The following is a 461,373-nucleotide window of genomic DNA, read 5'->3' as shown; positions in this document are numbered from 1 at the left end:
ACGGCAATGCGGGGCTTCTCCGCAGGCGTGTTCCACTTCATGCAGCTGAGCTGCTCTGAATAAGCCGTTGAGCTGTTTTCAACGATCGCTCCGGTCGCCAGATAGTCGGGGTCGGAGACTACGCCTTCCATGGAAGTGCATGCCGTTGCCGCTATCAAGCCCGAACCGATCAGCAAGTTACGAAGTAATTTAGTGTAGGCCAAGATCAATCACTCCCGCTTGTTGGAAGGTGAGCAACAATGGCGGTCTGATCGCCCAGATTGATCTGTGACGCGTCCACAACGACAGTGTTGTTGTTTCCTTCAATTTCGACGCTGATCATATTTCCGATCGCGGTGGCCTGACCGCCCGTGCTGGTTCCGGACAAGGCTGGCATCATGGGGCCCGCACCGCGGAATGAACTTATTTGGGCTGAAGGGCTCGCGCCGCCTCCCGTCACCACGACGCGGTTGGCTTGAGCGTCTCTGGAAAATCCGAGAGGCTGTTGCGCCCATCCAGAAGCTTCCATGCTAATCTGGGCGGCAGCGGGTGCTCCAGAGAAGAACAGCGCCGCAAGGCCAATCGATTGTATTTTTAAATTCAAGTCAGTCATTTCGTATCCCCGAATGAGTGCTTAGCTCGAGTACACAAATGCCGGGAAAGGTCGCCGCCGTATATTCTCCGGAAGGATGGCTCTGCAGCGCAAAAGGCGTGCCTCACCCTGACCTTTTGGTCAGGTAGTCCTGTCGTTTGACCACTGGTATCTATCCAGAAGTCGAATTCTGAGCCGCGCATCTTGTTGCAGCCGTCAATTTTCACCGCATCTGGAGGTAAAAAACTTGAAGGGCGTTGTTTTCAGGCAGTTTCTGGAATTTTCCGAACGAGAGTTTGGGGAAGCCGTAATAGATGAGCTGCTAAACTCCACAGAATTGGCATCCGGCGGCGTTTACACCAATGTAGGATATTACGATCACTCTGAAATGATCGCACTCGTCACGGCCCTATCCAATCGGACCGGAACTTCAGCGCGTGCCCTTCTGGTCAAATTCGGACAGAATCTGTTCCCAAGCCTTATTGCAGGTCACCCTCAAGACGGAGTGACGCATGCCTTCGACCTGATCGAACGTATTCACGGCGTCATCCATAGAGACGTCAAAAAACTCTACCCGGATGCAGAGGTTCCGGATATTCGCCCATCCATGCGAAATGGTAACGACGAAATGCGCATTACTTACAATTCAGCCCGGCCTATGGCTGATTTGTGCGAAGGCATGATTATGGCCGCTCTGGACCATTACGACGATCTCGAAGATTTTGAGATCTCGAGAACCGATAGTAAACACCGTTATCTCTATAATGCGGACTTTCACATAATCCGCAGGAACGGATGTTGAGCGAACACGACGACCAGATTGCCCGGCTCAAACGAAAGCTCGAAAGAGAGGCTTCGGCGCGCGCAGCTGCGGAAGAATTGCTCGAACAACGCTCCGCCGAGCTCTATGAGATCTCAGAACAGCTGCGCACTGAAGCGCTTCAAGTACAGCATTTGTCGACCGCCATTGACGTATCAGCAGACGGCGTCGCGATTACCGACAAGGATGGGTACTACACTTACATGAATCCGACCCATGCCAGCATGTTCGGCTATGCTCAGGCACAGGAATGCATCGGCAAGCCCTGGAGCATGATGTATAATCGGGACACTCTCCTGCGTTTCGAGAAGGACATATTTCCGCTTTTCCAACAAAACGGCTATTGGCGTGGAGAAGTGACCGGACGCGCGAATGACGGCTCCAAGGTACATCAGGACCTTTCGCTTACAGCCCTCTCCGATGGCGGAATTCTGTGCTCGACACGCGATATCGGCATTATTCGTCGACGCGAGGCGCAACGTGAGCAATTGCATGAAATGCTGCTGGACGCTGAACGCCGCGACGCGCTCGGCCGCATGGCCAAATCGGTCGGACACGATTTTGCGAACATTCTCGCGATTATCAATGCGTCTGCGCAATTGCTGACAGACAAGATGCAGGCTGATTTGTATGATATCCTCGTGGACAGGATCATACAGTCTTGCCGGCAGGCGAACGAACTAGTTGATGATCTAATGAATTTCGACACCGCACCCGAACAGAAGATGTGCGCGCTAAATGACCTCGTTCGAGATGTAGGTGACCTGAACAGCAATCAATTTCTTGCCACGCAAGGGTTTGAAGTCTTGGTAACGAGTGAAAAGCTCGTGTGCGAAACTGATCCGACCCTGTTTTCCCGAATGGTGTTCAACCTCGTCAAAAACGCTCGAGAGGCCATCGAAGAAGACGGGAATGTTTGCCTGTCACTGGAACTGATATCGGAGCAAACTGATATTGAACCCCATTTCAGCCCGTCCGCCTTTATCGAACGGGGCGAGTGTAATGCGTATCCTGCAGCGCGTCTGATTGTCAGGGATGATGGCGCGGGCATGTCGCAAAAAGCGCTCGATACGGCGTTCATTCCATTTCAATCGACAAAAGGGACCGGCCGAGGCTTGGGCCTTACGACTGTTGATGCACTGCTTCAGGGGCAACCGGGGCGGATGCAGGCGTTCAGTCGCCCCGGCGAAGGCGTGTGGATCGTTATCGATCTGCCATTAGGTGCCGCCTTGAGCCCGGCACCGTCAGTAATTGATCGCGACGTCCACACCACTCCGAAAGGCGCAATGGTCGTTGACGACGACCGTTTCCAAGCGGACCTTGTTACAGGATTGTTGAAGGAATTCGGATGGGATGCGGTTTGCTTTTACGATCCCTTGGAAGCCTTGTCGGTATTTAAAGTCGCTCCGTCCGCATTCGGCTTGATCATCACAGATCGCAGAATGCCTCAGATGAGCGGTGACGATCTCGTTCCACAACTGCTTGAGATACAGCCAGACATCCCAATCATTCTGAGCTCTGGTGCCCTGGCCTCTCCCCTGCCTGCGGGCCTTGCCGGAACACTTCCCAAGCCTGTATCGAGGGAAACACTCTGGGCAACCTTGGACTATATTGGCCTCAAGGCACCACTCGAGTCGCAAGACTGAACAGGATTTACCGTAATGCGTATCCTTATCGCTGATGATCACGACCTTGTACTCGACGCCGTTCGATCACTTCTGGAGCATGAATTGCCAGACGCTGACATTTCAGTCGCTCGAAATGGCGATGACCTCCGTACATCGTTGGCGACTCAAGACCCGGAATTCGATCTCGCCCTTATTGATTTGCGCATGCCGGGCATCACAGGCGTTCAGGATATCAAGGACCTGATCGCAGAGTTTCCCGAACAAAGATTTGCAATCCTTTCAGGCGTAGCCGGTCAAATGGAAATCGCCGCCTTGATGGAGAGCGGCGCGCGCGGCTTCATACCGAAAACCATGCCCGGAGATGGCCTGGTTGCGGCCGTGCGCTTGATCCTGGCGGGACAAGTCTTCACACCAACTCAATCTGAAACCGATAGTGGCGCAGACGGTGCAGCTCTAACACCCAGAGAGCGGGAAGTTCTCTTCTGCCTGCAGCGTGGTGAATCAAACAAGCAAATCGCACGTGTACTGGATATTCAGGAGACGACCGTCAAACTTCATCTGAGGTCTCTGGCGCTGAAACTTGAGGCTCGCAACCGGACTGAAGTGGTTGTGAAGGCGATCCAGTCCGGCTTGATTGCGTGATACAGGATTTGGCGCTGCCTGAATCTTTTCATTTTGCGCATTCATGATACTCCTCATCGGGGTTCGGAACGCATTTCCTGCTATAGACAAAACTACCAACATTAAGACGAGTTCTGATCTTTTGACTCAATAGGACTTCGTTGAAAATTCGTCTTGAGACGATTTCGCTTCTAATTTAGGGGCACGACGAACAGGAAAGACGAAACGCATCACCGTGAATTCAGTATCAGCTCAGATCAAACTCAAGAATTTGTCCGATTGTCGAGAGAAGTTTGACGAGGCGTTTGAAATTTATGAAATTTCTCTTCCCGCAAGCGAACGAAAGTCTCGCACCGAGGTTCTCAGCCTTCTGGACAGAAAAGACTACAGGCTCACGATCGCAGAACTCGAATCCCATGTCGTAGGCATCTCGATCGTCTATGTATCACGCTTTTTCCCGATCAGCTTGCTAGACTATATGGCAACCAGCGAAGCATGTCGTAACACAGGTATCGGCAAATCAATGTTCGTCCACACATTGGCGACCAGCGCCGATCGACTGATGTTCGTTGAAGTCGAGGCTGAACACGGATCCGCTGGTGAACGAGAAATGCAGAGACGCAGACAAGCCTGGTACGCACGCCTTGGCTGCAGGAAAGTCGACGACATCGCCTATCACATGCCACAACTAAACGACGCGCCACCTCCGCCGCTGAACCTGTTGTACCACCCGAATGGCACAGAGACTGATCCAACACGCAGCCAGCTACGCAGTTGGATTTCAGACGTGTATTCAGGCGTGTATGGCCTCGACAATTGTGAAGAAGAAATCGAGGCCATGTTCCTGAGGGCAAGCTAGTCCTACAGAGTGAACGCCACTCGGCTACTCTGCCGGATCGTCGACAGCCGTATCGGTCACGATCTTCCAGACACCGTCTACCTTGCGCCACACCGTCACGTAGTTACCCGTTGTCTCTGGATCTCCATCAACGCTGAAACTTCCCCAGGTGACTCCCATATCGCCACTTGCAGACCCGATCGCACCGATCGGTTTCCAGTGAACAGGTGATGGCACCGTATCCAGTTGTCGCTCTGCCATGATCGCAGCCTCACCTGTGAGAAAGCCTTCGCCAGCTTCGAGCATGAACCCCTTGTCGAAATCCACGAACTTCTTCGAGGCAGCTTCATAACCGTATTCCAGATTGAACGCCTCATAGGCCATGTCCGCCTCCATTAGCTCCGCCTCAATCGTAGCCGGAGAGACAGGCGCACTGACGCACCCGACAATCGAAAGTACGGCACTGCCAAGGGCCATTGAACGAAGGGCTTTTGCGGTCTGTTTCATGAAGTTCTCCTGATTGCCGCGAAACTGTATCGCCGACAGAAGGAGATCCACACTGCGTTTTACGGCCTGAACGGTGCGCATACATCACCAGCCCATCGACAGTTTGCATCACTCAAGAACGAAATCCGGTGCTAGCCTCACAGCCGGAGGAAAATAAACTATGCGAATCCGTCACTTCATCCTCGCTGTCGCATGCAGTCTTCCGGGCGTTTTGTGCACAGCCAATGCCCAGACTGACGAGACAGAGACTAAGCCGAAAGTCGTCACACTCGAGCTTACAGAAGGCACTTGGATGAGCCTGGATGTAAGTCCTGATGGCGAAACCATCGTCTTCGACCTGCTGAATGATATCTATTCGATGCCCTCCACTGGGGGCACGGCCATCGCAATTCACGATGGATCCGTGACCCAACGCAGCCCTCAATTCAGTCCTGACGGTCAGTTCATCACGTATCTGAGTGATGAAAGCGGCGCAGACAATGTCTGGATATCAAAGGCCGACGGAACCGACGCTAGACAGATCACGCATGAAACACATGCCATGGTCGCCGGTCCGGCCTGGTCCTCTGATGGAAAGTCCATCGCAAGTGTAATTACCTATTCAGACATATTCCGTGTCCGAAATTCTGAAATTCACCTGTACGGCATTGATGACGGTTCAGAAGAAATTGTCGTACCTCCGCCGACGAGCGGAAAAGACGTACAGGAACCACGCTTCGCGCCGAATGGCCGTCACCTCTATTACACAGAGAGAATCGGCGGAGATCACTATGTTTACATGAACACAGGTTTGAAGAATTTCGCGATCAAGCGCTTGGATCTCGAAACCGGCGAAAGAAAGAAAGCCATTTCCGGTTTCGGGGGCGCCTCAACACCGCAGATCTCGCCGAATGGAAAATCCATCGCTTTCATCCGTCGCTTGGGCGCAAAGACAGTTCTGTTCGTAAAAGATCTGGAGTCCGGATATGAAGAGCCGATTTATCAGGATCTAGGGCGCGACTTGCACGGAGATTACCTTCCACAGGAGCATTATTACCCCTCCTTCGACTGGTTTCCTGACAGCCGTCACATTGCGATCTGGGCCAAGGGAAAGCTGCTGAAGATCGACACCCTGTCTGCACTGGCGGAAGAGATACCGTTTAATCTGAAGGCACGCCATGAATTGCAACCTGCAATTCGGGTGAAGCAGGATCTCGCGCCAGACCAGGTTCAAGTCCGCACAATTCGCCAACTCGCCCCGGATCCGGACGGTAGCTCGATAGTCTTCCGTGCAATGGGCAAGATCTGGGAAGTCGGGTCCAGCTCTCCTTCACGGCCATCTCGCCTGACGGATTCCATGGCCATGGAATCTGAACCAACATGGTCCCCCGACGGACATCAAATCGCATATGTAAGCTGGCAAGACCAAACTGGTAGTAAGTTGATCCTGCGGCATGCCGATACAGGCCAAGAGACGGTTCTTGCAGAAAGCCATGCGGTCATTCGAGAGCCGCAGTTCTCAAATTCTGGAGAACTGATCGCCTATCGGATCATGAGTCCCGACACAGCTTTCAACGCACCAGGGCCCGAGACAGGCATTTATCTCCTGAACCTGGCCGGAGGTAGTCCGAAATACCTGACGAAAGCCTCGGGCCTGTCAGTGTTCTCTCCCGATGATAGCAGACTCTTCTTTCTTGGAGAGCCGTCCTCATACGCGAAACGGTCATCTGTGTTGATGAGCATCACGCTCGACGGTAGCGACGTACAGGAACATGCCATTTCTGAAATGGCAGACATCCGGGACTTCTCCTTGAGCCCTGACCTGAAGTGGCTGGCGTTCAAGTCCAACAATCGCCCTTACGTCATGCCGTTCGACGTCAAGCCAGCCCCCGTAACCATCAACACGCCGGACAATGCCTCGGCTCGTCTGCTGAGTGATATTGGTGGATACGCTTTCAGATGGTCGAAAGACTCGTCCACACTCTTCTGGACGATGGGCGCAGAAATTCTTTCAACTACGCCCGCCGACAAGAGCGGCACGCCTCACTCCCTGACAATCAATATACAGCTGCCGGCAGACAAGCCTGAAGGCATAGTTGCGTTCGTTGGCGGCAAGATCGTTCCGATCGAAGGCGATGTTATCAAGAACGGTACTGTTGTTGTTGAAGGAAACCGGATTGTCGCCGTCGGTCCGCGACGCAAGGTCAAGATTCCGAAAGACGCCACCCGGATCGACATCAGGGGCAAAGTCTTGATGCCTGGCTTCTTCGATGCGCATGGCCATATCGAATGTTGCTTCGATGCCGGCACTATGCCTCAGCAACACCCAACGCGTCTTGCCGCCCTCGCTTATGGCGTCACCACGAACTTCGATCCGTACTCCGAGGACCTTACTTCCTACGAAAGCGGTGAGATGACCATGACGGGAGAATTGGTCGGTCCGCGCTGGCTCAAATCTGGTCAGGTTGTTCACGGAGTGAAAGGACGCACCGCTAGTGTGTATCACCCACTTGCCTCTTTGGATGATGCTCGAAACGTCCTGAAGCGCCGCAAAGCGCTCGGCCCGTCAATTCTGAAAAGCTACAAGCTGTCGACAAGAGCTCAGCGTCAGCGCCTTCTCCAGGCGGCGAGAGAATACGACTTCATGGTTGATGGCGAAGGCGCCGGACAATTCTACACAAACATCGGGATGATTCTCGATGGACACACCAATCTTGAGCACAATCTTCCGGTTGCCACCTATTATGATGATCTTCAGCAGCTGATTGCTGCATCCGACGTCTCAATGACGCCAACACTGATCGTGACGTTCGGCGAGCTGTTTGGCGAAAATTACATCTACGAAAACGAAGACTCCTGGTCCCAGGACAAAGTCAAAGCCTTCATTCCCGACGTAAACAATGCGTATAACCCAATCACGGGCGAAAGTGGCACACCCCTGCATGTTCGCTGCATGCATTCGATCCATGTGTCAGATGAAATCTACGACATCGGATTCCGGTCAGTCGGTCGCTCCTTGACGAAACTGGCAAAAGCCGGCGCAACGGTGAATGTTGGCTCTCACGGTCAGGTTTCCGGGCTCGCCATGTACTGGGAGATGCTGCTCTTTGCGGAAAGCGGCATGGAACCGATGGAAATCCTGCGAGCCGCTACGATCAATGGCGCAAAGACCTACGGGCTTGACCATCAACTCGGATCAATCACCCCCGGCAAGCTCGCAGACCTCATTGTACTTGACGAGGATCCGACCGAGGACATCCGCAATGCCAACAGCGTTCGGTATACAATGGTCAATGGGCGCCTCTACGATTCCCATACCATGAACGAAATCGGAAATTATGACCGCCCTCGGAGCAAGTTCTATTGGGAAATGAAGCCAACAAACGGAATAGATTGGAAATCCACATGGTCCGGCGAATAATTTCAACTACGTGCTTGGCATTGATGGCGATGACAGTTTCCGCCTGTTCGCAACCCGCAGGTTCGCCTTCTGGTGCAGAAATGGTGGTTATACCTGCAGCCAGTTTCGAGATGGGCGAGACAATCGACTACGGATATGGAGAGATCGATGGACCCCGACACACCGTCGATATTCAAAGGTCTTTTGCGTTAGCCAAGACAGAAGTGACGGTAGGCGAGTTCAGACAGTTCGTTGAAGCAACAGGGCACCTGTCCGAAGGCAAATGCAACATCTACACAGACGAAAAATCCTGGCACATCGATCCTGACCGAAACTGGGAGCACCCCGGATTTGTGCAAGCCGAAGATCACCCTGTCGTCTGCGTTAGTTGGGAAGATACACAAGCATACGCATCCTGGCTGACGCAACAAACCGGGGAAGCGTATCGCCTACCGTCGGAAGCAGAATGGGAATACGTGGCGACATTTGGCGACATTGAAGGCGAGGACGGCGTCGTCGGGCACGACGAAGCAAATATCGGCTTGGTTGACTGCTGCGGCGGCAAAGCGGAAGGACGGGATGTCTGGATTGAAACCGCCCCCGTCGGGAGTTTTCCTTCCGACAAGTTCGGCATCCACGACATGCGAGGAAACGTCTGGGAGTGGCAAGCTGACTGTCATCAAGACAACTATGTGGGCGCGCCTGTCGATGGCTCCGCACGCACAGAATGCGACACGCCGGACAAACGCTCAATTCGTGGCGGCTCCTACGGCGATGCTGGCGACTATCTGTCACCGAGATATCGACTGCCCGGACCTAAGGATCAGGGATATTTCACTGTCGGCTTCCGGTTGGCCCACGACGTTCGCGAACCGCAACGGTGACCTGAGCGCACCAGCACATCAATATATCGCATCTATGTCGGCAAAGCTGCATTCACGTATGCTGGCCTCCAGAATCGAGGAACAAGATTATGACCACCCGTACCAAGCTGAAATGTAACCCCGTTCCCGCTATTGGAATGGCATTGGCAGCGACACTTATGACGGCTTGCGCGACCCTTCCTCAATCAGCGCTGGCAGATATGCCGCCCGTCGGTCAGGACGAACTTCCAGCCCTGATAAATGATGGCTTTGACAGCGAGACGGCGCTGACCTTCGATTGGCCGATGCTGGAGATTGGAACGGGCCAGTACGAAGATGGGCCAACAGGCCTGACGGTTCTGAAATTTGGAAAAAAAGTGAACGCTGCCGTCGATTCTCGCGGCGGTGGACCAGGCACCGTCAACGCCAAATATCTGGAACTAGGATACAATCAGCCCGAACTCGATGCCATCGTCCTGTCTGGTGGCTCTTGGTATGGTCTGGAAGCGGTGACAGCTGCCAATACTGCGTTGCTCGATGACAAGTATCGTGGCGGTCGCTGGGACAATGTGGGCCTCGTTGTCGGTTCCATCATCTACGATTTCGGCGGTCGACGCCTCAACGAAATCTATCCCGACAAACGTCTTGCCCAACTGGCATTGAGGGCTGCAGAACCGGGCGTATTTCCAAATGGCGCCTATGGCGCAGGTCGTTCTGCCATGAATGGCGGCATTTTCGGCTGCAACGCACGCTCCGGACAAGGCAGCGCGTTCCGCCAGATTGGTGATGTGAAGATTGCGGTATTCACCGTCGTCAACGCTCTTGGCACGGTGACCGACCGTGAAGGTAATGTCGTCGCTTGTCACAAGGGAAGCAACTGGCCGGAAAACCTGAAAGCGACAGATCTGATGCGGGCGGCACCAGATAGCGTGCAGCCCGGCTGGAATGGCGACGAGGAGTCACCAGGCGCTGAGCGAAAGAACACAACGATCAGCGTTGTCGTTACCAACCGCTCAATGACGCCAGCCGAGCTGCAACGACTTGCTGTTCAGGTACACACATCGATGGCGCGAGGTATTCAACCTTTCGCAAGCGAATTTGACGGTGATGTACTCTACGCTGTGTCGACGAATGAGGTGGAGACCGGCCCCGGCGAAACCATCCCGAGCATGGAGATCGGCGTCGCCGCGTCTGAACTGATGTGGGATGCCATCCTCGCCGCAGTGCCTGCGCATCAGGTAACTCAGCCAGACCCAGATCCGGAACTTGTTCTCCCAGCCCGCACGCTGGAAAAGTACGCCGGAACCTATCGCTTCAGCCATCTGGCTGAATTAACGGTTAGCGTGGAGAATGGCGCGCTCGTCGCATCTGCAACGGGAGAGCGTGATGTCTTTCAGGTCAAAAAGGGCACTCCCCGTCCCCTCTTGGCCGCCACCCGAGACACATTCACTGTCGAGCGTGGCCGCTACCCGTTCAGCATTCAGTTTGCGGGTGACGAGATCATAATCAATCCAGGCCGCTGGCAGCAGACCGGATACCGCGTTTCGGCTGATTAGACGCTCAAGACACTCATAAATATCAGGACAGCAAAATGACCAAGCACTCTGCCTTCAACTGGGCCGACGCCCTTTCGCTCGCTTCCGATCTGACTGAGGAAGAACGGTTTGTGCAAAAGACCGCTGCAGATTTTGCCGACAAACGCCTTCTGCCTGGAATTGTGGAAGCCAATCGGTCAGGTCATTTTGATCGCGAAATCATGCGGGAAATGGGCGCGCTCGGTCTGCTTGGGCCAACCCTGCCGGAAGAGTATGGCGGCGCGGCGGTCAGCCACGTAGCCTATGGTTTGGTCTCGCACGAAGTTGAAGCTGTTGATTCAGGCTACCGATCTGCCTTGAGCGTTCAATCCTCGCTCGTCATCCACCCTATTCATGCCTATGGCGACGAACAACAACGCCAACGCTGGCTGCCTGGTCTTGTGTCAGGTGATCTCGTTGGCTGTTTCGGCCTGACTGAACCCGACCACGGTTCGGACCCCGGCAATATGGCCACGCGGGCGGTAAAGACGGATGGCGGATACCGCCTGAACGGTGCAAAGATGTGGATCACGAACAGCCCGATCGCCGATGTCATGGTGGTCTGGGCGAAACTCGACGGAGTCATTCGCGGGTTTGTGCTTGAACGCGGCATGAGTGGCCTGTCGACGCCCGAAATCAAAGGTAAGCTCGCGCTGCGCGCATCCATCACCGGTGAAATTGTCATGGACGATGTGTTCGTCCCTGAAGAAAACCTGCTCCCGAACGCCCGTGGACTGTCAGGCCCGTTTGGCTGCTTGAACAAGGCACGTTTCGGAATTGCCTGGGGCGCACTCGGCGCGGCTCGCACCTGTTGGACCGCTGCGCGCGACTACACGCTGGATCGAAAGCAGTTTGGCCGCCCGCTCGCCGCGAACCAGCTGATACAACGCAAACTATCTGACATGCAGACTGAAATTTCTATTGGTTTGCAAGCCTGTCTGAAGGTGGGCCGCCTGCTGGATACTCATCAGGCAACGCCGGAAATGATTTCGCTGATCAAGCGCAATAGTGCTGGGAAGGCGCTGGAGATCGCCCGGACATCGCGCGACATGCATGGTGGCAACGGTGTTTCGGATGAGTTCCACATCATGCGGCACATGTGCAATCTGGAAGCCGTGAATACCTATGAAGGCACTCACGACGTGCACGCCCTCATTCTTGGGCGGGCTCAAACCGGTATCGCGGCTTTCAACTGATATGGCACAGGCACTCGCGGGTCTTCGTGTGTTGGATCTCAGCCGTGTGCTGGCAGGCCCCTGGGCCACACAGCTCTTGGGTGACCTCGGGGCTGAAATCATAAAGATTGAGCGCCCTGGTCGCGGCGACGACACACGCAGCTGGAGCCCTCCATTCCAGTATGGATCAGACCCAAGCAAGCGCGAAGCTTCCTACTTCTTGAGCGCAAACCGCAACAAGAAATCAGTGTGCGTGGATATCACACGAGTGGAAGGCCAGAATATCATCCGGCAACTGGCAAAGACCAGCGACGTTCTGATCGAGAATTTCAAGACGGGAAGCCTCGCCAAATATGGCCTCGATGCTGAAACTCTCTGCACCGAGAATCCCGGGTTGATCTATTGTTCAATCACCGGCTTCGGACAGACAGGCCCATATGCGAGCCAGCCGGGTTACGATCTGTTGATTCAGGCAATGGGCGGCTTGATGAGCATTACGGGCGTTCCAGACGGAAAGCCGGGGGCCGGTCCGATGAAGGTCGGGGTGGCACTCGTCGATATTCTTACCGGTCTGTACGCCGCCAACGCCGTTCAGGCGGCGTTACGGCATCGTGAAAAAACCGGCGAAGGACAAGCGATCGACATCTCGCTTCTGGACAGCCTTGTCGCTGCCCTGGCCAACCAGTCCCAAGGCTTCCTTGCAACGGCCCAGAGCCCGTCACGTATGGGGAACGCACACCCCAGCATCGCACCCTACGATGTGTTTAAAACCGGCGACGGACACATCGTGCTGGCGGTTGGCAATGACGACCAGTTTGAAGATTTCTGCAACCGCCTCGGCCTCTCAGAGCTATCCAAGGATCCCCGCTTCCGGTCGAACGCCAATCGCGTGCAAAATCGCACGGTTCTCACCGACATTCTGCACAACACATTGCAGACCGCGACGACATCTTACTGGCTAGACACTCTGGACGGATGCAAGGCTCCTGTAGGTCCTGTGAATAGAGTCGGTGACGTATTTGCAGACCCTCATATACAAGCACGCAATACTCGGATTACGCTACCGCACTCCAGTCTGGGCGACGTGTCGGGCGTCGCCTTTCCAGCGCGCCTCAGTCGCACTCCGGCGGAGTATGTATCGGCTGCACCAATTTTAGGCGAACATACCCAAGATGTACTCAAGACTTTACTTGGATACTCAGATGAAGCACTGAGCGCACTCTGCACCGATGGTGTGATCAACACCCCGTCCGAAACAGACTAATCAGCGAGACTCCCCTGTCTGACTGGGTTTCGCAAGACTGTCGGAACCCATTTGTAAGACGTATGCACAACGACCGCACTGGCAGGTGCGCAATTCGCACCATGTGTCTCAATTTTGGCATCTGCCCAATATTCTGTTTGTCCGTCTTACTTCCCTCTAATGTAGCAAAAGCGAGCGGGAGAAGACATGAAACGTAAATATCTTTGGACAACAGGCAGCGCTGTCATCGCTCTGATGCATGCAGCGACTGCGGGGGCCCAGACAACCGAGCCGACAACGGAAGATACCGAACTGGTACAGTCCGCGATTATGGTAACGGCTCAAAAACGGGAACAGCGCCTGATCGATGTGCCGATGGCTATCGAGTCCATTTCTGGTGACGAATTGGACAAGCTGGGCATCGAGAGTGTGCAAGACCTGTCATTCAACGTACCTGGTCTGACCATGAGGGAAGATGGTCCGGGCAGCTACACGATTTTTGTCCGTGGTCTGGCGAACCAATCCGGTTCCGGTGCACTTGTCGGAATGTATATGGACGAAGCCCCTCTATCATTGAGCGGCTATGATCAGTTGAGCCCGGTGGCGCTTGATCTGGAGCGCGTCGAAGTTCTGAAAGGTCCACAAGGCACACTCTACGGACAGGGCGCCGCAGGTGGCGTCATTCGCTTTATCACGGCTGATCCGGTCCTCGACAAGGTCGAAGGAAAAGTCAAAGGCGAGCTGTACACTGTTTCAGAAGGTGAAGTTGGCCAGAAGGCTGAGCTTGTCGTCAATGCGCCGATCGTTGAAGACAAACTGGCAGTTCGTCTCGCTCTTGGTCTCGAAAGTGGCGGCGGCTGGATTGATCAACCTGAAGCCGGCATCGAGGATGGTAACGGCACTGAGCTGCTGAACGCACGCGGTAAAGTCCTCTGGGTTCCAACAGAAAACTTCACCGCCAAGGCAATGGTGCAGATCCAGCGCGCTGAAACCGAGCTGGGTATGGGTTATGAAGAACCAGATCGCACGGTTGATGTGGGGCCAGACCGCAGCAAGGTCATGATCCCCAAGAAGTTCGATTTCGACATCTACAACCTCGAACTTACCTACGACTTTGGCTTTGCGGAATTAACGTCCTCAACAACCCAAATCGATCACGACCACCAATACCCATTCACCTACATCGCGCGTGAAGGGAACTACTCCTACGGATTTGTTGAAGGGAATGATGATCGCTTCGTAAAGGCAGAACAGTTCTCTCAGGAACTGCGCCTTGCTGATGCAGGTGAAAACTTTGCCTGGACGATTGGCGCTTACTACAGCGATGGCGAACGTTCGCTGACGGCCGACTACGAATATGCTTATGCGCCTGGCGGCGATCTGTATGAAGGCGGCGGAGTTCTCTACGACGACCTCTTCTACTATTCTGCCTCAACGTCGGAATCCTATTCCCTGTTCGCAGATGGCGCGTATGATCTGACAGACAGGCTCACGCTTGGTGCTGGCCTTCGCTACTTCCATGACGAGCAAACCAGCCTCATTGAATACGCACCAGGCACCGGTACGGAGCTGTCCGACACATTCCAATCGGTCGATCCGCGCGTGTACATGACCTATGAGTACAATCCGGACGCAACTATCTATGCCAGCGCGGGTTCTGGTTTCAGGAGCGGTGGATTCAACTCTGCGCCGTTCGATCCCTACGGTCCTGAAAACATCCTGACCTATGAAATCGGTACGAAGGGAAGCACAAGTAACCTTCAATACGATGTCGCTGTCTTCTTCACCGAATACAAAGACATGGTACGCCGTCGACTGACCGAAGTGAATGGAGCATTCCTGGGTGAGTCCAGCAATATTGGTAAGGTTGAGGTCAAAGGCGTAGAAGCTGGCGTCGCTTACCAGCCTATGTCCGGTTTGACGCTTTCGGCCAATGCCGCGTATCTCGATAGTGAGATCGTCGAAACTGCCGATACCGACGAAGTAAACCAGGTGGGCGATCCGACCGACTACACGCCGGAATTGAGCTACACGCTCGGCGTGAATTACGACTTTGACATCACACCGGATCACCCGGCATTTGTACGGGTCGACTTCAACCACCGTGACAAGGTCACCTATATCGACCGTTCCAGCTTTTATGAGTCGGCGCTGCCGCAGAGTTCCGATGCCCTGAACCTGCTGAATGCTCGTGCCGGCGTACAGGTTGGGCAGTTCGATCTGGAAGTCTTCGCGACAAACCTCACAGACGAGAACAAGTCGATTGACCCCTATCAGGCATGGGCGAATGCCAACCGCACACGTCCACGGGTGATTGGCGTAAGCGCTGCCTACAATTTCTAGAACGCACAACGTGTACAATCGTTGATAACCGGTCTTCCGGTTATCAACAGCCTACAAGGCATATACTGACCCGGACGAAAATATCGTCCGGGTCTTTTTGTTTTCCCAAAAGAAAACCGCTCCATCAACACGACGGAGCGGTTACTAGTCTAAATTTACACAAGGGCGACGCATCAGATCAAAATTGGCATTCCTCGACGGCATCAATCAGAACCACTCCCTCGCCTTCGACGCCTGTGTCATCCTCATTCCCGCTGATTTCGCTTTCGCAAACAACAATCGTGCTTTCGTCCGCCGCGCGCGCGCCGAATGGAGAATTGTTCAAGATGGCAGAACGCATGGTCGCGATCTGAGCACGGTTTTCTGTGTAGAGACCATCATCCTGATTGCCATCAATCACGCTCTCCACGACCGTTGCGGTCGCGTCTCCATAAGCGGCAACACCCGCAGACTCGCTTCCCACAATTCGACTGCTCTTCATCTCGAAATGTGCGGTCTCTTCCAGCCATATGCCAAGGTGAGAGTTTTCGATTATCAAATCACTTGCCGATACGTGACCAGCTTCCCTGCCTGTAACCGCCATCTTCTCGATGCCTGATATTCGAACACCTTGCAGAGATACCTGACTATCGATGGTGAAGATTCCATGGCCGTCGTAGATATCATCCTCTGGCTCTCCATAGAAGAAATCAGAGATCGCAAGTCCTGAGATTGTGACGTCGGAATCTCGAACAACAATTGCACTTACGGGAAACTCCTTGCGTCCTTGGAGAACAGCCCCAGGACTTGCCCGCAGGGTGAGGTCTTTCCCATCGATCACAAGCGCTCCACGTACCGCCAAGTCCTGAAACGGAACATCTCTGTAGCTGCCAGGCGCGTAGGATCCAGATTGCATGCTGATCACTGCTCCAGGCGGTGCAGCATCTACCGCGCTCTGAAGACCGTCAAAACCAAGATAGTCACAAGCGCCTTCATGAGTTGGATCTGCGCACACATTTATGTCGGCGCTGGATTCCTCCTCAATACGTTCTGGCGCGACGCAGGCTGTCATTGCGATCAAGGCCGCAACTGAAACGGCGCTCAACAAATGGGTAGTCATCAAATACTCTCCTGCTCTGCGGACAGAGCATCACTTGGTTCAGGGTTTGGGTCTTCCAATCGCATTGCACGGGACAGCGCAGGCCGAAGCGCGATAATTAGGACAGCCGCTGCCCCCACAATCGCGGCGTGCATAAGCCAAAATCCCGACGCGGACATTGTTTCGTAGAAGCGCGCCAACCAGCCACTGAACAGACCTCCCACAAAGATCGCCAGGTAGTACGATCCCACCATCATTGAATTGACGGATTCCGGCGCTGCTCGCGAAGTAAGTGCCAATGCGATTGGGCCAACATACAAGAACCCGATTGCGCAGACGAAATGGAAGATGGTCGGCCACAACAACGACACAGCCCCATCTCCTGACATCAAGTCACCAAATCCCAGCAACACGAACGCAGATGCGAACACTGCACAACCGAGGGCGAGCTTCACAAGGTCGCCCGGTTCGGCATTCCGGCGAGACTGAGATCGCCAATACCACAGCACCAGTGGTGCCAGGAGCAAGACGGCCAATGAATCAAGAGACTGGAACCATGTTACCGGCACATCCAGACCAAAAATGTTCCGGTCCACATCGGTTCGCAGCCAGAGCGGATAGGCATTCCAAACCTGGCTTTGCGCAGTCCAATACAGGGATGTCAGCGCAAGCATGAGCAGGATCGACAAAATGACAACGCCATCACCTTTTTGGAGGCGCGGCCGATCTTCGCTTTTCTGAACTGTATCGACGGGCAGATAGGACAATCCGGAAAGGTACACCGCCAGTCCAATCATCATGCCGATGCCGGCCGCACCAAAGCCATAGTGCCAGCCATAGACTTCTCCCAAGGTTCCGCACACGAGGGGGGCAATAAATGCGCCAACATTGATGCTGAACACATAGATCGAATAACCGGAATCCCTGCGCTTGTCGGACTTGTCGTACAATCCGCCAACCTGAGCCGCCAAATTGCCCTTGAGCAGGCCTGATCCGAGTATCAGCGTTGCCAATGCCAACAGAAAGCTCGCTTCGAATGCCATCAGGAAATGACCGAGTGCCATAAGCAACGCACCAAGAAGCACCGCCTTTGTCCGCCCCAGCAATCGGTCGCCGATTAGTCCGCCAAGCACTGGCGCGAAATAGACGAGCCCCACATAAGCTCCGAACACCTGAGAGGCGAGCGCCTGGACACTGAGTGGACCGAAGACCGCTTCAAACATGCCCCGGAAGGGCTCAAATGCCGCAACATTCCCCGAGTTCTCCGGCAGGAACAGATAAGTCGCCATATAGAGGATGAGCAGTGCCTGCATTCCGTAGAACGAAAAGCGTTCCCAGGCTTCGGTGAAGACGATGTAAGCCAGTCCTTTTGGGTGGCCGAAAAACACCGTGTCTCCACCATCCACTCCGCGCGCAGTTCCTGCACCAGTCACTTCGCCGGTGTCGTGCGTATCACTCATACTCTTTTCTCTCTTCATTTGGCGCGATCTATCCGGGCTCAATGATGGCCCCAAGCGGGTTTCCACTGGATGTGGTTGGGCACATCATTCTCTTCCCAATAGAAGGGCATTCGAGGACGATCGTAGTTTCCAACTTCATTCATGCTGTAAGAATCATAAAGGCGTCCGTTCACCATGGTCATGGAAACTGACTCCGTATTGCGAATATCCGTGAGCGGGTTTTCATCCAGAACAATTATGTCAGCGAGCTTTCCGACACGCAGCGATCCGATTTGTTCCTCAAGGCCCAAAGTCTTCGCGCCATTTATGGTACCAGCTTTCAATACATCCAGATTGCTCATCCCGCCTTCGGCGAGAAGCTGAAGCTCCCAATGCATGGCCAGCCCATAGACCTGGCCATGCGAACCGGCATTCACCAGCGCGCCCGCATCATTGAGTTCCTTCATCGAGCGCGCAGCCGCCCTGAACCCGATATCCCAAATCTCTTCAGCGGCCTGCAATCCGGTCATGCCCCGAACATAAGGGGGGGCGCCGACGGGCACGGCCAGGGGGCTGTAAGAGCTTGTCGTGGTCTGGACATAGGTCTCGACGCGCGGATCATTCCACAAGCGAGATGAGGTGAAGAGATAATTTTCTCCCATCAGCTCACCAAACAGGACTATCAATGTCGGCGTATGTGCGACATCCGACGCGGCCATGAGCTGTATGAAGTCATCATACAGCGTCTCGACAGGCACATTGTGTTGCAAATTCATGTTGCCGTCGAGAATGGCCGTTATCCCATTGAAGAAATGGCTCTCGCCCTCAACATCCACCATGATCCCTTTTTCTCGACCGGCCTTGTTCAGCATCTGCCTTTGCTGGCGTTGGATCTGGCGATAACTCTTGATCACTGTTCCGCCCAGGGAGAGCTTTCGATCCATGATCACTTCCGCGTCCTCATAAGAATCGATCGGGATGAACACCGGATCATACTTCCGCTTCCGGCCGTATATGACGCTTCCGACTGCTAAATTGCGTGGCCCTGTCATGTCGCCTGCAAGGGTCATTTCTGACGCAGTGTAGGTTGGCAATTCAGACGTATACGGGTCGTAGTTCGTGGTCACCCCGAAGGACAGCGCCGCATAGCGAGAGGCCTGCTGTTGCGGCAACAGGCCGGCAGATGCGTAGTAACACGTATCCAGATGCCCATGCATATCTACCAAACCCGGCATAAGGGTTTTACCCTCTACATCAACAATGTGGGCGCCCGCTGGAATCTGGATTTCGTCGGCTGGACCGACCGCCGAAATGCGATTGCCGTCCGTGATGATTGTTCCACGCTCGATAATGCCGGCATCGTCCAGCGTGATGATGCGGCCGCCTACCAATGCTGTCATTCCGACGGGGCGGTCGGCCGGAACATGCAAGTTCACTTGTGCGAACAGTTCTGGCTCATTCACTTCGGAAGCGATGGCTGCATGATAAACGTCCGGTCCCAAGGCCCAGTAAACGCCGCTGGAATCATGATCCCAAATGAGTTCGTATCCACCCGCCTGCTCTATCTGAACGCCCTCTTCAGCGTTCAGGATTAATTCTGTCTCATCAGGATCAAACGGGGCGATATGGTAAGTCTGGTAGTGCCTGTAGGCGATCCACTTCAGGTCTGGGCTGAGCTTCAATTCGCTCGTGTCCGAATCCTGGGTTCTCAAATGAATACGATGGTCACCGCCTGCGAACGCGATGCTTTCCAATGTTGTGATCAGCGTCCCATCTTCATATCCGGCTGTCGTGAAGTAGACGCGGGATCCATCTGGCGAGAAGCGTGGATTTGCGCCCGCGATGCCAAGCGGAACCTCCGTCCCGCCTTCTGTCGACATCCAATAAATTCCCGGATCAGCGCGATAACCGCCGAGACAATCATCACCTGACGCAATCTGGAACAGGATCTTGGAGCCATCGGGCGAAAAGACCGGTTCGCGAACAATACCGATGGACTGGAAAAGCGTAACCGGCGGCTCACCATCAGATTTGAGCTTGAGCGCCCCACCCTTCACGTCATTCCATTCGATGTATGCCGTTTTTGAACCATCCGGAGAAAAACTGGCATCCGATTGCGATGCTTTGGTCGGTGAGAGCTGATGAGGCTCTCCTCCAGAAGAAACCGATTGCTGCCAAGTGCGTCCAAGCGCGCCAAACATGAGCGTGTCACCATCGGGCGACAGCGCAAGCCGGGAGATTGCTTTGACCCGGAACTCTTCGGGCGCCAGATCCTGTGAAAACCGGACGGACTCTGTCAGCCTGTGATGCGCTGTAAGGGAGAAGGATATTTCCTCGGCCCGGCCATCTTGGAGGAATATCCGCTTGATTTTTCCTCCGCTCCAAATGGCAATTGATTGTCCGTCAGGAAACCAGGAGAAACGCGGATAGTATGCTCCCTGTCCCAGGAAATCTGCTTGGCCGTCGCGATCAAGTTCATCGAATATGGGAACCTGCTCTCGGGTTTCGAAATCGTAGACAAAGAGCATGGTCTGCTCTTTGACACGCCGCACGAAAGCCATCTTGCTTCCATCGGGAGAAATGGAAGGCGCCAACGCGCCGCCAAAGCCTCCAACAACGGTTTCAGTCTGACTGCTGTTCAACTCAAGTCTTTGAATCGCGAAATTCTTGTGGTTCGCGTCGACATATATGGCTGACGCATGCGGTGGAGTAACCTTCTCCACATAGTAGAGATAATCGCCGTCTGGTGAGTATTCCGCATCGTGTACGTTTTCGCCATTCGCAGGCATCTCGACGACAATTTCGGCCGCGCCGCCGCCGGACGGGTATGCCACCAGTTCGGACGCATGCAGCTTGTCAGCGGTATCGAACATGCGAGCCGCGGCGATAGATTTGCCGTCTGCACTCCAATCCGGATCGACGACAGCCTGTGTTTGCTCAAACGACACCTGAACCCGGTTGCCGCCGTCGAGATCGGCCGTCCAGATATTATCTGTGCCATCTACATCACTTATATAGGCGACCCGGCGACCATCTGGACTGATGACGGGAGAGTGCTGGATTGCGGAGCCACCCAATACGAGGCGCGCCTCTCCACCTTCTGCAGGCATGGAGTAAATGTCGCCGAGCACGTCGAACAGAATGGTTTTGCCAGAGGGGTGCACAGCTACGCTTATCCACGTGCCCTCTTCGAGCGTCAGCGCCACTTCACGATAGGGTTCCCCGGTATCCGTCACGTCCCATTCCTGGGCGCTAGAGATACACGCTGTGCTCAGCGCCAGTCCAAACATGCCGAAGGCGAGTGACGAAAACTTTCTCAATTCCTGCTCCCCATTAGAGTACGACCCATCATGTCGACAGGATGCGAGATCCTGTATGTGTCTTGTAGGCTTTTCCGCACCTGTAACTTGACCACGTGCCGCCAGCATTGGCGAAGGGGCCTAGGATGCACTACTAGGTGTCTTTTCCGCACCACCTCGCTCACGCTTCGCATCTGTCGGATGTCAAAACCTGTTTGCCATACTGACCAAAGGCAATTCGCCGCCGACGGCTGGAGGTCGCATGCAACTCTCGAAACTTCGACTCATTCACAAATGGCTAAGTCTGGTCTTTCTGACCGTATGGATTTTGCAGGCAGCATCCGGCCTGATGATTGCGTTTCGAGCCGACATTGACGATTTCCTGTTAGGACAAAAAGCGACAAAAACCGACAACGCCGCAATCGCGGCGACAATTGACGACATGATCGCAAATGGGGACGACATTTCTTCAGTCTGGTTTTCAGGCGGACGTGATGGCCAGTATGATGCATATCTTGAGCGCGATGGAGACAGCCGCACGGTTCGGATAGATGGCGTCGGCAACAGGGTTCGTGACCGCTCGGATTCCAACTTGTTCTCTGACGGCGCCATTTTCGAAACGGCTACCCAATTCCACAAAACGCTCCTGCTTGGATCGGTGGGCTATACCTTCCTTACCATTTCCGGCCTGCTGTTGGTGTCAAACATCGCGATGGGCCTCACCATCGGATGGTCAAGGCGAAAGCGCCTCACAGCGTTTGCCCAAGCGCCGAATGCACCAAAACCAGCCAGTCTCTCTGGATGGCATTGGCGAGTAGGGTTTTGGGGCGCGTTACCAGCTTCTGTCGTCATTCTGTCGGGAACTGCGCTCGCACAGGCAGATGTGATCGCGAACTGGCTGGGCGTGACACAAAATGCACCGGCGATCACCGACCCGGTCCGAACACCTCATGCCCCTCTTGAACACGTGCTTGATGCGGCCCTGAAGCAATATCCCGGCTCTACGCTGACTGCCGTTTCCCTCCCCTCCGAAAATCGGCCGTGGTATCGGATACGCGTCAATGCGCCCGGAGAGATGCCCCGGCTTTACGGTGCAACGCGCGTTTTCGTAGGCTTGGATGGCAAAGTTCTGCTCGAGCACGATGCGGCCAACAGCGCCGCCAATGAACGAATTACTGAAGCTTTATATCCACTTCACACAGGTCAGATCGGAGGATTGCCGGGCAGGCTCCTCAATTTCGCGACCGGCATCTGGCTGCTTGTGATGATCACTCTCGGAATTCAGCTTTGGCTGGCGCGACGTCGACAGCGTCAATCGAAGTCTGTGCAGGGAGACACCTAAATGATCAGCTCTGAATTCGGGCGCGATGCATCAGCAGCCCAACTGGACTCACCAGAAAACTTGACTTCATCCCAACGACCGCCGTCAATTGCGAATGAGAAGCGTAACAACAAGGAAGCATTCATGGCCGACCGCAAGGGCGACCTACCCGCTCCAGGGCAACAGCCACCTCAGCGCAAAGCTCTACCGCCATTCGAGGGCTTGAGGGCATTTGACGCCATTGCGCGTCTGGGAGGTGTACGCAAAGCCGCCAAATGGCTCGACCGGGACCATGCGGTCCTCAGCCGGCATTTGAGAACGCTCGAGGAATGGGTCGGAATCACTCTCGTTGAACGCGCCCCTACCGGTCTGATCCTGACCGAAGCGGGGAAGGATTATCACAAATCCATCGCCGCCGCACTGGATATGGTCGCGCATGCGACGCTGGATGTATTGAACCAGGGCATTCATCACCAACTGCTTATCTGGAGTACACCCGGATTCGCACAGCAATGGTTGTCGCGTCGCCTCGCGTCGCTGGAGCGCGCAAATCAAGGGGTTGAGATCGAACTCAAGCCATCTGTTAGCGCTCCGGATTTTCTGTCTCATGAGGCAACTGCAGACATCCGCTATTGGGCATCTTATGAAGATCTTGGTGAGCTTCCACCCCATCTGAGAAACCAGGTAGTTGCACAATCTCCGATCATTCCTGTGGCGAGTCCGGAATATCTGGAGAAATCTCCCCCAATTGAAACGCCTGAAGACCTGCTCGAGCATCAGCTCTTGCACGAGAACACGACGGAAACCTGGAAGATATGGCTGGAATCTCTTGGGGTCGATTGCGGCAACGGGCTCAAAGGCCCGCGCCTGTGGCAAGGCAATCTGACAGCAGATGCGTCTCGGCATGGACGCGGAATTGCCCTGACGAACCCACTGCTTTCCGAAAAGCATCTCGCGAGAGGTGATCTGGTCTGGATCGGAAAGGACAATCCTGCCTTCCCGCCCAGACGCGGAGATTACGTGCTTATCGCGCGGCACGATCGGTGGAACGAGCCGAGCCTGCGAAAGTTCAGACAGTGGCTGGCCAATACGATCGCCAAGGACACACCGGAATTCAAACCAGTGCTCTAGCCCAGTGCATCCGCAGCCGCGTTGAAGAAATCATTGTCCAGAATCGCTTCAGCAAACTTCGGCTTTGACCGGCAGCTGAGGACCGTCAGAACAATGTTCCGGGTTGGGTTGATGTAGATGTACTGCCCGAATATGCCGCGGGCGCTATACGCGCCTTCCGAAAAATCCCCATCTCGGCTTGGCACTGGCCACCACATGTAACCATAGTTCAGCGGCGCGTCGCCCGCCATGCGCGGTTCCGTCGCTTCGACGAACCAATTGTCAGGCACAACAGATTCGCCATCAATGACACCGTTGTTCAATGCGAACAGACCGAGGCGCGCATAGTCGTGCAATGTCGCGCAGATTCCACTTCCGGCCACTTCCAGGCCATCAGGCGCTTCAAGCCACCATGCGGCATCTGAATCCATACCAAGTCGCGACCACATTTTTTCCGAACAATAATCTGCCAGCCACTTCCCTGTCGCTGCTTTGACCAACGCACCGACAACATGGGTTTCACCCGTACTGTAGTTCCAGACCTGCCCTGGCTCAGCGATACGTGGCAACGACGCCATGAGATCCATAATTGCACCTGGCTGCTGGGCCACCTGCAAGTCCAGCATGACGCGGCGCTCAGAACCGGGCGTCGTATGGGTATCATCCCATTTCACGCCAGACGTCATTTGAAGCAGGTGCCGGATGGAAACGCCATCATAGCCACTCCCAGACAGTTCCGGCATGTATTTAACAAGCTGGTCGTCCACACTGTCGATGTAGCCATCCTTGATGGCAGTACCGACCAATGTCGTTGAAACGGACTTGGCCATCGACATCGACATCCAGCGCGTGTCAGCGTCAAATCCGCTCTCATGATATTCATGAACGATTTGGCCATCCTTGAGAGCAAGCAAGCCAACGAGGCGATTCCGGGACACATAATCAAACAGATCATAGGTGTCGCCATTTGTCGGGATAGCCAGATCCGTCAGGGTGTTCGCCGTCCGTGGCAGTTCACTTGGCGTGCCGCCAGACTTGATGATCCGCGTTGGAAAAATTTCGTGTGTTCGGGCAAACGTCCTCATCTGGACATCCGGCATCAACTGGCCAGCATATGCCGAAACGACGTCACCCAACTCAGGTGATTGTTGATCATAGGATTGCGTCACAAAATTTCTCCCTGCTGGCATACCGAGTGCAATTGCCACGCGGTCAGTCTGCAAAAAACCTTACAGGTCCTCTGCGCGAGGCTCAGTTGCCAAGGAGTTGCGCTCCGGTGCCCTGCCCGCACCAGTAGAGAGGCATTTCGCGCCTCACATCGTGCGTTCATGACAGGAAAGGTGGTAGGACAAATCAACAAGGAGCGCGACCAGAATGCCGAATGAATCTTCTTCGTGGAACATGTATATTCCCAAAGCCTATCGGTCAGACGACCCTGCTTCGATCATCGACAGATTCCCATTCGGCCAATTGGTCACCAGTCATGAGGGATTTCCCTACGCGACAGCGGTGCCGATGTATCTTGATGTGCAGCCTGATGGCACCACGCAACTCGTCGGACACTTGGCGAGGCATAACCCTCACGCAGGAACGTTGGCCAAGGGGCAACCGGCGCTCGCCATCTTCACCGGACCGAACGCCTATATCTCTGCCAGCTGGTATGAGGAACGCCCGACCGTACCGACGTGGAACTACATAGCTGCGCAGGTTCGCGGTGTGTTGACCCCTGTTGATGATGACGACGAACAACTCAGCATCATGCGAACAACCATTCGCCGCAGCGAGACAGACTCCAGCTCCAACTGGATGATGGAGCACGCTCCAGACGGCAAGGTCGAAACCCTCCTGCCCCATATCAGATCATTCCGTATTGCGATCAGCCAAATGGATGCCGTGACCAAATTAAGCCAGACGCATCCCGTGGGCGATCAGACGCGCGTTGCAGACGCATTGGAAGCACGTGGGAAAGTCGCGGATCTGGAGATCGCGAGATACATGCGTGATCTTCTAGCGAACTAACCAGATGGTGATGTTTCCACCCCTCGGTGCTGAAACCGCACCGGGCCCATCGGTTTAGTCATCTTCTCCCAAATCGGGTGGCGATCCAACATGTGATCAAAGACATGAAAGGGACGCGCAATGGCGATCGTACAACGAAACACGGCACAGTGGCAGGCACTCGATGCCTCGCATCACATCCATCCATTTTGTGATCCGAAATCACTGGCCGAACGCGGTGTGCGTGTCATTACCAGCGCTGACGGCTGCTATGTGACAGACAGTGACAACAATCGCATCCTGGATGGCATGGCCGGTCTATGGTGCGTGAATGTCGGCTATGGTCGTCAGGAACTTGTCGATGTTGCCACCCAGCAAATGGAACAACTGCCGTTCTACAACTCCTTCTTTCAGAGCTCCACGCCGAGCCAGATCGAACTGGCCCAAAAGCTCTCTGAAGTTGCGCCTGGCAATCTGAACCATTTCTTCTTTGCGAATTCCGGGTCTGAAGCAAACGACACAGTAATCCGCATGGCTCGCCACTACTGGCACGTTCGCGGAAAGCCAAAGAAATACGCCTTCATCGGTCGAAACCTCGGCTATCATGGCAGCACACTGGCGGCGACGAGCCTCGGCGGCATGAAGCACATGCATGATATGGGCTCGTCCACGCTTCCCGGCTTTGAGCATATCATGGAGCCCCACTGGTATGCTCACGGAGGGAATATGACCCCGGAGGAGTTCGGACTGCGCGCAGCACAAGCGCTTGAAGACAAGATCCTTGAGGTCGGTGCGGACAACATCGCCGCCTTCATCGGAGAACCTATCCAGGGTGCGGGCGGCGTCATCGATCCACCATCGACCTACTGGCCCGAGATTCAGCGCATCTGCCGCAAGCATGACATCCTGCTTGTATGTGACGAAGTCATCTGTGGCTTTGGGCGTCTGGGCGAATGGTTCGGATGTCAGTATTATGGCGTACAGCCTGACATCATGCCGATGGCGAAGGGTATGTCCTCAGGATACCTCCCTATTTCGGCTGTGGCCTTCAGCGACGAGATTTTTGAAACCCTCAATGAAGGCGGCCCGATCTCGCACGGCTATACTTATTCCGGGCATCCGGTCTCCTGCGCAGTTGCGCATGCGAACATCAACATCATTGAGCGTGAAGGCCTTGTTGAACGTGTCAAGGAAGACGTTGGCCCTTACTTGCACGAGCGCCTGCAGGAACTTGCTGCAAAACATAAGATTATTGGCGAAGTCCGCGGCACAGGCTTGATTGCAGGCCTGCAACTCGTGAAGTCTCAGGAAGGCCGCGAACCGTTTACGGCCGAAGACAACGCCGCCAATATTTGCCGCGATGCTTGCCTCGACAAGGGTCTGATCATGCGCGCGGTTGGTCAGTCGATGGTGATCTGTCCACCTCTCACGATCTCTCGTGAACAGATTGACGATATGATCCGTATGGCATCAGAAGGCTTGGCCGAAACGTCTGCTCAGTTCGGAATTTCCTGACATGTCGGTCGATCTCGCACCTCCCTTGCCACAGACTGTTTCCTCCAACGCTCTGCTGAAACGCATTCTGAATGAGACGCGGCTTGAACCAGTCGAGAACACATTCGATGTGCTCAACCCGGCCGACGGTTCTATTGTCGCCCAGCTGCCGGATCTTGGTGCAGCAGAGACCGAACTGGCCGTTGAATACGCGCGGCAGGCTCAACCAGATTGGGCATCCCGGACGGCGAAGGAACGCGGAGAAATTCTTCGCCGGTGGCATGACCTGATCCTGTCTAACGAACGGGAGTTAGGGGAAATCCTAACTCTCGAACAGGGGAAACCGCTTGCTGAGGCGCGCCGTGAGATCACCTTCAATGCGGGCTATATCGACTGGTTCGCCGAAGAAGCCAAACGCGCCTATGGCGATGTCATTCCGACCAGCGCCTCTAATCGCAGGCAAGTCGTCCTTAAACAGCCGATTGGTATCGTCGGCGCGATCACACCCTGGAACTTCCCCAGTGGAATGATTACGCGCAAGGCCGCACCGGCTCTGGCAGCAGGCTGCGTAATAATCCTGAAGCCCTCCGATGAAACGCCTCTGTCCGCTCTGGCGCTCGAGTGCCTCGCGCGAGACGCGGGCTTCCCGGAAGGGGTCTTTCAAGCGATCCCGTCAAAAGACCCAGCACCGGTTGCAAACGTGCTGACGAGTCACCCACTTGTTCGGAAAGTCTCTTTCACGGGATCAACGCGTGTGGGCAAGCTGCTGATGCGGCAGAGCGCCGATACCATGAAACGCCTGTCTCTGGAGCTTGGAGGAAACGCGCCCTTCATCGTGTTCGAAGACGCCGATATCGATGCCGCTGTCGCCGGCGCCATGGTTGCCAAGTTTCGCAACGCCGGGCAAACTTGCATTTGCGCAAACCGAATTCTTCTGCATACGGCAATTCAGGACGAGTTCCTGTCCAAATTCGTCGCGGCTGCCGATGCCATGAATGTGACCGATGGATTCGATTCTTCTTGCGCAATGGGCCCGATGATCAACTCGGCTGCCAAGAACAAGGTGGCGGCCTTGGTGGGCGACGCACTTGCGAAAGGCGCAAAGCGCGCGACGAGCCGGCTGCCGGATAGTGACGGGACATTTTTTCCGCCTACCATCCTGACTGGCGTGTCCGGTGATATGGATATCTCCCACACAGAGATATTCGGTCCGGTCGCACCTGTATTCACTTTTGATACGGATGCAGAAGCCATCGCCTTGGCAAACGACACGCCCTACGGCTTGGCTTCCTATTTCTGGACTCGGGACTATTCACGCGCCTGGCGCGTGTCTGAGCAATTGGAAGCCGGGATGATTGGCCTCAATGATGTGGCAATTTCCGGCGACTCCACACCGTTCGGCGGCATCAAGGAGTCAGGTGTAGGCCGAGAGGGCTCCCGCTACGGTCTCGACGACTATCTGGAAATCAAATATGTCGCGATGGGAGGGATCTGATGATCCGGCCTCCCGTGTCTTTCTCCGCGCAAAATCTGAGATGGGCGTCTGTTGCTCTGACTACGCTCATTCTCACGGGACATTTGCCGGCATCCAGTGAAGCACAGGGTGACGACGACACAGCCGCGATCATTGCTGAACTCCAGGAGATAATTCGGGAACAAGATGCACGACTGGCCAGGTTGGAAGCTCAGATCGCACAATCGCGGCCACGCGATGCATCACCAGTCATCCAGCCCTTGGCTAATCCCGCTACCGCCCCAAACAACCTCCCGCTCAAGCCTGCTCCGCAAAGCACCTCCAAACTAAGCATCAATGGAGACCTTCGGCTCCGTTACGAGTACAACACGTCCGATGGCGACGCCCGCACGGACTCTCGCGGTGTGGCGCGAGGGCGTGTAGCAGCAATCTATACAGCAAACCCAACACTCGAATTCGGCGCCAGGCTCGTCACCGGCGATCCGGATGATCCAAACTCCGCAGACGTATCTCTTTCCAATTTCAACGATGATTTGCAGGTCAGCCTGGACCAGATCTACGCGCGGAAAGTCTATGGCGCTCTTACGCTGACGGGCGGCAAGTTCTCGAACCCCTTTCGCCGCACTGACCTTGTCTGGGACGGCGATGTGAATCCACAAGGGATCGCTGGCCAATATGATTTCGTTGGTACAGAGACCAACACCATCACAGGCCGCGCCCTCTTCTTCTCGATAGAAAGATCCGTTGCGGCTGCTGACAGTACGGCATCAGGCCTCCAATTGACCCTTGACCAACAGTTTGGTGCGGGCTGGAGCATGGGCTTGGCGACCGGCTACTATGATTACGAGATCGAGGCCACTGATACGGCGAACACAGGCGACACGCGCACCAACAGGCTCGACGGCGCTGGAGCCTATGTCTCTGACTATGACCTGCTCAATCTGATCGCCTCGATTACATATGACGGCCTTGGAGATCGTTGGCCTCTTCAACTCCAGGCCGATTATGTTCAGAATACCGGAGCCGACGACTTCGACACGGGCTATAATGTGTCAGCGGCGCTTGGCCAATCTGCTGAAACCGGTGACTACCGCTTCAGTTATGGATATCATCAGGCGGAGGCCGATGCAGTCTTCGCGGCGTTTGCTCAAGACAACATATCATATGGCAGCAACTATCTTCAGCACGCGGTGACCGCCTCTTACGTTCTGAACGATCACCTTACCCTGGATGCGGCGTTTTATGCATTCCGCGTCAAAGACATAGAACTGCTCCCACTGTCGACAGAAGATTGGCAGCAACGCCTGCGCCTGAATCTGATCGCCCGCTTCTAACCTGCTTTTTATCAACCGGCTGTTACTTCAAAGGATAGTTGAATTGCGTATTGGTACCCCGAAAGAACTCAAGAACCGCGAATACCGTGTGGGGCTAACCCCGCAAGGCGCTCAGGAACTCATCCGTTCAGGACACTCAGTCTTTGTTGAAACTGGCGCTGGTGCGACTGTCGGATTTTCCGATGAGATATACGAATCCGTCGGCTGCACAATTTCTGCGTCTGCTGACGAATTGTTCGAAAACTCTGACATGATCATCAAGGTCAAGGAGCCACAGCCGGTCGAGATTGCCCGTCTGGAGCCTCGCCACACGCTGTTCACCTATCTTCACCTCGCTCCGGACCCGGAACAAACGCTGGGCCTTCTAAATTCTGGTGCAACTTGTATCGCATATGAGACCGTGACTGACCGGTTTGGTCGTTTGCCTCTCCTTACTCCGATGAGCGAAGTGGCCGGTAGATTGTCCATCCAAGCCGGCGCCAAGTATCTCGAAATCTCGAATGGCGGCTCCGGGACTCTTCTTGGGGGCGTCACTGGTGTTGCACCCGGCAATGTTCTTGTCATTGGTGGCGGAGTCGCGGGGCGGAACGCGGCTGAAATGGCCGTCGGCCTCGGAGCGAATGTCACAATTCTGGATCGCTCGCTCGATCGGCTCCGCGAACTCGACATCATCTTTGGTAGCCGCGCCCGCTGCCTCTATTCAACCTCTGCGGCGATTGAGACAGCTCTGCAGACTGCAGACCTCGTGGTCGGCGCGGTGCTGCTTCCAGGCTCCGAAGCCCCGAAAGTGGTTTCAGCAGAACAAATTGCCATGATGAAACCCGGTTCGGTTGTTGTCGACATCGCCATCGACCAAGGCGGCTGTTTCGAAACCAGTCGTCCCACAACCCATGATGATCCGGTTTATGAAATTGGTGGTGTCATTCACTACTGTGTGACGAATATGCCAGCCGCGGTCGCGCGCACATCAACCATCGCCCTGTCCAATGCCACACTGCCGTTTGCCATGGCACTTGCCAACAAAGGTACAGCGGAAGCAATTGCATCTGACCCTCACCTTGCGGGCGGTGTAAATGTGGCAGACGGAAAAATTGTTCATCCCGAAATCGTCGCAGCGATGACCGGGAAAATCTGAAACACTATATGAGGGAACACAGGACATGCGATCTGCATTGACTGCCGCAGCAATAGCAACCAGCGTCGCCCCCGTCGCTGAAGCGCAATCCCGCTCGGTCTTCGGTGAAGCGCGCATGTCCTCCTCTCTTCATGACCGCGGCGAACAACTCAGTGCAGAAACGCTTGAGCTTCTGCTGGGACTGGAGCAGTCCACCGCATTCGGCGCGGTCTACACGTCCATTTACCGCATCGAACCTATTGGCCCCACAGCAGGCGCCTTCGCATCTGAAACCGACTATTCGATCGGCGTCATCGTCGAAGAAGACACCTTCTCGGCAGACCTCTCCGCAAACTGGCTCACTTATCCAGGCAGTGAGGACGATTCGACACTGGAGTTGGCACTATCGATAGATATTGTTGGCACCTTATCTCCAAACCTTTCAGCGTTCTATGATGCGCACACCAGTGACAAGGGATTTGAAGTGTCAGCAGGCCCCTCCATTGAAATGGGAGCCTGGACGACCAATTTGCGCGGCCGCGCGGGATTGGTCTCGATAGGAGATGGTTCCCCGAACCGCTCCTATGCAGGAATCGAAGTATCAAGCAGCCGCGCTGTTGCAGACAATTGGGAGTTCGGCGTGCACGCATCCATTGATGCCGCAAACCGGGAAACGTTTTCAGCGAGTATCAGGCAAGGCGAAATCGTTTCGTTCGAACACCAAGGCGTTTCGGCCGGAATCTCACTCTCCTACACAAACTGAGCGGCTACACTGCCGGAGCGTCCATTGCCCTCTCTGGTGCCTGACGGACACCATGCAATGCGCTATTGTCCTCTTTCCAAACAAATTTCTTGTGCCGCACTATAAGCAAATTGAAGCAGAGGACGGTATCGATGAAGAAAGTGTGGATGGGCGCGGGGGCACTGATCATCGCAGGCGTCATCGGCTGGTGGATGATTGGGTCTGATTGGCGGCGTCTGGCCACGAATCTACCAACAGACAAAAACATGCTGTTCTGGACCGTAGACCAGCGCGATGCAGCTTTCCGCATGCTGGATCGGCTCCCCTTCCTTGTGAAGGCGAGGCCAATCGAGGCAGGATCATCAGTCCGCGCACTGGAGACGGGAGCCCCCCTCAATCTCGATTTTGACATCGACGCCTATGTAGAAGAACAACGTCACTCAGCTGTCGTAATTCTGCACGACGGAAAAGTTCGTTACGAGAAATACAATCTGGGCTTCACGGACTCCGGCCGCTGGACCAGCCACTCTGTGGCCAAATCCATTACCTCCACGCTGGTCGGCGCCGCTATCCGTGACGGATACATTCAAAGCCTGAATGACCCGGTTTCCAACTATATCGGCGGCCTCAAGGGGTCCGCTTATGATGATGTCACTGTGGAGCAATTGTTGACCATGACATCGGGGGTCGCATGGAATGAAGACTACGACGATCCGAATTCAGATGTCGCAAAATTTGGAACGCATGAATCGAGTGACGGTCTCCCTGCTCTGGTAAGCTATATGAGCCAGCTCCCACGTGCTCATGCGGCAGGAGACGTGTGGAACTATTCAACCGGCGAAACCAATCTGATTGGCATTCTCGTCTCGGAGGCGACCGGAAAGCCGCTCGCCACATACCTGTCTGAAAAGATCTGGGCGCCCTATGGGATGCAGCAAGATGCCTCATGGTTGCTTAGCCCGGATGGTCAGGAAATCAGCGGGTGCTGCATTCAGGCCGCCACAAGAGACTTTGCGCGGTTTGGCCAGTTCATTCTGGAGAATGGCACAATCGACGGCGTCTCTGTTGTGCCAGAAGATTGGCTTGCCTCTGCCACGACATCCCGCGTTGCTACCGGCTATGACGGCGTGGCATATGGATATCAATGGTGGGTGTACGGAGAGGATGCCTTCGCTGCCATCGGGATCTTTGGCCAGGGAATATACATCGATCGGAAGCGCAAACTGGTCGTTGCATCAAACTCGAACTGGACGACGGCATTGGGCGGCAAGGACGGCGAAAACCTCAGACGCCACCAATTCTACATGGACATCACGCGCGCGATTGATGCCGAGCCGCCACGTTAGATTGCCCCCTTTGGGCTCCTGAGGCGCTTGTCCTTTCAGACAATGAGACCTCGACGTGTTTCCGACGCGATTAATTTTGGGGGGATTCTTCAAGCTACAGCGTTGTGTAAGTAGAGAGCTGAACCGTCTGTGAGTAAAATCCCGTCATGTATATGCCGAAAAGCAACGGTTCCGCGACGCAGTTTCACCCGGATTTCGTCAAGCGACTGATGCGCTATGTCCGTCGCAAATGCGGCGCACAGGCGGACGCGGACGACATATTACAGGAAACATTCTCCCGCGTTCTGACCCGTATGGCGGATGGTGGACTGTCCGCCGAGGAGCATGAACCCTATGCCTTCAGAGTCGCTTCAAATCTCATTATTGATGGTCACCGACGTAACCGCAGGGAGTATGTCGACTTACCGGAAGCCCTGTCATCTGACTCGCCAGGGCTCGAACGGATTACCGAAGCCAAGCGCGAACTGTCTGCCACGATGGAGGTTATCGATGCGATGCCGAAGCTGCGCCGGCAAGTGTTCATCATGGCCCGCGTCGAAGGCCATAGTCATGTCGAAATCTCCCAGAGCCTGGGCGTAAGCCGCAAAGCAATAGAAAAGCACATGTCACGCGCGCTGGCAGATCTTGTGAAGGCGCGGCGGAAGTGGCGGGGAGAAACCGAACGAACCGGGGAGGTCCACGCTCTTGGATAATGAGAACAATAAAAAGAACAATGGTTTGATTATGGACGACGATTTCGACACGGCGATGGATTGGGCTGCAAGATTGGCTCTTGGTGAGCTCAGCGTGCCTGATAGGCAGGCGCTGTCTGCATGGCTGAACAGTCGTCCAGATCGTCAGGCCCTGATGGATGAAGCCGCCACCGCGTGGTCGGCGCCATCTGTCGAACTGGCTGCGAACATTGCGGCGCAGACGATCGAAAGACAGGATCGGTCATCGCCGAGGGAGCCTTCGTCGCGAGGGCTGTCAGCTTGGTGGAATCGAGCCCTCCCCATTGCCTCCATCGCGGGGGGAGCAGCGGTGGCTGCAGCGCTGGCTCTGGCATTCTACGTGCCAAGCCTCTCCGGAACGGACCCTTCCACAGAACAGCTGGTCGTCGAAGCGCCCCAGAGTGAAGACGTTCAAGAACAACTCGCTGACGGAAGCCTGATGCATCTGGCCCGCTCAAGCCGCGCGACCTTCAGCCAAAACCAGACTGAGCGGCGGGTAACTCTGGCGGCGGGTGAAGCTGTATTCGATGTCGCCACAGACCCCCAGCGTCCGTTCATCGTCGCTGCGGGTGACGCGAAGATCCGCGTGGTTGGCACATCATTCAATGTAAGCCGCTGGGATCAGGGCGTTCGTGTCACGGTATTCGAAGGAAAAGTCGAATTTGGCGACGGAAATGGCACGAATTCTGTCGACCTCGTCGGGGGGCAAGGCGCCCTGCTCCTTGCCGGAGACACTCTGACAACCTATGCGTTCAACCCGGATGAGTATGTGGATTGGCGCTCTGGTTGGGTTGATGCAACGGATATGACACTGAGTGAAATCATCGCGAAGCTGGATCGTTACTCGAACACCACAATACTGCTGAAAAACCCGGATTTGGGACAGTCTCTTGTCAGTGGACGATTTAAACTGTCACAATCCAGCGCCACACTTGAGACGCTCGCGTTGCTTTATGAGTTGAATATTGAACACCAGTCAGGTCGAGTCGTGCTGTCCCAAGACTAGCACATCGCACGCAGCATTGACCGGCGCGGTGATTAGGTGGCCTGGTCGTGCATTTCACGCGTGCGTTTCTAGCTGGCGCAGCTTGCCTGATCGCCATGCACGCCAATGCGCAGGACAATGATGCGTACGATATCGCGATTTCTGCAGGGCCCCTCCAATCCGCTCTGACATCACTGTCGGAGCAAATCGAATTGCCAATTCTCGCTCGGTCTGCCGACTTGGCCGAACTGACAGTCCCGCAACTGGAGGGGAAGTACTCCGCGGAGGAGGCACTCCGAAAATTGCTCGCCAGCTCCAATCTTGAGTTCAGGAAGGTTGGCGATGGGTTCGCAGTGGTCAAATCAGCCACCGCACCAAGAGATTCAACCAAAGACATTCCCGCCGCCAAGAGGCCACGCGACGGAACTCTCAGACCGCCTGAAACAGACCCAGCACCTTTGCTCAACCGTCCCGTCATCGTAACGGGATATCGCAGCGCAAATAGCGCAAGCCTTTGGGACAAGCGGCGCGCCCGAACGATTGTCGACGGCCTCAATCAGGATACAATCACGATGCTGCCCGACTTGGCCGTGTCGGACATTGCGCGTCGCATCCCCGGCGTGTCAGCCATCCCGGAATATGGGACAGCCACGACGCGACAGATTGAGAGCCGACAAAGCGTGGTCATTCGCGGCCTCGATGCGAACTACATTCAAACGACCATAGATGACCTTCCGTTCGCGACCGCAAGCGAAGACAACCGCGCCCCCAATTTGAGCCTGGTGCCCCCCACGGCAATCCGCCGGGTCGAGGCACTGAAAGTGCTGACAGCATCGGACGACCCCCACGGGCTGACAGGTCGGCTCAATCTGAAAACAGCATCCGCGTTTGATTTTGATGAACCGCGCTGGGCTGTAAGAGCCTCTCTGGGAAAGAACTCCACATCTGGAAATGGATTGGATGATCAGGGGCTCAATCGCCGTATCGACGGCCTTCTCACCAGAACCTTTGGCGCGACAGATGCGATAGGACTGTCTGCAGCCGCATCATATGAACGTTTCTATTCGACCAGTTTCGACGAACGGCCCGGCGGTCAGGCAGATACATACTTGTTCTATTCGCCTGATCCAGATGAACCGACACCTGTCCAATACTTCGCCGCATCCAATGGATACCCGGCTCCAGGACGCAATCAGCTCTATCTGTTTGAAAGCAGTCAGGCGCGAGGGTCCGGGCTTCTCAAGCTGGAGTATGCGCCCGGCAGTTCAACCTATTTCTCACTTCTCGGTGGCGCATTTTGGCAAGAGGAGGAAGAGACCCGAAACGAACACCTGGTGGTTGTGGACAAAGATCAGCGTCCACTCGAGCAGACTGCAAGTTCAGGCGTCTGGACGAACGGCACGGTTGAAAGCGGATATGTCTACCAACCGGAAACAACCGTCACCGGATTATTGGCGGCTCACTTTAATCACCAACTATCTCGCCAAAGCTCAATCTCTATCGCAGGAACCGTATCGCGTTCCGATGTCGATGTGACGCGCAACATGTCGAAGTTCATTCGCGGCGCGACCCTGGGCGATACGGTTCGTAACGATCAGTTTGCCTATCAAGTTACAGCATCTGGCGTGGTGCTCGATTTTCTTGAGCCTGACGCCATCAATGATCCATCCACCTATACTTCATCCTATGTCCGCGCGCGCGACCAGGATATCCAACAAGATCTGGCGCACTTTACCGGCCGATACCGATTTGAACCTGACGATCACCCTATTGGGCTCGAGACCGGACTATCACTCACGGTTCAAGAGCGCGAGTTCGACCGGACCTATTTCGAAGGCGATGTGTTCGATACCACGAATTGCGTGGCTGCCGATATCCGTGACTGCCCCTTGGCGACATTCTCAAACTTTGTGGAAATGACGCGATTTTCCACAACAGATCCGGATGTCGACTTTCTTCTTGTGGATGATCAAACCGTTCGTCAGGCTTGGCTGGCGCAAGGAATGCCCCTCACAGTCGACCGGACCGCTAATTCACTGGATACCGATTACGAGCTGTTCGAAACGCTCTTCGGCGCTTATGCGAAACTGACCTATCAGCAAGGCACTGTCTATGCAGAGGCCGGGGTGCGATATGATCTGGCCGACGCAGAGATTGACCTCTTCCTGCGCGATGTGCGCCTTGATGGCGAGACGGATTCAGACCAATTCGTTCCGGCAACGCGTGCCTCCAGTTATCAAGACGTGCTGCCCTCTGCCCTTATCAAGATTGACGCAACGCCCGACATTCAGGTCCGGGCGGCCTATTCGCGGACAATCGGCCGCCCGAATGTGAAGGACCTCACAAGCAAGGAAGAAATCGGTATTCCGGAAAATGGTCTGGTGACCATCAAGCGCGGAAATCCGGATTTAACGCCACTCGCTTCTGACAATTTTGACCTGGCACTGGATTGGTATTTCGACGGCGGAGACAGTGCCATATCGGCGGCGGCGTTTTACAAGAATGTTGATGATCTGATCTTTCTCCAGACAACCCGCATTGACGATTACGAACTGGATGGAGAAAACTTCTCCGTGTCGATTGTGCAGCCGACCAACGCCAATTCTGCATCGCTCTACGGCCTTGAACTGTCAGCTACAAAAGATTTCAGTGACATGCTGCCCACTCCCTTTGATGGACTATCCCTCAAAGGCAACCTCACATGGATCGGCAGTGAATTGACCTTTCTGGATGCTCAGGGAGATTCCCGCGATACAGGAGGATGGGTGAACCAGCCGGAGTTTATCTTCAACGGTCAAGTCGCCTATGAATCGGGTCCCTTGGGGGTGAATGTCGCGTACAATCACGTCAGTGAATATTTATCCAACGTCCTCTCAGACACAGGTGATCTGCACGATACCTATGCGCAACCCCGAGGCGTTCTCGATTTTCAGGTTCGGTACGATTTCAACGATCACCTCACACTGATCGCCGAGGCAGAAAACGTGACTTCAGAAGACATCGTCTTTCACCGCCGATTTCCGTTTGGAGACTTGCTGGCCACACGTGTCGAACGCGGGCGAGTTCTATGGCTCGGGTTTAGACTACAGAATTAATTCTTATACTTTTCAAACCTCTGACGGGCGTCGCAAAAGCTTTGCAAAATTCCGTGTCGGGCTGATCATCTCTTCTCCGTTGTCTGTTTTGTAGCGCCCCTCGGCGTTGCACCAATCAGTTTCAAGGGGAAACCATGTCCACCAAATTGTTCGCGGGCGCCTCGCTCGCAGCCATCCTTGCCGTATCGGGAACGGCAATTGCGCAGGAAGTCGACTCGGACGCCAGCGCCACGGAAGCCAATGAAGACGCACGCACGCTGGAAACCGTCATCGTTAGTGGGTTTCGTCAGGCCAACTCGGCAGCTATCGCCGACAAGCGCTCAGCAAACGGAATTACCGACGGCATCAACCAGGATACAATCGGACTGCTGCCAGATCTGACCGTTGCAGACATCGCCCGCCGGATTCCAGGCGTAACATCCGTGTCGTCCACGGGCGTGGCAGGTCCCCGCTCGCAGTCCGCCTCAGAAAACATCGTTATTCGCGGTCTCGCTCCTGACTATAACCTATCGACATTTGATGGTGCGCCAATTGCGACGGCAAGTGAAAGCAATCGCGCCGCGAATCTCAGCCTGTTCCCGCCGGCAATCGTTGGACGCGTCGAGGCGATCAAGACGATATCAGCTGACATGAACCCTCATGGCCTGTCTGGTCAATTGAACCTCATTACGACATCGGCTTTCGACCGGGATGAGCCATTCGGAAATCTGCGGGTTTCGGTAGGTGAAAACTCGACCGCAGGGAAAGTTGTCGACGATCAAGGCGAGAACATTCGCGCCACTGGCCTCTACGCAACCAGCTTCGGGTCGCAGGATCAGTTCGGATTTGTCGCGGCGGGTTCATTTGAAAAATTCTACGCGACCACGCGCGCCGTTCGGCCAGGTGGTGAAAGCGGAACCTACTATTTCTACACGGATGACCCGGCAAGCAACGCAACCGTCGATTCATTCGCCGATTCCAATGGCTTTGCGGCCCCTCGCCGTAACCAGATCTATTTGTTCGAGAACGAGCAGGAACGCGCCTCAGCTGTCGCCAAACTGGAATGGCGTCCTTCAGCCGCGACGTATGCTTCGTTGTTCGGGGGGTGGTTCTACCAGGATGAACAGGAAGTTCGCCATGAACACCTGGCGATTTCCAACCAGAGCATCCGCCCTGAAAATCAGACTGAAAACACAGGCGACTGGACGCAAGGGCGTATCGAAGCCGGCTACGTTTATCAGCCAGAGGAAACGACTACGACTGCAATTACCGGCCGTTTGACTCACGACTTTTCAGAAGACAATGCAATCGATCTGACAGCATCCTTCTCAAGTGCGGAGGTCGATATCGTCCGGAACATGTCCAAGTTCCTGCCTGCCATGTCCGAAGACACAACCTTTTCCTACGACCAGTCGAGTGGGAATCCGCTTTTGACATTCGTGAACCCAGACTTGTCGAACGACCCGTCCATCTCTTCCAACTCCTACATTCGCGAACGCTATCAGGACATCAAACAGGACCTGATCTATCTCGATGGCGCCTGGATGCACAATTACGAAGAAGATGATCGCGGTTTTGGATACAAACTCGGTGGTTCCTTCGTAAACCGGTCCCATAGTTTTGACCGGGAATATATTGAAGGCGACGTGTTCAACACGGACGGATGCACAGAGGCCGACATTACCAATTGTCCGCTCGTCACGTTTGACCAGTATGTCGAAGATCCAACGTTCTCGACAACAGACCCGAATGTCCGCTTCTTCCTTGTGGACGACGCAGCACTGCGTGCGGACTGGATTGCTCAAGGCAAACCCCAGACCACGGACAGAACGGACAATTCGATCAATACGGACTATGAGATCGATGAAACGATCTACGCTTTCTACGCTCAGGCGGCCTATCAAACGGATCGACTCAAGGTGCATGCCGGCCTGCGCTACGACAAGACCGAGGCTGACGTTGATCTGTATATACGCGACGTCCGTCTGCCCAGCGATCCAGACTCGGCACAATTCGTCCCAGCCAAGCGATCCTACGAATACGACTTCCTGCTTCCGTCGATCATTGCATCCTACGAAGCCACAGATGACGTACTCCTGCGCGCGGCCTACACCCGCACGATTGGGCGACCAAACTTCGAATATATCAAACGGGGTGAAGCCTACAGCGCCCCGGACGACACAGACCCAAGCGATCCTCGCATCTCGATTTCGCGTGGAAATCCGGATCTGAAACCACTCGTAAGTGATAATTTCGACATCTCTGCCGAATACTACTTCGACAATGGCGGCTCGCTTATTTCGATTGCCGGCTTCTACAAGGACGTCGACGATTTGATTTATATCGTTACCGCGGAAATCCCTGATTTTGAGTATGAAGGAAATCTGTATACGGCGACCGTCAACCAGCCCGTCAACGCAACGGGGGCATCTGTCTACGGTGTCGAATTCGGTCTTCGGAAAGACTTCGCAGATCTTCTGCCCGCCCCCTTTGACGGATTTGTGTTTGACGCAAACGCCACCTGGATTGGAAGCGAGTTCACTTACATCAACGCCGAAGGCGATGAGCGCGACCCAGGCGGCTGGGTCAACCAACCAGAGCTCATGCTGAATGCTCAACTCTCATACGAATACGGTCCGTTCGGAGCCAAGATTGCCTACAGCTGGGTTGACGAATATTTGTCAAACATTCTTGCCGACAGCGGTGACGTCTACGACGTCTACGCCCAACCGAATGGCGTGATCGATATGCAGGCTCGATATGAGTTGACAGACCGGATCACAATTCTGGGTGAAGTGCAGAACGTCACGGAAGAGAAACTTGAGTTCAATCGCCGATTCCCCACTGGCGATTTGTTGAGCGGAAATACTCAGCGCGGCCGCGTGGTCTGGCTCGGTGTGAATTTCCAATACTAATCACCTGAAAAGGTGATTGTGCGCTGTCGGATGCCCCACCCCGCATTCGGCAGCGCATTTTTACAGCAAGGATTTTCCATGAAACATTTCACTTTTGCTTTCTCGACGCTCGCCTTGGCCTTGGGTGCCTGCTCCACAAACTCACCAGACACACGCCCTTCAGTTTCGCCATTCGATCTGCCTCCACATCTCGCCAGGACTGTCGAAATAGCGCACGACCCCACTGACCCCTACGTGCTGATTGAGGCGCATCGGGGGTGTTTCTCAACCGAACGCCCAGAGAATACATTGCCATCCCTTGAGCACTGCATCACCATTGGGGCTGACTGGATCGAAATAGATGTTGCGCTCACGAAGGACAAACAACTTGTTCTCATGCACGACAAGACTGTTGATCGCACAACGACTTTGAGCGGAAAGACGACACAATACACGCTCGCGGAAATTACCAACGCAACAATCCTGGATGATGCGGGAAACCCGACAAACCTCACGCCTCCGTCGCTCTCTGATGCGCTCGACCTTATGGCAAATCGCATCATGTTCCGGCTGGACCTGAAATGCGGCAACGGGTGCCTTGATCAAGTGTACGACATGGTCGAGGCAAAAGGTCTGCTCGATCAGGCCGTCGTACCGGAAAGAGCGCGCCGTCGATTGATTTCGGCCGGCCTGACCGACGATCAGATCATTGTCGTCGGTGCCAACATCGAAGCCATTGGCTCACCGGACCAGATACCGGCCCATGTCGACCATGTTCAGGTGAAGGATTTCAAAGCCGACAATCCTCCGATCGAGTTGATGGCCCAGTTTGAACCCGAAACCAGAATGATCGCTTTTCCGTATAGTGATGACCGCTCGGGTGGTCATGGCGACAAGGCTTCTGAAAGCGATCCCGATTCGGGCTGGGGTTGGCTGGTCGATCACGGCATAGACATGTTCCTGACCGATCACCCAGACGCCGCCATCGCGTATTTGGAATCCCGTGGTCTTCGTAACCGCGAAGCTGTCTCCTCGACAAATTAGGCGGTGAAAGGACCCAACCTCCCAATTCCCGCGTCAAATACCATCAGAAAGCCACCACTCTGAACGCGGAAAGACCGCGCAAACTTCTCTGCGCTCAGGCTGCTTACCTCGGGCGAGGCCGTTTAAACCTTGCCCGAGGTTCAGCATAACTGACCTGGAGTTACTCAGCGCCATCGAGACGGCCCACACAGACCGTGACCGGCCCGACTGTCAGAATGAAATCATTCCCACTCAATCGTTCCGGGTGGCTTCGAGGTGACGTCGTAGACGACGCGGTTGACGCCTTTTACCTCGTTGATAATGCGCGTGGCCACGCGGCCGAGGAAGTCGTGTTCGAACGGGTAATAATCCGCCGTCATACCATCGGTTGAGGTCACGGCGCGCAGGGCGAGCACGGCTTCATAAGTACGCTCGTCGCCCATCACGCCGACCGTGTTCACAGGCAACAGCACGCTGAAGGCCTGCCAGATTTCATCATAGAGCCCGGCCTTGCGAATTTCGTCGATATAGATCGCATCCGCCTTGCGCAGCGTATCGGCCTTCTCCCGTGTGATCTCACCCGGAATGCGGATGGCAAGGCCCGGTCCCGGGAATGGATGCCGCCCGATAAAGCTTTCCGGCAGCCCAAGCTCGCGGCCCAGCGCGCGCACTTCATCCTTGAACAATTCACGCAGCGGCTCGACCAGCTTCATGTTCATGCGTTCAGGCAGGCCACCGACATTGTGGTGGCTCTTGATCGTGACACTTGGCCCGCCCAGGGCCGACACGCTCTCAATGACATCTGGGTACAGAGTACCCTGAGCCAGGAAGTCCGCCCCGCCGATCTTCTTTGCCTCTTCCTCGAACACGTCGATGAACAGGCCGCCAATGATCTTGCGCTTGCGTTCGGGGTCCGACACGCCGTCCAACTTGCCCAGGAACAGGTCAGACGCGTCCACATGTACCAGCGGAATGTTGTAATGCTCGCGGAACAGGGTCACCACCTGCTCGCTTTCGCCCTGGCGCATCAGGCCGTGGTCGACGTAGACGCAGGTCAGCTGGTCACCAATCGCTTCATGGATCAACACCGCTGCAACGGAGGAATCCACGCCGCCTGACAGGCCGCAGATCACACGACCCTTGCCCACCTGTTCGCGGATCTTCTCGATGGCCTCGGCGCGGTACGCCGCCATCGTCCAGTCGCCCTTCAGGCCAGCAACACCATGTGTGAAATTGCGGAGCAGCTCACGACCATGCACCGTATGCACGACTTCCGGGTGGAACTGCGTGCCGTAAAATTTCCGCTCGGGGTTCGCGATAATCGCATAGGGCGCGCCCGGCGATTTTGCGATCACACCGAAGCCCGGCGCCATCTCGGCGACATGATCACCATGGCTCATCCAGACCTGCTCACTATCGCCCGCGTGGAACAGGTCTGACAGGATCGGATCATCGACAACTTTTTCGATGAAGGCACGGCCAAATTCGCGGCTCGTGCCGCTTTCCACCTTGCCGCCCAGCTGCTGCATCATCACCTGCTGGCCATAGCAAATGCCCAGCACGGGTACACCCAGCTCAAAGATGGCGTCATCGGCGCGTGGGCTGTCTTCCCAGGTCACGCTGGACGGGCCACCGGACAGGATCACCGCCTGCGGGCCATAGGCGTCGAGAAAGGCGCTATTGACCTTGTTGAACGGGTGAATTTCACAATAGACGCCGCTCTCGCGCAGGCGCCGTGCAATCAGCTGCGTCACCTGGCTGCCGAAATCGACAATGAGGGCGCGTTCATGTCTTTGCTCAGTCATGGCGCCCGATAGCCGAGACGGACAGATTCGTCCACATCTTAAGGGCTGTTCCGCTGCCCCTATTGACGGTTTGGGGCAAAGTGGCTGACCTTCCGGTCATGACTGACACGCTTTCACTCGCCGAATTGAAACAAACCGCGCTGGATCGCGCCCGTGCGGGCGACTGGGCGGGATCAGCTGATGCGCTCCGCACCATACTTGCGCAGGCCCCGAATGATCTGGGCAGCCTGCTCTTGCTCGGCGATGTCAGTCATTCCAGTGGCGACACACAATCGGCATCAGACGCCTATCGCGCGGCCTTATCCCTTGCGGCGCAGGCCCCAAACCTGCCGCCGCCGGTTCAGGCCGGTCTCCAGCGCGCTCAGGCCCGGCTGGCGGAGTATGCCTCAGACTATGCCGCGCGCCTTGATGGTCTGATCCCGCCAGACCAGCGCTCTGCACGATTTCATCAATCGCTCGACATCCTGCTCGGCCGGCAGCGCATCTTCCTGCAGGAGCCGCGGCGCTACTATTTCCCCGGCCTGCCCCAGATCCAGTTCTATGATCCCGGCGCGTTCGACTGGGTGCCGGATCTGGAAGCCAAGACTCCAGTGATCCAGAATGAACTCCGCGCCGTCCTCGCCGAAGATCAGGCGAGCTTCCGTCCCTACATCGAACGCACCAGCGGACATCTCGGCGCGCAGGATCATCATTTGCTCGACAATACGGATTGGAGCGCCTTCTATCTCTGGAAAGATGGACGCAAGGTGGAAGAGAACTGCGCGCGCTGCCCCGCGACCGCGGCGGCGCTGGAGCAAGTTCCGCTGGATTTCGCGGACGGCAAATGCCCGTCGGTTCTGTTCTCTGTCCTGAAGCCCGGCGCGCACATACCGCCGCACAATGGCATGGTGAACACGCGCCTCATTTGCCATCTGCCGCTGATCGTCCCCGGCCCGGCCTGGCTGCGGGTCGGCAGCGAAACGCATCACTGGCAGGAAGGCAAGTTGGTCATCTTCGATGACACGATCGAGCACGAAGCGAAGAACGAGGCCGACCAGACGCGCATTGTGCTGCTGTTCGATGTCTGGCGTCCGGAACTGACCGAACAGGAACGACGCGAAATCGCCTCCCTGCTCGGCGCCATCGACAATTTCAGCGAAAGCTAGGCTCAGCCCGCCTTGCGCAGCACAGCAAAGAAGAAGCCGTCTGTCCCGGCCCGGCGCGGGGTCAGGCGCACACTGCCTGTCGGGGCACGGAATTTCCGGATCATGGCCGCGCCGTCTTCAGTCAGCAAGCCTGAAGCGATTGCCGCTTCCGCCGCATCTTCTTCACTGAAGTCAGCATGGGAAGACAGGAAATTCGCCACGCGGTCTTCGTCTTCCTCAATCAGGAAGGAACAGGTTGCGTAGACTAGCCGCCCGCCCGGTTTCACATATTGGCTCGCCGCCGCCAGGATCTCGTCCTGCTCTCCCATACGCTTCTCAAGCTGGCGTTCTTTCAGCCGCCATTTTGCATCCGGCCGACGACGCCAGGTGCCGGTCCCCGTACAGGGCGCATCCACAAACACACAATCCATCTGGCCGGTCAGGTCGCTCAATTGGGTTGGCTCGCTGGGATGAACCAGTTGCACATTGTGCGCGCCGGAACGCTTCAGGCGCGGGATCAGTGCCGACAGGCGACGCCCATCAATGTCATAGGCAAAGATCTGCCCCTTGCCCTGCATCTGAGAGGCCATGGCCAGCGTCTTGCCGCCGCCGCCAGCGCAATAGTCCAGCACCTGCTCGCCCGGCTGGGCGTTGGCTGCCGCCGCCGCAATCTGCGATCCTGCATCCTGCACCTCGACCCAGCCCTTGGAATAGGCCGGAATACTCTCAAGAGACGCTTCGCGCTCGCTCGGATCGCGCGCCGGAATATGAAACGCATTGACCAGCAACGGGGAGGCTTCCGCCTTGGCGCTGCGTAGCGGCTGGGCCGCTTTCTCGGCGTCCACTTTCAGCGTGTTCACACGAAGGTCCACATCAGCGCGCACAGCCATGGCTTGCGCTTCAACAGCGGCCTCCTCGCCAAACACGCGCGCCATCATCGGCGCCATCCATTCCGGGAAATCGCCCTGCACGTGCGGCGGGGCCACCGGGTCCGGGGCCATCACCAGCCGCTCGCGCTCTTCCAGCGTCAGCTTGCTGGGCGCGTGGTCTTCATCCATCGCGTCGTCAATCTGGCGGATATTCCAGCCCCAGGCATGCGCCAGCGCACCCAGGATCAGGCCGCGCGGGCTGTCATCGCCCATCGCATGGGCAATCGAGTTCTTCTTCCGCAGCGCATCCAGCACCAGGCCGCTGACCCAGGCCCGATCCTTCGATCCGGCATAGCGCGCACGCTTCCCCCAGTCCCGCGCAGCCGATTTCACCGGCTGGTGCCGGGTCAGCACGTCTTTCAGCACGTCAATTGCCGCTGCGATGCGTCCGCCATTGCGCATGGGAATAGCCTCTCGGGTCTCTGCAAACCGCCCTGTTACCGTGCAAATCGGGCGAGGGAAACCGGCAAAGGCTTAACCGGCTGCGTCCAGCACATGCGCTGCCATCGCCTTGCCGCTCTCAATGGCGTGGCTGGCAAGGTCTCCCAGCGCCCAGTCGCCGCCGGCGATCAGGCTGGCTTCGGCATTCGCAACGAAGGGGCGGCCCAGCGGCGTGCGCACCCGCGCATAGCGCCAACGATGGGCCGCAAGATAGTCCGGCTCTCCCGGCACATCCGCCTGCTCCCGGAACGCGTCGAACAGCGCCTGCGCGGCATCATCTTTCTTAAGCTCCAGATTGGCCTCGCTCCACGCTTCGCTGGCGTGCACTGTCCAGCGCTCCAGCCCTGTCTGGCCCGGCTTTGCCAGCATCGGGATGGCTTTCGACAGCGCCCCCTCAAGCGGCAACACCTCTTGCTCCAGTCCCGTCGGATCGGCGAAGGCCAGCAGCAATGTCCAGAGCGGCGACATCTCGGCCGTCTCAACCTCGGCGGCAAGCCCCGCATCCGCCGCGGTCAACGCCGCAGCCTGCACCGGCGGCGCGGTGACAAGAACGCGGTCAAACACGCCCAGGCTCGCGCCCGCCTGATCGGTCAACGCCCAGGCCGCTCCAGCGCGCATCAGTGGCTGCACCTCCACCTGCGTGCGGATCTCCAATCCGTCTGACAGCTTTCGCGCCAGCGCGCTCACGCCCGGCAGTCCGGTCTGGCGCATGCTGGCATCCGCGCCCGGCCACGCCTCGCCGTCGATCGCCACGTTCTCCGGAATGCCGGGCGCGCCGTGATCGATCGGCCCAAACTCTGTGCGCCGCGTCGCCAGACGACCGCCAAGACCGCGGCTTTTCTCGAACACGACCGGTGTGTGCCCCGCCGCCGTCAAGGCGCGCGCCGCGCTCAGGCCCGCTAGGCCCGCCCCGATAATGGCTATCCGCTCTGTCATAGGCGTCTCCCTGTTACCAAGGCTGACCTAGGGCGGCCTCTGGTCAAGTCCCGTCAAAAATGCCGTAATGCCCGCAAGGGAGACACTTATGCTGCAACTGGACCTGCCGGGCGGCCTGCCGCGCGCCGCCCCATCGGATTGGCGACAGCTGGGGGACATCACCGCCGAGGCTTTTTCGGAAGATCCGATCAATCGCTGGATTTTCGGCACGGACGCCGCAATGAAGGCGACCTTCAGACAGCTTGCGCGGGACATCTACCTGCCACATGGCATCTGCCACATGATGGGGGATGACGCGGCAACCATGTGGAGCCTGTCTGACACACGCCAGGGCATGTCCGGCTTTCAGACCCTGCGGCTTGTCTGGTCCCTGATGAGCAAGGGATCAAAAGGCGCCATGAAGCGCGCGATGGGCGCGGGAGAGATCATGGCGAAGCATCATCCCTCAGACCCGCACCTCTACCTCTTCACCATCGGCACACGGAAGGCCGCCCGCGGCACCGGGCTCGGCAAGGCGATCCTGCGCCCCATGCTGGACGCCGCCGACCGCGCGGGCCTGCCCAGCTATCTGGAAAACACCAACCCCGCCAATTCCGGCTTCTATATGAGCCACGGCTTTGAACGGATGGAGATATTTGAAGTGGGGGAAGGCTCGCCGCCCATGGAGGCGATGTGGCGGGGGTCGGACTAATAATTTGGAAGCTGATCAGTCAATTCAACAGCCTTTATTGCTGCTCGAATATCTTCCTTCTGGTCCTTCGTAAAGAAACGAGCACCAGTCCAGTGCTTAGTGAACAGCCAAGGCAAACCTGACTCATCTCGCCACAACTCCACTAACCTATGATGATTTGAAGCACGAATAATACTCTCGAAACTTAAAGAGTAATACTTCGCAAATTTTGCTGAACTCAAACCCGGCGCAATCACACTTTTGGGCTTCACCTCGTCCAACAAAATCTTGTTCATGCGCATGCAAAATTTCAGATGATCTTCACATTCTTCTAGCGGACGACCAAAACGCTCTACGAACTTCGAATTAGTTCTCGGTGAACTCCAAAAGAAAAACTCGGTTTGAAGACTTCCCTTCAACCCACAATAATACTCGACACAATTTCTCCATTTAACACTGTTGGTCGACAACCTGTTGACTTGGTACTCGTCACGAAAGTTCCGCACACGCGTTTGAGGTTGCGCACTGTCGGGGCAAGTTTTCCAATCTTGCTTTGTCTCTCCAGGATTAATCCCGAAGATAACTCGATCAAAACTTGTGTCTCCGGCATCCCATGGGAAATCATATAGAAAATGGTGGGACGATTTTAGTTCGCTGAAAGCATGAGTGTAACGAAGTACTTCGCAGTGCCGAGATTCAGCATCCATCACATCCCCCTACCTTGTCAGCGAATAATTCGGGCTTTCCCGCGTCATCTGCACGTCGTGCACGTGGCTTTCCTGAAGGCCCGCGCCGGTGATCTGGACGAATTCGGCTTTCTCGTGCAGCTCGGTGATCGTCTTGGCACCAACATATCCCATGGCCGCGCGCAGGCCACCCACCATCTGGTGGATGATCGGGCCGAGCGGCCCCTTGAACGGCACTTGGCCTTCAATGCCTTCCGGCACCAGCTTTTCCTGCGCGGCGTCCTTTTGGAAGTAGCGGTCGGCCGAGCCGCGCGCCATTGCGCCGAGGCTGCCCATGCCGCGATAGGCTTTGTACGAACGGCCCTGATACAGGAACACCTCGCCCGGCGCCTCTTCCGTGCCGGCGAACATGGAGCCCATCATGGCGGTTGAGGCCCCGGCGGCCAGCGCCTTGGCAAAGTCACCAGAGAATTTGATGCCGCCATCGGCAATCACCGGAACGCCGCTTGACTGGGCGGCTTCCGCGCACGCCTCGATGGCGGTCAGCTGCGGCACGCCCACACCAGCGACAATCCGCGTCGTACAGATGGAGCCCGGCCCGATGCCGACCTTCACCGCGTCCGCGCCCGCATCGATCAGCGCCTTGGTCGCTTCCGCCGTCGCCACATTACCGGCAATGATCTGAACGGAGTTGGAAATCTTCTTCGCGCGCTCAACCGCCTGCGCCACAGAGATGGAGTGGCCATGCGCGGTGTCGATGATCACACAGTCGACGCCCGCTTCGATCAGCGCTTCCGTCCGCTCAAAGCCCGCATCGCCGACGGTCGAGGCAGCCGCCACGCGCAGGCGCCCGGCCGCGTCCTTGGCAGCGTTCGGGTTCACGGCCGCCTTGTCCATGTCCTTCACGGTCAGCAGGCCGACACAGCGATTGTCATCATCCACGATGACCAGCCGCTCGATCCGGTGCTTGTGAAGCAGGCGGCGAGCCTCTTCATTCGATGTGTCCATCTTCACCGTGACGACTTCCTTCGTCATCAGATTGGCGACAGATTCCGACACGTCTTCGGCAAAGCGCGTGTCACGATTGGTGATGATGCCCACCACCTTGCCCGCGCCGTCCACCACCGGAATGCCGGAAAAGCCGGTGCGCTGCTTCAGTTCGTTGAGATCGCCCAAGCTGGCCGACGGCGAAATCGTCACCGGGTTCATCACCACGCCGCTCTCATACTTCTTCACCATCGCCACTTCACCGGCCTGTTGCTCGATGGAGAGATTGCGGTGGATCACGCCGATGCCCCCGGCCTGCGCCATGGCAATCGCCAGGCGCGCCTCGGTCACCGTGTCCATCGCCGCCGAGATCAGCGGGATGTTCAACGGAATGGCTTTGGTCAGGAAGGTGGAAACATCAACGTCAGCGGGCATGACCTCGCTGGCCCCGGGCTGGAGCAGCACGTCGTCGAAGGTGATGGCTTGTCGGATTTTCATGTGGGGAGCTCCCTTTTTGGCCGCATAAGGGAGTCGCGCTGTTTTGTGAAGTCCCTCTGTGAAAATCCCTGCGCATGGCTGCAATTCCAACAACTTCCCTATGGTCAATCTGCGCGAAGTGTCGTTAGTTTCATTTGTAATCAATTGCTCTGGGAGGAAGCGAGCGATGAAACTGACCGATTATGGATTGAGCCGGGAGCGTGGCTTCCTGTCATCCTTTGACCCGACAGATATTACCCTGCCGGAATTCCTGCAGCCGATCCGCAAGATGGCGCTGGCCCTGCCGCGCATCCTGCCCACGGGCCGCGTCCGCGCACATCTGGAATCCTTGCCCGCAGTGGACCTGACGGACTTCCTCGCCAATGCCAGCGACGCTGAACAACGCATCGCCATGCTGCACTACAGCTTCATGGTGCAGTCCTATGTCTGGGGAGAGAAGGAGCCACCAAAGGCCCTGCCCGCCTGCCTTGCGGTGCCAATCTGGCAAATCGGCCAAGCCATCGGGCAACCGCCTCTGCTGCCATATTCCAGCTACACACTCGAAAACTGGGGGCGGTTTGATCCTGACGGTCCGATAGACTTGTCGAACATCTACACCATCCAGCATTTCGATGGCGGGCTGGACGAAGCCTGGTTCATCCTCGTCCATGTCGCAATCGAGGCGCGCGCCGGCGAATTGCTGGAAGAAGCCACGAATCTGATCTCGCATCTCTCGAACGGCGATGGCAATGCCGCCGCAATCGAGGCAAGCCTCGCTGCGATGTCGGCGACATGGGACGACATCAATGCCATATTCGACCGGATGCCAGACCAGTGTGACCCCTATGTCTATTTTCACAGGGTCCGCCCCTGGATTCATGGCTGGAAGGACAATCCGGCCCTCGGCGACGGCCTGATCTATGAAGGCGTCGCCGAAACGAATGGCGCACCCCAGGCATTCCGTGGACAAACCGGTTCACAATCCTCCATCGTTCCCGCAATGGACGCCCTGCTCAGCGTCGGACACGCTGCTGATCCGCTCCGCACCTTCCTGGACGAACTGCACGCCTATCGCCCGCCTAATCACAGACGCTTCATCGAAGACGTGCGCGCGCAAAGCTCCCTGCGTGAATATGTGGAGGGCGCGGGCAACAAGTCGATAACTATTCTGTATAATGAAAATGTGTCAAAGCTCGCCCGCTTCCGGACCCGTCATCTTGAATACGCGGCCAGCTACATCAACAAGCAGTCAAAAGGCGGCGCGGGCAATGACCCGGATGTCGGCACCGGCGGCACGCCTTTCATGAAATACCTGAAGAAACACCGCGACGAGGCCGAGGCGCACTTGCTGCCGGTGTAAGAGGGGTGGCGCTAGTCGACGCAGAGCATGGGCGTCGCTCGCCCGTGCTCGACTGTGGCGTAACAGCCAAACGGCGTATCGGTGACCTGGCATGTCCCGGTCACCTTCACGTCCTGGCCCGGCATGTCAGCGGATGAGGTCAGACGGCACTGGCCAAGGCAATCAGAATTGTCCGAACACGCCTTACCTGCATCCGCAAACCTTTGTATGCATTGTTCCCATCCTAACAGGCCATCCCGTGCGACAGTTCCGCCTGCGGCTTCACAGCTGGCACGTTCGGTCGGGGTGGCGCGCTCTCCCGCGAACTGGATCTTTTCATAAGGATCCGCACCGGACTCAAACCCGCGCCCATCGGCGTAAACGTCCTGCAAATAGGCGCAACCGGCCAAGGCCAGCGCTGACAACGCGCTCAGAAAAATCCGGCCAAGCATTCCAAACCCTCCACTCACAAAATGCAATCCTTTGCAATTTTTGGAGCCCGCAAATCCGTATGCGCCCCAATCGGTATCGTTAACCGTAACGCTGTGAAAACGCCTGCGCAACTCACGAGAAAATTGGAACCAGATACCCTGCTTTTGCATAGTCCTTGCATAGACCCATCATTCAACAGGACCCTTTTATTCGTGGCACGCGCTATGTCTCCCAATCGCCAGATCATCGGCACCTCTCCCATCTCTGTGGATGATGCGATTGATCGTGCACTTGTGCTGGCACGGGACACTTACGGTGAGCCAGACTGGTTCGAAGTGTCGAATACGCGCGGTTTCATCAAGGATGGACGGGTCACGCATTACCAGGTCAGCGTCGAGATCGGCTATGATCCTGTGTGTGCCAATCCGGGCCGCAATCCCGATCACTATCTCAATTCCGTAATTGATAATCGCCGCCGCAATCGCCGCGTGCCGAACACGATCGACCGCCGCTTCTAGCGGCCCTTGAACCCCTTCGCGACAACGAAGATCTCCGGGCTGCCCGCGCGACTGGACGGGGGCTTTATATGCTTAACGGTCTTGAAGTGCGCCTTCAGCGTTTCGAGCACTTCCCTCGTTGCGCCGCCCTGGAAGACTTTCGAACAGAAGCTGCCGCCCGGTGCCAGATGCTCCACCGCGAACGCCACGGCCATCTCGACCAGCGCGACCGTGCGCAAATGATCTGTCTGCTTGTGCCCGGTCGTATTCGCCGCCATGTCTGACAAGACGAGGTCCGGCGCGCCGCTCAGGCCCTCCAGCATGGCCTCGACATCTTCAGGATTGGTCACATCCCCTTCGATGATGTGCGCGCCCTCCATCGGCTCCACCGGCAGCAGGTCGATGCCGACCACTTCCAGCGCGCCCTTCTTGACCGCCACCTGCATCCAGCCACCCGGCGCACAGCCCAGATCAACGACCCGCTGACCCTTGCGCAACAGATCCATCTTCTCATCGATTTCGAGCAGCTTGTAGGCCGCCCGTGCGCGATAGCCTTCATCCTTGGCCTTGCGCACATAGGGGTCCTGCAACTGGCGCTCGATCCAGCGTTTGGAGCTTTCATTCTTTGCGCGGTGCGCAATCACCTTCCGCTCGCTCATCTGGCGGCCGGACGTGTTCTTGCTTTCCTTGCCGGGGCCTTTCCAGCGGCGTTTTCCGTCGTCACTCATATCAATTCTCCGCCGATGGGCTGGACGTCTGGGTTGGGGCTGCCTCGCCCGCGCCGCCACCGCGTTTGCGCCCGCCCCTGCGACGCCGCGCCGGTTTCTTGCCATACATCATGCTCAGCAACAGGCCTTCGCGCAGCCCTCGGTCACCAACACGCAGTCGCCCGGCCGGATAGGCCCGCCACAGCGCGTCCAGGATAGCACATCCTGCCAGCATCAGTCCGGCGCGTTCCTCACCGATCGTCGGCAGCGCCGCGCGGCCATCCGGCCCCGCTGCACGCAGCATGTTCAGCACTTCTTCGCCGGACTTGCGGCTCATCCATGTGCCGTCAACGCGATCCCGGCGGTACCGGTCCAGTTTCAGGTACACACCCGCCAGGCACGTCACCGTGCCGGATGTTCCGATCAGGTGCGCCCCGCGCAAGCCCATTGCAGACCGGATGGCCTTGGTGCCCTTCCAGTCCTCGATCACCTCGCTGCAATGGTCCAGCATCGCCTGATAGGCCTCAGCGTCCGGCAAATGCGCATAGGCTTCGGTCAGGGTGACCACGCCCAGCGGCAGGCTCGTCCAGTTCTGGATCGGGGCGCGCTTGATCAGACCATTCAGCCCATTGGCGCGGGCCAGTTCTGCATTCAACCAGGACAGCTCTGTCGAGCCGCCGCCAATGTCCACTACCAGAACCGATGGCGCATCCTCGCCAATCAGGTCATGGCAGCCGATACTGGCCAGACGCGCCTCTTCCTTCGCGCCGATGATCTTGAAGGTGAGCCCGGTTTCCTTGTGCACGCGCTCAATGAATTCCGCGCCATTCTCGGCCTTGCGACAGGCCTCAGTCGCGATGCAGCGCACCTTGCCCACGCCATGCGACTTCAGCTTGCGGCGGATCGCCTTCAGCGCATCAAGCGCGCGTTCTATGGAAGCGTCGGACAGCCGTCCGGTTTCGTGCAATCCCTCGCCCAGCCGGGCAATCTGGGAATGCGAATCCACGACACGAAAGGTCTTTCCGTGCGGGGCGGCCACCAGGAGGCGGCAATTATTTGTTCCCAAGTCCACCGCCGCATACAGGTCGGAAGGCTTGGCGGGTCGCGATCGGCTGCGTTTTCCGCGCCGCACCGCTGATTTTTTATCAGCCATAGTGTGGCCCAAGTTTTATCGTTGATGCATGGTGTACCACAGGAGTGGGAAATGGCCAGACGCACAACGCTCTTGGAGAAGCTGCAACGCAGCATCGGGCTCGGTCGCCGCAAGGAGGCCGAGGATCCGCTATTGCTGGACAAGCCGCTCAATCGAGAGCAGCGTTACAACGACATCACGCCCCTTCTGGCCAAGTTCCAGATCGGCCAGGTCGTGCGCCATCGCCACTTCCCGTTTCGCGGGATCATCTTTGATGTGGACCCGGTCTTCGCCAATACCGACGAATGGTACGAATCAATCCCGGAAGAAGTGCGCCCACGCAAGGACCAGCCCTTCTACCATCTGTTTGCCGAGAATGAGCGCACACACTACGTCGCCTATGTCTCCGAACAAAACCTGATCATCGACGATTCTGAAACGCCGCTCAGCCATCCGGACATTCAGGAATGGTTCAACGAGACCGGCCGGGGCCGCTACGAGCTCAAGAAGGGCGTCGCCAACTGACGCTAGTTTGCCGGCCCATCCGGCGCGCCGGACCCCGACAAGCAAGCAATCACCTCATCCCAGTGCGCCAGGGCCTCCGCGTCTCCCTGCGCCGCGACCTCTGCGGCACGCAGCGTTGCGATGACTTCGGCATCATCGCCGTACTGGCGCAGCAGCTGCGCCGCCACTTGTGCAGCCTGGCTCATTCTGCCTTGGCCCGTGCAATGGCCGCCGTCGTCGACTGGCCGTCCACCAGCGGTACGATATGCACGCTGCCCCCACGCGCCTGCACGATGTCCGCACCGACAATCGTTTCGATCGTGTAGTCTCCGCCCTTCACCAGCAAATCTGGCTGCAGGGCCTCAATCAGTGCCTGCGGTGTGTCATCCTCAAAGACAACCACGGCGTCCACAGCCATCAGGCCGGACAGGACCCGCGCCCGGGAATCGGCATCATTTACCGGCCGGGTGGGGCCTTTGAGGCGCTTGACGGACGCGTCAGAGTTCAGTCCCACCACGAGCCGCCCACAGCGCGACTTTGCCTCTTCCAGAACCCGCAGATGCCCTGGATGAAGAATGTCAAAACAGCCATTGGTGAAGCCCACAGTCAGGCCCGCTTCACGCCAGGCGGCGATCTGCGAAGTCGCGGCCTCAAGCGACAGATAGCTGACGCCTCCATTGTGCAGTCCCAATTGCAGGGCTGAGAGCAGTTCACTGGCCGAAACCGTCGCCGTGCCGGCCTTGCCAACTGCAATGCCGGACGCCGCGATCGCCAGCGCCACCGCATCGGCAAGGTCGCCGCCCCCCGCAAGGCCAAGCGCCAGTGCAGCAATACTCGTATCGCCTGCGCCGGAAACATCATAAACCTCCCGCGCCTGCCCGCTCAGATGCACGATCGGCTCGCCATTTGCGGCATAGGACATGCCCTTCGCGGCGCGCGTGACCACAATCGACTTCGCGGGCAGCGCCGTCTGCGCCGCCGTCAGCGCGTCTTCGATCTCCTGATCGGTCTCGACGGGCAGCCGCATGGCGGTTGAGAGTTCGCTGGCATTCGGCTTGATCAGGTCTACCGCGCCATACCGGGCGAAATCCCGCCCCTTCGGGTCTGCGATCACAGGAATGCCATACGTCTTCCCGGCTGCCAGCGCCGCGGCGATGACACCATCCGTGACGGCACCCTTGGCATAGTCTGACAGGATGATGACGCTGGCCCGGCTGGCTTCATCGGCGATGGAGGCGATCAATTCCGCCTCGGACGCCGCGCCGATGGGGCTCGTATCTTCGGCGTCCACGCGCAGCAATTGCTGGCCACCCGCCACAAAACGCGTCTTCAGCGTCGTGGCTCGCTCACGCATGGCGATCAGGTCCGCTTCCACGCCATCGATATCGCCCAGCAGCGCGGCCAACTCACGGCCTTCGCCATCATCGCCGACCACACCGATCAGCGACACGGCAAGACCCAGCGACGCCAGATTTCGCGCCACATTGCCCGCGCCGCCCGGCATGGCCGATTCCCGCGTCCGACGCATGATGGGCACTGGCGCTTCGGGAGAGATGCGCGTCACACCGCCATAAATGAACCGGTCCAGCATGACGTCCCCGACGCAGACAATGCGTTTGCCCGCTGCAGCGCGAACGAGACCGGGAAGATGTGCGCCTGACATAATTCATGAATCCCTTTGGGGGTTTTGATTCTGAGCCGTTTTTAAGTGGTATACCTGTCCATATAGGGTGGCGGAAGGCTAAGGCTCACTCCGGCGTGATCCAATCTGCGCGCCCATGCGTAAACACATCAGAACCGCTCGCATGCAATCCGGAGGTCTTGTGTCACAATCTGCGCCCGCCATCGTCTGGTTCAGGGAAGATCTGCGTTTATCGGACAATCCTGCATTACATGCTGCAGTGGCATCGCATCGGCCGCTTATCCTGCTTTACATCCACGATGAAGAAACAGACGGCCTGCGCCATCATGGCGGAGCATCGAAATGGTGGCTCGACAAATCCCTCCGTGCGCTCGCGGGCGACATAGAAGCCGCTGGCGCCCAGTTGACCCTGCGCTCTGGCAAATCCAACGAAGTCCTCGATGCTGTCCTGAACGTCACCGGGGCGGACGCGGTGTTCTGGAACCGTCGCTACGACAAGCCTGAGCGCGATCTGGACGCCCGCATCAAGGCAGATCTCACCGAACGCCGCATCGACGTGACCAGCTATAATGGCCGCCTGCTCAACGAGCCCTGGGCGGTCGAAACCAATGCGGGCGGCTATTACAAGGTCTTTACGCCCTATTGGAAACAGGCACGCCAGTGCATCAATGCCCGCGACACGTATGGTCGTCACAAGACGCTGAACGGACCGGACGTCGACAGCGAGTCTCTCGACGATTGGGGCCTGCATCCAACCAAGCCAGACTGGTCGACCGGCTTCGACGATTGGACGCCCGGAGAGGACGGCGCACTCGCCCGGCTGAAGGAATTCCTCGACGGGCCGATCAATGGCTACAAGGACAATCGCGACCGGCCTGACTTGGACTGGTCGACATCCGGCCTGTCCCCGCATCTCCGCTTCGGAGAAATCGGCCCGCTGCAGATCTGGCGCGCTGTCCATGCCGGCATGGAAGCGGGCAACATCCACGAAAAGGATGGCATGCATTTCCTGTCCGAAGTGGGTTGGCGCGAATTCTCCCACACGCTGCTCTACTACAATCCGGACCTCGCGACGGAAAACTACAACGACTCCTTCCAGCACATGCCCTGGCGCACGGACGAGACCGCGCTGGACGCATGGAAGAAAGGCCAGACCGGCTACCCGATGGTCGATGCCGGCATGCGCCAGCTATGGCAGACAGGCTGGATGCACAACCGGGTACGGATGATTGTCGCGTCCTTCCTGACCAAACATCTTCTTCTGCCCTGGCAAGAAGGCGAAAAATGGTTCTGGGATACGCTGGTCGATGCCGATCCGGCGAACAATTCCGCCAGCTGGCAATGGACCGCGGGGTCCGGCGCTGACGCTGCGCCCTATTTCCGCGTGTTCAACCCGATCAGCCAGGGAACCAAGTTTGACGAATCCGGCGACTATGTGCGCCGCTTCTGTCCGGAACTGAAAGACCTGCCCGACAAATACCTCCACGCCCCGTGGGAGGCCGACAAGGCCACGCTGAAGAAAGCCGGCATCACGCTGGGCGAGACCTATCCGAAACCCATTGTCGACCATTCTGCCGCGCGCCAGCGCGCCCTCGACGCCTATGATACGCTGAAAGAAAAAAGAGACGCCTCATGAAGAAAATCGCCATCATCGGTTCCGGCATTTCGGGTCTCGGCGCAGCCTGGGCGCTGCGCAATTCCGCACACGTAACAGTTTTTGAACAATCAGGCCGGGCCGGGGGGCACGCATGCACGCATGCGTTCGACTATGACGGTCATGAAACGCGGGTTGACCTCGGCTTCATTGTCTACAATGCGCTGAACTATCCCAACCTGATCGGCTTCTTTGATGCGCTCGGCGTCGAGACGCAGGCGTCGGATATGAGTTTCTCCGTGTCCGACCCGAATGGCTGGGAATGGGCCTCGACCCTGAACGGCATCTTCGCCCAGCGCCGCAACCTGCTCAGCCCGCGTTTCCACCGCTTCTGGCGCACCATCCTGCGCTTCAACGACATTGCCCGCGAGGAACTCGCCGCTGGCCACATCACCGATACAACGCTCGGCGCCTGGCTGGAGCGGCACGGCTTCGACGAGGATTTCCGCGTCAATTACATCCTGCCAATGGGCGCGGCGATCTGGTCGACCTGTGAAGACAAGATGCTCGACTATCCCGCCATGAGCTTCTTCCAGTTCTTCGACAATCATCGCCTGATGCACAAGGAGCGCCCGAAGTGGCGCACCGTGTCCGGCGGCAGCAATCACTATGTCCGCCGCGTTGTGGACACGCTCGGCGACCGTATGCGCCTCGATACGGGCGTCGAGCGTCTTTTCCCCTTCGGTCACCAGACCGCCCTCGTCACGTCGGATGGCCGCCGCGAGGTGTTTGACGAAGTCATCATCGCCACGCATTCAGATCAGGCCCTGCGCCTGACGCAGGAACACTACGAAGATCAGGCCTTTCTGCTCCGCTCCGTTCGCTATCGCCCGAACCGCATCTATCTTCACCGCGACCCTGCCCTGATGCCCGCCCGCAAGGCGGCATGGGCCAGCTGGAACGTGATGAAGCAGGACAGCGGAGACATCTGCCTGACCTATTGGATGAACCGCCTTCAGGGCCTACCGGATGAACGCCCGCTGTTCATCACGCTGAACCCGGATACACCGCCGCGCGACGATCTGGTCTTTCACGAATACGAGTTCGACCATCCGCAGTTCGACGCGGCCGCCGAGGCTGCCGTGCGTGGCCTGAAGCGCATTCAGGGGCAGGATGGCCTCTGGATCGCCGGGGCATGGATGGGGCGCGGCTTCCACGAAGATGGCCTGAAATCCGGCCTGTCGCCCGCGCTTTCGCTCGGCGGTTCGGTTCCGTGGACACCGGAAGGCGTGGACATCGTGCAGCCAATGCGCAAGCCTCGCCTTGTGGAAGTCGCTGCCGAGGTATCTGTGTGACGAAACTGACCGCCCAGCCAGCCCTGAGCCTCTGGACCGGCCAGACCGTCCATGTGCGCTACACCCCGTTCGAGCGGCGCTTCGCCTACAAACTTGTGCTGATCGACCTGGACATCGACCGTCTCGATGAGGCCGCCGCATCTTCTGCTCTGTTCAGCGTCAACGCTCCGGGCCTGTTTGCCTTTCGCACACAGGATCATGGGCCGAAACAGGCAGGCGCGCCCTTGCGTCCCTGGGCTGAGGCGGAACTCGCCAAGGCAGGTGTCAGCCTCGATGGCGGCGCGATCCGGCTGGTCACCTTCCCGCGCCACCTGTTCTACAAATTCGCGCCACTCTCGCTCTGGTATGGCTACGGACCGGATGGCGACCTTCGCGGCATCATCTATGAAGTGAACAACACTTTCGGCGAAAGCCATAGCTATGTCGCCGCCGTAAAGGCCGGCCGCAACCGTCACAGCGCGCCGAAATCCTTCCACGTCTCGCCTTTCTTCGACGTGACCGGAACCTATCGCTTCACCCTGCGTTCGCCGGAAGACAAATTGGGGGTGGTCGTGGAAAGCCTGAAAGACGGAAATTGCCTGCACATGGCCAATATCACGGCCCGCAAGCGGCCCGCGACCCGCGCAAACCTGCTCAAACTCGCTGTGACAAACCCACTTTCCACGCTTGGCGTAACCGTCGGGATCCACTGGCAGGCCTTGAAGATCTGGCTGCGCGGCGCAGGCTATCGCAGCAAACCCAATCCGCCAGAAACAACCTCAACCATTGCCTTGCCGTTACAGATACGTAATGCTGGGAAACGGAGGGATGCCGCATGACCGAGGTCATACACGCCAGCGCCCAGACCATTCGGAACCTCAAGGATGTTCCGGCAAGCTTTCGTCTGGCCGCCTTCGCGCTGCTGAACACACAGAGTGGCAGCATATCCTTTGTCCTGCCGGGTGATCGTGTCCTGGAATACCGACATGACAAAACCGGTCCGCACGCGACCATTATCGTGCACAATTACGACTTCGTGAAACGCGCAATGGCAGGCGGGGATGTCGGCTTTGCCGAGGCGTATATGGATGGCGACTGGTCCACGCCGGACCTGACCGCCGTGCTGCGCTTCTTCTCGGCCAATTTCGACAATATCGGAAAGCTTGCCGTAGGCGGAACGCTTGTTCGTTGGATCAATATGGTCCGCCATATCTTCAATCGCAACTCCCGCGAGGGCGCGAAGAAGAACATCATGGCCCATTATGATCTGGGTAATGATTTCTACAGCCTCTGGCTGGATCCCAGCATGACCTATTCCTCGGCCATCTTCGATAGCCCGAACATGAGCCTCGAACAGGGCCAGGACAACAAATACAGCAACATCTGTGACCGGATCAGTGCCGGGCCGTCTTCGGAAATTCTCGAAATTGGGTGCGGCTGGGGCGGATTTGCCGAATACGCCGCCAAGCATCGCGGCTCGAAAGTCACCTGTCTGACCATTTCGCCCTCACAGCGCGACTTTGCCATGCAACGGATGCAGAAGCAGGGCCTGAACGAGCGCGTCGAGATCCGGCTGGAAGACTACCGGGATCACAAAGGCTCTTATGATGGCGTCGCCTCCATCGAAATGTTCGAAGCGGTCGGGGAATCCTACTGGCCCAGCTATTTCGCAAAAATCTTCGAGAGCCTGAAACAAGGCGGCAAGGCGGCGCTGCAGATCATCACGATTGATGACCATCTCTTCCCCAGATACCGCAAGCGGGTTGACTTCATCCAGCGCCACATCTTTCCGGGCGGCATGTTGCCCAGCGAGACAGCGCTGAAAGACCAGTTCCAGTCTGCGGGCCTGCGCCATGATGGTGTCACCTATTTCGGCCAGGATTATGCCCGCACCTGCCGTGAGTGGGCGCGTGATTTCAACGCCAATTGGGACACGATCTCGAAATTGGATTTCGATGAGCCTTTCCGCCGCATGTGGAATTTCTACCTGTCCTACTGCGAAGCCGGCTTCACCGATGGCCGCATCAATGTCGGCCAGTTCCAGGTGTCAAAGGCTTAGGTTCGCTCCGCCTCTCCGGCGAAAGCCGGGGAGACGCCCCCCATAATGCCCCACAAACCTCCCCGAAACTTCAATTAAAACAACACCCCACCAGATCCGAATCCGACAGGTAAATCCGCCGCGCATCCTGCTCGCATGTCGGATTTGCGCTACACCCCTCCCACCGAAATTCGTTCAGCGGTCTGGCTGATGCTGAACGTGCTCAGCCTCGCCGTGATCTCCTTGCGAGAGCGGTTTGGCATTGCGCCGTGTACGCCTTTCTTGCCCCGGCATGTCCTCAGCAGCCTGTCCAGCTTTCTGGCCCAGGCTGAACCGGCGCTGCGCCGATGTCTCTATCTCAGCGCGGCAGAGCTCGGCGCCCTGCCCGCACCGGCTGCCATCATGGCGTCGCCTTACAGGAAATCCGGGCCCGGCAATGCCGTCGCCGGCTCGCCGACACCTCCGACATTCCGATTGTTCGAAGCCGGCTCAGGCCGCAAGGACGCGTCACCCCCACCCAAGACCTTCCGCACCGGTCCGCGCATCCGCTTCCTCGATGGAGATGATACGCCAGACATTCACGAATATGATGCGCACTCTGATGACATCCTGCCGGCTCGCGCACTCGTACGTCGGCTGGCCGCCATGGACCACGCGCTCGACCATCGAGATGTCTACATCCGCAAGCTCCGCCGCGCCCTCGGTGCGCCGCGAGCCTTGCTCAAACCCATCGGCAAACGCCTCTACCGGCGCGGCCCGCTCAGCTTCCTGCAATGCCAGACGGCCCGGGCGCTGGAGGCGGAAGCGCAGGCCGTCCAGCCCCATTTCAATTCATCCTGACACGCACGAAAATGAAAACTTGTCACCGGCCGGAGCCTCTCCGCGCCGGATGCATGTGCTGGTCGTCTCAACCAATCAAGATCTTTTCGCGAACACTCCTAAAAAAAATCTATCCACTTCTTAGGAGTGCCACTACACGTATCTTGGCCTTCGGGCACAATAACGTCATAATCGGTTGACGCTGGCGCTTCGGTTTACCGCCTTCGTCAATGAGTTCAAAGGCACTCAAGGGGGGACCTCATGGGCATGGTGGAAAGACAGCGGGCGAAACGAATGAAAAGCCGCATCGATAACCCGCACGAATGGGCAGAAGAAATTGAGCGAAGGGTAGACCAGCGCCTGCTTTTTCCTTCGATCGCGGCTTTATGTGGAATGGCTGCACTAGCTGGCTGCTACGTTGTTTGGCAGAAAGTGAACAGCTTGGAGCACCGAATTGAACAACTTGAACGTGTCTCAGACTTGCCGCCACCCGGCTTCACCGTCGTTGAGTGATCGCTATGTTGCTTGAAAGCCTATTGTGGGCGGGTGTATTCGGAATTTTATGCCGCCATCCCGGATGTCGCGAAGCGCTTACCCGAGATGACGAAAAATGATGAATTGATGAACCCTAAACCAGCCGGCTTTGCTTGACCGCCGCGCCAATAAAGCTCGCAAACAGTGGATGTGGTTCGAACGGGCGGGATTTCAGTTCCGGGTGGTACTGAACGCCAATGAACCAGGGATGCTCGGGTATCTCGAAGATTTCCGGCAGCTTGCCATCCGGCGACAGGCCGGAGAACAGGCCGCCAGCCTTCTCAAGCGCTTCGATATAGCCCGCATTCACCTCATAGCGGTGGCGGTGACGCTCCGAGATGTCGAGCGTGCCATAGATCTCGGCGACCTTGCTGCCCGGCTTCAGGCGCGCTGGATAGGCGCCGAGGCGCATCGTGCCACCCTTGTCGGTATTGGCGTCGCGAAGGACTTTCTCATTGCCCTTGGTCCACTCTTCCATCAGGCCGACCAGCGGCGCATCGGTCTCGGGATCATTCTCGGTCGTGTTCGCCTCGTCGATGCCGGCCATGTTGCGCGCCGCCTCGATGACGGACATCTGCATGCCATAGCAAATGCCGAAACACGGCACCTTGCGTTCGCGTGCAAATCTTGCCGCCCGCATCTTGCCATGCGCGCCGCGTTCGCCGAAGCCACCCGGCAAGATGATGCCATGCACGCCTTCCAGAATGTCCAGAGGCCGGGCCTCATCGTCGAATTCTTCGGAATTGATCAGGCGGATGTCGACCTTCACCTTGTTGGCAAGGCCGCCATGCGCCAGCGCTTCGGCAACCGATTTATAGGCATCCGGCACATCGGTATACTTGCCGACGAGGCCGATACAGACATTGCCATCCGGATGGTGGGTCGTGTGCGCAATCTGGTGCCAGCCGGACAGATCCGGCTGCGGCGCGTCATCAATGCGGAAATGGGAAAGGACTTCCTTGTCCAGCCCTTCGGCATGATAGGATTCCGGCACGTCATAGATGTGGCCCACATCGCGGGCCTCGATCACGCTGGACAGGCGCACATTACAGAAGCTGGCAATCTTGCCTTTTTCGTTTTCCGGGATCGGCCGGTCACAGCGGCACAGCAGGATATGTGGCTGGATACCAATGGAGCGCAGCTCCTTCACCGAGTGCTGTGTCGGCTTGGTCTTCATCTCGCCCGCCGCCGGAATATATGGCAGCAGCGTCAGATGGATGAAGCAGGCACGCTCCGGCCCGAGTTCCTGACCAAGCTGGCGGATCGCCTCGAAGAATGGCAGGCCTTCAATATCGCCGACCGTTCCGCCGATTTCGCACAGGACGAACTCCACATCCTCGCCCGGATCGGACAGGACGAAATCCTTGATCTCGTTCGTGACGTGCGGAATCACCTGAATGGTCGCGCCGAGATAGTCGCCGCGGCGCTCTTTCTCGATAATGTGCTTGTAGATGCGGCCCGTCGTGATGTTGTCCGACTGGCGGGCCGAGACGCCGGTGAAGCGCTCATAATGGCCAAGGTCCAGATCGGTCTCTGCGCCATCATCGGTGACATAGACCTCACCATGCTGGCGAGGGCTCATCGTGCCGGGATCGACATTGAGATACGGATCGAGCTTGCGCAGGCGGACCTTGTAGCCACGCGCCTGAAGCAACGCACCGAGTGCGGCGGAAGCGATACCCTTGCCAAGGGAGGACACCACGCCGCCTGTAATGAAAATATAGCGGATCATGGGATCACCCTGATGCCGTGATTCGTTTGGATTTGGCGCAGGGAAAACACCCGCACCGCTCAATTATTGGGGATTGCCCGTTTCCTCGTCAGAAACCGGTGCCGTCTCTTCCGGCGCGGCGTCTGCCGTCGGGTCGATCAGAACACCCGGCTCAACCGCTTCCGGCGCTGGCGTGGCAGCCAGGCCATCCTGTCCTTCCAGCAACGGCGCCGTTGGGTCGAGAAGGTCGACCGGGCCGCTTGCACCGTCTTCATCCGCGCCCAGCGCGCGCTCGACTTCGGTGCGCGTGTCATTGTTGCGGTTCGCCAGCGTGGTCAGGCCCAGGCTGGTCAGGAAGAAAATGCCGCCAAACATGATCGTGGACCGCACCAGCGCGCCTGCAGCGCCGCGCCCGGACAGCAGCGATCCTGCGCCGCCGCCACCGCCGCCGCCGATGCCGAGACCGCCACCTTCAGACTTCTGAAGAAGGACCAGGCCCGTCATGACGATACAGGCAATGATGTGGACAACGAGGATGACGTTCTGCATGGCTGGTGCGTTTCCAGTAAAATTCAAGCCGCCCGCATATCGCCATTGCGCGCGGGAGCCAAGCCTTGGGGTTCAGTCTTTGGTTACTTTGCTTGAGCGTAAATGGCGAGGAAGTCGTCCGCCTTCAAGCTTGCGCCCCCGATAAGACCGCCATTTACATCCTTTACTTCAAGGATTTCAGCGGCATTGCCCGGCTTCATGCTGCCGCCATAGAGCAGCGGGATCTGGTCTGCGCCGTCCGCGCCGAATCGCTGGGCAAGACGTGTGCGAATAGCGGTATGGACCTCGTCGATCTGGTCCGGCGTGGCCACTTCGCCCGTTCCAATGGCCCAGATTGGCTCATACGCGATCACGATTTGCTCGGCCTTCGCGCCCTCTGGAATGGACCCATCAATCTGGCTGGCCACGAAGTCCAGCGTCTCACCGGCCTTGCGTTGGTCCAGGCTCTCACCGATGCAAATGATCGGCGTCAGGCCTGCGCGCAGGGCTGCAGCGGCCTGTGCCGCAACGATCTCATTGGTCTCGCCATGATCAGTGCGGCGCTCGGAATGACCGACAATTACGTGGCTCGCCCCGGCGTCCGCCAGCATCTCTGCAGAGATATCACCCGTATGCGCGCCGCTCTCATTGGCGTGGCAGGTCTCGCCACCCACTTTCAGTTCAGATCCGTGCGCGGCCTCCGCGGCAACCGTCAGAAGCGTGGCTGGCACACACAAAAGCGCCTCCACTCCGGCCTTGCCCTTCCCGACACCTGCCGCGGCATCCCGGATTTCCCCCAGGCTGGCCTTCAGGCCATTCATCTTCCAATTACCTGCGATAAGTGTTCTGGTCATAAGCTATCCCTATCTTGAAAGACCTAACGGGGTCGCCTAGCAAGCACTGGACCACTCCTCAACCTGCCAGAAAGACGCTGCCGATATGCTAGCCCTGATGAAAAGCCTGATGAATTCCTTCGTCGGCAAGATTGTAGTCATGATCATCATCGCGGGGATGGCTTTCTGGGGTGTGGACCAGATGTTCGCCCAGATTCGCGGTGGCCTCGGCTCAAACATGGCAGCGGCGGGCAGCCGTGGCTTTGACGCGGCGGCCTTTGACCGGCGGGTCGAGAGCGTGGTTCGGAACATCAATGCCGATTCCGAAGAACCGGTGACAAAGCCGGACCTGGTGGAACAGGGCATCATCGACCAGATCTTCAACATGGAAGCCGCCAAGCTGACCCTGCTCGGCTATGCCGACTCCATCGGGGTCCGCCCGTCCACAGATGCCGTGGTCGAGGAATTGAGAAACACGGACGCATTCAAGAACCCCCTTACCGGTTCCCTGGATCTGGACACTTACCGTCTGGTGCTGAACCAGAACCGGATCAGCCAGGCAGATTACGAGCAGCAGCTCTCCGACGATCTCACGATGGCTGCCATGCGCGATGCTGCCGGCGCTGCGATCTATCCGGCCAACACGCTGGCAGCCCTTCAAGGGCGGTATCTGGGCGAGTCCCGCAACGTGGCCTGGTTCATCCTGAACACCGATACACTGCCAGAGCCGGACGCCCCGACTGAAGAAGATGTCCGCGCCTATTACGATGAAAACCTCGAAGCCCTGAAACAGCCTGAGCGCCGCATGATCGATGTGCTGCGCATGTCCGCTGAAGACTTCCTCTCCGAAGTCACCGTGACCGATCAGGAAGTTGCCACGGTCTATGAGGCCAGCAAGTCCGAGCGCTTCTCGGAACCGGACACCCGCACCTATGTCGAGTTGCTGTTTGATACGCGCGAGGCTGCTCGCACCGCATTCGGCCTGCTCGCCGCTGGCTCAGACCCGGCATCCATTGAGGGCGTCGCCTCCCGCGAGACCAAGACCGGTCGCCGCGAAAGCGTCAGCGATCCCTTGCTCGCCGACGCCATGTTTGGCGCTGGCCGCCAGAGCGGCGCCCTGTTCGGCCCGGCCGAGCGCGGTGACCAATGGTTGGTAGCGCGTCTCATCTCCGTTCAGCCGGGCGCTGTCTTCCCGCTGGAACAGGTTGAAAGCGAGATCCGCGACCAGCTGTCCCGCGAGCGCGCATCGGTTCTGCTCTTCGACAAGATGGAAGCGCTCGACCGCGCCATCGGTGCCGGATACCCGCTCAGCCAGATTGCCGAAGATGTCGGCGTGCCGCTGATCACCTACGCTCCGGTCGATACGTCTGGCCGCACGCGTGACGGTGTCACCCTGCACGGCCTGCTGCAGGCCGGGGAAGCCTTCCAGCAATCCTTCCAGATCGGTGTCGGCGATACCAGCAACCGGTTCGACATTGGCGAAGCAACCTATCTGACCTCGCCGCGCGAGATCATCGAAAGCTACACGCCGGAATTCGAGGAGCTGAGCGATCAGGTCCGCGCCGTTCTCGTGGCTCAGCGCCAGCAGAACAGCGTCCAATCCGCGCTCGACGACCTGACCAAGCGGATAGAGTCCGGCGAGACCACGCTGGAGGCCGAAGCCCGAGCAGCCGGAGAAGTGGTGGAAACACCGCTCGCCCCTGTCACTCGCCGGAATGCGGGTGAGGCGGGCCTGCCAAGCGCCGCCCTTGGCCAGATCTTCAACGGCAAGGAAGGCGATGTGTTCACCCTGCCAAGCCGGGCCGGTGACATGGTCATGGTGATGCAGTTGACTGAGGTCACGCCGCCGAGCGAGGCCGAGCTGGCCGAACTGGCCCCACTGGCCAATTCCAATTTGCTCGCTGAACTCCAGAGCGACCTCATTGCGGCGACCGAGGCCGAGATCTCTGCCAGCATGAAGCTTCGCAAGAACCAGGGCGCCCTCAACGTCTACAAGGCATCGATCTCGACCGAACAATGAGCACTGCACAGCTGATCGTCCGGCGCCGGATCGGGGATATCGAGACCCCGGTTGCGGCCATGCTGAAGCTCGGTGCGGAAACGCCCGGCAGCTTCCTGTTCGAATCCATTGCCGGCGGCGAACGGCTTGGCCGCTATTCCTTCATCGGGCTGGAGCCGGACCGCTGGTTCCGCATCCTCGATGGCAAGGCCCAGATCGCCAGTGATGCGGAGTTCTCGGATGCCCGCACGCTGGAGGCTGGACCGGTCGAAGCGCTGAAAGCGTTCGCCCGGGACGCCCGCGCGGAGGCAGACGACGCCCTGCCGCCCATGGCGTCCGGCGCGTTTGGCTATGTTGGCTATGACATGATCCAGTATGTCGAGCCGGTGAAAATCACCAAGCCGGACATGCTGAACGTTCCCGAAGCGCTGCTGGTCATCCCGCGCGTCGTCATTGTGTTTGATCACATCTATCAGGAAATCCTGCTGATCGGCCGCGTCGAAGGCGGCAACGAGGCGGAGATCAACGCCCTGCTGGATGATGTTGAAACGCGTCTGGAGCGCCTGCCCCAGATGCCGCCGAAGGATCAGGAGCCGGCCCCGGTCGACCTCAAATCCAACACATCGAAAGAGCGCTATTTCGAGATCGTGGATCGCTGCAAGGAGTACATTCGCGCAGGCGACATCTTCCAGGTGGTGCCGAGCCAGCGTTTCTCCGCGCCCTTCCCGCGCCAGTCGATCAGCTATTATCGCGCCCTGCGCCGTCTGAACCCGTCCGCCTTCATGTTCCACATGAACCTCGGCACGGTCAGTCTTGTCGGCTCCAGCCCGGAAATCCTCGTCCGCGTGCGTGATGGCCGCGTCGCCATCCGCCCCATTGCCGGCACCCGTCCGCGCAGTGGCAATGATGAAGAAGACGCCCGCCGCGCCGCGAGCCTTCTGGCCGATCCGAAAGAGATCGCCGAACACCTGATGCTGCTGGATCTTGGCCGCAATGATGTGGGCCGCGTTGCCGCCTATGGAAGTGTGACGGTTACGGAGCAATTCATCGTCGAGCGCTATTCCCACGTGATGCACATTGTTAGCCATGTTGAAGGGGATCTGCGTGAGGGGCTCGACAGTGTCGACGCCTTGTTCGCGGGCTTCCCGGCAGGGACCGTCTCCGGCGCACCAAAGATCCGCGCCATGCAGATCATCAACGAGATGGAATCCCATCGCCGCGGCATCTATGGCGGCGCTGTCGGATATTTCGGCTGGAATGGCGATCTCGACACCTGTATCGCGCTGCGCACAGCCGTGCTGAAGGATGGACAGCTGCACATTCAGGCAGGCGGAGGGGTCGTGCTCGATTCCAACCCTCAATACGAATATGATGAGACGGTCCACAAGGCAGGCGCCCTGAAGCGTGCAGCCGAACTGGCAGCAGCCTATGAGTTCGACCAATGAGCCGGAAGAAAATCCTCGTCATCGACAATTATGACAGCTTCACCTGGAACCTCGTCCACTATCTGGAAGAGCTGGGCGCGGAGACACGCGTTGTCCGCAATGACGAACTGACCGTTGAAGAAGCGCTCGCCAGCGATGCAGACGGCGTGCTGTTGTCGCCGGGCCCTTGCTCGCCGAATGAGGCAGGTATCTGCGTCGCCCTGATTGAGCAGGCCCCGGATGATCTGCCGATCCTGGGCGTGTGCCTTGGTCATCAATCCATCGGCCAGGCCTTTGGCGGCGAAGTGGTCACCGCCAGGGAAATCCGCCATGGAAAACTGTCAGAGATCCGCCAGACGGGCGGAGACCTGTTCGATGGCCTGCCGGAAACCTATCAAGTTGTCCGCTACCACTCGCTCGCCGTAAAGCCGGAAGACCTGCCAGATGTGCTGGTCGCCGATGCGTTCACGGAGGATGGCGAAGTCATGGCCCTCCACCACAGGACGCGGCCCGTCTACGGTGTGCAGTTCCATCCGGAAAGCATCCTCACCGAACACGGCCACGCCTTGCTGAAGAACTGGCTGGACCGGCTCTAGAAGCGCACTTCGAAATGCTCGCCAACGTCCGGCTTGTCGTCGGTCAGATTGGCTTTCGCAACTTCGTAGAAGAATTTTGCGCCGCCTTTTGATGTCCAGACTTCACCATAGTCGAGCGACAGCTTGAGCAGAAGAACGTCGGGATCCTGCTTGCCGTCTTCGTACCAGCTGGCGGCAATGAAGCTCCAGTATTCGTCGAGCTTTTCCTTGTTGATCTCGGGCGTCAGGCGACCTGACAGGCTGGCATAGAGGCCTTCCTTGTCATTGCACAGAACATAGTGTGCCTGCCCGCCCTTGGCGTTTTCCGCCATGTAGGTTCCCTTCGCCGTGATGAACCAGAGCTCGCGCTTGTTCTCATCGACATAGTGGGACATCGGCACCGCGCGGCCTTCGATGACCAGCATGCCGGTCCGACAGTCTTCCAGACGGTCCCAGAAAGTTTCGGTCATGTCCTTGTCAGCGAGTTGGGTCATTGGGGAAAAGCTCCATGTTTGGGTTTCCTGTCCAACGCCTGCCTGCTGTCGTGGTTCCGCATGACCACGCAGCCCCCCAAAAGAAAAGGGCCCCTGAGGGCCCTCTCCCGATACGGATGGATTCAACGCCTATTCAGGCTTGCGGAACCGCAGGGTCATGCGGTCGGACTCGCCAATCTTCGCAATCGCCTCGCGCTCCGGCGTGCCTTCCTCGGTCGTGGCGAAGCTTGGCGCGAGACGCCAGACAATGTCGCCCTCGCCCGCATCATCTGCCGGATTGCTATTGATCTCGCTCGACTCTTCGAGAACGAACCCGGCCGCCTCGAAACTGTCGACCACAAAACTCGTCTTCAGGTATCCGGCATTGCCATCGGCCCAGGCATCCGGCGTATCTTCAGACGCGCGGTGCTGGACCACGCCGACCACGCCGCCCGGCTTCAGGATGCGATAGGTTTCAGCAATCGTCGCCGTGTAGGTGCCAAGTTCTTCCTCGGTCCGGTTCAGATTGTGCAGCGCGCGGATAAAGAGTGCCGCATCGGCCTTCTCCGCCTTGTCTTCCGGCAGCGTCGTCAGCTTGTAGTCATAGACTTTCGCGCCCTTCTCACCGGCCCATCCCTCGGCGGTTTCGACCCAGCCTTCCAGCTGCGCCAGAATACCGGCGACGCGCTCCTCATCTGCGCCGGGCAGGATACGGATCCACATCTCATCGGGATAGTGCGCGCCGATCAGCTTGCCCTCCGGCCCGAGATACGGGAGCAGGATCTTGCTGTACCATCCGCGGCCCGGCAGCGCCTCGACCACCGTCATGCCGGGCTCAATTCCAAAGAACTCCAGCGTCGCACCGGGATTGCGCGCGTCGTAACGGGCCTGCACCTCTTCCGGCTGCATGGCCAACGCCGCGGCGAGCGCAACGGAGTCGGACACGTTCATCGCGTCATCGACCGTTTCGGCGGCTTCGGCCATCTCGGCTTCAACCGCAGCCTCCACTTCCACGTCTTCTTCCGCGTCCATCACGGTTTCGACTTCGATCGTCTCTTCGACCACTGTCTCGTCCGTCATGTCGTCAGCAGGCGGCGTCTGGCACGCTGCGAGAAGTGCAATACCGGCTGCACCGGCGAGCAAATATCTGGGTTTCATGGTGTCCTCCTCCATCAGGTTTCTGGTCTCTTGGAAATTCCCCTGTGGCGAGAGACTAGCCCAATCCGCCAGAAAACGCGATCAAGTCTTCGTGTAGGCTGGCTGAAGGCTTTGTGACGATCTTTGCGCCTGCGTCACTGACGGGCTTGATCAGGCAGGCTCCAAGCCCCTATGCAGGCGCGAAGAGAAACCGGAATTCCCGCCATGTCCCAAGACAGTCTCACCACCGCCCTTCTGGCCATTGCCCGGCGCCAGCCGCTGGACTCTGAAACGCTGGAAGGCGCCTTCGACAAATTACTGTCTGGCGAAGCTGCGCCAGAGGAAATTGGCGCCTTCCTGATGGGCCTTTCCGTGCGCGGGGAAACCGCTGACGAACTTGCCGCCGGCGCGCGCATCATGCGCCAGCATGCCCGGAAAGTTCATGTGGAAGGTCCGGTGCTGGACACGTGCGGCACGGGTGGTCTTCCATGGAAAAGCCTGAACACATCCACCGCCAGCGCCATCGTCATTGCCGCAGCGGGCGGGCGCGTCGCCAAGCATGGCAACCGGTCGGTGCCGCCGAAGACCGGCTCTGCGGACGTGTTGGAGGCGCTGGGCGTCAACCTCGACATGGATGAGGAGACCTTCCTCGATTGCCTGAATGGTTGCGGCGTCGCCTTCATGTTCGCGCGCAGCCATCACAGTGCCATGCGCCACGTCGCTCCGGTCCGCGCCAAGCTGGGCATTCGCACCATCTTCAACCTGCTTGGCCCGCTCAGCAATCCGGCCAGCGCGGAATACCAGGTGCTGGGTGTGTTCGCGCCGGAATGGGTGCGCCCGATGGCTGATACGCTGGCGCGCCTCGGCACCCAGCGCGCCTGGGTCGTTCATGGCATGGACGGCATTGATGAAATCTCCATCGCGGGAACCACCAGGGTCTGCGAAGTCACCCCTGACGGCGTGCGCGAGTTCGACCTGACCCCGGCCGATGCCGGACTCGAGACCAGCCCGCTCTCGACGCTTGAAGGCGGCAGCCCGGCAGAGAATGCGCTGGCCATTACAGAGCTGTTTGACGGCCAGGAGGGCCCGTTCCGCGACGTGGTGCTGCTGAACGCCGCTGCCGGCCTGCATGTCTTTGGAAAGGTTGACACGCTGAAACAAGGCGCAGACATGGCCGCGCAGGCCATCGACAGTGGCAAGGCCCGCCAGACGCTTCGCGCCCTCGCCGCACTTTCCAACGGACAGGACCCGGAATGAGCACAGCCCTTGATCGCATCATCGCCTACAAGGTGGATGAAGTTGCTGCCGCAAAGCGCGAGACGCCTCTGGCCGCACTTGAGGCACGCCTTCCGGATGCCAGCGCGCCGCGCGGCTTCGCCCAGTCCATGGCGCTGATTGCCGGCATCAACGAGAATGCCCTGATCTGTGAACTGAAGCGTAAGAGCCCCTCAGCGGGCGACATCCTGCCCGGGGCCGACCCGGTCGAGATTGCGCGTGAGTACGAAGCGGGCGGCGCTGCCTGTCTCTCCGTTCTGACAGACGGACCGAGCTTTGGCGGCAGTCTGGAAGACTTCGCCGCCATCCGGTCTGCGGTTGCCCTGCCGATGCTGCGCAAGGATTTCATGATCGACCCCTATCAGGTGATCGAGTCCCGCGTTTATGGCGCAGACTGCATCCTGGTTATCATGGCCTGTCTCAGTGATGATCAGGCCAGCGAACTGACCAGCACAGCGCTGGAGTTGGGCATGGATGTCCTGCTCGAAACGCACAATGAGGATGAACTGGAGCGCGCCCTGCGGCTTCCGTCTCCGCTGATTGGCATCAACAATCGCGACCTGAAACGAATGGTGACCGATCTGGCGACCACCGAACGGCTCGCGCCGCTGGTGCCGGAGGACAAGGTGCTGATCTCCGAAAGCGGCGTTTCCTCGGCTCAAAGTATTGAAAGGCTGCGCGAGACTGGCGCACGGCGGTTCCTGATCGGCGAAAGTCTTATGAAAATGGGCATAAACCGTCAGAAAAGCGTAACGGAAATGAGGGTAGCTGGCACGAATTGACCCGAAGCATGAACACATGTAGAACATAAGTGAACAGAGATTCGCCCGAAGGGAGTCCCCCGTGCTGACTAGTAAACAAAAGGAATTGCTGCTCTTCATCAATGAGCGCATTCAGGAAACCGGCGTTTCGCCATCTTTTGACGAAATGAAAGATGCGCTGAACCTTGCCTCCAAATCCGGTATTCACCGCCTGATCACGGCGCTTGAAGAGCGCGGGTTCATCCGGCGCCTCGCGCACCGGGCGCGCGCCCTTGAAGTGCTGAAATTGCCGGATGCCGTCGCGCCCGGCGCACCGCGTGGCCGGAAGGAATTCAAGCCCGCCCTCGTCGCAACTGGCCAGCCAGCCCCTGCTCCGGCGGCAAATACCGTGCCCCTCATCGGTCGCATCGCAGCCGGTCTGCCGATTTCCGCGATCCAGCAGGAGAATGGCCACGTCAATGCACCGGACGGCCTGTCCGATGGCGACGAACATTTCGCCCTCGAAGTTCAAGGCGACTCCATGATCGATGCCGGCATTCTGGAAGGCGACATTGTCGTTTGCCGCCGCACCGATACAGCCAATACGGGCGACATTGTCGTGGCGCTGATCGACGGTGAGGAAGCGACGCTGAAACGCCTGCGCCGCAAGGGCGCGTCGGTTGCTCTGGAAGCGGCCAACCCTGCTTTCGAAACCCGCATCTTCGGACCAGACCGCGTGCAGGTACAAGGCCGCCTTGTGGCCCTGATCCGTCGCTACGACTGACCTGAATCCTTTGAACATGGCTTCCAGGGCCGCGCCTTGCAGGGCGTGGCCCTTTGCGTTCTGGCACCGGTTGTGTCGATGGTCACGCCGCCCTGGCGGGATATGTCCGACCATGCCAGCGACGGCCCACACGCCTCACTTGGCCGCGTCATGACCAGATCCAGCGATACCTCGTCTGACGGCTCACAAGACTGCTGACCCTCAAGCGAGCCCTCGTCTCCCTCCGGCGCGTTGAGACGGATGGGCCCGATCACGCTGTCCAGGACACATGGCCAATTACTACACGAGCCTGAAGGCTCCAGCGTACTGAAGCGCATTGGCGACAGGCCATCCCCGTCGACATAGCTGATCTTCTCGATGTCGCCCCCCTTTAAGCGGACGAACACATCCCCGGATGCGGACCAGTGCAGCGCCAAGCCGGGGGCGGTGAACCACAGCCAGAGAGCCGGCCCGGTCAACGCCGCCGCAAAGATCCACCGCCAGACACCATGCGCCACGACTGCCGCCGCCAGCGCTGCCGTGAACAGGACAAGCGAAAGGTCTGGCATCTGTTTGCCCGGTGAGATGCCGTCTGGAGCCTGCGCCGTGCACGTCTCGGCAATCCAGAGGATCGCCTCCAGCGAATAGCCGAACACGCGCAAGCCCAGATCGCCATAACCAAGCGGCGTGAGGATCAGTGCGGCAGCAGCGGCCGGCGCACTGACAAAGGTGATGATCGGCATCGCAGCCAGATTGGCGATCAGGCCCAGCCCGGCCAGACGGTCGAAATGGTAGAGCGCATAAGGCGCTGTTGCCGTGCCCGCGACCAACGACGTTACGGCGAGTGAGGCCCAGCTATAGCTGACCGATCCCATCACGCGATCCGATACTGCCCGCCGCGCCGTCCATGCTTCATAGGTGGCGATCAAGGCACCGGATGCCGCGAAGGACATCTGGAAGCCAGGCGACATAACGCTTTCCGGCTGCAGCAGGATCACCAGAATCATGGCGATGGCAAAGGAACGAAGGCTGAGCGCGGCCCGGTCGAACAGAACCGCACCGAACACGACCGCCAGCATGATAAACGCCCGCTGGGTAGAGACCCCCGCGCCGGAGATCACCAGATAGGACAGGCTGGCCAACAGGGCGATGATCGCCGCTGGCTTCTGGACAGGAACCCTCAAGGCCAGCGGTTCGATGCAGGCCAGCAATCGCCGCATGACGTAAAATACCAGCCCGCCAACGATGGCCATGTGAAGCCCTGAAATGGCCAGCAGGTGCGCGAGGCCCGAATTGCGCAGCGCCACCTGGTCCTCCACCGGCATGAAACTGCGGTCGCCGGAAACGAGCGCCGCCGCAAAGCCCCCAGCGCGCTCACCCGCCGCTTCATCGACATGCGAAGCCAGTTGCCGGCGGAAGGCAGCGATATGCATCCGGACATCCGAAACGATGCCCCCCGGCGCGCCCAGAGCCCCGCCCCGGCAGCGGCCCTGAACATAGCCCACACCGCCCAACTGCTCGAACCAGGCTTGTCGTCGGAAATCATACTCGCCCGCCATGCCCGGCGCGGGTGGCGGCCTCAGTACAGACCAGCACCTGACAAAGCGGCCTGAAGAGACTTCCAGCCGCGAGCGATGCGTGACCCGCACGGTCTTCGGTGTCGCCTCTGGCGGCATGCCGGCAATGGCATGAACCTCGATCCTCAGGCGCGGCCCCTTTGCACCAGTCTCAACCTCTGACAGCCAGCCTTCGACCATGACCGGCCCAGTCATCTCGGAAATGACCGGCGCTGCCACCAGACGCGCCCGTACCGCCCCGGCGCTCAGGCCCAGAACCACGCCAAAAGCCAGCCAGAGAACAAACTGAACCAGCGAGGGCGCCAGCAATCTCCGCCCTACAGCGATCAGGGCGACCGCCAGCAAAGGCGCGAGCAGAATCGCCTCCATAGCCGGTTCAGATGGCATCGTGAAATAAGCCGCCGCGCCAGTCGCCATTGCAAAGGCCAGCAGGAGTGGCTGTGCATCCACCCCGGAAATCGCCCAGAAGCGCTGGCCGCTGACTGCACGCCAGAGGCCCAGCCCCTTGCCATTGGCCGGGGAGTTGTGTTTCTGCGGCGCAAGAGCATCACCCACGATCATAAATCGGAGCCTGCCTGTCCCATGAACGTCATTACGCGTTTTGCCCCTTCTCCCACCGGCATGCTGCACATTGGAGGGGCAAGGACGGCACTTTTCAACTACCTCTTCGCGAAACGTCACAACGGGAAGTTTCTTTTGCGGATCGAGGATACCGATCGCGCACGCTCAACGGATGAGGCAACGGCGGCGATTCTGGAGGGCATGGACTGGCTCGGCCTGACGCCGGACGAAGCGCCGGTGATGCAGTTCAGCCAGGCGGCGCGGCACACTGAAGTCGCCAATGAGATGATTGCGCGAGGCACGGCCTTCCGCTGCTACGCTACGCCGGAAGAACTCCAGGCCCGCCGGGATCTGGGTGAGGAAAAGCGCCAGGCCGCCAAGGCAGAAGGCATTTCGGAAGCGGAGAAGACCGCGCTGCTGGCCGAGGCGAATGAGCTGCTCGCCCCTTATCGGTCTCCTTGGCGCGATGGCGCCCCGTCCCCATCAGCCGATGCGCCTTTCACCGTGCGCCTGCGCGCGCCGGATGGCGGTGACCGCATCCTTGAAGATGGTGTTCAGGGCCGCGTGACCATTCAGGCGAGCGAACTGGACGACATGATCCTGCTGCGCGCCGATGGCACGCCGACTTACATGCTGGCAGTTGTGGTGGACGATCACGATATGGGCGTGACGCACGTGATCCGCGGCGACGATCATTTGCGCAATGCTTTCCGCCAGATCCCGATCTATGAGGCGATGGGCTGGGACGTACCGACCTTTGCCCACGTCTCCCTGATCCACGGACCAGATGGCGCGAAACTGTCCAAGCGCCACGGCGCGCTCTCCACGCTGGCCTATCGGGAAATGGGCTACCTGCCGGAAGCCATGAAGGCCTATCTGCTCCGCCTCGGCTGGAGCCACGGCGATCAGGAAATCTTCACCGAGGCCGAGGCCATTTCCCTCTTCGATGTCGAGGGCATCAACAAGGCCCCTGCACGCCTGGACCTGGAGAAGCTGGGCCAGATCAATTCCCATTTCATGCGCCTTGCCGATGATGATCGCCTGTTCGAATTGCTGAAGCCGCTGCTGGAGGCGGAGGCCCCGCTCAGCGAGGCGGAAGCCGGCCGGGTCCGTACGGCCCTGCCGCACATGAAGGATCGCGGCACCACGCTGCCAGAGCTTGCCGCTGCGTTCGCCTTCCTGCGTGACATTCGCCCGATTGAAATGAACAAGAAGGCGCGCAAGGCATTGTCCGAAGAAGGACTTGACCGGCTGGCGGGTCTGCGCGACGAACTGCAGCAATTGCGCCAATGGACCGCAGAAACTATATCGCTCGTCATAAGCTCGTATTGCGCTGACCGCGACCTTTCGATGGGACAGGTGGGTCAGCCACTCAGAGCTGCGCTCACGGGCGGGTTACCCGCGCCAGACATCGCTCCAGTCCTTGAATGGCTCGGGCAGGATGAGGCGCTGGGAAGAATTGAAGATCAAACGGCGAAAGCCGGGACCTAATCCCGAGCGATGCCGAGTGGAACAATGATTTGGAAGGGCTAGAGTTGATGGAAAACAAGACCAAAGACGCCGGTACGGCGAAGATCGAGATTGACGGAAAGACCTATGACATGCCGGTACTGTCCGGCACCCACGGTCCAAACGTCGTGGACGTGCGCAAATTCTACGCGCAATCCGGACAGTTCACATTTGACCCGGGCTTCACCTCCACGGCGAGCTGTGAAAGCCAGATCACGTTCATCAACGGGGAAGAAGGCGTCCTGCTGCACCGCGGCTATCCGATTGGCCAGCTGGCTGCGCAAGCAACCTTCCCGGAAGTATGCTACCTGATCCTGAATGGCGAACTGCCATCCAAGTCGGAACTCAGCACGTTCAACGACGAGATCAAGCAGCACACCCTGCTCCACACACAACTGGACCGTTTCTTCGACGGCTTCCGCCGTGACAGCCACCCGATGGCCATGCTGACCGGTACGGTTGGCGCGATGGCGTCCTTCTACCCGGGTGCGATGGATAGCGAAGATCCGGAAGAGCGCCGCCTCGCTTCGATCCGCCTGATTGCCAAGATGCCGACGCTCTGCGCACGCATCCTGAAGTACAATCTCGGCCAGAAATTCGTCGATCCTCGCAACGATCTGTCCTACGCCGAAAACTTCCTGAACATGTGCTTCTCGGTCACCGCCGAGGATTACAAAGTGGATCCAAAAATCGCCAAGGCGATGGACCGTTTCTTCATCCTGCACGCAGACCACGAGCAAAACGCGTCGACCTCGACCGTTCGCCTGGCAGGGTCTTCAGGCGCGCATCCATTCGCCGCTGTTGCGGCTGGCGTGGCCTGTCTCTGGGGCCCAAGCCATGGCGGCGCCAACGAGGCCTGCCTCAACATGCTGCACGAAATCGGCACTGTGGACCGCATCCCGGAATTCATCGAGAAGGCAAAGGACAAGTCTGATCCGTTCCGCCTGATGGGCTTCGGTCACCGCGTCTACAAGAACTACGACCCGCGCGCGACCGTGATGCGCGAGTCTGCTCACGAAGTGCTCGACCTGCTTGGCCTGAAGGATCAGCCGATCCTGAAAGTCGCCATGGAACTGGAGCGCATCGCTCTCGAAGACGAATACTTCGCAGAGAAGAAGCTCTACCCGAACGTCGACTTCTACTCCGGCATCATCCTCGATGCGATCGGCTTCCCGAAGCAGATGTTCACCGTGCTGTTCTCGCTGGCCCGCACCGTCGGCTGGATTGCCCAGCTGAACGAGATGCTGGTCGACCCGACCCAACGCATTGGTCGCCCGCGCCAGATCTACACCGGCGCCGCCATGCGCGACTACGTGCCGATGGACCAGCGCTAGGCGCATTTCAGTATCCCGAACAAGAAAGGCCCCGACGTCGCGTTGGGGCCTTTTGCGTTCTGAGGGCTGGAAAGACGAAGGCCGAATCTATTTTGACATCTTCTCCTTCACGTCCCGCGCAGTTTCGGAGACGACTTCGCCACCTGCCTGAACATCGCGGCCAACGCCTTCGACCGTGTTGCACGCCGTCGCCAGCGGCAGCAGAGAGAGCGCAAGCGCTGCAGCCATGAGTTTCTTCATCTGGTCACTCCCATGAATATGAATGGCCAGAACAATGTGCCTGAAGCCCTCATTCGGCAAGGCGGCATGCGCGCCTCTGTGCTTTTTGCCGCTCTTTCACCCTCACCACCGCAAATGCCTGTTCCCTTTTCACCCGACTCCCTGCTAAAGCCCTGCGCATGAAAACCGCTGTGATTGTCTTCCCCGGATCGAATTGTGACCGCGACGCTTATGACGCGCTTGCACAGGTAACCGGCCAGGCCCCGGCTATGGTCTGGCACAAGGACGGAACCATTCCGGACGGCACGGACCTCGTCATGGTCCCCGGTGGCTTCTCCTATGGCGACTATCTGCGCTGCGGCGCGATGGCTGGCAATTCACCGATCATCTCTCAGCTTCACGCGCATGCGGAGCGCGGCGGCTATGTGCTCGGCGTCTGCAATGGCTTCCAAATCCTGTGCGAAACGGGCCTTCTGCCCGGCGCGCTGATGCGCAATGCATCGCTCCACTTCGTGTGCCGTCCGCAGGCGTTAAGCGTGGAGTCAGCGAACACGGCCTATACCAGCGCCTATTCCGGTACGCCGGAAGTCGTCATTCCGGTCGCGCATCATGACGGCAATTATTTCGCCGATGACGCCACGCTGGACACGCTGGAAGGCGAAGGCCGCGTGGCGTTCCGTTATGCCAAGGGCCAGAACCCGAATGGCTCGGCGCGCGACATCGCCGGCATCCTCAGCGAGAATGGCCGCATCCTCGGCATGATGCCCCACCCGGAGCGCGCCATTGGCGGGCATGAAGGCGGCACCGACGGTCTTGGCGTCTTCGAAAGCCTGCTTAGCGCGGCCTAGCCTCTACTACCCAATCGGCTTCGAGATAGCTCTTGACGCTCCGTACACCGGGCATTATCGAATTTCGATAAAGCCGTGCCGGAGGGGAAACGCATGACATATCTCGAGGAAAGTCAGGCTGCTGGCCGCGAAATATTTCCGGACCTCGCCCGCGCATGGGCACTCTTCGGCATAGCGCTGGTCAATGTTGGCGTGCTCGCCTGGCCGATGATGAGCAGCTATCATTATGAGGGTGCTGCCCCGACTTCGCTCGATACAGCCGCCTGGTTTGGCGTGAATGCGCTGTTCCTGATGAAGTCCTACTCACTGTTTTCCTTCATGTTCGGGGTGGGCTTTGCCTATCAGATGCAATCGGCCGCGCGGCGCGGCGTCGCCTTTTCGGGGCGATACTGGCGCCGCATCATCGGCTTGCTCGCCTTTGGCGCCCTCAACATTGCCTGCTTCTTCTTCGGCGATATTCTCGTCGTCTATGCTGTTCTCGGGACGATCCTGTTCCTGTTCCGCAATGCATCCCAGAAAACCCTCATAGTGTGGGGGTGCATCATCTATGGCATCCAGATCCTGGTGATCGGACTGATGGCACTGATGGTCTATCTGGGGGTGACGTTCGCGCCGGAAGAAATGGCGAAGACAGCAGCGGAATTTGCGGTCGAAGATTCAAGAGCCATTGAGGTCTTTGGATCAGGCAGCTTCCTTGATGCGGCAGCGTACCGGACAAGCGAATACGTTTCGGGGTTCCCGTTTATCCTGATGTTCCAGGGCTTTGGCGCATTTGCCTTCTTCCTGTTTGGTCTCGCCGCCGTGCGCAGCGGTGTCATAGCTCGCGCATCCGCCCCAATCTGGAAGCCTGCCCGCCGGTACGCTTTGCCGCTCGGCATGCTGATCAGCGGCTCCGGAGGTTGGCTCATGCTCGTCGGAACCGGCATGATGGATCCGCTGATGATGCTCGGCATGCTGCTCGTGGCCATAGGCAGCCCATTCTCGACGTTCGGCTATCTCGGGGTGATTGCCAAATGGGCGGAAGGCCAGCCCGGCCCGATTACCGTGTTCTTCGCGAGAGGCGGCACGTCATCTCTGACGGCCTATCTGCTTCAAGGTCTGATCTTTTCGCTGCTGTTCAGCGCCTATGGGTTTGGTCTGTTTGCGACCCTCCCGGCGGCGCAGAGCATCGGCGTCGCCTTCCTCGTCGCCCTGTTCAGCGTGACCTTTGCGAGCCTCTGGCGGATGCGCTTCCAACGCGGACCGATGGAGATGATCCTGCGCAACTGGACCTATCTCGGCGCGCGTTAGGCAGTTGTGACTTGCCCTTGAGACCGGCTTCCCGCTCTATGGGCGAAAGACCGGAGGCCCTCTCATGTCCGCGCACTCAGACCTGATCCACAAACTCCCCAAGGCCGAACTCCACCTTCACATTGAAGGCAGTTTCGAACCTGAAATGATGATGACGCTGGCCGAGCGTAACCGGATCGACATCCCGTTCAAAACGCTGGACGAAGCCAAGGCGGCCTATGACTTCAACAATCTCCAGGAATTCCTCGACCTTTACTATCAGGGCATGAATGTCCTGCGCACCGAGCAGGACTTTCACGAGATGACATTCGCCTACCTGCAGCGCGCAAAGGCGGACAATGTCGTTCATGTCGAAATGTTCTTCGACCCACAGGCTCATACGGAGCGCGGGGTGGCCTTTGGCGCTGTCACAGAAGGTATTCTGGGTGCGCTGGAGCGGGGTGAGAAAGAACTCGGCATCACGTCCGAACTGATCATGAGCTTCTTGCGGCACCTCAGCGAGGAGGACGGTTTTGTCCTGCTGGATGAGTCGACGCCCTGGCACGAACACTTTGTCGGAGTCGGGCTCGACAGTTCCGAAGTCGGCCACCCGCCCCTGAAATTCCAGCGTCTGTTCGAACGGTGCCGCGAACTCGGCTTCAAGCTCTGTCTCCATGCGGGCGAGGAAGGTCCGCCGGAATATGTACGTGAAGCCTTGCTGGACATCGGCGCAGACCGGATCGATCACGGCAATCGGGCGATGGAAGATCCGGCGCTCATTGAAATCTTGCGCGACACGCAGATTCCCCTGACCAACTGCCCGCTCTCCAACCTGTCACTGTGCGTACTGGACGATTTGCGAAAGAGCCCGGTGAAGCGTCAGCTCGAAGAAGGTCTGCTCGTCTGCGTGAACTCTGACGATCCCGCTTATTTCGGCGGCTATATCGGGCAAAACTATGAGGCGATCACCGAAGCGCTCGAACTATCGTCAGATCAGATCGTCCAGCTCGCCAAGAACAGCTTTACAGGGTCCTTCCTGCCGGACGATCAGAAGACAAAGCACGTCGCCGCAATCGATCAGATTGCAGCGACGATGGGAGGCTGATCAGGAGCCGGTTGCCGGATCTTCGGATTCTTCCATTTCCGCGTCCTCAGCATCGCTCGCATCCTCGGCTTCAAGGCTGGTTTCGATTGGCGGACGGCAGGATTCGATCAGGGCTTCGATCCGCTCATCTGTCGGGACGACATATTCGCTCTGTGCCACCACCAGGCGCAGGTCACCTGCACCATTGGCAAGCGCACGAGCGGCTTGGGACCTGGTGTCGAAGACGCCGGACACTTCCCCCGCATCCTCATCCAGCTGGGCCGGAATGGCAGCGTTCCCAGCGGAGGTCAGCAGGCCAATCTGGTTTGGCGCTTCATCGTCGGAATAGACGCGTCGCATGACGAGCGCATTCGCAGCGCCCTCGCCCGCAAATGCGTCCGGCTTCTGGCACGTCAGCGAAACCAGAACCGTCTCGCCATCTTCCGAAACGAATTCAAGGCGTTCTCCAGACGTTGCATCTGCGTCAGCCCAGCTTCCCGCGGCCTGAGTGACCTGCCTTTCAGGTTGCTTCGTTTCAGGCTTTTCCTTGTCAGATGAGGCTATGGGCGACGGTGCGGGCATCGTGTCTCCACCAGTCTGGCTAACCTCAGAGCCGCACGCCACGAGCGCCAGCGGCGCGGCAAACAAAAGCAAGTGTCTCATGGTCGGGGTCCTTTCCAATCGCTGTCCCGGTTGCCCAATGAAACGCGCATCTGTCCGGCGCGGTTTCCGTTAAATCCTGTCCATCATGGCAAATCGTTCATCTTCGGCGGCTGAACCGCAATAGAGTCTGGCGACTCGGGCCATTTGCGGTTAAAGCGCCGGGCATGACTGACACATCTGCGATCCTCGCCCACCTCACCGCCGAGCAGGACGATACTGCCGGCCTGGAACATGGCATCAAGGCCGATGAATGGGAGCGGCTGGTCTCCCGACTCGGACGCAAGCCGAACCTTGTCGAACTCGGCATCTATTCGGTGATGTGGTCAGAGCATTGCTCCTACAAATCCTCGCGTCGTCACCTGTCCAAATTCCCGACGAAGAATGACCGAGTCATTCAGGGCCCCGGCGAGAATGCGGGTGTGATCGACATTGGCGACGGACAGGCCGCTATCTTCAAGATGGAGAGCCACAACCACCCGTCCTATATCGAGCCCTACCAAGGCGCGGCGACGGGCGTGGGCGGGATTCTGCGAGATGTGTTCACAATGGGCGCGCGGCCAATCGCGCTGGTCAATGCATTGCGCTTTGGCGATCCGAGCCATCCGAAAACGCGCAGCCTGGTGGCCGGCGTCGTCGCCGGTATTGGCGGATACGGCAATTGTGTCGGTGTGCCGACCGTCGCGGGCGAGACCCAGTTCGACGAAGGCTACAATGGCAACATTCTTGTCAATGCGATGGCTGTGGGCCTGGCCGATCAGGACAAGATTTTCTATGCGCGCGGCGCGACGCCCGGCAACCCGATCTTCTATGTCGGCTCCAAAACGGGTCGTGACGGCATCCACGGTGCCACGATGGCGTCTGCCGAGTTCTCCGAAGGCGACGAAGAAAAGCGCCCCACGGTTCAGGTCGGTGACCCATTCACCGAAAAGCTGCTGATCGAAGCCTGTCTAGAGCTGATGGCGACCGATGCCATTCAGGCGATCCAGGACATGGGCGCAGCGGGCCTGACCTCTTCCTCCGTCGAGATGGCCGCAAGCGGCGGCGAGAATGGCGAAGGCATTGGCGTGGTCATGGACCTCGACAAGGTTCCACAGCGCGAAGAAGGCATGACGGCCTACGAGATCATGCTGTCCGAGAGCCAGGAGCGCATGCTCATGGTGCTCTATCCGGACAAGATCGACGTGGCGAAGGCAATCTTCGAGAAATATGATCTCGACGCAGAAGTTATCGGCGAGACGACCGACAATGGCCATCTCGTCCTGAAGCAGTTTGGTGAAAAGGTTTGCGATATTCCTGTCGCGCCTTTGGCCGACGACGCACCAAATTATGACCGCCCCTGGACCGAGCCGCCAAAGCGCGCGCCGCTGGACATCACGAAGTATCCCGAGCCGGAAAACTATGGCGAGGTTCTGCTGAAGCTGATGTCGTCTCCCGATATGGCCTCCAAGCGCTGGATCTGGGAACAATATGACCGCCACGTGATGGGCGACACGGTCGACTCCTCGCAAAGCCAGGGCGACGCCGCCATTGTGCGCATCCACCGCACGAACAAGGCGCTCGCCATCTGTTCCGACTGCAACCCACATTATGTGGCCGCAGACCCCTTTGAGGGCGGCAAGGCGGTCGTAGCAGAAGCCTATCGCAACCTGTCCGCCGTCGGCGCCACGCCGATCGCGATCACGGACAATTTGAATTTCGGCAACCCGGAAAAGCCGGCCACGATGGGCTATATCGTCAAAGCCATTGAAGGCATGGCCGAGGCCTGCCGCGAGCTCGACTTCCCCGTCGTGTCCGGCAATGTGAGCCTCTACAACGAGACTGACGGCAAGGCGATCCCGCCGACGCCGGTGGTCGGCGGCGTGGGCCTGATCGAGGATGTGTCGAAAACTGCGACGTTGAAAGGTGCGCAGGATGGCGATTTGGCCTTCCTGATCGGTGACGCTGGAGGTGAGTTAGGCGCAACCCTGTACGCTCGCACAATCCTCTCGCTCAAGGGCGAGGACCTTGGGGCACCGCCATCCGTCGATCTGGCCACCACAGTTAAAACCGCCGGGACTGTCCGGGATCTCGTCACGTCGGGCATGGTTGCGGCCGTCCACGACGCCAGCGATGGCGGCATGGCCTGCGCGGTGACAGAAATGGCGCTCGCTGCTGGCATGGGTGTCGAAATCTACGCCCCAGCGGAGAGTACGTCCGCATTCCTCTTCGGCGAAAACCATGACCGCTATGTCGTGGCTGTATCAGCCGACCAGGAAGAAGCATTCCGCAAGGCCATCGGCGAGGCCGGACTGTCACTCACACAAGTGGGTAAGTTTGGCGGTGACGCGATTGGCTTCAAGGTCGTTGGCGCAGGGGAGCAGTCCTTGCCTGTAGCGACGCTGCGGGACGCTCATGAAGGCTGGCTGCCGTCCTACATGAACTCCGTCGACTGAACGAGAAACACCCCTCCTGCATTCTGCAGAAGGGGTGCTCGCTCTGGTGATCAAGTGATCGACTAGAATTTGTAGCCGACGCCCAGCATCACACCATTCGTGTCGGTGTCTTCGAACGAATAGTAGGTGTAGTCACCGCGCAGCTGCCAGTTCTCGGTCAGGTCGTAAGTTACACCCGCACCAACGGCTGGGCCTTCCTCGGAATCCTCGACGGTGATAGGCGCACCGCCTGGTGTGGCCAGCGAGGCATCCAGGTCGATGTAGGCATAACCAGCACGAGCGAACAGGTCCATGCGTTCCGTTACCGGAAGGTCCGCACGACCATAGAGACCCACCAGGTAGTTCAGGCCAATATCACCTGAAGCAGCGATCAGGTCGTTGAAATCGCCGTCATTGTTGTCATCGAGATTGAACTCGTCTTCATCGACATTGTAGTCGAACTCGCCATCATCAATACCGGAGGCCAATTCACCTTCAAGGCTGAAGACATTGTTGAATTTGTAGCCGAGACGCGCGGCGATGCCGTTCGTGTCAACACCTTGTTCTGCGCCATCCGGTTCGATTTCGAGATATTGATAACCGCCGTCCAGATAGAAGCCGGTATCGCTGTCATAAGACTGGGCCTGTGCACCCATAGCCAGGCCTGTTGCCGTCGATGCGATCAGAAAATACTTAAACATGTGGTCTCCTTTAAAGACGTGATCAGCTCCCGCCAGAGCGGCGAGACCACAAGGAAACCGTGTCTGAACTGTGTCCGTTCCGATGACAAATCCGCAACCTGCACACGTTGCCGCAAAGCCACACATTCTTAATGCGGATTAATCACCATTACCGTTGTTTTATAAAAGTATTTTTTAGGTTTCAGCCAGCCCTGAGACGATACGAAAAGGCCGTCTGGCAGCGCCTCTGGAACCAAATTCAACCTCCAACGTTTGCGCCCACCTGTCCTTTACAGGATCAATATGAACCCCTGCTATTCTGGCGCGCTGGAGAGTGAGATCCATTCATCCATTCTATCGACCGTCATTGCCAGAGTGTCACCCGCACGCACGAAGAAATCATGCGTGATATTCAGGTAGTCATCAGACGGATCATGATAGCCATCATGATCTTCGACACCGAAATAGAGAAACGGGATACCGACTTCGTGAAAGGCGACATGATCTGACTGGCTCGTCCAGTCATCATATCCAAGATCCGGAGAATCATGGCCGGTCAGCAGCGTGACCGGTGCGTCTGTGGAAAGCGCCTCTATCACTGGCTTAAGTTGCGGATAGGGTGTTGTCCCGGCCACATGAAGTTCTCCCGCTTCGGATCGGCTGACCATGTCAAAGTTGATATTCAGCGCCACGCGTGACAAGTCGATCAAGCCAGATCTCACCATCGCGCGCGCGCCCAACATACCCTTCTCTTCGGCATCGAGCGCTGCGAACACAATGTCATGGGTCGGAGGATTGCGCCGAAAATAGTCGGCAACACCGATCAACGCCGCAACGCCGGAGGCATTGTCGTCCGCACCATTGTAAATTTCGCCCTTCTGAATTCCGAGGTGGTCATAATGCGCCGTCACGACCAGCATCGGCCCTTCGCCGGGTGTCTCGCCTGCAATCCAGCCGATCAAATTCGTGCCTTTGTCCGGCGTGCCGTCCTCCGCGTCTGTCTGAATGATTGCGAATTCGTGCGCATACGTCTCGCCGGGCCGGCGCAGGCCAAGAGTCTCGAACCGTTTGAGAATGAACCCTTGAGCAGCCGCATTGCCCGACGTTCCGGTTTCCCGTCCCTCCAGCGCATCAGATGACAAAGTCTCGGTGAAGTTCAGCATTGCCGGGCCATCAATATAGATTGGTCGATACTGGTTCAGCGCTGGCTCAGTCTCCTGATCCTGATTCATGTAGACGAACACAACGCCGATAATGGTCAGCACGAAAAGAACTTCAGCGAGAATGAAGGCGCGCAGCTTGGTCATGGGAAAATCCGGGAATCTAATTGAAACAGCATATTAGGTGCGTAACGCGCTCACCTCAATCGCTTCATCCGGGCGCTTGACGTCGCGGGCATGACACGCCACCTCTGCGGCGCAACTGGAAGGAACAGCCCATGGCCATGTCACGCGAGACCCTGCTCGGTTATCTCACCGATGCCTTTCCTGAAGCGGAAATCACGCTGACTGACCTGGCGGGCGACGACAATCATTGGCAGGCCGAAATCGTGAGTCCCCAGTTTTCCGGCCTGAACCGCGTAAAACAGCACCAGCTTGTCTATGCTGCCCTCAAGGGCACGATGGGTGGCGAGCTGCATGCCCTCGCCCTGAAGACCAAGGCGCCAGAATCCTGACACCGGAACATTGACGAAAACGGCAGTTCGATATTGTTTCATCCGAAACCAAGGATGAGGAATTGCCCATGAAACGCCTGAGCCTGACAACCAGCGCCATTGCGCTGAGCTTTGTTGTCGCCGCCTGTACGGCACCCGAGAAGAGTGAGGACGCCGCAACCGCAATGCCTGAGACGCTCGCGGAGATTACCGAAGCGCCTGATCATTCGGAAGAAATCGCCGCCGCCTACGCGTTTATGGAACGCGCCGAAGCGGAACTTGCCGCTCAGAGCCATATCGCAGCCCAAGCCTACTGGAACCAGGCCACCAACATTACGCCAGAAACGAACGCCGCCGCGGCGGAAGCTGGTGCCGCCTCTACGAAATTGGCTGTTTCACTAGCCAATGAGTCCAAGCAATTCGATGTCAGCGTCCTGCCAACGGAACTGGCGCGCAAATTCAACATGCTGCGCACTGGCATCACCATCCCCGCCCCATCTACTGCCGGTGCGGCAGAGGAATTGTCCCAGATCACCACACGCCTCGACGCGACCTACAGCACGGGCCGCTACAAGCTGAAAGAGAACACGGACTCGGTCCTGAGATTGCTCGGCGACCTCAGTGAAGCGGAACGTGACGACATCGTCGAAAAAGGTCTGACGCTCGATCAGCTGTCCACGCTCATCGAGAACAATCGTGATCCTGAAGTGCTGAAGGAAGTCTGGGAAGGTTGGCGCACAATATCGCCGCCCATGAAGGGCGATTATGCGCGCATGGTCGACATCGCCAATGAGGGCGCCAACGAATTGGGCTTCGAAAGCCTCGATCAGATGTGGCTGTCTGGCTATGACATGCCACCCGCGGACATGGAAGCAGAAGTCGAGCGACTTTGGAGCCAGGTGGAGCCACTGTACGAAGAGCTGCACTGCTATACGCGCGCGAAACTGAACGATGAATATGGCGATGACGTACAGCCACGCACCGGCCCGATCCGCGCTGACCTGCTCGGCAATATGTGGGCCCAGCAATGGTCGTCCATCTATGACATCGTGGAACCGGAAAATACGGGCGAAATCCCCTACGACCTGACCAAACGGCTGAACGAGCGGGGCTATGATGCCATCAAGATGGTCGAGACCGGGGAAGCCTTCTTCACCTCGCTCGGACTGGACCCGCTGCCGGAAACGTTCTGGGAACGCTCCATGATTGTTCGCCCGGAAGGCAAAGAGGTCGTTTGCCACGCCTCCGCCTGGAACCTCGATGACGAAGAAGACGTGCGCATCAAAATGTGCACAGAGGTGAATTCGGAGGACTTCTACACGGTGCACCATGAGCTGGGGCACAATTTCTATCAGCGCGCCTACAAGCATCAGGACTATCTCTACAAGACCGGCGCGCATGACGGCTTCCACGAGGCCATTGGCGATTTCGTCGCCCTGTCGATCACGCCGGAATATCTGGAACAGATCGGCTTGATCTCGGAAGACGAAAAACCGGGCGCAGACGCCGACACGGCCCTGCTGATGCAGACCGCGCTCGACAAGATCGCGTTCCTGCCCTTCGCCATCACAGTCGATGGCTGGCGCTGGGGTGTACTGTCGGGTGAGACAGCGCCAGATGCCTACAACACGGCCTGGTGGGATCTGCGCCTGAAGAATCAGGGCCTTGTGCCGCCTGCCCCGCGCCCGGCCGACGCGTTCGATCCCGGCGCGAAATACCACATTCCGGGGAATACGCCTTATTTGCGCTACTTCCTCAGCTTCGTGATGCAGTTCCAGTTCCACAAGGCGGCTTGCGACCAGGCTGGCTGGGAAGGACCGCTGCACCGCTGCTCGATCTATGACAACAAGGAAGTCGGCGAACGCTTCAATGCCATGATGGAAGCGGGTGCGTCGCAGCCTTGGCCGGACACGCTGGAAGAGTTCACCGGAACGCGTGAAATGGATGGCAGCGCCATTATCGAGTATTTCGATCCCCTGATGCTGTATCTGAAGGACGAAAACGCCACGGAAAGCTGTGGCTGGTAACTCATTCATGTGCTCGGCAGCGTCAGAGCTTGACGCTGCCGGGTATCCACCTCACATGCTGTGGCAACAGCGGAGATACCAGTATGACCGACCAAGCCACGCTCGACGCCATCGACAAGGCCGTCAAATCCAACGACGTTGTGCTTTTCATGAAAGGCACACCGACCTTCCCGCAATGCGGGTTCTCCTCGGTCGTCGTTCAAGTGCTGGATTATCTTGGCGTTGAATATGTTTCGACGAACGTTCTGGAAGATCAGGCTGTGCGCGAAGGCATCAAGGCCTATTCCGACTGGCCAACCATCCCGCAGCTCTATGTAAAGGGCGAATTTGTCGGTGGTTGCGACATCGTGAAAGAGATGTTCGAGAGCGGCGAACTGCGCGACTTCATGAAAGACAATGGCATCGCGCTGGAAGAGGCCTGATCTCAGACCGAGAAGAGATGCGCGAGGCCAGCATGCTGGATCAGTGTGTTGCCATGCACGAAAGCTGGCGCCGCAAAGAATAAAGCACTGAATGCCAGACCGCTGAGATAGCTTTTGCGGCGACGAAACGGCATCGGGTAGCAAGCCTTGGCAGCCAGCCGCCATTTCTTGAGCGTATACGCCACGAGAACCAGCCCCAGCAGAGCTGCGCACCACGCGGCAATGGTCAGAAACGGATCGGACATATCGGCCTCTTGCTACAACTTCGTGTAGCATAGCCCTTTATCCTTTACAGAACGCAAAGCGTGTTTCTGCAAATTGCCTGTTTGGGAAAATGCGCCAGAAGGCATGTTGCAACTGCCAATCGCGCAATCGCGAGAAACATTCCCTTCTAGGCATGCAGGCTCGTTTCCTGTAGCTGAGCGCGCATGACCACAGCATCCCTCGCTCCCGCTCCCATTCGCCCCGCCAAGGCACCGAAAGTCGGCATCGTGTCGCTCGGTTGCCCAAAGGCGCTGGTGGACTCTGAACGCATCGTGACCCGCCTGCGCGCGGAAGGGTACCAGATCGCACCTGACTATGAGGGCGCTGACCTCGTGCTCGTGAACACGTGCGGGTTCCTCGACTCCGCTCGCGACGAAAGCCTGGGCGCAATTGGCGAGGCGATTGAATCAAACGGCAAAGTGATCGTCACAGGTTGCCTTGGCGCTGAGCCGGACGTCATCGAAAAGGCTCATCCAAAGGTTCTGGCGATCACTGGTCCGCAGCAATATGAGGCCGTGATGGACGCCGTCCACACGCACCTCACACCGCCGCACAATCCTCACATGGACCTTGTGCCCGAAAGCGGCCTGCGCCTGACACCCCGCCACTATGCGTATCTCAAGATTTCTGAAGGCTGCAACAATCGGTGCAGCTTTTGTATCATCCCGAAACTGCGCGGTGACCTGGTTTCCCGCCCGATCCATCATGTGCTGACCGAGGGCGAACAGCTTGTACGCGCGGGCGTGAAGGAGTTGCTGGTGATCAGCCAGGATACGTCTGCCTATGGCCTTGATGTGCGGTACAAGCCGGAGGTCTGGCGCGGCACCGAATACCAGACCCGCTTCCTGGATCTCGCCAAAGGGCTTGGCAGCCTCGGCGTGTGGACGCGCATGCATTACGTGTACCCCTACCCTCATGTGGACAATGTCATTCCCCTGATGGCCGAGGGTTTGATCACGCCCTATCTGGACATCCCTTTTCAACATGCGTCTGCGAACGTGCTGAAGGCTATGAAACGCCCGGCCAAGCAGGACAAGGTGCTTGAGCGTATCCTGCAATGGCGCCGCGATGTACCGGATCTTGCCATCCGCTCAACCTTCATCGTCGGCTTCCCCGGTGAGACCGAAGGAGACTTCGAAATCCTGCTGGACTTCATCCGTGAGGCAAAGATCGACCGTGCAGGGTGCTTCAAGTATGAAAACGTCGCCCATGCAGACAGTCGCAGCTTGCCGGACCATATCCCGGAAGAAGTGAAAGAAGAGCGCTGGCACCGTTTCATGGAAGTGCAGGCGAAAGTATCTGCTGACCGCGCGGCCGCGCAGATCGGCACCGTGCAGGACGTCATCATCGACGGCCCATCCGACACGCCGGGAGAAATGATCGGACGCACAAAGGCAGATGCCCCCGAAGTCGATGCGGTCGTCTATCTTGACGATGCCAGCCATCTGAAGCCGGGCGATATCGTTTCAGCCTCCATCGAAGATGCAGACGAATACGACCTCTACGGACGTCCGGCCTGAGCTCGCATCCGCGCGCCAGCCTCAACCGCTTCAGCGCGTCGCGCATCCATCAGCCCTTTCATGCGTGCATGGTAGACTTCCAGAATGTCGGGTTCGGCGAGTTCAGGTCGCCCTCCCGCAAAGGGCGGTGATGGCGCGTATTCATAGCCGAGCGTCAAAGCCTTGGCGTAGGCTTCGCCCGCAATCTCTGCAACCATGGTAAAGGCGAAATCAATTCCCGCCGTTACACCGCCTCCGGTGATGATGTTCCCGTCACGAACAACTCTCGAATCGTCGATCACGGCTCCAAACTCTGCGAGGAGATCTCGCCATGCCCAATGGCAGGCCGCCCTCTTACCCTGCAAGAGGCCAGCCGCGCCCAGGATCAAGGACCCGGTGCACACTGACGTGATGTAGGTGGCCTGCAGCCCCAGTCGGCGGACCTGCTTAATGAAGGCGTCGTCCAGCGTCCACTGCGTTGCAGTCACCCCGCCCGGAACACACAGCAAGTCGCAGCGATCGATGGTTGAAAGCGCCTGCGTCCTGCCAATCACAAGATTGCCTTCGGCAACCACAGCCCCCCCGTCTCGGCTTGCGACCAGCGTTTCAGACTTCGGCAGGCGGCACAGCACTTGGTGCGGTCCAGTGAAGTCCAGATGGGTCATGTCATCATAGATCGCGAAGACTGTTCGGAATGGCGGGGACATGGCGTGCTCCTTGTTTGCCTTCGCAGTTTCGCGTAAGACGCACTTGGCAGAAAGGACATTATTCCAGTGATTCATGCCAAGCCAATTTCCCGAAAGATCGGACTGCTCGTCTTTGACGATTTCCAGCTTCTGGATATGGCAGGCCCAACGAGCGTCTTTGAAATGCCGATACGGGGCATGGATCCAGCGCCTTACAAGTTCACGCTCTACTCCCAGCACGGAGGGAGCGTCCGCGCATCTTGCGGCGTGCGGGTTCACACAGAGCCCCTCGCGGAGCGTATGGCTCTGGACACGCTGATCATCTCCGGCGGCGAAGGTACGCGCACCGCCATGCATGACGGCGGATTGCTGACAGCAATCCGCAGCCTCTCAAAGCGCACACGCCGCACAACGTCCGTCTGCTCAGGCGCATTCCTTCTGGCGGCCGCAGGCTTGCTGGATGGCCGGAAAGCGACGACCCATTGGCGTCGATGCCCGGACCTGACACGCCGCTTCCCGAATGTTCAGGTGCAAGCCGATCGCATCTATGTACGAGACGATAAATTCTGGACGTCGGCCGGCATTTCAGCAGGCATTGATCTCGCACTGGCTCTCGTTGAGGACGATTTGGGAGAAGAGGTCGCCCGAAAAGCAGCCCGCGAACTCGTTATTCACCAAAGACGGCATGGCGGTCAGTCACAATTCTCGGTGATGCAGGAGGTGAAGCTCGCATCTGGCAAGTTCGACTCACTCATTTCCTGGATCAAAACGAATCTGGACAGCGAGCTCACCGTCGACATCCTGGCAGAAAAGTCCCGCATGAGTCCCAGAAATTTCGCGCGCGTTTTCAAAACCGAGACCGGCACAACACCGGCGCGCCTGATCGAAAAGCTACGCCTCGAAGCTGCGCGCGATCTTGTCGAAGGCTCTACCACCTCTTTGCAACAGATTGCTCAGGCGACGGGATTCCGAGAGGCTGATCGCATGCGCCTGTCATTCCTGCGTGCCTATGGACAGCCCCCTATGGTGCTGCGCCGCCAAAGAGAGACCTGACCGGGGCAGATGCTCAGCCCCGCTGAATTTATCGAAAAACAACGATTGACATATCGTATTTCGATAACTCATAGTGTCTTCAACGCAAATGGAGACTTTCATGCAACGCGCACTCATTTCGCTTTCCGCTCTCGCTATCGCTGCCCTTCCCGCGCTCGCTGACACAAAGGATTATGCTGTCGGCGACTTCACAAAGCTCGACGTCAGCGAAGCCATTCTGGTCATTTATGACAATGGCCCGTCCAGTTCCGTAACGGTCGAACAGTCAAACGGTGACTTCTCTGACATCAATATTGAGACAGACGGCGACACATTGTTGATCGATCGCATCAGCGTAGGCAGTGGCTGGCGCTCGAACATCTCCACGGACTTCAAGAATGGTGAACTTCGCGCCAAGGTGAATGGCAAGAAAGTGCCGTCCTACACAGTGCGCATCAGTTCGCCTGCAATATCTGGAATTGACGTATCTCGCTCCGCCCGTACTACGGCCAACTCCATCAACGCTGACGCCCTCGATCTCAAGGCTTCCTCAAGCGCGGATCTCATCATCTCCGGGCGCGCCAATTCAGTCCGCATTGATGCCTCATCATCCTCCGATATCGAGGCTGAGCGTCTCGTTGCAAATCGCCTTTCAATTGACGCCTCCTCAAGCGCCGACGTTGAAGCTCGCGCCGAAACGGATCAGCAGATCCGCATCGCCGCCTCGTCCAGCGCGGATGTAGAACTGAACCTGTCAGGCGGGGCTGACATCGAACTCGAAGCCTCGTCGAGCGCAGATCTGGAACTCGACGGCACGTGCGACCACATCGTCATCACAGCCTCCTCCTCGGCGGACGTAGAAGGGCGCGAGCTCATCTGTGCCTCCGCGAAGGTAAAGGCCTCCAGCAGTGCAGACGTGAACCTCTCAGTCACCGACACTGTGGAAGCGTCTGCTTCCAGTGGCGGAGACATAAATATCTTTGGAAACCCTGCCCAGCGTGACGTGCGCGAATCCAGTGGCGGTGACGTTTCTTTCAGATAAAAATACTCAGCCCAGGAGGCCCTTCCCATGAAAAAGCTTGCCCTCATCACATCCGGACTGGCGGCGCTGGCCGTATCAGCAACCATACTGCACGCTGCCGCCGATGCCCCCAAGGTTTACAAACTATCCGGCTTTGACGAACTGGATATATCCGCAGGTGTTGACGTCAAATTCGTCCGGGCACCGGAATATTCCGTGACTGCAGACTTCACACGTGGAGGCCCGGAAGACGTGAAAGTCCGTCTTGATGGTGACCGGCTCTATCTTTCACGCAAGTCGACAAGCGGTTGGGGCGACAAGGTGCGCGTGAAATTCACTGTCACCGCTCCGAACCTCGAAGAGATTGAGGCAAGCTCCGGATCGTCCCTGCTTGTTGAAGGGCTGGAAGAAGGCAGTGTGCAACTGGATGTCTCCAGCGGCGCAGCAGTATCAGTGTACGGCACATGCTCCAGCTTGAAGGTGAAAGCCAATTCCGGCGGCAGCGCCAACGCCAAGGGACTGGAATGCGGCTCTGTCTCCGCAAAAGCCAGCAGTGGTGGATCAGTCAAGGCATTTGCCAGTAACGCCGCGACGAGCAAGACGTCGAGCGGTGGCAGCGTCGCCATTTATGGTAACCCCACATCTCGCTCAGCGAACAAATCCATCAGCGGTGGCTCAACGTCCTTCCACGGCGGCTAACTCAATCAGTGCACAGAGGGGGAATCACCCCCCTCTTGCCGAATGTCAACCGATATCAAAATCAGCCGGATTGTAGCCGGGGTTTGGCCATTCCAGGCTCAGGTCTTCCAACGCGCCCCGCACCAGCCGCGCGATCATCGCGTTCCGGCGTGTGCGGCTATCGGCCGGCACCACGTACCAGGGCGCATGTTCCGTGGAACAGCGCTCAACCGCTGTCTCATACGCCCCCATGAATTTCGCCCAGTCCTTGCGATCTTCTAGATCTCCCGGATTGAATTTCCATAGCTTGTGCGGCTCCACCAGTCGCTCAGCCAGGCGTTCGCCTTGTTCTTCATAGCCGACGTTCAGCATGCATTTGACGATCACCACCCCATTTTCGGTCAGGTGCTTTTCGAATGCATTGATCTGATCGTAACGGCGCTCGACGTCTTTCGCGCTTGCAAAATTGCGAACTTTGACGACCAGCACATCTTCATAATGCGAACGATCAAAGATGCCGATATTTCCTTTCTTCGGAACCGCATTGTGGACGCGCCACAAATAATCCCGCGCAAGTTCGTTCTTGCTGGGCGCTTTGAACGCCTTCACTTCCATGCCCAGAGGCGTGGTGTCTGCGAACACGCTGCGGATGGTTCCCGATTTGCCAGCCGTATCCATTCCCTGCAGCACCACGAGCACCGACTGCTTCTTGTGCGCATAGAGCATGTCTTTCAGTTCGTTGATGACCGCGGCGTCCTTTTTCAGACTTGTCTTCGCATCTTCCTTGTCATCGAACAGGATTGGGTCGCGGGTCGGTCTGGCAGCCAGTGAAAAGGACTGGCCCGGCTTCGCGATCAGATGCTGACGGACATCATCGATATCGGGAATGTTCATGAATTTTGGTTCTCCAATGAAAAAGGCCGCACCAGTCTGGCGCGGCCTTTTGAATTCTTCAAGGAATTCAGCCCTCTTACGAGGAGTAGAATTCGACGACCTGAGCAGGTTCCATCTGCACCGGATATGGCACATCAGACAGTTCAGGCACGCGAACGAAGGTTGCCGTCATCGCTTTCGGGTCAACGTCAACATACTCGGGAATGTCGCGTTCGGCACTGCCGAGAGCTTCCAGAACCAGAGCCATATTGCGGGACTTCTCGCGGATCTGAACCACATCGCCTGGCTTCAGGCGCGCAGAACCGATGTTGCAACGACGACCATTGACCAGAACGTGGCCGTGATTGACGAACTGGCGCGCTGCGAAGATCGTCGGCACGAATTTCGCGCGGTAAACGATGGCATCGAGGCGGGATTCCAGAAGACCAATCAGGTTTTCGGACGTGTTGCCTTTCAGGCGGTTGGCCTCTTCGTAAATGCGAAGGAACTGCTTTTCCGTGATGTCGCCGTAGTAGCCTTTCAGCTTCTGCTTGGCCATCAGCTGCAGACCAAAGTCAGACGTCTTGCTGCGACGGTTCTGACCGTGCTGACCTGGCTTGTAGTTGCGCTTGTTGACGGGGGACTTCGGACGGCCCCAGATGTTTTCACCGACGCGACGGTCGATTTTGTACTTCGCGCTATGGCGACGTGACATGGTAGTACCTCATTGTCGACGCAGGCCGGTGGGCGACGCTCATTCGCACCCACGATTTCAACGGCGGCTCTGCACCATCCCGTTATCAGGCGGCGGGTAAACCCGAAAACCACTGGCAGGTCAAGCCACACCGCTGCTACACATTCCGCAAAAAGCGGGAGGAAAACATGGCTCAAATTGAAGGCAAGGTCGCTATTATCACTGGCGCGGCAAGTGGGATCGGCAGAGCGTGCGCAATCGTGCTCGCTCGGGAGGGCGCGTGCGTCGTCGCTACGGATGTGGACAGCGAGGGCCTGCGTGACACGGAAAAGCTGGTTTCCGACGCTGGTGGCAAGATTCTTACGCTTACTCAGGATGTGACAGACGAGGCTGTCTGGGAGGACGTTTTCACCGAGGCCACAGAAAAGTTCGGAACGCCCTCGGTGCTCGTCAACAATGCCGGCATTGCCATCGCAGGCGGCATCACTGATTTCACGCTGGACGACTGGCGGCGACAAATGGCGGTAAACGTAGACAGTGTGTTTCTCGGCACGCGCGCCGCCATGAACGCCATGAGCAGTGGCGGCTCCATCATCAACATCTCGTCGGTCGCCGGCTTGCGCGGTGCGGCTGGGGCCAGCGCCTATTGCACGTCAAAAGGGGCTGTTCGCTTGTTTACAAAAGCCGCCGCTGTTGAATGCGCTCAGATGGGCACAGGGATTCGCGTGAATTCGGTGCACCCCGGCATCATCGATACACCCATCTGGCAGAAATCGATCACGCGGATGACTGAAGTCATGGATGAAGAGCGCATATCCGCCCTTACCGCGCATTCCGGGGCAAACCAGATGGACGTCGAAGCAATCGCCTCGCAGTCGAGCCCAATGGGGCGCGCAGGCCGTCCGGAGGAGGTTGCCGAACTCATCCTGTTCCTGGCGTCAGACGCATCGAGCTATATCAGCGGCCAGGAACATGTTGTCGATGGCGCCATGACGGCCCGCTGAGCTGTTGGAATATACATCCAACTTCTACAGCACGGTCCCTACCCGTCTCGCCAAACCTGGTCTAATGACTTCGCACGGTTGGATTAATTCATCTGAGCGCAGATGTGGAGCCGACGCACCAACCTGGCGGCTGCGCGTCTGAGTGGGACTCGCTCTGGTACTTTGGACAGACCAATGAGATAGGGTCTGCAACAGAACAGAATACCACTGGCTTGCGAACCAGTGCGTGGGAGACGAGCAACAGGCGCATGTCAGCAGTTGATCAAACTGAAGAGAACCCGTCCGCCAAGACCGGTACATATCTCGTCACCGGTGCCGCCGGGTTTATCGGGTTCCATGCGACTTGCCGCCTTCTGGAACAGGGCATTGAAGTCGTCGGCTTGGACAATCTGAACGATTACTATGACCCGGCCCTGAAACAGGCACGGCTCGACGAGATTGCGCGCGTATCCAGCCGCACCGGGACACGGTTTGACTTTGTGAAAGCCGATCTCGCAGACAAGTCCGCCGTCGATGCCTGTTTCAACTCGCACCATTTCAGCCGCGTCATCCATCTGGCCGCGCAAGCTGGCGTGAGGCACTCGATCGAGGCGCCTGATGAGTACGTCTCATCTAACCTCGTCGGATTTGCCAACATTCTCGAAGCATGCCGGAATGCGAAGACACCGCATCTGGTGTATGCGTCAACGTCTAGCGTCTATGGCGCGAATGACGACACGCCCTACTCAGAACACAGGGGCGCGGATCATCCACTCCAGCTGTATGCCGCCACCAAACGAGCCAATGAACTGATGGCGCATGCCTACAGCCATCTCTATAATATACCGACGACAGCGCTGCGCTTCTTTACGGTGTATGGCCCCTGGGGCCGCCCGGACATGGCACTCTTCCTCTTCACAGAAAAGATCCTGAAAGGCGAGCCGATCCCTATCTACAATGAGGGGCAGCTGGAGCGCGACTTCACTTATGTCGACGATATCGTCGAAGGCGTCCTGCGTGTAGCGGCTGATGTGGCAAAGCCAAATCCCGAATGGGATGCGAGATCTCCAGACCCAGCGACATCAAGCGCACCGTTCCGAATACTCAATATCGGAAACAACGAACCGGTACCATTGCTGGACTTCATCGACGCCCTGGAAGACGTACTCGGCAAGAAAGCGATACGTGACCTTTTACCCATGCAGCCGGGAGATGTGAAACGCACCCATGCCGACGTGTCGCTGCTGAAGTCCGCAGTGAACTACAACCCGACCACATCAGTGCGCGAAGGTGTCGGGCGTTTTGTTGACTGGTACCGTGCTTTCTACGGAGTGCCGGGCAATACGAACGACGTCTAATCAGGCTTCACAGTGGTGCGATACTCACGGCTGGCATAGATCAGCGAATTTCCCGTGTCTCCCAACACCGTATCGATCACTTCGCCAATGCAGACATGGTGCGTCCCGACCTGATTATGGGAAACCAGTTTGCATTCAAAGGCGACCAGAGAACCGGCAATAACCGGCTGGCCGAACTTGCCGGATTGCCACTGGGTGCAATCAAACTTGTCCGCAAATGTGTCCCGCTGCATGCCCGCAAATACGTCGGCGACAAGAGATTGATCGTCCTTCAGCACATTGACGCAGAACGTGCCATTGCCCAGCAGGACCGGCGTCAAGGATGACGACTCATTGATGCAGACCAGAAGTGTGGGGTTCGGCGTATCGGCACTCACTGACGACATTGCAGTTGCCGTGGTACCTGCCCGACCAGCTTTGCCATCTGTCGTGATGACATTCACCGTTGCCGCAACGAGGCTCATCCCTTCCAGAAAGCGCTGGCGAAGAGACGCGGCAACTGGGTCTGTATGGCTCGGTTCACTCATAGTCGCTGCTTTCATCCTTACCGGCCTCACCTTGATGCCTCATCTGTTGATATTGAGGTAAGGTGTACACATCTCGCGGCAATGGTCTTGTCTCTGCGCGCACGGTTACGGTCAAGCCAGCAACGCTGGGGAACCGCAAGAGCGGTGATATTCAATAGTATCGAGAAATTGGAGCGGGCGATGAGATTCGAACTCACGACCCCAACCTTGGCAAGGTTGTGCTCTACCCCTGAGCTACGCCCGCATCCTTATTGGGGTATTCACGACGTCTCCGCCGAGAGGCGTGATAAAGCGCATCAGACCGGGCAATGCAAGACGGAAAATCCGCGAAACTGCACAATTTGATGGTTGGGCTTGAGACAGCTGTGGAAACCTAACCGCGAAGCACCGGACGGATCTGGTCGGGCCGCACTTCCCGTCCTTCCACGTCCACGAATGCTGCACGTATAGCGCTTTTCGACCCGGCCTTTGTAAAGCTGATCGGCGGCGCCTCTCCCTGACCAAGCCAGGCATCGCCCCATTGGGTCAAGCCGATCAGGATCGGTCGCAACGACAATCCGGTTGCTGAAAGGACATATTCAGGGCGCGCGCGCTTCCCTGGTGCTTTGTATGCCTTTTTTGTCAGCAGTCCTGCGTCGACCAATTTCTTCAACCGACCCGACAGCACTGTGCGTGGACACCCGAGTTCAGACTGAAAATCGTCAAATCGACGGACCCCATAAAGCGCCGCCCGCAGAATCAGCAGGGTCCAGCGATCGCCTATCAGGTCGATGGCCTTTGCGAGATTGCAGGTGTCCGGCGGAACCGGTGAACGGCGGGCGAGCGGAATCTGAGACATGCGCCTGTTTTGTATAGGTTCGCATTCTAAATCCAGATCAATTCCCTATTCCTGCCTTAAATTTTCGGTCAAAAACTCATGTTCTGGCAAACAATGAGGCCGCCCATGCACTTCCTTCGCACTTCTGTCCTGACAGGCCTCCTCGGCGCTTTGATATCCTGCGCCGCGCCGCAGGATCATGGTTCGGCTAGCCTCCCTGCTACACAACAGTCACACACCCTACCGTCCTCAATTGAACTACATCGACAGTCTTGCCCGGCAGGCACAACATATGCGTCTCCAAACAAATTCACGATCCGGTCTGAGCCCGTCCCGCTTGCGAACAGGCCAAGTCAGGCGGCATTGCCGCCCGGTGTACGGTTCGCCGGTGGCTGGTCCCTGACCTCCCCACACGCCGAGTTCGGCGGATTGTCAGGAATCGAGATTCTGCCGGATGGCAGGCTACTCACTGTATCTGACGTGGGGGCCTTTATCTGGATCGGGATGGCAAATGGCGCTCCGGATGGGACTGGCGAGATTTCCTACATGAAGGGTCCCAACGGCCAGATCCTGAGGGGCAAGCGCGATGGCGATTCCGAGGGGTTGGCCTTGGCAGACGGACTTGCTTTTGTGAGCTTTGAACGGCGCCATCGCGTGGCTGCGTTCGACCTGGAAACTTGCGGCGCGTCTGCTCGCGCAGCCCCGTTCACTGAATTGCCCAGCGAACTCTCAGGAATCAGAATCAAGGAAAATTCCGGCGCAGAAGCTCTGTCTGCCGGCAAGGTCATGATTGCGGGATACGAGCAGCTTATCGATGGATACTCACCTCTCGTATCCGTCTCGAAGGGGGGATCAAGCACAGAACTGCTTGCCCCGGCGAAGCGTGATTATAACGGTCCGCTTGTTGGCATGACGAACACAATCATGCTGGGCGACGCGGCCACTGCCGGGTCCGTCGTCTACAGTCTCCGAAGATCCTACAATCCGGTGTTCGGCAACCGATTGACCGTCGAAGCCGCGTATGAGGATGCCGGAGGCGCAAGTCGTCGAGCGTTGTTTGAATTGAAGCCACCCATGAATGTGGACAATTTCGAAGGCATTTCCGCAGAGACGTTGAACGACGGCACACATCGGCTCTGGCTAGTTTCTGACAACAATTTTTCCGACCAGCAGCGAACACTGTTGTTTGCTTTCGACCTCATCGGCGAAGCTCATTGACGGTTATCGACAAAAGGCGACAGCGGGCCCCCTTACAATCATCGGGGCAGCGGATTACATCCTGAATCAGCATGAGGGCTGCGACGTTTGCGACGGACTGATCTCCGGCGACCTTAATTTCCGTCAGGGAGCTGGCATTCTGGTCCGGACCGTGGTCCGGGCTCACCCGGCGCCCACCTAGTATCTAGGTTGACGGGAGTGAATATGCCCCGCGGCGTTCGTGGTTCTCATGCGCTCGAACAAGTTTCCGTGACTTGTGTTTAACCAACTGGCCAAATAGGGACGCCTCGATGGACAAGACAGACCTTCGACACCGCATGCGGACCCTACGCGCAGAGGCGGCCGCACGAGATCCCGACGCGGCCGAAACCCTGGCGGACAAGTTTCCCATGAAACTCCTTGAGCGCTACGGCCCTGTGGTGGCCGGCTATGTTGCCATCAATGAGGAACTCGACCCTTCGCCCCTGATGCAAAAACTCGCCAAGGCTGGTGCGGAGCTGTGCCTGCCGCGGATTGAAGATTCTGGCGAACTGACTTGGCGGTCCTGGAACTTCGGAGAACCCCTAGAGCGGCGACCGTTTGGCTTGTCGGAACCTTCCGCCGACGCACCGCTGGGTCAACCCACACTGATTCTGACACCGCTTCTGGCGTTTGACGGAATGGGAAACCGCCTCGGATATGGCAAGGGGCATTATGACAAGGCTCTTGAGCGGCTGAGAGAAGACGGCAGAGCATTCGCTTGTGCGGTTGCCTACGCTGCACAACAGATAGAGACCGTTCCCGCCGAACCGCACGATCAACCACTTGATTGGGCAGTGACGCCAATTGGGTCGGTGCCGCTATTCATGATGCGGAACCTGAAAAGTCTGGCGGAATCGGACGAACGCAGTTCCAGCAGCTAAAACCGGCTTGTCTCTTGCGAACGTGATCTTCACGGTAAACGCAAGGTGAAAACATGCCCCGTTTTGGTCAAATTCGAACATCTTCCCCCAAGGCACCTGCTCCATTTCAACACATCACATTGATTGGTAGCGTTATCATGGCGGTCGCCACGGGTATCATGGTGTATTCCAATGGTGGTCCTGAACGCGCCTCCCAAAGTGTTCAGCCTCCAGCAGCCCAATACTACCCGGTAAATCGTGCCACCCCGGACTTGAGAGGCCGCACGGAGCTTGAACCGCTGGAAATCGCTCCTGCCAAGCCTGTGCCCGTCAAACCCGCAGTCAAACTGCAGGCGAACTCCGGCGCCGCCATGCTAGCAGACCTCAAACGGGATAGCCTGGAGACATCATTCTGGGCGTCCAACACCGAGCGTGGGCACGATTTCTATGGAGGCCGCTGGGCAGCCGAGAACATCAAGACGACCGATGACGGATTAGAGCTTCAGGTTCAGCATGAACCAACGCCCGCATCTCCCTTCTCAATGGCCGAGTTCCGATCACGAAAAGAGTATGGATACGGCCGATACGAAGCCGTTTTGCAAATTGGCAAAGGATCCGGGCTGGTCTCAGCCTTCTTCATGTATACGGGCCCCTACGCCAACACGCCGCATGACGAAATCGATATCGAATTCCTTGGAAAGGACACCACCAAGATCGAATTCAATTACTGGCGCAGCGGCCAAAAGGGTGCACATGCCGTTTTCGATCTTCCATTCGATGCATCAGAAGCGCCGCATCTGTACGCGTTCGAGTGGACACCTGATCAGATCACCTGGTTTGTTGATGGTGAACCATTTTACTCGACCAAACCCGGCGATACAAAAATACCGACGCACGCTGGCCGCATGTATTTCAGCCACTGGACCGGTGTGCCCGCGATGGCGCAATGGCACGGGAAGCCCAAATTTGCGTCAGGCGAGGCAACGAAAGTGAGTTGCGCATCTTTCACGCCGCTTGGCGAAGATGCGCCCTCCTGTGCTGACACGTTCGATCCGAATCAGATTGGCGAACGGCTAACCTATGCGGGGCTTATTGCGCATCCTTGAGGATCTGCTCGCGCGCAACCGGCAGCAATTCTGCCATTTGCTCCCGAATACGGGCGTCGGTACGGTCGATACCGGCCGCGTCGAAGTCGGCCCGTACCTTGCGGAACACATCATCATCGCCCGGCTCTTCCAAGTCGGACAACACAACAGTTTTCGCATACGCTTCAGCGTCTGATCCCGTAAGACCCATGAGGTCTGCCGCCCAGAAGCCAAGAAGCTTATTTCGGCGGGCCATGACCTTGAACTGGGTTTCCTGATCCAAAGCGTAACGGGCTTCCTCTGCGCGCTCGCGATCGTCAAATGTGCTCATCTGAAATGGCCTTTCTGAACGGTGGTCTGTGAGTCGTGCATATAGGCGCTCAGATGAGGTGTGCGCAATAATTGTTTCTTTGAGCAGATTGGCGTAACAGGTTCGCTTTCCGGGGGCGGCTGAAAACGATTCCTGTTACAGCTACCCGGCATTCAGCAGGAGGCCCGGCCGCATGAGCAAGAAGCGCATAATCTATGAGGGCAAGGCAAAGATCCTCTATGAGGGTCCAGAGCCAGGCACGCTCATCCAGTATTTCAAGGATGATGCGACGGCCTTCAACGCCCAGAAGCGTGCGGTTCTGGACGGCAAGGGCGTTCTGAACAATCGCATCAGCGAGTTCATGATGACCCGCCTTTCCGCGGTCGGTATTCCGACGCACTTCATCCGCCGACTCAATATGCGCGAGCAATTGGTGAAGAAAGTGGACATCATCCCGCTGGAAGTCGTCGTGCGGAATGTCGCCGCTGGTACGTTGTCCAAGCGTCTCGGCATCGAAGAAGGCCAGGTCCTGCCCCGTCCAATGGTTGAGTTCTACCTCAAGGACGATGCACTCGGCGATCCGCTTGTCACTGAAGAACACATCGCCGCATTTGGTTGGGCGACGGCACAGGAATATGAAGATCTCATTTCGCTCTCGCTGCGCGTGAATGACTTCATGTCCGGCCTGTTCGCGGCGGTAGGCATTCGTCTTGTCGATTTCAAACTGGAATTCGGCCGCTACTATGAGGGCGACAACGAAATTCCACGCATTCTGCTCGCCGATGAAATCAGCCCCGACAGCTGTCGGCTTTGGGACTTCGAAACCGGCGACAAGCTGGACAAGGACCGGTTCCGCCGCGACCTTGGCGGTGTCACGGAGGCATATGCGGAAGTCGCCAGACGTCTCGGCATTCTGAAAGAGTCAGGCGAAACGGACAATGTCGTCAGCTTTAATGGCGGCAAATAGCAATCTGCTGGTTTACACGGTCATATAGGAATTTCGGTTTATGCCATCGTCTGCTCAAACCAAGTCAACAGCTTCGGCTACTCGTAACTCGAAGCTTGTGCCTGTGATCTCTACCGCAATCGTCCTTATCGCTCTCGCTACAGCGGTAAGCTTGTTCCAATAGGCACTAAATCGGGGTAAGTGGGCTCGACTCAGACTTCCTCAGGAGACCTTCGCATGAAAGCCATCGTTCACGTCGCACTGAAGAATGGTGTTCTGGACCCGCAAGGCAAGGCTGTCGCGGATACACTTGCGCGCATGGGTTACAAGGAAGTCGAAGCTGCACGAATAGGCAAAGTCATTGAACTGGACCTGGAAGACGGCCTGTCATCTGATGCTGCAGAAGCGCGGGTGAAAGAAATGTGCGAAAAGCTTCTCGCAAACACGGTAATTGAGAGCTACCGCGTCGAATTCGCCTAGCCAATCCAGCCCCCCACTACATTGATATCACTGCGAAGATATCCTTTCGGCCGAGGCAGATCAGCGATGTGAGCAAGTATTCACTTGCATTGCATGCTGCGCGATACTAAATTGTCCTGCACAAATATGGAGGGCCAGATGGCGAAAGCGTCAAGCACCGAGCAAGCGAAAACCAAGCCACGCGCCCGCAACGCCCGGCCAAAGATCGAACGCGCCGCGCTCAAGCTGTTCATCCATGAAGGCATCGATGCCGCCACGACGCGCGAAATCGCCGAAAAGGCCGGAGTGTCGGAGGGCGCGCTTTATCGGCACTACAAAGGCAAGGACGAGCTCGCGCTCTCCCTGTTTATGGAGACACATAACCGCCTTGGTGCGATGATGGCAGAGGCGTTGACTGGCGACGGGTCGCTCGAAGAAAAGGTACATGCGGCGGTAAAGGCGTACTGCGAACTTGCCGATGAAGACTTCCTGCTCTTCTCGTTTCACCTTGTGTCACTCAACCGCTTTCTGCCCTACGACAAACGCCGCGACGACGACCCGGTGTCGATCACCGAAAAGATCATCGCCGGTCTGATGAGCGAAGGGCATATTCCAAAAGGCGATCCCGCCCTCAAAGCTGCGATGGCACTCGGCGTCGTCATGCAATCTGGTCAGAACAAGATTTACAATCGCCTTCCAGGCCCATTCTCACAACATGCCGACGCCATGTCCCGCGCGGTCATGTGCGTACTGAAATCGTAGGCTATTCTCAAGAAGGAGTGGGACACATGCGCGGCATTGTTTTTACGCTCGTCTATTATCTGCTGTCCGCCCTTTACGTGTTGGCATCGCTGCCGTTTCTGATCCTGCCAGGGCATACGCCCGTACGCGCCATCATCAGAAGCTATACACGCGCGATGAATCTGAATTTGCGATTTGTCGCCGGGATTCGCAAAGAGGTGCGCGGGCGGGAAAATCTGCCAGACGGCCCGTTTGTGATCGCAGCCAAACACCAGAGCTGGGGGGATGGCTTCCTGATTTATCCCGAAGTCAGAAATCTGGCCTTCGTGACAGGCGACCATCTTGAGAAATTCCCGCTCGTTGGTGGCATATTGCGGAAACTTGGCGCGATCGTCATCGACACATGTGGCGGCGGAGACCGCAAGGCCGCCTCTCTCAAGGAAGGTATGCAGCGCGCAAAGCAGGAAGGACGCCGCGTCCTGATCTATCCAGAAGGCCATCTTGCGCCTGTCGGGTACCATTTCCGCTACAAGGCCGGCGTCTGGCATATGGCCCAGGCGATGAATGTTCCAGTAATTCCGGTTGCGACCAATATTGGCCTGTTCTGGCGCCAACAGGAACGTCACAAAACGCCTGGCACGGCAGTGATCGAGTTCCTGCCGCCGATCAATCCAGATATGCCGAAGCAGGAATTTCTGGCCAAGCTGACCGATGTAGTGGAAAGTCAAACTTCCAAGCTGGTCGCCGAAGCGACCGGGACTCCGGAAGCTGACAGTGTTTTAGTTCCTGACCCTCCCAAAGGAATGGAAGCCAGGCCCGGAGGAGATGATATCGCGGCCTTCGGAGGCCCCTAACGAAGACTCGAAGTAGTTCACCCTCAACAACTCTTATAAGCCGGTGCATACATATGCACGATCAAGACACTAGTCTAACGCACACCGCCAACGGTCAAGCTTCTCCCCATACCGCATCGCTGCGTATGCCGGACTTGTTGATGGGACAGCTAAAGCGCGCAACTCCGGAACGAGTGGCTGAACATATTTGCCATAGCTTCTCGCCGCCGTTCCGCCATTCAGCAGAACGCGTGAGATGCGCGGAAACATCTCGAAGAATTTCGCGAAATCGTTCGGAACCTCGTCCCGAATGTTTGAATCGAGACTGCCTTCCCGGCGACAGAGTTTTAGCACATCCCAAACTGCAACGCCGTGATTGATGAGAATGGAGCGCCGCGCCTCGTATGGCAAACTTGGCTGCGCTCCAAACACATCGCCCATGATAGGCCAGAACGCGTTGCGAGAATGGGCATAATACTGCCCAGCTTCCAAAGAGGCGATGCCGGGCATACTTCCGAGAATCAGAATCTTCGCGCCCGGTCCGGCAAGGGGCTGAAAACTCTGGATGTATCGCGTGTTGCCCACCACCAAATCAGGCGGTCGCGGGGACAATCGTTACGCTTTCGCCGCAGCCGCAGGCGTCGGTCTGATTTGGATTCCTGAAGACGAACTTCTCGTGCAGTGGGGTGACTTCATAGTCCACCTCACTGCCCAACAAGAACAGCACCGCTTTGGCATCGATCACGATGGTTACGCCGTTGTCCTCGACGACTTCGTCTAGAGGCTCGGGCGCTTCGGCATAGTCCATGACATATTCCATGCCCGCACAGCCGCCATTCTTCACGCCGACCCGAAGGTATCCGGCGCCTTTTTCTTCCATGATCTCCTTAACGCGCTCTGCCGCAGCGTCAGAAAGTTTCACGGGTTTGGGTCTGGGTCGTCTGGCCATGGCAATTACATAGGAACGAATACGTTCCGCTTCAATTAAAGCATGTTCAATGCAAGGCGGGCTTCGTCCGACATGCGCGAAGGGTCCCAAGGCGGATCAAAAGTGAGGCGCACCTCAACATCCTTGACGCCGTCGACGGTTCGCGCAGCCGTTTCCACCCACCCCGGCATGTCGCCGGCTACAGGGCATCCTGGCGCTGTCAAAGTCATATCGATGTCGACCTTGTAGTCATCATCGATATCTACTTTGTAAATCAGTCCCAATTCGTAGATATCTACAGGAATTTCCGGGTCGAACACGGTCTTGAACGCGGCGATCAGATCATCAGTGAGACGGTTGAGCTCAGCCTGAGGGATGTTTGCCCCCGGCTCAGCGCCTGACACATCGACCATGTCGTGAGATGTCATATCATCTGCCATGCGTCACCTATACCAGCATTTCGCGCGCCTTGGCGAGCGCTTCAATGAACACGTCAACCTCTGCAGGCGTATTGTAAACAGCGAAACTTGCACGCGCAGTTGCGCTAACGCCAAGGTGCTCCATCAGCGGTTGTGCACAATGATGTCCGGCCCGGATCGCAATGCCGTACCGGTCGAGGATCTGCGCGAGATCGTGTGGATGCGCCCCTTGCAGGCTGAACGACAGGACAGCTCCCTTGCCCGGTGCCTCGCCATGAATGGTCAATCCATTGACGCCTCGAATGCCCTCATAAGCACGGTCATACAAGGCGTTCTCGTGCGCGATCACGTCGTCATGATTGAACGCAGTCATCCAATCCAGTGCAGCTCCGAGACCAATCGCTTCAAGTATTGGCGGTGTGCCAGCTTCGAACTTGTGCGGCGCAGTATTGTAGGTCACGCGGTCGCGACTCACGATTTCGATCATCTCACCGCCCCCCTGATAAGGGCGTGCGCGATCCAGCGCTTCGTCAGTTCCGTACAACACGCCGATGCCAGTTGGGCCGTAAAGTTTGTGACCCGTCATCACGTACCAGTCGCACCCGAGCGCCTGAACGTCGACTTTCATGTGAACCGCCGCCTGGCTGCCATCAGCCAGAACTTCCGCACCGACATCATGCGCCAACCGGCAGATCTCGGCCATGTCTGTTACGGAGCCCAACACATTGCTCATATGCGTGATGGCAACCATACGGGTCTTGGGCCCGATAGCTTGCGCGTACTCATCCATGTCCAGAGAGCCGTCGGCATTCAGGCCCACCCACTTTAGCACTGCGCCATGACGCTCCCTTAGAAAGTGCCACGGAACAATGTTCGAATGGTGCTCCATGATCGACAACACGATTTCATCGCCCGGCTGAATTCGTCCGGCCAGCGCAGAAGCAACGAGGTTGATACCCTCTGTCGATCCCTTGGTGAAAACAACATTTTCCGTAGCCGGCGCATTCAGAAACGCACGGGCTTTTTCCCGCGCAGCCTCGTACGCCTCTGTCGTTTCATTCGACAAGGTATGGATGCCGCGGTGGACATTCGCATAAGCCGTACGCGACTGATTTGCTATGCGATCAATGACAGCATTCGGCTTTTGGGCGCTGGCAGCATTGTCGAAATACACCAGCGGCTTGCCGTTCACCTCACGCGACAGGATTGGAAACTCTGCGCGGATAGCCTCGAGATCAAATGCCCTGCTCATGCTGCACCCAGCCAGGCCTCAGCCTCGCCCCGCAGCAACTCCTCCAACTCGCCAGCTTCTTCCAGGGCTTCAGCCACAAATGCCTGAGTCAAAAGTGCACGCGCAGTTTTTTCCGGAATACCTCGCTGGCGCATGTAGAAGAGCTGATTGTCATCCAGGGCGCCGCAGGTATTGCCGTGCGCACACTCAACATCATCCGCGTAAATCTCTAGTTCAGGCTTTGCGAAAACGACGGCGCCATCTTCCAGAAGCAACGCCTTGTGCTGCATATCCGCATCCGTGTATTGCCCTGCCGTACGCGGCACAAAGAACTTGCCCTGGAAAACGCCTGTACCTCCGTCCAGAACTGCTCCTTTGGTCAATTGACGTGTCACGCATGAATTCGCGCCGTGGCGCACATGCGTCGTGATATCCGTATGGAGACCTTTTCCCACAAGGTACGCGGCGTTCAGTGTTACGCTTGCGCTTGGCTCCTGGTGGGTGACCCGCGTTTCAAGTCTCGCCAGCTTTGCGCCAAACGAAAGCGTGGTCTGTGTATATTGCGCTTCAGCGTCAAGATGCACCAAGGCCGTGGATGCCACCGCCTCTTCGCGAGAGCCTCGTTGATATATGGTCCGCACCGCAGAGGCATTCTTCTGCAAGCCAAACTCGATCACAGACGCTTCAAGCCCTGCTCCGCCCAGATGACTTTCAGAAACTGTTACAGCCATCCCCGGACGCACGACGATCACAATGCGTGCAAAACTTGCTTCGCCTGCGCCGCTGAACTGGAAGTGCAGACGTGGCAGGTCTGAAGAAGTGACCTCAAGAAGCACTGTCGCCGGTCGCGATTTTTCGCCTGCAAGTGACGCAGCCAACGCGCCCATCGGCACGTCTTCGGCGGCACCCAGCGCTTGCGCCTCGCCCTTCTCGAACACGCTCAATCCGTTCGGCAAATCTGCCGGTGCCTCGAAACCAGTTGGCGTGAACTTGAACACAAGCGCGCCGTCATACGGAATCGGATCTTCCACGGATGCAGTCGACGGGCGATCCAACGTCGTCAATGCGGCCTTGAAGTCAGTCCACTTCCACGCTTCCATCCTGCGGTTCGGCAAACCAGATTGCGCGAAAGCACCAAACAGGCGTTCGCGACGCACATCTTCAGGCTGCATGCCGTAGCGCGCAACGAGCTCCAGCTCCGCCGCATTCGGATTGGCAATCAGATCCCGCAGGGCTGTGGTCACGCCACCTCCCCGAGGATGCCTTCATATCCTTCTTTTTCAAGTCGTAGCGCCAGCTCCGGGCCGCCAGTCGCCACAATCCGGCCCTTCGAAAGAACATGAACCTTGTCCGGCTTAATGTGGTCCAGCAAGCGCTGATAGTGGGTGATCACAAGCATGCCACGATCCGGCGAGCGCATGGCATTCACACCGTCAGAAACTGTCTTCAACGCGTCGATGTCCAGACCGGAGTCAGTCTCGTCCAGAATCAGGAAGTTCGGCTCCAGCATCATCATCTGGTAGATTTCGAGGCGCTTTTTCTCGCCGCCGGAAAACCCGACATTGAGCGCGCGCTTCAGCATTTCGGCATCCAGTTTGAGAGCCTTACCCACTTCACGCGACTTCTTGATAAAATCCGGTGCGGAAATCTCGTCCTCGCCGCGCGTCTTGCGCTGGGCATTCATCGCGGCGCGAACGAATGTCATCACCGGCACACCGGGAATCTCGACTGGGTACTGGAATGACAGAAATAGCCCTTTGGCGGCGCGCTCTTCCGGATCCATGTCCAGGATATCGTCGCCATTCAACGTCGCTGAACCGCCAGTAACCTCATAGCCGTCCCGGCCAGTCAGCACATAAGACAACGTCGACTTGCCAGCGCCGTTCGGCCCCATGATCGCGTGGACCTCGCCTTTCGGCACCTCAAGGGTCAGACCATTGATGATGGTCTTCGCATCGTCTTCGTCGCCGACAGTGGCGGTCAGGTTCTCAATCTTCAACATGGTGCGCATGTAAGCCCGCTGGATCGTTGGGAAAAGCCCCGGATGCAGGAAATGGCGCGCAGAACCTCCTGAAACAGGTCAGAAAGGTGAAATCTCATCATTTGCCGCACCTGGTGGCGACTTACGCGTCTCTCTGCGACAGCATATCGGATTCGCGCACGGATAGCCGTTCAGTCCACAAGGTCAGCGAGTGACACCGGCCATCAGCGTCCAACTCAACTTTGAGAATGCCGTTCGCGCGGTACGGTTCATCTAACGCTACGATGGTGCCGCCCATTGTCCAGTGCGCCCAACCTTCGGCGATTTTTTCAATTTCGAAAACGCTATCCGCCGTGCGAGCCCAAATATCAGCGAAGTAGGTTGAAATGACCTCCGCGCCTTTCGCGGGAGCATTGAACGGCGTCTCGAAAAATTCTGCAGTCTCGCCAAACAGGGATTTCAGCAACGCAACGTCGCCGCCGTCGTGGGCTCTGGCATAAGCGTCGAGCCAAGCGTCAAAGGCGTCAGCACTAGCCAACGCTGCCCTCCAAACTGACTTTGAGGAGGCTTTGCGCCTCAACTGCAAACTCCATCGGCAGTTCCTGCAGCACTTCACGCACGAAACCGTTCACAAGAAGGGCCACGGCCTCTTCCTCTCCGATGCCACGCTGACGAACGTAGAACATCTGATCGTCCGACAGTTTGGTGGTCGTCGCCTCATGTTCGAGCTGCGCATCGGCCCGGCGGTTCTCCACATAGGGCACGGTGTGCGCACCGCAGCGATCGCCGATCAGCAAACTGTCGCACTGGGTGAAATTGCGCGCCTTGTCGGCCTTGCGATTGATTGAGACGAGGCCGCGATAAGTGTTGTTCGACTTGCCTGCCGAAATGCCTTTGGAGATGATCCGGCTGCGTGTGCGCTTGCCCAGATGGATCATCTTCGTACCGGTATCGGCCTGCTGGCGGCCATTGGTGACAGCGATGGAGTAGAACTCGCCGACACTGTCATCACCGCGCAGGATGCAGCTTGGATATTTCCAGGTCACGGCCGAGCCGGTTTCCACCTGCGTCCAGCTGATCTTGGAGCGGTCACCACGGCAGTCGCCGCGCTTGGTCACGAAGTTGTAAATGCCGCCCTTGCCGTTTTCGTCACCCGGCCACCAGTTCTGGACGGTAGAATACTTGATCTCGGCATCTTCCAGCGCGACCAGTTCGACCACGGCGGCGTGAAGCTGGTTCTCGTCGCGCATAGGCGCGGTACAGCCTTCGAGGTAGGAAACATAAGCGCCTTCATCACACACGATGAGCGTGCGCTCGAACTGGCCTGTATTCTCGGCATTCATCCGAAAATAGGTAGACAATTCCATCGGGCAGCGCACGCCCTTGGGCACATAAACGAACGTCCCGTCAGAGAAGACCGCGCTGTTCAGCGTCGCAAAGAAATTATCGGATTGAGGCACCACGGTGCCGAGGTATTTCTTCACCAGCTCCGGATACTCGTGCACGGCTTCGGAGATTGACATGAAGATCACGCCGGCCTTTTCGAGCTCCTTGCGGAAGGTCGTCGCAACGGAAACGGAGTCGAACACCGCATCCACGGCGACTCGTGGGGTCTCTCGCGCAGCAGCGGCGCTCTCGGCCGCGCCCTCAACACCGAGCAACACCTCGGCTTCGCGGAGCGGAATGCCGAGCTTCTCGTAAGTTTCCAGAATTTCCTTCGGAACGTCGTCGATGGACTCGTACTTCGCGCCGGTTTTGGGCGCGGCGTAGTAATAGTAGTCCTGATAGTCAATGGTTGGATAATCGACCATCGCCCAAGTTGGCTCTTCCATGGTCAGCCAGCGCTTGTATGCCGCCAGGCGCCATTCGAGCAGCCATTCCGGCTCTTCCTTCTTGGCCGAAATGAAACGGATCGTATCTTCGGACAGCCCCTTCGGCGCCATGTCCATTTCAATGTCCGTGACGAAGCCTGCGGAATAGTTTTCGGACTCGAGCGCCTTCGCGGCCTCGACCGTTTCCTGGTCGATGCTGTCCTTCACCTTTACGTCGGTGCAGTCATCATCGTGATCGTCGATGCCGCCACAGCAATCCATCAAGCCGTTTCCTTCAATACCGTGCGCCGGGCTGCGTCGAGCCAGGCGGCTGCCACGCCGATAAAGTCTTCCGGCGTGCTGTTCCATCCAAAGCTGGTGCGGATTGCGGATTCCGCAAGGGCGTCAGATGCGCCCATCGCCAGCAATACGAGCGACCGCTTCACCTTGCCAGACGAACATGCAGACCCGGCTGAAATACACACACCCGCCAGATCCATCGCCATGACCTGCGTTTCCGCCGCAAAGCCCGGCTTGGCAAAGTTTGACGTCCCGGCCAGCCGCTCGGCGGTCTTGCCCATGATCGTCACGCCTGCTTCGCGTTCCAATTGCGCTTCCATATCATTTCGATACGAAGACAACATAGCATATTTTGGCAGATCCTTCACGGAGGCTTCGATCGCAGCGCCAAAGCCCGCCTGCGCGGCGACATTCTCTGTGCCAGATCGCAGCCCACGCTCTTGTCCACCGCCATGCATGACAGCCTTCAACGGAGCGCCAGCCCGGTGCCATAAGGCTCCGGCGCCCTGCGGGCCGCCAATCTTGTGCGCCGACAGGCTGAGATAATCGACGCCGAGCAGGCCGACATTGACTGGAATCTTGCCAAGCCCCTGTACCGCATCGCAAATCGTCAGTCCGCCGGCCTCACGTACGATACGCGCCGCGTCGGCGACGGGCTGGATCACGCCGGTCTCATTGTTGGCCAGCATCAGGCACAGCACCGGCGTGCCAAACGTCTCGTGGTCCCAGTCTGCAACCTGATCCGACAAGTGGTCGAGATCCACCGCGCCATTAGGCGTTACATACGCTGTTTGAACTCGCGCCCCCGAATGCGCTGCCGCTTTTGTAATTGCCTCATGCTCGATGGCAGAGACGAGGAAAGTGCAGTTTCCGTTCAGGGCCGCAACGACACCGTGAATCGCCAGATTGTCCGCCTCGGTTCCGCCACCGGTCAGGACAATGTCTTCGGCCCGACTGCCAATAGCGCCGCCAATCGCCGTGCGCGCACGCTCCAGCACGCCCCGGGCAGCACGTCCGGATGCGTGCACAGAAGACGGATTGGTCGCGCCCATGTCCCACACATCCACCATTGCCTTGCGCGCTTCCGGCCTTAGCGGTGAGGTTGCATTGTAATCGGCATAGATCATGGTGGTGATATACAGACTTCCAAGCGTTTTTGCAGGTGCAGAAAAATTTGCTTTTTACAGCTCAAATGGCTTATGACCGCGCCCTTTCCCCGTGACCAGCGAGTATGACATGGCAGAACTGATTATTCCGGGCCCTCAGGGCCGTATCGAAGCCCGTTACACAGAGCCACCGGTTCCCGGCGCGCCGATCGCGCTTATCCTGCACCCGCACCCCAAGGCGGGCGGCACGATGCAAGATCCGATCTCTATCCTGCTGTACCAGATGTTTGAGCGTCATGGATTTGGCGTCCTGCGCTACAATTCACGCGGCGTTGGACGCAGCCAGGGCCAGTACGATCAAGGCATCGGTGAACTGGAAGACGCCGCTTTCGTGCTCGACTATGTCGAAAATCTCGCAGAAAGCCCGCGTTATGTCTGGTGTGCCGGCTACAGCTTCGGGGCGTGGATCACGCTTCAGCTGCTGATGCGCCGCCCGGAGATTGACGGCTTCCTTGCAATCTCGCCGCCTGCGAACCACTACGATCTGTCATTCCTGGCACCCTGCCCGGCCTCTGGCCTGATCGTGTCCGGCGACTCAGATTCGATCTCCTCCCCTGAGGATGTCGAACGCGCGCTGACCAAGGTTCGCGTCCAGAAGGGCGAACAAATTGACCGCGCCACAGTCAAAGGCGCCAACCACTTCTATCAAGACAAGCGCGATGAGCTGATCGGCCTTTGCGAAGATTACCTGCTGCAGCGCCTGTCCGACGCGGAAGAAAAGCTGCGCCTGGAAGCCGAGGAAGACTAGGCCAACAATTTCCCGCCTCCCATGGGGGCGGGAACGCCTGTTGTTGATGGCCAACTGATCGGCAAGCTACGCGCTGTCCTTGCCGCCAGAAAGGCAAATGCCTCCGCCTCGATTGAATCGCCTCGCCACCCGACCGATTCAGCAGCCAGCACGTCGCAATTTGTCGCCCCGGCCAAAGCCTCCATCAGCACCGGATTGTGTCGGCCACCTCCACAAACAATCATGCGCGCCGGATATTCCGGCAGCAACGCAAGTGCCCGCGCCACCGCTCGCGCGGCAAATGCCGTCAGCGTCGCCGCGCCATCCTCTACTGACAACCCGCGCACCATGCTCGCGTTGAAATCATAACGGTCGAGAGATTTTGGCGGCGCCTGATCAAACCAGTCATGATCAAGCAATTGCACGAGCAGCCCCTCATGCGCCCGTCCGGCCGCCGCGAGGCGACCGCCGACATCATGAGTGCCGCGTGCATGTCCTTCCACCCACTCATCAATCGGCCCATTTGCGGGGCCTGTGTCGAAGGCGACTAAGGCACCATCGCTCATACGCGCGGTGATGTTTGCGACGCCCCCCAAATTAAGGACGCAGGCCGCCTCATCGCCAAGGCGATCAAGCAGTGCGACGTGATAGGCGGGTGCCAAAGGAGCGCCTTGTCCGCCCGCCGCGACGTCGTCCGAGCGGAAGTCAAAAGCGAGCGGAACGCCAAGGACGGCTCGCATTGATGGTGCGTCTATCAGTTGTAGCGTCGCGCCCTCGACGTCGGCGTTTGGGGCGCGGTGCAACACCGTCTGACCATGCACCCCCGCCAGCACAGGTTGCGGACCTTTCCACGCCGACAAAAGTTGCCCCCAGGCTGCCTGGTGAGTGCTTGTGATGACCCGGCGAGCCGCGTCAAACGCGACATTGGGCTCCTCACCCGTCCAATTCCATGCGCGTGCGGCGTCTGTTGCGCCCTGCAAAATGGCGCGCTCTTCGTTTGTGTATTTCCGCTCAGCCGTTGCGCCAAAATCGAAAACTTGCTCGCCATCCGTCAGGATCAACGCCGCATCCACAGCATCCAGCGACGTGCCGGACATGAAGCCAGCCACCCATTTAGGCTCAGAATTTTCACTGATGGAGTTCAAGAGTTCAGCTTTCCATGTTACGCGCGGGCGCTTCACGGAGACACGAGAAGATGAGCGATTACAAGTCGGAATTCCTGAAAACCCTGTCAGACAGAGGTTTCATCAAGCAGGTCACACATCCAGCCGAAATGGATACCTATTGCCAGACCGGCATTCCGACAGCCTATATCGGCTACGACGCGACAGCTGACAGCCTGCACGTAGGCCATCTGATGCAGATCATGATGCTGCGACACCTGCAGAAAGCAGGCGGCAAGCCGATCGTCTTGATTGGCGGGGGCACGACGAAAGTCGGCGATCCGACCGATAAGGAAAAATCTCGACCGTTGCTGACGGACGCGCAAATTGCGGAAAACATGGAAGGCATCAAGAAAGCCTTCTTGCCATTCCTTACGTTCGGCGATGGCCCGACCGATGCCATTATGGTCAACAATGATGATTGGCTCGGCAAGCTGGGCTACATCGAAATGCTGCGCAATGTCGGAACCTACTTCACAATCAACACAATGGTGAAACAGGATACGGTTGCCCGCCGCCTCGCGGCCGAGCAGCCTTATACCTTTCTTGAGTTCAACTACCTGCTGATGCAGTCCTATGATTTCCTCGAACTGTTCCGGCGTCAGAACTGCCGCATGCAGATCGGCGGCTCTGATCAATGGGGCAATATTGTTGGCGGTGTCGACCTGATTCACAAATCGGTTGGTGGCGAAGCCTATGGCCTGACGGCGCACCTGATCACTACGTCTTCTGGTGGCAAGATGGGAAAGACGGCAGATGGAGCTGTCTGGCTGAATGCCGACCGCAAGAGCCCATACGAGTACTGGCAATTCTGGCGGAACACGGAGGACGCCGATGTTGGCCGCTTCCTGCGCCTGTTTACCGAATTACCGCTGGAAGAAATCGCCCGACTTGAAGCGCTTGAAGGTGCCGACATAAACACAGCGAAAATTGTGTTGGCGAACGAGACCACCCGCATGCTGCATGGTGAAGCAGCCGCGAAGGAAGCGGAAGCCGCAGCTTCGGCTGTCTTTGCCGCAGGCGGATCTGCGGAAGCTTTGCCGACGGTCGAAATTCCGACCTCTGAGCTAGAAGCAGGTATGCTTGTGGCCGCGGCGTTTGCAGCGGCAGGACTGACAGAATCGAATGGCGAAGCCCGCCGTTTGATCAAGCAAGGTGCGGCGAAGGTGAATGATGCCCCTGTGTCTGATCAAAACGCATCCATCTCGGCTGCTGATATTATCGACGGCGCGATCAAACTGTCAGCAGGCAAGAAACGCCACGCCCTGGTGAAGCCAATCTAGAATTCTTCTTCCGGAATGGGTGGCAGCTCTGACGGAATAGGCTCATCATCTGGACGCGCCTGAGCTTCAGGGATCTCTGTATCCGCCGGGTTTTCAAAGATCCGGCGGATAACGCCTGGTGCGAGCGCAGAAAGCGGATTCACCGATACATTCGCCTTTTCCAGACTTCCGCGCACACTGTAGGTCAGCGAGAACACGCCCTCACCATCCCGTCCAACGACCAGGTCACCGATAATAGGAATTCCTCCGAGCGCTGAGTTCATCCCAAAACTCGGAACCAATACACCATCGACACTTATATCGCTGTCGGCGTTGAGATACCCGTTCACAGTCAACCCCAGCGCTGGCCCTTGAGCCTTTCCACCCGTTACGACATAGCGGTCCCCCGCAACCGTCAACGGAATATCGATCCGGGAGAACAGCACGCCATCACCACCCAGCGTGTCTGCCAATCCACGGAGCGAAGCGAGGGAAAGTATCTGCGTAAGAAATGGAGCGTTTCTCAATCGGCCATCCGTGATGACAATATCAAATTGTGACGGTGATCCGTCGCGGGCCAATGTGCCCTGAAGATCAAGACGACCGCTTTCCAGAAAATCGAGATCTAGAAACGCGCTGGCAATAAAGCCTGCGTCGCTGCTGATCACCCGAATCTTCGTTCCTTCCGGCGATGACCCATCAAGATCAATATCAAATGCAGAGCCATCGTCGGTGTTGCCAGTTGCAGACAGCTTCTGCATTCCGTTCACAGTGGAATTCCAAGTGACATCTGCATTCCGCACAAACAGCCCGCCGCCCATGGCAAGCGTATCCACATCAGCCGTCACATTGAGAGGCGTACCGTTCGACTCGTTCGCACTTCCCAGCGCGCCGATTCCGGGAAGCGCACCTGACAAATCGAGATAGCTACCTACAAGTGCCACTTCGAGATTGTCATTCTCATCGCGTGTGATTTGTCCGTTCACATCCGCCGTATCAGCAAGATAGGCGCGGCGTAGATCCGCGGATACCAACCGCGAATCCGGTCCCAGGGTGAATTGACCATCAAGATAGGCATCATCACTGCGGAACAGCACGTCAGATGAAAAGCCATCACCTTCACGCTCGTAATGGACTGAGACTTTACCGTCTTGCCCTGCCCGCTTGACCCAGCCGATTTCCGACAAGTCCAATCGCGCCTCAGTCAAATCCATCGCGACATTGGCAACCGAGACTTCTTCGCCATCGATTGTGGCCTGTATCTCCGCTGGCACTTCACCTGACAAGTAAGCGCGGCCGGGCAGACCAAATCGATTGAGTACGTCCGGGGACACAATTGCCGTGGCAGACAAAGCAGAAGGCGCATCGCCATCGGTAAAGCCGTCTCGCCATGTAAACTGAACAGGTGCCGGCCCCAGGTCACCAAACCCGGAAATCGTCATTCCCTCCTGGTCCACCTTGATCTCGGCCGTTGCCTTGGACAGATCCAGCCCAAGCGCCGCACCCTTCAGCCCGCCATCTGACAGGGTTCCGATCGCGGTGTAGCGCACGTCTTCATCCGGAACATTGTCGAGTGCCGGACGGAACAATTCAAAAGTCGCCTCAGCTTTCCCACTTACTCGAGATTGTTCAAAATCCAGTTCCAATCGGGATTCGTTGAGAGTCTTGATTACAAGGTCTGCCGGGCCGTGACCTCTTGCAAATACCCTGAAATCCTCCCCCTTCGGATTAAAAGCAGGGAAATCCACAAGACCTTCATCGACGTTCCAACCGCCATAGTCAGCACGATCAACAATGACGCGGAAGCTGTTCCCGGTCAGTCGTCCCGTACCTACGGCATTTTCGGCGGCAGGCAGATCGTCCAGGAACTTCACGTTGGCGGAGTTGATATCGAAGGTGAGATTCAAATCCTCGTCTCTCAGATATCCCTGTTCGAAGCTGTCCCGCTTCAGCGTCAGCTGCGCCTCAAGATTCGTCACGTCGGTGTTGGTGATGCGCTTGTCGGTGAAAGAGCGAGCGCCTGTACCAAGTGTTACTGGCCAGAAAGCCAGAACAGACTCTTTCGCCACACTACCTTCCGTTTCAAGCTCGATCGTGCCGACGAAGGGAGGCTCCATGCCCTCGCGATCTGCAAGCAAGGCAACATCCAATAGAAAATTGAACCGGGTATCATTTGTCTTGAAACTGAGCTTCGTATTCTTGAAAGCCCGCCCGGTAAAATCGGCGACACCCAGCATATTAAGGTCAGCCAGCGACACTGGCGCAGCAAGTGTTGGCGTGATGTCGAGAGCAAGCCTGTCACTGGCCAGAGTGAAAGCGCGATCTCCCACGCTTTTGAGAGCATCTGACACCGTAATATCGAGTTCCCCCGAAACAGGTCCGAATTTTGACGATACCCAATCGATCCTCAGTTTGTCTTCCGTTGCAAGGTATGCGACCTCAAGATCGAGATCCGACACCTCAAGCCCGTCATCACCGAAGGGGAGTTCACCTCCCTCGAGCGTCGCAAGCAATTTGATCTCCTCGACACCATTAAGGGAGGATGTGTCGAATTCGAGCGTAATGTCGGCTGGTACGCCTGCCAGTGTTTCACTTTCAGCTCCGAAGCGGGCTGCCAGATCTGCGAGCGACCATTCTGCAACTGCAACCGATGCATTCATGCGGGCGTTCATTTCGGAGGTCTCGACATCAATTGCGATGCCACCGGGCAGCCCGGTCCCAACACCGCTGCCAGAAATCGCCAGTGACAGTCCGTCCTCTTCCGACAACAAGGCACCGCGCGAATCTGCGAGCTTGAACATTTGCGCGCCATCAGCACCAACGACCCGCATTTCGAATTGGTCGAATGAAAGCCGCTCTAGACTGAAATCCTGCTGGGCTTCACCAAGAGCTGTCAGGACCATAGGCAGCACGGTGTTGATCCGTTCGAGCCACTCGCTCGGATTCTGAGGCATTTGCCCAACGGGGATTTCCGGAAGCGGATCACCGGCAATGTGCCAAATGCCGTCTGTGGATTGCCGAACATCGATCCAGCCGTCTCGCAAATCGAGACCCAGTACTTCAACGTCACCAAGCACAAGAGCCGAGCCTGCAAGTACGATGCGCGCGCTATCCGCCTCGGCTGACACATTGCCCTGATCGTCAAGCAGACGAATATCATAGCCCGTCACGAGCACACGTCGGTCTTCGGCAGACCACTCCAGGTAAACATCATCCACGGTCACTGGCCGACCATTGCGCGAATTGCTCAATCCGCGTTCGATGTCGTCTCGGAACATTTCCAGCTCAATGGGGCCACTCGATAAACGAAACACCAGCAACGCTGCCAGAAGCAGGACGACCAGAATCAATCCACCCAGTATCTCTAGTATGATAAGCGCGGCTGGCTGACGGACCAATTCGAAGACTCCGGAAATCGGCTAAAAATTACGTTCCATAATGATATATGCACACGAAGGCGCCCGCACCATAGGAGGAATACATGGCGAATCCATTGCAGGCCGGAGACAAGGCTCCGAATTTTTCGATGCCGTCCACAGAAGGCGACATCAGCCTGAAAGACTTTGAGGGCAGCTATCTGGTCCTCTACTTCTATCCGCGGGACAACACACCCGGCTGCACCACAGAAGCGAAGGACTTCACTGCACTGGTAGACGAGTTCGGCGCACGTAATGCAAAAATTGTCGGCGTGTCGCGCGACTCCATGACCAAGCACGAGAACTTCAAGGCCAAGCAGGACCTGAGAGTCATTCTTGCGAGCGATGAGGACGGCAAGACGACCGAATCCTACGGCACCTGGGTCGAGAAGAACATGTATGGCAAAACCCATATGGGAGTCGCCCGCGAGACCTTCTTGATAGATCCAACCGGCAAGATCATTAAACTTTGGAAAAAAGTGCGGGTGAAAGGCCACGCGCAGGAGGTTCTGGAGGCGCTTCCAGAGTAAACAAAACCTTTGCATGACAAGGTTTAAGGCACTCGCCCCAATGATTAACGAGAGATTTACCCTAATACGCGAATAATATCATGAATTATGCTGGCAGGGGGTTTCGTCCCTTTGCGTTTTCGGTATTTATAAATCTACGGGTTTGGGAACTTACTGTAGGTGTGGTTGCAGTAGGCGGTGTGATTCCAGCGACGGGTGGCGTGAATGGCGAAATGGAGTGCGAATCTCAAAGCGACGTTTGATCGCGCATTTCCCGAACGGCAAATATATCATCGTAGTGGCGGCACGGTTCGCTACATTTCCATTTCTCCCTGGCAGCAAGCGATTTTTGCAATTGGCGCAACTGCGCTTGCTGGCTGGACAATTTTCCTGACCGGCTCGTTTGCTCTAGGCGGCTCGACAACGTCGATCGCCGGCAACTCGGACGATCGTGAACTCGCCAAATATGAGCGCTGGGTTCAGGACTTGCGGGCGAAAGACGCGCTTTCCCGGTCACTGCTTGAAGAACGCACCGACGCGTTCCAGCGCGAGACGGCTGAGTGGGAAGATCGCCAGAAAGCACTCGAAGAATTGTTCGAACAGCTAAAGGGCGATGAGGACCTGGAAGTCTCGGCCCTCAAGGGCGACGGCGCTGATCTCTTGGTTCAGGCCTCAATCGAAGAAGCTGACGATCGGCAATCACGCGACAGCTTCCGGATGACGGCGACGCTTGATGCCAGCGGCAATCGCGTCAGCGTGAAGAAACTGAAATATAATCAGGAACGGATGCTTGATGAGGCGGAAGACCTAGCCATTGAACGAGCCGAACGTGCCCGCAGCGTCATTCAGCTGACCACGATTGGCAGCGACCGCATCATGGAAAGTGCTGAGATGGGCGGCCCGCTCGTCTCTCTGGCTAACCTGACCGCAGGTGACGGCAGCGTCCTGTCGCAGCAAGATATCAATTTCTACAATCGGCTGACCGAAACACAGGCTCGTGTCGCCGAAATGCAGTACTACGAACAAATCGTGGAAAGCCTACCTCTGGGCCCGCCTGTCGGCGTTCCCTTCCGTCACACAAGTCCGTACGGAATCCGGGTAGATCCTTTCTTCAAACGCCCGCGCTGGCACAATGGTATTGATGTCGCCGCTTATGGTGGGGCTCCCATCGTGGCATCAGGTCCGGGCACTGTAAGCTTCGCCGGTGCCCGTTCGGGGTATGGACGAATTGTCGAGATTGACCATGGATACGGCTTCAAGTCCCGTTATGGTCACTTGCGGTCGATTTCCGTGTCCAAGGGTGATACGGTTAAAGCGGGCGATCTTGTGGGGAAGATGGGCACAACCGGAAGAAGTACCGGATATCACCTCCATTTCGAGGTGCTGTTCAACGGTAAAGCATATGATCCAGTAAAGTTTTTGAAAGCAGGCCGCCATGTTCACGAAGAATAACAAATCCAGTGACACCCCCACTCCAATTGAACAAACGAAAGTTGCTCCTGCTCAGGATGCCATTCGCGGAGCGTCCTCCAAGCCAGCCGCTCGCGCCGCATCGATCATCTGTGCAGACATGAAGATCAATGGATCTGTAACGTCCGAGGGCGCACTGCAGATCGACGGCACGGTGGACGGAGACGTATCCGCTACTGACATCACCATCGGTGCCAGTGGCCACATTACCGGTGAAGTGAAGGCCGAAGTTGTTCGCGTCAAAGGACGCATCAAGGGTTCGATCCGCGCCCGCAAGGTGGAGCTTGAAACCGGTGCTCACGTCAAAGGCGACATCGTGCATTCTTCGCTTCAGATCCAGTCGAACGCCGTATTTGAAGGCCAAGTGAAGCACGCGGAAGATCCGCTGAAAGACACTGCCCCAAAGGCGGCAGCGAGCGTTTCCAACGAGTCAAAGCAGCCTCTGGCCTCTCAAGGCCCGTCTGCCTCATACGGAATTTCCCCGACAGCGTCCTGATACCGCTGACGATATTATCAGACACAATAAAGGCCGCTCCTATCCGGGGCGGCCTTTTGCAATTGGATCTGATAACTTTCAGGGAGCAGCTTTGCGAACCATCGCAGTCGTCATCTTGGCGCCATCAACAATGATCGTGTCGCCGCCGTGGATAGTCTCGCCTTCGATGGCTTCTGCGCGCCACACTGTATCCCCAACACGGATCTGACCGGTGCCCGACACAAAGTCTCCGACGGCGAGCCCACGCTCACCCACAAGGGCTTGCATGCGCCGATTCAGGGTTGGGTGTTCTGGCGAGCTCTTTCGCACACCAGACAGAACGGTTCGGCCGAAAACCACGAGCGCTGTCGATGCCACGCCAAACACGATCATCTGACCCTGCCAGACCGTCCAGGCATCTGGAGCGAAGTAGGCAAATCCAGCGGTCAACCACGCGGCAATGGCGACCATTAGCAGGTCAAAAGTACCGCTCATCATCTCGATGCCAAACAGGATCAGACCGAGTGCCAACCAGTGCCAGAATGTGAGTTCAGAAAAAACCTGTTCCATCTGATCAGCTTCCTTTCTTGTCGGTCAGCCCCTTGATGCCCTCAATGGTGCCGATGATGCTCGAGAATTCTGCCGGAATGATGACCGTCTTCTGCTGCTCGGACGAAGCCAATTTGGAGAAGGCATCGACATATGCCTGGCCGAGGAAGTAGTTGATCGCGTTCACGTCACCGGCGGCAATCGCTTCGCTGACCAATGTGGTAGCCTTGGCTTCGGCCTCGGCTTCGCGCTCGCGGGCCTCAGCGTCGCGGAACGCAGCTTCACGGCGGCCTTCAGCTTCCAAAATTTGGGCCTGCTTCTGACCTTCGGCTTTCAGAATTGCAGACTGCTTGTCGCCCTCAGCTGTCAGAATCTCAGCACGCTTCAACCGCTCAGCCTTCATCTGGCGCGCCATGGCCTCTGTGATGTCGGCCGGCGGGCTGAGATCGGCAATCTCGATCCGCGTGACCTTTACACCCCATGGATTGGTGGCCGCATCGATCACGGTCAATAGGCGGGCGTTGATGTCGTCGCGATTGGACAGGACTTCGTCGAGGTCCATCGAGCCTACCACGGTCCGGATATTGGTCAGGGCGAGGTTCGTGATGGCGTGGTGGAGATTGTTGACCTCATAGGCGGCCGCCACAGCGTCCACTACCTGGATGAAGACAACAGCGTCGCAGGACACCATCGCGTTGTCCTTAGTGATGACTTCCTGCTGCGGAACATCCAACACGGTCTCCATCATGTTCATTTTCCGACCGACCCGGTCGAAGAAGGGAGTGATGATCGACATGCCTGGATTGAGCGTGCGCGTGTATCGCCCAAACCGCTCAACGGTATAATTGTAGCCCTGCGGCACGAATTTGAACGCGGACGTCAGACCAATCAAACCGACAACCGCGATCAAAATGACGACAGCAAAAAACGGATCCATGTATTCCTCTCCTTCTGTTACCCAGAATTAATGTGGGAGAGGTTTTCCGTTTTTCAATAATACTTTAATGAAAAACGGCGCGCCCAGCCCCACCAGACGCGCCGTTCATCTCACGATTTGCTTAAAAAAGCTTGTCGGGATTAAAGCTGATTAAGCATGTAATCCGCGCTTGATACTTTGAATTCTCCGCCGTCTTCGACATTCAGCTCAGATACGGTACCGTCCTTGACGATCATGGAATAACGCTGCGAGCGCTGCCCCATTCCAAAACCGCTTGCATCCAGCTCCAGGCCGATTGCCTTTGCAAATGCACCATTGCCATCGGCGAGCATGCGTACGGTTTCGCCAGCGCCGGCATCCTTGCCCCATGCGCCCATGACGAAGACATCATTGACGGATGTACAAATGATCTCGTCCACGCCTTTCGCCTTCAGGTCACCGGACTTGTCCACGAAACCCGGCAGGTGACGTGCGGAACATGTCGGCGTGTAGGCGCCAGGAACGGCAAACAGCGCAACAGTCTTCCCGCCGAAAACTTGCTCGGTCGTACGCGGTTGCGGCCCATCGGCGGTCATTTCCATGAAGGTTGCTTCGGGAAGCTTGTCTCCGACTTGAATGCTCATCAGCTGTTCTCCTTGATGCTGTCCTGCTCAGATAGAACGTCAAAGGTGCGGCTACAAGCGTGGCATCCCTTGCCAAAGCGCATCATTTCCCTCAGCCTTGGGGACGAAAGGAAATCGTGATGGACACCGACCTGACCGGAAAGCTGTTGATCGCCCTACCCGGCATTGGCGATCCGCGTTTCTCACGATCGGTTATTCTCGTCTGTGCCCACTCACCTGAGTTTGCGATGGGCATCGTCCTGAACAAACCCATGACGGGACTCACGTTGCCTCAACTTCTGGAGCAGCTCGACATCCCGTTGGAAATCGACATTCCTGATGAACTGGTGCTGGATGGTGGCCCAGTGAGCAGCGATCGAGGTTTCGTGCTGCATACGGATGATGTGATCAGCGAAGGCGCGACGCTCGAAATTGATGGCGAGTTCTGCATGACGGCGACGCGAGATATATTACTCGCGATGGGCACGCGACGTGGCCCGCGGCGCTCCGTGCTTGCGCTCGGCTATTCAGGCTGGGGTGCTGGCCAGCTGGAATACGAACTCGCCGAAAATGCCTGGCTGGTGGGTACGCCTAATGCGGAGCTTGTTTTCGGTGAGAGCCATGATGGGAAATGGGACGCCGCGCTAAACGAACTCGGGATCGACAGCGGACGCCTTCAGATCCATCCCGGAACGGCCTGATTATCCTTTCAGGAACGCCAGGGCATCGGTCTCTTCCATGGGGCGTGCAAACGCGAATCCTTGTGCATAATCGAAGCCGAGACTCCGCAGGCGGGTAGCGTCTTCCTTGTTTTCAACCCCCTCAGCCGTCGTTGTCATGCCCAAGCGTTCGGCAAGCAGGGTGAGTGTGCCAAGTATTGTATCTGTACGGTATTGCCCCAGACGGCGGGTAAGACCATGGTCGACCTTCAAACTGTCCGCAGGAAAGTCTGCAAGCCAGGCAAAAGAGGAATGCCCGGTGCCGAAATCATCGAGCACCAGACCTGCACCGACAGCTTTCAGCGCCAACACTGCTGCAAGCGCATGGCTCTCATCCCGCAAGGCCGCCTGCTCCGTCAGTTCGATCCTCAACGATCTCTCCGGCAGGTCGTACCCGTTCATCAATGCTTCGACCAAAGCAGGCAGAGCACTCCGAGACAGGTCCCTCGCGGTCAAATTCACATGCATGAACAGATCTGATCGTCCGGATTGCGCCCGCATCTTGGCCAGCGTTTCCGCTGACCTGATCAGCATGTTTGAAGCGAGCGCTTCGTCTTCATACCGGTTCGGCGGGTTCTTTGCGTCGCCACCATCCCAGCGCGCCAGTGCCTCAAACCCAGCTATGTGCCCGTTTCCCAGAGAGATGATCGGTTGGAATACGGGGTACAAATCTGGACCAGGCTGAAGGTCTGAGGGATCAAATTCCGAAAATTCGCTATCAGCCAACAACATGCCCAGCGCTTCGTCTTGACCGACAAATGCGCCCACCAGATGAATATCGTCGCCCTCTGACAAACGCAGGCTGCATCGCACCGGCCCTTCGGGAACCTTGAATGCTTCTGCAAGCCGGCCTCGGCTAAGCCCTTCAAACAACTGCTCAATCGCGTTGAGCGACCATTGGCCAGCCAGAACCGACAATTCGGTTCCCTTCGGCGCTTCAATCAGAAGCTGCCTGGTTTCGGCATTCCAGTGCCAACTGCCTTGGGCTTGCGTCGCTTGGTCAGATCTCATCTCGATCAGCCTAGTGTTGAACGTCTCGCCTGACGAGGGCGAAAAGGACATGATCGCGTCTGACACCCGCAATCTCAAGGTATTTCTCTGCATGTCCCTCTTCCCGAAAGCCGTTTGATTCCAAGACTTTCCGGGAACGCAGGTTTGATGCCAGTATTCCTGCCTCAATGCGATGAAGGTGCAGATTGTTGAACGCCCAGTCGCAAACTGCCCGCACGCCTTCCTGCATCAGGCCCTGCCCCTGAAAGTTGATGCCCAGCCAGTATCCCAGACTGGCACTATCGGCGGGCCAACCGCGGACATTGGTGAGGGATACACCGCCAACAAGTTCGTTGTCTTCCAGCCTGCGGATAAGAAATACGTAGGCTCGGCCAGACTGCCAGCCTGATTTCCACGCCTGAAGCCGCCTGGACCAGTCGGCACGGGAGTTGGCGTCTTCAGGCCAACTTGGCTCCCAGGGCTGCAAATGCTTCCGACTACGCTTGCGCAGATGGGACCAATCCTTGAAGTCCCGCTTCCTCGGCGGCTCGATAACCAGCCGATCCGAGACAATAACGGTTTCCTTCCGGCTGATCGCCATTGCTTAGCGGGCCAACTGCTCGACTCGGGCGCGCACCGCGGCCAGCGTCGGTTCCACGCGTTCGAATACTTCTTCATTCTCGGTAACGCCGGTGGCGAAATCCGGAAGCCCCGCCTCGCGCCCAGTTGCCTGCTTCACGGTCTCAGGGAATTTCGCGGGTGATGCTGTCGCCAGAACGACCGTCGCGACATCCGCTTTTGGTGACAGCCGCGCCACACGCGTTCCAACCGCTGTGTGAGGGCAGATCAGCCAACCTGTCTCGGATTCGAACTGCTTCATTTCTTCCAGAGTGTCTGCATTGCTGACACTTTGAACGCGAATACCGGAACAGCTCATACGCCCCTTCGCTGTTTCAGGAAGATCCGCCTCACCTGCCTGTTTGAACCGTTCGTAAACACCGCGCACAGCGTCACTGTCGCGTCCGGACAGTTCGAACAGGATGCGTTCGAAGTTTGAAGGAATGGAGATGTCCATGGCCGGGCTTGGAGTTTCGACAGTTTGCGCCTTCGTCATCTTGCCGGCCTCGAACAGGCGCAACAACGCGTCGTTCTCATTCACCGCGCAGACAATATCCAGACCGCCCGGCAACATTCCGCAACGTGCGGCGACATATCCGGCAAGCGCATCGCCCATATTGCCACTCGGCACGATGAAACGAATTTGCTGCCCCGCCAGCGCAGCTTGTGAGGTTGCGTAGTAGACTGTCTGCGCGGCAATACGGGCCCAGTTGATGGAATTCACGCCGGACAGGCTTACCCGATCTGCAAAGTCACGGTCTGCAAAGAGCGATTTCACAATGGTCTGGCATTCGTCGAAATCAGTTTCGAGTGCCAGATTGAGCACATTGTCTGCGCCTGTTGTCGTCATGAAAAGGCGTTGGATGGGAGAAACGCGTTCAAACGGGTGAAGGATTACGAGGTCGGCATGCTTTGCCCCGGCAAACGCCGCCGCAGCAGCTCCGCCTGTGTCGCCTGACGTTGCACACATGATCGTCATGCGCTGGCCTGTCTTGCCGAGTACGAGGTCGTAGAGCTGACCAATCAACTGCATCGCCACATCCTTGAACGCCAAGGTCGGACCATGGTGAAGTTCAAGCAGCCAGTTTGCTGGGCCGGATTGGGTCAAAGGTGTCACGGATTGATGCGCGAAGCTGGAATAGGCCCGCTCGCAAAGTCCGAGCACCTCGTCCCATGTCAGCGCGTCTCCAGCGAAGGCCGAGATCACACGGGCGGCCACGTGCGCATAAGGTTCGCCCGGTTTCGCGGGGTCGATCTGTGGGTAAGCCTCGGGAATATACAGGCCGCCATCGGGCGCAAGTCCTGCGAGGCAAGCGCCAAGAAAATCGACAGGCTCAGACTGTCCCCGAGTGGAAATATACTTCATTCCGCGTCCCTTCCGCGAAACCGCAAGCGGCCTTTTTGATAGTGAAAGGCGAGATACACACCCAGAAGCGCCAAGGCGAGCCCCCACCACGTAATTGCGTAACCAAAATGCCGTTGAGGCGGCAGGTCATCATCCATGCGAAGGCGCGCAAACGGATTGCGACCAGCCATTGCACGGCCATTCTCAACCAAGCGAAGCGTTTGCGGCTCAAATGCCTCAGGCGACACACGGTCCGCCATCGTGCTTGGAAGAATATTCGAGAGATCTTTGATACTGTAGGCGTAAAATACGCCAGCTGCAGGCTTGTCCGGGCTGGCAAAGACATTCCGGTTGCCGGGCGTCTTGTAGATCCCCTGCGCGGTGAAGTTCAGGTTTGCACCGCAATCTGGCCCCTGACACGGAACTGGGGGCTCTACCTGGTAAAGCAATTCAATCGTGGTGAAGACCACATTGTCGCCCGCATCGACGGCGACGACGCGCCGCCATGAAGCCGCGCCATCCGCATAGGCGTAGACCATCGCTTCACTGCCCGGCACAACCCGACCCGACAGGGTTTGCCAGTTCGGCTCGGTCTCATCGAGTGCCATCTTTTCGCTGAACCGCCCGTACTGCCAATTCCCCAGCATCACCAGAATGATCAGCGACGCGATGGTGAACAAGGTGAGAATGGGAAATGGGCGAAAGGTCATGAGGCCTCAAAGTGTACCTGAAAAAAGGCCCGCCAGGCATGTGCGCCGGCGGGCCTGTCGATTGTTCAGTCTATGCCAGCGGCAGTCTACCCGCCGTAAACGAGGTGTGGCACCACGTAAACGAACGCAAACAGGAAGAGCCAGACGACGTCAACGAAGTGCCAGTACCAGGCAGCAAATTCGAAGCCGAGATGCTTCTCAGCGCTCATGCCGCCCATCAGAAGGCGGATCAGGCAGATCGCCAGGAAGATCGTACCGATTACGACGTGCGCACCGTGGAAGCCGGTCGCCATGAAGAAGGCGGAACCATACAGCGTCCCATCGAATGTGAACTGGGCGTGGCTATATTCGTAAGCCTGCAACAGCGTGAACACGAAGCCGAGGATAACCGTAAGGATCAGGCCGTTGCGTGCGCCGGCACGGTCGCCATGCTGAAGGGCGTGGTGAGCCCAGGTTACAGTTGTACCGGACAGCAGAAGGATCAACGTGTTGATCAGTGGCAAATGGAAAGGATCGAACGTCTCAACACCGACAGGAGGCCAATCGTTGAAGCGAGCGAGACCATCTGCGTAGAGTGCGTTCGTGGAATCCCAGGTTTCGCCGACGCGTGCGCTTTCGAAAATTGCGAACTCAAAGAAGCTCCAGAACCATCCCGCGAAGAACATGACTTCTGACGCGATGAACAGGATCATGCCATAGCGAAGACCGATCTGAACAACAGGCGTGTGGTCACCGACATTGCCTTCCTTGATGACTTCGCGCCACCAGCCGAACATCACCCACATGACCATGGCCAGCCCCAGTGCAAGCAGCCACCAGGTACCTGCTTCGAGGCCAAACAGGCCTTTCATGTAGGTCACGCCGCCCAGGGCAGTGACAACAACCGCAATCGACCCCAGCAGCGGCCAGGGTGACGGGTTTACGAGATGGAAATCGTGTTTGACTTCGTCGTGAGCCATGGCCCTTTTGACCCCTCTAAAAAATCACATGAATCAGAGCGCTGTTTAGACCGCTCCGGCTTGTATTTGCAACTGTATCAGCCGGCATTGGCTGAATTCGCCGCACCCTTTTGTGCGGCTTTTTCCTCGCCTGAATAGCTTGAACTGTCAAAGAACGTGTAGCTGAGCGTAATCGTCTCCAGCGATTTCGCTACACGATCCTCGAGCATGTCCGCCGATACGAAATAGACAATGGGGAGCTTCTTCGTTTCTCCCGGCGCGATAACCCGCTCCTCGAAGCAGAAACACTCCAGCTTGTTGAAATAGAGCCCTGCATAATGCGGCGTCACATTGTAACTCGCAATGACGCGCACTTCCCGATCGGTCGGGTTTGTGACTTCGTAAAACGCCAGTCCGTGTTGGCCAAGCTTCAACTCTTGCTCGGTCTGAAGCGGGCGAAACAGCAGAGGCACGTCAGCAACATTTGCATCGAACCGAACGTCAATTGTCTGATCGACAACCATCTCCGGCGCCGCAATCGCAATGCGGGTTGTTCCCCCAAAGCCCGTGACCTTGCAAAAGGTGTCGTAGAGTGGGTCCGCAGCGAAGCCCAGTCCCAGCATACCGCTGAAAACTCCCAGGGAAATCAACGCAACTTTTGTGTTCGACAGCCTCATGAAGGGTCTTCCTCACTCGGTGTTTCATCTGCTGGGGTCAAGTTTGGCGGCGGCGCAGCCTGTTCCGGGGTCATGCCGGTAGGCAATTCCTGCACACGTTCGCCACGGTCATCCATATTGTAATAGAAGCCGCTCTCGCTCAGGTCGGAAGACGAGAGACGAATGAAGGTAATCACGCCAACGAGGATGACGAACACGGCAAGCGCGATGCCGAGCCAGCGATTGCGGCTGTTTCGAGCGCGAAGCTCTTCCTGACTCACCGCAGGCGCATCTGCAAACTGGCCCTGATACTTGTCTTGCTCATTTGTCATCTTCAGACGCCTCCAATCACGAAATGAAGGCCTGCCGCGTGCTCAAGAATGAGAGCAGCGAAAACCAGGAACAGATAGAGGATGGAGAAAAAGAACATTCCTCGTGCAAGCTTCATATCTGCTCCGCTAGCTTCGGCATCGCCAGCGTTCGACCGCCAGACGCGAACAGCATAGCCAAGGAATACAAGCCCGAGCGCCAACGCTGTCGCGCCATATATCCAGCCGCCCAAACCAGTGAGCACAGGCAACAAGGCCAATGGGACCAGCAGGATTGTGTAGAACAGGATCTGGTTACGCGTCACCTTCGCCCCGTGTGTTACCGGCAGCATGGGCACGCCTGCCTTCTCATATTCGCCATGCGCCAAGAGGCTAAGCGCCCAGAAATGTGGTGGGGTCCAGAAGAAGATGATGGCGAAAAGAATCCACGCATCAACCGGCGTGTTGCCCGTTACAGCGGCCCAACCGATCACCGGCGGGAACGCCCCTGCGCCGCCACCGATCACGATGTTCTGCGGCGTCGAGCGCTTCAGCCACATCGTATAGATCACGCCATAATAGAAAATCGAAAACGCAAGCAGCGCGGCAGCGAGCCAATTCGACGCCAGCCACATCAGCATGACAGATACACCGCTCATGATGAGGCCCATCGCGAGAGCCTCCTCTTTCGGCACGGCGCCGGAAGGAATTGGGCGCGTGGAAGTCCGGCTCATGATCTGGTCGATGTCTGCGTCATACCACATATTGATCGCGCCGGCCGCGCCCGAACCGAGCGCGATGGCCAACGTGGCAATGGCCGCCATGATCGGGTTGATCGAGACACCAGTCACGCCGACAGCCGCCACGAGACCCGCGATGGCTGTGAATACAACCAGCATCATGATGCGCGGCTTAAGAAGCTGCACATAGTCGCCCGCTGTCGCGTAACGTTTCTCTGATGTCGCACTCATGTCGGTCATTGTCTCGATCTGGTCCTCTTAAGCGAAACGGCCCAAGCGCATGTCGCGCCGGGCCGCCTCGGTTTCAGACTGTCTGGAAGGCCGAGCCCTTCCCTTGCCTGTTAGTGGCCGCCTTTGTTGGTAACGTGCGGCAGTTCGTTGAACTGGTGGAATGGTGGTGGCGATGGAAGCGTCCATTCCAGCGTCGTCGCACCTTCGCCCCACGGATTGGCTGCACCCTTGCGGCGGCGGATCATAGCTTCGACCAGACCAATGAAGAAGACGGTCGTGGCAACCAGCGTGATCGCGTAGCCGATGGATGACCACATATGCCAGGTGGCGAAGCCATCTGCGTAGTCAATGTAGCGACGCGGCATGCCTTGCAGGCCCAGGAAGTGCTGAGGGAAGAACAGGACGTTCGACCCGATGAACATCAGCCAGAAATGAAGACCACCGATGAAGCCGTTGTACTTGATGCCGAACATCTTCTCGAACCAGTAGTACCAGCCGGCGAAGAGGCCAAACACAGCACCGAGCGACAGCACATAGTGGAAGTGCGCCACAACATAGTATGTGTCGTGCAGGGCGTGGTCGATACCGGCGTTCGCCAGAACGACACCCGTCACACCGCCAACGGTGAACAGGAAGATGAAACCAATCGCCCAGAGCATCGGAACCTTGAATTCAATCGAGCCGCCCCACATGGTCGCGATCCAGGAGAAGATCTTGATGCCGGTCGGCACCGCGATCACCATCGTCGCCGCGACGAAGTAAGCCTTCAGGTCAACATCCATACCGACCGTGTACATGTGGTGAGCCCACACAACGAAGCCGATGACACCGATGGAGACCATGGCGTAGGCCATTCCAAGGTAGCCGAAAATCGGCTTTTTCGAGAAGGTCGACACGATGTGACTGATGATGCCGAATGCCGGCAGGATCATGATGTACACTTCAGGGTGACCGAAGAACCAGAACAGGTGCTGGAACATGATCGGGTCGCCACCGCCACCCGGCACGAAGAATTGCGAGCCGAAGTTACGGTCAGTCAGCAGCATGGTCAGCGCAGCAGCCAGAACCGGCAGCGAGAGCAGCAACAGGACAGCCGTGATCAGAACGCCCCATGCGAACAGCGGCATCTTGTGCAGCGTCATGCCTGGAGCGCGCATGTTCAGAATGGTCACGATGAAGTTGATGGCACCCAGAATGGACGCGATACCAGCTGTGTGCAGCGACAGGATGAGAACGTCCATCGCGGGGCCAGCGTGCCCGGTTGTCGAAGAAAGCGGCGGGTAGAGAACCCAACCACCGCCGAAGCCATTACCCGGCCCGCCTGGCACAACCATGGAAATACAAGCCAGAACAAACGCTGCGACGGTGAGCCAGAGCGAAATATTGTTCATGCGCGGGAAGGCCATGTCCGGCGCGCCGATCATGAGCGGCACAAACCAGTTGCCGAAACCGCCGATCAGCGCTGGCATGACCATGAAGAAGATCATGATCAGGCCGTGATAGGTAATCACGGTATTGTAGAAATGCTTGGCGTTCTGGATTGCAACATCGCCTTCACCGGCGACAAATTGCGTCAGGACGCTAACGCCCGGCTCAGCGAGCTCCCAGCGGATCAAGCCGGAAAGCGTGTACCCGATAATACCGGCAATCAGGGCGAAGATCAGGTACAGCGTACCGATGTCTTTGTGGTTCGTCGAAAACAGCCAGCGCGTGAAAAAGCCCGGCTTGTGATCGTGCGCGTCATGATGGTCGATGGCGACTTCATCCATTGGCATGGCGATTCACTCTCTCTTGTCTATTGCTGGGCGGCGAACTGGGTCGCCTGCTCGTTGGATGCAAACACATCTACAGAAGCATAGGCCGCCTCGTAGTCTCCGGCGAGCATTTGCTCAGCCCATGCGTCAAACTGTTCCTGGCTGACCACGCGAACCTCGATCGGCATGTAGGCGTGGTTGACGCCACACAGCTCAGAACACTGGCCGTAATAAATGCCCGGCTGCTCCACCAGGAACCAACCCTCATTCAGGCGTCCCGGCACAGCATCGGTTTTGACGCCGAAAGCTGGAACGGTCCACGAATGGATCACGTCAGCGGCTGCCGTGTAGTAACGGATGTAACGGTTTTGAGGGACAACCATGGGATAGTCGACGGCGAGGTTACGCGGCTTGGACGCATAATCAGAACGACCGGTTGCATCCGCATAATTGGCACCATCCGTCGAAACACCGACGTGCACCGGGTTCGAAACGAATTCGAGGGGGTAGCCTGAATCGTCCACCAGATCTGGATAGGTGTAGGTCCAGTTCCACTGGTTGCCCTGCGCCTTGACGTTCACGAACCCCTTTTCAGCAGCTTCCGGGAAGTAATCCTTCGTGAAGCGCTCATGCTGGCTGTCTTTTCCATCCGCCAACAGCTTCTCAGACTTGTCAGTAATTTGCTGCAGGTTTGGAACAACGTCCTGATAGTAGAGGTTCGGGAAGGACTGGCTGGCAATTGCCACCAGGATCAGCGCCGGAACGACGGTCCAGATAACTTCGATCAGCGTGTTATGGCTGAACTTCTTGGGCACCGGATTGGCCTTGCGATTGTGGCGAACAATGATCCACAGCAGCAGCCCGAGGACGAGCAGCGTGATCAACACAATGATCACGAGCACGAAGTCATGGAAGGTGTGAATGCGCTCCGCAATGCGGGTCGCGGCCGGCTGGAAGCCCAGCGCACCGTCGGTCGGTTCGAAAGCCAGTGCTGGTCCGGCCATAATGGCGGCGCACATGGCGGCAATAAGGTGTCGCACGAAGTTATCCTCGTCTCATTGGAATCTCTGCTCCTCTATCTACAATACGTACTAGCCGCAACCTACCACTTTACGCGCTCAATATTGTCGCAGGTTGTCGCCGCCAGACGGCATCTGTGGTACTTTTGGCCACACGCCCGGACATTGAAGAGAAAGGTCGACCAGATGAGAAACGCCATATGTGCTGCAGCCCTCCTTCTTGGATTCGGAGCCAGCCCTGCCCTTGCTCAGGTCGTTGTTCTGGGCGGCGGAATTGCCAAGGATTGTTATGAAGCCGCAAAATTCGAGACGGTTTCACCGCGGGAAGGTGCAGAAACCTGCACACGCGCCATCGAACACGAGGCCATGACCCCCAGCAATCGCGCTGCAACCTATACGAATCGCGGCGTACTGCACATGCGGGCGGGCCTCTATCAGAAAGCCCTGTCCGACTACGAGAAAGCCAAGAAGATACGCCCCGAAACAGGAGAAACCTACCTGAATGAAGGCGCAGCATTTATCTTCCTTGAAGACTATTCAAGCGCGCTTGCTTCGCTGGACAAGGCCATCGCACTCAATTCGAGTGACTTGTATGCCGCCTATTACAATCGCGCGCTGGCAAAGGAAAAGCTGGCGGATATCGAAGGCGCTTATTTCGACTTCAAGACCGCCTTGGAACTGAAGCCGGATTGGGAGCTGGCGCAATGGCAGCTTTCGCGGTTCGAAGTCACAACCAACTGATTTCTGCGCCTGCGCCCTTGCGGGTCGGCAGGGTGTCGCGCATCTATTCTGGATGACACAGACCTCCCTTCCCTTCGACCTGACCAAAGCATCCGAAATCCTGTCCAACGCCGCCAAGGGCGCGGATGACGGCGACCTCTTCGTAGAACGCTCGCGCTCGGAGAGCTTTGTGTTTGACGATGGACGTTTGAAATCGGCAGCATTCGACACCGATCAGGGATTTGGCCTGCGGGTTGTCGCCGGTGAAACAACTGGCTCCGGCTATGCATCCGAACTTTCGCTTGAAGCCATTCAGAGAGCGGCGGAAACAGCTGCTCAAGCAAAGCGCGGCTATTCAGGCCATCTCGCAACGGGGCCGACCCCAACCAATCGTCGCCTGTATGAGCCAATTGATCCTACGTCTGCGCCCGATTTCACCATGAAAACCGGGCTGCTGGCCGAGATCGACGCCTGGGCGCGCGCCTTCGACCCCCGCGTGGTGCAGGTTTCCGTATCGCTGGCTGGCAGCCACAAGGAAGTGGATATCGTCCGGCCGGACGGCGCGGTCTTTTCGGAGGTTCGTCCTCTTGTACGCTTGAACGTTTCCGTCACGCTCGAAGAGAATGGTCGGCGCGAATCGGCTGGTGCTGGCGCAGGCGGGCGCGCTGCCTATGAAGACTGGATCCAACCGGATCGCTGGCAAGCGATGGTGAAGCGCGCCGTGAAGAAGGCTTCGGTAAATCTTCAGTCCATCCCCACCCCAGCCGGCCAGATGGAAGTCGTCCTCGGGCCGGGCTGGCCTGCCGTTCTACTGCACGAGGCGGTCGGGCATGGACTTGAAGGCGACTTCAACCGCAAGGGCACAAGTGTTTATGCTGGCCGAATCGGAGAACAGGTCGCCGCGAAAGGCGTGACCGTCATAGACGATGGCAGCATCGAGCGTCGCCGCGGCTCGCTCTCCTTCGACGACGAAGGCACGCCGACGCAGCGTACCGTGCTGATCGAAGACGGCATTTTGAAAGGCTACATGCAGGACCGCATGAACGCACGCTTGATGGGCCAGGCCCCGACCGGCAATGGCCGCCGGGAAAGCTATGAAGCGGCCACAATGCCCCGGATGACCAACACGGTCATGCTGGGCGGCGACAAGGATCCCGACGAAATCGTTGGATCGATCAAGCGTGGCCTGTGGGCCGTTGATTTCGGTGGCGGCCAGGTCGACATCACGTCTGGCAATTTCGTGTTCCAGTGCACCGAGGCCTATCTGGTGGAAAACGGCAAAGTCGTTGCTCCCGTGAAGAACGCCACCCTGATCGGCCACGGCCCTACCGTGCTGCAGGATGTGACCATGATCGGAAACGACTTCGCGATGGATGACGGTGTAGGTGTGTGCGGCAAGGCCGGTCAATCTGTGCCGGTGGGCGTTGGCCAGCCAACTCTCAAAGTTGGTGCGCTGACTGTAGGCGGCGCTGGCTAAATTTGCTGTCACCTTGGGGAACCAGGGTTGCGGCGGACCACTCACTTTGACACTTTGTTGCCGCAATTGGTCATCGACTCGTTGCGGCTTTATTCAAGTTGAGTGTTCTCATGGTCCGTTTTCTATCGCCCCTCATCGCTGCAACGGCGATTGTCGTCAGCGCTGTCTTACCTGCATCAGCGGACATCCAGACCTTGTCTGCCGACTCTGCGCACACACTGGTCCAACGCGGCGAATTGATCCTGCTGGATGTGCGTACCCCCTCCGAATGGGCCATGACCGGAATGCCGCGTGACAGTGTCGGAGCGAATTTGCAGGACGTTGATTTTCTTGCTCAGGCCCGCGGCGCGGTCTTGGGCGATCTTGAATATCCAATCGCAGTGATCTGCCGTGCGGGGAATCGCTCCACCGAAGCAGCAGCGCGCCTCGAGGCTGCAGGCTTCGCCGAAATTTATGAGATCGCTGAGGGCATGGTTGGTTTGGAAGGCGTTGGCGACGGCTGGATAAAGCGCGGTTTGCCAACCGACCAGTTTCTGCCACCGGACTATTGAGCGCACACATCCAGACTCAAAAAAGCGGCCCCCCAGGAGCCGCCTTTCTTAGTTTCGATTTGATCAGAGATCAGAACATCTCGTCTGACACCATCGAGGATTCCGGCGGCAGCTCATCGCTTCCCTTCATCCAGTGCTTGATGATTGGTGAGATGATCAGCATCAGGACGCCGATACCCATGGCGACGTAGCCAACATTTGAATACACGCTGACATAGGTGGCTTTCGCAGCTGCAACGTCCGTGATCTGACCACCGATTGTTTCCGCACCGGTTGTGCGCGCGATCACGCCTGCCAGATAGTTGGACAGTCCGGAATAGAGGAACCAAGCGCCCATTGTCATCCCAACCACGCGGGCCGGGGCAAGCTTGGTCACCGCCGACAGGCCGACTGGCGACACCATCAGTTCGCCCATCGTGTGCACCCAGTAGATCAGGAAGATGAAGCCAACCGCTGTCATGCCCGCGCCGGACATGCCAATGCCCCCCACAAGCGATAGGAAGCCAAGCCCTGCCAGGAAGACGCCGATGGCGAACTTCACAGGCGTCGATGGTTCCATTTTCCGCTTGGACAGGGCAATCCACATCCAGGCAAAGATCGGGGCGAATATGACAATGTAGCCCGCATTCAAGAACTGGAAGACCGGCGTCGGCACGTTCATACCGAACATTTCCTTGTCGACCAGACGGTCTGTGAACAGGGTCAGCGACGAGCCAGCCTGTTCGAACAGCGCCCAGAACGGGATTTGCGCGAGCACGAAATAGATCGCTGCGAACATCCGATTGCGCTCTGTTCCCTGAAGTTTGACAAAGGCATATCCGACAAGGCCGATAAAGATGGCGATGCCGAGGGACCCGACGAACCAGTCTGGAATGACTTCCGCGTTCATCACGAGCAACATGGCCACAGCGATGACAAGCGCGCCAGCCAGATAGCAGGCCATTTCAACATTGATTGGGCCGAGGAAGGATTTCTTCAGCGTTTCCGGATTTGGCGGCTCAGCCTTTCCTTCCAGGAATTTCTGTCCCCACAGGAACACCGCAAGGCCCGCAAACATGCCGATGCCTGCCAGGCCAAACCCGTATTTCCAACCCCATACGATACCGATGATACCGCAGGTCAGCGAGGACAAGAGCGAGCCAAGATTGATGCCCATATAGAACAAGCTGAAGCCTGAATCCCGGCGAGGGTCGTCAAACTCATAGATCGCGCCGACAATGGTCGAGATGTTGGCCTTCAGATAACCAACACCAGCAATGATGAAGGCGAGCGAGAGGAACAGGATGTTGGTATAGAGCTCCTGCTGTTCCACGCGGGTGGTGTATTCACCTTTGGCGAACTCCTGATAGACGGGCGCAGTTGGCTCGTCTGCATCGTCCGCGCTCTCGAGGATCTGGAGATCACCTGAGCCTTGCTCGAACACGACGCGTCGGGTTTCGCCGTCCAGGTCGACGAAGAGCTGGCGATTGTCACCGCGACCTTCATGCAGGATTTCGATCTCGGTCCCATTTGAGACGACATATTCTTTCGAGCCGGAGCCCTCAAAGGCCATACCGAAATGGCCGAGGCAGAGCAGGATCGCCCCGAAAGTGACGGCCTTGCGCTGGCCCAGATACCGGTCGGCCAGCGTGCCGCCGATAATGGTCATGACGTAAACAAGCGCCGTGTAGGCGCCGTACATGATGGATGATTTCTCGTCAGAGAACAGGAAATGCTGGGTCAGATAAAGCACCAGCAGGCCGCGCATCCCGTAATAGGAAAAGCGCTCCCACATCTCTGTAAAGAACAGGATGGCCAGTCCCTTTGGATGACCAAAAAATGAGGTATCGCGAGGCTTGCCCGCTTCACCCGTCGCAGTGATGTCCGTCACGCGTTCAACTCCCCGGAAATTCTTACGAACCGGTACTTTGATCACGCAAACGCAATTGTCTCAAGGCAGCTTGTGCCAAATCCAACGCCGGACAAAGGGCGTTTCTTGCCCCTAATAGGCCTGATCAGCAAAAATGTGACTTAGATCGCGCTGCCACTCACCATGATACTTCTCAAGAAGCCGCTCGGCCGGGGTGAACCCGGATCGTGCGATTTGGTCAAGTTCAGACAAATAGCCCGTTTCGTCATCACCAGATACTGACAGGTTCGCCCGGCGCTTCAGGCCCGCGCGCGCAATATCCAATACGTCGACGGCAAGATCCTGCATGGACCGGCCACCCGGCACGGGTGTTTTGAGGCCCAGCGTACGGACGCCTTGGCGCATCACCTCCCGCTCAGCCGCTGTCCAATCCTTCACCAGATCCCAGCACGCTTCGAGACTGTCTGAACAATACAGCAACCCGGTCCAGAACGCGGAGAATGCACACAAATGGCTCCACGGCCCGCCATCGGAGCCACGCATTTCCAGAAATTGCTTCAGTCGGACTTCCGGAAAAATCGTCGACAGATGGTCGGCGAAATCGTCCATGGCCGGTTTCTCGCCCGGCAGAATTGGCAGTTTGCCGTCAAGGAAGTCTCGGAACGACAGGCCGCTGGCGTCGAGATATTTCCCGCCGCGACGCACGAAGTACATCGGCACGTCCAGCGCGTAATCAACATAGCGCTCAAAACCAAAGCCATCCTCGAACACAAAGGGCAACATGCCCGTCCGGTCAGGGTCCGTATCGGTCCAAATTTGCGAGCGATAGGACAGGAACCCGTTCGGGCGCCCGTCAATAAAGGGCGAATTGGCAAACAGCGCCGTGCCCAGCGGCTGCAGCGCCAGCGACACGCGAAACTTCTTCACCATGTCGGCTTCGGATTCGAAATCGAGATTGGATTGGACAGTACAGGTTCTGAACATCATCTGACGGCCCAGTCGCCCCACCTTGTCCATATACTCCATCATGATCTTGTAGCGACCCTTGGGCATGATCGGCGTCTCCGCCATGCTCCAGATCGGGCTGGCACCCAGCCCCATGAAGGCCACCCCCAGCGGATCGGCAATTTCCTGCACTTCGCGCAAATGGCTGCCAACTTCATTGCACGTTTCATGCATCGTGCGAAGCGGCGCGCCGGACAGTTCAAACTGGCCGCCCGGCTCTAATGAGACGCTGGCACCATCCTTTTTCAGGCCGATCAGCTTTCCACTTTCGGAAATTGGCTCCCAACTGAACTTGTCGCGCAAGCCTTCCAAAATCGACAGCACCGACGCTTCACCCTCATAAGGCAGCGAGCGCAATCCATCGCGAATGAAGCCAAATTTTTCGTGTTCAGTCCCGACACGCCATTCCGAACGAGGCTTGTTGCCAGCCTCGAAATATTCGATCAGCTCTGACTTATCCGAGATACGGCGGGAGTTTTCGTCGATATCCGACGTCGGCGTGGTCACTTTGGAGGCCTCCCCTCAATCTCTTGATCTGTGTGCACATAGGGATGTTTCTCTGAAGCGCCAACCGGGTTATTCTCACAAGTTCGTTTATTACTGCAGGTGAAAGCAATGACGCGATTTACGACAGCAGAGCGCGACGACCTCAAAGTCTGGGCGCGAATTCATGTGCGTGGAGGCTATGAGCCGATCGACGAAATTGAAGATATCCTGCTCGACCTGACAGAAGAATTCGACTCGAGAATTTCAGAGCGTGATCGCCAGTCCGAAATCCGGTCTGCGGTGATTCAGGAAATCGAGGCCCTTCGCAGCGAACAGGCTGAGTGGTCAGTCCTCACGGACTTCGACAGGCTCGAACTGGCTTTCGACATGCTGGAAGACAAGGACATTGTCGCGCGCCAGAACTTCACGTGTTGCGGCTCATGTGGCGCAACCGAAATCGGGATCGAGATCGAAGAGTTCGAAGCGTATGGCCGACCGGCACGGGGCTATGTGTTCTTTCACCAGCAAGACACCGAAAGCGCTATCGAAACCGGTCATCTCTATTTGAGCTATGGCGCGTCGCGCAACACCGCCGATGGTGTGATCCTTGAAGTTGGTCAGGAGATTGTGGACACGCTCAAATCCGTTGGCCTGAAAGTTCACTGGGACGGAAAGCTGGAGCACCGGATTGGCGTATCGCTGGACTGGCAGCGCCGGTGGGAAGGGCCTGTCCCTCAGCCGCTGAAACGCTGGCCTTTCTAGATCCAGTCCCCACACACCGCTTGCCAAAGGCTCAGTGCGGCAACGACGGCCGTTTCAGCTCGCAAGATTCGCGGTCCCAGACTGATCGGCACTGTACCTGCGCGAGAACGAAGGAATTGTCGTTCATCCGGACTGAAGCCGCCTTCCGGGCCGATGAGAATGGCCGCGTCACGAGCCTTGAGATCGCCAAGTGCTGCGAGCGCGGCGCGGGCCCGACCCTGTTCTCCGCCCCAAGGCTTTGAATCGTCCTCACCGGCTTCATCACAGAAGATCAAGACGGTCTCATCAGGCAGGGCGGACAATGCGGCATCGAGAGAGACCAGATCCGAAATCTCAGGCAGATCAAGCCGCTCAGTCTGTTCCGCCGCTTCCAGCGCAATCTTGTTGAACCGGTCCAGTCGCACTGTTCGGGTTTGAGTGAACTGCGTTATGACGGGCCGAATTCGTCGAACCCCCAACTCTGTCGCCTTTTCAACAATAAAGTCCGTTTCCGACTTCTTCACGGGCGCAAACATCAAAGTGAGTTCGGGACAATCGGTTGTTTGCTGGGCGCGGATTTGCTCGGTCGGCACAATGATCGCAGTCTTGCCGTCAGGCTCCGCAAGCTCGCACACCCACTCCCCGTCGGTCCCATTAAAGACACGCACGCGATCACCTATCGATAAACGCATAACTCTAATGATATATCTTGAGGCCTCAACGTCCAATCGAACAGGTACAGACATGGACAAAGCTGATGGTACGAACAGTCGCGGGATGGAACTCATTCGGGTGATATACCTTTCAGCAAAAGTGAAATCAGCAAGAGGTGAACATGACTGACCAAACAATCAAATCCGTAAATCCGGCGAATGGCACAGTCATTGAGGAATTTACACCCCACACCCCCGCAGAAGTGACAGCGATCATCAACCAGTCGGAAGCCTGCTTTACCGACTGGCGCAAGACCAGCTTCGAGCATCGCGCAAAACTCCTGATGAAGGCGGCGGATGTGCTCGAAGCCAATGCTGATCGTTATGCTGCGGACATGACCGCTGAAATGGGCAAGCCGCTCACCCAGGCAAAAGCTGAAGTCAATAAATGCGCGTGGGTCTGCCGCCATTATGCCGAACAGGCCGAAGGCTACCTTGCCGACGAGATCATGGAGAGCAATGGCAGCAAGGCCTATGTTCGCCATCTCCCACTGGGCGTGCTGCTTGCCGTCATGCCTTGGAATTATCCCTTCTGGCAGGTTTTTCGCTTTGCAGCGCCAATCCTGATGGCTGGGAATACGGGCCTGTTGAAGCACGCCTCAAATGTGTTCCGGTCCGCGCTGAATATCGAAGAAGTCTTCACTGAAGCGGGCTTCCCGGAAGGTGCGTTCAAGACTCTGCTGATTGGTTCAAAACACGTCGAGAGCGTTATCAAGGATGAGCGCGTCAGAGCCGTTTCACTGACTGGTTCTGGGCCGGCTGGCGGCGCTGTTGCTGCCACGGCTGGCTCCCAGATCAAGCCATCCCTTCTGGAACTCGGCGGATCCGACGCCTTTATCGTGATGCCATCCGCCGATCTTGAGAAAGCCCTAGACACCGCACTGACAGCTCGCACCCAGAATAATGGTCAGTCCTGTATCGCTGCCAAACGATTCTTTGTTCACGCAGACGTCTACGACGCATTCAAGGCTGGCTTCGAGGCCCGCTTCAAATCGCTGAAGGTTGGCGACCCTATGGACGAGACCACCAATATCGGACCGATCGCAACCGCATCCATTCGCGACGAACTCGTGGAGCAAGTCGAGAAATCGGTTGCAGCTGGCGCGTCGGTCTTCAAACCGGGTAATACGCTGCCGGACGAGGGTAACTGGTTTGATCCCTGCATCGTCAGTGGTGCGCCAAAAGGAAGCCCTTCGGCAGACGAGGAAATGTTCGGACCCGTGGCAAACCTGTGGAAAATCGAAAGCCTCGACGAAGCGATTGCCCGCGCAAATGATTCGGTCTTCGGCCTCGGTTCTGTGATCTTCACTCAAGACCAGTCAGAAATGGACCAGGCCATCAACGAGCTAGAAGCCGGAGCAACCTTCGTGAATGCCATGGTTGCGTCTGATCCGCGCCTGCCGTTCGGCGGAATCAAGCAGTCCGGCTATGGTCGCGAGCTGGCAGCCGATGGGATCAAGGCCTTCGTTAACCGTAAAACCGTATATTTCGCCTAGCGTTTTCAGGCATCCGCACACGCTGCGTTTACCGACAGAGTTCACCCAATAGGTGTGCGCGGCTGTTGGAAACGCAGAAATTCGGTATAAGCCCCGGCGATGAACGACGCGCGCAAGATACCGGCTGACAGCGCCCTGCCCGGCTGGCTGGCAAGCCTGCCTGAGGCATGGCGCCCCTATGCCATGCTCGCCCGCTGGGATCGGCCCGTTGGTATCTGGCTGCTCTACATACCCTGCCTCATCGGTCTGTCTTTTCAGAGGCTGATCACCGGCGTCTACGTGTTCGATCTGGTTTGGGCCGCACTTTTCCTGCTCGGCGCGGTAGCCATGCGCGGAGCTGGATGCACCTGGAACGACATTACGGACCGCGATATCGACGCAAGCGTCAGTCGCACGGCATTAAGGCCGCTGCCGTCCGGCGCCGTCACACTGAAGCAGGCTTACATATTTCTGGCGGCGCAGTTGCTGATCGGCCTGCTAGTTTGGCTCTTCCTGCCGCTGGACGCGAAGCTGGTTGCGCTATTGTCGATCCCACTCGTGGGCGCCTATCCTTTCATGAAGCGCGTGACTTGGTGGCCTCAAGCCTGGCTTGGCATGACGTTCAATTGGGGCGCGCTGGTTGGCGCCGCCGTCGCTTCCACAATCAGCCTTCCCGTCCTGATCCTGTATGCGGGCCTGATCCTGTGGACAATCGCCTACGACACGATCTACGCCCTTCAGGATCGTGAGGACGACGCATTGATAGGGGTGCGGTCCACGGCACGCTTGTTCGGTCAACGCGCCGTGCTGATCAGCTTCTGTTTTCATCTGGGGGCTGCGGCCCTGATCGCTCTGGCTGCCGCGCTCAACGAAGCCGGGCGCATCGGGGCGGTAACGGCCTTGGTCTTCCTGGGTCATGGCGCTTGGCAATCCGCGCGCATCAAATCGAGCCGCGAACGCGATGCGCTGCCAGTCTTCAAATCGAATGTGTGGGCAGGCGCAGTCGTTGCATTTGGATTTGCGCTGTCCGCCATGGCTCCGGAACCGAAGCAAACATCTCTCTTTGCCGATCATGAAATCGTACCGGAAGGCCCTCCTTCCACCATGAGCTTGCCTTTCGGGTTTGAGGTGAAACGCGCTCGTCCCTCCCCGGCCGACCCCGGCGAGACATGGTTTGCCAGCGAGGCCTTGCGAACCTTGAGGCATGAGGGTGTGATCGGCCCCGACACCGATGCCCACCCTGCCATTCGCTGAATTGGAACAACCTCATCGCAGGAATGTTCATGACGCAGGCAGGGTGCGACCCATGCGCTCGCCCACGCCCGAATCCGTTGTCTCCACACAAAAAAGGCTGGATCGGTAAAACATGGCCAATCCCGACATACCGAACGTGCCCGATACAGAAAGCCTCGATCCAGAGGATTGGGAAGATTTCCGCATGCGTCTGCATCGCATGATAGACATTGCGGTCGACCAGATGGAGCGGTCGCATGAAGGACGGGTCTGGACGCCATTTCCAGACGAGATCAAATCCCTTTTTGATCTGTCCCAGACAGGCCAGTCTTCCGAACAAGTCGATACAACGCTCCAAAAGCTGTTGCCTTACGGTGTGGGAAACACACACCCCCGCTTCTTCGGCTGGGTTCACGGGTCAGGCACACCGTCAAACCTCGTGGCAGAAATCGCCGCAGCGACAATGAATGCCAATACCGGTGGACGAAACCATGCCGCGATCGAAGTTGAGCGGCTGGTGATCGAATGGTGCAAGGGGCTTTTCTCATTTCCTGATGAGGCGAGCGGGCTGGTCATGTCCGGCACATCCATGGCGACGATCGTGGCGATCAAGGCAGCCCGCGATGCGCGCCTTGACTTCAAAAGCCGCCAGGAAGGCCTCGGAGGCCACAAACTCGTAGGATATACCTCGACCGAGGCGCATGCCTGCATTGCCCGCGCATTCGACATGGTCGGCCTCGGCACAGACGCCCTGCGGCGGATCCCCGTAACGGCTGACCACCAAATCGATATCGAACTACTGAAGAAGCAAATCCATAATGACCGCGAGGGCGGATTTGAACCGTTTCTGATCGCCGGGACGTGTGGATCTGTAAATGCTGGCACGATTGACGACCTCATGGCTCTGTCAGACATATCTGAGACAGAGCAGCTCTGGTTCCACATTGATGGTGCCTTTGGTGCGCTTGGAATGCTGAGCGACAGATTGCGACACCGCCTCGCCGGTCTGGAACGCGCAGACTCTATCGCCTTCGACTTCCATAAATGGCTTCATGTCAATTACGATGCTGGCTGCATCCTGATCCGCTCAGGGGACACACACCTGAAATCCTTTTCCGACAGGCCAGATTACCTCAAATCCGCGGAGCATGGCCTCGCCGCTGGTGGAACCTGGCCGGTCGAACTGGGGCCCGAGCTATCACGCGGCTTTCGTGCCTTGAAAGTCTGGGCCCAGATCGCGGAGCATGGTGAAGAGAAACTGGGCCGGATGATCTCGCGGAACTGCGAACAAGCCGCGTACCTTGGGGAGCTCGTTGAAGCGGCAAGCGATCTGGAGCTGCTTCTACCAGTCTCCATGCAGATCTGCTGCTTCCGCTACGTTCCGGCGTCAGCGAGTGACGTGGACCTGAACTCCCTCAACGAAGACATCGTTATTCAGCTTCAAATGTCCGGCATCGCGGCACCATCCACCACACGGATTGACGGCAAGACAGCCATTCGCGTGAACATTACAAATCACCGAACGGCACAATCGGACCTGGACGTGTTGGTCGGGGAAGTTCGCAGGATTGGCGCAGACCTCACCCAATCTCACTGACGGTTTATTTGCGTCCCGACGCAACCGCACCTAGGTAAAGGGCATGACACTCGTAATCGAAATGGTATCGGACCTGGTTTGCCCGTGGTGTTGGCTCGGCAAACGCAGGATGGATGAAGCAATCAAACTGGTCCCGGAACTGGATGTGGAGTTGATATTCCGCCCGTTCGAGCTGGACCCGACGATCCCGGCTGCTGGCGTCGACTACAAGGCGCACATGAAAGAGAAGTTCGGCTCTGATGCGGGCAAGGATCGCGCCAATACCATGCGTCAGGCGCTGATCGATTACGGCCACGCGGAGGGCATCCCGTACAATTTCGACAAGATCACCCGCCGCCCGAACAGCTTCAACGCACACCGGCTGGTTCGCTGGGCGCAAGGCCAGCAGAAAGGTGCCCTCGCAAAGGAAGCCTTGTTCAAGGCCTATTTCTCCGACGGCCGCGACATCGGTGAAACTGATGTGCTGGTCGACATCGCCCGGGAGATCGATCTGGATTCGAGCATTGTTGCCGAGCTTCTTCCGACCGACGCCGACGTAGACAATGTCCGGCAGGAAGAAGCTCTGTTCCAGCAAATGGGCATCAGCGGTGTTCCAACCTATATCGCCAATCGCCGCGTCGCCGTTCAGGGCGCTGAGACCGCTGAAAAGCTGGCCCGCTTCCTGAAGGACGCAGCCGCCCGCCTTCCAGAAGAGCGTCCTGCGGGAAGTTAGGTACAAATCCTCTGAATGACCGATCTAGGATTTGTACCCTAGCAACTCACGCAATCCAGGTACGGCAACTTCGACGAGCCTTCTTTGCATTTCAGGCAACTGCGAGGGCAATCGGTTGTTGTTGACAACAAGATTTTCACGAGCAGTACCGCTTTGCTTCTTATCGCTTCCGATCAGGATGCGCTGCTTCCAATCGTCAGGAACCGCAATGCCGCACGTTTCGAGCAGCGCCCCGAAATAGTCACGAGCCCGCTTCGAATCTATGTCCCTGAGGTTCTCAACAATGTCTTCGTACCGGTACAGATGAACACCAGTGCCCAACCATGCTGTAGCGTTGAACGTATAAATGTCATTCATTGGAGGCGCTTTGCCATGAATGCCGAATATCATCATATTCAACAACGATTCAGGAGAAAACGCTTCACTTTTGAGATGGTCCAGCGAGGCTTCAAAATTCTCAGATATAAAGAACCGCGCTCGCGCCAACACCCAAGTATAGGGATCGCGGACTAGGAGAATGTGCCGCGTCAATCGCGTCGCGAACATGGACTCGTCCGAGAAAAGCAGATGCCCCCAGCTGAGAAATGGTTGGGCAGGATCAAAGGCCCGAGCATGATTGTGCATAATCGGGATCTGAATGAAAGTATCGTGGTATTGCTGCTCATTGGCTACAAACATACGCATGATGTTGCGCATCAAATGCGTTCCACTTTTCGGCACCGAGTTTAAGAAGACGGGCGCAGTGAGCGGCTGATGAGAAAACTCTAAGTTTCGCTCATCCAGATTGTCTTTCTGCATCGTTATCTGCGGCAAACCGATTTCTCCTTCTGGTACCCGGACACTTTAATCTATGGAACAAAATAAAAAAAGCGGCGGATACGCTCCGCCGCTTTCGAGTTTATTGGCTTAACGTAGCCTAGAATTCCTTGCTTACGTTTAGGAAGAACCGACGGCCAAGCCAATCATACTGGGAGTAGAAGGCCGATGTTCCGACGGTGTTGTATTCACCCAATCCCAGCGTGGTGACTGCTGGCGGATGCTCATCAAAGATGTTCGATACACCAACGCGGACATCCACGCCATGTGGCAACTCCCGGCTGATCGACATGTTGTGATAGGTCGTCGCTTCAGTCTCAAGCTTGAAGAAGACAGGCGTGCCGAAATATGTACCGGTCGTGCCGCCATAGCTCTCCACGTTCGACGTCGACCCGATGAAGTCCACACCCCAGAAGTAGGACCAAGGCCCACGATCAAGCGTCGCGCTGATCTCACCGACCCATTCCGGATTGCCAGCTTCGGTATTGGTGTCGATCGGTTCGCTGTTCTCGAACAATGTCAGCTCGTCCTCGAATTGGAACGTGTGCTGAGTGGTCAGCGTCAGTGAACCAAACGAGAAGTCACGGCTGTACTCTGCAGCAACATCAAGACCGGAATTGGTCTGATCAGCCACGTTGATAAAGTTGTTCGTGACTTCAGAGACCAAGAAGTTGTCATTCCGTTCGAACAGGTCACACAGCGGCTCTGTCGCGAAATTATCAGAATTGTAACAGCCAAGCAGGATATTGTTCGCCCCAAGCTGGGTGATCTGGTCTTCGATATTGATCTCGAAATAATCGACGGAAACGCGGAAGTCCGCAAACTCCGGCGCCCAGATCAGACCCACATTGAACGCGTCAGAGGTTTCAGCCTCAAGAATGCCGGCGTTTCCGCTGGCAAACACGGTCGCACTGGAGCCAGAACCATTATGGTTACCCGGTACGCCACCAGCATTACAATTGTCTGCAAGACGTTGCGAAATGTCACCATTCGCAAGGTTTGCTGCCCAGTTGATACACGGATCTATTGTACGCTGCTGAGCAAAGCTGGTTTGCGAAGCGAGGTAGAGTTCGAACAGTGCAGGCGCGCGGAAGGACGTACCATAAGTTGTACGAGCGCGAATGGATGGTGTGATTTGCCAGCCCAGACCGGCCTTGTAGGTCGTGTCGGATCCATAAACGTCAACATCTGTCCAGCGAGCCGACAAGGACAGGTCGACCGCTTCCGCCAATGGCTTGTCCTTCAATAGAGGTATGGCGATCTCGCCAAACACTGCGGTCGTTTCTTTGGATCCTTTTGTGATTCCAGCAGTACTGGAGCCCCAAGCGTTGCCGATCCGGAAGGCTTCGGCTGGCGTGTCGTTGATACGCTCATCAATAAAGCTGACACCAAGTCCAAGATTTACAGTGCCTGCTGGCAACTCGAAGACTGGACCATCGATGAAGGCTTCAAACTGAGCCTGCTCGTAGACCGTATTACCGGTTTCTGTGCCGAACAGGAATGCCCGATCTTCAGCAGAAATGTTCCCTGCGAGGAATTCTGGGTTGTACCAATCAGGAGTGATACACGGAACACCACGCACATCCGTGACACCGTCTGCATCGGCTGCACAGCTTCCAGTTCTGAAATACTGATACGGCGTAATGGCGTCATCATAGATCAAGTCAGACGTGTAGTCGCCGTCAGAGCGGGAAAACTGGAAGAATGTGTTGTAGTGCCAATCAGGGATCAGTGAGTTCATTGATCCTTCGAGACCGATCACCGCATTCATATAGTCTACTGTGATGTTGTCATCGGAATGATCGGTGATGGCAGTAGGGCTCAGACCAATATAGCTGAACTCCCCAGCCGCCGCACCAAATCCGTTGGCCTCAAGGTTGGGATTGTTGGTGAAGATGGTCCCCAGGTAATTGTACATGTAGTCATATTGCCAGAACTGACGATAACCATTCACTTTGGTCTCACGACGATTCAGCAGGAACTCGCCATAAAGCGTGGCAGAATCTGTAAGTTCAAAGTCGCCGTTTCCGTAGAGCGTAATCCGCTCGACTTCCGGGATCATCGTAGTTTGATCCTGGAACGGATGGTCGTTGTTCGTCAGGCCTTCGGACAGTAGCGCCGTTGGCGAATAGACTGGATCAAACGTGGCGCCCGGCAGAAGTAATTCGCCCAAGCCAACCGGGAACCAACCGGCAGGTGCGTCAAGGCCGAAATCGTTCGGGCCCCATGGCGCAAGACCGTTGGCAGCCAGCGAACCATCATAATCATACTGCAGAAGCTGTGGACGAGACTGCCACGGGCGTCCCGTCAAGCCAGCGTCCAGATAGTTGTACAACCAAACGTGTCCCCATGGCAGATCCTGACAGGCATAGTCGCCCGTGCGCGGATCGACGACATCAGCCCGGCTGCCATCACGATTGAAGACGTACGGCTGTCCGCAGGAGAAATAATCCCGGTCACCTTGAGCTAGCTCTTCGCGCTTGGAGTAATCCAGAGACACGAGGAAATTGCCACGGTCCAGCGCCTTGCCATAGCTGCCGCTCAAGCGTAGTTGCTCACCGCCAGCCTCTTCAGGTGCACTGTAGAAGAAATCGATTTCGGAAACGTCGTCTTTCTTGGTGATGATGTTCACGACACCTGCGACCGCGTCCGAACCGTAGATGGAGGATGCACCATCCTTCAGGATTTCGACGTTCTGAACTGCAGACAGCGGGATCGCATTGAGGTCAAATGACGACACGCCACCGCGCGTACCGGCAGGGCCAGCCCGGCGGCCGTTGAGCAGGACCAGCGTCCGGTTGGCTCCAAGTCCGCGCAGGGAGATGGTTTCCGTACCGATGCCGCCATTCTGAACGAAGGCCGACGACGTCGCTGCCGTCACCTGTGGCGAACCGGCGGCTACCGTGGCAGTCTGCAGTAGGGTACCGACATCAGCGATCCCTTTGAGCGCGCCGGAGTCAGCAGAAATGATGTCGAGCGGCGCGATGCTCGTGAATTCATTCGCCAGTCGGGATCCCGTTACGCGAATCGTTTCTTGGGTCAGCGCTTCGCTGTCATCTTCTGCCGCTGTCGGGGTAGATATGATGGCATCGTCCGCTTCGTCAGAAGCATCTTGCGCAACTGCACCAAAAGCCAGTCCACTACACAGCGCTCCTAGCGCGACTGTGCGGAACAAAAAATCATTCCGTTTCGTTCTATTCATTTATCTCGATCCTCTCGAAGCTCACCTAGGTTCGAGTGTCGGCAAATCAGACTCCATATCTTTGAAGTCCAAGAACTCAATTTACCGCCCCTCTACAGAGAGGATTGCAGACCTGTAATATTAAAATCAATAAGCCGGATCATTTTTTGCTGTTCATTTTGTCATCTGTGACATTTCTGCCAATTTTTTGCCGGATCAGCACAGTATAGCCCGACAACACCGCGATGATGAGAAACAATTTTCATCGTTTTCTGAGTTACAAGGCCGTGCGGAGCTCATCTTGACAACGCTCACCTTAATGAAGTCACCTCACCAGAAACCAGAATTGAGGAACTTCAAATGAATAGAAAAGCTTGGCTCACTGCTGGCCTGACCTTAGCCGCAGTCTCACTTGGTCAAGTCTCACACGGCGAACCTGTTCCTATCGAGGACTTGGCAAGAATCCCAGCCATGACGAGCGTGTCCGTTTCTATCGATGGGCAATCAATGTTTGCGCTAATCGGCCCCTCTGAAGGTGACGATCAAGACCGTGCCGTCCTCGCATCATGGGATTTAACAGACCTTACCCGTCCCCCTGTTCTCGCGGCTCCAGATGGAGACGACTCGGAATTCGTTGCCGTGAGGGCACTGAAGGACGGGTATGCAATGACGGTTGTGCGCCAACCTTACACGGGATCACTTCGCGGTTGCTCAGAAGGGAAAATGACGGGGTCCACGCGTACCTGGGTTCGAAAGCTCTTCATTACAGATCAAAATTTCGATGAGTTTGACGAGCCGTTTCTCGATGAAAGAAGCATGCGCGGAGTTAGCAAGTCGACTGAGACTTGCATGCGCATGGAAGGACGAGGCAGCGTCGTGTCCAGATTGCCATTGGACCCAGAAAGAGTGGTTATTTCCCGACTGGACCCTCGTACATTCAGCACGGAGATTGCATACTACGATCTCCAATCCGGAGAAACGTCTAATGTATTCAAGAACACGTCGAGCAGATCTGCCGGATATATTGATGACCGCGACGGTGAAGTTATGTCCGCTTCGGGTTTGGACGAAGAGGGAAACACATTTCAGCTGGATACGTATGTTCGCGCTCATAAAGGAGCCCCGCTTGAACTGCATGAGGAATTGTCGGTTGACTTGGTCAAGCGTCAAGAATTGGTGGTCGACGCATGGGACGAAGAAAGCGGTCGCTACTTCATTGTAACGAACAAATTTTCAGACAAAGCTAACATCTACACCTACGATCCCGTGAGCCGGAAATTCAGCGACGAACCTGTTTTTGCGCATCCGGATTTCGATGCCTCCGGGGTCATAGTTTCTTCCGCTCCTAGCCGATTTGGACGAGTGTTGGGATTCGCATACTCTGCTGAAGTCAGAAAAGTGGAGTGGGTTGATCCAGAGGTGGGTGCAATTATGCTCGGCTTGGAGCAGGCCTTTTCCGGGCAAGACGTGAGAGCCATTCATATCTCAAATGATTTGAACCGAATTGTTTTCGCAACCGAAGCATCCAATCAGCCGCCCCGCTATTTCATACTCGAAGACCAAGCGCAGCTTACGGCTATCGGCAATGAGCGCCCGTGGATCAACCCCCAAGACATTGGCCAAAGCAAGCTCGTTTATTATACCGCGCGAGATGGTATGAAATTGCCAGCCATCCTAACCACTCGCGCGGGGTGGAAACCAAACGACGCACCAGGCAAGGCAATAATCCTACCTCATGGGGGACCGTGGGCACGCGACTATGGAGGTTGGGACGCCAGCGCTTGGGTTCCCTTCTTGACCTCCCGGGGATTCACCGTTCTCCAACCCCAATATCGAGGCAGCGAAGGCTGGGGACTAGATCTCTGGACTGCTGGGGATGGCAAGTTTGGCGGCGTCGTTCAAGATGACAAGGATGATGGTGCCGCTTGGCTGGTGAATGAAGGTTATGCCGCTGAAGACAAAATCGCCATGTTTGGCTATTCCTATGGTGGCTATGCTGCAATGGCAGCAGCGACTAGACCGAACAGTCCTTATCAATGTTCTATCGCCGGGGCTGGCTACGCTGAATCCGCAAAAATCAATGTCAATGTGGACCAGAGCCGTTTCGGAAGAATGGCCTACGCCGAAGGTTTGTCAGGGCGAGACATCATCGAAGATGTAGCTAACGCGGAAATTCCAATCCTGGTTTTTCACGGCGATCGCGACGTCAGGGTCCCAGATGAGTATGGCAAAGCTTTCTATAACGCCATCAAAGATCATACGGTGGCGAAATACGTCAACATTCCGGACATGCCGCACAGCTTACCTTGGACGCCGGAGCAGCAACGACAAAGCCTGAAGGCAATCGAGGACTTTCTGTCAAACGAGTGTGGCCTGTAGTGGGCAGCATCACTGAACGATAGATCAATAAAAAACGCCGCTCCAAAGGGAGCGGCGTTTTTTTATGAGATAGAGAGGCGAGCGCCTTAATTGACCATCGCAGCCTTGAGGCTTTCAAGATAATCATAGTGCTCCTGCAAGGTCAGCCGAGTGCTGTCTTCCTTATCGAGCGACTGTATCTTCAGATGGGTCTCTTCGAGCTCTTTCTGGACATCCTCAACCTTGAGCTTGTCCAGCATGCGAGCTTCCTCGGCAAGAATGGTCAGGCCTTCAGGCGTGACGTCCGCAAAGCCGCCACGCACAAAAATGCGCATCTTGACGTCGTTGCCTTCCAGAACACGAACGACACCGTTCTTCAGTGTCGTCATGAACGGAGCATGGTTTGCCAGCACGCCGAACTCACCTTCCGAGCCGGGGGCGATCACATGGTCCACCTCGCCAGAGAAAAGCTCTCTGGCAGGCGAGACGAGTGAGAAGTGGAGTTTGTTGGCCATACTTCCTTGTCCGTAATCGCTTAGGCGTCAGCCAGCATTTTCTCGGCTTTGGCTTTCGCCTCTTCCATGTTGCCGACCATGTAGAAGGCCTGCTCTGGAAGATGGTCGTACTCACCCGCGATCAGGCCCTGGAAGCCCTTGATCGTGTCTTCGAGCTTGACCTGAACGCCTGGCGAACCGGTGAAGACCTCAGCAACGTCGAACGGCTGGGACAGGAAGCGCTCAACCTTACGGGCGCGTGCCACGGCCAGTTTGTCTTCTTCCGAAAGTTCGTCCATGCCGAGGATGGCGATGATGTCCTGAAGTTCCTTGTAGCGCTGCAGGATTTCCTGAACACCACGAGCCACGTTGTAGTGATCATCACCGACAATCATCGGGTCGAGAATACGGCTGGTAGAGTCCAGCGGGTCCACGGCAGGATAGATGCCTTTCTCAGCGATTGAACGGTTTAGAACCGTCGTTGCGTCAAGGTGGGCAAACGAGGTTGCCGGAGCCGGGTCGGTAAGGTCGTCAGCTGGAACGTAGACAGCCTGAACCGATGTGATCGATCCCTTGGTTGTGGACGTAATACGCTCCTGCAGGCCACCCATGTCGGTTGCCAGTGTCGGCTGATAACCCACAGCTGAAGGAATACGACCGAGAAGTGCGGACACCTCAGCACCTGCCTGCGTGAAGCGGAAGATGTTGTCGACGAAGAACAGAACGTCTTTGCCTTCTTCATCACGGAAGTACTCAGCCTGGGCCAGACCGGTCAGAGCAACACGTGCACGTGCGCCCGGAGGCTCGTTCATCTGGCCGTAGACCAAGGCAATGCGGCTCTCGCCTTCCAGGTCGATAACCTTGGATTCGATCATCTCGTGATAGAGATCGTTCCCTTCGCGGGTACGCTCACCCACGCCGGCGAACACAGAGTAACCACCGAACAGCTTCGCGATGTTGTTGATCAGTTCCATGATCAGAACGGTCTTGCCAACACCAGCACCGCCGAACAGGCCGATCTTGCCGCCTTTCACGTATGGGCAAAGCAGGTCGACAACCTTGATGCCCGTGACCAGCACTTCGGATTCGGTCGACTGATCGACGAATTCAGGGGCTTCGGCGTGAATTGGCCGACGCATTTCGGTATCGACCGGGCCGCGCTCGTCAATCGGCTCACCGATGACGTTCATGATGCGGCCAAGCGTTGCCGGACCAACCGGAACCGTAATCGGAGCGCCCGTATCAGCGACCGACTGACCACGCACCAGACCTTCGGTAGAGTCCATGGCGATCGTACGAACCGTGCTCTCGCCAAGGTGCTGCGCGACCTCAAGCAGAAGGCGGTTGCCGTTGTTGTCTGTTTCAAGCGCGTTCAGAATAGCGGGCAGGTCGCCGTCGAATTCGACGTCGACAACAGCACCGATCACCTGGGACACGCGGCCGTTTGCGTTTGCGGGAGTGCTCATGCGGGTCGTCTCCTTTGGAGCGGGTATATAGATTCAGTCTTGGCCATTTAGAGTGCCTCAGCACCGGAGATGATCTCGATCAGCTCCTTGGTGATCTGGGCCTGGCGTGCGCGGTTGTATTGCAGTGACAGCGAGTCAATCATTTCGCCGGCATTGTTGGTCGCGTTGTCCATGGCCGTCATGCGGCTGGCCTGCTCGCCTGCTGCGCTTTCCAGCATGGCAGACAATATCTGGGTATTGATATAGCGCGGCAGCAGCGTTTCCAGAATGGCTTCCTCAGATGGCTCATAAATGTAGAGCGCGTTTCCAAGATCGACCGTTTCGGAATCTTCCGGAGCTGATGCCGGGATGAGTTGCTGTGCAGTCGGAACCTGGCTCAACACGTTCTTGAACTGCGAATAGACGAGTGTAGCCACGTCGAAGTCGCCCTGGTCGAATTCGAGCGTCAGCTTCTTGCCGAGGCCAATCGCGGATTCCGAGAAATCACCGCCCTTGACGCCAGAGAGGTCGACATGGCCAACGAACAGATCGCCATATTCGCGGGAAAGCTGTTCACGTCCCTTCTTGCCGACGGTGAGGATTTTCACCTCCTTGCCCTCGGCGCGAAGCTCGTCGATTTTCTGCTTGGCCAGCTTCACCACATAAGTGTTAAAGCCACCCGCCAGGCCACGCTCCGCTGTCAGCACGACAACAAGGTGTATCTTATCTTCACCGGTGCCGGTCAGAAGCTTTGGCCCACCAGCGCCAGCTGATGCCGACAGGTTTGCCAGCACGGACGCCAGACGCTCGGCGTATGGACGCGCAGCCGTCGCAGCGTCTTGCGCCCGCTTCAGCTTCGCGGCCGCGACCATCTGCATGGCCTTGGTGATCTTCCGCGTGGATTTCACGCTTCCGATCCGGTTCTTGAGGTCCTTCAAGCTGGGCATGTCAGGCCTTCTGGTTCTTCGTTCTCAAACTGCGGGCGAAATCAGGCGAACTTCGCCGTGAAATCGTCGAGTGTTTTCTTGATCTCGGCTTCGATGTCGTCCGTGAGGGCTTTCTCCTCACGGATTTTCTTCAACAGATCAGCCTTCGCGCCACGAACGTGAGCCAAAAGCTCCTTCTCGTAGCGGGTGACATCCTTCAGATCGACGCCGTCGAGATAGCCGCGCGTACCGGCATAAATCACGATGACCTGCTCTTCCATCAGAAGCGGAGAGTATTGTGGCTGCTTGAGGAGCTCCGTCAGACGGGCACCACGGTTCAGCAGGCGCTGTGTCGCGGCGTCGAGGTCGGAACCAAACTTAGCGAATGCAGCCATCTCGCGATACTGAGCCAGCTCACCCTTCATGGAACCGGCAACCTTCTTCATGGCCTTCGTCTGGGCAGCGGAGCCCACACGAGACACCGAGAGGCCGACGTTCACAGCCGGGCGAATACCCTGGTAGAACAAATCGGTTTCAAGGAAGATCTGGCCGTCTGTGATGGAAATCACATTCGTCGGGATGTAGGCCGACACGTCGTTGGCCTGCGTTTCAATGATCGGCAGGGCCGTCAGGGAGCCATTGCCAGCCGCGTCACCCATCTTCGCAGCGCGCTCAAGCAGGCGGCTGTGGAGATAGAATACGTCACCCGGATAAGCTTCGCGGCCCGGAGGACGGCGCAACAGCAGCGACATCTGGCGGTACGCAACAGCCTGCTTGGAAAGGTCATCATAGATGATCAGGGCGTGCATGCCGTTGTCACGGAACCACTCACCCATCGCGCAACCGGTGAACGGTGCGAGGTATTGCATCGGAGCCGGCTCGGAAGCAGTTGCGGATACAACAATCGTGTAATCCAGTGCGCCGCGCTCTTCGAGCGTCTTGACGACCTGCGCAACAGTGGAACGCTTCTGACCAATCGCGACGTAAACGCAGAACAGCTTCTCGCTGTCGTTCTTTGCCGCGTCATTTGTCGGCTTCTGGTTTAGGATGGTGTCGACACAGACAGCGGTCTTGCCGGTCTGACGGTCACCAATCACAAGCTCACGCTGGCCGCGGCCAACCGGGATCATGCCGTCGATAGCCTTGATGCCGGTCATCATTGGCTCATGCACGGATTTCCGCGGAATGATGCCAGGAGCCTTGACGTCCACACGGGCACGCTCAGCAATATCGGTGATCGGGCCTTTGCCGTCGATCGGTTCACCGAGCGGGTTCACAACGCGGCCCAGCAGGCCTTTGCCAACCGGCGCAGCAACGATCTCGTCGAGACGCTTGACTGTGTCGCCTTCCTTGATCGAACGGTCGTCACCGAAGATCACGACGCCGACATTGTCGTTTTCAAGGTTGAGCGCCATGCCTTTGATGCCGCCGTCGAATTCGACCATCTCGCCAGCCTGAACGCTGTCGAGACCATAGATGCGGGCGATACCGTCGCCAACTGACAGAACCTGACCGACATCGGAAACTTCAGCTTCAACGCCAAAGTTTTCGATCTGCGATTTCAGGATGCCCGAAATTTCTGCTGGTGAGATGTCCATCGAGCTACTCATGCTCCCTTCATGGCGGTGTTCATGCGATCCAGTTTGGCGGCCAGGCTGGCGTCAACGAGTTGGGACCCGATGCGCAGCTGAATGCCGCCGATCAGCGAGGCATCAACCTCGCTGGACAATTCGACCTCGCCGCCAACGGCCTTGGCGAGGATTGATTCGATACGCTGGCGCTCTGCACCAGTCATTTCCTTTGCGGTGCGAACAACTGCGCGCTTCACACCGCGCTGCTTCGCGTACAATTCGTCAAAGGCGATTTGCGCGCTCAGAATTTCCTGAGAGCGGCCATTGCGGGCCATGACGCCGACGAAATTCGACAACAGTGCCGAGAACCCAGCCTTCTTCATGACTTCGGTCAGGGCACCCACTTTCTCATCCGCCGAAAAGGCTGGCGAACCGAGCAGAATGGCCAGATCCTTGGATTCCTTCGGCAGTTCTGCAAATGCCTGAAAATCCTTGTGGACTTCGGCAAGAGCGCCCTTGTCCTGAGCAAGATCGAAGAGCGCGCTGGCATAGCGCCGGGCAGCTTCGCTCGCTTTTGTCACTTTAGATGCAGCCAAGGTTCTGTCGTCCGTGATTGAGTCGGTCAAATCGACCTGAAAAACAAAGCAGGACAACGCACCTCGCGGTACGTGCCCATGAAAACTGTGCGCCGCTTAGCATCAGTCTTTCACCCTGACAACACAGCCAAAGAAGCTATCTATGCGGCGAAATGGCATTCACTGCAAAACCACAGGGCTACAGGAATGAGTATGGATCGATATCCACCGACATCCGCACCGGGTTTGGCAACTTCAAACGAGCGATCCAGGCGGCCATATAGGCTGAAAGATCAATGTTTTTGGGCGATTTTACGAGAAACCGCCGTCGGTGGCGTCCCCTCAGCACAGCAATGGGAGCTGGCGCGGGCCCAAACACCTCAATTCCTTCGCCGTTAGGTGCCTGCTGTACGATCTGCAGGGCAATTTCATCAACCATCTGCGCTGAAGGTGCAGACAGAATCATCGCCGCCAGTCGCCCAAATGGCGGAAGGCCAAGTTCAGCGCGAACATCCCGTTCAATCTGGAGAAATCCGTCTCGATTGTTATCCGCCAACGCAAGCATCGCCGGGTTATCCGGCGCATAGGTCTGCACCAATGCCCGCCCTGGCCGCTCTGCCCGGCCCGCACGGCCCGCAACCTGGCTGAGCAGTTGGTACGTGCGTTCACCTGCGCGGAGGTCTCCGCCCTTCATGCCACTGTCGGCGTCGACGACGCCCACGAGTGTAAGATTCGGGAAATTATGACCCTTGGCGACAATTTGCGTCCCGATGAGGACATCAATCTCGCCCTGCTCCATCCTGTTCACAATTCCGCGCGTCGCCTCGCCACCCTGCGCCGTATCGGACGAAAAGATTTCAATCCGCGCCTCGGGCATCAATGTTCGCACTTCTTCGGCGACCCGCTCCACTCCCGGGCCAACCCCCATCAGAGAATCAGCGGCGCCGCAATGCGGACACGTCTTGGGCTTTGGAATCGAATAGCCGGTGACATGGCAAACGAGCCGCCCAGTATAACGGTGTTCGGTTAGCCAGTTTTCAGTTCCGGGTGTCTTCAGTCGTTCACCACAACTTTTGCAAATCACAAGTGGCGCGTAGCCCCGGCGGTTCAGAAACAGAAGCGTTTGCTCGCCCGCCGCGAAGGCTTCCTGCATTGCATGGATCAGATGTGGAGACAGCCAGTGATTGCGCTCCGGCGGCGCACGGCGAAGATCAACGAGATCAACATCCGGCAGTCGCGACGCGCCCGGCCGCGCAGAGAGTCTCAGCCTCTGATAACGCCCGGATTCTGCGTTTACCATCGTTTCCAGCGCTGGCGTCGCAGAGGCCAGCACAACAACAGCCTCTTCTAGTTTCGCCCTCATGACCGCCATGTCGCGCGCATGGTAAGTGACGCCGTCTTCCTGCTTGTAGCTGCCGTCGTGCTCCTCATCGATGATGATCAGCTTCAACTGCCGATACGGAAGGAAGAGCGCCGAACGCGCGCCAATCACGATTCGGGCGCGCCCATGCGCCACCTCCCGCCATGTCCGGCGGCGCTCCTTGTCAGAAAGACCCGAATGCCATGGCGCCGGTTTCGCTCCGAAACGCGACTCGAACCGGGACAGAATTGCCTGCGTCAGCGCGATTTCCGGCAAGAGGACGAGAATTTGCGCGTCGGCATCAGTCTTCAGCGCTTCAGCGATGGCCTCGAAATAGACTTCTGTTTTGCCGGAACCTGTCACCCCGTCGAGCAGGAATGTCTCGAAAGCGCGGGCGGCCACCGAAGACTTGAGCGCTTGCGCGGCTTCGGCCTGCTCATCGGTCAAGGTCGCGCCGGGCAGATCGGCCAATGGAGACTCAAATGGCAGATCTGTTGCGATTGATTCCGCGCGCAGAACGCCAGCATCTGCCAATCCTTTCACCACACCTGACGAGACGCCCGCCGCTTCTGACAGCGCGGATGCGCTTTGCGGACCGAGCTCTCTGGCAGCGTCGATCAACTTGGTCCGAGCCTCGGTGACTCTCGGCGGCGTGGCCCCTGTGAGCGAATATACAGTCTCAGTCGGCGACGGCACCAATCCCCCACGAGAACGGAGCGCCATGCCAAGGACGTGGCCGGGATGAGACACGGTATATCGCGCAGCCCATTGAATGAATTCCCGCATCGGACGGGACATGGACGGCGTAGGATAGACTTCGGATACGAATTTCAGCTTTCGCCCTTCACCTGCACTGTCGGGCAAAATCTCCAGAACGACGCCGGTTCGCTGATACTTGCCGAGTGGTGCAGCTACGTACGCCCCCTCCTGAACGTCCAGCCCCTCGGGCACCGCATAGTCGAACGGTTCCGGCAGAGGCAGGGGAAAGAGAATCCGAGCGATGGGCATGAGCGAATCCCTACCCTGACGCTTCTGACCTGTCGAACCTTTCGGTCACCTGACAATTTTGACTGGCGATGCAACGAACCTACACACGTTCCAATTGCCGGATGGCCAGCTCAATTTCCTGCATGAGCACCGCCTCACTCGAGCCCGTCATGCCCTCATCATCTGCAACTTCAAGCGCCTTAACATCATACTCCCAACGCCGAAGCAGTTCGAGCTTCAAACTGTCTTCACACCTGCTGGACATGAGTTGATGAACTGATTTGAAGGCGTCGGCCGGATCAAGCAAGGCGGCATCCAGATCAACATCCAATGATCGGCCAGCCTGGTAGAGCCTGTCGAGAAAATACTGCCGCTCGAGATAGGCTTCAGCCGTCTCCCTGTCCGTGAACATCTTGCCGGCCGCGTAGAATACCCCTCCTTCTTCGCTGACGATCTCGCCAGAACTCGATGCTTCTGCGCTGACGGACATGACCGGCTGGTCTGGTGCGTAAACATGGTCAGGAATTCCGTGCAGATGCACATCTTTCCCGGAATGCGTTTTCAATATCTGTACCGCGCGTCGCTCGTCACCCGCATTCCAGGTCCGCACCCATAAGGCGAGCCCACCATGTGCAATCTGGTCGGAGACATAGTCACCATGTTCCTTGCCTATGAGCCGCGCGAGAACGGCGCCTAGTGCAGCACCTCCACCGCCGCCGACGGCCATGCCAGCCAATGCGGCCGCCAATGCGCCACCGGATGCAACCACCGGCACCAATCCAGCAAGCGCCCCAACATAAATCAGTCCTCCGATCACGGCGCCTTCCGCCGCACCGACATCCTCTTCCGCAACGTAGGCAATGCGTGGCGCCAGGGAATCATCCTCAATCTCGGAAACTTTGCGATACGCATGTCCAAGCGCGCGCTCAACACTGTCTGTCGCGGCAAGAAGGGAAATCTCGGCCCGGTCAAATCCATGAGACAAGAGGTCGTCAATCGCCGCCTGCAAAGCATCCTCACTGTCGAACACCCCAACAGCTTCACGGACCATTGCCACATCCTGGTCGCTCATCTTTCTTCTCCCACAAACCAGCCTAATCATAGCAGATACGAGGCCATCATCCCAATTCGGGGAACTACGTAAGGCTACCCCTACCCCAGCGATACCGCTTGCCAGTTTCCCTCCCGAGACCTACCCATTGGACCGATGACACAGACTTCCCTCACCGGCTACGAGCCCATGACCTCGATCGAGGCCATTACGTCCGGCCTTGAATCTGTTGGATATATATCCACGCAACAGATCTCGACGGCCGTCTTTCTCGCTCTTGGTTTGCGAAAGCCCATCCTGATCGAAGGACCCGCAGGTGTCGGCAAAACCGACCTTGCAGCCTCGCTGTCGCGTTGGCTTGATGTGCCTCTTCTACGGCTGCAATGTTATGAAGGCCTGGATGAAGGCAAGGCGCTGTACGAATGGAAGTACGGTAAACAGCTTCTGTATACTCAGCTGCTGAAGGAAAAACTGAACGAAGTCGTAGGCGACGAAAAGACGCTTGAATCTTCCCTCCAAAAGCTTGGATCTTTCGAAGACCTGTTCTTCTCGGAACAATTCCTTGAAGCACGACCTTTGCTGACGGCCATGCGCCAATCAGCTGGCAGCGTCTTGCTGGTCGACGAGATTGACAAGTCTGATGAGGAATTTGAAGCGTTTCTCCTGGAGGTTCTTTCCGACTACCAGGTTACGGTGCCGGAGATCGGAACGATCAAGGCGAACGTGCCACCGATCGTTATTCTGACGTCGAACAATGTGCGTGAGCTCGGCGATGCCTTGAAACGCCGTTGTCTTCACTTGCACATCGGATTTCCAGATCATAAGCGCGAACAACGCATCGTGCAGGCCAGGGTTGAGGGGGTGTCTGAGGATCTGCTGGAACAGTTAATCAGCTTTGTGCAGTCCGTGCGCGAACTAGATATCAAGAAGCAGCCGTCCATCGCGGAAACTGTTGATTGGGCCAAGACGCTGCTTCTGCTGCATGCGAACGCACTTGATGAAGCGTTTGTCCGAGACACACTCAACGTACTCCTGAAACATGAAAGCGACATTGAGGCGGTGAACACAGATATTCCAAAACTGGTGCGCGAAGCGACCAGCGGCAAACCCATGTATCCGGGGCAATTTACGCGCTAGGCTGGAAAAGGCATGGAACGTCAAATCACCAGCTTCATTCGAGCCCTTCGCGCGTCTGACGTGCGCGTTTCCACGGGTGAAGCCATTGACGCCACCCGTGCTGTTTCCGTGGCGGGCTATTCAGACCGAGCCTTCCTGAAGGATGCCTTGCGGTGCACGCTGGCCAAATCACCAGAAGAAGCCGTCACATTTGACGAATTGTTTGATGCGTATTTCGCCCCACGCAGCCTGAACTCCTCATCTCAAGACCAAGACAATCAAAACTCCGAGCAGAGTGATGCTTCTTCGGAGATTGACCCGGTGGACCTGATGGAGTCGGGCGACGAAGCCGCGATTGCGTCTGCACTGGAGCGCGCGGCGAATGCCGTTGATGCGGACGATATTAGATTCTCTACTCAGATTGCTTACTATGCCCAACAAATGGTGCGTGAAATGGGCGGCGAACGAATACAGGAACGTCTCATGCAGGCGTTTCAGCAGCGCAGCGAAGAGGGCGATACTGAAGCAGAGCGGCTAATCGACCTAAGACGAGACTTGACAATGCGGGCGCGGGAACGCGTGCAGCGCAGCTATGACATCTTCGGCAAGGGCGAGACCGAGCAGTTCCGAAATGAGTTCGCTGAGAACAAGAAACTCTCAGCCATTGAACTAAGTGATATGGCACGCATGAAAGTTCTGGTCGCGCGTATCGCAAAGCGCCTCGCAGTGAAGCACTCTCGAAGACGCAGAAAAAAGAACCGAGGCCAGCTGGACGTACGACGCACAATGCGTGCGAATGCCGGAGTTGATGGTGTTCCCTTCAACGTCGTCTGGCGCCAGAAGCGAAGGGAGAAACCAAAGATTGTCGTGATTTGCGACGTATCCGGATCAGTCGCTCGCTACGTCCGGTTTCTGCTTTTGCTCCTTTGGTCCATGAAGGATGTCGTGCCGGACCTGCACGCCTTCGCGTTCTCGAACAAGTTAGTCGATGTTGATGACATCCTCGAGAAGAACAAATTCGAAGACGCCATGGACCAAATCCTTCGCGTCGCAGGCATGGGGTCTACCGATTATGGCGAAGCCTGGACCAATCTGAAATCTGGCCACGAACAACTCATTGACCGGCGCACGACGATCATCGTTCTCGGCGACGGTCGATCCAATCATGGCAACCCGCGCACGGATTTGTTCCGGAGCTTTGCTGCCCGCGCAAAGCGTACAATCTGGCTGAACCCGGAGCCACAGCCAGCATGGGGCACGGGGGATAGTGAAATTCCGCGCTACCGCCCCTACTGCTCTTCCATGAGCCAAGTCTCCACACTCAAGGATCTTGAGCGAGCGGTCGACGACGTGCTCAGCGCTTACGCCTGAATCGAAAAAGCCCCGGCAAATGCCGGGGCTCTCTCAATCTCAACTACCCATTTCTTTACGAGCGCTGCGCGCGGCACTCTGGGGTGTTGTTGAACTTTTCTTCCGCTGCCTTGAGACGCTCTGGGACAGTCTTGCAGCTTTCCGGAACGTTCTCTTCACCAAGAACTTCAAGACGCTTACAGATTTTCGCTTCGTTCTCGATGTTGAGATAAGCTGACTGAACCTCGAAGCAGACCAATGCGTCAGCCGTGGCCTCTTCAGAGTCCATGAACTGCAGCCAGCCGCGTCCACCGCGATTGTTGGCCTGACGGAATGCCTCACGCGCGCCAGCGCGATCATTGCGCTCGTAGCGCGATTGACCGATCATCACATAAGCCGTGCCGCGATCTTTCACGCCGCCAGCGTTCAGTGCATCAGTCAGCGCTTCTTCTGTCTCTTCCCACATCTGCAGGTCAGCATAAGAGCGGCCAAGACGCTCGAGCATGGCACCGCCGCCGCCAGCAGCAGCAGCTTGCTTGATCACAGGAATGGCTTTCTCGTGCTCACGAGCGACCTGATAGAGGTTGGCCAGCAATTCCAGATTCTTGAGTGACTTGCTGATGCGACCAGCATTCATCTCTTTCTCGAGAATCTGAGCAGCATGGTAAGGCGCGTTGAAGCGGTTGTAGAAGTTCACAACCCGCATCAATTCGTCTTCCTTGGTCAGAAGCCCGGCGAGATACATTGCCTTCTGAACTTCAAAGGCTCTGCGTTCTTCATTCGCAGCGAAGTAGTTACCTGCGATCGCATCCCAATACTTCCGCTCAGTTGGGTTGCGAACCAGCACTTCTTCCAGAATGGAAGCGAGCTTCGCTTTGTCGTCGACCGAGTTGTAGAGATAGATCAGCAGGTCATAAACTTCCTGCTTGTAGTTGCTCCCGTCGTCGCGCTTGACCTCTTCAGCCCATTTGATGGCTGTCTGGAAATCGTCAACGCGCTGATAGAGAACTGCCAGCTGCCACTTTTGTTGGCGATCCGGCTGGCCACCGGCCTGCTGCCACTTCTTCATGAATTCAAGCGCCTTCTCGACGTTCTCACCCTGAAGATAGATCTGTGCGATATTGTAATAAGTCTGCGCTGCGTCCTTGGCTGGAATGTAGCCCTTATCGAGTGCGGACTGCAGGTCGCGAATAGCGCCCTGACGGTCGCCACGTTCAATATTGATATAAGCGGACAGTTTGAGAACCGCACCTTCTTCGTAGCAATTCAGTTCCTGAGACTTCAGCTGGTTCATGAATTGCGACGCAGCATTGAAGTCCTTGTCTGTCATGGCAGACTGTTCGGCCTTCAAGTAGATCTCGCCCGTCTTCGAGGAGAACTGCGTCTCTTCACAAGCGGCTTGCGCCATTGCAGCACCAGCGCCAAAGGCTGCCATCATGCCGGCCAGAACGGCACCTTTCAGGGTTGCTTTAAATCCCATAATTCCTCTCCTGTCCGCAGGGACCGCGGGTTCAGCTCTATCAACCGGAATTGCCCGGCCGGATCAAGGACTTCCGCGCGCTTTGTGAGGCTTTTTATGCGCGTGCGTAATCCAAGTGTAAATCTATTACGGTTCGTGCCGAATATGGGTGCAAGCGACACGGCGCGTCAACGATGTACTACAGGGTTTTAATGATTATCACTCCTCACTAAGGCGAAATTGAAGCGGGTATGAAAATCCGTGCGATTCAGCGGGCTGACCCTTCAAAATTCCCGGCAAAAACTCTGCCTTTTCGACAGAACGGCGCGCCTCTGATTCGAACCCGCGGTGCGAGCAGTCCGCGACCACATTGAAGGGCACGCCTCGCGCGGTGAGACTAAACCGGACCAGGCACTCCCCCCTCCTGACCGCGAGATGCCATCGCTCTCGGATAAACAGGAAGAGGTCGCCTGACAGGCGTCGCGATACGATCAATGATCGGGCTCGCATCTGTCATCAAAGTGCTGACATCAGCAGTCGGCGTCCTGGACGGCACCCCTCCAACATGCGTTATCGGCGGCAGCCCCACATCTGTGTCAATTGGCGACCTCTGCGGTGGTGGAGGCGGCGTTTGCACGTCAATCATTTCAGGCCTTGGCCGAACGAAAATCGCCGTATGAGGGTCGTGGTGGCTATATACGATGGATTCGAGAATTCGCTGTGGCGAAGGGTCAAGTGTGACGTCTTCGACGCTGATGAGACCGTCCATAATATAGAAGAGACCTGCCGTGATCATCGCGGCTGGCGCGAGCGCCGCGAGCGATCGCCTCCAACCAGACGACAGAATAGAACGCCGCCCGATGGAAAGGGTTGGAGCTGCAGTGTCGACTGCGCCGGCAAGGGTATAACTCATCAGACTTCCTCCAATTATCGTTTTCTTATTGTAATATTATGTCATAACCTTTACGTAGCGGCAACCCCGCGCCTTTATGGGAGCTTTAACCAAAAAAGGGCGCCCCATGGAGCGCCCTTCTTCAAATTCGCGATGTGTCTGCCGGACTTAGTCAGCCAGCTTGAACTCCAGTGGGTAAACCACGTTTTTACGCTCAGCTGCCTGACCCCGGATAATCTTCGGAGCAAACTCCACCTTGCTGACAGCCCGCTCGGCTTCCCGCTTGAACACATTGTCTGTGCAGGTTGCGGTAATGTTGTACGGGCGTCCACGGGTGTCCACGTCGAAGCGAACTTCACAGCTTCCTTCCGTGCCCCGTTCAGCAGCACGCTGCGGATAAGACGGGGTCGGTGGACGAATTGGCTGTGCGTCGCGGTCAGAAATCGCAACCGGATCGATCGCCAGTGAGTCCATGCGGCCAAGGTTCAGATCGGTCGGTGCGGCACCCTCAATACGTGGGGTTGGCAAATCGATCTGGGACTTCGTTGCCGAGACTTTCGGCGGCGGTGGTGGCTTCTGCGCAGAGTCGATGCGCTTCGGCTTTGACCGCTGACGAACGCGAACGTCGGAGTCCTGCTGTTGTGGCGTAATCGCCGACAGAACACGCTGCTCGCTCTCGTCAAGCCTCACTTCTTTGACGCTGATCAGGTAGTTCATCAGCATGAAGAGAGCGTAGACGATCGGAACCGCGATCCCGAGCGCAATCACCAGGCGAAGAAGGGGATTATTTAGCATGTGGCTGTCTCCTATTCTCTCTTCGCCGACACGTCGATCACGGTGGCACCATCAAGCTTGTTGATGGTTTCCATCAGATCGACCAGCACTTCAGCTTCGGAAGCAACATCGGCCTGAACGACGATCTTACCACGAGGATTGTCTTCACGCATCTGTTTGATGGTAAAGGCGACCTCGTCTGCTGCCACTTCCTTCTTGTCGATAAAGACACGGCTTTCCGCATCAATCGCGACCAGAATGGCAAGCGGCTTGGCAGTCGCTTTGTTATCCACGTCAGGACGGACGATATCCACGCCCGGCTCTTTGATGAACTGTGCCGTCACGATGAAGAAGATGAGCAGGATGAAGACCACATCCAGCATTGGGGTGAGGTTGACGTCGTCTTCCGCACCACCGCCACCGGCCATGCTCTGGCGTTTTCTACGTGCCATGTGCTGCTCCTCTATTCTGCCTGGGACAAGACAAGGTTCACCCCTGTCGTGTAGCCAGCACTATAGGCGGCGTCCCGAATAAGGACGATGACACCGTTCTTCGATTTAGGATGCGCCTGAATCACAACCTGGCTTTCCGGGTTCTCGGCACGCACACGCTCAATGTTTGCGCGGACGGCTCCGACATCGGTGACACGGCCATTGACCGTGATCAGGTTGGACTCATCAACATAGATCAGAATGGCCGGAACTTGCTGCTGCTGCTGATCCTGCGGTGCAGGCGGCGGCGGCGGCTCGAGGCCAATCGTCTCTTCCTGGGCGAAGGTCGATGTCACGATGAAGAAGATGAGCAGGATGAAGACAACGTCCAGCATGGGCGTAAGGTCAACATTTGCCTCTTCAGGGGCTCTGTGGGTACGTCCTCGCATCAGCTAATCTCCATCGCATCTTCGACCTGCTGGACCGAGCGGTTAACCCGGCGGTCCATGCCGGAGGTGAACAGAATGCCTGAGAGCGAAGCGACCATGCCTGCCATCGTCGGGATCGTAGCGCGGGACACACCGGCCGACATGGCCTTGGCATCCGCACCGCTGGTGATCGCCATGATGTCAAACACTGCAACCATGCCGGTCACGGTGCCAAGCAGACCAAGCAGCGGCGCGAGCGCCACCATGGCCTTGGTCAGCTGGACATTCTGTTCCGCTTTCATGCGGACTTCAGAGACCAGCTTGTCTTTTACCCAGTGCGCGAGTGTGGATTTCCGGTCGGAGCGCGAACGCCACTCCGCAATCGCATCGGCAGCGACCTGCTTATGTGCGAACCTGAAATAGAACACGCGTTCCAAAATCAGGCCCCACATAAAGAATGTTGCGAGCATAATAACCAGCAACACTGGTCCGCCACGATCGAGGAAAGCCTGTAAGTCTGCAAAACCCATATCGGGTTACTCCTCGGGTGAACGAGGGAGGTGGCTTACGCCACCGCCCCGCGCGTGGATTCCGCTTTCTCGGCGACCAGGCCAGCAGCCTGTTCGTCAAGCATCTGCTGGTTGCCGCGCGCCATTGCGGACACGACTGCATGAACCAGAAGAAGCGGGATAGCTGCGACCAGACCGAACACGGTGGTCATAAGCGCAACGGAGATACCGCCAGCCATCAGCTTCGGATCACCAGCACCGTAGATGGTGATCGACGTAAAGGTGATGATCATACCGATAACGGTACCGAGCAGACCGAGCAGCGGTGCAACAGCAGCAAGAACCTTGATGATGTCGTTGAAGCGCTCAATGCGCGGGCTCTCGCGAAGGATCTGTTCGTCCAGCTTGAGTTCCAGCGTCTCGATATCGTTCTGCTTGTTCTGCTCGTAAGCTTCGAACACGCGAGCCAGCGGGTTGCCGTCACCAGCCTGACGGGTTTTCGCCGTCTTGCGCATTGCGCTACCCATCGTGAACAGGGTGAAGATCTTGTAGAGACCAAGCAGCAGGCCAACAGCCAGCAGGAACATGATCACGGCACCAACCGGACCACCTTGCTTCACACGGTCGCCAAGCTCTGGAAGGTCACCCAGAATGCCGAACAGGTTACCCTTGGATGGGTCGACCGGGGCGCGGACAACTTGGTCCGGACCAGCATTGATCAGGCTGCGCATGGAAGATGCAAAGGCGCCGGAAGGCTGCTTTTCAAAAGCCTGCAGGAAGGTTTCGCCGTCGTCCTTCTTGCGGACCTCAACAAACTTCGTGCCGTCAACCGTCGCGGCAGTGAACACGCCAACGCGCATCACTTCTGCTTCAGCGTTTGAGGAATCAGGACCGATACCATCAACAGTTGTGGTGAAAGACTTCACTTCGGACTGAGCAATCATTTCCTGAAGCATCGCTTTTGGAAGACGCTCGAGCTGAGCGCGGTTCGGAAGCGTACGCGCTTCAGCGATTTCGGCAATGCCCTCGACGCGGCCCTGGTAATCAAAGTTCGCGAAGGAGTTGGAGATTTCCGGCATGGTTTCACCAGCGGCCGTACGGAACTGACCCAGCAGCTCCTGGAAGTCACCGGCTTGCTCGGAAACCTGAGATTCCAGATCCGCAAGAGTCGCTTCGTTTGCGTCGAACTGTGCGCTCAGCGCACGGCCACGACCTTCAGCTGCAGCAAGTGCGCCGCGAGCTTCAGACATTTTCTGTTCCTGGGCAGCGGTATCTGCCTGGAATTCACGCAGACGCTGCTGGTCTTCAGCGGACATCTGGTTGGAGTCCTGACGCACTTTGGCGAGAACATCCTGAAGTGATTGTGCGGAGGCCGGAGCGGACACCGCGATAGAGCCGAGGCCGAGCAGCGTAGCTGCACCGAGAGCCTTCAGCGAGGAATTGAACTTCAACATTGTATTACCTCTTTAATCCCTGGTGCCTGCCGACTACTGGACGGAGAACTTCTGAACCGGAGCGAACAGCACGTCTTGCTGGGCTTTCGCCTGAGCAACACGGATCGCCTTGTCGATATCTGCAGCGTAGCTGCCTTTCAGTGCTTCCCACTCACCCGTGGCGCGGTTGTAGCGAGCTGTCTTGCCATTCGGCGTCGCATAAACGAGCGCAACACGGCCGTAGAGGAACATGTCGACGGTCACCGGGTTGCCATCGATGTTGATCTCTTCCTGCCAGGTGCTGATCGTGCGGCCGTATTCCATTTCAGCCTGATAGGCGTCCATGATGAGGCGATACTGTTCAGCTGGCGTAACGTTCGGCGTTTCCATGACAGCATCCAGACCGTCGAGGCGAACCTGACGCTCTTCCATTTTGAACGGAAGGTCTGCAGCAACGAAGGCCTTCAGGTCTTCGATCATGCTCAGTAGCATTGGAACTGTTTGAGCCGTGATATCATCGATTGAGCCGAGCTGCTCGGTCAGGGATTCAATCTCCTGCTCCTGGCTCTCAACAACCAGAGCCTGCTGCTTGGCATAAAGCTCAGCGGCGTCGCGACGCTGCAGCAATGTGCGGTACTCCCGCACCATATCCGTGCGCTCATCGTCAAGCTGGTTGATTTGCTCTTGAACCTGTTCGGCACGCCGGGTGGCTTGCTCACCGGTATTGAGCGCATCGCGCAGCTGGGCCTGCGCCGGGACGGCCAGGCCTGCAATCAGCGCAGCGGCAAGAACGCCGCGAGCTGGTGACAGAAGTTTCTTCATGAGGTTTGCCTCTCACTCTCCAAACGGTCGCGCAGGAATTGCGCGTAAAAATTCGACAGTCAGGCGCCCTGCTCATGAGGACGTCCCGGTTTCAATGCCATGACCACACACACAATTGGCCTGGTAGGTATTGTCGGAAGCCGAAAGGCGCAGAGACGCCCGACCTCTCCCCTGAGCTTTGGAGCGTGGGCCGCTCTCTATCTATACCCTTTGCCACTCAGACGCCGGGTACGCAACGCCCTTACTTTTGATCTCCAAGGCTAACAACCCTGAATTCGGGGATCAACAAGCGGGTTTACGATTCAGTTAGGAAAATATCGGGCACACGCCCGAACGCAACCGGCGTGATACAGTATCTCAAAATATTTGTCGTTCGCTATCATACCACTTGTGTGGCAACTGCGAAGAAGTGGCTGGGGTGCCAGGATTCGAACCTGGGAATGCCGATACCAAAAACCGGTGCCTTACCACTTGGCGACACCCCAACGAAGGCGCCGAAATAGCCACTCTTGCGGTGGCTGGCAACACCCGATCTCATCCTTTGCAGTGGATTTGTGCAGGTAATGCGTCGATCCGCCCTAATTTTAATACGGATGCTATGCCCACCTTTACTTTTTATCGATAATCGGCAATATCGTTTTACAGAAAACCATAGACTCCCAGACCGTGCCGATGGAGACCCCAACTAGATGAAGACGTTTTTCCTTTCCATGGCAGGCGCCCTTGCCGCCATGTTCATTTTTATTTTTCTGATCTTCTCATTTTTCATGATGCTCATAATTGGAGCATCAAGCTCAAAACCTGAGCGCCCTGATGCTGTGGTCCTTTCCATGGACCTCAACATGGAGCTGTCAGACCAAGCTCCATCCGGTGGCTTCGCCGCATTGTCTGGTTCGCCCGGCTTCATCGACCTCCTTACACGCCTCAAGGCGGCAGAAGATGATGAGTCTGTCAAAGGCCTGTTTATCCGCGGCGCATTCATTGGCACGGGCAGCTCAAGAGCTGAAGAACTTCGCCAAGCCATCCACAGCTTCCGCGATTCAGGCAAATTCGTCATCGCGCATTCACAAGGTACGCTGGGCGTTGGCGGCCCCTCTGCCTACTGGTCCATCTCGGCGGCGGATGAAATCTGGATGCAGCCCGGCGCAGACCTGGTTGTTCCCGGACTGACGTTCGAAACGGAATTCTTCAAAGGTCTGTTCGAAAAAATTGACGTCACACCTGAAGTGTATCCGTTCTATGAATACAAGAACGCGCCAAACTCCTACAACGAAACCTCCTACACAGAGCCGCACCGGGAAGCGATGAGGGCACTGGCTGAATCGCTCTGGGAAACAGGTCTTGGCGACATCGCTGAGGACCGTGGCTTGTCCGTGTCATCCCTGAAAGCAACGCTCGAAGGGGGCATGATCCCAGCGGAGAAAGCCGTTGAACTGAAATTGCTCGATAAGACCGGATACCCTGAAGAAGCGTCCGAAGCTGCCTTGGAACAGGGTGGCAAGGGGGCGCAATTGGTCGACCTCGTATCCTATCAGGCCCCTGCCCCCGGATTGCGCGCCCCGCAAATCGCGGTTGTTGGCGGTGAAGGCGCAGTCGTCACGGGAGGCTCTGAATCAGACTCTCCATTCGCGTCTCCGCCTGGCTTCGCGTCGGACAACATCGCGCGCGCCATTCTGGACGCTGGGGCGAACGACAAAGTGAAAGCCATTATTTTCCGCGTCGACAGCCCTGGCGGATCCCCGATTGCGGCGGACCAGATCTGGAATGCAATTGAAACGGTACAGGCAGACGGAAAGCCGGTAATCGTTTCGATGGGGTCGCTCGCGGCATCCGGAGGATATTACGTCTCTGCCGGCGCTGACTATATTCTTGCAAACCGTGCAACACTGACTGGCTCAATTGGAATCTTTGGTGGCAAGTTCGCCATTGAAGGTGGCCTGAACAAACTCGGCATCACTTTCGACCGGGTCACTGTCGGCGGCGAGTTTGCGGGTGCTTATGGCACGTCAACGTTCACCGATACGCAGGAAGCCGCCGTAAAGGACATGCTCAAGCGCGGCTATGACCGGTTCCTGAATATCGTCGCAGATGGTCGCGGCATGACGTATGACGAAGTGCATGAAGTGGCTCGTGGCCGCGTCTGGACAGGTGCCGACGCTCTGGAAGTAGGTCTGGTCGATGAACTCGGGACCTTCATGGACGCTGTCGAAAAGGCAAAGGAACTGGCCGATATCGAAGCGGATGTGACTCCACGTCTGGTCTACTACCCGCACCGTCCGACCGGATTGGAAGCTCTTGAAGCTCTGTTCGGCGTGTCCGCCGAAGGCGCCGAGGCCGCCATCATGCTCAACCGCCTGACCGACGATAAGAATGTCCAAGCACTGATCGAGCAAATGGCAACGATGGAAGCCGTCAATTCCGGACAGGCCCAGATCGTGATGCCACGCTTCAGAGAGAGATAGGCAATCACTCATTCCTGACAAAAGCCCTCCCGAAATGGAGGGCTTTTTTTATGTGCCGTACTCAAGGGCTAAACCGAGCCTTGTCGCGACCCGCTCAAACTCACTGGGAACCGGGGCACTAAATGTCCGCCTCTCTCCATCAGGATGCGTGATCTCAAGTGACTGCGCGTGCAACATGAGTCGATCCGCTGATCGCTGGCCAGTGCCGTAAAGGTGATCTCCGAGAATTGGACAGCCCGCCCCCATCAGGTGAGCCCGTATTTGATGCATGCGCCCAGTTTCCGGTGAGAGCTCCAACACGGCGTGATTGCCAGTACGAGATACAACTCGCCAAGCGGTTGCGGCGGACAGTTTCCCCTTGCGGTCCGGCTTGGCGATCAACATGCGCGGGCGACCACCCTCTTCGACTTTCACAAGTGGCTGGTCGAACACGCCCTCGTCGCCATCAGGGATTTTTCCCTCAACGACAGCAACATACGTCTTCCGTGCACGGCGTGAAGAGAATTCCTTAGACAAAAACGCTGCAGCAGGCTTTGTCCGTGCGACGATGATAACGCCTGACGTCCCCCGATCAAGACGATGAACCAGCCGCGGCCTCTTCCCATTTGACTTGGCAAAAGCCACGAGCAGGTCGTCCAGCGACTGCTCAACACCCCCGCCGCCCTGCACAGCCAATCCCGACGGCTTGTCGAAAACGATCACTTGGCTGTCTTCATGGAGCAAAATACTGCTCACATAAGCACGATCCGCCTCCCTCAGAGACGGCAACGGGCGATTTCTCATGAGTCACCCCGATAGCGTTTACGAATTTCGGCAACATAGTTCATGCGCTCAAGCACTGCGCGTTCTCGCCCACGTCCGGTCGGTTCATAAAACACGGGGCGCCCCATTTCTTTCGGAAAATAGTTCTGACCAGACACGCCCTCCTCCGTATCATGATCGTATATGTAGCCGTCCCCATAGCCCTGATCTTTCATCATGCTGGTTGGTGCATTCAGAATGGTTTTGGGCGGCATCAAGCTGCCAGTCTCTCTCGCGGCTGCCCGAGCCTTGTGCAGGGACATATAGGCAGCGTTCGATTTCGGGGCAGTCGCCAGATGAACAACGCAATGCGCCAACGGAATAAGCCCTTCCGGATCTCCCAACCGCTCGAAGGCTCTGGCTGCCTCGCCAGCTACCATCATCGCCGTCGGATCCGCGAGACCAATATCCTCGCTCGCCATCACGACAAGTCGGCGCGCGATGAAGCGAGGATCTTCTCCGCCTTCCAGCATACGCGCGAACCAGTACATCGCCGCATCCGGATCTGATCCGCGAACGGATTTGTGAAGCGCCGAGATCAAATTGTAATGCCCGTCGCCGGATTTGTCGTAGGCAGGCGCACGTTTCTGAAGCGCAGTAGACATCGCCTCAACTGAGAGGACATCGCCTTTGCCGGCGAACGTATAGACCTGCTCGACCAGGTTAAGCAGATAGCGCCCGTCGCCGTCCGCCATTTCCATCAGAACCGCGCGTGCGGCAGGTGCTACCGGCAGCGCCCTCCCCTCCAGGGTTTCAGCACGCTGAATGAGTTGACCAAGCCCGGTCTCGTCCAATCGCTTCAACACCATGACCTGGCACCGCGACAGCAAAGCGCCATTGATTTCAAAGCTTGGATTCTCGGTTGTTGCCCCAACCAGCGTCACGGTCCCCCCTTCGACAAAGGGCAGGAACCCATCCTGCTGCGCTTTGTTGAACCGGTGGATCTCATCAACGAACAGCAAGGTTCCCTTGCCGGTCGAACGGCGGGCCTCAGCACGCTCGAACGCTGCGCGCAAATCCTTCACGCCGGAAAAAATCGCGCTTATGGCCTCGAATTCGAGATCCGTCTCGCTCGCCAACAGACGGGCGATAGTAGTCTTCCCGACCCCGGGCGGGCCCCAGAAAACAATGGAGGATAAACGCCCGGCGTCGAGCATACGCCGTAGTGGGCCGTCCGCCCCCAACAAATGGTCCTGTCCAACGACCTCCGAAAGAGACTTTGGGCGCAAGCGGTCCGCCAATGGTTGCGGCGCGCCTTCCGAGAGGCCGGATGCAGAGAAAAGGTCGGTCATGAGCTCGTTCTAGGCGGGTTTGAATGCCGTGATAAGGTGGAAGGTGGAGGAGACATATAATGACATTGAAGATTGCACCAACGGGGGAAGCGTGCGGCGCTGTTGTTCGCGGCGTTGACCTGACCCAACCACTCGCCAAAGAGACCGTAGATGAAATCCGGTCGGCGTGGCTGGACCACCTGGTTCTCGTGTTCCCGGACCAGGAAATGAGCGACGAAGATCTTGAACGCTTCACGCTCTATTTTGGCCCCTTCGGAGATGACCCGTTTATCGCACCCATCGACGGACACGAACACATTATCGCGGTTCAGCGCGCCGCGGACGAGACAGCTCCGATCTTCGCTGAGAGCTGGCACACGGATTGGAGCTTTCAGGAATCACCCCCAAGCGGAACGTGCCTGTTCGGAATCACCATCCCCCCATCGGGTGGCGACACCTTGTTCTCAAACCAGTATCTGGCTCTGGAACACATGCCGTCAGAGTTACGCAGTCGGCTGGAAGGACGAAAAGCCGTCCACTCCGCCCGCAATGCCTACGCGCCGGGCGGCATGTATGGTGAAGCGGACAAGGAAAACGGCAGGAGCATGACCATAATCGCCTCTTCCGATGCGGAGGCGACACAAACTCATGATGTCATTCGTACACATCCCGAAACCGGCCGGGAGACGCTTTTTGGCGCCGCCGGTTACATTACGGGTTTCGAAGACATGACGGACGACGAAGGCTGGGCTCTCCTGACAGAGCTCTACCGCTGGCAAACCCGGCAGGAGTTCCAGTATCGACACAAATGGCGAGAGAACATGCTGGTCATGTGGGACAATCGCTGCCTGCTTCACATGGCGACCGGCGGCTATCCTGGTCATGCCCGCCTGCTGCACCGCACAACAATTGGCGCTACCTGAGCGCTGGCCTCCTGCCCGTTTCAGGCGTACTTTGAAAAGAAAAAAACGGGAGGAACACATGGCCGATACCGAGTATGGGGCTGCGAGCGCAATTCCAGACCCCTGGACACTGCCGCTTGAGACATTTGACGTGTCCAAGGCGGAGATATTTCAGAACGACATGCAAGGCGAGTATTTCCGGCGTTTGCGACAGGAAGCGCCCGTACACTACTGCCCGGAAAGCTCCGTAGGCGCATATTGGTCGGTGACCAAGTATCACGACATCATCGCCGTCGACTCCAATCACAAGACATTCTCGTCTGAGCCGAGCATCGTGATTGGCGATCCCAGCGACAATTTCCAGCCACCGATGTTTATCGCCATGGACCCTCCGCTCCATGACATTCAGCGGAAGGTGGCGCAGCCTGCGGTCGCGCCGACCCAATTGTCAGAACTCGAGGACCTTATCCGACAGCGCGTCAGCACAATTCTGGACAGCCTGCCAGTCGGTGAAGAATTCAACTGGGTCGACAAGGTTTCCATCGAACTGACAACACAAATGCTGGCGACACTGTTCGACTTTCCGTTCGAAGATCGTCACAAGCTGCCCTTCTGGTCAGACGTTGCGACAACGAGCGACGCTGTTGGCATCGTCGGCACAGATATGGAATGGCGGATGAAGCATCTGAATGAATGCGTCGCCTATTTCACTCAGCTGTGGCGCCAAAGGGCGGCAGAGCCCCGAAAGTTTGATTTCATCTCCCTGCTCGCTCACAGCGACGACACCAAGCACATGGTCGACAATCCAATCGAACTGCTCGGCAATCTCATGCTGCTGATCGTGGGTGGGAACGACACGACGCGAAACTCGATTTCAGGGGGCGTCTACTTCCTGAACAAGTTTCCCGAAGAATACGATAAGCTACGCGCCGATCCCTCGCTGATCCCGAATATGGTCTCAGAAATCATTCGCTATCAAACGCCGCTTGCACATATGCGACGCGTGGCGACAGAAGATACCGAACTCGGCGGCCAGAAAATCCGCAAAGGCGACAAAGTGGTCATGTGGTACGTTTCCGGCAACCGGGACGAAGAGGTAATCGACGACGCCGATACATTCCGGATTGATCGCGCAAATGCCCGGCGCCACCTTTCATTCGGGTTCGGGATTCACCGATGCATGGGAAATCGCGTCGCAGAAATGCAACTGCGTATTCTCTGGGAGGAAATCCTGCGCCGCTTTGACCGCGTGGAAGTCACGGGAGAACCGACAAGGGTATTGTCCAATTTCGTGCTTGGTTACGAAAAACTGCCTGTGATTTTGCATCCAAAGGCGACTGCCTGACGCGTTCCACCAGTCTGGTTGAATTTCGAAGCGATGTAATCGACACTTGGCCCAATTCATGCATAAAAAATGCGATCGCAGAAAGCGTTGGCGTTTAAGGGGACCGTGTTTGTTATGAAGGCTGATTTGAAGACCGGGTCGGTACTCGTTCTTGAATTGAACGAGTTGTGCCCACCAATTCTGGAGCGCATGATCGCCGCGGATCAACTTCCGAATTTCAAGAAGCTTCGCGACAGTTCAGAAGTTTTCGTAACTCACACGGATGACCCAACGCTGGAACCTTGGGTACAGTGGCCCACGTTTCACACTGGTCAGCCCGAGAGCGTTCACGGCGCCGCCGAGTTGGACGAAGGACATCTCATCAAGCCAGCTCGTGTCTGGGACACTCTGGCGGAATCCGGTGTGGAGAGCGTGGTCTTCGGTTCAATGAACGCAGACGCAAAGCGCAAAGACCGCGTCTTCCTGGTGCCGGACCCGTGGTCTGCCAATGTCACGCCAAGCGACGCCTCTTATGAGGCCTTTCACAAATTCATCAGCTTTCATGTTGCCGAGCATACCAACCCAAATGCCAAGCCAACTTCCGCTGACGCCATGAATTTTATGAAGTTCATGCTTGGTCATGGGCTTTCATTGAATACGGTTACAACGGCCATGAGCCAGATCGCCGGCGAGAAGACCGCATCTGGCGATCGCAAATGGGGGCGCGCGCTCGTCCTCGATTGGATGATGTGGGACGTATTCGCAAAGACGTGGAAAAAGCGCCGTCCACAGTTCGCGACGTTTTTCGCCAATTCGACAGCGTTTCTTCAGCACCGATACTGGCGTCAGATGGATCCGGACTCCTACCAGGTGAAACCTTCTGAAGAAGACGTGCGGAACTACGGTTCGGCAATCGAGGATTCGTATCGTCACATGGACCGGATCGTTGGCAAGGCCTTTGATCTGGTTGGCCCAACCGGTCGGATCGTTTTGGCGACAGCTCTAAGCCAGCAAGCCAATACCCAATATGAACATATTGGCGGCAAATTCGTGTATCGCCCTCACAGCTTCAAAGACCTGTTTCAATGGGCTGGTGGACCGCAACCTGTTAGTTTCGAACCGGTCATGACACATCAGGCTTGGGCCACATTCCAGTCTGAAGCAGCCGCCATCGAAGCAGAAGCAACGCTCGCCGCGCTTCAGTCGAACGGAAAGACCATCATGGAATGGCGCCGCACTGCAAATCGGATCATGTTCTGGTGTGGTCTGATATCGAAGACCGGACCCGGGTTTGAAGTGACAAACGCCAAAAATGGAGAAAGCACCTCATTTGAGGAGCTGTTCATGCTGGTAGGCCAAGTGAACAATTCTAAGCATTGCCGCGATGGAGCGTTTTGGGTGCAAAGCGTCGACGGATCAGCAAAGCGACATGTCGACAAACTGCCACTGGAGCACGCCTATGGGTTGATGCTGGATATGTTTTCAGACCAGACTGCATCAAAAGTCGCGGCCGAGTGAGACATCCCGCCTAAAGCCGGACTGTGCCGCGCACGACCCGGCCGTTGCGCTCTATCTCAATATCCCAGCTACTGGCTCCCTCGTTGAGCGCCGATTTGAGCTCATCAACCGTCTTCGTTTGAACGCCGTTCACCGAGCGCACAATGTCTCCGGGGCGGAAGAAATTCCGCGCAATAGAGCGGCGCATGACTGAATAGACATAGATGCCTGATCCTTTCTGGAAAGGATCCAGCCCGTTTTCCTCAGCCAAACGAGGAGAGAGCTCAACCACGCGCGCACCTGAGAATGCGGTCCGTCCTTCCAGCAATACAACGTCAGCCTCGCTGGCACCGGGTGGCGGGGCCACGGTCACACCCATGTTCTGGGTCTTGCCGCCGCGAAGCACTGTCAGCGACGCTTCCTCACCGGGGCTCCGCACGGCCGCCAGGAATTTCAGACCCTTCTCATCGAAGACTTCACGTCCATCGATGGCGGTGATCAGATCGCCGCGGCGCAGTCCGGCTTCATCAGCGGGACCATCATCATAGACCTCGGTAACCATCACGCCGACCGGCCGATCGAGACCTTGAGCTTTTGCAATGTCATAGCTGACGGATTGCGCGGCGAGACCGAGCCAAGGGCGTACAAACGTGCCTTCATTCATGGCCGCGTCAACCACGCGCTTCACCATCTCTGCCGGAATGGCAAACCCGATCCCGTTCGAACCGCCGGAGCGAGAAAAGATCGCCGTATTCACGCCAACGAGTTCGCCCTTGGTATTGACCAGAGCGCCGCCTGAATTCCCTGGATTCACCGCCGCATCGGTCTGCAGGAAAAAGGCATAGTCAGAGATTCCGACATCTGTTCGCGCCGTCGCAGAGATAATGCCGCTGGTGACAGTCTGGCCAACGCCGAACGGGTTTCCAATGGCCAGCACAAGATCGCCGACTTGCGCCGCACGCGTGTCTGCATATGGCAATACCGGCAACACCGCGCCCTCAGTGTCGATCTTCAGCACAGCAAGGTCAGTCCGCTCGTCCGCGAGCACCAATTCAGCCGGATACTCCCTGCGATCACTCAGCACGACACGGTACGTATCCGCACCTTCGATCACATGATTGTTCGTTACAATCACACCGTCTGATCCGACAATCACACCGGACCCAAGCGAATTCTGGCGACGCTGCTTGGGAATGGCATTGCCAAAGAACATTTGCTCCATTGGCGATACGCGATTGGACACCATACGTTCGGTGAACACGTTGACGACAGCCGGCGACGCTTCCCTGACAAGCGGCGCAAAGCTGAGATCAATTTCGGTTTGTGACTGCGGCAGTCGCTGTGCGCTTGCGAACAGTGGCAACAAAGCCAGGACAAGAAGGGCCAGAACCGAAAGCCCGGCAACGACCAGGAACTTCGAAACGTGTTTCGTCATGCGGAGTGTATGCATCATGACTATGGCTCTATTGCGGCGTGAAGCAGGTGGCAATTCCTCACTTCATGACAAATCAGTGAGTTTTTTCAGGGAGTTGTGCCCGGCTCATCCCTGGCTGCGAGTGCAGCCAGATTGGCTGCATGGCTTTCCCTGCTGATACGATAAAAGCTCAGACAGAAAATCATGAGCATCCAGATTACGAGCAGCGACACAGCATACCCCCATCCGAGACGGTCCAGCGAAGCATCCGCCACCTCACCCGGCTGCATGCCCGGCCGTAGCTCTGCCACCGACAATACGACGGCAGCCGTCAAAATTCCCGCCCCCTGCGAAAGCTTCCGAATGAAGCTGATACCCGCAAAGAAGATGCCTTCGGAACGGCGCCCTGTGGCAAGTTCGCTTTCTTCAACAATGTCCGCAACCATCGCCGCCATCAGCATTTGCGTCACAATGATCAACGCCACATCGACCACAGTGATCACGAGCACGATATAATACAGCGCGTCAGTCCCGTTGGCAGGCATGAGCCCGAACAGCCGCGCCAGAACGGGGGCTGGCGCAATTGTAAAGGCGAACAAGCCGATGATGATCGCCCCGCGCTTCTTGCCCAGCGATTTCCCGATGAGCGGTGCCAGCACCAGCGCCATGCCAGCCGACAGGAATACGCCCATGGTTAGCCCTGCAATCTGATCGGTGTCAAAGCCCCAGAAGAAGCCATTGATGTACTGATTCAATGCCGCTGATATTCCACTCGCGAACAGACCGAAAAGTGTCGCCAGAAATAGCGCCCGGAATGACGGATTCGAAACGGTCTCGAATATCTCACTGAACACTTTGCCGATGGTGAGGTTGCGAGCAGGCGGCGCTGCCTTGAGGTGTGGGATATAACGATGGGTGCCGACACTGCAGATAAAAATGGCACCGACGATCGTGACCGCTGCCCAGAACCCATAGGTGTGCCATCCATCCAGATTGAAGAATCCCATCTTCACCGTTTCGGTTGGCCGCAATAGCAAAGTCAGCAAGGCAACCTGAATGGCCAAGCCGCCGATCCAGGCAAAGAAATACCTGAATGACATGAGGCTGGTTCGGGCGTCGTAATCCTGCGTGAGTTCTGCGGCGAGTGCGAGGCTTGGCACTTCGTAAAACGTAAAGCACAGCCGCACGGTGATCGTGATCGCAACCAACCAGACAAACAATCCTTGGCTATCCAGTCCCTCCGGAGGATTCCAGGTCAGGAAATATGCAACGCCAAGGGGCAACATGGCTGCGTACATGAAGGGGTGCCGACGCCCGAAGCGTGTGCGGACATTATCCGACCAATACCCGACAATCGGATCCGACACAGCGTCAACGACAAGAGCCAGGAACAACGCGCCAGCAACAAGCGACGCAGAGATGCCCAGGACCTGACTATAGTAGAGCAGCAGAAAATATTCGAAGCCGTTATTCTTGACCCCGCTCGCGGCACCGCCCACGCCATAAGCAATCCTGGTCAGGAAGCCCGGCTTGCGTACGACTGGCGTGGGCGCTGCCGTAAAGGTCAAAGGCCGAGCACCATCTTGGCCATGATGTTGCGCTGGATCTCATTTGAACCAGCGTAGATCGACGTCTTGCGATAGTTGAAGTAACTCGGCGCAACAGGCACGGCATATTGCGGCATTGGCAGGTCAGCATTTGCGCCATCCCGCGCGACAGCGAAACTGTCCTGAACAAATGGTGCAGCATAGGCGCCGGTCGCTTCCAGGATCAATTCCGTGATCGCCTGCTGGGTATCCGACCCTTCGCATTTGAGCATGGAGCTCTCAGGGCCAACTGCCTGCCCCGCCGACAAGGCCGAAAAAATCCTCTGCTCAGTTGCATCCAGACTGTCGATCTTGATTTCCATGTTCGCCAGCTTGCGAGAGAAATCCCGATCACGGATAAGCGCCTCACCTTCAGATTGCTCCAGACTGGCTATCTTTCGCGCCTTTCTCAGCATGTTCCGAAGACCCGGGGCATACGCATTGCCACGCTCGAACTGGAGCAAGTATTTCGCGTAGGTCCAGCCCTTGTTCTCTTCGCCTACAAGCGCTTCAGCCACTGGCACACGGACATTCTCGAAGAAGACCTGGTTGATCTCCTGCTGCCCTTCCAGTGGTCCATCCAGCGTAGGAAGTGCGGAAACAGTGATACCCGGCAGAGTCATCGGAAACACGATAAAGCTGATCCCCTCCTGAGGCTTACCCTCTTTGGAAGTTCTGACCAGACAGAAGATCATGTCGGCCCACTGCGCGTGCGTGGTCCAGATCTTCGAACCGTTGAGAACGTAGTCGTCACCGTCGCGCACCGCGCTCATCTGTAGTGAAGCGAGATCAGATCCAGCGCCCGGCTCTGAATACCCTTGGCACCACCAGACATCAGACCGGAGGATCGGCGGAAGGTACTTTTCTTTTTGCTCGTCTGAACCGAATTCCATCAGAACTGGCGCGACCATCGATATCCCCATCGGACTGACCGTGGGAGTACCGGCAGCGGAAAGCTCCATGTTCAGGATGTAGCGCTCGGATGGTGACAGACCGGGGCCACCATATTTTTCCGGCCAGTTGGGCGCGACCCAGCCCTTTTCATAAAGGCGCTTTTGCCACTCCACCTGGCCGTCCTTGTCGAGATACCCGTTCTTCGACATGGCCATTTTCGCACGCAGCTCAGGCGTATACGCCTCGGCAATCCAATCCCTGACTTCTTTTTGGAACTCAAGGTCTTCCTTGGTAAATGAGAGGTCCATAATTGTCTCGGATCAATCCACGCTTGTGAGGTAGGTAATTTGTGGCGCGCCAGCGAGGCATGCGCCCAGCTTTGGCGCAGCTGCGGTGTAATGCTCGGTCTTGCCATGCGCATCCAGATCGTCCTGGCTGGCATACTCTTCGAGGAAAACGTAGGAGCCGTCTTTGGATTTATAGAGCTGGTATGTGAGACAGCCCGGCTCGCTGGCCTTGACCTTCGCCATCAGGTCCCTTGCGACCTGTTCAAATTCCGCTTCCTTGCCCTCTTGAATGGACAGGTTCACAACCACACCAATCATGTCGATTTCCTCCTGATATATGCGTCTATCCTTAGGATGTTCGGCGCCGACGGCAAGGCTAACGTAAGGGAGGGAGCGATCAGGTTTTGGTCGGTTGAAGCGTTGTTTTGCCAGCCTCTCGACATGGGCCTTAGCTTTTGGAATGAATTTTGCTGTTCCTAAACAGAAGCAGACGTTCAGGACCCTCAATGCCTTCCGATGTTATGGAAAGAAACACTATGCCGAAGTCGACATATGCATCGCAGTCGAACGCAATAGCCGTGATTCCGACCTTGAACGAGGAAGCTCACATCGAGGCGTGCATTCGCTCCCTATTGGTGGGCGACAAAGCGCTACAGGAAATTCCACTCGTCATCGCGGACGGTGGAAGTCACGACCGTACTGTTGAGATTGTCGAGGGTCTCAAAGGCGAGTTCACAAATTTGATCGTCCTGAAAAACCCCAAACGGCTACAGGCTGCAGCAATCAATCTGGCCGTCGAGGCATATGGCTCAGACCACACCGATTATATGGTGCGTTGCGATGCACATTCGATCTATCCGCCAAATTTCATTCTGGATGTCGTCGATTCATTGAAGTCCACCCAAGCCGCATCTGTCGTCGTACCGATGGACGCCATTGGCCAATCCTGCTTCGAGAAGGCCAATGCATGGGTCTCAAACACAATACTTGGATCAGGCGGATCTGCTCACAAGGCGGGGCGGAAGTCCGGTTATGTCGATCATGGTCATCACGCTGGCTTCGATTTGAGGGTCTTCAAGAAAGTTGGCGGATACGACGATACGTTTTCTCACAATGAAGATGCCGAATACGATGCGCGCGTCGCGCAACAAGGAGGACGCATTTTTCTCAATGCAGACATCCGCATTCAGTATGTACCTCGCAGCAGCGCCACCGCCTTGGCCAGGCAATACTTCAATTATGGCAAAGGGCGCGCCCGCACCATTCGCAAACACCAGGAAGTGCTGAAATTACGACAAGCGCTGCCAATTGTGGCGTTGCTTGCAAATCTGATGAGCCTGATAGCCGCACCGTTCATTTGGTGGACTCTTCTTCTGCCAATCATGTACCTTTTGGTTCTTGGCGCAGCTTCGCTGGTCATCGCGATAAGCAAGAGATCAATCTGCGGGCTTTACGCGGGCGTTGTGTCGTTCGCCATTCATATGAGTTGGGCCGCCGGTTTCTTGCGCGAAACCATACTTCCAAAGCGTTCCGGCACCGCCTCGCCTTTGGTTTCCACCCAAAAACCACTATAAACAATTCATTAATCATTGAGCATCCATGGCAAAGCTGACGCAGCAAATTCAAAAGTCGTTTATCGAGCGCCTCGGGCAACTGACCCGCTCGACCACGTCTTTGCGCGCGCGGATGCGGCAACGGTTCGAAGCGTTCTCGACGCCAACCGAGGCAGAGGCCGAACCAGCTCCTGCTCAGGCGCTGACTCGCGTATCTGCAGCGCCGGACGGCGAATGCCTGTATGCTATTGGCGACATTCACGGTCGGCACGATCTGTTGGAACGCCTCATCGATCAAATCAAGCAAGATCGGCAAACGCTGCCTGAAGGCACCAAGTGCACGATCGTCTTTCTCGGGGACTACATTGATCGGGGGCTGCAGTCCCGCAGTGTCATCGATTTCCTAATCAGCGACCGCCTTGATAGTTTTGAAACAGTCTTCCTGATGGGAAACCATGAGGAGGCGCTTCTGCGTTTCTACCATGATGCCAGTTTCGGAAAACAATGGGTCCGATATGGCGGCGGGGAAACACTTTACTCTTATGGCTTTCAACCACCGAACACGCGCTCCAGCCTGACGTCACACGAAGCGATGCAAGCGGCGAAGAAAGCCTGGGACCAGGTCTGGACCGGATTTCGCGATCGGCTGCCGAAAGAGCACCTTGAATTCTACGCATCCCTCAAGACCCATCACATCGCGGGCGACTATCTCTTCGTACATGCAGGTGTGCGTCCTGATGTTCCTCTGGATCAGCAATCTGACCGGGACATGCTGTGGATCAGAGATGAATTCCTGGATGATGCAGCAGAATTCGAGCACGTCATCGTGCACGGCCACACGCCAGCAGATGACGTCTTCCGCGATAATCGTAGAATCGGCCTCGATACCGGAGCCTTCATTAGTGGACGCTTATCGGCTGCCAGACTTTTTGGCACTGATGTCAGCTTTCTGGAAACAAGTCCGAGTTAAAGACTAATCATAGCTTGGCGGCGGGTGCCGTCCAATCAGGGAGAATTTGGGGACATGACCATATTTCGTGCTATTTTGTTGGCGCTTGCGGCAGGTACATTCCTGCTCGTTTCTGCCTGCCAGTCCGGCACCGTCACACAGCGCTCAGACGCGACCGATGTTGCGACCGACCAGCGCACTGCTCCGGCGTACGTCCTGGGTAATGGCGACCGCCTTCGTGTAACTGTGTTCGGCCACCCGGACCTGTCCGGCGAGTTCGATGTTGACGGCTCCGGCGCAATTTCATTGCCACTGATCGGCCAGCTCGACGCGCTCGGCCTCACCACACCAGAACTCGAAGCTCGTATCGTCGAAACGCTTGATGGTGATTACATCCTGAACCCACGCGTAAGTGCGGAAGTGATCAACTATCGTCCTTTCTACATTCTCGGCGAAGTAGGCTCACCCGGCGAATATCCCTACACATCCGGCCTCACCGTTCTGAATGCCGTGGCGGCTGCGGGTGGATTTACCTATCGGGCCAACAAGAAGGTTGTGTTCATCAAAAGCGTAGATGGCGCAGAAGAACAAAGCTACACGCTCGACACCAATACAGCGGTTAAACCCGGCGACACGATCCGGATCGGTGAGCGCATTTTCTAGCGCGACTTAACCATTCAAAAATTGCAAAGGCGGCGCTTTCTGGGCGTCGCTTTTTTTGTTTCCCGATTCCCAGCTTGGCACGCGACTGTCCTAGAATCGGTCACTCATTTTCAAACGAGCAAGAAATACCCCCAGAACGCCCAAATTTCGTAGTGTTTTGCCGAATACTTACCCTTTACTTTCCCCTGACACGCGAAATTTGCGTCCATCCGCTAATTATTTTCAAAATTGGCGGTACAAACATTGCAAACCTCCCTGAAAGAAATAAACATCCAATCAATCTTCCGAGTTAACTACTCGTTAGCAAATGCGTTGGGTGTGGCAGGTAACCCGGCACATTGTGTGTAGATTGTAGGGGACGAAAATGGGATTGAGACTTTCGAAAGAGTCGCGCGAAGTGGAGATTTCGACATATACGACCCTCAGGAGCCGGCCCGTTCGTCCGGGAACTGAGCTATCGGCGAAACGCGCATTTGATGTCGTCGTCGCTTCCGCCATCCTGTTGTTCACTGCTCCTCTTATTCTTGCAGTCGCGATTATTGTGCGCTTGCAGGATGGCGCACCGGCCCTGTTCCGCCAGTCCCGTCTCGGAAAAGACGGTGTGCCATTCAAATGCTATAAGCTACGCTCCATGGTCGCTGACGCGGATATCCGCCTGCAGGAATTACTCGCCGCTGACCCGGAAGCTCGCCGCGAATGGGCAGACACACAGAAACTCACACACGATCCCCGCATCACACCTTTTGGCCACTTCCTTCGGAAAAGCTCAATCGATGAACTGCCCCAGCTTATCAATGTCATTCGTGGGGACATGTCCCTCGTAGGTCCACGCCCAATCGTTGAAAGCGAAGTTTCGAAGTATGGCGACAACTTCAAAGACTATTGCGCCGTCCGTCCTGGTCTGACAGGTCTTTGGCAGGTTCGCGGTCGCAGCGATACGACGTATGAGACCCGCGTAGAGATGGATGTCGAATATGTTCGTGAGCATTCCTTCCTGTCTGATCTCAAGATCCTTTTTCTGACGGTTCCAGCGGTCTTCAACTCCCGCGGCGCACGCTGATTCCAAAGGTCGAGAATAAAAGCTCGGCATTCCAAGGCGCATTAAAAAGCCGGACGAGATGAACGATCTCGTCCGGCTTTTCCTTGCCCAATGTTCAGGTGTCAGTTGACGTTAAAGTTGTGCCCGAAACCAGTCGATCGTATCCGCTACCCCGGTCTCAAGCGAAAAGCGCGGCGCCCAATCGAGACCAGATGCGCGTGTCTTTGACATATCAGCGACAATAAGAGGTGGCTCGAACGCAGGCGCTTCCCTCGCTCCAAGCTTGACCAGATCATTCCGGCCAACAGCGCTGGCGATTTCAAGAATGACGTCTTTGACGCGGACCGCCTGGCCAGTTCCGATATTGTACTCGCCGGTCAGATCACTGGCGGCAAGCGCTGCCATGCCGCGGCCGACGTCCGCCACATGACTGTAGTCGCGCAGCTGCATGCCGTGAGAACACGCCGCTTCGTCTCCCGCCAGCAATGAGTTGATCACATAAGCCGTCAGGCGGCTTTCGTGCTCACGAGGGCCATAAATGAAGAATGGGCGACCTGCCACGAATGAGGCCCCGGCCACCTGACACATGGCTGAGAGGCCGTGCAGAACTGACACTTTCGCGGTTCCGTAAATCGTGTTCGGGCGCAATGGCGTGACATCTTCGATGCAAATTCCGGACGTCCAGTCATATTCGCCACAGGACCCACACAAAGCGATGCGTTTGCCACCAGCATCAAGAAAGTCCCGTCCCAAGGCGAGGCTTGCCTGAAGCCAGTCAGTATTTTCTGGCGCTCCCCAAAGCCCGCTGACCGCAGCACGCCATGCGATATGGAGCAGCGTATCGGCCCCAGCCTCGGAGATCAGTTTTTGCCGAGCCGCTGGATCTGTCAAATCGCAAGCGACATAATGCGCTCCAGAGACGCTCTCGGAAATCGGGCGGCTTGTTGGAACGATAACCTTGTGCCCGCGGGCAACCAGTTCCGTGACGGCATGGAACCCGATGAAGCCGGTACCGCCTGTAACAATAATGGTCTGTGTCATTGATTGATTTTCCGCGTGTGCAGCTGCTTGTCAGATGTCGAGATCGGGCCAGTTGCGGTCCTTATCGGAGATATCGGTAACCGGGGCAGGCCATTTGATTCCAATACCCGGATCGTCCCAGCGAACACCGCGCTCCGTTCCCGGCGCGTAGGCATGCGAGGTCTGGTAAAACACTTCAGCACCGTCCGTCAGTGACAGGTATGCGTGCGCGAATAGAGGCGGAACAATCAGCGCCTTCCGGTTTTCAGCTGTCAGTTCGACGCCGAACCATTGGTATCGCGTCGGCGAATCTGGCCGCATATCGACGATGACGTCGAAAACGGCGCCATTGATACAGCGAAAGAATTTTGCCTCCGGCGCTGTTTCGTTCTGATAATGCAATCCGCGCAACGTCCCGGCCGAAACGTTGCCGGACATATTCGCTTGGACGAATTCATAGTTCGCACCAACCGTGGCAAGTTCGTCCTTGCAGTAAGCTCGCGCAAAATAGCCGCGCGCATCCGAGAATGGCTCCTGCTCAACGATGAACGCACCGCTGAGCGGCGTTTCGACAAATTTCATGTCAGTCCCCTGAAGTGATGTCCGGAAATTGGATTAGCCTATAGAAGTTGCAAATCACATTCCGAGATTAACAATCTTTTCGCTGTCATTTCATCGTATCGAAACTTCTATGGTTTACGGGCGATCGTGACCAAACAAGCCGTGCAAGCGTGGGACATGGCGAACTTACGGAGACTTCTATGAATGACGGCAATCTGACCGAAAGCGGTGTGCGCATTCTCGGCGCGGGGTGCGCAGGCTTCGGTGCAGCTCATCAACTGCACTCACAAGGGGTCAAGCCTGTCATCTACGAAGCGCGAGATCACATTGGCGGGCATACCGCCAGCTTCGACTATAAGGACGGCTTCATTTTCGACGAAGGGCCGCATATCTCTTTTACAAAGAATGAGCGGATCAAGACACTCTTTGCTGAAAGCGTGGAGCAGGACTTCCAAGCCTTCCCGTCCCGCGTAAACAATTACTGGCAAGGCCATTGGATCAAGCATCCGGCTCAGGTGAATTTGGCGGGTCTTCCGAGACAATTGATCGTTGATTGCATCAAGGATTTTGTCCACGCGCAAAACAATGAGTATGGCGAAATCCGCAATTATCAGGATTGGCTTCACGCGGCCTTCGGCCCAACCTTCGGCGACACGTTCCCGGGCGAGTACACCAAGAAGTACCACACGACAGAAGCCAAGAACCTGACCACGGATTGGCTTGGACCGCGCCTGTACCAACCGGATCTCGAAGAGGTCCTCCACGGCGCGCTCGACAAGGATACTCAGGACGTCCACTACATTCCGGACTTCCGCTATCCGACAAATGGCGGCTTCGTCTCCTACCTCGACATGTTCGCAAAGAAGTCTGAGGTTCACCTCGATCATCGCGTGACCGAAATCGACACAAGGGAAAAGATGCTTACCTTCTCTCATGGGGGACAAGCATCCTATGAGAAACTGATCTCCTCGATCCCGCTGCCGGCGCTGATCCCACTCATCAAGGATGCCCCCAAGGATGTTCAGGAGGCCGCTGCGCTCCTGTCATGCAGTCAGGTCGTACTAATCAATATCGGGGTAAATCGGGCGAACGTTTCGGATTGTCACTGGACCTATTTCTACGACGCAGACATTCCGTTCTCGCGCTTGTCCTTCCCTCACATGTTTTCCCCGCACGTCGCCCCGGAAGGCTGCGGCGCAATTCAGGCAGAGATCTATTTTTCAGATAAATGGAAGCCGATGACCGGTACGCTGGAAGACTGGATCGAACCGACCATCCAGAGCCTGATGAAGATCGGCTACATTCAGGACCGGGAAGAAATCATCCACACTTCGACCCTCTACGCCCCGTGGGGCAATGTCATCTTCGACCACGACCGCCCCAAATGCCTCAAACTGGTACATGACTATCTGAAGGAAGTTGGTGTCGCCTATTGCGGCCGGTATGGCGATTGGGCGTATATCTGGACAGATGAAAGCTTCATCTCAGGTGAACGCGCCGCAAACATGGTCATGAATTACGGCGCTGAAGCCTAGTTCAGAAGTGACGCAACCCGGTCAGCAATCGCCAGGCTGGACGTGAGTCCAGGGCTTTCTATGCCAAACAGATGGACCTGACCGGGCACCCCATGATCCTCAGGACCGGCAATCCGGAAATCTGCATTCGGCTGCCCCGGTCCGGATATTTTCGGGCGAATGCCGGAGTATCCGGCAACAAGCGAGTCATCTGGCAGCCCCGGCCAATAGCGCCGGATCGCCTCGTAGAATGAGTTGCCGCGTGCGGGATCAACTTCATAGTCGAGTGTTTCAACCCATTGGACATCCGGGCCAAAACGCGCCTGCCCGCCCATATCGAGCGTCAGATGCACACCCAACCCGCCTGGCTCCGGCACGGGATAAATCAATTTGCTGAACGGTGTAGAGCCACTCAGTGAGAAATAATTGCCCTTGGCGTAGTAGAATTCGGGCACGTGCTCAGATGGCACACCCTCAATACGTCCAGCCAAAGCTGGAGCAGTCAGACCTGCAGCGTTCACAACCATGTTGGCCGTAATCGTCGCAGCTTCATCGCCTGAACAGACCAATCGGGTCCTTCCATCTGGCAAGACTTCGCCCGAAACAACTTCCGTCTTGAATGCGATCACACCTCCATGATCTTCAGCTTCTCCCTGGAGACTGACCATGTAGGAATGACTGTCCAGTATTCCGGTGGAGGGCGACAGCAAAGCGCGGGTAGCATGAAGCGCTGGCTCCAATAGCTGGGCCTCTGCAGCATCGATGATCGTCAAATCATCCACGCCGTTGTCCCAAGCGTGCGATGCAATGCGCTCTAATTCCTCAGCCTGAATGTCGTTTGTCGCAACGATCAGTTTCCCGCATTGGCGATACGGGAGTGACCGCGACTGCAGATATTCATAGAGTTTTTCACGACCGGACACACAGCATTCAGCTTTCAGTGAACCTTTCGGATAGTAAATGCCCGCATGGATGACTTCAGAGTTCCGCGAACTGGTTTCCATGCCGATATCGGCACCGCGCTCGATGACCAAGACATCACGCCCACCTTTAGCCAGCGCCCTGGCACACGCCAGCCCGACAACGCCTGCACCAATGACGACGCACTCTATTTCGTACCCTGTATCCATGAGCGGTAATTAGAACAAAAATATCGGACACGCTAATTCGAATTTTGGTTCTGTCACGGCCCGGTTCTTGCTACTTGGCAGACAATCCTGTCTCGAAATCGGCATGATCTGCGCATTGAACTAAAACAGCACAGTCGCCGTCACTTTGAGACACCATGCAATCCAAGGGGACACTCTCATGCGCGTACTTTTCACTGGGGCTGATGGATATATCGGGGCTCTGTTGGGGCCTTATCTGCTTGAGCGCGGTATTGATGCCGTCGGTCTTGATACCGGATACTATCGCGAAGGCTGGCTCTACCCCATGAGCGGGCCGCGCCCACAGATTGTCACCAAAGACATTCGCGACATTACGGCTGAGGATCTGCAAGGCTTCGATGCCGTCGCACACCTTGCAGAACTTTCGAACGATCCGCTTGGCCAGCAAAATCCGGAACTGACCTTCCAGATCAACCACCAAGGCTCGGTTCGTTTGGCGAATGAAGCCCGCAAGGCTGGAGTGAAGCGCTTCGTATATATGTCCTCCTGCTCCGTTTATGGCGTCGGCAAGGATGACGGCGTTCTGGACGAGACGAGCGAAGTCAATCCGCAAACGGCCTATGCCGAATGCAAGGTTCGCGTTGAGAACGACCTCACGCCAATGAACGATGCAAACTTCACGACCTGCTTCATGCGCAACGCAACCGCCTATGGTGCCAGCCCGCGCCAGCGCTTCGATATCGTGCTCAACGATCTGTGTGGCCTTGCCTGGACCACGAAAGAAATCAAGCTGTTGTCAGACGGCAAACCGTGGCGGCCTCTCGTCCACGCTCTGGACATGTGTCAGGCGATTTACTGCGCACTGAATGCGGATCAGGACAAGATCGCCGGACAGCGTATGAATGTAGGTTCCACCGATCAGAACTATCGGGTCATCGACATTGCCAAAATCGTTGCAGACGAGTTCCCGGATTGCACACTGTCGGTCGGAGAGCCGTCTGCCGACAACCGGTCCTACCGGGTGAATTTCGACAAGATTCAGAAATTGATGCCGGACTTCAAATGTGAATGGACCGCAGAAAAAGGCGCCGCGCAGCTTCACAAGGTGTTCAAAGCCATCAATATGACACCAGAAATCTTCCAGGCAAATCCGTATACGCGCCTGAAAATGTTGATGAAGTACAAGGCCGATGGACTGCTGACAGACGACTTGTACTGGTCATCGTCCGATCTTTAGCGAACGCCTCAGGGCGGGCTGGCGGAAAAATCGGCGCCAGTCGCCCATGAGGTGGGCGAGGTAGAACAGAAATCGTATGCTGAATCACTTGGAATAATCGTTGTATGTAGCTCACTGTCATGTGACAGAAGCGGTATTCCGAGACTGGATGGGGACGTCTCGTGTCAATAGAAACACCTACTCAAAGCAAAGTAGCGTCCAAGCGGTTCGTTCTGCTCGACAGCTTGCGCGGCTATGCCGCCTTCGCGATCATGATCCTGCATTTTCCTGAGATAAATGGATCTCTCAACACCTATCTGGCTGTAGACTTCTTTCTCATTTTGTCTGGCTTTGTGTTGATGCACGCATACTTTCGCAACCCAGAATTCTCGCTCGTTTCATTTGCACAAGCCAGATTTGCGCGTCTGTACCCATTGCACCTGGTCACTCTGATCGTCTCTGTTCTGATATATATCGCAACGAACGAATACATCGACAAATCCACATTGGCGCTACACGGATTGATGATCCATCATGTTGGGTTGGGACCTGACAAATTCTGGTTCAATTCTCCATCCTGGTCGATCTCTGTCGAATTCTGGGTAAATATTCTGGTCGCACTCGCCTTGGCATTCGGGACCAGAATCCTGGGCTCGATCAAATCATCAATCGTCAACGGCCTGATGATCGTAGTTTCAATCGCGTGTTATGTGACGCTGTTCATAACGCTCGGGCATCTGGACGGACACATTCAGACATTGGCGCCGGCCGTCAGCGCAGGAATGGTCCGTGGGATGGCCTCATTCATGGCGGGCATCCTGATCTACAAGCTGTACACGCATCTGGACGCGGCCCCCAACCCAGCGCTTCAGCGTGCATTTGGGATGGCAACGCCAATACTACTTGGACTGTTCGCGATCTGTCTTTGGCTGCCATACATCCATCTGTGGATAGATTTTATCATGCTGCCGCTATTCCTCGCAGTCGTGCTGATCGGCGCGTTCGAGGTCGGATCAAGCGCAAAGCTCGCGATGAAGATCCATCATCTGGGCACCATTTCATTTTCCCTGTATCTCATACACCGTCCAATACAGAAGATCGCCTACCTGATCCTACCGGAAGACACGCCATTGGCCGTAAAAATTCTTCTGATTGTACCGGTCGTACTGGTTCTGGCCCACCTCACCCAAAAATACTTTGAAATGCCCGTTTATCGGCGTCTCAAAAAATTACTTCGGGACGCGCCTCTGTTCGCATCAAAATTAAGTACACGCAGCGCTCGGGATTGATCGCCTTCACTCTTCTTCAAAGTCCTTTCCAAAGATAATTTCTAACATCCGGTTTCCGACGAATGACCACTCTCAAACCCGACACGACACTTCCAAAAGTTGCTATCATCACCCCAGTCTACAACGGTGCGGATTTCCTTTTGGAAACACTCGAAAATGTGCAGGCCCAGGACTATCCAAACCTGGTCCATATCGTGCTGGATAATTGTAGCACCGATGGCACAGCTGACATTTTGGAAGCCTTTGAGCCTAAAAATTTTCCTGTGATTGTTCACAAGAACACGCAATTGCTCCCACTGTACTCCAACTGGAATACGGCGATGAGCCATGCTCCAGCAGACGCAAAATATGTAAGGCTTCTTTGTGCGGATGACACAATGTCTTCGAACTGCACGCGAAAAATGGTGGAAGTCGCCGAGACTGATGATGATATCCTGCTGGTCGGAACGAACGTATCCAAGAATGATGAGCCGGTCCCATTTGTCTGGCCGGAAGACCAGACTGTCATGGACGGCAAGGAAGTCGTGCGACGCTTCTTCTTGAATCAGATCGGCTTTTTCGCTGTTCATATGTTGATGCGCCGGGATGTCATGGACTGGCGCGATCCGATTTATGATGATCGCTTTACGGGTGCTGACTTCGAATCCGTGCTGGCTATCCTGAAACGCGGAAAATTTGGCATGGTGCACGAACGCCTCGGATGGGTCCGCATTCATGATGGCTCACAAACCGCCGCGACGATTGTCAAAAAGAATACGCATTTTGTAGACTGGCTAAACTCTTTGTATGAACACGGACCGGATGTTCTTACGGAACGGGAGTTCAAACGCGTTACACGTCGGTATTGCAGACACTATTTCCGGCGTGCCCTGCGTTGGAAGAAAGAGTACGGCGCCGAGGCAACCGAACGTCATTTCGCCGCGCTGGAGAAGCAGCGCGGCCCAACAACTTTTGCCACCTATGCCGACGCGTGGTTTGATTGGCTGATGATCAAGGTTGGTGTCCGGAAATACTGGTCCGGCTGGCCATCCTGAGCGCTAGAGAACGGACGATGAATTCTGGACCTCTTCACCCGATTAATGAACCGATGAAAATCGGCTTTCGCGTTGGCACGTTTCCAAAGCTGTCGGAGACCTTCATTCTGGACCAGATTGAAGGAATGATCGCCCGCGGACATCAAGTTTCCATTCTGGCAAACGACCGGGCCAAGCCACAGGAAAAGGCTGTATCGCCTGAAGGATTGCACGACCTCTCCTATGTTCGCTCAGACAATCCTCTCTTGTCCGGACTACAAGATCGACTGCCTTACCGTCTCCGCAGAGCGCTTACCGCCTCGCGCGAGCGCAAGTTCTGCACAGCCAATGATGTTATTATCTGCAACTTTGGCTGGTTTGGCGCTCAAGTACTGGAAAGCGCCAACTCGCTGTCTCCGGCACCAAAAATTCTCACGATCTTCCACGGCGACGATATGTCGAGAAGCTTGCTTGCCAATGGAGGCAATCTGTATTCAGACCTATTTGATCAGAGACAGATGCTATTGCCGGTCAGTGACTTCTGGTCTGAACGACTTCAGCAATTCGGTGCACGCGAAGAAGACATTTTCGTTCACCGAATGGGCGTGAAGACCGAGAACTTCAAATATGCACCGAAAACTCGATCCAATACCGATCCATTCAAACTTGTCACCGTATGTCGTTTTGTTGAAAAGAAGGGGTTGGAGTACGCAATTCGTGGGTTTGCAAAAGCCGTGACCCAAGCGCCCGATTTGACAATGCGGTTTGAACTCATAGGCTCCGGTCCGCTCGAAGCATCTCTCAAAGCACTTGTTCGCGACCTTGGCATTTCAGAATTGGTAAGCTTCTCAGGCGCTTTGCCACACAAGGAAGTTGCACACGCGCTAGCCCGGTCTGACGCGCTGGTCCTGCCAAGTGTGGTCTCTGAAGACGGAGATATGGAAGGGATTCCGCTTTCGCTGATGGAGGCCATGGCCAGTGGCGTTGGCGTCATCTCCACCTATCATAGTGGCATTCCGGAACTCATTGAGAATGGTGTATCGGGCCTTCTGGCACGGGAAAAGAACTGTGATCAGATAGCGGATCACATTCTGACCTTGGCCAGGAACCCGGAATTGGCTGTCACTCTCACTCGAAATGCGCGCGAAGTGATTGAAGAAAAATTCAATTCGACCAAACTCAATGATCAACTCGAAGAATTGTGTAAGCGCGCGCTCACCGATTCGGGCGTCCCGCCCCAAAGCACTGAGTGAGGATCCGTATGTCGGATGGCGTTTCAGTCATACTTCCAACCTACAACCGGTGTACCCTGCTTCAGGAAACCCTGGAGTCTGTGCTCGCGCAATCCCTACAGCCTGCCGAAATCATTGTGGTTGATGACTGCTCGCCTGACGACACAGTTGAGATGCTAGCGACGTATGGCGACAAATTGCGACTGATAACCAAGCAAAGCAATCAAGGAAAAGCCCACTCGATTAATCTGGCACTTTCAGAATGCCAGCATCCGCTTGTCTGGATCGTTGATGATGACGACCTGATGCATCCGGACGCTCTGCAGACCCTCACAAATTTATTGCAACACAATCCAGAAGCCGGCTTTGCCTATGGTCGCCACGTCCGTTTTTCGATCGACAATGCCGGAAACCGCCAGGAATGGGACACAGGTTACTGGACTGAATGCGCGTCTGAGGAGTTTCTGGTCCGCACAATGGAGGATTTCTTCGTTCACCAGCCGGGCATGATCTTTAAGCGTGCGCTCGTCGACCAATCTGGACCCTTGAACGAAAATCTCGTTCGCTCTCAAGACTACGATTTCCTGATCCGACTGGCTCGTGTTGCCTCAGGAGTTGGAACGCAAGACGTTATTTTCTTCCAGCGTCAACACGATGGACTCCGTGGCACGAAGGAAAACAGCTTCTCTGCGACAGAACGCGACAAGAAATGGATGGAATACGACCAGAAGATTTTTCGCGCGCTGAGAGACGATATGGATTTAAGCGAGTTCCTGCCGTCTGGCGAACAGATCCAATCTCCAACCGACAAACGCCGCGCACTGCTTCAAAGAGGCGTAATCATGGGCCGCAAGAAGCTTTGGGACCTAGCAATCCAGGACTTCTCCGATGCAGCATCACTAGGGGACGCCCCTTTGAGCGATGCCGAGACGCTCACTCTTTCACGCGCATTTTCATCGAAATACGGCTGCGAAGAGATCTTCGATGGCTCGTTTCCAATCGCTGAATACAAACAGATATTCGCATCGGCACCCCTTGGACCTGAGATCTGTAGATCGCTTTCGAACGGGCTTAGATGGCGGATTCGAGAGGCGCTGTTTAAGGGAAAGATAACCCGCGCATTCTTGTATTCTCGCTTCATGCTGGCTCTGAGACGAGCGCGATAGGCAACCATCAGCTTGCCTGATGGGCTGGCTTGTTTCTTGCTAAGATATGCGCAAATGAACATTAGCGGATCGGGACGACATCCATGAAAGTTGTATTGCTCGCAGGCGGCTTCGGCACACGCATCAGTGAAGAAACCAGCATTCGGCCAAAGCCGATGGTTGAAATCGGCGGAAACCCGATCTTGTGGCATATTATGCGCCAGTACGCCGCCCACGGCCTCAAGGATTTCGTCATCTGCGCAGGCTACAAGTCTGATTATATTAGAAATTACTTTCTGAACTATCGCAACACCCGCTCAGACTTCACAATGAACTTGCGGTCCGGCCAGGTAGAGTTTCATGAAACCGAAGCTGAAGACTGGAATGTTACGGTGGTCGACACAGGCCTGAATACGATGACAGGCGGCCGCATCAAGGCAGCGCGGCGCTACATCGGCGACGAACCGTTCTGCGTGACCTATGGTGACGGCGTTTCGAATGTGAACATCACGGATCTCATCGAAAAGCACAAAGCATCGAATGCCTACGCGACGCTGACAGCGGTGGTTCAGCCCGGTCGTTTCGGTGGCCTCAGCCTGGATTCCCAGACCGGTGCGGTTCGGTCGTTCCGCGAGAAGGCCGCAGAAGATGGAAACGTCATCAATGGCGGCTTTTTCGTCTGCGAGCCCGAGGTTTTCGACTATATTGATGGTCCGGACACAATTTGGGAACGAGACCCACTCGAACGCCTGGTCTCTGACAACAAGCTCAACGCCTACCGTCACTTCGGCTTCTGGCAGCCGATGGATACGCTCAGAGACAGGAACTACCTTGAAGGCCTTTGGGAGAAAGGCGATGCCCCATGGGCACCTGAGCAGTTGATGGGCAAGAGCTGACTTCCAGCAATCCTGATATGGCACAATTTGCGCGCTCAGGCCGTCCCGTCACGACAATCTGCTAATGTTCATGGCGCATTCGATACCAGTTTGTAGAATCCACGTTTCGCCCCTCCTCCCGAAAGGTACCCATGCATGTCCAAAGGACTGATGAGCTCAGCAGGAAAGGCCGCCGCGTGGAGCGCCGTGGGGAGCTGGGCCGGACTGGTTGGCAGCATGCTGTCGCTGGTCGTATTGGCGCGCCTATTGGCTCCTACCGACTTTGGCATATACGGGTTTGTGCTGGTGACGTTGGCCATTCCCGAAGCGATCGCCTGCAACAGCCTGAATGAATCGCTTATTCAACGGCAAGAATTGACTAGGGGGCACTCAAACTCCGTCTTTGGCTTGTCGTTCTTTTTCGCAGCGCTGTTCTTTGTGATCATCGCGGTTTCCGCTCCGATGATCGAGGCATTTTTCGGACAGGAGGGCTTGACCCCATTCCTGTGGGTTATGTCCGCAGGTCTCTTTGTGGGAGCTTTCACTGCAGTCCCGGCCGGCCATCTCCAGCGACGTCTCGCATTCAAGCAAATTGCCCTCGTCGACGTGGTGGGCACCCTCGTAGCAGCGATTGTGGGCATTGTACTCGCGATACTGCTCCAGAACGCTTGGGCGCTGCTTATTATGGAGTTGTCGCGTCGAATCGTTCGAATGCTGGCTTTTTGGTGGTTCGACCGGTGGATGCCTTCTCTCTCCTTCTCCATCTCTAACTTGAAGGATCTTGCGGCTTTCAACTTCGCCTCCGTAAGCCTTCGCCTTATCACCGTGCTTGAGAAAAGCATTCCCCAGGCTGTTATTGGCATGTTTCTCGGTCCTGCAGCACTCGGAATGTTCAATCTTGCAATGCGCGTTCAAGAGCAAGCCGGGACCGCCCTGATCTCTCCTTTCGGCGCGATTGCCCTGCCCTTTGCATCGAAATCCCAAGCCAACCGCGAATTGCTCCACAAGCTGTTGCGCGGTGCAATAACGGTTGCAACTTTTGTCGCCTACCCCGCATTTCTCGGTGCAGTTGCTATCGCGCCCGTCGCTGTACCAATCGTCTTTGGAGAGCAGTGGATCGGCGCAATTGGCGCAATTCAGATCTCGTTGCTGATCGGGATTCGCCGCCCGACATCTACATTCGACGCGGGCGTGCTAAAAGGCGTCGGTCGCCCGGATCTGGTATTGAAGATCGCGCTGATCTGTCTGGCAACGATGATTGCCCTCCCATATGTTGCGCCATATGGTCTTGAAGCGATCATGTGGCTAATCTGGGCACAGAAGATGATTGGCTGGGTACTCGGTGCGCTCGCCGTTCAGCGTGTGGTTGGATTTTCCATCAAACAGCAAGTTTTCGCTGGGGCATCCGCCTTGCTCGCATCGATCATCATGGCGGGCGCTGTCATTCTTACGTCGGCTCGAATTCCCGAGCACGTGGATGACATAGCAAAATTATTACTTTTGGTTGTGCTGGGCGCGCTGACTTATCCGCTGGTGTTGCTAATCGTTTCACCTCGCACCACCCTTCGTCGTATCAGGGCACTGGTCCTACTCTTCGCCGGGAAGAAGGAGCGCGCCCTACAGACAATGATGAATTCGCCAGACAATGACGAGTCGTCCAACTTTGCCCCTGAGGTTTCAGATGCGGCAAAATCTTGATCCCTCCAAAGTCGCCATTGTCATTCCACTGTACAATGACGAACCACATATCGAACGCGCAATTCTCAGTGCGCTTAAGCAAGAGTGCCCCAGTGGCATCTCTCTCGAGGTCATTGTCGTCGATGACTGTTCGACGGATTCTGGTTATGAGATTGCGAAAAGTCTGGAAGATGTTCACCCCAACCTGAGAGTGTTGAAGCAATCAATTAATCAGGGCCCATCCGCTGCGCGAAATCTCGCATTGTCTCAAACAGATGCTGGCTGGTTCACGCCGCAGGACAGCGATGACATTGTTTTGCCAGACCGCCTGTCGAAACTTCTGGCCACTGCAATCGAAAACAATCTTGATTGGGTGGCAGACAATCTTCTCATTTCGCAGGAAGCGTCCCCACAATCGATAGAACGCAACCTTTGGCCAGAAAAGCCCGACGGTCCGATTCCGCTTACAGCCGAGTTCTTTGTAGAGCGATCATTTGAAGTCGAAACGCCTCGATCCGAACTCGGCTTTATCAAACCTCTCTTCAATCGGTTAGCCATGAAAGATGGCGACTCGCCTTATCTCAACGAACTACGATTTGGCGAAGACTTTGAACTTTACACACGCCTTCTCCTGGACGGCACCAAAGCCTGGTTGATTGACCCTTGCGGCTACTATCTCGTCCAACGAGCAGGATCAGCATCTCACTCGCAAGCTGGGCGTGACCATCGCAGGCTTGCCGCAATTTCAGCACGCATGTCGAAAAGGCCGGGGATCTCGCCAGATGCGAAATCAGCACTGAAGGCTCATGCCGCTTACTCGCAGCGCGAAGCCGCAATCTGGGCGTGGATGGACGGTGTCCGACAACGCGACGTTTCATTAACGCTGTCTGCATTTAGCTTTTCAGTAGATGCGTCCCTGAATCTTCTGGGCACAATCATGAAGCAAGTTCTCAGAAAGCTGCTGCCAGCCCGCAGCATCACAGAATAATCCAATTCTCGCCGGATTCATCCGCAAGATGGCTTACCAAGACAGGTGAATTGAGAATCGCGTCTTAAAGGCGCTTTAAGGAATGACCGGTCTATATACGTTCATGAATGAGGTGAACCCGTCTCTTGCTAGGACACGCTCCATGATGAATTTGGCGACTCAAACCAGCGTTATCGGGACTTATCGGGATCAGCCGAAAACGGACACGCATGGTGTGAGCAAATGGCCAGTTTGGCTGCGCATCCTGGTGATTGTTTGCCTCAGCTCAGCGCTTTGGACAGGTATCATTGCTGGCGTTGCAGCAATCCTCTAGTTCTCTCACCTACCCGCCAGTCCACTAAGCGGCGCTTCTGTTTCCCGTGATAAATACCGGCATCTCTCCTACGCGCTTCCTGTGTACGGGAGATAGTGTAGCAGCTGCGCCGATATACAAAAGATTCAAGGCCGTATTGAAGCTGGACCAAGCAGTAGATTCTGTGAACGTCGAAACAAACACGATGCCTCCGAAAACAAGCCAAGCCGACATCTCAAGAGAAGTTTGCTGGAAAAACTGTAGCAGAAGCCTGTAGCCGCACCACGCCCACATCAACAAGTAGAGAGCCAATCCGATAAACCCTAGATGCACGCGAACCTCGAGATACGCGTTGTGGAACGTCAGTTGGGTTCCGTAGGGCTTGAAGTCTGTCTCGTTGATAGACTGCGCTGCACCGTTTGAGATGTGCCAGAAGCCCGAATGGCCATGCCCGATCCAGGGATGTTCAGCTGCGGCAACTTCACCCGCGGCCCAGATAGCGGTTCGGCCTGTGAATGTAGAATCCTTGCCCAGCGCAGCGAGGAAGTCCTGCAGGTAGGATTGATGCGTCTGGTTGAGCACGAACATCGCACCCAACAAAATGGCTGAAAAAGCCGTCAAAACCAGAAGCGACCGAAGGTGGCGAATACGGCTGATCGAGACCCAAAGAAACTTAACACCCATAAGGCCAGCAATACCTATCGCGGCGAACACCAAGGCAGTGGCCGACGGCGCCCGCAACATGAACAGAAGTGCGACGGGAAACGCTACAGCTGCAAGCATGCGCGTCCAAGGCCAAGATTTGTCGTTCAACAATGTCGTTAGGCTAAGCAAAGCCACAAGGAGCATTTGCTGTGCAAAATAGTTTTTCTGAGGATACGGGCCGCCTGCATGCATGGTGTCGTAGTAAGGCGCGCAGACAACAAGTGCGGCAACTCCAGCGAAAAACATGCAGCGCAAGATAGTCGAGATATCAAACCGCGCGATCGTGATTAAGGCTACAATTGGCGTGAGCAGGAACAGCAATGCCGTGCGCAAGGCATCTCCTGTAAAGGGAGACCATGCCACTGACATCAGACCGAACAGCTGAATCGGAAAAAGTGGCCACGCCTTGAGCATGACCGGGATAATTTCATCCTTGTAAAGGAACAGCTGTGCGACAAACCACAAGACGATCAAATATCTTAGGGGCGTCTCCATTGGCAGCGGAACGAACGCATTTAGGAACCATATAGAAAGAAGCGCTTGCTCCCAAAAAGGAATCTTGCGCGGCTCTTCATATACAGTAGCCATGACAAGCGCATCGCGGTCATCAGCAGGAATACGACTTACGATGTTCATGTCGCGCTCTCCCCCCCAAGGCTCGTCCTTACGACATCACGCATGAAGCCAGCTGGCTGAATAAAGATGTCCTCGGGTAACGCATTCAAGACATTCACATATCGGGTTATCTCACTTCGATCAGAAACGAGTTTTTCGATCAGTTTGGGTAACTCCGTCTCCAGTGGTTCCTCGACCACAAAACCGCAGCCATGCCGTTGCAGCCACGCCGCAGTCTCAGTGCCCGCAGGCGCGATGGAGGGCGTTGCGTAGTAGCCGCCTTCATATATGCGGTTTGGTAGCAACCAGACCGAGTTGTATCCCGCTTCCATGAAATCACCTGCCCAGACGACGTCCAGCGAGGCATAAATTCCCGACAAGTCTTCAGGCGATTGATAGCTGCCGAAATATCGCACGTTCTGGCGCGCATCAATTTCAGGCTCAAACACTGGAATTTCTGTTCGGGCCGGCAGCCCGTGGAGATGAACCTCTACTGCGTGAGGGAAAGCATCAGCCAATGCGCATAGAAGATTGAATGATCGTTGGCATCTCAAATTGCCGACCCAACCAAGGGTGATTTTTTTTGATGCTGCGCTTTCTGAACATACCTCACCGCGCGGACGAGGTCCAAAGGCAGCATCCGCGCTGAGCCGGTTTTCAACAAGGTAAGCCTTGTACTGACCAGCATAGTACCGCTCAAAATGGTTCTTGATAAAACCGGGAGAACTAACCACCAGCGCTCGGCTACGTTTCAGCAAAGATCTTTCCAAAAATCGCACTGTCCGTCCGACAATGTCTTTGCGAACCAGCAATCGGTGCACATCAAGGCTCTCATAAATGACCGGTGTGTCCAATTTTGCGTAGCGCTTCGCTAGAAATGCACAAGCCAACATGTCCAGATTACGAGCGTAGATCAGGTCAGCATCCGCGAGCTTTTCCCTGTGGGCAGCAGCCTTTCTCGCCCCTTTGAACACCTGTGCAATCCGTTGAAGAAAAGCGCCATCGCGAGTTTTGCCAAGATCGACATTCTCCCATTCGGGGTCGCTATCTCGGCGGCGCATCATGAAACCCGTAACTTCCAGACCGTCTCCGACAAAGGATTTGACCCGGCGACGCACGGCCGCATCGGCCGCGTCGTGTCCGAAGAAGGCAATCCTGGTCATTACAAAATCCAATTCTCGCCAGAGGCCAAAGCCCCCACACCGCACCTCAGTTCGCGTCGACCTTTTCGGCAGCGCCGGTTTTATGGTCGGCAAGACTCGGAGGCGTTTGAATGGCCGTAGGCTGAATTTTCCCACTCTTCGACTTCTTGGAACCGCCGCGCATAAAGGAGAAGAGAGAAGGTTTGCTCTCCATCTGATAGTACTTCCGGTATGCATCGTAGCTAGCACCCGGATCACTGTAATGACGACGACGATTCAGATTGACCATGTTCAAAGTTACGCCGAGCAGGTCTGCTTGGAACGATTTCAACAATGCGAGAGACTGACGTGCCGCGGCACGTGTCGTATGCCTCCAACGGACAACCAAGATCGTTTTATCGGTTTTCCCGGCCACAACACGAGCCTCTGCCATCAACAATAGCGGGCCTGTGTCAATCAGAATAAGATCGTACATTGACCGCAGACGAACCAACAAGTCGTCGAACGCTCGCGTACCGAACACATCATGCGGCGTGTGCCCAGTCAACGACAGGGGCAGGATGTCGAGCATGCTCTTCGGATCTTTTGCAATTGCATCAGACAGCTGACCAGCTCCGAATAGATACTCAATAAATCCGACTTCGGGCTTGAGACCGGCGGCTTCGGTCAACTGACGGCGACGGAAGTCGCCATCAATAACCAGCGTGCGAGCCCCGGACATTGCTGACATCCGACCAAGCGCGAGCGTCAAACTGGTTTTACCTTCATCCGGCAGAGAAGACGTAATCGCTACCGTCTTTGTTTCGCTATCAAGGTCAGAGAACGCGATGGCTGCACGCAAATACCTCACACTCTCGGCAAAGGCAGATAGCGGGTTCTCTATTAGATACTCAGCCGGGTTGGTTTGCGTAAAGCCGAGCGCGTTGGTGGTACGAATGAGTGGCACCGATCCGATCGCATTCTGGCGCAGCTTTTTCTCGATGTCCTCGGTGGAGGAAATTTTCATATCCAGCAGCTCAGCCAGAAGTGCCAGTCCTGCGCCCAGCATTCCGCCAAGAATTGCACCAATCAACAGGTTCAATTTCGTGCGAGGCGAACTTGGGTGTTTTGGAACCGATGCTTGCGACAGGATCACCGCATCAGGTTGAACCAGGCCATCCTGCTCTCGCGTTTCCTTGGAGCGTGAAATGAACTCCTCATACAGGACGCGGCTGGTCTCCGCATCGCGCTCCAACTCACGCAGGCGCACCATGGCCAGGCTGTTGCCGCGCAACTTCGCGTTTGAATTATTGATCTGCGACTGGAGACGTCCGACCTGATCCCGGCGAACCCGAACTTCGTTTTCCAGATTCGTCGCAATGCGGTTCATTTCATTCTCGATCTGGCGTTCGATATCGGCTTGTTCTGCACGCGCACCAATCAATTCTGGGTGCTGCGGACCGAGACGAGTCTCAAGGTCTCCAACGCGACCACGCACAGTAGAAAGCTGTTGCTTGAGGCTGGTGATCAGTGGAGATTCAAGAACCTCCGAAATACCATCCACACCTGCACCCCCATCAATTTGGCGACGCATGCTGTCATATCGAGACCGAACACGATTCAGTTCGACTTCGGCCTGGGTTTTCTGCGTGGTTAAATAGGCGATATTCTGCTCAGTGAGCGTGTTGCCCATCGCCGTTTCCATGTCGTTGTCAGCGATAAATTTAGCAACTCGATTTTCTTTTTCTTCAACCTCTTCCCGAAGTGCGAATACCCGGTCAGACAACCACTCGGTAGCGCGCCGCGTGGCATCCAGTTTGGTTTCGAGCTGTTGGACACGGTATTGATCTGCGATGGCATTTGCCAGTCGTGCGGCTGTTTCAGGCGACTCGCTCGTAACCTCCACATTGATCAGGTAAGTCGTACCTACTCGAGATACGCCTACGCTACCCATGAGTTTGGCTACAGCACTTTCGAGAAGTGCATTTTCCCGCTCATCGACACTCATCCCTTCAAACGGATCTTCTTCTGTCGTGTCGACCCCCAGAAAGCCAAGAAAGCTATCCGACAGACTACCGAGCACACTCGTTTCCGGTTCTCTGAGCGTCCAATTGAACTCTGGATCTTCGACCAGCTTTTGCTTCACCGCCACCTTGGTGAGCAAAGATTTGGACTTCATGATCATGACTTCGGTATCGATCACTGCCGTACTTACAGCCAACCCACTAAGCACGCTTCCAAGATCAATGACGTTCTGCTGCTCCGTATCAAGCTGAACGATTGAGCTCGCCTTGTAGAGCGGCACCTGATTGAATGTCATGTAGGCGACCAGCGAAAATACCGCCAGAAAGCTCAGCGCAATCAGCCAGAATCGGCGATAGACCGCAGCCAATAGGGACTTGAGGTCCGTAGGCATGGTGTTGCCATCGGAATCCGCTTCTGCGGGTACCTGGGTCGGAAGCTCAAAGCTGAAAGTCTTGGTCAAGATACTATACCGAAAGTTGGAGTTGACGCTGAATTTGGAGCGGCCCAAGGCTCAGGCCGCTCCATTTTGGATTAAGGGAACACGCGGACAGAAATGCCGAGCAAATCTGCACTATAATCCTGATTGCCGACAACCGCGGAACCATCGCGCTCACGCTCCACGTGTCGCGCGAATGCATTCAGATGCACACGTTTATTCATCTTGTACGTGCCAATCACGCCAAAATCAGTAACGTCTTCATCACGGTCGACTTCATCATATTCGTAGTTCTCGATGTTTCCGTATCCGGAAAGAATGATGTTCCGATACAACTCATGATCAACACGAACGCCGAAATTGGTCTGGACCGAACTGGCGGTATTCACAACACCACTATCAACCGTTCGGCGACCGCCATTGAACGACACTGTCGTCAGGCGGGTCGGGAACCACTCGACATTGGCGTCGACAGCAAGACCGTCATTGTCCTCAAAGAAAGCGTCGTCCATCTCTTGCGAGAGAAAACCGATCGCGATGTCTCCGCGGACCAGAGAGTTCAGCTCGAAGTCGACACCACCGGACAGCGTATATGTATCGGAGTCGCGTGAACGCGCGACACCATCAACAATGACGTTGTTATCATACTCGCGCTGATCCAGAACGCCCTGTCCAAAGATGGCAAGGTTCGGCGTAAGCGCGTAGCTAAGCCGGGAATAGAACCGGTTGTCGGTGCGATCACGGAAATCCTGGTCAATCGGCACACCTGTGATCGTGGATGCATCATCATAATCGACTTCCGCAATCGTAAGCACATTGGCCCAACGGATCCGGTCGTTCGAGTAGTTCGCATTCACATCAAAGCCAGTCCGCGTGAATTCAATCGGCTCGCCCAATCCGGACGTGTTCGAAGGATCAGAATACCGATCCGTTGATTTCTGGTAGAAGGCTGCGCCCCCGAAGGAAAACTCCCGCGTCACATCGATGCGACCACGAAGACGACCATTCAGATTAGTGAACGATTGATCGCCGTAGTCTTGATACTCCTGATGGACCGCTGAGACGTCCACACCAACCTCGTGTACGCTCCAATTTGTACGCGCAGAGAGGTTTGCGCCTACTTCAGCAATCGTATCAGACTCCTCATCTGTGCTCGTGCCAAGCGCGTTGCTCGTGTATCCGAGTCCAGCATGGGCATTGGAGTTTACAGTAAAGGCTCCAAGCCGGATGGGCTCCGGGTCAAACTCCGGCTGGTTACGGTCGGTGACCGATTCATACTTATCGCGGCTATAATAGTCGCCAGACTGCGCATGTGCGACACCCGTAGCGGCCAACACCAACGCTCCTGTTGCGACACCTGCAAGGCCCGCACGCTTGATTTCCAACATTTCCACCTCTTCCCTGGAACTCGATCTCCGGTTCATCCTACCGGAATGTTTACCAAAACAATGAAGCAAGACCCATACCACTTTTATTGCCTTTGGTGAGCCATCCTTAGCGAAGTACGGTGAGGATCAGGTAATTAAACTAGAACAAATTCGATCGATTACAGGGAGGCCGATCGTGGACGGCGACTGCGTTCGGCCTCTCCTACACCTGTGTTCTGCAGTATTTTATGCAGAATGCAGAAAGCCCGGAGCGCAAGAAACGGCGCCCCGGGCTAAGTTGTAACAATCGTTATGGCAGAAGTTAATTATTGCACAGCTTCGTCTGAAGGTTAGCCGAAGCCGTGTTCGCTATCTGCCTTACTCCGCTGCTGCAGGTAGATCCATTTCAGAAAGGGCGGTGTAGCGCTTCAAATGGTGATCAACATTACCGAATTCGGCATCAATCATGGTGAGGCGCTTGAAGTAGTGCCCAACTGCCAACTCGTCCGTCATGCCCATACCGCCATGAATTTGCACAGCTTCTTGGCCGACAAAGCGACCCGCTTGGCCGATGCGCACTTTCGCAGCTGACGCGGCTTTCTTGCGAGTCACCTCGTCCTCATCGAGCTTCAAAGTCGCCATGTAAGTCATGGAGATTGACTGCTCGTGTTCCATGAACATGTCGACCATGCGATGCTGCAGCACTTGGAACTTGCCGATGGCCACACCAAACTGCTTACGCTGACGGGAATAATCCACTGTCATGGCGTGAGCCACCTTCATGGCGCCACACGCTTCTGCACAGATTGCCGCAATGGCCTCATCGGTCACCGTCTCAATCAGTGGCAGTCCGTTGTCGACTTCGCCGATCACGGCTTCCGCACCAACGGCGACATTTTCGAAGTAAACTTCGGATGCCCGGCGGCCATCCACGGTCGGATAGTCGCGTGTGCTGATGCCTTGGGCGTCCTTCGCAACCACGAATACTGTAACGCCGTTGCTGTCACGACGGTCGCCGGACGTACGCGCCGTTACGATGAAGTGGGTGGCCCAAGGCGCACCGACAACGACAGCCTTGTGCCCGTTTAGGACAAAGCCGGCACCGTCTTTCTTCGCGGTTGTTTCAAGATCTGCCAGGTTGTAGCGACCACGCGGCTCTGCATATGCGAAGGCAAAGATGTTCTCGCCAGACATCACGCCGGAGAGATATTCCTCCTTTTGTGCGTCACTGCCGCGCTTCAGGAAACCGCCGCCACAAACAACGCTTGGCACGTATGGCTCGACGACGAGCCCTTTGCCGAACTCTTCCATGACAACCATCGCATCGATCGGGCCGCCGCCAAGGCCGCCATCTTCTTCGCTGAAAGGAGCCATCAGCAAGCCGAGCTCAGCGAACTGCGCCCACATTTCCGGACGCCAGCCAGACTCGGACTGAACGACCTTGCGACGGGTTTCGAAGTCGTATTGTTCCCGGATCAGCCTGGAAAGGCTGTCGCGGATCATGGTTTGCTCTTCGGTGAAATTGAAGTCCATCTTGTATCCTCCCTGCCTCGTACGCCTTACAGGCCGAGGATCATCTTCGAAATAATGTTGCGCTGAATTTCATTCGATCCACCATAGATCGATGTCTTGCGCATATTGAAATATGACTCAGCTGCGAAGTTGGCGTGGTCTGGACCAACGCCAAAACCTTCGTTGCCAGTCGCTTCCATGCCGTACCCATAAGGCGCGCCATAATAGCCAACCGCTTCAAGCGTAAGCTCAGTCAGACGCTGTTGAATCTCGGTCCCTTTAACTTTCAGGATCGAGCTTTCAGGTCCCGGCCCCTTGCCTGCAGCTTCTGATGCCAGCGTGCGCAGCTCTGTGAACTCAAGCGCGGTCAGATCGATTTCCAGCTGGCTGATCTTGCGAGCAAAATCCTGGGTTTCAATCAGTGGTGTGCCGTCAACCGTTTCTTCGGAAGCAATGTTGCGCAGACGCTCAACGCCGCGCTTCGAGCGGGCGACACCGGCAATACCGGACCGTTCATGTGCGAGCAGGAATTTAGCGTAGGTCCAACCTTCGTTTTCCTTGCCAACAAGATTTTCGACTGGCACGCGGACATCCGTCAGCCAGGTCTCATTCACCTCGTGGGTGCCGTCGATCAGCTTGATTGGTTTCACTTCAATGCCCGGCGTATTCATATCGACGAGAATGAAGCTGATGCCTTCCTGCGGCTTTTTCGCGTCAGGGTCAGTGCGGCACAGGAAGAAGCCCCAATCGGCATGCTGCGCCAGAGTGGTCCAGGTTTTCTGGCCATTGATCACGTAATGATCGCCATCGCGGACGGCCGTGGTCTTCAGGCTGGCGAGGTCGGAACCAGCGCCCGGCTCGGAATAGCCCTGACACCACCAGACATCGCCGGACAGGATACCCGGCAGGTGGCGCTCTTTCTGCTCTTCGTTTCCGAATGTGTAGATCACCGGCCCAACCATCGAGACACCGAATGGTAGCGGCATCAGCGCATCAACGCGCGCATTTTCTTCTGACCAGATGTAGCGCTGGGTCGATGTCCAACCTGTGCCGCCATACTTTTCTGGCCAAGCCGGCGCAGACCAGCCTTTTTTGCCGAGCACCTTGTGCCAGGCTAGGAATTCCTCGCGCGTGAGATCTTCACGCGTTCCAATTCCATCCAGTTCCTTTGGATAATTATCGCGAATGAATTCGCGGACTTCATTACGGAAGGCAATTTCTTCCGGCGTAAAATCGAGATTCATGACGGCTCCTCACTGTGCGCTGACTGCGCATCATTCTTGCCCCCTCTATTTCCGCCATTTTGGAACAAAGGCAAGGTGACGTGAGCGTAAACGTCAGGTTCTCGTCGCGTCAGGTCGCACTTGCTCCCTCGGGCTCAGCGATGAAGGGGGCACACGCTGTTTTAAGAAGACCAATCGCCGTGGCCGACCCGAGACCACCACCAGTCTGGAACTCAAGCTGAAGCAAGGGCTGCAAGCCAAGTCGCTCCATCGCTGCCTCGTGGGCAGGCCGCCTCGTGACGTGAGACGCGATACAGTGACTGATCGCCTTCGGCTCAATCGCGTGCACAACCGCCGCCGCAATTGTGGTGGCGAATCCATCCAGCACCACCGGGATACCCTGATGGCGCGCGGCGATGATCGCGCCGACGCACGCCGCCAGTTCACGCCCCCCCACATGCCGCAAAGCCTGCAACGGATCGGATAAATGCCCGCGATGCAATGCGAGCGCGCGGGCGACAACATCTACGCGCCGCTCCACCAGTTCAGCGGTCGTCTGATTGCTTGGACGGACCCAATAGTCCGGCGCGCCGCCATACAGGGCGCAAGCCACAGCGGCAGCAGCGGTGCCCACACCCGCGCCAGAAACCGCTAGCGCCAGCAGGTCCGGCTTGTCTTCCGCGGTTTCGAACCCGTAGGCGATCGTCGCAGCGCACTCTCGCTCCGACATGGCCGGGCTCTCGGCAATGCTTTGCGTAGGCTTGTCAATTGCGAGGTCATAAACGCGAATATTCGCACCAGATTGGGTCGCGATGGCCGACAAGGGCGCCTTGCCTTCCCGCAGAGCATCGACGTGTGCGCGCGTGTCGTCTGGACTGGACAGGGAAACGCCCTCTGATGCCAGGCCGTGAGAACTGGCAAAAACAGCCAGGAAAGGCTTTTCGATCCGGGGAGGAAACCTGCCCTGCCATTTTGCCAGCCAGGCCGCCGCCTCGCCGAGGCGGCCAAAGTCCCCCTCACGTCCCATGCCGAGAAGTGCGTCCCGCACTTTCTGCGCGGGTGCCGCATCGGGTTCGGGCGCGTTCCGGATCAGGGAACGGGCGTCTTCCAGAGGTGAAATTTCCTGGGTCGACTCACTCAAGGGAAACGCTCCGTCTTAATATTCAAACTGCTTGTTCTTATAACAGAAAACGAACCCAATCGGCGACAAGGTTTTGTTACTGAATTCATGGGATTGTCTTGCACACACTCGATCGCTGATTACCCTATATCCATGACCGCTCAAGCCATCAAATCGCCCTGTATCAAAGTTTGTGCTGTAGACGCCTCTACAGGACTCTGTCTCGGGTGCGCGCGAACGCTCAAGGAAATTGGGGGATGGGTAAAAATGGGGGAAGAAGGACGTGAGCAGGTGCTTGCGGATCTGCCTGCGCGGATCTCCCGCCTCGAGTCCCTCGGCAAGCGTTAGGAGCCGGCACGATGTCACCACAGAAAACCATACTGGCCGGTTTCGGCATCGCTGTGGCGCTTTCGGCCATCGTCAGTTTTATCATTGCCCCAAAAATGGAGCAGCATCGCACTGAGCTTGCAACGATGACACCGGAGGCCGCGCCTGCCCCCACCGAAAAGCGAACGTCGGTTCGCTTCGCCAATGCCGCAATCATCGATCGCGAAGATGATGGACACTACTGGACGCGCGCAGAAGTCCACGGCACCGCGGTCAAATTCATGGTGGATACCGGCGCCAGCACGGTGGCCCTCACGTATCGGGATGCCCAGCGCCTGGGCCTTAATCCTGAAACCCTCGACTATCGCTGGGAAATCCGGACCGCTGGCGGCATTACGCACGGCGCCGCTGTAACGCTGGACAGCATTCGCATCGGACAGGTTGAGATTGAACAGGTGGGTGCAATGATCCTGAAAGACGGGCTGGAACAGTCGCTGCTGGGCATGACCTTTCTTGGCGAACTTTACTCGTATGAATTCAAGCAAAGCCAGCTGATCATACGCCGGTAATCAGCGCACCGTTGCGGCCTTTGCCAACGCCGATCTCCCAGGCGAATCGTTCCTCATCGCCAGCCCAACGGGCATAGGCTACGCGCCCCTCAAGGCCTGCTGCGTCCATCAGATCCCGATACCAGTAAACAGCGCCTGCATTCAGCCTTTGCGGGTGAACGCCCCATAGCAGGCAAGCAGTGCGAAGCCTCTGATCGTCCAATGAACCATACAGGATCGGTGCCTTGCCACGCACACGCGCGAACCGGGCCAGACGGTCGAAGGCTCCCGTTCTCAGGGCCAGCGCAGTTGCACCTTCGGCCTCTGCCATGCCCTGTGATGTCTCTGCCACAACATCAATCGCCGTTTGTGCGGGTTGGTCCCCAGAGAATTGCTCCAGGGAACGACGATAGTCTTCGGCGCTCTCGGTTGCACGAATGATCCGCGACATGATGGCGACAGTTGTCGCCGGGTGTCGCCCAACCGCTGTTTCCCCTGACAGCATCACCGCATCCGCGCCCTGATAGATCGCCGTGGCGACATCAGACGCCTCTGCGCGTGTGGGCGCGGCGTTCTCGATCATGGATTCCAGCATCTGCGTTGCCACGATGACAGGCCGACCCAAGCCACGCGCGCAGCGAACGATGCGGCGCTGGATCACCGGGACATCTTCGGGCGCGTATTCGACGCCCAGATCTCCCCGGGCGACCATGACGGCATCAGCCGCGGCGACAATCGGCTCAAGATTATCGATCGCGGCAGGCTTCTCCAGCTTTGCAACCAAGGGCGCGCGACCCTTGATGATCGCTTTGACTTCTTCAATGTCTTCAACAGTTTGGACAAATGACAATGCGACCAAATCCACGCCGATTTCCATTGCGAAATCGAGATCAGCCCTGTCTTTCTCCGTCAGGGCGCGCACAGGCAGCGCCTTGCCGCGCACCGTAAAGCCTTTCTTGTCTGTCAGTTTTCCAGGCACTTCCGCGCGAACCCTGGGCGCATCGCCAGCCTGCGTGACGGTGAACATGAGCTTACCATCATCCACAAGGATAACGTCGCCCTCTTCCAGTATTTCGACGATCTCGGCGTGAGGCACAGGGATTGTGTCGTCGGCATCTGTCGTTTCTGCAGCAACAACGGCGTATTCTTTCTGGTATCGCAGGCGCAGTTCGCCGCCGGGCAGCGAACCGACTCTCACTTTTGGTCCCTGCAAGTCGCCGAGTGTCGCCAAGGGTCGCCCGGTTTCTTTCTCTGCCGCGCGAACCGCCTCCAACGCCGCCTTGTGCGCGCTGTGTTCGCCATGACTGAAGTTCAGTCGAAACACGTCAACGCCGGCATACGCCAAAGCCAGCACTTCCTTGGGCGAGCGACTGCCCGGCCCAAGGGTCGCCACGATCTTTGCATTCTCACCAATCAGAGTCTTACCAGTCATTCCGCCCTCCCGATGACAAGGTTGACACAGCTACTATACGAGTCCGCCGGAACTGGCCAGTCAGCGTTGCGCGAAGCCTGCTCGGAAAAAATATGCGACTGGTTGCATCCAATAGATCGAGTCGGTGCATCTGACTTCAAAAGAGGATTTTTCATGAAATCAGCCATCATTGCCCTGTCAGCCCTTATCGCGAGTGCGCTTCCAAACGCCGTCGCAGAAGATGCCCCAGAGCCAAGAAACAACCCGGTTCAGATAATGGTGCTCGGCACTTATCATTTCGGAAACCCCGGTCTTGATCTGGTCAACACCGAGGCGGACGATGTGCTTCTGCCAAAGCGGCAGGCTGAACTAGAAACACTGGCTGACCGCTTGCTGGAGTTTCAGCCCACAGCGATTGCGATTGAAAGTATCCGCCGGACAGATGATGCGCTTGACCCAGGGTTTCCTGACTTCACGCCTGATGACCTGACCCGCCAACGTAATGAGAGCGTCCAAATCGGCTATCGCGTGGCGCATGCGGCTGGCCTGGACCGCGTCTATGCTGTGGATACGCAAGAAGGAGAGATTTCCTATTTCCCTTTTGACCGGGTTGAAGCGTTTGCCGAACGGACCAATCGCCAGAACGAGATCACCTCAAAAATCGAGACCATCAAGGCTCAGGCAGAAGCCATGATGCGTGACCAGGCAACGACTCCGATTGCCGAGATGCTTGCCCGGCAGAATGAGCCGGGCCTGATTGATGAGATGCATTCCGGATTCTACTATGGCCTGCTCAACATGACCGACGCCGAGGACAATGCCGGCGCCGCGCTCAATTATGGCTGGTATGCCCGCAACGCAGAAATCTTTGCCAACATCGCAGAAATCTCACAGCCCGGTGACCGGATCCTGGTCATCTACGGATCAGGTCACAATTATTGGCTCCGCCATTTTGCCGAAGAAACGCCTGGCTTTGCCCTGGTCGAACCGAACCCCTACCTGGTCGACTAGTCCACAGCAAACGGATCATAATTCAGGATCGGCGCCAACCACCGCTCGGCCTTGCGGGTATCCCACCCCTTGCGCCGGGCGTAATCCTCAACCTGATCCTTTTCGATACGGCCGACAGCGAAGTACACGCTTTCCGGATGTGCGAAATACAGGCCGGAAACGCTGGCCGCAGGAGTCATTGCGAAGCTTGAGGTGAGCTCAACACCGATGCGGTCTTCGGCTTCCAGCAATTTGAACAGGGTTTCCTTCTCGGTGTGTTCCGGCTGGCTCGGATAGCCCGGCGCGGGACGGATCCCCCGATACTTCTCCTTGATCAGCTCAGCGTTGCCGAGGTCTTCATCAGGCGCATATCCCCAAAGCTCCTTGCGAACACGCTCGTGCATGTATTCCGCCATCGCCTCAGCAAACCGGTCAGCCAACGCCTTGACCATGATGGAGGAATAGTCGTCCCGCTTCTCTATGAATTCCTTGGCAATTTCCTCCGCCTGCGGACCGGCGGTTACACAGAAGCCACCAATCCAGTCATCGCCCTCTGGCGCAACAAAGTCTGACATCGCAAAGTTCGGACGCGTATTGTCTTTCACCATTTGCTGCCGCAACGTATGAAACACCTCGCCCGATTGAAGGTGAATGTCGTCGCCGACTGAATTGGCCTTCCAGAAGCCGACAACCGCCTTCGGCTTGAGCCACGCCTCACCGACCAGCTGCTGCATCATGCCTTGTGTATCATTCCACAAGCTTGTCGCCGCTTCGCCCACAATCTTGTCTTCGAGAATTTGCGGGAACTGTCCGGCAAGATCCCACGCCGAGAAATACGGCGTCCAGTCAATGTACCGGGCAAGCGTTGCCAGATCGATGTCTTCGAAAGTCCTGACACCCTCGAAACTTGGCGCAGGGGGCGTGTAGCTGTCCCAGTCCAGTTTCAAGCGCACCTCTCTTGCCTGTTCGATCGGCAGGCGCGGCTTGGGCGGGCCGCCGGATCTCGCTTCGCGCATGCGTTCGTAGCGGGCCTTGGTCTGAGTCACAAAGCCGGGCTTGTCGTCTTCGCTGAGCAGTGTGCTGACAACGCCGACAGCGCGGCTGGCGTCAGAGACATGAACCACAGGCGCACAGCGGATGACCGGATCGATCTTTACGGCCGTATGCGCCGGGCTGGTGGTCGCGCCACCAATCAGGAGGGGCTGCACCATGCCGCGACGTTCCATTTCAGCTGCCACATAGACCATTTCATCAAGGCTTGGCGTTATGAGACCGGACAGGCCGATCACATCAACATTTTCCTTTATGGCCGTATCCAGAATGGTTTCAGCAGGCACCATGACGCCTAGGTCAAGAATTTCATAGCCATTACACGCCAGCACAACGCCAACGATGTTCTTGCCGATATCGTGTACGTCCCCTTTCACCGTGGCCATCAGAACCTTGCCATTGGAAACGTCGACCGTGCCAAGACGCTGTTTTTCCTCTTCCATGAACGGCTCAAGCCACGCCACCGCCTGTTTCATCACACGCGCGGATTTCACCACTTGCGGCAGGAACATCTTGCCAGATCCGAACAGGTCTCCGACGACATTCATGCCGTCCATAAGTGGCCCTTCGATAACATGCAGCGGGCGCTCTGATGCCAGACGCGCCTCTTCCGTATCGGCATCAATGAATTCCGTTATGCCGTGGACCAGAGCGTACTCAAGACGTTTGGCGACCGGAGCTTCCCGCCAGGACAAATCCTTCTCTGCGGTCTTGCCCTTCTGGCCCTTGAAGCCTTCGGCAATCTCGATCAGGCGCTCAGTCGCATCGTCGCGCCGGTTCAGGATCACGTCCTCTACGCGTTCACGCAATTCTGGTTCGATATCGTCATAGATATCGAGCTGGCCTGCATTGACGATCCCCATATCCATGCCGGCTGGGATGGCGTGATACAGGAATACAGAGTGCATGGCCCGGCGCACAGGCTCATTTCCCCGGAAGCTGAAGGACACGTTCGAGAGTCCACCCGAAATGTGGCAGCCGGGGCAGGTCTCTCGGATCACGCGCGCAGCCTCAATGAAGTCTACGGCGTAATTGTTGTGCTCTTCGATGCCCGTCGCCACAGCAAAAACATTGGGGTCAAAGATGATGTCTTCGGCAGGGAAGCCGACATCCTCAGTCAGAATACGGAAAGCACGCTGGCAGATCTCGACCTTGCGGTCTTTTGTATCGGCCTGCCCGACCTCGTCGAATGCCATGACAACAACCGCAGCGCCATACGCAAGGCACGCGCGCGCCTGCTTCCGGAAAATCTCCTCACCTTCCTTCATGGAAATGGAGTTCACGATGGCCTTGCCCTGAACGCATTTCAGGCCAGCCTCGATGACCTCCCATTTGGAGGAGTCGATCATCACCGGCACCCGTGCGATGTCCGGCTCGGCCGCAATCAGGTTCAGGAAGGTCCGCATGGCCTCGGCACCATCAAGCATGCCTTCGTCCATGTTCACGTCGATGACCTGCGCGCCATTCTCGACCTGCTGGCGCGCAACCTCAACGGCGTCGGCATAGCGGCCTTCCGTGACCATTTTGCGGAACCGCGCGGAACCGGTGACGTTTGTGCGCTCACCAACGTTTACGAAATTTTGTGAAGCTGAGTTGGTCATTTTCTTGTTTTCCCGGCATCGAGCGGCCAGTTGCCATCGGCTACGGGCGAGAAGCCCTCGATAGATTTATTGTACCAGTAGATCCAGGCCATTTCGCCAGTTTCGCTTGCTGCGTTGTCGAGCAAGGGAATCTGTGTGCGCAGATAGAGGCTTGTCTCCGGGTCGTCGGTGACATCCTCGAACGCATCCATCGCAGGCATGATCGCCGGATCGCTGATCTGCCAGCGAACGCCATAGCATAGCGTGTCTCCGTCCACCACGCCTGGAAAGCCACCCAGATCAACCATCCGACCACGGAATCTGCATGGCGCACCAAAGGCGCCCGCCGTCGCGAGCGGAAGGTCCGCCGGCTGTCCTGCGGCGCCCTGTTTCAAGAGGCCGTAGAACACAAAAAGGTCGCCAGCCCTGACTTCCGCTTGCGTCACGCGCCCACCTCAAACGGTTCGAGGCCAGACAGACGCATGGTGTGCTTGCCGGGAACTGGGTCGCGCGGCTTTACACCGTTCACCGCCTTGGCAATTGCCGCGATGTGGTCTGGAGTCGTGCCACAGCATCCGCCGAGAATGTTCACAAGTCCATCCTTCGCCCATCCACCCACAGCGCCGGACGTCTGCTCGGGCTGTTCGTCATATTCGCCCATTTCATTCGGCAGGCCAGCGTTCGGATAGGCCGCCACCAGCGTGTCCGCGACACGGGACAGCGCGGCGATGTGCGGACGCATCAGATCGGCGCCGAGTGCACAATTGAACCCTATGGCGAACGGCTTCGCATGACGGACTGAGTTCCAGAATGCTTCAACTGTTTGGCCAGACAGTGTGCGGCCTGAACGGTCGGTAATCGTTCCCGAAATCCAGATCGGCAACTTGTCCATGCCTTCATCTTCGAGGTCCATGATCGCCTTGATCGCCGCCTTGCAGTTCAGCGTGTCCGTGATCGTCTCAATCAGGTACAAATCGACACCACCTTCGTTCAGGGCACGGATCTGCTGGCGATAGGCATTATAAACTTCGTCAAACGTCACGGAACGCGCGCCGGGATCGTTCACATCTGATGACATGGACAACATCTTGTTGAGCGGTCCGATGGACCCGGCGAGGAAACGGGGCTTGTCAGGGGTCTTCGCAGTCCAGGCATCCGCCGCAGCCCGGCCAAGCTTCGCGCCTTCCATGTTGATGTCCCAGACCGACTGCTCGTCCAGCTTGTAGTCGTCCTGCGCAATCACGGTTGAGCTGAATGTGTTGGTCTCCGAAATGTCCGCGCCTGCGCCATAGTAGGCGTTGTGAAGATCCGTCACGATGTCAGGACGGGTCAGGCAGAGGATGTCATTGTTTCCCTTCATCTGCCCGGGATACTTGTCTTCGGAGAAGCGATCTCCGCGATAGTCGGACTCCTCCAGGCCGCGCCGCTGAATCATCGCGCCCCATGCTCCATCCAGGATCAGGATACGTTCTTTCGCGGCCGCTTTCAGGGCGTCAATACGATCTTGTCTGTTCATCGGTCAGGCCGCCTCAGCAGAATTGGGTTTCAGGCCAAGCAAGCGGCACGTGGACAGTGCGAGGCCTGCGCGGTTCAATGTGTAGAAGTGGAAATCGCGAACGCCTTCATCCGAGAGTTTCCGGCAGAGGTCCGCCGCTACGTTCGCGGTGACGAGCTCCCGGGTTTCCGTATCCTCGTCAAGGCCATCGTAAAGCTCATGCAGCCAGCCTGGCAGCGATGACCCGCACAGGCCGGAAATGCGCTTCAGCCCTTTGAAGTTTGGCTGCAGCATGATTCCCGGCACGATTGGCATGGTGACGCCTCCCGCGCGGGCCTTTTCAAGGAAGTTCAGATAGATTTCGGGCTCAAAGAAAAATTGCGTTATCGCGCGATCCGCCCCCGCATCCTGTTTGGCCTTGAGAAAGGCTATCTCGGCATCCCAACCGCGGCTTTCGGGATGAAGCTCAGGATAGCACGAGACGGATATTTCAAAGCAGCGCCCAAGGTCTGGCCGATGTTCGCGGATGCCCTCGATCAGATCAATCGAGTCGCGAAACCCTCCCGGATGCTGTTCAAACTTCTCGCCCATGCCCGCAGGCGGGTCGCCGCGCAGCGCCACGATGTGCTTCACGCCAGCCTGCCAGTAGTCTTCGGCGACGGACAGGACTTCTTCTTTCGTCGCACCAACGCAAGTCAAATGCCCAGCAGGGCGCAAATGGGTGTCCTGCGCGATCCGCCGAACGGTGTCATGGGTCCGCTCCCGCGTAGAACCGCCCGCACCATAGGTCACAGACACGAAGTTCGGCGCCATGGGCTCCAACCGCTCAACCGTTTCCCATAGCCGCGCAGCCATGGCTTCAGTTTTCGGTGGGAAAAACTCAAATGAGACGGATGGTGCGTCGCTGGATTGAAGTGAAGAAAGCGGACTCATTTGGTTTACTCCGTGGACGTGGCGGATTTGACCGCCTTCCATATGTTTACGGTCAGTCCATCTGCTGCATCAGCCGGTGGCGCAAAAGATTTTGGTTCGGACACATTCAATCCGACATCGCTGGTCCATGCCTGCATGGCATCGTGCGACAACCCGAGCCGGTGGTGGCCATGCTCAGCGCGCAAAAACTCAAGATCGTGAGGCGCAAAATCTACCACAAGCAATTGGCCGCCAGGCCGCAGAACACGGGCCGCTTCCGATATCGCACGATTGGGTGTGTCCATATAGTGCAGCACTTGATGGATGATCACGAGATCAGCGCTGTTCGATTCAAACGGCACGGCGGTGACATTGCCCTGACGCACTCGCGCGCCATCAATACCCAAACGCTCGAGGTTGGCGCGCGCGACCGTCAGCATGTGATGGCTGAGATCAATGCCTTCGGCGCTCTCGGCGCGCGGCGCGAAGAGGCTGAGCATTCTTCCGGTACCGGTTCCAAAGTCCAGCACGCGCCCGAAGGGCCCCTGGCCAGCCAGCTCCAGAAGCGCCGACTCAATAAGGTCGTTCGGATAATGTAGTGAGCGCAACCTGTCCCAGTTTTCAGCGATACTTGAGAAATACGCTTCCGCCGTATCTGCGCGCGTGGCGCTGACCTCTTCGAGATGCTGGCGGTCACGGACAAAATCCGCTTCCTCATGATCGAGTTGAGCAAACAACGCGTCCAGAAATGTTTTTCCCGCACCTCTCGTGGCCGCACGATAAAAAACAAAGGACCCTTCCGGCAAACGCTCAACGAGCCCTGCCGCGGTCAATGCCTTGAGATGATGTGACAATCTCGGTTGGGATTGCTCCAAGACCTGCACGAGTTCGCCCACCGACAGATCCCTCTGACGCAACAGCGACAGCACGCGCAGCCGGGTTGGCTCACCCGCCGCGCGCAAGCAATCGATCATGGGAGAACTTGCCAAAATCATTTAACGACATAAACATCGATTTATATGTTTTAGCAACCCGGCTTTACAGAAATATCACCTATGCATGCTTGTGTGCCACCGAGTGTTGAAGCCCACAGGGTTTGCCACCATTTACCGAGTTCGAAACACGGGGTTATCGATACATGACACAGCGAGTCTTCGCCGCCATACTTGCCATGGGCCTGGGAGCCTGCGCGTCCACCCAGAGCGTCGAGACTGGCACAGTCAGCGACCCCTATGAGGGTTTCAACCGTCAGATGTTCGCCTTCAACAGTGAAGTCGACAAATATGCGCTGGGCCCTGCCGCTGGCGCGTACGAAACAGTAACACCCGAATTTGCGCGAGATCGCGTTGGCGACTTCCTGCACAATTTGAAGTCCCCCGTCATATTCATCAACGATGTGCTGCAAGGCGAAGGCGACCGCGCAGGCGATACACTTGGGCGTTTCCTGATCAATTCCACGATCGGCGTGGCCGGTCTTTGGGATGTCGCCGGGTACAATGGCATCGAAAAGCACAGTGAGGACTTCGGACAAACCTTGGCGGTTTGGGGCGTCGAAAGCGGTCCATATCTCGTGCTGCCATTGATGGGCCCGACAACGCCGCGTGATTTGTTTGGCGGCGGCATAGACCGGGCGCTGGACCCACTGAACTGGACCGAATTCGCAGACAATCCCGACCTGGACGATCACATCGCAATTGGCAGGAGTGTGCTCGGCGGCCTAAACGCCCGCGTCGCCCTGGACGATCAGATCGAACAATTAAACGCTCAACCGGAACCTTATGTGGCCCTGCGCCGGATTTATTCATCTCAGCGTCAGGCTGAAATCCGTAACGGTCGCATAAATGAGGAAGAAGCGTACGACGATCTCCCTGATTTTGACGAATTTGAATAATAAGCGAGTGGCACGACCACAAACAGGAGCAAGAAAGTGAAACGCGAAATCAGACATTTGGCATTGGCGGCCACCGCGATGCTGATGTTTTCCTCCAACGCATTCGCAGACGCCAAGACGGAAGCCTACGTTCAGGAAAACGCCAGCGAAGTGCTGGCATCCCTGAATGACCCATCCTTGAACGCAGAAGAGCGCACTGAAAAATTCAACGCCTATATGGACGAGTTCACGGACATGGTCGCCGTGTCCAATTTCGCCATCGGCAAGTATGCCCGTCGCTTTAACGACGATGAGCTAGCTCGCTACCGCAAAGTGTTTCGCGAATACGCACTCGCTGTCTACGAAAACGAACTCGACGCCTATCGCGGCGAAGCGGTGGTCGTGAAGGATTCTGTTGATCGGTCGGAAACTGACTCCATCGTCAACACGGTCATCAAACGGCAGGACGGCAAGGACATGGATGTCCGCTGGCGTGTGCTGACGCGAGACGGAAAATATCAAGTCGTTGATGTGGCACTGAACCTGGACGGAAATCTGATTTGGCTGGCCATTGAACAACGGGCACAATTCCTCGCCCTGCTCGACCGCTCGAACGGATCCGCCGATGCGCTGATTGAAAAGATCGAGAGTATGAAGCGGAACCTGGAAGCGAGCACTCGCGGCTAGCTTTATGCCTGATTAAACGCACCAGTGCTCGAAACGCATGTTCGTGGCCTTCCGAAAGGCTTCCGCGTCTGGAGACAGTTGATCTTGAAGGCTTTTAATCACGCTTGCATCGAAATCCGGCAGGACATTTTTCTGAGATTTAGAGCGTATTGCGTTACGAGCGTTTTCAACCAGGCTACGGGGCGCGTGCTGACGCACCATGTGCCCTAGCCGAGTTGACCTCATTCTGTGCCACCAGTTTGGCAACGCATTCAGATCTGCCGCCGAGTTCTTTGAAGGGAGTTCGACGGTTTGGAGCGCTTCGGGATCAGAAATTCCAACATGCTGTCCTACTCGAACCAGAGATTTCGGCTCTTTCAACATGTCTGCAAAATCAACGATAAGAATATCGTCTCGATCCCAATGATCGAAAAACGGCTGCATCTGGTAAGCATAGCGACTGACGTTGATGGCGTGGGCCGCGTTCTTTGTGTCCAGCCATTCCGAAGGTGATGGCAAGTCCTCTCCGAATAAAATGGAGTGTTTGTATTGCGAAACAACCCGCTTCACCGGATCACGCGCAACGAAAACCAACTTCGCATTGCCCGCGTGCTTTTTGATCAGGCGCCACGTATCCGGAAACACGTCTCGCTTCGTATAATTCGGACAAAAGTCGATCTTCGGAAGATTACTCTTTCCGAACTGACGCGAATACCAACTCGCTCCGACCTCCATGTTGACCGGCGTAAGAAAGAAGTCTGTTTCTTTGGACTCCGGAACGGACGCCTGCCCCGACTGACGAAACAGGTGGTACAGGGAAGTTGTACCGGCGCGCATTGCCCCAATTACAATCGCATCGGGCGCTATGTCGCTTTCCAGCGGCCTCATCTCGCAAGTGCCCATCGCCATCAATTCCCTCTCCGAAGCAGCAAACTGTCTGCCGACAAACCGCAATGCTGACGACGGAACGAAACATGATCGATGAGATTCAAAGAATCAACCACAAACCCTTAAAAACAATGGTTAAATTCCGCATTTTCCAATTATTGGGCATCGCAATAACCTATCAGTTGAAACGCGAACAAACAATTCGTGCATCGAACGAAAGTTTGTGCGAGTAAATTTGTACTAAATTGGTCAGCGGGCAAATTTCTTGAATTTCAGGCGCTTCGGATTGACGGCATCTTCGCCAAGGCGTCGTTTCTTGTCCTCAAGATAGGATGAGAAGTCGCCCTCAAACCATTCGACATGCGAGTCACCCTCGAACGCCAGAATGTGCGTCGCCATTCGGTCCAGGAACCAACGATCGTGAGAGATAATCACGGCGCATCCAGGAAAGGCATCGAGCCCCTCTTCCAGCGCCTGAAGCGTTTCGACGTCCAGATCGTTGGTCGGCTCGTCGAGCAGCAGCACGTTGGAGCTCTGCTTCAACATCTTGGCCAGATGCACGCGGTTACGCTCACCGCCTGACAACAGGCCAACTTTCTTCTGCTGGTCAGAGCCTTTGAAGTTGAACGCGCCGACATAGGCGCGAGAGTTCACTTCGATGCCGCCGAGGTCGATGACATCTGTGCCGCCCGAAATCTCTTCCCAGACATTCTTGCTATCATCGAGTTTGTTCCGGCTCTGGTCGACGTAGCCAAACTTGACCGTGTCGCCGACGCGAAGTGAACCAGCATCCGGCTCTTCCTGCCCCAGAATCATCTTGAACAGGGTCGATTTACCTGCACCGTTCGGGCCGATGACGCCCACGATACCGCCGGGCGGCAGTTTGAAGTCGAGATCTTCGATCAGCAAATTGTCGCCAAAGCCCTTCCGAAGGTTTTCAGCCTCGAGCACCACATTGCCGAGCCTTGGACCAGGGGGAATGCGGATCTGAGCGGTTGAGACCTTCTCCTTCTCAGCCTCCGCTGCCTTCTGTTCGTAGGATTGGATACGAGCCTTCGACTTGGCTTGCCGCGCTTTCGGACTGGAGCGAACCCATTCGAGTTCCTTGGCCAGCGAGCGCTGCTTGCCACGCTCTTCGCGCGCCTCTTGCTCCATCCGCTTGGCTTTCTGTTCCAACCAATCAGAGTAGTTGCCTTGGTACGGAATGCCGCGTCCACGATCGAGTTCGAGAATCCAGGTCGTGATATCATCAAGGAAGTAGCGGTCGTGGGTAACGAGGATCACACAGCCCTTGAAATTGATGAGGTAGTTCTGAAGCCAGGCCACCGTCTCTGCGTCGAGATGGTTGGTCGGTTCGTCCATCAAAATCATGTCAGGCTTGGAGAGCAACAGCGCACAAATCGCAACGCGGCGGACTTCACCACCAGAAAGCTTCGAAACGTCTGCATCGTCAGGCGGGCAGCGCAGGGCTTCCATTGCCATCTGGATCTTTGAATCGATATCCCAGGCGTCTGCCGCGTCGATCTTCTCCTGAAGCGCGGTCATTTCTTCCATCAACTCGTCGGAATAGTCCTCTCCGAGCTTGCCGGAGATCTCGTTGAACTTGTCCAACATCTGCTTTTCAGGACATGACGCGGCGATGTTCTCAAAGACCGACTTCGATTCGTCCAGCTTTGGCTCCTGAGGCAGATAGCCGACTTTAACGCCGTCAGCCGACCAGGCTTCGCCATTAAATTCCTTATCTTGGCCGGCCATGATGCGCAGGAGAGTCGACTTACCGGCACCGTTGACACCGACGACACCGATCTTCGCATCCGGAAGGAAGCTGAGGTGAATGTTCTCGAACACCTTCTTGCCACCGGGATAGGTCTTGGACAGACCTTGCATGTGATAAACATATTGGGGACCGGCCATGAAATGCGTCTCCTGAAGAATGGGGGAAATACGTCGCCTCAGTTACGCGGGAACGCGCGAAAATCAAGCGGGCAAGCACAACCGATCCCGGTTATCTGGTTCCTGAGCCCTAAGAGACCCTAACCCTCGATCTGCCTACGCTCATCTTCTGTCAGAACGCTTGCCAGCCGCTCGAGTTCGGGCCCCGCACTGTGATTGCCCATATCGTGGGCGCGGCTGAACCAGCGCCAGGCTTCAACAAAGTCTGGCTGTTCCTTTCCATGTCCACCCGCATGCGCCATACCGAGGTTGAACGCACAACGATTGTCACCCAACTCCGCGCCCTTGTCCCACCAGGCTTGTGCCTCCGCAAATTGCTTGGGACCACCCTCGCCGGTCATCATCATGACGCCCAGGAACGTAATGGCATTCACTTCACCGAGATGCGCAGCCTTCTCAAACAACGCGCGGGCCTCAACCTCGTTGCGCTCACCCCCGAGGGCACGAAGCTTCATGAAGCCGAGATTGAACATTGCAGGCGCAAGTCCCGCCTCGGCAGCTTGTGCGTAATACGCGCGAGCGGCGGCGAAATCCTGATGCACACCCCGACCGTGGTGCAGCATCGCGCCAAAATTGTTTGCAGCAGCAGCATGGCCTGAGTCTGCAGCGCGACGCATCAACGCGGCTGACTTCATCAAGCTTTCGCCCCCTTCGCCATCAAGTAGCAAAGCCAAAGCTTGTTCGAACAAAACATCCCCGTCCGCCATGCCCCACACGATATGCAATATCGGCTCGCTGAAAAGTGATTTTGTCAGTTGCGAGCTCAGAAAGTTGAATGGGCGCTTCGCGTGTAACCCAATTGGAATATTTGATTTTTTTGGAATCTCATTCCTCTGCATGCACGTTTAGAGGTAAGTGGCACAATTCCAGATGCAGAACGCCAATTTCGCGGCAATGTTCTGCCTCATGCACTCGGGTGTACGTGGGATCACTCCGGGACTTGGCGGCGCCTTCTCGCAGCAACCTCAATGGCTTGAAACAAACACACTTTTGGAGGTCAACTTCGCCAGATGCCCACAATCAGAGGTTTTATACCTTGCCGCAAAACATCATCTGTCTTCTGTTGCTGCAATTGCAGGATCAACGGATCGACGCAAGCATGTAAGCTGGCCCAAAATCACGTTGGAGCGACGAACACATGATCAAGCCCTGGTCCATTCTCGAGAGCCGACAGACCTTCAAAGACCGATTTCTCTCTGTCCGAACCGATGTTTGTCAAAGGGACGATGGTCACATCATTGACCAGTACCACGTGCTTGAGTTCACAGACTGGGCGACAATCATCCCCATCACGGATTCCGGCAATATCGTGCTGATCCGGGAGTATCGTCATGCGGGCGAGGTCGTGCTGCTCGGTCTTCCCGGAGGCGTTATGGATGCCGGTGAAACTGATCCAAAAATCGCTGCGCAGCGGGAATTGGGGGAAGAAACGGGATATTCGGCGCGGGATTTCGTTCCTGTCGGGACGTGCCATCCGAACCCTGCGGTCCAAAACAACCGCCTCCACTTCTTTCTCGCGAGCGGGTGCCGAAAGACAGATGTTCAATCTCTTGACCCGAACGAAGAGATCGAAGTTCTGGAGATGCCCTATCAGGAGTTTCTTTCGTATGAGAAATTTGATGCGCAGCACGCTCATCACGCGGCGGCACTATTTTACACCGAGCGGTATTTCGGCAAGCATCCGGAAAAACGACCGTGAGGAGATGCCATGCCTGCCTTTCAACCAACTGCCGACCAATTTCGTGCCTTTCGGGATGACCCGCACGATGGCCCCGTCGCCCAGGTAAACCTGCTGAAGTTTAGAATTAAGGCTGAGTACAAACCGGAAGATCCAGAATTTGGTGAGGAAATTGACGGTCAGACAGCCTACATCCGCTATTCCGAAGCGTTCACCAAAGCTGCCGCTGAAGTCGGCGGCTCGACGACACTTCTGGCGACCACGGAACGCTATTTCATCGGTCAGGGAGACTGGGATGGCGTTCTGGTCAATCATTTTCCCAATCGACAGGCCTTCATCGCGACACTGAACCACGCTGAATACAAATCCATGTCTCGCCATAGGGACGCTGGTCTCTTGTGTCAGGAGTTGCTCGTCACCCGCCCGATCTGGCTGAGTGGAGACAAGCTATGAGCCGTTACGATGTTTATGGTGCGCTTGGGTCTCCGTATTCCATGAAAGTGCGGGCGGCGATGCGCGCAAAACGTTTGGTCCATACGTGGACTGGGATGACGGCCGAAGACCGGCAATCCGTTATGCCGAATGTGCGCGCGCCGGTAATTCCCGTGATCCGGAAACCGGATGGCCAATGGACGAATGATTCCACGCCCTTCCTCTTGTCGCTTGAAGGAGAGGGGCGTGATTTGCTGCCGCCCTCCCCGGTTGCGCGCTTCGCATGCCTGCTTTTGGAAGACATGGCGGACGAATGGTTCATGAAAGCAATGTTTCATTATCGCTGGGCTTATGAAGACGATGCCGAATGGTGCGCGAATTGGCTGATGTTCGACTCATTGCCGAATGCGGGCCAAGACTCGGTTGAGGCAGCCGCAAGTACCATCCGTGAACGGCAGATTAGCCGGATGGCCCTTGTGGGCTGTACGCCCCAGACCGGCCCCTTGATCGAAGCAAGCTGGAAACGGATTTGCAGCGAGTTGGAAACTCTGGCCACGAGCCCGACCCGCTTCCTGTTTGGAGATCGCATCTCGCTCGCCGATCTCGGCTTCTACGGCCAATTGAAAGTCATGAGTGTTGATCCCACTCCGATGCTGTGGCTGCGCAAGGAAACACCCTATCTTTATCGATGGCTGGACCATGCCGATGATGCCAGCGGAATCGATGGCGACTGGGCGGAAGGCATTGCGCCCATTGTGGAGAACCTTCTGCGCATTGCCGGCGATACATATTTGCCTTTTCTGAAGGCAAACGCGGACGCGCTTGAGCGCGGCTTGGACACTTTCTCACTTGAGATAGAGGGCCGGCCGTACGAGCAAGGCGTCTTCAAGTATCAGGCTAAATGTCTGCAATCGCTGCGCTCGGATTGGAGTGACCTGAGCGCTGACGACCAAGATGCGCTATCGTCCATGATCGGCCCCGGCAGCCGCATCCTGATGGCGGGCAGCTAGACATTAAACTGCTCGCCAGCGCAAACCGCCTCCTTTTGGTGGTTTCCATTCTGCCAGGATCGCCTCAAACTCCCACGGTCAATCAATCGAGGAGTCCGTAAGTGACGAAGAAGCTGTCCGCCATATCTGATCTGCTACACCATCGGGCGCGAGGCCTGTCGAAAGGCGAGCCGATATCTTTGCCCATCATGGCCAGCACGACCTTCATGCTGCCGGGTGACCCGGATGGAAGTCATTTCTACGGCCGCAATGGCAACCCCACGATAGAAACGGTCGAAGCGGAAATCGGCATTCTCGAGAATGCTGAAACGGTTCTCTTTCCGTCAGGCATGGCCGCGATTTCAGCCGTGTTCCACACCCTGCTTCGCCCGGGCGACAAGGTGCTTGTCCACGCGGATGGCTATTACAATGTCCGCGCTTTATTAAGCGAGCATTTCGAACCACGTGGTGTAATCGTCGAAGCCTGCGCGACGGTAGACATGGCGGACGCTGACTTGACGGAATGTCGGCTGGTGATGATCGAAACGCCGTCGAATCCGGGACTGGATGTTTGTGACATTGCTGCGATTGCGGACCGGGCGAAATCTGCTGGCGCGATCCTCGTTGCGGATAACACGACAGCCACCCCGCTCTGCCAGCAGCCACTCGATCTTGGGGCCGACATTGTGTTGATGGCTGATACGAAAGCCATGGCCGGGCACTCTGATGTGCTCTGCGGACATGTCGCAAGCCGGGACACTTCCTTGATGAACAAGGTTCGAACCTATCGAAGATTGGCAGGCGCGATTGTCAGTCCGTTTGATGCGTATCTGCTTCATCGCGGGCTTGAGACGCTGGAATTGCGCGTTTCTCGGGCAAACCAGAATGCGCTTGCGGTGGCTAAAATGCTGAATTCGCACCCCCTTGTTCAGTCTACACGCTATCCAGGCCTCCCCCATGACGCGAGCCATGCCGTCGCGTCTCGTCAAATGCGCGAGTACGGACCAATCGTCAGCTTCACGCTGCAGGATCGACAGTTCGCAGAAAAATTTATCAATAACAACGAGTTAGCCGTGCCCGCGACCAGTTTTGGGGGTGCTCACACCTCTGCTGAATGCCGTATCAGGTGGGGCGATAAGGTCACAGATGGATTCATTCGTTTGGCCTGCGGCATTGAACCCACTGAAGACCTTGTAAACGCAACGGAAAATGCTTTACGAGAATTGGGGTCCGAATAGTCGTATAAAAGTGACTTCGCGGACGAAGTGGTATAGCGTTTGCCTCTAACGGGCAGGGGTCTCGTTTGATGAAGCGTTTGAGTATAGTTCTGTTTTTTGCCTTGCTTGGTTTGGGCGTCTGGGGGTGGTTACGCATTAACCAGCCCGAACCGCCTATGGCATTGACCGAAGCGCTTCGTATAGACCAAGGCGAAATTCGGGGTGGTGTTGATCCTGACAATCCGGAAGTGGAAGTCTTTAACGGCATCCCCTACGCCAGCGCACGTCGGTGGTCGGCGCCGACAGCTCCGCCGCAATGGGGCGCAATCACGCGTGATGCACGCGACTTCGGACCGGAATGCCTGCAGCCTCGCGGGCATATGGATCAGGTCGTAGAACGGATCATCGATGGCAATGGCCTTCCCTGGTGGAAGCGCACACTCGCTAAACGTCTTATCGCCGCTCAGCCAGAACCGCTTCAAGCAGAAGACTGCCTCTTCCTGAATGTGCGCACCGCAAATCGACACGGCATCAAAAAGCTGCCGGTTATGGTTTGGATTCACGGTGGTTCACACCAGACCGGGGCGGGATCATCTGCATTTTATCAGGCAAATGGGCTTGTCGAAAAAGGCGTTGTACTCGTCACGTTCAATTACCGCCTCGGCCCGTTTGGATACATGGCTCACCCTGCCCTTTCCGAGGAGTCTGGAACATCTGGCAATTATGGCCTGCTCGATCAGGTTGCAGCCCTTCGTTGGGTACAGTCAAACATCAGTCGTTTCGGCGGCGACCCGAACAATGTGACGATATTCGGCGAAAGCGCAGGCGCTCAGTCAGTCAGCGAACTCATGTCTACTCCGCTGGCTGACAATCTGTATGACAAGGCCATTCTACAAAGTGGCGTCAGCAGCTATAACGCTCTGCACCTGGACCACTCAGCCCTTCCCAACATTCAAAGCTCTGAGGAGGTCGGCGTCGAATTCCTGTCGACCCTTGCGAACGACACTGCAACAGCGGATGGTTTGCGCGCAATACCCTCTGGCGCAATCATTGATCGCGTGCTTGTACGGCAAGATCTCACCAAATACTTCCTGCCAACCGTGGACGGACAAATCTTGCCGCTGCCCATAGGTGAAGCCATTCGCGATGGCGGCGCAAAGCGCGTTCCCCTTCTGGCCGGGTACAATGCCGATGAAGGCACGATCTTCTACCCTGATCGCAAATCACCCACTGCCCTTAGCGACACGATTTCCGGCTCAATGGCTCAACGAGAAGCAATGCTGGAAGGCGTCTTCGGCGTAAACTCGGCCAAGGCCTTGCAGGCCCTGTATGGCATGACCAGTCTTGAATCGTGGGACCGGGGCGCAGAGAAAATGCTCGGTGACGACTGGTTTGGCGTCCACACGCGATTTCTTGCAAAGGCAAACGTTGCGGCGGACCAGCCGACCTGGCTCTACCATTTCAGCCGCACGCCTCCGGGCAAGTCACAGACGCTCGGCGCGCACCACGCGGCCGAAATTCCGTTTGTCTTCAACAGTCATAGTGGCTTCCTGCCATTGTCTGGCGATGACGACATCCTGACGGAAAGAATGACGTCTTACTGGACGAATTTTGCCAAGACCGGCAATCCGAATGGAGACGGGCTACCTGAGTGGCCCGCTTATACACCTGATGATGATATCTGGCTGGAACTCGATCACGAGATCAAGCGCATCAGCAGACTACGCGCCCGAAAGCTGGACATCTTTGAAAGCAATCTGAATCACAGGATCGATGCGATCAAGCAGTCGAAGACGCCGCTTGAGCTGATCGAAAACACCGCGCTGCTTTCAACAGCAGCAGGCCTAGGCGGTGAGGAGCGTATCGCAAATAGCGACTAGGCCCTCCTGATCCACCTGATCGAAGGCGTCCAGTTCAGTCGAATCCACATCCAACACCGCCGCGAGCTCTCCATTCGCATCAAACACCGGAACCACAATCTCGGAGTTGCTGGCCGAGTCGCACGCGATGTGACCTGGAAATGCATGTACGTCTGGCACGATAACGGGCTCGCGACTCGAGGCGACATGCCCGCAAACACCTTTACCGAACGGGATACGCAGGCACCCCAGCGTGCCCTGATAGGGGCCGACAACCAGTTCAGCATCCTTCAACGGGTCTACGACGTAGAACCCCGTCCAGAAGAAACGCGGGGCGAAAGCCTGCGACAGAATACAGGACGCCGTTGCGTACCGCGCAGTAATGGACGTCTCGCCAGAGACGACGCTCTCGATTTCCGCCTTCAGCTCCCGGTATCTTGCCGCCTTGTCCATGTTCTGCCTCATCTCTGCCTTGGGCGGGCTATATCGGGTGGATGAGTTCACTTCGCAATAGGCCGTTGATGCCGCTGGAAACCTCTGAAATAGTCAGGGAGAGTCAAGGCGCTGGAGACGACCACCGCCATGAGGGGAGACTGTTTGTGGGCCGGACCGGACGCCTGAGCATTGCGTTGCTGATGGCCGCAATCCTGTCCGCCCCGATTTGGGCCCAGTCGGACTACGATCTGGATAATGTTCCTGCTGGACCCGAAATAAATGAAGAGTGGGATGGCGGAGTTGGCCTGGAAACAGACCTGAATGCGCTCGAAGCCGCCCATGCCGAGCTCATCGCCATGTCCGATCTGCAATTGGAACGGCCAGAGGCCGACCCGATTGAGTTCGAGCCATCGGAACCACCCGGCTGGCTTTCCAGCCTTGTAAAGCTTCTCGGCCACCTGGGGCCCCTGCTCAAGTTCGTTTTTTACGCCTGCATCGTGCTGGTGGTGGCAGGCGTTCTGTATTTTCTCTTCGGCGAAGCCATGCGCATTCGGTTTGGCGGGAAGAAAGACAAGTCAGAGGGGGACGAGGACGATATTGTGCCGGACTTCCGCCCCGACCAAGCCACGGCCCGGTCGTTGCTTGAGGAAGCCGACGCTCTCGCACGTGAAGGTCGTTTTGCCGAAGCGGTTCATCTTCTGCTGTTTCGCTCCATTGAAGACATTCAGTCGCGCGTCGAGATGGGCGTTCCCCGCTCCATGACAGCGCGAGAGATTGGCAGACTCGGTTATCTGCCAGACAGGGCCCGCTCAGCGCTCGGCCCAATTATCGCGATTGTCGAACGCAGCTTCTTTGGTGGCCGTGATGTAGACGAAACGGGATGGCAATCGGCCCGCGCGTCTTATGAGGATTTTGCCTTCGGTGGAGAGTGGGCATGAGCCCTCGTCCGCAATCTGACTCGCCGTTCAGCGCGAAAGTCGTCGGCATTCTCGTCGCGGTCGCGCTCTTCTCATTTGGAGCCATCATGGTGCTGGCCGGGTGGGCGCCTGAACTGCGCGACAAGGATGTGGCAGGGTCTCATCCCTACTCAACATCAGCCCTCGGATATCAGGGCTTTGTTCGCCTCCTCGAAGCGCAAGGCTACCCCGTAGAAATATCACGGCTTGAGCGAACGCTTGAAGAAAGCGACTGGGGACTGTTGATCCTGACCCTACCACTCTGGGGCGGAAACGACGCGCTCGAAGATTTCGACTCATCACGCACGACGCTGCTCGTATTGCCGAAATGGGATGGCATTCCGGATGCGCTGGACCGAACGAAACAGCATGATACGCGTTTCAAGAACGCACGCGTTCTGAACGACCTGCTGGACGACCTGAACCTCGACGCCACAATAGGCCGTATCGAAGTGCCCGCTACTGTGGACGGCGCATTCGGAACACTGTCTCCCAAGCCAGACGTCAAAATGCAGGTGCTGGACAGCGAAGCCCTGGACCCCATTGTCACAGCAGACGAACACATGCTGCTGGCCTACGCTCCCGATGCTGGCATCTACGTGCTCTCGGACCCGGACCTGATAAACACGTTCGGACTGTCTGAGTTCGACAACGCGGAGTTCGCCGTAAAGATGGTGGATTTCATGCGATACGACGCGGATGAACCGATCATATTCGACGCAACGCTTCACGGCTTTGTTCGATCTGAGAACTTGCTGCAAATGATGTTCGACATCCCATTCATTGGCGCGACGTTGACGGCGCTGATGGCCGCCCTCCTGCTTGGCTGGGCTGCGCTTGTCCGGTTCGGCCCACCGGTCCAGGAAGCACGCGCGATTGCGCTCGGGAAGCAGGCACTCGCCGACAATTCGGCCGGTCTGATTACCATGGCCCGCCGCGAGACACGACTCGCGCCGCGCTATCTGGATCTGATCAGGCGGCGCGTCCAACGCGATATCGGAGCGCCCAAGTCTCTGACCGGCGACCAACTCGCGGCCTTGCTGGACCGCCTCGGAGAGGATGAAATTTCCGGCAAACGCTTTACGGATTTTGCCGCCGGGTTGAACGGCCCCGCTGACAATCGCGACGACCTCATGAACAAGACCCGCGAACTCTTTCGCTGGCGCCAGGGAATTATCGGGAGATCCATGAATGAACGTAAATGACATCAAGGCGCTGGCAGATCGCATTCGCGGTGAAGTGCGCAAGGCCGTCGTCGGCCAGGACACAACGGTGGATATTCTCCTGACGGCAATCTTCTCGTCGGGTCACGTCCTGCTCGAAGGCCCTCCGGGAACCGCGAAAACCTTGCTTGCCCAATGCTTCGCGCGCTCAATATCACTGGGCTTCGGGCGGATACAGTTCACTCCAGACCTGATGCCAGGCGATGTTCTGGGCACGAATTTGTTCAACTTCCAGACAAATGAATTCGCCCTCACAAAAGGGCCGATTTTTACCGACCTTCTGCTTGCTGACGAGATTAACAGAACACCGCCCAAGACCCAGGCTGCCCTCCTGGAAGCGATGCAAGAGCGAAAGGTCACAATTGATGGCGACAGCTACAGACTCAATGACCGTTTCACGGTGATCGCCACCCAGAACCCGATCGAGCAGCAGGGCACTTACCCCCTGCCCGAAGCCCAGCTTGACCGATTCCTGTTCAAGCACACGCTGGACTATCCGAGCCGCGAGGAAGAGATCGCAATCGTCGGCCAGCACGGCACTCGTACGGGCATGAAGACACCTGCCGCGTTCGGCATTGAAGCTGTTGTCTCTGCTGAGGAGCTCACCGAAGCCGTCAGTTCCGTTTCAGAAGCGCGCCTTCAGGATGATATCATTTCCTACATTGTCGACATCATACGCGCGACCCGCACGTCACCCGCCCTGGAAACCGGGGCTTCGCCACGCGCGGCAGCCGCGCTCGCCACAGCAGCGCGCGCCAGGGCTGCGCTGGACGGTCGGGATTTCGTTATTCCAGACGATGTGAAGCTCTTGGCACTGCCAGCCTTGCGCCACCGCGTATTGTTGTCACCGGCCGCCGAAATCGAGGGCAAGACGACCGATGAGACCTTGTCAGCCATTATCGAGCAGACGGCAGCTCCACGGTGATTTCACCAACTCCCCGCGCCATCTTTCTGATGTTGCTCGGCGCGCCCCTTTTGGTGGCAATTGCCCTGTTGCGCCCGGAATGGTGGATCGTCTGCGCTGGATGGATCGGCGCTATCTCCGGCCTGATGCTGATCGACGCCGTCATGTCAGCTTCCTTGCGTGCATTCCGGGTCGAGATCGAGTCGCCACCGCTCCTTTATGTTGGCGGGAGTGACCCTGCCGATCTTTCGCTGACGTTCGAGAGTGGCGCACTGCCAAGGCGGATCGAAGTCCTGCTGGAGGTAAACGAGTTTCTCCAGACCATTCCGCCTGCCGGGTTACGCGGATGGCAGGGGCGAACCCGCGCATACTCCCTGCCCTTGACACCGACGCGGCGAGGAATGGCACAGCTCGTCAAACTCTGGAGCCGATGGACAGGCCCACTAGGCCTGATCCAGAAACGGCATGTTCATCCCCTTGAACGGGATATCCCCATTACGCCCAACATCCGCTGGGTAAAGGATGAAGCCATCCGGATTTATTCGCGGGACGCTGAATTTGGGATCAAGACACAGTTTGAACGCGGCGACGGGAGTGAGTTTGACGCCCTTCGCGAATTTACCACCGGCATGGACCGCCGAGCGATAGACTGGAAGCATTCCGCGCGACACAGGCATCTTCTGGCCAAGGAGTTCAGGACGGAACGAAATCACAACATTGTCTTCGCCTTTGATACCGGGCGCCTGATGAGCGAACCGCTCGGCGGGGTTCCAAAGATTGATCGCGCCATAAATGCCGGTTTGCTGCTCTCATTCGTTTCATTGCGAAATGGCGACCGGACGATGGTGTACGGATTTGATGCCAAGCCCGGACTTATGAGTGGTTTCATGACAGGCCAGCGGAGTTTTACCAAAGCCCAAGACCTGACCGCTCAACTGGACTACTCGACCGAGGAAGCCAACTTCACCCTCGCGCTCTCTTCCCTCGCCAGCAAACTCGAACGGCGCAGCCTGATCATCATCTTCTCGGATTTTGTCGACACCATCTCCGCCGAACTCATGCTGGAAAACATCCGGCGCCTGACCGACCGGCACCTCGTTGTCTTTGCGACATTCGAAGATCAAGCCCTGTCCGATATGGTGGATGCACCTCCCAACACGATCAATGATGTGACCCGCGCAGTGATCGCCGACACACTGATGGCCGAACGGGATACGGTGCTGCTTCGACTTCAGCGAATGGGTGTTCAGGTCATAGAGAGCAAGCCCGAAGCCTTTGGACCGGAGCTCATCTCGCGCTACCTGCAGATCAAGCAGAGGGACATGCTATGAGTGACCTTCTCAAATCGTATCGGTTCCGCGAAGAACGTGAAGCGGACTGGCGCAAGCTCGACCTGATTCTAACACGCGCAGAGAATTCCGGCGTAAAGGCGCTGACGGATGACGAAATGACCGCGCTGCCACGGCTGTATCGTCAGGCGGTCTCTTCGCTGTCTGTCGCGCGATCCATATCCCTGGATCAGAATGTGACGGCCTATCTCGAAAGCCTCTGCACACGGGCCTACTTCTTTGTATACGGCGCCCGCACTTCCATCGGCGAACGCATGATGGATTTTCTAAGGCGGGACTGGCCAAGCTGCGTGGCCTCCGCTGTTGGCCCTACACTTCTGGCTGCCCTGTTCCTGTTTGGAGGTTGGGCGCTGGCATTCTTTCTCTGTATGCAAGACATGGAATGGTTTTGGACCTTTCACGGCCAAAGCTTCTTCGACGGCCGAAATCCGGACGCGACCGTCGAATATCTGCGATCAACTATTTATACGGAGGAAGGAGAGATCAATGATGGTCAACTGACATCTTTCTCCAGCTACCTCTTCAACAACAATGCCCAGATTGCCCTGTTCGCCTTCGCCTTGGGATTCGCGTTCGGCATCCCGACAGCATGGCTCCTTGTCTACAATGGCGTGATGATGGGATCGCTGCATGCTGTCTTCTGGCAGAAGGGCCTTGGCTATGAATTTACCGGCTGGCTGATGATCCACGGCACAACAGAACTGTTTGCCATCGTCCTTGCGGGCGCAGCCGGATTTGTGATTGGCGGCGCTGTCGCGTTTCCCGGACAACTCACTCGCCTGAACTCCGCCCGGCGGGCAGGACAGAAGGCCGCGACGATGGCGATGGGCTGCGTCATCATGCTGATCATTGCTGCCTTGCTTGAAGGGTTTGGTCGCCAATTGATCAACAGTGACGTGATCCGTTACATTGTTGCGTTCAGCATACTTGGCCTGTGGTTCTCGTATTTCTACCTGCCGCGAAAGGTGGAAACTGCATGAACTCCACGGTCCCCCACACACATGGCAAGGTCAGCGCGGCAGACGTGAATGCCGCTCGATTGCGGCGCGCCAGACTGCAGGAGCAAATTCGTCGGTCAAAGCTGGAACGACGGCTCGTCACACCTGAAGGCGCAGCGATACATCTGAAGCTGGCAACCGCTTCCGAACGCGCCGGCGCGTTCATGATTGACGTCGCAATTCAGTGGGCGATCGTTATTGCCACTGCCCTGGGGCTGAGCTTCGCGATGATGGCCATGGATTCCGGCAGTGCAAATGTGGCCTGGGCGGTATGGCTCGTCTTCTATTTCTTCGTACGCAACTTTTACTACATCTTCTTCGAACTCGGCGCGAAAGCCGCGACGCCGGGCAAACGCGCGCTGGGTATTCGAGTAACGTCTCGAAGCGGAGGACGACTGACCGCCAACTCAGTCCTCGCAAGAAACTTCATCCGCGAAATCGAGGTCGGCTTGCCATTTCAGTTCCTGATGATGGGGGGTGACCGTGTTAGCGGCTGGATGGCGTTGCTGGGACTTGTCTGGTCCGGCATTTTCCTCCTGTTTCCCATCTTCAACAAAGACAAGATGAGAGTGGGTGACCTGATCGCGGGAACGTGGGTCATTCGCTCGCCAAAAACAAAATTGATGGGCGACATCTCATCGTCCGCTGCTACGACAACTCAGGATCGGTTTGCCTTCACACCGCAACAGGCGGATGCGTACGGTATCCACGAACTACATGTTCTGGAGGATGTGCTTCGCCAGTCGACGCAGGACGTCAAAGCACAAGTCGCGCTGCGTATCCGCGCGAAGATCGGCTGGCGCGCTCAGCCCGGCGAAACAGACATCGCCTTTCTTGAAGCGTACTACGCTGCGCTGAGACGACGGCTCGAACAGCGCATGATCTTCGGGGACCGCAAGACCGACAAGTTCGATACGCGGTGATGGGCTTAAAGCCGCCCGCGAACCCAGTCCCGGGTCAGGAAGCCATCTATCAGATCACATACCAGACCCAACTCGACCAATGCAGATGCATACCGGCGCGGATCCACCAACGTCTGGAAGATTGAACCCGCTTCAAACTGATCGTCCGCTTCAAGCGCGAGCGTCATATGCCCATCCTCGAAAACGCCGCGCAGCTTTCCGCCTGAGAAGTGCCGCTCCAGGGCAATCAGGCGCTCCATGCGATCAGGTGACAAGAGTGCCCGCGCCTCAACCTGGTCTGTGGAATAGACGGTGAATGCGTCTTCCAATTCCCTGGAAATCAGATCCACACGCTTCAGGTCACCCGCATCGCGACCGCGCTTCCACCAACCGGACCGTGCCATCACAGTCCGCCCCAGAAAACGCTCCGGATACTCCACATGAGCCAGAATGCCCTGAAAAACGGTCGTGCTGTTTTTCCCGCCGGTTTCGAGGCGAGCCTCAACCAGCACGAACTTCGCGCCGGCCCTTTCCCCTGAAATCATATCCTCGAACTTGCGCCGCGAATGGCTAGGTAGCAGTTTTGCTGCCTTGAGAACTTCGTAGGCTGGGGTGGGCGCCTCGATGCCATTGCCGGACCCCGTGGAGATCATGCCGAATGGCGTTGGGACAGTCTTTCCCGAACCGGCGGAATAGGCCGCACTCAGCTCCGTCGCGCGCTGCATCAGAGACCGAAAGTCTTCAACGCCTGAAAGATCTGGATGCAAAGTATCGTAAGAGAAGCCAAACGGTTCACATGCGGCAGCGAGAACCAATTGCTTGGTCTGGGACTTCATCGTGAAAACCCTGATCCAGGCGGGACCGGACACGACCGCCGCGAACAGGATGATCACAAACATGATGCCCGGAAACATCATGTTGAATGACATCAGGGAAGAAATGGCGAGAAGAATGGCGACAAAAATCGGCAATCCCGCGCCGATACACGACCGCGTGATCGCAGTTCGAATGGCTTCCTTGCGATCAGACTCGCGGCGCGCGAGCTCCGGCCTCAAGACATCTGACCAGACTTTCGGCACATGGGCGAACTCAGGCCGCTTTGCAGACAACACCTCCAAAGACGGTGCGCCTACCAAAGCATCACTCAGCTTTTGTGGATTGAACCCCGACATGCCGCTCCCCCTAATCTGATCGACCCCGGTCCCGTCCGGGATGCCATCAGGCGGCCAGCGTCAACTCTCGCGAGGCTGTCACGCAATTTCGCCCATTGGCCTTGGATTTATACAAGGCTGAATCGGCCAGTTCGAGCATTTCGTCAAAGTCCGAATTTGGCGGCAGAATGGTCAGGCCGAAACTGGCCGTCACACTAACCGGCTGCCCATCAACGATCATCACATGGTTTTCAATCGAGGACCGAAGACGCTCACAAACGCTATGAGCCTGCTCAGCGTCGACATTACTTAGCAGGATGACGAATTCCTCACCTCCCCAGCGTCCAAGCTTGTCGAAAGGACCGCGCAGTTCGGAATATGCCACCGCGGCAATCTCGCGGAGAACCCTGTCCCCAGCGGCGTGCCCGTGCCGATCGTTGACCGCCTTGAAGTAATCAATGTCAAACAACGCAACGGCTGCGGTCATTTCTGTCCGCCCCATACGGGCCATTTCCTCGCAAGCGAACTGTTTGAAGAATTTTCGGTTCAGCAAACCGGTGAGAGCGTCTGTAGACGCCATGTCTTCGAGGGTTCGCTGGTAGATGCGCATCTTGTATTCGTGTTGTGCTGCAATTGCTGCAGTTGGGACCGCCACGCAGGCCGCAATGAACAGATTTGCCACGATAAATTTATGAGGATCGGTCGGAAAGCCCATCGAATAAACAATCACGGAAAACGTGAAACAGAGGCAAAGCGCCGTGATCGCCACAAAGGCGAAAAAGGTCAGCGATTCGACCAGATCCTCTAGTTTACCCTGCACATCCTGTCTCCCGGTTATGGGGATGTTGTCGCACAGGAGTTATATTTTACCGTCAATCTGCCGAGATATTTTCTGGCATTGCCATTCATATTTTGGAAAGAAGCTATCTTACCAATCTCATAAGCCGCTTTGCACGAAGCGTGCGATCCTTACAAAAATTTCGCAATGACGAACTTGACGCTGCCCCAGCGCCCTCTTAACTGCCCACCATCGTTAGCAGTCAGTAGGGGTGAGTGCTAAACCTCCCTGAATGTTCCTGCTCGCGAGCTAAATTCAATTGAACTCGTCAAAGAGACAAGAGGGCTAAATCCAATGAAACTTCGTCCCCTGCACGACCGTGTCGTCGTGCGCCGCGTCAAGGAAGAAGAGAAAACCAAAGGCGGGATCATCATTCCTGACACCGCCAAGGAAAAGCCGCAGGAAGGCGAAATCGTTGCTGTCGGCAACGGTGCCATTGGCGACGACAACGAGCGCGTTGCACTCGACGTCAAAGTCGGCGATCGCGTTCTCTTCGGCAAATGGTCCGGCACGGAAGTGACCGTCGACGGCGAAGAGCTGCTCATCATGAAAGAAAGCGACATCATGGGTGTGCTGGAGAGCTAAGCTCGCGCCCGTCGCATTTCATCAGACAGAATTCTCAAAGAGGTAATCAACAATGTCAGCCAAACACGTAGTTTTCGGCGCAGAAGCACGCGAGCGCATGCTGAAAGGCGTAGATACGCTTGCCAATGCTGTGAAGGTAACGCTCGGCCCGAAAGGCCGTAACGTCGTTATCGAAAAATCCTTCGGCGCTCCGCGCACCACGAAGGACGGCGTCACCGTGGCAAAAGAGATCGAGCTTGAAGACAAGCTGGAGAACATGGGCGCGCAAATGCTGCGCGAAGTCGCTTCCAAGGCAAACGACGTTGCTGGTGACGGTACAACGACTGCAACCGTTCTTGCTCAGGCCATCGTTCGCGAAGGTATGAAGCGCGTTGCCGCCGGCATGAACCCAATGGATCTGAAGCGCGGTATCGACAAGGCCGTGACGGAAGTCCTCAGCGACCTGGCTCACCACTCCAAGAAAGTGAAGTCCAACGACGAGATCGCCCAAGTTGGCACGATCTCCGCGAACGGCGACACCGAAGTCGGTGGCATGATCGCTGAAGCCATGGCGAAAGTCGGCAATGAAGGCGTCATCACAGTTGAAGAAGCCAAGTCGTTGGAAACCGAACTGGATGTCGTTGAAGGCATGCAGTTCGACCGCGGCTACCTGTCCCCGTACTTCATCACGAACCCTGACAAGATGATCGCGGAACTCGAAGATCCGTTCATCCTGCTTCACGAGAGCAAACTGTCCTCTCTGCAGCCAATGCTGCCGATCCTGGAAAGCGTTGTTCAGAGCCAGAAGCCGCTGCTCATCATCGCCGAAGACGTCGATGGCGAAGCATTGGCAACCCTGGTGGTCAACAAGCTGCGTGGCGGCCTGAAAATCGCAGCAGTCAAAGCACCTGGCTTCGGCGATCGCCGCAAAGCCATGCTGCAAGACATCGCAGTTCTCACCGGCGGTCAGGTCATCTCCGAAGACCTGGGCATCAAGCTCGAGAACGTCTCCATGGACATGCTCGGCACCGCAAAGCGCGTTTCGATCTCCAAGGACGACACGACCATCGTTGATGGCGCTGGCGCGAAGAAAGACCTTGAAGCTCGCGTTTCCCAGATCCGCAAGCAGATCGAAGACACCTCGTCCGACTACGATCGTGAGAAGCTCCAGGAGCGTCTGGCGAAACTGGCTGGCGGCGTTGCTGTCATCAAGGTTGGCGGTGCAACCGAAGTAGAAGTGAAAGAGCGTAAGGACCGCGTCGACGACGCGCTGAACGCAACACGCGCTGCTGTTGAAGAAGGCATCGTCCCAGGCGGCGGCACGGCACTCCTGTCCGCTGCTGGCAACATTGACGTCAAAGGCGCCAATGATGACGAGCAAGCCGGTATCGACATCGTTCGCAAGGCTCTGGAAGCTCCGGTTCGCCAGATCGCCGAGAACGCCGGTGTCGAAGGTTCGGTCGTTGTTGATCAGATCCGCCGCGGCAAGGGCAAAGGCTTCGGCTTCAACGCCCAGACCGAAGAATATGGCGACCTGGTCGGCATGGGTGTGATCGATCCGGTGAAAGTTGTTCGCTCTGCCCTGCAGAACGCAGCATCTGTCGCTGGCCTGCTGATCACCACCGAAGCCTCGATCGCAGAAGCACCGAAGAAAGAATCCGCTGGCGGCGGCATGCCCGACATGGGCGGCGGCATGGGCGGAATGGGTGGCATGGGCTTCTAAGCCCAACTGTCCCAGCCAAATTGCGAGAGGCAGCACTTCGGTGCTGCCTCTTTTTTTGAACCCGAGATCTTGAACGCACGCCGATTTAACTTCTCTGCCCCCGCGGCAACCTCCTAGACTTGCAAAAAAACAAACTGGGAGAAAACGCCGTGACGGCTGCAGAGGAACTGAATTTCGGAGACATGCTTGACGTGGTTGGGGATCTCCTCGGCCCGGAAGACCTGGCCCTGGCGCATGGAAGCCGCCGTATCTACTGGCCGGAATTCACGGCGCGCTCCAATCGACTGGCGCGCAATCTACGTGCAATAGGTGTGGAAACCGGGGACAAGGCTGGCTTCTATCTGCGCAACCAGCCAGAATACACCGAAGCCCTCGCCGCGAGCTTCAAGGCGCGCTTTACCCATGTAAACGTCAACTACCGCTACCTCGCTGACGAACTTTTCTACATTTTCGACAATTCAGACTCTGCCGTCGTTTTCTACGACGCTCAGTTTCTTGACCAAGTCGAGCTCGTCCGCGGGCGTCTTCCGAAGGTGAAAGTCTGGGTTCAGATCGGCGACGGGGACATCCCGGATTGGGCTGAGGATTACGAACGTCTCGCTACGGAGGGCGACCCCTCGCCGCTCGGCATTGAGAGGTCTGCTGACGACCTCTTCTTCCTTTATACCGGCGGCACGACCGGCATGCCCAAAGGCGTGATGTGGTCACAATCGGTTTGGAGGCAAGCCGCCAGGGAAGGCGCGGAAAAGGCGGGACTCCCCTACCCGTCGACACTGGACGAATTCAAGATGGCGGTCGAATTGATGGGGCGCACCGCCCGCCAGGTTCCCGCCTGTCCTCTGATGCATGGGACGGGCCTCTTTACCGCGATGGGAGCGTTCCTGGCTGGCGGTGCCATCATTACACTGGAACAGAATACCAGCTTTGACCCCGAGAACCTCTGGGACACGGTCGACGAACATGGCGTCACCAGCATGGCCATCGTGGGCGACGCGTTTGGCAAGCCGATGCTGAAAGCTCTCGATGAAAATCCGGGGCGTTGGGATGTCAGCTCCGTACAGACCATTGTTTCATCGGGCGTGATGTGGAGCGCTGAAGTCAAGCAGGGCCTGCTCAAGCACATGCCTCAGGCCGCAATGATGGACAGTTTCGGCTCATCGGAAGCTGTTGGGTTTGGATCCTCTACGACTACAGCCGAAGGCGGCACGCAAACATCGAAATTCGAAATTGGCCCGAACTGCAAAGTGTTCTCCGAAGATGATCGAGAAGTCGTCCCCGGCAGCGGAGAAGCCGGCATTATCGCGCGCGGTGGTGCCGTGCCGCTCGGCTATTACAAGGACGAAGAAAAAACCGCCAAGACGTTCAAGACGATCAATGGCATGCGCTACGCCATTCCGGGTGACTGGTGCACCGTGGAGGCAGATGGCACGATCACACTGCTCGGTCGGGGGTCGAATTGCATCAACACCGCAGGCGAGAAAGTGTATCCCGAAGAGGTCGAGGAGGCCCTGAAAGAGCACAAAGCGGTGAAAGACGCACTCGTCGTGGGCATACCCGACGACAAATGGGGCAACGCCGTCACGGCCGTCGTCGCTACAGACGCGGACGTCAGCGAGGATGAGTTGCGTGAATTCGTGCAAAGTCGCATTGCGCGTTACAAGGCGCCAAAGTCTATTCTGTTCAAGGATGATCTGGGACGTGCACCCAACGGCAAGGCAGACTATAAATCCATCAAGGCGTATGCCCTCGCCCAGCTTGGCGTCAGCCAATGAGCAGGAAACCTCTCAGCGTGTAGGCCACGACCGCCACGACGAGCATGGACACAAAGGCGATACCTACGAACCAGAGGAGCCGCTTCGCAAGAGGCGGCTCCTCTCCGTTTTCTTCCGGACGAACAGGCTCAATGCGCATGATACCCGTCCCCTGGTTTCACCTTGCCCCAGAAAAGGCTGTAAACATATGCCGTGTACGCCAAAATAATGGGTAGCATCACCAAAGCGCCAACAAGCATGAGCATCAGCGCATTGTTGCGGGCCGCTGCCTCCCAGATCGACACCTCGTAAGGCACAATAAACGGATAGAGGCTGACGCCCAACCCGATATAGCCGCTCAGGAAAATGCCCGCAGCCAGCAAGAACGGCCGCCAATCCGGCGCACCGCCCACCTTTTTCTGCTTCATGGACAGGTCCCGCCACAACCACAGCACCAAAGCCATTCCTGCCAGTGGCACCGGAGCCAGCGGCAAGAAGCGCGCCGGGTTGATTTCCGTCATGGAAAAGCCCCAGCGGTCTCCGATCGACGGGTCTACGGACAATGTTGCAAAACTCACCGCGAGAAAACAGATCGCCACACCGGCGAGCGCCATCCGCCCCCATTTGCGGGCTTTGGCCTGTAGCGCGCCTTCAGTTTTGAGCACGAGCCAGCAGGCCCCCAGCAGCATATAGCCGATCACAACCGATATGCCCGTGAGCAGGGAAAATGGAGTCAGCCAGTCGAATGCACCGCCAGCGAACGCGCCACCCTCGACCTGAATGCCCTGAACCATTCCGCCCAGCATGATGCCTTGAGAGAACGCAGCGGTGAACGAGCCGCCATAAAAAGCTCCATTCCAGAACAATCGCGTAGGTCGCCGCACCGCCTTGTGCCGAAACTCAAAGGCGACTCCGCGGAAGATCAAGGCCGCAAGCATGATCAACACCGGCAAATAAAAAGCAGGCATGATGATGGCATACGCAGTCGGGAAGGCCGCGAAGAGACCGCCACCTCCAATGATCAGCCAGGTTTCATTGCCGTCCCAGACAGGCTCAACCGTCGCCGTCATCATATTGCGTTCTTCTTCAGACTCCGCGACCGCCGTGAACATGCCGACGCCAAGATCAAATCCATCCAGCAGCACATACATCATGACACCTACCGCGAGGATCAGGGCCCAGATAAGGGGAAGGTCTATAGCCATGTCTGCCTCCTATTCCGCCGCAACGATATCGTCGGATGTTTCTGCCTTGTCGTCGACCGCGCCCATCGGCGATCCAGGCGGGCGACGCTCCCGGCGCGCGGGATCGGGCGGGGTATCGTCGAAGCCTCGCGTGGCAATGCGCGCCATGTAGACGACGCCAGCCGTGAAGATGATCGCATAGACAATCATGAATACGAGCAGCGACGTTGCCACCTGCCCGGCGGAAACTGGCGACAAACTATCAACCGTCCGCAAGTGACCGTAGACAGTGTAAGGCTGGCGCCCCACCTCAGCCGTGATCCATCCTGTCACCACCGCGATAAACCCGAGCGCCCCTGCCGGAACCGCTGTAATATGAAACAAGCCAGGCTGGTCGATCTTCTTGCGCCACCAGAGGAAGCTCCCCCACAGGCCCATCGCCAGCATGCCAAGTCCGGCCGCGACCATGATGCGGAATGCGTAGAACACCAGCCAGAGCGGAGGACGCTCCGACTCCGGGAAATGATCCATACCGTGCAATTCTTCGCCATCTTCGAGACCTGGGAAAAGGAAAGGGCTAGTGCCCGGCACAGTGATACCCGCATGCCCGCATTCGGAATCGTCCGGCCAGGCAATAAGCACAGTGCCCTGCACTTCCTTCGTCTCGCACCAGCCTTCAACGACGGCAATCTTCGCGGGCTGATGCTTATGCGCGACCTCGCCAGACCAGTGGCCCACCATGATCTGAATGGGCAATAGTACAGCCAGCGTCCCCGAGGCCATGCGGATCTGCCATTTGGTCGGCTCGGTGATACGACCCTTGATGACCTGCCAGGCACCCGCCGCAAGGATTACTGCCGCAGTTGTCGTATAGGCGGCAAGCAGCATGTGAGAGAAGCGGCTAGGCAGGCTTGGATTGAAGATCGCCTCAATCCAGCTGGTCGCATAGAAATTGCCAGTCTCCGGATCAATCGCGAATCCTGCCGGCGTCTGCATCCAGCTATTGGCTGCCAAAATCCAGAAGGCCGAAATCGTCGTACCAATCGCAACGGCAAGCGTGGCGACAAAATGCAACTTTCGACCGACCTTCTGCCAACCGAACAGCATGACGCCGAGAAATGTTGCCTCCAGAAAGAACGCCGTCAGCACTTCATAGGCCAGCATGGGGCCCATGACACTGCCGGTGATCTCCGAAAACAGGCTCCAATTCGTTCCGAACTGGTAACTCATCACCACGCCGGACACGACGCCCATGGCAAAGGCCAGGGCGAAAATCTTTACCCAGTGCAGGTAAAGCCGCTTGAACACTTCCTTGCCCGTTTTCAGCCAAAGGCCTTCACAAACAGCAAGGAACGCAGCGAGCCCGATCGTGAAGGCTGGAAAGAGAATGTGAAACGCGACAACAAATGCGAACTGAAGTCGCGATAACAAGAGTGCGTCAAATTCCATGAACCTGCTCCGTCTGGTATATGAGCGTTCTCTAAATTACTTCGTCGGAATCTCCAAGCTGTCGAGCTGACGCGCGCCGGTCTGACGCAGCGACACAATGACGTTCAGGATTTGCGGCGCAGCGTCCTGAAGATCGCGTCGGCACGGGCAGCAATCCCACCATCCGCCTTGATCAGTTGCGCCGTCACATGAACCATATCGCCATCGACCAGTGTCACCTCGGGGTGTGCCTCCAGCCAGGTTCCTTCGCGGACAATGTCCATGAACTCCATGGTGAGCTTCAGCGTGACGGACATTTTTCCTGTTACACTCCACACGGCCCATGCCAGCGCGCTGTCCGAAAATGAACAAGTCATCCCGCCATGTAGAAAGCCCATGCCATTGCAGTGACGGTCGAGCACCCACATGCCTGTGCGCAAATCACCCTCCGCAGAAGCGCGGAAGGTGGGACCGTTATGCAGGGTGAATTTCCCGCGGGAGGGCGTAGGCGCAAATCCCGGCGGCGGAGGTCTCAGCGGCTCAGCCGTTTCACTCACTCAGATTTCCGAAGATTTCATGCTGGACCACGTCACCTGGCTCGATACCGAGTTCAGCAGCCCGCCCACCTGCAAGCTCCAATACGCCCTTCACCGGGACTCCCGGATTGATGCGGCGGAGCGAGCCCGGCACGGTGTCGCGCGCGATCGCCAACACTTTCCCATCCGTATCAAGGAACAGCATGTCGAGTGAGATGAGCGTATTCTTCATCCACATGTTTGCTTCGCGGGGCTGACCAAAATCGAACAGCATGCCTGCGTCCGCCGCAAGTTCGGTGCGGTCCATCAGGCCTGTCGTGATCTCTTCAGGATCGTTGGCCAATTCGACCGTGAAGGTGTGAACCTCGTCACCCGACTGGATGGAAAGCGGGCCGGTCTCTAGCTGGGCGATCGCCGCCGGCAGGAAGATAATGAGCGATGCGATCGCAGAAGCAAAGAAACGTAGCATGCGTTGTGTTTAGACGGCTGCCAGCGACGCGGCAAGCGCTGTTGGCTGCTGCTTACGCGCGTTTAATATGGCTGACATGCTCGCCCTTGGAACCGGTGTCGATGCAGACTTCCAGTATTGTTCCAGGCTCGACGTCCTCGTATCCCGCTTTCCGCAGGACCACGGCATGTACAAAGATATCGGTATCGTCGCCGTCGCGCTGGACAAAACCGTATCCGCGCGTGCGATTGAACCATTTCAACGTGACTGACTCATACGCACGCTCCAGTCCCTGCTCCTTGGCAACTGACGCGCGCGGACGTTCCATTTCGATAATGTTTGCGGTTTGCCAGCCACGCTCACCCTTCACAGCATCACAAACAATGCGCGCGCCTTCATCGGCAAAGCTCTCGCCATACCCCCGCAAGCACGTGACATGCAGCATGACATCACCCGTCAGGCCAGCATCGGACGTCGACTCCGCCACGATGAATCCATAGCCCTTGGCGCTATCGAACCATTTGACACGACCGATGACTCGCACGACCTGTTCCATCGGCGAATCTTCTGATTCTTGTTTGGCGGCAAAATTCGTCATCAACCCATATTCCCCACTCACGCAACCTAAAATGTGTTAACACACTTGTCACGCGATCTTCACACCTGCGCACGGCATTAAGCAGCCCTGCAAAAGGCATAGCCCGTCAATGTGGAGAGAAGGTGGCAGTCCCTAGGGGAAGAACTAAACACTCAACTCCACACCCTTGTTATCATAGAATTTTATTATATTTCAACATGTTATCTTACGAGGCGCGTTGATAGGCGTGTTGAAAATGCGCCCTGCCTTCAATGAAACCGACCGCAAAAGCTTCAAACAAAACTTATCATCTTTTTGTGCGCAAGGCTTTGCCCGCCAAGATGGAAATGTTATAATTAGGGGTCGCCTGAGACGACAAAATCTCTCCCAAAACAAAGTAACCCGCCCTTGGTGGCGATGCAGAATTTTATGCACGCGTCGATATTTAATATGAGACTCAAACGGAAAGAGGCTTGGAAGGATTATATCGACTCATTGTCCCCCTTCGCAGCCACAACAATTCAACCAAACCTGAAATTGGATTCTATCGATAAGGGTGAATTAGCGACGGAAAAGAACATCGACCACCTCAAGTCGGAGATATGGAATCTTTCTCGAAAGCTCGATGAATTTTACTTCAGGACGAAGGGGGCCGTTGAGAGAATTTCCAAAACTGATCGATTCGACGCTTTTGGCGTTATAGAAAAACCAGGTGTGAATCCTCACGTGCATCTCGCGTGGTTTCTACGTAGCCAAGTGGAACGGGAAAGACGCCAAAATGGCAATCTACCAGTTCTCTTACCCTGCGGTTTCCCAACCAAGGAAGTCTTCGACCCCATGGTCTTTGAACCTTATCAAAAGGCCAACCGCTTGTGTGTATTGTTGCAGTGCTTCAACCGTTCGCATCGGGAGATGAATGAAGAGGACCGGGAGTTCCTGGATTCCTTCCGCAAAGATCGGTTTAATTGCGCCTTCCCGGATCCAATTCCGGGAAACGCTATTTGCGATTGGTCCGCACGCGGCTGGAGTGTTCACACGTGCTCTATCGAGGGGGACGGTTGGTCTCGATACATAGCAAAAGAGCTAGGCCCGGAAGAAGCCTCACGTCAGGTTTTCTTCCTGAGCGATGGTTTCAGCTCACGACAGCGGCTCCAGCCCACCCGATACCATACTCGCGACTGGAAAACTGGAGCGCATATGCTGGATCTTGATAAGCCCCTGAAGCCACGCCAATAAAAATTCTCTATGCCTGCGCGGTCAGGTACTTTGATGTCGCAGCAAGAGAGGTCGTTATACATGCTGCTGTCCTCTGCAGGTCAGTAATGGCGAAGCTATGCCTAAATCAAAGGAAATCCACCACCCAGACAACCTACTGGACGCGATGGGTGCGTGATCTGAAGCGAACGAAGTGAGCAAAGAGCCGCACCCATCGCCGTCTCAGATTAGTAACGTGCACGCACGACTTTCCTGCACGATCTGAAGCAACTGTTGGAGTTGTATTGACTGAGTTTTCTGCTCGCAAAAAACTGGAAATGCCTCGAATTCCCAATCACCGAATCTAACACCCCATATTCAGTGAGGATATCTACTCTAATGCTCTTGGAGACGAAGTCTTAGAGTTTCACCGGATCCTTCACCGGGGTGCGTCGGCATTTTTCGGGAGGTGGCAACAAACTACCCATACTCGCCCAGATTCTGGCTCCCCAGAAATGCAAACGTTGAAAGCCGTCACCACCTGTGCACTCGAAATGGTAGACTGTTGGAATCCCCAAACAGGTAGACCACCTCAGTGGGACAGACCTTGTCGAACCGTGAAACTCTAGCAGTAGTCAATCTGACATGGGCGCTAAATCCGCTAGCCCAATTGGCACGCGGCCTGCCTTTGGTACATCCGCTCGACACATCGCAATCGAGTGAGGCCTCCGGCTGAAGAACTTCTACGATAGATTCGCGGCACGCACCGCCCCACTTCGAAATTCTCCCATTCCCTAAGATCGAATGCCGGAGATCATGAGCTGCGTCATCTGATCTGCAATGCTTTTCACTGACATATCCACCCGGTCTCCACGCCACTTCTGAATCCAATAGAATGCACCAGCCGAGACATTCACGATTTCTGGCGTATGGGTTCTGATAAGACCTGCTTTGTCGGCCTGAACTAGCGATTTGGTCATCTTGAGCGAGATTTGACGGGCTCGATTGAGGTAATGCGTCGGCAACCTCATCAAACCAGGCTGCAGGATCAACGGAGGCGACACAGATGCCTGAGCCTGACAATTCAAATGGAACACAATGAGCATGATCTGGAGGGGATCGTCGCCATTCTTCTCTGCAGCTTCGATGATCATTTCATAGTGTTGGAAGGCACGCTCATGACATTGCTGGATCAAGTCAGCCTTGTCCTTGAAATGATGATACACAACCCCTTTGCTGGCGCCGACTGCCTCCGCGATCGTGTCGGTCGAGACGCCATCCAGCCCGCGACGATTGAACAGCAAGGAGGCCGCTTCGATCAACTGCTGCTGTCGAAGTCGATTTGCATCTGACTTCTCGAAAACATTGTAGTGTTGATGGGTGAGTTGGGCGTAGTCGAGATGGCAGACAAAATCCGGGTGGGGCCGGCTGCACAGTCCATCCAGAAAAATGTCCTGTATTGCGCGGGCCGCCTCCGCCCGCCTGTCATGGGCAGCGCTCTCGTGCTCGTTCAGCCAACCGATCCAGAGCCGGGACCAATTCAACATGCCGAACAGTGCATACGAAGCAAGCTCCGGGTCCAATCGCCGAAACACGCCTTCCTTCCGGCCCGAATTCAGGATCACCTTAAGAGCATCGACTTGGCGCTCATGACGCGCAAGGATCTGAGCCCGCCCCGCTTGGTCCAACGTATCGATATCAGCAAGAACCGCCAGCTGAGCTCGGTCAGGTGACAGGGATAATCTGATGAACTCATTAATTTGATCCGGAGCACTCCTCCCACTCGAAGATACCGCGCACAGATCAGCTTCGATGGCATCGATCGCCCTGTCGTAGCACTGTCGAACGAGATCCGCTCTGTCTTTCACATAATAGTACAAAGCGTTGCGAGACATGCCGAGCTGTTCTGCAATCTCAGCCAGACTGATGCCTGCGGCTCCTTGATTGTTAAGGAGCCGCCCACCCACATCCAGCACTTTTTCGCGCTTGGCTGATCGCCGGACCTGGGAAGCCCCCGCACCCGCCGGTGTCTGTATCGGTTTCACTTGAACCATGGGGCGTCGATACCAGTCCAATGCTGTTCCGACAAGAAAACAGTGCGCGGAACCCAGTTCGCATACTCATTTGTCGAAAATTTGCTTGCAACCCGGTTTTTACACAGTAGTACCAAATACATACTCAATCGTCGAATCTATAGAATTGAGATCTGGAGGAACAAATTGACCAAGATAAAACGCCACATGGCTGTTCTGATGAGCAGTGCCGCAATCGGAACTCTGATGGCGGCACCGACTGCCGCACAGGACAACACTGAGAGTACCGACCGAGTCCTGAATACCGTCACGGTCACAGCCCAAAAACGAGAACAAAGTGTCACCGATGTCGGCATCGCCATTTCAGTCGTCGGTGAACAGGAGATCAGAGCTCGGCGTGTTGAAACCGCGTCTGACCTGGTCGTGTTCACGCCAAACGCAACCGTGAAAGAGAATATTCCCGGCCTCATGCCGGTCGTCACCATTCGTGGTGTCGGGCTCAACGATTTCAATGCCACCAACAATCCCGCGACAGGCGTATATGTCGACGAAATATCCCTCAGCTCGCTCGCTCTGCTGAGTTCCGACCTGTTCGATCTCGAGCGCATGGAAGTGCTAAAAGGTCCGCAAGGGACCCTTTATGGTCGTAACTCGACAGCTGGAGCGCTCAATATTGTTTCAGCAAAGCCAACTTTCGACGGAGTCTCCGGACGCCTGCAGGCTGGCTTGTCCAATTATGATGGTCGTGAGCTTGAAGCCGTCGCAAATCTTCCACTAACGGACGCGCTGGCACTCCGCATCGCCGGAAAAGCGATCATGCAGGATGAAGGGTTCTATTTTGACGAGACACGTGACCGGGACGTCGGACGCCGGGATGTCCTTGCAGGTAGGGCCCAGGTTCTCTGGTCACCCACAGGCACACTCAATGTGCTGCTGAAGGTCGAAGGCCAACAGGGGCGCTCGGAACTAGGTTCGCCAGAATTCTTCGGCGCTCTGCCAACAGCAACCGAAACCGCTTGCCCGGGTGCGACGGGCTGCTCAGACTTCTTCGGATATACAGACACGGATGGAGACCCGTATCGCGGCGCTTGGTCGGTCGATCCAGAGTACAACTATGATCAATTCGGCGCGACAGCGCGTATCGAAGCGGATCTGGGGCCGGTAACGCTTACATCCGTTTCGGGATACATCAACTTCAGTCGGGACTTTGCGTCGGACACTGATGCCGGACCGCTCCGCCTGACGGACTTCAACAACAATGATGACGTGACCCAAATTTCGCAGGAAGTACGACTGTCAGGTACGAATGATCTACTCGACTGGCAAGTTGGAGCTTTCTACTCTCAGGACGACGTAAAGACGATCTATTCTGGCGAGATGCAGGAATTGTTCAACACGACGACCTTGTCGCTCGCTGACCAGACATCAACCTCGACCGCATTGTTCGGAAATGCCGAATGGTCGCTGACAGACACGATCAGTCTCGTCACAGGCTTGCGGTACTCAGACGAAACCCGTGAGGCGCAGAATTTCACGCAAGACAATGTGTCCGAACCAGGAGGGAGCTTTCTGACCCTTGCGCCATATGGAACTCCGCCGATTGTACTCGCTTCGGTCGATGACGAAATCAATGACACGAGTTGGTCCTGGAAGGTCGGAGTTAACTGGAAACCCACCTCCTCTACCCTGATCTATGCAAGCGCCTCACAGGGGACAAAATCCGGAGGCTTCTTTGCTGGCACAGCAACAAGCTCCGCCCAACTGATCCCGTACGAACCCGAAACGCTTGTATCCTACGAAGTCGGGATCAAAGGCAATCTTGGATCCAATGGTATAGGATACGACGCCAGCACCTTCTTCTATGACTACAGCGACGTTCAGACATTCATACGCGACACGGTCGGGTCGATCCCCGTACAGCGGCTTGGAAATGTCGATCATGCCGAACTCTATGGTGCAGATCTAAATGTCACCTATCAGCCGGCCATGTTTGACGGTCTGTCCTTGAATGTCGGCGCAGGACTGCTCTCAAGTGAAATGGGCGCATTCGAGGCAACTGCAGGCCGGATTCCCGAGGGCAACCAGATGCCCGATGCACCTGAGTTGACGCTTAATCTGGGAACAGCATATACCGCTGACCTGACCGATCAACTTTCACTCCGTTTTTCTATTGACGGACGGTATCAGTCGGAAACCTTCCGAGACGCACTCAACGACCCCCTACTCCACTCAGACGGTTATTGGGTCACGAACGCTCGGGTATCACTCTATGACGAAGGGAACTGGGAGCTGTCTGTCTGGGGCAAGAACATCGCCGACGAGGAATACGTCACCCAGGGCGTGAACCAACTGGGGTTTGGTTATGGATTTAGAGTTTATGGCGCCCCGCAGACATATGGCGTTTCTGTCACCAAGCATTTCTAGGAGCTCAGCATGACAAAGATTGAAGGACATTGCGCCCCCGAATTTCGCGCCGTGGAAACTGCGTTCAGAGAAAATTTCACAGTAAGGGGCGATATCGGAGCCGCTGTCAGCGTCTATGCCGGCGCAGAGTGTCTCATCGACCTATGGGGCGGTTACCAAGATGCCAAAGAAACCACCCCTTGGCATAGGGACACCAAGGTCAACATTTGGTCCACGACGAAAGGGATCACGGCAGCCTGCTTCGCGATGGCTGTTGAGCGAGGCGTGCTCAGCTACGACGACAAAGTCGTAGCATACTGGCCTGAATTCTCAAACGGCGGCAAACAGGACATTACAATCAGTATGCTGCTATCTCACCAGGCGGGCCTCTGCGGATTCCGGGAGCCAGCGACGATTGAAGACTACTATGATGTCGAGTCCGCTGCCGCACGCCTGGCCGCATCCGAACCGATATGGCCGCCCGGATCCCAATCCGGGTATCACGCCATCAGTATTGGAGCCCTCGCGTCAGCACTCTTCAAGCGAGCTGAAGGACGTTACATCCGCGACTTTGTTGAAGCAGAACTCAAACAAAGATGCGGACTGGACATCCATATCGGACTGCCGGAAAGTCATTCGCACGAATGTGCCGAGTTGGTAGCGCCGTCCGGATTCGACTCCGAAGCAACGGCGCCGGTATTGAATGAAGCGCAAATAGCCGCACTGGCGAATCCTCCCATGGACGCCATGGTCGCGAACACGCCCCCATGGCGGTCTGCAGAAATACCATCGGCAAACGGACATGCGACAGCCCGCGCCCTTGCAAGGCTGTACGCGGCCATCGGCGCGGCAAACCCTCTTGAGGGACACACCCTCATTAGCCGGAAGACCCTGCAACGCGCGTCCGAAATGCAGATAGAGGGGGTCGACGCCGTACTCGGCGTGCCTGCGCGCTGGGCAAACGGGTTCTTGCTGAACACCGATGGATTATACGGCCCCAACGCCCGAACTTTCGGTCACTCGGGTTGGGGCGGGTCATTTGCATTTGCCGACCCTGTGTCCGGCATTGCTGTCGCTTACACGATGAATCGGATGGGCACAGATCTTGTAGGAGACCCGAGGAACAAGGCCTTAATCGACAGCATATATACCTCCCTATAGCTCAGACGAAAAATCGTGGCTTGCTCGAGAATCCCAGCATCGATCGCCTCTAAGGAGCTTATCTTCCTTAGAGGCGCCTAACTCTTTTCATCGACCGTAAAAGCGCTCGTAATCGACTCAGATTGCTCGCTGGCGCGCTTTCTCGAAATCTCCGGAATGAACCCGCCGGACACACAAAAACGACTCTCCTGCGCGCTCTGAGAGCGCACTCGCCTGAAAGGCGAAGTCTTAGGGTTGCGGCGATATCGCCGCCCTGATGCGTCGGCATTTTCCGGGAGGTGGCAACAAACTACCCATACTCACCTAGGTTCTGGTTCCTACAGCGACTCTAACATTGAAACACACAAACCTCTTGCACGCTCGCGATGGCGGAGCGCCGCAAGCAAGAGCTTTTTAGCGCAGGCAGCCGGCACCCCATAGCGGAACGCGTCCGGCGGCGCAGGAATGCAGCCTCCACGTTTCAATCACGTTCTAGGCCTCGGGCAAATCGAGGCAGATTTCCCTCGCTAGCAATCCATTCCTGATTTGGAGTGAAGCCTTCGCAGTATCCTGTTCATGGGCTCGCCGGTTCGCAATAGAGCGCGTTCACACCGATCCGCTCGAGCCATTCGAAAGGGCTCTGGCATAAACTCCGAGCCGCTGTCGGAACGGATATGTTCCGGCGGGCCAAGATGGACACCGGCGTAGGCGGTCAACCCCATACTCTTCTCCGCGCGCCAGGACCAAACTCGAACTTAGGCCCTCTTTGCCGGGAGCAGACCAGACTGAACACGTAAAAAACACAGCTTGAGCAAGACACACTCGTCGCCCCAGTTTAACAGCCTCAGCGCTCGGCCATTTCCTGCATCACAGAAAAGGCTGTCCACTCTCCAGACTCCATCGCACCTTCCATTCCCGTATGCATATAGGAGAGCTGCTCGCCAGCAAAATGAATCCGCCCGGCTGATTGACCCATTCGCTCGGCCCATCGGCGTATCTGCCCCGGCGCCCAATGCATGTAGGCACCGCCAGCGAAAGGCTGACGAGCGTCCCATCTGACGACTCGAGCACCCCGGATCTTGGCACCCCGGATCTGATGCAGCTCCGAAGCCGCGAGATCGAATAGGGCATCATCTGAAGCATCTGGCATGACACCGCGCCCGTTGATCCAGCAAGTCAGACTGGTAACTTCTCCGGACTCATCATAGTTTGCAAAAACTCGCTCAATGGGACTATCCGTCCACATATCGATGGGCAGCCCATCTGCTTCCCAGTAGCGATTTTCCGGAACGACATGAATTTGTTGAATTGGCGTTTAGGAAAGTCCGGATATCGCGTCCGAACGCAAGCGCCGGTTCTCGTCATCCGGTGGTCCTTCCAAACGCACTTTCTCGCGCATCGCCGCAAACGGAATCGTCGAGATCACGAACGGTGCACGCAGCGTTTCTCGCTCGGTCGAAACTTCGACGTGGTCGCCACGGTCGGCGACTGTCACGACCGGCGTAGAAAGCCATACACTCCCTTCCGGCAAGCTGCGTGCCATGCACTCTGCCAAGTGCGATGCCCCGCCCTCAATCCCTCCCGAAACTCCGAGCGCACTATCCTCCCGATAGAGCTGCAGGCTTCGCCAAAGATTGGCAATCGAATAGGTTTGAGATCGTAGCCATTGAGCGAAATATCCATCAGCTGGCGGGACGGAACGTCAAAGCCCTGATCTGCCAGCCAGGCATCGGTGGAAATGTCGAGCTCAGGTGCAATGTCCCGCCAGTCCCCAGCTGCGCTGAACGGATTGCTCCGTCCTAACGCAACCATCATGGCGGCGGTTGGCGGAAGACTCCTGCACATCCCGGAGAAGGGATTTTCCGGTGCGACCGACCACTCCGACGCATCAAAGACTCGTCCGCCTACACTGAGGGCGGCATTGCGGGCCTGGGGCGGGTAGTCCTGTATTTCGATGCCGAGATTCTTCGCTGTCGCTCGAATACGGGCATAGGACTGCCCCACTTGCTGTCCTCCCCCTTCGGGGCGACCCGGCACATCTTCCAATGTCAGCAGCCGACCGCCTATTCGGCTAGACGCCTCAAGGACTAGAACCTTCGCGCCATCGAATGCGAGAAGACGCGCAGCATGCAGACCGGACAACCCCGCCCCGACGACAATCACATCCGCGACATAAGCCTGACGTATGGCCGGCGCACAGGAAGCGAGTGTTCCCGCTGCTGCAAGCCGAAGCAAATTTCAACGAGTATATTTCATTGAATCATGCACCTCGATCACCCCACACAATGGTATATCAATATGACCGGAAAACACTAATGGATCGAGGAGGTGCGAGATGCAAGAATGTAAGATGGATCCGAACCACTCATCGCCCTTCGTGGAAGACGATTTCACCTGATAGCATCAAGCGGAAACAATGCGCGCGCCGATACCAGGGCCTCATTTCAATAAGATACCGACTGACTTGACGGAACCTGCTGCACTCGGGTTTCATCAAGTCACGCACGACACATTACGCCTCAGTGAAGGCTCGCGTGAAACGTGGTCGCGGTCAGTTCGTTGCGCGTGATACGGAAGAGGCGACCTGCCACTTTCACCCGATCATGTCACGCGAAGTACAGAGACTGGTTCGGGTTTGCCTCACGCCACCTAGTTGAGAGGCCAGACAAATCCACTTCTCGTCTGGCCTCATAATTTACTTGCGTCTTGACTGCATTGCTACTTGCTCACCAAGATTTCGAAATTGTTACTCCGTACAATGCCGGTTCGGTCAGAAAGACGTTGCTGTAAAGACCGGGGCTGTCATCTTGCAAGTAAGCCCCTGTAATCACCTCTTCGTCAAACAGGTTTTTAGCAAATGCCTCAACTTGGAAGCCATTTTCATCGTTGGCTAAGACAATAGAAAGATTGACATTTTCCCAGCTCGACATTTCGTCACGAGGAGTATTCCAAATACGGGAAAAGCTCTCCGCCTGATAATAATAATCTCCGCGGATTGTAACATTCCAGTTGCTGTCACCTATAGATGGGAATGTATACTCCGCAGCCAAGTTTATTGTGGTATCGGGAGCTCCAGGCAAGTTATTGTCGTTGAGATTTTTGTTGATGCCATCAAATGGCGTCAACGCACCAGTTGCGCGCATTGAGCCATCTCCATCGACATATGACACATCTCCCAATCCAAACGCAGCCTCCTGACCGGCGAAACTACCAAGACAGAGCCCAGCTGTTGAGCCGGGGGCAAGTTGACCGGCCGCGATGGCGCCCAGAACTGTTGCATACCCCTCTGCCGATACGACACAGTTCGAGTAATTTCCCGGGTTCTTAAGGACGACGAAATCGGAGTTACCTGATGTGCGATCAAGAACGTCAATCGCAAAAACATCTACCAGTTTAGATTCTAGGAGACCGATGTTTGCTGAAAGGAGCCAGTTATCTGCGGGAGTCCATTGATATTCAATCTCCAACCCATACAGTTCGGCATCCACATTAAAATTCACCGATGCTCGGTTAATTACCTGCGTGATCTGGTAGTCTGTATAATCATAATAGAATCCCGTCAGGTTAAGTTGTTGAGTGCTCTCGGCGAACAGGTTTTTAGTGCCGAACTCATACGCATTGATGAACTCTGGTTCAAAAGTCGACGGAAATGCGTTTGCATTTTCCGCTGGTTGCGGTGGGTTTATGCCGCCTCCCTTATAACCGCGAGAGTAAAATGCATATAAAAGCGTATCGTCTGTAAACGAAAAATCCGGTCGCCAATCAAGACCGGCGCGTCCCGTGACCTCCTCGAACTCAACCTTGAAGATTCCATCTACGTTGCCATCCAGTGCGAGCTCTGTCGCCGGGTCAGGAACCGGAACGAGAGGATCCGGCCGAACCGCATCGGGCGTGAAGAGGAAGGTTGGAATGTTCTTTTGAGACTTCTCATCACTCGTATAACGCAGTCCTAGCGTGAAGGTCAGCTCATTGCTTATATCATAATATGCCTCCCCAAAAACCGCTGTGGACTGCAACTCAAATGGCGAAACCGTTCGGAAGTAGTTGCGTCCCAGGCCGTTGAGTGAATTGAGGATATTTGTATCACCATCCACATTGGACTCATCAAGGCTCCCAGGGAAAGGAACACCTGGTAGGACTGATGGTCCACCCGCAGCGAGTGATGCGTTGTGTAACTGCAACAGCCCAGTAAGCGCATTGCTGATGAAGTAGTATCCATCGAGTTCGCCATTGCCTGCCTCGTAGTCCACGTAGATGGCGCCGAGATTAAAATTGAAAGGGCCGCTGAAATCCGATTGCAGTCGCAGCTCTTGCGTAAATGCTTCTGTTGTATCACCGGACGGGTCGGCCACGGTGTATAAATTCGAGGGACCGATCTGTGGGTCGTTAACAACGCCTCCTGGGAAAACAGCATTGTAAAGATCGACTTGAGGGTCGAGCCCCGGCGGAATTGCTGAGAGGTCATTGAAGGTGATCGTAGGCTCAACTTTGGAAACATCTTCAACCGAGAAAACTGATGTTTCATTGAAACTCGTCAGCGAAGTCAACGTCAGGACGTCGCTCATGTCCCATGACAGATTAAGCGTCCACAAGTCCTGTTCGGCCTGGTAGGATGGATCAAATCCTGCCGCGATTGTGCGCAGATCCCGAATGGCTGGGGCCGTGAACGCATCCCCATTCAGCAATCCAACCTAAACGGCGAGCCCGCCAGCTAGTGTTGCGACTGAATTCACAGTATCGCGGGACTCATCAAGTGGCGCACTCAGACAGCCCTGAGAAGTAAAAATTTGATCTTCAAACGCAATCGGGGTGCCGGCAAAACTGGTATCCAGAGGGTCTTTTCGACAAAGTTGTTTGCCCGAACGAAGGCGAGTGTCTTCTTCCTCGAAGTGCTCATACAAGAGCCACCCCCTAAATGTGTCAGTCGGCTCGAACCCCAGAGTTGCACGAATTGACCATAAGTCGCGGTCATCAATGTCGTTGTTGGTAACGATATTATCGACGTAGCCGTCGCGTTGTGTGAGCGATCCGGCCACTCGCAGGGCAACCTTTTCTCCCATCGGCAGATTGACCATACCGTTGGCTTTTAGCGTGTTATAGTTCCCGTACGTCAGTGCGGCGTCAGCTTCGAATTCCTCAAAGACCGGCTTGGCGGTAATCAAGTTGAACACGCCACCAGTAGCGTTTCGTCCATACAGAGTTCCTTGCGGCCCCCGGAGTATCTCGACACGCTCGGTATCAAAAAACTCCGATTCGAAAAGTCTGTTCGATTGAAGAGGGACGTCATTCTGATGTATGCCTACCCCGGCATCGCCGGATGTTGCCACCACATCGACGCCGATGCCTCTGACTTTAAGGTTGAAGCCAGTGAATTGTCCCTTGGTAAAGGACAAGTTGGGCACGGCTTTCGTGAGATCAGGGCCGCCCGTTAGCTGAAGCCTGTCAATTGCTTCTCCATCAAACGCAGAAACGGCAATTGGTACATCCTGAAGCGATTCCTGAGTTTTCTGAGTTGTGACAACGACTGTTTGTAGTGTTCTTTCAGAACTATCTTCCTGAGCTTCAGCAGCTAACCCAATACTCGAAACTGATGCGGTTCCGAACAGGTATGCTGTCCATGCCAATCGCGACAAATTCATGGTTTCCTCCCTTTATGCCATCCATCTCTTGTGGATCCGCCTAACATTGTATGAAAGCATAAGATAAGCAAGCGCTACTATTTGGGTGATTTACAAATGCCCTGCCCACGAGAAACTGAATTGTCGTCGGTGATAGTTCCGGTCATCTGGACCTTATCCGGGCGGAGACAGAAGGATGCGGGAATGGAAGCATACGAATGCGCAAAATGCACTCATCAGCAAGCCGGGTGAACCAGGGATTCCGGTGGTAGAGATATGCCGAAAGGCAGGGATCAGTCCGGCGACGCTCCTTAATTGGAGCGGAGCACAACAAAACTCGCGACACGATTTCCCGCGAAACCGCCATGGCGGTCTGATGCTGGTGAATATGCAGCGGCTGAAGGACGTCCTTAAACGAAAGATGTGGTCCGTCCCGCGGCAGCAAGGGGGAAAAGACTTAACGCTCTCATCGGTCAAACCAGCACGAGTTCTACCAACTTTTGTCGTACAACGACTACGTTGATTTGGAGGAAAGTTTGAATGATTGGAAAACGCTTCTACAGCTTCGCAAGACCGCATGGCGCCCTCAATGGAAAAACACCTTACGAAGCGCTTCGAGAGCGACCATGAATTAGTGATCAGATGTCTCGCCGATTAATCGGCATTATATTTACTTCGTCAGTACGATGCCCTACAATATGGAATATTACATTCTGTTTGGGAGGGAGCGGCATGGAAGAGCATGATGATCCGGATCGGAAAATCGAATCAGACGGCTTAATACTAGCCTGCTCCGTTTACGGAAAGGAAACAGCACCAGTTGTAATCTTTGCTCACGGAGGTGGTCAGACTCGATACGCTTGGAAGGGCGCTGCCAAGACACTCGGTGAAGACGGTTATCGGTCTGTCGCTCTAGACCTTCGCGGACATGGCGATAGCGAATGGTCAAAAAATCGCGACTATTCTTTAGAGGCGTTCGGTCGTGACTTGATTGCCGTCGCCGCAGAATTTGAACTTGAAGATCGTGCTCCGCATATCGTTGGGGCATCGCTCGGCGGGCTTGGCGCAATCGTCGCAGCAGGAATATTGAAGCCTGGTATTTTTGCCTCGGTCACGCTGGTTGATATCACACCTAACATGGAAGCAAGTGGTGTCGCCAAGATTGTTGGCTTTATGGGCGAGCACAGTAAAGATGGTTTTTCCTCGTTGGATGAGGCTGCAGACGTCATTTCCCTATACCTGCCAAACAGACCCCGGCCCAAAGACCTCGAAGGCTTACGAAAAAACCTTCGTCAAGGCCAAGACGGACGTTGGCGCTGGCATTGGGACCCTGCTTTCATTCAAAGTGTTATGAGGCGTTCTGCAAATGAGAGGGTTAGTGACCTAGAACAAGCTGTCCGAGATATAAAGGTCCCTATTCATTTGGTACGAGGGCGCATGAGTGAACTTGTTTCGAACGCTTCGGTCGAAGCCTTTAAGGCCTTAGCGCCCGGGGCCCACTTCACGGATGTCGCTGATGCGCAGCACATGGTGGCTGGCGATAAGAACGATCTATTCACAGCGGCTGTCAGTGATTTTCTGCGCCAGCAATCCGAAGGTGTTAACGCATGAGTGCGCCCCCGCCTGATCTTGCCTTTGTTCAGCAGGCATTAGAGGCTGCTCCGTTCCACCGCTGGCTTGGACTCACTGTGAGCGAAATAGGCGCGGACGAAATTAGACTGTCGATGCCGTGGCGCGACGAAGTCGTGTCGAACCCAAAGGTGCAGGCCGCACATGGCGGCGTGCTCGCCGCGCTGATCGACCTAACCGGGTTTTACGCGTTGATTGCGACCGGAAATGTGCCTCTTGCGACGGCAGATTTGCGTGTTGATTACCATCAACTTGCGACGCCTGGACCGCTTACAATTACAGGCAGGGTAGTTCGTCTGGGGACCACTCTGTCCGTGGCAGAGGCCCGCGTTCTCAATAGTGCCAGTGATTTGCTAGCGAGCGGAAGAGGCGCTTATCGTATGCAGAGGCGGTCATCATAAGTCGATGTTTGCCGTGCTTGACGCTTATCGTGGTTGCGTCGCGTTTGGATAAGCAACCTGCCGGAACCAACTTCTAGTGCGACTGACGACGCACTCGAAATCACGGCACCGATCAAAGTTGAAACCGTTCCGGCCAAACGCGCTGACGTTGCTGAGCTGCTTACGAGAAGGCTGAAATGGCCTTGCAAATTGCGGTTCCACAAGTCAGCCCTTCTCGCACTCAAGTCGCATCAGCACGTCACAGGCGCTCAATGACGCGATCGTTCGCGCACCTCTCTATGGTGCTGCGACGGCACGCCAAATCGACGAGGATGTCTTTTTTTTGCCCATAGCTTTCTCTGGAATGGTCAATTCGGCGGTCGTTGAAACTCAAGAATGCGAGATCGCGGCTGGAATCTTGTTTGCGCCTGATTCTGAAGTAGGCCGGCTGCATCTTGGCTTGACCGGTGTCTGTCGGCTCGATCGTGAAGGCTTTTTACTGATAATGTCCTAAGCGGCGTCTGATACGGATTCCGACGACAATGCAGCGACCAACGCGGGCGCTGGCCAGTCTCCAGGCCCGCGCTCAATGATGGTTATTGGTCGCATCAAAGCCCGTGACAACCGGACGGTTGAAAGCGTTCGGCCATTTGATGAAACGCATGCCCTGCGCGCGGGTTGAGCACGACAAGACGCCTACGCCGAACTGCACCTGATACCTATATCAAAACATCGTAGCGCTTCATGGAAATGTCGATCACGACGAGCTTAGCATCCTATGCATCACAATGAATCCTGACCATGGCGGTCTGCTCCTCTTCGTGTGGGCTTGAATAATCACTGAATGAGAATCTGCGGCGCGGTCATGGCCACCTGCCTGCGCGCGGAAAGCGCCGCAGACGGCCATGACGGGCCTCAGTTCCGAATGTGCTACGGCCCTGAATTCATCGCAACGGCCCTCCGTGACTGGCCGCAATACATCAGCGTGAAAACACTCTAGGTCGAACCAGACAGATCAAAAACGAATGCGCGCTGTTGCGCCAAAGGTCAGGGGTGGTGACAAGAATGCGCCAACAGCAGTTCCCGGTGCTGTCTGAGTGGCAGCGTCACCCTGGAGCGGCGTATCGAACGCCAGTTCGTAGTAGTCCTCATCGAACAGGTTTTGCGCCCAGAGTTCGAGCTCGAAAGGTGAATTGTCATTGTAGAATGACATTCTCGCATTGACTATGAGCAAATCGTCAACCTCTTTGAGCGGATCGAGGTTCGACCCTGTATTATACCGTGAAGTGAAGCGGCTCGACACATTGAATCTTGCATCCCAGTCGCTGATGAACGAAGTCTCATAAGTTGCAGCCAACGTACCGGACCATCTGGGCGCGAACGAAATCGTACTTCCCGGCAGACGCGGCGGAGCGAAAAAGTCTACCGCCTCGAAATCGTCATACTGGGTTTCCGCATAGACGAGGCCGCCCTGAAGCGTCAGCCCTTCAAGATGCTCAGGCAGGTATCGGACATCGAACTCCGCACCTTTGGAAATCACACCTGGAACGGACGTCACGATGAAACTCGTTCCGGTGAACGTGTTGAGCTGAAAGTCGCTATACTCTTGATAAAACATCGCACCGTTTAGAAACAAGCTATTTGCCGCATTGTTGGACTTAAAGCCAACCTCGTACGCATCCACTGTTTCAGGATCAAAGCCGGTATCAGTATTCGGTTGGAATGGCGTTGGATCGTTGGGACCGAACTGACTGCGATCTAGGTTGTACCCCCCAGCCTTGTAACCGCGCGAGTACGACGCGTACGACATCACATTTTCGTTGAAGCGATATGAGCCCTTCACCGTGCCTGACAAATCCTCGTCAGAACGATCTTGCGTAGCACTGACCCCGACAAAGTTATCGTTGGTCCAAGGCAAGCAAAGCGTTGGGGTCAATCCATTTGCGGCGCCCAGCACAGCCAAGGCCGTGGTACAGCTGCCCGCATTGCCTCCAAAATCTGATACGAGCGTCTTCTCATCTCTGGTATAGCGAAGACCTACCGTCAGGTCGAACTGATCGGTTAAGCTGAACGTATTATTCGTAAAGATGGCATATGTATCCGCGGACTGCTCATAAACGTCTGCGGTTGCCTTAGCCCCGCCCGTGTAGACATCACCAGGTAGTGCAGCGAGATCGAACAAACCACCGCTCGCACCCAGCAACAATTGCTGAAAGTAGAAAAAGTAGTCATTGCCGTAAGTGACGAAATCCGTGCGGTCCAGTGTCTCATTTGAATAGAAGACACCCACCTGCCAGTCAATTTTGTCAGTAGCGCCCGCAAGGCGCAGTTCTTGGCTGAACGTAGCAAAAGCGTCAGCAGTATCGTCAGAATCGCGGAACCAAAGGTCAGCGGCGCTGAAGTCCATGTCTTGTCCAGAACCATTTTCCCAGTCGCGGTAGGCTGTTATGGAGGTCAACTCACCATAACCGATTTGCCACTTTATGTTAGCCGATACGCCCCAATCTTCGGTCGTCTGCGTGGCATCACGATTTGCAAAGGCAACACTGGTCTGCCTCCCGAAAAGTGGTCCGTTATTTGAGTTAGTTCCGGCTTCAGATATGGAGCTGAGACATGGGCAAGAGAGCCAAGCCTGAAGAGATTATTGCGAAACTGCGGGAGGTGGAGGTTCGCCTCGCTCGCGGTGAGACGGCAGCTTCGGCGGCGCGAGCCGTTGGTGTGACCGAACAGACCTACTACCGCTGGCGCAAAGAGTATGGCGGCCTGCAGGTCGACCAAGCCAAGCGCATGAAAGATATGGAGAAGGAAAACGCCCGACTTCGGCGCGCAGTCTCTGATCTCACGCTGGACAACCAGATCCTTCAAGAAGTCGTGCGGGGAAAGTTCTAAGCCCTTCGCGTCGTCGTGCTGCAGTCGATCACGTGGTGGAAAAGCTTGGCGTCTCCGAACGCCGGGCCTGCCGTGTGATCGGCCAGCACCGTTCGACCCAGCGCAAGCAGCCCATACGGCGAGACGATGAGGACGCCCTGACATCGGCGATTATCCGCCTGGCCGAACGGTTCGGCCGGTATGGCTATCGCCGGATCACGGCGCTCCTCAGAAATGATGGCTGGTATGTGAACGAGAAGCGGGTTTACCGCATCTGGCGACGGGAGGGGCTGAAAGTGCCGATGAAACAACCAAAACGCGGTCGTCTCTGGATGAATGTTGGCTCGTGTGTGCGGCTGAGGCCGGCGCACAAAGGCCATGTCTGGTCCTATGACTTTGTGCAGGACCGCACCCGTGATGGACGTGTGTTCCGCATGCTGTGTGTGGTCGACGAGTTTACACGGGAGTGCCTCGCCATCCGAGTCGAGCGAAAGCTGAACTCACGGGATGTCCTCGACACGCTGGGTGAGCTGTTCGTTCGGCATGGGCCGCCGGAACACATACGCTCTGACAATGGCCCTGAGTTCATTGCAACAGCCCTCCGTGACTGGCTTGAACGGATCGGAGTGAAAACGCTGTACATTACACCGGGATCACCTTGGGAAAATGGCTACTGCGAGAGCTTCAACTCCAAGCTCCGCGACGAGCTTCTGGCGAGGGAAATTTTCTTTGATCTGCGAGAGGCGAAGATCCTGATCGAAGCCTGGCGCCATCACTACAACACCGCCCGTCCGCACTCTTCGCTCGGCTATAAGCCACCCGCCCCAAAAGCCGTCTTGCCCGCAGCGTTCATGCCGCCTTACTATAGGGAGGTGGCAGCATGAACGCTGCTACTTTGAAACCGCCGGGCTAATAAATCTGGTGGATCACCCCTGTGGGGCAGGCCATTTCCTTTCTCGACACGCATGAAATTGAAGCAAAACAATTTTGTGCTTTTGCAGATGCGTTCAAGCAAGGGCTCGGTGTACCCCAACTTAGTTTCGATATAGATGAAATCTTGGAAGATGAACGCAATGCTTGGCTTCCCGATATGCACATCACAACCAACATGGACTTTAGCGTGTTCGCCGATGAAGTCCGGCGTCATCGAGAAAGCGGCTCCGATGCGTTTACGGATCTTGTTCGGGAATGGCGCAAATCTAAGCCGAACTTCAAACGCCAGCTCCAAATTGAACTAAAAGGTTGGGGGGCTACTCTGGCCAGAACATACGCTGAGGTTAACGAACGTCGTATCAATGCAATGAATTCCGGAGATATCGACGGCACAATGTCAGCGGCTACGCACCGCGTGAACATCCTAATGCGTCGGCTGATGTCGAAGTTTGATGTAGATCGATGCGATTCATCTCCTAGAGATCGCCAACAGTTCGTGGATTTTATGCGTTGGGAAGGGCTCGAAGAATTACCGTCGCACCGAATAAGTGCATATCTTTTCGCAGCACTGGCGCGTCGATACGCTAACGGTCAATCAAAACTACCTACACCCGGAGCCCTAAACGACTTCGAAGCCATAGCAGCCTATGGACCGTATGTGGATGCAATGTTCTTGGACAGAGAATGCGCGGCTTTGCTAGCAGAGGAGCCGTTGAAATCGGACCTGCCGATCAAAGGGCGTATCTTCTCAATGGCAACTGGAAATGAATTTCTAGAGTTTCTTGAAAGCCTGTCAGGTTGCGCGACTATCAGTGTCAAGTCGGTAGCGTCAGAAGTCTACGGCGTTATTCCGAACGAGATTGACGTCTCCTAACGGGATGAATCAGCAATCCACAGCCCCATCGCATAAACTATTATGCAGAACTCAGTCACACAAAGGTCACACAAACTGTCACACAACCAGAATATGGTGACGGCCGGGACCCTAATTCTCTAAATAATATCTGGGGCTTACAAAGCGCCGTTGGAAGCTGGCGGAGAGAGAGGGACTTTCCACCATGTCCACGAAGTCATGATCTAAGGTGATCCAGGGAAAGCCCCTCGAAAGAAATCAAGGCGATTGCCTTAGCCAGATCCGGCAATTGAAGAAGGCGATTGTAGTCATCAACGCTACCGCCCAATGACCGCCCAGCCAGCCTTCTTGCGATCCGTTCTGAAATGACCGACGCGCTCAACGCATTTTCGAACGTATGCCGGAATGTATGGGTATCGGCCGGAAAATCTCGGTCCGGAAACAACCTTTTGAGGTGACGGTTGAAACGTCGGCGTGACGCACTTTCTGACGGCTTCTGGCCTTTTCGAAACTCCCATTCAGGAAAGAGTTCGTCACCCTTCGCGCGCATTCGTCGACAGTAGTCCAGAAACCCCAGCTCAACTAGCTGCGGATGGATCGGAATTATTCGCTCTGAAGCTCGATTCTTCAAACTCCGTTCTTTGTAGTCAACAACACAAATATGGGGATGCTCATCATCTTCGAAAACATCTTCCATGCGGAGATATAACTCACTCGCGCGCGCTCCCATGAACAACCCAAGCAATGGAACCCAAAACGTGTCGTTCTGCTCTTCTAGTTGCCATGCCTTATCATACGGCTCGGACGAGAAGATTATCTGCAACTCTTCTGTCGTATAAGCCTTTCTATGCGGCTTGCTCGTCAAGCTGGATTCAGTGACACCTCTCGCCGGATTGTTCGCCAGGTGTCCTCGATCCACAGCCAGCTGGAACACAGCCTGGATCTGCCTAAGTCGGTCAGCAATGGTTCCTCGATCCAGCCTGGCATAATTTCCCTCGTCTGCCTTTTTGAGCTTCTCAGGAAAACTCAAGTCTCTGAGTTCAATGATTGAACCAGATCGAGCCGGCGCCTTAGTGAGCGCATCTCGATAGGCCCAGATGTGAGATTTCTGCACTTTGAACAGCGAAAGGGACGAGCCGGTTAGCTGATGAAATTCGTTCCATGCAGTTTGTCTGCGCGCCAACGTTTTTGCCTGCACAGGTGACGAAGAAGCCTGCTTGATCGTTTCATAGACCTCCCAATACTGTTCGAGAGATTTATGACCTTCAGACGTCAACGGGATATTGTCTCCGACTGCGGGTGCGTCAGCTGGCTCAGTTAGCAGATAAGGAGACTTTGGTTTCGGAGGTATTGTCATGCCACGGACCGTCGCCAAGCCTTGAGTGTAGACGTCCGAGAGTACGCTAGCAGCTGCCATGAGCATAGCGTTGCGAGCCGGTGTATCCTTTGGGACCGTCGCGCAATTATTGGTTGTGGTACTTAAAAAGTGATCGACTAGCCACCCTGCCACCGCTTCCAATTGTTCGACATCAGTTCCATTCAACGCGCTCCTCGTTTCCGCCAGTCTCTCGCCGACGCGTAGCTCTTTCCCGAACTCGGCATTGAGGAAGCTATCCGTGATAATTGCCGTTTCTTGTTCAAATGCGATGCGGCAAAAGGCTTTGAATTCATCGGAAGCCACGCCGTCTCTCAGAGCAGAAAAAACGGCCTCGATTTCCTTGGCGCGTTCAACCGCCGCCTTGTTGGCCTCTTTCTGATCCCTTGTCCCGAGGGATTTGATAATGTGCGACCTGACCCCTTTACCTTTGGGCTTTGGAAAGTAGCTCACAACATCGGCAGGGATCGGATACCGGATTTCAAACAGACCGTTGGCTCTCCTATAAACATAGCTCATAGAACGATACCTTCTCGCACACATATTGAACCCTTCCGGCGATCAAAAGACCCCCGGGGAGATGCGTTCTAGCGGCACTGAATCGTGTTGAAAACTGTGTTGAAAACCAACGATCTGGTATCGGGCAACACCTTGTTTTTCGAGAAGTTTCAAGCCGTGGCAGTCCCTAGGGGAATCGAACCCCTCTTTCCAGGTTGAAAACCTGGCGTCCTAACCGATAGACGAAGGGACCGCATCGGCTCGAAGACAGGCGATATAGCTGCTCAATTCTGACTCGTAAAGCGCTTTGGGACGGGTTTCTGCAGATAAATCATACTTCCGCTGCATCGCTGACATCAAGCTGCACCCGGCGACGACCATTCCACTCATCCGCCTTCAATTTACCGACCAGATGCAGCCGTGCATTTGGCCGGATAACTTCGCCCAGAGGCTGGTCTGCGCTGCGCCAGGCAATGCAATCCAGACGCCCGCTGGCGTCCTCTGCGGTGAACTTCAGATGATTGGCCCCAACCTGGCGGACTCCCGTCACATGTACAGACTGAAGTGCGAACACGGGCTCTGGTGAGCCCACGCCAAACGGACCGATACCTGCAATCTGGTCCACCAGATCTGGCGAGGCCGCGCCCGGGGAGAGCACCGCATCCACGGGCAGCTCCAAAGCGGCGGCACGCTCCGCCGTAAACTGAGCCATGTGAGACACCATCCAGTCATCGAAAGCCGGGATCTGGTCCGGTTCAAGGCTCAGTCCGCCTGCCATGGCGTGCCCTCCGCCAGAAAGGATCACACCCTCGCGGGCCGCAGCCGAAATGGCGTCTCCAATGTTCACCCCGGCAACGGACCGGCCAGATCCTTTCGCAACAGGCCCGAGCCCCTGCCCCCAACCAATAACAATACTCGGCAAATGAAAGCGCTCTTTCAACCGGCCGGCCACGATGCCGATCACGCCCGGATGCCAGCCCTCCCCGCTGGCGATCAGAATTCCACGGTCCGGATTTTTCTCCAGGGCCTGCTCCGCCTGCGCCGTTGCCTGGTCCAGAATAGCCGCCTCGACGGCCTTGCGTTCGTCGTTCAGCGCATGCAACCGCTCGGCCAGCGCTATCGCCTCCGTACGATCATCCGTGGCCAGAAGTTTTGCCGCGAGCCAGGGATCCCCCACTCGCCCACCAGCATTCAGGCGGGGCCCTAGCATAAAGGTTGCATGATAGACGCTGTCGACCTTGCTGATCCCGGATACCTCAGCCAACGCGCGCAGACCTTCATTTTGCGCTCGGGAGAGAATGTTGAGACCTTGCCGCACGAACGCGCGATTAACTCCCCGCAATGGGGACATATCGCAAAGCGTACCCAGTGCAGCAAGGTCCAGAAACGCCATGATGTCCGGCAGCCCCTCAGGCGGCGCAACGCCTCTCTCGCGCGCAAGCCGGTTAAGTGCAGCAACGAACACAAACACAACACCCGCTGCCGCCAAATGTCCGCACTCTGACGTACAGTCTGGACGGTTGGGATTGACCAGCGCCGCCGCAGGCGGGTGATGACCAGCCATCAAATGGTGATCAATGACGACAATCGGCAGGCCGATCTGCTCTGCCTCTTCAAGCGCGCTGACGGCGGCTGCACCGCAGTCCACCGTGATCACAAGTTCAGCGCCTTTATCCTTGAGATGCCTGAAAGCCTCTGGCGATGGACCATAGCCCTCTTCCAGCCGGTCTGGGACATAGAGCCCAAGCTCCTCGCCCCAAGCGCGGAAATAACGAGTCAGGATCGCTGAACTGGTGCCGCCATCAACATCATAGTCAGCGAAGACCGTAACGCGTTTCTTCTCAAGGATGGCGTCGAGGACGATCCCTGCCGCCTTGTCCATGTCGGCGAAGCTGGACGGATTGGGAAATGTGTCGCGTAGCGTAGGAGAAAGATAACCCGCAGCGTCTTCGGGCGTGACATCGCGCGCAGCGAGAAGACGTGCCAGAAGATCAGATCCACCGACGCTCGGCTGCAAACGGCGCACGAGCGCTTCATCAACGGAAGCCAACGTCCAGAAACGGCGCGTGGCCGAACTCTGAACGTCGAACAGCATATTGTCTTGCTTCAAGGCAGGATCGGCCATGATGTCTCCGGGAATCGCTTCCCGGAGATTCTAACGCATCTCAGCCCGGCCTGGAAATGCAGGGATCAGGCGCGATGATCCGAACGCACATAGCGCACCATGCCGTCGGTGGACGTCATGACGAGCGTATGGGTGTGGACGCGGCCACCGGCAGACTTCACACCTGTCAGCATGGATCCATCCGTAACGCCTGTCGCACAGAATACTGTGTCACCAGAGGCGAGCTCATTGAGGGAATAGGTCCGGTCGAAATCTTTGATGCCTGTCCGCTCGGCGCGCTTGCGCTCATCATCATTGCGGAACACGAGACGACCGTACATCTGACCGCCAACACACTTGAGCGCCGCTGCAGCAAGTACGCCTTCCGGTGCGCCGCCTTGACCAACGTAGAGGTCGATACCCGTGTGCGAATTCGTCGTCGCGATCACGCCAGCAACGTCGCCATCGGTGATCAACGCAACACGGGCACCAACTGAGCGAAGGCTTTCAATAATGCCTTCATGGCGCGGGCGGTCCAGGACGCAAGCCGTCATCTCGGTGACGTCCACACCCTTATGCTTGGCCAGAGCCTGAATATTCTCTGCAGGCGTGGCATCCAGGCTGATGATACCTTCAGGATATCCCGGCCCAACTGCGATCTTGTCCATATAGGTGTCTGGCGCGTAAAGCAGGCCGCCGCGTGGCGCTATGGCCAGAACCGCAAGTGCATTCGACATGGCCTTGGCGGTCAGTGTCGTGCCTTCCAGCGGGTCGAGCGCAATGTCGATCTCGGCGCCTTTGCCGGTGCCGACTTCTTCACCAATGTATAGCATTGGCGCTTCGTCCCGCTCGCCTTCGCCAATCACGACGCGGCCTTGAAAATCCACTTCGTTGAACGCGGTGCGCATTGCATCGACGGCGGCGGCGTCGGCTTTTTTCTCATCTCCGCGGCCGACCAGCTTGGCGGCAGCAATTGCGGCACATTCCGTCACACGGACCATGGAATCTGCGAGGCTGGGCGTCAGAACGCTATTTTTCATGAATTCTCAATTCTCCGAACGCGCAAAACATAAGGGCTCTACGCCTGATTAAAGCAATTAGCTTGCCGACTCGACCCTGATCAGGCGCGGCGGATCGACAGCAATTGCAAATTTTTCCAGTCGCGCCAATGCCGCGTCCATATTTGAACGCTCGCACCGATGTGTGACGATCGCAATCGGGCTGGCACCACTCTCATCCGCTGAGTCCTGCAGCAGTTTGTCCACAGACACGCCTTCCGCTGCCAGCGACTCGGACAGGGCTGCCAGGGCTCCCGGCTTGTCAGCCAGCCTCACTCGCAGGAAGAAGGGCGCAACTTCGTTTTTGCTGCCGCTTGCAAAAGGCCGGGCAACGTGATGCTCGGCTCGTCCAAAAGCGGGACGGATAGCAGGGCGGAACAGTTTGGCGACATCACCCATTACGGCGCTTGCTGTTGGTCCCGCACCAGCCCCCGGCCCCGTAAGCGTCACAGCGCCAACAGGGTCACCTTCGATACGCACCGTATTCAGCGATCCATCAACTCTTGCCAATGGATGCGCGACAGGCAGCGCCATTGGCTCAACACGGCACACAACTCCTTCGTCGGTCAGCACGCCCTCTGCGATCAGCTTGATGCGCAGGCCCAGCCGGTCCGCAAGGCGCAGATCCAGCAGCTCCACATTGTCCACGCCAGACACTTCGACTTTCGAGAAATCGAGATCGGCGGAAAACGCGATCGCGGAAAGAATGGCGGCCTTGTGGGCTGCGTCCATGCCGGACACGTCAAGGGTCGGATCGGCCTCGGCGTAGCCGAGCTTTTGCGCTTCGGCCAGCACTTCGTCATAGGCGCGTCCAGTCGCCAGCATTTCCGTCGTCAGGAAATTACAGGTGCCGTTCAGGATGCCTGCCACGCGCTTGATTTCGACGCCTGCCAGGCTATCGCGCAGCACGCGCACCACCGGAATGCCACCTGCCACCGCTGCCTCGAACAACAGGTCAACCTGCTTCTCTTCGGCCAGCTTGGCGAGCGCCATGCCATGCTTGGCGATCAGCGCCTTGTTGGCCGTAACAACAGGCTTGCCAGCCTTCAAAGCCTCTTCAACCGCGAATTTTGCGGGGCCGTCAGATCCACCAATCAGTTCGACAAACACGTCGACTTCCGGATCTTCCGCGAGCGTGGCGGCATCATCGAACCAGCGATACTTGCTGGTGTCTACTGGACGGTTGCGCGACTGGCTGCGCGCACTGACGCCTGTAATCTCAATCTGACCTGGAATGCGCAGACGCTCCTGCCGCTCAACCAGTTCAATGAGACCACAGCCGACATGACCGAGCCCTGCGATACCTATCCTCAATGGCGCCACGTAAGTGCCCCTTCCTCTTTCAGAGTTACGTCAGGGGCAGCGCATAGCGGGTTTGGGCGAATGCGTCGAGGGTGCGCGCTACTCTGCCGCGGCAGGCTGGATATCCTTGATGCCGCGCGCTTGCAGGAACTTGCGAATGTTGCGCGCTGCCTGGCGAATACGTTGTTCGTTTTCCACCAGTGCAATGCGGACATGTCCATCCCCCTGCTCACCAAATCCGGCACCTGGCGCCACGGCCACATGTGCCTCATTAATGAGTTGGAGCGAGAACTCCAGACTGCCCATATCGCGTAACTGTTCGGGTATGGGCGCCCAGGCAAACATTGACGCTTTGGGTGAAGGTATCGGCCAGCCGGCCCGCGCGAAGCTTTCGACCAGGACGTCACGACGTGCGCGATAGATCTGGCGAAACTCATCGACACAATCCTGTGGACCATCCAGAGCGGCAGCCGCGGCAACCTGAATGGGCGTATATGCGCCGTAATCGAGATAGGATTTTACCCGCGCAAGAGCACCGACAAGCTTTTCATTGCCCGCCACGAAACCGATCCGCCAACCGGCCATTGAATAGGTCTTCGACATGGTCGTGAACTCTACGGCGATGTCCTTTGCACCGTCGACCTGCAGGATCGAGGGCGTGGGTTCATCGAAGTAGATCTCGTTATAGGCAAGATCGGACAAGACGATCAGGTCATGCTTTCGCGCGAACTTTACCGCCTCCTTGTAGAAGTCCAGATCACAGACTTCAGCAGTCGGGTTCGACGGGAAACACAACACCATCGCCGTCGGAGGCGGCACACAATACTTCACAGCCTTGCTGAGATTCGAGAGATATTGTTCCGGCGTATGCGCCGGTACACTGCGGATGGATGCCCCCGCAATGATAAAGCCGAACGAATGCAACGGATAGGACGGATCCGGCGACAGGATCACATCACCCGGCGCAGAAATCGCCTGAGCGAGGTTTGCAAAACCCTCCTTGGAGCCGAGCGTGACGATCACTTCGCGATCCATATCAAGCGAAACGTCGAAGCGGCGCTGATAGTAGTTTGTAACAGCGCGTCGCAGGCCCTTGATCCCGCGCGAGGCGGAATAGCCATTTACGTCCGGACGGCGCGCTGTCTCGCACAATTTGTCGACGATATGCTCAGGCGTCGGCATGTCCGGATTGCCCATGCCGAGATCAATGATGTCGGCGCCCTGCGCGCGAAGCGACGCCTTGGTGCGGTTTACCTGTTCAAAGACGTAAGGCGGAAGTCTGCGGATCTTGTGGAAGTCTGTATTCATCTCTTGGCGGCCCGGAGGCCCCTCGTAACTCGTGGAACATCGAAAGCGGATCGGATGGCCTCGATCTCTTCATCCGTCAGGAATTCAGAGTTGGCCTGAGCGCCCGCAAATCCGCGCCGGACGGTTTCCCGAAGGTCCTCGATCTCGGCAGCGGTATTTGCGGGCTCAACCGCTCGCGCATTTTCCGCAAAGACCGCTCGCAATTCTGCGCCGCGGGCTTTTGATGCTTCAAGAGTTTGTCCCGGCGCCTGATTTTCGGCGATAACCGGAACATCAATGATTTTCGGGTAGCCTTCACCACGAATTTCAACACGGCGGGCATCATACCATTCCGGTGCCTGATCGATGGCCGTCCGCACCTTCGCGAACGAGCCCGTGCACCCTGCCAAAAGCAGACAGCACACGCCTATCAGGGGAATCGCCGTGTTTTTCATGGTTAAACTCATTAAATCACAATCATTCAGTAGAATACTTACAGGTGGCTAAACAAGGCGATATTGGGACGAATGGTCGACGGCAAGGACAATAAAGACAGTCAGCCCCTGCTCACAGAGATTCTGAGCCAGCAAGATCCCGCGCAGATGCAAACCCTGCTGACCACGCTGGCGCTGGCGAATACCGAGTCTCATGCGCTGTTGCTAGATGTTCTTTCAGGCTCAGGTCCGCTCGGCACCGTTTCCAATGGTGACCCAATGGGCGTGGGCGAAGCTTTCCGGGCTGTTGGCCAGGGATTTGCCCGCAACCCCGCCGCTCTCATGACAGCCAACATGCAGCTCATGCAAGGCTGGATGGAGCTTTGGCAGGAAATGGCGCTGGAAGGCATGACCGGGTCAAGCAAGCCGGCACGCGACAAGCGCTTCTCGGACCCTGAATGGGAACGCAATCCCGGTTTCAAGTTTATCCGAAAGGCTTACGACCTGAATGCCAAATGGCTGATGGGCCTCGCGGATCACGTGAAGGACGAGATACCGGACAATATTCATCTCCGCGCCAAATTCTTCAGCCAGCAACTCGCTGACAGTCTTGCCCCGACCAATCACCTCGGCAGCAACCCACAAGCTCTCCGGCGCTTCATTGAAAGTGGCGGTGACAGCATCCTCGCCGGCATTCGTATGGCGCGCGAAGACGTCAAGAAGGGCAATGGCAAGCTCTACATCACCCAGACCGACGAAACCCCCTTCAAGCTTGGCGACAATATTGCCACCGCACCCGGCGAAGTCGTCTTTCGGAATGATCTGATCGAGTTGATCCAGTACAAGCCAACAGGGGAACAGACTTATGCGCGTCCGCTGCTGATCTTCCCGCCCTGGATCAACAAATTCTATATTCTCGACCTGCGCGAAGAGAACTCGATGATCCGGTGGCTTCTCGACAAGGGATTGTCGGTTTTTGTCGTCTCATGGCGCTCTGCCGACGACGTCACGCGCGACTACACCTGGAATGACTACGTCAAGAACGGCATCTACGCTGCGGTCGAAGCCACGCTTCAGGCAACCGGACAAAAAGGATTGAACACGGTCGGCTATTGCATCGGCGGCACGCTCCTGTCCTCCGCCCTTGGCCATATGGCGAAAACAGGCGACGACCGGATCAAGTCAGCGACGTTCTTTGCCTCCCAGTCCGACTTCAGCCTTGCGGGAGACCTCAAGGTATTCACGGACGACAATGGCCGCGGCTACATCGACTCAATCATAGAAGAGCATAATGGCATCATGCCAGGCTCCATGATGTATGAGACCTTCAACTGGCTGCGCCCAATCGATCTGGTCTGGCGATACGTCATTGACCAATACATGCTCGGCAAGGAACCGCGCCCGTTTGACCTGCTCTACTGGAACGCAGACCAGACAAACATTCCTGGCAAGGTGCACCGAAAGTACCTCAAGGATTGCTACGCCAAAAACAAGCTGGCGCGCGGCAAATTCAAGGTTCTGGGCGAGACGGTCGACCTCAAACAGGTAGATATCCCGATCATGGTTCAGGCCAGCCGCGACGATCACATCTGCCCGATGGAAAGCGTGTATCGCACGGCCAAAGTGTTCGGCGGCAAGACACAGTTTATTCTGGCTGCCTCCGGCCATATCGCTGGCGTGGTGAACCATCCGGACTCCGGCAAGTACTGCCACTGGACGAACGATTCCGCCCTCCCCGATACCGGAGCGGAATGGCTCGACGGTGCGGAGGAGCATGCCGGTTCCTGGTGGCCGACCTGGTGGAATTGGCTTCGACCGAAGTCAGGCCGCAAAGTGGTGGCGAAGCAGCCAAAGGACATGGGCCTTGGCAGCGCGCCTGGCACATATGCCAGAGTGCGCCTCGAAGACATCAAGCTGGGTTAGTTGGCTCAGGCCGAGAGGCCGGCGTCCTCATCCAGTCCCAAAGCGATGTTGAGGTTTTGAACAGCCGCGCCGGAAGCGCCTTTACCGAGATTGTCGAACCGGGCAACGAGCCGCGCTTCTTCATCTGAACCGAATACGAAAAGATCGATCCGGTTTGTGCCATTGCAAGCCTCTGGCTCGACCCCCTTCAGCGCGTCGCAGTCTGCAATTGCGGGAACATTGACAAAACGCTCGCCAGCATAAGCGGCTGTCAGCGCACTGTGGACCTGGGCGCGGGTGGGTTTGCCCGGCAACGCCCAGAGCGGCAGACCGATCTCGACAATCATGCCCTGCGCATAGCGGCCAACGGACGGCATGAAGACGGGCTTGTTTGCCAGCTTTGAGAACTTCTTCATCTCCGGCGGATGCTTGTGTGCCTGACCCAATGCATAGATCCGGTGATTGTCTTCGGTATAATCCTCAGACTGGGCATCCTCGAATTCGGTAATCATCGCCTTGCCGCCACCCGAATAGCCGGACACAGCAGAAACCACGACTGGCCAGGATGACGGAAGCAGCCCCGCCGATACCAAGGGCCTTACCAGAGCGATCACGCCGGTTGGATAGCAGCCCGGATTGGAGATCCGACGAGATGCCTGAATGGCAGCGCGCTGGCCTTTGTCCATCTCGGCAAAGCCATAGGTCCAGCCACTCGCGACACGGTGCGCTGTCGAAGCGTCAATGATCACTGTGTTGGGATTGGTTACCAGCGATACCGCAAGCCGCGCCGCGTCATCCGGCAAGCACAGGATCACGGCATCGGACCCATTCATCAGACGCGCGCGCTCGTCATTGTCCTTGCGTTTTGCGGGGTCGATGGAAACGAGCTCGATATCGCTTCGCGCGCGAAGGCGCTCGGCAATCTGGAGTCCCGTTGTTCCGGCTTCGCCATCAATGAATACTTTAGGCAGCATGGCGGGTTCATCCCCAATTCTGGACAAAATAAAACGGGCGCTCCGTCTCCGAAGCGCCCGCCTGAATATATGTATTCGGTGTGCGGTCTAGCGCTTCGAGAACTGGAAGCTGCGGCGAGCTTTCGCGCGGCCGTACTTCTTGCGTTCGACAACGCGCGGGTCGCGGGTCATGAAGCCGAACGGTTTCAGAACCTTGCGAAGGCCGGGCTCATAGTTGACCAGAGCGCGCGACAGGCCGTGACGCACTGCGCCAGCCTGACCGGAAAGGCCGGAACCCTTCACAGTCGCGATCACGTCAAACTCACCTTCGCGGCCAGCTTCAACCAGCGGCTGGGCAATCACCATGCGCAGCACAGGGCGCGCAAAGTATTGCTCCTGATCGCGACCATTGATCGTGACCTTGCCGGTGCCCGGCTTGATCCATACGCGTGCGACAGCCTCTTTCCGGCGACCGGTGCCGTAAGCGCGGCCTTGAGCGTCGATCTTCGGCTCAACCGGGGCTGCCGGAGCTTCAGCTTCCGTTGCGCCGGACATGGCGCCAAGTTCCTGGAGGGAGTTTGCAGTGTCAGTCATGTTGATCAGGCCGCCTTGGTGTTCTTGCGGTTCATGGCTTTGAAGTCGACAGCGTCGGGCTTCTGGGCCTCGTGTGGGTGCTCCGCGCCGCCATATACGTGCAGTTTCGAGAACTGCTTGCGCGCCAGCGGGCTTTCTTTCGGCATCATGCGCTTCACGGCGAGTTCGATCGCGCGCTCAGGGAAACGGCCGTTGAGAATTTTCTCAGGCGTCGTGGACTTGATACCGCCCGGATAACCGGTGTGACGGTAGTAGGTCTTGTCCGTCATCTTGCGACCGGTGAATTTCACCTTGTCAGCGTTGATGATGACGACGTGATCGCCCGTATCAATATGAGGTGTAAAGTCAGCGCGGTGCTTGCCGCGAAGGCGCTTGGCAACATATGAAGCAAGGCGTCCGACGACGACATCGGTCGCGTCGATCACGACCCAGTTGTGCTCTACGTTGGCTGGTGCGTTATAGGTTTTCATCGCTCTACTAAGAGCCTCTCGCTTTCGGAGTTCATGGAATGCAATTCAAGCGCTGGCGTTTAAGCGCCACTTCCCCGGTTGTCAACGCAGGGCTTGGCCTTGCCCTGCTTTTTACAGCAGTTGGTTGCTCAAAGGAAGCTGAAGCCCCGGAGGAACAGGTTGAAAGCCCCCAAATTGCTACGGGAGTGGAACTCCCGGCCGTTTGGGCAACGCGCCCATTGGAAGGGAAAGTCAGCGCCGTAGCCCTGTCTGGTGGCCTCGGCGGCCTTCTCGCTATCGCCTATGAGCGTGGCGGGCTTCAATTGTTCAATATGAACGGCGAAATTCTCGGCGAACCGGCCAATTTCAGGCTGACAGACATCGCCAGCGGTCAAAGTGCCACACTGGGCGGCAGCACGGTTACGATTTTCCCGGGAATCACCCGCGAAGGACAACTCAAGGCATACCTCTACGGCGAAGGCCTTCTGGCCCCTGCTCAGGTCGACCTGCCCGTACCGGATACCAGCTTCATTGAGGGCGTATGCTCCGGCCCGATCAGCACAGACGGAATCATGCGTCTCGCCTATTGGACCTCCACGAACGACCGCATTCTCCAAACCGGCGTCGTCCGCGAAGAAAATGGTGAGTTCAGCTGGGATGCAGGCGAATCGACCTTCACCGATTTCGGAATCACGTCTTGCGCCTATACGAGCGACACGCTGGTCGCTTCGCCTCGGGCGACAAGCGCCGCATCGCTCGCTCGCGGTGATTTCGATGCACTCCTGTCAATCGAAGACGGTGCAGGACTGCAGGTGTCGACTGATTTCGGCATGACCAACACTGAAATATCGGTTCGGGACGGAATCACAGTGACCGCACCGGACGCGCCGGACGCTATGGCCGCGATGGGCACGATGATGACAGGTGGATACCCTGGCGGAGTGATTGTGCTGGCGGGCGAAACCGGCCCAAATCAACATCAGGCCGTGTTCGTTGACCCTAGCCTGCTGACACTGGAAGACGACCAGTAGACCGCCAGACCAGTCGCACAGCTGCAAGTGTGACGATGACGCCAAGCCCCTGATGGACCAATGCCAGGTTCATCGGGGCGGCATGGACAAGGGTGACGATGCCCCAAACGGCCTGCAGGCTGACAAGGCCGGCGAGCCAAACGAAACCAGTGCGAAACTCAGTCTTCCGATACGCCCATGCGCTTGCCAGCGCGCCAGCCCAGATCAGGTATGCCAACAAACGGTGGTTGAACTGGGTTGCGGCGCGGCCTTCAAACAGGCTGCGAATGCCAAGCCCATTCTCGAGATAGTGCGAAGGCACCAGTTCTCCTGCCATTAGCGGCCAATCATTATACGAGCGCCCAGCATCCAGACCAGCAACCAGCGCGCCCGCCGCCATTTGCAGGAATATAGCGACCAGAAGCGCCAACGAGACGAGCTTTATTGATTGCGATGCGACTGAACGCGCCTTTCCGCCAAGGTCCAGCCATAGCCAGGACACGTAGGCAATAATCAACAGGGCCAACATGAAATGCGTCATCAGACGATAGGGCGCGACATCAACGCGGGTAGTCTCACCGATGCCACTCGCCACCATCCACCAGCCAATGGCCCCCTGAAGTCCGCCAAGCCCGATCAGCGCGACCAGGTGCCAGGTCAGGCGCTTTGTAAGCCAGCCTCGCACCGCAAAGACGACAAAGCCGCCCACCGCCACCAACCCAATCATGCGCCCGAAGAAGCGATGGCCCCATTCCCACCAGAATATCTTCTGGAACTCGGCCATGGACATGCCCTTGTTGACCAATTGGTACTCGGTCGTTTCGCGATATTTCGCAAACTCCACCTCCCAGGCTTCAGGAGACATTGGGGGCAAGGCGCCGCTGACCGGGTTCCATTCCGTAATGGACAGGCCGGAGTCCGTCAGGCGCGTCGCGCCGCCGATCAGAATCATTGCGTAGACCATCAGCCCCACCAGCACGAGCCAGCGGCGGATCCAGGCGGCAGAAGAACTGGTTTTTGACGTTTCGCTCATGCGCGATACATGATCCAAGCAGACGCCCGTGCAAGGGGCGGGAAAGTCGCATGTGCAGCAGAAAGAGCAATTGATGAGCTATCAGACCCGAAAAATTGTCGCGAGCCTGATCCTGCTCAGCTTCATGGTCTGCTGGATCGTCATGGTCGGCACGGTTGGACCGATGGTCTCAGCTTGGCCGAAATGGGCCGAACTGCTGTTTTACGTGTTTGCCGGAATTGGCTGGATCATCCCGTTCAAGCCGATCTTCGCCTGGATGAACCGCAACGCGCCGACCCAGGAAGACTAGTCTTCCGGCTTGTTTTTCGTCGCTTCCTTCAATCGCGCCAGCAACACAGCCGGATCGTCCGGCGTGTCCGCCTCATCGGGCTCCGGATAATCATCCTCGTCGAATGTATCATCCTCAATCGCACCAAGCGGCAATTCACCTGCTTCGCCCGAGACATCAAAATCTTCTTCGTCAGCGTCCGATCTCAAACGCCCCAGCACGGTTTCGCCGCCGATGAGGGTCTGCCCCGGCCAGATCAATTGCCCGACACTGGCAGGAACATAGATATCGCACCAACCGCCCAGTCGTCGTTTGCCGAACACGCGGCCAAGACGCAGAATGTCGCCGGTTTCAACTTCGATTTCCTGCCGGGGCCCCAGTCCGCCTGTCGCGATACGCACGCCAACTTGCTGAGTGCGGCTCTCGAACATGAGGTATGATACCGCCAGGCCATCTGCATCGGGGCGCATGGCAATGGGTGCCGAATTCTCACCCTCTTCCGTAATCAGGCTTTCCAGACTTCCCGCGATAGGCGCGTAGAGCCGGTTGGTCGATGCAGGCGATGAGGATATCCGGATGCGGGTCGTTTCTGCCCCCGACATGCGCAATTCTCCCGGGGCATCTGTTCGCGTCACGGAGACGACGATGCCATCACACGGCGCGATAATACCGTCTGCGAGGTCGGGCGCCGTCCGATTGGACCAGCGCGCGGCCAGAAGCGCTGCGATCATCGCGGCAAATCCGACCCAGAAGAGCGGATCCCAGAGCCATCCAAGCAAGAGCGCTACCAGCAACAGTGCCAGAGCCGCGGCAACGCCTTCCCAATCAAACCCGCCTGTGAACCAGGGTGTGGTCTTGCGCTCGAGGTCTTCGCTCATGCTCGCTTGCCTTCTCTATCCTGTCGTCAGCGCGATTTCCGCGCTCTTGGCCTGCCGTTCCCACATATCAGCATATTTGCCGCCTTTTGACAGCAGGTCTGCATGTGTCCCGCGCTCGATGACCCGTCCGTTATCAAGAACCAGGATCTCATCTGCGGATTTCACGGTCGACAATCTGTGAGCCACCATCAGTGTGGTACGCCCCTCTGCGGCCTCATCAAGCGCATCCTGCACGGCGGCTTCCGTCGCGCTGTCGAGCGCCGAGGTTGCTTCATCCAGCACCAGAATTGAGGGATCCGCCAAGATCACCCGCGCGATGCCTACGCGCTGCTTCTCGCCGCCTGACAACTTCAGTCCCCGCTCGCCCACACGCGTATTCCAGCCTTCCGGCAAGGATTCGATGAAGTCGAGAAGCTGTGCCCGCCGTGCCGCGTCCCGAAGATCCTCGTCTGACGCATCGGGGCGCGCATAGGCGATGTTCGCGCGGACCGTATCGTTGAAAAGCACCACATCCTGTGGGACCAGCCCCAATGCCTTGCGCAGCGATTCCTGCGTCAGTGACCGCACATCCTGTCCGTCGACCAGAACCCGCCCGTCATCAACATCGTAGAAGCGGAACAGAAGCTTCAGCAATGTCGATTTGCCTGCGCCCGATGTCCCGACAAAGGCGATCTTTCGTCCCGGCAAGAGATCAAAGCTAACCCCCTGCACGCCCACCGCGCGTCCCTCGTGGTGGAATGCCACATCCCGGAATTCGACGTGTCCCTCCGGTTTGGACAGAGGCATTGCGTCGGGCGCATCTGCCACCTCTGTTTTCATCGCAAGGAGGCCATAAAGTTTTTCGAGATCGACGGCGCCCTGTTTGATCTCTCGCCATGCCCAACCGAGAATGTTGAGCGGCGCATAGAGCGACAGAAGCATCAGCATGACAGCGGTAAGATCGCCGACCAGCATGGTGCCCTGAATGACGTTCCAGGCAGACAAGACGAGCACAGCCAGCAAGCCGCCATTCATGATCAGCGCCTGCGTCGCGTTCAGTAGATACATGGACCGCACGGCGTCGACATAGCGCAGATTATAGGTGCGCATCGCGTCATTGAAGCGACCAGTTTCGCGCCGCTCCGCCGCAAACGACTTCACCGTTTCGAAATTGGTCAGAATGTCGACAGATGTCGCGCGGAAATGCGTATCGGCCTCATTCATGCGCCGACGCTGGCGGACACGCCATTCAGTGATGATCACTGTGGCGATGACGTAGATGATGATCGTGAAAACCGCGATCAGCGAGAGCCTGTAATCATACGCAACGCCAAGTGCGATGGACGCGAGGATCAGCCTCACAAAAGTCGGGCCGATGTTGAAGGCAAGAAAGCGGATGAGATAGTCAATCGCGCTCGCGCCGCGCTCGATCACACGATTGAGCGCGCCGGTGCGACGGGTCTGGTGAAAGTTGAGCGACAGGGATTGCGCATGTCCGAACGCATCCACGCTGGCAACACGCTGGGCATCCTGACTGACCGGCGAGAACAGCCAGTCTCGCGCTTGGGGCAGAGCAGCCGCCAGAAACCGCACTCCGATGCCAATTGCCAGCCACACGGCAGCCGCGCCAAAGGCCGCGGCCTCTCCGCCCTCCGGGACGGCCTTGTTGATGGCGTGCCCCAACAAGAGCGGCGAAACCACTTCCAGCACTGAGGCCGCCAGCGTCACCAGAATCGCAATCACCATGATCGGACGCCATTTCGACAATTCCGGCCGGGCGAGCAGCTTCAGGATGCGCAGGATGGAAACTCCAATCCCGCCATCGGCACTTTCAATCTTGTCGGGGTCGGCGGCGGTATGGGGATTCGTCATTCGCCGCATATGGGAACAAAAAGGCAGGCGAGCAAACCCTCCTGTGTTGCGCTATGTCGCGAAACGTTCTGAAATTGTCGCTAATACGCTGAACCGTGGTTTCAGTGGGACATCCATGATCCACGAGACGCACCGATTGAAAGGCCCTATGCATGACGAACATCAAGTCCATCTGCGTGTACTGCGGAGCATCCGATGATGTTCAGCCCAGCTATATCAAACTGGCGGAGGAACTCGGCCGGGAACTGGCAAAGCGGGACATCCGCATGGTTTATGGCGGCGGCGGTGTGGGCCTGATGGGCGCGTGCGCCCGCGCCGCGCACGAATCGGCCGGCGATGTGCTCGGGATCATGCCGCGCTTCCTGCTCAGCAAGGAGCGCATCTATGAGGAAGTCGAGCACCGCATCGTCGACGACATGCACACGCGCAAGCAGATGATGTTTGACGAGTCCGACGCTTTCATCGTGTTGCCGGGCGGCATCGGGACGCTGGAAGAGGCTGTGGAGATCCTGTCCTGGGCCCGTCTCGGCCTGCACGCAAAGCCGATGGCCTTCCTGGACGAAGACGGATTCTGGTCACCCTTCTTCGAACTGATGGAACACATCATCGACGGCAAGTTCACGCCGGCATCCTTCCGCGCGGCACTGGTTCACAGCGACACGCCGCAGGATGCCATTCAGGCGCTGATGGACAAGGTCATCGTCCTCGGAGAGTAGCCTCTACCCCTGGAAGCCCGGAACGTCCTCGACCGGCTTCTTCGTCAGATCCATGCCCAAGGCCAGAACGATGGTCGAGGCGATGAAGATGGACGAATACGTCCCGATCAGGACGCCCCAGATCAGTGCGAAGCTCATGCCGCGCAGAACTGGCCCGCCAAGGAAGAAGATGGCCAACAGCGCCAGGAGTGTCGTGCCGGAGGTCAGCAAGGTACGCGACAGCGTGCCGTTCAGGGCCAGGTTGATGACCTCCTTGTCCGGCATCTTCTTGTATTTGCGCTTCTCCTCACGGACCCGGTCAAACACAACCACCGTGTCGTTCATCGAATAACCGATGATTGTCAGAAGCGCGGCGATGGTCGTCAGGTTGAACTCCATCTGCAGGAAAGCAAACACACCGAGCGTGATGATCACATCGTGCGCCAGCGCCGCGACGGCACCGACAGAAAACTGCCATTCGAAGCGGAACCAGATATAGATCAGCATCAGGACAAGGGCGGCGACCAGCGCCGTGATCCCGTCGCGGAACAGCTCTTGAGACACTTTCGGACCGACCGAGTCATTCCGCAGGATCTGCTCATCGGTAATGCCCAGCGCATCCTTCAGCGTGCTGGTAACCAGTTCATTGGTCGCGCCGGTGGCACGTTCGGCCTGCTCTGCCGGTGAGAGCGCCTGAAATTCGTCTCCGAGCACAGACGCATCAGCTTCACCATATTTCACAACCACGATGCTGCGCGCGTCTGTGCCGACGGCGCTGTTCACATCTGCGTTGAGCGGCATGGCCGACCGCACCGCTTCGACAGTGATCGTGTCGGTCTGCTCCAGCTCCATCACCGTGCCGCCGGCAAAGTCGACACCGAAATTGAGACCGCGTGTCGCGAGGAAGAAGACAGATGACGCAATCAGCAAGGATGAGATCACCGCGCCGATCAGGCGGGCGCTCATGAAGCTTACATTCGTCTGCTGAGGCCAGAGTTTGAGTAGCATGTCGTGTCTCCTCCGGGCCTAAACCGCGAGCTTCTTGGGACGGAACGTCTTCAGCCACATCACCGTGAACCAGCGAGTGACGACGAAGGCCGTGAACACCGAGGTCACGATACCGATGGCCAGTGTGACGGCGAAGCCTTTCACCGGTCCCGAACCGAGAAGGTAAAGAATAATGGCCGCGATCAGGGTTGTGACGTTCGCATCGAGAATCGTCGAAAAGGCGCGCTCATAGCCGGCCTGAACGGCTGTCAGGGGCGAGCGCCCATTGCGTTGTTCTTCGCGGATACGTTCAAACACCAGCACGTTGGCGTCGACCGCCATACCGATGGTCAGGATGATGCCTGCGATACCCGGCAGGGTCAGCGTCGCGCCAAGCCCAGAGAGCGCCCCAAGGATCAGAACGATGTTTGCCGCCAGGGACCCAACGGCGAAACCGCCCATCAGACCGTAGGCGATAATCATGAAGATCGCGACGAGCGCAAGGCCAATCATGGAGGCGCGTGTACCTGCACGGATCGAGTCATGGCCCAGCGTGGCGCTGACCGTGCGCTGATCGAGGAACTGTACCTTGGCCGGCATTTCACCCGCTTCGATGATGGCCGCCAGATCTTGCGCTTCTTCCTGCGTGAAGTCGCCCGTGATGCGAACATTGCCGCCCGGAATTGGCTCATTGATGCGCGGGGCCGACATGATCACATCGTCCAGGACAATGGCAAACAATTTGCCGGAATTGTTGCGGGTCGTGTCGTAGAATTTCCGCGCGCCATTGCTGTTCAGGCGGAAATTGATCTGAGGTCGATTGCCCTCATCAAAACCCTGGGCAGCGTTGGCAATGTCTGCGCCGGTGACTTCAGGAATGTTGCGCACCAGCAGCGGCCCGGTGGTCGGGCCTTCCAGCAGCCGATACCCCGCCCGAGGCACCCCGGCCTGAGCTGACGTAATGGCCGACGGGCTGTTGTCGACCAAGTTAAAGGTCATCTTGCCATCGCGGCTGAGCAGGTCTTTCAGGCGCTGCGGGTCAGGTTCGCCCGGCGCTTCCAGAATGATCCGGTCATTGCCCTGTGGAGTGATTGCGATCTCCGAAACGCCATCCGGATCGACCCGGCGGCGGACGATTGTCATCGTCTTGCCAAGCGCGTCCTTCATCAGCGCCTCTTCGGACGCTGCAGGCACGGTCACGAGAATGCGGTCCGTCCCCAATGCTTCGATTTCATATGTCTTGGCGCCGCCGATGGCACCTTCGACATTGCTGTTCAGTTTGCGGATGCGGCTCAGGGCTTCATCCATCGGGAAATTACCTTCGGCGTCCGGGCGCGTCAGTTTGATCTCCAGCTGGCGACCGCTGATCTCCGGCAGGTGTCCGATACGCTCGGACGGCGCAACATTGCTGAGCGCGCTGCGCACGTCGCCCGCAAACACTTCCAGCCGGTTCGCAATCACCTCATCCGGGTTGATCTCCATCATCAGATAGACACCGCCCTGAAGGTCGAGGCCGAGATTGACGCCCTTCTTCGGCATGAAGCCCGGCGCGTTGTCCATATTGGCAACGTTTGGCAGGGCCATCACGACGCCCCACGCCAGTGTCAGGAGAACGAGAGCGACTTTCCACGGTGGAAACTGAAGCATGCGGGAATCCTTGTCATGCAGCGGGCCGGCTTTCGGCCCTGCAAGCGCTTAGTCGTTGGCGGCAACCGGCTGATTCTTGCCGCGCACATCAATCACCATCTGCTTGATGATCTGCACGCGCACGCCATCGGCCAGCTCAACGGTGATTTCATCATCGCCCGGCTTGGTCACCTTGCCGACGAGGCCACCTGAAGTGACGATTGTATCGCCTTTCTTGATGCCCTCGATCAGCGCCTTGTGCTTTTTCGCGCGCTGTTGCTGTGGGCGGATCAGCAGGAAGTAGAAGATCAGGATCAGAGGCAGGAACAGCAGAACCTGGCTCATGATGCTGGGGCCTGCGGCGCTTGGAGCGGCCTGAGCGAAAGCTGGCAGGGTTGCAGCAGCGGCAACTGCAGTCAGCGTGGCAAGTCTGGTCAGCATGTGGTGTTCTCCCGTAGACCCCTGAAAATGTGTTGCTCCTATAGCTGTGGGCAGTTGCATTGGCAAACAAGCCCTGCAGATGAAACAACCGACATCAAAGGGCGCGGGAACGCCCCTCCACAAGCATGGGCAGGTCGTGGGCAAGGCCAGACCACTTTTCCGTGCCATCTGGCGTAATTCTGGCGATCTGCTGGCGGCCATCCTTTACCATCGGCGCGACCACGAATCCCTCCGGATTCAACTGGTCGAACAGGGTCTGCGGCACATGCTGGATCACGGAGGTGAACAGGATGCGATCATACGGCCCGCGCTCGGCCCAGCCTTCCAGCCCGTTCCCATGCCGCACGGCCAGATTGTCGAGGCCGAGCTTCACAATCCGCTGGCGGGCATGATCTGTCAGGCGATTGTAACGCTCCACGCCGAACACGTCCGCAGCAAGATACCCGGCCAAAGCAGCGATATAGCCAGAGCCGACACCGATCAGCAGGACACGCGCCTCTTTCTGACGCCCCAGCGCGAGCGCCTGGAGCAGCTGGCCGATGGCCGCCGGTCTCGGAATGGTCTGGCCGCACGGAATGGGCAGCGCGCAATCGGCAAAGGCGAGCTGTTTCAACTCCGGATCATCAACGAAGGCGCCCCGGTCAATCGTCTCCATTGCGCCGAGGACCGCGTCATCCGTTACCCCTTCCTGACGGAGACGCAGGACGAGGCGGGCGGCGCGGAACGGGTCGACGGTCAGTTCTTCCATGACTCCCGCAGCGTCTGGAGGAACGCGTCGTGCGTCAAGTCCACATGAAGCGGTGAGATCGAGACATAGCCATCATAGATCGCCCGCAAATCGGTGCCCTCGTCCGGCTTGGACAGCTTTCCCTTATAGCCGATCCAGTAATAGTCATTGCCGCGCAAATCTTCGCGGCGATCTGTATGAATGATGGATTCGTCGCGGAAACCCTGACGGGTGATCTGGATGCCCTTCACATCATCGGGCTCCACATCCGGGAAGTTCACATTCATCACGACATCATCCGGCCAGCGCATGTCGATCAGCGGTTTGATCGCCCGGCTGCCCCAGGCGCGGGCCGTGTCCCAAGGCAGGGAGCCGCGCTCACGGAAGCTCTGCGACTGGCTGAGCGCAATGGATGGAATGCCCAATTGCATACCGAACAGGGCGGCCGCAATGGTGCCGGAAAAGCTGGTGTCTTCTGCGATGTTCTGACCGCGATTGACGCCGGACAGCACGAGGTCTGGCTTCTCCGGCATCAGATTCTGAGTTGCCAGCAACACGCAGTCTGACGGCGTGCCTGCCACAGCCCAGGCCTTCTCGCCCACTTCACGCGTGCGCACAGGATGGGTCAGCGAGATCGCGCGGCCCTTGCCGGATTGTTCCTCCTCCGGCGCGGCGATCCACACATCATCGGAAATCTCCCGCGCAATATCTTCCAGCACGGCAAGGCCCGGCGCGTTGATGCCATCATCATTGGTCAGGAGAATTCTCATACTTGCCTTGCTCCGCGTTCAATCCTCCCCCCGCTTGCGGGGGAGGTGCCCGAAGGGCGGAGGGGGCACTCATTCTTCGGTCACGTTTCGATTCCGCAACTGAAGAAGCACACCGTCCAACACGCCTTCAAGATTGTCATACACGTCGTTATTCCAGACCCGGTGAACATGCCACCCCTTCGCCTGCAGGAAGGCAGTTCGCCGCATATCATGAGCGATTTGGTGGTCTTCAGAATGGGTGTCTCCATCCACTTCCACCAGCAGCCTTGCATCAACGCAAGCGAAATCCGCGATGAACGGCCCGACCGGAACCTGACGCCGAAACCGATACCCTGCCAGCTGACGCCGACGTAGGTGCTGCCACAGAATAACTTCTGCCCGGGTCATAGTCCGGCGTAACCGGCGCGCCTGCTTGATGGTGAGCTTTTCGTTGTCCCGCATTTCCCCCTCCGCCCTGTCGGGCACCTCCCCCGTGAACGGGGGAGGATATCATGCCGCGCGTACCGTTTCATCCTCCCCCGCTTGCGGGGGAGGTGGGCCGCGCCAGCGGGTCGGAGGGGGATTAGGCCGAAATCACCTCAAGGCCGCCCATGTAGTTGCGCAGGGCTTCCGGGACGGTGATGGAGCCGTCTTCGTTCTGATAGTTTTCGAGGATCGCCACCAGCGTGCGACCAACCGCGAGGCCGGAGCCGTTGAGCGTGTGGACGAATTCAGGCTTTGCGCCCGCTTCCGGGCGATAGCGCGCATTCATGCGGCGGGCCTGATAGTCACCACAGTACGAACACGAACTGATTTCGCGATAGGTGTTCTGGCTCGGCAACCAGACTTCGAGGTCATAGGTCTTGCGCGCCCCTGCCCCCATATCGCCTGCGCAGAGCAACATCCGGCGGAATGGCAGGTCAAGCTTTTTCAGGATCGCCTCGGCGCATTCGGTCATGCGCTCCAGCTCCTTCAGCCCCTCATCCTGGTTCGCGACGACAGAGACAAGCTCCACCTTGTTGAATTGGTGCAGCCGGATCATGCCCTTCGTGTCGCGCCCTGCACTGCCGGCCTCAGAGCGGAAACATGGCGTGTGCGCGGTAAAGCGTTTCGGCAGTTCGCCGGGTTCGAGGATGCCGTCGCGGACAATGTTCGTCAGCGGAACTTCGGCAGTGGGGATGAGACGAAATCCAAGCTGGGCACGAATTTCATCGGACACTCCATTAGCGAGCAAATCATCCAGTTCCGAATCCATCTGTTGCAAGTAGTAGTCGGCGATCTGATCGCCGCTAAATTCATCTGGGTCTGCCAAGAACTGTTTCTTACGACCGTGATAGTGCGACTTAATCTCGCTTGCCACCGCATTGGCTAGCCCTGACTCCGAAAGAGTGACAGAGAAAAGATCATCCGCAAACTTCGGCAACTGCCCCGTTCCGACCAACGCCTGATCCCGCACCAGCAACGGCGGGGAGCATTCCGTATACCCATGCTCTTCTGTTTGCACGTCCAGCATGAACGCGGCGAGGGCGCGCTCCAGCCGGGCCAACTTGCCCTTCAGCAACACAAAGCGCGCGCCGCTCATCTTGGCAGCTGTCTCGAAATCCATCATGCCGAGCGCTTCGCCGAGATCGGCATGGTCTTTCACGTCGAAGGCAAAGGATTTCGGCTCGCCCCAGCGGGCTTGTTCCACATTGCCGTCTTCGTCCTGCCCTTCCGGCACTTCGTCGAGCGGGATGTTCGGCAAGCCATAGAGCAGGTCGTCCAGCAGTTTGCGGGCAGCTTCTTCCTGTTCGCCCGCCGCTTCAATCGTGTCCTTGGCGTCGGCCACGACCTTGCGTAGGCGTTCAAACTCCGCCTCATCACCCGAGGCCTTCGCCTTGCCGATCAGCTTGGAGGTTTCGTTGCGCTCCTTTTCGGCTTCCTGCTTGTCGGTCACCGCCGTACGCACAGCGCCGTCATGCGCCAGGATCTCGTCCACGGAGTCGCCAAGCCCCGGCTTCTTCCGGTTCCAGGCAGCGCGGAACGCGTCGGGATTGTCTCGGATGGCGCGGATATCGAACATGGCTGTCGTCCTGTCTGGTCAGTCGGGCAATGCTCTAATCCGCACCGCGCCAGCCTGCAACCGTGGGATATGCTTAGCAGCCTGCCTGATCAGGCGGCGTCGGCGTCTGCCTCGGCCTGCTTCTTCTCGATCATCTTCACGCACCAGATCGAAATCTCATACAGGCAATAGACCGGAATGGTCAGCAAGACCTGCGAGATCATGTCTGGCGGGGTGAAGAAGGCTGAAAATGCCAGGATGGCGACAATCGCATATTTCCGTCCCTTGGAGAGGGCGTCAGACGACACAACGCCAATCTTGCCCAGAAGGGTCAGAACAACCGGCAACTGAAACGAAATGCCGAAAGCCAGCATCAGCGCCATGACGAGAGACAGATAGTCCGCGACTTTCGGCAACATGGTGATGTTGGCGATGTCGCTGTCTGGAATCTCCATCCCGACCGTGAAACGCGCCAGCATGGGCAACATCAGAAAATAGACGAAAGTGGCCCCCGCTACGAACAAGACAGGCGCGAAGACAAGATAGGGCCAGAATGCGCCGCGCTCGTTCTTGTAGAGCCCCGGTGCCACGAATTTGTAGAGCTGCCAGGCCATGAATGGAAACGCCAGAAAGATGCCGCCGAACAAGGCCAGCTTCAGCTTGGCGAAGAAGAATTCCATCGGCGCGGTGTAGACAAATTCCAGCTTCGACCCGCGGATCGATTCTGCCATCAGCGCGAAGGGCGCGAGCAGCAGCTCGAAGATTTCCTGCGCAAAGAAGAAGCAGGCAATTGTGCCGACCATCAGCGCCACAAGAGACTTGATCAGGCGCGAGCGCAGCTCTGTCAGATGCTCCAGCAGGGGCGCGCGGCTTGCTTCGACTTCATCATCAAGGATCTCAGGCTGTTCGTCTTTCGGCGGGACGGTGTTCACGTGGCATCCCCCCCGGTTTTCGGTGCGGTGTCAGGCGCGTCGCTCCCAGCTTCAGGCTCTGGCGCGGAGGTCTTTTCCATAACGGCGGAATTCACATCCGCCTCGAACGCGGCAAGATCGTCCTGCGCCTCTTTCATCGTGTTCTCGCGCTTGAGGTCTTCGATCTCCTTGCGGAGTTCGTCCAGCTCACTCTGGCGGGCAATGTCTTCGAACGCGGCCTGGAATTCCCGCGCCATTGCGCGGCCCTTGCCGACGAACTGGCCGATTCGGCGCATCATCATCGGCAGGTCCTTCGGGCCGACAATGATCAGCGCCGCAAGGCCCAACAGCAAAAGCTCGGAAAACCCGATTCCGGGCAGCATATTAAGCGCCCTCCAGTCGGCAGCTTATGACGAGGCCTTCGTCTCGTCCTTTTTTGGGGTGACGTCGACCATCTCGTCCTTCTCGACGGATTTGGTCTCTTCTTCGTCCTTCAGGCCCTTGCGGAAAGCGCCAATGCCCTTGGCCATATCACCCATGATGGACGAAATCCGGCCCCGACCACCGAACAGGAGAAGCGCGACGACCACAACGATCAGCAATTGAATCCAGCTTGGCGACATGCGTCTCTCCTCGAAGATTTCCCGACATATATACAGCAGCCCACGCTGGAACAATGGCCCGGAGCTGCTAAAGAACAGCCATGCGTATCGCCACATGGAATGTCAACTCGATCAAGGCCCGCCTTCCCACAGTGTTGGAAGTGCTGGACGCCATCAATTGTGATGTCGTCTGCCTTCAGGAAATCAAATGCGAGACGAATGCGTTTCCGTATATGGAGCTGGAGGAGCGGGGCTGGAACTGTGAAGTGCTCGGCCAGAAGAGCTATAATGGCGTTGCCCTGCTCTCGAAGCACGAGATCGAGGACGTCACCAAGGGTCTGCCGACCATCGAGGACGAACAGGCGCGCTATATCGAGGCGCTGATCCTCGCCGACCGCCCGATCCGGGTTGGCGGGCTCTATCTGCCAAACGGCAATCCGGCGCCCGGCCAGAAATACGACTACAAGATGGAATGGATGGACGCGCTTGAACAGCATGCGCGCGCCCTGCTGAAACAGGACGAAGCCTTTGTCCTGTGCGGCGACTACAATTGCATTCCTACGCCGGAAGACTGCTGGGATGAAACCGTCTGGCAGGATGACGCGCTCGCCCTGCCCCAGACGCGGGCCGAATTCCGGAAACTGAAATATCTCGGCCTCGCCGACGCGTTTGAGTTAACCGACAACCGGGCGCATCAATACACGTTTTGGGACTATCAGGGCGGCGCCTTCAAGAAGGATCACGGGATCCGAATCGACCACCTGCTCTGCTCTCCACAGGCTTGCGACAGGCTCCAGTCGGTGGAGATCTATCGCAAGGCCCGGGAACTTGAGAAGCCATCCGACCATGTGCCCGTGATTGGCACGTTTGAAGACTAGGCCTTATTCGGCGCGGTCGATGTCATCGGCCCAGGCCGCAAGCCAGAAGGTCACTGCCTGCCAGTTGATGGCAACTTCGTTCAGGGAGTACGCATCGACATGATCGGCGTAGCAGGTCTGGGCGTGGCACTGATCGAAGATCACGCGCGCAACAGGTCCGGCAGGATCGGTATTGTTCGGACCGCCCGCGACAGCGCCGGGTGGCGGTAGCGGATAACCTTCATACTGAGCTCCGGCCCAATGGCGGTGATGCGGCGCCTTGAAGGCGTTTTCGCCATGACCGGCAACGTATGAGAGGTCGCGGGGATTCCGACCGAGAACGTAGTCCAGCAGGTCCAGAGCGCCATCACGATACCGCGTGTCTCCAGTCAAATCATACGCGGTGCCAAGCATGACGCCGCGATTGCCCAGCAAGCCCATCGAGCCCCACGGCCAGACACCGCGGCTCATCGGGATCTGATAGCCTTCAAACCTGGTCTGCTGGACATATCCGTTTGTGGTGTTCAATAGCGCAGCCTGAGCTTCGGCCCGAATATCCTCGTCCGGTGCAAACCGGGACAGGGTGAGAATTCCATAGCCTGATGTCGCGCTCCAGGAAGGTTGCTGATACTCACTGATCGGCCACTGATCCAGCTCCGACTGGTATCGCTTCAGATCGTCTGCATACTTGGCCGCGCCTGTTGTGGCGTACAGTTCAGCAGCTGCCCAATAGAACTCTTCCCGCACATCCGTGGACCCGTACGGTCCGCTTCCGGGAATGTTGTCGTACGCGTAAACATCCGGCAGGCGTTGAGCTGCCTTGTAGGCGCGCTTTGCTGCGGACAGACATTTGTTCGCATAGGCATCATCGATTCCCTGGAAAACACGGGCGCACTGCGCGCCCACCGCGGCAACATGAAGGGTCGCCGCCGTTGATGGAGGCGCCAGCGCACGCGCACGATTGCTCTCATGTGGCATGACGGGAAAGTCCGGCCAGCTCGTATCGCCGGACTTGTGATGCACCATGCCCGACACATCGGTGAGTTCGGGCTCAGCGGTTTCCCATTGGCCGGACATGTTTCCCCGAAGAATGGGGGCTTCCATACCCGGCTTTGCCTGCATGCTCAGCATATAGTCGATGTTGACCCGTGCCTCATCCAGCAGGTCATTCAGGCCGTTCCCGGATTCCGGAAGATTGGCTGCGCCGTCTTCAAACCCTTTCGTGCCGCGCTCATAGGCGTTCAGCAGCGCCCACACGCTGACACCACCATTCACGACATATTTGCTGTGGTCGCCGGCATCATACCATCCGCCACTGACATCCAGCTTGTAGTCACATCCCGGCCATTTGACGTCATATTTGTCCGTGCCGGAAAAGCAGGTCAGCAATTCTCGTTCATGGCCGGCAGGGCGCGCCCATTGCTGGCCGCCCGCATATTCCGCTTCAATCGGAACAGCGACGCGATTGTGATAGAAATAACGGAGCGTATCGTATTTCAGCTTGTTGAAGACGTTCTCAGAGACATCGAAAGGGTGGCTCTTGCCGACACCTTCGACGTCGAGAACCAGCTGGGTCGCCGGGGTCCTCAGAGCATCTGTGATGACCAGCTGAATGTTGGCATTGGAGCCCTCATGGAAGCCTTGAGGAATTGTCATGCCTTCGGCGGCAACGGCCCCGTTGGGCGCGAGAATTCGCCAGTTCAGCGGTTCGGCAATATCCGTTTCAGCAATACCGACAAAAGTGTAGCCAGGCCGAATGCCGGTCTGGGTGGCTCGCACAGGATTACGCGGCGCATTGAATGCGTTGAGATATTCCTGCTGGCGAGCCGAAATTTGCGCGGCAGCTGCGCTTGCACCATCATCCTGTGGCGCGGTTGCGCACCCTGCCAATAACAGCGCTGAAGCCAATGAGGCGAAAGAAACATTCTTGAGCGAGACCATCGGTTGAGTCCAATTTCTGCATGATTTTGAACTCTACCATGCAATTTCAGGACCACTCAGCGAAGATCCAACCGTCTATTCCCGCTAATTTACCGAACCGTACTCGGCGCCTGCCTCATCGAAATAGGCCCGCCAGAAGGCTTTCACGTCCGCGACGGGCAGGTCATAAATCTGGCGGGGAACGATCCGCGCGACGACCTCAGCCTCATCCAGTCTCGGTTTCAGTTCGGCCAGTTCGCTATCCAGATACGCTTCGTAATCTGCCCCGGCCCGATAGAAGCTGAACCCGTCAGAGTGCTGCATCAGGTCTGACACCAGAACCACTCTGCGGCCGCGTTCGCCTGGCTGAAAGTCAGCGCGATCTGCAACAGAATAAACAGCTTCGATCAGAGGTGAGCTGGGCTGACGCGTGTCCATGAGGGCCGCTTCCACGCTCTCCAGCAGAGGCGCATAGAACTGCCCCTGCCAAGTCTGCTCTACCATTTTCGGATTCTGGAAGATCGGATTTGCCTCGAACGCGCTCCCCGGCGAGCAGGCATAATGCACCACTTTGGGATCGTAGGGGCTGACCGCATTCGGGATCATGACGGTGAGCCGGCCATATTTCGGCAAGGCACGCGCCTCGGCGTCGACGAATTCATAAACCCAATCCAGATCATTTGGATTGAAGGGGTCCGATTGATCGATCAGGATGATCGTGTGGGCCGGATCATTCCGGTCAACCCGGCAACTGGTCTCCGCCATCAGCGTGGGCGGCTGGTTGAACGCCACCAGGGCGAACAATGCAAAGACAACCCCAAGCATCAGCGCGATCATTCCGCGCCAGAACCATGGGCCTCGGTCACTTCTGCGACGTGGCATCCCTGTCTACTCCTCCTAGGCGCGGCGAGCCTGATCAACGGGGACATGTGTTGCCCCTTTGGCGTCGCGGACCTTGCTGATTTCGTCAGCAACTTTCTTCTCGATGGAAGACAAGCCCTTCTGGACTTGCTGGATGTGCTGTTCAAGCCATTCCCTGGTCTGGTTCAGGGCCTTGATGTTATTGTCGATCGCCGCAATCGCCTTGTTGGCCTGCTCGCGTTCCTTTGAATAATCGAAGGGCGGCAGTTGCGGTGTGACGATTTCGCTAAAGTATTCCGGGCAAGGCGCCTGATCGCCCAGCCGGTCCCGATTGGCATTGCGGGCGCGGCGGTGAGCCTGACGGTATGCCACTTTCAGGCTGCGCTCCTGATCAGCTGCGCGGGCCGCGATGGCGGATGCGTAATCACGGCGCGTTTCCAGCAAATTCATCGCTTTTTCGATCTCGCGTTTCGCCGCAACGTGACGCGATTGCTGAGTCTCGAACCAGAGACGGCAATTCGAGAAATAGTCAGACAGGTCATCGCGAACGCCATTGCGGACCTCCTGACGACGCTCATAGGCGCGGCGTTCTTTCCGCCAGACGCGGCCATACCCCGGATAACGATCGGAGATACGATCATAGCCCTCATATATGGCCAGGCCGAACACGGCGAGCCCCATGAAAAGCAGGCCAAGAGCCAGGAAGCTCTCCAGCGCGAAGATGTTGGGGAACATTGACGAGATGACTTCGCCCGGCGCGATAGAGAACATCGAGAATGAGCCCAGCGTTCCGGCTTCGGTGGCGGCGAGCAGGCCAAGTTCCACGGCGTCCCTGAAATGGGCAACGAAGAAGTTCAGGAAAATGCCGGCGAGAATGAAGATCATCGCAATGGCACCGCCCATGATCTTCGCTGGCAGCGCCGGGTGATTGAGATAACGCAAGCCGAAGAAGCCCGCGATCACGCCAAACACGACGTTCACAGCAGACACACCGAACGCGATCATCAGGCCGCCCATCAGGCCATTTGCCTGAGCGTCCTTGAACAACAGCGCGTTGAAACCGCCTTCAAGGATCATGATGAAAATCAAGATCGCGACGGCCTGCTCGACATTCTTCTTGATGTCCGGCGTCCGGTCGCCGATTCGATCACCGTGGCGCAGCTTGAACTGCTGGAGCTCGATGATCGCGGCCGAATGAGTTTCCTTCGCCTCGTTCACATCATCCAGTTCGTAGTGGCGATATTCGTTTTCTTCCGTCTTGATCGCCTCACGCAATTGGTCGGGATAAATGTCGATGGGCGTGTAGTCAGCAATATAGTTGCGGACAGACGCAGCCGTCGTGGTCAGCCATGTGCCGAGGCCCCGGCGAACGTCTTCTGCGCGTTCAGCAATCTGCTGTTCGCATTCGCTCCACTCATCAGGGGTCGCAGCCTCAGACATGGGCAGGCCATCACGCCCGTCCTTCTTTGCGGTCACCTTGGTGATCTGGCGACTCAACCCGAGATATCCCTGGGCGCGCTTGCCCTTCAGACCATGATCAGAAAGGTCGTTGCGAATCTCCAGCGGCTTCACCTTTGTCTGGCATCCAACGTCTGCGCCCCAGCGCACAGCTTTCTTTGACATGCTACATCCTCTTAACAACACACCGCGTTTCATTAACTTTCGCGAAGATGGGCTGCCTTGGTTACTGAAGCGTGAAAACCGGCGCGGTTAATGCGTATCGTAATGTAATTGGCACAGCTTCATGCTTGCGGCGTTCATTTCGAAAATGTAACAGCGTAACCATGAGCTTTCATCGCCATCGGACCCTCTATCTGGCCCTTCTGGCAGCGCTGTTCGTTTTCGTGCAGGCGCACGCACTCAGCCATGCGGCGGAGCATGGAGATGAACCGCATGACCATTACGGCGCAGCATGCGAACTCAGTGTGATTGCCACAGATCAGATCCTGTTGCCCGCGGCGCCAAGCGAGCCATTCGTCTTGCCGCCTGCGCCCGGCGCGACTGAGCCCTGTATTTCTGCCGCGAACTGGACCCGTCCGCCGGGGCGCGCGCCGCCTCCGCGAAGTCCTCCATCCCTTCAGCAATAGAAACCATTTGTTCCCGCCTTCGGGCGGCACGTCTATTGTCTGAAGGACCCTCCAATCATGAAATTCCCCGTCTCTCGTCGCGTCATCGCGACGTCGCTCCTGTTAAGCGCAAGTCCCTTTGCCTTCGCCCAGGAAGAAGCGCCTGAAACCCTCGATACCATTATCGTCACCGGCGTTGGCCCACAGCGCACATCAGATGAAATGGTCGGCAATGTCACCGCCATCGACCGCGGTGAACTGGTTCAAAAACTCTCCGGCACGCTCGGTGATACGCTGTCCACGGAAGCGGGTGTCTCGACCACCTTCTTCGGTCAGGGGGCCAGCCGCCCGGTCCTGAGGGGGCTTGGCGCGGAACGCGTTCTCGTTCTCGCAAATGGGATCGGCACCATTGATGCCTCCGCCGCGTCGCCGGACCACCAGGTCGCCACCGACGGCATCGACGCCGAAAAGATCGAGATCGTTCGCGGACCAGCTGCTCTGGCCTATGGCGGTCAGGCGATCGGCGGTGTGGTCAATGTGATCGATGGCCTGATCGTTGAAAGCCTGCCCGATGAACCGGTCTCCTTTGACGGCTTTGCCGCCACCAACAGTGCAAATGAAGGCTCGGAGCTGCGCGGCAAGGCGCGCTTCGCGACCGGCCCATTCGTTCTGACACTGTCAGCATCCGCACGCGATTTTGGCGATTATGACATTCCGGGCTTTGCAGAGTCATCTCTGCTGAGAGCAATGGAAGAAGACGAGCACGATGATCATGACGATGAAGATCATGACGACGAGGACCATGATCACGACGAGCACGAGGATGAAGAAATTCGTGACACGATGGAGAATTCCTTCCTCCAGTCCGAAACCTATTCAGCCGGCTTCTCTTGGGTTGGTGATGACGCGTTCCTGGGCTTTGCCATCCGCCAGCAGACGTCCAGCTACGGGTTGCCAGGCCACGAGCATCATCATGAAGAAGAAGAGCACGATGATCATAATGACGAGGATGATCACGACGATGAAGATCATGACGACGAAGATCACGAGCACGAGGAAGAATCCCCGTTCATTGATCTGGAGCAGACCCGTTATGACATTCGCGGTGGCGCCAAGCTGAATGCCGGTCCGCTTACGCACATTGCCGGCAACCTGTCCTATGCGGACTATGAGCATATCGAGTTCGAAGGCGCAGGTGAGCCGGGCACCGTGTTTACCACTGAGGGAACTGAGGGCCGCCTTGAGCTTGGTCATGCATTCGGCGAATTTGTCGGCGCGGCTGGCGTTCAATTCCTGGACAAGGATTTCAGCGCAGACGGCGACGAAGCCTTCCTGACACCAACATCCACCAAGACCTTTGGGGCCTTCCTGTTTGAAACCCTGCAATTTGCAGATCATTCCGTACTGGAAGGTGGTCTCCGCTTCGACAATACCGAGCTCGACAATGACATTCAGGGCGAGCGCAGCTTCGACCTGTTCAGCGCATCAGCGGGCGCGCACAAGCATCTGGAGTCCGGCTGGTGGATCGGCGGCCTGGTCAGCTATACCGAGCGTGCGCCAAACGAAAGCGAGCTGTTCGCAGATGGTCCGCACCTCGCGACCAGTCAGTATGAGGTTGGCAACGCTTCACTGAGCAAGGAGAAAGGCACGAATATCGAAGCCTCGCTCCGCTGGGAGAATGACCGTTTCAGCATCAGCGGGAACATCTTCCATGCTGACTTTGACGGCTTTATCTACCTGACACCCGGCGTGGTTCTGGAGGATGGCGTTGAAGTGGATGAACTGGATGAACTTCCGGTCTTCCTGTTCCAGCAACAGGGCGCGAGCTTCACAGGCGCAGAGATCGAAGCCGAAGCCCGCTTCCCCGAGGGATTGCTGGGCGCAAACTGGGTCACCTCTGCCAGCCTCGACCTGGTCGATGGCGAACTGGATGACGGGGGCAATGTGCCTTACCTGCCGCCGATGACATTCCACGCGGCGCTTGATGGCGATTGGGGCCTCTGGTCCGCCGGGGTCAACGTCACCGCCGCTGCCGATCAGGATGATCCGGGCACCGGAATTCTGCCAACGGACGGATATGTCATGACCGGCCTGCGCGGTGCTGTGAATCTGTCAGAGCTTGGCTTTGGCAAGGAAGGCACGCAATTCTTCGTGGAAGGCCGGAATCTGACGGATGAGGAAGTCCGCTATTCCACATCGGTCCTGAAGGATTCGGTGCCGGCACCGGGCCGAAATATTCGCGTCGGTATTCGCGTCGCGTTCTAACCAACAGGCGAGGCCTGACCTGCACGATTCGTGTGGGTCAGGCTGCTGGCTGGCCCAGATAGGCCGAGAGAATGGCCTGATCGACGACTGTTCGCACATGCACAGGTTCAAAGGGTTTCGGGATCAGGTAGGACGGTTCCTCGTCCTGTCCCTGCAACAGCATTTCCGGATAGGCGGTGATGAAGATTACCGGGACCGGGTTCTCCATCGCGCCGAGGATGTCTCTCACAGCATCAATTCCAATGGACCCGTCCGCCAGGCGAATGTCTGACAGGATCAATCCGAAATCTAACTCAGCGGCGAGGTCGACGGCTTCCTTGTGGGTGGTTGCGATCCCCACCACTGAGTGGCCCGCTTCGGTCACGATCTGGGACAATTGATAGGAAATCAGGGATTCGTCTTCGATGATAAGAACCGACGTACTGACTTCGTTGGCGATCGTGGTTTCCGCCTGTCTCAGCATTTCCTCGACATCGGTATCGTTCACGGTGAGTATCCGGGCCGCTTCCTGAACGGAAAATCCCTCGACGACAGTCAGCAGCAATGCGCGGCGCTGAATGGTCGTCATCGTGCTCAGGATCTTGCCGATGCCACTATCTGCGGACAGCTTGCTGACGCGCTTGCTGATCGACTTGTCGAGTTCGGCAAACAGGTCGGCCCTGTTGAACTTCAGATCCGGGGCAACGGAGATTCGGAATATGAGCGACTCGATCATGTCTTCGACGGCTTCGTCGCCGTTCGTCTGCTCCCCCATCAAACCGCGCGCATAGCGCCGCAGATAGGGTAGTTCTGAAGAAATCAAGTCAGAGAGCATCCTGCCCGTATCCCCCTTTAGTTGGCCATCTTTGCTGGCCAACACGTTGCAGGCCGTCTAACCCTGATCACCTGTTCTTCAGAAATGCATAATCAAGGGTTAAGAACAATAATACGTGTCAGCGGCGGGCGGGTTGCCCGTGCCAAGCAGCTTGAGTCACAGAATTCCTCAAACCTGCAATAATTACTACAGGACACAACCTCACCAGAAACGCGGGAACAAGTCAGCGCCGCGGGCGCCTACCCCCTAAGGGGCACTCAACCGCTCGCGAGCCCGATGCAGCGCCATCTGTAGTAAATACTACAGTTCAAACCCGTCACCCTGAACGGCAAGCGATTGCCGCTGGCACAAAACGCAGTTCGGAGGGATGCAAACTGCGAAAATATTCAGGAAACCCGGCCTCAGGCTGGCAGGGACACACTCATCCGGTAACCGGTTTCCGTCGGCCCGTTTTCCAGATGCGCGCCGATTTGCGCCGCTGAGGCCGCCATGATGCGCTTGCCGAGACCGGAGACTGATCCTGGCGCGGGTTCCGGCCGCTTGGCGGCGCCGCCATTGTCTTCGCAGAGGATTTCTAGCCCGCCTTCAACCTGTCCAGAGCCCTTGATCCAAATTTCGCCCGGCTGGCCGTCGCTGAAGGCGTGCTTGATGGAATTGGCGACGAACTCACTCACGATCACGGCGATGGCGCTGGCCGTGGAGGTGGGAATAGCGACGGCCCCTGCCTCGCAATGCACGCGAACCCCCGGCGGCGCGGAATCCTCCAGCAATTGGGCAATGTGGCCCAGGAAGGCATCGAGGCTCACCGCATTCTCCAGCGGCGAGTCATGCAGCAATTCGTGAAGCGCAGCTGTCGCCTCAATTCGCCGCCCGATCGCATCGAAGGCTTCGGTCATGTCCACGCCCGGCCTAGCGCGGCTCTTGTAGACGCGCACGAGCGAGGCGACCGACTGGAGCGAATTCTTGACCCGATGGTCCATTTCATTGCGCAGGATTTTCTGGTTCTTCAAGGCGAGGCGCAGATCCAGTTCCCGCATCACCTGCCGGGCGAGCGTGTGCAGCGTGCTTTTCTGAAAATCGTCAAGCGCGTTCGGCTTGTTGTCGAGTACGCAGAGCGTTCCGATGGGCAGGCCATTCGGCGCTTTCAGCAGCACGCCGGCATAGAATCGCAACCCATCCGCGGGCGTGCAGAGTTCATTGTCTGCGGTGCGCGGGTCCAGTTGGGTGTCGTGGATCTCGACGTAATCCTCACTCAGGATGACGTGAGAGCAGATCGAGGTGGCGAGCGGCGTTTCGCGGGCGCCGATACCGACTTCCGCCTTGAACCATTGGCGGTCTTCATCGATCAGATTCACCACCGAGATCGGCACATTGCAAATGCGCGAGGCCAGCTGGACAACTTCGTCGAACTCCGGCTCGCGCTCTGTGTCCAGAATGTCGTATTTCCGAAGGGTCTCCAGCCGGAGAGCCTGGTTCGGGTGGGCGGCCGCTTTCATAGGTATGATTCCAGTGTCTTTTCGCGCCACTATAGCGGGAGTTTCAACAAATACACCCATAAGTGGCCCGCGCACGGCCAGCTGCACATGCGACGCCCGTGAAGGCGCTTGAGCTTGGAATCCGGATTGTCAGGAAACAGACGCCGCGTCAGGTGTCTGGCAGGGGCAGAGGCACGCCGAGCCTGTCGGCAAAATGGTCATGCGCCGCGCTGCACGGCCCGAAATCGAGCCCGCGCGGTGCGGTGCTCAGCCCGACCAGCGGCACATGACGTCTATGAAAGTCTTCACCATCCAGCGCGGCGCGCAAGGCGGGCGATGGCTCAGCCCCTGGCAAGGGCGCGCGCCGCCGCCCGGTGAAATCATCTGACAGGGCCAGGACAACCACTTCGCCCCAGCCTGCAATGCCCCACAGCATCTGCGCCCCCGGCGGGGCTTCTCGCCGGAACCATGCCTGCAAGCGCTGAATGCGCCAGAAGATCAGTGGCCAGACGGGCCACAGATACCACGGCAAGGTCTTCACAGGGGAGAAAAGCGAACACTCCATCGCCCCCCAGTATATGTCAGGCGGCGGAGGGGTTGGATAAGTTTATTTCCCGCGCAATGATGGCGGCAGGATGCGGCGGGTTTTTGGGGGGATAAGCGCCCTGCCCCGATCCCGGCCGTCACGAGAGCGGGCTCCCGTCAGGATCAGATCGCCCTTCGTCACCCTTCGTCGCCCCGTGTCACTATGTGTCGCCCAGTGTCGTCTCATGTCGCCATCTGTCAGCGCTCATGCTGAGCGAAGTCGAAGCATGTGCGCGGGCTATGCAATCTGGGTCCCGGATATTTGCTGCGCAAATTCCGGGATGACAGGATTGGGAGGCTTGCTCAACCTGTCCGGCCATCGATGCGCCAGTCCGGGAAGCGGCGGACCTTTCCGGCGAACATCAGGCAGACTTCATTGCCCGCCGGGTCGCGCAGTCGCGCCTCTCGCCAGCCCCAGGATTCGTCAGTGGGCTCCGTTTCAAAGACCAGCCCCTGCGCTTTCAGATCCTCGACATGCGCGTCAAGCGCGTCGGCGGACGGATGGTCGAAATAGATCACGGGGCCGGACCCGACTGGCGCGGTGACGGCGTGGAGCGACAAGGTCGCGCCGCTGCCATCGGCGCTTTCAAACCGGGCATAGCGCGGCGGAGCCTCCACGATCTTCACCATGCCAAGCGCCTCATAGAAAGCGACGCTGGCAGAGTAATCCAGACAGGGAATGGTGATTTGATTGAGGATCATGGACGGGCCTTTCATGCACGAAGTTCGTGAGAGGCCCGTCTTGTAATTGCTCAAGTTAGGGTGAGGTCAAGGGCCAAGTGGAACAACGACACCAACTCGGCTTTGAACTCAGATTACCAGATCAAGTCAATTATCCATAAACGCACAACCCAATTGACGTTCAAGATCTTCGAATAATGCGCGCCCAGACGGCGGCTGCCTTACCAACACCGTCCAAATTTGGAAGCAAGGACACTGGATCGTAGCCGTCTGACCATAGCTTACGTGCTAAATGTCGCTTCCAATCCTTTGGAATGGCGAACTTTCTTATCGCTGCTCCTTGTGTAAACCCGAGCTCTAAATGGTCCGGCCAACATCCGTGCTCAACGTAGTATATCTCTGCATACTGTATGTAAGTATGGAAACTCTTTTGCGAGAATGAGAAAGCGTTGTGTGTGGGGTTACATTTAAACTGCCATACGAACGGCGTGTAAGTTCCGCGTGTATCCTGTGCCACTTTTAGAGACATCGAGTCTAATGCACATAATTCAGCATCCGCATCTGCCTGCTCAATGTCGAACACGCAAAATGCCAATGCCACTAGGGGATCTTCCGACCAATCCAGCAGTCTTGTCGGAACACCGTGGTGTTGTGCAAGTGCCGTTATGTCTTCAGGCAAGTACTGAGGAAAGTCATGATCTGGCTGATCAAAGTGGGCATCTGATAAAAAGTCTTTGTTTTGAAGACGCCAAGGGTCCGCTGGGAAGTTCAGTGTCCTCAACTTCGAGAACTGCTGAATGGCTTGTAACTCACTGACTGCTTGCGCCCTAGCCCTGACGTAATGGTCCACGTCAATGGAACTAAAATCAAAGTACTTGGAGCCGACGTTCTTTATGCGACTGAGTCTTTTCTGAATTATATGAGTCGCAGTCGTCACCCACGGTTCAAGATAGTTTTGAGCGGTATGGCGCCACGCAGAAGGCAAGTATTGCCAATCAGCGCATGCCTGTCCCCTAAAAACCCATCTCGATCTACCGTCGATTCCCCAAACGCCAAAATTGCTCAGCCTGAGATGACTATACAACTCATCGGGATTATCAAAGTTGTACCGCTCATCGCTAAACATTAGAGCGGAATATTGTCGTGCTTTTTCCACGGGTTTTCGAGCTGCTTGTTCTGCAGGCTACGGAGGGCTTTGGCGACGCGTTTGCGGGTTGAGTGCGGCATGATGATGTCGTCGATATAGCCCTTGCGCGCGGCGACGTATGGGTTTGCGAAATTGTCCTCATACATCTTTGTGTGCTCGGCAATCTTTTCTTCGTCGCCAATATCCTTGCGGAAGATGATCTCGACTGCGCCTTTCGCGCCCATCACGGCGATCTCCGCCGTGGGCCAGGCATAGTTCACATCGCCGCGCAGATGCTTGGAGCTCATCACGTCATATGCGCCGCCATAGGCCTTGCGGGTGATGACGGTGACCTTCGGCACGGTCGCCTCGGCATAGGCGAACAGCAGTTTCGCGCCATGCTTGATCAGGCCGCCATATTCCTGCTTCGTGCCCGGCATGAAGCCCGGAACGTCCACAAAGGTGACGACCGGAATGTTGAAACAGTCGCAGAAGCGGACAAAGCGAGACGCCTTGCGGGAGGCGTCAATGTCCAGAACCCCGGCCAGAGTCATCGGCTGGTTGGCGACGAAGCCCACGGTGGAGCCTTCGATACGGCCGAAGCCGCACAGGATGTTGGCGCCGAATTTCGGGCTGATCTCGAAGAAGTCGCCTTCATCAGCCACTTTCTCGATCAGTTCGCGCATATCGTAAGGCGAGTTCGGGTTTGGCGGGATCAGCGAGTCGAGGCTTTCCTCAACCCGGTCCGCGGAATCATAGACGGTGCGGACGGGCGGGTCTTCACGGTTCGAGCCCGGCAGGAAATCGATCAGGCGGCGCATCTGGACCAGCGCCTCGATGTCATTCTCGAACGCGCCATCCACCACGCCGGACTTCGCCGCATGAACGGAGGCCCCGCCGAGGGATTCGTGGGTGACCTCTTCATTTGTCACGGTTTTCACCACGTCCGGCCCGGTGACGTACATGTAGGATGTGTCCTTCACCATGAAGATGAAGTCTGTCAGCGCCGGCGAATACACATCGCCCCCGGCGCAGGGGCCCATGATGACGGAGATCTGAGGGATGACACCGGAGGAGAGCACGTTCTCCATGAAGATGTCGGCATAGCCAGCCAGCGAATCGACGCCTTCCTGAATACGCGCGCCGCCCGCATCAAAGATGCCGACCACGGGCGCGCCATTCATGGCGGCGGCCTTCTGAACCTTCACGATCTTGGCAGCATGCGTCTTCGACAGGGAGCCACCGAACACGGTGAAATCCTTGGAGAAAACATAGACAAGGCGGCCATTGATGGTGCCCTGTCCGGTGACAACGCCATCGCCGGGGATCTTCTGCTCGTCCATGCCGAAATCAGAGCATTGATGCTCAACGAACATGTCCCATTCCTCGAAGCTGCCTTCGTCAAGCAGAACCTCGATCCGCTCGCGGGCGCTCAGCTTGCCCTTGGCGTGCTGCCGCTCAATCCGGGCGGCTCCACCACCCATGCGGGCCTGTTCGCGTTTCTGCTCTAGCGCTTCGATTACATCCTGCATGCGCGCGGACTCCTTGCCAAAAGACTGTCACAAATTTCGTTGGTTTGTTTGATAGTCGCACCACTTTCATTGGCAAGGGCAAATCCGGCGGTATCTTGCCGCGCGTCGCGTCAGCTTCCGCTGCGTCAGGGGCAATCTGTTGCAGGATCGACCCGCAATGCGGGGGGAAAGTTGTGGGCTGGCGCGCTGGAGGTCAGCCGAGGCCGACGAGCCAGGTTTCCAGCGCTCTGGCCTCCACCCGGCGCAGCGCGGTGACGGCCTTGGCCTCATCATCTTCGCCCCATTGCTGGGCCTGCCACGCCTCATCGATCCGGGCGACCTCAAAGGCGTCCGTCGCGGTCAGTTCGCCCTCGACCACGGCCATTGCCAGCACGGCCGAGCCGAACAGGCCGCAGCCATAGAGCAGGCCTGTCAGGGCAAAATCATCCAGGCCAAGCGCATAGGTCCGCGCCGCCTCCAGCGAGGCATCGGGCTGGGGCGAGGCGATGATCCCCTCGACCGGCACAAGGATCACGTCCAGCGCCTGGCCAGCCCAGGCCCGCAGCGGCGCCCAATGGGCCTCTTCCAGCTCGGCCAATTCCTCGGAATCCTCCGCGATGTGGCAGACAAGGTCCGTCTCGCAATAGCGCGCCAGTTCATCGGCCATCTCGTAGCGGGTCTCCGGCACGCGGTCGATCGCGACATTGGCAAGGCGCGTCAGATGCATGGCGGCAAGGTCGATATGCTCATCTTGCGCGTTCCACTCGGCCGCGATGGCCTTGGCCAGTTTCTCCGTCGGCAGGCTCAGCGCCGCGCGGGCGGGCGTCTTGATGGAGCGGCCATCGAGTTCCACGGTCCAGCCGCCCGGCATCTGCACGGCCTTGGCGGTTTCATAGAAGCGTTTTGGCTTTGGAGTCTCGTCAGTCATGCGCGCGCATGTACGCGCAAGAGGCCGGGTTTCCAAGAGGCGAAGTGTTCAGGACGCAAGCTCAAACGCCATCAGGCTTTTCCGGAGCGTCTCGAACTCATGGTGGATTTCGTGGGCGCCGACGTCTTCCAGTTCATGGGCGGCGGCGAAGCCCCAGCTGACGCCGTGCGTGTATACGCCAGCGGCGCGGCCAATGGAAATGTCGTGGATAGAGGTACTGGCTAATCTAAGTTCAAAGATGGACAGCCGGACAAAAGCCCTCCTTGGCAGCTATTCGCCGAAAATAGACATCCGCCATGCAGTCAAATAGGGTATCGGAACAGTTCTCGGAGGATCCACAAAATGCTTAGCTGGCGAATACTGCTGGCCGTTTTTGCGCTGGTCTTTGTCGCCTGCCAGCAACGTTCCGAAACAATTGCTTCCGCACCTGCCTGCAATGGTACCGCCGAAGAGGCCACGCCCTGCATAGAGAAGAAGGTTCAAAGTTGGCGTGCGTCCGCTGATATGTCCGACGCTAATTCAACATACAAATTGTTCGAATCCGCGTGTGGAGTGGACGATCCCGACGGATGCTGGATGCTGGGCCGGGCCCTTCAAGGCGACGGTTTCATGTCAGAGAAGATGCAGAAAATCGGTAGCTTCAGACAGGATCGCCTCGATCCAGAACGGGGGGCAATGATGATCCAAAAATCCTGCGAACTCGGATCGGAGTACGGTTGTTTGAATCATGCCGCAAGTCTGGCGGCCGAAGTTCACTGGAATCCGGACGAGCTTCAGAAAGCCGATCTAGAAAAGGTTATGGATAACTTTTACCGTTCCTGTGAGCTGGGCTTCGTAACCGGGTGTGGCGGTTACTTCGATTTATCCGTCTCCATGCAACCTTCACCAGATATCGAAAAAGAAAAGTACGCTGCGCAGGAGCTTTGCGACAACAAGATCGGAAGCGGGTGCCACCTTCTTGGCATTTACATTATACATGAAGCCCAAGACGAAGATCAGCACAAACGAGCACTGCCAATGTGGAAGCAGGGGTGTGAATACGGGCACGAAGATGCGTGCCGTTCGTATGCGGGCAACATGGACTATTTTGGAAACGACGCTGAGTATGACTGGGCGGTCCGAACTGCGTGTGAATTTGGTTTCCACACGGGAGAATGGGGGGCTAAAGACAGTGTCGATTATCCACCTTGTCGTTCGTTAAATTCTGGATCAGATGATTGATATACGATCTCACGGCTAAACGCGGTTATGTACCGGACAGGTTCCTAGTTTTGTGAGACTTCTGGATCAAACGCCATCAGGCTTTTCCGGAGCGTCTCGAACTCATGGTGGATTTCGTGGGCGCCGACGTCTTCAAGTTCGTGGGCGGCGCCGAAGCCCCAGCTGACGCCGTGGGTGTAGACGCCGGCGGCGCGGCCCATGGAAATGTCGTGGATCGCATCGCCGATCATCAGGCTTTCATGCGGCGCGCAGCCCAGCGCGCCCATCGCTTGTTCCACCATGTGCGGATGCGGCTTGCCGGGGCCATCATCGGCGCACCAGATCGTGTCGAAGAAATGCTTGATGTCATGCGCCTCGAACAGGCTGGCGATGCCCTTGTGCGTCTTGCCGGTGGCCATGGCGATCAGCCAGCCCTCCTCGCGCAGCATTTCCAGCGTCTCCAGCGCACCATCATAAAGCGGCTGCGCAAAATCCGGACGGGCGCGGGCACGCACCCAGGAGTCCCGATAGTCCTGCACCAGCTTTTCAATGTCGTCAGCGCCGGCCTCCGGCGCCAGCTGGCCGCACGCCTGATGCAGGCTGAGTCCGACAATCTTTCGGGTACCCTCATAGTCCGGCGGGGTCAGCGCGGAGAGGCGAAAGGCCTCCACCATGATCTCATGGATCGACTGGCGGCTGTCGACGAGTGTTCCGTCCACGTCCCAGATGGCAAGTTTCAGACTGTCACTCATACAAAGGGCGCGAGCGGGTCCTTGCCCGCTTCCTGTTCGAGGAAGCCGAGCGCCTCAAAGGTCTGTTTCATGTGCGGCGGCAACGGCGCGACGATCTTGATCGGCTTGCCATTCTCGCGCGGGATGATCAGGGCGCGGGCATGCAGATGCAGGCCGGGCGCGAGGCCCTGAGGCACTTCCCGACGGCACTGGTATTTGAAATCACCCAGAATGGACGTGTTCATTTCCAGCATGTGGAAGCGCAGCTGGTGCATGCGACCGGTTTCCGGCTTCAGCGCGACCCAGGCCGCTTTCTGCCCGGCGGTGGAAACAACCGCATAATCCGTGATCGAATGACGTGCGCCTTCAACGCCTTGCGCAGAGCGGAACATGCGCTCCCGGTCGGCATCGCGGCGGCCCCGGGCCTTCGGGTGGATCACGCGGTAGCCATCCGGCTCGCGCTCATCCTCAATGCCCTTTACCATCCAGCAACGTATCTGGCCGAAAGGCGGATTGGGCACGGCGACCGTGACCGCCCAATAGACCTTGTCCATGTCGCGGCTGCGAAACTTTTCGGCAAGTTGTGCGGCGGCCTTCGGATATTTGGCCAGCAGCAGCACGCCGCTCGTATCCTTGTCGAGCCGGTGGACGAGGACCGGGCGGTGCTCGCCATCGCCCAGCGCGGCCAGCATGCCATCAATATGGCGGCCCTGCCCCGATCCGCCCTGCACGGCGATGCCGGCTGGCTTGTTGATGGCGATCATCTCGTCATCCTCATAGAGGATCAGGTCACGGATGAACCGGCGATCTTCCTCGGAGACGCGATCCGCCTTTTTCTGGGCCGGGCGCGTTGCATCCGCCTCCAGGATCGGCAGGCGCACCTGCTGGCCAGTCTCCAGCCGCGTATTCGCCTTGGCGCGAGACCCGTCGACGCGGATCTGCCCCGTGCGGAGCATCTTCTCGATCTGGCCCTGCGTGACTGGCACGCGACGCTTGACCCAGCGGTCAAGCCGGGTGCCGGATTCCTTGTCGGAAACCGTTTCTGTAACAATCTGGCCGCTCATGCGAACACCTTCCGCGCAATCCAAAGTCCAATGAACAGCGCCATTACGCCCAGCAACAGGGACAGGCCCGCATAGGCCCCCGCCTTCACCGTCTCGCCCTTGCGCAGGAATTCTGCCACTTCCAGCGAGAAGGCCGAAAACGTGGTGAACCCGCCAAGCACACCAGTCGCCAGGAAGAGCCGCGTCGTCTGGTGCAGCCCTTCTGCTTTCAGCGCCAGCCAGCCAACCAGCAGGCCCATCAGCAGGCTGCCCAGCAGGTTTACGGCAAACGTGCCATGCGGCCAGCCCGCCGGCAGATGGCGCACGGCCAAAAGACCGACGCCATGCCGAAGCGATGCGCCAATAGCGCCGCCGCGAAACACCGTGAGGTGGCTCGGGCCGTCATGACCAAGCACGTAGCACAAAAAAAGGCCGGCCCGTGTCGGGCCGACCATTCTTAAAGGCGTCTTGGGGACATCGATCAGAAATTCGCGAATAGAGGGCCTGTCAGCCGGCCCTCTGATGCCTAGCGAGCTTGTGCGAGGCGGACCTCGGAATTCACCTTGCTGCTGACATAGTCTGGAGATGGCGAGTCCACACGGCCTTCAACGCCCGAGAAGAGCTGGACGATGTAGATCTTGCCATTCGCACGAACGGCGGCAATGCCCATGTGATCAAATTCGGACCGCGCCATATTCGCCGCGTTCACCGGATCGGATTTCAGCGCATTGAAGGCTTCGGCTGCGGTTCCGAAATCAGAGATCACGGCCATGTTCGCACCGAATGCACCAATCAGATGCGTACGCTCCAACATGCGGACGCGGTCCAGATGCCCACGACCTTCCGGATCGCTGTGCGCGATGTAATCCCGTGTGGCCATGTCATAGGCATGGATACGCGCAGCTTCGTTAAGCGACTGAAGGCTCTTCAGGCCATCGGCGCCCTGACTGGTCCGCATCGCATCCGTCAAACGGCTGAGTTCGGTTTGCATGAATGGATCAGCTTCTACACCCTGCGCCGATTGGAGGCAGGCTACAGTCTCTGATTGGAAAGCTGCGGGCTGAAGGGCGAGCCCGTCAGACAGGTCGCATTCCTGATCGGCATTTGCTGCCAGTCCCAGCGCCGCGAGCGCCAGAGCCGAGATTGACATATATTTGTAGCATCTCTGTAACATAACTGTCACAATACATTTTGTGACGAATTTGCGTCAAGTAACTACAAAATTGCGTATCTTTTCCGTATCGGCGTTTTCAGCTTAATGATCCAAGCACCTGAATTTACTCAGTATCGGGCTGGCACGCGCGCAATCCTGAGACGGGAATGACGGTTTCCCAACCTCCAGAATTCAGGAGCGTTATGCGGCCAGATGAAATTTTTTGTCCGCCTTCGACGGTCTCGCCGGGGGTAATCTTCAAGAAAACCGACTCACTTTCGGGGCCGATATAGTCCATCTCTGTCATGAATTGCCCGAACAGGCTGCCGCCCTGACGAACCATGGCAAGCGTCTGCTGGGTCTCAGCCAGCATGGTTTCGGCGGTGCTGGCGCCGGCCCTGGAGAAATAAATGAAGCGGCGGGGATCGCCCTGGGTCCAGAGAAACAGGCCGCACTCACCGGGTTCAAGATCCTGCGCGGGAAGATTCCCCGCAATGGGCACATCCGGCGCCGGCGGGACTGGCGCCTTTCCTGCCCCACTCGCGCAGCCTGCCAGGGCAAGCGTGCCCACCGTCAACATCGCAATCAACCGCTTCATGGACGGCTCCCTTCTGGTTTTAGCGGACGCTCATAGATCAGCGTGCCATTCTCGTCCCGAAAGCCAGCGAAGGCCAGATTTGCCTTCACTTCATCATCTGCCTCCGCAACGGTGACACGCAGGCCCGCAGATTGGCTGAACATCATATGCAGTACGGTACCGTCCGCCGCCTTACCCGACAGGTCGGCTTCGAATTGGCCATTCAGGCACCCAAGCGGTCCACTCACGATCGGCCAGTCGCGGCCAAAGCCAGCCGCCGCAAGGCGCACTACGTCGCTCGTCACAGTGCCCGCCGCGGACTCGCAGCGCTCGCCTGCCAGCCGGACCTGACCATCGGATAAGCGAATGGAGCCTCCAAGCTGCGCGATCATGGGGTCTACATTCCATTCGTCTGTGAGAGGCAGGTTGAGATTGACGTGATCCGCAAGAACGGAGTCCCGACTGGCTTTGATGTCCGCCTGTCCCTGCCCCTGCTGGCCGACCCAGCTGACATGGTGCGATGGTCCACCGCCCAGCATGCGCAGCAAGTCAGAATCCAGATTGATCGCCCCTACGGGCGTGCCGCGCCAGGAAAGGCCCGTCACCTGACCATGCCAGATCGAGCCGCGCGCCTGCTGCCAGCCCAATCCTCGCTCCGCCATACCGGATTGACGCAAGACAAACGACAGCGGCGTGAATGCGATGAGACCCCCGACAAGCGTGATCAGAAACAGGATGACAAAGAGCGTGCTGCTTCGCATCAGGTATCTCCTCCCGCGAACTCAAAGCTGGCGCGAACATATCCGCCCGGTTCGGCAAACATGGAAACCCGCTCTGGCACAATACCATAGGAGTCATCTGCATCAGCCAGCCACGCATAAACAAGTGTTGGTGCGGCCTGTTCGAATTGCAGGATCAGCCGGTCATCGTCTGTGGTCTGCAGGCGTGACACAGACAGACCGCGGGCGTTGGCAAGCTGCAACAGGTCCGCCCGCACATTGCCGCTGGACGCTTCAGATGATTCGGCAGGTCCGGTGCCTGTGGATCTTGTCGCCAGTTCCGCGGAGACCACGTCCAATTGCCGGCTTGCGGCTTCCAGCTTCATGGATGCATCGGCGCGCGCGGCCGTCACGGGGCGCACAACCCCAAACTGCGCCAGAGCAAAGATCACAAGCAACGCTGCCACGGCCAGCAAGCCCTTTTCGCGCCCCGACCGCTCGTTCCAATATTGCATCATGAGCGGCCTCCAATGGAAAGATCCCCGACGACGAGCCCATCCTCCAGTCGCGTATCGCCCAGATTCACACGCATGCCGGTCTGTTCGACAGCCTGCTTCAAATCCTGGTCTGCGCCGAAGGCGGGATAGGTCAGTGTGGCGCGCAGTTCGCCCATGTTGCGGTCATAACGCAAGCTGACCAGTGACGCCCCCGGTGTCTCTGCCACCGCGCCATAGAGCACCGCGCTTGTTTGCTCGAAATCGGCGGTCGGACTGCGCGACGCATTTCCCTCGCTCGCGCGCAAGGCAGCGGCGGGATTGGAGGGCATCGGCTGGTCTGGAAATGCCGCCGCATAGAGACGCGCTGTTTCCGCATCCAGACCGGCCGTCAGCTGTTTCATCTTCTCGATGGACCAGACGGACTGCGCGGTCCAGGCCAGGAAGAGCGATGCCGCCAACGCAGCAGGAAGACGGAAGCGGGTGAGATTGATCGATTGTTCAGATGGACGAGCGTATTCGCCTTGCCTGAAATCGACGAGGCGCGGTGCATTCTCTGCCCAGCTGGCGAGTTGGGTGAGGCTGTCGGTCTGCTGAATGTTCGGCTCAGCGCCCGTTTCCCGCATCAGCGCCGCCATCACATCTGATGGCCAATACGGATCAATCGCGACGGGACGTCCGCTGATTGTTGCGAGCTGTCGCGAACCGAAATCCACATGCGTTGACGCGGGCAGCACGGACAGGTCTGGCACAAGACGCGCAGCCCCAATCCCGGCAGAGTCCAATGCGTCCAACCAGCCCGCCATGCTCTGCCTTGAAACCGCATAGACGAGCCTGTGGTCACTGGCCTCTTGCGCGGCTGCGACTGCAACATGCATCGTATCGACGGGAACGGCGAGTTCATCTTCGATGGCAAATGCCGCGAGCCGTGTCATCTCGGCGGGCCGTTTCGCTGTCATCCGCACCCTGTGCGCAGACACCTCCGTGCCCGGCACGAACACGACCATATCCGCCCCGGAGGGAAGGGTTGCATTTGGCGGTAGCGTTTCAATCCCATGCGGACCACTGCGCACGAAACGCCACTCAGCGCCACTGGCGGGAATTTCCGTATATATACGCGTGCGCATCAGCGAAGGCTCCTGTGCGAGTTCAGCAGGACGAAACGGCCATTATCACCCCGCCCGTATAGAGCGTCTATTGCGATATCACCCGTTCCCGAAGACACTGTGATGATGGCGCCAATTACGCTCGAAACCGTAGAGAGCTCATGATCCCGGCGCAGTTCCGGCGCGATGCTCACCACATTCTCTGAAAGCAGAAATTCCTCAACATTCAACCAGCCCCCACTTGGCCGCGACAAGATAAGTCGTTCAGCTTCACTGACGCTCAGCTCTTCTGACAGCCGCGCCGCCAGCAGTGGCGCCTGTGACTCGGTCAGCGTATTGATGTTCATGGGGGGATTGTTCGTGTCCGAGCGTACACAGACAAGGTCTGAAATGGCGGCGCGCGTTTCTGGCGTATAGCCCTTGATGGCCCTCAGATCCTGACGGGACACGAGACGCTGGCCCGGTGTGCGATGCGGGACATCGCGATCAAAATACAGCGCGTCCTCGCCGCCGAACGCGCGTGGACTGGAGTCCGCGTCCATCCAGTCTGCCAGCGTATCAACCATTTCGCGTGCTTCGGTGCTGAACAGTCCAGCCCCTTCCAGCAGGCGATGAAGTTGATCCGTCGAGACCGTGCCGCCCGCATCTTCGGCGTCCGACAGGACCAGGGAATTCAGATTCAGGCAATTCGTGGCATCATACAGGTCTACGGTGATGACGCCGCGGGGATAGGTGAAGCGGATCGGCTCAGCGAAGATGGCAGAGTCGGCATCCAGTTTCCCATTTGTCTGAGCGAGCATTTCATTGACGATGACTTCGCCAACTGAAATCGCCCCCCGCGCCGCCCAGAAGCGATCCGCCCTGTCGGTGGAAACGCGCGAAACATGGACCGATCTGGCGAGCGCGTCGGTCGCCGCCAGCGCAGCGGTCGACATCAACACTATCAGCAACAGAACACTGAGAAGCGTCGCGCCGCGTTCAGTATCGCGGTTTTCTGATTTCATCATCCGGCGCCTCCCACCAGGAAGACCTGCCGCAATTCGTCACCCTCTCCGAACACAAGCGTGAGCTCTACCAGTTCCGGCAACGCATCCGCCTGCCCCGACCAGTCCAGCCGCCAGTTCTCACTGGAGAAGAACCGAATGCCCACCGTTTCGAGACCTTGCGCCAAGACCCGATCAGCATACGGCGTTCTGTAAACCGGGTCTGGCCGCAACCACGCTCGGCGCACCAAGCTTCCATTATCAAGAAGATACTCGACCCGTTGCAAGTCTCCGCGCGGATCGGTTTCATCCGGATTGAACCAGCCCGCACGGGTGAACGCCATCAAGGGTTCAAGTGTGGAATACCCTCCACTGAACGCCCTTGGCGCATCTAGCCCGTTCGCGGGGCGTGTCCGCCGCAAAGTCGCATTGGCAAGATCATCCCTCAATAGGCTATGCGCCGCGCTTTGGCTGCGCACCATGTCTGTGCGGGCTTCCACCATCTGCCCGGAGCGTAATGTCTGGATCAGCAAGGTAGAGCCGGCAACCATCAGAAGGGATGTCACCGCCAGGGCAACGAGCATTTCAATAAGCGAGAAACCAGCAGTCCTGCTCATGGCGCGGCCCTGTGCACAAGTGTTTGGCGGGTCACCAATTGCTGGTCTGTCTCTGCGTCGCTGACAATCACCTGCACCGCGAACAGGTTCTGCCGATCTGTCGCCGCGATCGTGCGCGTCCATGCGAGCGCTCGGCCCCGCTGCACGCTCGTTCCAGACTGGATACCCGGCGCGAACGTGTCCGACACTGCCATGATTTCCGCGATCTGATTGTCCGCTTCGACCGTCGCCAGGAAGCGCTGGTCAACATGCCGGGCGCCCACGAGCGTTTCATTGCCCAGATGCGCCAGTGACATGGCCGCGATGCTGAAGACGCCCAATGCGACCAGCACCTCAACCAGTGTAAATCCATGCTCCTGACGCGTGATGGCCATCCTAACGCTCCACCCTGAACTGACCAGCCGCAGAAACATTGATCGTCCGTACGGCAGTGCCCTCTCTCAGCGTTAGTGGTCGACCGCTGACCATGCCTGTGGGGTCGGCCACAATGGCGGGCCAGTCCTTGCGATCGTCTCGGCCCTTGCGAACCGCCAACTGGATGGAAGACGGCAAACGGTGGTTTGACCTGGCCATCGCCACCCAGTCGCCATTGGCCCAAGATTGAGATTGGTATCCCTGAGCAGTCAGGTGGATCGCGCGCAATTCACCGGACGAGATCGCCTCATCCGAAATGCGTTCGATTGCGTCCTCCAATCGCGCAAGCTCACGATCCAGCCCGGACGGCTGACGTGGGAGCGTCATGACGATGGCCGCGCTGGCAAGCGCCAGAATGAACAAGGCGACAAGCACTTCCACCAATGACATGCCCGACTGAGAGGACGATGACAGCTTCATCAGGACATGGAATCCCAATTGCCGATATCATCATCCGTTCCGGCCTGACCATCCGGCCCTGTCGAGAACACATCATATGCGCCGCCCGACCGTGTGCCCGGATAGGCGTATTGATAGGCATTGCCCCAGGGATCGGTGCGCAGGCGCTTGATGTATCCGCCGGGGCGATACTGAGCCGCCTGCGGCCCCGTGGGCGCAGTGTTGAGCGCCGCCAGACCCTGATCCGCAGAGGGGTAATTGTACATGTCCAGATTGTACATATCGAGCGCGCTTTCGAGCGCCGCGATATCAGAATGCGCCTTGCCGATACGGGATTGATCCGTTGCGGGCGCAACATTGATGACGATCAGCGTGGCCAACAGACCCATGATGAAAACAACCACCATCAATTCAACGAGTGAAAAGCCTGCCGACATGTTGCGACGGCCCTGTTCTGTTTCGGGTGCTTTGAAGTCCATGAAAGCCTCCTATCCAATAGCGAGTGTGTTGAGTTGCAGGATTGGCAGCATGACCGACAGGACGATCAGCCCGACTATCCCGCCCAGAACAACAATGATCAGCGGTTCCAGCAAGGACAGCAGGGTCGAAGAGCCAGTTTCGAATTCTGAATCCAGAAAGTCAGCGGCGCGGGTCATCATGCCCGGAATGTCCCGGCCCGCCTCACCGCTCGACACCATGTGCACCATCATCGGCGGGAAGACGCCCGTGGCCTTCAAGGCGCCAGCAAAGGAACCACCTTCCCGGACGCGCTCTGCTATCTGATCGGCGGCATTGCTGAAGACGAGGTTTCCCGACGCCCCCTTGGCGCCCGCGAGCGCCTCAAGCACGGTCGCTCCCGAGCCGGACAGCGTGGCGAACACGCGGGCGAACCGACCCGCACAGACGGTGCGGTTCAATGGGCCAATAATGGGCATGAGCAAGCTGTAATGATCCAATGCCCGGCGGACGACAGGCAATCGCGCGGCACGGACAATCAGGAAGATACCTGTCGCCAAAACGAGACCAATGAGGATACCATGCGCCTTCAACGTCTCCGACATGCCGATGACGATCCGGGTAATGAGCGGTATGTCCGCATCGAACAGATCGAATTGCTCGACCAGACGCGGCACCACGAACAGCATCATGGCAATGATCATACCGACCGCCATCACCCCAAGCACCGCAGGGTAAATCAGCGCCGCCTGAACTTTCTGACGAAGTTGATGACTGCGTTCCAGATAAGTGGCGAGCCGTTCGGTGACATCACCCAGGCGACCTGACATTTCACCGGCGGACACCACTGAACGCACGAGCGGAGGGAACGCCTTTGGCGCGATCGACATGGCGTCCGCCAGGCGCGCGCCCTCAGTCACTTCGGCCTTAATGGCATGTAGCACTCTTTGGGATTGCGGCGTCGAGGCATCCTCCGCAGCCGCGGCAAGGGCCTGTTCAACTGGCAAGCCGGATTGGAGCAGAACTGACAATTGCCGCACGAGCAGAACCCGCTGTTTCTCGCTGATACCGCCGCGGACACGGCTCGCTTTGGCAGCTGTCTCGCTTACCGGGTTCACATCAAGCGCCATGAGATCTCTCAGACGCAATTCCCGTCGTGCGGAGCGTGGACTGTCGGCAGAGATGATACCCTTTTGACGGCGACCATGTCCGTCAACCGCAACATACTCGAAGGCTGGCATTACGCGCCTCCCTTGCGACAGACGCGCAGGACTTCGGCAGGGCTGGTGTCCTGAGACACCACGTAGCGACGCGCATTGTCGATCAGGCGATCATGGACGCTGAAGGCAGCCTCATCGATCTGATGCTCACTGGCTTCACTGCCCAGAAGGTCGCGAATTTCGTGATCAACGGTCAAAAGCTCGTAGATGCCGATGCGTCCATCAAACCCGGTATTGCCGCAAGAGAAGCATCCATTCGGCTCCCCGACCATGACTGCGTCACCGGAGGAGAAGCCAAGCGCTTCCAGTTCGGCCCCGGTCGCCGGGCGCTCTGTCTTGCAATTCGGGCAGAGGCGACGCACCAGACGCTGCGCCATCACGGCGCGCAGCGTAGACGCGAGCAAATACGCCTCGACGCCCATGTCGCGCAGGCGGGTAATGGCCCCGGCGGCGCTGTTCGTGTGCAGCGTTGAGAGCGCAAGACGCCCCGTGGATGCAAACTCGAACGCGACTTCGGCAGTCTCGGAGTCCCGGATCTCACCCACCATCACGACATTCGGATCCTGGCGCAGAATCGAGCGGAGCGTTGCCGCAAAATTGAGGCCGACTTTGTGGTCCATCTGGGTCTGACTGATGCCCGGAAGTCCGTACTCGACGGGATCTTCGAGGGTCATGATGTTATCGCGGCCGTTGTTGAGCCGGGACAGGGAGGCATAAAGAGTCGTGGTTTTGCCGGAGCCAACAGGTCCGGTCACGAGGATGACGCCGTTCGGCTGGGCCAGCGCATCCGAGAAGCGCGCCAGTGTTTTCTCGTCCATGCCCAGTTCCGTCAGGCCCACCAGGGCATTTTTCGTGTCCAGCAGGCGCAGCACGACCCGCTCGCCATATCGCGTGGGCAGCGTGGCAACACGCACATCGATGGACCTCCCGCCAACTGACAGAGAGATGCGCCCGTCCTGGGGCAAGCGTTTCTCCGCGATATCCAGCCGGGCCATGACCTTGATACGCGAGACAATCGGCGCAGCCAGCTTTCGGGGGGGCGTCAAGACTTCAACAAGATCCCCATCAATCCGATAGCGGATGGAAAGATTGCTTTCGAACGGGTCCATATGGATATCCGATGCCCGCCGCTTGATGGCTTCGTGGATCAAACCATTGATGAGACGAATAACCGGCGCATCATCCTGACCATCCAACAGGTCAGCCGCCTTCGGTAGGTCGTCAATCAGGCTTTCAAGCCCACCCCGGCTTTCAACAGCAGCGTCAATGTCGTCATCCGCCATGGGACCGGTTGCAAACGCTTCGGCCAGGATCTGGTCATACTTGTCCTTGTCAAAAGCCTCGACCGCAAACACGTCGCCAAGCGCGCGGCGCGCCTCGATCAGAGCCAATGGGTCAGCCCCCTGACGGACAGCAACCGTTAGGCGGTCACGTCCGGACAGGACGACCAGACCCTTGTCCTTTGCAAAGGCATAGGTGAATTGTGTGGGGGCGAGTTCAGACGGCATCATTTCGGGGGCGGGCTTCCCAGCACTTCCGTGATGAAATTGTCGATGGAGGATGTGCCATCGCTTTCACCTTCCCACAGTTCTTCGGCACGAATGTAGTTGTAGGACCGGCTGGTCGCACCTGCCGCATCCCTGCGGTCACGAATAACCGTGGGGCGGATGAAGACCATCAGATTGGTCCGGCCGAGGGATTTTCCTTCCGTGCGGAACAACCGACCCGCAACCGGAATGTCCCCCAGCACCGGAACTTTCTGATTGGAAAATTCCTCTTTCTGCTCGATCAAGCCGCCGAGCACGATGATTTCACCATCATCCGCGATTACACTGGTTGAGATTTCGCGCGTGTTGAAGACAACATCGGTGACGCCGGCGGCGATAGCCCCCGCAACATTCGACACTTCCTGTTCGATCTGCATGCGAATTGTATTGTCGTTGGAAATGCGTGGCGTGACGGTAAGAGACACACCAACATCCTTTCGCTCGACCGTGGTGAACGGGTTGCTGTTATCATCACCCAGGACCTGTCCCGTTGTGATCGGCACGTTCTGACCGACCAGAAGCGAGGATGTTCCATTGTCGAGGGTCATATTGAACGGCTTCGACAAGATACGGGAGTTCGTGTCGGCCTCGACAGCTGTCAGCACCGCGCCGAACAGCGTATCACCATCCTGTCCCCCTACGCCAACGGTCAGACCGGTCAGGCCAAGCAGGGAATTGAGGGCTGCGGTGGTCAGCGCCTCATTGACGGTCTCATCATCGCCGGAGAAAGGCGTATCATCGCTGATCGCGCCTGCCAGGGTCAGCAGGTTCGGGGCAGATGCGGAGAAATTGGTTGTCGCAAATGGCGTCGAGTTGCTGCCCGTGCCGGACAACAGGAATTGCAGGCCAAGTTGGCGCGCCGTGTCGTCTGACATTTCGACGATGATCGCCTCGACGAGAACCTGGGCCCTGCGACGGTCCAGGTCAGAGATCACGCGCTCAAGGCTGAGGAGTGTTTCCGGCGCGGCGCTGATCACGAGCGAATTCGTGGAATCATGATGCGCGATGGTTGTTGCCTCGTTCGGCTCCGCAAGACCGCGACGCTTGTCGATCGCGTATGCGACTTGCTGAAGAATTGGCACGACCTCGTTTGCGTCAGCATTGTTCAGCGGAACTACACGGATCGTGTCTTTCAACCGGTCGCGTCCGTCCAGGTCGGCTGTAACCAGTTTCGCCCGCTCAACCGCCGCAGGATCCCCCCGGAGGATGAGCGCATTGCCGGCTTCCGATGCGATGGCCTTGAAATTGGTCTTGTAGCTGTCTTCAGACGTGCTCGCATTCAGCGAGGTTAGAATGCTCGCCACTTCCGTGGCAGATGTGTTCGCCAACTGGATGGTCGCTGTCACGGACGGGTCGACATCAATATTGCCAACCATGTTCCGCAGGCGCGGTACGTTGGACGCATAGTCGACGACCACGAGCGTATTTGACTGGCTGTTGGCGATCACCTGCCCCTGCTCATCAATAATCGGCTTCAGCATTTTCGCCGCTTCCACCGCGTTCACATGCTTCAGATTGAAGATCTCCGTAGTGAACGCGTTTGAGCCGTAGGCAGACATACCGGCCTCACCAACAGCGCTCTGTTCCGGGACAATGCGATAAGTTGCCTTGCCCGCCGGGATCGCCGCGAAACCATGCACGCGAAGCGATGACAGGAAAACATCGAAGACCTGCTGGCGCGTCAATGGCGTGGTCGAAGACACGGTGATGCGCTTGGTGCGCGCTTCAGGGTGAACCACGAATGTGTATCCGGTGACCGTCGACACATCCGCAATCAGGGCCGAAAGTTCAACGTCTTCGAAATTGAGCACATGACGCGCTGTATCTGAAGGCGCCTGATTGGCGAGGGCAAAAGCGGACGGTGTCGCCGCTATGAACGCTGTTGCAGACAAGAGGGTTTTGAGTTTCATCGGGATCGGGCCTCCTCTGGCGCGAGCGTGTGGTCGAATGTTTGTCCATCGCGGTCGAGCGTCAGCCGAACCGGGGCGGGATCTGAAAATTTGCGGGCGAGTTCTGCGGGCGGCACGTCTGTGATCGCGGCGCCGTCGAGGCCGATCACGACATCACCCGGTCGAAGGCCAGCCTGGATGAGAACAGTCTCATCGCCGCGCGAGCCGATCCGGTAGCCAACGAAATCGGTTCCGCGGTGAACCGGATCAATCGTGATGCTGGAGACCAGATCCGCGCGCGCGACCCGGGATGTCGTTGTATTGGGAGACAAAACGTCGCGCGCCTCGTTGCTGCCGGGAGTTGTCAGCACTGACAGTAATCCCGCGCCGCCCTCCATGAGCAGGGCTTCAGTTTGTCCCGCCTTTCGGAGGGTCACCCGATCTGCATAGATCCGGTGAAGTGTGACGCCATCCAGAATGACTTCTCCCGGCCTGTAGGCAGCAGTCTCGTTGTTCGGTGTCGTGATCCAGGCAATGCCATCGGCCTCGTCTGAAGAGGCGCGAACGCCGCGGAGACGCAAGTTCAGGCTGGTCTCCGGAGCATCGGGTGTGTCGGCCAGAATCGCCGCACCGGCACCGAAGGGATTCTCATGAATCAGTCGGGATGTATCCACCGAGATTGCTGATGTCGTGACCATTGGTCCCTGTACCGAAGCACGTACAGGAATGTCTGGCGACACAGCCCCGCCGGGCTCAATGGCAAGCCAGGCGAGCTTGGCAGCACTCAGGCCAAGTCCGATCACAAGGACGGCTTCAATTGCGCGCAATGCCGGGCTGGCACCCTGCCGCGCAATCTTCGCAAGAGATTCGAACCGTTCCACGCTCAACTCGCCCCACTTTCCCCGGTCTTTCAACGACCAATGGGCTCGCGATTCGTGTCGCAAGCCCTTTTACTCAATCTCTCAACCTGGATCAGATCGCGACGTTTGGTCGGCGTCTCACCAGATAACTCCTTAACTCGCGCGAACCGCGCCTGCCAATCAGGTCAGCAGATCCACCGGCACATCGAGGGCGTCTGCCAATCGCTTCGCCGTCTTGAGGCCGTAAGACATTCCGCGCTCGATCGCCGAAATGTGGTTCGGCCGGATGCCGCACAGATCACTCAAGTCCTTCTGCGTCATCAGTCGGTATTGCCGGACAACCCTTACCGGGTTTTCGCCCTCGCGAATCCGCTCAGAGACTTCCTCCGGCACATTGGCGGCGGCATCGCTTTCGACCGAGTTCAGTTGCTGCGCCAGGCCGGCGACCGACTGTTCAAGGTCAGACACCTTCTTCTCAAGGTCCAAAACCTTGATTTCCAAGGAATAAACCAGCTCAAAGTCGCTCGACACAGCTATGCCCCTCTGCAGTTGCTGCACCGATATGCGCTTTTCTGTACGGTTTAATGTCGGGAGTAATAAAGTTCTGTGACAGCCTCAGCCGGCGTCCCGTCTTGCGGGCCATAATCGCTTAACCGAATCGCCGCCTCCTCAGGCAACGCGATTTCGGGAGCTGACCATGTCGATTAAATGGGTTCGCCGCAGGGCGCATATGCGCCGCCTTCCGTCCGGCCAAACTGTTGAGGTTGCGGCCTCCTGGATGCCCATCGAACGCAATGAAAGCGGCAGTCCGGAACGATCGAGCCATTCCGCGTGCCCAATCTGCGGCGCGCCGATCCTCAGCCAGCGCATGCCAAATGGCGGCTGGGTTCACTATGAGCGCCACCGCAATTTCAGCCGGATCAAACATCCCTGCTTTTATAGAGGGGATGATATGGCCCCGGCACGCGACGAGGAAACAGGCGACCTATTCGCAGAGCTCTGACGCGCACATTTCACCCCGCTCACACGATTATGGAGTACACATTTTCGCGCACCCATGAGCATTGGGGATGATCTCGCCCCTGCGCGGTGTTACCAGTCCTGTTCAAACGGCGAACGAACGCGCGCCGATGTAATACAGGATCATCGTCATGACGAATTTCGACGCACTGAAATCCATGGAACAACGCCTGCTCTGGCTGTCATCCTGGATCGTGCACAACGCCAACCATCTTCGCCCAAAGGAAGACGGAGACGTTAAAGTCGGCGGCCATCAGGCTTCCTGCGCGTCGATGGTGTCCATCATGACCGCGCTCTACTTCCACACATTGCGCCCGGAAGACCGCGTTGCGGTGAAGCCCCACGCATCACCTGTCTTTCACGCCATGCAATACATGATGGGAAACCAGACGCGCGAAAAACTCGAAAACTTTCGCGGCTATGGCGGCGCCCAATCCTATCCCAGCCGCACCAAGGATGTGGATGACGTCGACTTCTCCACAGGATCGGTCGGGCTTGGCGTTGCAATCACGGCCTTCGCCTCCCTGATGCAGGACTATCTGGAAGCGAAGAATTGGGCCGGCGACCGAAAACTGGGGCGCATGATCGCTCTGGTTGGCGATGCCGAACTCGACGAAGGCAATGTCTATGAATGTTTGCAGGAAGGCTGGAAGCATGGCCTGCGCAATACATGGTGGGTGATCGACTATAATCGCCAGAGTCTGGACGGCGTGGTCCATGAGGGGCTTTGGGAAAAGATCGACGCGATCTTCAAGGCCTTCGGCTGGCGAACCGTGGTGCTGCGTCACGGCGTGTTGCAACGAGCCGCCTTTGAAGAACCCGGTGGTGAGGCGCTGAAGGAATGGATCCAGTCCTGTCCGAATGCTGACTACTCCGCCCTCACCTATCAGGGCGGCGCGGCATGGCGCAAACGCCTGTTGGACGATATTGGCGACCAGGGCGATGTTACAGCCTTGTTGGAAAAGCGAAGCGATGAAGAGCTAAGCGCGCTCATGAACAATCTGGGCGGGCAGTGCGTTCAGACGCTGACAGACGCATTCGACAGTATCAACGATGATCAGCCTACAGTCTTCCTTGCCTACACGATCAAGGGCTGGGGCACGCCGCTGGCCGGACACAAGGACAACCATGCCGGCCTGATGAACCCGCCGCAAATGGCAGACTTCCAGAAGCGCATGAATGTGCCCGAAGGGCAGGAATGGGAAAGATTGGCAGGCATCGACGATCCCGACGCGCTTCAGGCACTGATGGACAGTGCCGCCTTCTTCGCAGAGGGGCGCCGCCGCTTTGAAGCCCCACGAGTGGAGAGCTCCGGGCCGGTATTCCTTGACGATCGAAACCAGTCGACTCAAGCAGGCTTCGGAAAGATTCTGGACGCAATCGCCAAATCCGACAGCGAACTGGCGGATCGAATCCTCACCACCTCACCTGACGTTACTGCATCAACCAATCTTGGCCCGTGGGTAAACAGGCGCAGCCTGTTCGCACGCGAGTCCAAGGGAGATACGTTCCGGGAACAGAGAATCCCCTCGACGCAGAAATGGCAGTTCTCCCCCGAAGGCCAGCATATAGAACTCGGCATTGCCGAAATGAATTTGTTCCTGATGCTGGGCGCAGCGGGATTGTCACACAGCCTCTTTGGTGAACGTATCCTTCCCATCGGCACAGTGTATGACCCCTTTGTGGCGCGTGGCCTGGATGCGCTGAATTATGCCTGCTATCAGGATTCCCGCTTCATCATTGTCGGAACGCCATCGGGCGTCACGCTGGCCCCGGAAGGTGGCGCGCACCAGTCTATCGGCGCGCAGCTAATCGGCATGAGTCAGGACGGACTGGTCTCATTCGAACCGGCATTCCTGGATGAGTTGTCCATCATCATGGATTGGTCGTTCGATTACCTGCAGCGCAGCGGCGAAGGCGACCCCGATGAACGCACATGGCTCCGCGATGAAACAGGCGGCTCCGTTTATCTTCGGCTGACCACCCGCTCCATTGACCAGCTTGGCCTCAAAGCACGCGACGACGCAGAGTTTCAGCGCGGCGTTGTCGATGGTGGCTATTGGCTGCGCGAACCCGGTCCGAACTGCGAAGTCGTGATCGCCTATCAGGGGTGTGTCGCGCCGGAGGTAATTGAAGCGGCCGGCCGCATCGGCAATGATCGCCGTGACATCGGCGTATTGGCAATTACCTCAGCTGACAGACTGAATTCGGGCTGGACCGCCGCAAGGCGTGCGAGAGCCAGAGGTCATGTGGATGCTACCAGCCAGATTGAACGACTGATGGGGTCGGTCTCACGCGATGCAACCCTAATCACGGTGACGGATGGCCATCCGGCGACGCTGGCCTGGATCGGCTCGGTCATGGGACACCGCACAGCGCCGCTCGGCGTGGAGCATTTCGGTCAAACCGGCACAATCAACGATCTCTATCGGCACTTCATGATTGATGCCGACGCCATCGTCTCCGCCGCAAACCACCTCTCAGCCGGGCGCAAGATACGCCTCGCGAAACAGATCTGACCACTCGCCGTCGCCAGCCGGTCACCAGTCAATCTCCGGCTCACCGACCCAGATGGGGGAACTCCATGCGCGCACAGGCCTGTCCTGAAGCGTGGGAATGGTCACGCGTATAGGCGCCGCCTGTTCTACGCGGGCATAATAGATCGCGTGCCCGACGGCTGGCGCCGTCCACTCTGCTTCGAAGTCCAGCCCCAGATCTCCGCTGCGATGAAACACCGGCTCCCACTCCGCATCTTCGCCGAACACGTAGCGGTAGACTTCAATCTCCGAGATGCCGGCCGTTCCATGAACTTCCAGCCGGAAATCAAGCTCCGTCACATCTTCTGAGAGAACACTGCCCATCGGCTGACCATTGGCAGAAAAGTCGAGCAGGATGCGCTCACCCGTCGTGCCATACATGGCCCCATCCCGCATGGACTGCAGGAGTGCGTCACGGGTTAGTTCAGGGGCCATGATAGCCGTTAGTCCGTTGGCGCGTTTGCCCGGCTGTCCGTTGTGATCGTCTGACGCCGCCAGCGTGAACAGCTTCATCCCCGCCGCCCAGGCGTCTCGCACATAATGCGCCCCGCGTTTCGACAGGGAGAAGCCAGGCGTACTTCCCGCATTCTCATAGGATAGCGGGTCGGATGGGTCGTACATCTCGCTCTGGCCGTGGGCGCTGAATATCTCGATGTGACGCATCTGTCGCGGGAAACGGTGTGAGCCGTCAAAGTTCGCGCCGCCCCAGCCGATGCCTGTGTGATGCGTCGCGACAATCATCTGCTCTCGATCAATATCCTCTTCGAGCGCAGTCAATTTGTCTTCGTTCATCCCCCTGCCCGCGCCATACCGTTGGCTTTCAATGGCAGGTCCGGAGCAGGTCGGGAAATAGCCATCCAGATGATAGCCGATACCGCCTTCGAACCCGAGGATCGTTACGAACTCACCGGGCGAGTTGTATGACTCACACCAATCCTGGGTCTTCTGCCAGTATCCCGCTTCCAATCCAAACACATGATTGGTTAGCGCCGCATAGTCGAGCGCGGAGACATCTCGCGCATATGTATAATGATCAGGATCTGCAACCGAACTCAGCGCGTCCGCGCTCCAGGCATTGTGGGAGTGCAAATCTCCCCACCACGGCCCGTTCGGCGTGTCCGTAATCCGAACGGGATTGGACAAGGTGCCACTGACATCGAACCGATAGATGCCGGGCCCGTCCAGCGTGACGACGCGTTCAACGCGTCCCGTATACAGGATCATCTCATCAAGGACCTCTCCGTCCAGCGATAGATTCACGCTGTCTTCGCTGGCGGACAGATTGTCATACTTGTCGCGTGAAATGATCTCTACCTTGAACGGCTCACCCGGCCGTACAGATGACGGCACGATAACTTGCCGGGACGCTGTCGATCCTGCCTCTACGACAAAAGTCGGGTCCTGTGCCATGCGAACCTTGTTCACATCCACGCGCACCGGAAATGCCCCACTGGCGACCCAGGGTGTGGTAGTGGAGTAGGTCATGACGACTTCGCCGCCGGGCGGAATATCCGCGCCCTTCAGCACAGCCGTGACCCGCTGGCCGTGACGCTCTGCCGCCGCCTTTCCCACATCGTCAAACTGCAGCCTGCGGATGCGAAGACTGAATTTCGCCTTCGGTGCATCGGGCGACGTAACGGTGACCGTGTCCCAGAGCATGATCTCCCGCGTGTCAGCCCGTCCCGTAAAAATGTAGCCGATCGCGACGCCGATCACGTCTACAATGGAAGCTGGCTTCTGCAAGGTTTTGGTAAGCGAGTAACTGAGGTCATAGGTCAGCGCAGCGTTGGGCAGCTGCGTACTGATATTCGAACCGCGCTTGAGACCATCCGGAAAGGCAATTCTGACGCGTATAGGCGCAGATACGTGGGCCGGCATGACAGCTGGTTCCACAAGGGCAGTAATGTTCGGATTGATCTCTTCCGCTTTCTTCTCGAAAGTTTCCATCCGGCTGATCCTCTGCCACAGGAAGCCCACAATAAAGAGAACGGCCACGCCAATCAGAATGTACTTCGCAATACGACGTTTTTTCATAAAACTCCCTCCCCCGAGCTTATTTGAAATCAGGGATTTAGAACAGATTGAGTGACAAGGCGAACATCACCGATCAATCCAATCTTTGGATGTTTCTTCTCTCCAAGCCCTGCCATGAATTCCATTTTCGGTTCTTCACCGGACTCTGCTCGCGCAACCAGTTCGTGGAACCGAGGCGGCGTTACGGTCAGCGTGATCTGGTTCTCGCCTGCGTGAAGCGCGGAGGAGATATTGATCTCATACGGTGGCAGCACAAGCCGCCCCAAGTCGCTTCCATTCACCGAAACCGCCACGCTACCTTCGACGCGCTCCATCACCAGATAGATCGGACCCGGGATCTCGGACACAGAAGTGGTGGTTGAATAAACAAGCCCCGTCCCTTCGTCACGAAACGCTTCAAGGCTTGCCGCATCAACGAGTGGAGACTCCAACTCGGCCTCAAAGGTGCCAGCCTTCAGCGACCACTCTGTCAATGAAATGCCTTCGCCAATGGGCAACGACTCGTAGACGACAGCGCCGGGCAGTTCGCCGGGCGTCTCGATCAGGAAGAGAGACGCCAGAGCCGGAAAGGCAAGCTCGACCTGCTCTTGGCTGGCCTCCTCAAATTTGAATGCCTGACCTGTTTTCGGATCAAATGCATAGAGACCGCTACCCTCATCCAGCGTCACGTCCACAGTCACGCGGGTCGCCGTCGCACTCTGGTTTGAGAGGAAGTGAATTGCGCTATCATCCGACTGAACACGGGTAACCCGGCGTACAGTGCTGGCCCCGGCAAAGACGAAGTTTCCTTTCGCCCAGGCTTGCAACGCGCCCGCATCCGACAATGTACGGTTGGCTTCCAGCACGCGCATTATGTCGGCGATTTGGGCATCTCTCACCTGATGATCCAAATAACCTGGTTGACGGGTTGGTGCGCGCCCCATGATAGCGACGCGATCCGATATGGCCGAAAGCGCCTGGGCCGATTCCAGCTCGATCCACGGCGCATCAAACAACAGGATTTTCTGGTCCGTATTGAGCGTATCGAGACGATGCGTGAGTGCGTCATCATTTACCCAGGTCCATGTAATGCCACGCTCATCCAGTTCTTTTACGATCGGCATGAGGCGTTCGAGCCAAAGCGTGCTTTCCAGTTTCTCGATCTCAGGCAGCTTGACGAAGGGAATGCTGCCACTTGCCTCTTTATCAGCGCGGTCGACTTCGTCAGGCATAGCGCCCATGAAGAGGAACAGATCCTTTGCTTGCTCGCTGTTGGACAACTCACTTGGGAATCCGAGGAATGGATAATAGATCAGGACGTCAGCATCTGGCTTACCTGCCTGTAGAAGGTTCTGTGAACGGACCAGATAGGTGTTGATCTCTTCCAACGTATTCCAGATTGAGGATTCTGGCCCATAGTTTCCGGAATAATTGAACTCTCCGCCACTTCCGTGGAAGGGGTGCCAGCCCATTTCACCGAATGCCTCTGCATATTCTGGCCGATCGGAATCATAGGGCACGCCATGATAGAGAATCTGATTTACGCCAGACAGGAACAGCTTGTCTGCGGCCGCCTTGATCCGTGCCGGCGAAACAGCATAGCCCATTTCCGACCACACGAAGGATTCGCTTGCGATAACTGGTCGGTCATAGAGCAGTCCCGCAGCTCCCGCGAGCTTCAACGAGAATTCCGAACCGCCGCCATACAATTGCTCCATCTCCGGAATGTGATTGCGACCAAGTGCCTGAATCGCATCCAAATCCATTCCGTAGCTTTGGCCCTTGGACAGCAAGCCCCGGGCCTCTGCCCAATCCGCGCTCCCCCCAACGAAGCGATCCACGAGGAGATCAGAAATTGTCTTCTGATAATCGAAGCGAATGCGCTCGTCGTTTCCTGTTAGTTTGAAGCTTGGTGCCGCGTAGACCCGAGCCACGTCTCGCACATAGAAATTATCGCGCACATCGACGAAGACAGCAGGAATATGTGGCTCAAGATCATATCCCCGACGGCTCTCGAACTCCTCCAGAATATCAGGCGTGCCCAAGCGGTCTGCCATAAATTCGATACTGTCATTGAAGAAACCGGTGAACCCCTCGCCATAATGCGCGCTCAAACCTGTGCGCTCTCCAAACGCGTAGGCGTAGTGCCCGCCCAGGATCTCTGTATCCAGATGGTCCACAACGAAGCCGGAAGAATCCCCGGCCACAAGAACCGGTGCAGACCCGGAGGGCTGGCTCCACGCCGAAACAATGACCCATTCGCCTTCAGGCGCATCCCAGGACAGCCGACCATCCACAACGCGGTCTGTCAGGACAATAGCCGTTGCACCGTCCAGCTCTACAGTGTCGGTCGCAACCATCGGACTTCCGTCTCGCTTTCCGCCAATCTTTTTGGCCGCGACGACGCTTACCAGCTGGCCCAGCTCGGGCACAAAATTGTTCAGGTCTGCCCCGGGCGACGCATGGCTGAACGCCATCTCGCCATAGGCCATCAGATGGTCCCCAAAGCCCGCTTTCGGTGCTGGCAGATCAAAACTGACCTCTCGGCCACCGGAAACTGTCTTCTCGGAGAAACGCAATTCCCGAAGTCCTTCATCAACCGGCACCTGTGGACCACCTGCCGGCCAACCGCTCAGATGGTTCAAGTACAAATCGAAGTTCAGGTCTGATGCACACGCCATGACCTCGGAGAGTTCGGCGTTGAATTCATCTGATCCGAACGATCGAATACTTGCCTGGATTTCGTCTGAATCAATATCGAGTCCCGCTGCGAACGCCTGAATCTCGACGCCGCCAAACCCTTTGGCATCAAAGGCTGCCAGCTGCGCGCATGCCGTCTCGGCCGAAACATCTCCACCGGGCCACCACCAACGGGTCCACGGCCGGCGCTCCTCCGGCGGATGGGTCAGGGCTCCCGGTTGGGTCAGGTCAAGTTCATAGCTGAGATTCATCGCGCTTTTTGGTGCGCTGACCTGCTCCCGATACTCCAGCAAACTGCTCACCTCGGGATTATTATCCGGAAGCGTCATATGGGATTTGATCTTGCCATTCAGCCAGAACCAGCCAATCGCCACCGCGAGCAGTGCAAGCACGACAAGCGCCCCGATGCCGATTCCCAGCCACTTCAATATCCGGCCCATGTTTCTTCCCTCGTGTTTTGTCGGCTGGCAGTTGATCCGGCCAGCAATGATTGTTCAGCAGGTATGCCACGCCGTCAAAGGCGCAGCGCACCCTCGGCCAGCGCATCCCGGTCCGAGATGGTGTACGGCCTGTAGCTCTTTTCCCGTTCGTCCAGAATGAAAACGCCATCCACGTTCGCAAGCCGGTCAATGCCCTGCTTGACCAAATCCACTTTGGACAGCTTCAACGTCCCCGTTGTGTCGTGGCCGTCGACGATACGCAGAAAGACGGGCCGTGCATATGACGGCAAATGCTTTGCAATCTCTTCGTATACAGATGCCACTGAGAACGTCTCATCGACCGACACAGCCGCCATTCCCGCTTTGCCGTCAAACCCTGGGACGGGCACGCCGAACACATTGGCAATGGTCACCCCCGGAACATGGGACATCACTTCCGCGACCTCTGTGGTCGATACATTTTCCGACTTCCAGCGGAAAGTATCGCCAACCCGGTCCACAAAATAGAAACGTCCCATCCTGTCCCGGCGCATCAGGTCACCCGAACGGAACCAGGCATCATTTGCTTCAAATACATTGCGCAGGATCTTCTTCTCAGTCGCGGATTTGTCGCTATACCCCTCAAAACTGTTGCGGGTTTCCGTCTGCTTGATTGCACCAATGGCCTCGCCGGGCTCGTCTATATCTGCCTCCATGCAGAGGCCATCAGGCGTTCGAAGGATCTCACCTGTAACTGGGTCGGTCTTCACGACCCTTATCAACATCTGCTTACGGATGATGGGAGGCACACAGCCCACCGACCCAATCGTTCCATCCAGATTGATGAGAGAGATATTACCTTCTGTTGATCCGTAGAATTCGAACAATTGCTTGATGCCCGTTCGGTTTACAAATTGCCGCCAAACATCAGGCCGCATGCCATTCCCGAGGCCACGGGTCATCTTGTGCGTCCGCTCCGCATCGCTGGGTGGCTGGTTCATCAGGAACCGCCCAAGCTCTCCAACATAGATGAACATGGTCGCGCCATACTCGCGGGCTTCGTTCCAGAAGGCGCTGGCCGAGAATTTGCGACGCAAGAGGATTGCGGCCCCCGTGGTCAACGCAATGCCCACACCGCAGACGCCGGTTGTCCCGTGATAGAGCGGGAGCGTCTCGTAGATCACATCATCAGGCCCGACCTGGCACGGGGTCGCGAAACTGCGCATCATGATCAGGCATCGCGCATGGGTCATCTTCGCCGCCTTGGGCAGGCCAGTGGTGCCGGACGTGTAGATTAGAAGCGCGACATCCTTGCCCCGCAAGGCATCCCTTTGAGATCGGTCAGGGCGATCCGAGGAAAGAGTTTCGAGCCAGTTGGAGAACGTGCTGCCCGGATCAAGAATTTCGACAGGCACAGTGCTGTCTACCAGATCGGCGCGAATGTCCCGCACACGGGCGTCCAGCTCCTGACAGGTAATGATTGCCTTGGCTTCAGCCACATTAAGACAATGCGTCAGGCCGGTGCCAGACAGATGCGAATTGATCAGCGCCGTTATCACACCAATCTTCGACAGGCCGAACCACACCGCGACATAGTCCGGTCGGTTGTCCATGAACAGGGCGACCGTGTCTCCGGGCTTCAGCCCTATATTCTGCCCCCAGGCCGCTATCCTGTTCGCCCGCGCCTCAAGATCGGCATAGGTGGAGCGCGCGCCTTCAAAGATAAAAGCGGTGTTGTCCGCGAAGCGATCAACCGTGCCTTCAAGAACGTCCGGGATCAGCACCGACCCAAGCGGCGTGAAAGCTTTGGTGTCCTGATCGATCTGTCGGAGCTTTGCCGTATAGACAATCTGCTTCCACAAGCGGGAAAGTGCGCCGCCATCACGACGATCAGATTGGTCCGCAGGCTTGGCACCCCGCTTCGCAAGCGACAAATCCAAAGCTTCCTCCACTTTTTCTCCACTTGTAATCTTTTTATCTGATCGCTAAGCTCGCGCAACAGATCACAAATGGCAATTGTAATTTTCTCCAATTGAAATTATTTCTGTTTGAACCGGTCGGCAACAGGCTTGGCAAAAATATTTACGGGAGGATGTCGGCCGCTTGCGCCGACATTGGCACTTTATGAACTCTATTGCGTCTCAGGGCCTATCGGTCTCGCCTGCCACCCAAATCGGCTTCGGACGCAGAGCCGGGTTTGGCCTCGGCGATTTCGGCATCAATATTTTCTGGAACATGACGAATCTTTTCGCCATGTTCTTCTATACTGATGTCGCGGGCCTGCCGAACTTCATGGCCGGGCTCGTGATCTTCGGAGCGATGCTCTGGGATGCGGTGACAGACCCACTCGTCGGTCTGCTCGCGGACCGCACCCGCACAAGGCTTGGCCGCTTCCGCCCCTACCTTTTCCTTGGCGCAATTCCGCTCGGCTTGTCCTTCATGTTCATGTTCAGGACCGGCAATCTCGAACTGGGTGCGTTGGCGCTTTACGCCTTTGCCACGCAGATCATTTTCCGAACTTTCTACACAGTTGTCAGTGTTCCTTATGGATCCTTGTCGGCTCGCATGACGAAGGACCCGAACGAGCGAAGCGCGCTGGCAGTCTACAGAATGGTATTCGCCACCACCGCCGGCATCCTGATCGCTGCATTCACACGAGACGGCGCTGCGGTGCTCGGCGGCGGGGACCTCAAGCTTGGTTTTGAACGCCTGGCAATGGTGTACGCCGCGCTCGGCGCCGCCGCCGTCCTGGCATGTGCCGTCTTCACGCGCGAGCCTGATATTGACCAGAACGAGCCATCCGCAGCCCTGCGTGACCAAGCCCGCATGATGCGACAGAACTCTGCGTTCTGGATCGTCTTCGCCACGACAGTGATCGGGGGTATCGGCTCCACCATCGCTGGCAAGGCGATGTTGTATTACCTGAAATACAATCTGAATGCCGAACACCTGTTCGGCGTGGTGATGTTCAGCATCACTTTGATGGTAATGTTCTGCGTACCGATCTGGGGCTTTCTTTCCCGGCGGATAGGCAAACGGGCCGTCTGGGCGTGTGGCGCCTCCATTTCAGCCATCACGACGGCGCTACTTTTCTTTAATCCTGTGGAGACGGCTCTTGTCGTTACGCTGATCCTAATCTTCGGGGCGATCGGATCATCGGCAAGTTATGTCAGTGTCTGGTCCACGCTTCCTGACACGGTTGAATATGGCGAATGGAAAACCGGCGTTCGGTCTGAATCGCTTGTTTTCGGCGCAATCGCATTTGCACAGAAACTGTCGCTTGGCGTTGCCACCCTGTTCAGCGGCTTCCTGCTCGATGCTTTCGGATATGTCGCCAATCAGGAGCAGACGCCACAGGCGCTGATGGGCCTGAAACTCATGATTTCTGTCATCCCTTTCATGGCGGCGATCACCTGTCTCGTCCTGATCCTCAACTACAAGCTCGACCAGGCGCGACACCGAGAGATCGTCCGTGACATCGAGCTGCGCGAAAGCCATTCCGACTCTCAGTAAAAGGACCCCGCACGCCCTATGGTCAATGCACACAAAGACTTCAACACGGCCCCTCTGGACCCGGCTCTTGAGCAGGAAGTCAAATCCATCGTCGATGACTTGTCTCTGACCGAGAAGGTGAAGATGCTGTCAGGACACGGCTTCTTCGAGAAGTTCTTTGGCGAGGAAAATCGACAGTTCGGTCAACGCGCCTATCCTGCGGGCAGCGGCAACGAACGTCACGATATTCCGTCGCTATACTTCTGCGATGGGCCGAGAGGCGCGCGACACAAGCGGAATACCACCTGCTTTCCAGTCACCATGGCGCGCGGAGCGACCTGGGATCGCGACATTGAACGCCGCGTGGGTGAAGCCATCGCGATTGAAGCGCGCGCGCTTGGCGCCTCAATATCCGGTGCCGTCTGCATCAACTTGCTGCGCCATCCGGCTTGGGGCCGCGCACAGGAAACCTATGGCGAAGACCCCGTGCACCTCGGTGAAATGGGCGCAGCGCTCACAGAGGGACTTCAGACCCACAACATCATCGCCACCGCAAAACACTTTGCAGTCAACAGCATCGAAAACTCGCGTTTCAAGGTTGATGTGCGCGTCACCGACCGCGCATTGCATGAAGTCTACCTGCCGCATTTCAAACGTGTGCTGATGTCAGGCTGCGCGTCCGTCATGAGCGCCTATAACAAGATCAATGGCGACTATTGCGCCCACAGCGTTCCGTTGCTGCGGAATATTCTGAAAGAGCAATGGGGCTTCAGAGGGTTCGTCCACTCTGACTGGGTGAAAGGATGTTACGGCGCCGACGCAGTTACGGCTGGTCTGGATGTCGAGATGCCCGAAGGAATTTTCTATGGCAGCAACCTCGAAGGCGCTGTCGAACGTGGGGAAGTGGATGAGGCACATGTCGACGAAGCGGTGACGCGCATTCTGCGCACCCAGTTCACATTCGCGCGGGCCGACGATCCCAGAACCTATTCCGAAGAAGACCTTGCCTGCGAAGCCCATATCCAGTTGTCGCGGGAAGTCGCCGGGAAAAGTTTCGTCCTCCTGAAAAATGACGGTCTGCTCCCGCTTGATCGCGACAAGCCGCAAACAATCGCTGTGATCGGCAAACTTGCCGCCGAAGTGAATCTCGGTGATCGAGGTTCATCCAGCGTGAACCCGCCCTATGCGGTTACGATCCTTGATGGCCTGAAATCTGCCGCCGGACCAGACACGCAGATTGTATTTGACGACGGATCTGACCCTGCACGCATGATCGAATGCGCAAAGGCTGCTGACGTGGTGATCGCCATTGTTGGCTATACCTGGGAGGATGAAGGAGAGTTTATCCCCGGAAATGAAGCCCTGGAAGGTCTGGACCCGGACAAACAAATGCCATCGCGCGGCGGTGATCGATCGTTCCTCAATCTGCTGAAATCCGACGAAGACATGATCGCTGAACTGTCGGATGCGAATGACCGTCTGCTGGTTGGCGTAATGTCCGGCAGCGCGGTCATCATGGAATCCTGGCGCAACAAACCTGCGGCAATCATGATGACATGGTACCCCGGCATGGAAGGCGGCAACGCCTTTGCCTCGGCCATTTTTGGCGACATCAATCCGGAAGGACGCCTGCCATTCACAATTCCGACCGATGCGGACCATTTGCCATTCTTCGATGCCGAAGCAGACGACATCAAATACGGTCTCTACCACGGTTACACGCTGCTGGAAAAATCGGGGCAGCGTGCGGCCTTCCCGTTCGGCTTCGGCCTTGGCTACACTGAATTCACATATGGCGACATCAGAGCGACAAAGGGCGACAAACTGCCAACATTCGAGATCGATGTTACAAACACGGGCGACAAACCCGGCACCGAAACCGTGCAATTCTACATCGGCTTTGGCGAGAGCCTGATCGACCGCCCCGTCAAACTGCTTCGAGGTTTTGAAAAACTATTCCTTCGCCCGGGCGAAACAAAAACAGTCGCCTTTTCCGTGACCCATCAGGACCTGGCCTATTACGACGAGACCTCACGGTCCTGGCAAGTCGAACCTGTTGGTCATACGGCACATATCGGCGCGAATTGCGAAGACGCACTCACCCGCACCGTTCGCTTTGAAACAGAGCCGGCAGACGACTCATGAAGATTGCCATATGGTCCCCAGCCCAAAGCCAGTGTAAGGAATTTGCATGACAAATTCGAAAACGGCCACGAAAACACCCCAGCAACCCGTGCAAGCACGAGCCATCGAGACGCGCGCCCGAATCATTGAAGTCGCGATGAAAACCTTCGCCGAACGCGGATATGACGGGGCCAACACGCGCGACATTGCGGACGAGGCTGGCGCGACGCATGGCGCGATCCGCTATCATTTTGGCACGAAAGAAGAGCTCTGGAAGAAAACCATCGAGACGATGTTCCACCAGCTACGCATGCACGTCTATGGTGAGGACGGCACGGAGCTTTTGAACATAAAAGATCCCGTCAAAAGCATGCGGGAGTTCCTGTCGCGCTACATCCGCTATTCGGCAAACAACCCTGACCATGCACGCATCATGATTTCAGAATCCGTGCGCGGCGGCCCGCGGCTCGAGTGGATGGCAGAAAACTTCATCAAGCCTGCCCACAAGATCCTGATGAAGGAAACGCAGAAACAGATCAAATCAGGACTGCTGCCCGATCTGCCACCGGTTTCGATGTTCTACATTATCGTTTCAATGTGTCAGATGCCCTTTGTCCTCTCCAAGGAAATCAAGCTTCTCCACAAACTCGACCTGCAAAAGAACCCAGCAATTGAGCAGCACATCGATGCTGTCATGGCTGTGCTGGTGCGCAACGGAAGCTAGTTTCAAGAATTGGAAGCGCAGATAAGCGTACTGTTTTTCGATAAAAACATTTCCATTGAAATGTTTTGAGTGTATCCTCCCCGCAGATCAGAAACAGACAATCTCTGGGGAGAACATGAAACGTATCCGAACATTATCGCTTGCCCTGATTGCCGGCTTGGCACTCGGGGCTTGTGGCGACAAAACCGAATCCGAAGTGCCAGCGTTAACCTACGAACTGGATGAAGCAACTCGGCGCACATTGGCTGACGGCGAAGTTATAGGCACGCGCGGTCGGGATGATGCCTTTGCATGGTACGGAATTCCTTTTGCGGCTCCGCCGGTCGGAGACCTCAGGTGGCGTGCGCCTCGCCCGGTCGAGGCATGGGACACGCCACTCGAAGCCACCTTTCCCTTCAACCGCTGCGCTCAGCTGACCAGCAGTTTTGAGCCCGATCGCGAAGAAGGCGAGCTCGCGGGAAAAGAAGACTGCTTGTATCTGAACGTTTGGGCCCCATCGAATTCGGACAGTGAGCCCAAGCCGGTCATGGTCTGGATCCACGGCGGCGCCAATGTCTGGGGCTATGCCGGACAATACGAAATGGGTCGCTTGGCTCAATCACAAGATGTTGTCGTTGTGGGCATCAATTACCGCCTCGCCATGATGGGGTGGTTCGGGCATCCTTCGATCGTGTCGACGGCCGAAACAGATCTCGACCGTTCCATGAATTTTGGCACGCTGGACCAGATTGCCGCCCTCGAATGGATACAGAAGAACATCAGCGCGTTTGGTGGAGATCCGAACAACGTAACCGTATTCGGCCAATCGGCCGGCGCGTTTAACGTCGCCGCATTGATTTCTTCGCCACTTACCGAAGACCTGTTCCATAAGGCGATCGTCCAGAGCGGCGGGTTTCGCAGTACGTCCTATCAGGATGCTGTTGATGGCCCCGCCAACGAAGCGCGTCGGCGGGGCGCTGCGTCACAAGAATTTGTCGCTCACTTGGTCGATATGGGCAGTCTCCCCCCCCAGGACTCCATGAGTCCTGAGGAGTTGGCCACGCGCCTTCGGGCAATGTCGCCCGCTGAGATCTTTGACGCCTACAAGAAGCTCCCCATCGCGGTAGACGCAGCTGGGTTGATCAATCCGGTCGATATTTCCCACGACGGCGTTGCCTTGCCAGAAGAAGGCATTCGCAATGCCCTCATCAACGGCTCCGAAATGCGGGATGTGCCCCTGATGGTCGGCACCACGAAGGATGAATTCAAAGGCATAGCGTTCGTCGACAAGGAAATGGTCGGCAATTTCTTCAACATCGCATTCTGGCCAAAAAACAAGAAAGCCTACACCGCATACGGATACTATCCGAATGCCCTCTGGTCTTATCATGGGGTCGAAGAAGTGGCTGATTACTGGACACGTCATCGGTCATCGCCTGTCTACACGTACCGGTTTGATTGGGACGAGCAAGGCAAAGCGTTCACAACGGATGTGAGCTTCCTGGTTGGTGCTTCTCATTCACTCGAGATCCCATTCGTTATTGGCGGTTTTGATGACAAGGTCGGAGACCCGATGGGCGTGTTTTTCAACAAGAAAAACAGGGCTGGCCGCGAATCGCTATCCGGAAAAATGATGGAGTACTGGGCCAATTTCGCCTATGAAGGCGCCCCCGGCAAAGGTCGCTCCGGCACATTACCAGAATGGTCCGCCTGGAAACGAGGTGATGACACGGACCGACTGATGATCCTTGACACAGAGGAGGATGGCGGCGTCCGAATGATCCACGATATTCCATCAGCCGAGGAATTGTTCGAAGCCTTCCAGGATGACAAGCGCTTTCGCAAGCAGAGTGTGCGATGCAAAACCGCTGATATGGCACTGGAAATCATGAACATCGTTGGCGGTGAAATGGAGCCTTGGGAAGCCTACCAGGCTGATCATTGCAACTCCTGACCACGAAACCAGGCTGGAGCGGAATCGCGCTCCAGCCTGGGGCCACCCTCCACATCTCTGCCACACCTGCCACGCATTACTTAAAAACTCGCCCAAGCCAAAAAGATTGCACTTGACATGTTTTTAGGTTTCGGAGCATCGTCCCCTCACGAAATCAGCTGCTGAACGCAACGTCGGACAGCGGATTAGAAAAGATGGGCCAACGGCCCCGCACACGTTGTGCGAAGGGAGGAAAATTATGGGAAACATCCAGCGCAAGCTGTTACTTTCGTCTGTCGCTCTGGCGAGCACGGGATTCGTCGCGCCTATCGCAATGGCACAGGACGCCACCGATATGCCACCTGCGGTCACTGATGAGGACTCTCGAGAACTCGATACCGTCACGGTTACGGTTTCTACTGGCACATTGCTTCGCGGCGTCAGCCCAGTTGGTGCAAACGTGCTCAGCATAGATCAGGAAGCCATTGCCGAGATCGCACCGGCATCTTCCATCGACCTGCTGGCCCGCGTTCCGCAGGTGACGAACACCTTCAATACGCTGCCAACCGCACTAGGCAATGTCGGCGTACCATTCCCGCGACCCAACATCCGAAATCTTGGAAACGCCGGGTCAGACACTACACTGACGCTTCTCAATGGCCACCGGCTGGTCGGCTCAGGCGCGCTACAATCTGCGCCAGATGTCACAACGATTGCACCAGAAGTTCTGGGCCGCCTGGAAGTTGTCGCGAATGGTGGGTCGGCCACCTATGGTTCTGACGCTGTCGGCGGCGTGATCAACTTCATCACACGAAACGAGATTGACGGTATTGAAGCCAGCTACCGGCACGGTTTCGGCGACAAGTACAAATCCTCTGACGCCTCTCTCTCACTCGGTAAGGTATGGGAGTCAGGTGATGCGTACATCACGCTCAACCATACGAATAATGATGAAGTATACGGTCGAGATCGCGACTATGTTCAGCAGGACCATACGTCTCGCGGTGGCGATGACTTCCGTGTTTTGAATTGTTCGCCCGGACATATTACGCTTGGCGACATCAATTTCTTTCTGCCAAACCGCCTGCCGGGCGAGAACCGTTGCGCTGAGACTGACTTCACGACCCTGTATCCCGAACAGGAAAACACACGTGCTTTCGCCAACCTCACCCAGTCATTTGGTGAGTCTCTCGTATTCGACGTTACGGCTTATTACTCAGACCGCGAAGTCACCAACCAAGGTGGAGGACTGCTTCTGGGAACAGGCCTCAGCGGCAGCGGCCTGATTACCGCAGCCAACCCGTTTTTCCAGACCATTGTAGGAGAGCCCGCCCACCAGGTTAGCTTCAGTTATGACGAAGTCTTTGGGACTAATACGGAAGAATTCACGACAAACCTGAGTGCATGGGGGATTACGCCCAAACTTTCCTGGAAGATCAATAATTCCTGGAATCTAACCTCGTCACTGAATTACGGTAAGAGCGACAATGAGATCCTCGAACCCAAGATCAACCCGGCGCTTCAAGCCGCAGCGCTGGCTTCCTCAAACCCACTAACTGCGCTGAACCCCTATGATCTCAGCCAAACAAATCCGGCAGTTCTCGCAGCTTTGCGTGACTACACAACGGGCGGCGTTTCAGAACAGGAATTGTTCCAGATCCGGTCCGTATTGGACGGCGATGCGTTCGAATTGCCGGCCGGAACCGTCAAGCTGGCAGTGGGCGCGGAATACACCGAGGAATCTCTGGACGCCGCAATCCTGGAAGGAACACGCAGTGATCCAACGCGCTATGAAGCAAACCCTTCTCGCGAGATCACCTCCTTCTTCGGAGAAGTTCTGGTTCCGATCCTGTCTGAAGACTCCGGCACCGGTAGCCTTGAGGTGTCCTTGGCAGCCCGTCACGACTCCTACAGTGATGCGGGTGACACGACAAATCCGCAAGTCGGTTTCAACTACAAGCCAATTGAGGATCTGACCATTCGCGGATCCGTCGGCACATCGTTCAATGCGCCTTCGCTAAACGACTCTGTCGGCGGGGCAGATCTGCGCTATCAAATCATTCCGGTCAGCCCGGTACGCGCCCCGGACTCGCTGCCGACCGACCTGTTCCGTCCCACGGTCGTGGTCGCTGGGTCAAATCCTGACATAAAGCCTCAGGAAGCTGACACGATGACCATCGGTTTCGACTGGGCCCCTTCAAGCGGCGCATTTGAGGGATGGCGCACAAGCCTGACCTACTACAAGGTGGACTTCAAGAACCAGATCGCTGTGCCGCCTATTCTTGAGCCAGCATTCTTCCTGACGCCGGCCTATGATAGCTTGTACGATATCAATCCGACACTTGAGCAGGTGCTGGCACGTGCAGGCGACCTTCGGGTCGAAGGGCTGCCGAACATCGCCACCGTATTCGCAACATCTTCTCCATACGTCGTTCTGGACGCGCGCCGAATCAATCTCGGTTCAGTCGAAACTGATGGCCTTGATTTCGAAGTCAGCTACTTGCACCCGACCGACATGGGCGCCTTCTATTCCAGCCTCGGCGGAACCTATGCGCTCAATCGCGATGTTACTCCCTTCGAAGGCGCGTCCGCCTCTGATGGACTGGAATTTGGCGTCAGTCGGCTGAAAGCCGTTGCCACGTTCGGCTGGCATGCTGATCGCTTTGATACAACCGTCCGCATCAATCATAACTCCGGATACGACGCAAACCCGACAGCTAGCGTCGATGGCTTCACGACTGTCAACTACTATGCTGGCTACGATTTGCCGACGCCGGACTATGTCGACGAACTCAAACTGACGCTGAATGTCGACAATCTCATCGACGAAGATCCACCATTCTTCGCGGATGGAGATGGCTTCGCGAACGGGTCCACCCTCGGTCGCGTTATCTATCTCGGCCTGAAAGCAAAGTTCTAATCGGTCCCAAATGGAGAAAGGCAGTCAAATCTCCAAAACTTGACGGAGTTTGCGTCCATACCGGATGCAAACTCCCTTTTTTCCGACACCCCATCTCCAGTTACGTCCTCCCACAAACATCAAGGAGCTTCCCTTGAGCGACACCCCCCCAAACTACGCCCCCCGGAAAGGCCTCAGCGAGGCTGAAATTCGGGAGATGGTTGAAGGCGTCATCAAGGACGCAACCCTCGAAGAAAAAGTCGCCATGATGTCTGGACGGGGATTCATGGAGTCCATGCAACGAACCAATAATCGCTGGGGCGCAGAACCTTACCAGGCAGGTGGCGGATGCGAACGGCTGGGCGCACCAGCCTTTTACTTTACAGATGGCCCTCGCGGCGTAGCCCGCGGCAATTCAACGTGTTTCCCCACAACGATGGCCCGCGGCGCAAGTTGGGACTGCGACCTGGAACAACGCATTGGCGAGGCTATGGGCAAGGAAATCCGCGCCCAGGATTGCAATCTTTCCGGCGCGGTGTGCATCAATCTGCTGCGCCATCCAGGATGGGGCCGCGCGCAGGAAACCTATGGGGAAGACCCTTATCATCTCGGTGAGATGGGGGCAGCATTGTCCACAGGCATCCAGACCCACAATGTCGCCGCAACGGTCAAACATTTCGCTGTAAATTCAATCGAGAATTCTCGTTTCAAGGTCGATGTAAAGGTCGATGACCGGACGTTGCGCGAAGTCTACTTGCCGCATTTCAAACGCGTACTCGACTCCGGCTGCGCAACTGTGATGAGTGCGTACAACAAGATGAATGGTGAGTATTGCGGCCAGAATCACGACCTGCTCACAAACATCCTGCGCGGTGAATGGGGTTTTGAAGGCTTCGTCCACTCAGACTGGATTTTCGGCGTGTACAAACCTTATGGAGCGGCTGCGGGGCTCGACGTAGAAAACCCGGAGCCGATCTATTTCGGGCAAAACCTCATCAAGTCTGTCAAGAAAGGCGCGGTCGCACCGAGTGTAATCGACACGGCCTGTCGGCGAATCCTGACCACTGCCTACAAACTTCTAGCGGCTGAAGATCCATTTGAAGCCTACACGATTGATATGGTGGCAAATGAGGAGCATGTAGCGCTCGCGCGAGAAGCAGCTGAAAAATCCGCTGTGCTTCTGACCAATAATGGCGTCCTGCCTCTCAGGAAATCCAGCAACGTCTCGGTTTTCGGTAGCTTGGCGACAATCGCCAATACGGGGGATCACGGTTCCTCCACGGTCAGGCCGCCTCATGTGGTTACGCCCCTTCAAGGTCTTTCCACATATGTCGGACGCAACCTGACTTTGGCTGGCGACGAAACCGATCTCGAACAAGCTGCCGCCGCAGCGCGGGATGCCGAGATCGCAATCGTCATTGTCGGCACCACCGCAGATGACGAAGGCGAGTACATTCCAGGAAATCTAAGCACGCAATCCGAGACATCTGAAGAAAAGTCCGCCGAAAACGCCGGACCTCTCGGGAGCGGTAAGGATCGCGGTGGAGACCGGCGCAAACTACGCCTGCCCGACCATCAGCAAGCGCTTGTTGACACGGTCACCGAGAATAACCCGAACACAATCGTCGTGCTTGTTTGCGGATCGGCAATCATTTGTGATTGGGCCGATAAGGCGGGAGCCATCTTGCAAACTTTCTATGCGGGTATGGAAGGCGGCACTGCCCTGGCAAACCTCCTCTATGGCGAAGTAAATCCCTCCGGAAAGCTGCCCTTCTCGGTTGCGTATTCAGAAGCCGATTACCCGTTCTTTGATCCAGATGCTGATGAGATCGAATACGGCCCACTCCACGGATATACGCTTCTTGAGAGCACGGAAACCGAGCCGATGTTCTGGTTCGGCCATGGCCTGTCGTACACACAGTTCAGCTACCGCGCCCTGAAGGCTCGCACTACGGCGGAAGGGATCGATGCCGAAGTCACGTTGGTCAACACGGGCGACACCGCCGGAACAGAAATTTCTCAGCTCTACATCGGCTTCCCGGGGGATCTGGTGTATCGCCCGAACAAATTGTTGCGCGGCTTTGAACGTACTACCCTTGCCCTCGGGGCACGAAAGACAATCCGTTTCCACGTGCCGCTGGAACAGTTGAAATACTATGATACCAGCACCGGCACTTGGCGGATCGAGCCGGGCACGCACACGATCCATGTCGGCGGAACCAGCGATCCGGCAGCTCTGCTGAATGCCAGCGTGACGATATGATTTCGAGGGCTAGCCTGAGAACGTGGCTCAACGGGTGGGCTTGCTCCACTGCTGATCGACATTGATCCTTCCTGACCGCCAATCCTACGGCCGCCAAAGCAAGCCTTCGAGCGCGACAGCGATGTTCATACGGTTGCCGTCTCCCAAGGCCTGAGGAAGCAAATCATTCACCCGGTCCAATTGCCGATTGAGCGTATTTCGGTGAATGCCAAGCTGGTCGGCCGTATACGCCGCATTACAGCCCTGTTTCAGATATGTGAGGAGGTTGCGCTTCAAATCCTCCGGCGCCCTGAGCAAGTCTCCGAGGACATCAGACGCAAACCGCTGGAACGCGCCATCATCCGGGATCAAGACTGTTTGAAGCCTGACCAGATCATGGTCCGCAACGCGTCGCCCATTCCGCGCCCCCGCGAGAATATTGCGCACAATGCGCGCAGAGTTTGCACTTTCCAGAAACCCGGCAAACCCCTGCCCCAAACGTCCGATCGCCACCATTACGCCGTCCGGACACTCTGACTCCAATTCAGCAGCCTGGATCTGCTTGTCAAAGCAAAGAAATATGGAGCTTTCGCCCTCCTCAACGCGCAGCCCCGGCGCGTGCCCCAGAACCTGTACTATCTGATCTGTCGCGCGGTTTACCAGGGCGCTATCAGGCTGCACATCCATCGCCCAAATTCGAACAACTGTGTGGCTGCGATCAAAACGATACCCCAGCCTTTGACCAGCGGAAAACGGATCCCCCAATTTCCCGCTCAATACCTGTTGCAGCACTTCTCGCTGTAAAGCCGGCGCCCCTTTCGCGAGTTCAGCCCGTTCTGCATCGATGAATCTCGAGAGGATCGCTAAAGCCGCATCAGTATAGTCACCAATGCTGCGCGCCGAACGATCCAGAACGGCCTTAAGCTCGTGTTTGTCAGATGTCAGGTCAAAGACGATCCGCATCCAGCGGCGCCAGGTGATATTCTGCGCAACCCGATACCCGTTCAGCGAAATATCAAGTTCTCCCTTGCGCACTTGCTCGCGAATGATGGCGTACAATTCCGAAGAGATAACCGGTGTGATCGGCCCGTTCGGATCTGACAGAATGGAATTGGCCCAGTGCATTACGCCAATCAGGTTTTCTCGCCGGATGACGCTTTCAACGAAGGGCAAATTGTCCGACTCGATAGCGGTGACCACGGCCTTGCCCACCTCATCGCGCCAGGATTGCGGCGCCTTCAGCACACGCTCTGCGCCTTGTCGCAATAGCTCGTCCACGCGCCCATCGAAACTGTTCATCATGCACTCACTATACCCCGAAAAGGTATGATGTGCACATCCCATTCCACACAGAACTAATAGATCGTGTGGTCTGATGGAGGCCTCTATGCCAATTGAAACCGATCCCGCTTTCTCTGTTGAACCGATTGATGTGCTGATCATCGGCGCTGGTATCTCTGGAATTGGCTGCGCGTGCTACCTGCAGCGTGAACTACCCGGCAAGAGCTGGGAAATTGTGGAAGCGCGTGAGACGTTTGGCGGGACCTGGGACTTGTTCAAATATCCAGGCATCCGCTCGGACTCCGATCTCTACACCTTCTCCTACGACTTCAAACCCTGGACCAGTCCGAACGCCCTCGCATCGGCCGAGGAGATCATGTCCTATCTCAAGGAAGCCGCCGAAGAGCACAACGTGCTGGAGCGGATCTCCTATAATCGGAAAGTCGTCAGCGCGTCGTGGGAAAGTGATGAAGCGTTGTGGACAGTCACAATCGAAAATAGCCAGACCGGCGCGCGCGAGACCCGCAAATGCCGCTGGCTTTTCGGCGCGACCGGTTACTATGACTATGACGAAGGCTTCCGACCAGCGTTCGAGGATGAGGATGCCTTTCACGGCCCGAAGATCCACCCTCAATTCTGGCCTGAAGACTTCGACTATTCCGGAAAGCGCGTTGCCATAATCGGAAGTGGAGCCACCGCGGTCACGCTGGTGCCCTCCATGACAGACAGGGCTGCACACGTCGTTCAGGTCCAACGCACCCCGACCTATATCATGCCGCGCCCCAAACAGGACAAGGTCGCGCTTTGGTTAAAAAAATGGTTGCCGCCCAAGGTCGCCTATGGGCTGACCCGTTGGAAAAACACGCGCGTACAGCGCTGGTTCTATCTGTACTGCCAGAAATTCCCTAACCGCGCGCGACGGCTGATCCGTAAGCTGAACCGCCAACATCTGCCAGCCGACTATCCCGTAGATGTGCATTTCAAGCCACCTTACAATCCGTGGGACCAAAGGCTCTGCGCTGTTCCAGATGCCGACTTCTTCAAGGATATTTCTGCCGGGCGGGCATCTATCGTGACCGGTCATATTGAACGGTTTACACCTGCCGGAATTCAGATGAAGTCGGGCGAACATGTAGATGCAGATGCGATCATCATTGCGACCGGCCTGAAGCTAAAGATGATGGGCGGTATCGACTTCACCGTAGACGGAAAACCGGTCGACGTATCTGATCACCTGGTTTTCAAAGGCCTGATGCTCGACGGTATCCCAAACTACAGTTTCGCGATCGGCTACACCAATTCCTCCTGGACTTTAAAAGTTGGGCTGGTGTGCGGCTATCTCTGCAAACTGCTGAAGGAAATGGACCGCCAGGGCAAAACAGTCTGCATTCCTCGACGCCCTGAAGGGGAGATCGTTACACGGCCCTTGATGGATTTTGGCGCCGGCTACGTCAAACGCGCGGTCGCTTCAATGCCGAAACAGGGAGATGATTATCCGTGGGAGATGTCGTCTGACTACACGACAGATATTGCCCTGTTCAAACGGGGCAAGGTTATCGACCCGGCCCTGGAGCTTTTCTAGCCATTCCAACCGCCAATCCAGCTCAAGACATTCAGGATACGTCAGATGATCAAGACATATGCAGGCAAGACTTGCGTCGTCACCGGTGCCGGCAGTGGTATCGGTCGGGAGTTGGCCCTCGCACTGGCACGCGCCGGCGCTCGTCTGGCAATTTCGGACATTGACCCTGTCGGCCTCGATGAAACCCAACAGATGCTGCACGCAGAGGGCGTGCAACTGCACAGTCAAATTCTGGACGTGTCCGACAGCGCTGCGATCTATGCCTACCCCGATGCCATTCTCAGCAAGTTTGGCGCAATCCACCAACTTTACAACAATGCCGGAATATCCGGTGGCGGACGTTCCATAGCCGACACGCCTTTGGAAACCATCCAGAAAGTCATCGACATCAACCTGATGGGGGTTCTGCACGCCTCGCGCGCCTTCATGCCCCACCTGGAAAGCAGCGGTTCAGGGATTCTCGTCAATATCTCCAGTCTGAATGGCCTCGTCGCACAGCCGAACGTCGCCATCTATTGCACGACCAAGTTTGCAGTCCGTGGCCTTACAGAAGCCATCCGGACGGACGCCCTGTTTTCCGGCGCGAATCTGCAGGTGGTCGTGGTCCACCCTGGCGGCGTCAAAACCAACATCGCCAAAGCGAAGGAAGCAGATCTCGCAAAGATGACGCCAGAAGAACGCGAGCAGGCTTTGAAAGTGCTGTCGGTCTACGAAAAGAAATTCCTGACTTATCCAGCGGATGCCGCGGCGATGGATATCCTCAACGGCGTTGCCAAGGGCAAGTGCCGTATCATTGTCACGCCGCAGGCCAAGCATTTGGACCGGCTCGCACGTCTACTGCCCGCATCCTATCCGAAGATCATTTCCAACGCGACGAAACGCATTCAACGCAAGCTCACTTCCAAAGCCTGAATTCACGGCACCCCTCCAACCTGCTTGCCTTTGGGGCATCGGCGACGCGCCTGAATCTGTTTGCTAAGTCTGCTTCGAAAGCATCAAGTTTCGGAGCATCACACATGTCGATCTGGAAGAATGGGGTCCCGCAACCGCAAGCCCTCACACATTACGAGTCACCTACCCTGGTTGAACACCTCGGGATTGAAGTCATTGACGCAACAGAAAATTCGCTGACTGCCAGGATGCCTGTCGATGGCCGCACGGTTCAGCCTCACGGCCGCCTGCATGGTGGCGCGTCAGTGGCCCTGGCAGAAACCGTTGGCTCTATTGCGTCCAACCTCACGCTTGATTCCAGTGAACAGGTCGGTGTCGGTCTTGAAATCAATGCCAACCATATCCGCCCGGTCATGAGCGGATACGTGTATGCGAAGGCAACCCCAGAGGCGCTGGGCCGAACAACTCAGATCTGGTCTATCCGCATCGTGGATGAGGACGGTCGACTGGTCTGTATTTCGCGATTTACCGTAGCGGTCATCCCGGCCAAACGCGCCTGAACAGGCACCAAAGGAAAAGCCCCCGAAATCCGCGAGGATATCAGGGGCTTGTTGGGTGCGGGAGGGCGCACCCAACAAAAGAGTAAGCTAGTAATTCCTTTTATTTCAGAGGGTTAGAGGTTTCCCTGCGAGCAACGATCATTCAAAGTTCCGGCAGGCGCCGGCTGATGCGTGCCAGAATATCGTCAAAGAGTGCAGGCTCCCTGTAGTAAAGCGCTCGTGACTTCGCATAAGCGTCCGCGTACGCCTTTCGCGTTTCTGCGTCGCTCAACAGAAAGGCTTCGTTCCTGGTGAGGTCCGGTTCATCTGCCTTGCGGAACCTTTTGGCCTTGTGGTCCTTGTACGCGTCTGTTCCGATGAACTCTTTCACTGAGGCGTCAGCGAGCAGGCAGTACACGTCATAATAGTGGCGCATGAAATTGACAGGCATGTCGCCGTCCGCCTGCTGCTTTCGGAATTTCGTTGAGATGGTCTGGAGCTTTTCGACAAAAGTATAGCCCGGCTCATAGCAAGGCACATCGACCGCGCGGGTGTCGGTCAGGTCTGCAATCCCACTCTCGACTGCAAGTTCGTAAGCCCAGGACGAAATCGTACATGGCCGGTTCGGCGCCACCTGGTCGAACCCGACTTCGAGCAGGATGCCTGCCTTCAGCCCTTCTGGCAGTGGATTCACCGACTCATACTTCAATCGAATGCCTGCGCCGCGATAGTGGCGTGTGTCGTCGAACTCTTCGTCGCGGACCACTTCGATAATGCCAGGAATTTTGATGGCTTCGGCCAGACCGTTGAAGAATTCGAGACGCGCCTTTACCTGCGCAGGCTTGTTGTGGTTTGGGCCATACTGGAGGTCGGTCTCTGGGTGGATCAGGATGTCGATGTCTTCCGAAAAACGGTCGATGAGGCCGTATCCCTTTGACAGCGAAGTTCCGCCTTTCAGCTCAAACTTATAGTCAAGCTGCTGCAGTCCCCAGAGGCAGTGCATCAACCAGTAGTCTTTTTCGATGAGGCCCGGATCGATAGTGTTGTTTCGCGCAGCAACAGCGATGAGGTCGGCAAAATCAGGCAGTGCGTGCAGGAGGGTCACGCGGCGGTTGCCTGATCAGGGTTCAATACAGGCTTGAGGAGCCTTGCAGCCCGCGCCGATCCGAAATCCTTCACCGCACGTGACAGTCGCGCGCGGTCCATACGTCGCGCACGCCTAAGTGCCTTGGGAAGCACTGCTGCCTTTTCCTCGGGAAGCCGATCGAGGTTGTGCAACAGATCCACCAGGAGGAATTCTTCGCTGAGGTTTGAAGGAACAGAGGTCCGCATGCGGAAGTCATAGCGTCGGCCATCCAGCTCGAAATGGCCGTGCCGTTTGCGATTATAAACTACCGGCTCATTGTAGAGCTGCGTCGTTCCCAATTCGAGGCTGTTATAGGCGTTTGGCGAAACCATAAGAAACCGGTCATCCCCCAGGAATGACTCAACCAGCTTCTCCGGCTTGGCGGGTGCCTGCCCGAACCGAGTTTTCTTCGGAGCCATATAGAGCCCTGCCCCAACCTTTTCGAGGCGTCCTTCGTCAAGCAGCTGTCCAACATGTCGATCGACAGCGTTTGACCAGGTCGCAAGCTCCTTGCGCCGGTACACCTGTCCGGGGCGCAATTTCCTTTTTAGTTTTGCAAGCGCGGTCATGTTCTGTCTCCATCACCCACAATATAGGGGTCATGCTCCATATTATGCAACATTTCTTATTAAAAAGTCATGCACAACAAAGACAATAAATGTTCCCCGTCAGCGACCATGAGACAGATCGGCCAAATTGCTTAAGGAGGATTTCTGGCACATCGTAGCCCGCCAAGGGAGCGAAGATGAGACAGAAATCCGGGCCGGAAGGATCGGCCGAAAAACATGTGAAAGAGATACGCCGTAAGACCCGGCGCAAATTCTCTGCCGAAGAGAAGATCCGCATTGTTCTGGAAGGCCTGCGCGGAGAATATTCGATTGCCGAACTGTGTCGGCGTGAGGGGATCGCCCAGGGCCTTTATTACACCTGGTCGAAGGAATTCCTCGAAGCGGGAAAGAGGCGGCTCTCCGGCGATACCGAGCGCCAGGCGACGTCCGGTGAGGTGAGCGGCTTGAAGCGCGAGATGCGGGATCTGAAGGAAGTCGTGGCCGACCTGACGCTGGAAAACCGCATTCTGAAAAAAAGCGTGATCGGGGATGGGGAGGATACCGAATGAGATACCCTGCCTCTGAGAAGCTGGAGATCATCCGGCTGGTCGAACAATCACACCAGCCGGTGAAGAAGACACTGGAACAGATCGGCGTGTCACGTCCGACCTTCTATCGCTGGTATGACCTTTACCGGCGGTTCGGTGAAGCCGGGCTTGAGGATCGGCGCAGCGGCTCCGGCCGGGTCTGGAACCGCATCCCGAACGAGGTGCGTCAGCAGGTACTGGAAATGGCCCTGGATCAACCGGAACTATCTCCCCGGGAATTGGCGGTGACGTTCACCGATGAGAAGCACTACTTCGTCTCCGAGGCCAGTGTTTACAGGCTTTTGAGGGCGCACAACCTGATCACGAGCCCGGCTTTCATCGTGATGAAAGCGGCTGATGAGTTCAGGGAGAAGACCACCGGGCCGAACCAGCTCTGGCAGACCGACTTCACCTATCTGAAAGTGATCGGCTGGGGATGGTTCTATCTCTCCACCGTGCTTGACGACTTCTCCCGCTACATCATTGCCTGGAAGCTCTGTACCGGCATGGCGACGAGCGATGTGCAGGATACGCTGAACCTGGCGCTTGAGGCTTCCGGACTCGATGAAGTAAACGTGATCCATCGCCCAAGACTACTCTCAGACAACGGACCTTCCTACATCTCTGGCGATCTGGCTGAGTATCTTGCCGACAAGGGAATGAAGCATACGCGCGGCGCGCCGTATCATCCCCAGACCCAGGGCAAGATCGAGCGCTGGCATCAGACCCTGAAAAACCGCATCCTGCTGGAAAACTACTTCCTGCCGGGAGACCTCGAAGCGCAGATCGACGCGTTCGTTGGCTACTACAACCACCAGCGCTATCACGAGAGCCTGAACAATCTCACTCCGGCAGATGTCTATACGGGCCGCGGCCAGACCATTCTGCTGGAACGTGAGAAAATCAAAAGGAGGACCATGAAACTACGGCGCTTGCAGCACGCCCAATCCGCTGCTTAACTCAACCCAGATGCGCCAGACCCTCCTTAAGTCAGGCAGCCTGAAGTCTCAAATACCTGACGACGGACAGTCCATCAAAAAGGACTAAATTGTGCTGACTCGAAGAGACACGTTATGGGGTATGGGCGGGCTCTCATTGTCCTTAGCAGCGTGTGGGCAAGCAGGCTATCCCCAAAGTCCGCATAACTCTGATAGGAACCTTCTCAAAATACCTCAGTTGCTTTCCGGAACAAAGAATGGCGCTTACACAGAATATAATCTGAAAATCCAAAATGGAACTTCAACATTTTTTGAAGGCCGTTCGACGTCCACTATCGGCGTAAATCAGGCCTATCTCGGTCCAACGCTTCAAATGGATGTCGGATCTATTGTAAAAATCAATGTCAACAACACGCTGCAAGAAGATACTACACTTCACTGGCATGGTTTCCACGTGCCGGCCAAATATGATGGCACACCACACCAGACGATAACACCGGGTGAGACCTGGACCGCGCAGTTTGAAGTACGCCAAAAGCCCGCCCTTTTCTGGTACCACTCTCACGCCCACAAACAAGCCGGTCCGCAAGTGTATCGCGGCCTTGCGGGTCCCATTATCGTAAAAGATCCCAATCGACTTGAACCTGACTTACCTAATACCTACGGCGTCGATGACGTGCCGTTGATCGTTCAGGACAGACTGTTCGGGAATAATGGCGAGCTAGTGTATTTAAGATCTATGCATGACATCATGATGGGAATGCAGGGCGACACCTTGCTCGTCAATGGTGTGGTTGACCCTGTTTTTGAGAGCAAGACTGAGCTTTTGCGCCTACGATTGCTTAACGGCTCGAATGCTCGCATTTATGACTTTAAGTTCGCGGACCGACAAACCTTTTTGATGATTGGATCCGACGGGGGGCATTTAGAGACCGCTTTAGAAATGTCGCAGTTAAGGCTTTCGCCGGGAGAGCGTGCAGAGATCCTCGTTGATATGCGCTATGGTCAGCCACGGCAGTTGATAGCTGCATCCACAACGAATGGAATGGGTATGATGGATGGCGCTATGATGGGCGACCGATGGTGGCGTGGTAATAATCGCAGGGATACAGACACATCAGCTTTCAACGTCTTACTTATCGTCCCCAACGCAAACCTAGACTCCTCTCCGCCAGTACCCACAACCTTCAAGAAACACGCCGCTATCGATCCAGGAAGTGCCGTAAAAATGCGTCAATTTGTGCTCCGAATGGGGATGGGTATGCGGGCAGAAAATGGGTTTACGATAAATGGCCGTTCTATGGATATGGGCCGTATTGACGAGCGCGTGAAGTTGAATACGACGGAAATTTGGGAAGTCCAAAACGCTTCTTGGATGCCTCATCCGTTTCACGTACATGATGTCCAATTCAGAATTTTGGACCGCAATGGTAGGCCCCCTGCTCAGCACGAAACCGGCTTAAAGGATACTGTACTGCTAGCGCCGCGCGAGCGCGTGCGGTTGCTGTTGTCATTTAAAGATTATGCAGACCCGGATACACCTTACATGTACCATTGTCATATACTCGAACATGAAGATGCCGGGATGATGGGGCAGTTCGTCGTCGAAACATAATCCATACAATACCTAACAGACCGAGTGGTTATCCCGATCTCCTATCCTGTTTGATTGGAAGCTTCATATGAGCGCTCACCCAACCTATTCAACCGATAGTATCTTGATTTGCAACTATCTGTTTCTCTGAAGGTCTCATACCTTTCAACATCACTATTGCTAAACCAAGAACAATGGCGATGTCAGCGAGATTGAAGGTTGGCCAGTGAAATCCTAAAACATGAATATCAATGAAATCTGTAACAACGCCGTCAATCAGACGGTCAATGGCGTTGCCCAGAGCGCCGCCGATGATCAATCCGGCCCAGATTGCATCATGCTTATACGTGGCGCGCCACAACCGCATCGCCAAATAAGCAGACACGATGAACGCGATGAAAGCCAGTGCCCATGGCGCCCACTCGCTGTTTGAACTTAGCAGACCGAAGCTGACGCCGCGATTATACCCCAGTCTCAAATCTACAAACGGGAGCAGCTCAACCAAGCCGCCGGACTCGGTCAAATAGGGTATCATAGTGGCTTTTGTGGATAGGTCGGCGATCAGGATCACTACCGCGATAGAGGTTCCCAGCCAACGAACGTGCTGCGTCATTCTGGGTTTGCCTCACTCGCCAACGGGTCTGTCTTGCGGGACGTGACGACACTTAGATCGCGACGCGCATCGCGCAAAATGTTCCACGCCGAATGAAGAAACAAAGCCGCAATCAGGAAGGCCACGATGAGGTCGGGCCAGCGAGTAGACGTCAAGGCAACCAGACCTGCGGCGATGATAACAGCCACATTGCCGATCGCATCATTGCGTGAAAAAAGCCACACAGCGCGCATATTGGCGTCACCGTCGCGATAAGGCAGCAAAGGCAGGACAGCGATGAGATTCACGATCAAGGCAACTAACGCGAAAAGTCCCATTAAGCCGGCTTCAACAGGTGTGTCCGTGAGGGTCTTGAGAACGGTAGAGGCGAGCACCCAAAGCCCGAGCAGGCCGAGAAAGATGCCTTGAATGAATGCAGACCGCGCCCGCCAGGCCAGCGACCAACCGATCGCAAGTAGCCCGAGAAATGTGATCGACCCGTCGCCTAAAAAATCGAGGGCATCTGCTTTCAGCGCCTGAGAATTGGCCATGAAGCCCCCGAAAAGCTCTATGACGCCGTAGCCCACATTCAAGGCAACAACGATCCATAGGGCTCGGCGATAACCGGGTGAACGGATCTGTTCTTCATCAACTCCGCAGCAATCATCATCCGCCATAGCCTATCCTCTCCTCCTAACATTTGAGCGAAAACAGCTTCATGGAACGGCGTTACGACCGTCAAACTTGTCTGTTTCATTCATTGATTTAGTTCGTTGCACCCTATAGCTGCTATAGGTTCAAGGGGAAAAATGAAATGCCAGACCAAAACCGTTCAATTGGGCAGTTATCAAAACTCTCCGGGGTAAAAATCACGACAATACGGTATTATGAGTCTATCGGACTGCTCCCTGAACCGGGACGCACATCAGGTGGACAGCGAGTTTATGACGAAGCGTCGTCCAATAGGCTGCTCTTTATTCGGCAATGCCGTGATCTCGGCTTTCCAATCGAAGCCATTAGGGAACTCATTGACCTTCAATTGACTCCTAATGCAGATTGCCTGGAAGTAGACCGAGTTGCCCGTCACCATCTTGGAGAAGTGGACAAGCGTCTGAAGCAATTGCGCGCCCTTAAAAAGGAATTGAAAGATATGATTGTGTCCTGTGCCGGAGGCGAAGTAGCGACGTGCACGATAATGGAGAGCATCACCAAAGCAACACGTTGATCGCTCAATGGGTTAAAGTAGGAATTCACCTCTTGACTCTCTAGCAGCTGTAGGGATTAGACAATCTACCAAACAGGCCGATTGGGCTCGTTCAATATCGCCGCGGATGATCACTTTTCTAGCGGAATGGCTGTCCGTCGTCAGGTATTTGAGACTTCAGGCTGCCTGACTTAAGGAGGGTCTGGCGCATCTGGGTTGAGTTAAGCAGCGGATTGGGCGTGCTGCAAGCGCCGTAGTTTCATGGTCCTCCTTTTGATTTTCTCACGTTCCAGCAGAATGGTCTGGCCGCGGCCCGTATAGACATCTGCCGGAGTGAGATTGTTCAGGCTCTCGTGATAGCGCTGGTGGTTGTAGTAGCCAACGAACGCGTCGATCTGCGCTTCGAGGTCTCCCGGCAGGAAGTAGTTTTCCAGCAGGATGCGGTTTTTCAGGGTCTGATGCCAGCGCTCGATCTTGCCCTGGGTCTGGGGATGATACGGCGCGCCGCGCGTATGCTTCATTCCCTTGTCGGCAAGATACTCAGCCAGATCGCCAGAGATGTAGGAAGGTCCGTTGTCTGAGAGTAGTCTTGGGCGATGGATCACGTTTACTTCATCGAGTCCGGAAGCCTCAAGCGCCAGGTTCAGCGTATCCTGCACATCGCTCGTCGCCATGCCGGTACAGAGCTTCCAGGCAATGATGTAGCGGGAGAAGTCGTCAAGCACGGTGGAGAGATAGAACCATCCCCAGCCGATCACTTTCAGATAGGTGAAGTCGGTCTGCCAGAGCTGGTTCGGCCCGGTGGTCTTCTCCCTGAACTCATCAGCCGCTTTCATCACGATGAAAGCCGGGCTCGTGATCAGGTTGTGCGCCCTCAAAAGCCTGTAAACACTGGCCTCGGAGACGAAGTAGTGCTTCTCATCGGTGAACGTCACCGCCAATTCCCGGGGAGATAGTTCCGGTTGATCCAGGGCCATTTCCAGTACCTGCTGACGCACCTCGTTCGGGATGCGGTTCCAGACCCGGCCGGAGCCGCTGCGCCGATCCTCAAGCCCGGCTTCACCGAACCGCCGGTAAAGGTCATACCAGCGATAGAAGGTCGGACGTGACACGCCGATCTGTTCCAGTGTCTTCTTCACCGGCTGGTGTGATTGTTCGACCAGCCGGATGATCTCCAGCTTCTCAGAGGCAGGGTATCTCATTCGGTATCCTCCCCATCCCCGATCACGCTTTTTTTCAGAATGCGGTTTTCCAGCGTCAGGTCGGCCACGACTTCCTTCAGATCCCGCATCTCGCGCTTCAAGCCGCTCACCTCACCGGACGTCGCCTGGCGCTCGGTATCGCCGGAGAGCCGCCTCTTTCCCGCTTCGAGGAATTCCTTCGACCAGGTGTAATAAAGGCCCTGGGCGATCCCCTCACGCCGACACAGTTCGGCAATCGAATATTCTCCGCGCAGGCCTTCCAGAACAATGCGGATCTTCTCTTCGGCAGAGAATTTGCGCCGGGTCTTACGGCGTATCTCTTTCACATGTTTTTCGGCCGATCCTTCCGGCCCGGATTTCTGTCTCATCTTCGCTCCCTTGGCGGGCTACGATGTGCCAGAAATCCTCCTTAAGCAATTTGGCCGATCTGTCTCATGGTCGCTGACGGGGAACACTTTCTTGATTTAAACCCCTATGGGGTATAAGTGGTAGTCATGAACTTTGTTGTCGCAACTCTCGTGACGGTATTTTTCAGCCTGTCGCAGGTGCTCTGCGCGTGTCCCGTCGATATGTCGGCGACGAATAGCATGGCAACCGAGTTCACCGCTCATTCTCACCAGGCGCCCGCCGATGGGCCTGAGGCGCCCTGCGATGATGAGACTGATCACTGCAAGCTTCAGACAGCAACGGTCGCCCAAGCCGACAAGACGGCGAACCCGGTCCAGCACGTATTAGGCGATACGACGCCCATCGGGCTTGCTACACCCTCATGGCAACACGCATGGAAGCGCGTCGTCAATGTCCGCACGCCCTGGCCTGAGGTCCGAAGTTACCTGCTGCAACAAACGCCAGTCACATTGAAGGTGCGTTCCCTGAGCTGATTTCGTGCGTCGCTGCATTAGCAGCCCGATTGCATAAATTCACCTCATGGAGACGATTATGTTGAACAGACGACGTATGTTGCAGACGGTGCTCGGCACCGGCGCAACCTTGGGGGCAAGCAGCCTCCTGCCCGCTTGGGCAAAATCTTCCAGCAACGGAAACCTTGGTGTGCCCTCACTTTCGGGCACGCGCTTCGACCTCGAAATCGGGCAGTTCCCGGTCAGGCTCAACGGCAAAGTCGGTATGGCAACCGGAATCAATGGCACACTTCCCGGTCCGCTCTTGCGGTTGCGCGAGGGCGATGACGTTACAATGAACGTCACCAACCGGCTTGCCGAAGACACTTCGATCCATTGGCACGGACTGCTTGTCCCCTTCCATATGGACGGCGTGCCGGGCGTCAGCTTCCCGGGCATCAAACCGGGCGAAACGTTCAACTATCAATTCAAGGTGCCGCAAAATGGCACTTACTGGTATCATTCCCATTCTGGTCTGCAGGAACAACTCGGCCATTACGGTCCGATCGTCATAGATCCGGCAGGTACAGACCCAGTGGCTTATGACCGGGAATATGTGCTCGTCCTCAGCGACTGGAGTTTCACGCATCCGCACCGGATCTTCGACAAGCTCAAGAAGAATGCCGAGAGCCTGAATTTCAACCGCCCGACCCTGTCGAACCCAACCGGACTTGGCGGCATGTGGGGGCAGATGCGAATGAGCCCGCGCGATCTCGCAGACGTGACCGGCGAAACCTACACCTACCTGATCAATGGCCATTCGACGGCCGATAATTTCAATATGGTTTTCCAGCCGGGCGAGCGGGTTCGCCTGCGCATTATCAACGCCTCCGCCATGACCCTCTTCAATGTCCGCCTCCCGGGCTTGCCGATGACGGTGGTCCAGGCCGACGGTCTGAATGTCCAGCCGGTTGAGACCGACGAGTTCCAGATGGGCGTGGCCGAGACGTATGATGTCATCATCGCGCCGACCGAAGCGCGCGCCTACGCCTTTGTTGCCGAATCGATCGACCGCTCCGGCCAGGCCGTCGCCACGCTCGGCCCGCGTGCCGGTATGCGGGTCGATGCGCCTGCGCTTCGAGCTGTGCCGATGCTGACCATGCGGGACATGGGAATGGCCCATGGAGACATGGCGGGCATGTCAGGCATGGGGAGAATGGATCATGGTCCGGACACCGCGACGGCCGGGGATGACATGAAAGGCCACGACATGGGTGCCATGTCGATGATGCCCGATCCTCATGGTCCGGCGGTCCAGCCCGTCAAGATTGAAGCAGATATAGAGCGCGGCCCCGGTGTCGCAAAAGTATCAGGCATGACGATGAGCCGCTTGGGCGAACCCGGTCTCGGGCTTGATGATGTCCCCCACCGCACGCTCACCTACAACCAGCTTCGCGCGCTCGACATGAATGAGGACCATCGCCCGCCTGGCCGCGAAATTGTCATTCATCTGACGTCGAACATGGAACGCTACATGTGGTCGTTTGACGGTGTAAAATTCTCCGAGGTAACCGAGTCAATCAAGTTCTACGAGGGTGAACGTGTTCGCCTGACGCTCGTAAACGATACAATGATGCCACACCCGATCCATTTGCACGGCATGTTTTTCGATCTCGTGAATGGCGGTGGTCATCACATGCCGCGCAAGCACACAGTAACGGTCAAGCCTGCAGACAGGGTCAGCGTCGACATCACCGCAGAACATGTCGGTGACTGGGCGTTCCACTGCCATCTGCTTTACCACATGCACGCTGGCATGATGCAGGTCGTCAGCGTCATTCCGCCAGCAGACGATACGACACCAGCTGAAAAAATGCCGGCAGGTCAGATGAATATGCCCATGGACCATCACGGCATGAACCATGGGGAGGGAAAATCATGATGAAACCGAATTTGGCAGCCCCTCTCCTCCTCGGCTTCGCGCTCTACGCGACCGGCAGCGCGTTCGCGGAAGACACAAATCAAACCCCGCCCTGGGATCAGGCCGACGCCATCTACGGCGAGGATGCAATGGCGGACGCTCGCCGGGACGTTCTTGCGGAAGGCGGAGACCAGAAGAGCTTCTACATCCTCTTCAACCAGCTCGAGGCTCAGATGTCTGACGAGGGCGACAGTTTGTACTGGAACGGACAGGCTTGGTATGGGGGCGATATCAACAAGCTCTGGTTCAAGAGCGAGGGCCGCGCCTCTCTGAATGGAGAGGGCGTGGATGATGCCGAGATCCAGGCGCTCTATTCCCGCGCGGTTGCGCCTTTCTGGAATGTTCAGGCGGGCGTTCGCTACGACATCGAACCGGATAGTCTCGCGCATGGGGTCGTCGCACTGAATGGTCTGGCGCCCTACTGGTTCGAAGTCGACGCTTCCGCCTTTCTCAGTGAAAAAGGCGATGTAACGGCCCGCATCGAGGCTGAATATGAGTTGCTCCTGACCCAGCGGTTGATCTTGCAGCCTCGGATCGAAGCAAATCTTTCCGCGCAGGACATACCGGAAAGGGAAACGGGCGCGGGACTTAGCACACTCGATGCCGGCTTGCGGCTTCGTTATGAAATCAGGAGGGAGTTTGCGCCTTATGTCGGCGTCGAATGGCAAAGCGCCTTCGGTGAGACACGCGACATGATCAAAGCCGCAGGCGGTGAAGGCGACGATATCGTCTTTCTCGTGGGCCTGCGGACCTGGTATTAGGAGAACAAAATGGGCGGTTTCATAGAACCCAATATTCACCCCGTGCTGGTGCATTTTACCTATGCCCTCGGCACATCTGCAGCCTTGGCATATGTGGCTGGCCTCCTCGTACCTGCAGGCCGCTGGCGCGACAGCCTTCGACCGGCCGCCGACTGGATGCTGGCATTGGCTGCCTTGGCGGTTCTGGCCACCATCGCGGCCGGGTTTCAGGCCTATTACAGCGTTGCTCACGATGCGCCGTCCCATGAAGCGATGACAACCCATCGCAACTGGGCTGTTCCCACGGGCCTCGCATTACTGGCCCTCGCCGGTTGGCGCTGGCTGAGAAGGGCCTCGTCGCCCGGCCCGGTATTTGCGATCAGTGCCCTGGCGGTGGCAGGTCTTTTGACGGTTACAGCGTGGTGGGGAGGCACAATTGTCTACAAGTACGGACTTGGCGTGCAGACCCTTCCTGAAGCCAGCGGGCCAGGCCACGATCATGATCATGGCGGCGGAGCCGGTCATGGCGACCAAGGCACCGTAAATTCAACAGACGATCATCAAGACGCTCACGGAGCGCCTCCATCCGACACGATGGATGGATCATCGGCGAGCGGCGATGGACATGATCACGACCATACCGACGGTGCAGCTGATCGAGAAATGTCAGGCACGGTCCCCGCCGGACACGACAACTCCGACGGCCATCACGACACCAAACCGGTCTCGACTGATGAACAGGCGATCCTGGATATCATGGCCGCGATCGAAACCGGTTGGGAGACCGGCGATGGCGAACTGTTCCGACAGAACTTTCTCGACTGGTCAGGCGCCCGGTACTTTGAGTCAGGCGGCGAGAATACTGGCCTGCTCGACCTTGTCGAAAATCATGTCGAGCCCGAAAAAGATACCATTCCGGATCTCGAACTCGACTTCTCGAATATAGACGTGCAATTCGAGGGAAGTGACTTTGCATGGGCTGTCGCGGACACAGCGATCAGTGGAACGTTCAGCTCCGATGGCGAACGCCTGGAGCGTATCGGGAAACAAACGGTGCTGTTCCGCAAGGTCGCCGGCACCTGGCAGGTCATTCACACGCACTCGTCCTCCCGTGCGCCGCGATAAGGAGGAAATCCAAACTGCCGCTTGCCGGCCAAGTTGAAAAGCAACCGGCAAGCGGCGATGATATTGAATATACCCCCTAGGGGTATTATACTACGACTGTCCTACTTGCTCTTGCCTGGACCGCTGGAGGTCAGAATGAAAATTATCCCCGTCGGACACTCGCTGTCTCTGTTCCTGCTCGTCAGTTATTTGCTGTGCGTCGGCTGGGGGAGTGTGACGCCGTCCAGCCTTCACATGCATCCAGCATGGCAGGATCTACTGCCCGGATTTGAGTTTGGAACGCTGACTGGTTTCCTGATCGGCCTTGTCGAGAGCTATCTCTATGGCTGGTACATCGCCCTTCTGTTCGTTCCCTTGTTCAACTTCTTCAACCGAAACAGCAGCGCATAAAAGTGATGCATACCCTCATCCTGTGAAGCACTCCTGCTGAAAGAGTCAGAGCCATGACCAACGACACTTCTCACGCCCATTCCGGACATGCGTGCCATCACAACGATCAGGCCGCTCCAGAGAAGCCCGATGATGCCTATGACAAGGTTCCGATCGGCTATGCCGGCACCGTCTGGACCTGTCCCATGCATCCGCAGGTACGCGAAACTGCCAATACAGGCTGCCCGATCTGCGGCATGGCGCTCGAACCGGAAACGGTGACGGCCGAGCAGGATACCAGCGAACTGGATGACATGACGCGGCGCTTCTGGGTCGCCCTTGTCTTCTCGGCGCCACTGCTCGCCTTTGTCATGGGCGAAATGATTCCCGGCAGCCCGCTCAGGCACTGGATTGATCCGACATGGAGTGTCTGGCTTCAGGCCCTGATCGCGACTCCCGTTGTCGTTTGGGCCGGCTGGCCTTTCTTCGTGCGCGGCTGGCAATCCGTGAAGCGACGCAACCTCAACATGTTCACCCTGATCGCGATGGGCGTCGGCGTGGCCTATATTTATTCCCTGGTCGCAACATTCGCGCCCGGCATATTTCCCGATTCATTCCGTGGGCATGGCGGCGCGGTAGCAGTCTACTACGAGGCGGCCGCCGTCATCGTTACGCTGGTTTTACTTGGCCAGGTGCTCGAACTGCGCGCGCGCAACGCCACCTCAGGAGCCATTCGTGCACTGCTGGAGCTTGCCCCTGCTACTGCGCGCAGGATTGCTGACGATGGCAGCGAACAGGATGTCGATCTCGCGGATGTAAAGTCTGGCGACAAGCTGCGGGTCCGGCCAGGTGAGAAGATCCCGGTCGATGGCGAGGTCGTCGACGGCCATGGGTCGGTTGACGAGTCCATGGTCACCGGCGAACCCCTGCCCGTCGAAAAAGCCGCTGGCGCCCGTGTGACCGGCGGCACGGTCAACGGAACCGGGTCGCTCGTTATGAAGGCGACACATGTGGGCGAAGACACGCTCTTGTCCCAGATTGTCCGAATGGTTGCCGCCGCTCAGCGGTCCCGAGCTCCAATCCAGCGGCTCGCTGATCTCGTCGCTGCCTGGTTCGTTCCGGCTGTTATTGGAATTGCAATCCTGACCTTTGTCGTGTGGGCCGTGTTCGGACCCGACCCGGCGATGGCTTTTGCGATCGTGAATGCCGTTGCCGTCCTGATCATCGCATGTCCCTGTGCGCTAGGTCTGGCAACCCCGATGTCGATCATGGTCGGCACGGGCAAGGGCGCGTCCAACGGCATCCTGATCAAGAATGCTGAAGCGTTGGAGACGCTTGAGAAGGTCGATACGATCGTGGTCGACAAGACCGGGACGTTGACGCTCGGACGCCCCGAACTGGTACGCGTCCAGCCAGGCGAAGGCTTCGACGAAGCCTCGTTGCTTAGTCTCGTAGCCGCGGTGGAACGTTTGAGCGAGCACCCACTTGCCGACGCGATCGTGCGTGGCGCAAAAGGCAAGGGCGCGCCTCACAAGGATGCGCACGGATTTGAATCCGTCACTGGCGAAGGTGCGCAGGCAAGCGTCGACGGCCAAATCGTCGCCATCGGCAACAGAAAGATGATGCAGCGGATCGGGGGCTGGTCTGACGACCTCGGGACACGCGCTGACCAGTACCGCACCGAAGGCCAGACGGTTATGTTCGCCGCCGTCGACGGAAAACCGGCAGGCCTTGTCTCTGTGGCGGACCCGATCAAGGAGACGACACCGGAAGCCATCAGACGTCTTCATGCCGAAGGGTTGAAGATTGTGATGTTGACAGGTGACAATGAGACGACAGCACGCGCGGTCGCCGACAAGGTCGGCATCGATGAGGTTCACGCCGACGTCTCGCCTGAAGACAAGCATCGGATCGTGTCCGAACTCCAGAAGAACGGTGCCCGCGTGGCCATGTGCGGTGACGGCATAAATGATGCGCCCGCGCTCGCTCAGGCGGATGTCGGAATCGCCATGGGAACCGGAACCGATGTGGCCATGGAGAGTGCCGGTGTAACGCTTGTGAAAGGCGATCTGATCGGGGTCGCAAAGGCCCGGGAGCTCAGCCACGCCACGATGCGCAACATCCGCCAGAACCTGTTCTTCGCGTTCTTCTACAATACGCTTGGCGTGCCGGTTGCCGCTGGCATTCTGTATCCCTTCTTCGGCTTGTTACTGAGCCCGATGATCGCGGCGGCCGCCATGAGTTTCAGCTCCGTATCTGTTATCGGCAACGCCTTGCGGCTGAGAACCCTTAAACTCTAATTTTCCGGAGCACAGACATGTCCAGACCACTTGCTATGAGCGCGCTCGGTGCGCTGATGATTGCAGCCCTGATAGCGGGCGTGATGCTCTTCTCCGCGTCACCCGCAGCCAACGCGCAAACAGTCACTGTACACAAGACGCCATGGTGCGGTTGCTGCGCCGCCTGGGTGGACCACCTGCATGACGAGGGTTTCTACGTCATCGTGAAAGAGGAAGAGGACCTGACACCCATTCGGTCACGGCTTGGTGTTCGGGATGAACTGATGAGTTGCCATACCGCAGAAGTCGACGGATATGTCGTTGAAGGTCACGTTCCCGCTCGGGAAATACGACGCTTGCTCGAAGAAAAGCCTGACGTCAACGGCGTCTCGGTGCCCGGCATGCCGCAAGGCTCTCCCGGCATGGAAACACCGAACGCGCCAGATCGGTATGATGTCATCATCTTCTCTGGAGAGGATGCCAGGACATATGCCTCCTATCGGGGAACGCAATTGGTCTCCGAACAGGCAAGACCATGAGTGAGGATGACTACAAGCAAGGGTCACTGACGCTGGCGGGCACCGTCGCCATGGGGACGGGCGTGATGATCGGTGCCGGCATCTTTGCCCTGACCGGTCAGGTCGCTGAATTTGCCGGCGACCTGTTTCCGCTCGCCTTCCTCACGGCAGCCATCATCAGCGGCTTCAGCGCCTATTCCTATATCAAGGTCTCCAACAAGTATCCTAGCGCCGGCGGCATCGCGATGATACTCCGCCGCGCTTACGGCCCGTCTACCGTGACCGGAAGCGCCGCCCTGCTGATGGCGTTCTCGATGATCATCAATGAAAGCCTGGTCGCCCGCACGTTCGGTACGTACACGCTGCAGCTGTTTGGCGTCGAGGGCGGCATATTCGTCCCCTTGCTGGCAATCGGACTGATTATCCTGGCTTTCGTGATAAATATTGCCGGTAATCAGGTGATCGGCGGCGTATCGAAGGTCACGGCTATTCTCAAGATTGGTGGCATACTGATTTTCGCGCTTATTGCGATCTGGGCTGCCGGATTCAGCTTCCAGCCAGCAGCAGATGGTTTCGCTGACAGCACATCTGCCGGTGGATTCCTGGCCGGCGTCGCGCTCGCCATCCTGGCCTATAAGGGATTCACCACCATCACGAACAGTGGCGACGAGGTGAAGGAACCGACCCGCAATGTCGGGCGGGCCATCATGATCTCGCTTGCGATCTGCACTTTCATCTATCTCCTTGTCTGTTTCGCTGTCGGATCAACCCTCACTGTCTCGGAGATTGTTGCGGCGAAGGACTATGCTCTCGCCGAAGCGGCCCGGCCAGCACTTGGAAACTATGGATTGTGGTTCACAGTAACGATTGCGATCATCGCGACAGCTTCAGGCCTGCTTGCCAGCTTGTTTGCCGTCTCCCGCATGCTCGCCATGCTGACCGACATGAACCTGATTCCGCATAGACATTTCGGCATGCCCGGAACGGTACAGCGTCATACGCTCGTCTATACGGTTGTGGCTGCCGGATTGCTCGCGGCTTTCTTCGATCTCAGTCGCATCGCTTCGCTTGGCGCAATCTTCTATCTGGTCATGGATATCATTATCCATTGGGGCGTCTTCCGGCATTTGAGAAAGGATGTCGGCGCCGCACCTGCAATCCTTATCTGTGCGATAGCGCTCGATGCCGTCGTCCTGATCGCCTTCCTCCTCCTGAAGTGGCAAGCCGATCCAGTCATCATCCTGATCGCGGCTTTCGGCATGGTTGTAGTCTTTTCATTCGAGCATTTCTTTCTGAAACGTCTCCGCGACAATCCTCCCGGAGAGGAGTCCGGAAACAACCAGCACAAAGCCCATTCATGATCATTGCAACCTTGATCGGACTGCTCACTTTTGTGCTGGCAAGCACGGTGCATTATCTCGCACTGGCGCATCTGCACCGACGCCTGAACCATGAAGCGCGTTCAGGTCTCCCGATCGTTGTTTCGGGTATCGTAGGTGCAGGCCTGGCGCACCTCGCTGAGGCAGCGCTCTATGCAACCAGCTTTACGCTACTGGATGCCTTTGACTTGGGTGGTTTCAAGGGCGGCGAAGCGGACGGGTTCATGGACATATTCTATTTCTCCCTCGTCAACTACACATCGCTTGGGCTGGGCGATATCTATCCAACCGGACATTCGCGGTTCCTGGCGGGACTGGAATCACTCAATGGTTTCCTGCTGATTTCGTGCTCGGCATCCTTCATTTTCCTCCTGATGCGAAACCAAATGGATGGTCCAACTTCAGGCGGAATTCAAGCATCGGATTAACTCGGAACCTGTTCACACACTTCTCCGTTAGTCGTGGAAATACCCCACCACTGTATAAGGAGGATGTTGAAAGTGGATATGAAGAACAGTTATTGGCGGTTTGGCGCAATGATCATCACATCGATGATCGTGATGTTTGGGCTGATGTACCTCAACACCTATGCGTGGGAGCATGTTCGCTGGAGCGAAACGCGCTTCTACATGGCCTTCATCATGGGCGCCGCGATGGCCGTCGTGATGCTGAGCTTCATGCTCAACATGTACAAGGACAGCCGGATCAATTTCGGCATTTTCATTGGCGCTGCGGTCGTGTTCGTCCTGGCCCTCTGGCTGGTGCGCAGCCAGAGCACTGTCGACGACCGGTCCTACATGAAAGCGATGATCCCCCACCACTCCATTGCCATCATGACAAGTGAACGCGCCGGCATCGAGGATGTCCGTGTGCGCGAGCTTGCCGACGAGATCATCACGGCGCAGCGCCGCGAGATCAAGGAAATGGAATGGCTGATTTCCGACATCGCGGAGAATGGCCCGGCATCGACGGAAAGGGAGGCGGCGAGCCGCCCCGTTCCCCCCTTTGAAGGCACGCTCAATCCAGACGACGCTGCCGGGGCAGCCATCGCGGAGGACTAACGCGCCTTCCACGTCCAGTCAGACCCATTCGATCCCGAAAAGGAGCGAAACAGAATGAGACTTGAAAAGATCAAGACACAGGGCCTTGCCCACCTTTCCTACTTCCTGAGCGCCGATGGCGAAGCTGCGGTCATCGATCCGCGGCGTGACATCGACATCTATCTGGACCTCGCCCGTGAGGAAGGCTCTGTCATCAAGCACGTCTTCGAAACCCACCGGAACGAGGACCTGCTCTCAGGCGCCCCTGTCCTGAAGGAAGAGACTGGCGCAAAGGTCTGGCACGGGCCGAACCCTGAAAAGCCGATCCAGTATGCAGCCGAGACGCGGGAAGGCGACACGTTCGAGATTGGCGGCGCGCTCCTGAAGGTGCTTGAAACGCCCGGGCACACCGACGACAGCCTGTCCTACGTGCTTTATGACAAGAGCTTTGAGGAAGGCCCGGTTGGCGTGTTCACGGGCGATGCCCTGTTCATTGGCGATGTCGGGCGCACGGACTTCTATCCCGACCGCAAACGCGAAGTCGCCGGCCTGCTCTATGACAGCCTGGAGAAACTGATGAGGCTCGGCGACCAGTGCCTCGTCTATCCCGCGCATGGCGCCGGTTCGGTTTGTGGCTCGGGCATGGCCGACCGGGAGTTTTCCTCCATCGGCCATGAAAAGCTCAACAATCCGAGCCTGCAGATCGATGACCGGGAGGCTTTCATCGACGCCAAGGTAGCCGAGAACCACTACATCCCGCCATACTTCCGGCGCATGGAAGAGGGCAATATGGAAGGCACCGAAGCTGCGCCGCCGGCGCCCCTGCCCGCTTCCCCGGCCAGGTTGCTCGATCCGGGCGATGCGGTCTGCCTCGATGTCCGTGGCATATTCGACTTTGCCGGCGGACACCGCACGGGCTCGCTCTGCATCCCGGATGACATGCTTGCCGCCTTCGCGGGCTGGTTGCTGCCAGGCGACAAACCGGTGCTGCTGGTAGCGCGCGATGACGACCAGGCGGTCGATGCGGCCACCACGCTTCAGCGGATCGGCTTCGACAATGTGAGCGGATTTGTCAGCGGCGCCATGCCCGTGGCGGTCCAGAACGGCCCGCTCGACACACTCGACTTCGTCGATACCGAAACCGTCGCCGCGCGCGTAGACAACCCGCCGGCTGGCTGGACCCTGCTCGATGTCCGGGCCATCGACGAATATGAGAGCGGCCATATCAAGGACAGCAAGCACGCTTATGTCGGCAAGCTGCCTGATGCGGCCAGTGACCTCGACCCGGACAAGCCCGTCACCGTCATGTGCGGAAGCGGCGCCCGGGCCACCATTGCCGCCTCGCAGCTCATGCGGAAGGGGTTCTCCGAGGTCGATGTCTATATCGGCTCGATGAAGGCGTGGACCGCAGCTGGAAATGCCATTGAGTGATGACTGTCAGTCCATCTTGGGCTGAACCTTTCGTTTCTGACGCATGAAGAGACTGGAAATTGCTTCACGAGGTCCCCATATGGATACCCTGTATGGGGTATTTGCCATGAAGACTGAAACCAAAGAGGCCGCGACCCGAAGGCTTGCCCGCATCGAGGGACAAGTGCGCGGCATCACGAAGATGGTGTCCGACGATCGGTATTGTATTGATGTCATTCGTCAGGTGCAGGCTGTGAAGGCCGCGCTTGTCGGCCTCGAGGCCGTTATCCTGGATGACCATATCGCAACGTGTGTGGATCATGCCCTGACCGGAAGCAATGTCGATGACCGGCGTGAAAAGGTCGAGGAACTTGTTGCTGTGCTTGGTGGCCGCAAGAAGTAGCGGCCTCACAGTTTGTTGAAATGAAAGTTTTAATCTTTTCACGTATTTGAACAATGATGCAGTTTGTGACCCGCCTCCTGACACTGTTTGCCGCTGCCTTCATGGCGGCTCATCCGGTCATGGCGTGTCCATTGATGGTCGGGACCTCCGAAACCGCGCCGACTGAAATGAGCAGCAATCACCCCTGTAATGACATGGCGATGGAAGCCATGGCCGACACCGGGCATACAGATCAGGCATCATCGTCTGATTGCCCCGCGGGATACGACTGTGCACCCATGCTTATCCAGGCGCACAGTGACGCCAATCCAGTTGCACCTGTTGCGAATGTAGACGCAGAATTTGCTGCGGTTCTCGCTAACCCACCAAAGGCATTCCTGCCAGAGCGCGAAACGCTAAAGACCGGGCCTCCACCTCGGCTGGATATCGTCCAGCACACGCCAATATCGCTAAAGCAGCGCTTCCTGAATTGAGAGCGATGACCTGCGGCCGCCACAGCAGCCCGTCGTCATCGCTTCTCACAATTCAGAAGAGCCCGTTTTATCATGCCCCACATTTCAAGAATGCTGCTGGTCGCAGCGTTTGCCGCTGTGCCCCTGGCGGCGGTTGCCAACGCTCAGAGCTTTGCCGAGCTTGAAGCCCGTCTCGAGGCCCATCCAAGCCTCTCCGCTCTCGGTTACGATGCCGAGGCCGACCGGGAGCGTGCTGTCGCCTCAACCGCACTCCCGGACCCCGTCGTATCCCTCGGGATCAACAACTTTCCGATTTTCGATCCCTCATTCGACAGTTACTTGCCGACCAATAAAGCCGTTGGTATCCGGCAACAATTTCCGAGCTTCGCGGGCCGTGAAGCCCGCGCCGGTGAAGCCCGGGCGATGTCAGCACAGACCGAGGCGGTTCGCGATGCCCGTTATGCGGCCTTGCGCGCCGAACTCATCGCTCTTCTCGCTGACAAGACTAGACTGACCAGGCAGAGATCCCTCGCCGAAGCGCGAAACGCCAAATACGACGAGCTTGTCGACATTGTCGAGGCCGAGATCGATGCGGGCCGCCCGGCCGTCTATCGCCTTGCCGAAATTGAAAGCGAACGGGCAGAAGTTTCCCGGACGCTTGTTGATCTTGACCGGCAGGAAGCCGAGACCGATGCGCGCCTGATCGAACTCGTCGGACTGGTCCCTTCGACCGGCCTCCCTCCCCTGACTGAAAGAGACTGGTCCGGCGCAGCGCTTGAGTTCCACACCGTACGCATTGCCGACGCGGCCGTCCGCGTTACCGATTACGGTATCGACGAGGCCCGCGCGGCCTGGAAGCCAGAATGGGGGGCCCAGCTCACCTATCAACAGCGCGATGAAGGCGCGATGTTCGCGGGGGATGACTGGGTCTCCGGTATGGTGACTTTTACGGTTCCGCTCTGGGCCGAAAGGAAGCAGGCACCGAACTTGCGCGCCGCAAAGGCTGAGCGGGCCGGCGCCGAGCAACGCTACCAGGCTGCCGCGCGGAATGCGGCGGCCCAGTATGCGTCCCGGGACGCCATTATACGCGCGGCCGATGCCAGTATCGACGTGCTGCAGGTCAAGATTGCTGCCGTCGAAGACGAAGTCGAGGCCCAGCTGATTGCTTATGAATCCGGTGTTGGCGGTTATGCGCCGATCATCGACGGCGAGATCGCCATTCTCAAACTCCGGGCGGAAATCGAAGCTGAAACGGCCCGCAAGGCCGCTGCGATCGCACGCCTGAATGCCCTCCTGGTGACACAATGAAAAAGACATTCCTGATAATGGGCACCGCATCTGCCGCCCTCTTGCTCGCCGCATGCGGCGCACCGGGCGGATCACCGGGCGGCCAGGGTGAAAAACCGAACGCCTCGAGCGAGACGCAACGATACACCTGCCCCATGCACCCGCACTATATTTCGACCGATCCGGACGGCACCTGCCCGATCTGTGGCATGGACCTGGTGCCTGCCAACAAGACCCAGGAACCGACGAGCTCAACAGGGGAAATCCTGTACTACAAGCATCCCATGGGTAAGCCGGACACCTCGCCTGTTCCGAAAAAGGATTCCATGGGCATGGATTACATCCCGGTTTATGCCGATGACACCGGATCGGGCGTGGCCGTCTCGCCGGAAATGATCCAGACCATGGGGATCCGGACATCACCTGCCGAGACCAGGGATTTCAGCCGTGTACTGAGAGCCTTCGGCACGGTCGAGACCAATGAACGGCTCGAAAATGTTACCGTCTCGCGGCTAGAAGGCTGGATTGAGAATCTGGCGGTCAATGCCGAGGGCGACACCGTCCGCCCCGGCAGTCTCCTCTACCGGATCTACAGTCCGGACCTGATCGCCGCGCAGAAAGATTATCTGAACTCGTTCAGGATCGGTAACGAAGCGCGCATCGCGTCGGTTCGCCAGCGCCTGCGCTCCCTTGGCATGCAGAATGCGGCCATCGACCGGCTGACCGAAACCCGCCAGGTCATTGAACGTGTTCCGGTTTACGCAGAAGCCGGCGGCACGGTTGCCGAGCTCCAGGTCCGCAATGGCGACTATGTCAAACCCGGCACGCCTATATTACGCCTGCAATCCTATGCCGATGTCTGGGTCATTGCCTCGGTGCCGGAGAGCGATTTGCCTCTGGTGGAAACAGGCATGCAGGCCGAACTCGATTTTCCGAGCGCGCCCGATGCCCCCGGTAAAGGCCAGGTCGACTATATCTATCCGACAATCGACCCGAAAACCCGTACAGCCGACGTCCGGATCGAAGTGGACAATGTGTCGGGCTATCTTCGCCCGGGCGCCTATGCGGACATAAGGCTGAATATCGGCGGCCGACCGCGTCTTTCGGTTCCAAGTGAAGCCATTCTGCTTGGTAGCGAGGGCGCCCGTGTCGTCATCGCCGAAGGCAATGGCCGCTTCTCCGGACGCGCCGTGCAAACCGGGATTTCGGCCAATGGCCGGACCGAAATCCTGTCGGGTCTGGAAAGTGGCGACATGGTCGTCGCCAGCGGGCAGTTCCTGCTCGATAGCGAAGCCAACCTGAAAGAAGGTCTTGCCAAGCTGGAAGCTCCGGATGCGAGCGCGGCCAGTCCGGAAACACCGCTCTCCGATATTCCGGTGGACAGTAAAGCCCTCGCCGAAATCGATCACTTCACTGACATGGCGCTCTACTTCCACGAGGCCCTGAGAGACGGGTATGACATCGATCCGCTATTCGTGGACCCGGCGCTCGCCCTGGTGCCAGTGCTGCGGGACCGTTACGCGAACACGAAACTGGCACCGGTCATGGATGCTACGCAAACCGCTCTCGCCGCCGCGCAGGACGCCACGGACCGCGAAGACCTTGCCACACAACTCTCAGACCTGGTCGAGGCCTTGAAACCCTGGCTGCTGGAAGGCGCACCTCAGCATTACAGCGAGGCTGGTCTGGTGCTCTACCGGGACACCGCAACGGGCCGGTACTGGCTGCAGGAAGAAGCGAAACCAGCCAATCCGTACAGCGCAGATGGAGCCGAACGGATTGACTGGCCCAACCCGATGGCCGGCATGTCGATGACGACCAATGACGGCGAGACTGGCGCTGACCAGGCCCCTGGGCATTCGGGGGACAGTCATGACTGAACGAAACGACAGAAACCTCGCGGGGCAAGACCCCTCCAAATCATGGGTGGCAAAGCTGATCTCCTGGTCGGTTTCCAACCAGCTCATCGTCCTCATGCTCGCCGCTGCACTGGCTGTGACCGGGTGGATGGCGATCCAGCGCACGCCGCTCGATGCAGTGCCGGACCTGACAGATACCCAGGTCATCATTCGCACCGATTTTCCGGGCCAGAGCCCGCAGATTGTCGAGGACCTCGTCACCTATCCACTATCGACGAACCTTCTCGGTCTGCCGAAGACCAAGGACGTGCGCGGCTCCTCAATGTTCGGCACCAGTTTTGTGTATGTCATATTTGACGATGATGTTGACCTCTACTGGGCCCGCTCGCGCGTTCTCGAAGCCTTGTCCCGGCTGGGATCCGAACTCCCGGAAGGCGCCGTACCCCAGATCGGACCGGATGCAACCGGCGTTGGCTGGGTCTATCAGTATGCCTTGGTCGACAAGACCGGCAAGACCGATCTCGCCGAGCTGCGTTCACTGCAGGACTGGTTCCTGAAACTTGAACTCGCCGGAGTGGAAGGGGTCTCTGAAGTCGCTTCGGTCGGCGGTTTTGTCCGGGAATACCAGGTGCTACTCGATCCCAATCGCCTGAGAAGTTACGACCTGTCGATCACCCGTATCCGTGACGCGGTCCGCGCCGCCTCGAGCGAGGTCGGTGGCCGCGTGCTCGAACAGGGCGAAACGGAATATGTCATCCGCTCATCAGGCTATGTCGATGAGAAACTTGATCTCGAACAGGTCGTGGTCAAGGCAGAGGATGGCACCCCCGTCCAGCTGAGCCATGTCGCCCGGATTGTCGAAGGCCCGGCCCTCCGGCGCGGCATTGTCGAACTCAATGGCGAAGGCGAAACTGTGTCCGGCATCGTGGTGATGCGCGATGGCGAGAATGCGCTGTCGGTGATCGAACGTGTGAAGGAGAAACTTCATAGTCTCCAGCGCGGGCTGCCAGAAGGCGTCGAGATTGTCACTGTGTATGACCGCGCGCCTCTCATCGAGGGTTCGGTCGATTATCTGAAAGACAAGCTGATCGAGGAAGGCTTCGCGGTTGCTCTCGTCATTCTGATCTTCCTCCTCCATGTACGGTCGTCTCTGGTTGCCATCATCACCTTGCCGCTCGGAGTGCTCGGCGCGTTCCTGATCATGTCCTGGCAAGGTGTCACAGCGAACATCATGTCACTTGGCGGGATCGCCATCGCGATCGGCGCCATGGTCGACGCCTCGATTGTGCTTGTCGAGAATGCCAGCCGGAAACTGGCGGATCTGGGACCGAAACCCGATCCGAGCGTGCGCCGCCAAGCGCTGGTCGAGTCGGCTCAGGAAGTCGGCCCCGGCATATTCTTTTCACTCCTCATCATCACGGTCTCCTTCCTGCCGGTCTTTGCCCTGACCGGTCAGAGCTTCAGGCTCTTCAGTCCTCTCGCCTATACCAAGACCTATGCGATGGCCTTCGCGGCCATTCTGTCGGTGACACTTGTCCCGGTTCTGATGCTGTACCTGATGCGGGGTCGGTTCCGGCGCGAGGAAGCCAATCCCCTGAACGCCTTCTTCGTCTGGGCCTACAAACCGCTGCTCCATCTAGCCCTGAGGTTCAAATGGATCACGGTCGCCCTTGCGCTCGCGCTGACGGCCACCGTCATCGTGCCGGTCCAGAGGATCGGCTCGGAATTCATGCCGGCCCTTTATGAAGGCGAGCTCCTCTACATGCCGACCACCCTGCCCGGCGTGTCATCCACCAAGATGCGGGAGATTCTTGGCCAGACAAACCGCGTCATCAAGACCGTGCCAGAAGTCGATCGTGTCTTCGGCAAGGCCGGGCGCGCCGATACCGCAACCGATCCAGCGCCACTCACCATGATCGAGACCTGGATCAAGCTGAAACCGAAGGAGGATTGGCGGCCAGGTGTGACGGTCGAGGACATCACCGATGAGCTCGATGCCAAGCTGCAAATGCCCGGCCTCGTGAATTCATGGGGCTATCCGATCAAGATTCGCATGGACATGGTTTCAACAGGTGTGCGCACGCCCATTGGCATCAAGGTTACGGGCGATGATCTGACAGAGATTGAGACCATTGCCCGGGACATAGAAGCGGCCATTTCGGACGTACCCGGAACGCGCTCGGCCTTCGCCGACAGGGTCATGGGCGGAAAATATCTCGAGATCACGCCGGATAGGGGCGAACTCGCCCGGCGGAATATCGACATGGCAGCCTTCCAGTCCGTGATCCAAACCGCCCTGGGCGGCATGACACTCTCCCAGTCTGTCGAGGGCCGGGAACGCTATGACATCATCCTGCGCTATGATCGGCCATTTCGTGAGAGTGCCACAGACCTGGAAGAGATACTCGTGCCCGCCCCGTCCGGCGCCCATATCCCTCTCAGCGAACTGGCGGACATTTCCTATGCGGAAGGCCCGCCAATGATCCGATCGGAAAATGCCAGGCTGACTGGCTGGGTTTTCGTCGATATCGCGGACCGGGACATGGGCAGCTATGTTGCAGACGCCGGACAGGTGATTGCCAACGCCGTCGACCTGCCTGCGGGATATGCGGTGGAGTTCTCCGGACAGTATGAACAGATGCAGGAAGCGAATGCGCGGCTGAAGATCGCCATTCCAGCTGCGATTGCACTGATCCTCCTGCTGCTGATGCTACATTTCGGTCGGCTCGACCGGACCCTGATCATCATGGCCAGCCTGCCATTCGGCCTGGTCGGCGGAATGTGGGCCGTCTGGTTGGCAGGCTACAATCTGTCAGTAGCCGTCGCGGTCGGTTTCATCGCCCTGGGCGGCATCGCGGTCGAGACAGCCGTCGTGATGCTGCTCTATATCGACGCGGAAGTCCGCAAGGCGAACCCGTCTGACAGGAGCCAGCTTTTCGCAGCTGTCAGCAAGGGCGCGGCCATGCGCGTCAGGCCGAAGTTGATGACGGTCACGACCATTTTTGCAGGTCTTGCCCCGATCTTCCTGACCGACGGCCTCGGATCGGACGTCATGCGCCGGATTGCCCTGCCCATGCTTGGCGGCATGGCCTCAACCCTCATCCTCTCCCTGATCGTGATCCCGGCCATCTACTACATCCGGGTCGGGCTGCAGATTCCATCAGATTTACCCCGGGCCGAACCGGATAACCGGGCCGGCTCATTCACCCCCGAAGGAGAAAAACCATGACGAGACACCTGTTGAAAATTCCGCTTTTGTTTCCACTGCTTCTGAGTAGCGCCATGCTGCCGGCGGCCGCGCAGGATCGCTCATCAGGCAGAATGATGATCGACGGCGGCATGATGGGTGGCGGCCTGTTCGGCACGGTGTTCATGCTGCTTGCTGTGCTCCTCCTCCTGCTCGGGATCGCTGCCCTCATCAAATATCTGAGGTCGAAATAATAGTCCCGTGTCCATCCACCCTATTCCCCCGTCCCGGCGCGCATCGGGGGCCTCTGTTGAAAGCCGCGCCTGACAATCAAAAAGGAAGAAAACGATGAAAACCCTCGTCAGAAAGACAGCAGTCACAGGCGCAATCCTCGGACTGGCCCTGATTGGTCCGGCGCTCGCCCAGGAGGCCGGCATGAAAATGGACAGCATGAAAGACATGGACATGTCCGGCATGAGCTGCTGCGGCGACATGGCGCCCGGCTTTGGCGTCATTAACGGCGTCGATCTGGATGCCCGAACCGTCAATATTTCACACGATCCGATCAAGAAGATCGGCTGGGGTGAAATGACAATGGACTTCGAGGTCGGCGGAATGGTTGCGCTCGACAAATTCGAGAATGGCGACAACGTCCATTTCATGCTCAAGCAGGACGACAGCGACAATTATGATATCGCCATGATGATGCCGATCGGCGGCGATCCGGATGCTTTCAAGCAATCCATGATGTCGATGATGAAAGGCAAAGGCATGATGGACTGCAACATGGGCGGACACGGATCCATGTCCGGCATGTCAGGCAAGGATCATGACGACACCGATCACTAGCCGGTCCTCTGTTTCAAGCAAAAAATTCGTAAATCAGGTTCCGGCCGCGTTCCGCGGCCGGAATGCCTGCGTCTCCCGATTAGTTCACCAGGAAATCCCAATGACTCAAAGAATTCTGATTACCGCCTTCCTGTTAGGTTCCGCTTCCCTGACAGCCTGCAGTGACCCCGAAAGCCGAACGCCGCCAGCATCCGGCCCTGCAGACCAGACCAGGCCTGAACCGTTCGAACAGGCAGATGAAGCTATGCCCGGCGATACTGGACGGGCCACGGGCAGGATCACATCCCTTGATCGCGACGACGGCCGGGTCACCATCGACCATGGCCCCTTCGAAGGCATCGCCATGGGCGCGATGACCATGAGTTTCGCTTTAATGGGCGATCTTGAGCTGACTGACCTCTCTGAAGGCGATGACGTGATCTTCCAGGTCAAACGGGGCCGGGACGGTTCTCATCGCATCATGGAAATTTGCAGCATTCCCGCGAATGGCCGCGACTGCCCGGACCAAGAAACAGTCTATCCGCACAACCCTCCAGATCAGTAAGGCGGCATACTCCGGCACTGTCCCCGATCGAGCTAAAGGGAAGACGATAAAGACCCGTTTCGCCATAGTGTCAAACTGGCATGCGCGGACCAAAAAGAATAACCGCAGCCCCGATCAGACAGGTTACAACCCCTATCAGATCCCAGCGGTCGGGACGAATCCCCTCAATGGTCCATAGCCAGATGAGCGAGGAAGTTATGTAAACCCCACCATAGGCGGCATAGGCGCGCCCGGCTGCAGACGCTTCCACCAGTGTCAGCAGCCAAGCGAATACAACAAGGGATATCATCCCCGGAACCAGCCAGAAAGCGGACTTTCCAAGCCGCAGCCAGGCCCAGAATGCAAAACAACCGGCAATTTCGGCGGTTTCCGCGCCAGCATAGATCAACAACGTCGCGCGAATATCCATGGCTGGGACGTTTCCTGATCTGGCTGGACTGGCGAGGCCCCGTTGCGGTTAAAATTGGTTTCAGCCTGCGCAGCATGAAAGCTTCGCCACGTCCTTGTCGAACGTCTGTGCCGCCAATTTTAACCCTTCAACAGTTGTCAGGTATGGAAAAATTGTCTCGCCAAGCGCCTTGCTCGTCATGCCGAACTTCAACGCCATAGCCAGCGTCTGAATCGCATCAGACCCTTCGGGCGCCGCGATCTGTCCGCCCAGGAGGCGGTCGGTCTTCGCATCCGCGACCAGCTTGATGACGCCGCGGGTATCGCGGGCGGCGGCGGCGCGTGCCACGTGGTCCAGCGTCAGCACGCTGGCCTTGACGTCATGACCGGCTGCCTTCGCCTGCACCTCGGAAAGGCCGACGCCGGCGACCTGCGGATCGGTGAACACGACCCAGGGCATGGCCCCATTGTCATAGCGCAAATCCTGAAGCCCGAGCGCATTGTTGGCCGCCACCTTGGCCCCATAAGCGGCCATGTAGACGAACTGGTCGCGATCGGTGACATCACCCGCTGCCCAGACGCCAGGCCGCGTTGTGGCCATGTCGGCTCCGACCTTGATCGATCCACGCGCATCGGTCTCGATGCCGAACTCGCGCAAGCCGAGGTCTTCGGAATTGGCCACCCGGCCTGTGGTGGCCACAAGCCGCTGAGCGGAGAGGGTCACAGGCTTTCCACCCCGTTCGATTGTCAGCGTGACGCCGCCGTCACTCCGTCTCACCGATCGGTAGGACAGGCCGGTCTCGACCGCGACCCCCTCAGCCTTCAACGCGTCGGTCAACGCCTTGGCCACTTCCGGTTCCACGCCGGGCAGAAGGCGCGAACGCGTGACCAGTGTAACCTTGACGCCCAGCCGCGACGCCATCTGCGCCAGTTCACAGCCAATATAGCCGCCGCCCAGTACCAGGATGCTTTCGGGCTGATCGGGCAGGCTGAGAAGGTCCCAGGAATCCAGCGCCTCCACGGTCTCGATCCCGTCAATTTCCGGCAAGAAAGGGCGCGAGCCGGTGGCGATCAGAACCTTCGGTGCAGCGATGATCCGCCCGCCGACCTCAATCCCACCTTCGATCAGGCGTGCGGCACCTTCCTCGATATAGGTGACATTCTCATAGGAAGGCAGCAGGTCGATGTATTTTTTCTGGCGCATCTCGTCGACCAGATCGGCCGTGCCCTTGACGACCGCCGACCAGTCCACGCTCTGCGCACAGGGCTCAATGCCCGGAAACCGTGCCGCCGCTGTACCAGCATGCACCGCTTCACCGGCCCGTATCATCGCCTTGGACGGCACGCAGCCGACATTGACGCAGGTGCCGCCGATGGTGCCATGCCCAACCATGGCCACGCGCCTGCCGGCCTCGGCCGCGCTAATCGAAGCCGAAAACCCGGCCGAGCCAGCACCTATGACGATGAGGTCATAGCTGTCGTCGCCGTTTTTATTGACGGAGCAGCAATCGCCTGTCTTTACGGTTTGATTCATTATTTCTTCCTTGGCTTGTGACCAGGCATGGCGACGCGGCCTCGATCAAGTATTCAAAATCACACCATCGACCCGATGTCGGAGGCGTGGCCGGGATCAGGTTGAGGCCGCTGTCGCCGCATTCGCCTGCGGCGAAGACCGCGGGATCGCTCGTACGCATCGATGTGTTCACCTGGATGCCCCGCCGAGTGCACTCGGCGCAGGCAGCTTCAAGGTTCAGCCTGTCCATTTTTGGTACCCGGCCGGGGCTGAGGCACATGCTCATTGATGCAAAACAAGAAGGTGTCGCAATGACGGTACCGGCCAGACCCGTTATCAGCAGTTTTCGGTCAGTCCATTTTGACATCAAAGTGAAAGCCTTGTGTAAAAATCTGACGATGTATGCGAACATCGACTGGCAGGTGCCTCATCAGGATATTCCAGATGCTGCGTGTTCAACCGTCCGTAACGCTTGCCGGGTATCCTACATCGGTTGAAGCCGCAGCGATCAGCTCAGGCGTTGTCGCCGCCGTATCGTAAACCACTTCTGCGGTCCTGGCCGCATAATCGATATCGACAGATTTAACGCCCTCGACACGCATCATCGCTTTCCTGACAGCAATCGGACATGTCGCGCAGGTCATGTTTCCGATCGTAAAACGGGCTGTCGCCTGTTCGACCTCCACCGAGGCATCCGGAGCATTCTGCGCGCCGGCGACTGCGAGCCCCCCCGCGAGTGCCAGACCTGCCAGTCCGGCGATCATCCATGTGCGTTTCATACTTGTCTCCCTGGCTAGTAAAATAACGGTGCCCATACATCGATGGTCAAGGCCGCCAGCACGACAAGCGCGCCGCTCCACAGGGCGACCTGCTTGACGACTGACGACTGCAAACGGGCGCAATAGCTACCATCCTCGCAGACACTGGTTTTTCGAAAATAGACATCCCAGAACCCAGCCGCGAGAAATCCGATCGCGACCAGAAGAAAAAGGGGCTTGTAGGGTTCCAGCGCCGTCAACTGGCCAATCCACGCTCCGGAAACACCGAGACTGATCAGCACAAGCGGCACGATGCAGCAGGATGATGCAAGGAATGCCCCCAGCATGCCACCGGCAACAAGCCACCTTGAGCGACGCTCATTTGCTGGGCTGTTTTCCGTACCTGCCATGACCAGCTGTTCCCATTGCTTTATTGATCATGATCACGTTACGCTCTGTAGTTGGTACAGACACAAGTGGGTATTTCATCATGGCCATCACATCGCCGCGAGCAGCACTCAAACGGGCTGAACTGGCCGGGCGGCTCGGCTGCAATCTTGAAACGATCCGCTATTATGAAAGGATCGAATTGCTGCCCGAACCAGCCCGCACGGCAAGTGGCCACCGGCTGTATTCGAATGAAGATCAGGTACGACTGCGTTTCATATTGCGAGCCCGCAGCCTCGGCTTCTCCGTGGAAGATGTACGCTCGCTACTTGGCATCAATGATGGCAGGCCGAGCTGCGCGGAGGTCAGGGCGCTGGCAGAAGCACATCGGGGCGATATCCGTAAACGCATCGCCGATCTGAAGCAGATGGATCGACGGCTCGGCGAGATCATGGCTGGTTGCACCGGCGCTGAAACACCCGATTGCGCACTCACCGACAAACTGTTCGAAGATAGCTGACAAAAGGGGCTCCTGCATCTGCCGGAGATGCAAATGATGGACATCCACGACACCATCACCGCTCCGCATCGCCTCAATGACGGTACCGATGTCAATGTCCGGCGGACTGCCTAGCCACAACATGTGGATCGGCCCGCCGATTTCGCGGAACGACAGGCAGAGAATGTTACCGCGATACCGATCGTCACGAACGGATCGAACAGTATTCAGTCATAGATGAGGATGAGCGCGTCGCCCGCAACCACGGCTACAGATGCGAGTGCGTCGGACAGATTGTGAAGGAGGAGCGCCCGGATATTCACGCTCCCATTCTGCACCGAATAGATCAGGAGGGCTGTAAGCTCTGCAATGACCAGCGCAACACCGCCAAGAATAACGATCGTCCAGCCACCAACGGCGGGCGGATCAGTGATCCGTATGACAGTCTTATTGACCAGATGGCAATGGAGACCCGACGATCATCGCTCGCGGGATCAAGATCGTCATGATCATGTGCGTGGCTCAGGATCGGCCTCCTCTTCCAGCACCTTGCGCTTGCACTCGAGATACGCGCGTCGCCGCGCGTGTACCGCGTTTTTTACGCGGCTCTTTGGTGGTATCAGGCCGCATTCCTCCTGCACCTTGGCCGACTGCTCACTTGAAAGGGCCCCCATCACGTTGTCGAGACTCTCGCAGCCGGCCAGGGCTGCGAGAGAAACGGACATGACCGCGAAGCGAAGTTCACGATGGATGAACATGCTCGGCCTCCAACAAGGAATGGTGCGCGTCGGGCTTTGGTGCGAACCAGCGGTGAAGGGCGGGTAGCACCAGCAAAGTTAGCACGGTCGAGGAGACCAGCCCGCCCATGACCACCGTGGCCAGTGGCCGCTGCACTTCAGCACCGACACCACTTGCGAAGAGCAGCGGCGCAAGGCCGAGCGCCGTCGTAAGGGCGGTCATCAGCACAGGACGTGCCCGCAAGCCTGCCGCCTCGACGGCAAGTTCATCGCGACCACGGCCCTCCCTGGCAAAATCATCCATGAAACTGACCAGCACCATGCCATTGCCGAGCGCGATACCGAACAGGGCAATAAAGCCGACCGTCGCAGGCACCGAGATCGGCAGGCCTGCAATCCAGAGCGCCATCGCCCCGCCGGTCAGCGCCAGCGGAATGTTGAGCAGGATCAGGATGGCCGATTTCATGCGCCCGAACGTCAATAGCAGGATCAGGAATACGATACCGAGCGTGATCGGGATCACGACCGCGAACCGCGCATTCGCTTCCTGCTGGAGTTCGAACTGTCCGCCCCATTCGACGCGATAACCAGCCGGCAGGTCGAGCTGGCTGGCGACCGATTGCTGCGCATCAGCGACATAGCTGCCAATATCGCGTCCTCTCACATTGAGCTGAACGGTGATGAATCGCTCACCATTCTCGCGCGTGATCTGACGTGGACCGACAATCTCCCTGATGTTTGCCACGCTTTCGAGTGGAACCCGTGCGCCGCTGGACGATTCCAGAATAATCCGTCCGATGGCCGCGGGCGTGTTGCGGTCCTCTTCGGCATAGCGCACGATGACGGGAAACTGGCGCACTCCCTCAAAAACGGCACCAGCCTCTGCCCCGCCGACGCCGGAACGCAAGGCATCGAGCGCCTCCTCCACGCTCAGTCCATACCGGCCGAGCGCAGGACGGTTGAGCGAGACCACAAGCTGCGGCGCGCCGGTGATCTGATCGGCCTGGACGTCGGTCGCCCCAGGAATTTCCTGAAGAATGGACTGCAAGTCCTGCGAGCCTTCGAGCAGGACCTCCGTATCCGGACCGAAGATCTTGACCGCCAGCTGCGCCTTTGTGCCGGTCAGGAGCTCATCAACCGACATGGCGATTGGCTGGCCGACATTAACCCTGACGCCTGGAAAGCCGCCGAGATTCTCGGAGATCGACGCCCGGAGTTCATCCGGGCTGATGCCATTGCGCCATTCGCTTCGGGGTTTGAGCGCCACGAAGGCCTCGATACTGTTCACCGGGTCGGCATGCGCGCCGACTTCCCCACGGCCGATCCGGCTGACAATGGAACTGATCTCGGGGAAGGCTTCAAGCAGTCTTGTCTCGATGCGGGTCGACGTTTCCTTTGCTTCGGTTAGCGAGATGGACGGCGCCATCGTCACACGCAACAGGACATCGCCTTCCTCCAGCGCAGGCGTGAACTCCGAGCCAAGGCGTGTCGCTGAGAGGCCCCCAACCAGAAGCAGGACGCCTGCTAGCCCGACCGCCGCGAGACGTCGCCGGACGAAGAAGGCCGCAAGCGGCTTGATCAGCGAAACAAGCCGGCTGTCGCTCTCCTGGCTATTGCTCTTGGGCGGACGCATGAGGCCGAGCGCCATCGCCGGAGCGATGAGCGCGGCATAGATCAGCGACCCTGTCATGGCGAGCGCGGCAGAAGCGGCGAGCGGCCGAAACGTCTTGCCTTCAGTGCCCTGTAGCGAAAAGAGCGGCAGGAAGACGATGATCACCACGGCGACGGCAGCAATTAGCGGCGCGATCACTTCGGCGCTCGCTCGCGCGACCGTCGTGCGGCTATCTTCACCCTCGCGTCGTTCGCGCAAGCCGCGATCCACGTTCTCGGCGATGACGATGGCGCCGTCGACCATCATCCCGATGGCGATCGCTACCCCGCCCAGCGTCATCAGATTGGCCCCGATGCCGAGGGCCTTCATCGCGATGAAGGCAAAGCCGACCGAGAAGGGAATAGCCATGACGACAACAAGACTTGGCCGCCAGCCGCCGAGGAACAGGAAGACGATGACGGCGACCAGGAGCGCGCCCTGCCAGAGCGCGGTCGTCACGGTCGCAGCCGCCTTTTTCACCAGCGTGCCCTGATCATAATACGGAACGGCTTTGACGCCATCCGGAAGCGACTGGTTGATCTCGTCGAAGCGCGCCTGAGCGTTCTCGATCACCTCAGACGTGTTTGTGCCATAAAGTTTCAGGACGAGACCGGCGACGGTCTCCCCTTCGCCATTGGCAGTTGCGAGCCCCTGCCGGACGCCGCCGCCGATGGCGACTTCACCGAGGTCGTTGACGCGGACGGTTCGTCCATCCACGGTCTTGACCGGCGTTTCACGCAGATCATCGAGGGAGCGAGCGAGCCCGACCCCGCGCACCGTGTACTGTTCGGCGCCAATTTCGATGAATTGCGCGCCGGCCGTCCGATTGGCGCTCTCCAGGGCGGCAATCACCTCGCCGACGCTGAGGTCATAGGATGTCAGCTGATCGGGATCGAGGCGGACCTGGTACTGCTTCTCGAAACCCCCTAGTGACAGAACCTCCGTCACCCCTTCAACCGACTGGAGCGGATACTTGATCATCCAGTCGGCAATCTCGCGCAGCTCAACCAGCGACCGCTCGCCGGTCTCATCGACGAGCCGATAGTACATGATGATACCAAGGCCGGTCGAAATCGGCCCCATCTTGGGTGTGCCGAAACCGTCGGGAATGGCGTCGGCGGCCTCGCCGAGGCGCTCACCGACGACCTGGCGGGCAAAATAGACGTCCGTGCCGTCCTCGAAATAGATATTGATGACAGACAGGCCAAAATTGGATGTCGAGCGGATCTCGTCGACCTTGGGGAGGCCGGACATGGCCGTCTCGATCGGATAGGTGACATAGCGTTCGACCTCTTCGGGCGACAGGCCTTCAGTTTCGGTGAAGACTTGGACCAGAGAAGGTGAGGGATCGGGAAAAGCGTCGACAGGCAGGCTGCGAAAGGCAAACAGCCCCCCGATCGACAGGGCGAGTGCGGCAATGGCGGCAAGCAGCCGGCCACCCGCAAGGCGGTGCATCAAATTGATCATTTTGCGGGTCTCCTAGTGTGCGTGGCCGTCGCCGAAAGCGTCTTTTTCAAGCTGCGCTTTCAGGGTGAAGGCGCCCTCGGCAACGAATGCTTCGTCGGCCTCGAGCCCGGAAATGATCTCGGTATAGCTGCCTGCACTCTCTCCTGTCCGGACCTCGCGCGGTTCGAACCCGTCATCCGTCGGGACGAAGACCGACATCCTGTCTTCAACACTGACAATCGCATCGGAGGGAACGCGCACGACGGGGCGCCCCTCTCCCGTGTCGATCCGCGCCGTTACGAACTGACCGGGCTTCAGCCTGTGTTCGGCATTGTCGACAATGACCCGCGCGGTCGCGGTGCGGGATGCCTCATTGATGACAGGCAGGACATTTGAAATTGTCCCTTCGGCCAGGACGCGGCCATCTTCCTGCTGGAAGGTCACGGTCTGGCCTTCGCTGACCTTGCCGAGATCTTCCTTGTAGACGGCGATGTCGGCCCAGACGACGCTATCATCGATGATGACAAAGATGGGCGCGCCGCCAGCCGATACGGTTTCTCCAAGAGAAACGCTCCGCTGAATCACCTCTCCGGCAAGGGGAGCCGTCACATAGGCTTGTGCAAGCGACCCATCCGCAGCCTCATTAAGCTTGTCCAGTGTGCCATGACCAATGCCGATCGCATGAAGCCTGTTTTCAGCAGCTTCCCGGCCGGCATTGGCTGCGGCGAATGCCGCACGCGCCGACTGCAGATCGGCCTCGGCGGTGATTTTCTGCTCCCAGAGGTTTTCCTCACGCTCAAGCTCGGCTTGCGCGAGGCGCTCGGCGCTCAGGGCATTCAGATAATCGGCCTTTAGGCCGGCGAGTTCACGACTGGTCAGCCGGGCAAGCGTGGCGCCGGCTTTCACGATATCGCCTTCGCCTGCATAAAGTTGGGCAACGGTGCCCTCGACCTGTGGCGAGACCCTTGCGACACGGTCCGCATCGAAACGGATCTCGGCCGGCAGTTCCAGCTGGCCCGAAACCGCTCCGGTCTGGGCTCGCCCGGTCCGGATACCGGCAGCTTCCGCCTCCTCGGCGGTCAGCTCGACATGATCGCCGCCTTCACCTTCGTGTTCGGTATGACCGCCTCCTTCTTCATGTCCCTCATGATCGTCGCCATCGGCCTCATCATGGCTTTCATGCTCCTCATCACTACCGTCTTCGTGGTCGTCATGGCCATCTTCGGCTTGTGGGGGCGTCCGGTTTGCACCAGACGAATCGGAGGCGTCATTGCCGCAAGCACTAAGATACAAAAGCGCTGGCGAAAGCAGCGCCGCATAGAATAAATTCAGTTTCATTGGATCTCTCCTTCGAACGGCGCGGCGCCAATCAGCGCACGCAACCGCAGCGTGTATGTCTGGAGCGCCAGCCGGGCATCGATAACGGCGGCGCGGGTTTCAATCAGACTGCGCCGCGCATCGAGCGTGGCGGTCAGGTCGAACTTGCCAACCCGGTAGCCCTCTGCCGCAGCTGTATAGGCTTCTTCTGCGAGCGGCAGCGCTTCGCCCTCGAGACGCTGCAAGCGGGATTTTGCGGCCCGGACCTGCGCGGCAAGACTCGCTTGCTCGGCCCGCAACCTTGCCTCAACAGTCTGTGCTGATAGCTCGGCACTCTGGGTACGTAATCCCGCCGCCCGCGTTGCGTCCTGATTGCGGTCAAAGACCGGCAAAGGAACACTGACACCCGCCAGAAACGCGCTATCGCCCGTGTCCTCAAATCTTCGGACACCAGCCGATACGGTTATATCAGGCCATGCGCCGGCGCGGGCCCGGTCCGTCGCCGCGCTACGAGCCGTCGCTCCGGCCTTAGCCGCCGCAAGTGACGGATGAACGCCAGAATCTGGTTGAGCCGACCCACCCGCCGGATCTGTTACGATTTCCGCAGTGCCAGACAAGACAAAGTCGATCTCTGGACTACCCCAAACGGACGCAAGCGCTAGCCCTTTGGCTTCGACCTGGCCCCGCGCACCATCCGCAACCGCCTGAAGCGCTGCTGCTTCAGCCCGCGCGCGCAGCAACTCAGGCGGAGCCGACGCTCCAGCGTCCACGCGGCGCTGGACGACGCCGGAGAACTCGGATGCGAGATCGGCTGAGGCCTGAGCGACCTCGGCCATGTCGTAAGCGGCACGAAGTTCCAGATAGAGTTCCCCTGCGAGTTTCTGAGCTTCCAGGCTTCGTACAGAACATTCGGCACTCGCCAATGCGGCTTCAGCTCTGGCGGCCCGCTCGGAAAGTCTTCGTTTATCGCCAAGCTGTAAGGTCTGCGCCACTACCAGGGTCGTCTCGTAGGCATTGAAGCCTTCAAGCGATCCGCTGCCGGCAAAGTTCTCGGTTTCGACAGACAGAGATGGATTAAGCCAACGGCTCGCCTGATCGGCGTCGGCCGATGAAGCTTTCGCCTCGAGAGCCGCCGTCAGAACTTCAGGCGAAGCATTGGCGGCGCGAGCAATAGCCGCGTCGAGCGTCAGTGGTCGGGATTGATCATAGTCAGTCGCGCTGACATAGACAGAACTACACCCTTGCGCATAGGCCGTACCGGCCATGACCGGCAGGGCGAGCGCGGTGATCGCGCTGCATATAAGAATTTTCATTTTTGCTGGTTTCCTCGTCCAGATTCAACGACAGCGAGGCCGTAGCCACGCAAAATAATCCTGTGTCGTTGGTCTAGGCACGAGGAGGACGGTAAAGACCGTCTGGGCGGAGGTTCTCGAGAAAAGAACCGCCAGGCAACAAATGTCTGGTCTGTACGGCAGACTTCGGAGCGCCGCTTAGATCGCCGCCGCCTATCAGATGGAAATGACAGCTTCCGCACTGATGCGCGGTATGGTCATGACCTTCATGCGATGGCTCCTTATCAGAGACATCTTGGGCTAGCTCACTCGCAGAACATTCCTCTGCGGCCTGATCGCCCGGATGCATGATATCCGCCGCAGCCGTCATCGGCGCAATAACAAAAGCTATCGCCATCACCATGACGAGCAACCTTCGTAAACACGTTATGACTTGGAACGGAAACATGATTGCTGGGCTAGCTACTTTCTATTGCGATCGGGTAAACAGGCTCACTCTCTTTTTAACACCTCCAGTCAATGGAGGGTCAAGCGCCTTTTGACGGAAGCCCTGCAAGCACCTCGGCGCCATCATGCTGTTCGTGCAAGCAATTCTCGTGCTGGCCAAGGGCAGCGAGCACAGAGCAGGATCCGATCTTGCCGCCTTCGCAAGCGCGGATCATGCGTTTGAGCTCGGCCTCGAGCGCCTCCAATTGGGTCAGCCTGCGGCGAACCTCGTCAAGCTGGCGACGTGCAATCTGGTCAACCAGGACGCACTCCCTGCCTGGCTCTACCTGCAGCGAAATCAGTTCCCTTACCGCTGAGACGGGAAACCCCAGATCCCTTGCATGACGAATAAAACGGAGACGCTCTACAGAGTCCCCTGCGTACAACCGCTGTCCGCTTGCGCTGCGTTGCGGCTCGTCGAGCAGGCCAATGGATTCATAATAGCGGATTGTCGTGACTTTTACGGCCGTCGCCCCTGACAGTTTTCCGATCGTCATCAAGGCCATGATAGCGCCCCTTGCCCCTCTAGTTACTGTAGACTGCAGGAAATAACCCTGACGGCTGAAAACACAAGCGCAGGAGGCAACATGAGTGGTGATACGACAATCCAGATACTCGGCATTGCCACAGGTGGCGCAGTTGCTGTGATTCCTATTTGGTCTGCAGCGTTCCCCGCGCAGAGAATTTGGCTCCCGCAGCGTTATTCGCGTTTCGTGGCACCAATCATCTGGAAGGGTACGATCACGAATTTCGGAGCGGCGCTGTCGATTGGGGCTTCAGGTAGGGCAACCGCTCCCGTACCCTGCTGGGCGATATTCGGCCTCGGGTTTGCCCCTCTCATCATCGCGAATATGGTGGTTTGGCGCGCAGATTTCCGGTTCGGTTTCGACAAGACACCAGGAGCCAAGGGCACACTTGCCACCACAGGGCCCTACCGCTACTCCAGCTATCCTCAATACGCTTGCAATACCAAGCTTTCTAACGGAGACGCTTCGATAAAATTCTTACGGTGCATCTCCCCTCACAGACAACGGTTGGTAAAATCATAGGATGGGTAGCGAAGACTTGAAAATCGAGACGTCAGACGAGCGCCGAACTCTTCAAATCGTACTATGGCTAAACATACTCATAGCCATTGGCTTTTTTGTCACAGGCTGGTTCGGCGACTCCAATGCCCTCCTGGCGAACGGGCTGGATAATTCCTCGGACGCGATTGTGTATGGCTTGAGCCTGCTTGCACTTACACGTTCGCAGATCTGGAAACGCAACGCCGCTCGACTGTCAGGTGGAATGCTTCTTGTATTTGCCGTCGGCGTCGCCGGCGACGCAATCCGTCGATACTTTGAAGGATCTGAACCCCTCGGTCTCATCATGCTGGCAATGGCCGCGATTGCAGGTGTTGTAAATCTGATCTGTCTCTGGCTTTTGAAAAAAATAGAAAAGAAGGATGTAAACCTGCGAGCCGCTACAACATTTAGTTTCAATGACTTCATCTCGAATGGGGGGATCATTCTCGCGGGCGTAATCGTACTGTGGACTGGGTCCAACTGGCCAGATCTGCTTGTCGGATTGGGAGTCGCGGCGATTGCGGTATATGGTGGAATCGATATTCTGCGCGATGCGCATGCTGATAAGCATCAGTCAGGATGATGCCCCAAACCCGGAATGAAACAAGTGCGTAAAACTCTCAAAATGGTCCGCGCGCAGCGTCATTGGGCCTCGCATGATGGGTTCCCAAACGTTACCGTAACAAATACCTACTCGATCAACTTTCTATTCCGGCATTGAATTTGCTTTCCCTGTTGAGTTGAATCTCTCTTGGGGAACGAGGACAAATGTCCCGGCTGGCAGATCATATAAGTGCTTATGACTACACATGGTTGTTGTCAGACAGCAGATGGGCCTGGGAGTTCCTGCGCCGAAACCGACGATTTCTTGAGGACTCGTCGCTTCCTTCTGCCAGTGAGCTTAGTTTCGCTCCCGCCTGCCATCAGATCACCCTCGTGCGCCCTAGAGCCTCTCAGGCGCTTGCTGAGCGATGGGGGCTCGCCTTCTTCCCGGATCCAGAGGATAGCGGCCTTGAAGCCGACGCCTTCTGGTCGGGAGGTCTCTATCCGAGGCGGGTTCACATGCAAGTTTCTCCGAGTGGTCCTAATGAATCCTGTGAATTCTATGATCGCACTGTTGGCATCTGCAGGATCACGCACTTCACCGACCTCGCCGGCCGCGAACAATTTCTTCTCAAGGGAAATGGCTGCGTCATTCAGGTGTTCTGCACGGGCATGTCACTTCTCGCCCGCGAACCTGTCAAGCTTAGCTTCATCATCGACAGTCTCGACGAATTCCAGGCCAAGCTGAAAACGCTCCAGCGCGCCCAGCGTGTCTATGACCCGCAAGCAGAGGCGGATATCCCGGAATGGACTCGCCATTCCTTGGCCCTTCGCAATGCACTGGTCGCACTCGATTGTCATGATGCCCAACTCTCATATTTTGAGACGGCGCGGTTTATATATGGCGAAGAACGGGCCCGCGAAGCTTGGCACAGCCCAAGCCGAGCGATGAAAGACGAGATGAGACGTGCCCTTGCCCGCGGCCGTGACCTGCGGGACGGCGGTTATGCAACGCTTCTCGGACCCGTCGAAAACGCGCTTCTTTTAGCCTGAAGTAGAATTTTGGCACCTCTTTTGCAGCACCCGCTTGTGAAGGAGGCACCTGATGAGTCCCGCCGACACACCCTCGGTCCGTATTGATCTGGATGACTACGCCTATACTTGCCGACTCTCCAGAAGTCGCTGGGCTTGGGAATTTCTTCGGCGAAATAGCGAATTCAGGCAAGCCGCCCTGCGGGCTGGCGACTCACAGATATCTGAAAAGCCAGCCTGTCACGGCATCCGGCTGCTCCGGCCGCTATGCGACCAGATCGACGCTGAGAAATTCGGCTTGGTTTTTTTTCCCGACATAGACGCGAATGGCTACGAGGCCGACGTCTTCTGGATCCCTGCCCTCTATGCTCGCGCCCTGACCATGCAGGTCGTACCGCGTCATCCGAGCGAGCGCGACGATATTTTCGATCAGACGATCAATGTGTGTGAAGTCACCCACCTCACAGATCGCGTCGGCCGGGAATACCTGATGATCCGTGGGCACGGCCACAGCATCCAAGTCGCTTGTTCTGGTCTGTCACTACTCAGCGTCGAACCCGTCCGCATGAAACTGATCATCGATAATGTGTCGAGCATGGACGAAACACTTAAAGTCATCGGCAAGGCTCAGCGTATTCTTGGCAAGGACGATCCGAGTTTCAACGACACCTGGACACGCTCATCGCTTGCGTTTCGCAATGCGCTCATTGCGCTCGATGCGCATGAGACCGGTCTAACTTATTTTGAAACCGCTGCCATCATCTATGGCGAGGATCGCGCCACCGAAGCCTGGCAGAGCCCCAGCCGGGCCATGAAAGACGAAATGCGCCGCGCCCTCGTGCGAGGACGTGAACTCCGGGATGGCGGATACAGGGACCTCCTGACTGCACAGACCTGAGCAGATCCAATTTGGCATCAGACCTTGATCCGGCGATCACCCCTCGCTGACGCGAGGGGGCTGTTTCGCGGGCGGCACGCCGCCAGCGGCCCGGCTCGTCTCCGGACCTCTGGTCTGCCCTTCCGGGCAGCCCAGCGGCATGCGGGTGTCTCGCCGGTGATCGCGCCAGCCTGCGCTTCCCACTGACAAGCAGAGGGGTCGGAGGCTGCTCGGCCTGCATGAGCATTATGAGGCCGCTGGCTCAGGGGGCGTTCGGGTCGTTCAGCCATTTCCCGAATACGGTCACATCCTGGGCTTCATAACCGAGCGCCCCGTAGAAGGCTTCGGCATCGGCATTGCCGATGCGGACCATCAACTGGACTTTTCCGACATTCCGGCTTGCGAGCCACAGCTCGGCTTCGGCCATCATTTCGCGGCCATGACCATGACCCTGTCGCTCCGGTTCGACGGCGAGATAGTAGATCCATCCCCGGTGCCCGTCATGCCCGACCATAACTGACGCGATCAGATCATCCTCCCTGTAACCCACCATCAGCGTCGCTTCGCGGCTACGCACACACAGATCGATATCGGCCGACGGATCGTTCCACGGCCGCGTCAGGGCGCAGCGTTCCCATAGCGCAATCACAGCGTCGCGGTCCTGCTCGCGATAGGTGCGGATGTGTAGGCTCATATAGTCTGTCTTGCGGGATTCGGCTCGGTTGGCGCGTCCCGCGGCCTGCAACCGTCCGCCCGGCGTCCAGGACAATCTCCCTCTCAGACGGAGGTGGGCGGACGACCGGTCTGCCCGGACCCGCCGCTTGCGCAAGGCGACGGGACTGAAGGCGTCTTGAAGCGGTCTCAGCGTCCTACCTTTCCGCCTTGCCCAACCGGCTAACAGGTCCGGCCTGCCGGCCTTCTCGCCGCCCACCCCCGCCTGATGCGGGAGGGACATTTGGGCGGGGAGACGAGACTGACGCCATGACCACACCGCAACCTTCAGCCCCCCTTGCGGCAGACGCTGCACCCACATCTCCAGACCGGCCCCGTATCTATGTGGCCTGCCTTGCCGCCTACAATAATGGCTGCCTGCACGGGCGCTGGATCGACGCGACGACACCTGATGAGGTGATGGCCGAGGTTCGCGCCATGTTGGTGACGTCGCCGCTGCCGGACGCCGAAGAGTGGGCGATCCATGGTGCGACCAGAAAGTCGCATCTGTTGAGTGAGGCAGGGATGCCTCTGGTCGAGCCTTCTCGACCATTTCTAGCCGGAGCGTGCGAGCTGGGTAACCGGCTGGTGCGAAGCCTCCGGAAACGAGCGGGGAGCTGGCAGCCACACGCCGGTGAACCGCCCAAGGAGAAGACCGGTATGGTGAACGAAAGTGAATCTGTGTTGATGCGTCGTTACCCATCAGTCCCCCGGAAGTGGCTTTTACGGGGAGCAAGGGAATGGGCTGGGGGCACGTGGATCCCTCAGTCGGAAGGTCGATATTCCCCGGCGTATAGCAGGCACCTAACCCGGTCGCATCTCACAGATGCGGAACTGAGTAACCCCGATGAGGTCCGGTCGCTGGCAACAGCATTCGGTAAGCGGCTCGCAAGAGCCGCCCAACTCCTCAGCGGGTGTAGGAAGTTATCAGAAGCAAATGCCGCCAGCCGAAAGGCACGGGGAATACATAACCCGGCGGATAGGGCCATGCCCAACCTGAAAGGGTGCTGACAGATGACTGGTGAGTCCCCCGTAATCTCATGGAACAGCAACCGAACCGTTCGTGAAAAGATGGACGGGCCGCAAGGCCTGATCGTAAGCGGCGGAACTGTTCAATGGCAGACCATTGACTGGCCTGCCGCCTATCGAACCGTCAGGACGCTGCGCCGGAGAATCTATCGGGCGACTGAAATGCGGGACTGGAAGACGGTTCGCTCGTTGCAAAAGCTGATGCTGCGCAGCCGGGCGAACCTGCTCGTTTCCATCCGAAGGGTCAGCCAGATCAATCGCGGGAAAGCCTCTCCCGGTGTCGATGCGCGAACCGCACTGACGCCGACCGAGCGGGCCGACCTTGCGAACCAGCTGGGGAACCTCAAGGCATGGGAGCCGCTTCCAGCCCGGAGGGTGTATATCCCTAAAGCGAGCGGTAAGAAGCGGCCGCTCGGAATCCCGTCCCTCATCGACCGGTGCCAGCAGGCCATTGTGCTCAATGCACTTGAGCCCTGTTGGGAAGCGCAGTTCGAGGGGACAAGCTACGGGTTCCGGCCCGGTCGTAGCGTCCATGACGCCATCGAGCGGATATATCTGGCAACGAAATCCGGGTCCAAACGGGTCTGGGTTCTTGATGCCGATATCAAAGGCTGCTTCGACAATATCGACCACGACGCCCTGATGGAGGCCATCGGCAACTTCCCCGCAAGGGGAATGATCCGCCGTTGGCTGAAGGCAGGCTATGTGGAAGATGGCGTGTTCCACGCCACCGAGCAGGGCACACCGCAAGGCGGGGTCATCAGTCCCCTACTTGCGAACATCGCCCTGCATGGAATGGAAGAAGCGCTGGGCATTGAGTATCGCGGAGGCACGAGCGCCTCATACGTGAAACCTCACTGCCCTGTCTTTGTGCGGTATGCTGATGACTTCGTCGTCATCTGCCACACCGAGACGCAAGCGCTTGAGGCCAGGACACGGGTTGCGGCCTTTCTCGCCGGGCGCGGTCTTTACCTCTCCGAGGAGAAGACCAGCATCCGGCACATACGGGAAGGCTTCGACTTCCTCGGCTTCAATGTCCGTTCCTACAAGGTGGCAGACCGCGCCGCTGGCACGAAGACCCTGATCAAACCTTCCAAGGACGCCGTCAAAGCGTTCAGGAAGAAGCTCAGGGACCTGTTCCGCGCCCATGTCGGTTCGGATCAGGGGCAGCTGCTTGCAGCTGCCAATCCGGTGATACGTGGATGGTGCAATTACTACCGCTACAGTGTCGCCGGGAAAATCTTCTCGGGGATCGAACACTATGTCCATGTCCGGCAACGTCGCTGGTGCCACCGTGCCCATGCGAGGAAGCTGAAACACTGGTGGATGCGGAAATACTTCGGGCGGCACTATAACTGCCCGAACTTCAGCTACACCTTTATGGACAAGCAGTCTGGTGCGTTCATGATCCATCCAGCCGCGATCAAAATCGTGCGCTGGACGATGGTGAAGCACCGCAACTCTCCCGACGATCCGTCTCTCGCCGACTACTGGCGAAACCGGACCCGCCGGATGGGAGGGACTGACCTCACGCGCAGTTGGCAGAAGGTTGCGCAGCGGCAACGGCACACGTGCCCGACCTGCCGCGAGAGCCTCTACAATGGCGAAACCATCCGCATGTCTCATGTGGATGGGGACAGGACGAACGGTTCCTACCGGAACCTGCGACTTGTCCACGCCGACTGCCGCCGCGCGGCACAACAGGGACTTGCTTGAGCCGTGTGCGGGGAAACTTGCAAGCACGGTTCTGAGGGGACGGGTCGGCGGCAACGCCGACCTGTTACCCGACACTATGAAGGCTTCGAAGGCGCGCAGCTTTCCGAATATGCGAGCTTCGGGACAGTCTGTAATCTGGCCGATTTTATTGCCGAACATGGCAGGCTCGGCGCGCTGGTCCATCGCCATTTTGGCGACGACCTTGAGCAGGCCGTGGCGGCTTTCGACGATTACGCAGGCTGCTTTTCGAGCCGGGCAGACTTCGCCGAAGAACTCCACCGCGACACCGGGACGGAAATCCCCGCAGCCCTCGAATACTATATCGACTGGTCAGCGCTCGCCCGCGACATGGAGCTGAATGGCGACATCATGGTGTTCGAGACAGGGTTCGAAGACGTTCACGTTTTCTGGACGCGTTGAACGCCATGACCTTCACCCAGCACTTCAACACCTACGCCTGCGAAGGCGATACGATCAGCTGCGAAGCCGAGGGCTTCACGGTCACGGCCCGGATTGTTGCCGACGATTGCCCCGACGCGCCGGACCAGCGGCAGGACGGATTCTGGCCCTCGCTCTACAAGGACGCGCCCGGTTTTATTGGGCCGGGAAACGGATTCCGCCAGCGCTTCGCCGAGGCGCAGGCCAAGGCCGAAGCCGTGATGGAAGCATGGCGCAAGGGCGAGTGGTTCTATTGCGGGATCGTGCTTTCGGTCGAGCGCGACGGAATCGAACTGGATCACCACGCCGCCAGCCTCTGGGGCGTCGAGTGTAATTATCCCGGCACGGACAATTGCTACCTCACCACTGTTGCGAACGAGCTGTTATCCGAGGCGCTGGACGCAGGCCGCGCCGCTGCGGCCCGGCTTGCTGCGACCGTGACGGGCTGGGCTTCGACATGAGCGTTGCCCGCACCGTCACTGAATTGCTTGGCCCAAGGCCGCGCATGACGCTCGTCATTGCCGAGGCCCAGGTCGCCGAAATCTGGGTCGAGGGCCGCGCGCCCCTGATCACGATCCGCGACTATGACTGGGGCGAGACCGACCCAGAAGCCTGCCGCGACAGCGAGGGCTTTCCCTTCACCAAGATCAACTGGAGAGGCCCTGCATGGGCGCTGGGTCTCTCGCTTCACCCGCCAGAAAAGGAGACCCCCATGGCACAGCCCGACCTTAGACACATCCCGCTCGACGAGCTTCGGATTTCAAAACTCAATATGCGTCATGGACGAAAGAAACCGGACGTGTCCGACATCCTGCCATCAATCCGCGAGAGCGGTTTGCGGCAGACTTTGCTGGTCCGCCGCGAGGGCAAGTATTATGGCGTCATCGCCGGACGCCGCCGCTTCTTCGCGTTGAAAGAAATCGCCAAGGAGACAGGCGAGACGCCGCTGGTCCCCTGCGCGATCATGACCGAGAAGGATGCGGCGTCCGCGATTGCCGCCTCCGTCATCGAGAATGTCGGACGCCTGCCAGCGACAGAAATGGAGCAATATGAAGCGTTCAAACGGCTGCATGAGGAAGGCAAGGCAGTGGAGGATATCGCCGCCTTCTTCGGCGTGACCGAGCTTATGGTGCGGCGTGTGCTCGCGCTTGCTTCGCTCGCCGAGCCGATCCGCAAGCTCTACGCCGAGGACGAGCTGGACCGTGAAACGATCCGCGCGCTGACGCTCGCCACGCCCGACCAGCAGGCCGAATGGCTTCGCCTCTTCGAGAGCGAAACCGAACGCGCCCCGATGGGCCGGTCGTGCAAGGCATGGATAACGGGCGGGACCACGATCACCACCGACAAGGCCTTGTTCGATCTTGATGCCTATGAAGGACAGGTCACTGCCGACCTCTTTGGCGAGCATGGCGTCTTTGCGGATGCGGATCAGTTCTGGCAGGCACAATCCGCCACGATTGCCGAGCGGGTCGAGGCCTACAAGGAAGACGGCTGGAGCGATGTCATCTGCCTTGAGCGCGGGGCGTATTTCCACCGCTGGGAATATGTCCAGTGCGCCAAGGAAGATGGCGGGAAGGTCTTCATCGAAATCCGCCATGACGGGACGGTCCAGCTCCACGAGGGACAGCTGACCTCCGCCGAGGCCCGTAAGCGGCAACAGGGTTCGAAAGGTGACAGCGACGCCGTTCCGGCAGCCGTTCGGCCAGAAATGTCCGGCCCGCTTGCGGAATACATCCTGCTTCATCGCCACGCTGCTGCTCAGGCGAGTTTGGCCACATCACCCGCGATTGCTCTCCGCTTGATGGTCGCGCATGCGATGGCGGGGAGCGCGCTCTGGGACGTGCGTCCTCACGAGCTTCGCGTCCGGAAAGATGAGACGCAAGCGAGCGTCGAAGGCTCGGCATCTGTGGCTGCACTCGCCGAAAAGAAGGTTCAGACTGACGCCCTGTTCAAGGCGCTGAACGTCAATCCGGCCCTTCGCCGGAACGGCGACGACTACCGCGTGTGCGAGCTTTTCACTGCGCTGCTCGCCATGTCGAATGAAGAAGTCCTGACGGTTCTGGCAAGTGTCATGGCCCGGGCGCTCGAGGCCGGGAATGGCATTGTCGAAGCCGTCCTGCATGTCTGCGGCACCGACCTTTCGGCGGCGTGGAAGCCCGACGATGTGTTCTTCGATCTCACGAAGGACAAGCGCGCCATCAATGCGATGATCGGAGATATTGCGACCCTGTCGCTCGCGGAATCGTGCCGCGCCGAGACGGGCAAGGCGCAGAAACAGGAGCTTGCGAACCGGATCAGCGGGGAGGGTTGCGAGGCCAATCCTGACTGGCGACCGGGCTGGATGCAGGTGCCACCGACCCGCCTTGTCGACGGGGCCGGATCACCGCCCGCCGATGCGTGGACACGGATTGCGAGCCTGTTCGAAGCGGGGGCGGAAAACGCGTCCGATGAGACGCCTGAGCATCAGGACGCTGCCTGAATAATCGTCTCCTGTTCAGCCAGCTTGAGGAGCCGCCCGGTGCCTGTCACCGGGCGGCTTTCCGCTTTCTGAGGCTGGGGATTGTGGCTCCGATACCTGGGCGACCCATGAAAATGCCTTCAAAAAAAATCGCGCGTCTTGAGGTCTCGATGGACAATCGAGACGCGTGTGATGAGGGGTCTGATTTCTTCCCGAAAAGCGTGTCACTGACCCCTTGTTTCCGTCTTTGCCTTGAAGACCTGGACGCGGACTGAGCGGCCATGAAACCGCCTGCGGCGAAGAAATTTCCCCGCCGCTTTGCGGCTCCTCGCGCAGCAAATTTCATCGCCCCAGGCGGTGCTCCGCATGCGCTTCGCCCCTATCGGGTTCTAGCCGCTCAGCCCCCGTCCGGGCGGTCCGGCGTCGACGGGGACAAGGGGTCCCCGGGAGACACGCCAAGGAAAGAAAAGGAGACCCCTATGGCAAACGCACTCGGATATGTCAGCGAGACCAAGTCCGGCTTTGAAGGCACCCTCGCAATGATGAACCTCTCTGCCGCAATCCGCATCGAGAAGAATGCAGAAAAGACCGAAGAAGGACATCCGGACTACCGCATCTATGCCGGTGAAACCTCGACCGAAATCGGCGGCGGCTGGATGCGCAAGTCGAAGGCATCGGGACGCGACTATGTCTCGCTGACGCTGGCAGACCCGCAGATCGGACCGCGCCGGATTTTCGCAAACCTCGCCCCGGTCAAGGGCAAGAAAGGTCGGCACGTCATTCTCTGGAACGCGCGCGACTAGGGTAGATCACAGCCTTGCCAAGCCGCTCCGGAGACACCTCCGGAGCGGTCTTCTTTCATGCCGAAAGGGTCTGCAACGAAGGTGCTGATACGCCTATCAGCGCTGCATTCTAACGTGAGGGTTCTTTGGGGATTCAAGGGTGTCGCGAGCGTGTGGTGCAAGTTAGACACTCTTAATCTGAGGATGAGTTGGCAGTCTGTCAGGGCTTCGAGTTGCGTAGAGGAAAGGAGAAGCAACGCTATGACAGAGACAAATAGAAGTGGAGAGGAGCTTCGACCCAAATCAAACCTCCCAACCCCGACCGAATGGATGAACACGGATGAAACCGCTGACCATCTCGGCCTCAAACCGAAGACCCTGGTCAATATGCGTTCGCTGGGAACAGGCCCGGTTTATCACAAGATCGGCGCCAAGGTCTGGTATCGCGGCAAGGACATCATCGCTTACACCAATGGACGTAGGTTCATGGGGACAGGCCTTCGCGATGAGTCGTAGAATCGCGTTGTTAGGCATGGGATGCGGGCTAGGCCTCATGGTCTCCGCCAGCATTATCAACCGGTCCGACTTCATCTGGAACCGGACGGAAAGCATGCCCAAGGGCCTTTACTTTGTTGACCGGTCGGCGCGAATTTCGACAGGCGATCTGGTAGCGTTTGCGCCCTCGGATGAGGTTCGACATTGGCTGAACGATGAGGGAATTGTTGGCTCCGACTGGCCCTTGTTGAAGCATGTTGCGGGCCTATCCGGTGACGAGATTTGCAGATGCGATACGCAGGTCTCCATCAACGGGATCACATCTGTTGATGCGCTCAAAGTAACCGAGTCCGGCAGCGCCCTTCCCGTCTGGCAGGGCTGTCAGACCCTCAAAGCCGGCGACGTTTTCCTGCTCAACTCTCATCCCCTGTCAGTCGATGGACGATACTTCGGCGTTCAGGACGGCGCGCGCATCATTGGCGTCGCCAGGTCCATATGGACTTATGGCAACCGGTCGGCTGAGGATCAGGCGACCGTCAAAGCGATAGATAGCGGGACGGGAATGGCTTCTGTGTCCCGGAGGGCAAGATTAAGGGAGTGTCACCCAGCGACACATAACCCATTGTCTGCACATCCTTTTTCATGTGACCCGGCGCCGGAAGCCGGGTGCTCGGATTTGCAATCCGCTGCACGCTTGGAGCCGTGAGCGACGATTTCGACTTCGTTCCCCGCCTTGGGAAGATCAGGTCGAAGGGTAAGGCAAAGACCCAGCTGAAGCGGCTGAAACGCGTCGTCGCGAAAGGGCGGCTCTCGACGCGCGGCCGCAGTTCTCTGCCGCCTGGCGCTGTGCGTCATGCTGGGCGTGGAAAAGTACAGGCCGCCCTTGCCCGGCACTGGTCCAACCAGCGGGCCCGGCGCGTTGTCGTCAAGGTCCATATTGCGCGGGCGGGTCCAACGGGCGCGGCGAGTTTTGCAAAGCATGTCGCCTACATCCACCGCGAAGGCGCAGGGCGCGAGGGTGAGCGTGGAAAACTCTATGACCGGAGCGTCGATGAAGCGGATGCAAAGGCGTTCAATGAACGCGCTGATGAGGACCGGCGGCAGTTCAGGCTGATCGTCTCGCCGGAAGACGCAGATCAGATGAAAGATCTGACGCAGTTCACGCGGGAGTTCATGAACCAGGTTGAGAAGGATCTCGGCCGCCGGCTCGACTGGGTCGCGGCCAATCATCACGACACCGCGCAGCCGCATGTCCATATCGTGATCCGGGGCGGGACTACGCGGAATGGTGAGCTGCTGATCGACCGCAAATACATCACGCAGGGATTTCGGGCGCTGGCGCAGGAGCTGGTGACGCTCGAACTTGGCCAGAGGCGGCTTCGGGAGATGGCTGCGGCGAGGTCGAACGAGGCCGAGCGTGAGGCCCTGACGGCGATCGATCATGACATAGCTCGGTCGCTGGGCGATGGACGTTACACGCCAGAGAGTGAACGGGGCGGATTGTCGAGGTTCGATAGCGCTGTCGTCAGGCGCCGTCTGAGGTTCCTCCAAAACCTCGATCTCGCAATGCGGCAGGAGGATGGTCGCTGGGCGTTGAAAGAGGGTTGGCAGGAGACGCTGCGGGCGCTGGGCAGACGTGGGGACATTATTCGATCTCTTGCCAACCTTGAAGGCAGGAAGATTGATGCGTCGCGTCTGCATGCCCTGCCCCGTGATTTCGGATCGGGGGGTGAAATCCTGGGGCGGCTGGCCGCCACCTTGCCGGGTGATGAATTGCGGAATGGAACCACGGCACTGATCGAAGGGCTCGATGGGCGGGTCTGGTCAATCGAAATGACAGAGCAGGAAGCGGCTGAGTTGCCGAAGCTAGGCGGGATTGTTTCGGTGGGACGAAAGGCAGTGGAGCCGAAGCCTGCGGACCGGACGATTGCAGCGATCGCTGAGCGAAACGACGGGGTTTATTCGGAGGAGATGCATCAAGCGGTCGATCCATCAAGTTCGCCAGCGTTCCGGCTGGCTCACAAGCGTCGGCTAGAGGCGCTGAGAAGGCTAGGTGTTGTTGATAGAAATACCGATGGAAGCTGGACGGTCCCCAGACACTTCGAGGAGCTTGCGTTGCGGGCCGATACCAGAAAGCAAGGCCTGGCTGTCGATGTTCGGTCCTGGTTACCGATTGAAGCGCTTGTTGAACGACATGCAGAGACGTGGCTGGATCGGATCGATCATAGCGATCTTAATTACTCCCGCGGCGATTTAGCGGGTGAACTAAGGGAATCCCTGCGAACACGGAGTGCATGGCTTCAGCGAGAGGGGTTCGAGTTGGATCAGGACAAACGGCTAACCACTGAGGCGCTTGCGCGGCTGCGGCGAGTGGAGTTTGATTCGGCGGTTCGGCAAGAATCAGTGCGGACTGGACGATCATTTGTAGCGCTTGAGAATATAGGTGGTTTTTCGGGAAGCTACTTGCGAGACATCGAGCTCGCGCAAGGCCGCTTTGCGGTGGTTGAGAACCGAAACGGCTTTGTGTTGGTGAAAGAATCTGCGCGCAGTACAAATTTTCGCGGACGAGAGGTGGTGCTCACCCGATCAACGCACTCAATTCAATGGAAGCTAGTCAAGTCCAGATTCGTCAGCTTGTAGATTTTGTTGGACGTCAACTGCATCAATCGCACGCGCCTTTGATCGGTGCAGATACATCCAGAGGAACGAATCTTTGCGTGGGTGGAATGCTAAACGAAAAAATCTATTTCACTCCCCACCGATCTCAATGCCGAGATCATCGGCCAGCAGAGTCAGCGTGATAACGAGATCATGCTCTGCTGCATCCGTTAGGTCGCCTGCCAGTCCACCCAATAGCTCACGCGCATGCGAAACCGCATTTCCGTCTTCGTCCGTCAGCTTCTTGTGAAGTTTCACCAACTCGGCGTGAGCAAGTTCAGCTCCTTCGCTCCCATTGTCGGCTCCTTCTTCCAAACGAGCCAGGGCCGATTGGGCTTCATGCAACCAAAAATTCAATTGATTAATTTCGATCTCTAGGAGTTCCTTATCAATAAGCAGATCTTGGGTGGCGTAGAGCTGAAGCATGGCATTTTTTGCCAATCTGAAATCATCAAGCGATCGTGATCGAGCAAGCGTTGAACCTTCAAGGCCACGCTCCCAATTCGTCTGGAATTCTTCATCGGGCAGAGGAGGGAAATTTCGAACAATACGCATCGCTAACTGAGGAAGAATGCGCCCTTTGATAGAAGGCGCTATGACGCAGACGCCATCGGCGAATTCCTCAATTTTCTCCAATGACCGATCGATCCAGTGAAAGAAGTCGATCAAAGAGTCTGAAGGACGAATGATGCACACATCGCAAAGCGGCCAGATCAGCAAATCGGATTTGGCCGCAGGTTTGATAAACAGCTCTGCGCCTAGATTTTCTCTCGCCTTGCGTTTCAGGTTCGCTTGATCAATTGCCTCCTTTTTACGCAGGCGATGTTCGAGGCGTTTCAGCCCAACGCCTTTTGTGAGCGAGACCTTAGGTTCGATAATTCCGCTTGTTTCCGAAAGAGTATGTCGTCCTGCGGCAAGAAGGGCGGGGCGAAAGGCTTTAAGCGTTGACGCGATTTGCTCCACTGCAGTCGGCGCGGTGTTGAAGAAGCGCCATTTTTGATCAGCCTTCACAGTTTCACTGGCCTTGAGAATGTCTGCGGCTAGAAGCGCAAGTTGGAACCCAGTCTTTTTTCCCTCCATCAGCTCGGTGATGAATTGAGAAAGATTCGAAACGTAGGTGCCGATCGGATCGGAAATGTCCGCGCCGATCGGGTCTCCAAGCTGCTCTTCAGGTGCAGCGAGAGGAAGTGATGGAAGAAGACGATCCAACACCGACAAGGCTTGAACTTCCCGCAATTGTTCCGGCTTGAATGTTCGCCGCCGACAAACATGGTCTATGGCATTGGCAAGCATTCCAGCGGCCTTTTCAATAGAGAAGGCATAACGTTCAAGAACTTCCGTATACGTTTCAGCACCACGGCCTTGTCCTACGGCGTGGATCATCATGCGGTTCCAGGCGGTTTCAGCCCTGCTATGAACAGCCGACCTCGGTAGCCGCTTTTGAGTTGGCGTATAGTTATTGATCGTCAGGCCTTCGCCTGAGGCCTGTACGGCGACAGCGTTTACCTGTTCCGCTTTTGGACAAAGTTGCAAAGCGATGCTCGCATAAGCGCAGACACGTTCTTCCAAATTTTCATCCAAATGTGTCTCAACCGAAAGCATGTTCGCTGTAACTTCCACTGCGCCAGCGTCCGTCATCTCTAGCACCGGGAGAAGCGCCCAAGGCGTTTCACAGGCAAACCTGTTCAGAAGTTCATCGGAACCTCCCAACTGATCAGCGGCGCGTTCTCCCAAGGACAATTGCGCTTCGCTCAAGATGGCTATCAGTTCTGCGATTTCCTTGATCGGCCCGTCTCGCATCGCTTCAATCAGTGCGTCAAGTGCGGGTTCTGGAAGGCGCTTCAGAGGGGCCCCGTGCAAAGCCGTAGCTAGACGTATTGCCTCTCCAGTGCTTGCGCATTTATGAAAAATGTTCTCGATAGTATCCGTCGACAGGGCATCAAATAGTTTAAGTCTGTGGTCTGCCTCACGCAGCTTTTTGAAACGGGCATGGAATTCTTGTAACGGCTTGAAGACCGCCGACGTCCCGAGCGTCTCCGCCAGGCTGTCTTTCATTACAAGAAGGCAGAGGATAAATTCGCGGTGGCTGAAGTTCAGATCTTCGGCAACCTCATGGAATGTGTCTGCGTCTCTAAGAATGGTGCGCAGTCTTAAAGCTTCGAAGCCTTCAATGATGACATCCAGTCTCGGCTCGTCAGACAGCCTTTGGACAACGGCTTGCAGAGCCGCCTCGTCGGAAAGAGTGCCCTCTCGCCCCATCACCGTCAGGTAGCGCCTGAGGTCTTCTGGTATGATGGCTCCTGCTGCGCGGAAGATTATCTGATCTCCGGCGAGTGATAGACGATCAAGGCAAATTTCGAGGATGGCGTCTGAGCGCAATTCATGAAGACCACGAATGGTCTGATCACTGCTTGGTCCGACAAGGTGTTCATTTTTGAGTCTCTGGTTCGCGCGCGCAAAAGTAAAGCGATCCATCTTCAATTCGAGAAGCAATCGGTCGATGGACACGCCAGCGCCACACTTTCCAGCCGCGGATATCAGCGGCAGTAGCTGCAATTCGTCGTCGCGGTGCTCTTTGAGACGGCGATCGATCTGATCAGCGATCAATTCCTTAAGGTGCTGACCTTGCGTAACAATGTGCACATATTCGAGAAGAAGACCTCGAGACTTCTCAAAGGCTTCGCGCCAGTGCGCAATCTTGGAATGGGCTTGCTCATGCAGCTTTTCCCAAAGGGCTTCAGCAAGCCCCTCAGTCAGCGCCGGCCGAAGGACAGACAGTTGATGTCGGTCATCAATGAGATAGAGGTCCTCTTCTCGAACCGTGCCAAGACATTTGACGCCGGGTGTCAGGCGCGCCTGCTCGCGCAACCAATCCCACGCTTTGCTTCCTCGCTTTCCAACATCGTCAATGTAGGCAATCACTGGTCTTTCTGGACTTGGTGCCAGCTTTAGAAAGAAGGTCTTCAGGCTTGATGGTTCGATTCCGTCAATGTTTGATATCTCGACGAGACGCGCCGCATGACGCAATTCAAACGCGGCAAGATATGCGAGTGCACTTTTGCCGGAACCAGAGGGACCACAAATCATCGCATTGTCATGCCTCAGCAGCGTACCGAGTACGCTGTCAACATCGTCCTCTCGCGGCAATGCAAGGCCAGCGGCAACGTGTCCTGGCCTTGTCGACTTGCCGAGATAAAAGTCAGGATCGGGATCAGCGACACTGAAATCGATGAAATTGACCGCACCAGATAGGACGGCCGCATCAACCGTATCTGTATCCAGGATCGCAAGGAGGGCGTCCAAGCAGTTTTGTACACTCGCCAATGTTAGAGACGATCTTGTCTCAAACGCCAATCTCGCGTTTGCTGACGCTGCTTCCCCTACTCGGCTGACCAGTTCGGTTATGCACACTGAAGCAGATAGTCTATTGATGTCCCTCTCAGCGCAAAGCTCGTCAATCGCGACATTAATCGGGTTCGGAAGTATCAACAGGCGCGTCCGACCGAGACGTTCGACAAGTGCGGGCCGCATTTCGGTGCTGGTGGTCTCGGCGAGTTCTTGCTGCAATTTGGCACTAAGTGCCCCAGGTTGGGTTGAACTGCTGTCATGTACTGAGAAAGGACGATCCAGAACAATCCAGCGAGTATCGGAGTCAGCGCCTGGGCCTCCAATAATGACATCGGCAATCTCTTTCGGTCGAAAGCTGGCATAAGGGCCAATCTTCGACTTCACTTGGACCCAGGTCGTCTGCGATCCACCTTCCAGCGCGAAATCATCAAGCGATTCAGGGGTAAGCGAGCCAGCCGCAATCATTCCATCCCAACACCGAAGTGCCAGGAGAGCGCCAACACTGTCCTGAAATCGAAATCCGTATCCCGCTCGCGCTCCGGCGCGCGACGATCTCCACGAGGCGGCAAGGTCAGTTTCTGTTTCTCGCAACTCAACCACCGGATGCAGCGCGCTTCTCAATCTCGACCACTGCCTGCTTGAGCGCTTCGCCTGCCGGAACACCGGCCGCGGCGATCGAATCGGCGATGTCGCTCCATCCCTTGGTTGCCAAGCACGCGGTATCAGACTTCATGGCTATCTCGCTAGTTCTGTGACCGATATTCGCTGTGCGCCAAAACTCTTCGCGGCCGCTCTCGCGCCAACGCATTGATGCGGCATACAAATGCGGAGCGGCGTTGCCCGGCTGCACCAACTCCAAAAGGTCTAGCAGCATGTTGGCGATGGTCGGACACGCACCTGCTGAAACAGAAATGTCGGAAAGCACAGGCAAGAAAGGCAGGATCTGATCTTCAGACAGGCCTTTTGTATATGACACTCGGTCGCCGAAACCCTGGACGGCTTTCAAAAAGAAGGGCGAGATTAGATCATTGAGGTGTATCTCAAGGCTACCGCGGCTAGACCATTGATGCTGCTTCCAGTGACGGGTGGTCTGCAATCTTTGCCACAAGCGCTTGCGAATATACGCGAGATAGGCCGTGTGAGAGGTATCACCCGCTACAAGTCTCAAGTCGCTCCCTGTAAGGAAAGCCGCAGCGGTGCCCAGGAAGGTTTCGTCGGGTAGGCTGCTGAGCGGGGCAAAAATCAGTCTCTCAAGGTGCTGTTCGGACCAGTCCTTCGCCACGGGCGCTGCGAATTCGAACAAGGCCTTGGCCCAAGCGTTTGCCGTATCACGAGGCTCGGTCTCGTCATCGGCACCAGCAAGACTTTGAGTCATCCAAGCCAGATTGGAGGTCAAAAAGTCAGCGGTCGTATCTATGGTTGCGACGGTGGCAAAGACGCGCAACCAGACTTCGGCGGTATGATGATCGAAATAGAAGTCTGGCCATGACGGCGTCACTTGGCGGGGCTTTCGCGTCTGATTCTTGGCGCCGATCACGATTCCCTGCCGCTTGGGTCGCGGTGCTTCCACAGGCGGGCTCGGCCAGGCCGGCAAATCGCCTTCGCCGGCCAACCAGCCATTTTCTGAGTCCAGACGAGCCGCGATCGCATGTTTGCGAGCGGAACACCGCGCCTCGTATGCGCTAGCATGTTCGTCCAAGTTGGCTCTACGGGCGAAGATGCACGCATCGATGCCGACCCTCACGAGCGCGCATACTGTGTTCTCTCCCAAAGCTTTGGTTGCTTCTGGATGTCGAGAAAATACGCTTGCTGCTGCGGAGGGATGTAGCCCAGTCAATGTCAGAAGCTGGGACACATTCTCTCCTGGCGCGGCACGATTGACCAAGTAGAGCCGACCGCACAGCGCCAAAGCTGTGGGATCATACATAATATCAAACCGCAGATTGGTCCGTGACCTAGCCGCTACCGCCAGTGCTTGATCAAATACACTGGACAGAATGGTAGCGTGCTGCGGGAGTTGATCATCGGACAGGTAACGCGCAAGAAAGGCTGCCGCGCCGACCCTGGCAATCCACGGATCATCTGGTTCGAAGTCAACAGCTTCTTTGGGAGCAGTTGTATCGCCGCCATCCAACAGGAGTTGCAAGGCATCTCCCACCGGCACACGGAGATCGGAATCCTCTTTGTCCATGCTCATTCGCATTGCGAGTGACGCTGTGAATGCCCTGTGTTGTGCGGATGTCGCCTCTGATTGTTGATCCAACCAAGACTGCTGTTCTGGCGGAAACTCATAGATATAGCCCTCGACAAGCTCTCCATCGTCGCCAGTCTCGGATACTTTTCGATAATTCTCTCGATGCGTCATTCTCAGAGCGTGCGATGCCATGTATTCTGGGGCAGCCCAATCGACTTCTGGCTTAGTCCATGTACCGAGTCTGTCGACCGCCTCTTCAATACGCCGCCGAAGATCCTCGACTGCAAATTCGGGCTGACGGAAAACAATCTGCGGGATCACGTTGTGCAGACTGATCGAGCGGGACGCTTTACATGCGAGAGCTTCCGTGACGAGGCGGTCAGTGGCGGGACCGCGATCCCATCGGAAGTTTCCGCCTCCCTGCAAATGGTCGAGTTGGTCGTGCTGCAAACGCTGTCCATCGAGCGCGAGCAGCTCCGGAGATGCGAGAAGGTCGTGGAGCAGCGGTGAATCAAGTTTTGCGTGGCACAGCACGAGATCTACAATTGTGAGAAGGAGCGCCCCACTTAGAGGTCGATCATCGGCAATTTTTTCGATCAGTTCAGTCAGGTTTCCACTATTGTCGAGCACACCATGAGCCCAATCTTCGAGCGCACATAACGCCTTTGAAACAAGCCGAGACGGCCCATGGCCCCTGGACCAGGCGTAACTGGAAACTGGCGATACCTCTTTGGCCACACCTGCAAGCATAAGGTCTATTGAGTAAGACTGCGGGCCGGGTTGTTCGAGCGATCGTATAAGGTGGCGAAGAAGGGAGAGAGCTGTGTCCGGGTTCGCTTTGAAGAGGCTTTGAAAGAGACCAATGCCAGTCTTTCCTAAAGAAAACGGATGCTCGATTTGCATGAGGGATGGTGGATAATCCCTCCGTGAGCTAAAGCGCGACTGAGATTGCATTTCGTCGTCGACGGCGCAACGGAACGCTTGACAGAATTCAATCGGCGCCACCGAGGGCAAGTTTCCGGGGAAGCGTAGAATCTCCGAAAAATAACTGGAACTGCGATTTGAGTTTACAATGGCGTTGAGATATCGCGAAGCAGCAGCGGGATTTTTGTCTGCATGTAGTGCGACGGAAAGGCGCGCACTTTCCCGTGTATCACCGTTCGCGGGGTAGCGAATTTCGGGCAATGCGTCGCCAGGTTTCGGCATTGGCATGTCCGCCTGTTCGATATCCGCCACAAGCAGGTCGGTTAGCCTGTCGATCAGGGCGGGAGAAAGAGTATTTTCGCCAAATGCAGCCAGGATAAGCCAAGCCTCAAAAACATCGACCGCTGCGGCGAGCGCGCGCGCCGGAAGGCGTCCGAATGACCGGGTCGTCCAGACCAAAACTGGGATCCAGACTGGTCCCTTCGGTATGATCAGGCCAACGGGAACCGAAGTGGCTTGCGGTGTAAGCTCAGCCAATACTTTCTCAGCAGGCTGACTATGCGCAGCAATTACCCTTCGCAACAAGCGTTCCGCAAGGACGCCATCGCCGTCGACAAGGTAGTCGCTGTGACGTTGAAGCAGCTCAATAGCCAGTTCGCTTCGTGCAAGCGCAAGAAGACCTAGGGCCACCCAACCCTCATGAGCGCTGTCTCGCACCAGGCTAGTCATAGCATCATGCCATCCCGATTGTGGGTTTTCAGCCAGACGACGGAAGCAGAGCTCGACGCCGCGGCTAAGCCAGTATGCCGGCGCAGCAGATAGGTTTAGGTCGCCCCAATGCTCCGACAACTCAGACAGGTACATGCCAACAGCCCAGTCGGTGAAGATATCGTGCCTGAACTTCACCCGGTCGGCTGCGATTTCCACTAAGACGCCGTCCTCAATGAGCGACGATACCGCGTCATGATCTTCTTTCTTCACATCGGCAAGAGATAGTCCCGACAACTGAGCTTCTACTGTAGCGATGATTGTGCGCTTGCGTGCTCGCTGTTGTCCCTGTGACTGCGAAAATCCATGTCCCCCGGTTCCCCACCAATTGGCGGCTAAAGCAGCTTCGCTGATAATCGCTTCAGCCTGCAGTCGAGCCTCGGCGATCCTGCGCAGGATAAACGGATTTCGCGCAAGATGCTTGGCTGGGTGGTCTGGCTTTAGAAGTTCTGAAAGTGCCGGGCAGGATTCAGCAAGTGCCTCGGCCTCCTGGTCGTTCAGAGTCTCAATGGTAAGCGTTTTACGGTCACCCAACGTGTCCGTGAAAGTATCGCTGAAATTGAATGCGTTTGCATCTGCCCACCCAGTACGGGCCGTAAAGACCACACAAACGCCGCTAACACTTGAGGCGGCGATCACAAGATCCATGATGGTGTTTCGTTCGCCCTGATCACGGAATTTATCAAGGCCGTCGATAAATATGACCCCGCCCCCATCGCAAGCGAGATCCAGAAGAAAATCTTCTGCGGACACATCGATATCATACTGCGCTCGAAGTGCGGCCCAGCCTCCAGGTGGAGTGCGGTCCGGCGAAAGAACAATTGTGCGAGCCAGAGTGCTTCGGGCATCAGCGGCCGCTCTTAGAAGTGCGGACTTGCCGGTTCCGCCCTCGCCAACAATTTCGACTATGCCGGAGCTTAGCATTGCATCGTCGATGAGGCCTTCCAGTTGAAACCTCATCTCGCTTCGCGCGATCTGAACGCCCGCAATCCGGATATCGATATCTTGAAGAGCGAAGGAGGCCATCTCTGCTATACGCTTACGCGCCAGCGCAAAAGTACGCACTTCATTTAGCAGGATTCCTCGCTCCCGAAGCTTTTCGGCCCAATGCCTGCGATCTCCTTCTCCTCCGATGGCGTCTGCGGCGAGAAGCTCCGAGACTAGCGCATCGTAAAGCCCCTCATTACCTCCAGCGATTCTGGATGCGCGCATTCGATCAGTGTGCTCGGCAATGGAATTGGGGCGTGCATAGTCGAACACCAGAACGGAGAAGTTTCTGAGAACTGCGAAGACATCAGCAGTGTCGGTAACACCATTGGCGGCCAATTTGGCTTTGAAGGCTGCGTAGAAATCGCGCATCTGCCGATTGCGGCCTGGTGCGGCGAGCTGGGCCTCGAACGACTTGTCATCAATCGTGTGACGTGAGAGCTCAAGCACTTCCTGGACACCGCGATCAATGGAAGAGCTGGTTCGTTCGATCGCAACCGCGAAGCGGCGTTGGGGATCGATCCGCCAACCGTCAACCAGCATTCTTGCGACAGCGTCGAAATTGGCGTCGCTTTCAGTAAAGGCCATTTGTCTCTTGGCCTGCACTTCGAGGCATCGCGTTGAGCCGTCGGCGGCTTCTCCATGGAGAATTATGTCGTCCAACGGATGTCCCTGGTCAGCGCGCTGAAACTCCAGACGTCGAACAACGGCGCCTGGAAGACCAAATGCTTCGGTCTGAGCAAGTACGGAAAGCGAATAATGAGCTGCGACCTTGACTTCAAATTGCGAGCCAGCGGGCCCAGTTGCGCGCGGACTTGCACCGGATTTTGAGTTCTTACTATTCGTGCCCATTTCGTACTCACGTGATGCTTGCAAAATCTTGATCGCTATTCGGCACACTAACCCTTCTATCGCGAGAGTTGAATTCCTTGGTGTCCGCGATCAGAAAGGTGAACAATTCATGAGGTATCAACGAGCGGTAGGACCAATCAGGTTTCGTTATTCAGACACCTTGTTTCAAAAGGCTTCGCAGGATTCCGCAAATCAATGTTGCATTGGGATACTAGAGCACTCATTAAGGGAATTTGGTATGAGTGCAGCTTATGGCTCGAAAGTTCCCTAGCTTGAGTTGCTCATCCCGGAAATTCCCAAAATTGCCTGTCGCTGGTTGTTGCGACAAGTGCAACCATAACGCCGTCTAAAATGAAGCGGCATGGCACTTGACCCCAACCAAATTTCTTCTCGGCCAGTTCCTGCTGACTCTTTTGCTAATCACCTGTTCGGTGTGGATTGCGACGCAATGGGTGGCTGGTGTTCTGGACCATCAGCCACGTTTGGGCGGACCCTGGTTCGAATTGGCGGGTCAGCCGATCTACAAGCCGTGGCGGCTGTTCCAGTGGTGGTATGCCTATGATGCTTACGCTCCGAACGTGTTTGCGCGCGCGGGTTTGATTGCCTCGCTGGGCGGCATCGCCGGTATTGTAATGGCGATCATTGCATCGCTCTGGCGTGCAAGACGCGAGAAGCATGCAACGACCTACGGGTCGGCACGCTGGTCATCGGTCAGGGACGTGCGGCGATCCGGGTTGCTCGGTGCGTCTGGTGTGGTGTTGGGACGCTTCAAAGGGCGATATCTCCGGCATGCGGGCGCAGAGCATGTTATGGCCTTCGCGCCGACCCGGTCCGGAAAGGGTGTCGGGTTGGTGATCCCTACCCTTCTTTCCTGGACGGGCAATGCGATCATTCACGACATCAAGGGAGAGAACTGGGCGCTCACGTCGAAATGGCGATCTGGCTTTTCCCGTTGCGTTCGCTTCGATCCGACAGACTTGTCGAGTTCACGCTTCAATCCCTTGCTGGAAGTGCGGCTTGGCGCGCATGAGGTCCGCGACGCACAGAATGTGGCCGACATACTCGTCGATCCTGATGGCTCTCTGGAGCGGCGCAGCCATTGGGACAAGACGGCGCATTCACTGCTCGTTGGCGCCATCCTGCATGTCCTTTACGCCGAAGATGACAAGTCACTCGCAGGCGTGGCGACACTGCTGTCTGATCCGGCCCGGCCGATCGATGACACGCTGGAGCACATGCTTGAGGCCAACCATCTGGGAAGCCGTGACCGACCGTTGACGCATCCGGTTGTAGCAGAAGCGGCACGGGAGCTACTGAACAAGTCTGAAAATGAAAAATCCTCGGTCGTGTCGACGGCGATTTCATTTCTGGGGCTCTACCGCGATCCGGTTGTCCAGCGGGCGACCTCCGGTTCGGATTGGCGGATCGAGGATTTGTTTCGCGGCGAAAGTCCTGCGTCGTTGTATCTGGTGATTCCGCCGTCTGATCTCTCGCGGACCAAGCCGTTGATGCGGTTGATCCTCAATCAGATTGCACGGCGGTTGTGCGAAGAACTGCCCGATGGGCAAGACCGTCGGCAGACGCTGCTGATGCTTGATGAGTTTCCAGCGCTGGGGCGGCTCGACTTCTTCGAGAGTTCGCTCGCCTTCATGGCAGGCTATGGGATCCGCGCCTTCTTGATTGCGCAGTCGCTAAACCAGGTCGAGAAGGCCTACGGGCAGAACAATTCTATCCTCGACAATTGCCATGTCCGGATCGCATTCGCGACCAATGACGAGCGTACGGCCAAGCGTATTTCCGACATGCTCGGAACCACAACGGAGCAGCGAAACCAGAAGAATTATACCGGGCACCGGCTCGCGCCCTGGCTAAGTCATGTCATGGTCTCCCAGCAGGAAACCCAACGCCCGCTCCTAACACCCGGCGAGGTGATGCAGATGCCTGCCGATGACGCGCTGATCTTCCTGGCGAGCCATCCGCCGATCCGCGCTAAGAAACTCCGCTACTATGAAGATCGGAATTTTATCGAGCGAGTTGGCGCACTGCCGATTGCTGCTGCCGGTGCGGATACGTCTCGGCTGGGCGGATATCATCGATCTGGACCATCGCCCTCGGACGGTAATTCCGGCGGGCTGGCGCGAGCGGTGGGACCGGACATCGGCGATGAGGAAGAGATCTCGCAGGATATTGAGACGGATGAAGAACACGCGCCGCAGCAGCGCGGCGGCATTCAGGACCAGATCGCGCGCTACTACCTTCAAGTCCAGGAAAATGGCGGACGGGAGCTTTAGGACATGGCGCGCAATCCAAGGCTTCATATCCGCGTCTCCGAGACGAACCATCGCAAGGTGAAGCAGTTTTCCGCCGAGCATGGTGTCCATGTCGGCACGCTGATCGATGAGGCGCTGACCTTACTGTTCACACCACCTAAGGACCGGCCAGATTCCGCGATCATCCAGCGGCTGGAACGGGTCGAAGACCAGATCGAGAAGCTAGAGACCGGCACCGCGTTCCAGACCGACCTGCTAATCGAGTTCATTTTCGAATGGCTGAGACAGCGCCCAGGCAAGAACCCGCTCGAGACTCCTGCAGATGCAGCGCGCGCGCGAAGTGAGCTCGAAGCGCTGACCAAGCGCGTCGTCGAGCGCTCCAACCCGCACATCTGGAACTGATCATTCAGGCAGCTGCGTCGAGCTGGCCGGATTCCAATGCCTGCCGGAACTCCGCGGCATCCTGCACTGACCTGAACATGTAGCTGGCCGTGTGCTCGCCTTTCTCCAGATGGCTATGCGAGCGCCATTCGGGGCCGATATTGGTGTTGAGCCAGGCTGCGATGATGTCGAGGCGCTTGCCGAGACCGAAGGGTGGGATTGGCAATTCGACATGATGCGGGAAGTCCCGCGCATCCTTTTCTGCCATGAGAACGGATTTGTAGCGACCCATAGGCTTCTCCTTATTGTTCTCTTTTCGTTCTTTTCCTGCTTTCCGCTCCGATATCAATCGCTGCGGCGCGATTTTCTGTGAATTGCCCCTCTGCGTCCTCGGACTTCCCGCAGGCGCCTTTCGTGTCCCCCGGCCCCAACTGTGCGGCGGTAATTGATGCCCTGATGCTGGTCCCATCACTGATGAGGACCACGCTCTGCCATGTCTGCCCTGCCCCAACCCAGCGAGACCGAGACCCGCCGCACGGCGATGCTCCGCACGGCTTTTGATGGTCCGGTTGGGGCAGCACTGGCCGCTCCCGATACAATCGAAATCCTCGCCAATCCCGACGGCTCGGTCTGGGTCGAGAAAGCTGGCTTTGGTTTGCACCGTGCATCCGAGACGCTCGGCCGCGCCGAACGCGAGCGGATCATCCGGCTGGTCGCGTCCTCTGTCGGCGAGGCCTGCGACCGCGCTTCTCCTATTGTTTCTGCCGAACTGCCGGGGTCCGGTGAACGGTTCGAAGGGATATTGCCGCCGATTGCCGAAGCGCCCTGCTTTGCGATCCGCAAACCCGCAGGCCAACCCATCGCGCTCGATACCTATGTCGAGACCGGCGCGCTGACACCCGCGCTGTGCGTCGGGCTGCGGCAGGCGCTTGAAGACCGGCTCAACATTGTCGTGGCGGGCGGGACATCCTCGGGCAAGACCACGTTTGCCAATGCCTTGCTGTCGGAGCCGGCTTTGGCTGAAGACCGGATCGTCATCCTGGAAGACACGCGCGAGCTGCGCTGTTCCGCCGAGGATGTGACGCAGCTCAGGACGCACCGGTCAGGCATCACGCTGCGCGATCTTGTCCGGTCAACCATGCGCCTCCGGCCTGACCGGATCATTGTCGGCGAAGTGCGCGGCGGCGAAGCCCTCGATCTCCTGAAGGCCTGGAATACCGGCCATCCGGGCGGGATCACGACGCTGCACGCGAACTCGGCCTCTGGAGCGCTTACCCGGCTTGAACAGCTGGTCGAGGAGGCGACGACCGCCCTTCCCCATGCTCTGATCGGCGAGGCGGTCGATGTGATCGTGTTCATGTCCCGCGCAAGCGGCGCGCGCCGCGTCGAGCAGGCACTCCGCATTACCGGCTTTGACGGCACCGAATACCGGACCGAGCCGCTCGCCGCCCCCTTTCTCAACATCGTCAATTAAGGAGACCCGACGCATGTTCTACGACCAGATAAAGGCTCTCAACCGATCGCTCCAGGCCGGCGTACTGCTGGCTTCGGTTAGTGTATTATCACTGCCCGCCCATGCCGCGGGCACGGGCATGCCCTGGGAGGGCCCACTCGACCAGATCCTGCAATCAATCGAAGGCCCCGTCGCCCGGATTGTGGCGGTGATCATCATCACGTTGACAGGCCTGACACTCGCTTTCGGCGAGACGTCCGGCGGGTTCCGGAAGCTCATCCAGATCGTATTCGGTCTGTCGATCGCCTTTGCGGCCACGTCCTTCTTCCTGACCTTTTTCAGCTTCGGCGGCGGCGCGGTCCTCTGATGCTGGACGGCTACGAGATCCCCCTCCACCGCTCGCTCGCCGAACCCATCCTGATGGCAGGCGCGCCGCGCTCAGCCGCCATCGCCATCGGGACGATCGCGGCGGCCCTGGCCCTCGGCCTCCGGCTCTGGATACCGGGTCTCGTGGTCTGGGTGGCGGGACACTCGCTCGCTGTCCTCATGGCCCGCTCCGATCCAGACTTTCTCGCCGTCGCGATCCGATCTGCCCGTCACAAGGAACATCTTTCATGCTGAACCTCTCCGAATACGCGACCAGGAAGGCCAGTCTCGCCGACTACCTCCCCTGGGCCTGCCTGGTCGCGCCGGGCGTCGTCCTCAACAAGGACGGCGCCTTCCAGACAAGCTTCCGCTATCGGGGCCCTGACCTTGAAAGCTCGACAGAAGCCGAACTCGTTGCGGTGACCGCACGGGTCAATAATGTGCTCCGCCGGTTCGGGTCCGGCTGGGCGCTGTTCTTCGAAGCGGTGCGGGCGGAAGCGGTCTCGCTGGAAGAGAGTACATTTGAATGTCCAGCCGCCTGGCTGATTGAGCAGGAGCGGCGCGCAGCCGCCGAGGAGATCGGCGCCCGGTTCGAGAGCGCCTATTACCTGACCCTGCTCTGGCTCCCGCCCGCCGATGCGACAGGCAGGGCTGAGAAGGCACTGATCGAGCGCCCGGAGAAAAGGGATGGCGAGGACTGGCGTCAGCGGCTGGAGCATTTCCAGACCCGCTCGGCGCAGACGCTGGACCTGCTTGCTACCGCGTTGGATGAAATACATCCGCTCTCGGACGAGGACACGCTCACCTATCTGCATGCCTGCATCTCGTCGAAACGGCATCGCGTGTCTGTGCCGGAACTGCCGGTCTTTCTCGATGCGGTTCTGGCTGATGAGAGCTTTGCGGGCGGGCTGGAGCCGCGGATTGGCGAGGCGCATCTTGCGACGCTAACCCTGCTGGGCTTTCCGGCCTCGACCTTGCCAGGCATGCTGGATGAGCTCAACCGGCTGGGCTTTGCCTATCGCTGGACGACGCGCTACATCGCGATGGACAAGGCCGAGGCCGAAAAGCTCCTTGCGAAGAAGCGCCGGCACTGGTTTGCGAAGCGCAAATCCGTCGGCGCGGTCCTCCGCGAGACGCTTTTCAATGAGCAGGCCGCGCTTCTCGACAATGATGCCGACAACAAGGCGGCCGATGCTGATGCGGCGCTGCAGGAGCTTGGCTCCGATCTTGTCTCCTATGGCTATGTCACGACCACACTGACGCTGATGGGCGCTTCGCGGGAGGAGGTCGAGGAACGCACCCGCGCCGTCGAGCGGGTCATCAACGGGCGCGGGTTCACGACCATCCGCGAGACGCTGAACGCGGTCGAAGCCTGGCTTGGCTCCCTGCCGGGGCATGTCTATGCCAATGTCCGCCAGCCGATCCTGCATACGCTGAACCTGGCGCATCTTGTGCCCATCTCCTCAGTCTGGGCAGGCGATGCGTGGAATGACCATTTCTCTGATCGCGCCCTGACCGAAGCGCAGACTGAAGGCACGACGCCGTTCCGGCTCAACCTGCATGTCGGTGATGTCGGACATACGTTGATCATTGGGCCGACAGGCTCCGGCAAGTCGGTCCTACTGTCGCTGCTCGCCGCGCAATGGCAGCGCTACGAGGGCGCTCAGGTGTTCCTCTTCGACAAGGGGCGGTCCGCGCGGGCGGTGACGCTCGCCATGGACGGGACCTGGCTGCCGCTCGCGGGCGATGAGCGTCCGGCGCTGCAGCCGCTTCGGGACATCTATAGCGAACGCGGCGCGAGCTTTGCGGCAGACTGGCTGCTCGGCCTGATCGAAGCCGAAGGCGTGACCGTCACGCCGGACCTGAAGTCTGTCCTGTGGGACGCGGTCCGGTCGCTCGCTTCGGCGCCTGTTGCCGAACGCACGCTGACCGGGCTCAGCCTGATCCTGCAATCGGATACGCTGAAAGCCGCACTGCACCCTTACACGCTGGAAGGCGCTTACGGGCATCTGCTCGACAGCGATTCAGAAACCCTCGACTTGTCTTCGATTGCCTGTTTCGAGATGGACGAGCTGATGCAGACGCCGTCTGCGGTGGCACCCGTCATCACCTATCTCTTCCACCGGCTGGAAGACCGGTTCGATGGCCGCCCGACCCTACTCATCCTCGATGAGGCCTGGCTGTTCCTGGACCATCCGGTGTTTGCGGCGCGGCTGCGCGATTGGCTGAAAACGCTCCGCAAAAAGAATGTCGCCGTCGTGTTCGCGACCCAGTCGCTCGCCGACATTGAGGGGGCCTCAATTGCGCCCGCCCTGATCGAATCCTGCCCGACCCGGATCTTCCTGCCGAATGAGCGGGCGCTGGAACCGACTTCCCAGGCCATCTATCGGCGGTTCGGCCTCAATGACCGTCAGGTCGACATTCTCGCCAAGGCCATCCCGAAGCGGGACTATTACTATACTTCGCCGCTTGGCTGCCGGCTCTTCGAGCTGGGCCTCGGCGAAGTCGCGCTTGCCTTATGCGGCGCTGCATCGCCTGCCGACCAGAAACTCATGGACCAGTGTCTCGAAACCGGCCCTGAGGCGGGCTTCGCCCGCAGCTGGCTGGCGCTGAAACAGCTTGGCTGGGCGGCAGACCTGCTTGCCGAACGGCCAGATGCATCCCCCGCCCAGATCGCCGCTGAATAGGACCCCCCATATGAAAACCCTTCTCTCTTCCGTTGCCCTTGCTGCCATTCCGCTGTCTGGCCTGATGGCCCCTCCCGCCTCGGCGCAGCTCGCGGTCTACGACCCGGCCAACCATGCCCAGAACATCCTGCAGGCCGTGCGGGCCCTGCAGCAGATCGACAACCAGATCCGCCAGCTCACACATGAAATCGACATGATCGAAAAGATGGCGCGCGATCTTGAGACCCTGCCCGTCGAAGTCGCCCGCGGGATTATCGCCGACCGTATCCGCCGCATAGAAGAGCTGATGCGGCAAGCCGATGGCATCGGCTACGGCGTCGAGGAGGTCGAACGCGATTATGAAGACCTCTACCCGGAATCCTATGGCGAGACGCCACCGACCAATGCGGTCTTGGTCGAGGATGCGCGCGTCCGCTGGCAGCAATCCCGGTCTGCCCACAAGCACACGCTGCTCATGGTCGCCGAGACGGTGCGCGATAATGAACGCGACGCCGACGCGCTGACCAGTCTTGTCGAAGAAAGCCAGGCCGCCGCCGGCAATCTCCAGGTCCTGCAGGCCGGCAACCAGATCGAGGCCATGTCGGCCCAGCAGCTGATGCAGATGGAAGCCATGATGGCGGCACATTACCGCGCCGAAGCGCTCGACCGGGCGCGCGAGCTTGAAGAAGCCGAGCGCGGCCGCGCGCGCCTGCAAAGCTTTTTCGGGAATTAGACTGCCATGGAAGAAATGGGCGTCATCGACCGGTTCCTCGAAACCTTCATTGCCTATATCGACTCAGGCTTCGGCCTGCTCGCAGGAGATGTCGCTTACCTGACAACCACGCTGATCGTGATCGACATCACGCTGGCCGGCCTGTTCTGGGCCCTGTCGCAGAATGCCGACGTGATTTCGGGGCTCTTGAAGAAGGTGCTCTATGTCGGCTTCTTCGCCTTCATTCTCGGCAATTTCTCGATCCTGGCAAACATCCTCTTTGCGAGCTTTGCTGATCTCGGTGTGAAGGCGGGCTCTTCGACGCTGACCGCTGAAGACCTGATGCGGCCGGGCTACATTGCCGGGGTCGGGTTCGAGGCGGCGCAGCCGCTTTTGGAAGAGATCGGCGACATGCTGGGGCCGATCCGCTTCTTTCATAATTTTATCCTGATTGCGGTTATGCTGATCGCCTGGGCGATAATCCTCGTCGCCTTCTTCGTTCTCGCCGTCCAGCTCTTCGTCGCGATCCTTGAATTCAAGCTGACGACGCTGGCGGGTTTTGTGCTCGTGCCCTTTGCGCTCTGGAACAAGACCTCATTCCTTGCCGAACGCGTCCTTGGCAATGTCGTCACCTCCGGCATCAAGCTGATGGTACTCGCCATCGTCATCGGCATTGGCTCGACCCTGTTCACGTCGATCACCGAAGCCTTTGGTGGGCCGGGCGATGTGACGCTCGCCGAAGTCATGGGCACGGTCCTCGCCTCCATTGTCTTTCTCTGGATGGGTGTGTTCGCGCCCGGCATTGCCTCCGGCCTTGTGACTGGCGCGCCGCAGCTCGGCGCGGGCTCCGTGGTCGGCACGACAGCGGCAGTCGGTGCAGGCGCTGTACTGGCGACGACCGGTACGGTCGCGGCGGGACGTGCAGCGCTTGGCGGTGTATCCGGCGCTGTGAAGGCCGGCGCGTCGATGACGGGCGCCGCCCGCACCTCCTATGACCTTGGCCGCATGGCCTCTGGCAAGACCGGCTGGCGCGGGGCTGCGGCTGGCGTGGCCGGTGTTGCGCAGGCTAGCGGCGATACGCTCCGCCGGATGGCGGGACGGCCCTCCGCCTCTGTCGGCAATGCCTATCGGCGCGGGAGCGAAGCGGCCTTTGCCGCGACCGGTGGGACCATGGCGACCACGTCCGCCGACGCACCGTCTGCCGGTTCGGCAAGCCCGGCCTGGGCGCGGCGCCTTCGCACAGAACAACGCCTGCAGCATGCCGGCGCGATCACGGTCCATGCCCTGAAGGACGGTGATCGCGGCATGGCGGGCGAGAATCCGAAACTCCGAAACGAAGAGGACTGATGAGCATGGCCTTCCGACGCACCTCCACCCATTACGGGCAAAGCCCGCACCCCGAGACACCCTATCAGAAGGCAGGGCAGGTCTGGGACGAACGGATCGGATCGGCCCGTGTCCAGGCCAAGAACTGGCGGCTGATGGCGCTGGGATTGATGGGGCTCCTGGCGGCCTCGTCGGCAGCCCTTGTCTGGCGCAGCCTGCAGTCGACCGTCACGCCCTATGTGGTCGAGGTTGACGAGACCGGGGCCGTGAAGGCGGTCGGGCCAGCGCTTGCGCGTTATGAGCCGACGGACGCGCAGATCGCACATCACCTTGCGAACTTCATCTCCGATGTTCGTAGCCTGTCGATCGATCCGGTCATCGTCCGGCAGAACTGGCTCGCTGCTTATGACTATGTGACCGACAAGGCCGCGATCACGTTGAGTGACTATGCGCGCGACAATGACCCGTTCGCCGAGATCGGCCGGCGCTCGCGCAGTATCGATGTGGTGAGTGTCGTGCGGGTTTCGGACGAGTCCTTCCAGGCCCGCTGGCTTGAGAAGACCTATGAGAATGGGGCACTGACCGGCGTCAAGCGGTTCACCGGGCTTTTCACCCTCGTCAATTCCCCGCCCCGCGATGCCGAAACACTCCGCGCCAATCCCCTCGGCCTCTACATCCACAGCCTCAACTGGGGCGAAGACCTTGTCACAGGAGACACAAAATGATCCGCACAACGAGCCTTGTATCTGTTCTCGCCCTGACCACGGCCTGCGCGAGCGTTCCGCCGGAGCCCGTCATCGAGGATGCGGCCTTTGTCGAAGCGGCATTCGTCGAAGAGGTGCCAGAGCGGCCCGTCGAAATTGTCGAGACGCCGACCGTCCTGGCACTTCCTGGCCAGATGAAACCGGTCGAAGGTACGAAGCGGACAGTCACACGCGTCTACACCTCGCCGACCGAGACCATCCGCAAGGGCACGACCGAGGCCCGGATCGAACCCTCCGTCGATGGCTATGTGAACGCGATCCAGGTCTATCCCTATACCGAAGGCGCACTCTACCGGCTCTATGCCGCGCCGGGCCAGGTCTCCGACATCGCGCTACAGCCAGGCGAGACGCTGGTCTCTGTCTCGGCGGGCGATACGGTCCGCTGGATTGTCGGTGATACCTCCTCCGGTTCCGGCGGCACGGCCCGCGCACATGTGCTGGTCAAACCGATCGCCGCAGGTCTTTCGACCAATCTCATGATTGCGACCGACCGGCGGACCTATCATCTCGAACTCGAAAGCGTGGACGGCACCTATATGGCGGCCCTCTCCTGGCGCTATCCGGCGGACGAGCTGGCTGAACTGGTCTCCCGCAACAAGATTGCGACCGTTCGCGAGGATGCATCCATTGCGCCCGGTATTGCGGTTGACCGGCTGGATTTCGATTATGTCATTGAGGGCGACAATCCGGCCTGGCGACCGGTACGTGTGTTCGATGATGGGCGGCAGGTCTTCATCCAGATGCCGGCGGGTCTTGCGACCATGGATGCCCCGCCCCTCTTCATACTCGGCGCCTCCAGCGATGCCGAACTCGTCAATTATCGCCTGCGCGGCAATTACTACATTGTCGACCATCTCTTTCGCGCCGCCGAGCTCCGCATTGGTGAGAAGGATCAGACCGTCGTGCGAATCCGGAAGCGCGTGCAGCGCTCCGGTATTGCCAGCCTGTTCGGAGGCGAGGGATGAGCGAGCCGGCCCCTTTCCCGAAACAGGCCGATGAGCTGAAGCTGCGCGCGCGGCCGCGGCCGGTGACGCGGATCAACCGGAAGGTTCTGATGGCGGGCGCCTGCCTTGGCGTACTCGGCCTCTTTGCCGCCGCCTCCATCGCCCTTGATCCGCCAAAGGCGGTCGATTCGGCAGACCGCCAGGAACTCTACAATACAGCCACCAAGCGCGCGCCGGATGGGCTCGCGGATTTGCCCGACTCCTATCTCAACTGGCAGCCGGCTGGTGACACGCCAAGACTTGGCGCGCCGATGGCGGGAGATCTTGGCGGTACTGTTGTGGCGGAAGAAGAAGAATGGGGCCTTGAGCCGGACTGGAATGTCGCGCCGTCGGATGATTTCCGGCCATCGGCCGAAGATGAAGCCATCCGCGCGCAGAGACTGGCAGACGCGAAGCTCGCCGATGCAGCCGGCAAGGCGGGCGTCTTCTTCGATGTCGGGAATCGGCAGTCACTGGCCGGGTCGGTGACTGCGGCAGGTGGACTTCCGGACAGTCTCGGCTCGGAATTGCTGGCACTCGCCGCCCAGAGTGCAGGCGCGCCGGGATTTGCAGGCTCGCCCGACCAGAACCTTCAGGCCGAAAAGATCGCCTTCGCAGCGGAGCGCCGGGATGGCGACATCTACAACCCGCATGATGTCGAGACCCCGGTCTCGCCCTATCAGGTGATGGCGGGCACGCTGATCCCGGCCTCGCTTGTCACCGGGCTGAATTCTGACCTGCCGGGCAATGTCATCGCGCAGGTGACCCAGCCGGTCTATGACACGGTGAGCGGCGCACATCTGCTGATCCCGCAGGGCGCGCGCCTGATTGGGCGTTACCAGTCGGAAGTCTCGTTCGGCCAGGAGCGCGCGCTCCTGATCTGGGACCGGATCATCCTGCCGGATGGCAGCTCGCTGCAGATATCTGAACCTGCTTCGGATGCGCAGGGCTATGCGGGCGTCTCCGACAGGACCGACCATCACTGGGGCCGCGTCTTTGCGGGCGCTGGGCTCGCGACTTTGCTCGGCATCGGGTCTGAACTTGGCTCTGATGATGATGATGTCGAGCGTGCGATCCGGCGCGGGTTTGGAGACAGTGTCTCTGAAGCTGGCCAGCGCGCGGTTGATCGCAACCTCGGCATCCAGCCGACGATCCGTATACGGCCGGGCTGGCCTGTACGGGTGATCGTGACACGCGACCTTGTGCTGCGGCCTTACTCTGAAGGAGGTCGGCCATGAGCCTCCGCATCGGACAACTCCCGGACCGGACTCCGGTGAAACTCACCCTTTCCGTCGACCCCGACCTTGCTTCCGCGCTTGCCGACTATGCGGCGATTTATGCCGAAACCTATGGCGCGGAAGAGAAACCCGAAACCCTGGTGCCTGCCATGCTGGACATGTTCCTCAGCTCGGATGCCGGGTTCAAGCGGGCCCGCAAGGCCCTTCATGCCAGAGCCAGCAAAGGAGAATAGCAATGGCAACAATCGGCACCTTCAGCCAGAAGGATGGCAAATGGACCGGAACCATTCGGACCATGACAATCAATGTTAAAGCCCAGATGGTCCCTGTGGCCGAGAAGGCCGAAGGCGGACCCGATTATCGGATATTCGCGGGCGGCGCAGAGCTCGGCGCAGCCTGGCGCGAGGAGAGCAAGGATGGCGAGACGCCTTATCTCGCGGTCAAGCTCGATGATCCTGGATTCGAGAAACCGCTGCGGGCCGCCTTCTTCGAAAAGGAAGAGGATGGCAGCGGCGTGCTGGTCTGGAACCGGCAGAAGCTGAACTAGATCAGCTTCTGCCTATAGGACCGTGAACCGCAAATACCCCAAACTCGTGCCTCGCGGTCGCCTTCCAAAGGCGATCGCGACACAAACTGAGCCTCCCGAGGACGAATTTTCTGGGGAAATAGCCCCATCCTGGGCAATTGAGCTCGCCGAAGCGCTTGCGCGATATCATGCGAGGTTGGCATATCGGAAAGGGTCATGACCCTAACAGCCGCCATATACGCCCGCTATTCGTCGGATCTTCAGTCTATTCGTTCAATCGAAGACCAGATCGCCCTTTGCCGACAACATCTTGAACAGAAATCCTGGACCGAAACAGTCGTCTATTCAGACCGCGCGATCTCGGGCGGCGCGATGGTTACGCGCCCCGGCATTCAGGAACTGATAAGAGGCGCCGCGAACGGTCAGTTCAATGTGGTTGTCGCCGAAGCCCTCGACCGCATCTCCCGCGACCAGGCTGACACGGCCACGATCTACAAGATTCTCGCCTTTCATGGCGTGTCTATCGTCACGCTATCTGAAGGCGAAGTCGACTCCATGCATGTCGGCTTCAAGGGCGTGATGAATGAGATGTTCCTACGCGATCTCGCGAAGAAGACGCGCCGAGGCCAGACAGGTGTTGTGAATTCAGGCAGATCGGCCGGAGGACATTGCTTCGGTTACGATATCGTACCGGGTGAGCAGAATGGCATCCTGACCATCAACGAAGACGAAGCGGAGACCGTCAGACGGATCATGCGGCTGTTCGTCGAAGGAAAGTCTCCGAGAAGCATCGCGGCTATGTTGAACCAGGAAGGTGTCGCAGCGCCTCGCGGTTCGGACTGGCGCGCTTCGACGATCAATGGACAGGTGCATGCCGGCAACGGCATCCTGAACAACGAACTCTATATCGGCCGACGCATATGGAACCGCAGGCACAAGGTGACGGATCCTTTCTCCGGCAAGAAGCGCATGCGGGCTAATCCCGAAAGCGAATGGGTCATCAATGAGGTTCCGGACCTTCGGATTGTTGATGATGAACTCTGGCAGGCTGTGAAGCTTCGCCAGCAAAGGCACTCCCGGAAACGTGGTGGAGCAAAACGACCGACACGGCTCCTGTCGGGGCTCCTCGAATGCAGTGCCTGCGGCGGCCCGATGTCGATTGTTTCCCAGAACCGGTACGGTTGCTCGACAAGACGGGAGAAAGGCACCTGCTCGAACAATCGAACCATTGCCGCCAAAGAGCTTGAAGAACGCGTCCTCGCAGGACTGAACAACGCCTTGCTTCATCCGGATGCGCAGAAAGCGGCTGCTCGTGAATTTCATGCAGAACTCGTTCGCCAACAGAAGGCGACTGGCAGCGAACGTTTTCAGCTTGAAAAGGCTATCGCTGAAGCCGGCAGGCGCATTGACCGGATTGTCGATGCAATTGCCGAAGGGGTTGCGACCACTGCCCTCAAGCAGAAGCTGGTCGCCCTGGAAGCGGAAAAAGTTGAGAACGAGGCCAAACTTGCGGCAATGGGCAGCGAGCCTGTTGTGAGCGTTCATCCGAACGCGGGCGAGCTGTATGCCGAGCTTATCGGCTCACTTGTGGAAGTGGTTTCGGACCCGTCTCCCGATGCTGACGAGGTCCGATCCATCTTGAGGAAGACCATCCAGCGGATTTGCCTTGAGCCGCGCAAAAATGAGAGCGGCTACAACCTTGTTATAAAAGGCGATTTGGCCGCCCTGATTTCTCAGGACGGCCAAACTACTCTTATGATGGGTGCGGGAGTAGGATTTGAACCTACGACCTTCAGGTTATGAGCCTGACGAGCTACCGGACTGCTCCATCCCGCGTCAGCATTGTCTACATTTAAGAGGCTAACCCCTGAAATGCAAATCCGGCCGCGAGGGCCGGACAAATCCGCCAGGAAAATCCGGGCGGCAGGCCGCAAACGCGACCAAAATCGTCGTAATGGAAAGATGTGTCTGCAAGTTTGTATGACTGGGCTCTGCGGACCCGGCAGCGACCTACTCTCCCACGCCTTAAGACGTAGTACCATTGGCGCAAGGGGGCTTAACGACCGAGTTCGAGATGGGATCGGGTGGGGACCCCCTGCCATAGCCACCGGGTCGGCGGAAACCAGTCAGGGAATTATACCAACATGTTCTTTATCGAGACTGTGTAGAAGCAAATACGCTTTCAACTACACATGAATTTCAACAATCAAGCCTATCGAGCAATTAGTACCGGTTAGCTCCACGCCTCGCAGCGCTTCCACACCCGGCCTATCGACGTGCTGGTCTTGCACGGCTCTCAGGGATACCTGGTTTTGAGGTTAGTTTCCCGCTTAGATGCTTTCAGCGGTTATCTAGTCCACACATAGCTACCCTGCAATGCGGCTGGCGCCACAACAGGTCCACCAGAGGTGTGTTCATCCCGGTCCTCTCGTACTAGGGACAAATCCTCTCAAGTATCCAACACCCACGGCAGATAGGGACCAAACTGTCTCGCGACGTTCTGAACCCAGCTCACGTACCACTTTAATCGGCGAACAGCCGAACCCTTGGGACCTGCTCCAGCCCCAGGATGTGATGAGCCGACATCGAGGTGCCAAACGATGCCGTCGATATGGACTCTTGGGCATCATCAGCCTGTTATCCCCGGAGTACCTTTTATCCGTTGAGCGATGGCCCTTCCACTCGGGACCACCGGATCACTATGACCGACTTTCGTCTCTGTTCGATCTGTCGATCTCACAGTCAGGCAGGCTTATGCCATTGCACTCAACGACCGATGTCCGACCGGTCTGAGCCTACCATCGCGCGCCTCCGTTACTCTTTAGGAGGCGACCGCCCCAGTCAAACTACCCGCCACACAGGGTCCCGGCCCCATCCAGGGGCGCGGTTAGACATCAAAGAAATTAAGGGTGGTATTTCAAGGTTGGCTCCACAGCATCTGGCGACACTGCTTCAAAGCCTCCCACCTATCCTACACATAAGTTCTTTAATGCCACTGTGAAGCTGTAGTAAAGGTTCACGGGGTCTTTCCGTCTGACCGCGGGTACCCCGCATCTTCACGGGGAATTCAATTTCGCTGAGTCTATGTTGGAGACAGTGGGGAAGTCGTTACGCCATTCGTGCAGGTCGGAACTTACCCGACAAGGAATTTCGCTACCTTAGGACCGTTATAGTTACGGCCGCCGTTCACCGGGGCTTCAATTCAAGGCTTGCACCTCTCCTTTTAACCTTCCGGCACCGGGCAGGCGTCAGACCCTATACGTCGCCTTACGGCTTCGCAGAGCCCTGTGTTTTTGATAAACAGTCGCAACCCCCAGTTTTGTGCCCCTCAGCACTGGTTGCCCAATGTGAGGCCTCCTTCTCCCGAAGTTACGGAGGTAATTTGCCGAGTTCCTTCAACATAGTTCTCTCAAGCGCCTTGGTATGCTCTACCTGACCACCTGTGTCGGTTTCGGGTACGGTCTTAATGGGAGGCTATTTCCAGGAACTTCCAGGCTGCATTCCCAATCCAATAAGGGAATACAACTTTCGAAATCCGTCACTCATCCCTTGGCCCACGAATATTAACGTGGTTCCCATCGACTACGCCTTTCGGCCTTGCCTTAGGGGCCGGCTAACCCTGCGCAGATTAGCTTTACGCAGGAACCCTTGGTCTTTCGGCGACAGGGTCTCTCACCCTGTTTGTCGCTACTCATGTCAGCATTCTCACTTCCGATACCTCCAGCAAACCTCACGGTTCACCTTCACAGGCTTACGGAACGCTCCGCTACCACTCTTTCGAGTCCGCAATTTCGGCGAATAACTTTAGTCCCGATACATTTTCCGCGCAGAGGCGCTTGATCAGTGAGCTGTTACGCTTTCTTTAAAGGATGGCTGCTTCTAAGCCAACCTCCTGATTGTCTCAGCACCTCCACATCGTTTCGCACTTAGCTATTACTTGGGGGCCTTAATTGGCGGTCTGGGTTGTTTCCCTTTTCACGACGGACGTTAGCACCCGCCGTGTGTCTGCCACGCATAACTTCTGGGTATTCGGAGTTTGAGAAGGTTTGGTAATCCGGTGAGGACCCCTAGCCCATTCAGTGCTCTACCCCCCAGAGTCTAATCGTGACGCTCTACCTAAATAGATTTCGCGGAGAACCAGCTATCAGCAGATTTGATTGGCCTTTCACCCCTAGACACAGGTCATCCGAGAACTTTTCAACGTTCAACGGTTCGGCCCTCCAGTGCGTGTTACCGCACCTTCAGCCTGCCCATATCTAGATCATCTGCCTTCGGGTCTAATGCTACGTACTCAGTCGCCCTATTCAGACTCGCTTTCGCTGTGCCTACACCTAACGGCTTAAGCTTGCACGCAACACTAAGTCGCTGACCCATTATACAAAAGGTACGATGTCACTCCGAAGAGCTCCATCAGCTTGTAGGCATCCGGTTTCAGGATCTGTTTCACTCCCCTCATCGGGGTTCTTTTCATCATTCCCTCACGGTACTTGTTCACTATCGGTCGGTAAGGAGTACTTAGGCTTGGAGGGTGGTCCCCCCATGTTCAGACAGGATTTCACGTGTCCCGCCCTACTCTAAAAGGTCTTCATGTTACGGATACGGGGCTATCACCCACTATGGCGCACCTTCCCAGATACTTCTCCTTATTTCAGACCAGGCCTGGTCCGCGTTCGCTCGCCACTACTAACGGAGTCTCAATTGATGTCCTTTCCTCCGGGTACTTAGATGTTTCAATTCCCCGGGTTCGCTTTTTAACCCTATGTATTCAGGTTAAAATACCTCACTATTGAAATGTTAGACACGTCGAGCGCCGAAGCGCTCGAATTATCCAACATCTCGGAGGTGGGTTTCCCCATTCAGAAATCACCGGATCAAAGGGTGCTCTCGCCTCCCCGGTGCTTATCGCAGAGTGCCACGTCTTTCATCGCCTCTTACCGCCAAGACATCCCCCGGATGCCCTTTTGACGCTTGATCGTTATTTGAAATCCATGTGCAGTGGAAAACGCATTTGCGCTCCACACACCTGAATCTCGATCAGACATGTTGGTTTCTTGCAGACTGACCCTTTGGCGTGAGCTTTTGATGTCATACTCCTATGACACTCACGTTTATCGGCTGAAGCTGGAATACCAAGAGCACAAGGCTCTGAGCGGCAAACCAGCCGGATCAATCTTTCCCTTACGATAACAAATATCCTGGAACCAAATGGCCCCAGAAACGGACTAAACTTCTTTCGTTCGTAACCCTCGCAAGAAGCGATGGTGGAGCCAGACGGAATCGAACCGACGACCTCCTGAATGCAAATCAGGCGCTCTCCCAACTGAGCTATGGCCCCGTATAGTCTGGCGTCCCGCCAGGTCGCATGCCCTGCCCTGCGTTGCCGCAGGCTTCGATGGTGGGCCGAGGAAGAGTTGAACTTCCGACCTCACGCTTATCAGGCGTGCGCTCTAACCACCTGAGCTACCGGCCCATGACCTATCAGGGCCAGGCCCATCGCGGTCAAAGTCGAAGACAGGCGATAAAGCGCCCGCGGGGCTCGCTTAGTATCCAGACCCACCAATGGCAAGCCTGAACAACGAACGAAGGAAGAGAAACGGAGACGGCGCGACAGCCGCATAGTTTTTTGTCCATCAAAGTGGACTGTCTATAGAGCCACAGAGCTTCGCGTGAGCAAAGCAATCCGTGAACATCCTTAGAAAGGAGGTGATCCAGCCGCAGGTTCCCCTACGGCTACCTTGTTACGACTTCATCCCAGTCACTGATCCTACCGTGGCCGCCTGCCTCCGAAGTTAGCACAGCGTCTTCGGGTAGAACCAATTCCCATGATGTGACGGGCGGTGTGTACAAGGCCCGGGAACGTATTCACCGTGGCATGCTGATCCACGATTACTAGCGATTCCACCTTCATGCCGTCGAGTTGCAGACGACAATCCGAACTGAGACAGTTTTTGGGGATTAACCCATTGTCACTGCCATTGTAGCACGTGTGTAGCCCTACCCGTAAGGGCCATGAGGACTTGACGTCATCCCCACCTTCCTCCGGCTTACCACCGGCAGTTTCCTTAGAGTGCCCACCCAAACGTGATGGCAACTAAGGATGAGGGTTGCGCTCGTTGCGGGACTTAACCCAACATCTCACGACACGAGCTGACGACAGCCATGCAGCACCTGTCACCGATCCAGCCTAACTGAAGGAATCCATCTCTGGAAACCGCGATCGGGATGTCAAGGGTAGGTAAGGTTCTGCGCGTTGCTTCGAATTAAACCACATGCTCCACCGCTTGTGCGGGCCCCCGTCAATTTCTTTGAGTTTTAATCTTGCGACCGTACTCCCCAGGCGGAGAGCTTAATGCGTTAGCTGCGTCACCGACAGGCATGCCTGCCAACAACTAGCTCTCATCGTTTACGGTGTGGACTACCAGGGTATCTAATCCTGTTTGCTCCCCACACTTTCGCACCTCAGCGTCAGTACCAGTCCAGTTAGCCGCCTTCGCCACTGGTGTTCCACCGAATATCTACGAATTTCACCTCTACACTCGGTATTCCGCTAACCTCTCCTGGTCTCTAGACTTCCAGTTTCAAATGCAGTTCCGAGGTTGAGCCCCGGGATTTCACATCTGACTTAAAAGTCCGCCTACGTGCGCTTTACGCCCAGTAATTCCGAACAACGCTAGCCCCCTTCGTATTACCGCGGCTGCTGGCACGAAGTTAGCCGGGGCTTCTTTACCAGGTACTGTCATTATCATCCCTGGCGAAAGAATTTTACAACCCTAAGGCCTTCATCATTCACGCGGCATGGCTGCATCAGGCTTTCGCCCATTGTGCAAGATTCCCCACTGCTGCCTCCCGTAGGAGTCTGGGCCGTGTCTCAGTCCCAGTGTGGCTGATCATCCTCTCAGACCAGCTATAGATCGTCGCCTTGGTAGGCCATTACCCTACCAACTAGCTAATCTAACGCGGGCCGATCTTTCACCGATAAATCTTTCCCCCGGAGGGCGTATACGGTATTACCACTCGTTTCCAAGAGCTATTCCGTAGTGAAAGGTACGTTCCCACGCGTTACTCACCCGTCTGCCACTATGTCGTTCGACTTGCATGTGTTAAGCCTGCCGCCAGCGTTCGTTCTGAGCCAGAATCAAACTCTCAAGTTGAGTGTTGATCTGACGAAAACCATCCATTGGAATATGGACGGCTACTCAAGCTGTTAAGCATTTAAGTATTGCGTTCTTTTGACGAGAAACCCTTAGTCACAAAGACCAGTATGACCTGGTCGATGGAAAAAGAATTTTCTCTCAAGAAACGCATCCGTCGTGATCGTTTGGAAAGGCCGAAGCCTTATCCGCAAGCTATCACGCCGCCTGCGTTTCTCTTCCTAATCTCTTACGATGTCAAACAGCTGGAACCGAAGCTCCGAAGGTCTCCGTCAGAAGCCCGTGGGCCCGTCCGGAAGTGGCGGCTTATATGGGCCGCCGATCATCCCGTCAACACTCTTTTTTGCGCCTTCTGCAGTTAGATGTTTGACCATCCGGACTGCCTGAATTTTAGCGCAAATGAACCGCCTGCCGAAATGATCCGGCCCGCAAATTCGAGCGTTTCGAGGAACCGCATATATAGCCCCTGTTCGACGAAAAGTTCAAGAACTTTTTCACCAACCAGGTGAGCTTTTCAGCGGACCCGCTTCAGAAGCCCGAAGGCATCTTCTGCGGAAGTGGCGGCTTATATGGACCGCCGTTCTTTCCGTCAACTCTCTTTTGCGCCCCTTCTGCAGTCAGGTGTCAGCCACCGTTTCCGCTTCAATTTTGGCGCAAATGAACCTGCCTGCCGAAAAGTATTCGGCCCGCATATTCGAGCGTTTCAGGAAACCGACACCTTGTTTTGCTCGCGGAAGAATTAGACTTCCGAACCGATCAAAACCCGCTGCCGGGACGCCTCTGAAATCCGAAGATCTCGTCAGCGAAGTGGCGGCTTATATGGACCGCCGTTCTTCCCGTCAACACTCTTTTCCGCCTCTTCTGCAGTCAGGTGTCAGACACCATTTCCGCTTCAATATTGGCGCAAATGAACTCGTTGGCCGAAGCATATTCGGCCCGCAAATTCGAGCGTTTCAGGAAACCGGCACCATTGTCTGTCCACGGAAAATCAAGTCTTCCAATCTGGCCAGACCCCGTTGCCGGGCCGCCTCTGAAATCCGAAGACCTCGTCAGCGAGTGGCGGCTTATATGGACCGCCGTTCTTCCCGTCAACACCCTATTTTGCGTCGCCTGCAGTAGAATGTTTAACCATCCAAACTGCCCTGTTTACGACGCAAAAGATCCCGTTGGCCGAAGCATGTCCGGCTCGCAGATCCGAGCGATTTCAGGGAACCGACACCGGGTCCTGCCTGGGGAAGAATTGAAAACTTCCGTAGCCAGTCAGGCGCTCCGTCACCGGGCCCCGCGTCCGAAACCCGAAGGCCTCGTCAGCGGAGGTGGCGATGTACTCCCGCCCCCCGTATCCAGCAACCCCCTAATGCAGGATTTCATCACAAAACTGCAGCGAAACTTCAGACGCAACTCAGCCAGTCTGGAGCGTGAATTGAAACAGCCCAATGAATACGGGGGCTTTCGCCTAGTATTGCGCTGAAAGGTAAGACTTCATCGCTTCTGCTTCTGCTTCAGTTTCCGCGATCTTCCACTTCACCAAATCTCCAATCGAGATCACACCGGCCAGCTTCCCGCCGGTCAAAACAGGCAAGTGACGAATCCTGCGATCCGTCATCAGCTGAAGCGCATCGTCTATTTTGGAGCTGGATTCCACCGTGATTACGTCGCGTGTCATCGCGTCGCCGACATTCAAGTTCAGTGCGCTAGCGCCCTGCCGGGCCACATGGCGGACAATATCCCGCTCTGAAAGTACCCCGACAATGCTGCCATCATCATCCAGCGCGACGACCGCGCCGATTCTCTTGGCATCCAGCGTTTGCGCTGCAGCCGCCAATGTCTCTCCGGCACTCACCGAAATGATGGCGAATCCCTTGTCTTTCAGAATTTGGTCTATGGTCATCCACGTCCTCCCTGGCGTTTGGGCCCCTTTTTGGGTGCCTCGTATGGTAGGAGCCTACCATATTTCCCTGGAAGACGCGATCAGGTGCCGAATCGTGCGCGTCCTGCATGGCGCACCATGAAGCGAAACAGCACTGCGCCCGCTACATAGCCGCCAATATGGGCCTGCCAGGCGATTGCGGACCCGAACAATGACGGCCCGAGGAATGCCAGAACGATGTTACCCACAAGGAATACGGCGCTGGCCGAAAGGAATCGGCGCTCCAGAAGCTGCGCGGGCAGGCCGTTCTGGATCATCAAAGCCGCAGCAATCAGCCCTGAAACACCACCAGACGCGCCAATGGCCGGCGGACCAGAGGGGTAGTGAGTCGCAAGATGCGCGAGAGAGCCACCCACGACCGCAGCCACAAATAGGCCCAGAAACGCCAGATTTACACTGAGTTGAGAGCGCCAGAGCCGCGCAAAGACCGAATAGACCGGCTTCCCGACGGCGATCAGCATGATCGTATTCATCAGGACGTGTGACCAGCTGCCATGAACAAGCGCCGTTCCGGCCAAAGGAATCAGTGCCTCCAACGCATTATTATAGGGCGCGTAGCCTCCAGGGACCTGTTGTCCGGCGATCCATCCCCAGAATCGATCGGGAAACACCCCGCCGAGATCCACAAAGAACAGGTCGAGCGAGGATCCTGCGAGGATCCGCAGGCCGTGAAGCGCGATGATTCCCAAGGCCAACGCCGTAACGAATGGCGGGGCATTGATAATGGGGGGCGCACGCCGCGATTGGCGCATAAGCGATCTCCTGTCCGGTTTGCTTCACATCAGATGGGGCGTGACGGGCAAAATCCACCCCGTAAGGACAGAAATACGTCGCCGAACTTCGCGCAGGCCCGCCCTTTCCGATCATTGCGTTTGCTCTAGCTCTCCTCGCATGATGATTCGTATCTACCTTTTTCTCATGGCGGCCAGCTTTCTGGCGTTCGGAATATGGTCCCTGCTTGATCCAACAGGAATGGCGGCAAGCCTTGGCGTTACGATTGGTGGCGAGAATGGCGTGTATGAAGCGCGCGGCATCTATGGCGGGGTCAGCCTCGGTGCGGGTCTGCTGGCGCTCTCCGGCCTGATTCGCCCGCGCATGGTGCGACCAGCGCTTTGGTTCATCACGACATATATGGGCGGCTACATGTTCGCCCGCATCGCCGGGCTGATTGCCGGGGACGTGCCCTCTTCCCGATTCCTGACCTTTGTCGGCTTCGAGATGGGCTGTCTGGTCATCGCAATCGTGTTGTTGACCGCCTACCGGCCCAAATAAAAAGCCCCGCCATGATGGGCGGGGCTTTCGAGTTCGTGATTCGAGTGAACCCTAGAACGTCTTGCGGACTGTCAGGCCGTAAGTTGCCGGCTGGTTCGGATAGCCGGAGATGGAGCCATCCTGGGCCACAGCCGGGAACGCCACGGTGATATACTCGTCGTTGAAGATGTTCCGGCCCCAAAGCGTGAAGCTCAAGCCCGATTCTGTGGTCAGGCCAGCCGATGCGTTGAACGTGCTGACTTTCTTCTGATCATTGATCAGTGCCTGGTTGGCTGGCTCGTCGAAATAATCCGACTCACTTTCGTACTGCCAGTCACCGCGGATGAAGGCGTCATAGTTCTTCACATTGAATGTGTATGTCGCCGCGGTCGATGTGGAGACTTCCGGAATGCCGTAAGGCTTCTGACCGGAAATGTCGCCGCTCGCCGATTCCTCGAAGCTGTCATAGACCGGATCAAGGAACGTGCCGGCAAAGCTGAGCAGCAGATTGTCGGTGGCATTCCACTGCGCATCCAGTTCCAGGCCTTGCGTGGATTGCTCACCCGCATTGGCGAGCGCAAAGCCCGTTCCCGTGAAGACGTTGGACTGGAACCCTTCAATCGTCTGGTCGAAGATGGCGACGTTAAACGCAAAGTCCGAATACGCACCTTTCACGCCCAGCTCGAACACTTTCGATTCTTCCGGTCCGGCAAAGCGCGTACCGGTGGTCAGGTTCGGAAGCAACAGGCCGCCTTGTGCAAGGAGCGCATAGTCGGCTGGAGTTGGACGACTGTCACGCGACAGGTTCCACGAGGAAGCCTTGAAGCCGGTTGCATAAGATCCGTACACGTTGACGGAATCCGTCACGTCATAGGCAAGGCGGAAGGTGACTGACGTATCCTCATCATCCGTCGAGCCGCTTTCCACGGCGTTCGGGAAGTTCAGGAATGGCGGCAGGAATTGCAGCTGTTGCAATGCGCCGGGCGCACCTGCGGCCGTTGCCTGAATGGTTGCAAACTCTGTCGGGAACGCCGTTGCAAAGGCGGCGACAGCGGCCGGGTCGGTCGGGTTCACACCAGCCTGCAGCAACAGACCGCCGGCCGTTGCCTGCGTGATGAACGGCGCAGCCGTATTCAGGTCTACTGCCGCAAACGTGTCCGTGGAAACCGCGTTCGAGAAGGCATCCTTGTTCACCTGCGTGTAGTTCAGGCCAAAGGTCGCTGTCAGGCGGTCGGTGACTTCATAGTCGATCGTACCGAACAGGGAAGCAGACGTATCGTCCTGCCCATAGAATTCGGTGAAGCCTTGGCCTGGCTGGAAGAAGGTGCCGGTCGGCACGCCGAACACCACAGGCTCAAGCGATGACAGCAGGCCAGACGACAGAATGTCGATATAGCCACGAATGTCGCTGCCATAGAGAAGCTGGTTTTCGATATCGACGGTTTCATCGAAGTAGAAGCCACCAATCATCCAGCTCAGCGGGCCACTGCCGTTTGAGGTCAGGCGGACTTCCTGTGTGAAGGTTTCGATTTCGACATCGTCAGACTTGCGCCCGAGCAGGTCTGCGCTGGTGAAGTCAGAATCCTGGTTCGTGCTGAGGTCAGACGTCCGGTAGGACGTGATGCTGGTGACGGTGAATGCGCCCGCATCATAGTCGCCCTGCAGAGAGATACCACTATTCTTGATGAGGTTCTCGGATCCGAAATTGTAGGCCACTTCATAGGAGAACGGGTCCTCGGCAACGAGGTTGCCACCCAGCGCAAGGATCGCCGCCCCTGTTGGGCCATTGATGATGTTCGACGCTGCACAGCAGATTTCGTCGATCTCATCATAGTCTGCGATCACGCGGAAGGAGAGGTCGTCGCTCGGTTCCCAGAGCAGGTCACCGCGAATGCCCCAGCGATTGCGCTCGTTCGTGTCCGGGCCATCGCCCAGATCTTCGACATAGCCATCGCGCGTGTTGAAATTGCCGCCAAGGCTGAAGGCAACCGTGTCAGACAAAGGACCGGTGACGAATGCGCCGGCGCGGTAGCCATTATAGTTGCTGACCGTGCCTTCGACATTGCCGCCCCACTCGAATTGCGGCTTCTGCGTCACGATGGAGATGACACCTGCGGAAGCGTTCTTGCCGAACAGGGTCGATTGCGGCCCGCGCAGAACTTCGACGCGCTGCAGGTTTGGCAGATCGGAAATCTGGGAGGTCGAGCGCGAGCGGTAAACGCCATCGACGAACACACCCACCGAAGGCTCGATGCCGGCATTGTTCGCGCCGTTGCCGAAGCCGCGGATGATGAAGTTGGTGTTGGAGGAGGATTGCTGTTGGCTAACGCGAAGCGAAGGCACGACGGATTGCAGATCTCCCAAATCGACAATCTCGGCCTTCTCGATCACGCTCTCATCAACAACGGACACCGCCACGGGCACATCCTGCAGCGTCTGTTCGCGCTTGGTGGCCGTGATGGTGACAGTCTGGAGGGTCCGGCTCTCTTCTTCCGGCGCGTCTTGTGCGATGGCAGGCATGGAGAGAGCGGCGAACGCGGCAAAGCCCGCGCTGAGGGTGAGCGCCGATTTGAACTTCGGTGCACCCGATACAACAAATTTTCTGGATTTCACGTGTTGGTCCCTTTGAGCAAATTTCTGTTTTTGGTTTGGGAGGAATTTTTTCAGCTGCGCTGTACTACCTAGGACTAAACAAACAGGTAGGCATGGCAAGGCATCACCATGAGTTAAGAGTGGAGTTTTGCCGAGACTGTGGTGTTGCAGCCGCATAACGCTGCTTTTGACGAAGAAATGAGCACGATCTTGCGCGCTCGGTCATGCAATCCATCCAGACATTGCACAAGCGAATCAAATCAACTCCCCTCAACGCTCCAATTTCGTGTCTCATCCTGTTCCGAGTCGAGACTCACCTGTCCCACAATTGAGCGAATGGCCGTGTACGGGCACTTCGAAAACTTCCTGACCGGGGAAATTCCCCGATTTCATCCCCTGTAATTCCCCAGCCGGGGGAATTGCTAACTGGAATATATATTGCGGTTTACGACTCCGACGCTGGCCCGGCTGGGCCCACAAACTATCAATGGAGCCCACGCCCATCATGCAAGACCGGTCTATACATCCGAACACCCGCATCATGCTGGAAGCCTGGAAACGCATGCGCGTTGATCCGGTTGCCAATGAAGACCGGACGCCCCGCGCGAACGACCATCCGGACCTGATCGCCAACATCTTCATGATCGAGGCAACCGATGACGGCGCCTGGATCTTCCGGACGGCCGGTGACGGCGTGTCTGACCTGCTGGGACGCTCCCTGCCCAATCACGACTTCCTCAATCTCTGGACCGGCCCGGACCGCGCAATGATTGGCGGCTTCCTGGAGGCTGTCCGCACCGATGGCGCCCCGGGTGTCATCCGAGGTCGCGGCGAAACCCTGACAGGCCAGCGTGTCGAGGTGGAGATCACGACGATGCCCCTGGAGCAGGCTGGCATGCCGAATTCAGCAACCCGTTTCCTCGGCCTCTACCAGACGCTGGGCGGCGTGCCGAAACTCAAAGGGCGTCCGATCTGGCGTCACCGCGTGGCGATGCTGGTACCGCCAGACTCCCAACCTGCCGAGCCAACGCTGAAGCTGGTCGCCAACAATTACCACTAGCGCAGGCGCGGCCTGATCAGGCCGCAACCGTTTCCGGCGCCTCCGCTTCCAGTGGCGGCTTGCCGAGGATCATGTCTGCCGCTTTCTCGGCGATCATGATGGTTGGCGCGTTCGTATTGCCGCCGATCAGGGTCGGGATCACGGACGCATCGACGACCCGCAAACCGTCTACACCGCGCACACGCAACTCCCCGTCGACCGGACTGTCCTCATTCGCTCCCATCGCGACCGTCCCGATGGGATGATAAATCGTTTCGCCACACCGTCGGATAAAGGCGTCGATCTCTTCGTCTGTCTTCACGCTCTTGCCCGGCATCATCTCGGCGCCGGTGAAGGGCTGCAGCGCATTCTGACCGCAGATATCGCGGATCATCTTCACCGACTCCCGCATCGCGCGGCGGTCTTCCTCGGCTTCCAGATAATTGGGATCGATGGCCGGATGGGCGAACGGGTCTGCGGAAGCGAGGCAAACCGTGCCCCGGCTTTCCGGCCGCAGCTGGCAGGAATGGACCGTGTAGCCATCCTTGTTGGCCTGATGCTTGGCGTGATCCATCATGATGGCATTCACGAAGTGGAGCTGCAGGTCGGGCATCTCCAACCCTTCGCGGGACTTCAGGAACGCGCCGGCCTGAAGGTGGTTGTCGGCACCAGCACCGGTCTGGTTCACGAGATACTGGATGCCCACGCCCAGCTTCTTGATGCCTTTCTGCATGGAGTAAGCGGAAATCGGCTGGGTCATCTCGTGGATGACGGTGACGTCCAGATGGTCCTGCAGGTTCTGGCCGACATTCGGGGACTTCACCTTGGTCTGGATATCGAACCGGCCGAGATGGTCAGGATTGCCGATGCCGGACAGCTGCAGCAATTGCGGCGATTGCACCGCGCCCGCGCAGACGATGACCTCACCCGAGGCGTGGATCTCCTGCGTGAGACGGCCCTTGCCTTCAACGACTTCGACCCCCGTGGCGCGGCCATTCTCGATCAGCACGCGCGTCACCATACCGGTGGAGATCACGGTGAGATTGTCCCGCACGCCGACGATGGGACGCAGATAGCCATAGGACGCGCTCCAGCGTTCGCCCTTGTGGATCGTGCGCTGATAGCGGCCGAAGCCTTCCTGATCGGCGCCGTTGAAATCCTTCGTGCTCTTGTAGCCTGCCTGCTCGCCTGCCTGAAGGAAGGCGCGATAGACCGGAGAAGAGAGCGGGCTTTCCGACACTTTCAGCGGGCCGGTGCCGCCATGGAAGTCGTTATCGCCGCCTTCATAGCCTTCTGATTTCTTGAAATAAGGCAGCACGTCCGCAAAGCTCCAGCCGCGCAGGCCCATCTGCGCCCACTGGTCATAGTCGCGCGCGTGGCCGCGAATGTAGACCATGCCATTGATGGAAGAGGAGCCGCCCCAGCCCTTTCCGCGTGGCCACCAGAGCTTGCGACCGTTCATATGCTTCTGCGGCTCGGTCCAGAAGCCCCAGTTGAAATCCCCCTCAGCCTTGATCAGGTTTCCAACTCCGGCGGGCATCCGCACCATGAGGTTGTTATCCTTCTTGCCGGCCTCGATCAGGCAGACCTTGATGCGCGGATCTTCGCTCAACCTGTTGGCAAGTGTACAGCCAGCGCTTCCTGCGCCAACGATAATATAGTCGTATGTCTCCAGCACCGGAGGACCTCCCAATAAACCTTATGGTGAAGGATTGGCGTGAATCCTTCTGTTTTCCGCAACAGTTTGTGAACGAAACTCAGCTAAGTAAAGGCTTGATGGAGAAGAACAGACAGGTTGCCGTAACGGACTCAGGAGAATCCACATGCCCGCACTAGATTTGTCTGTGCCTCAATTCAACCCCGTGATCAAAAACGAGGAAGATCGCCGCCAGTATCAGCGAGTCGACCTGGAACTTGAAGGCTGCTTCCTGGATGAATCCAGTGAAGACCATCAACTTGTCACTGAAAACCTGTCCTGCTCTGGCGCCTATCTGCGCGCTGCGACCGTGCCGGAACATGGGGCCAATGTGATCTGCTATTTCGACGATCTGGGCCGCGTGGCGGGCCGGGTCGTGCGCACCTCCAAGGATGGCTTTGCCGTTGAGTTCAACGTCGTGCCTCACAAGCGCAAGAAACTGGCTGACCGTCTTAGCTGGCTGGTCAACAAGGATCTTATGGAAGCCCCGGAACAGCGCGCGGCAGCACGCTTCCCGACCGGTGGCCCGGCCTTCATCGCCCGCAAGGACGGTCTTCAGATCCCGTGCACCGTCATGGACATCTCTCTGACCGGCGCGAGCTTCAAGACCACTGGCCAGTTCCAGACACCGCCAATCGGCGAAGTCGTGACAGCAGGCAATCTGCGTGGCCGGGTCGTGCGCTCGAACGGCGTGGAGTTCGCGGTGAACTTCCTGCGCCCTGACGAGACGGATTCCTAATCGATCCGCTTCAGGCTGGCGCGGTGACGCTTCCAGTTCTCGACATAATGGACCGCTGACATCTTGATCACCTGAGCCTGGTGGTCGGAGATCTCTTTGACGATCTTGCCTGGCGCGCCCATGACGAGCGAATTATCCGGAATGACCTTGCCTTCGGGGATCAGGGCATGGGCCCCGATGATGCAATTCTTCCCGATCTTCGCATTGTTGAGGATGGTGGAGCCGATGCCGATCAGAGTCTCGTCTCCGATCGTACAGCCGTGCAGCATGACCATGTGGCCGACGGTGACGTCGCGCCCGATGGTCAGCGGGCAGCCGACATCCGTGTGAAGCACGCTGCCATCCTGGATGTTGGAATTCTCGCCAATCGTGATCGGGTCATTGTCGCCTCGCAGCACTGCGCCATACCAGATCGACGCATTCTCCTTCAGGACAACATTGCCCATGACCTGCGCATTTTCGGCCACCCAGTAATTGCCACTCTCGGGCAGCTGTGGGCGGGTTCCGTCGATCTCGTAAATGGCCATGGGGTTTCCTCTTTTTATCCTGGGCGGAATTTTCATTTAATCTTCTGATAACCTTGCTACACTCTAATCATCAACAGATTCGGAGTTGGAGACGGTCATCACACGATCCTGTCACACCCCGCCGCCCGGTGATACATCCCGGGACCTGGCCACACCGCCCACGGGGCGGACGGCCTTTTCTTCCTCCCAGTTTCCGCCAAGCCATCGCGCGAGTCCGCCGGTGGCTTTTTTCTTGCCCGTAACCAAGGAGACCTTCCATGGGTAAACGCAATGCAGCAAAACGGATGAAGCACGGTTCCGAAGTGAACCTGAACGCGTGGTTCGAGGAGGGCGCCCGTGGAAAGGGCCCGAAGCTGCAAGCCATAGAAGGCGGCCGGGGCTGGCACCCGGACGATTCAGACACCCGCGCAGATCATCAGCGTGCAGAAAATGGGCGTACGCAGAAATACCAGAAAACGGTAAAGCCCCGCACGGAAAACCAGGCCGAACTGATGAAGGCGATGGATGAAAAAGCCCTCGTCGCCGCGCTCGGCCCGGCGGGAACAGGCAAGACCTATCTCGCCGTCTGCAAGGCGGTGGAGGCCCTGCAGAAAGGAAAGGTCGCGCGGATCATCCTGTCCCGCCCGGCGGTTGAGGCAGGCGAACAGATCGGCTTCCTGCCCGGCGCGATGGAAGACAAGCTGGCCCCCTATCTGCGCCCGCTTTATGACGCGCTGTCGGATCGGCTGTCGCCCGGACAGTTGAAGCACATGCTGGCCGAGGGCGTGATCGAGATTGCCCCCATCGGTTTCATGCGGGGGCGTACACTGAACAATGCCTTCATCGTGATCGACGAGGCGCAGAACTGCACCTACACCCAGCTGAAGATGCTGCTGACGCGGCTCGGCTGGCACTCCACAATGGTGATCACGGGCGACCCGGCCCAGTCGGACCTACTGCCGGAATTCTCCGGCCTCGCCACGGCGGCCGAACGGCTGGAAAAGCTGGGCGGCGCGTCTGTCGTCCGCCTCGAAGGCAAGGATGTGGTGCGCCACCCACTGGTCGCAGAAATGCTGGACGTATTGTAGCGCCCTGACATTTTCCCCATAGCTTCGCCCGCCCCTGCCAGAGACAGGGGGCGGGCGCTTATTATTTCAGTACGTATCAGGACGAATTGATCAGCTCATCGCGCGCGTAAGTATCAAGATCATCCAGCCATTGACGATACTCTGCCGGCAATGTGGTGCGCGAGGCCAGTCGCCGGGCTCGCCCCAGTGGCGAAGTGCGCCCGAACGGCGCGTTTGGGTTCGCCTCACCGCTTTCATATTGCTGACGCCAGAGCGCACGTAGCCCGGCCTGCCGCGCGCGCCATCTGGCGAGGCGCAGCGCCGCCGCATCCGGATCCCGGAAGGCCAGCTCCAACCGCTTGAGGCGCAGCTGCAAAGGCTGCAAGGATATTTCCGCCGGGGCCTCGGCAGCCTTCTGGGCGCGCAGCTCCGATGGCAGCAATTTCCAATCCATACCGAGCGTCCAGATGCGCGGCGGCTCTGCGAAGCGCTCTGTCTGCTTGCGCGATGCGTTCGCCTCCCAGAGCAAGAAGGGGGTTGGGGTGGGCGGACCAAACGGCTCGGGCCGTGATCTGGTCTCCGGGGCTGCGCTTGGAACGCTGGCGCCCGCGGTCTTCGTCTGCGCTCGCGGCAGGATGGGCGCGACCTCCAGCGTCAGGGCCAGCATCAGGATCATCCGGCGCAGCATCGCTTCGGCCGCCCGCAACCGCCGCAGCACGAAATTGTAATAGCGGCGGGACACGGGCTTGTTGACCGACCGCCGGGACAGATCCAGCAGCGACGCAAAGATGTTGCCCAGCATCATCCAGCTGTCTTCAAGGAATATCTCGGCGTCAGGCGAAAGCGATTTCATGCCATCCATCATGGCCCCACTTCGCGCACCGGGGATGAAAATATTTGCTGTCCCCGGTCTTGGCCTCTTACACGCGCCCGCGCGCCGGATGCCTCCGCACGCGAACTACCTCCACTATCCCCGCGACTTGGGGGGATAAGCGTCCTTCCGCAGCGCCCTCGACACTGAGGCAGATCACTCTAATTCGCAGGCATGACCAAACAAAAGATACCCGCCGCGCCGCTGGCGCTAGGCCTTGCAGGATTGATCCCCTTCGTCTGGGGGGCGCTCAGCCTGTTCATCCCCGCGCTGCAAGAGTTTGGCAGCGCCGCTTTCGGGGCGCGCTTTGTCGGGCCATATGTGCAGGTGTTTTACGGCGCGATCATCCTCGCCTTCATGTCCGGTGTGCTTTGGGGCTTTGCCACGAACTCCAGCGGGCGCGAGGCGGGCATCGGCTATGGGCTCAGCGTGTTGCCTGCGCTCTGGGCTTTCTTCGCCACGGGCGGCGGCCACAGCTCCGCGGCGATAGGGTTGATCATCGGCTATATCGGCTTGCTCGGCATCGAGACCTGGTTCGTTCAGCGAAAGCTGGCGCCCGGCTGGTGGATGCGCCTGCGCCTGATCCTGTCGGCTGTCGTGATCACCTGCCTGGCAACCACATCGCTGGCCTAGATGTGTTGTCTCAGCCAGGCAGAGTAACTGAGATTGGGCAGATTGCTGAAACCGAAGCGGTCCACATGCCGGGCCAGTTCGGCGGCGCTTTCATGCTCCAGGCAGAGCGTGGTCCGCGCGCCCTCCCCCAATGAGGCCGCCGCTATCTCGGCGCGCAGGCCACCCGGCTCAGTCGCAATCTGTCGCTTCTTGTCGACTGTGATTTCCGGACCTTCGGTCAGGAAGGCATCTCGCAGAGCCGCAAGGCTCTGCAGGGAGTGCGGAATGGCTGGATACAGACGGGCTAGCGTCGCGCGATCCTCATCATCAAACGGAAACTCCGCGGCGATTACGGGACGCCAAAGCTCCAGCCCCGCCTCTCTTGCCAACAATTCCTTGATATCAAACCGCGCACCGCCTCTCAGCTTGGCCTGAGCAGGGGCGCGGGCCGTCGCCATGAAATAGGTATCGGTCCGTGGCGGCTCTTCCACAAAGTGTAGCGTCGTCTGAAGTTGATACGCCATCGACCCGGCATCATCAGGCCAGATGCGATACTCCCACATTGCCGGCGCGGCGCTACTCATCATCCTTGCCCTCCCCAATGGGCTGTTTCCCGAAGAGATGCGTCTCCAGCATCCGGATCGGGAGCAGGATCAACACAGAAAAAAGGACGGCAAGAACGGCGAGACGCAAATAACCAGCACCGCAGGCAAGGCCAATCGCCCCGGCGAGCCAGATACTCGCCCCGGTCGTTAGCCCCCTGACGGAGCCGCTGCCGTGAATGATCGTGCCTGCTGCCAGAAAGGCGACGCCCGCCGTGACAGCCTGCACGACACGGGTCGGGTCCAGCTGGGTGGTGTCGTCATTGCCGCCGAATGAGTGGATCATCTCTATAGAGATCAACATGAAGACGGCAGATGCCAGCGCTGTCAGCATGTGTGTGCGCAGGCCTGCAGGCCGGTTCCTCACTTCGCGCTCAAACCCGACAATCAATCCCGCCACGGAAGCCGCGATGAGGCGAACAGCCAGAACCCCGAGGGGCATCTGGCTGTTAAAAGATAGCGTCAGCAGATCGTCCATTCAGGACGAACGCACAGACCCCGGACTGGGTTGCGTGGGGCAAGCCCCCTATTCCTCGTCCTCGTTCTTGGCCACGGAGGCGGCCAGGGCAGCGGAGAGGAAGAGATCGATGTCGCCATCCAGCACGCCGGACGTGTCGGAGGTTTCCACTTCGGTCCGCAGGTCCTTCACCATCTGGTAGGGCTGGAGCACGTATGAGCGGATCTGGTGGCCGAAGCCGATATCGGTCTTGCCGGCATAGCTGGCATCGGCGACTTCGCGGCGCTTTTGCAGTTCCAGCTCGTACAGTTTCGAGCGCAGCATCTGCCAGGCCTGATCGCGGTTGCGGTGTTGCGACCGGTCGTTCTGGCACTGCACCACGATGCCTGTCGGCTCGTGCGTCAGGCGGACGGCGGAGTCTGTCCGGTTGACGTGCTGACCGCCCGCGCCGGAAGCGCGATATGTGTCTGTACGCACATCGGAGGGATCAATCTCGATCTCGATATTGTCATCAATCACGGGCGTTACCGCGACCGAGGCAAAGCTGGTGTGGCGCCGCGCGGAGGAGTCGAATGGCGAAATCCGCACGAGGCGATGCACGCCGGTTTCGGACTTGAGCCAGCCATAGGCGTTCTCGCCCTTGAACTGGAGCGTGGCGGATTTGATGCCCGCCTCTTCGCCCTCGCGCTCGTCGAGTTCCTCGACCTTCATGTCGTGGGCTTCGGCCCAGCGGACATACATGCGGCGCAGGATATTTGCCCAGTCCTGGCTTTCCGTGCCGCCCTCGCCCGCATTGATCTGGATGAAGCAATCATTGCCATCGGCCTCGCCCGAAAGCAGGGCAGCCAGCTCTGCCTTCTCGGCGCGCTCGGCGGCTTTTTTCAGATTGGTTTCGATGTCCGCGATCATGTCTTCGTCGCCTTCGGCGAGTTCGAGCAATTCCTCGGCATCGTCAGCTTCGCGCTGCAGGGTTTCGACGGTCTCGATGCCGTCAGCCAGACGCTGGCGTTCGCGCATCATGGCCTGGGCGGCCTGTGGGTCGTCCCAGAAATCGGGACGTTCGGAGAGCGCGGTCAGCTCATCCAGGCGTTTTGTGGCAGTATCCCAGTCAAAGACGCCTCCGTAGCAAATCGGCGGACTGGCGGATCTGGTCTGTAAGGGATTTGATTTCTGCGGACATGGGATCTGCCTCTTGTGATCTTGTTCGATAAAAACTGGAAAGGCGGGGCATAGCGCGCCCGCCTTCCTGCGTCAAAAGCAACTGCGTCAGTAAACGTCGCCGAGACTGTCATCCACCGGCGCTTCAGGCGCGGGGCGTGGCTGGGCCGGCTGGAACGGGAAGCCCTCATCGGTTTCCTCGACAATTCCGGCGTCGCGCTCAGGATCGAACCCGCTGGTCGAGCTGCCCGTGCCGCCCCCGCAATTGCCGGAAATGGACAAGCAGTCGCTGGTGTCGGTGAAGGCGCTCATGCCAGGCTCTGTGCCGGGGCGGAAGGCCTCATCGATGATGACAGCAGTATCCGGGCCGGGCAGTTCGCCATTGCGGGCATCCACCTTCACAAGGCGCACGCCCGGCGGGATGCGGAATGGCGTCGCTGGCTCGTCTGCCAGGGCGCGTTCCATGAAGTCCGTGAAGATCGGTGAGGCGACCGAGCCGCCCGCTTCGCCCTCGCCGAGCGAGCGGTTGTCGTCAAAGCCGACCCGCACACCCACGACGAGGTCAGGCGAGAAGCCCATGAACACCGCGTCGCGATAATCATCCGTCGTACCCGTTTTACCGGCCAGAGGCTTGCCGACCCGGCGGGCCCGGCGGCCTGTGCCGCGCTCGACCACGCCCTCCAGCATATGCGTCACCTGATAGGCGATGATCGGGTCCAGCACCTGCTCGCCCACTTCTGCCAGTTGCGGCGGTTCCGCGCCGTCCCACTCGTCCGCAGAGCATCCTTCGCACAGGCGTTCGTCATGGCGGAACAGGGTGCGCCCATGACGGTCCTGCACACGGTCCAGAAGGGTCGGGTTGATCTTCCTTCCCCCATTCACGAAGCCGGCATAGCCGCGCGCAACATCGATCAGATACGCGTCGCCGGCGCCGAGGGACATGGCCGGATAGGGCGGAAGGTCTTCATAGACGCCCATCCGCTCGGCCAGTTCGGAAACCGCTTCCATGCCGATGTCCTGCGCCACGCGAGCGGTGACCAGGTTCAGGGATTTCTCCAGCGCGACGCGCAGGGTGACCATGCCATAGGTGCGCCCTTCGGTATAGTTCGACGGGCGCCAGTAATCATCCGTAGACACATCAAATGCCACGAAGGGGGCATCCAGCATGCGCGTGGCCGGCGTGTATCCACGCTCCAGCGCCGCTGCATAGACAAAGGGCTTGAAGCTGGAGCCCGGCTGACGCTTGGATTGCGTGACGCGGTTATAGCTCGACTTGAAGAAGGAATAGCCGCCCTGCATGGCAAGGATACGGCCCGTATGCGGGTCCAGCGCCACGAGGGAGCCGTCCACTTCCGGCACCTGACGCAAGATGGCATTGCCAACCGGCACCAGCATCGGCTCGGGTTCCGGCTCGTCGATCTCATCGCCATCGGGGTCCAGTTGCGGGTCCGCAGGCGCAGACGTTTCATCCGCATTCAGAACCTTGCGCTTCAGCTCAGCCAGGACAACGTCGCCGACATTCAGCCCACCCTTGCCTTCAGCAGGCTTGTAGGTCGCGGCCCACTCGACTTCCTCGGCGGGCAGCGGAATGGTCGCGCCGTCAGTCAGCAGAAGCTGCGCGCCGCGCGAGCCTGTGCTGGTCACCAGCGCGGCTTCCCACGTGCCATAGCCACCGGGCAGCGTGACGTCGTTCAGCTGTTCCAGAACATCGTCAGCCTCGGGATCAAGACGCGTGATTGGCCCCCGCCAGCCATGACGACGGTCATAGGCGATCAGGCCGTTCTGCAGGGCATCCTGAGCGGCGAGCTGCAGTTTCGTATCGATGGTCGAGCGGATTGACAGACCGCCCTGTTGCAGCGTGTCTTCGCCGTAATTCTTGATGAGGTCACGGCGCAATTCCTGCACGAAATAGGTCGCCGCGGCGTATTCCGGGCCCTTCAGGCGACGCGTCGTGGACAGGGGCAGAGCCATCGCCTCTTCAGCTTCCTCGCGCGTGATGTAGCCATCATCAACCATACGACCGAGCACATAGTTGCGGCGCGCCAGCAAGCGCTTGGGACGGCTATAGGGGTTCACCGACGACGGGGCCTTGGCCAGAGAGGCGAGGATCGCCGCTTCGGACAGGTCCAGTTCAGGCAGCGACTTGTCGAAATAGTTCAGCGCCGCAGAACCCACACCGTAGGAGCGATAGCCGAGATAGATTTCGTTCAGGTAGAGTTCGAGAATCTCTTCCTTGGTGAATTCCTTCTCCATGCGCTGGGCGATGATTGCTTCCTTGGCCTTGCGCGTGAGGTTCTGGTCGCGCGTCAGCAGCATGTTCTTGGCGACCTGTTGCGTGATGGTCGAGCCGCCTTCCAGACCGCCGGAACCGGTGATCTTGTTCTTGGCGGAGTTCACCCCGCCGCGCACGATGCCTTTGTAATCGAGTCCGCCATGCGTGAAGAACGTCTTGTCTTCCGCCGCCACGAAGGCTTGCACCACATGGGTCGGGATCGACTCATACGGCACGAAGACGCGGTGCTCTCTTGCGAATTCGGCAATCAGCGTTCCATCGCCGGCGTGGACGCGCGACGTGATGGGCGGCTCATACTGTTTCAGCTTGTCGATGGACGGCACCTGACGGCCAAGCGCCGCGAAATACATCCAGAGCGCCACGAAGCCGAGCGCGGCGAGGACGAAGCCGAGGATCAGAAGGCGTCTTGCCCAGGTCCAGACCCAGGGTGGCCCCGGCAGGAAGCTGCGCTTTGGCTCCGGTTCCTGCATGTGCGGATTCATTTCGTTCGACATAGTTTTCCCGTCAGCGTTCGCATCGCGGAATCGCATTGATATCCGGCGATAGTAAGGCGCGTCGGAGGCGGGTAAAAGGTCTCAGCTGCCTGACAGTTTCGTCAGATATCCTGCCGGTCGATCTCGCCGTCACCGATGGACACGCTTGGCAGGGCCTGACGCTCTGGTTTTGGCGTCGTCAGGCCATTGGCCAGCTTGTCTTCCAGCTCAGCGCGCTGCGTTGCCGGTGGACGGGCCTCGATCGCATTTTGCCAGGCTTCGCGCGCGGCTTCCTCATCACCCTGATGCCAGTAGATGTCGCCCAGATGGGTTTCGATTTCCCAATGCTTGTGCGGCTCCAGCTTGGCACGTGACTGTTCGATCAGGCGCTGCGCATCCTTCAGGTGACCGAGGCGATAATAGGCCCAGCCGAGCGAGTCCGCGATATAGGGATCACGCTCTGCCAGTGACCGGGCACGGTAGAGGATCTTGAAGCCCTCTTCGTACTTGTCAGTATTCTCGATCAGGAAATATCCGAGTGAATTCAGCGTGTAAGGGTCGTTCGGACGCCCCAGAAGCTCTGTGCGCAAAATGGCCAGCGCGGGATTGATCTCTCCCACCTTGCCAAGCGCATTGGCCAGCGCCATGCGCCGGTCGTGCGTATCGTCCAGCTCCCGGGCCTTCTCGGCATGGTAGGCCGCCGCCTTGAGGTCTCCGAACTGGTCATTGATCTCGGCGGCCAGCCCGTGGGCGGAGGCACGCTCGGCCTGATTGGAGGCCAATGTGATCACTTCCTCCACCAACTCAGTCGACCCGTCCTTGTCGTGAAGCATCGTGCGCAGCTGCAACGCGCCATAGAGCGTCTGCAACCGGTCATCCTCATCGGTGATTTCCAGCGCGCGAGTAACGGCGGCGCGGGCCTCGTCTTCCTTGCCGGACATGATCAGCGCCTGCCCGGCAGCGATCTGCAACGAGGCGGTATCTTCCGGCGCGCTCATCGCGACATGGGCGACACCTTCATAGAGCGCGTGCTCGTAAAGCTGGTCGATGACAGCGGCGCGCAGGCCTTCGTCTTCCGGATTTATCAGCAATGCCACCTGATCAAACGCCGAGCGCTGGTCGTCAAAGCCTTCGATCTGGCCGCCCATCATGATGGTGCGGATGATGCGCTGTTCCTGCAGGGCGCGGGACACGTCGGCCAGCGACTGGGTAAAGGCGGCGGGCACGTCCAGCGCTTCATTGTCGAGGTTCTTGCCCGTTTCCAGGCTTTCCAGCGCAGCGGCGTAGCTGATCGCCTCTTCCGGCTCGGCATCGGCGAGTTTCTGATACACGGCCTTCGCTTCCTCGATCCGGTCAAGGCGCTGCAGCAGTAAGGCGTGGCGGGAAATCACCGTCCGGACATGGCTGTAGAGCAGGCCCTTCGGGTCGAATTGGTGTTCCGGGGCCTCGATCTCTGCGGGCGTCATGAATTCATAGACGGCGAGCGCCTGCTCCGGCCGGCCCAGCGCCTCAAGCATGGCGGCCAGCGAAAGGTCCCCGGTCAGGCCCGGCATGGAGCCTGCAGCGCCGCGATGGCGCTCAATCGCTTCGTCCGGCTTGCCTTCCATTGCCAGCAGCCATGCGTCGAGGAAGGCGTAAAACCCGGTCTCGCCATCTTCATCATCCTGGCTGTTGGAGGATTGCAGGATGTTGCGCGCGGCCAGCATGTCGCCATCAGCGGCGCGGTCCAACGCGAGGAAGGCGTCGAATAGCGGGCTGACGTCCCGGTCTTCTTGGGACAGGCCGGAGGTCATTTCCAGAAACGCAGCCATGTCCCCTGCCTTCACCGCGTCCAGCGGCGCGGGATACGCGGAGATGCCGACCGGCATGCCATTGTCGCCGATGACCGCCGTGGCGCGCGCGGCCGGGGACAGCGGAATGCTGCTATCTACAATTGGCGCGTCGATCTCGGCGACAGGCTGCGCCGGGGCCGGTTCAGTGGCACAGGCGCTCATCATGGCGGAAAGGGTCAGGGCAGAGGCGGCAAAGGTCAGTCTGAAATGCATGGTAACGAGGCTTGCTCCGAATTCGCTTTGGCTGTGAGTGAAGCAGCCGGATGCGGCGAGAGCAAGGCGCGAAATGGAGAAAGCGCGGCAGGGTTAACCCCACCGCGCTTTCCGGAAACCATGACCTGAGAGGCCTGATTACATGTTCGGATAGGCCGGGCCGCCACCGCCTTCCGGCACGGTCCAGTTGATGTTCAGATTCGGATCCTTGATGTCGCAAGTCTTGCAGTGAATGCAGTTTTGCGAGTTGATCTGGAACTTCAGCTCTCCGCCTTCCTCGATCCACTCATACACACCGGCCGGGCAGTAGCGCGCCGACGGACCGGCATACACGTCATGCTCGGACGCCTTCTGAAGCGCCATGTCCTTCACGACAAGGTGAACAGGCTGGTCTTCGCCGTGATAGGTGTTGGTGAAGGACACATTGGTCAGCTTGTCGAAGCTGATCACGCCATCGGGCTTTGGATACTCGATCGGCTTGAATTTCTTCGCCGGTTTGAGCGCCGCTGCATCGGTCTTGCCGTGGCTGAGTGTGCCGAAGAAGGAGAATCCGCCGAACAGGCTGGAAATCCACATTTCGAGACCGCCGAGCGGAATGCCGATCGCCGTACCGAGCTTGGACCAGAGCGGCTTCACGTTCCGCACCTGCTTCAGCTCCTTGTAAACGGAAGACGCTTTGTAAGCCTCTTCATAATCCGTCAGCACGTCGCCCTGACGGCCACCCTTGATGGCTGCATAGGCGGCTTCAGCGCCCATCATGCCGGTCAGGATGGCGTTGTGGCTGCCCTTGATGCGGGGCACGTTGACGAAGCCTGCGCCGCAGCCGATCAGGGCGCCGCCTGGGAAGGCCAGCTTCGGAACGGACTGGAAGCCGCCCTCGGTGATCGCCCGCGCGCCATAGGCCACGCGCTTGCCGCCCTGAAGGTGTGGCAGAACGGATGGGTGGTGCTTGAAGCGCTGGAATTCCTGATACGGCGAGATGTACGGGTTCTCATAGTTCAGGTGAACCACGAAGCCGACCGATACGAAGGGCTCGCCATTGTCGCGGAAGTGATAGAGGAAGCTGCCGCCGCCAGTCTTGTTGTCGAGCGGCCAGCCCATCGTGTGCTGGACATAGCCTTCATTGAATTGCTCTTCCGGGATGGACCACAGCTCTTTCAGGCCGATGCCGAATTTCTGTGGGTCACGGCCCTCGTCCAGATTGTACTTGGCGATCAGCTGCTTGGTCAGCGAGCCGCGTGCGCCTTCGGCAAACAGGACGTATTTGCCGAGCAATTCCATGCCTGGCTCATAGTCGGCCTTGTGAGAGCCATCCGCCGCGATGCCCATGACACCGGCCACGATGCCCTTCACTTCGCCATTCTCGCCCAGCACCAGGTCTGACGCGGCAAAGCCCGGGAAGACTTCAACGCCCATATTCTCGGCTTCCTGTCCGAGCCAGCGGGCCACATTTGCCAGCGAGCCGGTGAAATTGCCGTGGTTCTTCATGAAGCCCGGCATTGGCAACCAGGAAATGTCCGCTTCGCCGTTTGGCCCGAGAAATTTGAACTTGTCGCCGGTCACTTCTGTCTTCAGCGGGCGATCATCGCGCGTGCGCCAGTCAGGGATCAGCTTGTCGAGGCCGACCGGGTCCATGACCACGCCGGACAGGATGTGAGCGCCGATCTCGCCGCCCTTCTCGATCACGACCACTTCAATGTCTTCGCCAGCTTCCTGTGCCAGCTGTTTCGCGCGGATCGCCGCGGACAGACCCGCAGGACCGCCGCCGACGATGACCAGGTCATATTCCATCGACTCGCGCTGAATAGCGTCATCAGCCATTGGTTTCTCCTCCTTGCGGGTGATAGGTTGCCCGCTCATAAGCCCATTTGGTAAAGCAATTACAGCGTCTATCAGGAAGGTCCAGAGCGTCCAGATGCCCGCCCCTGCGTCAATTGATGCAATTCAGGCCCTCACCGAATGGTGGGGCGACATGGGCGTGGAGGTCGATGACGCCACGGTACAGGCCTATTTGAAGGTCGCCGAGGGCGCCGCGCCAGCCGCGCCTGCAGTCTCTCCAACGCCTGTACGGCGTCCGCGTCGCAAGAAAGTCGACTGGGTGGAAGAGGCCCGAAACGCCGCTGCGGCGTGTGATTCGGTCGAAGCGCTGAAAGCGGCCATCGAAGCCTTTGAGGGCAGCCCCCTGAAAGCCGCTGCAGAAAAAACCGCCGTCTATGATGGCACACCGGGCGCGAGCCTGATGGTGATCGGTGAAGGCCCCGGTCCGGAAGAGGATCGTCGCGGTGTCCCTTTTGTTGGTCCGGCCGGACAATTGCTGGACCGCATGCTGGCCGCGATCCAGCGCGACCGTAAGGAAAATGCCTTCATCACGAATGTGAATTACTGGCGCCCGCCCGGAAACCGGAATCCCGAAGCCGAGGAACTGGCTGTGTGCCGCCCCTTCGTGGACCGGATGATCGAGCTGACCCAGCCGAAAGTGATCATCGCGGCGGGCGGCGTTCCGGCGAAATCCCTGTTGGCAAGCTCGGATGGCATCATGCGGCTGCGCGGCACGGAACATGTGTACAAAACGGCGGGCGGCTTTGCCGCGCCGCTGATCCCGATCCTGCATCCGGCCTATCTTTTGCGCCGCCCACAAGACAAATCCCGCGCATGGCGGGACTTGTTGCTGGTCGAACAGCGGCTTGGGGAACTGGGAGGATAATCACTCCTCCAGAGCGGCTTCGGCCTTTTCGTCTACGATCTTGCGTTCGCGTGCCTTGCGCTTGAGGAAGGACTGGCTGATCGCGCCGTCTTCATCCTTGCCGATAACCTTCTTCGCCACCGGGAAGATCTCTTCTTCTTCCTCGTCGATGTGATGCTCATAGTCATGGCGCAGCGTCTTGAAGCGCGTCATCCAGCCGGGGGAGCTCATATCCATCTCGTCCAGTTCCTGGATGATGTCGTCGAGTTCCTTGTGCTCGGCAACCGAATGGCGGCCCTTGGGCTGGCCGTCTTCCTTCTCCATCAGCGGGCTGTAGAAGGTTTCCTCTTCTGCTGCGGCGTGGCCACCGACATCATAATAGAACTGCTTCCAGAGCTCGCGACGGCGCGAGGAATCGCCGGTCGTCTCTGCCAGCTGGGCGAGCAACTCGCGATGTTTGTCATGGTCTTTCTTCAGGGTTTCGTAAATCGACGGCATGTGAGGGATCCTTGTTCAATTCTGTCCCTGCTGAACGTGTTAACCGCTCGTCGGTTCCGCAGCGCACAATTGCCTGCTAGGGGAAATTCATGGCCGCCCCACTCTCTCTCATCATTCCCACACTGAACGCCGCCCCCAGCCTGCCGGACTGTCTGCAGGCGCTGATGCCGGGGCTGGAGCTGGGCCTGATCCGTGAGGTGATTGTCTCTGATGGCGGCTCTGATGATGCAACGCCGCGCATTGCCGGGGACACAGGCGCGACACTGGTGACCGGCGCAAGCGGGCGCGGGGCACAGCTTGCCGCCGGCGCGAAGGCCGCGCGGGGCGAGTGGTTGCTGTTCCTGCACGCTGACACGTATCTCTCCCCCGACTGGGCCGAACGTGCCGCGCACCATATGGACACTCGGCCCGGCAAGGCGGCGGCCTTTACGCTCAAGTATCGCTCGGATGATCGCGCAGCCCGCTGGCTGGAGGCGCGCGCCAATCGCCGCGCCCGCTGGCTTGGCCTCCCTTATGGCGACCAGGGCCTGCTGGTCTCCCGCAAGCTGTATGACGAGATTGGCGGTTATGCGGATGTGCCGCTGATGGAAGACGTGATGATCGTGCGGGCGCTGGGCAAGGCGCGGCTCTCATTCCTGAGTGCTGAAGCGCGCACCTCCGCCGAGAAATACGAACGCGATGGCTGGCGCAAACGGGCCTGGGGCAATGCCGCCCTGCTGACGCGGTTCCTGCTCGGGGCAAAGCCGGAGACGCTGGCAAAGGCGTATCACTGATGCGCCGCGCCCGGCTTCTCATCTATGCCAAGCCGCCGCGTATGGGCCTTGCCAAGACACGGCTTGCCGCGGGTATGGGCCGGACGGAGGCACGCCGCATTGCCCATTTCACGCTGGCCCGCACCATGCGCGCGGCCGCGGCCAGCGGGCTGGACGTGTCGCTGTATCTCTCACCCGACCGCGCGCTGGGCGAAACGCTGGGGGGCCTGCTGCCGCCACATCTGCCGCGCGTCAGTCAGGGGCCGGGCACACTGACCGAGAAGCTGACAAAAGGGCTTGCTGACTCCCCAAACGGGCCGGTCATGTTCATCGGCACGGATGCGCCGGACATCAGCCCCGCCCTGCTCTTGCGCGCCGAGCGGCTCTTGTCGCGCAATGACGCCATCTTCGGCCCGGCGACAGATGGCGGATTCTGGCTATTCGGGTTGAACAAAAGGCCCGGTTTGCCACCTATGTTTGAAAACGTGCGCTGGTCAGGGCCTCACGCAATGGCCGATCTTCGCAAGAATCTGCCTTCCGGCTTTCGCGTGGCCCTGTTGCCAACGCTACAGGACGTAGACACGAAGGAAGATTGGAAAATCTGGAGTGCTGACAATCTCTGTTAACTTGATTTAAGTTATCGAACAAAATCTGGAAGCGGTGTCCAAGGGGGGCGCGCTCAGGCAACAGGACACCTATGAAAAGACTGATCTATATCAGCACAGCAATCGACACGATTCAGGAAAGCGATATCGACGATATCGTGGCAACGGCTCAGCGCGTAAACGAGGTGCAGAGCCTGACGGGTGTGTTGCTGTTCAATGGCCTGAACTTCCTGCAATTGCTGGAAGGCCCGCAATCGAATGTCGAGAATATCTACAATCGCATTCTGACCGACAAGCGACACGTTTCAGTGACGACTGTCCTTGTTGAACCAGCCCAGCTGCGGATCTTTTCAGACTGGCGCATGGTCGCGCGCAAGACGCCGGAGCTGCAAAGCAAAGAGAAGTTCAAGAAGATGCACGTCATGACAGATGTGCTCGACCGCGAGATGCCCGTCAGCGTGCGCAAGGTGTTTGATAATTTCGCCTCCCTGAAGGGCATCTGATTTCACAGGTTTCCGCCAGACGCGGCAACAAATGTTCTTGATTTGTTCTTGGCGCTGTGGCCTGTTCTCTTCATGAGGACAGGACAGAAACTTTCGCCCAAGGGCCGCGTCACACTGATGGACACCAACGCCGCGCAGGAACGCTTTGAACATCGCGGGCGCGGCGCCGTTTCCAATCAGACTGGCCGGTATGAAAAGCAGACTCATCATGCCTTTGACGATGGCTGGGGCACGATAGAGGATGATGCCGGGCGGCTGGAAACGGTCCTGATGAAGGATACCGCCCGCAAGATCATCACTTACAACAAGTCGCCGGACATCTCCTTTGACCGGACTGTGAACCCCTATCGCGGCTGTGAGCATGGCTGCATCTACTGCTTCGCCCGGCCCACGCATACCTGGGAAGGGCTTTCGGCCGGTCTCGATTTCGAGAGCAAGCTTTTCTACAAGGAGAACGCGGTCGAATTGCTGAAGCGGGAGCTGTCAAAACCCGACTATGTGCCGCGTGTGATCGCGCTGGGCATGAACACGGATGCCTACCAGCCGGTTGAGCGGGAACAGCGCCTGACCCGCGAATTGCTGGAAGTGCTGTACGCTTATCGCCACCCGGTCAGCCTGCTGACAAAGTCTGCCCTGATCCAGCGGGACATCGACCTGATCGCGCCCATGGCCAAGGCCGGGCTTGCCCGTGTCGGCGTGTCCATCACCACGCTGGACCGCACACTCTCCCGCAAGATGGAGCCGCGCGCCGCAACGCCCCAGAAACGACTGGACACGATGCGCGCACTGGCCGATGCGGGCATTCCGGTCACCGCCATGACCGCGCCAATCATTCCCGGCCTGAACGATCACGAGATTGAAAGCCTTCTGGAAGCGGTGTCCGATCATGGCGCGACCCGGGCGGGCTATGTGATGTTGCGCCTGCCCTATGAGATCAAGGACCTGATCCTCGAATGGCTGGTGCAGCATGTGCCGGACCGGGCCGCGCGGGTGATCAACCTTGTCCGGGAAATGCGCGGCGGGAAGGATTATGACGCCACCTGGCATGAACGCATGCGCGGCGGCGGGCCGATGGCGGACCTGATTTCCAAACGGTTTGGCCGCGCCATCGCAAAGCTCGACATGAACCACCCGGTAGAGCCCCTGCGCACGGATCTGTTTCGCGTAGTCGAGGACAGAGGCGGCCAGATGCGACTGGATGTCTAGGCGAAATCGAGCACAATTCTCCCGTCGATACCGCCTTCCAGCATCTTGTCAAAGACGGTGTTGATCTCTTCCAGGCGCGCGGTAGCCGTGTGCGCGCGCACCCTGCCCGCCGCTGCAAAATCCAGCGACTCCTGAAGGTCGAGGCGGGTGCCGACAATTGAACCGCGCACCGTGATGCCGTTCAGCACCATGTTGAAGATGGACAGAGGAAAATCACCAGGCGGCAAGCCATTCAGCGACACGGTCCCGCCGCGACGTACCATGCCGAGAGCCTGTTCGAACGCTTTCACCGAAACCGCTGTAACAAGGGCGCCATGTGCCCCGCCGATTTCCTTGCGCAGGAAAGTCGCCGGATCCGTCTGGGCAGCATTCACCGTCACCTCTGCCCCCAATTGCCTTGCGAGGGCGAGCTTGGACTCGTCAACATCGACTGCGGCCACACGCAGTCCCATTGCGCGCGCATACTGGACTGCCATATGGCCCAGCCCGCCAATGCCGGAAATCGCAACCCAGTCGCCGGGCTTTGTGTCGGTCACCTTCAGCCCCTTGTAGACGGTCACTCCGGCGCACAGGACCGGCGCAATCTCTACGAAGGAGATATTGTCCGGCAGGTGCCCGACATAATTCGGGTCGGCGATGACATATTCGGCAAAGCCGCCATTCACCGAATACCCGGTATTGCGCTGGCTCTCGCACAGGGTCTCCCATCCGCCGAGGCAATGCTCACAATGTCCACACGCCGAGTAGAGCCACGGGACGCCCACGCGGTCGCCCTCCCTGACATGCGTAACGCCAGCGCCAACGCCGGACACGTAGCCCACACCTTCATGACCGGGAATGAAGGGCGGTTGCGGCTTGACCGGCCAATCGCCGCGCGCGGCGTGCAGATCCGTATGGCATACGCCGCACGCCTCGATCTTTACCTGAATTTCCCCTGGCCCCGGCTTCGGCGTCTTCACCTCCTCGATCACCAGCGGTTTGCCGAATTCCCGCACCACGGCAGCCTTCATCGTAGCCTCAGTCATGATCTTTCTCCGTTGGACTGACGCGCACCGTAATGCGCACGGCAGAAAACGGGATAAGGACATTTCCCGAGTAAGACGCAGCAGCAGGATGCCCACGCTGATTTCACAGGGTTTCCCGAGCCTTGTGCACAGGATTATCCACAACTCTATCCACAGGTCATTTTCGCTGTTAGTTTCGGACCCGAAATATTTCCGGGCTGATTCGGATGCGCAATAATTAGGGATTCAGAAACCGACCTCCGGCACTGATTCGCGCTTCGATACGACATCTTGTGCAAGCGGGGCTGAACCTATGGAACTACAGAAAAACGTGATCATGCAGGGCGATTGCATCGACATCCTGTCCCGTCTGCCGGACCGGTCGGTTGATCTCGTCTTTGCCGACCCGCCCTACAATCTGCAGCTTGGCGGCGGCCTGACCCGTCCGGACCAGTCGCACGTGGCCGGCGTGGACGATGACTGGGACAAGTTCGACAGTTTCGACGCCTATGACCTGTTCACCCATCAATGGCTGGAAGAATGCCGCCGCGTTCTGAAAGATGATGGCGCCATCTGGGTGATCGGCTCGTATCACAACATCTTCCGCGTTGGCGCGATCCTCCAGGATCAGGGCTTCTGGATCCAGAATGATGTGATCTGGCTGAAATCCAACCCGATGCCCAACTTCAAGGGCACCCGCTTCCAGAACGCCCACGAGACCCTGATCTGGGCGGGCAAGTCCGAAGCCTCGAAATGCACATTCAATTATGATGCGCTGAAAGTCTTCAATGACGACAAGCAGATGCGCTCTGACTGGATGATCCCGCTTTGCACCGGCGGCGAGCGCCTGAAGGATGAAGACGGCAAGAAGGCCCACCCGACGCAAAAGCCGGAAAGCCTGCTGCAACGCGTGCTGCTGGCCACAACCAATCCGGGCGACACGGTGCTGGACCCGTTCTCCGGCACGGGCACAACCGCCGCCGCCGCCAAGCGCCTTGGCCGCAACTATGTCGGCATCGAGCGCGACGAAACCTATATCCGCCTCTCCCGTGCGCGCCTGAAGGCCATTGAGCCGATCGAAGGCGCGGTGCTGGAAACGGAGAAGAGCAAGAAATCCCTGCCGCGCGTCCCCTTTGGCGCGCTGCTGGAAAGCGGCTGGCTGAAGCCCGGCGACCGCCTGTTCAGCCCGCAGCGTCGCTATCAGGCGCGCATCCGCGTCGACGGCTCACTGACGACCGGCACCATTTCCGGCTCGATCCATCGTCTCGGCGCGCATGTGCAACAGGCGCCGGCCTGCAATGGCTGGACCTATTGGCACTATGAAGACCCGAAGCGGAACCTTGCGCCGATCGACTTGCTGCGTCGCCGCTATCGCGAGGAAATGGGGCTGAACTAGACCGCCCCCGGACCATCAGAAAACGAAGCGGCGCGGGATCACTCCTGCGCCGCTTTTTCTATGGAGGCATAATATCGCTGCCAGCAGGCCTGTCCGATCTTGTTGTAGGCGCGCATCTTGTCCGCCATTCGCAACAGTCCATCCTGATCGCCCAGCTCTGGCGGCAATAGCG

At 57.4% G+C, this 461,373-nt stretch carries 412 protein-coding genes, 6 tRNA genes, 3 rRNA genes, 1 other RNA gene and 3 pseudogenes (2 of these 425 cut by a window edge); 207 read left to right on the top strand and 218 right to left on the bottom strand.

Annotated features, from left to right (window positions below; genetic code table 11):
• Together HF931_RS12385 and HF931_RS12380 are read right to left on the bottom strand one after the other, a co-directional pair.
• Positions 1–203, bottom strand: the 5' portion of a protein-coding gene (locus HF931_RS12385) for a CsgG/HfaB family protein (RefSeq protein ID WP_273240344.1). Its footprint begins 652 nt before the window's first position; 203 of the gene's 855 nt are visible here — the first part of the coding sequence; the start codon lies at positions 201–203; its stop codon lies off the left edge, out of view.
• A 2-nt stretch (positions 204–205) separates the two neighbouring features.
• The gene (locus HF931_RS12380) at positions 206–379 is read right to left on the bottom strand and encodes a hypothetical protein (RefSeq protein ID WP_162176025.1); all 174 of its coding nucleotides are present in this window, start codon (positions 377–379) and stop codon (positions 206–208) included.
• Positions 380–818: 439 nt separating this feature from the next.
• Between HF931_RS12380 and HF931_RS12375 the strand changes: the two genes are divergently transcribed.
• From HF931_RS12375 to HF931_RS12360, 4 genes are all read left to right on the top strand, one after another.
• The gene (locus HF931_RS12375; protein ID WP_051602911.1) at positions 819–1,373 is read left to right on the top strand and encodes a heme NO-binding domain-containing protein; all 555 of its coding nucleotides are present in this window, start codon (positions 819–821) and stop codon (positions 1,371–1,373) included.
• Positions 1,367–3,037, top strand: a complete 1,671-nt coding sequence (locus HF931_RS12370) for a response regulator (RefSeq protein ID WP_035555323.1) — start codon at positions 1,367–1,369, stop codon at positions 3,035–3,037. Before HF931_RS12375 ends, HF931_RS12370 begins: the two co-directional genes overlap by 7 nt.
• A 15-nt stretch (positions 3,038–3,052) precedes the next feature.
• Positions 3,053–3,661: a response regulator transcription factor gene (locus HF931_RS12365; protein ID WP_035555325.1), complete on the top strand. Its 609-nt coding sequence runs from the start codon at positions 3,053–3,055 to the stop codon at positions 3,659–3,661.
• 214 nt (positions 3,662–3,875) lie between these two features.
• Positions 3,876–4,499, top strand: coding sequence for a GNAT family N-acetyltransferase (locus HF931_RS12360; RefSeq protein ID WP_035555326.1), 624 nt, complete (start codon positions 3,876–3,878; stop codon positions 4,497–4,499).
• 24 nt (positions 4,500–4,523) lie between these two features.
• Here HF931_RS12360 and HF931_RS12355 read toward each other — a convergent pair whose 3' ends face one another.
• Positions 4,524–4,985: a Cif family virulence factor gene (locus HF931_RS12355; protein WP_273240340.1), complete on the bottom strand. Its 462-nt coding sequence runs from the start codon at positions 4,983–4,985 to the stop codon at positions 4,524–4,526.
• A 292-nt stretch (positions 4,986–5,277) separates the two neighbouring features.
• Here HF931_RS12355 and HF931_RS12350 point away from each other — a divergent pair, with 292 nt between their 5' ends.
• The 6 genes from HF931_RS12350 (at position 5,278) to HF931_RS12325 (ending at position 15,562) form a co-directional block, all read left to right on the top strand.
• The gene (locus HF931_RS12350; protein ID WP_273240338.1) at positions 5,278–8,385 is read left to right on the top strand and encodes an amidohydrolase family protein; all 3,108 of its coding nucleotides are present in this window, start codon (positions 5,278–5,280) and stop codon (positions 8,383–8,385) included.
• Positions 8,386–8,465: 80 nt separating this feature from the next.
• Positions 8,466–9,248, top strand: a complete 783-nt coding sequence (locus HF931_RS12345; protein ID WP_273013043.1) for a formylglycine-generating enzyme family protein — start codon at positions 8,466–8,468, stop codon at positions 9,246–9,248.
• 89 nt (positions 9,249–9,337) lie between these two features.
• Positions 9,338–10,783: a P1 family peptidase gene (locus tag HF931_RS12340; protein WP_273013038.1), complete on the top strand. Its 1,446-nt coding sequence runs from the start codon at positions 9,338–9,340 to the stop codon at positions 10,781–10,783.
• A gap of 35 nt (positions 10,784–10,818) precedes the next feature.
• The gene (locus HF931_RS12335; protein WP_273240336.1) at positions 10,819–11,997 is read left to right on the top strand and encodes an acyl-CoA dehydrogenase; all 1,179 of its coding nucleotides are present in this window, start codon (positions 10,819–10,821) and stop codon (positions 11,995–11,997) included.
• Position 11,998: 1 nt separating this feature from the next.
• A complete protein-coding gene (locus tag HF931_RS12330) occupies positions 11,999–13,240 on the top strand; it encodes a CaiB/BaiF CoA transferase family protein (protein ID WP_273240334.1) in 1,242 nt (413 codons plus the stop codon).
• A 186-nt stretch (positions 13,241–13,426) separates the two neighbouring features.
• The gene (locus HF931_RS12325) at positions 13,427–15,562 is read left to right on the top strand and encodes a TonB-dependent receptor (RefSeq protein WP_273240332.1); all 2,136 of its coding nucleotides are present in this window, start codon (positions 13,427–13,429) and stop codon (positions 15,560–15,562) included.
• 178 nt (positions 15,563–15,740) lie between these two features.
• Here HF931_RS12325 and HF931_RS12320 read toward each other — a convergent pair whose 3' ends face one another.
• From HF931_RS12320 to HF931_RS12310, 3 genes are read right to left on the bottom strand one after another with little or no spacing between them, the layout of a single operon-like run.
• Positions 15,741–16,661 (bottom strand): right-handed parallel beta-helix repeat-containing protein, encoded by a 921-nt coding sequence (locus HF931_RS12320; protein WP_273240331.1) that lies wholly within the window; start codon positions 16,659–16,661, stop codon positions 15,741–15,743.
• Positions 16,661–18,100: a peptide MFS transporter gene (locus HF931_RS12315; RefSeq protein ID WP_273240329.1), complete on the bottom strand. Its 1,440-nt coding sequence runs from the start codon at positions 18,098–18,100 to the stop codon at positions 16,661–16,663. The genes HF931_RS12320 and HF931_RS12315 overlap by 1 nt, the downstream gene beginning before the upstream one ends.
• Before the next feature lie 38 nt (positions 18,101–18,138).
• Positions 18,139–21,399 carry an amidohydrolase family protein gene (locus HF931_RS12310; protein ID WP_273240327.1) on the bottom strand — a complete coding sequence of 1,087 codons (3,261 nt, stop codon included), beginning with the start codon at positions 21,397–21,399 and terminating at the stop codon, positions 18,139–18,141.
• 241 nt (positions 21,400–21,640) lie between these two features.
• Here HF931_RS12310 and HF931_RS12305 point away from each other — a divergent pair, with 241 nt between their 5' ends.
• Positions 21,641–22,720 (top strand): PepSY-associated TM helix domain-containing protein, encoded by a 1,080-nt coding sequence (locus HF931_RS12305; protein ID WP_273240325.1) that lies wholly within the window; start codon positions 21,641–21,643, stop codon positions 22,718–22,720.
• A 123-nt stretch (positions 22,721–22,843) separates the two neighbouring features.
• Positions 22,844–23,830 carry a LysR substrate-binding domain-containing protein gene (locus tag HF931_RS12300; RefSeq protein WP_273240324.1) on the top strand — a complete coding sequence of 329 codons (987 nt, stop codon included), beginning with the start codon at positions 22,844–22,846 and terminating at the stop codon, positions 23,828–23,830.
• On the opposite strand, the gene HF931_RS12295 is transcribed toward HF931_RS12300, so the two are convergent.
• Positions 23,827–24,978 (bottom strand): serine hydrolase domain-containing protein, encoded by a 1,152-nt coding sequence (locus HF931_RS12295; protein WP_273240322.1) that lies wholly within the window; start codon positions 24,976–24,978, stop codon positions 23,827–23,829. The two genes, HF931_RS12300 and HF931_RS12295, sit on opposite strands and share 4 nt — an antisense overlap.
• Positions 24,979–25,183: 205 nt before the next feature.
• Between HF931_RS12295 and HF931_RS12290 the strand changes: the two genes are divergently transcribed.
• From HF931_RS12290 to HF931_RS12235, 12 genes are all read left to right on the top strand, one after another.
• Positions 25,184–25,828, top strand: coding sequence for an FMN-binding negative transcriptional regulator (locus HF931_RS12290; protein ID WP_272983716.1), 645 nt, complete (start codon positions 25,184–25,186; stop codon positions 25,826–25,828).
• Between the two features lie 120 nt (positions 25,829–25,948).
• On the top strand, positions 25,949–27,322 hold the full coding sequence (locus tag HF931_RS12285; RefSeq protein WP_272983715.1) for an aspartate aminotransferase family protein: 1,374 nt from the start codon (positions 25,949–25,951) through the stop codon (positions 27,320–27,322).
• Between the two features lies 1 nt (position 27,323).
• Positions 27,324–28,796: an NAD-dependent succinate-semialdehyde dehydrogenase gene (locus HF931_RS12280; RefSeq protein WP_273240319.1), complete on the top strand. Its 1,473-nt coding sequence runs from the start codon at positions 27,324–27,326 to the stop codon at positions 28,794–28,796.
• Positions 28,796–30,109 (top strand): putative porin, encoded by a 1,314-nt coding sequence (locus HF931_RS12275; protein WP_273240317.1) that lies wholly within the window; start codon positions 28,796–28,798, stop codon positions 30,107–30,109. Before HF931_RS12280 ends, HF931_RS12275 begins: the two co-directional genes overlap by 1 nt.
• Positions 30,110–30,152: 43 nt before the next feature.
• Positions 30,153–31,244, top strand: a complete 1,092-nt coding sequence (ald, locus tag HF931_RS12270; protein WP_273240316.1) for an alanine dehydrogenase — start codon at positions 30,153–30,155, stop codon at positions 31,242–31,244.
• A gap of 25 nt (positions 31,245–31,269) precedes the next feature.
• Positions 31,270–31,986, top strand: coding sequence for a hypothetical protein (locus HF931_RS12265; RefSeq protein ID WP_273240314.1), 717 nt, complete (start codon positions 31,270–31,272; stop codon positions 31,984–31,986).
• Between the two features lie 131 nt (positions 31,987–32,117).
• Positions 32,118–33,311, top strand: a complete 1,194-nt coding sequence (locus tag HF931_RS12260; protein WP_273240312.1) for a serine hydrolase domain-containing protein — start codon at positions 32,118–32,120, stop codon at positions 33,309–33,311.
• A gap of 146 nt (positions 33,312–33,457) precedes the next feature.
• The gene (locus HF931_RS12255; protein ID WP_273240310.1) at positions 33,458–34,003 is read left to right on the top strand and encodes an RNA polymerase sigma factor; all 546 of its coding nucleotides are present in this window, start codon (positions 33,458–33,460) and stop codon (positions 34,001–34,003) included.
• A gap of 31 nt (positions 34,004–34,034) precedes the next feature.
• Positions 34,035–35,027 carry a FecR family protein gene (locus HF931_RS12250; RefSeq protein WP_273240308.1) on the top strand — a complete coding sequence of 331 codons (993 nt, stop codon included), beginning with the start codon at positions 34,035–34,037 and terminating at the stop codon, positions 35,025–35,027.
• 47 nt (positions 35,028–35,074) lie between these two features.
• Entirely contained in the window at positions 35,075–38,101 is a 3,027-nt protein-coding gene (locus HF931_RS12245) for a TonB-dependent receptor (protein ID WP_273240306.1), read from the top strand.
• Positions 38,102–38,235: 134 nt separating this feature from the next.
• A complete protein-coding gene (locus HF931_RS12240) occupies positions 38,236–40,995 on the top strand; it encodes a TonB-dependent receptor (RefSeq protein WP_273240304.1) in 2,760 nt (919 codons plus the stop codon).
• A gap of 78 nt (positions 40,996–41,073) precedes the next feature.
• The gene (locus tag HF931_RS12235; RefSeq protein WP_035553515.1) at positions 41,074–42,018 is read left to right on the top strand and encodes a glycerophosphodiester phosphodiesterase family protein; all 945 of its coding nucleotides are present in this window, start codon (positions 41,074–41,076) and stop codon (positions 42,016–42,018) included.
• Positions 42,019–42,239: 221 nt separating this feature from the next.
• On the opposite strand, the gene guaA is transcribed toward HF931_RS12235, so the two are convergent.
• Positions 42,240–43,802 carry a glutamine-hydrolyzing GMP synthase gene (guaA, locus tag HF931_RS12230; RefSeq protein WP_035553520.1) on the bottom strand — a complete coding sequence of 521 codons (1,563 nt, stop codon included), beginning with the start codon at positions 43,800–43,802 and terminating at the stop codon, positions 42,240–42,242.
• Positions 43,803–43,900: 98 nt separating this feature from the next.
• On the opposite strand from guaA, the gene HF931_RS12225 reads away from it, so the two are divergent.
• On the top strand, positions 43,901–44,947 hold the full coding sequence (locus HF931_RS12225; RefSeq protein WP_035553521.1) for an aspartyl/asparaginyl beta-hydroxylase domain-containing protein: 1,047 nt from the start codon (positions 43,901–43,903) through the stop codon (positions 44,945–44,947).
• Positions 44,948–44,949: 2 nt separating this feature from the next.
• Here the strand turns inward: HF931_RS12225 and HF931_RS12220 are convergent, their stop codons facing one another.
• The gene (locus tag HF931_RS12220; RefSeq protein WP_035553522.1) at positions 44,950–46,257 is read right to left on the bottom strand and encodes an RsmB/NOP family class I SAM-dependent RNA methyltransferase; all 1,308 of its coding nucleotides are present in this window, start codon (positions 46,255–46,257) and stop codon (positions 44,950–44,952) included.
• Between the two features lie 72 nt (positions 46,258–46,329).
• Positions 46,330–47,232, bottom strand: coding sequence for an NAD(P)/FAD-dependent oxidoreductase (locus HF931_RS12215; RefSeq protein ID WP_035553529.1), 903 nt, complete (start codon positions 47,230–47,232; stop codon positions 46,330–46,332).
• 88 nt (positions 47,233–47,320) lie between these two features.
• Here HF931_RS12215 and HF931_RS12210 point away from each other — a divergent pair, with 88 nt between their 5' ends.
• The gene (locus tag HF931_RS12210) at positions 47,321–47,923 is read left to right on the top strand and encodes a GNAT family N-acetyltransferase (RefSeq protein WP_273240301.1); all 603 of its coding nucleotides are present in this window, start codon (positions 47,321–47,323) and stop codon (positions 47,921–47,923) included.
• On the opposite strand, the gene HF931_RS12205 is transcribed toward HF931_RS12210, so the two are convergent.
• Positions 47,920–48,609, bottom strand: coding sequence for a hypothetical protein (locus HF931_RS12205; RefSeq protein WP_155841912.1), 690 nt, complete (start codon positions 48,607–48,609; stop codon positions 47,920–47,922). The two genes, HF931_RS12210 and HF931_RS12205, sit on opposite strands and share 4 nt — an antisense overlap.
• 9 nt (positions 48,610–48,618) lie before the next feature.
• Complete coding sequence (guaB, locus tag HF931_RS12200) at positions 48,619–50,073, bottom strand: IMP dehydrogenase (protein WP_035553532.1); 1,455 nt, start codon at positions 50,071–50,073, stop codon at positions 48,619–48,621.
• A gap of 166 nt (positions 50,074–50,239) precedes the next feature.
• On the opposite strand from guaB, the gene HF931_RS12195 reads away from it, so the two are divergent.
• Positions 50,240–51,412, top strand: a complete 1,173-nt coding sequence (locus HF931_RS12195) for a PrnB family protein (RefSeq protein ID WP_273240298.1) — start codon at positions 50,240–50,242, stop codon at positions 51,410–51,412.
• 11 nt (positions 51,413–51,423) lie between these two features.
• Here the strand turns inward: HF931_RS12195 and HF931_RS12190 are convergent, their stop codons facing one another.
• Positions 51,424–51,843 carry a hypothetical protein gene (locus HF931_RS12190; RefSeq protein ID WP_273240296.1) on the bottom strand — a complete coding sequence of 140 codons (420 nt, stop codon included), beginning with the start codon at positions 51,841–51,843 and terminating at the stop codon, positions 51,424–51,426.
• Positions 51,844–52,035: 192 nt separating this feature from the next.
• Here HF931_RS12190 and HF931_RS12185 point away from each other — a divergent pair, with 192 nt between their 5' ends.
• Positions 52,036–52,341, top strand: a complete 306-nt coding sequence (locus HF931_RS12185; protein WP_206741200.1) for a dodecin family protein — start codon at positions 52,036–52,038, stop codon at positions 52,339–52,341.
• Here HF931_RS12185 and HF931_RS12180 read toward each other — a convergent pair.
• The gene (locus HF931_RS12180) at positions 52,338–53,048 is read right to left on the bottom strand and encodes an RlmE family RNA methyltransferase (RefSeq protein WP_273240294.1); all 711 of its coding nucleotides are present in this window, start codon (positions 53,046–53,048) and stop codon (positions 52,338–52,340) included. The two genes, HF931_RS12185 and HF931_RS12180, sit on opposite strands and share 4 nt — an antisense overlap.
• Before the next feature lies 1 nt (position 53,049).
• Complete coding sequence (locus tag HF931_RS12175) at positions 53,050–54,180, bottom strand: Ppx/GppA phosphatase family protein (protein ID WP_273240292.1); 1,131 nt, start codon at positions 54,178–54,180, stop codon at positions 53,050–53,052.
• 174 nt (positions 54,181–54,354) lie between these two features.
• Between HF931_RS12175 and hspQ the strand changes: the two genes are divergently transcribed.
• Positions 54,355–54,684, top strand: a complete 330-nt coding sequence (gene hspQ / locus HF931_RS12170) for a heat shock protein HspQ (RefSeq protein ID WP_348763852.1) — start codon at positions 54,355–54,357, stop codon at positions 54,682–54,684.
• Positions 54,685–54,686: 2 nt separating this feature from the next.
• Here the strand turns inward: hspQ and HF931_RS12165 are convergent, their stop codons facing one another.
• Positions 54,687–54,869: a hypothetical protein gene (locus HF931_RS12165; protein WP_273240290.1), complete on the bottom strand. Its 183-nt coding sequence runs from the start codon at positions 54,867–54,869 to the stop codon at positions 54,687–54,689.
• On the bottom strand, positions 54,866–56,326 hold the full coding sequence (rfaE2, locus tag HF931_RS12160) for a D-glycero-beta-D-manno-heptose 1-phosphate adenylyltransferase (protein WP_272983319.1): 1,461 nt from the start codon (positions 56,324–56,326) through the stop codon (positions 54,866–54,868). The genes HF931_RS12165 and rfaE2 overlap by 4 nt, the downstream gene beginning before the upstream one ends.
• Before the next feature lie 142 nt (positions 56,327–56,468).
• Here rfaE2 and HF931_RS12155 point away from each other — a divergent pair, with 142 nt between their 5' ends.
• The 6 genes from HF931_RS12155 to HF931_RS12130 all read left to right on the top strand — a co-directional run bounded on the left by HF931_RS12155 (position 56,469) and on the right by HF931_RS12130 (position 62,603).
• Complete coding sequence (locus HF931_RS12155; RefSeq protein WP_035553543.1) at positions 56,469–57,941, top strand: cryptochrome/photolyase family protein; 1,473 nt, start codon at positions 56,469–56,471, stop codon at positions 57,939–57,941.
• Complete coding sequence (locus HF931_RS12150) at positions 57,938–59,254, top strand: NAD(P)/FAD-dependent oxidoreductase (protein WP_273240286.1); 1,317 nt, start codon at positions 57,938–57,940, stop codon at positions 59,252–59,254. Before HF931_RS12155 ends, HF931_RS12150 begins: the two co-directional genes overlap by 4 nt.
• The gene (locus HF931_RS12145) at positions 59,251–60,072 is read left to right on the top strand and encodes a DUF1365 domain-containing protein (RefSeq protein ID WP_051602776.1); all 822 of its coding nucleotides are present in this window, start codon (positions 59,251–59,253) and stop codon (positions 60,070–60,072) included. Before HF931_RS12150 ends, HF931_RS12145 begins: the two co-directional genes overlap by 4 nt.
• Positions 60,069–61,292, top strand: a complete 1,224-nt coding sequence (locus HF931_RS12140; protein ID WP_273240283.1) for an SAM-dependent methyltransferase — start codon at positions 60,069–60,071, stop codon at positions 61,290–61,292. The genes HF931_RS12145 and HF931_RS12140 overlap by 4 nt, the downstream gene beginning before the upstream one ends.
• A 135-nt stretch (positions 61,293–61,427) precedes the next feature.
• Positions 61,428–62,111 (top strand): hypothetical protein, encoded by a 684-nt coding sequence (locus HF931_RS12135; protein WP_273240281.1) that lies wholly within the window; start codon positions 61,428–61,430, stop codon positions 62,109–62,111.
• A 240-nt stretch (positions 62,112–62,351) separates the two neighbouring features.
• Positions 62,352–62,603, top strand: a complete 252-nt coding sequence (locus tag HF931_RS12130; protein WP_273240279.1) for a hypothetical protein — start codon at positions 62,352–62,354, stop codon at positions 62,601–62,603.
• Positions 62,604–62,718: 115 nt separating this feature from the next.
• Here the strand turns inward: HF931_RS12130 and HF931_RS12125 are convergent, their stop codons facing one another.
• The 3 genes from HF931_RS12125 to tpiA form a co-directional block, all read right to left on the bottom strand.
• Positions 62,719–64,356, bottom strand: coding sequence for a CTP synthase (locus tag HF931_RS12125; protein WP_035553554.1), 1,638 nt, complete (start codon positions 64,354–64,356; stop codon positions 62,719–62,721).
• Positions 64,357–64,419: 63 nt separating this feature from the next.
• Entirely contained in the window at positions 64,420–64,884 is a 465-nt protein-coding gene (secG, locus tag HF931_RS12120) for a preprotein translocase subunit SecG (protein WP_273240277.1), read from the bottom strand.
• 83 nt (positions 64,885–64,967) lie between these two features.
• Positions 64,968–65,717, bottom strand: a complete 750-nt coding sequence (gene tpiA / locus HF931_RS12115) for a triose-phosphate isomerase (protein WP_273240275.1) — start codon at positions 65,715–65,717, stop codon at positions 64,968–64,970.
• An 85-nt stretch (positions 65,718–65,802) separates the two neighbouring features.
• Here tpiA and HF931_RS12110 point away from each other — a divergent pair, with 85 nt between their 5' ends.
• Genes HF931_RS12110 through HF931_RS12100 form a run of 3 tightly spaced genes read left to right on the top strand, consistent with a single transcriptional unit; the run spans position 65,803 to position 69,715 of the window.
• Entirely contained in the window at positions 65,803–67,716 is a 1,914-nt protein-coding gene (locus tag HF931_RS12110) for a SurA N-terminal domain-containing protein (RefSeq protein WP_337957144.1), read from the top strand.
• Positions 67,713–69,140: an anthranilate synthase component I gene (gene trpE, locus HF931_RS12105; RefSeq protein ID WP_273240273.1), complete on the top strand. Its 1,428-nt coding sequence runs from the start codon at positions 67,713–67,715 to the stop codon at positions 69,138–69,140. The genes HF931_RS12110 and trpE overlap by 4 nt, the downstream gene beginning before the upstream one ends.
• Positions 69,137–69,715 carry an anthranilate synthase component II gene (locus HF931_RS12100; protein WP_035553566.1) on the top strand — a complete coding sequence of 193 codons (579 nt, stop codon included), beginning with the start codon at positions 69,137–69,139 and terminating at the stop codon, positions 69,713–69,715. The genes trpE and HF931_RS12100 overlap by 4 nt, the downstream gene beginning before the upstream one ends.
• Here HF931_RS12100 and HF931_RS12095 read toward each other — a convergent pair.
• Together HF931_RS12095 and HF931_RS12090 are read right to left on the bottom strand one after the other, a co-directional pair.
• Entirely contained in the window at positions 69,712–70,188 is a 477-nt protein-coding gene (locus tag HF931_RS12095) for a pyridoxamine 5'-phosphate oxidase family protein (protein ID WP_035553567.1), read from the bottom strand. The two genes, HF931_RS12100 and HF931_RS12095, sit on opposite strands and share 4 nt — an antisense overlap.
• A gap of 129 nt (positions 70,189–70,317) precedes the next feature.
• Positions 70,318–71,325 (bottom strand): class I SAM-dependent methyltransferase, encoded by a 1,008-nt coding sequence (locus tag HF931_RS12090; protein ID WP_155841916.1) that lies wholly within the window; start codon positions 71,323–71,325, stop codon positions 70,318–70,320.
• Between the two features lie 204 nt (positions 71,326–71,529).
• Between HF931_RS12090 and trpD the strand changes: the two genes are divergently transcribed.
• The 3 genes from trpD to lexA all read left to right on the top strand — a co-directional run bounded on the left by trpD (position 71,530) and on the right by lexA (position 74,103).
• A complete protein-coding gene (trpD, locus tag HF931_RS12085; RefSeq protein ID WP_035553995.1) occupies positions 71,530–72,561 on the top strand; it encodes an anthranilate phosphoribosyltransferase in 1,032 nt (343 codons plus the stop codon).
• Complete coding sequence (trpC, locus tag HF931_RS12080; protein WP_035553570.1) at positions 72,558–73,361, top strand: indole-3-glycerol phosphate synthase TrpC; 804 nt, start codon at positions 72,558–72,560, stop codon at positions 73,359–73,361. Before trpD ends, trpC begins: the two co-directional genes overlap by 4 nt.
• Before the next feature lie 61 nt (positions 73,362–73,422).
• On the top strand, positions 73,423–74,103 hold the full coding sequence (lexA, locus tag HF931_RS12075) for a transcriptional repressor LexA (RefSeq protein WP_035553572.1): 681 nt from the start codon (positions 73,423–73,425) through the stop codon (positions 74,101–74,103).
• Here the strand turns inward: lexA and HF931_RS12070 are convergent.
• Positions 74,094–76,220, bottom strand: coding sequence for a ComEC/Rec2 family competence protein (locus tag HF931_RS12070; protein WP_273240270.1), 2,127 nt, complete (start codon positions 76,218–76,220; stop codon positions 74,094–74,096). The two genes, lexA and HF931_RS12070, sit on opposite strands and share 10 nt — an antisense overlap.
• A 21-nt stretch (positions 76,221–76,241) precedes the next feature.
• Between HF931_RS12070 and gltX the strand changes: the two genes are divergently transcribed.
• A complete protein-coding gene (gene gltX, locus HF931_RS12065) occupies positions 76,242–77,711 on the top strand; it encodes a glutamate--tRNA ligase (protein WP_035553574.1) in 1,470 nt (489 codons plus the stop codon).
• Positions 77,712–77,758: 47 nt separating this feature from the next.
• On the top strand, positions 77,759–79,063 hold the full coding sequence (gene gltA / locus HF931_RS12060) for a citrate synthase (protein WP_035553578.1): 1,305 nt from the start codon (positions 77,759–77,761) through the stop codon (positions 79,061–79,063).
• An 87-nt stretch (positions 79,064–79,150) separates the two neighbouring features.
• On the opposite strand, the gene HF931_RS12055 is transcribed toward gltA, so the two are convergent.
• The gene (locus HF931_RS12055) at positions 79,151–79,303 is read right to left on the bottom strand and encodes an entericidin A/B family lipoprotein (protein WP_035554000.1); all 153 of its coding nucleotides are present in this window, start codon (positions 79,301–79,303) and stop codon (positions 79,151–79,153) included.
• A gap of 158 nt (positions 79,304–79,461) precedes the next feature.
• Here HF931_RS12055 and purQ point away from each other — a divergent pair, with 158 nt between their 5' ends.
• The 3 genes from purQ to HF931_RS12040 all read left to right on the top strand — a co-directional run bounded on the left by purQ (position 79,462) and on the right by HF931_RS12040 (position 82,504).
• Positions 79,462–80,130, top strand: coding sequence for a phosphoribosylformylglycinamidine synthase subunit PurQ (gene purQ / locus HF931_RS12050; RefSeq protein ID WP_035553581.1), 669 nt, complete (start codon positions 79,462–79,464; stop codon positions 80,128–80,130).
• A gap of 93 nt (positions 80,131–80,223) precedes the next feature.
• Entirely contained in the window at positions 80,224–81,420 is a 1,197-nt protein-coding gene (locus HF931_RS12045) for a DUF418 domain-containing protein (RefSeq protein WP_273240267.1), read from the top strand.
• 64 nt (positions 81,421–81,484) lie between these two features.
• The gene (locus HF931_RS12040; RefSeq protein WP_035553585.1) at positions 81,485–82,504 is read left to right on the top strand and encodes an adenosine deaminase; all 1,020 of its coding nucleotides are present in this window, start codon (positions 81,485–81,487) and stop codon (positions 82,502–82,504) included.
• Here the strand turns inward: HF931_RS12040 and HF931_RS12035 are convergent, their stop codons facing one another.
• Positions 82,505–83,146 carry a hypothetical protein gene (locus HF931_RS12035; protein WP_035553587.1) on the bottom strand — a complete coding sequence of 214 codons (642 nt, stop codon included), beginning with the start codon at positions 83,144–83,146 and terminating at the stop codon, positions 82,505–82,507. It lies immediately after the preceding gene.
• A gap of 164 nt (positions 83,147–83,310) precedes the next feature.
• Here HF931_RS12035 and purL point away from each other — a divergent pair, with 164 nt between their 5' ends.
• Positions 83,311–85,578, top strand: coding sequence for a phosphoribosylformylglycinamidine synthase subunit PurL (gene purL, locus HF931_RS12030; protein ID WP_035553590.1), 2,268 nt, complete (start codon positions 83,311–83,313; stop codon positions 85,576–85,578).
• 62 nt (positions 85,579–85,640) lie between these two features.
• Here purL and HF931_RS12025 read toward each other — a convergent pair whose 3' ends face one another.
• Together HF931_RS12025 and HF931_RS12020 are read right to left on the bottom strand one after the other, a co-directional pair.
• Complete coding sequence (locus tag HF931_RS12025) at positions 85,641–86,258, bottom strand: porin family protein (protein ID WP_035553593.1); 618 nt, start codon at positions 86,256–86,258, stop codon at positions 85,641–85,643.
• Between the two features lie 293 nt (positions 86,259–86,551).
• Positions 86,552–87,544, bottom strand: coding sequence for a M20/M25/M40 family metallo-hydrolase (locus tag HF931_RS12020; RefSeq protein WP_051602781.1), 993 nt, complete (start codon positions 87,542–87,544; stop codon positions 86,552–86,554).
• Between the two features lie 131 nt (positions 87,545–87,675).
• Between HF931_RS12020 and HF931_RS12015 the strand changes: the two genes are divergently transcribed.
• The 3 genes from HF931_RS12015 (at position 87,676) to grxD (ending at position 90,340) form a co-directional block, all read left to right on the top strand.
• Positions 87,676–87,912: a BolA/IbaG family iron-sulfur metabolism protein gene (locus tag HF931_RS12015; protein WP_035553595.1), complete on the top strand. Its 237-nt coding sequence runs from the start codon at positions 87,676–87,678 to the stop codon at positions 87,910–87,912.
• A gap of 68 nt (positions 87,913–87,980) precedes the next feature.
• Positions 87,981–89,918, top strand: coding sequence for a M2 family metallopeptidase (locus tag HF931_RS12010; RefSeq protein ID WP_035553597.1), 1,938 nt, complete (start codon positions 87,981–87,983; stop codon positions 89,916–89,918).
• 83 nt (positions 89,919–90,001) lie between these two features.
• Entirely contained in the window at positions 90,002–90,340 is a 339-nt protein-coding gene (gene grxD, locus HF931_RS12005) for a Grx4 family monothiol glutaredoxin (protein WP_035553600.1), read from the top strand.
• 2 nt (positions 90,341–90,342) lie between these two features.
• Here grxD and HF931_RS12000 read toward each other — a convergent pair whose 3' ends face one another.
• On the bottom strand, positions 90,343–90,585 hold the full coding sequence (locus tag HF931_RS12000) for a hypothetical protein (RefSeq protein ID WP_035553602.1): 243 nt from the start codon (positions 90,583–90,585) through the stop codon (positions 90,343–90,345).
• Between the two features lie 183 nt (positions 90,586–90,768).
• Between HF931_RS12000 and rimO the strand changes: the two genes are divergently transcribed.
• The gene (rimO, locus tag HF931_RS11995) at positions 90,769–92,124 is read left to right on the top strand and encodes a 30S ribosomal protein S12 methylthiotransferase RimO (RefSeq protein ID WP_051602782.1); all 1,356 of its coding nucleotides are present in this window, start codon (positions 90,769–90,771) and stop codon (positions 92,122–92,124) included.
• Here the strand turns inward: rimO and HF931_RS11990 are convergent.
• Complete coding sequence (locus HF931_RS11990) at positions 92,106–92,810, bottom strand: DJ-1/PfpI family protein (RefSeq protein WP_035553604.1); 705 nt, start codon at positions 92,808–92,810, stop codon at positions 92,106–92,108. The genes rimO and HF931_RS11990 overlap by 19 nt on opposite strands.
• A gap of 66 nt (positions 92,811–92,876) precedes the next feature.
• On the opposite strand from HF931_RS11990, the gene HF931_RS11985 reads away from it, so the two are divergent.
• The 3 genes from HF931_RS11985 (at position 92,877) to HF931_RS11975 (ending at position 95,541) form a co-directional block, all read left to right on the top strand.
• The gene (locus HF931_RS11985; RefSeq protein WP_273240261.1) at positions 92,877–93,842 is read left to right on the top strand and encodes a GlxA family transcriptional regulator; all 966 of its coding nucleotides are present in this window, start codon (positions 92,877–92,879) and stop codon (positions 93,840–93,842) included.
• Positions 93,843–93,942: 100 nt separating this feature from the next.
• The gene (locus HF931_RS11980) at positions 93,943–94,863 is read left to right on the top strand and encodes a GIN domain-containing protein (protein WP_273240259.1); all 921 of its coding nucleotides are present in this window, start codon (positions 93,943–93,945) and stop codon (positions 94,861–94,863) included.
• A gap of 27 nt (positions 94,864–94,890) precedes the next feature.
• A complete protein-coding gene (locus HF931_RS11975) occupies positions 94,891–95,541 on the top strand; it encodes a GIN domain-containing protein (protein WP_273240257.1) in 651 nt (216 codons plus the stop codon).
• Positions 95,542–95,586: 45 nt separating this feature from the next.
• On the opposite strand, the gene HF931_RS11970 is transcribed toward HF931_RS11975, so the two are convergent.
• Positions 95,587–96,414, bottom strand: a complete 828-nt coding sequence (locus HF931_RS11970; RefSeq protein WP_035553612.1) for a PPK2 family polyphosphate kinase — start codon at positions 96,412–96,414, stop codon at positions 95,587–95,589.
• 76 nt (positions 96,415–96,490) lie between these two features.
• Entirely contained in the window at positions 96,491–97,108 is a 618-nt protein-coding gene (rpsD, locus tag HF931_RS11965; RefSeq protein WP_035553614.1) for a 30S ribosomal protein S4, read from the bottom strand.
• Positions 97,109–97,275: 167 nt separating this feature from the next.
• On the opposite strand from rpsD, the gene HF931_RS11960 reads away from it, so the two are divergent.
• Entirely contained in the window at positions 97,276–98,091 is an 816-nt protein-coding gene (locus HF931_RS11960) for an SDR family NAD(P)-dependent oxidoreductase (protein WP_035553616.1), read from the top strand.
• 248 nt (positions 98,092–98,339) lie between these two features.
• A complete protein-coding gene (locus HF931_RS11955) occupies positions 98,340–99,428 on the top strand; it encodes an NAD-dependent epimerase (RefSeq protein ID WP_051602783.1) in 1,089 nt (362 codons plus the stop codon).
• Here HF931_RS11955 and HF931_RS11950 read toward each other — a convergent pair.
• From HF931_RS11950 to HF931_RS11940, 3 genes are all read right to left on the bottom strand, one after another.
• Positions 99,425–99,970 carry a flavin reductase gene (locus tag HF931_RS11950; protein WP_155841918.1) on the bottom strand — a complete coding sequence of 182 codons (546 nt, stop codon included), beginning with the start codon at positions 99,968–99,970 and terminating at the stop codon, positions 99,425–99,427. The two genes, HF931_RS11955 and HF931_RS11950, sit on opposite strands and share 4 nt — an antisense overlap.
• Positions 99,971–100,124: 154 nt before the next feature.
• A tRNA-Gly gene (locus tag HF931_RS11945) sits at positions 100,125–100,199 on the bottom strand.
• Positions 100,200–100,328: 129 nt separating this feature from the next.
• Positions 100,329–100,793 carry a winged helix-turn-helix transcriptional regulator gene (locus HF931_RS11940; RefSeq protein ID WP_035553618.1) on the bottom strand — a complete coding sequence of 155 codons (465 nt, stop codon included), beginning with the start codon at positions 100,791–100,793 and terminating at the stop codon, positions 100,329–100,331.
• 342 nt (positions 100,794–101,135) lie between these two features.
• Between HF931_RS11940 and HF931_RS11935 the strand changes: the two genes are divergently transcribed.
• The 4 genes from HF931_RS11935 to HF931_RS11920 all read left to right on the top strand — a co-directional run bounded on the left by HF931_RS11935 (position 101,136) and on the right by HF931_RS11920 (position 103,977).
• Complete coding sequence (locus tag HF931_RS11935; RefSeq protein WP_035553621.1) at positions 101,136–101,990, top strand: esterase-like activity of phytase family protein; 855 nt, start codon at positions 101,136–101,138, stop codon at positions 101,988–101,990.
• A 72-nt stretch (positions 101,991–102,062) separates the two neighbouring features.
• A non-coding RNA gene (ssrS, locus tag HF931_RS11930) (6S RNA) lies at positions 102,063–102,221 on the top strand.
• A gap of 59 nt (positions 102,222–102,280) precedes the next feature.
• Positions 102,281–102,892 (top strand): 5-formyltetrahydrofolate cyclo-ligase, encoded by a 612-nt coding sequence (locus HF931_RS11925; RefSeq protein ID WP_035553623.1) that lies wholly within the window; start codon positions 102,281–102,283, stop codon positions 102,890–102,892.
• A 53-nt stretch (positions 102,893–102,945) separates the two neighbouring features.
• Entirely contained in the window at positions 102,946–103,977 is a 1,032-nt protein-coding gene (locus HF931_RS11920) for a family 16 glycosylhydrolase (protein WP_051602784.1), read from the top strand.
• Here the strand turns inward: HF931_RS11920 and HF931_RS11915 are convergent.
• Positions 103,961–104,287 (bottom strand): DUF1476 domain-containing protein, encoded by a 327-nt coding sequence (locus tag HF931_RS11915; RefSeq protein WP_035553625.1) that lies wholly within the window; start codon positions 104,285–104,287, stop codon positions 103,961–103,963. The genes HF931_RS11920 and HF931_RS11915 overlap by 17 nt on opposite strands.
• 172 nt (positions 104,288–104,459) lie before the next feature.
• Between HF931_RS11915 and purC the strand changes: the two genes are divergently transcribed.
• From purC to HF931_RS11895, 4 genes are all read left to right on the top strand, one after another.
• Positions 104,460–105,233: a phosphoribosylaminoimidazolesuccinocarboxamide synthase gene (gene purC / locus HF931_RS11910; RefSeq protein ID WP_035553628.1), complete on the top strand. Its 774-nt coding sequence runs from the start codon at positions 104,460–104,462 to the stop codon at positions 105,231–105,233.
• 216 nt (positions 105,234–105,449) lie between these two features.
• Positions 105,450–105,692, top strand: a complete 243-nt coding sequence (gene purS, locus HF931_RS11905; RefSeq protein WP_035553630.1) for a phosphoribosylformylglycinamidine synthase subunit PurS — start codon at positions 105,450–105,452, stop codon at positions 105,690–105,692.
• 138 nt (positions 105,693–105,830) lie between these two features.
• A complete protein-coding gene (locus HF931_RS11900; RefSeq protein ID WP_051602812.1) occupies positions 105,831–106,433 on the top strand; it encodes a TetR/AcrR family transcriptional regulator in 603 nt (200 codons plus the stop codon).
• A gap of 26 nt (positions 106,434–106,459) precedes the next feature.
• The gene (locus tag HF931_RS11895; protein WP_035553633.1) at positions 106,460–107,266 is read left to right on the top strand and encodes a lysophospholipid acyltransferase family protein; all 807 of its coding nucleotides are present in this window, start codon (positions 106,460–106,462) and stop codon (positions 107,264–107,266) included.
• 69 nt (positions 107,267–107,335) lie between these two features.
• On the opposite strand, the gene HF931_RS11890 is transcribed toward HF931_RS11895, so the two are convergent.
• The 9 genes from HF931_RS11890 to HF931_RS11850 form a co-directional block, all read right to left on the bottom strand.
• Positions 107,336–107,830: a DNA-deoxyinosine glycosylase gene (locus HF931_RS11890; RefSeq protein WP_241764207.1), complete on the bottom strand. Its 495-nt coding sequence runs from the start codon at positions 107,828–107,830 to the stop codon at positions 107,336–107,338.
• 7 nt (positions 107,831–107,837) lie between these two features.
• A complete protein-coding gene (locus HF931_RS11885; protein ID WP_035553636.1) occupies positions 107,838–108,194 on the bottom strand; it encodes a HesB/IscA family protein in 357 nt (118 codons plus the stop codon).
• Positions 108,195–108,229: 35 nt separating this feature from the next.
• On the bottom strand, positions 108,230–108,613 hold the full coding sequence (locus tag HF931_RS11880; RefSeq protein ID WP_035553638.1) for an SUF system Fe-S cluster assembly protein: 384 nt from the start codon (positions 108,611–108,613) through the stop codon (positions 108,230–108,232).
• A 7-nt stretch (positions 108,614–108,620) separates the two neighbouring features.
• Positions 108,621–109,844, bottom strand: a complete 1,224-nt coding sequence (locus HF931_RS11875; RefSeq protein WP_035553640.1) for an aminotransferase class V-fold PLP-dependent enzyme — start codon at positions 109,842–109,844, stop codon at positions 108,621–108,623.
• Entirely contained in the window at positions 109,841–111,067 is a 1,227-nt protein-coding gene (locus HF931_RS11870; RefSeq protein ID WP_035553644.1) for a SufB/SufD family protein, read from the bottom strand. Before HF931_RS11870 ends, HF931_RS11875 begins: the two co-directional genes overlap by 4 nt.
• Positions 111,064–111,825: a Fe-S cluster assembly ATPase SufC gene (sufC, locus tag HF931_RS11865; protein WP_035554019.1), complete on the bottom strand. Its 762-nt coding sequence runs from the start codon at positions 111,823–111,825 to the stop codon at positions 111,064–111,066. Before sufC ends, HF931_RS11870 begins: the two co-directional genes overlap by 4 nt.
• Positions 111,826–111,946: 121 nt before the next feature.
• Positions 111,947–112,342: a nuclear transport factor 2 family protein gene (locus HF931_RS11860; protein ID WP_035553647.1), complete on the bottom strand. Its 396-nt coding sequence runs from the start codon at positions 112,340–112,342 to the stop codon at positions 111,947–111,949.
• On the bottom strand, positions 112,335–113,897 hold the full coding sequence (gene sufB / locus HF931_RS11855) for a Fe-S cluster assembly protein SufB (RefSeq protein ID WP_051602785.1): 1,563 nt from the start codon (positions 113,895–113,897) through the stop codon (positions 112,335–112,337). Before sufB ends, HF931_RS11860 begins: the two co-directional genes overlap by 8 nt.
• Positions 113,897–115,042 carry a cysteine desulfurase family protein gene (locus HF931_RS11850; protein ID WP_035553648.1) on the bottom strand — a complete coding sequence of 382 codons (1,146 nt, stop codon included), beginning with the start codon at positions 115,040–115,042 and terminating at the stop codon, positions 113,897–113,899. Before HF931_RS11850 ends, sufB begins: the two co-directional genes overlap by 1 nt.
• A 109-nt stretch (positions 115,043–115,151) precedes the next feature.
• Here HF931_RS11850 and HF931_RS11845 point away from each other — a divergent pair, with 109 nt between their 5' ends.
• A complete protein-coding gene (locus HF931_RS11845) occupies positions 115,152–115,829 on the top strand; it encodes an alpha/beta hydrolase (RefSeq protein ID WP_035553651.1) in 678 nt (225 codons plus the stop codon).
• Here the strand turns inward: HF931_RS11845 and HF931_RS11840 are convergent.
• A complete protein-coding gene (locus HF931_RS11840; RefSeq protein WP_348762765.1) occupies positions 115,826–116,944 on the bottom strand; it encodes an anhydro-N-acetylmuramic acid kinase in 1,119 nt (372 codons plus the stop codon). The two genes, HF931_RS11845 and HF931_RS11840, sit on opposite strands and share 4 nt — an antisense overlap.
• A 59-nt stretch (positions 116,945–117,003) precedes the next feature.
• Between HF931_RS11840 and tyrS the strand changes: the two genes are divergently transcribed.
• On the top strand, positions 117,004–118,254 hold the full coding sequence (tyrS, locus tag HF931_RS11835; RefSeq protein ID WP_035553657.1) for a tyrosine--tRNA ligase: 1,251 nt from the start codon (positions 117,004–117,006) through the stop codon (positions 118,252–118,254).
• On the opposite strand, the gene HF931_RS11830 is transcribed toward tyrS, so the two are convergent.
• A complete protein-coding gene (locus tag HF931_RS11830; protein ID WP_035553659.1) occupies positions 118,251–121,631 on the bottom strand; it encodes a YhdP family protein in 3,381 nt (1,126 codons plus the stop codon). The two genes, tyrS and HF931_RS11830, sit on opposite strands and share 4 nt — an antisense overlap.
• 83 nt (positions 121,632–121,714) lie before the next feature.
• Between HF931_RS11830 and HF931_RS11825 the strand changes: the two genes are divergently transcribed.
• The 3 genes from HF931_RS11825 (at position 121,715) to HF931_RS11815 (ending at position 124,124) form a co-directional block, all read left to right on the top strand.
• Positions 121,715–122,179: a peroxiredoxin gene (locus HF931_RS11825; RefSeq protein WP_035553661.1), complete on the top strand. Its 465-nt coding sequence runs from the start codon at positions 121,715–121,717 to the stop codon at positions 122,177–122,179.
• 204 nt (positions 122,180–122,383) lie between these two features.
• Positions 122,384–123,610, top strand: a complete 1,227-nt coding sequence (locus tag HF931_RS11820) for a M23 family metallopeptidase (protein ID WP_035553664.1) — start codon at positions 122,384–122,386, stop codon at positions 123,608–123,610.
• Positions 123,594–124,124, top strand: coding sequence for a bactofilin family protein (locus tag HF931_RS11815; RefSeq protein ID WP_051602786.1), 531 nt, complete (start codon positions 123,594–123,596; stop codon positions 124,122–124,124). The genes HF931_RS11820 and HF931_RS11815 overlap by 17 nt, the downstream gene beginning before the upstream one ends.
• A 78-nt stretch (positions 124,125–124,202) precedes the next feature.
• Here HF931_RS11815 and HF931_RS11810 read toward each other — a convergent pair whose 3' ends face one another.
• The 3 genes from HF931_RS11810 to HF931_RS11800 form a co-directional block, all read right to left on the bottom strand.
• A complete protein-coding gene (locus HF931_RS11810) occupies positions 124,203–124,673 on the bottom strand; it encodes an NfeD family protein (RefSeq protein WP_273240245.1) in 471 nt (156 codons plus the stop codon).
• A gap of 4 nt (positions 124,674–124,677) precedes the next feature.
• Complete coding sequence (locus tag HF931_RS11805) at positions 124,678–125,589, bottom strand: SPFH domain-containing protein (protein WP_035553670.1); 912 nt, start codon at positions 125,587–125,589, stop codon at positions 124,678–124,680.
• A 140-nt stretch (positions 125,590–125,729) separates the two neighbouring features.
• The gene (locus HF931_RS11800) at positions 125,730–126,212 is read right to left on the bottom strand and encodes a peroxiredoxin (protein WP_035553674.1); all 483 of its coding nucleotides are present in this window, start codon (positions 126,210–126,212) and stop codon (positions 125,730–125,732) included.
• Between the two features lie 119 nt (positions 126,213–126,331).
• Here HF931_RS11800 and HF931_RS11795 point away from each other — a divergent pair, with 119 nt between their 5' ends.
• The gene (locus HF931_RS11795) at positions 126,332–126,892 is read left to right on the top strand and encodes a YqgE/AlgH family protein (RefSeq protein WP_035553675.1); all 561 of its coding nucleotides are present in this window, start codon (positions 126,332–126,334) and stop codon (positions 126,890–126,892) included.
• Here the strand turns inward: HF931_RS11795 and HF931_RS11790 are convergent, their stop codons facing one another.
• The 10 genes from HF931_RS11790 to coxB all read right to left on the bottom strand — a co-directional run bounded on the left by HF931_RS11790 (position 126,893) and on the right by coxB (position 136,240).
• Complete coding sequence (locus HF931_RS11790) at positions 126,893–127,921, bottom strand: EAL domain-containing protein (protein ID WP_035553677.1); 1,029 nt, start codon at positions 127,919–127,921, stop codon at positions 126,893–126,895.
• Positions 127,922–127,931: 10 nt separating this feature from the next.
• Positions 127,932–128,501 (bottom strand): GNAT family N-acetyltransferase, encoded by a 570-nt coding sequence (locus HF931_RS11785; RefSeq protein ID WP_035553680.1) that lies wholly within the window; start codon positions 128,499–128,501, stop codon positions 127,932–127,934.
• 3 nt (positions 128,502–128,504) lie between these two features.
• Positions 128,505–129,884, bottom strand: a complete 1,380-nt coding sequence (gene thrC / locus HF931_RS11780; RefSeq protein ID WP_035553683.1) for a threonine synthase — start codon at positions 129,882–129,884, stop codon at positions 128,505–128,507.
• A complete protein-coding gene (locus tag HF931_RS11775) occupies positions 129,881–130,573 on the bottom strand; it encodes an SURF1 family protein (RefSeq protein WP_035553686.1) in 693 nt (230 codons plus the stop codon). The genes thrC and HF931_RS11775 overlap by 4 nt, the downstream gene beginning before the upstream one ends.
• Positions 130,574–130,659: 86 nt before the next feature.
• Entirely contained in the window at positions 130,660–131,532 is an 873-nt protein-coding gene (locus tag HF931_RS11770; protein ID WP_035553689.1) for a cytochrome c oxidase subunit 3, read from the bottom strand.
• A gap of 77 nt (positions 131,533–131,609) precedes the next feature.
• Positions 131,610–132,188 (bottom strand): cytochrome c oxidase assembly protein, encoded by a 579-nt coding sequence (locus tag HF931_RS11765; RefSeq protein ID WP_273240239.1) that lies wholly within the window; start codon positions 132,186–132,188, stop codon positions 131,610–131,612.
• A complete protein-coding gene (locus HF931_RS11760; protein ID WP_035553693.1) occupies positions 132,185–132,499 on the bottom strand; it encodes a hypothetical protein in 315 nt (104 codons plus the stop codon). Before HF931_RS11760 ends, HF931_RS11765 begins: the two co-directional genes overlap by 4 nt.
• 2 nt (positions 132,500–132,501) lie before the next feature.
• Positions 132,502–133,455: a heme o synthase gene (gene cyoE, locus HF931_RS11755; protein WP_035553696.1), complete on the bottom strand. Its 954-nt coding sequence runs from the start codon at positions 133,453–133,455 to the stop codon at positions 132,502–132,504.
• A gap of 101 nt (positions 133,456–133,556) precedes the next feature.
• A complete protein-coding gene (gene ctaD / locus HF931_RS11750) occupies positions 133,557–135,221 on the bottom strand; it encodes a cytochrome c oxidase subunit I (protein WP_206741201.1) in 1,665 nt (554 codons plus the stop codon).
• A gap of 20 nt (positions 135,222–135,241) precedes the next feature.
• On the bottom strand, positions 135,242–136,240 hold the full coding sequence (gene coxB / locus HF931_RS11745) for a cytochrome c oxidase subunit II (protein ID WP_035553700.1): 999 nt from the start codon (positions 136,238–136,240) through the stop codon (positions 135,242–135,244).
• Positions 136,241–136,405: 165 nt separating this feature from the next.
• Here coxB and HF931_RS11740 point away from each other — a divergent pair, with 165 nt between their 5' ends.
• The 3 genes from HF931_RS11740 (at position 136,406) to HF931_RS11730 (ending at position 138,967) form a co-directional block, all read left to right on the top strand.
• Positions 136,406–136,960: a tetratricopeptide repeat protein gene (locus HF931_RS11740; protein ID WP_051602787.1), complete on the top strand. Its 555-nt coding sequence runs from the start codon at positions 136,406–136,408 to the stop codon at positions 136,958–136,960.
• Between the two features lie 52 nt (positions 136,961–137,012).
• Positions 137,013–138,416 (top strand): metalloprotease TldD, encoded by a 1,404-nt coding sequence (tldD, locus tag HF931_RS11735; RefSeq protein ID WP_035553703.1) that lies wholly within the window; start codon positions 137,013–137,015, stop codon positions 138,414–138,416.
• A gap of 110 nt (positions 138,417–138,526) precedes the next feature.
• Entirely contained in the window at positions 138,527–138,967 is a 441-nt protein-coding gene (locus HF931_RS11730) for a rhodanese-like domain-containing protein (RefSeq protein WP_035553705.1), read from the top strand.
• A 70-nt stretch (positions 138,968–139,037) separates the two neighbouring features.
• On the opposite strand, the gene HF931_RS11725 is transcribed toward HF931_RS11730, so the two are convergent.
• Both HF931_RS11725 and HF931_RS11720 read right to left on the bottom strand, forming a co-directional pair.
• Positions 139,038–140,837 carry a peptide MFS transporter gene (locus tag HF931_RS11725; protein WP_273240235.1) on the bottom strand — a complete coding sequence of 600 codons (1,800 nt, stop codon included), beginning with the start codon at positions 140,835–140,837 and terminating at the stop codon, positions 139,038–139,040.
• Between the two features lie 111 nt (positions 140,838–140,948).
• Positions 140,949–142,328 carry a glutamate--cysteine ligase gene (locus HF931_RS11720; RefSeq protein ID WP_051602788.1) on the bottom strand — a complete coding sequence of 460 codons (1,380 nt, stop codon included), beginning with the start codon at positions 142,326–142,328 and terminating at the stop codon, positions 140,949–140,951.
• A 108-nt stretch (positions 142,329–142,436) separates the two neighbouring features.
• Between HF931_RS11720 and HF931_RS11715 the strand changes: the two genes are divergently transcribed.
• Complete coding sequence (locus tag HF931_RS11715; RefSeq protein ID WP_051602789.1) at positions 142,437–143,069, top strand: DUF6891 domain-containing protein; 633 nt, start codon at positions 142,437–142,439, stop codon at positions 143,067–143,069.
• On the opposite strand, the gene HF931_RS11710 is transcribed toward HF931_RS11715, so the two are convergent.
• A complete protein-coding gene (locus tag HF931_RS11710) occupies positions 143,066–143,836 on the bottom strand; it encodes a 16S rRNA (uracil(1498)-N(3))-methyltransferase (protein ID WP_035553707.1) in 771 nt (256 codons plus the stop codon). The two genes, HF931_RS11715 and HF931_RS11710, sit on opposite strands and share 4 nt — an antisense overlap.
• A gap of 47 nt (positions 143,837–143,883) precedes the next feature.
• Here HF931_RS11710 and HF931_RS11705 point away from each other — a divergent pair, with 47 nt between their 5' ends.
• From HF931_RS11705 to HF931_RS11690, 4 genes are all read left to right on the top strand, one after another.
• Entirely contained in the window at positions 143,884–145,257 is a 1,374-nt protein-coding gene (locus HF931_RS11705; RefSeq protein ID WP_035553709.1) for an NAD-dependent succinate-semialdehyde dehydrogenase, read from the top strand.
• Positions 145,258–145,356: 99 nt separating this feature from the next.
• Positions 145,357–146,490, top strand: a complete 1,134-nt coding sequence (gene ubiA, locus HF931_RS11700; RefSeq protein WP_051602790.1) for a 4-hydroxybenzoate octaprenyltransferase — start codon at positions 145,357–145,359, stop codon at positions 146,488–146,490.
• Between the two features lie 112 nt (positions 146,491–146,602).
• A complete protein-coding gene (locus HF931_RS11695; RefSeq protein ID WP_273240232.1) occupies positions 146,603–148,066 on the top strand; it encodes a pyridoxal phosphate-dependent decarboxylase family protein in 1,464 nt (487 codons plus the stop codon).
• A 43-nt stretch (positions 148,067–148,109) separates the two neighbouring features.
• Positions 148,110–148,778, top strand: a complete 669-nt coding sequence (locus HF931_RS11690; RefSeq protein ID WP_035553711.1) for a DsbA family oxidoreductase — start codon at positions 148,110–148,112, stop codon at positions 148,776–148,778.
• Between the two features lie 24 nt (positions 148,779–148,802).
• Here HF931_RS11690 and HF931_RS11685 read toward each other — a convergent pair whose 3' ends face one another.
• Complete coding sequence (locus HF931_RS11685) at positions 148,803–149,591, bottom strand: hypothetical protein (RefSeq protein ID WP_035553715.1); 789 nt, start codon at positions 149,589–149,591, stop codon at positions 148,803–148,805.
• 103 nt (positions 149,592–149,694) lie between these two features.
• Positions 149,695–152,796, bottom strand: coding sequence for a TonB-dependent receptor domain-containing protein (locus HF931_RS11680; RefSeq protein WP_051602792.1), 3,102 nt, complete (start codon positions 152,794–152,796; stop codon positions 149,695–149,697).
• Between the two features lie 450 nt (positions 152,797–153,246).
• Here HF931_RS11680 and HF931_RS11675 point away from each other — a divergent pair, with 450 nt between their 5' ends.
• Complete coding sequence (locus tag HF931_RS11675; RefSeq protein ID WP_051602793.1) at positions 153,247–155,154, top strand: alpha/beta hydrolase family protein; 1,908 nt, start codon at positions 153,247–153,249, stop codon at positions 155,152–155,154.
• Between the two features lie 86 nt (positions 155,155–155,240).
• Here the strand turns inward: HF931_RS11675 and HF931_RS11670 are convergent, their stop codons facing one another.
• From HF931_RS11670 to HF931_RS11640, 7 genes are all read right to left on the bottom strand, one after another.
• On the bottom strand, positions 155,241–155,648 hold the full coding sequence (locus HF931_RS11670; protein WP_035553719.1) for a F0F1 ATP synthase subunit epsilon: 408 nt from the start codon (positions 155,646–155,648) through the stop codon (positions 155,241–155,243).
• 20 nt (positions 155,649–155,668) lie between these two features.
• A complete protein-coding gene (gene atpD / locus HF931_RS11665; protein WP_035553721.1) occupies positions 155,669–157,093 on the bottom strand; it encodes a F0F1 ATP synthase subunit beta in 1,425 nt (474 codons plus the stop codon).
• A 47-nt stretch (positions 157,094–157,140) separates the two neighbouring features.
• Positions 157,141–158,019, bottom strand: coding sequence for a F0F1 ATP synthase subunit gamma (locus HF931_RS11660; protein ID WP_035553724.1), 879 nt, complete (start codon positions 158,017–158,019; stop codon positions 157,141–157,143).
• 41 nt (positions 158,020–158,060) lie between these two features.
• The gene (gene atpA, locus HF931_RS11655) at positions 158,061–159,596 is read right to left on the bottom strand and encodes a F0F1 ATP synthase subunit alpha (RefSeq protein WP_035553727.1); all 1,536 of its coding nucleotides are present in this window, start codon (positions 159,594–159,596) and stop codon (positions 158,061–158,063) included.
• 8 nt (positions 159,597–159,604) lie between these two features.
• A complete protein-coding gene (atpH, locus tag HF931_RS11650) occupies positions 159,605–160,165 on the bottom strand; it encodes an ATP synthase F1 subunit delta (protein WP_273240229.1) in 561 nt (186 codons plus the stop codon).
• A 178-nt stretch (positions 160,166–160,343) separates the two neighbouring features.
• Positions 160,344–162,512: a primosomal protein N' gene (locus tag HF931_RS11645; RefSeq protein ID WP_273240227.1), complete on the bottom strand. Its 2,169-nt coding sequence runs from the start codon at positions 162,510–162,512 to the stop codon at positions 160,344–160,346.
• 79 nt (positions 162,513–162,591) lie between these two features.
• Positions 162,592–163,563, bottom strand: coding sequence for a hypothetical protein (locus HF931_RS11640; RefSeq protein ID WP_273240225.1), 972 nt, complete (start codon positions 163,561–163,563; stop codon positions 162,592–162,594).
• A 135-nt stretch (positions 163,564–163,698) separates the two neighbouring features.
• Here HF931_RS11640 and HF931_RS11635 point away from each other — a divergent pair, with 135 nt between their 5' ends.
• Together HF931_RS11635 and HF931_RS11630 are read left to right on the top strand one after the other, a co-directional pair.
• Positions 163,699–164,679, top strand: coding sequence for an AAA family ATPase (locus HF931_RS11635; protein ID WP_273240223.1), 981 nt, complete (start codon positions 163,699–163,701; stop codon positions 164,677–164,679).
• A gap of 12 nt (positions 164,680–164,691) precedes the next feature.
• Positions 164,692–166,029 carry a vWA domain-containing protein gene (locus HF931_RS11630; RefSeq protein WP_035553732.1) on the top strand — a complete coding sequence of 446 codons (1,338 nt, stop codon included), beginning with the start codon at positions 164,692–164,694 and terminating at the stop codon, positions 166,027–166,029.
• A gap of 55 nt (positions 166,030–166,084) precedes the next feature.
• Here the strand turns inward: HF931_RS11630 and HF931_RS11625 are convergent, their stop codons facing one another.
• The 9 genes from HF931_RS11625 to HF931_RS11585 all read right to left on the bottom strand — a co-directional run bounded on the left by HF931_RS11625 (position 166,085) and on the right by HF931_RS11585 (position 173,241).
• The gene (locus HF931_RS11625; protein ID WP_035553734.1) at positions 166,085–167,488 is read right to left on the bottom strand and encodes a tetratricopeptide repeat protein; all 1,404 of its coding nucleotides are present in this window, start codon (positions 167,486–167,488) and stop codon (positions 166,085–166,087) included.
• A 376-nt stretch (positions 167,489–167,864) separates the two neighbouring features.
• Positions 167,865–168,380: a hypothetical protein gene (locus HF931_RS11620; RefSeq protein WP_162175999.1), complete on the bottom strand. Its 516-nt coding sequence runs from the start codon at positions 168,378–168,380 to the stop codon at positions 167,865–167,867.
• Positions 168,381–168,527: 147 nt separating this feature from the next.
• On the bottom strand, positions 168,528–169,154 hold the full coding sequence (locus HF931_RS11615; protein WP_035553739.1) for an energy transducer TonB: 627 nt from the start codon (positions 169,152–169,154) through the stop codon (positions 168,528–168,530).
• Positions 169,155–169,165: 11 nt separating this feature from the next.
• A complete protein-coding gene (locus tag HF931_RS11610; protein ID WP_035553742.1) occupies positions 169,166–169,585 on the bottom strand; it encodes an ExbD/TolR family protein in 420 nt (139 codons plus the stop codon).
• Positions 169,586–169,596: 11 nt separating this feature from the next.
• The gene (locus HF931_RS11605; RefSeq protein WP_035553744.1) at positions 169,597–170,013 is read right to left on the bottom strand and encodes an ExbD/TolR family protein; all 417 of its coding nucleotides are present in this window, start codon (positions 170,011–170,013) and stop codon (positions 169,597–169,599) included.
• Positions 170,013–170,522, bottom strand: a complete 510-nt coding sequence (locus HF931_RS11600) for a MotA/TolQ/ExbB proton channel family protein (RefSeq protein WP_027838575.1) — start codon at positions 170,520–170,522, stop codon at positions 170,013–170,015. The genes HF931_RS11605 and HF931_RS11600 overlap by 1 nt, the downstream gene beginning before the upstream one ends.
• Positions 170,523–170,557: 35 nt before the next feature.
• Positions 170,558–171,955 carry a MotA/TolQ/ExbB proton channel family protein gene (locus tag HF931_RS11595; RefSeq protein WP_035553747.1) on the bottom strand — a complete coding sequence of 466 codons (1,398 nt, stop codon included), beginning with the start codon at positions 171,953–171,955 and terminating at the stop codon, positions 170,558–170,560.
• A gap of 33 nt (positions 171,956–171,988) precedes the next feature.
• Entirely contained in the window at positions 171,989–172,756 is a 768-nt protein-coding gene (locus HF931_RS11590; protein ID WP_035553750.1) for a DUF3450 domain-containing protein, read from the bottom strand.
• Positions 172,757–173,166: 410 nt separating this feature from the next.
• Positions 173,167–173,241, bottom strand: a tRNA-Gln gene (locus tag HF931_RS11585).
• A 204-nt stretch (positions 173,242–173,445) separates the two neighbouring features.
• On the opposite strand from HF931_RS11585, the gene sppA reads away from it, so the two are divergent.
• Positions 173,446–175,218 (top strand): signal peptide peptidase SppA, encoded by a 1,773-nt coding sequence (sppA, locus tag HF931_RS11580; protein WP_035553753.1) that lies wholly within the window; start codon positions 173,446–173,448, stop codon positions 175,216–175,218.
• A gap of 48 nt (positions 175,219–175,266) precedes the next feature.
• Here the strand turns inward: sppA and HF931_RS11575 are convergent, their stop codons facing one another.
• Positions 175,267–175,953 (bottom strand): RluA family pseudouridine synthase, encoded by a 687-nt coding sequence (locus HF931_RS11575; RefSeq protein WP_241764210.1) that lies wholly within the window; start codon positions 175,951–175,953, stop codon positions 175,267–175,269.
• Between the two features lie 44 nt (positions 175,954–175,997).
• A complete protein-coding gene (locus HF931_RS11570) occupies positions 175,998–177,311 on the bottom strand; it encodes a replication-associated recombination protein A (protein WP_035553758.1) in 1,314 nt (437 codons plus the stop codon).
• A gap of 59 nt (positions 177,312–177,370) precedes the next feature.
• On the opposite strand from HF931_RS11570, the gene HF931_RS11565 reads away from it, so the two are divergent.
• From HF931_RS11565 to HF931_RS11555, 3 genes are all read left to right on the top strand, one after another.
• Positions 177,371–178,213, top strand: coding sequence for a TauD/TfdA dioxygenase family protein (locus tag HF931_RS11565; protein ID WP_035553760.1), 843 nt, complete (start codon positions 177,371–177,373; stop codon positions 178,211–178,213).
• A 58-nt stretch (positions 178,214–178,271) separates the two neighbouring features.
• Positions 178,272–179,537: a cytochrome P450 gene (locus HF931_RS11560; protein WP_035553764.1), complete on the top strand. Its 1,266-nt coding sequence runs from the start codon at positions 178,272–178,274 to the stop codon at positions 179,535–179,537.
• A gap of 114 nt (positions 179,538–179,651) precedes the next feature.
• Positions 179,652–181,034 (top strand): alkaline phosphatase family protein, encoded by a 1,383-nt coding sequence (locus HF931_RS11555; protein ID WP_035553766.1) that lies wholly within the window; start codon positions 179,652–179,654, stop codon positions 181,032–181,034.
• 10 nt (positions 181,035–181,044) lie between these two features.
• On the opposite strand, the gene HF931_RS11550 is transcribed toward HF931_RS11555, so the two are convergent.
• The 4 genes from HF931_RS11550 to HF931_RS11535 form a co-directional block, all read right to left on the bottom strand.
• On the bottom strand, positions 181,045–182,463 hold the full coding sequence (locus tag HF931_RS11550; RefSeq protein ID WP_420537742.1) for a Do family serine endopeptidase: 1,419 nt from the start codon (positions 182,461–182,463) through the stop codon (positions 181,045–181,047).
• Between the two features lie 71 nt (positions 182,464–182,534).
• The gene (locus HF931_RS11545) at positions 182,535–183,995 is read right to left on the bottom strand and encodes an MFS transporter (protein ID WP_051602795.1); all 1,461 of its coding nucleotides are present in this window, start codon (positions 183,993–183,995) and stop codon (positions 182,535–182,537) included.
• Entirely contained in the window at positions 183,992–185,215 is a 1,224-nt protein-coding gene (locus tag HF931_RS11540; protein ID WP_035553771.1) for an acyl-CoA dehydrogenase family protein, read from the bottom strand. The genes HF931_RS11545 and HF931_RS11540 overlap by 4 nt, the downstream gene beginning before the upstream one ends.
• Positions 185,216–185,227: 12 nt before the next feature.
• Positions 185,228–185,512, bottom strand: a complete 285-nt coding sequence (locus tag HF931_RS11535) for a putative quinol monooxygenase (RefSeq protein ID WP_035553773.1) — start codon at positions 185,510–185,512, stop codon at positions 185,228–185,230.
• 218 nt (positions 185,513–185,730) lie between these two features.
• Here HF931_RS11535 and HF931_RS11530 point away from each other — a divergent pair, with 218 nt between their 5' ends.
• The 4 genes from HF931_RS11530 to HF931_RS11515 all read left to right on the top strand — a co-directional run bounded on the left by HF931_RS11530 (position 185,731) and on the right by HF931_RS11515 (position 189,419).
• A complete protein-coding gene (locus HF931_RS11530) occupies positions 185,731–186,768 on the top strand; it encodes a glycosyltransferase family 2 protein (protein WP_273240214.1) in 1,038 nt (345 codons plus the stop codon).
• A 25-nt stretch (positions 186,769–186,793) separates the two neighbouring features.
• Complete coding sequence (locus HF931_RS11525) at positions 186,794–187,717, top strand: metallophosphoesterase family protein (protein ID WP_051602797.1); 924 nt, start codon at positions 186,794–186,796, stop codon at positions 187,715–187,717.
• Between the two features lie 54 nt (positions 187,718–187,771).
• Entirely contained in the window at positions 187,772–188,359 is a 588-nt protein-coding gene (locus tag HF931_RS11520; RefSeq protein WP_035553775.1) for a polysaccharide biosynthesis/export family protein, read from the top strand.
• 364 nt (positions 188,360–188,723) lie between these two features.
• Positions 188,724–189,419 (top strand): sugar transferase, encoded by a 696-nt coding sequence (locus HF931_RS11515; RefSeq protein ID WP_081806196.1) that lies wholly within the window; start codon positions 188,724–188,726, stop codon positions 189,417–189,419.
• 111 nt (positions 189,420–189,530) lie between these two features.
• Here HF931_RS11515 and HF931_RS11510 read toward each other — a convergent pair whose 3' ends face one another.
• The gene (locus HF931_RS11510; protein ID WP_035553777.1) at positions 189,531–190,439 is read right to left on the bottom strand and encodes an NAD-dependent epimerase/dehydratase family protein; all 909 of its coding nucleotides are present in this window, start codon (positions 190,437–190,439) and stop codon (positions 189,531–189,533) included.
• A gap of 30 nt (positions 190,440–190,469) precedes the next feature.
• Positions 190,470–191,000 (bottom strand): dTDP-4-dehydrorhamnose 3,5-epimerase, encoded by a 531-nt coding sequence (rfbC, locus tag HF931_RS11505; RefSeq protein WP_035553780.1) that lies wholly within the window; start codon positions 190,998–191,000, stop codon positions 190,470–190,472.
• 179 nt (positions 191,001–191,179) lie between these two features.
• Here rfbC and HF931_RS11500 point away from each other — a divergent pair, with 179 nt between their 5' ends.
• Positions 191,180–192,514 (top strand): protoporphyrinogen/coproporphyrinogen oxidase, encoded by a 1,335-nt coding sequence (locus tag HF931_RS11500; RefSeq protein WP_051602798.1) that lies wholly within the window; start codon positions 191,180–191,182, stop codon positions 192,512–192,514.
• On the opposite strand, the gene HF931_RS11495 is transcribed toward HF931_RS11500, so the two are convergent.
• Positions 192,511–193,623, bottom strand: a complete 1,113-nt coding sequence (locus HF931_RS11495; protein ID WP_035553783.1) for an NAD(P)/FAD-dependent oxidoreductase — start codon at positions 193,621–193,623, stop codon at positions 192,511–192,513. The genes HF931_RS11500 and HF931_RS11495 overlap by 4 nt on opposite strands.
• 178 nt (positions 193,624–193,801) lie before the next feature.
• Here HF931_RS11495 and HF931_RS11490 point away from each other — a divergent pair, with 178 nt between their 5' ends.
• The 9 genes from HF931_RS11490 to HF931_RS11450 all read left to right on the top strand — a co-directional run bounded on the left by HF931_RS11490 (position 193,802) and on the right by HF931_RS11450 (position 203,350).
• A complete protein-coding gene (locus HF931_RS11490; protein ID WP_035553785.1) occupies positions 193,802–194,839 on the top strand; it encodes an NAD-dependent epimerase/dehydratase family protein in 1,038 nt (345 codons plus the stop codon).
• Positions 194,840–195,000: 161 nt separating this feature from the next.
• Positions 195,001–196,107 (top strand): acyltransferase family protein, encoded by a 1,107-nt coding sequence (locus HF931_RS11485; RefSeq protein WP_035553787.1) that lies wholly within the window; start codon positions 195,001–195,003, stop codon positions 196,105–196,107.
• Positions 196,108–196,169: 62 nt separating this feature from the next.
• On the top strand, positions 196,170–197,141 hold the full coding sequence (locus HF931_RS11480) for a glycosyltransferase family 2 protein (protein ID WP_035553790.1): 972 nt from the start codon (positions 196,170–196,172) through the stop codon (positions 197,139–197,141).
• 17 nt (positions 197,142–197,158) lie between these two features.
• Positions 197,159–198,373 carry a glycosyltransferase gene (locus HF931_RS11475; protein WP_273240211.1) on the top strand — a complete coding sequence of 405 codons (1,215 nt, stop codon included), beginning with the start codon at positions 197,159–197,161 and terminating at the stop codon, positions 198,371–198,373.
• 8 nt (positions 198,374–198,381) lie between these two features.
• Complete coding sequence (locus HF931_RS11470) at positions 198,382–199,518, top strand: glycosyltransferase family 2 protein (RefSeq protein ID WP_273240209.1); 1,137 nt, start codon at positions 198,382–198,384, stop codon at positions 199,516–199,518.
• Positions 199,519–199,601: 83 nt separating this feature from the next.
• The gene (gene rfbF / locus HF931_RS11465) at positions 199,602–200,393 is read left to right on the top strand and encodes a glucose-1-phosphate cytidylyltransferase (RefSeq protein ID WP_273240207.1); all 792 of its coding nucleotides are present in this window, start codon (positions 199,602–199,604) and stop codon (positions 200,391–200,393) included.
• Positions 200,394–200,528: 135 nt separating this feature from the next.
• Positions 200,529–202,070 (top strand): lipopolysaccharide biosynthesis protein, encoded by a 1,542-nt coding sequence (locus tag HF931_RS11460; RefSeq protein WP_035553798.1) that lies wholly within the window; start codon positions 200,529–200,531, stop codon positions 202,068–202,070.
• Positions 202,054–203,037 (top strand): glycosyltransferase family 2 protein, encoded by a 984-nt coding sequence (locus HF931_RS11455; RefSeq protein ID WP_273013803.1) that lies wholly within the window; start codon positions 202,054–202,056, stop codon positions 203,035–203,037. The genes HF931_RS11460 and HF931_RS11455 overlap by 17 nt, the downstream gene beginning before the upstream one ends.
• A gap of 82 nt (positions 203,038–203,119) precedes the next feature.
• Positions 203,120–203,350, top strand: a complete 231-nt coding sequence (locus HF931_RS11450; protein WP_273240204.1) for a hypothetical protein — start codon at positions 203,120–203,122, stop codon at positions 203,348–203,350.
• Between the two features lie 24 nt (positions 203,351–203,374).
• Here HF931_RS11450 and HF931_RS11445 read toward each other — a convergent pair whose 3' ends face one another.
• The 7 genes from HF931_RS11445 to HF931_RS11415 form a co-directional block, all read right to left on the bottom strand.
• Positions 203,375–204,670: an O-antigen ligase family protein gene (locus HF931_RS11445; protein WP_273240202.1), complete on the bottom strand. Its 1,296-nt coding sequence runs from the start codon at positions 204,668–204,670 to the stop codon at positions 203,375–203,377.
• Complete coding sequence (locus HF931_RS11440) at positions 204,667–205,812, bottom strand: glycosyltransferase family protein (protein WP_273240200.1); 1,146 nt, start codon at positions 205,810–205,812, stop codon at positions 204,667–204,669. The genes HF931_RS11445 and HF931_RS11440 overlap by 4 nt, the downstream gene beginning before the upstream one ends.
• A gap of 46 nt (positions 205,813–205,858) precedes the next feature.
• Positions 205,859–208,255 carry a GumC family protein gene (locus tag HF931_RS11435; RefSeq protein WP_155841930.1) on the bottom strand — a complete coding sequence of 799 codons (2,397 nt, stop codon included), beginning with the start codon at positions 208,253–208,255 and terminating at the stop codon, positions 205,859–205,861.
• Positions 208,256–208,326: 71 nt separating this feature from the next.
• On the bottom strand, positions 208,327–209,619 hold the full coding sequence (locus HF931_RS11430; protein WP_035553809.1) for an outer membrane beta-barrel protein: 1,293 nt from the start codon (positions 209,617–209,619) through the stop codon (positions 208,327–208,329).
• A 357-nt stretch (positions 209,620–209,976) separates the two neighbouring features.
• Positions 209,977–211,131: an acyl-CoA dehydrogenase family protein gene (locus tag HF931_RS11425; RefSeq protein WP_035553819.1), complete on the bottom strand. Its 1,155-nt coding sequence runs from the start codon at positions 211,129–211,131 to the stop codon at positions 209,977–209,979.
• A 26-nt stretch (positions 211,132–211,157) separates the two neighbouring features.
• Entirely contained in the window at positions 211,158–212,354 is a 1,197-nt protein-coding gene (locus HF931_RS11420; RefSeq protein WP_035553822.1) for an acyl-CoA dehydrogenase family protein, read from the bottom strand.
• Between the two features lie 109 nt (positions 212,355–212,463).
• The gene (locus HF931_RS11415; protein WP_035553824.1) at positions 212,464–213,474 is read right to left on the bottom strand and encodes a nicotinate-nucleotide--dimethylbenzimidazole phosphoribosyltransferase; all 1,011 of its coding nucleotides are present in this window, start codon (positions 213,472–213,474) and stop codon (positions 212,464–212,466) included.
• Positions 213,475–213,561: 87 nt separating this feature from the next.
• Between HF931_RS11415 and HF931_RS11410 the strand changes: the two genes are divergently transcribed.
• A complete protein-coding gene (locus HF931_RS11410; protein ID WP_337957143.1) occupies positions 213,562–213,801 on the top strand; it encodes a DUF1289 domain-containing protein in 240 nt (79 codons plus the stop codon).
• A gap of 11 nt (positions 213,802–213,812) precedes the next feature.
• The gene (locus tag HF931_RS11405; RefSeq protein WP_051602802.1) at positions 213,813–214,349 is read left to right on the top strand and encodes a retropepsin-like aspartic protease family protein; all 537 of its coding nucleotides are present in this window, start codon (positions 213,813–213,815) and stop codon (positions 214,347–214,349) included.
• Here HF931_RS11405 and pyk read toward each other — a convergent pair.
• Positions 214,336–215,760: a pyruvate kinase gene (gene pyk / locus HF931_RS11400; RefSeq protein WP_273013816.1), complete on the bottom strand. Its 1,425-nt coding sequence runs from the start codon at positions 215,758–215,760 to the stop codon at positions 214,336–214,338. The two genes, HF931_RS11405 and pyk, sit on opposite strands and share 14 nt — an antisense overlap.
• Positions 215,761–215,913: 153 nt before the next feature.
• On the opposite strand from pyk, the gene HF931_RS11395 reads away from it, so the two are divergent.
• Positions 215,914–216,750, top strand: coding sequence for a DUF5694 domain-containing protein (locus tag HF931_RS11395; RefSeq protein ID WP_273240198.1), 837 nt, complete (start codon positions 215,914–215,916; stop codon positions 216,748–216,750).
• Here the strand turns inward: HF931_RS11395 and metH are convergent.
• The 5 genes from metH to HF931_RS11370 are packed head-to-tail and all read right to left on the bottom strand — an operon-like array spanning position 216,747 to position 222,740.
• Positions 216,747–219,380 (bottom strand): methionine synthase, encoded by a 2,634-nt coding sequence (gene metH / locus HF931_RS11390; protein ID WP_273240196.1) that lies wholly within the window; start codon positions 219,378–219,380, stop codon positions 216,747–216,749. The two genes, HF931_RS11395 and metH, sit on opposite strands and share 4 nt — an antisense overlap.
• Positions 219,377–219,805 carry a gamma-glutamylcyclotransferase family protein gene (locus HF931_RS11385; protein WP_273240194.1) on the bottom strand — a complete coding sequence of 143 codons (429 nt, stop codon included), beginning with the start codon at positions 219,803–219,805 and terminating at the stop codon, positions 219,377–219,379. Before HF931_RS11385 ends, metH begins: the two co-directional genes overlap by 4 nt.
• On the bottom strand, positions 219,802–220,875 hold the full coding sequence (locus HF931_RS11380; protein ID WP_273240192.1) for a homocysteine S-methyltransferase family protein: 1,074 nt from the start codon (positions 220,873–220,875) through the stop codon (positions 219,802–219,804). The genes HF931_RS11385 and HF931_RS11380 overlap by 4 nt, the downstream gene beginning before the upstream one ends.
• Positions 220,876–220,878: 3 nt before the next feature.
• Complete coding sequence (metF, locus tag HF931_RS11375; RefSeq protein ID WP_035553837.1) at positions 220,879–221,787, bottom strand: methylenetetrahydrofolate reductase [NAD(P)H]; 909 nt, start codon at positions 221,785–221,787, stop codon at positions 220,879–220,881.
• Positions 221,788–221,792: 5 nt separating this feature from the next.
• The gene (locus tag HF931_RS11370; protein ID WP_272982817.1) at positions 221,793–222,740 is read right to left on the bottom strand and encodes an ArsR/SmtB family transcription factor; all 948 of its coding nucleotides are present in this window, start codon (positions 222,738–222,740) and stop codon (positions 221,793–221,795) included.
• A 164-nt stretch (positions 222,741–222,904) separates the two neighbouring features.
• Between HF931_RS11370 and HF931_RS11365 the strand changes: the two genes are divergently transcribed.
• Positions 222,905–223,657, top strand: coding sequence for an MlaA family lipoprotein (locus tag HF931_RS11365; protein WP_035553842.1), 753 nt, complete (start codon positions 222,905–222,907; stop codon positions 223,655–223,657).
• 36 nt (positions 223,658–223,693) lie between these two features.
• Complete coding sequence (locus HF931_RS11360; RefSeq protein WP_035553844.1) at positions 223,694–224,323, top strand: MlaC/ttg2D family ABC transporter substrate-binding protein; 630 nt, start codon at positions 223,694–223,696, stop codon at positions 224,321–224,323.
• A 12-nt stretch (positions 224,324–224,335) separates the two neighbouring features.
• On the opposite strand, the gene HF931_RS11355 is transcribed toward HF931_RS11360, so the two are convergent.
• From HF931_RS11355 to HF931_RS11345, 3 genes are all read right to left on the bottom strand, one after another.
• Complete coding sequence (locus tag HF931_RS11355) at positions 224,336–225,211, bottom strand: sulfotransferase family protein (RefSeq protein ID WP_035553846.1); 876 nt, start codon at positions 225,209–225,211, stop codon at positions 224,336–224,338.
• 228 nt (positions 225,212–225,439) lie between these two features.
• Complete coding sequence (ettA, locus tag HF931_RS11350; RefSeq protein ID WP_035553848.1) at positions 225,440–227,104, bottom strand: energy-dependent translational throttle protein EttA; 1,665 nt, start codon at positions 227,102–227,104, stop codon at positions 225,440–225,442.
• Positions 227,105–227,223: 119 nt separating this feature from the next.
• Positions 227,224–227,778 carry a tetratricopeptide repeat protein gene (locus tag HF931_RS11345; RefSeq protein ID WP_273240189.1) on the bottom strand — a complete coding sequence of 185 codons (555 nt, stop codon included), beginning with the start codon at positions 227,776–227,778 and terminating at the stop codon, positions 227,224–227,226.
• Positions 227,779–228,281: 503 nt separating this feature from the next.
• On the opposite strand from HF931_RS11345, the gene HF931_RS11340 reads away from it, so the two are divergent.
• The 5 genes from HF931_RS11340 to HF931_RS11320 all read left to right on the top strand — a co-directional run bounded on the left by HF931_RS11340 (position 228,282) and on the right by HF931_RS11320 (position 233,339).
• Positions 228,282–228,842: an NUDIX hydrolase gene (locus tag HF931_RS11340; RefSeq protein ID WP_051602804.1), complete on the top strand. Its 561-nt coding sequence runs from the start codon at positions 228,282–228,284 to the stop codon at positions 228,840–228,842.
• Between the two features lie 9 nt (positions 228,843–228,851).
• A complete protein-coding gene (locus tag HF931_RS11335) occupies positions 228,852–229,274 on the top strand; it encodes a DUF1330 domain-containing protein (RefSeq protein ID WP_035553852.1) in 423 nt (140 codons plus the stop codon).
• Positions 229,271–230,263, top strand: coding sequence for a glutathione S-transferase N-terminal domain-containing protein (locus tag HF931_RS11330; RefSeq protein ID WP_035553856.1), 993 nt, complete (start codon positions 229,271–229,273; stop codon positions 230,261–230,263). Before HF931_RS11335 ends, HF931_RS11330 begins: the two co-directional genes overlap by 4 nt.
• A gap of 101 nt (positions 230,264–230,364) precedes the next feature.
• The gene (locus HF931_RS11325; protein WP_035553858.1) at positions 230,365–231,480 is read left to right on the top strand and encodes a cystathionine gamma-lyase; all 1,116 of its coding nucleotides are present in this window, start codon (positions 230,365–230,367) and stop codon (positions 231,478–231,480) included.
• A 68-nt stretch (positions 231,481–231,548) separates the two neighbouring features.
• Entirely contained in the window at positions 231,549–233,339 is a 1,791-nt protein-coding gene (locus HF931_RS11320; RefSeq protein ID WP_273240185.1) for a carboxylesterase/lipase family protein, read from the top strand.
• Here the strand turns inward: HF931_RS11320 and HF931_RS11315 are convergent.
• On the bottom strand, positions 233,304–233,771 hold the full coding sequence (locus HF931_RS11315) for a GAF domain-containing protein (RefSeq protein ID WP_035553864.1): 468 nt from the start codon (positions 233,769–233,771) through the stop codon (positions 233,304–233,306). The genes HF931_RS11320 and HF931_RS11315 overlap by 36 nt on opposite strands.
• A gap of 146 nt (positions 233,772–233,917) precedes the next feature.
• Here HF931_RS11315 and HF931_RS11310 point away from each other — a divergent pair, with 146 nt between their 5' ends.
• The 6 genes from HF931_RS11310 to HF931_RS11285 are packed head-to-tail and all read left to right on the top strand — an operon-like array spanning position 233,918 to position 240,106.
• Entirely contained in the window at positions 233,918–234,691 is a 774-nt protein-coding gene (locus tag HF931_RS11310; protein ID WP_051602805.1) for a DUF4129 domain-containing protein, read from the top strand.
• Entirely contained in the window at positions 234,688–235,914 is a 1,227-nt protein-coding gene (locus HF931_RS11305; RefSeq protein WP_035553866.1) for a DUF4350 domain-containing protein, read from the top strand. The genes HF931_RS11310 and HF931_RS11305 overlap by 4 nt, the downstream gene beginning before the upstream one ends.
• A complete protein-coding gene (locus tag HF931_RS11300; RefSeq protein WP_035553868.1) occupies positions 235,901–236,857 on the top strand; it encodes an AAA family ATPase in 957 nt (318 codons plus the stop codon). The genes HF931_RS11305 and HF931_RS11300 overlap by 14 nt, the downstream gene beginning before the upstream one ends.
• Positions 236,854–238,167 (top strand): DUF58 domain-containing protein, encoded by a 1,314-nt coding sequence (locus HF931_RS11295; RefSeq protein ID WP_035553871.1) that lies wholly within the window; start codon positions 236,854–236,856, stop codon positions 238,165–238,167. The genes HF931_RS11300 and HF931_RS11295 overlap by 4 nt, the downstream gene beginning before the upstream one ends.
• A complete protein-coding gene (locus tag HF931_RS11290) occupies positions 238,164–239,165 on the top strand; it encodes a stage II sporulation protein M (RefSeq protein WP_035553874.1) in 1,002 nt (333 codons plus the stop codon). Before HF931_RS11295 ends, HF931_RS11290 begins: the two co-directional genes overlap by 4 nt.
• On the top strand, positions 239,162–240,106 hold the full coding sequence (locus HF931_RS11285; protein ID WP_164473918.1) for an RDD family protein: 945 nt from the start codon (positions 239,162–239,164) through the stop codon (positions 240,104–240,106). Before HF931_RS11290 ends, HF931_RS11285 begins: the two co-directional genes overlap by 4 nt.
• 5 nt (positions 240,107–240,111) lie before the next feature.
• Here HF931_RS11285 and HF931_RS11280 read toward each other — a convergent pair whose 3' ends face one another.
• Entirely contained in the window at positions 240,112–241,257 is a 1,146-nt protein-coding gene (locus HF931_RS11280) for a DUF3137 domain-containing protein (RefSeq protein WP_035553876.1), read from the bottom strand.
• A 46-nt stretch (positions 241,258–241,303) separates the two neighbouring features.
• Positions 241,304–242,056 carry a GGDEF domain-containing protein gene (locus HF931_RS11275; protein ID WP_051602806.1) on the bottom strand — a complete coding sequence of 251 codons (753 nt, stop codon included), beginning with the start codon at positions 242,054–242,056 and terminating at the stop codon, positions 241,304–241,306.
• A 312-nt stretch (positions 242,057–242,368) separates the two neighbouring features.
• Here HF931_RS11275 and groES point away from each other — a divergent pair, with 312 nt between their 5' ends.
• The 3 genes from groES to HF931_RS11260 all read left to right on the top strand — a co-directional run bounded on the left by groES (position 242,369) and on the right by HF931_RS11260 (position 246,133).
• Positions 242,369–242,659 carry a co-chaperone GroES gene (gene groES / locus HF931_RS11270; protein WP_035553878.1) on the top strand — a complete coding sequence of 97 codons (291 nt, stop codon included), beginning with the start codon at positions 242,369–242,371 and terminating at the stop codon, positions 242,657–242,659.
• A 52-nt stretch (positions 242,660–242,711) separates the two neighbouring features.
• A complete protein-coding gene (gene groL / locus HF931_RS11265; RefSeq protein ID WP_035553880.1) occupies positions 242,712–244,361 on the top strand; it encodes a chaperonin GroEL in 1,650 nt (549 codons plus the stop codon).
• A 182-nt stretch (positions 244,362–244,543) separates the two neighbouring features.
• A complete protein-coding gene (locus tag HF931_RS11260) occupies positions 244,544–246,133 on the top strand; it encodes an acyl-CoA synthetase (protein ID WP_420537741.1) in 1,590 nt (529 codons plus the stop codon).
• Here the strand turns inward: HF931_RS11260 and HF931_RS11255 are convergent.
• The 6 genes from HF931_RS11255 to HF931_RS11230 form a co-directional block, all read right to left on the bottom strand.
• A complete protein-coding gene (locus HF931_RS11255; RefSeq protein WP_155841932.1) occupies positions 246,123–246,272 on the bottom strand; it encodes a DUF2474 domain-containing protein in 150 nt (49 codons plus the stop codon). The genes HF931_RS11260 and HF931_RS11255 overlap by 11 nt on opposite strands.
• On the bottom strand, positions 246,262–247,317 hold the full coding sequence (cydB, locus tag HF931_RS11250; protein WP_273240175.1) for a cytochrome d ubiquinol oxidase subunit II: 1,056 nt from the start codon (positions 247,315–247,317) through the stop codon (positions 246,262–246,264). The genes HF931_RS11255 and cydB overlap by 11 nt, the downstream gene beginning before the upstream one ends.
• A gap of 9 nt (positions 247,318–247,326) precedes the next feature.
• Positions 247,327–248,745 (bottom strand): cytochrome ubiquinol oxidase subunit I, encoded by a 1,419-nt coding sequence (locus tag HF931_RS11245; RefSeq protein WP_273240174.1) that lies wholly within the window; start codon positions 248,743–248,745, stop codon positions 247,327–247,329.
• Positions 248,746–248,849: 104 nt separating this feature from the next.
• The gene (locus HF931_RS11240) at positions 248,850–249,122 is read right to left on the bottom strand and encodes a PaaI family thioesterase (RefSeq protein WP_273243188.1); all 273 of its coding nucleotides are present in this window, start codon (positions 249,120–249,122) and stop codon (positions 248,850–248,852) included.
• A 151-nt stretch (positions 249,123–249,273) separates the two neighbouring features.
• A complete protein-coding gene (locus HF931_RS11235) occupies positions 249,274–249,729 on the bottom strand; it encodes a DUF192 domain-containing protein (RefSeq protein ID WP_273240172.1) in 456 nt (151 codons plus the stop codon).
• Between the two features lie 52 nt (positions 249,730–249,781).
• Positions 249,782–250,306: a cold-shock protein gene (locus tag HF931_RS11230; RefSeq protein WP_051602807.1), complete on the bottom strand. Its 525-nt coding sequence runs from the start codon at positions 250,304–250,306 to the stop codon at positions 249,782–249,784.
• Positions 250,307–250,735: 429 nt separating this feature from the next.
• Here HF931_RS11230 and HF931_RS11225 point away from each other — a divergent pair, with 429 nt between their 5' ends.
• Complete coding sequence (locus tag HF931_RS11225) at positions 250,736–251,521, top strand: hypothetical protein (protein ID WP_273240170.1); 786 nt, start codon at positions 250,736–250,738, stop codon at positions 251,519–251,521.
• Between the two features lie 752 nt (positions 251,522–252,273).
• On the opposite strand, the gene HF931_RS11220 is transcribed toward HF931_RS11225, so the two are convergent.
• On the bottom strand, positions 252,274–253,533 hold the full coding sequence (locus HF931_RS11220; RefSeq protein ID WP_273240168.1) for a TetR/AcrR family transcriptional regulator: 1,260 nt from the start codon (positions 253,531–253,533) through the stop codon (positions 252,274–252,276).
• A 165-nt stretch (positions 253,534–253,698) separates the two neighbouring features.
• Here HF931_RS11220 and HF931_RS11215 point away from each other — a divergent pair, with 165 nt between their 5' ends.
• Positions 253,699–255,936: a TonB-dependent receptor gene (locus HF931_RS11215; protein ID WP_273240166.1), complete on the top strand. Its 2,238-nt coding sequence runs from the start codon at positions 253,699–253,701 to the stop codon at positions 255,934–255,936.
• A gap of 9 nt (positions 255,937–255,945) precedes the next feature.
• Positions 255,946–257,076 (top strand): serine hydrolase domain-containing protein, encoded by a 1,131-nt coding sequence (locus HF931_RS11210; protein WP_273240164.1) that lies wholly within the window; start codon positions 255,946–255,948, stop codon positions 257,074–257,076.
• A gap of 823 nt (positions 257,077–257,899) precedes the next feature.
• On the opposite strand, the gene HF931_RS11205 is transcribed toward HF931_RS11210, so the two are convergent.
• The 5 genes from HF931_RS11205 to HF931_RS11185 all read right to left on the bottom strand — a co-directional run bounded on the left by HF931_RS11205 (position 257,900) and on the right by HF931_RS11185 (position 262,694).
• Positions 257,900–258,205 (bottom strand): FAD-dependent oxidoreductase, encoded by a 306-nt coding sequence (locus tag HF931_RS11205; protein WP_337957142.1) that lies wholly within the window; start codon positions 258,203–258,205, stop codon positions 257,900–257,902.
• Between the two features lie 165 nt (positions 258,206–258,370).
• Positions 258,371–258,631, bottom strand: a complete 261-nt coding sequence (locus HF931_RS11200) for an FAD-dependent oxidoreductase (protein WP_273243186.1) — start codon at positions 258,629–258,631, stop codon at positions 258,371–258,373.
• Complete coding sequence (locus HF931_RS11195) at positions 258,547–259,290, bottom strand: flavin monoamine oxidase family protein (RefSeq protein WP_273240160.1); 744 nt, start codon at positions 259,288–259,290, stop codon at positions 258,547–258,549. The genes HF931_RS11200 and HF931_RS11195 overlap by 85 nt, the downstream gene beginning before the upstream one ends.
• A gap of 491 nt (positions 259,291–259,781) precedes the next feature.
• Positions 259,782–261,620, bottom strand: a complete 1,839-nt coding sequence (locus HF931_RS11190; RefSeq protein ID WP_273240159.1) for a TonB-dependent receptor domain-containing protein — start codon at positions 261,618–261,620, stop codon at positions 259,782–259,784.
• Between the two features lie 126 nt (positions 261,621–261,746).
• Complete coding sequence (locus tag HF931_RS11185; RefSeq protein ID WP_273240157.1) at positions 261,747–262,694, bottom strand: TonB-dependent receptor; 948 nt, start codon at positions 262,692–262,694, stop codon at positions 261,747–261,749.
• Between the two features lie 175 nt (positions 262,695–262,869).
• Here HF931_RS11185 and HF931_RS17230 point away from each other — a divergent pair, with 175 nt between their 5' ends.
• From HF931_RS17230 to HF931_RS11170, 4 genes and pseudogenes are all read left to right on the top strand, one after another.
• The gene (locus HF931_RS17230) at positions 262,870–263,196 is read left to right on the top strand and encodes a transposase (RefSeq protein ID WP_370172001.1); all 327 of its coding nucleotides are present in this window, start codon (positions 262,870–262,872) and stop codon (positions 263,194–263,196) included.
• Positions 263,135–263,303, top strand: a pseudogene (locus tag HF931_RS11180) (integrase core domain-containing protein); the annotation flags it as partial. The gene HF931_RS17230 and the pseudogene HF931_RS11180, both read left to right, overlap by 62 nt.
• A 102-nt stretch (positions 263,304–263,405) precedes the next feature.
• On the top strand, positions 263,406–264,284 hold the full coding sequence (locus tag HF931_RS11175; protein WP_273240155.1) for an alpha/beta fold hydrolase: 879 nt from the start codon (positions 263,406–263,408) through the stop codon (positions 264,282–264,284).
• The gene (locus HF931_RS11170; RefSeq protein WP_273240153.1) at positions 264,281–264,703 is read left to right on the top strand and encodes a PaaI family thioesterase; all 423 of its coding nucleotides are present in this window, start codon (positions 264,281–264,283) and stop codon (positions 264,701–264,703) included. The genes HF931_RS11175 and HF931_RS11170 overlap by 4 nt, the downstream gene beginning before the upstream one ends.
• 994 nt (positions 264,704–265,697) lie before the next feature.
• On the opposite strand, the gene HF931_RS11165 is transcribed toward HF931_RS11170, so the two are convergent.
• Positions 265,698–267,284 carry a TonB-dependent receptor gene (locus tag HF931_RS11165; protein ID WP_273243184.1) on the bottom strand — a complete coding sequence of 529 codons (1,587 nt, stop codon included), beginning with the start codon at positions 267,282–267,284 and terminating at the stop codon, positions 265,698–265,700.
• 11 nt (positions 267,285–267,295) lie between these two features.
• Here HF931_RS11165 and HF931_RS11160 point away from each other — a divergent pair.
• Both HF931_RS11160 and HF931_RS11155 read left to right on the top strand, forming a co-directional pair.
• Positions 267,296–268,434 (top strand): IS3 family transposase gene (locus HF931_RS11160; RefSeq protein WP_273239771.1). Its coding sequence is split into 2 segments (ribosomal slippage): positions 267,296–267,554 and positions 267,554–268,434, totalling 1,140 coding nucleotides; the frame shifts between segments, so codons are not numbered across the junction.
• Between the two features lie 50 nt (positions 268,435–268,484).
• Positions 268,485–269,357 carry a hypothetical protein gene (locus HF931_RS11155; protein WP_273240151.1) on the top strand — a complete coding sequence of 291 codons (873 nt, stop codon included), beginning with the start codon at positions 268,485–268,487 and terminating at the stop codon, positions 269,355–269,357.
• A gap of 196 nt (positions 269,358–269,553) precedes the next feature.
• Here HF931_RS11155 and HF931_RS11150 read toward each other — a convergent pair whose 3' ends face one another.
• From HF931_RS11150 to HF931_RS11120, 7 genes are all read right to left on the bottom strand, one after another.
• Entirely contained in the window at positions 269,554–271,230 is a 1,677-nt protein-coding gene (locus HF931_RS11150) for a site-specific integrase (RefSeq protein WP_273240149.1), read from the bottom strand.
• Between the two features lie 157 nt (positions 271,231–271,387).
• A tRNA-Glu gene (locus HF931_RS11145) sits at positions 271,388–271,462 on the bottom strand.
• A 78-nt stretch (positions 271,463–271,540) separates the two neighbouring features.
• On the bottom strand, positions 271,541–273,334 hold the full coding sequence (recJ, locus tag HF931_RS11140; protein WP_273240147.1) for a single-stranded-DNA-specific exonuclease RecJ: 1,794 nt from the start codon (positions 273,332–273,334) through the stop codon (positions 271,541–271,543).
• 65 nt (positions 273,335–273,399) lie between these two features.
• Positions 273,400–274,353 carry a class II fructose-bisphosphatase gene (glpX, locus tag HF931_RS11135; protein WP_035553899.1) on the bottom strand — a complete coding sequence of 318 codons (954 nt, stop codon included), beginning with the start codon at positions 274,351–274,353 and terminating at the stop codon, positions 273,400–273,402.
• A gap of 57 nt (positions 274,354–274,410) precedes the next feature.
• Complete coding sequence (locus HF931_RS11130; protein WP_035553901.1) at positions 274,411–275,694, bottom strand: homoserine dehydrogenase; 1,284 nt, start codon at positions 275,692–275,694, stop codon at positions 274,411–274,413.
• Positions 275,695–275,772: 78 nt separating this feature from the next.
• Positions 275,773–276,981, bottom strand: a complete 1,209-nt coding sequence (locus tag HF931_RS11125; protein ID WP_273240145.1) for an LL-diaminopimelate aminotransferase — start codon at positions 276,979–276,981, stop codon at positions 275,773–275,775.
• Positions 276,978–277,415, bottom strand: a complete 438-nt coding sequence (locus HF931_RS11120; protein ID WP_272982844.1) for a hypothetical protein — start codon at positions 277,413–277,415, stop codon at positions 276,978–276,980. Before HF931_RS11120 ends, HF931_RS11125 begins: the two co-directional genes overlap by 4 nt.
• A 72-nt stretch (positions 277,416–277,487) precedes the next feature.
• Here HF931_RS11120 and HF931_RS11115 point away from each other — a divergent pair, with 72 nt between their 5' ends.
• Positions 277,488–279,317 carry a PHA/PHB synthase family protein gene (locus HF931_RS11115; RefSeq protein WP_273240144.1) on the top strand — a complete coding sequence of 610 codons (1,830 nt, stop codon included), beginning with the start codon at positions 277,488–277,490 and terminating at the stop codon, positions 279,315–279,317.
• A gap of 5 nt (positions 279,318–279,322) precedes the next feature.
• Here HF931_RS11115 and argC read toward each other — a convergent pair whose 3' ends face one another.
• The 3 genes from argC to rplM all read right to left on the bottom strand — a co-directional run bounded on the left by argC (position 279,323) and on the right by rplM (position 281,313).
• Positions 279,323–280,270: an N-acetyl-gamma-glutamyl-phosphate reductase gene (argC, locus tag HF931_RS11110; protein WP_272982846.1), complete on the bottom strand. Its 948-nt coding sequence runs from the start codon at positions 280,268–280,270 to the stop codon at positions 279,323–279,325.
• Positions 280,271–280,357: 87 nt separating this feature from the next.
• Positions 280,358–280,804, bottom strand: coding sequence for a 30S ribosomal protein S9 (rpsI, locus tag HF931_RS11105; protein WP_241764215.1), 447 nt, complete (start codon positions 280,802–280,804; stop codon positions 280,358–280,360).
• Between the two features lie 44 nt (positions 280,805–280,848).
• A complete protein-coding gene (gene rplM / locus HF931_RS11100; RefSeq protein WP_035553914.1) occupies positions 280,849–281,313 on the bottom strand; it encodes a 50S ribosomal protein L13 in 465 nt (154 codons plus the stop codon).
• Positions 281,314–281,351: 38 nt separating this feature from the next.
• On the opposite strand from rplM, the gene HF931_RS11095 reads away from it, so the two are divergent.
• Positions 281,352–282,323 (top strand): hypothetical protein, encoded by a 972-nt coding sequence (locus HF931_RS11095; RefSeq protein WP_035553916.1) that lies wholly within the window; start codon positions 281,352–281,354, stop codon positions 282,321–282,323.
• On the opposite strand, the gene HF931_RS11090 is transcribed toward HF931_RS11095, so the two are convergent.
• Positions 282,292–283,335: a COX15/CtaA family protein gene (locus HF931_RS11090; RefSeq protein ID WP_273240142.1), complete on the bottom strand. Its 1,044-nt coding sequence runs from the start codon at positions 283,333–283,335 to the stop codon at positions 282,292–282,294. The two genes, HF931_RS11095 and HF931_RS11090, sit on opposite strands and share 32 nt — an antisense overlap.
• A gap of 73 nt (positions 283,336–283,408) precedes the next feature.
• Between HF931_RS11090 and HF931_RS11085 the strand changes: the two genes are divergently transcribed.
• Entirely contained in the window at positions 283,409–283,624 is a 216-nt protein-coding gene (locus HF931_RS11085; RefSeq protein ID WP_273240140.1) for a DUF2842 domain-containing protein, read from the top strand.
• Here HF931_RS11085 and HF931_RS11080 read toward each other — a convergent pair.
• Both HF931_RS11080 and HF931_RS11075 read right to left on the bottom strand, forming a co-directional pair.
• On the bottom strand, positions 283,621–284,481 hold the full coding sequence (locus tag HF931_RS11080) for a phosphatidylserine decarboxylase (protein ID WP_273240138.1): 861 nt from the start codon (positions 284,479–284,481) through the stop codon (positions 283,621–283,623). The genes HF931_RS11085 and HF931_RS11080 overlap by 4 nt on opposite strands.
• Positions 284,482–284,496: 15 nt before the next feature.
• Positions 284,497–286,332, bottom strand: a complete 1,836-nt coding sequence (locus HF931_RS11075; RefSeq protein WP_273240136.1) for an ABCB family ABC transporter ATP-binding protein/permease — start codon at positions 286,330–286,332, stop codon at positions 284,497–284,499.
• 152 nt (positions 286,333–286,484) lie between these two features.
• Here HF931_RS11075 and HF931_RS11070 point away from each other — a divergent pair, with 152 nt between their 5' ends.
• The gene (locus HF931_RS11070) at positions 286,485–287,048 is read left to right on the top strand and encodes an LOG family protein (protein ID WP_035553929.1); all 564 of its coding nucleotides are present in this window, start codon (positions 286,485–286,487) and stop codon (positions 287,046–287,048) included.
• 3 nt (positions 287,049–287,051) lie between these two features.
• On the opposite strand, the gene secF is transcribed toward HF931_RS11070, so the two are convergent.
• From secF to tatA, 10 genes are all read right to left on the bottom strand, one after another.
• Positions 287,052–288,035: a protein translocase subunit SecF gene (gene secF, locus HF931_RS11065; RefSeq protein ID WP_272982850.1), complete on the bottom strand. Its 984-nt coding sequence runs from the start codon at positions 288,033–288,035 to the stop codon at positions 287,052–287,054.
• Positions 288,036–288,053: 18 nt separating this feature from the next.
• On the bottom strand, positions 288,054–289,661 hold the full coding sequence (secD, locus tag HF931_RS11060) for a protein translocase subunit SecD (RefSeq protein ID WP_035553934.1): 1,608 nt from the start codon (positions 289,659–289,661) through the stop codon (positions 288,054–288,056).
• 48 nt (positions 289,662–289,709) lie between these two features.
• Positions 289,710–290,081: a preprotein translocase subunit YajC gene (gene yajC, locus HF931_RS11055; RefSeq protein ID WP_051602808.1), complete on the bottom strand. Its 372-nt coding sequence runs from the start codon at positions 290,079–290,081 to the stop codon at positions 289,710–289,712.
• Between the two features lie 94 nt (positions 290,082–290,175).
• Positions 290,176–290,829: a class I SAM-dependent methyltransferase gene (locus HF931_RS11050; protein ID WP_273240133.1), complete on the bottom strand. Its 654-nt coding sequence runs from the start codon at positions 290,827–290,829 to the stop codon at positions 290,176–290,178.
• Positions 290,817–291,578, bottom strand: a complete 762-nt coding sequence (surE, locus tag HF931_RS11045; protein ID WP_273240131.1) for a 5'/3'-nucleotidase SurE — start codon at positions 291,576–291,578, stop codon at positions 290,817–290,819. The genes HF931_RS11050 and surE overlap by 13 nt, the downstream gene beginning before the upstream one ends.
• 69 nt (positions 291,579–291,647) lie before the next feature.
• The gene (locus HF931_RS11040; protein ID WP_272982855.1) at positions 291,648–292,019 is read right to left on the bottom strand and encodes an endonuclease domain-containing protein; all 372 of its coding nucleotides are present in this window, start codon (positions 292,017–292,019) and stop codon (positions 291,648–291,650) included.
• Between the two features lie 121 nt (positions 292,020–292,140).
• On the bottom strand, positions 292,141–293,619 hold the full coding sequence (serS, locus tag HF931_RS17225; RefSeq protein WP_273240129.1) for a serine--tRNA ligase: 1,479 nt from the start codon (positions 293,617–293,619) through the stop codon (positions 292,141–292,143).
• Between the two features lie 89 nt (positions 293,620–293,708).
• A complete protein-coding gene (gene tatC / locus HF931_RS11030) occupies positions 293,709–294,530 on the bottom strand; it encodes a twin-arginine translocase subunit TatC (protein WP_206741203.1) in 822 nt (273 codons plus the stop codon).
• A complete protein-coding gene (gene tatB, locus HF931_RS11025) occupies positions 294,527–294,892 on the bottom strand; it encodes a Sec-independent protein translocase protein TatB (protein WP_035553947.1) in 366 nt (121 codons plus the stop codon). The genes tatC and tatB overlap by 4 nt, the downstream gene beginning before the upstream one ends.
• A gap of 24 nt (positions 294,893–294,916) precedes the next feature.
• On the bottom strand, positions 294,917–295,132 hold the full coding sequence (gene tatA / locus HF931_RS11020) for a twin-arginine translocase TatA/TatE family subunit (protein ID WP_035553949.1): 216 nt from the start codon (positions 295,130–295,132) through the stop codon (positions 294,917–294,919).
• An 80-nt stretch (positions 295,133–295,212) separates the two neighbouring features.
• Here tatA and xth point away from each other — a divergent pair, with 80 nt between their 5' ends.
• Positions 295,213–295,989, top strand: coding sequence for an exodeoxyribonuclease III (xth, locus tag HF931_RS11015; RefSeq protein ID WP_035553951.1), 777 nt, complete (start codon positions 295,213–295,215; stop codon positions 295,987–295,989).
• A 3-nt stretch (positions 295,990–295,992) separates the two neighbouring features.
• Here the strand turns inward: xth and HF931_RS11010 are convergent, their stop codons facing one another.
• The 3 genes from HF931_RS11010 to HF931_RS11000 form a co-directional block, all read right to left on the bottom strand.
• Complete coding sequence (locus HF931_RS11010; RefSeq protein WP_051602809.1) at positions 295,993–297,909, bottom strand: glycoside hydrolase family 9 protein; 1,917 nt, start codon at positions 297,907–297,909, stop codon at positions 295,993–295,995.
• A gap of 84 nt (positions 297,910–297,993) precedes the next feature.
• A complete protein-coding gene (locus tag HF931_RS11005) occupies positions 297,994–298,770 on the bottom strand; it encodes a hypothetical protein (RefSeq protein ID WP_273240125.1) in 777 nt (258 codons plus the stop codon).
• Positions 298,771–298,785: 15 nt separating this feature from the next.
• The gene (locus tag HF931_RS11000) at positions 298,786–300,372 is read right to left on the bottom strand and encodes an MFS transporter (RefSeq protein ID WP_035553956.1); all 1,587 of its coding nucleotides are present in this window, start codon (positions 300,370–300,372) and stop codon (positions 298,786–298,788) included.
• A gap of 161 nt (positions 300,373–300,533) precedes the next feature.
• Between HF931_RS11000 and HF931_RS10995 the strand changes: the two genes are divergently transcribed.
• Entirely contained in the window at positions 300,534–300,836 is a 303-nt protein-coding gene (locus HF931_RS10995) for a hypothetical protein (protein ID WP_035553958.1), read from the top strand.
• Between the two features lie 57 nt (positions 300,837–300,893).
• Positions 300,894–303,080, top strand: a complete 2,187-nt coding sequence (locus tag HF931_RS10990) for a TonB-dependent receptor (protein ID WP_273240122.1) — start codon at positions 300,894–300,896, stop codon at positions 303,078–303,080.
• Between the two features lie 37 nt (positions 303,081–303,117).
• Here the strand turns inward: HF931_RS10990 and HF931_RS10985 are convergent, their stop codons facing one another.
• The 7 genes from HF931_RS10985 to HF931_RS10955 form a co-directional block, all read right to left on the bottom strand.
• Positions 303,118–303,894, bottom strand: a complete 777-nt coding sequence (locus tag HF931_RS10985) for a PhyR family response regulator anti-anti-sigma factor (RefSeq protein ID WP_273240120.1) — start codon at positions 303,892–303,894, stop codon at positions 303,118–303,120.
• A gap of 401 nt (positions 303,895–304,295) precedes the next feature.
• Positions 304,296–305,390, bottom strand: coding sequence for a histidine kinase dimerization/phosphoacceptor domain -containing protein (locus tag HF931_RS10980; protein ID WP_273240118.1), 1,095 nt, complete (start codon positions 305,388–305,390; stop codon positions 304,296–304,298).
• A 148-nt stretch (positions 305,391–305,538) separates the two neighbouring features.
• On the bottom strand, positions 305,539–305,934 hold the full coding sequence (locus HF931_RS10975) for a hypothetical protein (RefSeq protein ID WP_273240116.1): 396 nt from the start codon (positions 305,932–305,934) through the stop codon (positions 305,539–305,541).
• A gap of 323 nt (positions 305,935–306,257) precedes the next feature.
• Positions 306,258–306,656 (bottom strand): VOC family protein, encoded by a 399-nt coding sequence (locus HF931_RS10970; RefSeq protein WP_273240114.1) that lies wholly within the window; start codon positions 306,654–306,656, stop codon positions 306,258–306,260.
• Between the two features lie 160 nt (positions 306,657–306,816).
• A complete protein-coding gene (locus HF931_RS10965) occupies positions 306,817–307,791 on the bottom strand; it encodes an FRG domain-containing protein (RefSeq protein ID WP_273240112.1) in 975 nt (324 codons plus the stop codon).
• Positions 307,761–309,293, bottom strand: a complete 1,533-nt coding sequence (locus tag HF931_RS10960; RefSeq protein WP_272982898.1) for an acyl-CoA carboxylase subunit beta — start codon at positions 309,291–309,293, stop codon at positions 307,761–307,763. The genes HF931_RS10965 and HF931_RS10960 overlap by 31 nt, the downstream gene beginning before the upstream one ends.
• Before the next feature lie 193 nt (positions 309,294–309,486).
• Positions 309,487–310,200, bottom strand: coding sequence for an ATP12 family chaperone protein (locus HF931_RS10955; protein WP_273240110.1), 714 nt, complete (start codon positions 310,198–310,200; stop codon positions 309,487–309,489).
• A 99-nt stretch (positions 310,201–310,299) separates the two neighbouring features.
• On the opposite strand from HF931_RS10955, the gene HF931_RS10950 reads away from it, so the two are divergent.
• On the top strand, positions 310,300–310,425 hold the full coding sequence (locus HF931_RS10950; RefSeq protein WP_273240108.1) for a hypothetical protein: 126 nt from the start codon (positions 310,300–310,302) through the stop codon (positions 310,423–310,425).
• Between the two features lie 117 nt (positions 310,426–310,542).
• The gene (locus tag HF931_RS10945) at positions 310,543–311,421 is read left to right on the top strand and encodes a hypothetical protein (protein WP_035553476.1); all 879 of its coding nucleotides are present in this window, start codon (positions 310,543–310,545) and stop codon (positions 311,419–311,421) included.
• A 44-nt stretch (positions 311,422–311,465) separates the two neighbouring features.
• On the opposite strand, the gene HF931_RS10940 is transcribed toward HF931_RS10945, so the two are convergent.
• From HF931_RS10940 to HF931_RS10855, 18 genes are all read right to left on the bottom strand, one after another.
• The gene (locus HF931_RS10940; protein WP_272982894.1) at positions 311,466–312,152 is read right to left on the bottom strand and encodes an HAD-IA family hydrolase; all 687 of its coding nucleotides are present in this window, start codon (positions 312,150–312,152) and stop codon (positions 311,466–311,468) included.
• A complete protein-coding gene (locus tag HF931_RS10935) occupies positions 312,149–313,195 on the bottom strand; it encodes an RluA family pseudouridine synthase (RefSeq protein WP_035550464.1) in 1,047 nt (348 codons plus the stop codon). Before HF931_RS10935 ends, HF931_RS10940 begins: the two co-directional genes overlap by 4 nt.
• Positions 313,192–313,629: a fluoride efflux transporter CrcB gene (gene crcB, locus HF931_RS10930; protein WP_273240106.1), complete on the bottom strand. Its 438-nt coding sequence runs from the start codon at positions 313,627–313,629 to the stop codon at positions 313,192–313,194. Before crcB ends, HF931_RS10935 begins: the two co-directional genes overlap by 4 nt.
• Positions 313,630–313,700: 71 nt before the next feature.
• Entirely contained in the window at positions 313,701–314,324 is a 624-nt protein-coding gene (locus tag HF931_RS10925; protein WP_035550458.1) for a CAP domain-containing protein, read from the bottom strand.
• A 127-nt stretch (positions 314,325–314,451) separates the two neighbouring features.
• Positions 314,452–314,925: a hypothetical protein gene (locus HF931_RS10920; RefSeq protein ID WP_035550455.1), complete on the bottom strand. Its 474-nt coding sequence runs from the start codon at positions 314,923–314,925 to the stop codon at positions 314,452–314,454.
• Entirely contained in the window at positions 314,922–315,665 is a 744-nt protein-coding gene (gspN, locus tag HF931_RS10915; RefSeq protein ID WP_035550453.1) for a type II secretion system protein N, read from the bottom strand. The genes HF931_RS10920 and gspN overlap by 4 nt, the downstream gene beginning before the upstream one ends.
• On the bottom strand, positions 315,665–316,141 hold the full coding sequence (gspM, locus tag HF931_RS10910; RefSeq protein ID WP_081806083.1) for a type II secretion system protein GspM: 477 nt from the start codon (positions 316,139–316,141) through the stop codon (positions 315,665–315,667). Before gspM ends, gspN begins: the two co-directional genes overlap by 1 nt.
• On the bottom strand, positions 316,138–317,244 hold the full coding sequence (gene gspL, locus HF931_RS10905) for a type II secretion system protein GspL (RefSeq protein ID WP_035550446.1): 1,107 nt from the start codon (positions 317,242–317,244) through the stop codon (positions 316,138–316,140). The genes gspM and gspL overlap by 4 nt, the downstream gene beginning before the upstream one ends.
• The gene (gene gspK / locus HF931_RS10900) at positions 317,244–318,230 is read right to left on the bottom strand and encodes a type II secretion system minor pseudopilin GspK (protein WP_035550444.1); all 987 of its coding nucleotides are present in this window, start codon (positions 318,228–318,230) and stop codon (positions 317,244–317,246) included. The genes gspL and gspK overlap by 1 nt, the downstream gene beginning before the upstream one ends.
• Positions 318,227–318,823: a type II secretion system minor pseudopilin GspJ gene (gene gspJ, locus HF931_RS10895; protein WP_035550441.1), complete on the bottom strand. Its 597-nt coding sequence runs from the start codon at positions 318,821–318,823 to the stop codon at positions 318,227–318,229. The genes gspK and gspJ overlap by 4 nt, the downstream gene beginning before the upstream one ends.
• The gene (gene gspI / locus HF931_RS10890; protein ID WP_051602591.1) at positions 318,820–319,197 is read right to left on the bottom strand and encodes a type II secretion system minor pseudopilin GspI; all 378 of its coding nucleotides are present in this window, start codon (positions 319,195–319,197) and stop codon (positions 318,820–318,822) included. The genes gspJ and gspI overlap by 4 nt, the downstream gene beginning before the upstream one ends.
• Position 319,198: 1 nt before the next feature.
• On the bottom strand, positions 319,199–319,657 hold the full coding sequence (locus tag HF931_RS10885) for a prepilin-type N-terminal cleavage/methylation domain-containing protein (protein WP_035550439.1): 459 nt from the start codon (positions 319,655–319,657) through the stop codon (positions 319,199–319,201).
• Positions 319,657–320,115, bottom strand: a complete 459-nt coding sequence (gspG, locus tag HF931_RS10880) for a type II secretion system major pseudopilin GspG (protein WP_051602590.1) — start codon at positions 320,113–320,115, stop codon at positions 319,657–319,659. Before gspG ends, HF931_RS10885 begins: the two co-directional genes overlap by 1 nt.
• Positions 320,116–320,124: 9 nt before the next feature.
• Entirely contained in the window at positions 320,125–321,333 is a 1,209-nt protein-coding gene (locus HF931_RS10875) for a type II secretion system F family protein (RefSeq protein ID WP_035550436.1), read from the bottom strand.
• Positions 321,333–322,823, bottom strand: coding sequence for a GspE/PulE family protein (locus HF931_RS10870; protein ID WP_162175961.1), 1,491 nt, complete (start codon positions 322,821–322,823; stop codon positions 321,333–321,335). Before HF931_RS10870 ends, HF931_RS10875 begins: the two co-directional genes overlap by 1 nt.
• Positions 322,820–324,769 (bottom strand): type II secretion system secretin GspD, encoded by a 1,950-nt coding sequence (gene gspD, locus HF931_RS10865; RefSeq protein WP_035550432.1) that lies wholly within the window; start codon positions 324,767–324,769, stop codon positions 322,820–322,822. The genes HF931_RS10870 and gspD overlap by 4 nt, the downstream gene beginning before the upstream one ends.
• Positions 324,766–325,629, bottom strand: a complete 864-nt coding sequence (locus HF931_RS10860; protein WP_273240099.1) for a type II secretion system protein N — start codon at positions 325,627–325,629, stop codon at positions 324,766–324,768. The genes gspD and HF931_RS10860 overlap by 4 nt, the downstream gene beginning before the upstream one ends.
• Positions 325,630–325,788: 159 nt before the next feature.
• Positions 325,789–326,139, bottom strand: a complete 351-nt coding sequence (locus HF931_RS10855; protein WP_051602589.1) for a helix-turn-helix transcriptional regulator — start codon at positions 326,137–326,139, stop codon at positions 325,789–325,791.
• Positions 326,140–326,305: 166 nt separating this feature from the next.
• Here HF931_RS10855 and HF931_RS10850 point away from each other — a divergent pair, with 166 nt between their 5' ends.
• The gene (locus HF931_RS10850) at positions 326,306–326,611 is read left to right on the top strand and encodes a hypothetical protein (RefSeq protein ID WP_155841766.1); all 306 of its coding nucleotides are present in this window, start codon (positions 326,306–326,308) and stop codon (positions 326,609–326,611) included.
• Positions 326,612–326,759: 148 nt separating this feature from the next.
• Positions 326,760–329,147, top strand: coding sequence for a transketolase (locus tag HF931_RS10845; protein WP_273240098.1), 2,388 nt, complete (start codon positions 326,760–326,762; stop codon positions 329,145–329,147).
• Between the two features lie 21 nt (positions 329,148–329,168).
• Here HF931_RS10845 and HF931_RS10840 read toward each other — a convergent pair whose 3' ends face one another.
• From HF931_RS10840 to HF931_RS10830, 3 genes are all read right to left on the bottom strand, one after another.
• Positions 329,169–331,199 (bottom strand): PHP domain-containing protein, encoded by a 2,031-nt coding sequence (locus HF931_RS10840; protein ID WP_035550422.1) that lies wholly within the window; start codon positions 331,197–331,199, stop codon positions 329,169–329,171.
• A gap of 29 nt (positions 331,200–331,228) precedes the next feature.
• The gene (locus HF931_RS10835) at positions 331,229–334,318 is read right to left on the bottom strand and encodes a glycosyl hydrolase (RefSeq protein WP_273240095.1); all 3,090 of its coding nucleotides are present in this window, start codon (positions 334,316–334,318) and stop codon (positions 331,229–331,231) included.
• A gap of 74 nt (positions 334,319–334,392) precedes the next feature.
• A complete protein-coding gene (locus HF931_RS10830; protein ID WP_162175959.1) occupies positions 334,393–336,249 on the bottom strand; it encodes a long-chain-acyl-CoA synthetase in 1,857 nt (618 codons plus the stop codon).
• 172 nt (positions 336,250–336,421) lie between these two features.
• On the opposite strand from HF931_RS10830, the gene HF931_RS10825 reads away from it, so the two are divergent.
• The 6 genes from HF931_RS10825 to HF931_RS10800 all read left to right on the top strand — a co-directional run bounded on the left by HF931_RS10825 (position 336,422) and on the right by HF931_RS10800 (position 347,711).
• On the top strand, positions 336,422–337,810 hold the full coding sequence (locus HF931_RS10825; protein WP_035550417.1) for an MFS transporter: 1,389 nt from the start codon (positions 336,422–336,424) through the stop codon (positions 337,808–337,810).
• Positions 337,811–337,828: 18 nt separating this feature from the next.
• Positions 337,829–339,934, top strand: coding sequence for a beta-glucosidase family protein (locus HF931_RS10820; RefSeq protein WP_051602586.1), 2,106 nt, complete (start codon positions 337,829–337,831; stop codon positions 339,932–339,934).
• Positions 339,935–339,980: 46 nt separating this feature from the next.
• Complete coding sequence (locus HF931_RS10815; RefSeq protein WP_035550414.1) at positions 339,981–340,637, top strand: TetR/AcrR family transcriptional regulator; 657 nt, start codon at positions 339,981–339,983, stop codon at positions 340,635–340,637.
• 115 nt (positions 340,638–340,752) lie between these two features.
• Entirely contained in the window at positions 340,753–342,570 is a 1,818-nt protein-coding gene (locus HF931_RS10810; protein ID WP_273240093.1) for a carboxylesterase/lipase family protein, read from the top strand.
• 238 nt (positions 342,571–342,808) lie between these two features.
• The gene (locus tag HF931_RS10805; RefSeq protein WP_035550413.1) at positions 342,809–345,469 is read left to right on the top strand and encodes a TonB-dependent receptor plug domain-containing protein; all 2,661 of its coding nucleotides are present in this window, start codon (positions 342,809–342,811) and stop codon (positions 345,467–345,469) included.
• Positions 345,470–345,602: 133 nt separating this feature from the next.
• On the top strand, positions 345,603–347,711 hold the full coding sequence (locus HF931_RS10800; RefSeq protein WP_273240091.1) for a beta-glucosidase family protein: 2,109 nt from the start codon (positions 345,603–345,605) through the stop codon (positions 347,709–347,711).
• An 84-nt stretch (positions 347,712–347,795) separates the two neighbouring features.
• Here HF931_RS10800 and HF931_RS10795 read toward each other — a convergent pair whose 3' ends face one another.
• Positions 347,796–348,992 carry a PucR family transcriptional regulator gene (locus HF931_RS10795; protein ID WP_273240089.1) on the bottom strand — a complete coding sequence of 399 codons (1,197 nt, stop codon included), beginning with the start codon at positions 348,990–348,992 and terminating at the stop codon, positions 347,796–347,798.
• Positions 348,993–349,077: 85 nt separating this feature from the next.
• Between HF931_RS10795 and HF931_RS10790 the strand changes: the two genes are divergently transcribed.
• From HF931_RS10790 to HF931_RS10780, 3 genes are all read left to right on the top strand, one after another.
• Positions 349,078–350,553 (top strand): flavin-containing monooxygenase, encoded by a 1,476-nt coding sequence (locus HF931_RS10790; RefSeq protein WP_273240087.1) that lies wholly within the window; start codon positions 349,078–349,080, stop codon positions 350,551–350,553.
• Positions 350,554–350,598: 45 nt separating this feature from the next.
• On the top strand, positions 350,599–351,465 hold the full coding sequence (locus HF931_RS10785; RefSeq protein ID WP_273012773.1) for an SDR family NAD(P)-dependent oxidoreductase: 867 nt from the start codon (positions 350,599–350,601) through the stop codon (positions 351,463–351,465).
• A gap of 104 nt (positions 351,466–351,569) precedes the next feature.
• On the top strand, positions 351,570–352,004 hold the full coding sequence (locus tag HF931_RS10780; protein WP_035550405.1) for a hotdog fold thioesterase: 435 nt from the start codon (positions 351,570–351,572) through the stop codon (positions 352,002–352,004).
• A gap of 142 nt (positions 352,005–352,146) precedes the next feature.
• Here HF931_RS10780 and HF931_RS10775 read toward each other — a convergent pair whose 3' ends face one another.
• Both HF931_RS10775 and HF931_RS10770 read right to left on the bottom strand, forming a co-directional pair.
• Positions 352,147–353,088 (bottom strand): nucleotidyl transferase AbiEii/AbiGii toxin family protein, encoded by a 942-nt coding sequence (locus HF931_RS10775; protein WP_013301472.1) that lies wholly within the window; start codon positions 353,086–353,088, stop codon positions 352,147–352,149.
• Complete coding sequence (locus HF931_RS10770) at positions 353,085–353,678, bottom strand: hypothetical protein (RefSeq protein ID WP_084394437.1); 594 nt, start codon at positions 353,676–353,678, stop codon at positions 353,085–353,087. Before HF931_RS10770 ends, HF931_RS10775 begins: the two co-directional genes overlap by 4 nt.
• Before the next feature lie 176 nt (positions 353,679–353,854).
• Between HF931_RS10770 and HF931_RS10765 the strand changes: the two genes are divergently transcribed.
• A protein-coding gene (locus HF931_RS10765) for an IS3 family transposase (RefSeq protein ID WP_095380815.1) occupies positions 353,855–355,203 on the top strand; the annotation gives its coding sequence in 2 pieces (ribosomal slippage) (positions 353,855–354,188 and positions 354,188–355,203; 1,350 coding nt in all).
• A gap of 217 nt (positions 355,204–355,420) precedes the next feature.
• Positions 355,421–356,797, top strand: a complete 1,377-nt coding sequence (locus HF931_RS10760) for a multicopper oxidase family protein (protein ID WP_198943683.1) — start codon at positions 355,421–355,423, stop codon at positions 356,795–356,797.
• A gap of 88 nt (positions 356,798–356,885) precedes the next feature.
• Here the strand turns inward: HF931_RS10760 and lspA are convergent, their stop codons facing one another.
• Entirely contained in the window at positions 356,886–357,389 is a 504-nt protein-coding gene (gene lspA, locus HF931_RS10755; protein ID WP_084391394.1) for a signal peptidase II, read from the bottom strand.
• Positions 357,386–358,045, bottom strand: a complete 660-nt coding sequence (locus tag HF931_RS10750; RefSeq protein ID WP_084391393.1) for a cation diffusion facilitator family transporter — start codon at positions 358,043–358,045, stop codon at positions 357,386–357,388. Before HF931_RS10750 ends, lspA begins: the two co-directional genes overlap by 4 nt.
• 137 nt (positions 358,046–358,182) lie before the next feature.
• Between HF931_RS10750 and HF931_RS10745 the strand changes: the two genes are divergently transcribed.
• Entirely contained in the window at positions 358,183–358,593 is a 411-nt protein-coding gene (locus tag HF931_RS10745; RefSeq protein WP_084391392.1) for a MerR family transcriptional regulator, read from the top strand.
• 200 nt (positions 358,594–358,793) lie between these two features.
• Here HF931_RS10745 and HF931_RS10740 read toward each other — a convergent pair.
• Positions 358,794–360,142 (bottom strand): IS3 family transposase gene (locus HF931_RS10740; RefSeq protein ID WP_095380815.1). Its coding sequence is split into 2 segments (ribosomal slippage): positions 358,794–359,809 and positions 359,809–360,142, totalling 1,350 coding nucleotides; the frame shifts between segments, so codons are not numbered across the junction.
• Positions 360,143–360,268: 126 nt separating this feature from the next.
• Between HF931_RS10740 and HF931_RS10735 the strand changes: the two genes are divergently transcribed.
• The 19 genes from HF931_RS10735 (at position 360,269) to HF931_RS10645 (ending at position 380,035) form a co-directional block, all read left to right on the top strand.
• Positions 360,269–360,655, top strand: coding sequence for a hypothetical protein (locus HF931_RS10735; protein ID WP_034813575.1), 387 nt, complete (start codon positions 360,269–360,271; stop codon positions 360,653–360,655).
• 58 nt (positions 360,656–360,713) lie between these two features.
• Positions 360,714–362,555, top strand: coding sequence for a copper resistance system multicopper oxidase (locus HF931_RS10730; protein ID WP_084391414.1), 1,842 nt, complete (start codon positions 360,714–360,716; stop codon positions 362,553–362,555).
• A complete protein-coding gene (locus tag HF931_RS10725) occupies positions 362,552–363,355 on the top strand; it encodes a copper resistance protein B (RefSeq protein WP_034813580.1) in 804 nt (267 codons plus the stop codon). Before HF931_RS10730 ends, HF931_RS10725 begins: the two co-directional genes overlap by 4 nt.
• Before the next feature lie 9 nt (positions 363,356–363,364).
• Complete coding sequence (locus HF931_RS10720; RefSeq protein WP_084391413.1) at positions 363,365–364,459, top strand: DUF2231 domain-containing protein; 1,095 nt, start codon at positions 363,365–363,367, stop codon at positions 364,457–364,459.
• Between the two features lie 135 nt (positions 364,460–364,594).
• Entirely contained in the window at positions 364,595–364,849 is a 255-nt protein-coding gene (locus HF931_RS10715; RefSeq protein ID WP_034798659.1) for a hypothetical protein, read from the top strand.
• A 53-nt stretch (positions 364,850–364,902) separates the two neighbouring features.
• Positions 364,903–367,128 carry a copper-transporting P-type ATPase gene (locus HF931_RS10710; RefSeq protein ID WP_273240077.1) on the top strand — a complete coding sequence of 742 codons (2,226 nt, stop codon included), beginning with the start codon at positions 364,903–364,905 and terminating at the stop codon, positions 367,126–367,128.
• Positions 367,129–367,145: 17 nt separating this feature from the next.
• Positions 367,146–367,646, top strand: coding sequence for a DUF411 domain-containing protein (locus HF931_RS10705; protein ID WP_034827461.1), 501 nt, complete (start codon positions 367,146–367,148; stop codon positions 367,644–367,646).
• Complete coding sequence (locus HF931_RS10700; protein ID WP_273240075.1) at positions 367,643–368,986, top strand: APC family permease; 1,344 nt, start codon at positions 367,643–367,645, stop codon at positions 368,984–368,986. Before HF931_RS10705 ends, HF931_RS10700 begins: the two co-directional genes overlap by 4 nt.
• Positions 368,983–369,432 (top strand): ion channel, encoded by a 450-nt coding sequence (locus HF931_RS10695; protein ID WP_034827464.1) that lies wholly within the window; start codon positions 368,983–368,985, stop codon positions 369,430–369,432. Before HF931_RS10700 ends, HF931_RS10695 begins: the two co-directional genes overlap by 4 nt.
• A gap of 78 nt (positions 369,433–369,510) precedes the next feature.
• The gene (locus tag HF931_RS10690; protein WP_034827488.1) at positions 369,511–370,065 is read left to right on the top strand and encodes a DUF305 domain-containing protein; all 555 of its coding nucleotides are present in this window, start codon (positions 369,511–369,513) and stop codon (positions 370,063–370,065) included.
• A 54-nt stretch (positions 370,066–370,119) separates the two neighbouring features.
• Positions 370,120–371,475 carry an MBL fold metallo-hydrolase gene (locus HF931_RS10685; protein ID WP_034827466.1) on the top strand — a complete coding sequence of 452 codons (1,356 nt, stop codon included), beginning with the start codon at positions 370,120–370,122 and terminating at the stop codon, positions 371,473–371,475.
• Between the two features lie 106 nt (positions 371,476–371,581).
• Entirely contained in the window at positions 371,582–371,857 is a 276-nt protein-coding gene (locus HF931_RS10680; RefSeq protein WP_034798806.1) for a metal-sensitive transcriptional regulator, read from the top strand.
• 56 nt (positions 371,858–371,913) lie between these two features.
• The gene (locus tag HF931_RS10675; protein WP_198943684.1) at positions 371,914–372,330 is read left to right on the top strand and encodes a hypothetical protein; all 417 of its coding nucleotides are present in this window, start codon (positions 371,914–371,916) and stop codon (positions 372,328–372,330) included.
• A gap of 72 nt (positions 372,331–372,402) precedes the next feature.
• A complete protein-coding gene (locus HF931_RS10670; protein ID WP_034827470.1) occupies positions 372,403–373,617 on the top strand; it encodes a TolC family protein in 1,215 nt (404 codons plus the stop codon).
• Entirely contained in the window at positions 373,614–375,476 is a 1,863-nt protein-coding gene (locus HF931_RS10665) for an efflux RND transporter periplasmic adaptor subunit (protein ID WP_273240071.1), read from the top strand. The genes HF931_RS10670 and HF931_RS10665 overlap by 4 nt, the downstream gene beginning before the upstream one ends.
• Positions 375,469–378,684, top strand: a complete 3,216-nt coding sequence (locus HF931_RS10660) for an efflux RND transporter permease subunit (protein ID WP_273240069.1) — start codon at positions 375,469–375,471, stop codon at positions 378,682–378,684. The genes HF931_RS10665 and HF931_RS10660 overlap by 8 nt, the downstream gene beginning before the upstream one ends.
• Positions 378,681–378,896: a hypothetical protein gene (locus HF931_RS10655; RefSeq protein ID WP_013301490.1), complete on the top strand. Its 216-nt coding sequence runs from the start codon at positions 378,681–378,683 to the stop codon at positions 378,894–378,896. The genes HF931_RS10660 and HF931_RS10655 overlap by 4 nt, the downstream gene beginning before the upstream one ends.
• A 94-nt stretch (positions 378,897–378,990) precedes the next feature.
• Positions 378,991–379,491 (top strand): copper-binding protein, encoded by a 501-nt coding sequence (locus tag HF931_RS10650; RefSeq protein WP_034827476.1) that lies wholly within the window; start codon positions 378,991–378,993, stop codon positions 379,489–379,491.
• A 100-nt stretch (positions 379,492–379,591) separates the two neighbouring features.
• Complete coding sequence (locus HF931_RS10645; protein WP_158084498.1) at positions 379,592–380,035, top strand: copper-binding protein; 444 nt, start codon at positions 379,592–379,594, stop codon at positions 380,033–380,035.
• Positions 380,036–380,105: 70 nt separating this feature from the next.
• Here the strand turns inward: HF931_RS10645 and HF931_RS10640 are convergent, their stop codons facing one another.
• The 5 genes from HF931_RS10640 to HF931_RS10620 all read right to left on the bottom strand — a co-directional run bounded on the left by HF931_RS10640 (position 380,106) and on the right by HF931_RS10620 (position 383,103).
• On the bottom strand, positions 380,106–380,444 hold the full coding sequence (locus tag HF931_RS10640; protein ID WP_084391408.1) for a YnfA family protein: 339 nt from the start codon (positions 380,442–380,444) through the stop codon (positions 380,106–380,108).
• Between the two features lie 60 nt (positions 380,445–380,504).
• On the bottom strand, positions 380,505–381,956 hold the full coding sequence (gene merA, locus HF931_RS10635; protein WP_084391407.1) for a mercury(II) reductase: 1,452 nt from the start codon (positions 381,954–381,956) through the stop codon (positions 380,505–380,507).
• Entirely contained in the window at positions 381,913–382,215 is a 303-nt protein-coding gene (locus HF931_RS10630; protein ID WP_255342009.1) for an FAD-dependent oxidoreductase, read from the bottom strand. Before HF931_RS10630 ends, merA begins: the two co-directional genes overlap by 44 nt.
• A 175-nt stretch (positions 382,216–382,390) precedes the next feature.
• A complete protein-coding gene (locus tag HF931_RS10625; protein WP_034798642.1) occupies positions 382,391–382,714 on the bottom strand; it encodes a heavy-metal-associated domain-containing protein in 324 nt (107 codons plus the stop codon).
• 14 nt (positions 382,715–382,728) lie between these two features.
• A complete protein-coding gene (locus tag HF931_RS10620; protein ID WP_034813607.1) occupies positions 382,729–383,103 on the bottom strand; it encodes a mercuric transporter MerT family protein in 375 nt (124 codons plus the stop codon).
• An 80-nt stretch (positions 383,104–383,183) separates the two neighbouring features.
• On the opposite strand from HF931_RS10620, the gene HF931_RS10615 reads away from it, so the two are divergent.
• Positions 383,184–383,600, top strand: coding sequence for a MerR family transcriptional regulator (locus HF931_RS10615; RefSeq protein ID WP_158586664.1), 417 nt, complete (start codon positions 383,184–383,186; stop codon positions 383,598–383,600).
• A gap of 9 nt (positions 383,601–383,609) precedes the next feature.
• Here HF931_RS10615 and HF931_RS17220 read toward each other — a convergent pair.
• From HF931_RS17220 to HF931_RS10585, 7 genes and pseudogenes are all read right to left on the bottom strand, one after another.
• Positions 383,610–384,016, bottom strand: a pseudogene (locus HF931_RS17220) (cation transporter); the annotation flags it as partial.
• Positions 384,017–384,088: 72 nt separating this feature from the next.
• On the bottom strand, positions 384,089–384,337 hold the full coding sequence (locus HF931_RS10610; RefSeq protein WP_084391405.1) for a hypothetical protein: 249 nt from the start codon (positions 384,335–384,337) through the stop codon (positions 384,089–384,091).
• Positions 384,321–387,434, bottom strand: a complete 3,114-nt coding sequence (locus tag HF931_RS10605) for an efflux RND transporter permease subunit (RefSeq protein ID WP_084391404.1) — start codon at positions 387,432–387,434, stop codon at positions 384,321–384,323. The genes HF931_RS10610 and HF931_RS10605 overlap by 17 nt, the downstream gene beginning before the upstream one ends.
• 12 nt (positions 387,435–387,446) lie before the next feature.
• Complete coding sequence (locus tag HF931_RS10600) at positions 387,447–388,751, bottom strand: efflux RND transporter periplasmic adaptor subunit (protein ID WP_018149441.1); 1,305 nt, start codon at positions 388,749–388,751, stop codon at positions 387,447–387,449.
• Positions 388,748–390,043, bottom strand: coding sequence for a TolC family protein (locus HF931_RS10595; RefSeq protein ID WP_018149442.1), 1,296 nt, complete (start codon positions 390,041–390,043; stop codon positions 388,748–388,750). The genes HF931_RS10600 and HF931_RS10595 overlap by 4 nt, the downstream gene beginning before the upstream one ends.
• A gap of 506 nt (positions 390,044–390,549) precedes the next feature.
• Positions 390,550–391,014 (bottom strand): MerR family transcriptional regulator, encoded by a 465-nt coding sequence (locus HF931_RS10590; protein WP_084333203.1) that lies wholly within the window; start codon positions 391,012–391,014, stop codon positions 390,550–390,552.
• Between the two features lie 194 nt (positions 391,015–391,208).
• Complete coding sequence (locus HF931_RS10585; protein WP_273240059.1) at positions 391,209–391,421, bottom strand: hypothetical protein; 213 nt, start codon at positions 391,419–391,421, stop codon at positions 391,209–391,211.
• Positions 391,422–391,558: 137 nt separating this feature from the next.
• Here HF931_RS10585 and HF931_RS10580 point away from each other — a divergent pair, with 137 nt between their 5' ends.
• The 3 genes from HF931_RS10580 to HF931_RS10570 all read left to right on the top strand — a co-directional run bounded on the left by HF931_RS10580 (position 391,559) and on the right by HF931_RS10570 (position 394,048).
• Positions 391,559–392,158: a cation transporter gene (locus tag HF931_RS10580; protein WP_013301506.1), complete on the top strand. Its 600-nt coding sequence runs from the start codon at positions 391,559–391,561 to the stop codon at positions 392,156–392,158.
• 185 nt (positions 392,159–392,343) lie between these two features.
• The gene (locus HF931_RS10575) at positions 392,344–393,171 is read left to right on the top strand and encodes a DNA -binding domain-containing protein (protein WP_084391402.1); all 828 of its coding nucleotides are present in this window, start codon (positions 392,344–392,346) and stop codon (positions 393,169–393,171) included.
• Positions 393,172–393,223: 52 nt separating this feature from the next.
• Positions 393,224–394,048, top strand: a complete 825-nt coding sequence (locus HF931_RS10570; RefSeq protein ID WP_084391401.1) for a DNA -binding domain-containing protein — start codon at positions 393,224–393,226, stop codon at positions 394,046–394,048.
• Between the two features lie 241 nt (positions 394,049–394,289).
• On the opposite strand, the gene HF931_RS10565 is transcribed toward HF931_RS10570, so the two are convergent.
• On the bottom strand, positions 394,290–394,721 hold the full coding sequence (locus tag HF931_RS10565; protein ID WP_084391416.1) for a GNAT family acetyltransferase: 432 nt from the start codon (positions 394,719–394,721) through the stop codon (positions 394,290–394,292).
• A 287-nt stretch (positions 394,722–395,008) separates the two neighbouring features.
• Between HF931_RS10565 and HF931_RS17215 the strand changes: the two are divergent.
• From HF931_RS17215 to HF931_RS10520, 9 genes and pseudogenes are all read left to right on the top strand, one after another.
• Positions 395,009–395,224 (top strand): annotated as a pseudogene (locus HF931_RS17215) (antirestriction protein ArdA); the annotation flags it as partial.
• 528 nt (positions 395,225–395,752) lie between these two features.
• Complete coding sequence (ltrA, locus tag HF931_RS10555; protein WP_273239838.1) at positions 395,753–397,483, top strand: group II intron reverse transcriptase/maturase; 1,731 nt, start codon at positions 395,753–395,755, stop codon at positions 397,481–397,483.
• 3 nt (positions 397,484–397,486) lie between these two features.
• A complete protein-coding gene (locus tag HF931_RS10550) occupies positions 397,487–397,903 on the top strand; it encodes an antirestriction protein ArdA (RefSeq protein ID WP_273240055.1) in 417 nt (138 codons plus the stop codon).
• A gap of 5 nt (positions 397,904–397,908) precedes the next feature.
• Positions 397,909–398,382, top strand: coding sequence for a hypothetical protein (locus tag HF931_RS10545; RefSeq protein ID WP_084391399.1), 474 nt, complete (start codon positions 397,909–397,911; stop codon positions 398,380–398,382).
• Positions 398,379–400,400 (top strand): ParB/RepB/Spo0J family partition protein, encoded by a 2,022-nt coding sequence (locus HF931_RS10540; protein ID WP_273240051.1) that lies wholly within the window; start codon positions 398,379–398,381, stop codon positions 400,398–400,400. Before HF931_RS10545 ends, HF931_RS10540 begins: the two co-directional genes overlap by 4 nt.
• Positions 400,401–400,858: 458 nt before the next feature.
• Positions 400,859–401,182 carry a DUF736 domain-containing protein gene (locus HF931_RS10535; protein WP_013301513.1) on the top strand — a complete coding sequence of 108 codons (324 nt, stop codon included), beginning with the start codon at positions 400,859–400,861 and terminating at the stop codon, positions 401,180–401,182.
• A 240-nt stretch (positions 401,183–401,422) separates the two neighbouring features.
• Positions 401,423–401,677: a helix-turn-helix transcriptional regulator gene (locus tag HF931_RS10530; RefSeq protein WP_013301514.1), complete on the top strand. Its 255-nt coding sequence runs from the start codon at positions 401,423–401,425 to the stop codon at positions 401,675–401,677.
• Positions 401,667–402,362: a S26 family signal peptidase gene (locus HF931_RS10525; protein WP_273240048.1), complete on the top strand. Its 696-nt coding sequence runs from the start codon at positions 401,667–401,669 to the stop codon at positions 402,360–402,362. Before HF931_RS10530 ends, HF931_RS10525 begins: the two co-directional genes overlap by 11 nt.
• A complete protein-coding gene (locus HF931_RS10520) occupies positions 402,359–404,296 on the top strand; it encodes a DUF3363 domain-containing protein (protein ID WP_273240046.1) in 1,938 nt (645 codons plus the stop codon). Before HF931_RS10525 ends, HF931_RS10520 begins: the two co-directional genes overlap by 4 nt.
• A 108-nt stretch (positions 404,297–404,404) precedes the next feature.
• On the opposite strand, the gene HF931_RS10515 is transcribed toward HF931_RS10520, so the two are convergent.
• Complete coding sequence (locus HF931_RS10515; RefSeq protein ID WP_273240045.1) at positions 404,405–408,127, bottom strand: hypothetical protein; 3,723 nt, start codon at positions 408,125–408,127, stop codon at positions 404,405–404,407.
• A gap of 127 nt (positions 408,128–408,254) precedes the next feature.
• Positions 408,255–412,301, bottom strand: coding sequence for an NACHT domain-containing protein (locus HF931_RS10510; protein WP_273240042.1), 4,047 nt, complete (start codon positions 412,299–412,301; stop codon positions 408,255–408,257).
• Positions 412,302–413,755: 1,454 nt separating this feature from the next.
• Here HF931_RS10510 and traG point away from each other — a divergent pair.
• Positions 413,756–415,678 (top strand): IncP-type conjugal transfer protein TraG, encoded by a 1,923-nt coding sequence (gene traG / locus HF931_RS10505; protein ID WP_273240040.1) that lies wholly within the window; start codon positions 413,756–413,758, stop codon positions 415,676–415,678.
• Positions 415,679–415,681: 3 nt separating this feature from the next.
• Positions 415,682–416,059, top strand: a complete 378-nt coding sequence (locus tag HF931_RS10500) for a hypothetical protein (RefSeq protein WP_273240038.1) — start codon at positions 415,682–415,684, stop codon at positions 416,057–416,059.
• A gap of 4 nt (positions 416,060–416,063) precedes the next feature.
• On the opposite strand, the gene HF931_RS10495 is transcribed toward HF931_RS10500, so the two are convergent.
• Positions 416,064–416,330, bottom strand: a complete 267-nt coding sequence (locus HF931_RS10495; protein ID WP_273240036.1) for a hypothetical protein — start codon at positions 416,328–416,330, stop codon at positions 416,064–416,066.
• Positions 416,331–416,531: 201 nt separating this feature from the next.
• Here HF931_RS10495 and trbB point away from each other — a divergent pair, with 201 nt between their 5' ends.
• The 12 genes from trbB (at position 416,532) to HF931_RS17210 (ending at position 427,875) form a co-directional block, all read left to right on the top strand.
• Positions 416,532–417,512: a P-type conjugative transfer ATPase TrbB gene (gene trbB, locus HF931_RS10490; RefSeq protein ID WP_273240034.1), complete on the top strand. Its 981-nt coding sequence runs from the start codon at positions 416,532–416,534 to the stop codon at positions 417,510–417,512.
• Between the two features lie 13 nt (positions 417,513–417,525).
• Complete coding sequence (locus HF931_RS10485) at positions 417,526–417,858, top strand: TrbC/VirB2 family type IV secretion system protein (protein WP_084397268.1); 333 nt, start codon at positions 417,526–417,528, stop codon at positions 417,856–417,858.
• Positions 417,858–418,112 carry a VirB3 family type IV secretion system protein gene (locus HF931_RS10480; protein ID WP_013301530.1) on the top strand — a complete coding sequence of 85 codons (255 nt, stop codon included), beginning with the start codon at positions 417,858–417,860 and terminating at the stop codon, positions 418,110–418,112. Before HF931_RS10485 ends, HF931_RS10480 begins: the two co-directional genes overlap by 1 nt.
• Positions 418,106–420,544: a conjugal transfer protein TrbE gene (gene trbE, locus HF931_RS10475; protein ID WP_273240031.1), complete on the top strand. Its 2,439-nt coding sequence runs from the start codon at positions 418,106–418,108 to the stop codon at positions 420,542–420,544. Before HF931_RS10480 ends, trbE begins: the two co-directional genes overlap by 7 nt.
• Before the next feature lie 10 nt (positions 420,545–420,554).
• Positions 420,555–421,256 (top strand): P-type conjugative transfer protein TrbJ, encoded by a 702-nt coding sequence (trbJ, locus tag HF931_RS10470; protein WP_273240029.1) that lies wholly within the window; start codon positions 420,555–420,557, stop codon positions 421,254–421,256.
• A 6-nt stretch (positions 421,257–421,262) separates the two neighbouring features.
• On the top strand, positions 421,263–422,582 hold the full coding sequence (gene trbL, locus HF931_RS10465) for a P-type conjugative transfer protein TrbL (RefSeq protein WP_273240027.1): 1,320 nt from the start codon (positions 421,263–421,265) through the stop codon (positions 422,580–422,582).
• 5 nt (positions 422,583–422,587) lie between these two features.
• Entirely contained in the window at positions 422,588–423,286 is a 699-nt protein-coding gene (gene trbF / locus HF931_RS10460) for a conjugal transfer protein TrbF (RefSeq protein ID WP_273243180.1), read from the top strand.
• Entirely contained in the window at positions 423,283–424,290 is a 1,008-nt protein-coding gene (gene trbG, locus HF931_RS10455) for a P-type conjugative transfer protein TrbG (protein ID WP_273240025.1), read from the top strand. The genes trbF and trbG overlap by 4 nt, the downstream gene beginning before the upstream one ends.
• On the top strand, positions 424,287–425,546 hold the full coding sequence (locus HF931_RS10450) for a TraB/TrbI/VirB10 family type IV secretion system protein (protein ID WP_273240023.1): 1,260 nt from the start codon (positions 424,287–424,289) through the stop codon (positions 425,544–425,546). Before trbG ends, HF931_RS10450 begins: the two co-directional genes overlap by 4 nt.
• On the top strand, positions 425,543–425,779 hold the full coding sequence (locus HF931_RS10445; RefSeq protein WP_273240021.1) for a DUF2274 domain-containing protein: 237 nt from the start codon (positions 425,543–425,545) through the stop codon (positions 425,777–425,779). The genes HF931_RS10450 and HF931_RS10445 overlap by 4 nt, the downstream gene beginning before the upstream one ends.
• 2 nt (positions 425,780–425,781) lie before the next feature.
• The gene (locus tag HF931_RS10440; RefSeq protein ID WP_027836431.1) at positions 425,782–426,093 is read left to right on the top strand and encodes a DUF736 domain-containing protein; all 312 of its coding nucleotides are present in this window, start codon (positions 425,782–425,784) and stop codon (positions 426,091–426,093) included.
• 195 nt (positions 426,094–426,288) lie between these two features.
• Positions 426,289–427,875 carry a recombinase family protein gene (locus tag HF931_RS17210; RefSeq protein WP_420537740.1) on the top strand — a complete coding sequence of 529 codons (1,587 nt, stop codon included), beginning with the start codon at positions 426,289–426,291 and terminating at the stop codon, positions 427,873–427,875.
• On the opposite strand, the gene HF931_RS10425 is transcribed toward HF931_RS17210, so the two are convergent.
• The 8 genes from HF931_RS10425 to HF931_RS10390 form a co-directional block, all read right to left on the bottom strand.
• Positions 427,832–427,908 (bottom strand) — tRNA-Met (locus HF931_RS10425). The genes HF931_RS17210 and HF931_RS10425 overlap by 44 nt on opposite strands.
• A 161-nt stretch (positions 427,909–428,069) precedes the next feature.
• Positions 428,070–428,184, bottom strand: a 5S ribosomal RNA gene (gene rrf / locus HF931_RS10420).
• A 90-nt stretch (positions 428,185–428,274) separates the two neighbouring features.
• Positions 428,275–431,046 (bottom strand): 23S ribosomal RNA (locus HF931_RS10415).
• 285 nt (positions 431,047–431,331) lie between these two features.
• Positions 431,332–431,407 (bottom strand) — tRNA-Ala (locus tag HF931_RS10410).
• A 58-nt stretch (positions 431,408–431,465) separates the two neighbouring features.
• Positions 431,466–431,542: transfer RNA gene (locus HF931_RS10405), tRNA-Ile, on the bottom strand.
• Between the two features lie 226 nt (positions 431,543–431,768).
• Positions 431,769–433,223 (bottom strand): 16S ribosomal RNA (locus HF931_RS10400).
• Together the 16S, 23S and 5S rRNA genes with 3 tRNA genes alongside form the textbook arrangement of a ribosomal RNA operon.
• A 1,456-nt stretch (positions 433,224–434,679) precedes the next feature.
• Positions 434,680–435,114 (bottom strand): CBS domain-containing protein, encoded by a 435-nt coding sequence (locus HF931_RS10395; protein WP_035554831.1) that lies wholly within the window; start codon positions 435,112–435,114, stop codon positions 434,680–434,682.
• An 80-nt stretch (positions 435,115–435,194) separates the two neighbouring features.
• Positions 435,195–435,905, bottom strand: a complete 711-nt coding sequence (locus tag HF931_RS10390) for a rhomboid family intramembrane serine protease (protein ID WP_035554829.1) — start codon at positions 435,903–435,905, stop codon at positions 435,195–435,197.
• A gap of 139 nt (positions 435,906–436,044) precedes the next feature.
• Between HF931_RS10390 and HF931_RS10385 the strand changes: the two genes are divergently transcribed.
• A complete protein-coding gene (locus HF931_RS10385; protein ID WP_035554827.1) occupies positions 436,045–436,425 on the top strand; it encodes a DUF4345 family protein in 381 nt (126 codons plus the stop codon).
• Positions 436,426–436,476: 51 nt separating this feature from the next.
• Here HF931_RS10385 and HF931_RS10380 read toward each other — a convergent pair whose 3' ends face one another.
• The gene (locus HF931_RS10380) at positions 436,477–439,017 is read right to left on the bottom strand and encodes a TonB-dependent receptor (protein WP_273240013.1); all 2,541 of its coding nucleotides are present in this window, start codon (positions 439,015–439,017) and stop codon (positions 436,477–436,479) included.
• A 484-nt stretch (positions 439,018–439,501) separates the two neighbouring features.
• On the opposite strand from HF931_RS10380, the gene HF931_RS10375 reads away from it, so the two are divergent.
• Positions 439,502–440,056, top strand: a complete 555-nt coding sequence (locus HF931_RS10375; protein WP_162176016.1) for a PAS domain-containing protein — start codon at positions 439,502–439,504, stop codon at positions 440,054–440,056.
• A gap of 16 nt (positions 440,057–440,072) precedes the next feature.
• On the opposite strand, the gene HF931_RS10370 is transcribed toward HF931_RS10375, so the two are convergent.
• Entirely contained in the window at positions 440,073–441,710 is a 1,638-nt protein-coding gene (locus tag HF931_RS10370; RefSeq protein WP_420537739.1) for a choline dehydrogenase, read from the bottom strand.
• A 148-nt stretch (positions 441,711–441,858) separates the two neighbouring features.
• Between HF931_RS10370 and HF931_RS10365 the strand changes: the two genes are divergently transcribed.
• Entirely contained in the window at positions 441,859–442,470 is a 612-nt protein-coding gene (locus HF931_RS10365; RefSeq protein WP_051602885.1) for a PilZ domain-containing protein, read from the top strand.
• Here HF931_RS10365 and HF931_RS10360 read toward each other — a convergent pair.
• A complete protein-coding gene (locus HF931_RS10360) occupies positions 442,467–442,997 on the bottom strand; it encodes a gamma carbonic anhydrase family protein (RefSeq protein ID WP_035554823.1) in 531 nt (176 codons plus the stop codon). The genes HF931_RS10365 and HF931_RS10360 overlap by 4 nt on opposite strands.
• A gap of 257 nt (positions 442,998–443,254) precedes the next feature.
• Here HF931_RS10360 and HF931_RS10355 point away from each other — a divergent pair, with 257 nt between their 5' ends.
• On the top strand, positions 443,255–444,064 hold the full coding sequence (locus HF931_RS10355; protein ID WP_273012361.1) for a PhoH family protein: 810 nt from the start codon (positions 443,255–443,257) through the stop codon (positions 444,062–444,064).
• 76 nt (positions 444,065–444,140) lie between these two features.
• Here the strand turns inward: HF931_RS10355 and HF931_RS10350 are convergent, their stop codons facing one another.
• Complete coding sequence (locus tag HF931_RS10350; protein ID WP_273240009.1) at positions 444,141–444,896, bottom strand: hypothetical protein; 756 nt, start codon at positions 444,894–444,896, stop codon at positions 444,141–444,143.
• A 192-nt stretch (positions 444,897–445,088) separates the two neighbouring features.
• Here HF931_RS10350 and HF931_RS10345 point away from each other — a divergent pair, with 192 nt between their 5' ends.
• Positions 445,089–445,547 (top strand): DUF3429 domain-containing protein, encoded by a 459-nt coding sequence (locus tag HF931_RS10345; protein ID WP_273240007.1) that lies wholly within the window; start codon positions 445,089–445,091, stop codon positions 445,545–445,547.
• On the opposite strand, the gene HF931_RS10340 is transcribed toward HF931_RS10345, so the two are convergent.
• The 6 genes from HF931_RS10340 to HF931_RS10315 form a co-directional block, all read right to left on the bottom strand.
• Positions 445,544–446,113, bottom strand: a complete 570-nt coding sequence (locus HF931_RS10340; RefSeq protein WP_273240005.1) for a hypothetical protein — start codon at positions 446,111–446,113, stop codon at positions 445,544–445,546. The genes HF931_RS10345 and HF931_RS10340 overlap by 4 nt on opposite strands.
• On the bottom strand, positions 446,103–446,606 hold the full coding sequence (locus tag HF931_RS10335; RefSeq protein ID WP_273240003.1) for an MgtC/SapB family protein: 504 nt from the start codon (positions 446,604–446,606) through the stop codon (positions 446,103–446,105). The genes HF931_RS10340 and HF931_RS10335 overlap by 11 nt, the downstream gene beginning before the upstream one ends.
• Before the next feature lie 48 nt (positions 446,607–446,654).
• Positions 446,655–447,765 (bottom strand): peptide chain release factor 2 gene (prfB, locus tag HF931_RS10330; RefSeq protein ID WP_273240001.1). Its coding sequence is split into 2 segments (ribosomal slippage): positions 446,655–447,695 and positions 447,697–447,765, totalling 1,110 coding nucleotides; the frame shifts between segments, so codons are not numbered across the junction.
• Between the two features lie 86 nt (positions 447,766–447,851).
• Positions 447,852–450,530 carry a penicillin-binding protein 1A gene (locus tag HF931_RS10325; RefSeq protein ID WP_273239999.1) on the bottom strand — a complete coding sequence of 893 codons (2,679 nt, stop codon included), beginning with the start codon at positions 450,528–450,530 and terminating at the stop codon, positions 447,852–447,854.
• A 101-nt stretch (positions 450,531–450,631) separates the two neighbouring features.
• Complete coding sequence (locus HF931_RS10320) at positions 450,632–452,554, bottom strand: tetratricopeptide repeat protein (RefSeq protein WP_273239997.1); 1,923 nt, start codon at positions 452,552–452,554, stop codon at positions 450,632–450,634.
• Between the two features lie 138 nt (positions 452,555–452,692).
• Positions 452,693–454,375, bottom strand: coding sequence for an electron transfer flavoprotein-ubiquinone oxidoreductase (locus tag HF931_RS10315; RefSeq protein ID WP_035554806.1), 1,683 nt, complete (start codon positions 454,373–454,375; stop codon positions 452,693–452,695).
• 94 nt (positions 454,376–454,469) lie between these two features.
• Here HF931_RS10315 and HF931_RS10310 point away from each other — a divergent pair, with 94 nt between their 5' ends.
• Entirely contained in the window at positions 454,470–455,258 is a 789-nt protein-coding gene (locus HF931_RS10310; RefSeq protein ID WP_035554804.1) for a uracil-DNA glycosylase, read from the top strand.
• Here HF931_RS10310 and HF931_RS10305 read toward each other — a convergent pair whose 3' ends face one another.
• On the bottom strand, positions 455,259–455,735 hold the full coding sequence (locus tag HF931_RS10305) for a hemerythrin domain-containing protein (protein ID WP_035554802.1): 477 nt from the start codon (positions 455,733–455,735) through the stop codon (positions 455,259–455,261).
• 89 nt (positions 455,736–455,824) lie between these two features.
• Here HF931_RS10305 and HF931_RS10300 point away from each other — a divergent pair, with 89 nt between their 5' ends.
• The 4 genes from HF931_RS10300 to HF931_RS10285 all read left to right on the top strand — a co-directional run bounded on the left by HF931_RS10300 (position 455,825) and on the right by HF931_RS10285 (position 458,801).
• Positions 455,825–456,508, top strand: coding sequence for a TIGR04283 family arsenosugar biosynthesis glycosyltransferase (locus HF931_RS10300; RefSeq protein ID WP_035554800.1), 684 nt, complete (start codon positions 455,825–455,827; stop codon positions 456,506–456,508).
• Complete coding sequence (locus HF931_RS10295) at positions 456,508–457,113, top strand: TIGR04282 family arsenosugar biosynthesis glycosyltransferase (protein WP_273239994.1); 606 nt, start codon at positions 456,508–456,510, stop codon at positions 457,111–457,113. Before HF931_RS10300 ends, HF931_RS10295 begins: the two co-directional genes overlap by 1 nt.
• 71 nt (positions 457,114–457,184) lie before the next feature.
• Positions 457,185–457,595 carry a BLUF domain-containing protein gene (locus HF931_RS10290; protein WP_051602883.1) on the top strand — a complete coding sequence of 137 codons (411 nt, stop codon included), beginning with the start codon at positions 457,185–457,187 and terminating at the stop codon, positions 457,593–457,595.
• A gap of 117 nt (positions 457,596–457,712) precedes the next feature.
• Positions 457,713–458,801, top strand: coding sequence for a PA0069 family radical SAM protein (locus HF931_RS10285; protein WP_273239992.1), 1,089 nt, complete (start codon positions 457,713–457,715; stop codon positions 458,799–458,801).
• On the opposite strand, the gene adhP is transcribed toward HF931_RS10285, so the two are convergent.
• Positions 458,798–459,826 (bottom strand): alcohol dehydrogenase AdhP, encoded by a 1,029-nt coding sequence (gene adhP, locus HF931_RS10280; RefSeq protein WP_035554796.1) that lies wholly within the window; start codon positions 459,824–459,826, stop codon positions 458,798–458,800. The genes HF931_RS10285 and adhP overlap by 4 nt on opposite strands.
• A 292-nt stretch (positions 459,827–460,118) precedes the next feature.
• On the opposite strand from adhP, the gene HF931_RS10275 reads away from it, so the two are divergent.
• Entirely contained in the window at positions 460,119–461,201 is a 1,083-nt protein-coding gene (locus HF931_RS10275) for a site-specific DNA-methyltransferase (RefSeq protein ID WP_035554794.1), read from the top strand.
• 38 nt (positions 461,202–461,239) lie between these two features.
• Here the strand turns inward: HF931_RS10275 and HF931_RS10270 are convergent, their stop codons facing one another.
• A protein-coding gene (locus HF931_RS10270) for a hypothetical protein (RefSeq protein ID WP_241764236.1) crosses the window boundary here: on the bottom strand, positions 461,240–461,373 show its end. 706 nt of this gene lie beyond the right edge of the window; 134 of the gene's 840 nt are visible here — the last part of the coding sequence; its start codon lies off the right edge, out of view; the stop codon is at positions 461,240–461,242.

It is taken from the genome of Hyphomonas atlantica corrig., from assembly GCF_017795365.1.
Lineage (GTDB): Bacteria > Pseudomonadota > Alphaproteobacteria > Caulobacterales > Hyphomonadaceae > Hyphomonas > Hyphomonas atlantica.
The sequence above is the reverse complement of the archived record's forward strand: the minus strand, read 5'-3'. Positions and strand labels throughout refer to the sequence as shown.

Coding starts and splice junctions, on each gene's coding strand:
- HF931_RS12380 (WP_162176025.1), bottom strand. CDS start 379: ATGATGCCAGCCTTGTCCGGAACCAGCACGGGCGGTCAGGCCACCGCG.
- HF931_RS12370 (WP_035555323.1), top strand. CDS start 1,367: ATGTTGAGCGAACACGACGACCAGATTGCCCGGCTCAAACGAAAGCTC.
- HF931_RS12365 (WP_035555325.1), top strand. CDS start 3,053: ATGCGTATCCTTATCGCTGATGATCACGACCTTGTACTCGACGCCGTT.
- HF931_RS12355 (WP_273240340.1), bottom strand. CDS start 4,985: ATGAAACAGACCGCAAAAGCCCTTCGTTCAATGGCCCTTGGCAGTGCC.
- HF931_RS12350 (WP_273240338.1), top strand. CDS start 5,278: ATGAGCCTGGATGTAAGTCCTGATGGCGAAACCATCGTCTTCGACCTG.
- HF931_RS12345 (WP_273013043.1), top strand. CDS start 8,466: ATGGTGGTTATACCTGCAGCCAGTTTCGAGATGGGCGAGACAATCGAC.
- HF931_RS12340 (WP_273013038.1), top strand. CDS start 9,338: ATGACCACCCGTACCAAGCTGAAATGTAACCCCGTTCCCGCTATTGGA.
- HF931_RS12335 (WP_273240336.1), top strand. CDS start 10,819: ATGACCAAGCACTCTGCCTTCAACTGGGCCGACGCCCTTTCGCTCGCT.
- HF931_RS12330 (WP_273240334.1), top strand. CDS start 11,999: ATGGCACAGGCACTCGCGGGTCTTCGTGTGTTGGATCTCAGCCGTGTG.
- HF931_RS12325 (WP_273240332.1), top strand. CDS start 13,427: ATGAAACGTAAATATCTTTGGACAACAGGCAGCGCTGTCATCGCTCTG.
- HF931_RS12320 (WP_273240331.1), bottom strand. CDS start 16,661: ATGACTACCCATTTGTTGAGCGCCGTTTCAGTTGCGGCCTTGATCGCA.
- HF931_RS12315 (WP_273240329.1), bottom strand. CDS start 18,100: ATGAGTGATACGCACGACACCGGCGAAGTGACTGGTGCAGGAACTGCG.
- HF931_RS12305 (WP_273240325.1), top strand. CDS start 21,641: ATGCAACTCTCGAAACTTCGACTCATTCACAAATGGCTAAGTCTGGTC.
- HF931_RS12300 (WP_273240324.1), top strand. CDS start 22,844: ATGGCCGACCGCAAGGGCGACCTACCCGCTCCAGGGCAACAGCCACCT.
- HF931_RS12290 (WP_272983716.1), top strand. CDS start 25,184: ATGCCGAATGAATCTTCTTCGTGGAACATGTATATTCCCAAAGCCTAT.
- HF931_RS12285 (WP_272983715.1), top strand. CDS start 25,949: ATGGCGATCGTACAACGAAACACGGCACAGTGGCAGGCACTCGATGCC.
- HF931_RS12280 (WP_273240319.1), top strand. CDS start 27,324: ATGTCGGTCGATCTCGCACCTCCCTTGCCACAGACTGTTTCCTCCAAC.
- HF931_RS12275 (WP_273240317.1), top strand. CDS start 28,796: ATGATCCGGCCTCCCGTGTCTTTCTCCGCGCAAAATCTGAGATGGGCG.
- HF931_RS12265 (WP_273240314.1), top strand. CDS start 31,270: ATGCGATCTGCATTGACTGCCGCAGCAATAGCAACCAGCGTCGCCCCC.
- HF931_RS12260 (WP_273240312.1), top strand. CDS start 32,118: ATGAAGAAAGTGTGGATGGGCGCGGGGGCACTGATCATCGCAGGCGTC.
- HF931_RS12255 (WP_273240310.1), top strand. CDS start 33,458: ATGTATATGCCGAAAAGCAACGGTTCCGCGACGCAGTTTCACCCGGAT.
- HF931_RS12250 (WP_273240308.1), top strand. CDS start 34,035: ATGGACGACGATTTCGACACGGCGATGGATTGGGCTGCAAGATTGGCT.
- HF931_RS12240 (WP_273240304.1), top strand. CDS start 38,236: ATGTCCACCAAATTGTTCGCGGGCGCCTCGCTCGCAGCCATCCTTGCC.
- HF931_RS12235 (WP_035553515.1), top strand. CDS start 41,074: ATGAAACATTTCACTTTTGCTTTCTCGACGCTCGCCTTGGCCTTGGGT.
- guaA (WP_035553520.1), bottom strand. CDS start 43,802: ATGACTGAGCAAAGACATGAACGCGCCCTCATTGTCGATTTCGGCAGC.
- HF931_RS12225 (WP_035553521.1), top strand. CDS start 43,901: ATGACTGACACGCTTTCACTCGCCGAATTGAAACAAACCGCGCTGGAT.
- HF931_RS12220 (WP_035553522.1), bottom strand. CDS start 46,257: ATGCGCAATGGCGGACGCATCGCAGCGGCAATTGACGTGCTGAAAGAC.
- HF931_RS12215 (WP_035553529.1), bottom strand. CDS start 47,232: ATGACAGAGCGGATAGCCATTATCGGGGCGGGCCTAGCGGGCCTGAGC.
- HF931_RS12210 (WP_273240301.1), top strand. CDS start 47,321: ATGCTGCAACTGGACCTGCCGGGCGGCCTGCCGCGCGCCGCCCCATCG.
- HF931_RS12205 (WP_155841912.1), bottom strand. CDS start 48,609: ATGGATGCTGAATCTCGGCACTGCGAAGTACTTCGTTACACTCATGCT.
- guaB (WP_035553532.1), bottom strand. CDS start 50,073: ATGAAAATCCGACAAGCCATCACCTTCGACGACGTGCTGCTCCAGCCC.
- HF931_RS12195 (WP_273240298.1), top strand. CDS start 50,240: ATGAAACTGACCGATTATGGATTGAGCCGGGAGCGTGGCTTCCTGTCA.
- HF931_RS12190 (WP_273240296.1), bottom strand. CDS start 51,843: ATGCTTGGCCGGATTTTTCTGAGCGCGTTGTCAGCGCTGGCCTTGGCC.
- HF931_RS12180 (WP_273240294.1), bottom strand. CDS start 53,048: ATGAGTGACGACGGAAAACGCCGCTGGAAAGGCCCCGGCAAGGAAAGC.
- HF931_RS12175 (WP_273240292.1), bottom strand. CDS start 54,180: ATGGCTGATAAAAAATCAGCGGTGCGGCGCGGAAAACGCAGCCGATCG.
- HF931_RS12165 (WP_273240290.1), bottom strand. CDS start 54,869: ATGAGCCAGGCTGCACAAGTGGCGGCGCAGCTGCTGCGCCAGTACGGC.
- rfaE2 (WP_272983319.1), bottom strand. CDS start 56,326: ATGTCAGGCGCACATCTTCCCGGTCTCGTTCGCGCTGCAGCGGGCAAA.
- HF931_RS12155 (WP_035553543.1), top strand. CDS start 56,469: ATGCAATCCGGAGGTCTTGTGTCACAATCTGCGCCCGCCATCGTCTGG.
- HF931_RS12150 (WP_273240286.1), top strand. CDS start 57,938: ATGAAGAAAATCGCCATCATCGGTTCCGGCATTTCGGGTCTCGGCGCA.
- HF931_RS12140 (WP_273240283.1), top strand. CDS start 60,069: ATGACCGAGGTCATACACGCCAGCGCCCAGACCATTCGGAACCTCAAG.
- HF931_RS12135 (WP_273240281.1), top strand. CDS start 61,428: ATGTCGGATTTGCGCTACACCCCTCCCACCGAAATTCGTTCAGCGGTC.
- HF931_RS12130 (WP_273240279.1), top strand. CDS start 62,352: ATGGGCATGGTGGAAAGACAGCGGGCGAAACGAATGAAAAGCCGCATC.
- HF931_RS12125 (WP_035553554.1), bottom strand. CDS start 64,356: ATGATCCGCTATATTTTCATTACAGGCGGCGTGGTGTCCTCCCTTGGC.
- secG (WP_273240277.1), bottom strand. CDS start 64,884: ATGCAGAACGTCATCCTCGTTGTCCACATCATTGCCTGTATCGTCATG.
- tpiA (WP_273240275.1), bottom strand. CDS start 65,717: ATGACCAGAACACTTATCGCAGGTAATTGGAAGATGAATGGCCTGAAG.
- HF931_RS12110 (WP_337957144.1), top strand. CDS start 65,803: ATGCTAGCCCTGATGAAAAGCCTGATGAATTCCTTCGTCGGCAAGATT.
- trpE (WP_273240273.1), top strand. CDS start 67,713: ATGAGCACTGCACAGCTGATCGTCCGGCGCCGGATCGGGGATATCGAG.
- HF931_RS12100 (WP_035553566.1), top strand. CDS start 69,137: ATGAGCCGGAAGAAAATCCTCGTCATCGACAATTATGACAGCTTCACC.
- HF931_RS12095 (WP_035553567.1), bottom strand. CDS start 70,188: ATGACCCAACTCGCTGACAAGGACATGACCGAAACTTTCTGGGACCGT.
- HF931_RS12090 (WP_155841916.1), bottom strand. CDS start 71,325: ATGAAACCCAGATATTTGCTCGCCGGTGCAGCCGGTATTGCACTTCTC.
- trpD (WP_035553995.1), top strand. CDS start 71,530: ATGTCCCAAGACAGTCTCACCACCGCCCTTCTGGCCATTGCCCGGCGC.
- trpC (WP_035553570.1), top strand. CDS start 72,558: ATGAGCACAGCCCTTGATCGCATCATCGCCTACAAGGTGGATGAAGTT.
- HF931_RS12070 (WP_273240270.1), bottom strand. CDS start 76,220: ATGATCGTGGGTGATGCTCTTGCGCCGCAGAAACACAACTCCCCGGCC.
- gltX (WP_035553574.1), top strand. CDS start 76,242: ATGAACGTCATTACGCGTTTTGCCCCTTCTCCCACCGGCATGCTGCAC.
- gltA (WP_035553578.1), top strand. CDS start 77,759: ATGGAAAACAAGACCAAAGACGCCGGTACGGCGAAGATCGAGATTGAC.
- HF931_RS12055 (WP_035554000.1), bottom strand. CDS start 79,303: ATGAAGAAACTCATGGCTGCAGCGCTTGCGCTCTCTCTGCTGCCGCTG.
- purQ (WP_035553581.1), top strand. CDS start 79,462: ATGAAAACCGCTGTGATTGTCTTCCCCGGATCGAATTGTGACCGCGAC.
- HF931_RS12045 (WP_273240267.1), top strand. CDS start 80,224: ATGACATATCTCGAGGAAAGTCAGGCTGCTGGCCGCGAAATATTTCCG.
- HF931_RS12040 (WP_035553585.1), top strand. CDS start 81,485: ATGTCCGCGCACTCAGACCTGATCCACAAACTCCCCAAGGCCGAACTC.
- HF931_RS12035 (WP_035553587.1), bottom strand. CDS start 83,146: ATGAGACACTTGCTTTTGTTTGCCGCGCCGCTGGCGCTCGTGGCGTGC.
- purL (WP_035553590.1), top strand. CDS start 83,311: ATGACTGACACATCTGCGATCCTCGCCCACCTCACCGCCGAGCAGGAC.
- HF931_RS12025 (WP_035553593.1), bottom strand. CDS start 86,258: ATGTTTAAGTATTTTCTGATCGCATCGACGGCAACAGGCCTGGCTATG.
- HF931_RS12020 (WP_051602781.1), bottom strand. CDS start 87,544: ATGACCAAGCTGCGCGCCTTCATTCTCGCTGAAGTTCTTTTCGTGCTG.
- HF931_RS12015 (WP_035553595.1), top strand. CDS start 87,676: ATGGCCATGTCACGCGAGACCCTGCTCGGTTATCTCACCGATGCCTTT.
- HF931_RS12010 (WP_035553597.1), top strand. CDS start 87,981: ATGAAACGCCTGAGCCTGACAACCAGCGCCATTGCGCTGAGCTTTGTT.
- grxD (WP_035553600.1), top strand. CDS start 90,002: ATGACCGACCAAGCCACGCTCGACGCCATCGACAAGGCCGTCAAATCC.
- HF931_RS12000 (WP_035553602.1), bottom strand. CDS start 90,585: ATGTCCGATCCGTTTCTGACCATTGCCGCGTGGTGCGCAGCTCTGCTG.
- rimO (WP_051602782.1), top strand. CDS start 90,769: ATGACCACAGCATCCCTCGCTCCCGCTCCCATTCGCCCCGCCAAGGCA.
- HF931_RS11990 (WP_035553604.1), bottom strand. CDS start 92,810: ATGTCCCCGCCATTCCGAACAGTCTTCGCGATCTATGATGACATGACC.
- HF931_RS11980 (WP_273240259.1), top strand. CDS start 93,943: ATGCAACGCGCACTCATTTCGCTTTCCGCTCTCGCTATCGCTGCCCTT.
- HF931_RS11975 (WP_273240257.1), top strand. CDS start 94,891: ATGAAAAAGCTTGCCCTCATCACATCCGGACTGGCGGCGCTGGCCGTA.
- HF931_RS11970 (WP_035553612.1), bottom strand. CDS start 96,414: ATGAACATTCCCGATATCGATGATGTCCGTCAGCATCTGATCGCGAAG.
- rpsD (WP_035553614.1), bottom strand. CDS start 97,108: ATGTCACGTCGCCATAGCGCGAAGTACAAAATCGACCGTCGCGTCGGT.
- HF931_RS11960 (WP_035553616.1), top strand. CDS start 97,276: ATGGCTCAAATTGAAGGCAAGGTCGCTATTATCACTGGCGCGGCAAGT.
- HF931_RS11955 (WP_051602783.1), top strand. CDS start 98,340: ATGTCAGCAGTTGATCAAACTGAAGAGAACCCGTCCGCCAAGACCGGT.
- HF931_RS11950 (WP_155841918.1), bottom strand. CDS start 99,970: ATGAAAGCAGCGACTATGAGTGAACCGAGCCATACAGACCCAGTTGCC.
- HF931_RS11940 (WP_035553618.1), bottom strand. CDS start 100,793: ATGTCTCAGATTCCGCTCGCCCGCCGTTCACCGGTTCCGCCGGACACC.
- HF931_RS11925 (WP_035553623.1), top strand. CDS start 102,281: ATGGACAAGACAGACCTTCGACACCGCATGCGGACCCTACGCGCAGAG.
- HF931_RS11920 (WP_051602784.1), top strand. CDS start 102,946: ATGCCCCGTTTTGGTCAAATTCGAACATCTTCCCCCAAGGCACCTGCT.
- HF931_RS11915 (WP_035553625.1), bottom strand. CDS start 104,287: ATGAGCACATTTGACGATCGCGAGCGCGCAGAGGAAGCCCGTTACGCT.
- purC (WP_035553628.1), top strand. CDS start 104,460: ATGAGCAAGAAGCGCATAATCTATGAGGGCAAGGCAAAGATCCTCTAT.
- purS (WP_035553630.1), top strand. CDS start 105,450: ATGAAAGCCATCGTTCACGTCGCACTGAAGAATGGTGTTCTGGACCCG.
- HF931_RS11900 (WP_051602812.1), top strand. CDS start 105,831: ATGGCGAAAGCGTCAAGCACCGAGCAAGCGAAAACCAAGCCACGCGCC.
- HF931_RS11895 (WP_035553633.1), top strand. CDS start 106,460: ATGCGCGGCATTGTTTTTACGCTCGTCTATTATCTGCTGTCCGCCCTT.
- HF931_RS11885 (WP_035553636.1), bottom strand. CDS start 108,194: ATGGCCAGACGACCCAGACCCAAACCCGTGAAACTTTCTGACGCTGCG.
- HF931_RS11880 (WP_035553638.1), bottom strand. CDS start 108,613: ATGGCAGATGATATGACATCTCACGACATGGTCGATGTGTCAGGCGCT.
- HF931_RS11875 (WP_035553640.1), bottom strand. CDS start 109,844: ATGAGCAGGGCATTTGATCTCGAGGCTATCCGCGCAGAGTTTCCAATC.
- sufC (WP_035554019.1), bottom strand. CDS start 111,825: ATGTTGAAGATTGAGAACCTGACCGCCACTGTCGGCGACGAAGACGAT.
- sufB (WP_051602785.1), bottom strand. CDS start 113,897: ATGGATTGCTGTGGCGGCATCGACGATCACGATGATGACTGCACCGAC.
- HF931_RS11850 (WP_035553648.1), bottom strand. CDS start 115,042: ATGATCTATGCCGATTACAATGCAACCTCACCGCTAAGGCCGGAAGCG.
- HF931_RS11845 (WP_035553651.1), top strand. CDS start 115,152: ATGGCAGAACTGATTATTCCGGGCCCTCAGGGCCGTATCGAAGCCCGT.
- tyrS (WP_035553657.1), top strand. CDS start 117,004: ATGAGCGATTACAAGTCGGAATTCCTGAAAACCCTGTCAGACAGAGGT.
- HF931_RS11825 (WP_035553661.1), top strand. CDS start 121,715: ATGGCGAATCCATTGCAGGCCGGAGACAAGGCTCCGAATTTTTCGATG.
- HF931_RS11820 (WP_035553664.1), top strand. CDS start 122,384: ATGGCGAAATGGAGTGCGAATCTCAAAGCGACGTTTGATCGCGCATTT.
- HF931_RS11815 (WP_051602786.1), top strand. CDS start 123,594: ATGTTCACGAAGAATAACAAATCCAGTGACACCCCCACTCCAATTGAA.
- HF931_RS11810 (WP_273240245.1), bottom strand. CDS start 124,673: ATGGAACAGGTTTTTTCTGAACTCACATTCTGGCACTGGTTGGCACTC.
- HF931_RS11805 (WP_035553670.1), bottom strand. CDS start 125,589: ATGGATCCGTTTTTTGCTGTCGTCATTTTGATCGCGGTTGTCGGTTTG.
- HF931_RS11800 (WP_035553674.1), bottom strand. CDS start 126,212: ATGAGCATTCAAGTCGGAGACAAGCTTCCCGAAGCAACCTTCATGGAA.
- HF931_RS11795 (WP_035553675.1), top strand. CDS start 126,332: ATGGACACCGACCTGACCGGAAAGCTGTTGATCGCCCTACCCGGCATT.
- HF931_RS11790 (WP_035553677.1), bottom strand. CDS start 127,921: ATGAGATCTGACCAAGCGACGCAAGCCCAAGGCAGTTGGCACTGGAAT.
- HF931_RS11785 (WP_035553680.1), bottom strand. CDS start 128,501: ATGGCGATCAGCCGGAAGGAAACCGTTATTGTCTCGGATCGGCTGGTT.
- thrC (WP_035553683.1), bottom strand. CDS start 129,884: ATGAAGTATATTTCCACTCGGGGACAGTCTGAGCCTGTCGATTTTCTT.
- HF931_RS11775 (WP_035553686.1), bottom strand. CDS start 130,573: ATGACCTTTCGCCCATTTCCCATTCTCACCTTGTTCACCATCGCGTCG.
- HF931_RS11770 (WP_035553689.1), bottom strand. CDS start 131,532: ATGGCTCACGACGAAGTCAAACACGATTTCCATCTCGTAAACCCGTCA.
- HF931_RS11765 (WP_273240239.1), bottom strand. CDS start 132,188: ATGAGGCTGTCGAACACAAAAGTTGCGTTGATTTCCCTGGGAGTTTTC.
- HF931_RS11760 (WP_035553693.1), bottom strand. CDS start 132,499: ATGACAAATGAGCAAGACAAGTATCAGGGCCAGTTTGCAGATGCGCCT.
- cyoE (WP_035553696.1), bottom strand. CDS start 133,455: ATGACCGACATGAGTGCGACATCAGAGAAACGTTACGCGACAGCGGGC.
- ctaD (WP_206741201.1), bottom strand. CDS start 135,221: ATGCCAATGGATGAAGTCGCCATCGACCATCATGACGCGCACGATCAC.
- HF931_RS11740 (WP_051602787.1), top strand. CDS start 136,406: ATGAGAAACGCCATATGTGCTGCAGCCCTCCTTCTTGGATTCGGAGCC.
- tldD (WP_035553703.1), top strand. CDS start 137,013: ATGACACAGACCTCCCTTCCCTTCGACCTGACCAAAGCATCCGAAATC.
- HF931_RS11730 (WP_035553705.1), top strand. CDS start 138,527: ATGGTCCGTTTTCTATCGCCCCTCATCGCTGCAACGGCGATTGTCGTC.
- HF931_RS11715 (WP_051602789.1), top strand. CDS start 142,437: ATGACGCGATTTACGACAGCAGAGCGCGACGACCTCAAAGTCTGGGCG.
- HF931_RS11710 (WP_035553707.1), bottom strand. CDS start 143,836: ATGAGTTCCATCCCGCGACTGTTCGTACCATCAGCTTTGTCCATGTCT.
- HF931_RS11705 (WP_035553709.1), top strand. CDS start 143,884: ATGACTGACCAAACAATCAAATCCGTAAATCCGGCGAATGGCACAGTC.
- ubiA (WP_051602790.1), top strand. CDS start 145,357: ATGAACGACGCGCGCAAGATACCGGCTGACAGCGCCCTGCCCGGCTGG.
- HF931_RS11695 (WP_273240232.1), top strand. CDS start 146,603: ATGGCCAATCCCGACATACCGAACGTGCCCGATACAGAAAGCCTCGAT.
- HF931_RS11690 (WP_035553711.1), top strand. CDS start 148,110: ATGACACTCGTAATCGAAATGGTATCGGACCTGGTTTGCCCGTGGTGT.
- HF931_RS11680 (WP_051602792.1), bottom strand. CDS start 152,796: ATGAATAGAACGAAACGGAATGATTTTTTGTTCCGCACAGTCGCGCTA.
- HF931_RS11675 (WP_051602793.1), top strand. CDS start 153,247: ATGACGAGCGTGTCCGTTTCTATCGATGGGCAATCAATGTTTGCGCTA.
- HF931_RS11670 (WP_035553719.1), bottom strand. CDS start 155,648: ATGGCCAACAAACTCCACTTCTCACTCGTCTCGCCTGCCAGAGAGCTT.
- atpD (WP_035553721.1), bottom strand. CDS start 157,093: ATGAGCACTCCCGCAAACGCAAACGGCCGCGTGTCCCAGGTGATCGGT.
- HF931_RS11660 (WP_035553724.1), bottom strand. CDS start 158,019: ATGCCCAGCTTGAAGGACCTCAAGAACCGGATCGGAAGCGTGAAATCC.
- atpA (WP_035553727.1), bottom strand. CDS start 159,596: ATGGACATCTCACCAGCAGAAATTTCGGGCATCCTGAAATCGCAGATC.
- HF931_RS11645 (WP_273240227.1), bottom strand. CDS start 162,512: ATGCCCATCGCTCGGATTCTCTTTCCCCTGCCTCTGCCGGAACCGTTC.
- HF931_RS11640 (WP_273240225.1), bottom strand. CDS start 163,563: ATGAGCGACCAGGATGTGGCAATGGTCCGTGAAGCTGTTGGGGTGTTC.
- HF931_RS11635 (WP_273240223.1), top strand. CDS start 163,699: ATGACACAGACTTCCCTCACCGGCTACGAGCCCATGACCTCGATCGAG.
- HF931_RS11630 (WP_035553732.1), top strand. CDS start 164,692: ATGGAACGTCAAATCACCAGCTTCATTCGAGCCCTTCGCGCGTCTGAC.
- HF931_RS11625 (WP_035553734.1), bottom strand. CDS start 167,488: ATGGGATTTAAAGCAACCCTGAAAGGTGCCGTTCTGGCCGGCATGATG.
- HF931_RS11620 (WP_162175999.1), bottom strand. CDS start 168,380: ATGAGTTATACCCTTGCCGGCGCAGTCGACACTGCAGCTCCAACCCTT.
- HF931_RS11615 (WP_035553739.1), bottom strand. CDS start 169,154: ATGCTAAATAATCCCCTTCTTCGCCTGGTGATTGCGCTCGGGATCGCG.
- HF931_RS11610 (WP_035553742.1), bottom strand. CDS start 169,585: ATGGCACGTAGAAAACGCCAGAGCATGGCCGGTGGCGGTGGTGCGGAA.
- HF931_RS11605 (WP_035553744.1), bottom strand. CDS start 170,013: ATGCGAGGACGTACCCACAGAGCCCCTGAAGAGGCAAATGTTGACCTT.
- HF931_RS11600 (WP_027838575.1), bottom strand. CDS start 170,522: ATGGGTTTTGCAGACTTACAGGCTTTCCTCGATCGTGGCGGACCAGTG.
- HF931_RS11595 (WP_035553747.1), bottom strand. CDS start 171,955: ATGTTGAAGTTCAATTCCTCGCTGAAGGCTCTCGGTGCAGCTACGCTG.
- HF931_RS11590 (WP_035553750.1), bottom strand. CDS start 172,756: ATGAAGAAACTTCTGTCACCAGCTCGCGGCGTTCTTGCCGCTGCGCTG.
- sppA (WP_035553753.1), top strand. CDS start 173,446: ATGAAGACGTTTTTCCTTTCCATGGCAGGCGCCCTTGCCGCCATGTTC.
- HF931_RS11570 (WP_035553758.1), bottom strand. CDS start 177,311: ATGACCGACCTTTTCTCTGCATCCGGCCTCTCGGAAGGCGCGCCGCAA.
- HF931_RS11565 (WP_035553760.1), top strand. CDS start 177,371: ATGACATTGAAGATTGCACCAACGGGGGAAGCGTGCGGCGCTGTTGTT.
- HF931_RS11560 (WP_035553764.1), top strand. CDS start 178,272: ATGGCCGATACCGAGTATGGGGCTGCGAGCGCAATTCCAGACCCCTGG.
- HF931_RS11555 (WP_035553766.1), top strand. CDS start 179,652: ATGAAGGCTGATTTGAAGACCGGGTCGGTACTCGTTCTTGAATTGAAC.
- HF931_RS11550 (WP_420537742.1), bottom strand. CDS start 182,463: ATGCATACACTCCGCATGACGAAACACGTTTCGAAGTTCCTGGTCGTT.
- HF931_RS11540 (WP_035553771.1), bottom strand. CDS start 185,215: ATGGACCTCTCATTTACCAAGGAAGACCTTGAGTTCCAAAAAGAAGTC.
- HF931_RS11535 (WP_035553773.1), bottom strand. CDS start 185,512: ATGATTGGTGTGGTTGTGAACCTGTCCATTCAAGAGGGCAAGGAAGCG.
- HF931_RS11530 (WP_273240214.1), top strand. CDS start 185,731: ATGCCGAAGTCGACATATGCATCGCAGTCGAACGCAATAGCCGTGATT.
- HF931_RS11525 (WP_051602797.1), top strand. CDS start 186,794: ATGGCAAAGCTGACGCAGCAAATTCAAAAGTCGTTTATCGAGCGCCTC.
- HF931_RS11520 (WP_035553775.1), top strand. CDS start 187,772: ATGACCATATTTCGTGCTATTTTGTTGGCGCTTGCGGCAGGTACATTC.
- HF931_RS11515 (WP_081806196.1), top strand. CDS start 188,724: ATGGGATTGAGACTTTCGAAAGAGTCGCGCGAAGTGGAGATTTCGACA.
- HF931_RS11510 (WP_035553777.1), bottom strand. CDS start 190,439: ATGACACAGACCATTATTGTTACAGGCGGTACCGGCTTCATCGGGTTC.
- rfbC (WP_035553780.1), bottom strand. CDS start 191,000: ATGAAATTTGTCGAAACGCCGCTCAGCGGTGCGTTCATCGTTGAGCAG.
- HF931_RS11500 (WP_051602798.1), top strand. CDS start 191,180: ATGAATGACGGCAATCTGACCGAAAGCGGTGTGCGCATTCTCGGCGCG.
- HF931_RS11495 (WP_035553783.1), bottom strand. CDS start 193,623: ATGGATACAGGGTACGAAATAGAGTGCGTCGTCATTGGTGCAGGCGTT.
- HF931_RS11490 (WP_035553785.1), top strand. CDS start 193,802: ATGCGCGTACTTTTCACTGGGGCTGATGGATATATCGGGGCTCTGTTG.
- HF931_RS11480 (WP_035553790.1), top strand. CDS start 196,170: ATGACCACTCTCAAACCCGACACGACACTTCCAAAAGTTGCTATCATC.
- HF931_RS11475 (WP_273240211.1), top strand. CDS start 197,159: ATGAATTCTGGACCTCTTCACCCGATTAATGAACCGATGAAAATCGGC.
- HF931_RS11470 (WP_273240209.1), top strand. CDS start 198,382: ATGTCGGATGGCGTTTCAGTCATACTTCCAACCTACAACCGGTGTACC.
- rfbF (WP_273240207.1), top strand. CDS start 199,602: ATGAAAGTTGTATTGCTCGCAGGCGGCTTCGGCACACGCATCAGTGAA.
- HF931_RS11460 (WP_035553798.1), top strand. CDS start 200,529: ATGTCCAAAGGACTGATGAGCTCAGCAGGAAAGGCCGCCGCGTGGAGC.
- HF931_RS11455 (WP_273013803.1), top strand. CDS start 202,054: ATGCGGCAAAATCTTGATCCCTCCAAAGTCGCCATTGTCATTCCACTG.
- HF931_RS11450 (WP_273240204.1), top strand. CDS start 203,120: ATGACCGGTCTATATACGTTCATGAATGAGGTGAACCCGTCTCTTGCT.
- HF931_RS11445 (WP_273240202.1), bottom strand. CDS start 204,670: ATGAACATCGTAAGTCGTATTCCTGCTGATGACCGCGATGCGCTTGTC.
- HF931_RS11440 (WP_273240200.1), bottom strand. CDS start 205,812: ATGACCAGGATTGCCTTCTTCGGACACGACGCGGCCGATGCGGCCGTG.
- HF931_RS11430 (WP_035553809.1), bottom strand. CDS start 209,619: ATGTTGGAAATCAAGCGTGCGGGCCTTGCAGGTGTCGCAACAGGAGCG.
- HF931_RS11425 (WP_035553819.1), bottom strand. CDS start 211,131: ATGGACTTCAATTTCACCGAAGAGCAAACCATGATCCGCGACAGCCTT.
- HF931_RS11420 (WP_035553822.1), bottom strand. CDS start 212,354: ATGAATCTCGATTTTACGCCGGAAGAAATTGCCTTCCGTAATGAAGTC.
- HF931_RS11410 (WP_337957143.1), top strand. CDS start 213,562: ATGGGATTGTCTTGCACACACTCGATCGCTGATTACCCTATATCCATG.
- HF931_RS11405 (WP_051602802.1), top strand. CDS start 213,813: ATGTCACCACAGAAAACCATACTGGCCGGTTTCGGCATCGCTGTGGCG.
- pyk (WP_273013816.1), bottom strand. CDS start 215,760: ATGACTGGTAAGACTCTGATTGGTGAGAATGCAAAGATCGTGGCGACC.
- HF931_RS11395 (WP_273240198.1), top strand. CDS start 215,914: ATGAAATCAGCCATCATTGCCCTGTCAGCCCTTATCGCGAGTGCGCTT.
- metH (WP_273240196.1), bottom strand. CDS start 219,380: ATGACCAACTCAGCTTCACAAAATTTCGTAAACGTTGGTGAGCGCACA.
- HF931_RS11380 (WP_273240192.1), bottom strand. CDS start 220,875: ATGAACAGACAAGATCGTATTGACGCCCTGAAAGCGGCCGCGAAAGAA.
- metF (WP_035553837.1), bottom strand. CDS start 221,787: ATGAGTCCGCTTTCTTCACTTCAATCCAGCGACGCACCATCCGTCTCA.
- HF931_RS11370 (WP_272982817.1), bottom strand. CDS start 222,740: ATGATCGATTGCTTGCGCGCGGCGGGTGAGCCAACCCGGCTGCGCGTG.
- HF931_RS11365 (WP_035553842.1), top strand. CDS start 222,905: ATGACACAGCGAGTCTTCGCCGCCATACTTGCCATGGGCCTGGGAGCC.
- HF931_RS11355 (WP_035553846.1), bottom strand. CDS start 225,211: ATGGCGATGGGCACTTGCGAGATGAGGCCGCTGGAAAGCGACATAGCG.
- ettA (WP_035553848.1), bottom strand. CDS start 227,104: ATGGCCGGTCCCCAATATGTTTATCACATGCAAGGTCTGTCCAAGACC.
- HF931_RS11345 (WP_273240189.1), bottom strand. CDS start 227,778: ATGAAGTCAGCCGCGTTGATGCGTCGCGCTGCAGACTCAGGCCATGCT.
- HF931_RS11340 (WP_051602804.1), top strand. CDS start 228,282: ATGATCAAGCCCTGGTCCATTCTCGAGAGCCGACAGACCTTCAAAGAC.
- HF931_RS11335 (WP_035553852.1), top strand. CDS start 228,852: ATGCCTGCCTTTCAACCAACTGCCGACCAATTTCGTGCCTTTCGGGAT.
- HF931_RS11330 (WP_035553856.1), top strand. CDS start 229,271: ATGAGCCGTTACGATGTTTATGGTGCGCTTGGGTCTCCGTATTCCATG.
- HF931_RS11320 (WP_273240185.1), top strand. CDS start 231,549: ATGAAGCGTTTGAGTATAGTTCTGTTTTTTGCCTTGCTTGGTTTGGGC.
- HF931_RS11315 (WP_035553864.1), bottom strand. CDS start 233,771: ATGGACAAGGCGGCAAGATACCGGGAGCTGAAGGCGGAAATCGAGAGC.
- HF931_RS11305 (WP_035553866.1), top strand. CDS start 234,688: ATGAGCCCTCGTCCGCAATCTGACTCGCCGTTCAGCGCGAAAGTCGTC.
- HF931_RS11300 (WP_035553868.1), top strand. CDS start 235,901: ATGAACGTAAATGACATCAAGGCGCTGGCAGATCGCATTCGCGGTGAA.
- HF931_RS11290 (WP_035553874.1), top strand. CDS start 238,164: ATGAGTGACCTTCTCAAATCGTATCGGTTCCGCGAAGAACGTGAAGCG.
- HF931_RS11285 (WP_164473918.1), top strand. CDS start 239,162: ATGAACTCCACGGTCCCCCACACACATGGCAAGGTCAGCGCGGCAGAC.
- HF931_RS11280 (WP_035553876.1), bottom strand. CDS start 241,257: ATGTCGGGGTTCAATCCACAAAAGCTGAGTGATGCTTTGGTAGGCGCA.
- groES (WP_035553878.1), top strand. CDS start 242,369: ATGAAACTTCGTCCCCTGCACGACCGTGTCGTCGTGCGCCGCGTCAAG.
- groL (WP_035553880.1), top strand. CDS start 242,712: ATGTCAGCCAAACACGTAGTTTTCGGCGCAGAAGCACGCGAGCGCATG.
- HF931_RS11260 (WP_420537741.1), top strand. CDS start 244,544: ATGCTTGACGTGGTTGGGGATCTCCTCGGCCCGGAAGACCTGGCCCTG.
- HF931_RS11255 (WP_155841932.1), bottom strand. CDS start 246,272: ATGCGCATTGAGCCTGTTCGTCCGGAAGAAAACGGAGAGGAGCCGCCT.
- cydB (WP_273240175.1), bottom strand. CDS start 247,317: ATGGCTATAGACCTTCCCCTTATCTGGGCCCTGATCCTCGCGGTAGGT.
- HF931_RS11245 (WP_273240174.1), bottom strand. CDS start 248,745: ATGGAATTTGACGCACTCTTGTTATCGCGACTTCAGTTCGCATTTGTT.
- HF931_RS11240 (WP_273243188.1), bottom strand. CDS start 249,122: ATGGGCTTTCTACATGGCGGGATGACTTGTTCATTTTCGGACAGCGCG.
- HF931_RS11235 (WP_273240172.1), bottom strand. CDS start 249,729: ATGCTACGTTTCTTTGCTTCTGCGATCGCATCGCTCATTATCTTCCTG.
- HF931_RS11230 (WP_051602807.1), bottom strand. CDS start 250,306: ATGACGAATTTTGCCGCCAAACAAGAATCAGAAGATTCGCCGATGGAA.
- HF931_RS11225 (WP_273240170.1), top strand. CDS start 250,736: ATGAGACTCAAACGGAAAGAGGCTTGGAAGGATTATATCGACTCATTG.
- HF931_RS11220 (WP_273240168.1), bottom strand. CDS start 253,533: ATGGTTCAAGTGAAACCGATACAGACACCGGCGGGTGCGGGGGCTTCC.
- HF931_RS11210 (WP_273240164.1), top strand. CDS start 255,946: ATGACAAAGATTGAAGGACATTGCGCCCCCGAATTTCGCGCCGTGGAA.
- HF931_RS11205 (WP_337957142.1), bottom strand. CDS start 258,205: ATGCCAGATGCTTCAGATGATGCCCTATTCGATCTCGCGGCTTCGGAG.
- HF931_RS11190 (WP_273240159.1), bottom strand. CDS start 261,620: ATGAGCGACGTCCTGACGTTGACTTCGCTGACGAGTTTCAATGAAACA.
- HF931_RS11185 (WP_273240157.1), bottom strand. CDS start 262,694: ATGAATTTGTCGCGATTGGCATGGACAGCATACCTGTTCGGAACCGCA.
- HF931_RS17230 (WP_370172001.1), top strand. CDS start 262,870: ATGCGGGAATGGAAGCATACGAATGCGCAAAATGCACTCATCAGCAAG.
- HF931_RS11175 (WP_273240155.1), top strand. CDS start 263,406: ATGGAAGAGCATGATGATCCGGATCGGAAAATCGAATCAGACGGCTTA.
- HF931_RS11170 (WP_273240153.1), top strand. CDS start 264,281: ATGAGTGCGCCCCCGCCTGATCTTGCCTTTGTTCAGCAGGCATTAGAG.
- HF931_RS11150 (WP_273240149.1), bottom strand. CDS start 271,230: ATGAGCTATGTTTATAGGAGAGCCAACGGTCTGTTTGAAATCCGGTAT.
- recJ (WP_273240147.1), bottom strand. CDS start 273,334: ATGGCCGATCCTGCCTTGAAGCAAGACAATATGCTGTTCGACGTTCAG.
- glpX (WP_035553899.1), bottom strand. CDS start 274,353: ATGAAAAATAGCGTTCTGACGCCCAGCCTCGCAGATTCCATGGTCCGT.
- HF931_RS11125 (WP_273240145.1), bottom strand. CDS start 276,981: ATGAATACAGACTTCCACAAGATCCGCAGACTTCCGCCTTACGTCTTT.
- HF931_RS11120 (WP_272982844.1), bottom strand. CDS start 277,415: ATGAAAAACACGGCGATTCCCCTGATAGGCGTGTGCTGTCTGCTTTTG.
- HF931_RS11115 (WP_273240144.1), top strand. CDS start 277,488: ATGGTCGACGGCAAGGACAATAAAGACAGTCAGCCCCTGCTCACAGAG.
- argC (WP_272982846.1), bottom strand. CDS start 280,270: ATGCTGCCTAAAGTATTCATTGATGGCGAAGCCGGAACAACGGGACTC.
- rpsI (WP_241764215.1), bottom strand. CDS start 280,804: ATGTCCGGCGCAACGGAAGCTGAAGCTCCGGCAGCCCCGGTTGAGCCG.
- rplM (WP_035553914.1), bottom strand. CDS start 281,313: ATGAAAACCTATAACGCACCAGCCAACGTAGAGCACAACTGGGTCGTG.
- HF931_RS11095 (WP_035553916.1), top strand. CDS start 281,352: ATGCAATTCAAGCGCTGGCGTTTAAGCGCCACTTCCCCGGTTGTCAAC.
- HF931_RS11090 (WP_273240142.1), bottom strand. CDS start 283,335: ATGAGCGAAACGTCAAAAACCAGTTCTTCTGCCGCCTGGATCCGCCGC.
- HF931_RS11085 (WP_273240140.1), top strand. CDS start 283,409: ATGAGCTATCAGACCCGAAAAATTGTCGCGAGCCTGATCCTGCTCAGC.
- HF931_RS11080 (WP_273240138.1), bottom strand. CDS start 284,481: ATGAGCGAAGACCTCGAGCGCAAGACCACACCCTGGTTCACAGGCGGG.
- HF931_RS11075 (WP_273240136.1), bottom strand. CDS start 286,332: ATGACGAATCCCCATACCGCCGCCGACCCCGACAAGATTGAAAGTGCC.
- HF931_RS11070 (WP_035553929.1), top strand. CDS start 286,485: ATGACGAACATCAAGTCCATCTGCGTGTACTGCGGAGCATCCGATGAT.
- secF (WP_272982850.1), bottom strand. CDS start 288,035: ATGCTACTCAAACTCTGGCCTCAGCAGACGAATGTAAGCTTCATGAGC.
- secD (WP_035553934.1), bottom strand. CDS start 289,661: ATGCTTCAGTTTCCACCGTGGAAAGTCGCTCTCGTTCTCCTGACACTG.
- yajC (WP_051602808.1), bottom strand. CDS start 290,081: ATGCTGACCAGACTTGCCACGCTGACTGCAGTTGCCGCTGCTGCAACC.
- HF931_RS11050 (WP_273240133.1), bottom strand. CDS start 290,829: ATGGAAGAACTGACCGTCGACCCGTTCCGCGCCGCCCGCCTCGTCCTG.
- surE (WP_273240131.1), bottom strand. CDS start 291,578: ATGAGAATTCTCCTGACCAATGATGATGGCATCAACGCGCCGGGCCTT.
- HF931_RS11040 (WP_272982855.1), bottom strand. CDS start 292,019: ATGCGGGACAACGAAAAGCTCACCATCAAGCAGGCGCGCCGGTTACGC.
- serS (WP_273240129.1), bottom strand. CDS start 293,619: ATGTTCGATATCCGCGCCATCCGAGACAATCCCGACGCGTTCCGCGCT.
- tatB (WP_035553947.1), bottom strand. CDS start 294,892: ATGCTGCCCGGAATCGGGTTTTCCGAGCTTTTGCTGTTGGGCCTTGCG.
- tatA (WP_035553949.1), bottom strand. CDS start 295,132: ATGTCGCCAAGCTGGATTCAATTGCTGATCGTTGTGGTCGTCGCGCTT.
- xth (WP_035553951.1), top strand. CDS start 295,213: ATGCGTATCGCCACATGGAATGTCAACTCGATCAAGGCCCGCCTTCCC.
- HF931_RS11010 (WP_051602809.1), bottom strand. CDS start 297,909: ATGGTCTCGCTCAAGAATGTTTCTTTCGCCTCATTGGCTTCAGCGCTG.
- HF931_RS11005 (WP_273240125.1), bottom strand. CDS start 298,770: ATGCCACGTCGCAGAAGTGACCGAGGCCCATGGTTCTGGCGCGGAATG.
- HF931_RS11000 (WP_035553956.1), bottom strand. CDS start 300,372: ATGTCAAAGAAAGCTGTGCGCTGGGGCGCAGACGTTGGATGCCAGACA.
- HF931_RS10995 (WP_035553958.1), top strand. CDS start 300,534: ATGAGCTTTCATCGCCATCGGACCCTCTATCTGGCCCTTCTGGCAGCG.
- HF931_RS10990 (WP_273240122.1), top strand. CDS start 300,894: ATGAAATTCCCCGTCTCTCGTCGCGTCATCGCGACGTCGCTCCTGTTA.
- HF931_RS10985 (WP_273240120.1), bottom strand. CDS start 303,894: ATGCTCTCTGACTTGATTTCTTCAGAACTACCCTATCTGCGGCGCTAT.
- HF931_RS10980 (WP_273240118.1), bottom strand. CDS start 305,390: ATGAAAGCGGCCGCCCACCCGAACCAGGCTCTCCGGCTGGAGACCCTT.
- HF931_RS10975 (WP_273240116.1), bottom strand. CDS start 305,934: ATGGAGTGTTCGCTTTTCTCCCCTGTGAAGACCTTGCCGTGGTATCTG.
- HF931_RS10970 (WP_273240114.1), bottom strand. CDS start 306,656: ATGATCCTCAATCAAATCACCATTCCCTGTCTGGATTACTCTGCCAGC.
- HF931_RS10960 (WP_272982898.1), bottom strand. CDS start 309,293: ATGCAGGATGTAATCGAAGCGCTAGAGCAGAAACGCGAACAGGCCCGC.
- HF931_RS10955 (WP_273240110.1), bottom strand. CDS start 310,200: ATGACTGACGAGACTCCAAAGCCAAAACGCTTCTATGAAACCGCCAAG.
- HF931_RS10950 (WP_273240108.1), top strand. CDS start 310,300: ATGGTGGATTTCGTGGGCGCCGACGTCTTCCAGTTCATGGGCGGCGGC.
- HF931_RS10945 (WP_035553476.1), top strand. CDS start 310,543: ATGCTTAGCTGGCGAATACTGCTGGCCGTTTTTGCGCTGGTCTTTGTC.
- HF931_RS10940 (WP_272982894.1), bottom strand. CDS start 312,152: ATGAGTGACAGTCTGAAACTTGCCATCTGGGACGTGGACGGAACACTC.
- HF931_RS10935 (WP_035550464.1), bottom strand. CDS start 313,195: ATGAGCGGCCAGATTGTTACAGAAACGGTTTCCGACAAGGAATCCGGC.
- crcB (WP_273240106.1), bottom strand. CDS start 313,629: ATGGTCGGCCCGACACGGGCCGGCCTTTTTTTGTGCTACGTGCTTGGT.
- HF931_RS10925 (WP_035550458.1), bottom strand. CDS start 314,324: ATGTCAATCTCGGCTCTGGCGCTCGCGGCGCTGGGACTGGCAGCAAAT.
- HF931_RS10920 (WP_035550455.1), bottom strand. CDS start 314,925: ATGAAGCGGTTGATTGCGATGTTGACGGTGGGCACGCTTGCCCTGGCA.
- gspN (WP_035550453.1), bottom strand. CDS start 315,665: ATGCGAAGCAGCACGCTCTTTGTCATCCTGTTTCTGATCACGCTTGTC.
- gspM (WP_081806083.1), bottom strand. CDS start 316,141: ATGATGCAATATTGGAACGAGCGGTCGGGGCGCGAAAAGGGCTTGCTG.
- gspL (WP_035550446.1), bottom strand. CDS start 317,244: ATGCGCACGCGTATATATACGGAAATTCCCGCCAGTGGCGCTGAGTGG.
- gspK (WP_035550444.1), bottom strand. CDS start 318,230: ATGATGAAATCAGAAAACCGCGATACTGAACGCGGCGCGACGCTTCTC.
- gspJ (WP_035550441.1), bottom strand. CDS start 318,823: ATGAGCAGGACTGCTGGTTTCTCGCTTATTGAAATGCTCGTTGCCCTG.
- gspI (WP_051602591.1), bottom strand. CDS start 319,197: ATGGCCATCACGCGTCAGGAGCATGGATTTACACTGGTTGAGGTGCTG.
- HF931_RS10885 (WP_035550439.1), bottom strand. CDS start 319,657: ATGAAGCTGTCATCGTCCTCTCAGTCGGGCATGTCATTGGTGGAAGTG.
- gspG (WP_051602590.1), bottom strand. CDS start 320,115: ATGGACTTCAAAGCACCCGAAACAGAACAGGGCCGTCGCAACATGTCG.
- HF931_RS10875 (WP_035550436.1), bottom strand. CDS start 321,333: ATGCCAGCCTTCGAGTATGTTGCGGTTGACGGACATGGTCGCCGTCAA.
- HF931_RS10870 (WP_162175961.1), bottom strand. CDS start 322,823: ATGATGCCGTCTGAACTCGCCCCCACACAATTCACCTATGCCTTTGCA.
- gspD (WP_035550432.1), bottom strand. CDS start 324,769: ATGAAACTCAAAACCCTCTTGTCTGCAACAGCGTTCATAGCGGCGACA.
- HF931_RS10850 (WP_155841766.1), top strand. CDS start 326,306: ATGTCGATTAAATGGGTTCGCCGCAGGGCGCATATGCGCCGCCTTCCG.
- HF931_RS10845 (WP_273240098.1), top strand. CDS start 326,760: ATGACGAATTTCGACGCACTGAAATCCATGGAACAACGCCTGCTCTGG.
- HF931_RS10840 (WP_035550422.1), bottom strand. CDS start 331,199: ATGAAAAAACGTCGTATTGCGAAGTACATTCTGATTGGCGTGGCCGTT.
- HF931_RS10835 (WP_273240095.1), bottom strand. CDS start 334,318: ATGGGCCGGATATTGAAGTGGCTGGGAATCGGCATCGGGGCGCTTGTC.
- HF931_RS10825 (WP_035550417.1), top strand. CDS start 336,422: ATGAACTCTATTGCGTCTCAGGGCCTATCGGTCTCGCCTGCCACCCAA.
- HF931_RS10820 (WP_051602586.1), top strand. CDS start 337,829: ATGGTCAATGCACACAAAGACTTCAACACGGCCCCTCTGGACCCGGCT.
- HF931_RS10815 (WP_035550414.1), top strand. CDS start 339,981: ATGACAAATTCGAAAACGGCCACGAAAACACCCCAGCAACCCGTGCAA.
- HF931_RS10810 (WP_273240093.1), top strand. CDS start 340,753: ATGAAACGTATCCGAACATTATCGCTTGCCCTGATTGCCGGCTTGGCA.
- HF931_RS10805 (WP_035550413.1), top strand. CDS start 342,809: ATGGGAAACATCCAGCGCAAGCTGTTACTTTCGTCTGTCGCTCTGGCG.
- HF931_RS10795 (WP_273240089.1), bottom strand. CDS start 348,992: ATGATGAACAGTTTCGATGGGCGCGTGGACGAGCTATTGCGACAAGGC.
- HF931_RS10790 (WP_273240087.1), top strand. CDS start 349,078: ATGCCAATTGAAACCGATCCCGCTTTCTCTGTTGAACCGATTGATGTG.
- HF931_RS10785 (WP_273012773.1), top strand. CDS start 350,599: ATGATCAAGACATATGCAGGCAAGACTTGCGTCGTCACCGGTGCCGGC.
- HF931_RS10780 (WP_035550405.1), top strand. CDS start 351,570: ATGTCGATCTGGAAGAATGGGGTCCCGCAACCGCAAGCCCTCACACAT.
- HF931_RS10770 (WP_084394437.1), bottom strand. CDS start 353,678: ATGACCGCGCTTGCAAAACTAAAAAGGAAATTGCGCCCCGGACAGGTG.
- lspA (WP_084391394.1), bottom strand. CDS start 357,389: ATGACGCAGCACGTTCGTTGGCTGGGAACCTCTATCGCGGTAGTGATC.
- HF931_RS10750 (WP_084391393.1), bottom strand. CDS start 358,045: ATGGCGGATGATGATTGCTGCGGAGTTGATGAAGAACAGATCCGTTCA.
- HF931_RS10745 (WP_084391392.1), top strand. CDS start 358,183: ATGCCAGACCAAAACCGTTCAATTGGGCAGTTATCAAAACTCTCCGGG.
- HF931_RS10735 (WP_034813575.1), top strand. CDS start 360,269: ATGAACTTTGTTGTCGCAACTCTCGTGACGGTATTTTTCAGCCTGTCG.
- HF931_RS10730 (WP_084391414.1), top strand. CDS start 360,714: ATGTTGAACAGACGACGTATGTTGCAGACGGTGCTCGGCACCGGCGCA.
- HF931_RS10725 (WP_034813580.1), top strand. CDS start 362,552: ATGATGAAACCGAATTTGGCAGCCCCTCTCCTCCTCGGCTTCGCGCTC.
- HF931_RS10720 (WP_084391413.1), top strand. CDS start 363,365: ATGGGCGGTTTCATAGAACCCAATATTCACCCCGTGCTGGTGCATTTT.
- HF931_RS10715 (WP_034798659.1), top strand. CDS start 364,595: ATGAAAATTATCCCCGTCGGACACTCGCTGTCTCTGTTCCTGCTCGTC.
- HF931_RS10710 (WP_273240077.1), top strand. CDS start 364,903: ATGACCAACGACACTTCTCACGCCCATTCCGGACATGCGTGCCATCAC.
- HF931_RS10705 (WP_034827461.1), top strand. CDS start 367,146: ATGTCCAGACCACTTGCTATGAGCGCGCTCGGTGCGCTGATGATTGCA.
- HF931_RS10700 (WP_273240075.1), top strand. CDS start 367,643: ATGAGTGAGGATGACTACAAGCAAGGGTCACTGACGCTGGCGGGCACC.
- HF931_RS10695 (WP_034827464.1), top strand. CDS start 368,983: ATGATCATTGCAACCTTGATCGGACTGCTCACTTTTGTGCTGGCAAGC.
- HF931_RS10690 (WP_034827488.1), top strand. CDS start 369,511: ATGAAGAACAGTTATTGGCGGTTTGGCGCAATGATCATCACATCGATG.
- HF931_RS10685 (WP_034827466.1), top strand. CDS start 370,120: ATGAGACTTGAAAAGATCAAGACACAGGGCCTTGCCCACCTTTCCTAC.
- HF931_RS10680 (WP_034798806.1), top strand. CDS start 371,582: ATGAAGACTGAAACCAAAGAGGCCGCGACCCGAAGGCTTGCCCGCATC.
- HF931_RS10675 (WP_198943684.1), top strand. CDS start 371,914: ATGCAGTTTGTGACCCGCCTCCTGACACTGTTTGCCGCTGCCTTCATG.
- HF931_RS10670 (WP_034827470.1), top strand. CDS start 372,403: ATGCCCCACATTTCAAGAATGCTGCTGGTCGCAGCGTTTGCCGCTGTG.
- HF931_RS10665 (WP_273240071.1), top strand. CDS start 373,614: ATGAAAAAGACATTCCTGATAATGGGCACCGCATCTGCCGCCCTCTTG.
- HF931_RS10660 (WP_273240069.1), top strand. CDS start 375,469: ATGACTGAACGAAACGACAGAAACCTCGCGGGGCAAGACCCCTCCAAA.
- HF931_RS10655 (WP_013301490.1), top strand. CDS start 378,681: ATGACGAGACACCTGTTGAAAATTCCGCTTTTGTTTCCACTGCTTCTG.
- HF931_RS10650 (WP_034827476.1), top strand. CDS start 378,991: ATGAAAACCCTCGTCAGAAAGACAGCAGTCACAGGCGCAATCCTCGGA.
- HF931_RS10645 (WP_158084498.1), top strand. CDS start 379,592: ATGACTCAAAGAATTCTGATTACCGCCTTCCTGTTAGGTTCCGCTTCC.
- HF931_RS10640 (WP_084391408.1), bottom strand. CDS start 380,444: ATGGATATTCGCGCGACGTTGTTGATCTATGCTGGCGCGGAAACCGCC.
- merA (WP_084391407.1), bottom strand. CDS start 381,956: ATGAATCAAACCGTAAAGACAGGCGATTGCTGCTCCGTCAATAAAAAC.
- HF931_RS10630 (WP_255342009.1), bottom strand. CDS start 382,215: ATGTGCCTCAGCCCCGGCCGGGTACCAAAAATGGACAGGCTGAACCTT.
- HF931_RS10625 (WP_034798642.1), bottom strand. CDS start 382,714: ATGAAACGCACATGGATGATCGCCGGACTGGCAGGTCTGGCACTCGCG.
- HF931_RS10620 (WP_034813607.1), bottom strand. CDS start 383,103: ATGGCAGGTACGGAAAACAGCCCAGCAAATGAGCGTCGCTCAAGGTGG.
- HF931_RS10615 (WP_158586664.1), top strand. CDS start 383,184: ATGGCCATCACATCGCCGCGAGCAGCACTCAAACGGGCTGAACTGGCC.
- HF931_RS10610 (WP_084391405.1), bottom strand. CDS start 384,337: ATGTTCATCCATCGTGAACTTCGCTTCGCGGTCATGTCCGTTTCTCTC.
- HF931_RS10605 (WP_084391404.1), bottom strand. CDS start 387,434: ATGATCAATTTGATGCACCGCCTTGCGGGTGGCCGGCTGCTTGCCGCC.
- HF931_RS10600 (WP_018149441.1), bottom strand. CDS start 388,751: ATGAAACTGAATTTATTCTATGCGGCGCTGCTTTCGCCAGCGCTTTTG.
- HF931_RS10595 (WP_018149442.1), bottom strand. CDS start 390,043: ATGAAAATTCTTATATGCAGCGCGATCACCGCGCTCGCCCTGCCGGTC.
- HF931_RS10590 (WP_084333203.1), bottom strand. CDS start 391,014: ATGGCCTTGATGACGATCGGAAAACTGTCAGGGGCGACGGCCGTAAAA.
- HF931_RS10580 (WP_013301506.1), top strand. CDS start 391,559: ATGGGTAGCGAAGACTTGAAAATCGAGACGTCAGACGAGCGCCGAACT.
- HF931_RS10575 (WP_084391402.1), top strand. CDS start 392,344: ATGTCCCGGCTGGCAGATCATATAAGTGCTTATGACTACACATGGTTG.
- HF931_RS10570 (WP_084391401.1), top strand. CDS start 393,224: ATGAGTCCCGCCGACACACCCTCGGTCCGTATTGATCTGGATGACTAC.
- HF931_RS10565 (WP_084391416.1), bottom strand. CDS start 394,721: ATGAGCCTACACATCCGCACCTATCGCGAGCAGGACCGCGACGCTGTG.
- ltrA (WP_273239838.1), top strand. CDS start 395,753: ATGACTGGTGAGTCCCCCGTAATCTCATGGAACAGCAACCGAACCGTT.
- HF931_RS10545 (WP_084391399.1), top strand. CDS start 397,909: ATGACCTTCACCCAGCACTTCAACACCTACGCCTGCGAAGGCGATACG.
- HF931_RS10540 (WP_273240051.1), top strand. CDS start 398,379: ATGAGCGTTGCCCGCACCGTCACTGAATTGCTTGGCCCAAGGCCGCGC.
- HF931_RS10535 (WP_013301513.1), top strand. CDS start 400,859: ATGGCAAACGCACTCGGATATGTCAGCGAGACCAAGTCCGGCTTTGAA.
- HF931_RS10530 (WP_013301514.1), top strand. CDS start 401,423: ATGACAGAGACAAATAGAAGTGGAGAGGAGCTTCGACCCAAATCAAAC.
- HF931_RS10525 (WP_273240048.1), top strand. CDS start 401,667: ATGAGTCGTAGAATCGCGTTGTTAGGCATGGGATGCGGGCTAGGCCTC.
- HF931_RS10515 (WP_273240045.1), bottom strand. CDS start 408,127: ATGATTGCGGCTGGCTCGCTTACCCCTGAATCGCTTGATGATTTCGCG.
- HF931_RS10500 (WP_273240038.1), top strand. CDS start 415,682: ATGGCGCGCAATCCAAGGCTTCATATCCGCGTCTCCGAGACGAACCAT.
- HF931_RS10495 (WP_273240036.1), bottom strand. CDS start 416,330: ATGGGTCGCTACAAATCCGTTCTCATGGCAGAAAAGGATGCGCGGGAC.
- trbB (WP_273240034.1), top strand. CDS start 416,532: ATGTCTGCCCTGCCCCAACCCAGCGAGACCGAGACCCGCCGCACGGCG.
- HF931_RS10485 (WP_084397268.1), top strand. CDS start 417,526: ATGTTCTACGACCAGATAAAGGCTCTCAACCGATCGCTCCAGGCCGGC.
- HF931_RS10480 (WP_013301530.1), top strand. CDS start 417,858: ATGCTGGACGGCTACGAGATCCCCCTCCACCGCTCGCTCGCCGAACCC.
- trbE (WP_273240031.1), top strand. CDS start 418,106: ATGCTGAACCTCTCCGAATACGCGACCAGGAAGGCCAGTCTCGCCGAC.
- trbJ (WP_273240029.1), top strand. CDS start 420,555: ATGAAAACCCTTCTCTCTTCCGTTGCCCTTGCTGCCATTCCGCTGTCT.
- trbL (WP_273240027.1), top strand. CDS start 421,263: ATGGAAGAAATGGGCGTCATCGACCGGTTCCTCGAAACCTTCATTGCC.
- trbF (WP_273243180.1), top strand. CDS start 422,588: ATGGCCTTCCGACGCACCTCCACCCATTACGGGCAAAGCCCGCACCCC.
- trbG (WP_273240025.1), top strand. CDS start 423,283: ATGATCCGCACAACGAGCCTTGTATCTGTTCTCGCCCTGACCACGGCC.
- HF931_RS10450 (WP_273240023.1), top strand. CDS start 424,287: ATGAGCGAGCCGGCCCCTTTCCCGAAACAGGCCGATGAGCTGAAGCTG.
- HF931_RS10445 (WP_273240021.1), top strand. CDS start 425,543: ATGAGCCTCCGCATCGGACAACTCCCGGACCGGACTCCGGTGAAACTC.
- HF931_RS10440 (WP_027836431.1), top strand. CDS start 425,782: ATGGCAACAATCGGCACCTTCAGCCAGAAGGATGGCAAATGGACCGGA.
- HF931_RS17210 (WP_420537740.1), top strand. CDS start 426,289: ATGACCCTAACAGCCGCCATATACGCCCGCTATTCGTCGGATCTTCAG.
- HF931_RS10395 (WP_035554831.1), bottom strand. CDS start 435,114: ATGACCATAGACCAAATTCTGAAAGACAAGGGATTCGCCATCATTTCG.
- HF931_RS10390 (WP_035554829.1), bottom strand. CDS start 435,905: ATGCGCCAATCGCGGCGTGCGCCCCCCATTATCAATGCCCCGCCATTC.
- HF931_RS10385 (WP_035554827.1), top strand. CDS start 436,045: ATGATGATTCGTATCTACCTTTTTCTCATGGCGGCCAGCTTTCTGGCG.
- HF931_RS10375 (WP_162176016.1), top strand. CDS start 439,502: ATGCAAGACCGGTCTATACATCCGAACACCCGCATCATGCTGGAAGCC.
- HF931_RS10365 (WP_051602885.1), top strand. CDS start 441,859: ATGCCCGCACTAGATTTGTCTGTGCCTCAATTCAACCCCGTGATCAAA.
- HF931_RS10360 (WP_035554823.1), bottom strand. CDS start 442,997: ATGGCCATTTACGAGATCGACGGAACCCGCCCACAGCTGCCCGAGAGT.
- HF931_RS10355 (WP_273012361.1), top strand. CDS start 443,255: ATGGGTAAACGCAATGCAGCAAAACGGATGAAGCACGGTTCCGAAGTG.
- HF931_RS10350 (WP_273240009.1), bottom strand. CDS start 444,896: ATGAAATCGCTTTCGCCTGACGCCGAGATATTCCTTGAAGACAGCTGG.
- HF931_RS10345 (WP_273240007.1), top strand. CDS start 445,089: ATGACCAAACAAAAGATACCCGCCGCGCCGCTGGCGCTAGGCCTTGCA.
- HF931_RS10340 (WP_273240005.1), bottom strand. CDS start 446,113: ATGATGAGTAGCGCCGCGCCGGCAATGTGGGAGTATCGCATCTGGCCT.
- HF931_RS10335 (WP_273240003.1), bottom strand. CDS start 446,606: ATGGACGATCTGCTGACGCTATCTTTTAACAGCCAGATGCCCCTCGGG.
- HF931_RS10325 (WP_273239999.1), bottom strand. CDS start 450,530: ATGTCGAACGAAATGAATCCGCACATGCAGGAACCGGAGCCAAAGCGC.
- HF931_RS10320 (WP_273239997.1), bottom strand. CDS start 452,554: ATGCATTTCAGACTGACCTTTGCCGCCTCTGCCCTGACCCTTTCCGCC.
- HF931_RS10315 (WP_035554806.1), bottom strand. CDS start 454,375: ATGGCTGATGACGCTATTCAGCGCGAGTCGATGGAATATGACCTGGTC.
- HF931_RS10310 (WP_035554804.1), top strand. CDS start 454,470: ATGCCCGCCCCTGCGTCAATTGATGCAATTCAGGCCCTCACCGAATGG.
- HF931_RS10305 (WP_035554802.1), bottom strand. CDS start 455,735: ATGCCGTCGATTTACGAAACCCTGAAGAAAGACCATGACAAACATCGC.
- HF931_RS10300 (WP_035554800.1), top strand. CDS start 455,825: ATGGCCGCCCCACTCTCTCTCATCATTCCCACACTGAACGCCGCCCCC.
- HF931_RS10295 (WP_273239994.1), top strand. CDS start 456,508: ATGCGCCGCGCCCGGCTTCTCATCTATGCCAAGCCGCCGCGTATGGGC.
- HF931_RS10290 (WP_051602883.1), top strand. CDS start 457,185: ATGAAAAGACTGATCTATATCAGCACAGCAATCGACACGATTCAGGAA.
- HF931_RS10285 (WP_273239992.1), top strand. CDS start 457,713: ATGGACACCAACGCCGCGCAGGAACGCTTTGAACATCGCGGGCGCGGC.
- adhP (WP_035554796.1), bottom strand. CDS start 459,826: ATGACTGAGGCTACGATGAAGGCTGCCGTGGTGCGGGAATTCGGCAAA.
- HF931_RS10275 (WP_035554794.1), top strand. CDS start 460,119: ATGGAACTACAGAAAAACGTGATCATGCAGGGCGATTGCATCGACATC.